General features: G+C 72.6%; 445 protein-coding genes, 4 tRNA genes, 1 pseudogene and 2 riboswitches (2 of these 452 running past the window's edge). Of the genes and pseudogenes, 186 read left to right on the plus strand and 264 right to left on the minus strand.

The genetic code is table 11. The features are described 5' to 3' along the window. The 9 genes from AC3ANM_RS08615 to AC3ANM_RS08655 form a co-directional block, all read right to left on the minus strand. Window positions 1-264 carry the start of a GNAT family N-acetyltransferase gene (locus AC3ANM_RS08615; protein WP_488287712.1) on the minus strand. The gene continues 273 nt to the left of window position 1, outside the view, so 264 of the gene's 537 nt are visible here — the first part of the coding sequence; the start codon lies at window positions 262-264; the stop codon falls past the left edge of the window. A gap of 95 nt (window positions 265-359) precedes the next feature. Continuing rightward, complete coding sequence (locus tag AC3ANM_RS08620) at window positions 360-848, minus strand: GNAT family N-acetyltransferase (RefSeq protein ID WP_488287713.1); 489 nt, start codon at window positions 846-848, stop codon at window positions 360-362. A gap of 63 nt (window positions 849-911) precedes the next feature. After that, a complete protein-coding gene (gene proC / locus AC3ANM_RS08625; protein ID WP_488287714.1) occupies window positions 912-1,718 on the minus strand; it encodes a pyrroline-5-carboxylate reductase in 807 nt (268 codons plus the stop codon). An 83-nt stretch (window positions 1,719-1,801) separates the two neighbouring features. Further along, complete coding sequence (locus AC3ANM_RS08630) at window positions 1,802-2,752, minus strand: proline dehydrogenase family protein (protein ID WP_488287930.1); 951 nt, start codon at window positions 2,750-2,752, stop codon at window positions 1,802-1,804. Window positions 2,753-2,868: 116 nt separating this feature from the next. Then, window positions 2,869-3,603, minus strand: a complete 735-nt coding sequence (locus tag AC3ANM_RS08635; protein WP_488287715.1) for an ABC transporter permease — start codon at window positions 3,601-3,603, stop codon at window positions 2,869-2,871. Beyond that, window positions 3,600-4,328, minus strand: coding sequence for an ABC transporter ATP-binding protein (locus AC3ANM_RS08640; protein ID WP_488287716.1), 729 nt, complete (start codon window positions 4,326-4,328; stop codon window positions 3,600-3,602). Before AC3ANM_RS08640 ends, AC3ANM_RS08635 begins: the two co-directional genes overlap by 4 nt. A gap of 95 nt (window positions 4,329-4,423) precedes the next feature. Further along, window positions 4,424-5,002 carry a TetR/AcrR family transcriptional regulator gene (locus AC3ANM_RS08645; protein ID WP_488287717.1) on the minus strand — a complete coding sequence of 193 codons (579 nt, stop codon included), beginning with the start codon at window positions 5,000-5,002 and terminating at the stop codon, window positions 4,424-4,426. Further along, a complete protein-coding gene (locus AC3ANM_RS08650) occupies window positions 4,999-5,805 on the minus strand; it encodes a sugar phosphate isomerase/epimerase family protein (RefSeq protein WP_488287718.1) in 807 nt (268 codons plus the stop codon). Before AC3ANM_RS08650 ends, AC3ANM_RS08645 begins: the two co-directional genes overlap by 4 nt. A 31-nt stretch (window positions 5,806-5,836) precedes the next feature. Continuing rightward, on the minus strand, window positions 5,837-6,769 hold the full coding sequence (locus AC3ANM_RS08655; RefSeq protein WP_488287719.1) for a Ppx/GppA phosphatase family protein: 933 nt from the start codon (window positions 6,767-6,769) through the stop codon (window positions 5,837-5,839). A gap of 121 nt (window positions 6,770-6,890) precedes the next feature. On the opposite strand from AC3ANM_RS08655, the gene AC3ANM_RS08660 reads away from it, so the two are divergent. The 9 genes from AC3ANM_RS08660 to AC3ANM_RS08700 all read left to right on the plus strand — a co-directional run bounded on the left by AC3ANM_RS08660 (window position 6,891) and on the right by AC3ANM_RS08700 (window position 15,329). After that, window positions 6,891-7,754: a DUF3109 family protein gene (locus AC3ANM_RS08660; protein ID WP_488287720.1), complete on the plus strand. Its 864-nt coding sequence runs from the start codon at window positions 6,891-6,893 to the stop codon at window positions 7,752-7,754. Window positions 7,755-7,768: 14 nt separating this feature from the next. Then, the gene (locus AC3ANM_RS08665) at window positions 7,769-8,491 is read left to right on the plus strand and encodes a class I SAM-dependent methyltransferase (protein ID WP_488287721.1); all 723 of its coding nucleotides are present in this window, start codon (window positions 7,769-7,771) and stop codon (window positions 8,489-8,491) included. Between the two features lie 59 nt (window positions 8,492-8,550). Continuing rightward, a complete protein-coding gene (gene radA, locus AC3ANM_RS08670; RefSeq protein WP_488287722.1) occupies window positions 8,551-9,924 on the plus strand; it encodes a DNA repair protein RadA in 1,374 nt (457 codons plus the stop codon). A gap of 112 nt (window positions 9,925-10,036) precedes the next feature. After that, window positions 10,037-11,113 carry a DNA integrity scanning diadenylate cyclase DisA gene (disA, locus tag AC3ANM_RS08675; protein WP_488287723.1) on the plus strand — a complete coding sequence of 359 codons (1,077 nt, stop codon included), beginning with the start codon at window positions 10,037-10,039 and terminating at the stop codon, window positions 11,111-11,113. A 16-nt stretch (window positions 11,114-11,129) separates the two neighbouring features. Further along, window positions 11,130-12,023 carry an HhH-GPD family protein gene (locus tag AC3ANM_RS08680; RefSeq protein ID WP_488287724.1) on the plus strand — a complete coding sequence of 298 codons (894 nt, stop codon included), beginning with the start codon at window positions 11,130-11,132 and terminating at the stop codon, window positions 12,021-12,023. Window positions 12,024-12,113: 90 nt separating this feature from the next. Beyond that, window positions 12,114-12,887, plus strand: a complete 774-nt coding sequence (locus tag AC3ANM_RS08685) for an ABC transporter permease (RefSeq protein ID WP_488287725.1) — start codon at window positions 12,114-12,116, stop codon at window positions 12,885-12,887. Beyond that, complete coding sequence (locus tag AC3ANM_RS08690) at window positions 12,880-13,689, plus strand: ABC transporter permease (RefSeq protein ID WP_488287726.1); 810 nt, start codon at window positions 12,880-12,882, stop codon at window positions 13,687-13,689. Before AC3ANM_RS08685 ends, AC3ANM_RS08690 begins: the two co-directional genes overlap by 8 nt. Further along, complete coding sequence (locus AC3ANM_RS08695; RefSeq protein ID WP_488287727.1) at window positions 13,686-14,651, plus strand: ABC transporter ATP-binding protein; 966 nt, start codon at window positions 13,686-13,688, stop codon at window positions 14,649-14,651. The genes AC3ANM_RS08690 and AC3ANM_RS08695 overlap by 4 nt, the downstream gene beginning before the upstream one ends. An 18-nt stretch (window positions 14,652-14,669) precedes the next feature. Continuing rightward, a complete protein-coding gene (locus AC3ANM_RS08700; RefSeq protein ID WP_488287728.1) occupies window positions 14,670-15,329 on the plus strand; it encodes a DUF2461 domain-containing protein in 660 nt (219 codons plus the stop codon). Window positions 15,330-15,339: 10 nt separating this feature from the next. Here AC3ANM_RS08700 and AC3ANM_RS08705 read toward each other — a convergent pair whose 3' ends face one another. The 3 genes from AC3ANM_RS08705 to AC3ANM_RS08715 form a co-directional block, all read right to left on the minus strand. After that, window positions 15,340-15,834, minus strand: a complete 495-nt coding sequence (locus AC3ANM_RS08705; protein ID WP_488287729.1) for an amino-acid N-acetyltransferase — start codon at window positions 15,832-15,834, stop codon at window positions 15,340-15,342. Between the two features lie 18 nt (window positions 15,835-15,852). Continuing rightward, on the minus strand, window positions 15,853-17,034 hold the full coding sequence (locus tag AC3ANM_RS08710) for an LCP family protein (RefSeq protein WP_488287730.1): 1,182 nt from the start codon (window positions 17,032-17,034) through the stop codon (window positions 15,853-15,855). A 209-nt stretch (window positions 17,035-17,243) separates the two neighbouring features. After that, the gene (locus AC3ANM_RS08715; RefSeq protein WP_488287731.1) at window positions 17,244-19,742 is read right to left on the minus strand and encodes an ATP-dependent Clp protease ATP-binding subunit; all 2,499 of its coding nucleotides are present in this window, start codon (window positions 19,740-19,742) and stop codon (window positions 17,244-17,246) included. Window positions 19,743-20,032: 290 nt separating this feature from the next. On the opposite strand from AC3ANM_RS08715, the gene AC3ANM_RS08720 reads away from it, so the two are divergent. Beyond that, entirely contained in the window at window positions 20,033-21,013 is a 981-nt protein-coding gene (locus AC3ANM_RS08720; RefSeq protein WP_488287732.1) for a hypothetical protein, read from the plus strand. Here AC3ANM_RS08720 and AC3ANM_RS08725 read toward each other — a convergent pair. From AC3ANM_RS08725 to AC3ANM_RS08740, 4 genes are read right to left on the minus strand one after another with little or no spacing between them, the layout of a single operon-like run. Next, window positions 21,001-21,837, minus strand: coding sequence for an MBL fold metallo-hydrolase (locus AC3ANM_RS08725; RefSeq protein WP_488287733.1), 837 nt, complete (start codon window positions 21,835-21,837; stop codon window positions 21,001-21,003). The genes AC3ANM_RS08720 and AC3ANM_RS08725 overlap by 13 nt on opposite strands. Window positions 21,838-21,876: 39 nt before the next feature. Beyond that, complete coding sequence (locus AC3ANM_RS08730) at window positions 21,877-22,719, minus strand: SDR family NAD(P)-dependent oxidoreductase (protein ID WP_488287734.1); 843 nt, start codon at window positions 22,717-22,719, stop codon at window positions 21,877-21,879. A gap of 25 nt (window positions 22,720-22,744) precedes the next feature. Then, complete coding sequence (locus AC3ANM_RS08735) at window positions 22,745-24,280, minus strand: flavin-containing monooxygenase (protein WP_488287735.1); 1,536 nt, start codon at window positions 24,278-24,280, stop codon at window positions 22,745-22,747. Further along, window positions 24,277-25,224, minus strand: coding sequence for an alpha/beta fold hydrolase (locus AC3ANM_RS08740; protein ID WP_488287736.1), 948 nt, complete (start codon window positions 25,222-25,224; stop codon window positions 24,277-24,279). Before AC3ANM_RS08740 ends, AC3ANM_RS08735 begins: the two co-directional genes overlap by 4 nt. Window positions 25,225-25,282: 58 nt before the next feature. Between AC3ANM_RS08740 and AC3ANM_RS08745 the strand changes: the two genes are divergently transcribed. Continuing rightward, a complete protein-coding gene (locus AC3ANM_RS08745; protein ID WP_488287737.1) occupies window positions 25,283-25,915 on the plus strand; it encodes a TetR/AcrR family transcriptional regulator in 633 nt (210 codons plus the stop codon). A 9-nt stretch (window positions 25,916-25,924) separates the two neighbouring features. Here the strand turns inward: AC3ANM_RS08745 and AC3ANM_RS08750 are convergent, their stop codons facing one another. After that, window positions 25,925-26,686, minus strand: coding sequence for a MerR family transcriptional regulator (locus AC3ANM_RS08750; RefSeq protein ID WP_488287738.1), 762 nt, complete (start codon window positions 26,684-26,686; stop codon window positions 25,925-25,927). 89 nt (window positions 26,687-26,775) lie between these two features. Between AC3ANM_RS08750 and AC3ANM_RS08755 the strand changes: the two genes are divergently transcribed. Both AC3ANM_RS08755 and AC3ANM_RS08760 read left to right on the plus strand, forming a co-directional pair. After that, window positions 26,776-28,659, plus strand: a complete 1,884-nt coding sequence (locus AC3ANM_RS08755) for a hypothetical protein (protein WP_488287739.1) — start codon at window positions 26,776-26,778, stop codon at window positions 28,657-28,659. A 64-nt stretch (window positions 28,660-28,723) separates the two neighbouring features. Beyond that, complete coding sequence (locus AC3ANM_RS08760) at window positions 28,724-30,115, plus strand: MCE family protein (protein ID WP_488287740.1); 1,392 nt, start codon at window positions 28,724-28,726, stop codon at window positions 30,113-30,115. A 7-nt stretch (window positions 30,116-30,122) separates the two neighbouring features. On the opposite strand, the gene AC3ANM_RS08765 is transcribed toward AC3ANM_RS08760, so the two are convergent. The 3 genes from AC3ANM_RS08765 to ku all read right to left on the minus strand — a co-directional run bounded on the left by AC3ANM_RS08765 (window position 30,123) and on the right by ku (window position 32,444). After that, window positions 30,123-30,476 carry a YciI family protein gene (locus AC3ANM_RS08765; RefSeq protein WP_488287741.1) on the minus strand — a complete coding sequence of 118 codons (354 nt, stop codon included), beginning with the start codon at window positions 30,474-30,476 and terminating at the stop codon, window positions 30,123-30,125. Window positions 30,477-30,646: 170 nt separating this feature from the next. Further along, window positions 30,647-31,489 carry an Fpg/Nei family DNA glycosylase gene (locus AC3ANM_RS08770; protein ID WP_488287742.1) on the minus strand — a complete coding sequence of 281 codons (843 nt, stop codon included), beginning with the start codon at window positions 31,487-31,489 and terminating at the stop codon, window positions 30,647-30,649. A gap of 4 nt (window positions 31,490-31,493) precedes the next feature. Continuing rightward, on the minus strand, window positions 31,494-32,444 hold the full coding sequence (gene ku / locus AC3ANM_RS08775; protein ID WP_488287743.1) for a non-homologous end joining protein Ku: 951 nt from the start codon (window positions 32,442-32,444) through the stop codon (window positions 31,494-31,496). A 75-nt stretch (window positions 32,445-32,519) separates the two neighbouring features. On the opposite strand from ku, the gene ligD (AC3ANM_RS08780) reads away from it, so the two are divergent. Next, a complete protein-coding gene (gene ligD / locus AC3ANM_RS08780; protein ID WP_488287744.1) occupies window positions 32,520-33,455 on the plus strand; it encodes a non-homologous end-joining DNA ligase in 936 nt (311 codons plus the stop codon). A 3-nt stretch (window positions 33,456-33,458) separates the two neighbouring features. Beyond that, the gene (gene ligD / locus AC3ANM_RS08785; RefSeq protein WP_488287745.1) at window positions 33,459-34,367 is read left to right on the plus strand and encodes a non-homologous end-joining DNA ligase; all 909 of its coding nucleotides are present in this window, start codon (window positions 33,459-33,461) and stop codon (window positions 34,365-34,367) included. Here the strand turns inward: ligD (AC3ANM_RS08785) and AC3ANM_RS08790 are convergent. The 4 genes from AC3ANM_RS08790 to lysS form a co-directional block, all read right to left on the minus strand. Beyond that, window positions 34,345-35,028 (minus strand): (2Fe-2S)-binding protein, encoded by a 684-nt coding sequence (locus tag AC3ANM_RS08790; RefSeq protein WP_488287746.1) that lies wholly within the window; start codon window positions 35,026-35,028, stop codon window positions 34,345-34,347. The genes ligD (AC3ANM_RS08785) and AC3ANM_RS08790 overlap by 23 nt on opposite strands. Before the next feature lie 100 nt (window positions 35,029-35,128). Next, window positions 35,129-35,461, minus strand: a complete 333-nt coding sequence (locus AC3ANM_RS08795) for a histone-like nucleoid-structuring protein Lsr2 (RefSeq protein ID WP_488287747.1) — start codon at window positions 35,459-35,461, stop codon at window positions 35,129-35,131. Window positions 35,462-35,556: 95 nt separating this feature from the next. Beyond that, window positions 35,557-35,754 (minus strand): hypothetical protein, encoded by a 198-nt coding sequence (locus AC3ANM_RS08800; protein WP_488287748.1) that lies wholly within the window; start codon window positions 35,752-35,754, stop codon window positions 35,557-35,559. Next, a complete protein-coding gene (lysS, locus tag AC3ANM_RS08805; RefSeq protein ID WP_488287931.1) occupies window positions 35,751-37,214 on the minus strand; it encodes a lysine--tRNA ligase in 1,464 nt (487 codons plus the stop codon). The genes AC3ANM_RS08800 and lysS overlap by 4 nt, the downstream gene beginning before the upstream one ends. A 103-nt stretch (window positions 37,215-37,317) precedes the next feature. Between lysS and AC3ANM_RS08810 the strand changes: the two genes are divergently transcribed. After that, on the plus strand, window positions 37,318-38,094 hold the full coding sequence (locus AC3ANM_RS08810; protein ID WP_488287749.1) for a class I SAM-dependent methyltransferase: 777 nt from the start codon (window positions 37,318-37,320) through the stop codon (window positions 38,092-38,094). A gap of 77 nt (window positions 38,095-38,171) precedes the next feature. Then, the gene (locus AC3ANM_RS08815; protein ID WP_488287750.1) at window positions 38,172-38,453 is read left to right on the plus strand and encodes a hypothetical protein; all 282 of its coding nucleotides are present in this window, start codon (window positions 38,172-38,174) and stop codon (window positions 38,451-38,453) included. Window positions 38,454-38,477: 24 nt separating this feature from the next. On the opposite strand, the gene nadC is transcribed toward AC3ANM_RS08815, so the two are convergent. From nadC to AC3ANM_RS08840, 5 genes are read right to left on the minus strand one after another with little or no spacing between them, the layout of a single operon-like run. Beyond that, on the minus strand, window positions 38,478-39,356 hold the full coding sequence (gene nadC / locus AC3ANM_RS08820; protein WP_488287751.1) for a carboxylating nicotinate-nucleotide diphosphorylase: 879 nt from the start codon (window positions 39,354-39,356) through the stop codon (window positions 38,478-38,480). Then, complete coding sequence (locus tag AC3ANM_RS08825) at window positions 39,353-41,035, minus strand: L-aspartate oxidase (protein ID WP_488287752.1); 1,683 nt, start codon at window positions 41,033-41,035, stop codon at window positions 39,353-39,355. The genes nadC and AC3ANM_RS08825 overlap by 4 nt, the downstream gene beginning before the upstream one ends. Beyond that, window positions 41,032-41,454, minus strand: a complete 423-nt coding sequence (panD, locus tag AC3ANM_RS08830) for an aspartate 1-decarboxylase (protein ID WP_488287753.1) — start codon at window positions 41,452-41,454, stop codon at window positions 41,032-41,034. Before panD ends, AC3ANM_RS08825 begins: the two co-directional genes overlap by 4 nt. Before the next feature lie 15 nt (window positions 41,455-41,469). Beyond that, window positions 41,470-42,393, minus strand: coding sequence for a pantoate--beta-alanine ligase (panC, locus tag AC3ANM_RS08835; RefSeq protein WP_488287754.1), 924 nt, complete (start codon window positions 42,391-42,393; stop codon window positions 41,470-41,472). Further along, window positions 42,390-43,289, minus strand: a complete 900-nt coding sequence (locus tag AC3ANM_RS08840; protein ID WP_488287755.1) for a Rossmann-like and DUF2520 domain-containing protein — start codon at window positions 43,287-43,289, stop codon at window positions 42,390-42,392. Before AC3ANM_RS08840 ends, panC begins: the two co-directional genes overlap by 4 nt. Before the next feature lie 46 nt (window positions 43,290-43,335). On the opposite strand from AC3ANM_RS08840, the gene AC3ANM_RS08845 reads away from it, so the two are divergent. Further along, window positions 43,336-44,298: an SAM-dependent methyltransferase gene (locus AC3ANM_RS08845; RefSeq protein WP_488287756.1), complete on the plus strand. Its 963-nt coding sequence runs from the start codon at window positions 43,336-43,338 to the stop codon at window positions 44,296-44,298. Here AC3ANM_RS08845 and AC3ANM_RS08850 read toward each other — a convergent pair. Next, window positions 44,279-45,496 carry a cytochrome P450 gene (locus AC3ANM_RS08850; protein WP_488287757.1) on the minus strand — a complete coding sequence of 406 codons (1,218 nt, stop codon included), beginning with the start codon at window positions 45,494-45,496 and terminating at the stop codon, window positions 44,279-44,281. The two genes, AC3ANM_RS08845 and AC3ANM_RS08850, sit on opposite strands and share 20 nt — an antisense overlap. A gap of 93 nt (window positions 45,497-45,589) precedes the next feature. On the opposite strand from AC3ANM_RS08850, the gene AC3ANM_RS08855 reads away from it, so the two are divergent. Together AC3ANM_RS08855 and AC3ANM_RS08860 are read left to right on the plus strand one after the other, a co-directional pair. Further along, window positions 45,590-46,174, plus strand: coding sequence for a hypothetical protein (locus tag AC3ANM_RS08855; protein ID WP_488287758.1), 585 nt, complete (start codon window positions 45,590-45,592; stop codon window positions 46,172-46,174). A gap of 153 nt (window positions 46,175-46,327) precedes the next feature. Next, complete coding sequence (locus tag AC3ANM_RS08860) at window positions 46,328-47,500, plus strand: NADH-quinone oxidoreductase subunit D (protein ID WP_488287759.1); 1,173 nt, start codon at window positions 46,328-46,330, stop codon at window positions 47,498-47,500. A 48-nt stretch (window positions 47,501-47,548) separates the two neighbouring features. Here the strand turns inward: AC3ANM_RS08860 and AC3ANM_RS08865 are convergent, their stop codons facing one another. Then, on the minus strand, window positions 47,549-48,205 hold the full coding sequence (locus AC3ANM_RS08865; RefSeq protein ID WP_488287760.1) for a class I SAM-dependent DNA methyltransferase: 657 nt from the start codon (window positions 48,203-48,205) through the stop codon (window positions 47,549-47,551). Between the two features lie 126 nt (window positions 48,206-48,331). On the opposite strand from AC3ANM_RS08865, the gene AC3ANM_RS08870 reads away from it, so the two are divergent. Next, window positions 48,332-48,802 (plus strand): YeeE/YedE family protein, encoded by a 471-nt coding sequence (locus tag AC3ANM_RS08870; RefSeq protein WP_488287761.1) that lies wholly within the window; start codon window positions 48,332-48,334, stop codon window positions 48,800-48,802. Further along, window positions 48,799-49,212 carry a DUF6691 family protein gene (locus AC3ANM_RS08875; RefSeq protein ID WP_488287762.1) on the plus strand — a complete coding sequence of 138 codons (414 nt, stop codon included), beginning with the start codon at window positions 48,799-48,801 and terminating at the stop codon, window positions 49,210-49,212. Before AC3ANM_RS08870 ends, AC3ANM_RS08875 begins: the two co-directional genes overlap by 4 nt. 26 nt (window positions 49,213-49,238) lie before the next feature. On the opposite strand, the gene rlmB is transcribed toward AC3ANM_RS08875, so the two are convergent. Both rlmB and cysS read right to left on the minus strand, forming a co-directional pair. After that, complete coding sequence (gene rlmB / locus AC3ANM_RS08880; protein ID WP_488287763.1) at window positions 49,239-50,249, minus strand: 23S rRNA (guanosine(2251)-2'-O)-methyltransferase RlmB; 1,011 nt, start codon at window positions 50,247-50,249, stop codon at window positions 49,239-49,241. A 20-nt stretch (window positions 50,250-50,269) separates the two neighbouring features. Then, window positions 50,270-51,709: a cysteine--tRNA ligase gene (gene cysS / locus AC3ANM_RS08885; protein ID WP_488287764.1), complete on the minus strand. Its 1,440-nt coding sequence runs from the start codon at window positions 51,707-51,709 to the stop codon at window positions 50,270-50,272. A gap of 212 nt (window positions 51,710-51,921) precedes the next feature. On the opposite strand from cysS, the gene AC3ANM_RS08890 reads away from it, so the two are divergent. Both AC3ANM_RS08890 and AC3ANM_RS08895 read left to right on the plus strand, forming a co-directional pair. Continuing rightward, window positions 51,922-53,571 (plus strand): alkaline phosphatase family protein, encoded by a 1,650-nt coding sequence (locus tag AC3ANM_RS08890; RefSeq protein ID WP_488287765.1) that lies wholly within the window; start codon window positions 51,922-51,924, stop codon window positions 53,569-53,571. Window positions 53,572-53,674: 103 nt separating this feature from the next. After that, complete coding sequence (locus tag AC3ANM_RS08895; protein ID WP_488287766.1) at window positions 53,675-54,184, plus strand: phosphatase PAP2 family protein; 510 nt, start codon at window positions 53,675-53,677, stop codon at window positions 54,182-54,184. A 107-nt stretch (window positions 54,185-54,291) separates the two neighbouring features. Here AC3ANM_RS08895 and AC3ANM_RS08900 read toward each other — a convergent pair whose 3' ends face one another. From AC3ANM_RS08900 to AC3ANM_RS08930, 7 genes are all read right to left on the minus strand, one after another. Continuing rightward, entirely contained in the window at window positions 54,292-54,939 is a 648-nt protein-coding gene (locus tag AC3ANM_RS08900; RefSeq protein WP_488287767.1) for an MBL fold metallo-hydrolase, read from the minus strand. Beyond that, window positions 54,939-56,024 (minus strand): S-(hydroxymethyl)mycothiol dehydrogenase, encoded by a 1,086-nt coding sequence (locus AC3ANM_RS08905; protein WP_488287768.1) that lies wholly within the window; start codon window positions 56,022-56,024, stop codon window positions 54,939-54,941. Before AC3ANM_RS08905 ends, AC3ANM_RS08900 begins: the two co-directional genes overlap by 1 nt. 111 nt (window positions 56,025-56,135) lie before the next feature. Next, a complete protein-coding gene (locus AC3ANM_RS08910) occupies window positions 56,136-56,690 on the minus strand; it encodes an OmpA family protein (protein WP_488287769.1) in 555 nt (184 codons plus the stop codon). Then, on the minus strand, window positions 56,687-57,316 hold the full coding sequence (locus AC3ANM_RS08915; RefSeq protein WP_488287770.1) for a hypothetical protein: 630 nt from the start codon (window positions 57,314-57,316) through the stop codon (window positions 56,687-56,689). Before AC3ANM_RS08915 ends, AC3ANM_RS08910 begins: the two co-directional genes overlap by 4 nt. An 85-nt stretch (window positions 57,317-57,401) precedes the next feature. Then, a complete protein-coding gene (ispF, locus tag AC3ANM_RS08920; protein ID WP_488287932.1) occupies window positions 57,402-57,881 on the minus strand; it encodes a 2-C-methyl-D-erythritol 2,4-cyclodiphosphate synthase in 480 nt (159 codons plus the stop codon). A 28-nt stretch (window positions 57,882-57,909) separates the two neighbouring features. Continuing rightward, window positions 57,910-58,590: a 2-C-methyl-D-erythritol 4-phosphate cytidylyltransferase gene (gene ispD, locus AC3ANM_RS08925; protein WP_488287933.1), complete on the minus strand. Its 681-nt coding sequence runs from the start codon at window positions 58,588-58,590 to the stop codon at window positions 57,910-57,912. Then, on the minus strand, window positions 58,587-59,069 hold the full coding sequence (locus AC3ANM_RS08930) for a CarD family transcriptional regulator (RefSeq protein WP_141789540.1): 483 nt from the start codon (window positions 59,067-59,069) through the stop codon (window positions 58,587-58,589). The genes ispD and AC3ANM_RS08930 overlap by 4 nt, the downstream gene beginning before the upstream one ends. 236 nt (window positions 59,070-59,305) lie before the next feature. On the opposite strand from AC3ANM_RS08930, the gene AC3ANM_RS08935 reads away from it, so the two are divergent. Further along, window positions 59,306-59,878, plus strand: a complete 573-nt coding sequence (locus AC3ANM_RS08935) for a hypothetical protein (RefSeq protein WP_488287771.1) — start codon at window positions 59,306-59,308, stop codon at window positions 59,876-59,878. 111 nt (window positions 59,879-59,989) lie between these two features. Here the strand turns inward: AC3ANM_RS08935 and AC3ANM_RS08940 are convergent, their stop codons facing one another. Next, window positions 59,990-60,676: a winged helix-turn-helix domain-containing protein gene (locus AC3ANM_RS08940; RefSeq protein ID WP_488287772.1), complete on the minus strand. Its 687-nt coding sequence runs from the start codon at window positions 60,674-60,676 to the stop codon at window positions 59,990-59,992. Then, the gene (locus AC3ANM_RS08945) at window positions 60,673-61,896 is read right to left on the minus strand and encodes a sensor histidine kinase (RefSeq protein WP_488287773.1); all 1,224 of its coding nucleotides are present in this window, start codon (window positions 61,894-61,896) and stop codon (window positions 60,673-60,675) included. Before AC3ANM_RS08945 ends, AC3ANM_RS08940 begins: the two co-directional genes overlap by 4 nt. 194 nt (window positions 61,897-62,090) lie before the next feature. On the opposite strand from AC3ANM_RS08945, the gene phoU reads away from it, so the two are divergent. Then, window positions 62,091-62,759: a phosphate signaling complex protein PhoU gene (gene phoU / locus AC3ANM_RS08950; protein WP_488287774.1), complete on the plus strand. Its 669-nt coding sequence runs from the start codon at window positions 62,091-62,093 to the stop codon at window positions 62,757-62,759. Between the two features lie 142 nt (window positions 62,760-62,901). Here phoU and AC3ANM_RS08955 read toward each other — a convergent pair whose 3' ends face one another. The 4 genes from AC3ANM_RS08955 to AC3ANM_RS08970 form a co-directional block, all read right to left on the minus strand. Then, window positions 62,902-63,645 (minus strand): phosphoglyceromutase, encoded by a 744-nt coding sequence (locus AC3ANM_RS08955; RefSeq protein WP_488287775.1) that lies wholly within the window; start codon window positions 63,643-63,645, stop codon window positions 62,902-62,904. A 33-nt stretch (window positions 63,646-63,678) separates the two neighbouring features. Next, a complete protein-coding gene (locus AC3ANM_RS08960; RefSeq protein ID WP_488287776.1) occupies window positions 63,679-64,290 on the minus strand; it encodes a type III secretion system chaperone family protein in 612 nt (203 codons plus the stop codon). Further along, window positions 64,287-65,594 (minus strand): D-inositol-3-phosphate glycosyltransferase, encoded by a 1,308-nt coding sequence (gene mshA / locus AC3ANM_RS08965; protein WP_488287777.1) that lies wholly within the window; start codon window positions 65,592-65,594, stop codon window positions 64,287-64,289. The genes AC3ANM_RS08960 and mshA overlap by 4 nt, the downstream gene beginning before the upstream one ends. 105 nt (window positions 65,595-65,699) lie before the next feature. Continuing rightward, the gene (locus AC3ANM_RS08970) at window positions 65,700-66,446 is read right to left on the minus strand and encodes a hypothetical protein (RefSeq protein WP_488287778.1); all 747 of its coding nucleotides are present in this window, start codon (window positions 66,444-66,446) and stop codon (window positions 65,700-65,702) included. A gap of 211 nt (window positions 66,447-66,657) precedes the next feature. Here AC3ANM_RS08970 and AC3ANM_RS08975 point away from each other — a divergent pair, with 211 nt between their 5' ends. Next, window positions 66,658-67,455, plus strand: coding sequence for a class I SAM-dependent methyltransferase (locus tag AC3ANM_RS08975; RefSeq protein ID WP_488287779.1), 798 nt, complete (start codon window positions 66,658-66,660; stop codon window positions 67,453-67,455). 4 nt (window positions 67,456-67,459) lie between these two features. Here AC3ANM_RS08975 and AC3ANM_RS08980 read toward each other — a convergent pair whose 3' ends face one another. The 8 genes from AC3ANM_RS08980 to AC3ANM_RS09015 form a co-directional block, all read right to left on the minus strand. Then, window positions 67,460-67,825 (minus strand): phosphomannose isomerase type II C-terminal cupin domain, encoded by a 366-nt coding sequence (locus AC3ANM_RS08980; RefSeq protein WP_488287780.1) that lies wholly within the window; start codon window positions 67,823-67,825, stop codon window positions 67,460-67,462. Window positions 67,826-67,883: 58 nt separating this feature from the next. After that, window positions 67,884-68,720 (minus strand): alpha/beta fold hydrolase, encoded by an 837-nt coding sequence (locus tag AC3ANM_RS08985; RefSeq protein WP_488287781.1) that lies wholly within the window; start codon window positions 68,718-68,720, stop codon window positions 67,884-67,886. Window positions 68,721-68,744: 24 nt separating this feature from the next. Further along, entirely contained in the window at window positions 68,745-69,071 is a 327-nt protein-coding gene (locus AC3ANM_RS08990; RefSeq protein ID WP_488287782.1) for a DUF2516 family protein, read from the minus strand. Window positions 69,072-69,099: 28 nt separating this feature from the next. After that, window positions 69,100-69,525 carry a D-aminoacyl-tRNA deacylase gene (dtd, locus tag AC3ANM_RS08995; protein ID WP_488287783.1) on the minus strand — a complete coding sequence of 142 codons (426 nt, stop codon included), beginning with the start codon at window positions 69,523-69,525 and terminating at the stop codon, window positions 69,100-69,102. Next, complete coding sequence (locus AC3ANM_RS09000; protein WP_488287784.1) at window positions 69,525-70,526, minus strand: asparaginase; 1,002 nt, start codon at window positions 70,524-70,526, stop codon at window positions 69,525-69,527. The genes dtd and AC3ANM_RS09000 overlap by 1 nt, the downstream gene beginning before the upstream one ends. A 186-nt stretch (window positions 70,527-70,712) precedes the next feature. Further along, complete coding sequence (locus AC3ANM_RS09005; RefSeq protein ID WP_488287785.1) at window positions 70,713-71,378, minus strand: hypothetical protein; 666 nt, start codon at window positions 71,376-71,378, stop codon at window positions 70,713-70,715. A 12-nt stretch (window positions 71,379-71,390) separates the two neighbouring features. Continuing rightward, window positions 71,391-71,876 (minus strand): helix-turn-helix domain-containing protein, encoded by a 486-nt coding sequence (locus AC3ANM_RS09010; RefSeq protein ID WP_488287786.1) that lies wholly within the window; start codon window positions 71,874-71,876, stop codon window positions 71,391-71,393. A 308-nt stretch (window positions 71,877-72,184) separates the two neighbouring features. After that, window positions 72,185-73,018: a beta-keto acid cleavage family enzyme gene (locus tag AC3ANM_RS09015; protein WP_488287787.1), complete on the minus strand. Its 834-nt coding sequence runs from the start codon at window positions 73,016-73,018 to the stop codon at window positions 72,185-72,187. 147 nt (window positions 73,019-73,165) lie between these two features. Here AC3ANM_RS09015 and AC3ANM_RS09020 point away from each other — a divergent pair, with 147 nt between their 5' ends. Further along, window positions 73,166-74,620, plus strand: coding sequence for a tyrosine-protein kinase domain-containing protein (locus AC3ANM_RS09020; RefSeq protein ID WP_488287788.1), 1,455 nt, complete (start codon window positions 73,166-73,168; stop codon window positions 74,618-74,620). Window positions 74,621-74,713: 93 nt separating this feature from the next. On the opposite strand, the gene ygfZ is transcribed toward AC3ANM_RS09020, so the two are convergent. The 5 genes from ygfZ to AC3ANM_RS09045 all read right to left on the minus strand — a co-directional run bounded on the left by ygfZ (window position 74,714) and on the right by AC3ANM_RS09045 (window position 78,675). After that, window positions 74,714-75,760, minus strand: coding sequence for a CAF17-like 4Fe-4S cluster assembly/insertion protein YgfZ (gene ygfZ, locus AC3ANM_RS09025; protein ID WP_488287789.1), 1,047 nt, complete (start codon window positions 75,758-75,760; stop codon window positions 74,714-74,716). Further along, window positions 75,739-76,161 carry a Fur family transcriptional regulator gene (locus AC3ANM_RS09030; protein WP_488287790.1) on the minus strand — a complete coding sequence of 141 codons (423 nt, stop codon included), beginning with the start codon at window positions 76,159-76,161 and terminating at the stop codon, window positions 75,739-75,741. The genes ygfZ and AC3ANM_RS09030 overlap by 22 nt, the downstream gene beginning before the upstream one ends. Before the next feature lie 317 nt (window positions 76,162-76,478). Continuing rightward, window positions 76,479-77,471 carry a hypothetical protein gene (locus AC3ANM_RS09035; RefSeq protein ID WP_488287791.1) on the minus strand — a complete coding sequence of 331 codons (993 nt, stop codon included), beginning with the start codon at window positions 77,469-77,471 and terminating at the stop codon, window positions 76,479-76,481. A 1-nt stretch (window position 77,472) separates the two neighbouring features. Beyond that, the gene (locus AC3ANM_RS09040) at window positions 77,473-78,174 is read right to left on the minus strand and encodes an arsenate reductase/protein-tyrosine-phosphatase family protein (RefSeq protein WP_488287792.1); all 702 of its coding nucleotides are present in this window, start codon (window positions 78,172-78,174) and stop codon (window positions 77,473-77,475) included. A gap of 3 nt (window positions 78,175-78,177) precedes the next feature. Continuing rightward, entirely contained in the window at window positions 78,178-78,675 is a 498-nt protein-coding gene (locus tag AC3ANM_RS09045) for a heme-binding beta-barrel domain-containing protein (protein ID WP_488287793.1), read from the minus strand. 123 nt (window positions 78,676-78,798) lie between these two features. Between AC3ANM_RS09045 and AC3ANM_RS09050 the strand changes: the two genes are divergently transcribed. Then, entirely contained in the window at window positions 78,799-79,170 is a 372-nt protein-coding gene (locus AC3ANM_RS09050) for a DsrE family protein (protein ID WP_488287794.1), read from the plus strand. Window positions 79,171-79,285: 115 nt separating this feature from the next. Here the strand turns inward: AC3ANM_RS09050 and AC3ANM_RS09055 are convergent, their stop codons facing one another. Then, on the minus strand, window positions 79,286-80,314 hold the full coding sequence (locus tag AC3ANM_RS09055) for a peptidoglycan-binding domain-containing protein (protein ID WP_488287795.1): 1,029 nt from the start codon (window positions 80,312-80,314) through the stop codon (window positions 79,286-79,288). A 217-nt stretch (window positions 80,315-80,531) separates the two neighbouring features. On the opposite strand from AC3ANM_RS09055, the gene AC3ANM_RS09060 reads away from it, so the two are divergent. Continuing rightward, window positions 80,532-83,648: a cell wall-binding repeat-containing protein gene (locus AC3ANM_RS09060; RefSeq protein WP_488287796.1), complete on the plus strand. Its 3,117-nt coding sequence runs from the start codon at window positions 80,532-80,534 to the stop codon at window positions 83,646-83,648. A gap of 77 nt (window positions 83,649-83,725) precedes the next feature. Here the strand turns inward: AC3ANM_RS09060 and AC3ANM_RS09065 are convergent, their stop codons facing one another. Continuing rightward, complete coding sequence (locus AC3ANM_RS09065; RefSeq protein WP_488287797.1) at window positions 83,726-84,547, minus strand: calcium-binding protein; 822 nt, start codon at window positions 84,545-84,547, stop codon at window positions 83,726-83,728. A 230-nt stretch (window positions 84,548-84,777) separates the two neighbouring features. On the opposite strand from AC3ANM_RS09065, the gene AC3ANM_RS09070 reads away from it, so the two are divergent. Beyond that, window positions 84,778-86,988 carry a cell wall-binding repeat-containing protein gene (locus tag AC3ANM_RS09070; RefSeq protein WP_488287798.1) on the plus strand — a complete coding sequence of 737 codons (2,211 nt, stop codon included), beginning with the start codon at window positions 84,778-84,780 and terminating at the stop codon, window positions 86,986-86,988. 163 nt (window positions 86,989-87,151) lie between these two features. After that, a complete protein-coding gene (locus tag AC3ANM_RS09075) occupies window positions 87,152-87,610 on the plus strand; it encodes a DUF6326 family protein (protein WP_488287799.1) in 459 nt (152 codons plus the stop codon). 85 nt (window positions 87,611-87,695) lie between these two features. On the opposite strand, the gene AC3ANM_RS09080 is transcribed toward AC3ANM_RS09075, so the two are convergent. Beyond that, complete coding sequence (locus tag AC3ANM_RS09080; protein WP_488287800.1) at window positions 87,696-87,887, minus strand: hypothetical protein; 192 nt, start codon at window positions 87,885-87,887, stop codon at window positions 87,696-87,698. Window positions 87,888-88,145: 258 nt separating this feature from the next. Here AC3ANM_RS09080 and AC3ANM_RS09085 point away from each other — a divergent pair, with 258 nt between their 5' ends. Beyond that, window positions 88,146-89,225 (plus strand): hypothetical protein, encoded by a 1,080-nt coding sequence (locus AC3ANM_RS09085; protein ID WP_488287801.1) that lies wholly within the window; start codon window positions 88,146-88,148, stop codon window positions 89,223-89,225. A gap of 213 nt (window positions 89,226-89,438) precedes the next feature. Here the strand turns inward: AC3ANM_RS09085 and AC3ANM_RS09090 are convergent, their stop codons facing one another. The 6 genes from AC3ANM_RS09090 to AC3ANM_RS09115 form a co-directional block, all read right to left on the minus strand. Further along, on the minus strand, window positions 89,439-90,140 hold the full coding sequence (locus AC3ANM_RS09090) for a matrixin family metalloprotease (RefSeq protein WP_488287802.1): 702 nt from the start codon (window positions 90,138-90,140) through the stop codon (window positions 89,439-89,441). 513 nt (window positions 90,141-90,653) lie between these two features. Next, window positions 90,654-90,965 (minus strand): hypothetical protein, encoded by a 312-nt coding sequence (locus tag AC3ANM_RS09095; RefSeq protein WP_488287803.1) that lies wholly within the window; start codon window positions 90,963-90,965, stop codon window positions 90,654-90,656. 73 nt (window positions 90,966-91,038) lie between these two features. After that, window positions 91,039-91,881, minus strand: coding sequence for a hypothetical protein (locus tag AC3ANM_RS09100; protein WP_488287804.1), 843 nt, complete (start codon window positions 91,879-91,881; stop codon window positions 91,039-91,041). A 16-nt stretch (window positions 91,882-91,897) separates the two neighbouring features. Further along, window positions 91,898-92,143: a MoaD/ThiS family protein gene (locus AC3ANM_RS09105; RefSeq protein ID WP_488287805.1), complete on the minus strand. Its 246-nt coding sequence runs from the start codon at window positions 92,141-92,143 to the stop codon at window positions 91,898-91,900. Window positions 92,144-92,203: 60 nt separating this feature from the next. Then, on the minus strand, window positions 92,204-93,670 hold the full coding sequence (locus AC3ANM_RS09110; RefSeq protein WP_488287806.1) for a sugar transferase: 1,467 nt from the start codon (window positions 93,668-93,670) through the stop codon (window positions 92,204-92,206). After that, entirely contained in the window at window positions 93,670-93,858 is a 189-nt protein-coding gene (locus AC3ANM_RS09115; RefSeq protein WP_488287807.1) for a hypothetical protein, read from the minus strand. The genes AC3ANM_RS09110 and AC3ANM_RS09115 overlap by 1 nt, the downstream gene beginning before the upstream one ends. A gap of 164 nt (window positions 93,859-94,022) precedes the next feature. Between AC3ANM_RS09115 and AC3ANM_RS09120 the strand changes: the two genes are divergently transcribed. From AC3ANM_RS09120 to AC3ANM_RS09145, 6 genes are read left to right on the plus strand one after another with little or no spacing between them, the layout of a single operon-like run. Continuing rightward, complete coding sequence (locus AC3ANM_RS09120) at window positions 94,023-94,730, plus strand: response regulator transcription factor (protein ID WP_488287808.1); 708 nt, start codon at window positions 94,023-94,025, stop codon at window positions 94,728-94,730. A gap of 25 nt (window positions 94,731-94,755) precedes the next feature. Continuing rightward, window positions 94,756-95,718 (plus strand): GDP-L-fucose synthase family protein, encoded by a 963-nt coding sequence (locus AC3ANM_RS09125; RefSeq protein WP_488287809.1) that lies wholly within the window; start codon window positions 94,756-94,758, stop codon window positions 95,716-95,718. Beyond that, window positions 95,715-96,485 (plus strand): WecB/TagA/CpsF family glycosyltransferase, encoded by a 771-nt coding sequence (locus tag AC3ANM_RS09130; RefSeq protein WP_488287810.1) that lies wholly within the window; start codon window positions 95,715-95,717, stop codon window positions 96,483-96,485. Before AC3ANM_RS09125 ends, AC3ANM_RS09130 begins: the two co-directional genes overlap by 4 nt. Beyond that, the gene (locus AC3ANM_RS09135; protein ID WP_488287811.1) at window positions 96,482-97,630 is read left to right on the plus strand and encodes a glycosyltransferase family 4 protein; all 1,149 of its coding nucleotides are present in this window, start codon (window positions 96,482-96,484) and stop codon (window positions 97,628-97,630) included. The genes AC3ANM_RS09130 and AC3ANM_RS09135 overlap by 4 nt, the downstream gene beginning before the upstream one ends. After that, a complete protein-coding gene (locus AC3ANM_RS09140; RefSeq protein ID WP_488287812.1) occupies window positions 97,627-98,226 on the plus strand; it encodes an LbetaH domain-containing protein in 600 nt (199 codons plus the stop codon). The genes AC3ANM_RS09135 and AC3ANM_RS09140 overlap by 4 nt, the downstream gene beginning before the upstream one ends. Continuing rightward, the gene (locus AC3ANM_RS09145; RefSeq protein WP_488287813.1) at window positions 98,223-99,098 is read left to right on the plus strand and encodes a glycosyltransferase family 2 protein; all 876 of its coding nucleotides are present in this window, start codon (window positions 98,223-98,225) and stop codon (window positions 99,096-99,098) included. The genes AC3ANM_RS09140 and AC3ANM_RS09145 overlap by 4 nt, the downstream gene beginning before the upstream one ends. A gap of 33 nt (window positions 99,099-99,131) precedes the next feature. Here the strand turns inward: AC3ANM_RS09145 and AC3ANM_RS09150 are convergent, their stop codons facing one another. From AC3ANM_RS09150 to AC3ANM_RS09185, 8 genes are all read right to left on the minus strand, one after another. Then, complete coding sequence (locus AC3ANM_RS09150; protein ID WP_488287814.1) at window positions 99,132-100,091, minus strand: glycosyltransferase family 2 protein; 960 nt, start codon at window positions 100,089-100,091, stop codon at window positions 99,132-99,134. Beyond that, on the minus strand, window positions 100,058-100,888 hold the full coding sequence (locus AC3ANM_RS09155; RefSeq protein ID WP_488287815.1) for an alpha-1,2-fucosyltransferase: 831 nt from the start codon (window positions 100,886-100,888) through the stop codon (window positions 100,058-100,060). Before AC3ANM_RS09155 ends, AC3ANM_RS09150 begins: the two co-directional genes overlap by 34 nt. A 10-nt stretch (window positions 100,889-100,898) precedes the next feature. Continuing rightward, window positions 100,899-101,702 carry a hypothetical protein gene (locus AC3ANM_RS09160; protein ID WP_488287816.1) on the minus strand — a complete coding sequence of 268 codons (804 nt, stop codon included), beginning with the start codon at window positions 101,700-101,702 and terminating at the stop codon, window positions 100,899-100,901. After that, complete coding sequence (locus tag AC3ANM_RS09165) at window positions 101,699-102,478, minus strand: glycosyltransferase family 2 protein (RefSeq protein WP_488287817.1); 780 nt, start codon at window positions 102,476-102,478, stop codon at window positions 101,699-101,701. The genes AC3ANM_RS09160 and AC3ANM_RS09165 overlap by 4 nt, the downstream gene beginning before the upstream one ends. A 55-nt stretch (window positions 102,479-102,533) precedes the next feature. Then, on the minus strand, window positions 102,534-104,138 hold the full coding sequence (locus AC3ANM_RS09170; protein WP_488287818.1) for an ATP-binding cassette domain-containing protein: 1,605 nt from the start codon (window positions 104,136-104,138) through the stop codon (window positions 102,534-102,536). Window positions 104,139-104,233: 95 nt separating this feature from the next. Next, a complete protein-coding gene (locus tag AC3ANM_RS09175; protein ID WP_488287819.1) occupies window positions 104,234-105,340 on the minus strand; it encodes an O-antigen ligase family protein in 1,107 nt (368 codons plus the stop codon). Between the two features lie 408 nt (window positions 105,341-105,748). Further along, window positions 105,749-106,762: a GDP-mannose 4,6-dehydratase gene (gmd, locus tag AC3ANM_RS09180; RefSeq protein ID WP_488287820.1), complete on the minus strand. Its 1,014-nt coding sequence runs from the start codon at window positions 106,760-106,762 to the stop codon at window positions 105,749-105,751. A 547-nt stretch (window positions 106,763-107,309) separates the two neighbouring features. Next, entirely contained in the window at window positions 107,310-108,032 is a 723-nt protein-coding gene (locus AC3ANM_RS09185) for an alpha-1,2-fucosyltransferase (RefSeq protein WP_488287821.1), read from the minus strand. A 557-nt stretch (window positions 108,033-108,589) separates the two neighbouring features. On the opposite strand from AC3ANM_RS09185, the gene AC3ANM_RS09190 reads away from it, so the two are divergent. Both AC3ANM_RS09190 and AC3ANM_RS09195 read left to right on the plus strand, forming a co-directional pair. Beyond that, a complete protein-coding gene (locus AC3ANM_RS09190) occupies window positions 108,590-109,159 on the plus strand; it encodes a hypothetical protein (RefSeq protein ID WP_488287822.1) in 570 nt (189 codons plus the stop codon). 9 nt (window positions 109,160-109,168) lie between these two features. Beyond that, window positions 109,169-110,788, plus strand: a complete 1,620-nt coding sequence (locus AC3ANM_RS09195) for an FAD-dependent monooxygenase (protein ID WP_488287823.1) — start codon at window positions 109,169-109,171, stop codon at window positions 110,786-110,788. Between the two features lie 126 nt (window positions 110,789-110,914). Here the strand turns inward: AC3ANM_RS09195 and AC3ANM_RS09200 are convergent, their stop codons facing one another. The 5 genes from AC3ANM_RS09200 to AC3ANM_RS09220 all read right to left on the minus strand — a co-directional run bounded on the left by AC3ANM_RS09200 (window position 110,915) and on the right by AC3ANM_RS09220 (window position 116,959). Beyond that, the gene (locus AC3ANM_RS09200) at window positions 110,915-111,301 is read right to left on the minus strand and encodes a hypothetical protein (protein WP_488287824.1); all 387 of its coding nucleotides are present in this window, start codon (window positions 111,299-111,301) and stop codon (window positions 110,915-110,917) included. 203 nt (window positions 111,302-111,504) lie between these two features. Beyond that, the gene (locus AC3ANM_RS09205; protein WP_488287825.1) at window positions 111,505-112,722 is read right to left on the minus strand and encodes an FUSC family protein; all 1,218 of its coding nucleotides are present in this window, start codon (window positions 112,720-112,722) and stop codon (window positions 111,505-111,507) included. Between the two features lie 240 nt (window positions 112,723-112,962). Next, the gene (locus AC3ANM_RS09210) at window positions 112,963-114,846 is read right to left on the minus strand and encodes a bifunctional metallophosphatase/5'-nucleotidase (protein WP_488287826.1); all 1,884 of its coding nucleotides are present in this window, start codon (window positions 114,844-114,846) and stop codon (window positions 112,963-112,965) included. Between the two features lie 253 nt (window positions 114,847-115,099). Continuing rightward, complete coding sequence (locus AC3ANM_RS09215; protein ID WP_488287827.1) at window positions 115,100-115,306, minus strand: hypothetical protein; 207 nt, start codon at window positions 115,304-115,306, stop codon at window positions 115,100-115,102. Window positions 115,307-115,405: 99 nt separating this feature from the next. Continuing rightward, window positions 115,406-116,959: a hypothetical protein gene (locus AC3ANM_RS09220; RefSeq protein ID WP_488287828.1), complete on the minus strand. Its 1,554-nt coding sequence runs from the start codon at window positions 116,957-116,959 to the stop codon at window positions 115,406-115,408. Window positions 116,960-117,351: 392 nt separating this feature from the next. Here AC3ANM_RS09220 and AC3ANM_RS09225 point away from each other — a divergent pair, with 392 nt between their 5' ends. The 3 genes from AC3ANM_RS09225 (at window position 117,352) to AC3ANM_RS09235 (ending at window position 121,280) form a co-directional block, all read left to right on the plus strand. Next, window positions 117,352-119,298 (plus strand): N,N-dimethylformamidase beta subunit family domain-containing protein, encoded by a 1,947-nt coding sequence (locus AC3ANM_RS09225; protein WP_488287829.1) that lies wholly within the window; start codon window positions 117,352-117,354, stop codon window positions 119,296-119,298. A 163-nt stretch (window positions 119,299-119,461) separates the two neighbouring features. Next, window positions 119,462-119,698: a DUF6221 family protein gene (locus tag AC3ANM_RS09230; protein ID WP_488287830.1), complete on the plus strand. Its 237-nt coding sequence runs from the start codon at window positions 119,462-119,464 to the stop codon at window positions 119,696-119,698. Window positions 119,699-120,335: 637 nt separating this feature from the next. Next, a complete protein-coding gene (locus AC3ANM_RS09235) occupies window positions 120,336-121,280 on the plus strand; it encodes an HNH endonuclease signature motif containing protein (protein ID WP_488287831.1) in 945 nt (314 codons plus the stop codon). A gap of 172 nt (window positions 121,281-121,452) precedes the next feature. Here the strand turns inward: AC3ANM_RS09235 and AC3ANM_RS09240 are convergent, their stop codons facing one another. The 5 genes from AC3ANM_RS09240 to AC3ANM_RS09260 form a co-directional block, all read right to left on the minus strand. After that, a complete protein-coding gene (locus AC3ANM_RS09240; protein WP_488287832.1) occupies window positions 121,453-121,899 on the minus strand; it encodes a hypothetical protein in 447 nt (148 codons plus the stop codon). Window positions 121,900-121,980: 81 nt separating this feature from the next. Next, window positions 121,981-122,157, minus strand: coding sequence for a hypothetical protein (locus AC3ANM_RS09245; protein WP_488287833.1), 177 nt, complete (start codon window positions 122,155-122,157; stop codon window positions 121,981-121,983). 53 nt (window positions 122,158-122,210) lie between these two features. After that, window positions 122,211-122,606 (minus strand): hypothetical protein, encoded by a 396-nt coding sequence (locus tag AC3ANM_RS09250; protein ID WP_488287834.1) that lies wholly within the window; start codon window positions 122,604-122,606, stop codon window positions 122,211-122,213. A gap of 112 nt (window positions 122,607-122,718) precedes the next feature. After that, a complete protein-coding gene (locus AC3ANM_RS09255; protein ID WP_488287835.1) occupies window positions 122,719-123,165 on the minus strand; it encodes a hypothetical protein in 447 nt (148 codons plus the stop codon). Then, a complete protein-coding gene (locus tag AC3ANM_RS09260; RefSeq protein WP_488287836.1) occupies window positions 123,158-123,640 on the minus strand; it encodes a hypothetical protein in 483 nt (160 codons plus the stop codon). Before AC3ANM_RS09260 ends, AC3ANM_RS09255 begins: the two co-directional genes overlap by 8 nt. 221 nt (window positions 123,641-123,861) lie before the next feature. On the opposite strand from AC3ANM_RS09260, the gene mshD reads away from it, so the two are divergent. From mshD to AC3ANM_RS09300, 8 genes are all read left to right on the plus strand, one after another. Then, window positions 123,862-124,821, plus strand: coding sequence for a mycothiol synthase (mshD, locus tag AC3ANM_RS09265; protein ID WP_488287837.1), 960 nt, complete (start codon window positions 123,862-123,864; stop codon window positions 124,819-124,821). A 57-nt stretch (window positions 124,822-124,878) separates the two neighbouring features. Further along, the gene (locus AC3ANM_RS09270) at window positions 124,879-127,257 is read left to right on the plus strand and encodes an RNA degradosome polyphosphate kinase (RefSeq protein ID WP_488287838.1); all 2,379 of its coding nucleotides are present in this window, start codon (window positions 124,879-124,881) and stop codon (window positions 127,255-127,257) included. After that, window positions 127,254-128,270, plus strand: a complete 1,017-nt coding sequence (locus tag AC3ANM_RS09275) for an NUDIX hydrolase (protein WP_488287839.1) — start codon at window positions 127,254-127,256, stop codon at window positions 128,268-128,270. Before AC3ANM_RS09270 ends, AC3ANM_RS09275 begins: the two co-directional genes overlap by 4 nt. Before the next feature lie 343 nt (window positions 128,271-128,613). Then, window positions 128,614-129,738: a phosphate ABC transporter substrate-binding protein PstS gene (gene pstS / locus AC3ANM_RS09280; RefSeq protein ID WP_488287840.1), complete on the plus strand. Its 1,125-nt coding sequence runs from the start codon at window positions 128,614-128,616 to the stop codon at window positions 129,736-129,738. 90 nt (window positions 129,739-129,828) lie between these two features. Next, a complete protein-coding gene (gene pstC / locus AC3ANM_RS09285; RefSeq protein ID WP_488287841.1) occupies window positions 129,829-130,839 on the plus strand; it encodes a phosphate ABC transporter permease subunit PstC in 1,011 nt (336 codons plus the stop codon). Beyond that, window positions 130,836-131,756: a phosphate ABC transporter permease PstA gene (gene pstA / locus AC3ANM_RS09290; RefSeq protein WP_488287842.1), complete on the plus strand. Its 921-nt coding sequence runs from the start codon at window positions 130,836-130,838 to the stop codon at window positions 131,754-131,756. The genes pstC and pstA overlap by 4 nt, the downstream gene beginning before the upstream one ends. Window positions 131,757-131,815: 59 nt before the next feature. After that, a complete protein-coding gene (gene pstB, locus AC3ANM_RS09295; RefSeq protein WP_488287843.1) occupies window positions 131,816-132,592 on the plus strand; it encodes a phosphate ABC transporter ATP-binding protein PstB in 777 nt (258 codons plus the stop codon). A gap of 159 nt (window positions 132,593-132,751) precedes the next feature. Further along, window positions 132,752-133,822 carry a hypothetical protein gene (locus tag AC3ANM_RS09300; RefSeq protein ID WP_488287844.1) on the plus strand — a complete coding sequence of 357 codons (1,071 nt, stop codon included), beginning with the start codon at window positions 132,752-132,754 and terminating at the stop codon, window positions 133,820-133,822. A gap of 104 nt (window positions 133,823-133,926) precedes the next feature. Here the strand turns inward: AC3ANM_RS09300 and AC3ANM_RS09305 are convergent, their stop codons facing one another. From AC3ANM_RS09305 to AC3ANM_RS09315, 3 genes are all read right to left on the minus strand, one after another. Then, on the minus strand, window positions 133,927-134,919 hold the full coding sequence (locus AC3ANM_RS09305) for an inorganic phosphate transporter (protein ID WP_488287845.1): 993 nt from the start codon (window positions 134,917-134,919) through the stop codon (window positions 133,927-133,929). 5 nt (window positions 134,920-134,924) lie between these two features. Continuing rightward, entirely contained in the window at window positions 134,925-135,545 is a 621-nt protein-coding gene (locus AC3ANM_RS09310; RefSeq protein WP_488287846.1) for a DUF47 domain-containing protein, read from the minus strand. Window positions 135,546-135,914: 369 nt separating this feature from the next. Further along, entirely contained in the window at window positions 135,915-136,118 is a 204-nt protein-coding gene (locus AC3ANM_RS09315) for a hypothetical protein (protein WP_488287847.1), read from the minus strand. Between the two features lie 144 nt (window positions 136,119-136,262). Here AC3ANM_RS09315 and AC3ANM_RS09320 point away from each other — a divergent pair, with 144 nt between their 5' ends. Beyond that, complete coding sequence (locus AC3ANM_RS09320) at window positions 136,263-136,559, plus strand: hypothetical protein (protein ID WP_488287848.1); 297 nt, start codon at window positions 136,263-136,265, stop codon at window positions 136,557-136,559. A 109-nt stretch (window positions 136,560-136,668) separates the two neighbouring features. Here the strand turns inward: AC3ANM_RS09320 and AC3ANM_RS09325 are convergent, their stop codons facing one another. After that, entirely contained in the window at window positions 136,669-137,250 is a 582-nt protein-coding gene (locus AC3ANM_RS09325) for a hypothetical protein (RefSeq protein ID WP_488287849.1), read from the minus strand. A 178-nt stretch (window positions 137,251-137,428) separates the two neighbouring features. On the opposite strand from AC3ANM_RS09325, the gene AC3ANM_RS09330 reads away from it, so the two are divergent. Next, on the plus strand, window positions 137,429-138,925 hold the full coding sequence (locus AC3ANM_RS09330) for an MFS transporter (RefSeq protein WP_488287850.1): 1,497 nt from the start codon (window positions 137,429-137,431) through the stop codon (window positions 138,923-138,925). A 4-nt stretch (window positions 138,926-138,929) separates the two neighbouring features. Here AC3ANM_RS09330 and treZ read toward each other — a convergent pair whose 3' ends face one another. Continuing rightward, window positions 138,930-140,693 (minus strand): malto-oligosyltrehalose trehalohydrolase, encoded by a 1,764-nt coding sequence (treZ, locus tag AC3ANM_RS09335; RefSeq protein ID WP_488287851.1) that lies wholly within the window; start codon window positions 140,691-140,693, stop codon window positions 138,930-138,932. 58 nt (window positions 140,694-140,751) lie between these two features. Continuing rightward, complete coding sequence (treY, locus tag AC3ANM_RS09340; protein ID WP_488287852.1) at window positions 140,752-143,265, minus strand: malto-oligosyltrehalose synthase; 2,514 nt, start codon at window positions 143,263-143,265, stop codon at window positions 140,752-140,754. 358 nt (window positions 143,266-143,623) lie between these two features. On the opposite strand from treY, the gene AC3ANM_RS09345 reads away from it, so the two are divergent. Both AC3ANM_RS09345 and AC3ANM_RS09350 read left to right on the plus strand, forming a co-directional pair. Then, window positions 143,624-144,217, plus strand: a complete 594-nt coding sequence (locus AC3ANM_RS09345; protein WP_488287853.1) for a TasA family protein — start codon at window positions 143,624-143,626, stop codon at window positions 144,215-144,217. Between the two features lie 86 nt (window positions 144,218-144,303). After that, entirely contained in the window at window positions 144,304-145,851 is a 1,548-nt protein-coding gene (locus tag AC3ANM_RS09350) for a signal peptidase I (protein WP_488287854.1), read from the plus strand. A 144-nt stretch (window positions 145,852-145,995) separates the two neighbouring features. On the opposite strand, the gene AC3ANM_RS09355 is transcribed toward AC3ANM_RS09350, so the two are convergent. Beyond that, the gene (locus AC3ANM_RS09355) at window positions 145,996-146,940 is read right to left on the minus strand and encodes an anti-sigma factor RsbA family regulatory protein (RefSeq protein WP_488287855.1); all 945 of its coding nucleotides are present in this window, start codon (window positions 146,938-146,940) and stop codon (window positions 145,996-145,998) included. After that, a complete protein-coding gene (locus AC3ANM_RS09360; protein ID WP_488287856.1) occupies window positions 146,937-147,785 on the minus strand; it encodes an MEDS domain-containing protein in 849 nt (282 codons plus the stop codon). Before AC3ANM_RS09360 ends, AC3ANM_RS09355 begins: the two co-directional genes overlap by 4 nt. A 150-nt stretch (window positions 147,786-147,935) precedes the next feature. Between AC3ANM_RS09360 and AC3ANM_RS09365 the strand changes: the two genes are divergently transcribed. After that, on the plus strand, window positions 147,936-149,546 hold the full coding sequence (locus AC3ANM_RS09365) for an APC family permease (RefSeq protein ID WP_488287857.1): 1,611 nt from the start codon (window positions 147,936-147,938) through the stop codon (window positions 149,544-149,546). Window positions 149,547-149,559: 13 nt separating this feature from the next. Here the strand turns inward: AC3ANM_RS09365 and AC3ANM_RS09370 are convergent, their stop codons facing one another. After that, the gene (locus AC3ANM_RS09370) at window positions 149,560-152,073 is read right to left on the minus strand and encodes a DEAD/DEAH box helicase (protein ID WP_488287858.1); all 2,514 of its coding nucleotides are present in this window, start codon (window positions 152,071-152,073) and stop codon (window positions 149,560-149,562) included. 454 nt (window positions 152,074-152,527) lie between these two features. On the opposite strand from AC3ANM_RS09370, the gene AC3ANM_RS09375 reads away from it, so the two are divergent. Further along, window positions 152,528-154,261, plus strand: coding sequence for an FG-GAP-like repeat-containing protein (locus AC3ANM_RS09375; protein WP_488287859.1), 1,734 nt, complete (start codon window positions 152,528-152,530; stop codon window positions 154,259-154,261). A 1-nt stretch (window position 154,262) separates the two neighbouring features. Here the strand turns inward: AC3ANM_RS09375 and AC3ANM_RS09380 are convergent, their stop codons facing one another. Beyond that, window positions 154,263-154,931 (minus strand): pyridoxamine 5'-phosphate oxidase family protein, encoded by a 669-nt coding sequence (locus AC3ANM_RS09380; RefSeq protein ID WP_488287860.1) that lies wholly within the window; start codon window positions 154,929-154,931, stop codon window positions 154,263-154,265. Between the two features lie 127 nt (window positions 154,932-155,058). Between AC3ANM_RS09380 and AC3ANM_RS09385 the strand changes: the two genes are divergently transcribed. Continuing rightward, a complete protein-coding gene (locus AC3ANM_RS09385; RefSeq protein ID WP_488287861.1) occupies window positions 155,059-156,033 on the plus strand; it encodes a patatin-like phospholipase family protein in 975 nt (324 codons plus the stop codon). 23 nt (window positions 156,034-156,056) lie between these two features. Here AC3ANM_RS09385 and AC3ANM_RS09390 read toward each other — a convergent pair whose 3' ends face one another. From AC3ANM_RS09390 to AC3ANM_RS09410, 5 genes are all read right to left on the minus strand, one after another. Beyond that, window positions 156,057-156,404, minus strand: coding sequence for a UBP-type zinc finger domain-containing protein (locus tag AC3ANM_RS09390; protein ID WP_488287862.1), 348 nt, complete (start codon window positions 156,402-156,404; stop codon window positions 156,057-156,059). A gap of 81 nt (window positions 156,405-156,485) precedes the next feature. Then, window positions 156,486-157,667, minus strand: a complete 1,182-nt coding sequence (locus AC3ANM_RS09395) for an NBR1-Ig-like domain-containing protein (protein WP_488287863.1) — start codon at window positions 157,665-157,667, stop codon at window positions 156,486-156,488. Between the two features lie 171 nt (window positions 157,668-157,838). Further along, the gene (locus AC3ANM_RS09400) at window positions 157,839-158,777 is read right to left on the minus strand and encodes a peptidase inhibitor family I36 protein (RefSeq protein WP_488287864.1); all 939 of its coding nucleotides are present in this window, start codon (window positions 158,775-158,777) and stop codon (window positions 157,839-157,841) included. 86 nt (window positions 158,778-158,863) lie between these two features. After that, on the minus strand, window positions 158,864-159,715 hold the full coding sequence (locus AC3ANM_RS09405; protein WP_488287865.1) for a peptidase inhibitor family I36 protein: 852 nt from the start codon (window positions 159,713-159,715) through the stop codon (window positions 158,864-158,866). A gap of 123 nt (window positions 159,716-159,838) precedes the next feature. Next, on the minus strand, window positions 159,839-160,708 hold the full coding sequence (locus tag AC3ANM_RS09410; RefSeq protein WP_488287866.1) for a peptidoglycan-binding domain-containing protein: 870 nt from the start codon (window positions 160,706-160,708) through the stop codon (window positions 159,839-159,841). 263 nt (window positions 160,709-160,971) lie between these two features. On the opposite strand from AC3ANM_RS09410, the gene AC3ANM_RS09415 reads away from it, so the two are divergent. Further along, window positions 160,972-161,523, plus strand: a complete 552-nt coding sequence (locus tag AC3ANM_RS09415) for a DUF6328 family protein (RefSeq protein WP_488287867.1) — start codon at window positions 160,972-160,974, stop codon at window positions 161,521-161,523. 231 nt (window positions 161,524-161,754) lie between these two features. After that, window positions 161,755-163,728, plus strand: coding sequence for a potassium transporter Kup (locus AC3ANM_RS09420; protein ID WP_488287868.1), 1,974 nt, complete (start codon window positions 161,755-161,757; stop codon window positions 163,726-163,728). A 23-nt stretch (window positions 163,729-163,751) separates the two neighbouring features. Here AC3ANM_RS09420 and AC3ANM_RS09425 read toward each other — a convergent pair whose 3' ends face one another. Then, window positions 163,752-164,429, minus strand: coding sequence for a mechanosensitive ion channel domain-containing protein (locus AC3ANM_RS09425; RefSeq protein ID WP_488287869.1), 678 nt, complete (start codon window positions 164,427-164,429; stop codon window positions 163,752-163,754). Window positions 164,430-164,701: 272 nt separating this feature from the next. Between AC3ANM_RS09425 and AC3ANM_RS09430 the strand changes: the two genes are divergently transcribed. Further along, a complete protein-coding gene (locus AC3ANM_RS09430; RefSeq protein WP_488287870.1) occupies window positions 164,702-165,853 on the plus strand; it encodes a cation:proton antiporter in 1,152 nt (383 codons plus the stop codon). Between the two features lie 124 nt (window positions 165,854-165,977). Here AC3ANM_RS09430 and AC3ANM_RS09435 read toward each other — a convergent pair whose 3' ends face one another. After that, on the minus strand, window positions 165,978-166,301 hold the full coding sequence (locus AC3ANM_RS09435; protein ID WP_488287871.1) for a DUF4190 domain-containing protein: 324 nt from the start codon (window positions 166,299-166,301) through the stop codon (window positions 165,978-165,980). A 182-nt stretch (window positions 166,302-166,483) separates the two neighbouring features. On the opposite strand from AC3ANM_RS09435, the gene AC3ANM_RS09440 reads away from it, so the two are divergent. Beyond that, on the plus strand, window positions 166,484-167,131 hold the full coding sequence (locus tag AC3ANM_RS09440) for a DUF1345 domain-containing protein (RefSeq protein ID WP_488287872.1): 648 nt from the start codon (window positions 166,484-166,486) through the stop codon (window positions 167,129-167,131). 74 nt (window positions 167,132-167,205) lie between these two features. Here the strand turns inward: AC3ANM_RS09440 and AC3ANM_RS09445 are convergent, their stop codons facing one another. Next, a complete protein-coding gene (locus AC3ANM_RS09445; protein WP_488287934.1) occupies window positions 167,206-168,039 on the minus strand; it encodes a class II glutamine amidotransferase in 834 nt (277 codons plus the stop codon). A 297-nt stretch (window positions 168,040-168,336) separates the two neighbouring features. On the opposite strand from AC3ANM_RS09445, the gene AC3ANM_RS09450 reads away from it, so the two are divergent. Continuing rightward, entirely contained in the window at window positions 168,337-169,608 is a 1,272-nt protein-coding gene (locus AC3ANM_RS09450; protein ID WP_488287873.1) for a hypothetical protein, read from the plus strand. A gap of 120 nt (window positions 169,609-169,728) precedes the next feature. Here AC3ANM_RS09450 and AC3ANM_RS09455 read toward each other — a convergent pair whose 3' ends face one another. Continuing rightward, complete coding sequence (locus AC3ANM_RS09455) at window positions 169,729-170,502, minus strand: LLM class flavin-dependent oxidoreductase (RefSeq protein ID WP_488287874.1); 774 nt, start codon at window positions 170,500-170,502, stop codon at window positions 169,729-169,731. A gap of 883 nt (window positions 170,503-171,385) precedes the next feature. Between AC3ANM_RS09455 and AC3ANM_RS09460 the strand changes: the two genes are divergently transcribed. Beyond that, a complete protein-coding gene (locus AC3ANM_RS09460; protein ID WP_488287875.1) occupies window positions 171,386-171,832 on the plus strand; it encodes a hypothetical protein in 447 nt (148 codons plus the stop codon). 603 nt (window positions 171,833-172,435) lie between these two features. Next, window positions 172,436-172,508: transfer RNA gene (locus AC3ANM_RS09465), tRNA-Lys, on the plus strand. Window positions 172,509-172,703: 195 nt separating this feature from the next. Here AC3ANM_RS09465 and AC3ANM_RS09470 read toward each other — a convergent pair. The 4 genes from AC3ANM_RS09470 to AC3ANM_RS09485 form a co-directional block, all read right to left on the minus strand. Beyond that, window positions 172,704-173,426, minus strand: coding sequence for a class I SAM-dependent methyltransferase (locus AC3ANM_RS09470; RefSeq protein ID WP_488287876.1), 723 nt, complete (start codon window positions 173,424-173,426; stop codon window positions 172,704-172,706). Window positions 173,427-173,614: 188 nt separating this feature from the next. Continuing rightward, the gene (locus AC3ANM_RS09475; protein WP_488287877.1) at window positions 173,615-174,022 is read right to left on the minus strand and encodes a hypothetical protein; all 408 of its coding nucleotides are present in this window, start codon (window positions 174,020-174,022) and stop codon (window positions 173,615-173,617) included. A 525-nt stretch (window positions 174,023-174,547) separates the two neighbouring features. Then, on the minus strand, window positions 174,548-175,039 hold the full coding sequence (locus AC3ANM_RS09480; protein ID WP_488287878.1) for a GNAT family N-acetyltransferase: 492 nt from the start codon (window positions 175,037-175,039) through the stop codon (window positions 174,548-174,550). Between the two features lie 99 nt (window positions 175,040-175,138). After that, window positions 175,139-175,582 carry a VOC family protein gene (locus tag AC3ANM_RS09485; RefSeq protein ID WP_488287879.1) on the minus strand — a complete coding sequence of 148 codons (444 nt, stop codon included), beginning with the start codon at window positions 175,580-175,582 and terminating at the stop codon, window positions 175,139-175,141. Window positions 175,583-175,976: 394 nt separating this feature from the next. Between AC3ANM_RS09485 and AC3ANM_RS09490 the strand changes: the two genes are divergently transcribed. Together AC3ANM_RS09490 and AC3ANM_RS09495 are read left to right on the plus strand one after the other, a co-directional pair. Beyond that, complete coding sequence (locus tag AC3ANM_RS09490) at window positions 175,977-176,294, plus strand: ArsR/SmtB family transcription factor (protein ID WP_488287880.1); 318 nt, start codon at window positions 175,977-175,979, stop codon at window positions 176,292-176,294. Further along, on the plus strand, window positions 176,291-176,815 hold the full coding sequence (locus AC3ANM_RS09495) for an SRPBCC domain-containing protein (protein ID WP_488287881.1): 525 nt from the start codon (window positions 176,291-176,293) through the stop codon (window positions 176,813-176,815). Before AC3ANM_RS09490 ends, AC3ANM_RS09495 begins: the two co-directional genes overlap by 4 nt. 53 nt (window positions 176,816-176,868) lie before the next feature. Here AC3ANM_RS09495 and AC3ANM_RS09500 read toward each other — a convergent pair whose 3' ends face one another. The 3 genes from AC3ANM_RS09500 to AC3ANM_RS09510 form a co-directional block, all read right to left on the minus strand. Further along, entirely contained in the window at window positions 176,869-177,273 is a 405-nt protein-coding gene (locus AC3ANM_RS09500; protein ID WP_488287882.1) for an NUDIX domain-containing protein, read from the minus strand. Between the two features lie 133 nt (window positions 177,274-177,406). Continuing rightward, window positions 177,407-177,808, minus strand: a complete 402-nt coding sequence (locus AC3ANM_RS09505; RefSeq protein ID WP_488287883.1) for a hypothetical protein — start codon at window positions 177,806-177,808, stop codon at window positions 177,407-177,409. A 57-nt stretch (window positions 177,809-177,865) separates the two neighbouring features. After that, window positions 177,866-178,294, minus strand: coding sequence for a hypothetical protein (locus AC3ANM_RS09510; RefSeq protein ID WP_488287884.1), 429 nt, complete (start codon window positions 178,292-178,294; stop codon window positions 177,866-177,868). A gap of 64 nt (window positions 178,295-178,358) precedes the next feature. On the opposite strand from AC3ANM_RS09510, the gene AC3ANM_RS09515 reads away from it, so the two are divergent. Continuing rightward, the gene (locus tag AC3ANM_RS09515) at window positions 178,359-179,063 is read left to right on the plus strand and encodes a dihydrodipicolinate synthase family protein (protein WP_488287935.1); all 705 of its coding nucleotides are present in this window, start codon (window positions 178,359-178,361) and stop codon (window positions 179,061-179,063) included. A gap of 147 nt (window positions 179,064-179,210) precedes the next feature. Here AC3ANM_RS09515 and AC3ANM_RS09520 read toward each other — a convergent pair whose 3' ends face one another. Beyond that, window positions 179,211-180,020, minus strand: a complete 810-nt coding sequence (locus AC3ANM_RS09520; protein WP_488287885.1) for an alpha/beta fold hydrolase — start codon at window positions 180,018-180,020, stop codon at window positions 179,211-179,213. Window positions 180,021-180,111: 91 nt separating this feature from the next. Then, a complete protein-coding gene (locus AC3ANM_RS09525) occupies window positions 180,112-180,357 on the minus strand; it encodes a hypothetical protein (RefSeq protein ID WP_488287886.1) in 246 nt (81 codons plus the stop codon). 300 nt (window positions 180,358-180,657) lie between these two features. Here AC3ANM_RS09525 and AC3ANM_RS09530 point away from each other — a divergent pair, with 300 nt between their 5' ends. Further along, window positions 180,658-182,220 (plus strand): carboxylesterase/lipase family protein, encoded by a 1,563-nt coding sequence (locus AC3ANM_RS09530; RefSeq protein WP_488287887.1) that lies wholly within the window; start codon window positions 180,658-180,660, stop codon window positions 182,218-182,220. 44 nt (window positions 182,221-182,264) lie between these two features. On the opposite strand, the gene AC3ANM_RS09535 is transcribed toward AC3ANM_RS09530, so the two are convergent. The 6 genes from AC3ANM_RS09535 to AC3ANM_RS09560 are packed head-to-tail and all read right to left on the minus strand — an operon-like array spanning window position 182,265 to window position 189,391. Next, window positions 182,265-183,386: a C40 family peptidase gene (locus AC3ANM_RS09535; protein WP_488287888.1), complete on the minus strand. Its 1,122-nt coding sequence runs from the start codon at window positions 183,384-183,386 to the stop codon at window positions 182,265-182,267. Window position 183,387: 1 nt separating this feature from the next. Beyond that, on the minus strand, window positions 183,388-184,017 hold the full coding sequence (locus tag AC3ANM_RS09540; RefSeq protein WP_488287889.1) for a hypothetical protein: 630 nt from the start codon (window positions 184,015-184,017) through the stop codon (window positions 183,388-183,390). After that, a complete protein-coding gene (locus AC3ANM_RS09545) occupies window positions 184,014-186,113 on the minus strand; it encodes a hypothetical protein (protein WP_488284180.1) in 2,100 nt (699 codons plus the stop codon). The genes AC3ANM_RS09540 and AC3ANM_RS09545 overlap by 4 nt, the downstream gene beginning before the upstream one ends. Then, window positions 186,113-188,683: an ATP-binding protein gene (locus tag AC3ANM_RS09550; protein WP_488284181.1), complete on the minus strand. Its 2,571-nt coding sequence runs from the start codon at window positions 188,681-188,683 to the stop codon at window positions 186,113-186,115. The genes AC3ANM_RS09545 and AC3ANM_RS09550 overlap by 1 nt, the downstream gene beginning before the upstream one ends. Continuing rightward, complete coding sequence (locus AC3ANM_RS09555) at window positions 188,683-189,123, minus strand: hypothetical protein (RefSeq protein ID WP_488284182.1); 441 nt, start codon at window positions 189,121-189,123, stop codon at window positions 188,683-188,685. Before AC3ANM_RS09555 ends, AC3ANM_RS09550 begins: the two co-directional genes overlap by 1 nt. Window positions 189,124-189,136: 13 nt before the next feature. Further along, a complete protein-coding gene (locus tag AC3ANM_RS09560) occupies window positions 189,137-189,391 on the minus strand; it encodes a hypothetical protein (RefSeq protein WP_488284183.1) in 255 nt (84 codons plus the stop codon). Window positions 189,392-189,709: 318 nt separating this feature from the next. Between AC3ANM_RS09560 and AC3ANM_RS09565 the strand changes: the two genes are divergently transcribed. Then, complete coding sequence (locus AC3ANM_RS09565) at window positions 189,710-189,994, plus strand: hypothetical protein (RefSeq protein ID WP_488284184.1); 285 nt, start codon at window positions 189,710-189,712, stop codon at window positions 189,992-189,994. An 86-nt stretch (window positions 189,995-190,080) separates the two neighbouring features. On the opposite strand, the gene AC3ANM_RS09570 is transcribed toward AC3ANM_RS09565, so the two are convergent. The 6 genes from AC3ANM_RS09570 to AC3ANM_RS09595 all read right to left on the minus strand — a co-directional run bounded on the left by AC3ANM_RS09570 (window position 190,081) and on the right by AC3ANM_RS09595 (window position 195,034). Then, on the minus strand, window positions 190,081-190,722 hold the full coding sequence (locus AC3ANM_RS09570; RefSeq protein ID WP_488284185.1) for a DUF4352 domain-containing protein: 642 nt from the start codon (window positions 190,720-190,722) through the stop codon (window positions 190,081-190,083). A 516-nt stretch (window positions 190,723-191,238) separates the two neighbouring features. Next, window positions 191,239-191,484, minus strand: a complete 246-nt coding sequence (locus AC3ANM_RS09575) for a DUF6458 family protein (RefSeq protein WP_488284186.1) — start codon at window positions 191,482-191,484, stop codon at window positions 191,239-191,241. A gap of 144 nt (window positions 191,485-191,628) precedes the next feature. Beyond that, window positions 191,629-192,357, minus strand: coding sequence for a hypothetical protein (locus tag AC3ANM_RS09580; RefSeq protein ID WP_488284187.1), 729 nt, complete (start codon window positions 192,355-192,357; stop codon window positions 191,629-191,631). A gap of 117 nt (window positions 192,358-192,474) precedes the next feature. Next, window positions 192,475-193,029: a GNAT family N-acetyltransferase gene (locus tag AC3ANM_RS09585; RefSeq protein ID WP_488284188.1), complete on the minus strand. Its 555-nt coding sequence runs from the start codon at window positions 193,027-193,029 to the stop codon at window positions 192,475-192,477. 11 nt (window positions 193,030-193,040) lie between these two features. Further along, window positions 193,041-194,273: a GNAT family N-acetyltransferase gene (locus AC3ANM_RS09590; protein WP_488284189.1), complete on the minus strand. Its 1,233-nt coding sequence runs from the start codon at window positions 194,271-194,273 to the stop codon at window positions 193,041-193,043. A 194-nt stretch (window positions 194,274-194,467) separates the two neighbouring features. Then, window positions 194,468-195,034, minus strand: a complete 567-nt coding sequence (locus tag AC3ANM_RS09595) for a CGNR zinc finger domain-containing protein (protein ID WP_488284190.1) — start codon at window positions 195,032-195,034, stop codon at window positions 194,468-194,470. A gap of 94 nt (window positions 195,035-195,128) precedes the next feature. Here AC3ANM_RS09595 and AC3ANM_RS09600 point away from each other — a divergent pair, with 94 nt between their 5' ends. The 3 genes from AC3ANM_RS09600 (at window position 195,129) to AC3ANM_RS09610 (ending at window position 198,514) form a co-directional block, all read left to right on the plus strand. Next, window positions 195,129-196,412 (plus strand): MFS transporter, encoded by a 1,284-nt coding sequence (locus AC3ANM_RS09600; RefSeq protein WP_488284191.1) that lies wholly within the window; start codon window positions 195,129-195,131, stop codon window positions 196,410-196,412. Window positions 196,413-196,593: 181 nt separating this feature from the next. Beyond that, window positions 196,594-197,064, plus strand: a complete 471-nt coding sequence (locus AC3ANM_RS09605) for a hypothetical protein (RefSeq protein ID WP_488284192.1) — start codon at window positions 196,594-196,596, stop codon at window positions 197,062-197,064. A gap of 133 nt (window positions 197,065-197,197) precedes the next feature. Continuing rightward, complete coding sequence (locus tag AC3ANM_RS09610) at window positions 197,198-198,514, plus strand: MFS transporter (protein ID WP_488284193.1); 1,317 nt, start codon at window positions 197,198-197,200, stop codon at window positions 198,512-198,514. Window positions 198,515-198,615: 101 nt separating this feature from the next. On the opposite strand, the gene AC3ANM_RS09615 is transcribed toward AC3ANM_RS09610, so the two are convergent. Further along, the gene (locus AC3ANM_RS09615) at window positions 198,616-199,326 is read right to left on the minus strand and encodes a hypothetical protein (RefSeq protein WP_488284194.1); all 711 of its coding nucleotides are present in this window, start codon (window positions 199,324-199,326) and stop codon (window positions 198,616-198,618) included. Between the two features lie 141 nt (window positions 199,327-199,467). Between AC3ANM_RS09615 and AC3ANM_RS09620 the strand changes: the two genes are divergently transcribed. After that, window positions 199,468-201,204 (plus strand): alpha-glucosidase, encoded by a 1,737-nt coding sequence (locus AC3ANM_RS09620; RefSeq protein ID WP_488284195.1) that lies wholly within the window; start codon window positions 199,468-199,470, stop codon window positions 201,202-201,204. 141 nt (window positions 201,205-201,345) lie between these two features. Here the strand turns inward: AC3ANM_RS09620 and AC3ANM_RS09625 are convergent, their stop codons facing one another. Together AC3ANM_RS09625 and AC3ANM_RS09630 are read right to left on the minus strand one after the other, a co-directional pair. Then, complete coding sequence (locus tag AC3ANM_RS09625) at window positions 201,346-202,353, minus strand: cytochrome c oxidase assembly protein (RefSeq protein WP_488284196.1); 1,008 nt, start codon at window positions 202,351-202,353, stop codon at window positions 201,346-201,348. Window positions 202,354-202,510: 157 nt separating this feature from the next. Further along, entirely contained in the window at window positions 202,511-204,061 is a 1,551-nt protein-coding gene (locus AC3ANM_RS09630) for a phospholipase D-like domain-containing protein (protein ID WP_488284197.1), read from the minus strand. 127 nt (window positions 204,062-204,188) lie between these two features. Here AC3ANM_RS09630 and AC3ANM_RS09635 point away from each other — a divergent pair, with 127 nt between their 5' ends. From AC3ANM_RS09635 to AC3ANM_RS09645, 3 genes are read left to right on the plus strand one after another with little or no spacing between them, the layout of a single operon-like run. Continuing rightward, window positions 204,189-204,845, plus strand: a complete 657-nt coding sequence (locus tag AC3ANM_RS09635) for a GNAT family N-acetyltransferase (protein ID WP_488284198.1) — start codon at window positions 204,189-204,191, stop codon at window positions 204,843-204,845. 50 nt (window positions 204,846-204,895) lie between these two features. Beyond that, on the plus strand, window positions 204,896-205,303 hold the full coding sequence (locus AC3ANM_RS09640; protein ID WP_488284199.1) for a nitroreductase/quinone reductase family protein: 408 nt from the start codon (window positions 204,896-204,898) through the stop codon (window positions 205,301-205,303). A 4-nt stretch (window positions 205,304-205,307) separates the two neighbouring features. Continuing rightward, on the plus strand, window positions 205,308-205,703 hold the full coding sequence (locus AC3ANM_RS09645) for a nitroreductase family deazaflavin-dependent oxidoreductase (RefSeq protein ID WP_488284200.1): 396 nt from the start codon (window positions 205,308-205,310) through the stop codon (window positions 205,701-205,703). A 6-nt stretch (window positions 205,704-205,709) separates the two neighbouring features. Here the strand turns inward: AC3ANM_RS09645 and mgrA are convergent, their stop codons facing one another. From mgrA to AC3ANM_RS09680, 7 genes are all read right to left on the minus strand, one after another. Continuing rightward, entirely contained in the window at window positions 205,710-206,738 is a 1,029-nt protein-coding gene (gene mgrA, locus AC3ANM_RS09650) for an L-glyceraldehyde 3-phosphate reductase (RefSeq protein ID WP_488284201.1), read from the minus strand. 22 nt (window positions 206,739-206,760) lie between these two features. Then, complete coding sequence (locus tag AC3ANM_RS09655; protein ID WP_488284202.1) at window positions 206,761-209,160, minus strand: amino acid permease; 2,400 nt, start codon at window positions 209,158-209,160, stop codon at window positions 206,761-206,763. Between the two features lie 104 nt (window positions 209,161-209,264). Continuing rightward, window positions 209,265-209,990 (minus strand): sirohydrochlorin chelatase, encoded by a 726-nt coding sequence (locus AC3ANM_RS09660; protein WP_488284203.1) that lies wholly within the window; start codon window positions 209,988-209,990, stop codon window positions 209,265-209,267. Window positions 209,991-209,999: 9 nt separating this feature from the next. Then, window positions 210,000-211,325, minus strand: coding sequence for a sulfate adenylyltransferase subunit 1 (locus AC3ANM_RS09665; RefSeq protein WP_488284204.1), 1,326 nt, complete (start codon window positions 211,323-211,325; stop codon window positions 210,000-210,002). Then, window positions 211,325-212,248: a sulfate adenylyltransferase subunit CysD gene (cysD, locus tag AC3ANM_RS09670; protein ID WP_488284205.1), complete on the minus strand. Its 924-nt coding sequence runs from the start codon at window positions 212,246-212,248 to the stop codon at window positions 211,325-211,327. Before cysD ends, AC3ANM_RS09665 begins: the two co-directional genes overlap by 1 nt. Further along, entirely contained in the window at window positions 212,245-212,973 is a 729-nt protein-coding gene (locus AC3ANM_RS09675; RefSeq protein WP_488284206.1) for a phosphoadenylyl-sulfate reductase, read from the minus strand. The genes cysD and AC3ANM_RS09675 overlap by 4 nt, the downstream gene beginning before the upstream one ends. Further along, window positions 212,970-214,661, minus strand: a complete 1,692-nt coding sequence (locus AC3ANM_RS09680; protein WP_488284207.1) for a nitrite/sulfite reductase — start codon at window positions 214,659-214,661, stop codon at window positions 212,970-212,972. The genes AC3ANM_RS09675 and AC3ANM_RS09680 overlap by 4 nt, the downstream gene beginning before the upstream one ends. A gap of 181 nt (window positions 214,662-214,842) precedes the next feature. On the opposite strand from AC3ANM_RS09680, the gene AC3ANM_RS09685 reads away from it, so the two are divergent. From AC3ANM_RS09685 to AC3ANM_RS09705, 5 genes are all read left to right on the plus strand, one after another. Beyond that, complete coding sequence (locus AC3ANM_RS09685) at window positions 214,843-215,697, plus strand: oxidoreductase (RefSeq protein ID WP_488284208.1); 855 nt, start codon at window positions 214,843-214,845, stop codon at window positions 215,695-215,697. A 29-nt stretch (window positions 215,698-215,726) separates the two neighbouring features. Next, a complete protein-coding gene (locus tag AC3ANM_RS09690) occupies window positions 215,727-216,761 on the plus strand; it encodes a PHP domain-containing protein (RefSeq protein WP_488284209.1) in 1,035 nt (344 codons plus the stop codon). A 197-nt stretch (window positions 216,762-216,958) separates the two neighbouring features. Beyond that, window positions 216,959-217,031: transfer RNA gene (locus AC3ANM_RS09695), tRNA-Glu, on the plus strand. Between the two features lie 22 nt (window positions 217,032-217,053). Further along, a tRNA-Asp gene (locus AC3ANM_RS09700) sits at window positions 217,054-217,127 on the plus strand. Between the two features lie 208 nt (window positions 217,128-217,335). Then, entirely contained in the window at window positions 217,336-218,859 is a 1,524-nt protein-coding gene (locus tag AC3ANM_RS09705) for a flavin-containing monooxygenase (RefSeq protein ID WP_488284210.1), read from the plus strand. Between the two features lie 4 nt (window positions 218,860-218,863). Here AC3ANM_RS09705 and AC3ANM_RS09710 read toward each other — a convergent pair whose 3' ends face one another. Next, a complete protein-coding gene (locus AC3ANM_RS09710; protein WP_488284211.1) occupies window positions 218,864-220,264 on the minus strand; it encodes a DUF2252 domain-containing protein in 1,401 nt (466 codons plus the stop codon). Window positions 220,265-220,494: 230 nt separating this feature from the next. On the opposite strand from AC3ANM_RS09710, the gene AC3ANM_RS09715 reads away from it, so the two are divergent. Then, window positions 220,495-220,571, plus strand: a tRNA-Phe gene (locus AC3ANM_RS09715). A gap of 153 nt (window positions 220,572-220,724) precedes the next feature. Here AC3ANM_RS09715 and AC3ANM_RS09720 read toward each other — a convergent pair. Further along, window positions 220,725-221,375 carry an ATP-binding protein gene (locus AC3ANM_RS09720; RefSeq protein WP_488284212.1) on the minus strand — a complete coding sequence of 217 codons (651 nt, stop codon included), beginning with the start codon at window positions 221,373-221,375 and terminating at the stop codon, window positions 220,725-220,727. A 282-nt stretch (window positions 221,376-221,657) separates the two neighbouring features. On the opposite strand from AC3ANM_RS09720, the gene AC3ANM_RS09725 reads away from it, so the two are divergent. The 4 genes from AC3ANM_RS09725 (at window position 221,658) to AC3ANM_RS09740 (ending at window position 224,035) form a co-directional block, all read left to right on the plus strand. After that, window positions 221,658-222,035, plus strand: a complete 378-nt coding sequence (locus AC3ANM_RS09725; RefSeq protein WP_488284213.1) for an ArsR/SmtB family transcription factor — start codon at window positions 221,658-221,660, stop codon at window positions 222,033-222,035. Next, on the plus strand, window positions 222,035-222,952 hold the full coding sequence (locus tag AC3ANM_RS09730; RefSeq protein ID WP_488284214.1) for a cation diffusion facilitator family transporter: 918 nt from the start codon (window positions 222,035-222,037) through the stop codon (window positions 222,950-222,952). The genes AC3ANM_RS09725 and AC3ANM_RS09730 overlap by 1 nt, the downstream gene beginning before the upstream one ends. Before the next feature lie 94 nt (window positions 222,953-223,046). Continuing rightward, window positions 223,047-223,658 (plus strand): sulfocyanin-like copper-binding protein, encoded by a 612-nt coding sequence (locus AC3ANM_RS09735; protein ID WP_488284215.1) that lies wholly within the window; start codon window positions 223,047-223,049, stop codon window positions 223,656-223,658. 149 nt (window positions 223,659-223,807) lie between these two features. Continuing rightward, the gene (locus AC3ANM_RS09740; protein ID WP_488284216.1) at window positions 223,808-224,035 is read left to right on the plus strand and encodes a hypothetical protein; all 228 of its coding nucleotides are present in this window, start codon (window positions 223,808-223,810) and stop codon (window positions 224,033-224,035) included. A 46-nt stretch (window positions 224,036-224,081) separates the two neighbouring features. On the opposite strand, the gene AC3ANM_RS09745 is transcribed toward AC3ANM_RS09740, so the two are convergent. Next, on the minus strand, window positions 224,082-224,492 hold the full coding sequence (locus AC3ANM_RS09745) for a VOC family protein (RefSeq protein ID WP_488284217.1): 411 nt from the start codon (window positions 224,490-224,492) through the stop codon (window positions 224,082-224,084). Between the two features lie 5 nt (window positions 224,493-224,497). Continuing rightward, entirely contained in the window at window positions 224,498-224,947 is a 450-nt protein-coding gene (locus AC3ANM_RS09750) for a helix-turn-helix transcriptional regulator (protein WP_488284218.1), read from the minus strand. A gap of 42 nt (window positions 224,948-224,989) precedes the next feature. Here AC3ANM_RS09750 and AC3ANM_RS09755 point away from each other — a divergent pair, with 42 nt between their 5' ends. After that, complete coding sequence (locus AC3ANM_RS09755; RefSeq protein ID WP_488284219.1) at window positions 224,990-225,664, plus strand: carbohydrate kinase family protein; 675 nt, start codon at window positions 224,990-224,992, stop codon at window positions 225,662-225,664. 27 nt (window positions 225,665-225,691) lie between these two features. Then, on the plus strand, window positions 225,692-225,931 hold the full coding sequence (locus AC3ANM_RS09760) for a PfkB family carbohydrate kinase (RefSeq protein ID WP_488287936.1): 240 nt from the start codon (window positions 225,692-225,694) through the stop codon (window positions 225,929-225,931). Between the two features lie 34 nt (window positions 225,932-225,965). On the opposite strand, the gene AC3ANM_RS09765 is transcribed toward AC3ANM_RS09760, so the two are convergent. After that, window positions 225,966-226,685 (minus strand): class F sortase, encoded by a 720-nt coding sequence (locus AC3ANM_RS09765; RefSeq protein WP_488284220.1) that lies wholly within the window; start codon window positions 226,683-226,685, stop codon window positions 225,966-225,968. After that, window positions 226,685-227,446 (minus strand): hypothetical protein, encoded by a 762-nt coding sequence (locus AC3ANM_RS09770; protein WP_488284221.1) that lies wholly within the window; start codon window positions 227,444-227,446, stop codon window positions 226,685-226,687. The genes AC3ANM_RS09765 and AC3ANM_RS09770 overlap by 1 nt, the downstream gene beginning before the upstream one ends. Window positions 227,447-227,715: 269 nt before the next feature. Here AC3ANM_RS09770 and AC3ANM_RS09775 point away from each other — a divergent pair, with 269 nt between their 5' ends. Next, window positions 227,716-228,141: a hypothetical protein gene (locus tag AC3ANM_RS09775; RefSeq protein WP_488284222.1), complete on the plus strand. Its 426-nt coding sequence runs from the start codon at window positions 227,716-227,718 to the stop codon at window positions 228,139-228,141. Between the two features lie 87 nt (window positions 228,142-228,228). Next, on the plus strand, window positions 228,229-229,041 hold the full coding sequence (nadE, locus tag AC3ANM_RS09780) for an NAD(+) synthase (RefSeq protein WP_488284223.1): 813 nt from the start codon (window positions 228,229-228,231) through the stop codon (window positions 229,039-229,041). 53 nt (window positions 229,042-229,094) lie between these two features. Here nadE and AC3ANM_RS09785 read toward each other — a convergent pair whose 3' ends face one another. The 5 genes from AC3ANM_RS09785 to AC3ANM_RS09805 all read right to left on the minus strand — a co-directional run bounded on the left by AC3ANM_RS09785 (window position 229,095) and on the right by AC3ANM_RS09805 (window position 233,383). Then, window positions 229,095-229,937: an SMP-30/gluconolactonase/LRE family protein gene (locus AC3ANM_RS09785; protein WP_488284224.1), complete on the minus strand. Its 843-nt coding sequence runs from the start codon at window positions 229,935-229,937 to the stop codon at window positions 229,095-229,097. 120 nt (window positions 229,938-230,057) lie between these two features. Further along, a complete protein-coding gene (locus tag AC3ANM_RS09790) occupies window positions 230,058-230,966 on the minus strand; it encodes an AEC family transporter (protein WP_488284225.1) in 909 nt (302 codons plus the stop codon). Between the two features lies 1 nt (window position 230,967). Then, complete coding sequence (locus tag AC3ANM_RS09795; RefSeq protein WP_488284226.1) at window positions 230,968-231,906, minus strand: aminoglycoside phosphotransferase family protein; 939 nt, start codon at window positions 231,904-231,906, stop codon at window positions 230,968-230,970. Between the two features lie 110 nt (window positions 231,907-232,016). Further along, on the minus strand, window positions 232,017-232,508 hold the full coding sequence (locus AC3ANM_RS09800) for a GNAT family N-acetyltransferase (protein WP_488284227.1): 492 nt from the start codon (window positions 232,506-232,508) through the stop codon (window positions 232,017-232,019). An 11-nt stretch (window positions 232,509-232,519) separates the two neighbouring features. Beyond that, complete coding sequence (locus AC3ANM_RS09805; protein WP_488284228.1) at window positions 232,520-233,383, minus strand: alpha/beta fold hydrolase; 864 nt, start codon at window positions 233,381-233,383, stop codon at window positions 232,520-232,522. Between the two features lie 88 nt (window positions 233,384-233,471). Here AC3ANM_RS09805 and AC3ANM_RS09810 point away from each other — a divergent pair, with 88 nt between their 5' ends. After that, window positions 233,472-233,954 (plus strand): HIT family protein, encoded by a 483-nt coding sequence (locus AC3ANM_RS09810; protein ID WP_488284229.1) that lies wholly within the window; start codon window positions 233,472-233,474, stop codon window positions 233,952-233,954. An 85-nt stretch (window positions 233,955-234,039) separates the two neighbouring features. Beyond that, window positions 234,040-234,267, plus strand: a complete 228-nt coding sequence (locus AC3ANM_RS09815; RefSeq protein ID WP_488284230.1) for a hypothetical protein — start codon at window positions 234,040-234,042, stop codon at window positions 234,265-234,267. Window positions 234,268-234,287: 20 nt separating this feature from the next. Here the strand turns inward: AC3ANM_RS09815 and AC3ANM_RS09820 are convergent, their stop codons facing one another. Both AC3ANM_RS09820 and polX read right to left on the minus strand, forming a co-directional pair. After that, window positions 234,288-235,241 carry a CapA family protein gene (locus AC3ANM_RS09820; RefSeq protein WP_488284231.1) on the minus strand — a complete coding sequence of 318 codons (954 nt, stop codon included), beginning with the start codon at window positions 235,239-235,241 and terminating at the stop codon, window positions 234,288-234,290. Window position 235,242: 1 nt separating this feature from the next. Further along, window positions 235,243-236,988 carry a DNA polymerase/3'-5' exonuclease PolX gene (gene polX / locus AC3ANM_RS09825; RefSeq protein ID WP_488284232.1) on the minus strand — a complete coding sequence of 582 codons (1,746 nt, stop codon included), beginning with the start codon at window positions 236,986-236,988 and terminating at the stop codon, window positions 235,243-235,245. A 214-nt stretch (window positions 236,989-237,202) separates the two neighbouring features. Here polX and AC3ANM_RS09830 point away from each other — a divergent pair, with 214 nt between their 5' ends. Continuing rightward, the gene (locus tag AC3ANM_RS09830; protein ID WP_488284233.1) at window positions 237,203-238,498 is read left to right on the plus strand and encodes a multicopper oxidase domain-containing protein; all 1,296 of its coding nucleotides are present in this window, start codon (window positions 237,203-237,205) and stop codon (window positions 238,496-238,498) included. 109 nt (window positions 238,499-238,607) lie between these two features. On the opposite strand, the gene AC3ANM_RS09835 is transcribed toward AC3ANM_RS09830, so the two are convergent. From AC3ANM_RS09835 to AC3ANM_RS09890, 12 genes are all read right to left on the minus strand, one after another. Next, on the minus strand, window positions 238,608-239,636 hold the full coding sequence (locus AC3ANM_RS09835) for a maleylacetate reductase (RefSeq protein ID WP_488284234.1): 1,029 nt from the start codon (window positions 239,634-239,636) through the stop codon (window positions 238,608-238,610). An 84-nt stretch (window positions 239,637-239,720) separates the two neighbouring features. Next, entirely contained in the window at window positions 239,721-240,680 is a 960-nt protein-coding gene (locus AC3ANM_RS09840; protein WP_488284235.1) for a hypothetical protein, read from the minus strand. A 57-nt stretch (window positions 240,681-240,737) separates the two neighbouring features. Continuing rightward, complete coding sequence (gene manD / locus AC3ANM_RS09845; RefSeq protein ID WP_488284236.1) at window positions 240,738-241,964, minus strand: D-mannonate dehydratase ManD; 1,227 nt, start codon at window positions 241,962-241,964, stop codon at window positions 240,738-240,740. Window positions 241,965-242,013: 49 nt separating this feature from the next. Further along, window positions 242,014-243,333 carry a mannitol dehydrogenase family protein gene (locus AC3ANM_RS09850; RefSeq protein WP_488284237.1) on the minus strand — a complete coding sequence of 440 codons (1,320 nt, stop codon included), beginning with the start codon at window positions 243,331-243,333 and terminating at the stop codon, window positions 242,014-242,016. A gap of 80 nt (window positions 243,334-243,413) precedes the next feature. Then, window positions 243,414-244,829 (minus strand): glucuronate isomerase, encoded by a 1,416-nt coding sequence (uxaC, locus tag AC3ANM_RS09855; protein ID WP_488284238.1) that lies wholly within the window; start codon window positions 244,827-244,829, stop codon window positions 243,414-243,416. 80 nt (window positions 244,830-244,909) lie between these two features. Beyond that, window positions 244,910-245,905 (minus strand): LacI family DNA-binding transcriptional regulator, encoded by a 996-nt coding sequence (locus tag AC3ANM_RS09860; protein WP_488284239.1) that lies wholly within the window; start codon window positions 245,903-245,905, stop codon window positions 244,910-244,912. Between the two features lie 100 nt (window positions 245,906-246,005). Beyond that, window positions 246,006-247,133, minus strand: a complete 1,128-nt coding sequence (locus AC3ANM_RS09865) for a Gfo/Idh/MocA family protein (protein WP_488284240.1) — start codon at window positions 247,131-247,133, stop codon at window positions 246,006-246,008. A 59-nt stretch (window positions 247,134-247,192) separates the two neighbouring features. Further along, complete coding sequence (locus tag AC3ANM_RS09870; RefSeq protein WP_488287937.1) at window positions 247,193-248,020, minus strand: sugar phosphate isomerase/epimerase family protein; 828 nt, start codon at window positions 248,018-248,020, stop codon at window positions 247,193-247,195. Window positions 248,021-248,047: 27 nt separating this feature from the next. Then, window positions 248,048-248,917, minus strand: a complete 870-nt coding sequence (locus tag AC3ANM_RS09875) for a carbohydrate ABC transporter permease (RefSeq protein ID WP_488284241.1) — start codon at window positions 248,915-248,917, stop codon at window positions 248,048-248,050. After that, on the minus strand, window positions 248,914-249,810 hold the full coding sequence (locus AC3ANM_RS09880) for a carbohydrate ABC transporter permease (RefSeq protein WP_488284242.1): 897 nt from the start codon (window positions 249,808-249,810) through the stop codon (window positions 248,914-248,916). Before AC3ANM_RS09880 ends, AC3ANM_RS09875 begins: the two co-directional genes overlap by 4 nt. Continuing rightward, a complete protein-coding gene (locus AC3ANM_RS09885; protein WP_488284243.1) occupies window positions 249,807-251,147 on the minus strand; it encodes an ABC transporter substrate-binding protein in 1,341 nt (446 codons plus the stop codon). Before AC3ANM_RS09885 ends, AC3ANM_RS09880 begins: the two co-directional genes overlap by 4 nt. Window positions 251,148-251,201: 54 nt before the next feature. Continuing rightward, window positions 251,202-251,777, minus strand: coding sequence for a 2'-5' RNA ligase family protein (locus AC3ANM_RS09890; RefSeq protein WP_488284244.1), 576 nt, complete (start codon window positions 251,775-251,777; stop codon window positions 251,202-251,204). 112 nt (window positions 251,778-251,889) lie between these two features. Here AC3ANM_RS09890 and AC3ANM_RS09895 point away from each other — a divergent pair, with 112 nt between their 5' ends. Both AC3ANM_RS09895 and AC3ANM_RS09900 read left to right on the plus strand, forming a co-directional pair. Then, a complete protein-coding gene (locus tag AC3ANM_RS09895; RefSeq protein WP_488284245.1) occupies window positions 251,890-253,152 on the plus strand; it encodes an alkaline phosphatase family protein in 1,263 nt (420 codons plus the stop codon). Then, a complete protein-coding gene (locus tag AC3ANM_RS09900; protein WP_488284246.1) occupies window positions 253,149-254,273 on the plus strand; it encodes an alkaline phosphatase family protein in 1,125 nt (374 codons plus the stop codon). The genes AC3ANM_RS09895 and AC3ANM_RS09900 overlap by 4 nt, the downstream gene beginning before the upstream one ends. Before the next feature lie 121 nt (window positions 254,274-254,394). Here the strand turns inward: AC3ANM_RS09900 and AC3ANM_RS09905 are convergent, their stop codons facing one another. From AC3ANM_RS09905 to AC3ANM_RS09915, 3 genes are all read right to left on the minus strand, one after another. After that, complete coding sequence (locus AC3ANM_RS09905) at window positions 254,395-255,447, minus strand: S-adenosylmethionine:tRNA ribosyltransferase-isomerase (protein ID WP_488284247.1); 1,053 nt, start codon at window positions 255,445-255,447, stop codon at window positions 254,395-254,397. Beyond that, window positions 255,444-256,151, minus strand: coding sequence for an SDR family NAD(P)-dependent oxidoreductase (locus AC3ANM_RS09910; RefSeq protein WP_488284248.1), 708 nt, complete (start codon window positions 256,149-256,151; stop codon window positions 255,444-255,446). Before AC3ANM_RS09910 ends, AC3ANM_RS09905 begins: the two co-directional genes overlap by 4 nt. Window positions 256,152-256,278: 127 nt before the next feature. After that, a complete protein-coding gene (locus tag AC3ANM_RS09915; protein WP_488284249.1) occupies window positions 256,279-256,497 on the minus strand; it encodes a BldC family transcriptional regulator in 219 nt (72 codons plus the stop codon). A 202-nt stretch (window positions 256,498-256,699) separates the two neighbouring features. On the opposite strand from AC3ANM_RS09915, the gene AC3ANM_RS09920 reads away from it, so the two are divergent. After that, complete coding sequence (locus AC3ANM_RS09920) at window positions 256,700-257,809, plus strand: Glu/Leu/Phe/Val dehydrogenase dimerization domain-containing protein (RefSeq protein ID WP_488284250.1); 1,110 nt, start codon at window positions 256,700-256,702, stop codon at window positions 257,807-257,809. A 292-nt stretch (window positions 257,810-258,101) separates the two neighbouring features. Beyond that, window positions 258,102-258,299: a DUF3073 domain-containing protein gene (locus tag AC3ANM_RS09925; RefSeq protein ID WP_488284251.1), complete on the plus strand. Its 198-nt coding sequence runs from the start codon at window positions 258,102-258,104 to the stop codon at window positions 258,297-258,299. Window positions 258,300-258,628: 329 nt separating this feature from the next. On the opposite strand, the gene purM is transcribed toward AC3ANM_RS09925, so the two are convergent. The 3 genes from purM to AC3ANM_RS09940 all read right to left on the minus strand — a co-directional run bounded on the left by purM (window position 258,629) and on the right by AC3ANM_RS09940 (window position 261,669). Beyond that, window positions 258,629-259,750 carry a phosphoribosylformylglycinamidine cyclo-ligase gene (gene purM, locus AC3ANM_RS09930; RefSeq protein WP_488284252.1) on the minus strand — a complete coding sequence of 374 codons (1,122 nt, stop codon included), beginning with the start codon at window positions 259,748-259,750 and terminating at the stop codon, window positions 258,629-258,631. Window positions 259,751-259,839: 89 nt separating this feature from the next. Then, on the minus strand, window positions 259,840-261,423 hold the full coding sequence (gene purF, locus AC3ANM_RS09935; RefSeq protein WP_488284253.1) for an amidophosphoribosyltransferase: 1,584 nt from the start codon (window positions 261,421-261,423) through the stop codon (window positions 259,840-259,842). A 21-nt stretch (window positions 261,424-261,444) separates the two neighbouring features. Then, complete coding sequence (locus AC3ANM_RS09940; protein WP_488284254.1) at window positions 261,445-261,669, minus strand: hypothetical protein; 225 nt, start codon at window positions 261,667-261,669, stop codon at window positions 261,445-261,447. 64 nt (window positions 261,670-261,733) lie between these two features. Here AC3ANM_RS09940 and AC3ANM_RS09945 point away from each other — a divergent pair, with 64 nt between their 5' ends. From AC3ANM_RS09945 to AC3ANM_RS09960, 4 genes are all read left to right on the plus strand, one after another. Beyond that, on the plus strand, window positions 261,734-263,278 hold the full coding sequence (locus tag AC3ANM_RS09945) for a molybdopterin-dependent oxidoreductase (protein ID WP_488284255.1): 1,545 nt from the start codon (window positions 261,734-261,736) through the stop codon (window positions 263,276-263,278). A gap of 98 nt (window positions 263,279-263,376) precedes the next feature. Then, window positions 263,377-264,024, plus strand: a complete 648-nt coding sequence (locus tag AC3ANM_RS09950) for a fasciclin domain-containing protein (protein ID WP_488284256.1) — start codon at window positions 263,377-263,379, stop codon at window positions 264,022-264,024. Between the two features lie 24 nt (window positions 264,025-264,048). Beyond that, window positions 264,049-264,678 carry an ECF RNA polymerase sigma factor SigK gene (sigK, locus tag AC3ANM_RS09955; protein WP_488284257.1) on the plus strand — a complete coding sequence of 210 codons (630 nt, stop codon included), beginning with the start codon at window positions 264,049-264,051 and terminating at the stop codon, window positions 264,676-264,678. Next, the gene (locus AC3ANM_RS09960; RefSeq protein ID WP_488284258.1) at window positions 264,675-265,529 is read left to right on the plus strand and encodes an anti-sigma factor; all 855 of its coding nucleotides are present in this window, start codon (window positions 264,675-264,677) and stop codon (window positions 265,527-265,529) included. The genes sigK and AC3ANM_RS09960 overlap by 4 nt, the downstream gene beginning before the upstream one ends. A gap of 10 nt (window positions 265,530-265,539) precedes the next feature. Here AC3ANM_RS09960 and AC3ANM_RS09965 read toward each other — a convergent pair whose 3' ends face one another. From AC3ANM_RS09965 to AC3ANM_RS09985, 5 genes are read right to left on the minus strand one after another with little or no spacing between them, the layout of a single operon-like run. Next, complete coding sequence (locus tag AC3ANM_RS09965; RefSeq protein WP_488284259.1) at window positions 265,540-266,421, minus strand: LLM class flavin-dependent oxidoreductase; 882 nt, start codon at window positions 266,419-266,421, stop codon at window positions 265,540-265,542. Between the two features lie 5 nt (window positions 266,422-266,426). Further along, window positions 266,427-267,206: an amino acid ABC transporter ATP-binding protein gene (locus AC3ANM_RS09970; protein ID WP_488284260.1), complete on the minus strand. Its 780-nt coding sequence runs from the start codon at window positions 267,204-267,206 to the stop codon at window positions 266,427-266,429. Next, window positions 267,203-267,997: an amino acid ABC transporter permease gene (locus tag AC3ANM_RS09975; RefSeq protein WP_488284261.1), complete on the minus strand. Its 795-nt coding sequence runs from the start codon at window positions 267,995-267,997 to the stop codon at window positions 267,203-267,205. The genes AC3ANM_RS09970 and AC3ANM_RS09975 overlap by 4 nt, the downstream gene beginning before the upstream one ends. 6 nt (window positions 267,998-268,003) lie before the next feature. Beyond that, window positions 268,004-268,819: a transporter substrate-binding domain-containing protein gene (locus tag AC3ANM_RS09980; RefSeq protein WP_488284262.1), complete on the minus strand. Its 816-nt coding sequence runs from the start codon at window positions 268,817-268,819 to the stop codon at window positions 268,004-268,006. Window positions 268,820-268,839: 20 nt separating this feature from the next. Beyond that, entirely contained in the window at window positions 268,840-269,211 is a 372-nt protein-coding gene (locus AC3ANM_RS09985) for a sterol carrier family protein (protein ID WP_488284263.1), read from the minus strand. A 54-nt stretch (window positions 269,212-269,265) separates the two neighbouring features. On the opposite strand from AC3ANM_RS09985, the gene AC3ANM_RS09990 reads away from it, so the two are divergent. Further along, a complete protein-coding gene (locus AC3ANM_RS09990; protein ID WP_488284264.1) occupies window positions 269,266-270,312 on the plus strand; it encodes a zinc-dependent alcohol dehydrogenase family protein in 1,047 nt (348 codons plus the stop codon). Then, window positions 270,313-271,125 (plus strand): spermidine synthase, encoded by an 813-nt coding sequence (locus AC3ANM_RS09995; RefSeq protein WP_488284265.1) that lies wholly within the window; start codon window positions 270,313-270,315, stop codon window positions 271,123-271,125. A 37-nt stretch (window positions 271,126-271,162) separates the two neighbouring features. Here AC3ANM_RS09995 and AC3ANM_RS10000 read toward each other — a convergent pair whose 3' ends face one another. Genes AC3ANM_RS10000 through AC3ANM_RS10015 form a run of 4 tightly spaced genes read right to left on the minus strand, consistent with a single transcriptional unit; the run spans window position 271,163 to window position 275,259 of the window. Beyond that, window positions 271,163-271,978 (minus strand): ABC transporter permease, encoded by an 816-nt coding sequence (locus AC3ANM_RS10000; protein ID WP_488284266.1) that lies wholly within the window; start codon window positions 271,976-271,978, stop codon window positions 271,163-271,165. 10 nt (window positions 271,979-271,988) lie between these two features. Then, window positions 271,989-272,921 (minus strand): ABC transporter permease, encoded by a 933-nt coding sequence (locus AC3ANM_RS10005; protein WP_488284267.1) that lies wholly within the window; start codon window positions 272,919-272,921, stop codon window positions 271,989-271,991. A gap of 4 nt (window positions 272,922-272,925) precedes the next feature. Then, window positions 272,926-274,146 carry an ABC transporter substrate-binding protein gene (locus tag AC3ANM_RS10010; protein ID WP_488284268.1) on the minus strand — a complete coding sequence of 407 codons (1,221 nt, stop codon included), beginning with the start codon at window positions 274,144-274,146 and terminating at the stop codon, window positions 272,926-272,928. A 39-nt stretch (window positions 274,147-274,185) separates the two neighbouring features. Beyond that, a complete protein-coding gene (locus AC3ANM_RS10015; RefSeq protein WP_488284269.1) occupies window positions 274,186-275,259 on the minus strand; it encodes an ABC transporter ATP-binding protein in 1,074 nt (357 codons plus the stop codon). A 142-nt stretch (window positions 275,260-275,401) separates the two neighbouring features. Here AC3ANM_RS10015 and AC3ANM_RS10020 point away from each other — a divergent pair, with 142 nt between their 5' ends. Then, window positions 275,402-276,190 (plus strand): FadR/GntR family transcriptional regulator, encoded by a 789-nt coding sequence (locus AC3ANM_RS10020; protein ID WP_488284270.1) that lies wholly within the window; start codon window positions 275,402-275,404, stop codon window positions 276,188-276,190. A gap of 23 nt (window positions 276,191-276,213) precedes the next feature. Further along, a complete protein-coding gene (locus AC3ANM_RS10025) occupies window positions 276,214-276,969 on the plus strand; it encodes a cache domain-containing protein (protein ID WP_488284271.1) in 756 nt (251 codons plus the stop codon). 137 nt (window positions 276,970-277,106) lie between these two features. On the opposite strand, the gene purL is transcribed toward AC3ANM_RS10025, so the two are convergent. The 7 genes from purL to purD all read right to left on the minus strand — a co-directional run bounded on the left by purL (window position 277,107) and on the right by purD (window position 284,085). After that, window positions 277,107-279,407, minus strand: a complete 2,301-nt coding sequence (purL, locus tag AC3ANM_RS10030) for a phosphoribosylformylglycinamidine synthase subunit PurL (RefSeq protein ID WP_488287938.1) — start codon at window positions 279,405-279,407, stop codon at window positions 277,107-277,109. A gap of 5 nt (window positions 279,408-279,412) precedes the next feature. After that, window positions 279,413-280,108, minus strand: coding sequence for a phosphoribosylformylglycinamidine synthase subunit PurQ (gene purQ / locus AC3ANM_RS10035; RefSeq protein ID WP_488284272.1), 696 nt, complete (start codon window positions 280,106-280,108; stop codon window positions 279,413-279,415). Continuing rightward, complete coding sequence (purS, locus tag AC3ANM_RS10040; RefSeq protein ID WP_488284273.1) at window positions 280,105-280,377, minus strand: phosphoribosylformylglycinamidine synthase subunit PurS; 273 nt, start codon at window positions 280,375-280,377, stop codon at window positions 280,105-280,107. The genes purQ and purS overlap by 4 nt, the downstream gene beginning before the upstream one ends. A gap of 118 nt (window positions 280,378-280,495) precedes the next feature. Further along, the gene (locus tag AC3ANM_RS10045; protein WP_488284274.1) at window positions 280,496-281,428 is read right to left on the minus strand and encodes a phosphoribosylaminoimidazolesuccinocarboxamide synthase; all 933 of its coding nucleotides are present in this window, start codon (window positions 281,426-281,428) and stop codon (window positions 280,496-280,498) included. Between the two features lie 40 nt (window positions 281,429-281,468). Then, entirely contained in the window at window positions 281,469-282,221 is a 753-nt protein-coding gene (locus AC3ANM_RS10050; RefSeq protein WP_488284275.1) for a hypothetical protein, read from the minus strand. A 13-nt stretch (window positions 282,222-282,234) separates the two neighbouring features. Further along, the gene (locus AC3ANM_RS10055; RefSeq protein WP_488284276.1) at window positions 282,235-282,753 is read right to left on the minus strand and encodes a SigE family RNA polymerase sigma factor; all 519 of its coding nucleotides are present in this window, start codon (window positions 282,751-282,753) and stop codon (window positions 282,235-282,237) included. 39 nt (window positions 282,754-282,792) lie between these two features. Then, on the minus strand, window positions 282,793-284,085 hold the full coding sequence (gene purD, locus AC3ANM_RS10060; RefSeq protein ID WP_488284277.1) for a phosphoribosylamine--glycine ligase: 1,293 nt from the start codon (window positions 284,083-284,085) through the stop codon (window positions 282,793-282,795). A 373-nt stretch (window positions 284,086-284,458) separates the two neighbouring features. Here purD and AC3ANM_RS10065 point away from each other — a divergent pair, with 373 nt between their 5' ends. After that, window positions 284,459-285,472 carry a helix-turn-helix transcriptional regulator gene (locus AC3ANM_RS10065; RefSeq protein WP_488284278.1) on the plus strand — a complete coding sequence of 338 codons (1,014 nt, stop codon included), beginning with the start codon at window positions 284,459-284,461 and terminating at the stop codon, window positions 285,470-285,472. On the opposite strand, the gene AC3ANM_RS10070 is transcribed toward AC3ANM_RS10065, so the two are convergent. Then, window positions 285,469-286,869, minus strand: coding sequence for an aminotransferase class III-fold pyridoxal phosphate-dependent enzyme (locus AC3ANM_RS10070; protein WP_488284279.1), 1,401 nt, complete (start codon window positions 286,867-286,869; stop codon window positions 285,469-285,471). The two genes, AC3ANM_RS10065 and AC3ANM_RS10070, sit on opposite strands and share 4 nt — an antisense overlap. After that, window positions 286,866-287,438 (minus strand): GNAT family N-acetyltransferase, encoded by a 573-nt coding sequence (locus AC3ANM_RS10075; RefSeq protein WP_488284280.1) that lies wholly within the window; start codon window positions 287,436-287,438, stop codon window positions 286,866-286,868. Before AC3ANM_RS10075 ends, AC3ANM_RS10070 begins: the two co-directional genes overlap by 4 nt. Window positions 287,439-287,591: 153 nt before the next feature. On the opposite strand from AC3ANM_RS10075, the gene AC3ANM_RS10080 reads away from it, so the two are divergent. The 3 genes from AC3ANM_RS10080 to AC3ANM_RS10090 all read left to right on the plus strand — a co-directional run bounded on the left by AC3ANM_RS10080 (window position 287,592) and on the right by AC3ANM_RS10090 (window position 292,095). Further along, entirely contained in the window at window positions 287,592-289,820 is a 2,229-nt protein-coding gene (locus AC3ANM_RS10080; RefSeq protein WP_488284281.1) for a HelD family protein, read from the plus strand. A 298-nt stretch (window positions 289,821-290,118) separates the two neighbouring features. After that, the gene (locus tag AC3ANM_RS10085) at window positions 290,119-291,462 is read left to right on the plus strand and encodes a hypothetical protein (RefSeq protein WP_488284282.1); all 1,344 of its coding nucleotides are present in this window, start codon (window positions 290,119-290,121) and stop codon (window positions 291,460-291,462) included. A gap of 255 nt (window positions 291,463-291,717) precedes the next feature. Continuing rightward, the gene (locus AC3ANM_RS10090; protein ID WP_488284283.1) at window positions 291,718-292,095 is read left to right on the plus strand and encodes a hypothetical protein; all 378 of its coding nucleotides are present in this window, start codon (window positions 291,718-291,720) and stop codon (window positions 292,093-292,095) included. 107 nt (window positions 292,096-292,202) lie between these two features. Here the strand turns inward: AC3ANM_RS10090 and AC3ANM_RS10095 are convergent, their stop codons facing one another. The 7 genes from AC3ANM_RS10095 to AC3ANM_RS10125 form a co-directional block, all read right to left on the minus strand. Continuing rightward, window positions 292,203-293,489 carry an adenylosuccinate synthase gene (locus AC3ANM_RS10095; protein WP_488284284.1) on the minus strand — a complete coding sequence of 429 codons (1,287 nt, stop codon included), beginning with the start codon at window positions 293,487-293,489 and terminating at the stop codon, window positions 292,203-292,205. A gap of 138 nt (window positions 293,490-293,627) precedes the next feature. Beyond that, window positions 293,628-294,647: a helix-turn-helix domain-containing protein gene (locus AC3ANM_RS10100; RefSeq protein ID WP_488284285.1), complete on the minus strand. Its 1,020-nt coding sequence runs from the start codon at window positions 294,645-294,647 to the stop codon at window positions 293,628-293,630. Window positions 294,648-295,011: 364 nt separating this feature from the next. Continuing rightward, entirely contained in the window at window positions 295,012-296,202 is a 1,191-nt protein-coding gene (locus tag AC3ANM_RS10105) for a thiolase family protein (protein WP_488284286.1), read from the minus strand. Between the two features lie 43 nt (window positions 296,203-296,245). Further along, on the minus strand, window positions 296,246-297,394 hold the full coding sequence (locus AC3ANM_RS10110) for an acyl-CoA dehydrogenase family protein (protein WP_488284287.1): 1,149 nt from the start codon (window positions 297,392-297,394) through the stop codon (window positions 296,246-296,248). Between the two features lie 122 nt (window positions 297,395-297,516). Beyond that, the gene (locus tag AC3ANM_RS10115; RefSeq protein WP_488284288.1) at window positions 297,517-297,918 is read right to left on the minus strand and encodes a DUF3151 domain-containing protein; all 402 of its coding nucleotides are present in this window, start codon (window positions 297,916-297,918) and stop codon (window positions 297,517-297,519) included. After that, entirely contained in the window at window positions 297,915-298,946 is a 1,032-nt protein-coding gene (gene fbaA / locus AC3ANM_RS10120) for a class II fructose-bisphosphate aldolase (RefSeq protein ID WP_488284289.1), read from the minus strand. The genes AC3ANM_RS10115 and fbaA overlap by 4 nt, the downstream gene beginning before the upstream one ends. A 59-nt stretch (window positions 298,947-299,005) precedes the next feature. Next, window positions 299,006-299,647 carry a TrmH family RNA methyltransferase gene (locus tag AC3ANM_RS10125; protein ID WP_488284290.1) on the minus strand — a complete coding sequence of 214 codons (642 nt, stop codon included), beginning with the start codon at window positions 299,645-299,647 and terminating at the stop codon, window positions 299,006-299,008. Between the two features lie 43 nt (window positions 299,648-299,690). On the opposite strand from AC3ANM_RS10125, the gene AC3ANM_RS10130 reads away from it, so the two are divergent. After that, entirely contained in the window at window positions 299,691-300,359 is a 669-nt protein-coding gene (locus tag AC3ANM_RS10130; RefSeq protein ID WP_488287939.1) for a DedA family protein, read from the plus strand. A 77-nt stretch (window positions 300,360-300,436) separates the two neighbouring features. Here the strand turns inward: AC3ANM_RS10130 and AC3ANM_RS10135 are convergent, their stop codons facing one another. Further along, window positions 300,437-301,312, minus strand: a complete 876-nt coding sequence (locus AC3ANM_RS10135) for a ZIP family metal transporter (protein WP_488284291.1) — start codon at window positions 301,310-301,312, stop codon at window positions 300,437-300,439. Window positions 301,313-301,507: 195 nt separating this feature from the next. Here AC3ANM_RS10135 and AC3ANM_RS10140 point away from each other — a divergent pair, with 195 nt between their 5' ends. Further along, entirely contained in the window at window positions 301,508-302,095 is a 588-nt protein-coding gene (locus AC3ANM_RS10140; RefSeq protein ID WP_488284292.1) for a hypothetical protein, read from the plus strand. A gap of 45 nt (window positions 302,096-302,140) precedes the next feature. Here the strand turns inward: AC3ANM_RS10140 and AC3ANM_RS10145 are convergent, their stop codons facing one another. Next, window positions 302,141-303,526: an MFS transporter gene (locus AC3ANM_RS10145; RefSeq protein WP_488284293.1), complete on the minus strand. Its 1,386-nt coding sequence runs from the start codon at window positions 303,524-303,526 to the stop codon at window positions 302,141-302,143. Window positions 303,527-303,580: 54 nt separating this feature from the next. On the opposite strand from AC3ANM_RS10145, the gene AC3ANM_RS10150 reads away from it, so the two are divergent. Continuing rightward, window positions 303,581-304,165, plus strand: coding sequence for a winged helix-turn-helix domain-containing protein (locus AC3ANM_RS10150; RefSeq protein WP_488284294.1), 585 nt, complete (start codon window positions 303,581-303,583; stop codon window positions 304,163-304,165). Here AC3ANM_RS10150 and AC3ANM_RS10155 read toward each other — a convergent pair whose 3' ends face one another. The 4 genes from AC3ANM_RS10155 to AC3ANM_RS10170 all read right to left on the minus strand — a co-directional run bounded on the left by AC3ANM_RS10155 (window position 304,166) and on the right by AC3ANM_RS10170 (window position 307,655). Then, window positions 304,166-305,512, minus strand: coding sequence for an amidase (locus AC3ANM_RS10155; protein WP_488284295.1), 1,347 nt, complete (start codon window positions 305,510-305,512; stop codon window positions 304,166-304,168). Window positions 305,513-305,602: 90 nt separating this feature from the next. Beyond that, the gene (locus AC3ANM_RS10160) at window positions 305,603-306,217 is read right to left on the minus strand and encodes a LemA family protein (protein ID WP_488284296.1); all 615 of its coding nucleotides are present in this window, start codon (window positions 306,215-306,217) and stop codon (window positions 305,603-305,605) included. Between the two features lie 79 nt (window positions 306,218-306,296). Then, window positions 306,297-306,851: an orotate phosphoribosyltransferase gene (pyrE, locus tag AC3ANM_RS10165; RefSeq protein WP_488284297.1), complete on the minus strand. Its 555-nt coding sequence runs from the start codon at window positions 306,849-306,851 to the stop codon at window positions 306,297-306,299. 27 nt (window positions 306,852-306,878) lie between these two features. Continuing rightward, complete coding sequence (locus AC3ANM_RS10170) at window positions 306,879-307,655, minus strand: SDR family NAD(P)-dependent oxidoreductase (protein WP_488284298.1); 777 nt, start codon at window positions 307,653-307,655, stop codon at window positions 306,879-306,881. Between the two features lie 36 nt (window positions 307,656-307,691). Here AC3ANM_RS10170 and AC3ANM_RS10175 point away from each other — a divergent pair, with 36 nt between their 5' ends. From AC3ANM_RS10175 to AC3ANM_RS10205, 7 genes are all read left to right on the plus strand, one after another. Then, window positions 307,692-308,486: an exodeoxyribonuclease III gene (locus AC3ANM_RS10175; protein ID WP_488284299.1), complete on the plus strand. Its 795-nt coding sequence runs from the start codon at window positions 307,692-307,694 to the stop codon at window positions 308,484-308,486. Next, the gene (locus AC3ANM_RS10180) at window positions 308,483-309,970 is read left to right on the plus strand and encodes a flavin-containing monooxygenase (RefSeq protein WP_488284300.1); all 1,488 of its coding nucleotides are present in this window, start codon (window positions 308,483-308,485) and stop codon (window positions 309,968-309,970) included. The genes AC3ANM_RS10175 and AC3ANM_RS10180 overlap by 4 nt, the downstream gene beginning before the upstream one ends. Next, on the plus strand, window positions 309,967-310,758 hold the full coding sequence (locus AC3ANM_RS10185) for an SDR family NAD(P)-dependent oxidoreductase (protein WP_488284301.1): 792 nt from the start codon (window positions 309,967-309,969) through the stop codon (window positions 310,756-310,758). Before AC3ANM_RS10180 ends, AC3ANM_RS10185 begins: the two co-directional genes overlap by 4 nt. Window positions 310,759-310,983: 225 nt before the next feature. Beyond that, window positions 310,984-311,075, plus strand: a riboswitch (TPP riboswitch). After that, window positions 311,069-311,896, plus strand: coding sequence for a hydroxyethylthiazole kinase (gene thiM, locus AC3ANM_RS10190; protein WP_488284302.1), 828 nt, complete (start codon window positions 311,069-311,071; stop codon window positions 311,894-311,896). It overlaps the preceding riboswitch by 7 nt. Beyond that, window positions 311,896-312,552, plus strand: coding sequence for a thiamine phosphate synthase (gene thiE, locus AC3ANM_RS10195; RefSeq protein WP_488284303.1), 657 nt, complete (start codon window positions 311,896-311,898; stop codon window positions 312,550-312,552). The genes thiM and thiE overlap by 1 nt, the downstream gene beginning before the upstream one ends. Further along, entirely contained in the window at window positions 312,549-313,379 is an 831-nt protein-coding gene (thiD, locus tag AC3ANM_RS10200; protein WP_488284304.1) for a bifunctional hydroxymethylpyrimidine kinase/phosphomethylpyrimidine kinase, read from the plus strand. The genes thiE and thiD overlap by 4 nt, the downstream gene beginning before the upstream one ends. A 137-nt stretch (window positions 313,380-313,516) precedes the next feature. Then, window positions 313,517-313,957 carry a hypothetical protein gene (locus tag AC3ANM_RS10205; protein WP_488284305.1) on the plus strand — a complete coding sequence of 147 codons (441 nt, stop codon included), beginning with the start codon at window positions 313,517-313,519 and terminating at the stop codon, window positions 313,955-313,957. Between the two features lie 66 nt (window positions 313,958-314,023). On the opposite strand, the gene AC3ANM_RS10210 is transcribed toward AC3ANM_RS10205, so the two are convergent. Together AC3ANM_RS10210 and AC3ANM_RS10215 are read right to left on the minus strand one after the other, a co-directional pair. Next, window positions 314,024-315,697 carry an MFS transporter gene (locus AC3ANM_RS10210; RefSeq protein WP_488284306.1) on the minus strand — a complete coding sequence of 558 codons (1,674 nt, stop codon included), beginning with the start codon at window positions 315,695-315,697 and terminating at the stop codon, window positions 314,024-314,026. Continuing rightward, window positions 315,666-316,358, minus strand: coding sequence for an LppX_LprAFG lipoprotein (locus tag AC3ANM_RS10215; protein ID WP_488284307.1), 693 nt, complete (start codon window positions 316,356-316,358; stop codon window positions 315,666-315,668). Before AC3ANM_RS10215 ends, AC3ANM_RS10210 begins: the two co-directional genes overlap by 32 nt. On the opposite strand from AC3ANM_RS10215, the gene AC3ANM_RS10220 reads away from it, so the two are divergent. Continuing rightward, the gene (locus tag AC3ANM_RS10220; protein ID WP_488284308.1) at window positions 316,357-316,479 is read left to right on the plus strand and encodes a hypothetical protein; all 123 of its coding nucleotides are present in this window, start codon (window positions 316,357-316,359) and stop codon (window positions 316,477-316,479) included. The genes AC3ANM_RS10215 and AC3ANM_RS10220 overlap by 2 nt on opposite strands. Here AC3ANM_RS10220 and clpB read toward each other — a convergent pair. Beyond that, entirely contained in the window at window positions 316,466-319,033 is a 2,568-nt protein-coding gene (clpB, locus tag AC3ANM_RS10225; RefSeq protein ID WP_488284309.1) for an ATP-dependent chaperone ClpB, read from the minus strand. The genes AC3ANM_RS10220 and clpB overlap by 14 nt on opposite strands. A 144-nt stretch (window positions 319,034-319,177) precedes the next feature. Between clpB and AC3ANM_RS10230 the strand changes: the two genes are divergently transcribed. Continuing rightward, a complete protein-coding gene (locus AC3ANM_RS10230) occupies window positions 319,178-319,396 on the plus strand; it encodes a hypothetical protein (RefSeq protein ID WP_488284310.1) in 219 nt (72 codons plus the stop codon). Between the two features lie 423 nt (window positions 319,397-319,819). Beyond that, a complete protein-coding gene (locus tag AC3ANM_RS10235; protein ID WP_488284311.1) occupies window positions 319,820-320,149 on the plus strand; it encodes a DMT family transporter in 330 nt (109 codons plus the stop codon). A 9-nt stretch (window positions 320,150-320,158) separates the two neighbouring features. Here the strand turns inward: AC3ANM_RS10235 and AC3ANM_RS10240 are convergent, their stop codons facing one another. Further along, window positions 320,159-320,644 (minus strand): DUF3592 domain-containing protein, encoded by a 486-nt coding sequence (locus tag AC3ANM_RS10240; protein WP_488284312.1) that lies wholly within the window; start codon window positions 320,642-320,644, stop codon window positions 320,159-320,161. A 30-nt stretch (window positions 320,645-320,674) separates the two neighbouring features. On the opposite strand from AC3ANM_RS10240, the gene AC3ANM_RS10245 reads away from it, so the two are divergent. After that, window positions 320,675-321,205 (plus strand): O-acetyl-ADP-ribose deacetylase, encoded by a 531-nt coding sequence (locus AC3ANM_RS10245; protein ID WP_488284313.1) that lies wholly within the window; start codon window positions 320,675-320,677, stop codon window positions 321,203-321,205. Here the strand turns inward: AC3ANM_RS10245 and AC3ANM_RS10250 are convergent. From AC3ANM_RS10250 to dnaK, 6 genes are read right to left on the minus strand one after another with little or no spacing between them, the layout of a single operon-like run. Beyond that, window positions 321,175-321,732, minus strand: a complete 558-nt coding sequence (locus AC3ANM_RS10250) for a VanZ family protein (protein ID WP_488284314.1) — start codon at window positions 321,730-321,732, stop codon at window positions 321,175-321,177. The genes AC3ANM_RS10245 and AC3ANM_RS10250 overlap by 31 nt on opposite strands. A gap of 51 nt (window positions 321,733-321,783) precedes the next feature. After that, window positions 321,784-322,044, minus strand: coding sequence for a hypothetical protein (locus AC3ANM_RS10255; protein WP_488284315.1), 261 nt, complete (start codon window positions 322,042-322,044; stop codon window positions 321,784-321,786). Next, window positions 322,041-322,481 (minus strand): heat shock protein transcriptional repressor HspR, encoded by a 441-nt coding sequence (locus AC3ANM_RS10260; protein ID WP_488284316.1) that lies wholly within the window; start codon window positions 322,479-322,481, stop codon window positions 322,041-322,043. The genes AC3ANM_RS10255 and AC3ANM_RS10260 overlap by 4 nt, the downstream gene beginning before the upstream one ends. Window positions 322,482-322,497: 16 nt before the next feature. Next, complete coding sequence (locus tag AC3ANM_RS10265; RefSeq protein ID WP_488284317.1) at window positions 322,498-323,535, minus strand: DnaJ C-terminal domain-containing protein; 1,038 nt, start codon at window positions 323,533-323,535, stop codon at window positions 322,498-322,500. Between the two features lie 27 nt (window positions 323,536-323,562). Continuing rightward, window positions 323,563-324,183: a nucleotide exchange factor GrpE gene (gene grpE, locus AC3ANM_RS10270; protein WP_488284318.1), complete on the minus strand. Its 621-nt coding sequence runs from the start codon at window positions 324,181-324,183 to the stop codon at window positions 323,563-323,565. Beyond that, window positions 324,183-326,087: a molecular chaperone DnaK gene (gene dnaK / locus AC3ANM_RS10275; protein ID WP_488284319.1), complete on the minus strand. Its 1,905-nt coding sequence runs from the start codon at window positions 326,085-326,087 to the stop codon at window positions 324,183-324,185. The genes grpE and dnaK overlap by 1 nt, the downstream gene beginning before the upstream one ends. Window positions 326,088-326,321: 234 nt before the next feature. On the opposite strand from dnaK, the gene AC3ANM_RS10280 reads away from it, so the two are divergent. Then, window positions 326,322-326,972 carry a uridine kinase family protein gene (locus AC3ANM_RS10280; protein ID WP_488284320.1) on the plus strand — a complete coding sequence of 217 codons (651 nt, stop codon included), beginning with the start codon at window positions 326,322-326,324 and terminating at the stop codon, window positions 326,970-326,972. An 87-nt stretch (window positions 326,973-327,059) separates the two neighbouring features. On the opposite strand, the gene AC3ANM_RS10285 is transcribed toward AC3ANM_RS10280, so the two are convergent. The 3 genes from AC3ANM_RS10285 to AC3ANM_RS10295 are packed head-to-tail and all read right to left on the minus strand — an operon-like array spanning window position 327,060 to window position 330,811. After that, entirely contained in the window at window positions 327,060-327,773 is a 714-nt protein-coding gene (locus AC3ANM_RS10285) for an HAD family hydrolase (protein ID WP_488284321.1), read from the minus strand. Between the two features lie 40 nt (window positions 327,774-327,813). Then, window positions 327,814-330,174: an ATP-binding cassette domain-containing protein gene (locus AC3ANM_RS10290; RefSeq protein WP_488284322.1), complete on the minus strand. Its 2,361-nt coding sequence runs from the start codon at window positions 330,172-330,174 to the stop codon at window positions 327,814-327,816. Further along, the gene (locus AC3ANM_RS10295; protein WP_488284323.1) at window positions 330,155-330,811 is read right to left on the minus strand and encodes an ECF transporter S component; all 657 of its coding nucleotides are present in this window, start codon (window positions 330,809-330,811) and stop codon (window positions 330,155-330,157) included. The genes AC3ANM_RS10290 and AC3ANM_RS10295 overlap by 20 nt, the downstream gene beginning before the upstream one ends. Window positions 330,812-330,912: 101 nt before the next feature. Further along, a riboswitch (TPP riboswitch) is annotated at window positions 330,913-331,016 on the minus strand. A 70-nt stretch (window positions 331,017-331,086) separates the two neighbouring features. Between AC3ANM_RS10295 and AC3ANM_RS10300 the strand changes: the two genes are divergently transcribed. The 4 genes from AC3ANM_RS10300 to AC3ANM_RS10315 all read left to right on the plus strand — a co-directional run bounded on the left by AC3ANM_RS10300 (window position 331,087) and on the right by AC3ANM_RS10315 (window position 337,740). Further along, window positions 331,087-331,365: a DUF4235 domain-containing protein gene (locus AC3ANM_RS10300; RefSeq protein WP_488284324.1), complete on the plus strand. Its 279-nt coding sequence runs from the start codon at window positions 331,087-331,089 to the stop codon at window positions 331,363-331,365. Between the two features lie 96 nt (window positions 331,366-331,461). Beyond that, window positions 331,462-334,779, plus strand: a complete 3,318-nt coding sequence (locus AC3ANM_RS10305; RefSeq protein ID WP_488284325.1) for a hypothetical protein — start codon at window positions 331,462-331,464, stop codon at window positions 334,777-334,779. A 51-nt stretch (window positions 334,780-334,830) separates the two neighbouring features. Then, entirely contained in the window at window positions 334,831-335,907 is a 1,077-nt protein-coding gene (locus AC3ANM_RS10310; protein WP_488284326.1) for a hypothetical protein, read from the plus strand. A gap of 114 nt (window positions 335,908-336,021) precedes the next feature. Further along, window positions 336,022-337,740: a glycoside hydrolase family 13 protein gene (locus AC3ANM_RS10315; protein ID WP_488284327.1), complete on the plus strand. Its 1,719-nt coding sequence runs from the start codon at window positions 336,022-336,024 to the stop codon at window positions 337,738-337,740. Between the two features lie 22 nt (window positions 337,741-337,762). Here the strand turns inward: AC3ANM_RS10315 and hutI are convergent, their stop codons facing one another. Genes hutI through AC3ANM_RS10330 form a run of 3 tightly spaced genes read right to left on the minus strand, consistent with a single transcriptional unit; the run spans window position 337,763 to window position 341,486 of the window. Further along, window positions 337,763-338,935 (minus strand): imidazolonepropionase, encoded by a 1,173-nt coding sequence (gene hutI / locus AC3ANM_RS10320; protein ID WP_488284328.1) that lies wholly within the window; start codon window positions 338,933-338,935, stop codon window positions 337,763-337,765. Next, a complete protein-coding gene (locus tag AC3ANM_RS10325) occupies window positions 338,932-340,296 on the minus strand; it encodes a formimidoylglutamate deiminase (protein ID WP_488284329.1) in 1,365 nt (454 codons plus the stop codon). Before AC3ANM_RS10325 ends, hutI begins: the two co-directional genes overlap by 4 nt. Beyond that, window positions 340,293-341,486: an allantoate amidohydrolase gene (locus AC3ANM_RS10330; RefSeq protein WP_488284330.1), complete on the minus strand. Its 1,194-nt coding sequence runs from the start codon at window positions 341,484-341,486 to the stop codon at window positions 340,293-340,295. Before AC3ANM_RS10330 ends, AC3ANM_RS10325 begins: the two co-directional genes overlap by 4 nt. A 23-nt stretch (window positions 341,487-341,509) precedes the next feature. Here AC3ANM_RS10330 and AC3ANM_RS10335 point away from each other — a divergent pair, with 23 nt between their 5' ends. Further along, the gene (locus AC3ANM_RS10335; protein ID WP_488284331.1) at window positions 341,510-341,986 is read left to right on the plus strand and encodes an aminoacyl-tRNA deacylase; all 477 of its coding nucleotides are present in this window, start codon (window positions 341,510-341,512) and stop codon (window positions 341,984-341,986) included. On the opposite strand, the gene hutU is transcribed toward AC3ANM_RS10335, so the two are convergent. Continuing rightward, complete coding sequence (gene hutU / locus AC3ANM_RS10340; protein ID WP_488284332.1) at window positions 341,958-343,616, minus strand: urocanate hydratase; 1,659 nt, start codon at window positions 343,614-343,616, stop codon at window positions 341,958-341,960. The genes AC3ANM_RS10335 and hutU overlap by 29 nt on opposite strands. 136 nt (window positions 343,617-343,752) lie before the next feature. Then, window positions 343,753-345,336: a histidine ammonia-lyase gene (gene hutH / locus AC3ANM_RS10345; protein ID WP_488284333.1), complete on the minus strand. Its 1,584-nt coding sequence runs from the start codon at window positions 345,334-345,336 to the stop codon at window positions 343,753-343,755. A gap of 91 nt (window positions 345,337-345,427) precedes the next feature. On the opposite strand from hutH, the gene AC3ANM_RS10350 reads away from it, so the two are divergent. The 7 genes from AC3ANM_RS10350 (at window position 345,428) to AC3ANM_RS10380 (ending at window position 351,068) form a co-directional block, all read left to right on the plus strand. Beyond that, window positions 345,428-346,219 carry an IclR family transcriptional regulator gene (locus AC3ANM_RS10350; RefSeq protein WP_488284334.1) on the plus strand — a complete coding sequence of 264 codons (792 nt, stop codon included), beginning with the start codon at window positions 345,428-345,430 and terminating at the stop codon, window positions 346,217-346,219. 116 nt (window positions 346,220-346,335) lie between these two features. Further along, window positions 346,336-347,007 carry a M15 family metallopeptidase gene (locus AC3ANM_RS10355; RefSeq protein ID WP_488284335.1) on the plus strand — a complete coding sequence of 224 codons (672 nt, stop codon included), beginning with the start codon at window positions 346,336-346,338 and terminating at the stop codon, window positions 347,005-347,007. 34 nt (window positions 347,008-347,041) lie between these two features. Further along, window positions 347,042-347,623, plus strand: coding sequence for a molybdenum cofactor guanylyltransferase (mobA, locus tag AC3ANM_RS10360; protein ID WP_488284336.1), 582 nt, complete (start codon window positions 347,042-347,044; stop codon window positions 347,621-347,623). Further along, window positions 347,620-348,597 (plus strand): NAD(P)H-quinone oxidoreductase, encoded by a 978-nt coding sequence (locus tag AC3ANM_RS10365; RefSeq protein WP_488284337.1) that lies wholly within the window; start codon window positions 347,620-347,622, stop codon window positions 348,595-348,597. Before mobA ends, AC3ANM_RS10365 begins: the two co-directional genes overlap by 4 nt. After that, window positions 348,594-349,097, plus strand: coding sequence for a DUF6508 domain-containing protein (locus AC3ANM_RS10370; protein ID WP_488284338.1), 504 nt, complete (start codon window positions 348,594-348,596; stop codon window positions 349,095-349,097). The genes AC3ANM_RS10365 and AC3ANM_RS10370 overlap by 4 nt, the downstream gene beginning before the upstream one ends. Window positions 349,098-349,168: 71 nt before the next feature. Then, a complete protein-coding gene (locus tag AC3ANM_RS10375; protein ID WP_488284339.1) occupies window positions 349,169-350,050 on the plus strand; it encodes a GNAT family N-acetyltransferase in 882 nt (293 codons plus the stop codon). A gap of 82 nt (window positions 350,051-350,132) precedes the next feature. Continuing rightward, window positions 350,133-351,068 carry an acyl-ACP desaturase gene (locus AC3ANM_RS10380; protein WP_488284340.1) on the plus strand — a complete coding sequence of 312 codons (936 nt, stop codon included), beginning with the start codon at window positions 350,133-350,135 and terminating at the stop codon, window positions 351,066-351,068. Between the two features lie 97 nt (window positions 351,069-351,165). On the opposite strand, the gene AC3ANM_RS10385 is transcribed toward AC3ANM_RS10380, so the two are convergent. Next, a complete protein-coding gene (locus AC3ANM_RS10385; RefSeq protein ID WP_488284341.1) occupies window positions 351,166-352,152 on the minus strand; it encodes a GNAT family N-acetyltransferase in 987 nt (328 codons plus the stop codon). A gap of 62 nt (window positions 352,153-352,214) precedes the next feature. Here AC3ANM_RS10385 and AC3ANM_RS10390 point away from each other — a divergent pair, with 62 nt between their 5' ends. Further along, window positions 352,215-352,805, plus strand: coding sequence for a bacterial proteasome activator family protein (locus AC3ANM_RS10390; RefSeq protein ID WP_488284342.1), 591 nt, complete (start codon window positions 352,215-352,217; stop codon window positions 352,803-352,805). Between the two features lie 137 nt (window positions 352,806-352,942). Here the strand turns inward: AC3ANM_RS10390 and AC3ANM_RS10395 are convergent, their stop codons facing one another. Both AC3ANM_RS10395 and AC3ANM_RS10400 read right to left on the minus strand, forming a co-directional pair. Next, window positions 352,943-353,710 (minus strand): DUF2182 domain-containing protein, encoded by a 768-nt coding sequence (locus AC3ANM_RS10395; protein ID WP_488284343.1) that lies wholly within the window; start codon window positions 353,708-353,710, stop codon window positions 352,943-352,945. Continuing rightward, window positions 353,707-354,306, minus strand: coding sequence for a DUF1326 domain-containing protein (locus AC3ANM_RS10400; RefSeq protein ID WP_488284344.1), 600 nt, complete (start codon window positions 354,304-354,306; stop codon window positions 353,707-353,709). Before AC3ANM_RS10400 ends, AC3ANM_RS10395 begins: the two co-directional genes overlap by 4 nt. Before the next feature lie 158 nt (window positions 354,307-354,464). Here AC3ANM_RS10400 and AC3ANM_RS10405 point away from each other — a divergent pair, with 158 nt between their 5' ends. Continuing rightward, complete coding sequence (locus AC3ANM_RS10405; protein WP_488284345.1) at window positions 354,465-355,436, plus strand: acetylxylan esterase; 972 nt, start codon at window positions 354,465-354,467, stop codon at window positions 355,434-355,436. Next, a complete protein-coding gene (locus AC3ANM_RS10410; RefSeq protein ID WP_488284346.1) occupies window positions 355,433-356,521 on the plus strand; it encodes an SIS domain-containing protein in 1,089 nt (362 codons plus the stop codon). The genes AC3ANM_RS10405 and AC3ANM_RS10410 overlap by 4 nt, the downstream gene beginning before the upstream one ends. Here the strand turns inward: AC3ANM_RS10410 and AC3ANM_RS10415 are convergent. The 7 genes from AC3ANM_RS10415 to AC3ANM_RS10445 form a co-directional block, all read right to left on the minus strand. Continuing rightward, window positions 356,505-356,666 (minus strand): hypothetical protein, encoded by a 162-nt coding sequence (locus AC3ANM_RS10415; protein WP_488284347.1) that lies wholly within the window; start codon window positions 356,664-356,666, stop codon window positions 356,505-356,507. The genes AC3ANM_RS10410 and AC3ANM_RS10415 overlap by 17 nt on opposite strands. 14 nt (window positions 356,667-356,680) lie before the next feature. Continuing rightward, entirely contained in the window at window positions 356,681-356,890 is a 210-nt protein-coding gene (locus AC3ANM_RS10420; RefSeq protein ID WP_488284348.1) for a dodecin, read from the minus strand. Between the two features lie 94 nt (window positions 356,891-356,984). Further along, complete coding sequence (locus AC3ANM_RS10425) at window positions 356,985-358,052, minus strand: AI-2E family transporter (protein WP_488284349.1); 1,068 nt, start codon at window positions 358,050-358,052, stop codon at window positions 356,985-356,987. Next, on the minus strand, window positions 358,049-359,722 hold the full coding sequence (locus tag AC3ANM_RS10430; protein ID WP_488284350.1) for an FAD-binding dehydrogenase: 1,674 nt from the start codon (window positions 359,720-359,722) through the stop codon (window positions 358,049-358,051). Before AC3ANM_RS10430 ends, AC3ANM_RS10425 begins: the two co-directional genes overlap by 4 nt. Before the next feature lie 98 nt (window positions 359,723-359,820). Continuing rightward, the gene (locus AC3ANM_RS10435; protein WP_488284351.1) at window positions 359,821-360,870 is read right to left on the minus strand and encodes a hypothetical protein; all 1,050 of its coding nucleotides are present in this window, start codon (window positions 360,868-360,870) and stop codon (window positions 359,821-359,823) included. 137 nt (window positions 360,871-361,007) lie between these two features. Beyond that, window positions 361,008-361,550 carry a flavodoxin domain-containing protein gene (locus AC3ANM_RS10440; protein ID WP_488284352.1) on the minus strand — a complete coding sequence of 181 codons (543 nt, stop codon included), beginning with the start codon at window positions 361,548-361,550 and terminating at the stop codon, window positions 361,008-361,010. After that, window positions 361,547-363,208 carry a DUF4389 domain-containing protein gene (locus AC3ANM_RS10445; protein ID WP_488284353.1) on the minus strand — a complete coding sequence of 554 codons (1,662 nt, stop codon included), beginning with the start codon at window positions 363,206-363,208 and terminating at the stop codon, window positions 361,547-361,549. The genes AC3ANM_RS10440 and AC3ANM_RS10445 overlap by 4 nt, the downstream gene beginning before the upstream one ends. A gap of 175 nt (window positions 363,209-363,383) precedes the next feature. Between AC3ANM_RS10445 and AC3ANM_RS10450 the strand changes: the two genes are divergently transcribed. Further along, on the plus strand, window positions 363,384-363,539 hold the full coding sequence (locus AC3ANM_RS10450) for a hypothetical protein (protein ID WP_488284354.1): 156 nt from the start codon (window positions 363,384-363,386) through the stop codon (window positions 363,537-363,539). A gap of 80 nt (window positions 363,540-363,619) precedes the next feature. Here the strand turns inward: AC3ANM_RS10450 and narI are convergent, their stop codons facing one another. The 6 genes from narI to AC3ANM_RS10480 all read right to left on the minus strand — a co-directional run bounded on the left by narI (window position 363,620) and on the right by AC3ANM_RS10480 (window position 372,076). Beyond that, window positions 363,620-364,360: a respiratory nitrate reductase subunit gamma gene (narI, locus tag AC3ANM_RS10455; RefSeq protein WP_488284355.1), complete on the minus strand. Its 741-nt coding sequence runs from the start codon at window positions 364,358-364,360 to the stop codon at window positions 363,620-363,622. Continuing rightward, window positions 364,357-364,983 (minus strand): nitrate reductase molybdenum cofactor assembly chaperone, encoded by a 627-nt coding sequence (gene narJ, locus AC3ANM_RS10460; RefSeq protein ID WP_488284356.1) that lies wholly within the window; start codon window positions 364,981-364,983, stop codon window positions 364,357-364,359. Before narJ ends, narI begins: the two co-directional genes overlap by 4 nt. Continuing rightward, complete coding sequence (gene narH, locus AC3ANM_RS10465) at window positions 364,976-366,643, minus strand: nitrate reductase subunit beta (protein ID WP_488284357.1); 1,668 nt, start codon at window positions 366,641-366,643, stop codon at window positions 364,976-364,978. Before narH ends, narJ begins: the two co-directional genes overlap by 8 nt. Then, the gene (locus AC3ANM_RS10470; RefSeq protein WP_488287940.1) at window positions 366,643-370,314 is read right to left on the minus strand and encodes a nitrate reductase subunit alpha; all 3,672 of its coding nucleotides are present in this window, start codon (window positions 370,312-370,314) and stop codon (window positions 366,643-366,645) included. The genes narH and AC3ANM_RS10470 overlap by 1 nt, the downstream gene beginning before the upstream one ends. A gap of 2 nt (window positions 370,315-370,316) precedes the next feature. After that, window positions 370,317-371,531, minus strand: a complete 1,215-nt coding sequence (locus AC3ANM_RS10475) for a nitrate/nitrite transporter (protein ID WP_488284358.1) — start codon at window positions 371,529-371,531, stop codon at window positions 370,317-370,319. Window positions 371,532-371,686: 155 nt separating this feature from the next. Continuing rightward, entirely contained in the window at window positions 371,687-372,076 is a 390-nt protein-coding gene (locus AC3ANM_RS10480; RefSeq protein WP_488284359.1) for a hemerythrin domain-containing protein, read from the minus strand. A gap of 124 nt (window positions 372,077-372,200) precedes the next feature. On the opposite strand from AC3ANM_RS10480, the gene AC3ANM_RS10485 reads away from it, so the two are divergent. From AC3ANM_RS10485 to AC3ANM_RS10495, 3 genes are read left to right on the plus strand one after another with little or no spacing between them, the layout of a single operon-like run. Beyond that, on the plus strand, window positions 372,201-372,539 hold the full coding sequence (locus AC3ANM_RS10485) for a cupin domain-containing protein (protein ID WP_488284360.1): 339 nt from the start codon (window positions 372,201-372,203) through the stop codon (window positions 372,537-372,539). Between the two features lie 52 nt (window positions 372,540-372,591). Beyond that, window positions 372,592-372,933: a YciI family protein gene (locus AC3ANM_RS10490; RefSeq protein ID WP_488284361.1), complete on the plus strand. Its 342-nt coding sequence runs from the start codon at window positions 372,592-372,594 to the stop codon at window positions 372,931-372,933. Between the two features lie 6 nt (window positions 372,934-372,939). Then, entirely contained in the window at window positions 372,940-373,596 is a 657-nt protein-coding gene (locus tag AC3ANM_RS10495) for a DUF998 domain-containing protein (RefSeq protein WP_488284362.1), read from the plus strand. On the opposite strand, the gene AC3ANM_RS10500 is transcribed toward AC3ANM_RS10495, so the two are convergent. After that, on the minus strand, window positions 373,538-374,830 hold the full coding sequence (locus AC3ANM_RS10500; RefSeq protein WP_488284363.1) for an APC family permease: 1,293 nt from the start codon (window positions 374,828-374,830) through the stop codon (window positions 373,538-373,540). The two genes, AC3ANM_RS10495 and AC3ANM_RS10500, sit on opposite strands and share 59 nt — an antisense overlap. Continuing rightward, a complete protein-coding gene (gene thpR / locus AC3ANM_RS10505) occupies window positions 374,827-375,564 on the minus strand; it encodes an RNA 2',3'-cyclic phosphodiesterase (protein ID WP_488284364.1) in 738 nt (245 codons plus the stop codon). Before thpR ends, AC3ANM_RS10500 begins: the two co-directional genes overlap by 4 nt. A gap of 12 nt (window positions 375,565-375,576) precedes the next feature. Between thpR and AC3ANM_RS10510 the strand changes: the two genes are divergently transcribed. The 9 genes from AC3ANM_RS10510 (at window position 375,577) to AC3ANM_RS10550 (ending at window position 386,025) form a co-directional block, all read left to right on the plus strand. After that, on the plus strand, window positions 375,577-376,131 hold the full coding sequence (locus tag AC3ANM_RS10510) for a DUF6529 family protein (protein WP_488284365.1): 555 nt from the start codon (window positions 375,577-375,579) through the stop codon (window positions 376,129-376,131). A 161-nt stretch (window positions 376,132-376,292) separates the two neighbouring features. Beyond that, complete coding sequence (locus AC3ANM_RS10515; protein WP_488284366.1) at window positions 376,293-377,990, plus strand: metallophosphoesterase family protein; 1,698 nt, start codon at window positions 376,293-376,295, stop codon at window positions 377,988-377,990. Beyond that, on the plus strand, window positions 377,987-379,120 hold the full coding sequence (locus AC3ANM_RS10520) for an acyltransferase family protein (RefSeq protein ID WP_488284367.1): 1,134 nt from the start codon (window positions 377,987-377,989) through the stop codon (window positions 379,118-379,120). Before AC3ANM_RS10515 ends, AC3ANM_RS10520 begins: the two co-directional genes overlap by 4 nt. A gap of 78 nt (window positions 379,121-379,198) precedes the next feature. After that, window positions 379,199-380,329, plus strand: a complete 1,131-nt coding sequence (locus AC3ANM_RS10525) for an acyltransferase family protein (RefSeq protein ID WP_488284368.1) — start codon at window positions 379,199-379,201, stop codon at window positions 380,327-380,329. Between the two features lie 153 nt (window positions 380,330-380,482). Further along, window positions 380,483-381,877, plus strand: coding sequence for an APC family permease (locus AC3ANM_RS10530; RefSeq protein ID WP_488284369.1), 1,395 nt, complete (start codon window positions 380,483-380,485; stop codon window positions 381,875-381,877). Continuing rightward, on the plus strand, window positions 381,877-383,106 hold the full coding sequence (locus AC3ANM_RS10535) for an arginine deiminase (protein ID WP_488284370.1): 1,230 nt from the start codon (window positions 381,877-381,879) through the stop codon (window positions 383,104-383,106). The genes AC3ANM_RS10530 and AC3ANM_RS10535 overlap by 1 nt, the downstream gene beginning before the upstream one ends. Beyond that, window positions 383,107-384,060, plus strand: coding sequence for a carbamate kinase (locus tag AC3ANM_RS10540; protein ID WP_488284371.1), 954 nt, complete (start codon window positions 383,107-383,109; stop codon window positions 384,058-384,060). Next, window positions 384,038-385,270, plus strand: coding sequence for an ornithine--oxo-acid transaminase (gene rocD / locus AC3ANM_RS10545; RefSeq protein WP_488284372.1), 1,233 nt, complete (start codon window positions 384,038-384,040; stop codon window positions 385,268-385,270). The genes AC3ANM_RS10540 and rocD overlap by 23 nt, the downstream gene beginning before the upstream one ends. Window positions 385,271-385,410: 140 nt before the next feature. Next, window positions 385,411-386,025, plus strand: a complete 615-nt coding sequence (locus tag AC3ANM_RS10550; protein ID WP_488284373.1) for a hypothetical protein — start codon at window positions 385,411-385,413, stop codon at window positions 386,023-386,025. 20 nt (window positions 386,026-386,045) lie between these two features. Here the strand turns inward: AC3ANM_RS10550 and AC3ANM_RS10555 are convergent, their stop codons facing one another. Continuing rightward, a complete protein-coding gene (locus AC3ANM_RS10555; protein ID WP_488284374.1) occupies window positions 386,046-386,309 on the minus strand; it encodes a hypothetical protein in 264 nt (87 codons plus the stop codon). 99 nt (window positions 386,310-386,408) lie between these two features. Here AC3ANM_RS10555 and mmuM point away from each other — a divergent pair, with 99 nt between their 5' ends. Beyond that, a complete protein-coding gene (mmuM, locus tag AC3ANM_RS10560) occupies window positions 386,409-387,329 on the plus strand; it encodes a homocysteine S-methyltransferase (protein WP_488284375.1) in 921 nt (306 codons plus the stop codon). Here the strand turns inward: mmuM and AC3ANM_RS10565 are convergent. Both AC3ANM_RS10565 and AC3ANM_RS10570 read right to left on the minus strand, forming a co-directional pair. Beyond that, a complete protein-coding gene (locus tag AC3ANM_RS10565) occupies window positions 387,304-387,438 on the minus strand; it encodes a hypothetical protein (protein ID WP_488284376.1) in 135 nt (44 codons plus the stop codon). The two genes, mmuM and AC3ANM_RS10565, sit on opposite strands and share 26 nt — an antisense overlap. Window positions 387,439-387,560: 122 nt before the next feature. Continuing rightward, window positions 387,561-388,556: an SPFH domain-containing protein gene (locus AC3ANM_RS10570; RefSeq protein ID WP_488284377.1), complete on the minus strand. Its 996-nt coding sequence runs from the start codon at window positions 388,554-388,556 to the stop codon at window positions 387,561-387,563. Window positions 388,557-388,705: 149 nt separating this feature from the next. On the opposite strand from AC3ANM_RS10570, the gene AC3ANM_RS10575 reads away from it, so the two are divergent. Beyond that, complete coding sequence (locus AC3ANM_RS10575) at window positions 388,706-389,416, plus strand: DUF429 domain-containing protein (protein ID WP_488284378.1); 711 nt, start codon at window positions 388,706-388,708, stop codon at window positions 389,414-389,416. A gap of 37 nt (window positions 389,417-389,453) precedes the next feature. Then, window positions 389,454-389,942 (plus strand): cupin domain-containing protein, encoded by a 489-nt coding sequence (locus tag AC3ANM_RS10580; RefSeq protein WP_488284379.1) that lies wholly within the window; start codon window positions 389,454-389,456, stop codon window positions 389,940-389,942. A gap of 7 nt (window positions 389,943-389,949) precedes the next feature. On the opposite strand, the gene AC3ANM_RS10585 is transcribed toward AC3ANM_RS10580, so the two are convergent. The 5 genes from AC3ANM_RS10585 to AC3ANM_RS10605 form a co-directional block, all read right to left on the minus strand. After that, window positions 389,950-390,462, minus strand: coding sequence for a PNPOx family protein (locus AC3ANM_RS10585; protein WP_488284380.1), 513 nt, complete (start codon window positions 390,460-390,462; stop codon window positions 389,950-389,952). A 95-nt stretch (window positions 390,463-390,557) separates the two neighbouring features. Continuing rightward, the gene (locus AC3ANM_RS10590; RefSeq protein WP_488284381.1) at window positions 390,558-391,199 is read right to left on the minus strand and encodes a LysE family translocator; all 642 of its coding nucleotides are present in this window, start codon (window positions 391,197-391,199) and stop codon (window positions 390,558-390,560) included. 117 nt (window positions 391,200-391,316) lie between these two features. Continuing rightward, a complete protein-coding gene (locus AC3ANM_RS10595; RefSeq protein ID WP_488284382.1) occupies window positions 391,317-391,712 on the minus strand; it encodes a VOC family protein in 396 nt (131 codons plus the stop codon). A 149-nt stretch (window positions 391,713-391,861) separates the two neighbouring features. Next, on the minus strand, window positions 391,862-392,197 hold the full coding sequence (locus AC3ANM_RS10600) for a hypothetical protein (protein ID WP_488284383.1): 336 nt from the start codon (window positions 392,195-392,197) through the stop codon (window positions 391,862-391,864). Between the two features lie 124 nt (window positions 392,198-392,321). Next, complete coding sequence (locus AC3ANM_RS10605; RefSeq protein WP_488284384.1) at window positions 392,322-392,537, minus strand: hypothetical protein; 216 nt, start codon at window positions 392,535-392,537, stop codon at window positions 392,322-392,324. Between the two features lie 595 nt (window positions 392,538-393,132). On the opposite strand from AC3ANM_RS10605, the gene AC3ANM_RS10610 reads away from it, so the two are divergent. Further along, window positions 393,133-393,372 carry a hypothetical protein gene (locus AC3ANM_RS10610; RefSeq protein ID WP_488284385.1) on the plus strand — a complete coding sequence of 80 codons (240 nt, stop codon included), beginning with the start codon at window positions 393,133-393,135 and terminating at the stop codon, window positions 393,370-393,372. 130 nt (window positions 393,373-393,502) lie between these two features. Here the strand turns inward: AC3ANM_RS10610 and AC3ANM_RS10615 are convergent, their stop codons facing one another. Both AC3ANM_RS10615 and dnaB read right to left on the minus strand, forming a co-directional pair. Continuing rightward, window positions 393,503-393,913, minus strand: coding sequence for a hypothetical protein (locus AC3ANM_RS10615; RefSeq protein ID WP_488284386.1), 411 nt, complete (start codon window positions 393,911-393,913; stop codon window positions 393,503-393,505). 109 nt (window positions 393,914-394,022) lie between these two features. Continuing rightward, complete coding sequence (gene dnaB / locus AC3ANM_RS10620; RefSeq protein WP_488284387.1) at window positions 394,023-395,405, minus strand: replicative DNA helicase; 1,383 nt, start codon at window positions 395,403-395,405, stop codon at window positions 394,023-394,025. A 445-nt stretch (window positions 395,406-395,850) separates the two neighbouring features. On the opposite strand from dnaB, the pseudogene AC3ANM_RS10625 reads away from it, so the two are divergent. Beyond that, window positions 395,851-396,467, plus strand: a pseudogene (locus tag AC3ANM_RS10625) (DNA alkylation repair protein). 21 nt (window positions 396,468-396,488) lie between these two features. Here AC3ANM_RS10625 and AC3ANM_RS10630 read toward each other — a convergent pair. Next, window positions 396,489-396,920: a hypothetical protein gene (locus AC3ANM_RS10630; RefSeq protein WP_488284388.1), complete on the minus strand. Its 432-nt coding sequence runs from the start codon at window positions 396,918-396,920 to the stop codon at window positions 396,489-396,491. Window positions 396,921-397,020: 100 nt separating this feature from the next. On the opposite strand from AC3ANM_RS10630, the gene AC3ANM_RS10635 reads away from it, so the two are divergent. Continuing rightward, window positions 397,021-398,382: an MATE family efflux transporter gene (locus AC3ANM_RS10635; protein ID WP_488284389.1), complete on the plus strand. Its 1,362-nt coding sequence runs from the start codon at window positions 397,021-397,023 to the stop codon at window positions 398,380-398,382. A 29-nt stretch (window positions 398,383-398,411) separates the two neighbouring features. Here AC3ANM_RS10635 and AC3ANM_RS10640 read toward each other — a convergent pair whose 3' ends face one another. Continuing rightward, a complete protein-coding gene (locus AC3ANM_RS10640) occupies window positions 398,412-399,914 on the minus strand; it encodes a CoA-acylating methylmalonate-semialdehyde dehydrogenase (RefSeq protein ID WP_488284390.1) in 1,503 nt (500 codons plus the stop codon). A 202-nt stretch (window positions 399,915-400,116) separates the two neighbouring features. On the opposite strand from AC3ANM_RS10640, the gene AC3ANM_RS10645 reads away from it, so the two are divergent. Then, window positions 400,117-403,149, plus strand: coding sequence for a sensor domain-containing protein (locus AC3ANM_RS10645; protein WP_488284391.1), 3,033 nt, complete (start codon window positions 400,117-400,119; stop codon window positions 403,147-403,149). Window positions 403,150-403,326: 177 nt separating this feature from the next. Here the strand turns inward: AC3ANM_RS10645 and rplI are convergent, their stop codons facing one another. From rplI to AC3ANM_RS10675, 6 genes are all read right to left on the minus strand, one after another. Next, entirely contained in the window at window positions 403,327-403,773 is a 447-nt protein-coding gene (gene rplI, locus AC3ANM_RS10650) for a 50S ribosomal protein L9 (RefSeq protein ID WP_488284392.1), read from the minus strand. Between the two features lie 35 nt (window positions 403,774-403,808). Next, the gene (gene rpsR / locus AC3ANM_RS10655) at window positions 403,809-404,045 is read right to left on the minus strand and encodes a 30S ribosomal protein S18 (RefSeq protein ID WP_013494395.1); all 237 of its coding nucleotides are present in this window, start codon (window positions 404,043-404,045) and stop codon (window positions 403,809-403,811) included. 172 nt (window positions 404,046-404,217) lie between these two features. After that, the gene (locus AC3ANM_RS10660) at window positions 404,218-404,763 is read right to left on the minus strand and encodes a single-stranded DNA-binding protein (RefSeq protein ID WP_488284393.1); all 546 of its coding nucleotides are present in this window, start codon (window positions 404,761-404,763) and stop codon (window positions 404,218-404,220) included. 16 nt (window positions 404,764-404,779) lie between these two features. Then, a complete protein-coding gene (gene rpsF / locus AC3ANM_RS10665; RefSeq protein WP_488284394.1) occupies window positions 404,780-405,067 on the minus strand; it encodes a 30S ribosomal protein S6 in 288 nt (95 codons plus the stop codon). 182 nt (window positions 405,068-405,249) lie between these two features. Next, on the minus strand, window positions 405,250-406,674 hold the full coding sequence (locus tag AC3ANM_RS10670; RefSeq protein WP_488284395.1) for a glycosyltransferase 87 family protein: 1,425 nt from the start codon (window positions 406,672-406,674) through the stop codon (window positions 405,250-405,252). A 135-nt stretch (window positions 406,675-406,809) separates the two neighbouring features. Continuing rightward, complete coding sequence (locus AC3ANM_RS10675) at window positions 406,810-409,032, minus strand: transglycosylase domain-containing protein (protein WP_488284396.1); 2,223 nt, start codon at window positions 409,030-409,032, stop codon at window positions 406,810-406,812. 223 nt (window positions 409,033-409,255) lie between these two features. On the opposite strand from AC3ANM_RS10675, the gene AC3ANM_RS10680 reads away from it, so the two are divergent. From AC3ANM_RS10680 to AC3ANM_RS10695, 4 genes are all read left to right on the plus strand, one after another. Then, the gene (locus tag AC3ANM_RS10680; protein ID WP_488284397.1) at window positions 409,256-409,852 is read left to right on the plus strand and encodes a PadR family transcriptional regulator; all 597 of its coding nucleotides are present in this window, start codon (window positions 409,256-409,258) and stop codon (window positions 409,850-409,852) included. 78 nt (window positions 409,853-409,930) lie between these two features. After that, window positions 409,931-411,022, plus strand: coding sequence for an inositol-3-phosphate synthase (locus tag AC3ANM_RS10685; RefSeq protein ID WP_488284398.1), 1,092 nt, complete (start codon window positions 409,931-409,933; stop codon window positions 411,020-411,022). A 228-nt stretch (window positions 411,023-411,250) separates the two neighbouring features. Next, window positions 411,251-412,486 carry a lamin tail domain-containing protein gene (locus AC3ANM_RS10690; protein ID WP_488284399.1) on the plus strand — a complete coding sequence of 412 codons (1,236 nt, stop codon included), beginning with the start codon at window positions 411,251-411,253 and terminating at the stop codon, window positions 412,484-412,486. Window positions 412,487-412,523: 37 nt separating this feature from the next. Continuing rightward, the gene (locus tag AC3ANM_RS10695; protein WP_141790562.1) at window positions 412,524-412,739 is read left to right on the plus strand and encodes a biotin/lipoyl-binding carrier protein; all 216 of its coding nucleotides are present in this window, start codon (window positions 412,524-412,526) and stop codon (window positions 412,737-412,739) included. Between the two features lie 66 nt (window positions 412,740-412,805). On the opposite strand, the gene AC3ANM_RS10700 is transcribed toward AC3ANM_RS10695, so the two are convergent. Beyond that, entirely contained in the window at window positions 412,806-413,594 is a 789-nt protein-coding gene (locus tag AC3ANM_RS10700) for a glycerophosphodiester phosphodiesterase (protein ID WP_488284400.1), read from the minus strand. Between the two features lie 70 nt (window positions 413,595-413,664). Here AC3ANM_RS10700 and AC3ANM_RS10705 point away from each other — a divergent pair, with 70 nt between their 5' ends. Continuing rightward, window positions 413,665-414,948, plus strand: coding sequence for an MFS transporter (locus AC3ANM_RS10705; RefSeq protein WP_488284401.1), 1,284 nt, complete (start codon window positions 413,665-413,667; stop codon window positions 414,946-414,948). 6 nt (window positions 414,949-414,954) lie between these two features. On the opposite strand, the gene AC3ANM_RS10710 is transcribed toward AC3ANM_RS10705, so the two are convergent. Then, complete coding sequence (locus AC3ANM_RS10710; protein WP_488284402.1) at window positions 414,955-416,442, minus strand: CCA tRNA nucleotidyltransferase; 1,488 nt, start codon at window positions 416,440-416,442, stop codon at window positions 414,955-414,957. Window positions 416,443-416,528: 86 nt separating this feature from the next. On the opposite strand from AC3ANM_RS10710, the gene AC3ANM_RS10715 reads away from it, so the two are divergent. The 9 genes from AC3ANM_RS10715 to AC3ANM_RS10755 all read left to right on the plus strand — a co-directional run bounded on the left by AC3ANM_RS10715 (window position 416,529) and on the right by AC3ANM_RS10755 (window position 427,037). Further along, window positions 416,529-417,014, plus strand: a complete 486-nt coding sequence (locus AC3ANM_RS10715; protein WP_488284403.1) for an NUDIX hydrolase — start codon at window positions 416,529-416,531, stop codon at window positions 417,012-417,014. A gap of 38 nt (window positions 417,015-417,052) precedes the next feature. Continuing rightward, on the plus strand, window positions 417,053-419,203 hold the full coding sequence (locus tag AC3ANM_RS10720) for a DUF6049 family protein (RefSeq protein WP_488284404.1): 2,151 nt from the start codon (window positions 417,053-417,055) through the stop codon (window positions 419,201-419,203). After that, window positions 419,200-420,831, plus strand: a complete 1,632-nt coding sequence (gene murJ, locus AC3ANM_RS10725; protein ID WP_488284405.1) for a murein biosynthesis integral membrane protein MurJ — start codon at window positions 419,200-419,202, stop codon at window positions 420,829-420,831. Before AC3ANM_RS10720 ends, murJ begins: the two co-directional genes overlap by 4 nt. 80 nt (window positions 420,832-420,911) lie before the next feature. Further along, on the plus strand, window positions 420,912-422,756 hold the full coding sequence (locus tag AC3ANM_RS10730) for a hypothetical protein (protein WP_488284406.1): 1,845 nt from the start codon (window positions 420,912-420,914) through the stop codon (window positions 422,754-422,756). Between the two features lie 12 nt (window positions 422,757-422,768). Next, window positions 422,769-423,380: an RNA polymerase sigma factor SigM gene (sigM, locus tag AC3ANM_RS10735; protein WP_488284407.1), complete on the plus strand. Its 612-nt coding sequence runs from the start codon at window positions 422,769-422,771 to the stop codon at window positions 423,378-423,380. A 78-nt stretch (window positions 423,381-423,458) separates the two neighbouring features. After that, complete coding sequence (locus tag AC3ANM_RS10740) at window positions 423,459-424,190, plus strand: hypothetical protein (RefSeq protein ID WP_488284408.1); 732 nt, start codon at window positions 423,459-423,461, stop codon at window positions 424,188-424,190. Window positions 424,191-424,310: 120 nt separating this feature from the next. Next, complete coding sequence (gene trxB, locus AC3ANM_RS10745) at window positions 424,311-425,309, plus strand: thioredoxin-disulfide reductase (RefSeq protein ID WP_488284409.1); 999 nt, start codon at window positions 424,311-424,313, stop codon at window positions 425,307-425,309. Between the two features lie 88 nt (window positions 425,310-425,397). Then, window positions 425,398-425,724: a thioredoxin gene (gene trxA / locus AC3ANM_RS10750; RefSeq protein ID WP_488284410.1), complete on the plus strand. Its 327-nt coding sequence runs from the start codon at window positions 425,398-425,400 to the stop codon at window positions 425,722-425,724. 137 nt (window positions 425,725-425,861) lie between these two features. Then, on the plus strand, window positions 425,862-427,037 hold the full coding sequence (locus AC3ANM_RS10755) for an N-acetylmuramoyl-L-alanine amidase (RefSeq protein WP_488284411.1): 1,176 nt from the start codon (window positions 425,862-425,864) through the stop codon (window positions 427,035-427,037). Between the two features lie 30 nt (window positions 427,038-427,067). Here the strand turns inward: AC3ANM_RS10755 and AC3ANM_RS10760 are convergent, their stop codons facing one another. Next, the gene (locus tag AC3ANM_RS10760; RefSeq protein WP_488284412.1) at window positions 427,068-427,715 is read right to left on the minus strand and encodes a GNAT family N-acetyltransferase; all 648 of its coding nucleotides are present in this window, start codon (window positions 427,713-427,715) and stop codon (window positions 427,068-427,070) included. 161 nt (window positions 427,716-427,876) lie between these two features. On the opposite strand from AC3ANM_RS10760, the gene AC3ANM_RS10765 reads away from it, so the two are divergent. Continuing rightward, window positions 427,877-429,220 (plus strand): aminotransferase-like domain-containing protein, encoded by a 1,344-nt coding sequence (locus AC3ANM_RS10765; RefSeq protein ID WP_488287941.1) that lies wholly within the window; start codon window positions 427,877-427,879, stop codon window positions 429,218-429,220. An 84-nt stretch (window positions 429,221-429,304) separates the two neighbouring features. Beyond that, a complete protein-coding gene (locus AC3ANM_RS10770) occupies window positions 429,305-430,246 on the plus strand; it encodes a D-alanine--D-alanine ligase family protein (RefSeq protein WP_488284413.1) in 942 nt (313 codons plus the stop codon). A gap of 99 nt (window positions 430,247-430,345) precedes the next feature. Here AC3ANM_RS10770 and AC3ANM_RS10775 read toward each other — a convergent pair whose 3' ends face one another. The 8 genes from AC3ANM_RS10775 to rpmH form a co-directional block, all read right to left on the minus strand. Next, window positions 430,346-431,503, minus strand: coding sequence for a ParB/RepB/Spo0J family partition protein (locus tag AC3ANM_RS10775; RefSeq protein ID WP_488284414.1), 1,158 nt, complete (start codon window positions 431,501-431,503; stop codon window positions 430,346-430,348). Between the two features lie 72 nt (window positions 431,504-431,575). Further along, on the minus strand, window positions 431,576-432,556 hold the full coding sequence (locus tag AC3ANM_RS10780) for a ParA family protein (protein WP_488287942.1): 981 nt from the start codon (window positions 432,554-432,556) through the stop codon (window positions 431,576-431,578). 233 nt (window positions 432,557-432,789) lie between these two features. Continuing rightward, entirely contained in the window at window positions 432,790-433,491 is a 702-nt protein-coding gene (gene rsmG, locus AC3ANM_RS10785) for a 16S rRNA (guanine(527)-N(7))-methyltransferase RsmG (protein ID WP_488284415.1), read from the minus strand. 71 nt (window positions 433,492-433,562) lie between these two features. After that, entirely contained in the window at window positions 433,563-434,102 is a 540-nt protein-coding gene (locus AC3ANM_RS10790; RefSeq protein ID WP_488284416.1) for a Jag family protein, read from the minus strand. A gap of 110 nt (window positions 434,103-434,212) precedes the next feature. Further along, on the minus strand, window positions 434,213-435,253 hold the full coding sequence (gene yidC, locus AC3ANM_RS10795) for a membrane protein insertase YidC (protein WP_488284417.1): 1,041 nt from the start codon (window positions 435,251-435,253) through the stop codon (window positions 434,213-434,215). Between the two features lie 86 nt (window positions 435,254-435,339). Continuing rightward, window positions 435,340-435,609, minus strand: a complete 270-nt coding sequence (yidD, locus tag AC3ANM_RS10800; protein WP_488284418.1) for a membrane protein insertion efficiency factor YidD — start codon at window positions 435,607-435,609, stop codon at window positions 435,340-435,342. After that, window positions 435,609-435,965 carry a ribonuclease P protein component gene (rnpA, locus tag AC3ANM_RS10805; RefSeq protein WP_488284419.1) on the minus strand — a complete coding sequence of 119 codons (357 nt, stop codon included), beginning with the start codon at window positions 435,963-435,965 and terminating at the stop codon, window positions 435,609-435,611. The genes yidD and rnpA overlap by 1 nt, the downstream gene beginning before the upstream one ends. A gap of 10 nt (window positions 435,966-435,975) precedes the next feature. Continuing rightward, window positions 435,976-436,113 carry a 50S ribosomal protein L34 gene (gene rpmH, locus AC3ANM_RS10810; RefSeq protein WP_013885212.1) on the minus strand — a complete coding sequence of 46 codons (138 nt, stop codon included), beginning with the start codon at window positions 436,111-436,113 and terminating at the stop codon, window positions 435,976-435,978. A 461-nt stretch (window positions 436,114-436,574) separates the two neighbouring features. On the opposite strand from rpmH, the gene dnaA reads away from it, so the two are divergent. The 4 genes from dnaA (at window position 436,575) to AC3ANM_RS10830 (ending at window position 440,465) form a co-directional block, all read left to right on the plus strand. Further along, window positions 436,575-438,041, plus strand: a complete 1,467-nt coding sequence (dnaA, locus tag AC3ANM_RS10815) for a chromosomal replication initiator protein DnaA (protein ID WP_488284420.1) — start codon at window positions 436,575-436,577, stop codon at window positions 438,039-438,041. Between the two features lie 237 nt (window positions 438,042-438,278). Then, window positions 438,279-438,902, plus strand: a complete 624-nt coding sequence (locus AC3ANM_RS10820; RefSeq protein WP_488284421.1) for a TasA family protein — start codon at window positions 438,279-438,281, stop codon at window positions 438,900-438,902. A gap of 103 nt (window positions 438,903-439,005) precedes the next feature. Beyond that, entirely contained in the window at window positions 439,006-440,016 is a 1,011-nt protein-coding gene (locus AC3ANM_RS10825; RefSeq protein ID WP_488284422.1) for a signal peptidase I, read from the plus strand. 32 nt (window positions 440,017-440,048) lie between these two features. Further along, window positions 440,049-440,465 carry a hypothetical protein gene (locus AC3ANM_RS10830; RefSeq protein WP_488284423.1) on the plus strand — a complete coding sequence of 139 codons (417 nt, stop codon included), beginning with the start codon at window positions 440,049-440,051 and terminating at the stop codon, window positions 440,463-440,465. Between the two features lie 8 nt (window positions 440,466-440,473). Here AC3ANM_RS10830 and AC3ANM_RS10835 read toward each other — a convergent pair whose 3' ends face one another. Then, window positions 440,474-441,250 (minus strand): response regulator transcription factor, encoded by a 777-nt coding sequence (locus tag AC3ANM_RS10835; protein WP_488284424.1) that lies wholly within the window; start codon window positions 441,248-441,250, stop codon window positions 440,474-440,476. A 599-nt stretch (window positions 441,251-441,849) separates the two neighbouring features. Between AC3ANM_RS10835 and dnaN the strand changes: the two genes are divergently transcribed. The 5 genes from dnaN to gyrB all read left to right on the plus strand — a co-directional run. Then, entirely contained in the window at window positions 441,850-442,983 is a 1,134-nt protein-coding gene (dnaN, locus tag AC3ANM_RS10840; protein ID WP_488284425.1) for a DNA polymerase III subunit beta, read from the plus strand. An 87-nt stretch (window positions 442,984-443,070) separates the two neighbouring features. Continuing rightward, complete coding sequence (gene gnd, locus AC3ANM_RS10845; protein ID WP_488284426.1) at window positions 443,071-443,988, plus strand: phosphogluconate dehydrogenase (NAD(+)-dependent, decarboxylating); 918 nt, start codon at window positions 443,071-443,073, stop codon at window positions 443,986-443,988. Between the two features lie 34 nt (window positions 443,989-444,022). Further along, window positions 444,023-445,219, plus strand: a complete 1,197-nt coding sequence (recF, locus tag AC3ANM_RS10850; RefSeq protein WP_488284427.1) for a DNA replication/repair protein RecF — start codon at window positions 444,023-444,025, stop codon at window positions 445,217-445,219. Further along, window positions 445,209-445,814: a DciA family protein gene (locus AC3ANM_RS10855; RefSeq protein WP_488284428.1), complete on the plus strand. Its 606-nt coding sequence runs from the start codon at window positions 445,209-445,211 to the stop codon at window positions 445,812-445,814. The genes recF and AC3ANM_RS10855 overlap by 11 nt, the downstream gene beginning before the upstream one ends. A 347-nt stretch (window positions 445,815-446,161) precedes the next feature. Then, a protein-coding gene (gene gyrB / locus AC3ANM_RS10860) for a DNA topoisomerase (ATP-hydrolyzing) subunit B (RefSeq protein ID WP_488287943.1) crosses the window boundary here: on the plus strand, window positions 446,162-447,731 show its 5' portion. Its footprint extends 470 nt past the window's final position; the window shows 1,570 of its 2,040 coding nt (coding positions 1-1,570); the start codon lies at window positions 446,162-446,164; the stop codon falls past the right edge of the window.

Genomic DNA, 447,731 nt, shown 5'->3' on the forward strand with positions numbered 1-447,731 from the left:
CCACAGGCCGAACAGCTCAGCGACGTCCTCGCGCTCTTCCGAGGAGGAGCCCACGCTCACGACGCCGACGACCGTCCCGTCGCGCTCGGCGAGGATGCGGCTCGAGCGGCGCATCCGCTGCCGCCAGAAGTCCTCGTCGTAGCCGGACTCCTGCTCGTGGGTGGCGACGAACGCCTCCGGCGACTCCTCGAGGGCGGCCAGGCGGACCCGGCGATAGGTCTGCCAGTCGTCTTCGCTGAGGGTGCGCACGGTGATGTCCGACATGACGACACGATCCCATGGACGCGCCCCGGACGCGATGGGTGGGCGGTCGGAGTTCACCGCGAACTCCCCTGCCGTTCATGCGAAACGCGGTGGAATCACAGGGCGCAGACCATCTCCACCTCGAGCACGTCGGGGTCGTGCGGGTAGGGCTCGGTGCGCCCCGTCGCGGCGAAACCCAGCCGCTCGTAGAGCCGGCGGGCCCGCGGGTTGCTGTCGACCACGTGCAGGACCACCCGTTTCTTGCCGTCCTCCCGCGCCTGCTCCAGGGCGGCCTGGACGAGGCGCGCGCCGACGGAGCGGCCGCGCACGCTCGGGTCGACCCACATCCCGAAGACGTTGGCCTCGTCGGGGTCCTCGGCGAGCAGGTCCGACAGGCAGATCGACCCCACCGGGTCCCCGCCGCACCAGGCCAGCCAGTAGCGCGCGGTCGACACCCGCTCCCGCCAGCCGTCGTCGTCGATCGTGAGCGCGTCGGCGTGGGTCGACCCGAAGGCCCAGGGGGCGTCGAGCAGCATCGCCAGGCGGACGTCGCGGTAGGCGCGCCAGTCGGCGGGGGTGACGGGTCGGACGTCGATCGTGGTCATGCCAGAGCCTCACACGCCGGACGCCTTGCGGGCGATCGAGTTTCGCGGGCCGTGCCGCCGCGCTCAGTCGTTGCCGGAGGCCAGCTGGGCCGAGCGCGCGGCGGCCGCCTCCATGGCGGTGAGGAAGGCGGCGCGGACCTTGTGGTCGTCGAGCTGGCGCAGCGCGGCCATGGTGGTGCCACCGGGGCTGGAGACCTGCTCGCGCAGCACGGTCGGGTGCTGACCGGTCTCCTTGAGCATCGTCGCGGCGCCGTAGAGAGTCTGCACGACCAGCTCGGTGGAGGTGCTGCGCGGCATCCCGAGCAGCACGCCGGCCTCGATCATGGCCTCGACGACGTAGAAGATGTAGGCCGGCCCGGAGCCGCTGATCGCGGTGACCGCGTCCTGGTGCTTCTCGGGCACGCGCAGGACCTTGCCGCAGGAGCGCAGCAGCTGCTCGGCCTCGGCGAGGTGTGCCTCGTCGCAGTGGCTGCCGGGGCTGATCGCCGCCATCCCCTGGTCGACCAGGGCCGGGGTGTTGGGCATGACGCGAACGACCGGCGTCCCCTCGGGCAGCCGCTCCTGCAGGTATGCCGTGGTGATCCCGGCGGCCAGGCTGACGACCAGGGCACCGGGGGTGAGGTGGTCGCGGATCTCCTCGAGCAGGCCCGCCATGTCCTGGGGCTTGACCACGAGGACGAGGGTGTCGGCGACCGCGGCGGCCTCGGCGTTGCCCATCGTGCGCACGCCGTACTTCGCCCGCAGCTCCGCGGCCCGGTCCTCGCGCCGCTCGGTGACGACGAGGTCCGTCGCGTCGCGGCCGGCCCGGACCAGGCCGGAGAGCAGGGTCTCGCCCATGACCCCGGCGCCGAAGATCGCGAGCGTGCCCATCTGGTCCTCCCTCGTCCGTCCCGGTGCCTGCGCCCCTCGACACCGGGACCGGGTGGTCAGCCGTCAGCGGCCGACCCGTGACGTCAGCCCTTGGTCGCCAAGCCTCGCAGGAAGAACATCGTGTTGGCGGGACGTTCCGCCATCCGGCGCATGAGGTAGCCGTACCACTCCTCGCCGTAGGGGATGTAGACGCGCATCTGGTCCCCGCGGTCGGCGATGCGGCGCTGCTCCTCGGGGCGGATGCCGTAGAGCATCTGGTACTCGAAGGAGTCCGCGGCGCGGTCGTGCTTGGCCGCGAGCGCGCCGGCGATCTCGACCAGGCGCGGGTCGTGGCTGGCGACCATCGGGTAGCCCTCGCCGGCCATGAGCACCTTCAGGCACCGGACATAGGACTTGTCGACGTCCTCCTTGGCCTGGAAGGCGACCGACTCGGGCTCCTTGTAGGCGCCCTTGCACAGCCGGACCCGGCTGCCCGCCGACGCCAGGTCGCGGCAGTCGGCCTCGGTGCGGCGCAGGTAGGCCTGGAGCACGGCGCCGACCCACGGGAAGTCCTGGCGCAGCTCGCGCAGCACCTCCAGGGTCGAGTCGGTGGTGGTGTGGTCCTCCATGTCCAGGGTGACCGTGGTGCCGGCGGCGGCCGCGGCCTCGCAGATCTCGCGGGCGTGCTCGAGCGCGACCTTCTCCCCCTCACCGGGGAGGTACTGGCCGACGGCGCTGAGCTTGACGCTGACCTCGGACCTGCCGCCTTGGGTCAGGCCGGCGTCCGCCAGCGCACGCAGCAGGGTGAGGTAGGCGTCGCGGGTCGCCTGCGCCTGCGCGAGGTCCAGCGTGTCCTCACCCAGGTAGTCGATCGTCGTCAGCCGGCCGGTGGCGGCCAGGTCCCCGGCCGCGCGTACCGCGTCGCCGGTCGCGTCACCGGGCACGAAGCGTCGCACGACGCCTCGGCTGACCGGCGCGTTCTCGATGATGTTGCGGACCTGGTCGCTCTTGCTGAGCTGCAGCAGTCCCTGGCGCAGCACCGCGCTGGCATCCACCACGATCGTCGTCCTTCTCTTGCTCTCCACCGGCGAGGGTCCTCGCCGTCTGCCGGCGGGCGCCTGGTGGGCGCTCCGCCAGCGCACAGGCTAGTGCCCTCCGGAGGTGGCCCCGGTCACGGTGTCCGCCGGCGCAGGGTCAGGGAGCCCAGCGTGATGGCGCCGAGGATGAACGCGACGATGATCGCGACGTCGCCGGCGACGTCCGCGGCGGCGTCCGCCGACGTGGTCAGCGTGCGCATCGCGTCGACGGCGTAGGACAGCGGCAGCACGTCCGAGACGGGCTGCAGCGCTGCGGGCAGCTGGTCGCGGGCGACGAGCAGGCCGCACAGCAGGAACTGCGGCAGCACGACCGCCGGCATGAACTGCACCGCCTGGAACTCGGTCCGGGCGAACGCGCTGAAGAACAGCCCGGTGGCGGTGCCGAGCACGGCGTCGGCGACGGCCACGACCACGAGCAGCCCGGCCGGCCCGGCGACGTCCAGGCCGCACACCCACACGGCGAACCCCGTGGCCACCAGGGCCTGGACGACCGACAGCAGGCCGAAGGCGAGGGCGTAGCCGGCGAGGAAGTCGCCCTTGCCCAGCGGCGTGGACAGCAGCCGCTCCAGCGTGCCGGTCGAGCGCTCGCGCAGCGTGGTCACGCTGGTCACGAGGAACATCACGACGAACGGGAAGACCCCGAGCAGCGGCGCACCGATGTGGTCGAAGACGGGGGTGTTCTGGAAGATCCAGGCGAGCAGGCCGATCAGCACGCACGGCACCACCATGAGCAGCGCCAGGGTGCGGTGGTCGGAGCGCACCTGCCGCAGCACGCGCGCGGCAGTGGCAAGGGTCAGGCGGGCGTTCATGCGCGCACCTCCGCGTCGATGAGGGCCAGGAACGCCTGCTCGGCGTCCGCGGCACCGGTGCGGGCCAGCAGCCCGTCGGGGCTCTCGTCGGCGAGGATGCGCCCGTCGCGCAGGAGCAGCAGCCGGTCGCAGCGGGTCGCCTCGTCCATGACGTGGCTGGAGACCAGCAGGGTGCGCCCGCCGGCGGAGAGCCGGTGGAACAGCTCCCACAGGTCGCGCCGCAGCACCGGGTCGAGCCCGACGGTGGGCTCGTCGAGGACGAGCAGCTCGGGGTCACCGACCAGGGTGGCGGCCAGGGAGACCCGCGAGCGCTGCCCGCCGGAGAGCCGGTCCACCCGGCGGTCGGCGTGGTCGGCCAGGTCGACCTCGGCGATCACCTGGTCGATGCGGTCCCGCGGGACACGGGCGACGGCGGCGAAGTAGCTGAGGTTCTGGCGCACGGTCAGGTCGGAGTAGACGCTGGCGTCCTGGGTCATGTAGCCGACGCGCGCCCGCAGCCCCGGCGACCCGGCCGGCTCGCCGAACACGCTGACGACCCCGCCCTGGACGACCTGCACCCCCACGATGGAGCGCATGAGGGTGGTCTTGCCGCCGCCGCTCGGCCCGAGCAGCCCGACCACCTGACCCCGGGGGACGGTCAGCGAGATGCCCGGCAGCACCTCGCGCTCCCCCCGCACCACCCGCAGCGCGTCGACGACGACGGCGGGTCCGGACTGGTTATTCATCACGTGATGAAATATAGGTCGACGGCGACGCCGACACAAGGGTCCTGGGTCAGGTTTTCGCCGCCTGGCGGCGGCCGCGGTGCGGCGTGGGGCGCTCAGCCGGCGAGGTAGCGCTGGAGCGTCGGCGCGAGCTGGTCGAGGAGCTGCGCGGGCGTCGCCGAGGCCATCGGCTCGAGCTCCATGACGTAGCGCAGCAGCGCCACGCCGATCATCTGGGAGACCGCGAGCGCGGCCCGCATCTGCGGGTCGGGCACGCCGAGCTCGGCGGCCACCCGGCCGAAGACCTCCCGGGCCAGGAACTCGCGCAGCATCCGGGCGGCCACCTCGTGGCTGACCGCCGAGCGGATCAGCGCCACGAGCCGCTGCCGCCCCTCCGGGGAGTCCCAGATGCCGAAGAAGGTGCGCACGACGCGCTCGCCGATCTGCTCGCGCGGGCCCTCGAGCAGCGCGGCGACGACCTGGGCCGGGCGCACCGGCAGGTCCATCGTCTCCGCGAACAGCCCCGGCTTGCCCTCGAAGTAGTGGTGCACCAGCGCCGGGTCCACGCCGGCCGAGCGGGCGATGGCACGCATCGAGCTCGCGTCATACCCCTTGGCGGCGAACTCCTCCCGTGCCGCGGAGAGGATGACGGCGCGGGTGTCCTCCCCGGCCGGGCGGCGGCCGCGCGGGCTCATACCCGGGCCGCCGCGAGGTGCAGGCGGGCGAACGCCAGCGCCTCGGCCAGGTCCACCTCGCGCTCCTCCTCGCTCAGCCGGCGGGTGCCGACCTCGACGACGATGGAACCCGAGAAGTGTTGTGCCGCAAGTCTTTCGAGCAGCTCGGCACACGGCTGGGTGCCCCGCCCGGGCACGAGGTGCTCATCCATCGCCGAGCCGCGCCCGTCGGCGAGGTGGATGTGGGCCAGGCGGTGCCCGAGCGCCTCGGCCATGGCAAGGGCGTCCGAGCCCGAAGTGGCGGTGTGGGACAGGTCGAGGGTGACGTGGTCGTAGGGCTGTGCGACGGGATCCCAGTGCGGCAGGTAGGCCAGCAGCTCCCGGCCGCGGGCGCGCCACGGGAACATGTTCTCCACGGCCAGCCGGATGCCGCTCTCGTGCTCGCGCAGCGCGACGCCATCGATGAACTCGGCGGCGTAGTCCTTCTGCCAGCGGAACGGCGGGTGCAGCACCACTGTGCCGGCGCCGACCTCCTGGGCGAGGCGGATCGAGTTGTCCACCTTGGTCCACGCATCGGGGCCCCAGACCCGTTGGGTCAGCAGGAGGGTGGGCGCGTGCACCGACACCACCGGTATGCCGTGCAGCTCGGCCAGGGCGCTCAGCGCCCCGGACTCCTGCGAGACCGGGTCGGTCTGGACCATCACCTCGACGCCGTCGTAGCCGAGCCGCTCGGCGAGGTCGAAGGCCGCGGCGCAGCTGTCGGGGTAGACCGAGGCGGTCGACAGGGCGACCCGGGCCCCGGGGACCTGCACGGCGGCGGACATGTCGTCGAGCCTAACGAGGGGCGGCCGGCGCTCAGTCGCCGGTGATCCAGTCGAGCCGGCGCAGGATGATGCCCTCGCGCAGCGCCCAGGGGCAGATCTCGAGCCGGTCGAGGCCCAGCAGGTCCATGGCCGCCTCGGCCACGAGCGCGCCGGCGAGCAGCTGGGGGGCCCGTGAGGTCGACACCCCCGGCAGGTCCGCACGCTCGGCGTGGGTCATCGACGCGAGCTCGGGCATCAGGGCGGTGAGCGGCTCGCGCTCGAGGACCCTTGGGACATAAGGGCCTTCGCCGCTCGGCGCAGCGCCGAGGACGCGGGCCAGCGAGCGCATGGTCTTGCTCGTGCCGACGGCCCGGTGGGGCGCCCCCGTCTTGGTCAGCTCGCGCAGGCTGCGGGCGATGTCCGCGCGGATGCGGGCGCGCAGGGCGCGGACCTCGTCCGGGTCCGGCGGGTCCGCGGCGAGGTGGTCCCGGGTGAGCCGGCCGGCCCCGAGCGGCAGGCTGACCGCGGCGTCGGGGTCCTCGTCCAGCCCGGCCGCCAGCTCGAGGGAGCCGCCGCCGATGTCGACGACGACGAGGTGGCCGCTGGACCAGCCGAACCAGCGGCGCACCGCCAGGAAGGTCAGCCTCGCCTCGTCACGGCCGGAGAGCACCTGCAGCTCGGTGCCGGTCTCGGTCCGCACCTGCTCCAGGACGGCCTCGCCGTTCGGCGCCTCCCGGATGGCGCTCGTGGCGAAGGCGAGCAGGTCCTCGACCCCGTGGTCCTCGGCGATGACGAGGCACTCGCGCACGAACTCCACCAGCCGGTCCGCGCCCGCGGTGGCGATGTGGCCGTCGTCCTCGACGTACTCCGAGAGGCGCAGCTCGATCTTGTGCGAGTAGGCCGGCAGGGGCTGGGCGCCGACGTGGGCGTCGACGACGAGCAGGTGCACGGTGTTGGAACCCACGTCGATCACGCCGAGCCGCATGGTGACGAGGCTATGGCATGGCGAGCCGATACCACCCCATCACGGCGAGTGGGGCGCGGAGGTGACCGGCACGGCATACGGCTGGGGTCGGGATCCCCCTCGGGGCGCCTAGGCTGGGCGGGTGCCCGAGACCCCGCTCGACATCCCCCGCACCTGGGTCGAGTTCACCGACCCCTCCGAGCCCGGCCAGCGCTTCCGCTGCGACCTGACCTGGCTGACGTCCTCGTGGACGTGCATCTACGGCAACGGGTGCCAGGGCATCTACGCCGACCGGCCGGACGACGGCTGCTGCACGCTGGGCGCCCACTTCACCGACAAGGACGACATGCGGCGGGTCAGGGCGGCGGTGGCCGAGCTGGGCCCGGACGAGTGGCAGATGCACGACCTCGGCCAGGACGGGAAGTGGACCGAGAAGGAGGACGGGGACCTCAAGACGCGGGTCGTCGACGGCGCCTGCATCTTCCTCAACCGCCCCGGCTTCCCCGCCGGCGACGGCTGCGCGCTGCACCAGCACGCGGTCCGCCAGGGCCTGGAACCCCACACCGTCAAGCCCGACGTGTGCTGGCAGCTGCCGATCCGCCGCACCTACCGCACCGTCGAGCTGCCGGACGAGACCTCCTACCTCGAGGTCTCGATCGCGGAGTACGACCGGCGCGGCTGGGGCCCCGGCGGCCACGACCTCGACTGGTACTGCTCGGGCAACCCCGAGGCGCACGTGGGCAGGGAGCCGGTCTACCGCAGCAACCGCGGCGAGCTCGTCGAGCTCATGGGACAGGCGGCGTATGACGTGCTGGTCGTCCGCTGCGAGGCCCACCTCGCGACCGTGAAGGCCGCGCGGTCCAAGGGCTCGCGGACCCTGCTGCCGCTGCTGGTCCACCCGGCGACCCTGGCGGCCCAGGAGCAGCACCGCGCCACCAAGGACAGCACGCCGGTCAAGCCCGTCAAGGCGGCCAAGAAGCCGTCGAAGGCCAAGCGCGACAAGTGATCTGAGGTCCCTCCGTGCCCGACCCGTCCTCGCCGGCTGCCGGCGACCACGCCATCCCGAGCCCCAACATCTGGGACTCCCCGGACGTCTACGAGGTCGAGAACCGCGCGGTCGACCCGGACGGGGCGATCGAGGCGGCGATGCGGGCCGTCCACGACTGGTCCGGGCAGCGGCTCGCCGACGTGGGGTGCGGCAGCGGGTTCCACCTGCCCCGGTTCGCGGCCGACGCGGCCTCGGTGGTGGGCGTCGAGCCCTACGACCCGCTGGTGGAGCTGGCCCGGCTGCGGGTGGTCGGTCTCGGGCTGGGCAACGTGCAGGTGCTGGAGGGCGCGGCCCAGGCCCTGCCCCTGGCCGACGCCTCGGTGGACGTGGCCCACGCGCGCTGGGCGTACTTCTTCGGCCCTGGCTGCGAGCCCGGCCTGGCCGAGCTGGAGCGGGTGCTCGCCCCGGGCGGCACGGCCTTCGTCGTCGACAACGACGCGACCCGCTCGACCTTCGGCGGCTGGTTCCGGCGGGCGATGCCGGCCTACGACCCGGTCGCGGTCGAGCGGTTCTGGGCGCGGCGCGGCTGGCAGCGCGAGCAGGTCGACATCCGGTGGGAGATGGAGTCCCGGGAGGACTTCGAGGCGGTCGTCCGCATCGAGTTCGCACCTACCGTGGCCGAGGGCATCCTCGCCGAGCACGAGGGACGCTCGGTCGACTACGCCGTCAACCTGTGGTGGCGCCGCTTCGACTGACGGCCCCCGGGGCGGGGTGTCGTCGGCCTGTGTCGGTGGACTCGCCTACGGTCTGCGGCATGGCTTCGAAGGCAGGGACCAAGCCCAGCTACAAGTGCTCCGAGTGCGGCTGGACCGCGATCAAGTGGGTCGGCCGCTGCGGGGAGTGCCAGGCGTGGGGCACCGTGAGCGAGGTCGGCGCCGTCGCCGTGCGGACCACCGCGGCCGCGGTCGTCGAGCGCCCGGCCCTGCCCATCGGCGACGTCGACGTGCGCCGTGCCCAGGCCCGCAGCACCGGCGTCGGGGAGTTCGACCGGGTCCTCGGCGGCGGCATCGTGCCCGGCGCCGTCGTCCTCGTCGCCGGCGAGCCGGGCATCGGCAAGTCCACCCTGCTGCTCGACGTGGCCGCGCGGGCGGCCCGCGAGGGCGCCACCGTGCTCTACGTCAGCGGCGAGGAGTCCGCCGCGCAGGTGCGCATGCGGGCCGAGCGCATCGAGGCCATGGCCAAGTCGCTCTACCTCGCCTCCGAGACCGACCTGGCCACCGTGCTGGGCCAGATCCAGCAGCTCTCGCCCGACCTGGTCATCGTCGACTCGGTCCAGACCATCTCCAGCGGTGAGGTCGAGGGCTCGGCCGGCAACGTCTCCCAGGTGCGTGAGGTGACCGGCTCGCTCATCGCCGCCGCCAAGTCCCGCGGCATCGCCATGCTGCTGGTCGGCCACGTCACCAAGGACGGCTCGATCGCCGGGCCGCGGGTGCTCGAGCACCTCGTCGACGTCGTGGTGCAGTTCGAGGGCGACCGGCACTCCCGGCTGCGGCTGGTGCGGGCGGTCAAGAACCGCTACGGCCCGACCGACGAGGTCGGCTGCTTCGACCTGTCCGACGTCGGCATCGTCGGCCTGCCCGACCCCAGCGGGCTGTTCCTGTCCAACCGCAACCTCGTGGTGCCGGGCACCTGCGTCACGGTCACCCTGGAGGGGCGCCGCCCCCTGCTCACCGAGGTCCAGTCGCTGGTCGCACCCACCCAGATCCCCTCGCCCCGCCGGGCGACCAGTGGCCTCGACAGTGCCCGGGTCGGCATGATCCTGGCGGTGCTCGACCGGCGGGCGGGGGTGCCGCTGAGCAAGGCCGACACCTACCTCTCCACGGTCGGCGGCGTGCGGCTGACCGAGCCGGCCGCCGACCTCGCCGTCGCCCTGGCGGTGGCGAGCTCGGTGCAGGACCGTGCCCTGCCCCAGGGCACGGTGGCCATGGGCGAGGTCGGCCTGGCCGGCGAGATCCGCCCGGTCACCGGCATCCCCCGGCGGCTCGCCGAGGCGGCCCGACTGGGCTTCCGCACCGCGATCGTCCCGACCGGCGTGCTCGGGTCCGGCGCGATGCCGGAGGGGCTGAGGGTGCTGGAGGTGGGCGACGTGTTCTCCGCGGTCCAGCAGGCGACAGCCTCTCGCCACTGACACGCGAGTCAAGGGACGGTCACCTCACCTCCCCGCAGGTCCCGGGCCGTTAGACTGCGCCGGAGCAGGGCTGATAGGGGCCCACCTGGCACACAAGGAGACCTCGATCATCGTGGAACGAAGCGACGACGAGTTGCTGCGCGCCACGCTGGCCGCGGTGGCTCCGGGCACCGAGCTGCGCGACGGCCTCGAGCGCATCCTGCGCGGCCGCACCGGCGCGCTCATCGTGCTCGGCCACGACCGCACCGTCGAGGCGCTGTCCACCGGAGGCTTCCCCCTCGACGTCGAGTTCTCCAGCACCCGGCTGCGCGAGCTGGCCAAGATGGACGGCGCGATCGTCCTCGACCGCGAGGGCACCCGCATCCTGCGGGCCGCCACCCAGCTCGTGCCCGACCCCTCCATCGAGACCAACGAGTCCGGCACCCGCCACCGCACGGCCGAGCGCGTCGCCAAGCAGACCGGCTACCCCGTCGTGTCGGTGAGCCAGTCGATGCAGATCGTCGCCCTCTACATCGGCGACCGCCGGCACGTGCTCGAGGACTCCAGCGCCATCCTGTCCCGGGCCAACCAGGCCCTGCAGACGCTGGAGCGCTACAAGGCCCGCCTCGACGAGGTTACCGGCACCCTCTCGGCCCTGGAGATCGAGGACCTCGTCACCGTCCGCGACGTCGCCAGCGTCCTGCAGCGCCTGGAGATGGTGCGCCGGATCAGCGACGAGATCGCCGGCTACGTCATCGAGCTCGGCACCGACGGCCGCCTGCTGACGCTCCAGCTCGACGAGCTCACCGGCGGGCTGGGCAACGACCGCGAGCTCGTCATCCGCGACTACCTGCCCTCGGCCAAGACCGAGCGCAGCGTCGAGGAGGTCCTCGAGGACCTGGTCGAGCTGTCCTCCACCGAGCTGCTCGACCTCGCCGCCGGGGCCAAGGCGCTCGGCTTCTCGATCGTCGGCGACGCGCTCGACTCCGCGGTGAGCCCCCGCGGCTACCGCCTGCTGACCAAGGTGCCGCGCCTCCCGGGCGCCATCGTCGACCGGCTGGTCGACCACTTCGACAGCCTCCAGAAGCTGCTCGCCGCCAACCTCGAGGACCTCATGGCCGTCGACGGCGTCGGGGAGGGCCGGGCCCGCGCGGTCCGCGAGGGCCTGTCGCGCCTGGCCGAGTCCAGCATCCTCGAGCGCTACGTCTGAGCTGCCCTCCCCTGTCGTGAGCTCCACCGCGGTCCCCGCCTCCGTCCTGCACGAGCGCGTGCTCGACTGGTATGCGGTCGCGCAGCGCGACCTGCCGTGGCGCGCCGCCGACGCCACGCCCTGGGGCGTGTTCGTCTCCGAGGTGATGCTGCAGCAGACGCCCGTGGTGCGGGTGGAGCCGGTCTGGCACGCCTGGATGACCCGCTGGCCCACCCCTGCCGACCTGGCCGGCGAGGCACCGGGTGAGGCCGTGCGCGCCTGGGGCCGGCTGGGCTACCCCCGCCGGGCCCTGCGGCTGCACGCGGCCGCCACGGCCATGGTCGAGCGCCACGACGGGCAGGTGCCCGGCAGCCACGAGGACCTGCTGGCCCTGCCCGGCGTCGGCGTCTACACCGCCGCAGCGGTCGCCAGCTTCGGGTTCGGGATCCACGCGACGGTCGTGGACACCAACGTGCGGCGGGTCTTCGCCCGGCTGGTCGAGGGGCGGGCGCAGGCCTCTCCGTCGTTGACCCGGGCCGAGATGGACCTGGCCACCTCGCTCCTGCCCGCCGACGCCGACCGCGCCCGTGCGTGGAACGTCGGGGTCATGGAGCTCGGGGCGCTCACGTGCACCGCGCGCGTGCCGCGCTGCGCGGACTGCCCCGTCGCGGACCTGTGCGCCTGGCGCCTGTCCGGCCACCCGGCATACGAGGGACCGGCCCGACGCGGGCAGGCTTGGCACGGCACAGACCGCCAGGCTCGCGGCGCCCTGCTGCGGGTGCTGCGCGAGGCCACCGGCCCCGTCGAGGGCGAGCTGCTCGCCACCGCGTGGCCGGACGACCCCGCCCAGAGGGACCGCTGCCTGGACTCGCTGGTGGCCGACGGGCTCGTGGAACCGTTGTCCGGCAACAGGTTCCGCCTCCCCGCCTGACCGCCAGACCCGAGCGTCCTTGCGGCCCCGGAGCCGCGCGAGTAAGTTCCCTCGACTGTGCGCGCGTCGGTGGGGGTCTGGTGGCGGCTGGTGGTCGCAGGCTTCCGTCGGCAGTCGAGCTACCGCCTGGCGATGTTCGCCGGCCTCGCCACGAACGTGGTGTTCGGCTTCATCCGCGCCTCGATCCTCCTGGCCGCGGTCGACAGCGCCGGGGGCACGCTGGCCGGCTACGACAAGGGCAGCGTCAGTGCCTACGTCTTCCTGTCCCAGGGCCTGATCGGCGCGGTGACGCTGACCGGTGTCGCCGAGATCGGGGAGCGCATCCGCACCGGCGACGTGGCAGTCGACTTCACCCGGCCGGTGGACCTGCAGACGTGCCACCTGGCCGAGGACCTGGGCCGCTCGGCCTTCACGTTCCTGCCCCGCGGCGTGCCCAGCGTCCTCATCGGGGCGGCCACGGTCGGGCTCACGATGCCGACCCAGGTCCAGCCCTACGCCTTGGGGCTGGTCAGCGTGGCGTTGGGGGTGACGGTCTCGTTCTACTGCCGGTTCGCGGTCAACGTCGTGGGCTTCTGGCTGCTCGACACCCGCGGCCTGCGGATGTTCTACGCCATCGTGAGCAGCTTCCTCGCCGGCCTCTACGTCCCGGTCGGGCTCTTCCCGGACTGGTTGCAGGCGGTCGCGGACGTGACGCCGTTCCCCTCGATCCTGCAGGCCCCGGTCGACGTGCTGTCCGGCCACGTCAGCGGTTCCGACGCGTGGCGTACCGTCGGCGTGCAGCTGGTGTGGGTGGCCGTGACCTGCCTGGCCGGCCGGGCCGTGACCCGCGCCGGGCACGCGAAGCTGGTGGTGCAGGGTGGCTGAGACGACCTGGTTCACCCCCTATCGCGCGGTCCTCGCCTCCCGCCTGCGCTCCCAGCGGGCCTACCGTGCCGGCTTCGCGCTGGACCTGGTCAGCAGCCTGCTGGTCGGCCTGACCGAGCTGGCCGAGGTGTGGATCATCTTCCACAACGTCCGCGTCCTCGGTGGGCTGGACTTCCATGCGGTCCTGCTGGTGTTCGGGCTGTCCAACTTGGCCTTCTCGGCGGCCGACCTGCTCGTCGGGCACGTTGACACCCTGCCGACCTACATCCGGGCCGGCACCGTCGACGCGTTCTACCTGCGCCCGCTGCCGCTGCTGGCGCAGCTGGTCACCAGCGAGATCTCGCTGCGCCGGCTGACCCGGATCGCGGTGGCCGCTGTCGCGCTCGGCCTCGGCCTGACGCTGAACGAGATCGCCTGGGACCCTGCGACGGTCGCCCTGCTGGTGGTCGCCGTCGTCTTCGGCACGGCCATCTTCGCCGGCCTCTTCGTCTGCGCGGCGTCGCTCCAGTTCTTCCTCGTCAACGGCTCCGAGCTGACCAACTCCTTCACCTACGGCGGCTCCTACGCCGCCAGCCAGCCGGCCTCGATCTTCCCCACCCCGCTCAGGCTGGTCTTCGGCTACCTCTTCCCCGTGGCCTTCACCGCCTACCTGCCGACCCTGGCGGTGCTCGGCCTGCCCGGGCCGGCCGGGCTGCCGACCTGGCTGGCGTGGCTGACCCCGGTGGCCGCCGCGTGGGTGTGGCTCATGGCCCTGCTGCTGTGGCGGTGGGGCACGCGGCACTACCAGGGAGGCGGCGGATGACCGACCCGATCGTGAGCCTGCAGGACCTGACCCGCGTCTTCCGCCGGCGCGAGAAGGGGTGGCGAGCCGGCCGCAGCGAGCTCGTCGCGGTGGACGCGATGAGCTTCGCCATCGAGCCCGGCGCCTCCGTGGGCTACATCGGCGCCAACGGCGCGGGCAAGTCCACGACGATCAAGATGCTCACCGGCATCCTCGTGCCGTCCTCGGGCACCGTGCGCACCTGCGGCCTGGACCCGGTCCGCGAGCGCCGCACCCTCGCCCATCACATCGGTGTCGTCTTCGGCCAGCGCTCCCAGCTGTGGTGGGACCTGCCGCTGCGCGAGTCGTTCAGCATCCTGGCGGCCATCCACCGCCTCGAGCCCGCCCGGGCCCGCCACCGCACCGGCGAGCTGGTCGAGCAGCTGGAGATGGCCGACACCCTCGACACCCCGGTGCGCCAGCTCTCCCTCGGCCAGCGGATGCGCGCCGAGATCGCCGCCGCGCTGCTGCACTCCCCCCAGCTGCTCATCCTCGACGAGCCGACCATCGGGCTGGACGTGCTGTCCAAGCAGCGGCTGCGGGAGTTCCTGCGCCACGAGCGCGCGACCCGCGGCACCACGCTGCTGCTGACCACCCACGACATGGGCGACATCGAGCGGCTGTGCGACCGGGTGCTCGTCGTCGACCACGGCCGGCTCGCGTACGACGGCACGCTGCCCGGGCTCGCCGCCACCGTCGGCGCCGAGCGCGTCCTCGTCGTCGACCTGACCGAGCCGACCGCCGAGCTGCACGGCATACCGGGGGTCACCCTGGTCGGCGCCGAGGGCGGCGGCCTGCGCCAGCGGCTGTCCTTCGACGCGGAGGTGACCACCGCCGCCGAGGTGCTCGGGGCGGTCTCCGCCCGGGCCACGGTCCGTGACCTGTCCGTCGAGGAGCCCGACATCGAGGACGTCGTCCGCCGGATCTACCAGACCACCCGCTGACCCTCCTACAGTCGAAGGATGGTCTTCGAGGGCATCCCCCGCGACGCTGTCCGCTTCTACACCGAGCTCGAGCTCGACAACAGCAGGGACTTCTGGGCCAGGAACAAGGACCGGTATGCCGTGAGCGTGCGGGAGCCGGTCAGCCTCCTCGTGGAGGCGCTGGCCGGGGAGTTCGGGGAGCCCCACGTCTACCGGCCGCAGCGCGACGTGCGGTTCTCGCACGACAAGCGGCCGTACAAGGACCACCAGGGCGCCGTGGTGCGGGTCGCCGACGGGATGGGCTGGTACGTCGAGGTGGGCGCCGGGGGCCTGGCCACCGCCGGGGGTGTCTTCCGGCCGGCGCCGGACCAGGTCGATCGGCTGCGCCGAGGGGTCGACGACGACCACGCCGGTGAGCGGCTGCGCGGGATCCTCACGTCCCTGGCGGCCGACGGCTTCGACATCGGCGGCGAGCAGGTTCGGACCCGCCCGCGTGGCGTGGCGGGGGACCACCCGCGGCTGGACCTGATGCGGCACAAGAGCCTCACGGCACGGCGACGGCACGGAGACCCGGTGTGGTTGTGCTCGGCCGGCACGCTGGACCGGGTCCGCGCGGACTGGCGAGCCCTGGCTCCCCTCGTCGCCTGGCTGGGCGAACACGTCGGGCCCTCGACCGCCGAGCCCGGCCGCCGGCGCTGAGCCGGGCGACTCAGAGGGTGCGCAGCATGCGGGTGTTGCCCAGGGTGTTGGGCTTGACCCGCTCGAGGTCGAGGAACTCGGCGACGCCCTCGTCGTAGGAGCGCAGCAGCTCGGCGTAGACCTCGGGCTCGACCGCCTGGCCCTCGATCGGCTCGAACCCGTGCCGGCCGAAGAAGTCCACCTCGAAGGTCAGGCAGAACACGCGCTTGATCCCGAGGTCGCGGGCGTCGTCGAGCAGGGCCTCAAGGAGCGCGCCGCCGATGCCGTGCCCGGTCATCGACGGGTCGACGGCCAGGGTGCGCACCTCGGCGAGGTCCTCCCACATGACGTGCAGGGCGCCACAGCCGACGACCCGCCCCTCGTGCTCGACGACCTGGAACTGTTGCAGCGCCTCGTAGTAGGCGACCGCGTCCTTGGCGACGAGCACCCGGGTGGCGGTCAGCGGCTCGACGAGGGTGCGGATGGCACGCACGTCTCCGGCGCGGGCGCGGCGGACGAGGCTCATGGCGGGGACGCTAACGGCTCAGCGCAGGCTGCCGTCGCGCATGTCCGCGAACAGGGCCCGGGCCGACGACCCGAGCTCGACGATCGACTGCCCGTCGGAGGTCATCCCGAAGCCACCGGTCGCCACGGCGTTGCGCACCTTGCTCGGGGGCGTGACGTAGATCCGGGCGGCGAAGGTGAGCATCTGCTCGGCCGAGAGGTTGGTGATGACGTGGTTGGAGACCTTGGACAGGAACACCGGCAGCTTGCCGGGGCCGGCCGCACGGGCCAGCGCCATGGCGGCCTGCAGCAACCGGCCCTGGTTGAAGGAGCGGTCGAAGTCGCCGTTGGGCTGGGCGTGTCGGGAGCGCGCGTAGGCCAGCGCGGCCGGGCCCGACAGGCGGTTGGTGCCCTTGCCGATGTGGGCGCCGGAGTAGGGGTCGGTGAACGCCCGCGGGCTCACGAGGGTGATCGGGCCGATGCCCTGGACCGCCTCGATGAACCCGGCGAAGCCGGTCAGCACGTAGCCCTCGACCGGGACGCCGGTGTAGCGGGTCACCGTACGGGTCTGCGCGACCGGGCCGCCGAAGACCAGCGCCGAGTTGATCTTGCCCGACCCCCCGGTGGCCAGCGGGACGTAGGAGTCCCGGGGGATGCCGACGATGCCGCCGCCGCCCTTGCCGTCGACGCCGACGATGTGCAGGCTGTCACCGCGGGTCTTGGCCGGGTTCTCGTGGGGCCGGGCGTCGCTGCCGATGAGCAGGATCCGCCGCGCACCGCCGAGCACCGCCTTGGACAGCCCGAGCGAGGGCCACCAGCCGCCGACGACCGTCCACTTCGGGCCGACCGCCAGCGTCACGTCCTTGCCGGAGGTCACCACGGCGATCGGCTGCTTGTGCCAGGTGCCGAGCGAGCCGACGAGGGTGACCTTGGCGCCCTTGGTGACGGTGCGCCGGCCCAGCGCCTTGCCCACGGCCGGGGTCGCCCGGACCGCGCCGCCCTGGTAGATCGGGCGCACGGCCGCCAGCAGCGCCGCCGGGACGCCCTTGGCCTGGAACGGGTCAGGCGTCGGGGCCGGCGTGCTCGTCGTGCTCGTGGCCGCCTTGGGGGGCGGCTTGTCCGAGCCGGTGCACCCCGTGAGGGCGAGCGCGATCGCGGTGATCCCGGCCGCCGCGACGAGCAGCGGGCGACGGGTCGGGTGCGTGGGTCGGGTCGTGCGCATCGCCATACCGTACGAGATCGCGCCCACCGGGGGTCGGCACCATGCCGTCGGGTCCGGTCCGACCTGCTGGTATGCCGGGCCGTCGCCACGGCGGCGCGGGTCACCGTGGTCCGGTCCCGGGCACGCGCGAGGGGCCGGGTGCGTGCGCACCCGGCCCCTCGGCATACCTGCTGCTGGTCAGCCGGCCCGTCGGGCCGCGACCACAGGGCTCACTCCGTGCCCGCGGTCTCCACCGGCGGCGCGTCGGGCGCCGGGGCGTGCGGGGTGCCGCGGAAGAAGAACTGCTCCTCCTTGCCCTCACCCTCGGTGTCGACCAGGACGATCTCGCCGGACTTGATCTCGCCGTAGAGGATCTTCTCGGAGAGGGCGTCCTCGATGTCGCGCTGGATCGTGCGACGCAGCGGACGGGCGCCGAGCACCGGGTCGTAGCCCTTCTTGGCGAGCAGGGCCTTGGCCGCGGGCGTGAGCTCGATGCCCATGTCCTTGTCCTTGAGCCGCTCGTCGAGCTTGGCGATCATCAGGTCCACGATCGCGACGATCTCCTCCTGCGTGAGCTGCGGGAAGACGATGATGTCGTCGACACGGTTGAGGAACTCGGGCCGGAAGTGCTGCTTGAGCTCGTCCTGGACCTTGTTCTTCATCCGCTCGTAGCCCGTGCGGGTGTCCGAGCCGGCGGAGAAGCCGAGCGAGACGCCCTTGGCGATGTCACGGGTGCCGAGGTTGGTGGTCATGATGATGACGGTGTTCTTGAAGTCGACCACGCGACCCTGGGAGTCGGTCAGGCGGCCGTCCTCGAGGATCTGCAACAGGCTGTTGAAGATGTCGGGGTGGGCCTTCTCGACCTCGTCGAAGAGGACGACGGAGAACGGCTTGCGGCGCACCTTCTCGGTGAGCTGGCCGCCCTCCTCGTAGCCGACGTAGCCGGGCGGGGAGCCGAACAGCCGCGAGACGGTGTGCTTCTCGCTGAACTCGCTCATGTCGAGCTGGATGAGCGCGTCCTCCTCGCCGAAGAGGAACTCCGCGAGCGTCTTGGCCAGCTCGGTCTTACCGACACCGGTGGGGCCGGCGAAGATGAACGAGCCACCGGGACGACGCGGGTCCTTCAGGCCGGCGCGGGTGCGGCGGATCGCCTGGGACAGCGCCTTGATGGCGTCATCCATGCCGACGATGCGCTTGTGCAGCTCCTCCTCCATGTGCAGCAGTCGCGAGGACTCCTCCTCGGTCAGCTTGAACACGGGGATCCCGGTGCTGGCGGCGAGGACCTCGGCGATGAGCTCCTCGTCGACCTCGGCCACGACGTCCATGTCGCCGGTCTTCCACTGCTTCTCGCGCTCGGCCTTCTGCGCCAGCAGCTTCTTCTCGTCGTCACGCAGGGACGCGGCCTTCTCGAAGTCCTGCGCGTCGATCGCGGACTCCTTCTCGCGGCGCACGTGGGCGATCCGCTCGTCGAACTCGCGCAGGTCCGGCGGCGCGGTCATCCGGCGGATGCGCAGTCGCGCGCCCGCCTCGTCGATGAGGTCGATCGCCTTGTCCGGCAGGAAGCGGTCGTTGATGTAGCGGTCGGCCAGGTTGGCCGCGCTGACGAGGGCGCCGTCGGTGATGGACACCCGGTGGTGCGCCTCGTAGCGGTCGCGCAGGCCCTTGAGGATCTCGATCGCGTGGGCGAGGTTGGGCTCGGCCACCTGGATCGGCTGGAACCGGCGCTCGAGGGCCGGGTCCTTCTCGATGTGCTTGCGGTACTCGTCCAGCGTCGTCGCGCCGATCGTCTGCAGCTCGCCGCGGGCCAGCATCGGCTTGAGGATGCTCGCCGCGTCGATCGCGCCCTCGGCGGCACCGGCACCGACGAGGGTGTGGATCTCGTCGATGAACAGGATGATGTCGCCGCGGGTGCGGATCTCCTTCAGGACCTTCTTCAGGCGCTCCTCGAAGTCACCGCGGTAGCGGCTGCCGGCGACGAGAGCGCCGAGGTCGAGGGTGTAGATCTGCTTGTCCTTGAGCGTCTCGGGCACCTCGCCCTTGACGATGTCCTGGGCCAGGCCCTCGACGACGGCGGTCTTGCCGACGCCGGGCTCGCCGATCAGGATCGGGTTGTTCTTGGTGCGGCGGGACAGCACCTGCATGACCCGCTCGATCTCCTTGGCGCGACCGATGACCGGGTCGAGCTTGCCCTCGCGGGCCGCCTGGGTCAGGTTGCGGCCGAATTGGTCGAGCACCAGCGATCCCGAGGGCGTGCCCTCGGTGGGGCCGCCGGCGGTCTGGGGCTCCTTGCCCTGGTAGCCGGACAGCAGCTGGATGACCTGCTGGCGCACACGGTTGAGGTCGGCGCCAAGCTTGACGAGCACCTGCGCCGCCACGCCCTCACCCTCGCGGATGAGGCCGAGCAGGATGTGCTCGGTGCCGATGTAGTTGTGGCCGAGCTGGAGCGCCTCGCGCAGGGACAGCTCGAGGACCTTCTTGGCCCGGGGGGTGAAGGGAATGTGCCCGGACGGGGCCTGCTGACCCTGGCCGATGATCTCCTGGACCTGCTCACGCACGGCGTCGAGGGAGATACCCAGACTCTCGAGTGCCTTGGCAGCGACACCCTCGCCCTCGTGGATCAGGCCGAGCAGGATGTGCTCGGTCCCGATGTAGTTGTGGTTGAGCATGCGCGCCTCTTCCTGCGCCAACACCACAACCCGACGGGCCCGGTCGGTGAACCGTTCGAACATCGCTATCTCTCCTCGCTATCGAGACACCTCGATGCTATCTGTGCTGCACGACATCCCGGCACCCGTTCGAGGTGCCTGATGCGTGATCGGGACAACGGCTCCGCACGCTGCGGTGTTCCACGCCTTGAGTCCCATTCGCTCATGTTCGCCCACGGCGTACGGATTGGCCCGAACCGTCCCACTCCGTGACCCTGAGTCTTGTCCGCCCCTCCGGGGCCCCGCCGCCGGGTTGAGGCTTCCTTGCGGACTGCTTGAGGCAACCCGGAGCAGTCCCCCCGCGTCCCACCGGCATGGGACGTCGCGCCTTGCTCATGCCCGCCCTCGCCTCGCTGCTCGCCGTCGCCGGGTGCGGCCACCAGAGCATCGGTATGCCGGGTGGCGGAGCGGACGGACAGGTCGCCTTCCAGCAGCGCGCGGCCGCCGTGGCGTCGGCCTGGCGGGCGCACCCCCCGGACCGCTCCTGGCGGACCGGCTTCGTCCCGTTGCAGGACCTGACCCTGGCCCCGCCCCTGGGCTTCCCCGACGTCGCGACCAAGCAGGCGTTCCAAGCCGGGCTGTTCACCCTGCGCGGCACGCTGCGGGACGTGGCGGGGACGGGGTGGGTGAGGTTCCCCGACGGCACCCGGCTGAAGGTGCCCCTGTCCGGCGCGCACACGGCATACGAGCTGATGGACCGGGGAGGGGCCGCCTGCAGCGGACCCACGACCCCACCCCCGGCCCGGGACAGCGAGCCGGCCGTGCCGCCGACCGGCGCCCTGGGCGCCGTCACGTCGACCACCTCCGGCGGGTGCACGGCGCTCACGGTGACCGGCGCGCGGCTCTCGAGCGCACCGCTGCGCACCAGCCGCGGCGTGGCGACGGTGCCGGTGTGGCAGTTCACCGTCGCGGGGCTGCCCGGGACGGTGGGGCAGGTGGCGGTCCGCCCCGACGCGGTCGGCCAGGTCCCGGAGCCGCCGCCGCTGCCGCCCCTGCCCCCGGAGGCGGGACTGGCCGCGACCCAGGACCTCACCGGTGTCGGCGGGGAGTCGCTGCGCTTCCGGGTGGGCGTCAGCCCGTGCGACAAGCACGTGCAGGCGCGGGTGCTCGAGGCCGACGGGTTCGTGGTGGTAGGCGCGACCGTCTCGCGCGGCGACGACGGCTCGCCCTGCCCGGCGGTGATGATGCTCGACCCGGTGCGCGTGACGCTGGGAGCCCCGCTCGGCGGGCGCCTCGTGCTCGACGTGGTCACCGGCCGCCCGCTGGCGCTGAACCCGGCGGTTCAGGCCCGCTGACGCGGTCGCGGCGGCAGGCACAGGCGCGTGCCGTCGGGGACGACGCGCGCGCCGCAGGCTTCGAGCCGCCGCTCAAGCTCGTCGCGGGGCGGGTTGAAGTGGCTGAGGTGGACGGCCACGACGTCGGTGCGCCCGGTGAGCGCGCCGCGTTCGCGCAGCGCCGCCACGGTCCGGGCGAAGGACGGCAGCGTCAGGTGGTCGCCGGGCAGGTCCTCGCGGTCGCCGAAGGTCTCCTCCAGCAGGAGCAGGTCGAGGGCGGCCCCCTCGAGCGCGGTCAGGGTGGCGTCGGGCAGCTCGGCGGTGTCCGTGGCGTGGAGCAGCCGCTGGCCGCCGGGGCCGGTGACGTCGTAGAGGACGGCCTCACCCGGCGGGCCGTGGGTCGCGGCCAGGACGGCCACGCGGTAGCCCGCGAGGTCCAGCACCTGCCCGGCGGCGACGGGCACCAGCTCGACCACCTGCTGGCCGGGGGCGAGCCAGTGCGTGCAAGCCTCGACGACCGGGGGCGGGCCGACCACCTGCAGCGACGCCTCGGAGACCCAGCTGCGGTAGAGCAGCATCGCCGGGTCGAAGTGGTCGGGGTGGGCGTGGGTGACGAGCACGGCCTCCACGGCGGCCAGGTCCACACCCGCACGCAGCGCCTGGCGCGAGGTCTCCGGCCCGCAGTCCAGCAGCAGCCGGTCGTCGACGAGGGCGCTGGTCGGGGCCCGCAGGTCGCCGTCGGCCGCGGCCCGGCGGCACGAGGCGCAGCGGCAGAAGGCGTTGGGCCAGCCGTCCGCGGCGCCCGTGCCCAGCAGGGTGACGGTCATCCGGTCCTCGGCGCTCACGCCGGCAGCCTGCCACGCCCGCTCACCGGGGCGCCGGTGTCAGGCGCGGACGCGGCTGCGGTGGACCGTGGCCTGGAGCCGGCACAGCCCCCGCGCGGCCGGCGGGGCGAAGCGGTTCAGCCGCCACAGCGTGTGGGCGAGGCCGCCGACGGGGATCACCGCACGGTTGCGCTCCAGGCCCTCGATGGCCCGGGCCGCCACCGTCGCGGCGGTGAGGAACCGCGGCTGCATGAGCCGGACCGCCCGGCGCACGCTGCCGCCGGCGATCGACGGCGGTGCCTCGTAGACCTCGTCCAGCAGCGGGGTGTCCACGAAGCCGGGGCACAGCACGCTGACCCGGATGCCCAGCGCCGCGGCCTCGGCGCGCAGGCCGGTCGAGAGGCCGACGACCGCGTGCTTGGTGGTCGTGTACGGCAGCATCGCGGGAGCCGGGATGAGGCCGGCCAGCGACGCGGTGTTGAGGATGTGCCCGGCCCGTCGCGCCGACATCGAGGGGTAGACGGCGCGCACGCCGTTGACGACCCCACCGAGGTTGACCGCGAGCGCCCGGTCCCAGTGCCGCTCGTCCAGCTCCTCGAGCAGGCCGCCGAGGGCGATGCCGGCGTTGTTGACCATCACGTCGACCGGGCCGTGGGCGGCCTCGGTGCGGGCCACGACGTGCTCCAGCGCCGCGAACCGGCTCACGTCGACCTCGGCCGCGCTGACCCCGCCCGGCGCTGTCGGCGCGAGCTCGGCGGCCGTCCGCTCGGCCGCGGCCCCGTCGAGGTCGGCGAGGACGACGTGGCTGCCCCGGGCGGCCAGCTCGGCGGCGATGGCCCGGCCGATGCCGGAGGCCCCGCCGGTGACGATGCTGACGCGGGGGCTGAACGTGGTGCGGGGCACGGGTGGCTCCTGTCGGTGGGTGGGGTCAGGACCGCTCGGCCGGGACCGGCGAGGGGACGGCGTCGAGGTGCTCCGGGGTGGCCCGCTCGAGCTCCGGCACCGGGGCGAAGTCCCGCCGGTCCAGCCGGCGGGTGCGCCACCAGTAGCTCAGCGTCGAGCCGGGCCAGACGGTGGTGTTCTGGCCGAACCGGTCGAGGTACCAGCTGCGACAGCCCGAGGCCCAGACGGTGCGGCGGCTGCGGCGGCGCATCTCCTCGGTGAACGCCTCCTGCGCCCGGTCGGTGACCACGACGGGCCGACCCTGCCGGCGCGCCAGGTCGAGTGCCTTGAGCACGTAGCTCGTCGCCCACTCGATCATCATCACGACGGACGTGTGGCCCAGGCCGGTGTTGGGGCCGAGCAGGAAGTACAGCTGCGGGAAGCCGGCGGTGGTGACCCCCAGGTGGGTGCGCATCCCCGCCGACCAGGCCTGCTCCAGGGACTGCCCCCCGAGCCCGCGGACGTCGATCCGGTCGTAGCTGCCGCTGACGCTGAACCCGGTGCCCAGCACGATCGCGTCGACCTCGCGCCGGGTGCCGTCGGCCGTGACGACTGCGCCGGGCTCGACCCGCGTGACCGGGCTGGTGACCAGCTCGACGTCGTCGCGGTCGAACGCGGCCCAGTAGTCGTTGGAGATGAGGATCCGCTTGCACCCGATCGTGTAGTCCGGGGTCAGTGCCGCGCGCACCTGCGGGTCGCGCACCGACTTCGCCAGGTGGCGCCTGGCCACCCGTTCGACCAGCTTCATGGCGGCCGGGTAGCGGGAGAACGCCAGCACCCGCGACTCCAGCTCCCAGTAGGTCGCCCAGCGCACGGCCCGCTGCAGACCCGGTATCCGACGGTAGGCCGCCTGCCGCACCGGCCCCAGGTCCCGGTCGTGCTTGGGCAGGATCCAGGCCGGGGTGCGCTGGAAGACGTGCAGCTGCTCCGCGCGCGGGGCGAGCGCCGGCACGAGCTGCACCGCGCTGGCGCCGGTGCCCACGACCGCGACCCGCTTGCCGGTCAGCCCGTCCTCGCCCTCGGGCCAGCGGGCGGAGTGGTGCACCGGGCCCGTGAAGGTGTCCAGGCCGGGGATGTCGGGCAGCGACGGCTCGTGGAGCGCGCCGATGCCGAGGACGACCGCGTCCGCGGTCCACTGCCGGCCGTCCGCGACGGTCAGGGTCCAGCGGGCGGAGGGCTCGTCATACTCCAGCGACCGCAGGTCGGCGCCGAAGCGGAGGTGGTCGCGGACGCCGTGCTCGTCGGCGCAGCGGCGCAGGTAGTCCCAGATCTCCGCGGCGGGGGCGAACTCCCTGCTCCAGGAAGGGTTCTGGGCAAAGGAGAAGCTGTAGAGGCGGGACGGCACGTCGCACGCGCAGCCCGGGTAGCGGTTGTCCCGCCAGGTGCCGCCGACGTCCTGCGCCTTTTCCAGGACGACGTAGTCCTCCGCGCCGCGCTGGGCCAGCCGGATCGCCATGCCCAGCCCGGAGAAGCCCGTGCCGACGACGATGACGCGGTGGTGCGGGACGGCGTCGGGGCTCATCGCCCCTCCCCCGAGCCGACGGCCGCGGAGCGAACCGGGTCCGGGTCGACCGGATCGAGCCGGCTGAGGGCCAGCAGGTGGGAGGTGACGGTGGCGACGCGCTCCAGGGGCAGCATGTGGCCGGCGTCCTCGCAGACCTCGTAGTCGGCGTGCGGCAGCGCCTCGGCGATCGCGTCGGAGAAACGCTTCGGGGTGAGCCGGTCGCGGGACCCGACCAGGATGCTGGTGGGCACCTCGGCGAGCAGCGGGAGGGCGTCGACCTCGTGGTGTCGGCTCAGCGCGAGGAAGTAGCGCCCGATGGTCGCGACCGGGTTGGCGGTGATGACGGCGTGGGTGCTGGCGACGTCGGCCTCGTCGGCGGCGTGGCCGAAGAGCAGGGCGCGCGAGCCCTCCAGGCGCTGGCCGCGCACCCTGACCCACCTCGGGAGCGCGCCGAGCAGGCGCATCACCCAGGGCAGCACGCGGGCGGCGACGCGGCGCAGCCGGGGCGGAGCACCGGCCGCCGAGGCGAAGTGCCCGGCGTCCTCGCCGGCCAGGGAGGCCGACGTGGAGACCAGCCCCACCCCGGCGACCCGCTCGGTGACCAGCTGGGGGTGGCGCCCGACCATCGCCAGGACCGACATCCCGCCCATGGAGTGCCCGGCCAGGACGACCCGCCCCTGTGGGGCCAGGTCGCGCACGACGGCCGCGAGGTCGTCGCCGAGCCGGCGGATCGTCGGCCGCCCGCGGCCGTGGTCGGAGGCACCGTGGCCGCGCTGGTCGTAACGGACCACGCGCACCCCCGGCTCGGCCCGGGTCAGCGCCTCGGTCACGCGCTCCCAGGTGGTGTGGTCCAGCGTCCAGCCGTGGGCCAGGACGACCGTGGCCGTGGGGTCGGCGGGGCCGTCGACCCAGGCCGCGAGGCGGGTCCCGTCATCGGTGCGCACGGTGTGCCGGGTGCTCATGGCGACGGAACTTACCATCAGTAACTTACTCGCGGTAGGGAGCAGCTAGGATCTGGGCATGGCCCGCACCGCGACCCCGGCGACCCGCTCCCCCCGGATGCCCCGCGCCGAGCGCGAGGCGCAGATCCTCGGCATCGCCGAGCAGGTGTTCGCCGAGCGCGGCTTCCATGCGACGACGATGGAGGAGGTCGCCGACCGCGTCGGGGTCACCAAGCCGATGATCTACGAGTACTTCGGCTCCAAGGAGGGCCTGCTGGCCGCCTGCGTGGCCGGGGCCCGGACCCAGCTGCTCCAGGCGACCGAGTCCGCCTGGCAGGCGGTCCCGCCGGGCTCCTCGGTCGAAGCGCAGTTCCGCGCCGGGGTGGCGGCGTTCTTCCACTTCATCGACGACCACGCCTCCGCGTTCGCCCTGATCACCCACGAGGGGTCGATGCAGGCCTCGGCCAGCGCCGGGATCGAGAGCATCCGCCGGCAGCAGACCGCGTTCATCGTGCGGACCCTGCAGGGGCAGGCGGGTCTGGACGCCGTCCCGCCGCTGCTGCTCGAGGGCTACGCCGAGGTGGTCGTCGGCGCCTGCGAGCGCCTGGCCGTGTGGCGGGCGCGCGAGACCTCCGTGAGCGCCGAGGACGCCACCGAGCTCGTCATGGGCGCGGTGTGGCACGGGCTCGCCGCCCTCATCCCCCACGCCTGAGACCCGGCCTCAGGCGCCGGCCGCCGCCTCGCCCGGATGGCCGTCGAGCTCCTCGCCCATGGCCCGCTCGATCGCACCCCGCATGGCCTCCTGGAACGCCGCGACGAGCGCCTGGCCGGCCAGCGGGATGATCGCCTCGACCTTCTGCTGCATCAGCGGCCACTCCTGCGCGGGCAGGCCGGCCTCCATGAAGTCGGCCCACAGGGTGCTGCGGAAGAGCTCCACGAAGGAGTCGGCGACGGCCGCGGCGCGCTGGCGCAGTCCGGGCACGAGCTCGAGCACCGCCTCCACGGGGATGCCCAGGCCGATGACCTCCAGGCCGGCACGCAGCAGGCCGGCATTGGGGATGCGCAGCCGGCCGTCGGGCAGCCGCTCGGCCAGCCCCATGTCGACGAGCCGGTCGATCGTCTGGGGGTCGTGGGCCACCCGCGCCTGGGCGGCCAGCGTCTCGGGCTCGAGCACCTCGGGCTCGCTGTCCCACGGCGTCATGAGCGAGTGGTAGAGCCCCAGCGCCTGCGCCCCCGAGGACGGGGCGGACGCCAGCAGCCGCTCGGCGGCGGTCAGCGTGTAGCCCTGGTCGAGCATCTCGCGCACGAGGGTCAGCCGGGCGACGTGCTCGGAGCCGTAGTAGCCCGTGCGGCCCACCAGGCGCGGGGGTGGCAGCAGTCCGCGACTGCTGTACGCACGGACGTTGCGGACCGTCATACCGGTCCGGGCGGCGAGCTGGTCGATCGTGAGCTCGCCGTCCTGCGGCCCGTGACTGGTGGACATCGGCACCCTTCCCTTGACAGTGGCTCATCCTACTTGCAACATCTTCTATGTGACATCGTCGATGTCACATAGAAGGTGAGGAGTCACCCATGCTGAGCCACGCCCCCGCTCCCGGAGTCGCCGAGACCTCCCAGGTGGTGGTCGTGGTCGCGTTCGTGGGGGCCGTCTACGCGCTGCTGGGCTGGCTGGTCCTGCGCGAGCGGACCGGTCACCGGACCCTGCTCGGCGCCCTCGCCGACCGGGTCGCCGGCCTGGACGGCTCCCCCCGGTGGGCGACGCTGAGCCCGCTCATCCAGACGGCCTCGATCCTCACCGCCGGCTTCGGGGTGTGGTGGGACATCTCCTTCCACCTCGACTTCGGCCGCGACGAGGGGCCGTTCGGCACGCCGGCGCACTACCCGATCTTCCTCGGCCTGCTCGGGGTGATGGCCAGCGGCGTCGTCACCTGCGCCCTCGCGGCGCGGCCCACCCCGGCCGGCGCCGGGCGCACCAGCTCCCTCGCGGCCGGCGCGCTACGGGTGCGTCCCGGCTGGCTGCTCCCCCTCAGCGGCGTGTTCGTCGTCGTCTGCGGCACGTTCTCCCTCACCGGGTTCCCCCTTGACGACCTGTGGCACCGCATCTTCGGCGAGGACGTCACGCTGTGGGGCCCCACCCACATCCTCATGATCGGCGGGGCCGTCATCGCCCTCTTCGCGCTCTTCCTGCTGCGCTCGGAGGCGATCCAGGTCAGCGGGCCGCGCCGGCGCTACGCCCTTCTCGACGTCGTCACGGGCGGCGCACTGCTGATCGCCTTCGAGCTGTTCGCCACCGAGTACGACTACGGACTGCCGCAGTTCCCGCTGCTGGCCCAGCCGCTGCTGCTGGTGCTCGGCACCGTCGCGCCGCTGGTCCTCACCCGCGCCCGCCGCGGCCGCGGCAGCGCCCTCGGCGCCCTGGTCGTCTACCTCGTCGTCCGCGGCGCCATCACCTGGCTGGTCGGTGGCCCGCTGGGTCGGGTCACCCCCCACTTCCCCCTGTATGCCGTGGAAGCACTTCTCGTGGAGGGCGTCGCCCTCACGGTGGGCACCAGCCGCCGGTTCCGCTTCGGCGCCGTCGCCGGCGTGGCCGTGGGCACCCTCGGTGTGCTGGCGGAGTACGCGTGGTCGCACGTGTGGATGCCGATCCCCTGGCCGGGGCAGCTCCTGCCGTCCGCCATCGGTCTCGGGGTCGTCACGGGCGTGGGCGCCGGCGCGGTGGCGGCGTGGGTCGCCACCCGCCTCGACGAGGTCGCCGCCCCCTCCGCTGCCGCGGCGGTGCCCGTCCGCACCGTGCGGCGCACCCACCTGCTGGCCCTGGCGGGGCTGGTCGCCGTGGTGGTGCCGATGGCCGTGGCCGTCCCCCGCGGCGCGCACCCCGACGTCACCGCGCGGGTCGACCTCGCGGCGCAGGCGGGCAACCCGCAGCGCGCGGTCGTGACCGTGCACCTCACGCCGGCCGACGCCGCCGACCGCGCGACGTGGTTCGTCTCCACCGCCTGGCAGGGCGGGGGCACCGACATCGCCCCGATGGTCCGGGTCGCCGAGGGCGTCTGGCGCAGCCGGGACGCGATGCCGCTGGACGGCCACTGGAAGAGCACGATCCGGCTGCACCGCGGGGCGCACGACCTGCTGTCCCTGCCGGTCCGGATGCCCGCCGACCCCGAGATCGGCAAGCCCGAGGTGCGGTTGGCCTCCGGCAGCAGTGCGGCCTTCCTCGACGACCGGCAGGTCCTGCGCCGGGAGGAGCGCACCGACCTGCCCGGGTGGTACTGGACCGCCGGCTACCTCGGCATCGGCCTGGTCTCGGTCGTGGAGCTCGGCATCCTCGCGTGGCTGCTCGCGCGCGGCGCCGCCGCCGCGCGGGCCCTGGGCCGGACCGGTGACCGGACGGACGGCGGGACAGCCGGCCGCCCGGACGGCATACCTTCCGGGCAGGTTGCCTCGTTGACCGGCTGACGTCGGCGGACAGGGGAGCCAGATGCACGGACGACGGGCGCGGTGGGCCGATCCGGCTGCGGGCGTGGGGTTCATCGTGGTCGTCGCCCTGCTGCTGGGGACCTGCGTCGCCGCGTACCAGCAGCGGTTCACCCCGGTCGTGCTGGTGACGCTGCGGGCCGACCGGGCCGGCAACATGCTGACCGACCACTCCGACGTCAAGCTGCGCGGCCTGCTCGTGGGGCGGGTGCGTGAGGTGACCAGCACCGGCCAGGGCGCGGTCCTGACCCTCGCCCTCGACCCCGACAAGGTCGCCGCGATCCCGGCCGACGTCAACGCGCGGCTGCTGCCCAAGACGCTGTTCGGTGAACGCTACGTGGACCTCGAGCCGCCGGCAGGAGCGGCCTCCGCGGCCGGTCGGACGGCGCGCCCGATCCGCGAGGGCGACACGATCACGCAGGACCACAGCCAGGTCGCCATCGAGCTCGAGCAGGTCTTCGACCACCTGCTGCCGCTGCTGCGGACCGTCCAGCCGGAGAAGCTGGCCGCCACGCTCAACGCCCTGGCCACCGCCCTCGAGGGGCGCGGCCAGCGCCTGGGGCAGAACCTCGTCACGGTCGATGCCTACCTGCGCCAGCTCAACCCGAAGATGCCGACGATCCGGGCCGACATCAGCACCCTGGCCGACGTTGCCTCGGCCTACGCCGACGCTGCGCCGGACCTCGTGCGGCTGCTGCGGTCGCTCATCACCCCGAGCTCGACGCTGGCGCAGAAGAAGGACACCCTGGCCGGGTTCCTCGCCGGCACAGCAGGTTTCGCCGACACGGCGACCGGATTCCTCCGGGCGGACGGGGACCGGATCATCCAGGTCAACCGGGTGGGGGCGCCGACGATGCAGACGCTGGCGCGCTACTCCCCCGAGTACCCCTGCCTCGCCCAGGCGCTGACCCGGTGGACTCCGCGGATCGCCGACGCGTTCTCCGACCACACGTTCCACATCACCCTCGAGGTGGTGAGCCCGCGCGAGCCGTTCAAGCCCGGTGAGGAGCCGGCGTGGGGGCCGGCACCCGCGGGGTCGTGCGGCCTGCTCCCCTGCCCCCCGAGCAGCCAGGCCGAACCGTTGCCCAGCAAGCACTTCCAGGACGGGACGGCGAACCTCTACGGCTACAGCAGCGACCCGGTCGGGGACTACAAGCGCAGCCACCCGGACTGGCGCCGGCAGTTCGCCGAGCTGGACGCGCACTGCGGGCAGCCCGGCTACATCCCGCCCGGCATGACCTTCGAGCGACCCTCGTCGGGGCCGGCGCTGAGTGGCTTCCCGGCCACCGGGCTGGCCCGGGCCGACTCCGGCATGGCCGGCACCGCTGCCGAGCAGCGCCTGGTCTCGGCGCTGCTCGGCAGCCGCTCCTCGGACAGCACGATCACCACGCTGCTGGCCGGCCCGGTCCTGCGCGGGACGAGCGTCAGCCAGGACTGAGGCGCGCTCAGTCCCCGACCACGCCCTCGAACGGCCGGACCTCGACCGGCAGCGTCGTGGCGCGGGCCAGCTTGCGGCCCCACTCCAGCGCGGCGTCGAGGTCCGGCGCGCGCACGATGGTGAACCCGCCGAGGTACTCCTTGCCCTCCGCGAACGGCCCGTCGGTCATCAGCAGGTCATCGCCCTTGAGCCGCACCACCGTGGCGGTGGACGGCGCGCTGAGGCCGCCGGAGAAGACCCACGCGCCGGCGGCCCGCAGCTCCTCGTGCACGACGTCGAGGTCGCGCATCACCTGGTCCAGGAACTCCTGCGGGGGCAGCTCACCCTCGGGCTGGTACACGCTGAGCAGGTACTGCTTCATCTCATCCGCCTCCCTGGCGTCACCGCCGGCCCGGCGCCGGCTGGTCACCCCCTACACGAACGGCCGCGGCCCGGATCGACACCGCCGCCGGCCGATCCTCGCCGTCCTCTCCGGTCTGCGCGGACCGGCCGGGCATGCGCAGACCGGCCGGGTATGCGCGGACGGCCGGGTCAGCGCCGCCGCTGGCAGCGGCCACACCAGAACAGGTTGCGCCCGACGACGACCTGCGTCCTCACCCGCGAGCCGCAGACCCGGCACGGCTCGCCGGTGCGCTTGTAGACGTAGGAGGAGCGCTCGGGCCGGGTGATCCCGCCGCGTTCGGCGAGCTCGAGCATCGCGGCGTCGACCTGGTCCTGGCGGGTGAGGATCTGCCCGGCGGCGACGCCCAGCGGCATGAGCACGACCAGGTCGTCCCACAGCGCCCGCCACGTCGCGCGGCGGACCTCCCGGCCGGGGCGGAAGGGGTCGACCCGGTGCCGGAACAGCAGCTCGCAGCGGTAGACGTTGCCGACGCCGGCGACGACCTCCTGGTCCATGAGCAGCTCGGCGATGGTGCGGCCCGAGCGGGAGATCCGGCGCCACGCCAGGTCGGGGTCGGCGTCGGCGCGCAGGGGGTCGGGGCCGAGCCGCGCGTGCACGCCGTGCACCTCCTCCGGGGTGATGACCCGGCACAGGTTGGGGCCGCGCAGGTCCCCGACCCAGCCGTCGTTGAGGAGGCGCAGGCGGACCTGGCCCTGCACCGGGACGTGCGCGCCCGGCATACCGTCGCTGGTGTCCCGCTGCTGCACCGCGAACTTGCCGATGAGGCCGAGGTGGACGTGCAGCCAGGCGTCGCCCTCGAACTCGGCGAACAGGTGCTTGCCCCAGGCGGAGGCCTCGCGCAGGACGCGCCCGTCGAGCAGGGCTGCGCCGTCGGCGAAGCGTCCCTGCGGGCTGGAGACGCTCACCGGTGACCCGGCGAAGGCGTGGTCGATGCTCCCTGCGAGCGCGTGCAGGGTGTGTCCCTCGGGCATGGGCCTAGCTTGCCGCCTTCTTGCGCGGCTTCTCCTCGGCGGCCTTGGTGGCCGCCCTCTTCGCCGCTGTCTTCTTCGCCGCCGCCTTCGGGGTCGCGGCCTTCTTCGCCGGGGCCTTCTTCGCCGCGGTCTTCGCGGCCGGCTTCTCCGGCTCGGCCTCCTCGACCGGCTCGCCGCGGGAGGCCTTGGCCCGCTCGACGCTGCGCTGCAGGGCCGCGAGCAGGTCGACCACCTCACCGGAGGTGTCCTTGGCGGCCGGGGCCTCCTGGACCTCCCCGCCCTCGAGCTTGGTCTTGACGAGCGCGTCGACAGCCTGCTGGTAGTCGTCCTCGTAGTCGCTCGCGTCGTAGTCGCCGGCGAGGGACTCCACCAGCATGTTCGCCATGCTCAGCTCGGCCGGCTTGACCGCGGTCTCGGCATCGCCGAGGCCGATGAACTCCGGGGAGCGGATCTCGTCGGGCCACAGCATGGTCTGCATGACGATGACGTCGTCACGCACCCGCAGCACCGCGATCGTCGTGCGGGTGCGGATCGCCACCGTCACGATCGCCATGCGGTCGGCGGACTTGAGCGCGTCGCGCAGCAGGGCGTAGGGCTTGGTCGCCGTCTTGTCCGGCTCGAGGTAGTAGGAGCGGTCCAGCAGCATCGGGTCGATCTGCTCGGAGGGCACGAACTTCTCGACCGCGATCTCCTTGGAGCTGCGGGTCGGCAGGTCGGCCATGTCCTCGTCGGTGAGCACGACCATCTGGCCGTCCTCGGTCTCGTAGCCCTTGGCGATGTCGTCGTAGGAGACCTGCTCGCCGTCGATGCTGCACACGCGTTGGTACTTGATCCGGCCGCCGTCCTCACGGTGCACCTGGCGGAACTGCACGTCGTGGTTCTCGGTGGCCGAGTACAGCCGGACCGGCACGTTGACCAGGCCGAAGGAGACTGCCCCCTTCCAGATGGCGCGCATGCAAGACCTCCCACCCCGGACTGAAGGTGGTGACTTCCCACCCGATTGATGCTCCCTTTCGGTCAGGATGGACCCATGCGCCCCATGCTGGCTAGTCAGGCGACCCGCCTGCCCGGCGGCCCGGACTGGGTGCACGAGGTCAAGTGGGACGGGATGCGCGTCCTCGCCGACCTGCACGAGGGGCGGCTGCGGCTCACCTCTCGGACCGGGAAGGACGTCACCGCAACGTTCCCCGAGCTCGCCGGCCTGGCCCTGGAGGCCGAGGACGCGCTGCTCGACGGCGAGGTCGTCGCGCTCCAGGACGGGGTGCCCTCCTTCGCCGCGCTCGCCGAGCGGATGCACGTCCAGGACCAGCGCCGCGCCGCCGCGCTGGCCGTCACGCGGCCGGTCACCTTCATGGTCTTCGACCTGCTCCGCCTGTATGGCGTGGACCTCACCGCCCGCAGGCTGGCCGACCGGCGGGCCACGCTCGAGCGGATCGGTCTCGGCGGTGCGCACTGGCAGGTGCCCCCGGTCTACGAGGACGGCGAGCTGCTGCGGGCCGCCACGCTGGAGCAGGGGCTGGAGGGAGTGGTCAGCAAGCGGCTGTCCTCGCGCTACCACCCGGGCCGGCGCAGCGCCGACTGGCTGAAGTTCCCCCACCGGGCCACCGACTCGGTCGTCGTGGGCGGCTGGCGCCCGGAGACGACCAACGCCTCCCGACTCGGGGCCGTGCTCGTGGGACGCCCCACTCCCGAGGGCCTGCGCTACCTCGGCCGGGTCGGCAGCGGCCTGGCCGGCCGCGCGGCGGTCCTGCTGCTCGAGCGGCTGGAGCCGTTGCGCGCCAACGCCTCGCCGTTCGCCGACGCGGTCCCCCGGATCGACGCGGACGGGACGACGTGGGTGCGACCGGAGGTCGTCGTGGACGTCACCGCGCTGGGCGGCACCGCGGGCGGGCGGCTCAGGCAGCCGGCATACCGCGGGGTGCGCGCGGACCTCACCGTCGCGGACCTGCTGGAGAGGGAGGCCTGACCCGTGCCGGAGAAGGAGTCGGTGACGGTGACCGTCGACGGGCGGCGGTTGCAGGTGAGCAACCTCGACAAGGTGATGTACCCGGCGACGGAGACGACCAAGGGAGAGGTGCTCAACTACTACGCGCGGGTGGCGCCGATCCTGCTGCCGCTGCTGGCCGACCGGCCCGTGACGCGGATCCGCTGGCCACACGGTGTGGCCGGGCCCTCGTTCTTCGAGAAGAACCTGCCCGGCGGGGCGCCGTCGTGGCTGCGGACCGTGACCGTGGCCTCGAGCGGGTCGCGCGGCGGCGGTGACACGATCCGCTACCCGGTCATCGAGGACACGGCCGCGCTGACCTACCTGGTCAACCTGGCTTCGCTGGAGCTGCACGTGCCGCAGTGGCGCTTCGATGACGACGGGCAGCCGCTGCCCCCGGACCGGATGGTCATCGACCTCGACCCGGGCTCACCGGCCGGGCTGCACGAGTGCGCCCGGGTCGCGCTCGACGTGCGCGAACGGCTCGAGGCGATCGGGCTGTCGTGCGCGCCGGTCACCAGCGGCAGCAAGGGCATGCAGCTGTATGCGCGGCTGCCCGGCCAGGAGGACGCCGACACCATCCGTGAGGTCGCGCGCCAGATCGCCCAGGACCTGACCAAGGTGCGGCCCGACCTGGTGGTCTGGAAGATGACGAAGTCGCTGCGGCCGGGCAAGGTGCTGCTCGACTGGAGCCAGAACACCGCGGCCAAGACGACGATCAGTCCTTACTCGCTGCGTGGCCGGGAGACCCCGGCCGTGGCGGCGCCGCGGACGTGGGCCGAGGTCGAGAAGGGGGCGACCAGCCGGGACGCCCTGCGCCAGCTCGACCTCGACGAGGTGCTGGCCCGGGTGGCGCGCGACGGCGACGTCTTCACCGCCCAGCTGGAGGGCTGAGCCGCGGGCACATGGCACAGGTGGTGGCGCCGGGGAGGGTGAAGATGAAGCAGCACGACTGCCGTCGCTGCGGCTGCGGGGCCGGTGGGGGCAGGCACGTCTCGGCAGCACGGCGGGTGGCGATCTGCCAGGTGTCCTCGATGGCGCCCCGGCGCTGGCGCGAGCTCATTTTCACGCCGGGCTGGTAGCCGTCGACGAAGCGCCGGGCATGGGCGAGGTAGCGCTCGCGGGCCAGGTGCTGCCGCTCGTTCGGGTCGCCGACGAGGGCGAGGTCGCCGGCGCCGAAGGACGCCATCTCGGGGTAGTGCTGGTCGCTCTGCAGGTCGAAGCGGATGTTGCCGGGGCTGGCATCGAGCACCCACGGGCCGAGCGCCACGGCGAACGCGACCGGGTTGGCGAGCACGTCGAGGTACCAGAGGAGGACGAAGGCCGCGGGCATGGCGGGCGGCGGGGCTTGTCGGTACTGCCGGGCCGTCGTGGCCGCCAGCGCCTCGCGCCACGCGGCGGTGGGGTCCTCGCCGCGCTCCTGGCCGTCCACGACGTCCTGGCAGGACCACGGCAGCGGCGACCCGTGGCCGGAAGGCAGCAGGTCCATCCAGCCGAGCCGGGAGGAGACCATCGCCAGCGCGAGGTCGAGGTCGGCCTCGGTCCCTGCGGTCATGCCCCCGACCCTCTCAGACCTGCGCCCCTCCCCGGCCCCCGGGACGGCGACGGCGCCCGTCCCCGTGAGGGGCGGGCGCCGTCGGGTGCCGTGCGACGACTCAGCCGTGCGCCTTGTCGTAGGCGGCCTGGATGTCGGCCGAGATGCGACCGCGGTCGCTGACCTTGTGACCGTTCTCGCGGGCCCACTCGCGGATCGCCGACAGGTCGCGGCCACCACGGCCACCGCTGCGGCGAGCCGGCGTCGTGCTCTTGCGGCCACCGGCGCGGCGGGCGTGCCCGATCCAGGTGGCGAACTCGTCGCGCAGCTTGCTGGCGTGGTCCTCGGACAGGTCGATCTCGTAGGAGACGCCGTCCAGCGCGAACGAGACGGTCTCGGCGGCCTCGCCACCGTCGATGTCGTCCTCGAGCGTGACCACTACGCGTTGTGCCATGTTTTTCTCCAGAGGGGATGGAGGAATTGGTGTCATCAGAAAGTGACGAAATTCCCGGCTCGTCAATGTGCTGAATGCACCCTACGGCATTTCCGCTAACGAGGTAAGTCCCCCGAATTGCCGTTGCCTTTGTGCAACCGCTCCTGCTCGGCTTCCCACTTGGAATGCGCGAGCCGTTCCCTGCGATCACCTTCGAGCATTGACTTGATCACGACATAAAAGAGAAACGCGACACCCGCCGTCGGCAGGAGGGCGGCAATGGCGAGCCACAGGTTGTGCATCGTCCAGCTCACTCCGGCTTCACGGTCGGGAAGAGGATGACCTCGCGCATGGGCTTGCCGGTGAGCAGCATGACCAGGCGGTCCACGCCGAGCCCGGTCCCGCCCATCGGCGGCGCGCCGTACTCCAGCGCGCGCAGGAAGTCCTCGTCGAGCTGCATCGCCTCGGGGTCACCGCCCGCGGCGAGCAGGGACTGCTGCGTGAGGCGCTCCCGCTGGATCACCGGGTCGACGAGCTCGCTGTAGGAGGGCGCCAGCTCGATCCCGCCGATGATGAGGTCCCACGCCTCGACCAGGCCCGGCGTGGAACGGTGCCCGCGGGCCAGCGGCCGCACGGACTCGGGGTAGTCGCACACGAACGTCGGCTGGATGAGGGTGTGCTCGACCAGCTGCTCGAAGACCTCGAGGATGATCTCGCCGGTGCCCCAGCCGGGCCGCAGCTCGATGTCGCGGGCCTCAGCGAGCTTGCGCACCCGCTGCGCCGAGTCCTCGTCCTCCGCGGCCGAGACCTCCTCGCCCAGGGCGTCGGACACGGCGTCGACGATGGGCAGCCAGCGCCACTCGCCGGCGAGGTCGACCTCGTTGCCGCGGTAGTCCACGACGGTGGTGCCGACACCAGCCGCCTTTGCCGCATTCAGTACCAGCTCACGGGTCAGCTCGGCGGCGGTGAACTGGTCGCCATAAGCCTGGTAGAACTCCAGCATCGTGAACTCGGGGCTGTGCGTGGAGTCAATGCCCTCGTTGCGGAAGTTCTTGCCGATTTCGAAGACCCGGTCGACACCGCCGACAACCGCCCTCTTCAGGAAGAGCTCAAGGGCGATCCGCAACGTCATCGGAATGTCGAAAGCATTCAGGTGCGTGTGGAAAGGACGGGCCGCGGCGCCACCGTGAATGAGCTGGAGCTGCGGCGTCTCGACCTCGATGAACTCGTGGTTCTCCAGGGTGTGCCGCAGCGAGCTGATCACCTTGGCGCGGGTGCGCACCATGTCGCGCGCCTCCTGGCGCACCAGCAGGTCGGCGTAGCGCTGGCGCACGCGGGACTCCTCGGAGAGCTCCTTGTGCAGGGTCGGCAGCGGCCGCAGGGCCTTGCTGACCATGGTCCAGGAGTCGGCCATGACCGACAGCTCACCGCGCTTGCTGCAGATGACCCGGCCGTGGACGAACACGTGGTCGCCGAGGTCGGTGTCGGACTTCCAGGCCGCCAGCGACTCCTCGCCCACCTCTGCGAGGCTGAGCATCACCTGGAGGCGGGTGCCGTCGCCCTCCTGGAGCGTGGCGAAGCAGAGCTTGCCGGTGTTGCGCACGAACACGACCCGGCCGGCGACGCCGACGAGGTTGTCGGTCTCCTCCCCCGCCTCGAGGTGCTGGTAGCCGGCCCGCACGTCGGCGAGGGTGTGCGTGCGGGGCACGCCCACGGCATACGGCTCCCTGCCCTCGGCGATCAGCCGCGCCCGCTTCTCCCGACGGACGCGCATCTGCTCGGGCACATCGGTCTCGGGTACGGCAGGAGTGGGTGTGTCGGTCACGCGGCAAGGGTACCTACTGCACCTCGGCGGCCCGCGAGGTAGTTTCCGGCGCATGGGTGGGGACGACGCAGGCGAGGTCTACGCGAGGCGGCGCACGTCGTTCGGTGCGATGGCTGCCGAGTACGACGCGGTGCGCCCGTCGTGGCCGGCGGACTCCGTCGGGTGGATGCTCGGATCCCCCACGCCCTCAACGGTGTTGCGCGTCGTCGACCTCGGGGCGGGCACCGGCAAGGGGACCCGCACCCTGGCGCGGATGGGCCACGACGTCGTCGCCGTGGAACCGGCGGAGGGCATGCTGGGGGCGTTGCGAGGATCACTCCGCAGCCTGCCGCCGGAGGTCGCCGCGCGCGTCGACGCCCGCGACGGCAGCGCCGAGCACCTGCCCGTCGAGGACGGCACCGCCGACGCGGTGACCGTCTTCCAGGCGTGGCACTGGTTCGACCACGCGGCGGCGGCACGGGAGTGCGCCCGGGTCCTGCGACCCGGTGGGTGGCTGTCGATGGCGTGGCACCGGCGCGACGAGTCGGTGGGCTGGCAGGAGGAGCTCTCCGGCCTGGTCGACCGCCACGAGAGCATCGCGGAGGACGAGGACTTCCCGCCGATGCCCGAGGCGTTCGAGCCGGTCGAGCGCGCGGTGTTCGGCTGGACGATGCGCCAGAGCCCGCAGGACCTGGCCCGGCACGCCGGCACGTGGTCGTTCGTCGCGATCCGCCCCGACCGCGACGAGGTGCTCGACCGGGTCCGCGCGCTCGGCGACCGGGTGGCCGGTCCCGACGGCATGGTCGAGCTGCCGATGCTCACCGAGTGCTACCGCCTGCGCCGCCGCTGACTCACCACCTCCTCACCCTTCGGCGGGGTGCGCGCTGCCCTCCGCCGGCGCGATGCTCCCGCCAGGAGGTGGTCACCATGGCTGACCAGATCGACCGGGTGGGCGAGCTGCTCCACGAGGTCGCCGAGACCCACCACCGGGTCTACCGGATCACCGACGGCGCCGACGACGACTGGGCCACGTTCTACTCGGACTGGCTGGTGCGCCTCTCGGAGCTGCCGACGCTGCTGGGCCGGGCGCCCGTCCGCAGCGAGCTGACCCAGCAGCTGGTCAGCCTCGACCAGGAGTTCACCGACGCGGTCACCGAGCTGCCGTGGGAGCAGTACTACGCCGAGCGGCTCGTCACGCACTTCGGCTGAGCCGGCACCCGTGGCCGGCCGGCCTCAGTCGTCCTCGACGAGGTCGAGCGCGATGTCCATGATCGGCGAGGAGTGGGTCAGCGCGCCGACGGAGAGGTAGTCCACCCCGGTCTGCGCGTAGGCCCGCGCGACGTCGAGGGTGAGCCCGCCGGTCGCCTCGATCTCCACGTCCTCCCCGGTCGCCCGGACGGTCTCGACGGTGGCCTGGAGCAGCTCGACGCTCATGTTGTCCAGCAGCAGGAACCGCGCCCCGGCCTGCACCGCCTCCAGCGCCTCCTTGAGCGTGGTCGCCTCCACCTGGATCGGCACCTGCGGGTAGGCCGTGTGCACGGCCGCGATCGCGGCCGTCAGCGAGCCCGCGGCGATCTTGTGGTTGTCCTTGATCATGGCCACGTCGTAGAGGCCCATGCGCTTGTTGGTGCCGCCGCCGCAGCGCACGGCGTACTTCTCCAGCGCCCGCAGCAACGGGGTGGTCTTGCGGGTGTCCAGGACGGTGGCCGAGGTGCCCTCGAGCTCGTGCGCCCACAGCGCGGTGTGGGTCGCGACGCCGGAGAGCCGGGACATGAGGTTGAGCAGGGTGCGCTCGCCGACGAGGATCGCGCGGGTCGAGCCGCGCAGGACGGCGATGACGTCGCCGCGGTGGAGCATGTCGCCGTCCTCGTGGCGCACCTCGACGTCCACCTCGGGCAGCCCGAGCCGCTCGGAGACGGCGCGGAACACCAACGACACCAACGGGATCCCGGCCACGACGCCGTCGGCGCGGGCCACGACGTGGGCGGTGCTGCGCTGCCCGGAGGGGATGGTGGCCGTGGTGGTGACGTCGACGCCCGGGAAGCCCCCGAGGTCCTCCTCGAGCGCACCGTCGACGATGGTCTGGGCGGCCTTCTCGGGGAATCCGGTCATGCGAGGTCCTGGGGGTCGACGGGGTGGATGGAGGTGGCGACCGTGCCGTCGGGCCGGCGCCAGGCGCGGAGGTGGGCGCGCCACTGCTCGTCACGCATCGGGAAGTCGGAGCGGACGTGGCCGCCGCGGGTCTCCTCGCGCAGGGCGGCGACGTGGGTGAGCAGCTGTCCGACGTGCAGCAGGTTGCTGGTCTCCCACGACAGCGGACCGGCCTCCGAGGCCTCGGCCTCGTCGGCGATGACCGCGAGGGCCTTGGCCGTCTGGGCGAGCCCTTCGGCCGAGCGCACGGCACCGGAGCCCAGGGTCATGGCCCGCTGGACCTCGGTCCGGCGGGCGGCGGGGATCAGCGCGGTCGGCCCGGCCGGAGCCACCGGCGTCGTCGTCGACAGCTCCCCCCGGCCCAGCCGGGCGGACACGTCGTCGGCGATCCGGTGGGCGAAGACCAGGCCCTCCAGCAGCGAGTTCGAGGCCAGGCGGTTGGCGCCGTGGACGCCGGTGCAGGACACCTCGCCGCAGGCGTAGAGCCCCTCCAGAGAGGTCCGGCCGAGCAGGTCGGTGCGGACGCCGCCGCTGGCGTAGTGCTGGGCCGGCGCGACCGGCAGCAGGTCGGTGACCGGGTCGAAGCCGAGCTCGCGGCAGCGCGCCACGATCGAGGGGAAGCGCCGCTCGAGGAACTCGCGCCCGAGGTGCCGGGCGTCGAGGTAGACGTGGTCGGACCCGGTCAGGGCCATCCGGTCGACGATGGCCCGGGCGACGACGTCCCGCGGGGCGAGGTCGGCCAGCTCGTGCACGCCCTGCATGAAGCGGACGCCGTCCCTGTCGACCAGGAAGGCGCCCTCACCGCGGACCGCCTCGGAGATCAGGGGCTGCTGGCCGCTGGAGCCCTCACCCAGCCAGAGCACGGTCGGGTGGAACTGCACGAACTCCAGGTCGGCGATCACCGCCCCCGCGCGCAGCGCCGCCGCGACCCCGTCGCCGGTGGCCACGGAGGGGTTGGTCGTGGCGGACCAGACCTGGCCGATGCCGCCGGTGGCGAGGACCACCGCGCGGGCGTGGGCGGCGCCGACGCCGTCGATCTGGCCCTCGCCGATGACGTGCAGCGTCACGCCGCAGACGCGGGCGTCGCCGTCCTGGAGCAGGTCCACGACCAGGGCGTGCTCGATGACCTGGATGCCGGGGTCATCCTTGACCGCGTGCAGCGCGTTGATCAGCGCGCGCGAGATCTCCTTGCCGGTGGCGTCGCCGCCGGCGTGCGCGATCCGGTCGCGGTGGTGCCCACCCTCGCGGGTCAGCGAGATCTCCCCATTGGCGTCGCGGTCGAACTCGGTGCCCAGCGCCACGAGCTCGCGCACGCGCGCCGGGCCCTCGGTCACCAGGGTCCGCACGGCCTCGACGTCGCAGACCTCCACCCCGGCGACGAGCGTGTCGTGCAGGTGCGCGTCCGGGGAGTCGGCCGGGTCGAGGGCCGCGGCGATCCCGCCCTGGGCCCACTGCGTGGAGCCCTCGGAGAGCACCGTCTTGGTGACGAGCAGGACCCGGTCCACCCGCTGCCGCAGCCGGAGCGCGGCGGTGAGTCCCGCGATACCGGAGCCGACGACGATGACGTCGGCGGACACCGTCCAGCCCGGGTCGGGGGCGACCAGCCGCGACGGTATGCCGTGCGGCAGGGTCGCGCTCACATGGCACCCCGCGCGACGCCGGAGCTCTCCAGCCCGAAGCCCTCGGGCACCTGCCCGGGGTCGCCGCTGACGTCGACGATCTGGTTGTCGTGGTCGACGAAGACGACCTTGGGCACGAAGGTGCGCGCCTCGGCGTCGTCCATGCCCGCGTAGGCGATGAGGATGACGATGTCGCCGGGCTGGATCAGGTGGGCCGCGGCGCCGTTGATGCAGATGGTGCCCGAGCCGGCCTCGCCCTCGATGACGTAGGTGGTCAGCCGGTTGCCGTTGGTGACGTCGACGATGTCGACCCGCTCGCCCGGCAGCAGCCCGGCGGCCTCGAGCAGGAGCCGGTCGACGGTCACCGAGCCGACGTAGTTGAGGTCCGCCTGGGTCACCGTGGCCCGGTGGATCTTGGCGTAGAGCATGAAGCGCTGCACGGTGGTCGTCCTTGGCTACTCGAGGGGGGCTTCGTGGCGTCCGGCGTGCTCGGAGAACACCTGCAGGGCCCCGCCCCCAGGGCCGACGCGGACCGGCATGTTGTCGATGAGGCGGGTCGTGCCGACCCGGCCGGCGACGGCGAGCAGTGCCTCGCCTCGGTACCACTCCGGCACGTCCTCGAGGGTGGTCGGGTGGACCAGCACGAGGTAGTCGATGAGGGCCAGCGGCTCCTTGACCAGGACGGCGCGGGCCGCCCGTCGGATCGCCGAAGGGCCCTCCGCGGCGGCGTCGGCGCCGGACTTCAGCGCCTGCGACAGGCACAGGGCGACCTCGCGGTCGGAGGCGGTGAGGTAGGTGTTGCGGCTGGACATGGCCAGACCATCCTCCTCCCGCACGGTGGGCACCGACACCACGTCGACCGGGAAGTCGAGGTCGCGCACCATCCGGCGGATGAGCAGCAGCTGCTGGGCGTCCTTCTGGCCGAAGTAGGCGCTGCTGGCGCCGGTGAGGTGCAGCAGCTTGCCGACCACGGTGAGCACGCCGTCGAAGTGGCCGGGCCGGGCCTGGCCCTCGAGCACGGCGCCGAGCGGGCCGGCGGACATGCGCACGCCCGGGTCGCCGTCGGGGTAGACCACGTCCGGGGTGGGGGCGAAGACGATGTCGACGCCCTCGCGGGTGCAGATCTCCATGTCGTCGTCGAACGTGCGCGGGTAGCGGGAGAGGTCCTCGCGCGGGCCGAACTGCAGCGGGTTGAGGAAGATCGTGACGATGACGTGCTCGGCGCGGGCGCGGGCCTGCTTGATCAGCTGGGCGTGCCCGTGGTGCAGGGCCCCCATCGTCATGACCACGGCCACGTCGCCGGGGGTGAGCGCGGCGCGGGCCTCGGCCAGCTCGTCGCGGGTGCGCGCGACGACGGGCGTGGTGGTCCTGGTGGTCACGGGAGCTCCTTCGGGACGGCAAGGATGTCGAGCAGTGGCTCGGCCGCGGACGCCGTCAGCCGCCCACTCGCCAAGGCTCGCTCGGCCGTGGCGCGCGCGAGGGCGAGGTAGGTGGCGCGGACGTCGGGGGTCTCGTCGGCCAGCTGTCGCAGGTGCGCAGCAACGGTACCGGCATCTCCCCTGGCCACCGGACCGGTGAGAGCCGCGTCACCCAGCCGCAGCGCGTTGTCCAGGGCCGCGTTGAGAAGGGGCGCGATGACCCGATGGGGGTGCTCGACGCCGGCGGAGCCGAGCACCTGCATCGCCTGGGCGACCAGGGTGACCAGGTGGTTGGCCCCGTGGGCCAGCCCCGCGTGGTACCGCTCGCGCTGCTCCTCGGCGATCCACACCGGCTCCGCGCCCATCTCGACGACGAGTGCCTCCGCGACCGGGCGCAGCGCCTCCGGCGCGGTGATGCCGAAGCAGCAGTCGGTCAGCCGGGTCAGGTCCATCGCCGTGCCGGTGAACGTCATCGCCGGGTGCAGGGCCAGGCCGATGATGTGCGCGCCGGCGGCGGGCTCGAAGACCCTGACCCCGTAGCGGCCGGAGGTGTGCACGACGATCTGCCCGGCCTGCCACGCGTGCGTGGCGGTCAGCCCGGCGATGAGGTCGGGCAGCGCGTCGTCGGGCACGGTGAGCAGCAGCAGCTCCGCGCGGGCGACGACCTCCTCGACGGTCAGCAGCGGTATGCCGGGCAGCAGCTTCGCGGCCCGCTCCCGGGAGGCGTCGCTCACCCCGGAGGCGGCCACGACCTTGTGGCCCGCGCGGGCCAGCGCGGCGCCGAGGACGACGCCGACGCGGCCGGCGCCGACGACGCCGACCTCGAGGCGGGCGGGACGCTCGTCGGGGGTGCTCACCCACGGAACGCTAGCGCGGTCCTCCGCGGGCCGTAGCGTGCTCCCCGTGACGTGGATCCCCTGGCCGCAGGCGTGGCAGGCGGCGCTCTACGGGCCGGGCGGCCTCTACCGCCAGCCCGCAGGCCCGGCCGGCCACTTCGCCACGTCCACCCAGGGGGCGCCAGGGCTCGGCGAGCTGCTGGCCCGGGCGCTGGTGACCCTCATGGAGCTCGAGGGCCTGACGACGTTCGTCGACGTGGGGTGCGGGCGCGGGGAGCTGCTGGGCCACGTCCAGGCGCTGGCGCCGTCGGTGACCTGCGTGGGGGTCGACGTGGTGGGGCGTCCGGACTCCCTGCCGGCTGAGGTCGCGTGGCTGGAGTCGCCCGGGGGCGTGGCGCTGCCGGAGGGCCTGTGTGACCTCACCGACGCGCTGGTGCTGGCCAACGAGTGGCTGGACGTCGTGCCGTGCACCGTGGCGCAGGTCGACGATGACGCGGTGCCGCGGGAGGTGCTGGTCGACCCGCGCTCCGGCGAGGAGCAGCTCGGTGACCCGCTCACCGGGCCGGATCTGCTGTGGTGCCAACGTTTCTGGCCGGTCGATGACGCCGAGCCCGGCGACCGGGTGGAGGTCGGGCTGGCTCGCGACGAGGCCTGGGCCGGGCTGCTCGGGAGGCTGAGCTCGGGCGTCGCCATTGCCGTGGACTACGGCCACGTGGCCGGCGCGCGGCCAGCCGCGGGGACGCTGACCGGGTTCCGCTCCGGGCACCACGTCATGGCCGTGCCCGACGGGTCCTGCGACCTCACCGCCCACGTCGCGATGGACTCGCTGCGCCACGACGAGCTCGTCGACCAGCGGACTGCGTTGCGGCGCTTGGGGATCGACGGTGGGGACCGCCCGGGCTACGAGCTCGCGCGAGCCGACCCCACGGCATACCTGCGTGCCCTGGGCGAGGCGTCCGCCGCGGCGGCGCTGACCGCGCGGGGCGGGCTCGGCGACTTCCTGTGGGCGATCACGCGGGTGCGACCGTGAGGTGCTCGTAGCCGCGCAGGACGAAGGTGGGCCGGCGCGCGGCGTCCACGACCTCGAGGCGGCCGAAGCGGTGCAGCAGCGCGCGCACGCTGGTCTGCAGCTCCAGCCGGGCCAGCGGGGCACCGAGGCAGAAGTGGATGCCGGCGCCGAAGGCGAGGTGCGGGTTGGGGGAGCGGCCGGCGCGGAACCGGTCGGGGTCGGCGAACGCGGCGGGGTCCCGGTTGGCTGCTCCGAGGAGCGCAGCGATCTTGTGCCCCCGGGGGATCGGGATGCCGCCGACCTCGACGTCCTCGGTGGCCGTGCGCTCGAAGAGCTGCAGAGGGGAGTCGTGGCGCAGCATCTCCTCGACCAGGTCGACGACCGCAGCTTCGTCGCCCAGCCCGGCCAGGACCTGGGTGACCTCGTCGGGCTCGGCCAGGAGCGAGGCCAGGCCGTTGCCGAAGCCGTTGACGCTGGCCTCGTGCCCGGCGTTGAGCAGCAGCACCGCGGTGGCGACCAGCTCGTGCGGGGAGAGCCGGTCCGAGCCGTCCCGGACGGCGACGAGGTCGCTGAGCAGGTCGGAGCCGGGGTGGCGCGCCCGCTCGTCGGCGAGGGCCTGGACGTAGGCGGCGAACTCGGCCGCCGCCGCACGGGCGGCACGCTCGGCCTCGGGGCTGCGCTCGACCTCGTACATCTTCACGATCGCCTGCGACCACGGCCGCAGCAGCGGGCGGTCCGCCTCGGGCCAGCCGAGCAGCTCGGCGATGACCAGCACCGGCAAGGGCTCGGCGTAGGCGTCGAGGACGTCGAAGGAGCCGTCCTGCTCGAGCCGCGCCGCGCAGTCCTCGAGCAGCTGCCCGGCCAGGGCCTCGATCCGCGGGGCGAGGCGCTGCACGTGGCCGCGGCCGAACGCCGCAGCGACGAGCCGGCGCAGCCGGGACTGCTTGGGCGGCTCGGAGTCCAGGATCGAGTCGGCGTGCAGCCAGTTGAAGGTCGCCCAGTCCGTCTCGGGCTCGCGCGGGGTGTAGAGGCGACCCAGCCGCCGGTCGCGCAGGACGGCGTCGCAGGCGGCGCGGCTGGTGGCCAGAGTCAGGTCCAGCCCCGAGTGGTGGGCCACCGGGGCGGCGGCGCGCAGCCGGGCGAAGTGCGGGTAGGGGTCGGCGACGACCGCCGGGTCGGTGAGGTCCAGCAGGGAGGCGGCGTCGACGGCAGCGGTCATGGGGTGATGCTGCCCGCACCTCCGGGTGGACACCAGCGACGGGTCAGGAAGGATGTCCGGCACCCCAACCCCCTCGAGAGGACTGCTCGACGCATGCCCACCCCCCGGTACGGACGTTCCCTCACCACCCTCTCCCGCTGCACGCTCGCCCTCACCACCGCCGTGCTGGCGCTCGGGCTGGCCGCCTGCGGCGCCGACGGCCCACCGCAGGACGGGGCGGTCGTCATGACCCCGACCGCCCCGCAGTCCGCGGCCTCCGCCACGGTGGCGTCGCAGCCGGACGGCACCCCCACCCGGCCCTACAGCGACGTCGCCGGCCGCGCCTACGACCTCGGCACCATCGACGGCCTGGAGGACCGAGACGGCATGAAGGTCGCCGTCCTGGACCGCTTCACTGCCAAGGGGGTCCCCGACAGCGAGATCGCCGCGCGCGGCCTGCCGATCAAGCCGTTCACCGACCCGCCGTTCGAGAACCTGGGCCGCACCAAGTTCCGCATCCCGGTCGCGGCCGACGCCACGTTCGTCTACCACCACTGCATCGCGGCCGACCAGCCGGTACAGAGCGTGTCGACCGACCTGGCGCACATGTCCTCCCTCGGTGAGCCGGAGGACATCGTCGTGGTCACGCTCAACGGGAAGGGCGAGATGACCCACGCCGAGAACGAGCCCGGCTGCTGAGACGCGGCTGACGGGAGACCACGGAGGGTGCGGTGCGGGCCGGGGCCGCGCCGCACCCTCCGTGGTCCGCGGGCCGTATGACGCGACGCGCCCTGGTGCCACCCGGCACCAGGGCGCGTGGCGCGATACGGCCGGGCTGGCAGACTGAGCCGCATGAGCACCCCCGCGAGCCCGCGCGAGCTCACCGTCGGCATGGGCGCCGGTGGCCTGGCCACCGCGGACATGGTGCTCAACATCGGCCCGCAGCACCCGGCCACGCACGGCGTGCTGCGGCTGCGGCTGGTCGTCGACGGCGAGCGGATCGTCAGCGCCGAGCCGATCATCGGCTACATGCATCGCGGGGCCGAGAAGCTCTTCGAGGTGCGCGACTACCGCCAGATCATCGTGCTGGCCAACCGGCACGACTGGCTCTCGGCGTTCGGCAACGAGCTCGGCGTGGTGCTGGCCGCCGAGTCGATGCTGGGCATGGAGGTGCCCGAGCGGGCGACGTGGGCACGGACGCTGCTGGCCGAGCTGAACCGCGTGCTCAACCACCTGATGTTCCTCGGCTCCTACCCCCTCGAGCTCGGCGCGATCACGCCGATCTTCTACTCCTTCCGCGAGCGGGAGGAGCTCCAGGCCGTCATGGAGGAGGCCTCCGGCGGCCGGATGCACTACATGTTCAACCGGGTCGGCGGCCTCAAGGAGGACCTGCCGGCCGGGTGGCTGGGCCGGGTGGCCGCGGCCATCGCGGCGGTGCGACGCCGGCTGCCCGACCTCGAGAGCCTCATCGTGGGCAACGAGATCGTGCACGCCCGCGCTCGCGGGGTCGGTGTGCTGCCGCCGGAGACCATTGATGCGTATGGCGTCTCGGGCCCGATCGCGCGGGCATCCGGCGTCGACATGGACCTCCGGCGGGACGAGCCCTACCTGGCGTACGGCTCGATCTTCGCCCCGGGCGGCCCCGGCCGGGTCGTCACGCGCACCGAGGGCGACTGCCTCGCGCGCCTGGAGGTGCTGCTCGAGCAGGTCCACGTCAGCCTCGACATCGCCGAGCACTGCCTCGACGTGCTGGGGTCGCTGCCGCAGGGCCCGGTCAACCAGCGGCTGCCCAAGGTGCTGAGGGTGCCGGAGGGCCACACCTACGTGCACACCGAGAACCCGCTGGGGTTCAACGGCTACTACCTGGTCTCGCGCGGGGACAAGACGCCCTGGCGGCTGAAGCTGCGCTCGGCCTCGTTCAACAACGTCTCGGTGCTGGGCGAGGTGCTGCCGGGCAACCTCATCGCCGACATGGTGGCCATCCTGGGCTCGATGTTCTTCGTCGTCGGCGACGTCGACAAGTAGCCGAGCCTTCCGGCCCCCGCCGCTTCCCGGTGCCCGTGTCGGCGCCGGCTACGTCGTCGGGCGCTGTGCGCTGATCACGACCTGGGGGCGGGACTCCCCGCGAGCCGGCAGGTGCAGCTGCGCCGTGGGCTCCAACCCGGCTGCGACGACGAGCTCGAGGAGCTGCGCCGGCTGCCACAGGTGCGTCGTCCACGTGACGGGCACCCCGCCGTAGGCCTCCGTGCGCAGGACGTCCCCGGTGCCCACGTGCGTGCCGATGATCGCGTGTCCTCCCGGGACGAGCGCGCGGGCGAACGACGCCAGCACGTCGGGCAGGACGTCCCGGGGGAGGTTGAACAGGGACCACCAGCCGAGGATCCCGCCGAGCGACCCTGGCTCGAGGTCGAGCTCGGTGACTGAGGCGACGGCGAACCGCAGGCCCGGGTGGAGGCGCCGGGCGTGCTCGACCATCTTCGGCGACAGGTCGACGCCCGAGACGTCGACGCCGAGACCGGCGAGGTGAGCGGTGATGGCGCCGGGGCCGCAGCCGACGTCCAGCACGGGGCCGAGGCCGCTGACGTCCTCGGCGAAGACGACAAGGGCGGCGCGCAGCCACGGGAGGGCGCTGAGGTCGCTCATGTTCATCGCGACGTAGTTGTCGGCCACCCGGTCGTAGGAGGCGCGGACGACGTCGAGGTCGGCAGGCTGGGCAATCGGTGGGACCACGTGCGCAGACACTAGCGACCCGGCCGCCGTTCGGCGCCCGGACCGAGGCACGGCACCGGCCTGGGGCGAACAGGCCCCGGCACCACGCCATGGCCCCTACCCTGCGACTGGGGAGAGGGGTCGCCGATGCTGCACGTGTTGCCGCACCAGCTGCCGTGGTGGGTGGCCGGGCCCGGCATCGGGCTGTGCGTGGTCGCCCTGTACGGCATCGCCAACGTCAAGCTCGGGGTCTCCGGCGGCTGGCTCCAGCTGCTGCTCGCCGCGCAGGGGCGACGGGTGACCGAGCCGTGGCGGATCTGGTTCAACGCCGGGCTCGTGGTCGGCGCGCTCCTCGCCGGGGTTCTGGGCTCGACTGCCCTCCATGGCTACGGGGCGCTGGGAGCCGCGCTCCCGGCATACCTGCTCGTGCCCGTGCTGGCGGTCACTGGCGTGACCATCGGCTACGGCGCACGGTGGGCGGGCGGGTGCACCTCCGGGCACGGGATCTCGGGGTGCGCCGTCGGGTCGCCCGAGAGCCTGGCGGCGACGATGACGTTCTTCGGCGTGGCCGTCCTGGTCACGCTGGCGCTGCACCTCGTGACCGGCGGTGCGGTGTGAGGCGCGGCCTGGCCGCCACGGCGTTGGTGGTCGGCGTGGCGTTCGGGTTCCTGCTGACGGCGAGCGGGCTCGGCGACTACGACACGATCCACCGCGGGCTGCTGCTCCAGGACGCCTACATCTACCTCATGATGGGCGCGACCGTGCTGACCGCGGCGACCGGGGTGCTGCTCCTGCGCCGGCGACGGCGCACGCTGCTCGGAGGCACGCTGGTCCTGCCCCGACACCGGCCTCGACGCTCGACCTTCTACGGGGCGGCGGTCTTCGGGGTCGGCTTCGGCGTCGGCGCGACCTGCCCGGGGATCACCGTGGCGATGGTGGCCACCGGTGGGCTCTACGGCGCGGTCGTCCTCGCCGGGATCCTGGCCGGGCTGTGGCTGCGCGGCCGCACCGAGGTGCGGCGCCCGTAGCCCCACGAACCGCCCGCCGAGCGCTGCTACGTCGTGGTGGCGCGGCGGCGGGCGATCTCGTAGAGCGTCACGCCCGTCGCGATGCCGGCATTGAGCGACTCGACCGCCGAGGACATCGGGATCGAGACGATCTGGTCGCAGGTCTCGGCGACGAGGCGGGACAGGCCCTTGCCCTCGGAGCCGACGACGATGACCAGCGGCTCGGTGGCCAGCTCCAGCGCCGGCAGCTCGACGTCGCCGTCCATGTCCAGGCCGAGGATGAAGAAGCCGGCCTTGCGGTAGTCCTCCAGCGTCCGGGTCAGGTTGCCGGCGAGGGCGACCGGGATGCGCGCGGCGGCGCCGGCGGAGGTCTTCCACGCGCTGGCGGTCATGCCGACCGAGCGGCGCTCGGGCACGATCACGCCGTGCCCGCCGAACGCGGCCACCGAGCGGATGATCGCGCCGAGGTTGCGCGGGTCGGTGATCCCGTCCAGCGCCACGACCAGCGGGATGCCCGGCGTCTGCGGGTCGACCAGGTCGGTGGGGTGGGCGTACTCGTAGGGCGGCACCTGCAGCGCCAGGCCCTGGTGGACCGCGCCGTCGGTGAGCCGGTCGAGCTCCCCGCGGGGGGTCTCCAGCACCGGGATGCCGCGGTTGGTCGCGATCTTCAGCGCCTCGCGCACGCGGTCGTCGGCGTCGATCCGGCCGGCGACGTACATCGTGGTGACCGGGACCTCGGCCCGCAGCGCCTCGACGACGGAGTTGCGGCCCGCGACGATCTCGCTGGAGGTGCGGGAGCGGCGGCCGGAGCCGGCGCGCGAGCCGCCCCCGCCCGGACGACCCTGGCCGGAGCCGCCGCGCTGGGCCGGACCGGAGGCCGCACCGTCGCGCTTGGCGGCGGCGCGGGCGCGCTTGGCCGTGATGTGCTTGGTGCGGTCCTCGGCCTTGGGCGTGGGGCCCTTGCCCTCGAGGCCACGGCGACGCTGGCCGCCGCTGCCGACGGTCGCGCCCTTCTTGGACTTGCGGATCGCGCCTCGGCGCTGGGAGTTGCCTGCCATCAGGAAGTCAGTCTCGTCTCTCAGTGACGCGCGGGCGCGTCGGTGTGTCGGGCGAGCGACCAGCGCGCACCCGAGGGGGTGTCCTCGACGGCGATGCCCGCCGCGGTGAGCTGGTCGCGGATCGCGTCAGCGGTGGCGAAGTCGCGGGCCGCCCGGGCGGACTCCCGCGCGGCGAGCCGGTCGGTGACGAGGGCGTCGAGCGCTGTCAGCGCGTCCTGGCCACCGGTGCTGCCCCCGCCGTTCCAGCGCGGGTCGAGCGGGTTGACGCCGAGCACGTCGGTCATGGCGACGACGGCGGCCGCCGCCTCGAGCGCGGCCGCGTGGTCTCCGTCGTCCAGGGCGGTGTTGCCGGCGCGGACGGTCTCGTGGACCACGGCGAGCGCGCCGGAGACGTTGAGGTCGTCGTCCATCGCCTCGGCGAAGGCGGCCGGCAGCTCGACGGTGGGCAGCTGGGCCGCACCACGGGTCGCCCGCTGGACGAAGCCCTCGATCCGCTCCACCGCCGCCTCGGCCTCGCGCAGCGATCCCTCGTGGTACTCGATCGTCGAGCGGTAGTGGGCCGCGCTGAGGTAGTAGCGCAGCGCCAGCGGCCGCGTGATCTTGGTGATCTCGCTGACCAGCAGGGAGTTGCCGAGCGACTTGCTCATCTTCTCCCCACCGATGGTCACCCACGCGTTGTGCAGCCAGTAGTTGGCGAACCCGAGGCCGGCCGCGCGCGACTGCGCCTGCTCGTTCTCGTGGTGCGGGAAGCGCAGGTCGACGCCGCCGCCGTGGATGTCGAAGGTGTCACCGACGTACTTGCGCGCCATCGCCGAGCACTCCAGGTGCCAGCCGGGGCGCCCCTGCCCGTATGCCGTGGGCCAGCTCGCCGTCTCCGGCTCACCGGCCTTGTGGCCCTTCCAGAGCGCGAAGTCGCGCGGGTCGCGCTTGCCGCGCGGGTCCGCGTCGGCGGCCGCCTCCATCTCCTCGATCCGCTGGTGGGTCAGCTCGCCGTAGGAGGGGAAGCTGCGCACGTCGAAGTAGACGTCGCCGCTGCCGTCGGGGGCGACGTAGGCGTGCCCCTTGTCGATCAGCGTCTGCATGATCTCGAGCATCTCGGTGATGTGCCCGGTCGCCCGCGGCTCGTAGGTCGCCGGCAGCACCCCGAGGGTGTCCAGCGCCTCGCTGGTGGCCCGCTCGTTGTCGTAGCTCCACGCCCACCACGGCACGCCGGCCTCGGCCGACTTGTTCAGGATCTTGTCGTCGATGTCGGTGACGTTGCGCACCAGGGTGACGTCGAGGCCGTGCCCGGTGGCCAGCCAGCGGCGCAGGATGTCGAACGCGACGGCGAAGCGGATGTGCCCGATGTGCGGGGCACCCTGCGTGGTCAGGCCACAGATGTAGACGCTCGCCTTGCCCTCGGTCACGGGGACGAAGTCGCGCAGCTCGCGCGTGGCGGTGTCATACAAACGGAGGCTCACCCGCCAAGGCTACCGAGAGGCATACCACTTGCCCGAATCGTGCACTGCCGCGGTCGGCCCACGGGCCCGGCCCGCAGGCAGCGGGTATGCCGTGCCACCCGTTCGCGCGCCGGTCACCTCGACGTCACGCCACGGTCGGGTTCCCCCGCCAGAGTGCCCTCGTGGACCCTGCCCGCAGGGGCGGGTCACCTGAGCACTCGAGGAGCAGACTCGTGGGACGAAAGACGTTCACCGCGGCGGCCGGTGCGGCCGCCGCCCTGCTGGCCGTCGCCGCCTGGCCGGCCAGCGCCGGCGCGGCGACCCCCGCGCCCCGCCCGGCGGGCCACACCACCGGCCCGGTCGCCGGCTACAAGCACCTCGTGGTCATCTACGAGGAGAACCACTCCTTCGACAACCTGTACGGCGGGTGGGGCCAGGTCAACGGCCAGGCCGTCGACGGCCTGCAGGCCGCACCGAAGGCGAAGGCGACCCAGGTCGCCCAGGACGGCACGGCATACCACTGCCTGCTGCAGAACGACGTGAACCTGGCGAGCCCGCCGCAGCCGTCGACGTGCAGCGACAGCGCGCACGGCGTGGACGCGAGCGCGTTCACCAACAAGCCGTTCCGGATCGACGACTACATCAAGCCGGAGGACAAGACCTGCCCGCCGGAGACGGTCTACGCCCCCAACGGCATGAAGAAGGACTCCCCCGGCGCCGAGCCGGGCGGGTGCACCGAGGACCTGGTGCACCGCTTCTACCAGGAGCAGTACCAGCTCGACGGCGGCAAGCAGGACCGCTACACCACCGGCTCCGACGCGGTCGGCCTGACGATGGGCCACTACGACACCAGGGGCCTGCCGATCTACCGGTACCTGCACAGCCAGGGCGCCCCGAACTACGTCCTCGCGGACCGGTTCTTCCAGGGCGCGTTCGGCGGCTCGTTCCTCAACCACCAGTACCTCATCGCGGCGCGGGCACCGGAGGACACCAGCGCCGGGGCGCTCGGCGCGAAGAACACGGTGGTCGACGCCAACGGGATGCCGAAGAGCTACGCGCTGTACAAGAACGGCAACCCGGCGGCCACGGACGGCCAGCTGACGCAGAAGTGCGCCAACCCCGCCGTCACGGCTGACTACCTGCGCGCCTGCGGCAACCTCGCGGTCAACACGGTGCAGCCGTCGAGCAAGCCTTTCGGCGGTGGCGCGAAGATCCCGCTCATCGACGACGCGAAGTACCCCAACATCGGTGACCGGCTCAGCGCCAAGGGGATCAGCTGGAACTGGTACTCCGGCGGCTGGGACGACGCCGAGGCCGGCCACCCCGGACCGCTGTTCCAGTACCACCACCAGCCGTTCAACTACTTCAAGGACTACGCGCCCGGCACGCCCGGCCGCGCCCACCTGCAGGACGAGAAGAAGTTCATCGCGGCGGCCAAGGGCGGCACGCTGCCCGCGGTCAGCTTCGTCAAGCCCTACGGTGCCGAGAACGAGCACCCCGGCTACGCCAGCGAGCCGAACGGCTCCGACCACCTCGTCGACCTGCTCAAGACGATCACCTCCGGCCCGCAGGCCAAGGACACGCTGGTCGTCGTGACGTATGACGAGTTCGGCGGCCAGTGGGACCACGTGGCCCCGCCCGGTCAGGGCTCGGGGACGCAGGGCGCGCACGACGCGTTCGGCCCCGGCACCCGCATCCCGGCCCTCGTCCTCTCGGCGGGGATGACCCGCTCCGGCGTGGACCACACGGTCTACGACACCACCTCGATCCTGGCGACGATCGAGCGCAGCCTGGGCGTGTCCCCGGTCGCGACGCGCGACGCCGCGGTCAACGACCTGCGCCACGCGGTCGTCATGGGCGGAGGCCTCGGCCAGGGTCACTGACCCACGGCCGGCTCACCCACCGCGCGCCGAGCGGTCCTGCCCCGGGCAGGGCCGCTCGGTGCGTTCTGAGGCAACTCCCAGAAACCCCGGTCACCCTAGGCGCGTGGACTCCCTCATCGTGGCCGTGGCCCAGTACGCCCTCTTCGCCGTCGCACTGGCGGCCGTCATCGCCTGGCTGCTGGCTCCCCGCACCGGCAAGGTCGCCATGGCGGTCCAGGTCGTCGTCGCGGCCATCGCGGTCGGCGTGCTGGTCAAGACCGCCGGCGCGGTCCACACCGACCCGCGCCCGTTCGTGGCCAACCCCTCGCTGAGGCCGCTGTTCGCCCACCCGGCGGACAACGGTTTCCCCTCCGACCACACGGCGCTGGCGACGGCGGTCGCGGCGGTCGTCGCGGTGCACCGGCGGGTGCTCGGCGCCGTCCTGCTGGTCGTGGCCCTGCTCATCGGGGCCTCCCGCGTCGCCGCGAACGTCCACCACTGGCAGGACATCGCCGCCGGGTTCGTGATCGGCCTGGTCGCCGCCGCCCTCGGCGTCCTCGTCTGGTCCCTGGTCAGCCACCGCCTCCCGGCCCGCCTGACCGGCCTCGACGCCGAGCCCGCGACCACCCGCTGAGCGAGCGACCCGGCATACCGCCTCTTGGCGCAAGAAAGGGCTGCCGGGGCGGCCCTAACCGGCCCTCCCAGCAGCCCTGACCTGCGCAATGGCGGGGAACAGCGGCCTCAGGAGCCGCGGGCGATCCACTCCGGCAGGTGCGGGGCCTCGACGCCGATCGTCGTCGAGTCGCCGTGGCCGGTGTGCACGACGGTGGCGGCCGGCAGGTGGAAGAGCTTGTCGCTGATCGAGGCGATGATCGTGTCGAAGTCGCTGAACGAGCGCCCGGTCGCCCCCGGCCCGCCCTGGAAGAGCGTGTCGCCGGTGAAGACGATCCCGAGCTGGGGGCTGTAGAAGCAGCACGCGCCCGGCGAGTGGCCCGGGGTGTGCAGCACCTCCAGCGTCACGCCGGCCACGGAGATGGTGTCGCCGTCGGCGAGCTCACGGTCGGGGGTCACGGGGTAGACGCGGTCCCACAGCATCCGGTCGTCGGGGTGCAGGTAGGACTGCCCGCGGGTGCCGTCCGAGACCTCCCCGACCGCGCCGATGTGGTCGTCGTGGGCATGGGTGCACAGGATGGCCACGACCTTGCGCTTGCCGACCGCCTTGAGGATCGGCCGGCCGTCGTGCGCCGGGTCGATGACCACGCACTCGGTGTCGTTGCCGACGACCCACACGTTGTTGTCGACCTCCCAGCTGCCGCCGTCGAGGTTGAACGTGCCATGGGTGACGACCTTCTCGACGCGCACCGCGGCGATCTTGCTGGCCAACGACATCAGAGGACCACCACCGAGCGCAGGACCTCGCCGCGCTCCATCTTGGCGAAGGCCGCCTCGATGTCGCCTAGGCCGACGGTCTCGGAGACGAAGCCGTCGAGGTCGAAGCGGCCCTGGCGGTACAGGTCGATGAGCATCGGGAAGTCCCGCGAGGGCAGGCAGTCGCCGTACCAGCTGGACTTCAGGGCCCCGCCGCGGCCGAAGATCTCGATCATCGGCAGCTCGACCTTCAGGTCTGGGGTGGGCACCCCGACGAGGACCACCGTGCCGGCGAGGTCGCGGGCGTAGAACGCCTGCTCGTAGGTCTCGGGTCGGCCGACCGCCTCGACGACCACGTCGGCACCGAACCCGCCGGTCAGCTCGCGGATCGCCTCGACGGCGTCGGTCGAGCGGGAGTTGACCGTGTGGGTGGCGCCGAAGCCGCGGGCCCACTCGAGCTTGCGCTCGTCGACGTCGACGGCGATGACGGTGGTGGCACCTGCCAGGGCTGCTCCGGCGATGGCCGCGTTGCCGACCCCGCCGCAGCCGATGACGGCCACCGAGTCACCGCGCGTCACGCCGCCGGTGTTGACCGCCGCGCCGAAGCCGGCCATCACGCCGCAGCCGAGCAGCCCGGCGGCCGTGGCGGGCGCGGCCGGGTCGACCTTGGTGCACTGCCCGGCGGCGACGAGCGTCTTCTCGATGAACGCCCCGATGCCCAGCGCCGGGGAGAGCTCGGTGCCGTCGGTGAGGGTCATCTTCTGCGTGGCGTTGTGGGTGTTGAAGCAGTACCACGGCTTGCCCTTGGCGCACGCCCGGCACTGCCCGCACACGGCGCGCCAGTTCAGGACGACGAAGTCGCCGGGCGCCACCTCGGTCACGCCCTCGCCGACGGCCTCGACGACACCGCCCGCCTCGTGCCCGAGCAGGAACGGGAACTCGTCGTTGATCCCGCCCTCGCGGTAGTGCAGGTCGGTGTGGCACACGCCGCACGCCTGGACCGTCACGACCGCCTCGCCGGGCCCCGGGTCCGGCACGACCACGTCGAGCAGCTCGACGGGTGCGCCCTTGCTGCGCGCGATGACTCCCTTGACCGTGCTCGGCATTCCGGCTCCTTCGCGTGGCAGTGGTGCAGCTTCAGGTATGCCGTGAGCCTAGCCAGCGGCCCGGCTCACCTCATCCGCGGCGCAGCATGCGGACCCGCCGCACCACGGCCGTCAGTGCTGGACGGTGATGGTGACCCGGCGGTTGAGGGCCCGGCCGGCCGTGGTGTCGTTGCTGGCGATGGGTTCCTGCTCGCCGCGTCCGGTGGCGCTGATCCGGACACCGGAGCCGAGCGCCGAGGCCAGCGCCTTCTCGACCGCGGCGGCGCGGCGCTGCGACAGCCCGCGGTTGTAGCCGTCGGAGCCCTTGTCGTCGGTGAACCCCACGACCGCGAGCCGGGTGGCGCCGGCGGTCTTGAGCTTGCGGGCGATCCCGGCGAGCTCGGCGCGGGCCCGGGCGTTGAGCTCGGCCTTGTCGAAGGCGAAGAGCACGTCGGCCGCCAGGCGGAACTGCGTGCCCCCGGTGTCGGTCACCGCGCCGTCGGTGCTGGCCTCGGCGAAGACGAGGTCCTCGACCGGGCCGCTGATGTCCTCCACCGGGAAGGTCACCGGCGTGCCCTGCGCCGGCACCATCGTGACGGTCGGCGTGGGGCTGGGCGTGGGCGTGCCACCGGCCGGGGCGAGCAGCCCCAGCCCGAGCAGCACCGACAGGACCGGCGCGGCGCTCATCGGGACACGGCCACGCCGGGGAAGGTCCCGGCGTGCGGGATCGAGACCGTCACGGTCGAGACGTCCGCCGGCGGCGCCTTGAACACCGCCTGGAACAGCGTCATCTGCCCGGGCTTGACGAAGGTGCCGCTCCCGTTGAGGCTGCACACGCAGTTGCCCTGGGCGTCGCGTGCCGGCAGGTAGCGCTTGGCGTTGGCGGTGTCGAGCACGAAGACCCCGTCGGCCGGCCCGGAGATCTCGCTGGCCAGCGGCACCGTGGTGTCGTCGGGGCGATGGGCGAAGATCCCGTCGGAGAAGAAGCTGGCGACCTGCCAGCTGCCGGTGCCGACGTTCCGGGCGCCCCAGGTCACCGTCATCACCTGGCCGTCGACCTTGACCTCGTTGAGGGTGACCTCCAGCGGCGTCTTGCCGTCGGAGGTCTGCCGCGTGCCGATGACCCCCAGCGGCGGCACGGTCGACTGCGCGCCGGCCGTGCCGGCCGTGCCGGCCGACCCCGAGGCGGCGGAGCCCTGGGCCGCCGGCTTGGCCGACCCCGGGTCCTTGCTGGAAACGCTGCAGGCGCCGAGGCCGAGCGCGACGAGGACGAGGGTCGCGCCGGTGATGGCGCGACGGGTCGACATGGTCATGGTGGTTCCCCCTGTGCGTCCGCAGACCGTCCGGGCCGACCCTACCCACGCGGGCGGTCGGCACAACCCGTTGCGGACCGGGGCGTCAGGCGGTCGGGACCACCAGGGCGGTGGCGATGGCGCCGATGCCCTCGCCGCGGCCGGTGAAGCCGAGCCCGTCGGTGGTCCCCGCCGCCAGCGAGACCGGGGCTCCGAGGGTCTGGGTCAGCAGCGCCTGGGCCTCCGTCCGGCGTGGGCCGAGCTTGGGCCGGTTGCCGATCACCTGGACCGCGACGTTGCCGATGGTGAACCCGGCTTCACGCACGATCCGGGCGGCCTCGGCCAGCAGCGTGACGCCCAGGGCGCCGGCCAGCTCGGGCCGGTCGGTGCCGAAGTGCGTGCCGAGGTCGCCGAGCCCGGCGGCGGAGAACAGCGCGTTGCACGCGGCGTGGGCCACGACGTCGCCGTCGGAGTGGCCTTCGATCCCCCGCTCCCCCGGCCAGGTGAGCCCGGCGAGGTGCAGCGGCCGGTCGTCGCTGGCGAAGGCGTGGACGTCGACCCCGACGCCGGTGCGCGGCAGCACCATGTGTGCGAGGTGCGGCGGGGGCGGGAGCTCACTGTCCGACATACCGGCCATCCTGCAGCAGGGCCTCGGCGCGGGCGACGTCGCCGGGGGTGGTGACCTTCAGCGCCCGCGCGTCGCCGTCGACGACGAGGACCGGCAGGCCCAGGGCCTCGACCAGCCCGGCGTCGTCGGTGGCGCTGGAGCCGGAGGCGTGCGCCCGCTCCAGGACCTCGCGGGAGAAGCCCTGCGGGGTCTGTATCGCGCGCAGCAGCTCGCGCGGTGGCGTCGCCGCCACGACGCCGGATGCGTCGACGACCTTGACGGTGTCGACGACGGGCAGGCCGGGGACGACCGCCGGGTGGCCGGCCCGGACCGCGTCGGCTACCCGGTCGAACACCGCGACCGGGGTCAGCGCCCGGGCGGCGTCGTGCACGAGCACGACGTCGGCGCCGGCCGGCAGCGCGGCGAGGCCGGCCGCGACCGAGGCGCTGCGGTCGGCTCCCCCGGCCACGACGGTGACGCGGGGGTCACCGTCGGCCAGGGCGCGGGCCTGCGGCAGGTGCGTGGCCGGGGCCACGATGACGACGTGGGCGACCTGCCCGCACAGCAGGACGCCCCGCAGTGCGTGAGCCAGCAACGGCTCTCCACACAGCGGGACGAACGCCTTGGGGACTCCGGCCGCCAGCCTCGTGCCCGCACCTGCGGCGACGAGGACGACTGCGGTGCTCAGGAGGCGAGGACCTCGTCGAGGATGGCCTCGGCCTTGTCCTCGTTGGTCTTCTCGGCGAGCGCGAGCTCGGAGACGAGGATCTGGCGGGCCTTGGCCAGCATGCGCTTCTCGCCGGCCGAGAGGCCGCGGTCCTTGTCGCGACGCCAGAGGTCGCGGACGACCTCGGCGACCTTGATGACGTCACCGGAGGCGAGCTTCTCGAGGTTCGCCTTGTAGCGGCGCGACCAGTTGGTCGGCTCCTCGGTATGGGGGGCTCGCAGCACCTCGAAGACGCGGTCGAGGCCGTCCTGCCCCACGACGTCGCGGACACCCACGAGGTCGCAGTTCTCGGCAGGCACCTCGATGGTGAGGTCGCCCTGGGCCACCTTGAGGACCAGGTAGAGCTTGTCCTCACCCTTGATGGTGCGGGTCTTGATTTCTTCGATCAGGGCAGCCCCGTGATGGGGGTACACGACCGTTTCGCCGACCTTGAAAACCATGTGCTGTTTTCCCCTTTCGCGACCTCAAGGGTAACACGGGGCCATGACCGGAACGAACTAGTTCACGTCGTGTTTGTGCAGGTCAGGGGCCCAGACAGGGACATTTTGACTATCGGGACGGTCTTGACAGACAGCGGTTCACCGTGCTTTCGCGCGCGCACAGCGGGCGCGCGGCAGGTCATCGAGGGGCCGACCTGCGACAGGACGCACGCGTCCGCCCCGGTACGCTGTGCGCCGTGATCCGTCGCCCCGCTCGTGCCGCCCAGGTGTCCGTGTCCCGCAAGGGCCTTGTCGTCAGCGCCGGCCTCGTGGCCGCGGGCGCCGTCGCGCTCTCCGGGTGCCAGACCCAGTCCCCGATCCAGACGCAGTTCAGCTACCAGCCGGCCGACGGCGTCGCCGTCAACCTCGGCGACGTGCAGGTGCGCGACCTCCTCGTCGTCGCCAGCGCCAAGGACCAGCCCGGCGCCCTCAGCGGCGAGGTCGTCAACAACGGCGGCTCGGACGTCAAGGTCAGCTTCGCCACGGCCAGCGGCGGGCAGGCCCAGGCCGACGTCCCGGCGCACGACGCCGTCAAGCTGACCGACGCCACCACGACGCTGCCCAAGGTCGCCTCCGACCCCGGCGGCCTCGTCGACATCGAGGTGAGCACCGCGTCCGGCGGCGCACAGACCGTCAAGGTCCCCGTGCTGCTGCCCGACGGCTACTACTCCACGGTCACCCCCTCGGAGACGAGCACCGCGACGCCGTCGGTCACCGACAGCCTGCCGGTCCCCTCGCCCTCGGCGACCGCCACGGCCAGCGCGTCCTGACCGGACGCGGCCGGCGGCCCTGACGGGCCCCGACCGGCCCCGGCAGGCACACGACGCAACGGAGCCCCCGACCGGTCCGGTCGGGGGCTCCGTCGTGCGGGGGCGGGCCGCTCAGGCGGCGGCCTCGAACTTGTAGCCCAGGCCGCGCACCGTGACGATGTAGCGCGGGTGGGCCGGGTCCGGCTCGACCTTGGCGCGCAGCCGCTTGACGTGCACGTCCAGGGTCTTGGTGTCCCCGACGTAGTCGCTGCCCCAGACCCGGTCGATCAGCTGCATCCGGGTGAGGACGCGCCCGGCGTTGCGCAGCAGCATCTCGAGCAGCTCGAACTCCTTCAGCGGCAGCGCCGTCTGGGCCCCGTTGACGGTGACGACGTGGCGCTCGACGTCCATGCGGACCGGCCCGGACTCCAGCGTCGAGGGCATCAGCTCCTCGGGCTCGTGGCCGCGGCGCAGCACCGCCTTGACCCGGGCGAGCAGCTCCCGGCTGGAGTAGGGCTTGGTGACGTAGTCGTCCGCGCCGAGCTCGAGCCCGACGACCTTGTCGATCTCGCTGTCCTTGGCGGTCAGCATGATGACCGGCACGTTCGAGCGCTGCCGCAGCGCCCGGCAGACGTCCTCCCCGGAAAGGCCGGGGAGCATGAGGTCGAGCAGGACCAGGTCGGCCCCGCTGCGGTCGAAGTCCTCCAGCGCGGCGGGGCCGGTCGCCGCGACGGCGACCTCGTAGCCCTCCTTGCGCAGCATGTAGGACAGCGGGTCGGAGAACGACTCCTCGTCCTCCACGACCAGGATGCGCGTCATCGGGTGACCTCTCGGGGGTTGGGGGCGGCCGGTGCCGCCTCGGTTTCCGGTATGCCGTGTGCCTGGGTCGCGGACTCGGGCGCGGAGGGCAGGCGCATGGTGAAGGTCGACCCGCGCCCCTCCTCGCTCCAGACCGTGACCTCGCCGCCGTGGTTGGCGCAGACGTGCTTGACGATCGCCAGGCCGAGCCCGGTGCCGCCAGTGGCGCGCGAGCGCGCCGGGTCGACGCGGTAGAACCGCTCGAAGATGCGCTGCTGCTCGACCTCGGGGATGCCCTGGCCCTGGTCGCTGACCGCCACCTCGACGATGCCGTGGTCGCTGGGCCGGACGGCCACGGCGACCTTGGTGTTGTTGCCGGAGTAGGCGATGGCGTTCTGGACGAGGTTGCTGACCGCGGTGGTGAGCAGCTCGGCGTCGCCGAAGACGTGGACGCCCTCGGCCAGCGCGCTCGCCAGCTCGATGCCCTTGGCATCGGCGACGAGGTGGGAGCGCTCGACCGCCTCCGCGGCGACCTCGCCGAGGTCGACGATGACCGGCTCGTGCAGCGTGTCGGCCACCTGCAGCCGGGACAGGTCGACGATCTCCTGGACCAGGCGGGTCAGCCGGGTGGACTCCACCCTCATCCGCTGGGCGAAGCGCTGGACCGCCTCGGGGTCGTCGGCGGCGTCCTCGACCGCCTCGGCGAGCAGGGCCAGGCCGCCGACGGGGGTCTTCAGCTCGTGGCTGACGTTGGCCACGAAGTCGCGGCGGATCTCCTCCACGCGACGGGCCTGGGTGCGGTCGTCGAGCAGGAGCAGGACGTGGGAGCCGCCGAGCGGCGCGACGCGCACGCCCATGGTGAGCCGGCCGCGGCCGAGCGGCCCGCGTGCCAGCTCGAGCTCGGACTCGCGGATCACGCCGTCCCGGCGGACCTGCCGGGCCAGGTGGCGCAGCTCGGAGTGGACCAGCTCGGTGCCGCGCACCAGGCCGAGGGCGACCGCCGACGGGCTGGCCTTGACCACCGCGTCCGCGGAGTCGACGACGATGCCGCTGGAGCGCAGGACGGCCAGGACGTCGGCGACGCCGGCCGGGAGGCTGGACGGGGGCGGCTCGACGGTGGGCCGGCGCTGGGACCGCTCGGTCAGGCGCACGGCGAGCATGGCGACGGCGCCCACCAGCAGGCCACCGACGCCTCCGAGCAAGGCTGCGGTTGTCGCGTCCACGACGCTCAGGGTACGCATGACGCCAGACTCGTTCGGCCGGGTGAACGCCTCCTGACCGGGGACACCGCCAAGAGTTCACCTGAGATCCCGCGCACGTTCACCCCACGGTGCGAGGCTGGGGGCGCACGTGCGGTCGTACGTGCTGTCACGGCATACCGATGTGCGGTGGCACGGGACACCCCCGGTGACCCGACGACGGGAAGCAAGGGACCATGCGCGACGCGTTTCACGAGGACCTCGACAAGATCTCCGACGACCTGGTGGAGATGACCCGGCTGGCCGGCTCGGCCATGGCCCGCGCCACGACGGCGCTGCTGGACGCCGACATCCACCTCGCCGAGAGCGTCATCGCCGCGGACGAGGAGATCGACCAGATCCGCCGCGAGCTCGACGACCGCTCGATCGACCTGCTCGCCCGGCAGCAGCCGGTGGCGACCGACCTGCGCATGGTCGTCACGGCGATGCGCATGAGCGCCGACCTGGAGCGGATGGGCGACCTGGCCCGGCACGTGGCGAAGGTGGCGCGGCTGCGCTACCCGGCCTCGGCGATCCCGCCGGTGCTGCGCGCCAACGTGCTGCAGATGGGCCAGGTGGCCGAGCGGATCGTGGCCAAGGCCGGCTCGATCATCGCCGGCAAGGACATCGAGGCGGCGGTCGAGCTCGAGCGCGACGACGACGAGATGGACCGCCTGCACCGCGAGATCTTCAACCAGCTGATGGACGGCAAGTGGGCCTACGGGACCGAGTCGGCCGTCGACGTGACGCTGGTCGGGCGCTACTACGAGCGGTTCGCCGACCACGCGGTGTCGGTGGCGCGCCGGGTCGTCTACCTGGTGACCGGTGAGTGGCACACCGAGGCCGAGCTCGACGGCGAGGAGTAGCCCCCGCCCTTGCGCAGGTTGTCGCCGCTGGGAGGGCCGGATCCGGCCCTCCCAGCGGCGTTTTCGTGCGCAAAGCCGGCCCGGGCGCATGTATGCCGCGCACCCGGGCGGGTGCGCGGCATACCGGTGCGTGTGGCTGGGGTCAGCGCCCTTGGTTGGCGACGGCCTCGGCGGCGGCCTTCGCGGCCTCGGGGTCGAGGTACTCCCCGCCCGGGACGGACGGCTTCAGGTCCTTGCCGAGGCGGTAGACCAGCGGCATGCCGGTGGGGATGTTCAGCCCGGCGATGTCGGCGTCGCTGATGCCGTCGAGGTGCTTGACGATGCCGCGCAGGCTGTTGCCGTGGGCCGCGACGAGCACGGTGTTGCCCTCCAGCAGGTCCGGCACGATCGAGCTCTCCCACCAGGGCAGCATCCGGGCGATGACGTCCTTGAGGCACTCGGTGCGCGGGGCCTCGTCGCCGAGGTCGGCGTAGCGCACGTCGTGGGCCTGGCTGAACTCGTCGTCGGGGTCGATCGGCGGCGGCGGCACGTCGAAGCTGCGGCGCCAGAGCATGAACTGCTCCTCGCCGTAGGCCTCCAGCGTCTGCTTCTTGTCCTTGCCCTGCAGCGCGCCGTAGTGGCGCTCGTTGAGGCGCCAGGACCGGCGGACCGGGATCCAGTGGCGGTCGGCGGCGTCGAGGGCGAGGTTGGCGGTGTTGATCGCGCGGCGCTGCAGCGAGGTGTGGACCAGGTCCGGCAGGAGCCCGGCCTCCTTGAGCTGCTCGCCGGCGCGCACGGCCTCGGCGCGGCCCTTGTCGGACAGGTCGACGTCGACCCAGCCGGTGAAGAGGTTCTTGGCGTTCCAGACGCTCTCGCCGTGACGCAGCAGGACAAGGGTGTAGGTCATGGCCGCGAGTCTATGGGCCGCCCCGCCCGGGCCTCAGCGGGCGTCTTCCCCCTCGGGACCCGGGGCGGCAGCCTGCGCTGCACCCTCTGCGTCCGCCGCCGCCTCCGGCTCGGTCTCGGTATCGGCCCCCCGCTCGTCGGGCCCGCCGTCGAGCAGGTGGCGGAACGCCTCGAGGTTGCGGGTGGACTCTCCGCGCGCGATGCGCCAGGCCCACTCCTTCTTCATCGACTCCAGGAAGCCGAGGGCCAGCAGCTCGTTGAACGTGGAGTCCGCGGCGTCGAGCACGACGCCGAACAGCTGGTCGAGGTATGCCGCGCTGACCCCTTCGAGGGGCACGCGGCCGGTGACGTAGACGTCGCCGGAGCGGTCGATGCCGTACGCCAGGCCGGGCAGCTTGAGGTTCTTGCGCAGCAGGTAGCGGTAGAACGCCTCGTGGTTCTCGTCGGGGTTGCGCACGACGAACGCCGACACCGACAGCGACTGCTCGCCGACGACCACCGAGGCGACCGTCTTGAGCTTCTTCTCCCCGGGCAGGGTGACGACGAGCTCGCCGTGCCGCCCGCCGAGCTCGTGCTCGATCCCGGCGTCCTCGAGGTAGGCGTGGAGGACCTTCAGGGCGTCCTGCTGGGCCGAGGGCGTGCTCACGGGATCACCGCCGCCGGGATGCCCGCTAGGACCCGCGCGTCCTCGATCGGTGAGGCCGTGCGCACGTCGTGCGCCTCGGCATACACCTCGATGAGGCGCTCGGTGGTGTGGTCCCAGCTGAACTGGGCGGCGTGGCGGACGGCGCGGCGCGACAGGCTCTCGCGGCGCGCGGGGTCGGCGATGAGGGACTCGATGGCGTGGCTCCAGTCGGTCGTGTCGTGGCTGTCGACGAGGATGCCGCTGTCGCCGACCGCGGTGGGCAGGCCGCCCACCGCTGCGGCGACGACGGGGGTGCCGCAGGCCTGGGCCTCGACGGCGACCAGGCCGAAGGACTCGCTGTAGGACGGCACGGCGACCAGGTCGGCGGCGCGGTACCACTGGGCGAGCCGCTCGCGGGCGGCCGGCGGGACGAAGCGGACCTGGGGGGTGATGCCGAGCCGGTCGGCGAGGTCCTGCAGGGCCTTCGGCTTGGCCAGGCCGGTGCCGCTGGGGCCGCCGACGACGGCGATGACGAGGTCGTCGCGCAGCTCCGGGCGGCGGGCCAGCAGGTCCGCGGCCGCCTTGAGCAGCACGTCGGGGGCCTTCAGCGGCTGGATCCGGCCGACGAAGAGCAGGACGTGCGCCTCGGCGGGCAGGTCCAGGGCGGCCCGGGCGGCGCACCGGTCGCCGGGGGTGAACGTGTCGAGGTCGACGCCCGGCGGCACGACGCGGACCCGGCCGGGGTCGGCGTCGTAGAGGTCGATCAGCTCGCGGGCCTCGCCGTCGGTGTTGGCGACCAGCCGGTCGGCGGCCTCGACGACCTGGGCCTCCCCGATCTCGCGGCCGGAGGGCTCGGGGGTGTCGCCCTCGGCGAGGTGGGTGTTCTTGACCCGCGCCATGGTGTGCATGGTGTGCACCAGCGGCACCCGCCAGCGGTCGGCGGCCAGCCAGCCGACCTGCCCGGAGAGCCAGTAGTGGGAGTGGACCAGGTCGTACCACCCCTCGGGGCGGGCGGCCTCGGCGCGCATCACGCCGGCGGCGAAGGCGCACAGCTGACCCGGCAGGTCCTCCTTGCCCAGCCCCTCGTAGGGTCCGGCGGTCACGTGCCGGACGTGGACCCCGGGCACCAGCTCGACGACGGGCTCGAGGCTGCCGGTGGTGGCCCGGGTGAAGACCTCGACCTCGATGTCGCGGGCGGCCAGCCGCTTGGCGACCTCGACGACGTAGACGTTCAGGCCGCCGGCGTCGCCGGTGCCGGGCTGCTCCAGCGGGGACGTGTGCACGCTGAGCATGGCGACCCGGCGGATCGGTGCGGCACCCGGCATACGTTCGTCACTCCTTGCGCGGGCCTTGGCGAGGGCCCGAAGCCCGAGTCTGCCACGCGCGCCCGTGCCGGGCGCCGGGTCGACCGGGCAGCCGTCAGCAGCCGGTCACCAGACCGTCAGGCGGAACGTCGAGGACCACACATGTATTTCGCCGCGGCCCTTGTGGCGCAGGTCGATCGCCGTCGGGTTGGGGCTGTCGATGGCCACGAGGCTGCCGAGGCCGGTGGTGTAGGCCGGCTCGCGCGGCGCGTCCGCCGGCTTGAGCCACCAGGCGTTGTCGTGCAGGTTCAGGGCCGGCATGCGCGGGGTCAGGCCGCGGGTGCCGACGTGGCGCCAGGTGTGCACCACGATCACGTCGGCGCCCTCGACGGTGAACGTCAGCTCGACCTTGTCGCGCACCCGCGTGGCCCGGAGCGTGGCCGGCAGCGAGTGGGTGTCGTCGAAGACCACGCCGTGGTAGGTGGCGCCGTCGCGGCCGTAGTCCACGCTGGTGAGGCGCAAATTCCGCAGGGTGCCGGTGATGTGCTCCTGCCAGCCGTCACGGGTGCGCGTGACGTGGCCGAAGCCGACCGAGAACGGCGCCGCGATGCGCACGGTCTGGAACAGCGTGGCGTCCTGGCGCTGGACGCGGACGCCGTCGCCGTAGGCCGAGATGGTCAGCCCCTGGCCCAGGGTGATGACGCCCCGGACCGGTTGGTGCGGGCTGAACAGGCCCGGCTCGACGTCGACGACGCCGTGGGCGGGGCGGGTCAGCGAGGGCAGTGCGCGCACGACGCCGAAGGCCGCGAGGGTGATCACCACCACCGACAGCAGCACCGTGCTCCTGCTGCGCACGCCCGTTCCCCTGGCCACCGCGTCACCCTATTTCACGCCCCTGTGCCTCCCGGTGCCTTGCTCACTCCAGGCCGCTTTGCTCAGCCCAGGCCGGTTTGCGCGCCCGTTCTGGGGCCGCCGGGCGGCCTGAAGTGAGCAAAGCGGCCTCAGGTGAGCAAAGCCGGTATGCCGGGTGGCCGGCTCCGGGGGCCGCGACCGGGAGGTGAGGGCACGGCATACCCTGCGGGGCGTGGCAGCGAGGCGACCGGTGGGCACCATCACCCGCGGCACCACCAACCCCAACCGGCTGCGCCGCGTCGACCGCTGGCTGGCCGGGCCGCAGGCGTGGCGGCTGCGGCGGGCGACGACCGCGCCGGTCGTGGTGGACCTGGGCTACGGCGCCTCGCCGGTCACCGCCGTGGAGCTGCACGACCGGCTGCGCCGGGTGCGCCCGGACGTGCAGGTCGTCGGGGTCGAGATCGACCCGGCGCGCGTCGCGGCCGGGCGGCCGCTGGAGCGCGAGGGCCTGAGCTTCCGGCTTGGCGGCTTCGAGGTGCCGCTGGACGGCGGCGCGCGGCCCGTGGTGGTGCGGGCGTTCAACGTGCTGCGGCAGTACGACGAGGGCGAGGTCGCCGACGCCTGGGCCCGGGTCTGCTCCCGGCTGGCGCCCGGCGGGCTGCTGGTCGACGGCACCTGCGACGAGCTCGGCCGGCGCTCGACCTGGGTGGCGGTCACCGCCGACGGGCCGGTGTCGTTGTCGCTGTCGCTGCGGCTGGCCGACCTGGGCCAGCCGTCGGACATCGCCGAGCGGCTGCCCAAGGCGCTGATCCACCGCAACGTCGACGGCGAGCCGGTGCGCGACTTCCTCACCGCCCTGGACGGCGCCTGGGCGCGCCAGGCGCCGCACGCGGCCTACGGGGTGCGCCAGCGGTGGATGGCGGCGGTCGGCAGCCTGCGCGAGGAGGGCTGGCCGCTGCTGGACGGGCGGTCGCGCTGGCGCCTGGGCGAGGTCACCGTCGCCTGGTCAGCCGTGGCTCCCCGCCCCTGAGCCCTCAGCGGGCGTAGTCGTCCTGGAGCCGCTCGATGTCGGTCTCGTCGAACTCCCCGAACGCGATCTCGAGCAGCCGGCCGGCCTCGGTGCCGCTGTTGCCCATGCGGTGCGTGGCGCCCTGCGGCACCCAGACCCGCTCGCCGGGCTGCGCGACCCACTTCTCGCCGTCGACCTCGATGTCGATCGGCACGTCGAGCACCTGCCACATCTCGTCGCGGTGGCCGTGCTTCTGCAGCGAGAGGCGGTGCCCCGCCTCGACGGTGATGATCTTGACGGTCACCGGCTCGTTGGCCACGAACTGCTGGAACTGGCCCCACGGCCGCTCGGCGACGAACACCTCGTCGGCGCGGCTGTGTGTCTTGGACATGGGTCCCCTCTGGAGCTGATCGGTCACGGTCTCGGCGTCAGATTGTGCCCTATGCGTCTTACCGCCCGGTGAGGAAGCCGCCGATCAGGTCGCGCACCCGGGCCCGGTGCCGCCACATGATCCCACCCGCCGGCAGCACCTGCAGCCGTGCGTGGGGCAGCTCTGCCGCGAGCTGCTCGGCCACCCAGACCGGGTGCGCGGCGTCGTGCTCCTGCGTGACCAACAACACCGGCGCGGTCACCGCGCGCAGCGACGCGCGGTCCTCCAGCGGTATGCCGTGCGGCAGGGCCCGCAGCGCCCGTGACACCGGGGTGCCCACGAGGGTCGCGGCCTGGCGCCGGCACCACAGCCGCACGGCGGGCTGGTCCCGGACCTCCTCGGGCTGGTCGAGCAGGAGCAGGCGGGCCATCCCCTCGACGTCGCGGTCGTCGGCGTGGGCGGCCATCTCCACCAGCCGGTCGATGGCGGCGTCGTCGCGCGGCTGGTCGATGACCGCCGGCATCACGAGCACGATCCGCTCGAAGCGGTCGGGGGTCTGCTCGAGCAGGTGGCACAGGGCCCCGGCGCCCATGCTCACGCCGAGCGCCTGGGTCGCCCCGACGTGGTCGGCGACGGCGCGCAGCTCGGCGGCCAGCGCGGCATACGTCCAGTCCGTCTCGGGGGCGGCGGAGGCGCCGTGCCCGCGGAAGTGGAAGAAGGCGCGGGTGCCCTCGACCCCGGAGCCGAACGGGCGGGTGGTCTCAATCGAGCCGGCCAGGCCGTGGGCGAAGACCGTGGTGGGGTCGCCGGAGCCGGTGAGGAGGTACTCCAGCGCCCCGTCGGGGCCGTCGAGCAGGGAGGTGTGCGGGGCGTGCGGCGTGCTGGGCGTGTTCGGTGTCTGCGGGGCGAGGCTCACGGGCCCAGCGTCACAGGTCCCGGGTCACCACGGGCCGTAGGGTCCCTGGTTGCTGCGGCCGGTGCCCCGGCCGGAGACGCGGCGCAGCGCGGGGCGGACGTCGGCGAGGAAGAACCCGGCCGCGCCGACGGCGATGATCCACGGGAACGACGGGAAGCCCGTGGTGAAGCCGAACGCCACGGCGACGCCGACGATGATCAGCCAGATCGTTTTGCTCCACTTGCCGGCGGCGACGTAGGCATCGGGGCGGTAGCGGATCGCCTCGACGAGCGCGAAGACCTCCAGGCCCAGCGCTGCCAGCCACAGCACGAGGGTCACGAGGTTCTGTGCACCCGAGATGACATCGATCATGAGCACAGCCTAGGCCGCTCGGGCCTGCTCAGACGTCAACCACCAGCGTGAACGGCCCGTCGTTTACCAGGCTGACCTCCATCATCGCGCCGAACCTGCCCGTGGCGACCTCGACCCCCCGCTCCCGCAGCGCCGCGATGAGGTCGTCGACCAGCGGCTCGGCGACGTCACCGGGCGCGGCGGCGCTCCAGGACGGCCGCCGGCCCTTGCGGACGTCGGCGTAGAGGGTGAACTGGCTGACCACGAGCACCGGGGCCCCGGTGTCGAGCACGGAGCGCTCGTCGCGCAGGATCCGCAGCTCGGCGATCTTGCGGGCCATCGTCTCCACCTGCGCCGGGCCGTCGTCGTGGGTGGCGGCGACCAGGGCGAGCAGGCCGGGGCGGTCGATCGCCCCGACGGTCTCGCCCTCGACGACGACGCTGGCCGACGTGACCCGCTGCAGGACGGCGCGCATCAGATCCCGACGGCGGTGAGCTCGCCGACCGGCTGGCCGTGGCCGAGGACCGGCGCGTGGTCGAGCTCGGCGAGGACGTCGGCCTCGACCCCGAGACGTCGCAGCGCGGCCGCCATCACGACCGGCCGGGCCCGCTGCGCGCCGTCGGCGATCTTCAGGGCGACGCACGAGCCGTCGGCGAGGCCCACGGCATACACGCTCTCGGCGCCGTCCTTGCCGATCAGGCCGGGCACGCCGCGGATCAGGGCGGTGACGTCGCGGCGGGTGCCGCCGAGCCACTCCGGGTGCGCCTGTATCGCGCGGCTCACCTTCGCCTCGAACGTCCCCTCGGGGGCGCTCGCCAGGGTGCCGAAGGCGCGGGCGAGGCCGCGCAGGCTGATCGCCATGACGGGGGCGCCGCAGCCGTCGATGCCGGTGGCCGTGACCTTCTCGCCGGCGAGGTCCTCCAGCGTCTGCGCCATGAGCTGCTGCAGCGGGTGGCCGGGCTCGCGGTAGGTCGCGGTGTCCCAGCCATTGAGGACGCAGGTGGCGAGCATGGCGGCGTGCTTGCCCGAGCAGTTCTGCGCCAGCGGGGTGGCCTCGCGGCCAGCGGCGAGCCAGGCGCGGCGCTCGACCTCGTCGTAGGGCAGGTCCGGGGTGTTCTGCAGGTCGGCCTCGGTCAGCCCCGCGCCGGCGAGGATGCGGCGGGCGCCCTCGAGGTGGAACGCCTCGCCGGAGTGGCTCGCGCAGGCCAGGGCGAGCAGCTCGCCGTCGAGGTCGAGGCCGGCGCGGAGCATGGCCAGGCCCTGCATCGGCTTGTTCGAGGAGCGGGGGAAGCACGGCGCGTCGGTCGGGCCGAGGTCGACGACCGCGGTACCGCCGGCGTCCAGGGCGATGACGCTGCCGTGGTGGACCGACTCCACGAAGCCCGAGCGGGTCAGGTGGGCGACGACCGGCGCGGTGTCCAGCGGCACGGCGTCGAGCGGGGCGGCGGGTCCAGCGGGCTGCGCGGGGGAGGTCACGCCCGCGACTGTATCGACCGGCCTCGACCTACCTCGTGGAGGTCTCGGCACATCAACGGGCCCGAAGTGCCGCGACGTCGGTCGAGCGGTCCGGCTCCCCGGCACACACAGCGGCGCGGCCGGCGCCCCCGTGGTGGGGACGCCGGCCGCGGCGGTGGTGCGTGCTCAGAACTCGAGCGGCAGCGTTCAGTCGCCGACCTTCTCGGCGGCGGCCTCGACGGCCTTCTCGGCGGCCTCAGCGGTCTTGGTGGCGCTGGTCGCCGCGGCCTTGGTGGCCGACTTCGCGGTGGCGGCGCGCTTGCTGGCCGTGGTGGCGGTGCGCTTGGCGGCCGGCTTGGTGCCCTTGACGGCCTTCTTCGCGGCGGTCTTGGACGTGGTCGTCGTGGCCTTGGCCGAGGTCTTGACGGTCTCGGCGGCCTCGCCGGCCTCGCGACGGCCGGTGGTCAGCGTGGCCTTGACGGCGCGCTCGGTGTCGGTGGCGGCGTTGCGCAGGGTGGTCACCGCGCCCTTGCCGAGGGACAGCGTGGTGCTGGCCTGGGCGAGCAGGTCCTTGGTGGCCTTCTGGTTCTTGATGCGGGTGACCAGCTTCTGGCCACGCTCGGCGAGCTCGTCGTAGGACTCCTGCGCCTTGCCCGCGATCACGAGGGTGCGGTTGAGCGCCAGCGCCGGGACCTGCTGGGCGGTCTCGACGGCCTTGGTCTGCACGGTGGCGACGTCGAGGTCGGCGCGGGCAGCCAGGGCCTTGGCGCGGGCCTCGCGCACCTTCTCGACCGCGAGGTCGGTGGCGCCGACGACGGCGTAGACGGGGGTGGTGTCGGTGACGGTCTTGCGGAGGTCGGACACGAGTGCCATGAGGGTCTCCCTTTACTTGGTGGTCTTGGCTGTCTTGGTGGTCTTGGGGCTCTTGCTCGACGCGGCGGCGGTCCTGGCCGACGCGGCGGTCCGGGTGGCTCGGGGCTTCCGGGCGGGAGCCGGCGCCGTTGCCTGCTCCGGCTCGCCCACGAACGACTCGTAGACGTCGAGCAGCACGCGGCGCTGCCGGTCGGTCAGGCGCGGGTCGGCCTGGATCGCGGCGCGCACGTCCGGGCCGGTCTCGTCCTGCTGGCGGCCCTCGGCGTCGAGGATGCCGGCGCGGACGTAGAGCGACTCGGCGGAGATCCGCAGCGCCTTGGCCAGGCTCTGCAGGATCTCGGCGCTGGGCTTCTTCAGCCCGCGCTCGATCTGGCTCAGGTAGGGGTTGCTGATGCCCGAGACGTCGGCCAGCTGGCGCAGGCTCAGCTGGGCCGACTGGCGCTGCTCGCGCAGGTAGCCGCCCAGGTCGGGCAGCTGCACGGCGGGAAGCTTGGACACGACTCCATGGTGCTTGCTGAAGTTAGCAACGCGCAACCCGGAGTTAGCGTGAGGCTACTCACAAGTAACTTCTGGGTGAATCCGTTGTCGCATCAGCGTTTCCGCTTGCTCAGCTCAGACCGCTTTGCTCAGTTGAGACCGCTTCGGGGGGCCGAAACAGCCTTCACGAGCGGCCTGAACTGAGCAAAGCGGCCTGGAGTGAGCAAACAACGGGGTATGCCGGGTGCTCACCTCGCGCACCCGCCTCACCAACCCCACGCGTCGGGTCGAGGGGTCACCGGGAACGTCACCCTCGCGGGCAGGTCCCCTCAGCGGCGGCGGTCCTTGACGTTGAGCAGGGCCCGCGCCTCGTCGGTGCCCATCGGCGGCCGCTGCATCACCGTCGCCAGCTCGGCCGCCCGGGCCACCAGCTCGAGGTTGTGCTGGACCGGCTGGCCCTTGGCGTAGACGAGGTTGTCCTCCATGCCGACCCGCAGGTGCCCGCCCGCCGAGAGCGCGGCCGCCGCGATCGGCAGGTGGGTGCGCCCGATCCCGGTGGCCGACCACGAGGTCACCTCGTCCGGGAGGGCAGCGACGCCGGCCATGAGCGCGGCGGTGGTGCCCGGCATACCTCCTGGCACTCCCGTCACGAAGTCGACGTGCACCTTGCCTCCGTAGGGCAGGCCGTGGATGTCGAGCAGGCGGCGCAGCGCCGCGACGTGGCCGAGGTCGAACAGCTCGAACTCGGGGACGACCTCACGCTCCTGGGCCTGGGCGTAGAGCTCGTTCATGAAGCCCCACGGGTTGAGGAAGACGTCGTCGCCGAAGTTCGTGGTGCCGCAGGTGAGGCTGCACGAGTCGGGCTCGGCGTCGAGCACGGTGAGGCGCTGCTCGAGCGGGTCGTGGACGCTGCCGCCGGTGGAGAGCTGGATGACCAGCGAGGTCTGCTCGCGCAGCGCCTCGACCGAGGCCTTGAGCAGGCCGTGGTCGAGCGTGGGCCGGTGCTCGGCGTCGCGGATGTGCAGGTGGATCAGCGCCGCGCCCGCCGCCTCGCAGGCGATGGCGGTCTCGACGAGCTCCTCGAGCGTCGTCGGCAGCTGCGGGCAGTCGGCTTTGGCCGTCTCGGCGCCGGTGGGCGCGACGGTGATCAGGGTCGAGGCCATGGCGCCATCCAACCACCGTCGACGCTGCACAAACTCCGCAGCCACGCCGCTCATTCAGGGCCCTCGGGAGCGTTCGATATGTCAGGATTACGCGGTCGCTGGAGTGTCGTTTGCGCTCGGGATCGTGCGGCGACGACAGGACCCGTTGTGTTGATCGACGTCGGCGAGGGAAAGAAGTACTCCGTGGAGCTGCACGACTACATCCGCGTCATCCGCAAGCGGTGGCGGATCATCGCCGCGGCCACGTTGCTCGTCATCGCCGGCGCCGCGGGGGTGACGAAGTTCAGCACCCCGGTCTACGAGGCGCAGACGCAGCTGTTCGTGTCCACCTCCGGCGGCTCGGACACCACCCAGCTGCTCCAGGGCAGCAGCTTCACCCAGCAGCGGGTCAAGTCCTACGCCGACGTGATCACCAGCCCCCGGGTCCTGCAGCCGGTGATCAAGCAGCTCGGCCTCAAGACCGACGCCGACGCCCTCGCCAAGAACATCACCGCCACCGTCCCGCTCGACACGGTCCTCATCGAGGTGGCCGTCGACGACCCCAACCCCGAGCGGGCCGCGGCGATCGCCGACGCCATCGGCAAGCAGTTCCCCAAGACGGTCAAGGAGATCGAGGCGACCACGGGCACCGGCAGCCCGGTCAAGGTCTCGGTCATGCGCGTGCCGACCGTGCCGACCGCGCCGGTCAGCCCCAAGCCGGTCCGCAACATCGGCCTCGGCCTCGTGCTCGGCCTGCTCGTCGGCCTCGGCCTGGCCCTGCTGCGCGACCTGCTCGACACCACGATCAAGGGCCCGGACGACTGCGCCCAGGTCACCGACGCGACCGTCATCGGTGGCATCGCCTTCGACCCCGACGCCACCAAGCGCCCGCTGATCGTCCAGGCCGACCCGCACAGCCCCCGCGCCGAGGCGTTCCGCGCGCTGCGCACCAACCTGCAGTTCGTCGACGCCGCCAACCAGCCGCGCTCGATCGCTTTCACCTCCTCGCTGCCGAGCGAGGGCAAGACGACCACGACGGCCAACCTGGCCATCACGCTGGCCGCCGCCGGCTCGCGCGTCTGCGTCGTCGAGGGCGACCTGCGCCGCCCGCGGATGCTCGAGTACATGGGGATGGAGGGCTCCGTCGGCCTCACCAACGTGCTCATCGGCCAGGCCGACCTCGGCGACGTGCTCCAGCGCTTCGCCAACACCGAGGTGTGGGTGCTCGGCTGCGGCCCGATCCCGCCGAACCCCTCCGAGCTGCTCGGCTCGACCGCGATGCTCGAGGTCGTGCGCCGACTCGAGGCGCAGTTCGACTACGTGATCATCGACGCGCCTCCGCTGCTCCCCGTCACCGACGCGGCCGTCCTGTCCACGGTCACCGGCGGCACGGTCGTCGTCGTCGGCACCGGCACGACCACGCGGGAGCAGCTCACCCGCTCCCTCGCCAGCATCGAGGCGGTCAACGGCCGCATCCTGGGCCTGGTCCTCAACAAGATCCCGGCCAAGGGCGCCGACGGCTACTACTACTACCGCGACGGCTACGCCCCGATCAGCGACCCCGAGCGCCAGCTCAAGCTGCGCAGCGGCAGCCAGGAGGCCAAGGACCGCACGAGCGTCTGACATTGCGCAGGTTGTCGCCGCTGTTCGCCTCGATCTCGGGGCGCCCAGCGGCGTCTTCTTGCGCAAAGCGCCCGGTATGCCGGGCCGGTCGCCTCAGGGGGTGACGATGACTTCCTGCGCCGCCGCCAGACCGCCGACGGTGAGGGTCGCGTCGACCGGCACGTTGCGCTTGACCAGCGCCAGGGCGATCGGGCCGTCCTCGAAGTGCCGGGCCACCGACGTCACGAAGCCGATGTCGCGCCCGTCGAGCGAGACGGCCGCACCGCGCTCCGGCAGCGTGTGGCCGGAGCCGTCGACGTGGAGGAACACCAGCCGGCGCGGCGGCCGGCCCAGGTTGTGCACCCGCGCCACGGTCTCCTGCCCGCGGTAGCAGCCCTTGTGCAGGTGCACGGCCGTGCGCAGCCAGTCGAGCTCGTGCGGGATGGTCCGGTGGTCGGTCTCGAAGCCCAGCCGCGGCCGCCACGCCGCGACCCGCAGCGCCTCGGCGGCCCACACACCCGCCAGCGGCCGCTCGGCCACGACCTCCTCGAGCGACTCCCGCGGCACGATGAGCTCGCGCCAGGCGCGCTCCTCACCGGGGTGGTCGGCGACCGCGCTGTATGCCGTGCTGTCGCCGACGATCGCCGGCCACGGGTCCCGCCACGCGACCGGCTCCCCCTCCACGGCCTCGGCGCGCACGGGCTCGCCGAGCACGGCATACCGCTCGGTGACGTCCGCGACCTCGACCCGGAGCATGAAGCGCATCGAGCTCAGCCACCCGGCGACGGCCGCGGAGGTGCCGGGCTCGACCGTGATCCAGGTCGTCTCGCCGTCGTCGACCAGGTGCAGGTCGTGCTCGATGTGGCCCTTGGGGCTGAGGACCAGCGACTCGGTCGACTGGCGCGGGGCCAGGCCGAGCAGCTGCTGGGTGGTCAGCGAGTGCAGCCAGGACAGGCGGTCGGGGCCGGTGACGGTGACGACGCCGCGATGCGACAGGTCGACGACGGCCAGGCCCTCGGCCAGGAGTCGCTGCTCGCGCAGCGGGTCGCCGTAGTGCGCCGCGACGCCGGCGTCGGGGCCCTCGGCCTCGACGGCGCCGGGCCGGTCCAGCAGCGGGCTGCGCGGGATCACCGGCGCGGTCAGGGGCGTTGCTTCGAGCACTGCTCACACCATCCGTGGATTGCCATGTGTTTGACGTCAGCGACAAAGCCGTGGGCGGCCAGAAGATTCCCGGCGAAGCCCTCGGCGTGCTTGACGTCGCTCTCGATCGTGGCCCCGCAGCCCATGCAGACCAGGTGCAGGTGGTCGGCGTGCTCGGCGAGGTGCCACGTGGGCGAGCGGTGGTCGAGGTGGGTGTGCGAGAGGACGCCGAGCTCCTCGAGGACCTCCAGGCTGCGGTAGACCGTCGAGGGCGGCACCGCGGGCCCGCCGTCGCCGGCCACCTCCTCGACGATGGCGTCGGGCGTGGCGTGCCCGAGCCGGCGCACCGCCTCGATGACGCGCTGCCGCTGCGGGGTCATGCGCATGCCCTTGGCGCGCAACGACTGACCGACATCGACCATGCCCCGAGCCTAACGCGGGGTCCGCCGGGCAGCTCGCGTCCGGAACGGCGCCCGGCGGCGGCGCGCAGCGGCGGGCACGCCGGAGCCCGGACCGCTCGACCGACATCGCGCCGGCGGCACGCTGGACCTACCTCGCAACGTTTTCGACGCTTTGGTGGCGCAGAACCCCCGCGACGTCGGTCGAGCGTGCACCCCGACGGGACTGAACGAGGCCGTGCGATGCACTGCCCGGCCGCCTCTGCGCATGCGCTCGGTCGCGATGACGCGCGGTCCGCGATGACGCGCGGTCCGCGATCACGCGCGGTCTGCGGTGCGGGTCAGGCGGTGGCGGGGTGCCAGGTCCTGAGGGCGTCGGTGGAGCGGTAGGTGCTGTCGCCGACGAGGAGCCAGCCGGCCGACCCCGAGACCGACAGGGCCACGTCGCCCGGCGGGACGCCGTCGAGGGAGACCGCGGCGCAGCCGACCGGGTCCGCGGGCTTCGAGGCGCGCACCAGCGAGATGCCGACGCAGTCGTCGCCGGCCGACGGCACGGCCAGCCACGTCTCCTTCGACGTCGCCGCGGCCGCGACCGCACCGGGTGCCGAGCCCGCAGCGGTCCACGTCGCGCCGGTGTCCGAGGAGGAGCGCACCGCCCCGTCACCGCAGAGCACCCGTGCCTGGGCGCTCGAGATGGCCATGAGGTCGACCACGGTGCCGTCGGCGCCGCACGGCTGCACCCGGCCGGCGTGGGGCCGGTGCAGGCCGGCGGGCTGGGCGAGGTCGCGGTACCAGGAGCCGGCCAGGCCCGCCCCGGCCGCCCACGTGGAGCCGCCGTTGCTGGTGGACCTGATCTCGGCGTCGCAGGCGTGGGTGCCGCCGATCGCGAACGCCGAGGACGCGCCCGTTGCCCGCAGCCGGACCACCGTCGCGGACGGCGCGGTCCGTGTCGCCCAGGAGCGCCCGCCGTTGCCGGTGACGGCGACCGTCGCCCCGCCGGAGCGGCAGCTGCCGACGGTGACCCGCCAGGCGTGGGTGGAGTCGAGCGCGACGAGGAGGCGGCGCAGCGGTGCGGGCGCGAGTGACGCCGCCGCCGTGGACGGGGTCGCATCCGAGGTGGGGTCACCGGACGGCTCGTCGGTCGCCGCGTCCGTGGCCGAGGGGTCCGCGGCGTCGGTCTCGACCGAGTCGTCGAACACCGGCGGGGCGGTGATGCTGGAGGGCGGGGGCGTCGGCGTCCGCATCGCCGAGGCGACGAGGGCGACGTCCCCGACGGTGAGGGCGACCAGGGCGACCGTGCCCAGGGCCCGCGTCATCGCCGAGCGGCGCGCCACCTCAGCCGGCCAGGGCGCGCGCAACCACCGGGAGTGCTCCCATGACCTGCTGCGCCATCGCGTCGAACATCGCCTCGTCCCCTCTGAACGGGTCGACGATATCGACGTCGGCCGCGTCCCGGGGCGGGTTCAGGCCGCGGCGCGCCGCAGCCGCGCGCACGAGCGCCTGTATCCGCGGTCGCGCACCTTCCGCGGCCCCCTCCCCCGGGTGCGATGCCCCGTGGGCCCCGGGGTCGACGCCGGCCGGCACGGCGTTCGGCGCGAAGGCCGACGCCCGGGACGCGAACGCCGACGCCCCCGGCGCCATCCCCGCCCCGGCAGCGAGGTCCTCGGGGCCGAGGTCGGCGACGAGGTCGGCGAAGTCGACCAGGGTGAAGGCGTAGGACAGCGCCCGCGGGTGCAGCGTGGCGACCTCGCCGCGGTGCCGGCGGGTGGCGGTCAGCACCAGGTCCGCGGAGGCGACCAGGCCCGGCACGAGCTGGCGGGCTGCGAACACGGCCGGCGACCCGGCATACCGCTGCGTCTGGGCCGCGGCGAGCGGCTCCATGGGCCGCCCGACCAGGGCGCCCGTGCCGGCGCTGGAGACGACCACCCCGGACCCCGGCGGCAGGGACGCCGCCAGCACCCGCTCGATGAACGGCGACCGGCACACGTTGCCGGTGCACACGATGAGGACCTGTGCCGGCTCCCCCTGGAGTGGCAAGGGCTACTCGACGCGCTTGAGCTGCGCGGAGGCGTGGCTCTGCAGCGGCTGGCCCATCGCGGCCATGTCCATCGCCCACATCAGCTGGGACTCGACCAGGCCGTAGAGGCGGTGACCGGCGTTGTACTCCTTGGCCAGGGGGCTGCGGATGACGCCGTCGGTGCGGACCTCGATCTTCGCCGGCTCGACGGTGCCGTGGTACATCTCGACGATCCCGGTCGGGTGGGTCAGCAGCAGCTCGACCTCACCCTCGCCGGCCGGGCGCCAGAAGCCGAGCTCGGTGGCGAGCGGACGGACCTGCTTGCCCTCGTCGTCGAGGAGCCAGGTGCGGCTCTGCCACTCCAGGAACGGCCGCCCGTCGTTGCTGACGACGATCTCCTGGCCGAAGTTGACCGAGTCGATCGTCGGGTAGCCGACGACGCCGGCACCCTCCCACCGCCCGATCAGCCAGGCGAGGGGCAGCAGCGCCGGGGGGAGGTCGCTGGAGATCTCGAACGGCATCAGCGCGGGCTGCGGACGAGCTTGTAGACCACGTAGCCGGCGAACCACGTGATGACGAGGGCGCTGGCGATCAGAAGGCTGAGGTAGAAGGCTTCCACGAGAGGAGATCGTAGCCTTTGCCGCATGCCGGCCTCCGCACGCACGCTCGTCGTCAAGCTCACAGCCGGGGTCGAGGACCCCGAGCGCGTCTCCCAGGCGTTCACCGTGGCCACCACCGCGGTCGCCTCCGGGGTGCCGGTCAGCCTGTGGCTGACCGGGGAGGCGAGCTGGCTGGCGGTGCCCGGGCGGGCGGAGTCGTTCACCCTGCCGTATGCCGCGCCGCTGGCCGAGCTGCGCGACGCCCTGGTCGCGGGGGGCCGGGTGACGGTGTGCACCCAGTGCGCGGCTCGCCGTTCCCTGGAGGAGGCCGACCTCGTCGACGGCGCCGTGATCCGCGGCGCGGCGGCGTTCGTCGAGGAGGTCATGGCCGAGGGCGCACAGGCCCTCGTCTACTGAGCCGCCCGCCGCCGGTACTGAGCTGTCCGCCGTCCGGCCACGGCCGGTCGGCGCCTGAGACAGGACGACGGCCCCGGCTCCTGGTGAACCGGGGCCGTCGTCGTGCCGGGTTGGGTCAGGGCAGCCAGGGCAGCTTCGGCAGCTCCGCCGCGCCGTGTGAGCGGGTCGGCCGCGAGCCCGCCCGCAGGCTTGGCATCGTCGCGTCGAAGGAGGCCCCGATGACCTTGCCGTAGCTCTTCAGCGCGGCCTCGAGGGGCTTGCCCTGGGGCAGGTTGTCCGCCTGGTGCTGGAGCGCGGCGATGCGCGCAGGGGCGCCGGCGCTCAACGGGTCGATCGCCCACGCCTTCCGCGCATACGGGGCGGCAGCGGTCAGGTAGTCCCGCATCGCCGAGAACACCGCGGCCCGGGCCGCGGACTCCTTCGCCGGGTCGACGGGCTGGCCGGCGTCGGCGGCAGCCTGGACGACCTGGTCGAAGACCTTGGTGAACAGGGCCACCACGAGGTCGGGATGGAGGGAGGTCGCCACGCCGGCCTGGGAGCCGATGGCCTCGGTGACGACGACGTAATGGCCGGCACGGGCGTTGATCTCGTTGACCCAGCCGATCGCGCGCGCCTTGTCGAGGGCGTCGGACAGTGCCTGGCCGTGCGCGTCGACGCGGTCCAGGCGGCCGTTGAGGACGGCGACATCGGCCTTGGTCAGCAGGCCGATCGAGGTGCTGTCGATCTTCACGCCCTCCCGGGTGAAGTCGATCGCGTCGGCGAGGTCGGCCAGGCTCGCGCCGGCCCTGGTCTTGGCCGCGGCCAGCGCCTGGTTGGCCGTTTGCCCGCTCTCCCCCCGCAGCAGCGCAGCCCAGGTCAGGGGTCCGACGTTGCCGGTGGCGCGGATGTGGTGGGCATGCTGGAACCGCTGCACCGCCCGCAGCATGTGCAGGTCGAAGGTGCCGGTGGGCTTCAGGCCGAGGAGGCGCTGGGCGCGGGCCACAGCCGGGCCGTGGTCGTGCCAGTGGAGCGTCCCCGGGACGTGGGCGTGGGCGGCGATGGCGGCGTGCGCCGGCAGCGGTGCGGCGAGGGCCGGGGCGGCCGGGGCCACCAGTCCAGCGGTGGTGGCGGCGAGCGCGACGGCGCTCAGGACATGCTTGTGCACAGGATCCCCCAGGGGTCAGACGCCCCGCGGCCCGGGGCGACTCAGGCTAACCGGGCAATTCGGCCCGGCGTGGGCGAATTGCGAAAGTCCCGGGGCGGGCAGGAGACCGAGTTTCAGGAACCTGCAAAGGACCCCCAAATCGGGCGTTTCGGGTGCTACGTTCCGCGTGCTCCGTGAGATCTCCGGAGCAAGGGGATCCCATGGAAAGAGCACGCCCGTGCCGCGTCTGCGTCGTGTCCTGACCACCTGCCTCGTCGCGGCCGGCCTCGCCGGCGCCCTGGTCCCGCTGGGCGCCCGGAGCGCGAGCGCCGCCGACCCCGACGGCGCCGTCACCCTCGCCGCGGGGCCGTCCACGGTGCACAGCGACTCCAGGCCGGTCGGCCACTCCGGGCTCGGCGCCCTGGTCCGGGTCTACGGCGGCACCACAGCCTCGGGGTTCCTCCTGCCCGATGACGGATCCGCCTCGCGCTCGTTGCCTTGGCTGGACAATGTCGACACCCGCAACGCCAAGGTGGACGGCACCATGGTCGTCAGCCGGGACCTCTCGGGCACCCCGTACACCTGGCACGACCTGGGGGACGGCTCCTCGGGCACCATCCCTCTCGATGTCCAGCCCCTCGCCGCGACCCACGACGGCTGGGTGCAGTCCGAGCGGGACCCGGCGGGTGGTTGGCGCCTGGCGCGGGTCGTGGCAGCCACGGGCGCCCGCACCGTCCTCGGTGTCCCCGGGACGGCGACGACCCCGGTGACCACGGGATTCGCTGCTGTGGCCGACTCCAGCCACCTGGCCGTCCTGTGCCAGGGGCGCGTGTGGGTCATGGCCTGGGACCAGCCGGGCCAGTTCGACGAGGTTGCCGCTCCCGCCGGGGAGACGGTGACGAGCCTCTGGGCGACACGGGACGGCTCGGTGCTGCTCTCGACGCGGAGCGCCGACAACACCGTGTGGTGGACCCACGCCGATCCCGCTGGCGTCGACACCCACGTGAAGCAGGTCGGGGTCCCGCAGTCAGGCGCGCTCGCTGCCCACGAGGCCACCTGGGTGGAGTCGTCGTTGTTGTTCCGCCTTGCCTTCGGAGCCACGGTGGCCTCGTCCACCCCCTTGGCCCCTGCGGGCGAGAAGCTGTGGTCGGTGAAGCCGGGCTCGGACGGCACGCTGACCTGGAGCACCCAGTCCACGACCGGCGGGGACAACCGGGTGCGGTCCGCGTCGCTGGAGGACATCACCCATCCCACCATCAGCTGGGCCACGCCGCTCAAGCCGATGGAGGTCTCCGGCGAGGTCGCGCTCGGGCCCGGTCGTGTCGCGTGGGGTGACGACCGCACCATGCCGGCTGCCGCCCACGCCCGGACACTGACGGGCACCGGCCCCGACCTGGTGGCTGGCGAGGACCGCACTCTCCCCAATGTCCCCAAGCCTGCGGGCAGTGGGGACATGCCGTCGGGGACCGGGATCTCCGGCTACCGCACGGCTTACAGCTACGGGGACCACGCACTTCATGTCTGGGTCGAAGGGGAGGCCGCCGACCAGGCCCCGCCCGTCTCGGCCACCCCGGCCACCCTCTCCGGCCGCTGGGTCATCGGCACCATCCCGAACAACATGCAGGTGGGCCCCTTCACCTACGACGTGGTCACCCACGCGGTCCGGCAGCTGCCGACCGGGCTCCTGGACGTCGTCCTGTGGGGGCGCCAGGTCGCGTACACGACGGCCTCCTACGAGATCCACGTGCGCGACATGCTGTCCGGCAAGGACAGCGTGGTCGTCCCCGCACCGCCCACCGGCTCCCCCCGGCCCGCGATCGCCCTGTGGGGCAACACCCTCGCGTGGCACGACGGCCTGGCGTTGCACTGGAAGGACCTGGGCTCGGGAGCGGGCCAGACCATCACAGGCGCCGGCGACAGCCATGGCCGCCTGGTCCTGTCCGGGTCCTACCTCGGCTTCGTGCGCGGCCCGAGTGCCAGCGCCGTCATCTACCCGCTCGCGGCGGGGGCGACGACCCCCACCACGGTCATCGACGACGTCCAGCGGCTCACCCTCGACGGGTCCCGGGCAGCGTGGACGACCCTCGACAACCAGCCCAGGCTGGTCGACCTGCCGCAGCGGGCCGAGGCGCCGCGCTGGCTCGGCGACCAGGGCACGGCACCGACGGAGTGGACCACCGGCGGCGCGGCCTGGGCCGGCGAGTGGACCTTCACCCAGTCGCTGACCAGCTGCGCTGTCGTGATCCGCTCGGGCGCGACCACCGTGCGCAGCCTGCCCTGCGGCGGCGGCCATGGCACGGTCACCGCGTCCTGGGACGGCCGCGACGCCTCGGGCCACCTCATCCCGAGCGGGACCTACACCTGGACCGTCGAGGCCGCCAGCGCCGAGGGCGCGGTGACCGGCCCGGACGGGACCGGCTCGGTCAGCGGGAGCGTGCGGGTCCACAACGTCAGCCGCCTGGCCGGGACGGACCGGTTCGCCACCTCCGCGGCGGTCAGCCGGGCCACGTATGCCGTGGGCACGCCGGTCGCGTACGTCGCCAACGGGCTGACCTTCCCCGACGCCCTGTCCGGGGCGCCGGCCGCCGGCAAGCAGGGCGGCCCGGTCCTGCTCACCCAGGCCGGCAGCCTCCCGGGCGCCGTCGCCACCGAGCTCGCCCGCCTCAAGCCGAAGCGCATCGTCATCCTCGGCTCCACCGGCGCCGTCTCCTCCGCCGTGGCCGCGAAGCTCACGGGCTACACGACCGGCACCGTCACGCGCCTGGCCGGCGCCGACCGCTACGCGACCTCCGCCGCGATCAGCCGCGCCACCAACGCCGCCGGGGTCCCGGTCGCCTACGTCGCCAACGGCCAGACGTTCCCCGACGCCCTCTCCGGCGCCCCCGCCGCGGCCCACCTCGGCGGCCCGGTCCTGCTCACCCAGGCCGGCAGCCTCCCGAGCACCGTCGGCACCGAGCTCGCGCGACTCAAGCCGAAGCGCATCGTCATCCTCGGCTCCACCGGCGCCGTCTCCTCCGCCGTGGCCACAAGGCTCACGGGCTACACGATCGGCACCGTCACTCGCCTGGCCGGCGCGGACCGCTTCGCCACGTCGGCCGCGGTCAGCAAGGCCACCTATGCCGCCGGCGTGCCGGTGGCCTACGTCGCGAACGGCCTGAGTTTCCCGGACGCCCTCTCCGGTGCCCCCGCCGCGGGCCGGCAGGGCGGGCCGGTGCTGCTGGTCACGAGCACCGGCGTCCCGGGCGCCGTCGCCACCGAGCTCGCGCGACTGAAGCCGCAGCGGATCGTCGTCCTGGGCTCCACCGGCGCGGTGTCCGCGGCGACGCTGACCCGGCTCGCGGCATACACGGGCTGACCCGGGACTGGCCGGGACGGCTGAGGGGGCGCGCCATGGTGGCGCGCCCCCTCAGGCACTTCAGGGTGTGGACGAGCTCAGTCGACGGTGGTGTCGTCCCCGCCGGGCTGGTCGGGCTGGTCGGTGGAGCCGCCGTCGTCGCTGCCGTCGGCGCTGTCGTCGCAGCCGGTGACGCCGTGGTCGTCGCAGTGGTCCTGCCCGGTGCCACCGACGACCGTGTCCTCACCGTCGTCGCCCTCGACGGCATCGTTGCCGTCCTGGCCGTCGAGGTGGTCGTTGCCGGTGCCGCCGGTGATGGTGTCGTCCCCGGCACCGCCGTGCTCGGTGTCGTCGCCGCTGTCGCCGCTGAGCTGGTCGTTGCCGGCCTCGCCGTTGACCACGTCGTTGCCGTCGCCGCCGTGCTCGATATCGGCGCCGTCGTCACCGTCGAGGTGGTCGTTGCCCGTGCCGCCGGACTCGTGGTCGACCCCGGTCCCGCCGTGCAGGCTGTCCGCGCCGGTGCCGCCGGTCAGCGAGTCGTTGCCGGAGTCGCCGTACTCGGTGTCGTTGCCGCTGCCGGCGTCGACGCTGTCGTTGCCGGTCCCGCCGTGGACGACGTCGTTGCCGCCCGACGTCACGACGCGGTCGTCGCCCGCCCCGGCCCAGACGACGTCGTTGCCGGAGCCGGTGCAGATGAGGTCGTTGCCGGAGCCCGCGACGATGGTGTCCCCGCCGCCGAGGGAGACGATGACGTCCCGCCCCGCGGTGCCGTGGATGACGTCGTGGTGCCACGTGCCGACGATGGTGGCCCTCTGCCCCAGGCAGGTCGGCCGGCTGCTGGCGTCGGCGGCCAGCGGGTGGGAGACGAGGAAGAACGCTGCCGGCGCCATGGCCAGCGCGAGGGTGGTCCGCAGTCGCATGGACACTCCTGGAGGGGGTGGAGTCGCCGGGCGGGGGCTCCGGCGCGAGGCCAGCGTGGCGGGGCCGGGCCGATGCCCGCGCGGAGTTGACCAAGGCTTGACGCACGGACGGGCCGGCCGCGTTGCGCAAACCTGCAAATAAACCCCAATTCGGGCATCCGCGCTGCTACGTTGCGCCTCGGCCCCGTGAGATCTCCGGGGCCGGGGGCCCCACGGAAATGAGCACGCCCATGCCGCGACTGCGCCGCATCCTGCCCACCTGCCTGTCCGCCGGCCTCGTCAGCGCTGGCCTCGTCGGGGCCCTGCCCGCGACGCCCGCCTGGGCGGCCGACCCGGACGGCACCATCCCCCTGTCCACGACCGCAGCGCAGGCGGTGACCCTCGGTCCTGACCGCGCGGGCTGGATCGACGACGGGACCAAGCCGTATGCCGCGCACGAGCGTGCGCTGTCCGGCACCGGTCCCAGCCTGGCCGTCGGGGACGACCGCATCCTCCCGAACGTGCCCAAGGGCGTCACCGTCTTCGCCGGGGTGCCGACGGGGATCGCGATGTCGGGTTACCGCAACGTCTGGAGCCCCAAGGACGGCGCGCTGCACATCCACATCGAGGGGGACGCCGCCGACCGTGTCCCGCTGTTCACGACCGACCCGGCCAGCCTCTCCGGGCGCTGGGTGGTCGGGTTCAGCTCGGAGGGACCGCAGCAGGGCCCGTACGCCTACGACCTGGACCTGCACACGATCCGGTGGCTGCCGAGCAACGCCCTGGGCGTGCGGCTGTGGGGGCGGCAGGCGGCCTACACGACCGCCGCCCACGACATCCACGTCCGCGACCTGGTCTCGCGCACCGACACGGTGGTCGTCCCGGCGCCGCCGGCGGCCGGCTCCCCCCAGCCGGTGTTCGCGCTCTGGGGCAACACCCTGGCCTGGTTCGACGGCACGGCGCTGCACTGGAAGGACCTGACCACCAAGGGGACGGAGACGATCCCGGTCGCCTCCGCCAGCTCGGTGGCCCTGTCCGGCTCCTACGTCGGCTACGTCGACGCCACGAGCCATTCGGCGCACGTGTTCCCGCTCCAGGTCGGGGCGACGACGGCGACGCTGGACCTCGACGACGTCCGCAGCCTGACCCTGGACGGCTCGCGCGCGGCGTGGCTGACCCAGACCGACGGCATACCCAAGGTGGTCGGGCTGCCGCAGCGCGCGGAGGCGCCGCGCTGGCTGGGCAACCAGGTGACCGCACCGGCGGAGTGGACCACCGGCGGCGCGGACTGGGCCGGCGAGTGGAGCTTCACCCAGCCGCTGACCACCTGCGCGGTCGTGCTGCGCCTGGGCACCACGGTCGTGAAGAGCCTGGACTGCGGCGGCGGGCACGGCACGGCCACGGCCGCCTGGGACGGCCGCGACGCCGCGGGCCGGTGGGCGCCGAGCGGGGTCTACAGCTGGACCGTCGAGGCCGCCGGCGCCGACGGCCCGGTGACCGGCCCGGACGGGACCGGCGTGGTGAGCGGGATCCTCCGCATGCACAGCGTCCACCGCCTGGGCGGGGCCGACCGCTACGCCACCGCAGCGGCGGTGAGCAGCGCGACGTTCGCGACCGGCGTCCCGGTGGCCTACGTCGCCAACGGCACCACCTTCCCCGACGCCCTCTCCGGCGCCCCGGCGGCAGCCCACACCGGCGCCCCGGTCCTGCTCACGGGCGCGGACGCGCTGCCGGCGGCCACGGCCACCGAGCTGGCCCGCCTCAAGCCCGGCCGGATCGTCGTGCTCGGCGGCACCGGCTCGGTCTCCGCGACCGTGGCCACCAAGCTCAAGGGCTACACCGCCGGCACGGTGACCCGCCTCGCCGGCGGCGACCGGTTCGCCACCTCCGCGGCGATCAGCAAGGCCTCGTATGCCGTGGGCGCGCCGGTCGCGTACGTCGCCAACGGGCTGAGCTTCCCCGACGCCCTGGCCGGCGCGCCGGCCGCAGGCCGTCAGGGTGGGCCGGTGCTGCTGACCCAGGGCGGCGCCCTGCCGACCGCCATCGCCACCGAGCTCGGCCGGCTGAAGCCGAAGCGGATCGTCGTCCTCGGCGGCACCGGCGCGGTCTCGAGCGCCGTGGCCACCAGGCTCAAGGGCTACACGACCGGCACAGTGACCCGCCTGGCCGGCGCCAACCGCTACGAGACCGCGGTCGCGATCTCGAAGGCCACCGCGGCCCCCGGCGTGGAGTCGGTCTACGTCGCCAGTGCCTCCGGCTTCGCCGACGCCCTCGCCGGGGCCCCGGCCGCCGGCCTCGCGGGCATCACCGGCGGGCCGCTGCTGCTGGTCGACGCCAAGGGCGCGCCGACAGCCGTCCACCAGGAGCTGGACCGGCTCGACCCCAGGCGTGGCGTGATCCTCGGCGGCAGTGGTGCGGTGGGCGACGTCTGGGTCGACTTCCTGGCCGGCTACACCCCCTGACACGCTGCGGCGTCGCCGCCACAACGGCCGGGTCCCGGGTGGTCCTCCACCCGGGTCCTTCGCCCCGGAGGTCGCCGACCTTGCCCAGCAGACTGGCAAGGAGGGCAACGCATCGAGGGGCGCCTTGCCGACGTGCGGCCCCGCTGACCGGAAGGGGTGCCACATGACCATCGCGACCGACTACCGCGACTCCTGGATCAACCCCCGCCTGAAGATCGCCGCGCTGTGGGCCTCCATGCTGTTCGTCTTCGTCTACGTGGACCTGTTCGGCCTGTACCGACCCGACGTCCGTGCCGACATCGCGGCGGGCAAGATCTCCGCGTTCACGATCGGCCAGGGCTACCTGCTCGGGGTGATCGTCTACGTCGCGGTGCCCAGCCTGATGCTGTTCCTGAGCCTCGTCATGCCGGTGAAGGTCACGCGCATGGCGAACCTCGTCCTGGCCGTCGTCTACGCGGTCACGGTCGTGGGGAGCGCCGTCGGGGAGTGGGCCTACTTCATCGTCGGCAGCGCGATCGAGGTCGCCTTGCTCGGCACCATCGCGTGGTATGCGTGGACGTGGCCCAAGGCGGTCAGCAGCGCCGACCACCCGGTCCCCGGCGCGACGGTCGGCACCGGCTGACCACGGCCCGTCCGCCCGGCAGGACCCCGGGGGCCAAGGGATCGCGGGCCCCGGCCGGCGCGGTGACCTCAGGCCGTCGCGCGCGTCAGGCGGGCGGGCTGAGGCGGGCGGCGAGGAGGTCGAGAAGGGTCTCCTCGTCCAGGGCCTGGACCTCGGCCGGCGTCAGCAGACCACACCGCAGCCCGGCCGCCACGTCGCGGACGACGACGTCGTGGACACCGCGGGCCCGCTCGGCGATCACGGCGGCTGAGGTGACTGTGGTGCTGATCGCCGTCATGGCAGCTCCCCTGCTCAAGCGGCAGGACCCCTGCCTCGAGCATGGACGCTACTCGTGCGGACCCGGCCGTGGGGGTTTGCGGTTCCCTCATCTTTTCGGATGAGGGACCTTGGTCCCGAGTCGCCACGAACATTGGCAATCCCGGCTGGTCACCCGTAGTCACTGGGGGTGGTCCGCAGGTCATCTCGATGACGTAGTGGGCGTGTCGTCACAGGCGGAGTCCTTCAGTAGGTGGGCAGCCCGCCGATTGGAACGCCGATGCACGCCCCCCGCCTCCGCCTTCGCCCCCTCCGCCGCCCGCTGAGCCTGGCCACCGTCGCCGCGACCGCGGCCACCGTGGTGCTGGGCACCGGCCCCGCGCACGCCCTGGCCGGCAGCACGATCTCGTGGCTGCTCGGCGCGACGACCGTGACCCGCGGCAGCACCGACACCGTCAGCGGCGCCGTGACCGTGGGCAGCTCGCCGCGCACCGTGGTCCTCCAGCGCTGGTACTCCAGCGCGTGGCACTCCACGACGACCAGCCTGCGGACCTCGACCGGGCGCTACGCGCTGCGCGTCCCGACCACGACCACCGGCCGCTTCACCTACCGCGTCTACGCGCCCACCGCCGGCGGCCGGGTCGCGGTCGCCACCCGCGCCATGACCATCACGGTCACCTTGCCGCCGGTGTCCAACCCCCGCGCCTACGCCTTCCTCTCCCGGCTGGCCAGCGCGTCCGCGCCGGTGGCGCGGTGGAACCCGTGCACCTCCACCGGTGCCGTCCGCACCATCGGGTATGCCGTGAACCCCGCCCACGCGCCGGCCGGCTGGGCGTCCGACGTGGCGGGCGCCTTCAGCCGGCTGGGGGCGGCCACGGGGCTGCGGTTCGTCCGGCGGGCCGACACCGCGGTGGTGCCGGGCCGCAAGGTCAACGGGGCCTACCCGGCCTACCCGGCGGGCGTGCAGATCGTCCTGGCGTGGACGGCTCCGGGGGTCAGCGACTACCTGCCGGCGGGCACCGGCGAGCTGGCCCGGGGCGGGGCGACCTGGGCGCTGGGCTACCACGACGTGCACCAGAACCCGGCCTCCTCGATCGTCCGCGGCTACGTCGTGCTGGACGACCGGCAGCACGTGACAGCCGGTTTCGGCGCCGGACCGCTCACGGGGCTGCAGGGCACCGAGGGCCAGCTGCTGATGCACGAGCTCGGCCATGCGGTCGGCCTGGCGCATCCGGCGATCCACGACGTCACCGAGGTGATGAACCCGGTGCTGACCCACAAGGTCGCCGCTTGGGGTGCCGGCGACAAGGTCGGCCTGAGACTGGTCGGCGCCGCCGCCGGCTGCCTCCACCGCGCCTGACCACCCGCAGTCGCGGCCGGACGGCTCGTCGCGCGGCCGGAAGGCTCGTGACGGACGAGCCGTCCGCGCATACAGGAGCTTTGGGAGTCACGGGGGCAGGCAGGGGTTCCGCGTCTTGGACCAGCCAGGGTCGCCGCACCGCCCCCGCGACCGTGGGCCGGACTCTATCCCCGCGAGACCCCCGCGCGGGGCGGTTATGCCAAACCCGGGAAGTCACCGCGCCCGGAGGCAGCCCGAGTCGGCGCCGAGGACCCGCAGGCCGGCCCGGTCGCCGCTCCCCCAGCCGGCGGCACTGGTGGTGATGACCGGATACATCACCTGGCCCGGGTCGGAGACGTGGGCGAGGCCGACGACGTGGCCGAGCTCGTGCATGAGCAGCTTGCCCCGGGGGCTGTAGCCGGCCGGCCCGAAGCGGGCCGGCGGGTGCTGGGTGGAGTCGAGCACGACGAAGCCGTTGCTGGCCTTGGCCCACCGGCCGCCGCGGGGGTCGACGAAGCCGGAGGTCCACTGCGTCCCGCCCATGGCGAGCGGGCGGCTGCCCAGCCGGGGCAGCAGCTGGCTCACCCCGGGCCGGGCCCAGGCGATGACGACCTGCGTGTCCGCCGGGTAGGCCGGCCCGAGGTTCGCCCCGCTGCCCGGCACGATCGAGGTGGTGCCGCGGTAGGCGAAGCGCAGCCCGGTGGCCCCGGCGATCCGCCGGACGGCCTCCTGCACGTCGCCGAGCGCGCCGGGGTCGGCCCGGTCCAGGTTCACCCGGTAGCCGACCGTCGAGCACGGGTCCCACCGGGCGATGAACCGGCTGCCGTTGACGAGGGACAGGAAGCGGTATGCCGTGGAGCCGGCTCCGGCTTGAAGCGCCACCGTGGTGCCGAGGCCCTCGTCATACGTCAGGGCGGTCGCGGCGGTGAGGGCCACGGACGGCGTCCCGCCCGGGTGCGGTGGACGAGAGCCCGCGGGGAGCCCCTGGCCAGAGGCGAACGGGCTGGCGACCGGGCTGGCAGCCAGCGCGGCCCATGCGGCGAGCGAGGCGAGCGCCCCCGCCCAGCGTCGGGTGGACCCGGGTCCACGCCCCCACGTCGAAAGAACGCCGCCAGCCATGGCCTGCCCCCGCTCCGGTCATCCGTGACCTGTGCGGACCAGATCGACGCGGGCGCAGCGTCAGCGACGCTTCGGGGTGCTTCCTTGACGGTGGAGACGAGATCTTGGCCTGCCGCAGGGCAACGGCTGACCCTCAGCAGGGCGAGGGCTGGTGAGCGGGAGCGGCCTGACGCGCCGCGGTGGGATCGGGCCTGGGATCAGGGGTGGCCGATGAGGCCGTACCAGAGCAGCCAGAGCCCGCCGAGGATCATCACAGAACCGATCAGGCCCTGGACCAGCTGCTTGTTCATCGAGCTCCCCTGCCGCACCGGCGCGTCGTCGAGGGCGACCTTATCGGGTCTGATCGCCCCAATACGGCAAGACGGGGCCACTGCCGCCGCGTGGCCCGCGACGCCGGGACCGGCGGCGTCGGGCCTGCCGGAGGGCGACCGCCCCGACGGTGACTGGCACGAGGAGGTCGGCCGTGGTGAGCCCCCGGTCGGGGGCGACGGTCCAGAGGATCGGCCCCTCCAGCGGGCCGTTGGTGAGCAGCCACGCCACCGAGGTGCTCAGCACCGCCGCCGAGGCCGTCGGGGACGGCACCCGCAGGGCGTATGCCGTGGTGCCGGCGAGCGCGGTCAGCGACAGGAGGGCGGCGAGCATCCGGTCAGCCTGCGCGAGGAGCCCGCGCCGGGGATCGCCCGTTCGACGTAGCGGCGGCGGGCGGTGGCCGGTCTCAGACGAAGAGGCGGCTGACGACGTAGACCACGACGCCGGGCGTCAGCAGCGAGGCCACGGCGGCGACGAGCTGCGGGCGGGCACCGACCATGGAGGGCTGGTGGCCGAGCAGGCGGCGCACCGAGTGGCTGACGCCGCCGGCGACGACGCCGAGCAGCGCGGCCGGCCCCCAGGTGAAGGCCCCGGAGGCCTGGGCGAAGAGCACCGAGGCGACCGCCCCGGCCAGCATGGCCAGCGGCAGCAGCCAGGAGCGCAGGTGCTCCCAGCGGGCGCAGAGGTCGGTGAGGGCGGAGGCGCCGATGGCGGCCGCCGCGGCGGCGACCACCTGGGCGCCGCCGACGACGTGCGGCAGCGGGACCAGGCACGCCCCCGAGCTGATGAGCGCCAGGGCGGCGACGGTCGAGACGATCGACTCCACCAGGCGAGGCCGCCCGTCGCGCCGGGCCAGCTGGTGGCCGAAGGCGACGAGCAGCGACAGCGCGAACGCCCCGGGGAGCCAGCGCAGGTAGGGCTCGTCGCTGAACGACACGCTCGCCGCGACGAGCGCGACGGTGCCGATCCACAGCACGGTCATGGTGCCGCGCGGGCTTGGCAGGCCGAGCAGGCCGGCCCAGCCCCAGCCGATGACGCCGCCGCCGAGCAGCACGGTCGCCGCGACGAGCCCGGCCCCAGCGAAGGCGCTGACGGCCAGCAGGGAGCAGGCGGCCAGCACCACGATCGTGACGAGGGGGCGGTAGGTGTCCTGCGCCAGGTGCGGCAACGGGATCGGTCCGGTGTTGCCGAGCTCAGCCTCACGCCGGGCGCGGCGCGTCATCGGCTCGGAGGTGGCTTCATCGGACACGGGCCTCATTCTCACATCACCCGCCGGCGAACGGCGGCAGCACCTCCAGTGTCGCGCCGTCCCTCACCTGCTCATCTGCGCTGGCCGGCCGCCCGTCGAGCAGGATCGAGGCCACCCTCAGGACGGGCTCGAGCGCGGTATGCCGGGCGGCCGCCGCCGCGAGCACCTCACCCACGGTGGCGCCCGAGGCCTGCTCGGAGTCCACGCCGGCCGCGGCGCGAGCCCCGGCCCAGTAGCGCAGGGTGACGGTCACGCTGGTCATGGTCTCCGGTCCCCGCATGCCGCCATCTTGCCCCACGCGCGCGCGAGGACCCGCACGGTGTCAGTAGGCCCCGGAGGCCCGGCGCACGGCGCGGAAGGTGCGCAGCAGGATCATCAGGTCGAGCAGCACCGACCAGTTCTCCACGTAGTAGAGGTCAAGGCGGACCGCGTCCTCCCACGCCAGGTCGCTGCGCCCGTTGACCTGCCACAGCCCGGTCATGCCCGGCTTGACGAGCAGCCGGCGCCGCACGTCGTCGGCATAGGTGGAGACCTCGGTGGCCAGCGGCGGGCGAGGCCCCACCAAGCTCATCTCCCCCCGCAGCACGTTGATCAGCTGGGGCAGCTCGTCAAGGCTGAAGCGCCGAAGGGTCCGGCCGACCCGGGTCACGCGCGGGTCGTCGCGGATCTTGAAGAGAGGCCCGGCCGCGTCGCTGCGCTCGAGCAGGGTGGCCACCAGGTCCTGGGCGCCGACGACCATGCTGCGGAACTTGAACATGTGGAACGGCCGGCCGTCGCGGCCGATCCGCTCCTGGCGGAAGAAGACGGGCCCCCTGCCCTCACGCTTGATGAGCAGCGCGATGACCACGAACATCGGCGAGAGCAGCAGCAGACCGAGGGCCGCGCAGGCCCGGTCGAGCGCGTTCTTCAGCACCAGGCGGGGCCCGCTGAACGTGGGCGCCTCGATGTGCAGGAGGGGCAGCCCGGCGATGGGCCGGGTGACGATCCGGGGGCCCGCCACCTCGGTCAGCCCGGGAGCGACGAGCAGGTCGACATCGGCACGCTCCAGCGCCCACCCGAGCTCGCGCAGGCCTCGGGCGCCGAGCTGCCACGAGGAGGTGCAGGCCACCGTGTCGACTCCGAGCTCCCGGGCGACGACAGCGGCCTCGAGCTCGGTGCCGACGACAGGGACCCGGCCGAAGGGTGCGCCGGTGCCGTCCCCGCAGCAGGCGGCGACGACCTGGTAGCCCGCGCCGGGGACGGAGTCCATTGCTGCGATGAGGCCGGGGAGGTGGGCGCGGTCGCCGACCACCAGCACCCGCCCGTTGAACTGACCTCGCGCGCGCTGCACGACGAGCCACTTGCGCCACAGCCAGCGGGCCATGAGCAGCCCCACGGCGCCGGCGGGGAAGGCGAGGGCCACGTAGCCGCGGGCCAGGTCGATCTTCAGGACGTAGCTGACGATGGCGACCAGGCTGAAGAACCGGAACGTCGCCTTGAGGACGCGCTTGTATTCCTCCGGCCCGTGGCCGACGGTGCGCCGGTCGTAGCAGTCGTGCAGCAGGAGCATCAGGCCCCACGCCACGACCAGGATGCCGGAGATCGTGGTGTAGCCGAGCCGGTCGATGAGTCCTGCTGCAGGGACACCGTGGACCGTGGCATCGCTCCCGCCGAAGCGCACCACCTGCGCCCCGGTGACGGCCCACACGATGACGAGGGCGTCGGTGACGGCGATGCGGCGCAGGAAGGCGGTGACGGTCTGGTGCTGTTGGTGGAGGCGCTGCTCGCGGCGTTCCTCGAGGGCCGTCATCAGTGGGCGGCCATCTCCCGCCGCTGCGCGGACTCCCGCGTCCTTTGCGATGGGCCGTTGCGCCCAGAACCGGCCTGGGCGTCGTCGCGCGGCGGCCGGACCTGGAGCGCGACCATCAGCGCGCCAAGGCCGAAGCCCACCAGGCCGATACCCACCCAGACCATCAGCGCGTTCATCTGCACCATCACGCGGCCCGACCTCCCCTGCACCCCGGCGTCCGGTCCATTCAGACTCCACCCGGACCACTGGCGACGATACCGACCTGAGTATTGAGAATGTCCGGTTTTGGCAAAGATTCCGGATCGTGGTCAATGCCCGGGATGAGGCAGGGCCGTCGCCTATCCTGCGGTGGATGGCGCATCTGCTACTGCTGACGAACGCCTTGGCTCCGAGCGCCGAGGTGCTTCCAGCGCTGGGCCTCCTGAGTCACCAGGTGCGGATCCTGTCGGCCGAGCCAGCCGCACTGGTGGACGGGCCGAGCGCCGACGTGATCCTGGTGGACGCCCGCCGGGAGCTCGCGGTCGCGAAGTCGCTGTGCCGGGTCCTTCGCGCGACGGGTGTCTCCGTCCCCCTCATGGCCATCCTCACCGAGGGTGGCCTCGCTGGTCTCACGGCCGAGTGGGGCGTGGACGACGTGCTGCTGGACAGTGCCGGGCCGGCCGAGGTGGAGGCGCGCATCCGCCTGGCCGTCACCCGCATGGCCAGCGACGAGCCGGAGGAAGCCGCCCAGATCACCGCTGGAGATGTCGTCATCGACGAGGCCTCCTACTCCGCGCGCGTGCGGGGCCGGCTGCTCGACCTGACCTACAAGGAGTTCGAGCTCCTGAAGTACCTCGCCCAGCACCCGGGCCGGGTCTTCACCCGCGCCCAGCTGCTCCAGGAGGTGTGGGGCTACGACTACTTCGGAGGCACCCGGACGGTCGACGTCCACGTCCGACGCCTCCGCGCCAAGCTCGGCACCGAGCACGAGATCCTGATCGGCACCGTCCGCAACGTCGGCTACCGCTTTGTCCCGGCCACGGGCAATTCCGACAGTCAGGACAGTTTGGCTGAGGTCTGAGTCCTGATCCCCCTATCGTGTCAACATGCAGGGGACGTACGACCAGCCATTGCCCATTGATGCCCGCATCCATGTCGCCGGTCATCGCGGCCTCGTGGGCAGCGCGGTGTGGCGCCATCTGGAAGCCCGGGGGCACACGGCTCTGATCGGCCGATCGTCGCGCGAGCTGGACCTCCGGGACCGCGACGCGGTCTTCGACTTCTGCCGCGAGACCCGGCCCGAGTACGTCGTGCTCGCCGCGGCCAAGGTCGGCGGCATCATGGCGAATTCGACCTACCCGGCCGACTTCCTTTCGGACAACATCCGGATCCAGGTCAACGTCATGGACGCGGCCCAGGCCTTTGGCGTCAAGCGCCTGCTGTTCCTCGGCTCAAGCTGCATCTACCCCAAGTTCGCCGAGCAGCCCATCCGCGAGGACTCTCTGCTGACTGGCGCCCTTGAGCCCACCAACGACGCCTACGCCATCGCCAAGATCGCCGGCGTCCTGCATGTGCAGGCCATGCGAAGGCAGCACGGCGCGTCCTTCATCTCGGCGATGCCGACCAACCTCTACGGCCCCGGCGACAACTTCGACCTCGAGTCCTCGCACGTGCTGCCGGCGATGATCCGCAAGTTCCATGACGCCAAGGTCGAGGGCCGGGATGAGGTCGTGCTCTGGGGCACCGGCACACCGCGTCGCGAGTTCCTTCACGTCGACGACCTGGCAGCTGCGTGCGTCACGTTGCTCGAACGCTATGACGAGCCCGAGCCGATCAACATCGGGGTAGGGGAGGACGTCACTATCCGCGAGCTCGCGGAGACCGTCGCCGGCGTCGTGGGCTACGACTGCGCCATCACCTGGGACCGCTCCAAGCCCGACGGCACACCTCGCAAACTGCTGGACGTCAGCAACATCCACTCAGTTGGTTGGCGCGCTGAAGTGACTCTTCACGACGGCATCCGCGCCACATACGAGTGGTTCCAGCAGCACGTTGCAGTCCGGGCATGAGAGACGAGCTGCAGGCGGTTCCCCGATATGAGGTCTGCGGCGTGCCCGTCGCAGCCATGACTCCCGATGCCGCGGCAGCACTCATCGTCGATCACGCCTCGAATGGCGCGTCCTTGCAGGCGCACCTCTGCAATGCCTACACGCTGTCCCTGGTGGATTCCGACGATTTGCTCCGAGAGGCACTTCTGAAGTCCGATCTCAATCTCCCGGATGGCACTCCGGTCGCGTGGCTGGGGCGAATCCACGGAACGCAGGGCCCTGTCCGCGGACCCGGCCTTGTTGGCGACGTGGCGCGGGCCGGCGTCCAGGCAGGGCTGCGTCACTACCTGTATGGCGGCGCACCCGGCGTCGCCGAGCTGATGGCTAGCAAGCTGCAAGAGCACGCACCGGGGATCCAGATCGTCGGCACCGAAGCCCCGCTGTACCGCGATCTCACGCTCCAGGAACTCGCGTCACTCACTGAACGCATCTCCCAGAGCGGAGCGCACATTGTATGGATCGGCTTGGGGACCCCAAGACAGGACTACGCGGTACCGCAGCTGGCCGAGAGCCTAGGAGCCGCGGTTGTTCCCGTCGGCGCCGCATTCGACTTTTGGGCGGGCAGCGTGAAGCAAGCTCCACGATTCCTCCATGGCAGCGGCTTTGAGTGGCTGTACCGACTTGCCAGCGAACCGCGGCGGCTCTGGCGGCGGTACTTGGTCGGCAATCCCCGGTTCATGGCCACCGCCATGCGCCACCGCGTGCGCAAGTCACAGGTCTCACGATGAGAACACGGGTCCTGATCGCATACAAGCACATCCCGGTGTACCGGGTTCAGTTCTTCGAACGATTGCGGGACTCGTTGAAGGAGCACGGGATCGACCTCGTGCTCGCGCATGGAGATCCAGTTTCGACCGACGCTCTGCGTAAGGACGCAGCACGTATGGAGTGGACCATTCATCGACCAAACTCAACGGTACGACTGGGTCAGCGGACTCTCATATGGCAGCCGGTCGTCGGCCTCGCCCGGCAGGCCGACTTGGTCATCGTGGAGCAGGCAAGCAAGCTGCTCGTCAACTACGTACTTCTTGCTGGACAGAAGCTGCGGCTGACTCCTCCGGTCGCTCTCTGGGGCCACGGGGCCAACCTGCAACCACACACTGCGAGCCGTGTGTCGGAGTACCTCAAGCGCAGGTACTCCCGCCTCCCCCACTGGTGGTTTGCATACACGGAGGGATGCCGACGGCGCGTCGCATCCTTGGGCTATCCCGACGCCCGCATCACCACCGTGCAGAACTCCATCGACACCCGAGGCTTGCGCGCGGAGATATCTGCGCTGCCAACTGATGCTGTTGAAGAGTTCTTGAGTCGCTGGGGCGCCACCCGTCGGAGCACGGCACTCTTCCTGGGCAGCATCTACGACGACAAGCGTCTCGACTTCCTCATCTCGGCTGCACGACAAGTGCGTGCCAAGCGCCCTGACTTCACGCTTCTTGTCGCGGGGGACGGTCCCGCCTTGAGCCAAACCAAGGAGCTCGCAGAGGCTGAGCCTTGGATCCGATTCTTAGGGCGCGTCGATGGATCCGACCGTGCACTCGCCCTGCGGGCGGCCGACTGCATCCTCATGCCCGGACTTGTCGGCTTGGCCATCTTGGACTCCTTTGCGGCAGAGGCACCGCTAGTGACAACAGACGTGGACTTTCACAGCCCGGAGATTGAATACCTCGAGGACGGCGTCAACGGCCTGGTCGTCAGCCCAGCCGACTCGGCGGAAGCCTTTGCCCACGCGGTGCTGCGTTTGCTCCAGGACGACTCTCTAATGACTCGGCTACGGGATGGTTGTCGGAGCACCGCCGACGCCATCACCAACGAGGCTATGGTCGCGAACTTCAAGGAAGGAATTCTTCAAGCGCTAGCGGGGGTTCGTTCGTGATCAAGAATGCAGCACGAACGGCATTCCAGCGAATGGTGCGGCTCTACGCGGTCCAAGCCAACGTTCGAGTCGGCCGCAACGTACACATAGGCCTAGGAACGCGCTTGTGGGCGCCCTCCGGCCTGGTTGTTCACGACGATGCCTACATCGGCAAGTTCTGCACAATCGAGGTGGACGGCGCAATAGGCGCGGGCTCGCTGATCGCAAACAACGTGGGAATCGTCGGGCGCCGAGACCATGATCACCGCCAGATAGGCACAGTTGTTCGTCACGCCAGATGGGTAGGGGAAACAGGAGCGGAAGATCTTCAGGCTCCTGCGACGATTGGCCCAGACGTGTGGATCGGATACGGAGCCATCATTCTCGCCCCTGTTCGGATTGGCCAAGGAGCCGTTGTGGCGGCCGGCTCTGTAGTCGTTTCGGACGTTGCGCCTTATAGCATCGTCGCTGGAAATCCGGCGCGAACGATTTCTTCACGCTTCACAACAGAAGAACAGCTGCTTCACGAGGGACTTCTGGCCGATGGTCCCAAACAGCAACGAAATTCGAACGCCAGACAGGTCAGATCAAAGAGTGACCGTCGGGACAAGAATTGATAACGCGCACAGCCACCGTCGCGATATGCACTCTTGCCAGGCCAACCCATCTCCTGCGGGCCCTGCATCGCATTGCCGAACAGCAATCAACTCCTGGCTGGCGATTGCGCGTGCTCGTCGTTGATAACGACCCCACGCGGAGCGCTTTAGCGGTCGTTCAAGAACTGCGAAAAACAACGAACCTTACGATTGACTACGTCTTAGAGGATCTGGAAGGCGTTGGAAACGCGCGGAACCAAGCCCTGGCGCACGCACAATTGACTGACGTTCTGATCTTCTTCGACGACGACCAGGTCCCATCCAAGGGTTGGCTTCGATCCTTCCTGCGAGCTCACGACTCTGAACCCGGAACCATGTGGGTTGGACCAGTCCGTCCAATATTGCCGGAGCCTGTACCAAAGTGGGCGCGCGGTGGATGGCCGTGGAAACGAACCGAGTACTTGGACGGAACGAGTCTCGGTCACTGCAATGGCGGAAACCTGCTCATTCCCGGTGACGTGATTCGTCAAGGACTGCATTTCCGTGTCCTCAACGGAGTGGGCGAGGATACAGAAATGTCTCTCCGCCAGCGGGAGGCAGGCACTCCCATCAAGTACTGTGCGCACGCCTTGGCCTGGGAGCCTGTGACGCCAGAACGAGTCAGTCCGGATTGGGTCAGAAAGCGCACCGCTCTAGCAGCGGCCGCCTGGGCAAGAGTCCAGTCGCAACGCGGTACGTTAGGTCGGTTTCGAATCCTCCGGTCCGCACTGGCCTCGATCGCCCGAGGCGCAGCACTTGCGGTGCTTGGAGCAGTCCTCAGGCGCCCGGACCTAGCGCTCCGAGGCAGATGCCAACTGAGCACGCCTGCACACTACCTGAGGGCACATCAATAAGCGCCGCAGTCAATTCGGCTGCGGCCTGACTCCCTACCGGATCCCGCGGAGGAAGTCGAAAGCGCCCTGAATTCGCCAAAGGGTCACACGCAAATCCCACCGACTCCTCCTGACTAACGCGACAAATAGACCGACCACGCCACCAACGAGGACGCTCCACCAGAAAGCAATCTCACCTGGGAGTCCCAGGTGCTTTCGCACAAACCACCCCCGCCGATACGTCGCAGCACGGAAGCGTCTGGAATAATCCCAGCGCTCAACCGGAGAAACCCTATGTTCGAGCCGCGCTCCCGGATCGATTACCAGCTGGCCGAGCTTGGATGCGCGGTGACTGAAGTCAACGTCTTCCATGAGGGCGTACCCTGGGAGACTTTCATCGAAACTCTCGTGAATGAGAACGTGTCGGCGATATGACATTGAGCACCCTGAGAGCCATGAGACTCTCATCGCTTCGGCCGCTTGGGTGACGATGACATTGACTCCTGAAGGAAGGATCACGCCACCACGCTTAGAGTCCATGCACGCCAGGCGCCACCAGACCCGAGGGCGCCTCTCCTCTTGACTCTGGATTAACCCACCCACACCAGCAATCGCCCGCGTATAGTCGCCGCCGAAGACATTCATGATGGCCTGGAAATATCCCGGAGACAGGATGACATCGTCATCGATGAAGTGCACCACGTCACCCTCTGAGAGGGATATGCCACGGTTCCGCTGATAAGGCAACCCAGGCTCGCTCCTCTGATACAGCACACGACCATCAAGCTTGGCGAGTGTGTCTTGCCAGCACTCAACCACCTTGAGGGACGCGTCATCATCACTGGAGTCAACAATGATGATCTTTCCTGGCATCAGAACTTGCTCTGCGACGGAACTTAGTGCACGGTCGAGATCGCCCGGACGGTTACGAGTGCAGATGATCAAGTCATGCTCAAGTGGGTTCATAATGTGCCTCGGTTTCAATTCAATACGACTGTTCGTGGCAATTCGCACCAGTCGTCAATGCGCAGCAGATCATCAGCAGCCGACCGGCCATTGAACCAAGGAACCGGCTTCACGATCCGCGCGTCGCTCTGCTTCAGTTTCGAAGCCGTGAATGCGGCCCACCAAGATAGCGAACTATTTGACATGATTAAGCCACGACATGAAGCCATGGCACTCAGCGTTTCCCAAGCCGACTCAGCGGGAGAAACCTTGTTAGCAACTTTCCACAAATCAGGGTATGCACCGGGGAGAAGATCGGCCGAGTCAGTGAACAGAATTACTGGGATATCCTCGCCCAGTTGAGCTTTGACGTTCTCGATCGCTCGCATGAAGTAGTCTTCCCCACTCACCCCGTGGTGTGAATTCGCAGCTGGGTTGCTCAAGTAGTCACCCAAACGTACGTGCACGCCTAGATATCCTTCGCAATCTTGCGAAGCAGGAAAGCTTTCAATCTGCGGCAACAGGCGACGTCGCAGTGTCTCACGAATCGCAAGGGCATACTCCGACCGCTGAAAGTAACCCTCAAGCCAAATGGTGGACCTAGGAACCGCGTCTAGAAGCCGCTCAGTACTGTCGCCTTCCCGAATTAGGCGGTGATTTCTCGTGGAATACACCATTTTCGGTACCAGATTCGGGAGGCGGTACATTTCCCCCACTGCGAGATTATCAATCTCGATCCCCCTCGGCGTATCCGCCCTCGGCGACATGTCGTACCAAGACGCTTCGAGTTTCGATCGCAGACCCCTGACCTCGGTGAGGTACACCGCCGCGGTCCACTGAAAAAGCTGATTGCCCAATCCACCCATCAAGCGCACGCTAATCATTTGTCATCCCAAAGGAGAGAACGACGTTCCGAGTGAGGGACCTCACTCGATTCCACCGCCGCTTTACCCCTCGTCGGATTATCTCTGCACGAGGAGTCTCACGAAATACGTCATGATCCTTGTCCAGTGCCACAATCACAGCGTTGGGAACCTCTTCGTGTTCGGGCGAACAGTAGAGGCTGCTCAGGACATGCTTTGGTGGCTGGATAGATAGGTACTTGTTCCATGCGCTCTCGTCATGCCATACAGGAACAATCCCCTTCGCAAGGTCGTCGTGAATCCATCCAGCCATCTCTGCACAGGCCCTCAGATACACATCAGCTTCACCTCCCTGAACGCCTCCGGCGAAGTACTGATGCCCGTAGTTGTCCGCAACTCCGCATTTGGACTCCACTCGCCGCTCATAAGGGAGCGTCTCTGGGGCGACCCCTACGTATCCTGGGTGCTCCACTGCGACAAGACTCCGAACACCACGGAGATCAAGGGGTCGCTGGATGCGCATGTCGACGTCCACGTACAGCAGAGTGTCGCATTTAGAGAGAACCTCTGCGTAAGCTGAGATGTAGCGATACCTCAGGAGAGTCGAGTACGGCCAGGCGAGATGGCCCACCGGCAACCACTCGACGCCCGGGCTAGGATCTACGGGCTGGTCAGACATGACAAAAATTCGATCCAGACTCACAACATTCTGCTGCGCGCTTCTGATCAGAGGGCCTAAGAACGTTCGATACTTTCCAGTGCACAGCACGATCAAGGACGTTCCTGCCGGGGCCCGATCGCTACGGTGATGAGTCACGCAGAAACTCTCGCTCTCATGTGTCTAGAGATGATCCGCCGCTCACGCCTACCAATGCCGGCGGGACGCTTATCAAAATACTCCATCAGCGCAGTGATCGCAGTTGACCTAATATCGACGCCACCAAGCGGGTCTTGAGCGGACAGCGAATCGGGGCTGTTAACGGTGTAGAAAGCAAGAGGCTCCGGCACCATGAATACGCCGCCGATGCTTGCGAGCTTGAGCCAAGCAACATAGTCGTCGCAGTTTCTCGTGCGACTACCCGGGGGAAAGCCCCCGGCGGATCGCAATGCATGCGTTCGAACCAGGGCAGTACTCGTGATGACCCAATTTGAGTTGATCATGCTTTTGAAAGATATCGCCTGCGGCGGGTCGTTGAAGTAGAGCGCATCGCACTTGCCGTCAACCACTCTCCTGGCGTTGCTGGACACTAGGGCGAGACGCCTAGCCTTCATGGCATCGACCTGAGTCACAAGCTTTTCAGGGAGCCACCAGTCGTCATCGTCACAGAAGGCTGTTAATTCGGTCCTGGCTAGAGCCAGTCCAACATTGCGAAGTGTCGCGGGTTCGCGTGTGCGCGGTAAGTGGACCACGCGATCAGTTCCGCGCAGCGCGGAAAGAGATCGCCGGTCGGAATCGTCTCTGATGCGGCCGTCCACGACCACGATAAGCTCCGTTGTCACCCCGCGCTGACCCAGAGCGCTCTCCAGTGCCCTCCCTAGTCCACGGCCGTTGGCCATGGTCGGGATGACGACGCTAACCGATGTGGCCTCCATCAAGGGGTCTCCCGCACTGGCTGGGTCTGCTGAGTCCTAAGCGTTCCCGCTTCCCTCACGACACGATCACTCTGCCGTTGATCAGTTGCATCTCATGATCTACGAGGCGCGAAGTCTCTTCACGATGCGAGACCACGACGACAGCCATTTCCGGCCTTATCTCTCGTATCCGCGCGAAAATGTCAGCTTCCGCCGAAGGGTGGAGCCTCGAAGTGGTCTCGTCAAGAATGAGGAGGCTTGGCTCCGGAAGCAGGGCGCGGGCGACGGCAAGCCGAGTCTTCATGCCGCCGGAGATGTCTCGACTCATCTCATCGACCGTTCCATCATGCTCGGAACTGAACATGAACATCTTGTCGATACCGAGCGCCTCGGTGAGAGTGTCAATCTGCCTCGACGTCGCGGGCATGCGTCCACCCCAAGTAACGATCTCCCGCACATTCCCGCCAATAAGATGCACATCCTGCGGAACAACTGCAAGGCAGCTATAGAGATTTGAATTAACCATAGTCGCCACGGGACGATCGCGAAGGAGCACGTCCCCCGAATTTGGCGTCAAGACACCGCTAATAACATCGATTAGGGTGGACTTACCTCCGCCCGACGCTCCCTTTAGTGCATACCAACGGCCCGTCATGATCTCGAGACTTACGTCCTGCAAAACTGGCACGGAATGGCCGCGGTAGGAGAAATTTACATTCCGGAGTCGCAACACCGAATCCCCCAGATCCTTGGACGGTTGCCCAAGGATGGCGGGTGTCACGACCTCTTTCCAGGCAGACTTTTCGACGCTGAGTTTTTCCAAACGATCGGTCCATCGGTCAACCCAGACAGTTCCGTGGCGAGCAAATGCCATCAACTGTTGGGCGGCCTGAACTCTGGGCGTGACGCGCAAGATCAGCGCCATCACGATTAGACCGGGGAGGATTTGCCCAGTGAGGGTGACCTGAACGGACAAGACCGTGAAGATCATGGCTGCGGCAATACTCTCGACGAGAAATCGGCCACGAACTGGGATTGTCATATCGAGCAGCCGCGCCTCCCGGTGCTGCTCAAACAACTCCTGCAAATCGGAGCGCCACGCGTCTTGCGCCGGAGACACTCGGAGAGATCTTAAAGCAGTGACAAGAACCGAGGTATGTCTCGTAATCTCAGTATTCCCCGCCGCCAGCCGCTCTTGTACGGGTCGAAGGCCCCGATTAGCTCGACCATACACGTATATAATTAGGCAGCCGAAAGCGGCGCAGATCAATGTCGAACTGAACGACACCAAGAATGTGCACAAGAAGACAATTCCTGCCGCCAACACGGAGGCGCGCCCTTTGATGTACGTGATCGTCGCCTGCGCGACCTGGGGCGCCTCGGAGACAGCAGCCGACTGGAGTTCATGACCCGGTTGCCCCACGAAGTCCTCCCACGTGGCGACAAGGATCGCGTCGGAGATGACCTCACGGAGTTCGAGCTCAAGGTCGACCTGGGCCTTTGCGAATGCCCGGTCAGCCAACGCTCGTGCGGCTGTCGCCAAGAAGAGGGTCCCGGCAATTAGGAGGGCGACTAGCAGTGATTCCTGGACCGTCAAGTGGTTCTTCGACGCCGCAATGCCGAGGATTGCCAATCCGAGCGCCTCAAGTACCGCCGAGCACGCAACGGAGATAGCAGCCATGAACCCTTGTCGTTTGACTCTTCCGGCGAAAGGGCCGTACGTCTGCCACCAAGTTGGCAGCAGCCGAGCCTTCAGTTTTGGCAGATTTCCCGTGTTCACACCAGCTCCACGGCTGCACGTCCGCGCACGAGCAACTTCGACCGTAGATTCCCGCTCAATTCTGGAACCCTAGCCTCCTGCCCTCTGGCGGCCAACTCAAGGATTATGAGAAGCAGCACAAACGTGGTTGCGAATTCTTGCTCGAATATTCGTATCGGATTTTCAATCGAAAATATCGCGAGCACCCCGATGACTGCTGCCGTTTCGAATCGACTTATGTTCCCCTGTGTCATTCGATGGATACTCAGCCCCAGTGCAATGAGCAGCATTACGACGCCAGCAACTCCGGTCTCCGCTGCCGTCTGGAGCAATTGATTGTGCGCGTACGCCGGTTGGGAAGTCCCCCCAACATGTAGCGGGAAGGCACCACCACCAAGAACGGGCGAGTCTTGAAATGCCGAGATTGCTACCCTCCACGCCGCGCCGCGCCCATTGAAGTCGGTAGCCCCTGCGCCCAAGATGGAGAAGGGGAGCACCGCGCAGACCGCAATTGCGGCAACTGCCAGCATTCGTGGCCCGACCTTCGACCGGCGAAGCAGGACAATCATGGATAGCGTGACGCCGACGACCATCAACGCACCTCGCGACCCTGTTTCGTACGTGAGGTATCCGCAGAGGGCCGACAGCGCAAGTCGAGGAAGAAGACTGACCGCCCTATGTGTAAAGATGAAGAGAAACGCGAGAGCATAGAACTCGCCTGCAACGTTCGGCTGAGGAAAGAGTCCGTCAAGCCTTGGTCCTTCACCAAATCCACCTGGCCACTCGGTTGTCCAACACCATTCAGGGCTGAGCCTCAAGGAATAGAAAGTTCCAGCAAGGACCACGACAATGATCAGGAACAAGAGATCCTTCGTCAGTTTGGCATCAAGGTCTGGGAGCCAGACCAGAACTGCCGCCACAGAAGCAAGCGTCGAAACGAAAGGTAGTGCAGAGTTTGAAGGCAGTGGGTACTGGCTGAGCAGCGTGCTGAATCCGATAAGGGCAAGCCATCCCAACCAAAACGTGGTTGGGCTGCGGGATGCCACGACCATCCCTTCTCGCCGAGTTCTCAATGCAGCCGATATCAAACCTATGCCTGAGAATATGGCGAGTGCCAGAGTCATGCGTTCACTGCGAGAGGCCGATTGCAGCAGATGACCCAGTGTCGGCAGGGACACAATCGGACTTGCTCCTGTGTCCCTCTGCTGAAGGGCGCCCGCACCGAGGTCGAGACTCAAGCAGCCGAAGACAAAGACCGTGGCGACTATGGTTCGAGCGCCACCACGCCGGCGCGCAAGGGCCGCGGAAGCACACACCCTGCGCACAGGCGATGAGGTAAATACCAGGACGGTAAGGGATATTGCCACCGCGACATTTGTGAGTGCCTGAATGAGCGACGTAATCACGGGGAGGTCGCCGGCTGTCGCAATTTGGTCAGCTCAGGTGCGGAGTTGCGGGCGGCAACTGCGCCGCAGCCGCGTCCGCGTGTCCGATTCGCTCGCGCTCGCGAGCCCGATCCACCGCGTCGCACGCTAGCGGTCCGCGCGGACGAGGCGGCCGGCCAGCTGGTCTTCCACCATTTTGACGTCGGCCTCAACCATCAGCCGAGAAAGGCTGTCCCAGCGAGTCGCCGCCCGCCACCCCAGCTTCGACTCCGCTTTGGCCGGGTCGCCAAGGAGGTAGTCCACCTCAGCAGGCCGGTAATAGGCCGGGTCGATCTCGACGTAATCGCGGTAGTCCATATCGGCCGCTCTGAACGCTGCGTCAGCGAACTGCTCCACTGTCGCTCCGACGCCCGTCGCCAAGACGTAGTCATCCGGGGTGTCGGCCTGGAGCATGCGCCACATGCCCTCGACATACTCCGGCGCGTAGCCCCAGTCGCGGATGGCGTCCATGTTGCCCATGTAAAGCTTGCCCTGGATGCCAGCCTTGATGCGTGCCACGGCGCGGGTGATCTTGCGAGTCACGAAGGTCTCGCCGCGGCGAGGCGACTCGTGGTTGAAGAGGATGCCGTTCACCGCGAACAGGTCATAGGCCTCCCGATAGTTCACTGTCGCCCAGTACGAATAGATCTTGGCCACGCCGTACGGCGAGCGCGGGTGGAAGGGTGTGGTCTCGCTCTGCGGAGGCGGCGTCGAGCCGTAGAGCTCGGAGGTCGATGCCTGGTAGTAGCGCGTGTCGATCTTCGACGCGCGTACTGCCTCCAGAAGGCGGATGGTGCCCAGACCTGTGACGTCCCCGGTGTACTCCGGGGTCTCAAAACTGACCTTGACGTGGCTCTGCGCCCCGAGGTTGTAGACCTCGTCGGGCGTGACGTCGCGCAAGAGGTTCACCAAGGCCGAGGAATCGGCCAGGTCGCCGTAGTGAAGGAACAGGTTGCGACCAGACTCGTGCGGGTCTTGGTAGATGTCGTCGAGCCGCTCGGTGTTGAAGCTGGACGAGCGCCGGACGATGCCGTGCACTTCGTAGCCCTTGCTGAGCAGCAGCTCGGCGAGGTAGGAACCGTCCTGACCGGTGATGCCGGTGATGAGCGCACTCTTGCCCACAGCAATATCCCCCTGCGGGATAACCGATGGTCGCGAGCCCCACCGTGATCGCATGTCACGTTACCGGGGCGAACCCGCAAATGTGGGGCGTTCGGGCGGATGACCATATAGCGGGCATACCGATTCCTGCCCACGGCTACTCGAGGCCGGCGGATCCGCGGGCCTCGTTACGAAGCATCGCCGCGGCACCTGGTCGTCGGGCCAACTTGACGCGGGCACGCTCGGCAACATGTCCCCGAGATCAACACCTCGGCCGCCCAGAGGAACAGGGCCCTCTTGGCGAGTTGGCACCTCAGGCCTTGCGCCGCTGATATCTCCTAAACGTGGCCGCAACTACGGGGGACGCCCAGCTCGTGGTCAGCGGCGTCACGGCATATGGGCTGATGTCCGGCTTTGGTCGCCCGCAGAAGCGGCAGCCTTCACCGCTGAGGTCATTGTCATCCCGACCATCGGGCACCAGAAGGCTGTAACTCACGGTAACGCAGAAGGCTGCCTCCTCAACGGGGATGCCGGGTGAAGCTTTCCAAGGTCGTGTCCGCCGGACGGCCTAGACAGGTTCCCATTCGGGGTAGTAGCTGAAGTCAGATGGCGCGATGACTCGCGCCCCCGGCGCCAAGTATGCCGCCCAGTAGGAGAACCAGGACATCGACATGACGATGGCGCGGTGCCCCGCGAGGCCCAGCATGTCCTCGACCGGGGTGCCGCGCTGCGGTTCGACGCGGAGGCCAGGCACCTGGCGGCTAATCTCGTCAACAACGGCGTCTGGGTCGCCGTCCGTGAACAGGTCCACGACATCGTCTCCCCCAACGACCTTGCTGATGGCGCGGGCGTAGTAGTCGGCCGGCAGCGGGTAGTGTGAGTCACCGCGGCGAACGTGTAGCCCCACCCGGTCGCTTCGGACGATCTGCCGGCTATCGAGCAGCTCACGGGTCAGGGTGGGCCGGAACTCGTCAACGCGGGTAAACACCCCAGACCAGTCGAGCACCCGGTACGCGCCCGGCTTTGACGCGGCACGCCCGGTGACGTTCCCGTGGGTGTTCCCGCTACCGTCCCAGCCGTGTCCGCTCAACCGCGTGAACCGGCCAGTCAGCAACGCCGCGGTGTCCGTCATCCGCGATCGCGTCGGGTGCTGCATTGGGAACCCGTCGATGGGGTTGTGCAGGTACTCCCACCCGTAGCGCAGGGACAGGGTTCTGGCGCACGCCCATAGTTGCAGCAGGTTGCCGGTCCTGCCGCTCGGCTTGAACGTAATGGCCTCCTGTCGCCCCATGCCCTGCATCGTGCCAGAGACGGCCATGACGCCGGGTATACCTGCGAGATGCAAGCCGGGACCTGCGAATACCGACGCCGGGGCGGCTATCGCCCGAGGCGAACCGGGTCGCGGGGCGGCACACAGCACACCGGCCTGTCTGAAGAAGCGGCGGCGGCCGGCACCCGAAACTGCCGGCCGCCGCAGGGAGCCAAGATGCCCGACTGCTTGGTGATGCGGTCCAGCGGCGCCGGGGGTACGGGGACACCGTCGGCAGCTAGTTGGCGAAGCTGTCGATTTCGAGCCCGCTGATGTAAGCCCTTCTCGCCGTTAGTGAACGCGCCAACCCGTCGCCACCGTGGGACAGGAAGTTATTGGACACCAATCGGAGGTCCGCGGGGCGTCGTGGATCACCGTCGTGCCGTTGATCGTCACCGAGCGGGGGACGACCACCGGGCCGGCCGCGCCGTGCCGTCACGCTGAGTTCAGTTGGGCCGGTGACGGCACGGGCCGTTTGGCCCGTTCGCTTCACCCGCATAGCCGGACATGCTGGTGACCCTCGACGAGGGGAACACGCCATGCCCGAGCAACCGCACCTGCCGGTCGCGCCGGCCGCCACCGCCTTGGCAAAGTGCGCCGCGATGACAGCCGCGCTGACCGCCCAGCGGCGGATCCATCAGCCGCCGCAGCACGTCGGCCTGCGGCTGCACTTCGCCGACGGGACCACGCCCCGGGTCTACCGCGAGACCACGGTCGACCGACCGCCGACGCGGAACCCCGCCGTGCTCGTCGTCTGCTTCCAGCTGCGCGGCGTCCGAGGCCGGGGCCACCGCGCGTTCCGGGTGGAGAGCGAGCTCAACACGCCCCTGTTCGTCGGCTTCCCCGGCTTCGTCTCCAAGCTCTGGCTCGCGCATGACGACAACGGCTACTACCGCGGGCTCTACGAGTGGGACGGCGCCGGTCTGGCCGAGGACTACGTGCGGGCCCTGTGGTGGGTGCTCGCCCTGGTCAGCCACCACGACTCGATCCACTACGCGATCACCCCCGGCATCCGGCGCGACCGGCTGCTCCACGACCCGGACGCCACGGCTCAGCCGGGCGTCCCCGCCTGGGCCCGGCTGACCGCGGCCGTCCGCAGCGTCGCCTGAGTGGCCGCCGTGAGCACCCACCCGAGCAGCGACCACCCGGTCGACGTCCTCGTCGTCGGCGCCGGGCCGAGCGGGCTGGCCCTGGCGTTGCAGGCCCACGACCACGGCGCGCACGTGCGGGTGGTCGAGCGCCGACCCGAGCCGTTCCGCCCGTCCCGGGCACTCGTCATGCACCCGCGCACCCTGGAGGTGCTGCGCCCGCTCGGGGTCACCGACGCGCTGCTCGGCCGGGCCGACACCTCCCCGGCGGTGCAGCTGCACCTCGGCCGCCGGGTCGTCCCGGTCCAGGTCGCCGACCTCGACCTGCCCGACACCGCCTTCCCCCACCTCACGCTCATCCGCCAGGCCGAGGTCGAGGCGGTCCTCGCCGAGGCCCTCGCCGATCGAGGGGTCCACATCGAGCGTGGCGTCGAGCTCATGCGGGCCATCAACGCGGTGCACCACGCCCGCGCCACCCTCAGCAGCCCCACCGGCGTCGAAGAGGTCGGCTGCCGGTTCATCGGAGGCTGCGACGGACCCGCCAGCACCGTGCGCGGCTCGACCGGCATCGGCTGGCGCGGCGGCCCCTACGCCCAGGAGGTCGTCCTGGCCGACCTCGAGCTCGACGGCGACCTGGCCCCCGGCGTCGCCCACGTCGTGGCCGGGCGGCGCGGCCTGCTCTTCCTCTTCGCCATCGGCGAGCGCGCCACCTGGCGGATGCTCGCCACCCAGCCGGCCGGGGCCGACCCGCTCCCCTTCGGTCAGCCCGGCCCGCCCGTGCCCGGCCACGAGCTCCAGGCCCTCATCGACGACTCCGGCCTGCCCGCCCAGATCAGCCACGTCGCCTGGTCGGCCCGGGTCCGGCTCCAGCACCGCCTCGCCACCGCGATGCGCAGCGGCCGGCTCTTCCTCGTCGGCGACGCCGCCCACGCGCACTCCCCCGCCGCCGCGCAGGGCATGAACACCGGCCTGCAGGACGCCACCAACCTCGGCTGGAAGCTGGCACTGGCCGCCCGCGCCGAGCGGCACGGCGCCGGGACCCAGATCCTGCTCGACTCCTACGAGGGCGAGCGCCGGCCCATCGCCCGGCTCGTCCTGGCCGCCACCCACGCCGTGTTCTGGGCCGAGGCCGGCACCGACCCCGTCGCCAGCGTCGTCCGGGGCCGGCTCGCCCCTCTCGGCGCGCCGCTCATCCCGCCGGTGCTGCGGCAGCGGTGGCTGGTCGCCGAGGGGGTGCGGCTGCTGTCCGGCTTCCGGGTCAGCTATCGCAGCAGCCCGCTCTCGGTCGAGGACTCACCCCACTCCCGCAACGAGTCCCGCGCCGGGGAGCGCCTGCCCGACGAGGACGTCACCTGCGACGGCCGCCACCTCCAGCTGCACGAGCTCATCGCCGGGCCCGGGGTCCACGTCCTGCTCGAGCGCGACGCCCCACCGGTCTCCCTGGCCGAGCTCGGCCAGCCCGGACCGCAGAGCGACGCCCACCCCAGCCAGCGGCCCGGCCCACACATCCACCGCATCGCCAGCCATCCCGGCGGCGGGGTCACCGTCGTCCGCCCGGACGGCTACGTCGGCTACCGCAGCGACCACGCCTCCCCCGCCCGGATCCGCGACTGGCTCGTCCTCGCCGGCCTGGCCGGCCACCACGCCTAGCCTGCGACCCGCCCGGGTGACCCGAGCGGAGAAGCCGGGCACACGGCATACCGGGAGACGACCGGGACCGGGCGCGGACATGGCGACGGCCGGCGCCTCGCGGTGCCGGCCGTCGCCGGGTGGGTCCTACTGGTGCTGCAGCCGCGCCGGCTGGTGGCCGGCGTGGATGAAGCCGGCGCGGTCGGCCTCGATGACCGCCCACACGACCAGGATCGTGACCATGAAGACCGCCAGCAGCACCTCAGCCGCTGCCGTCTCCGCGAGCAGGAGCGTGATCACACCGATCACACCGGAGCTCGCCGCCATGACGTTCTCCGTGGTGCCTGCGCGGTCGTGCGTCTCACTGGGCCACAGCACGAGGAACGCCGCAGCGCCCAGCACCAGGCCGAGTGCAGACATCCCGCGCGGGTCCTTGATGAACGGCAGGTCGCCGTTGACCAGGTAAGCCACGTACGGGATCGCGATCAGCGCCACCAGGATCGTCGCCAACAGATCTCGAGTCTTGAGCTTCATTCTCATCACCTCCCCACACCCTCAGCCTCGTCGCCAGGGCAGCGGGCACCGGTGCCGTTGGTCCCCTCTGGGGGCCTGCCGGACCGTCATGAGGGCAGGTCAGGCGCTTGGTCCCGGGCACAACGACCCGGTATGCCGCGCCTCACCGCGCGAGCCAGGCACCCGGCATACCGTGAGGGGGCGGGCCCGGTCTTGGCGCGGGGCTACCGGCCGGTCGGTGTGGGTTCATGGACCGGGACCGGGCCGGTGTCCGTTGGAACGGCTGCTTGGTCCTGCTCGGCCTGGAACTCCCGCACCATGCGCTGGGCATCGATGATCAGCGCGCCATAGGCCGGCCACGCATGGGGGTCGGCCAGCGGGCTGTCGCGGATCTCGTCACGCAGTCGCTCCAGCATCGAGTTGGCCCGGCGCAGGTCCTCCTCCAGGGCCGTACGGTCCACGTCCTGCTGGCGGCCGAAGTGCCCGACGGCCGACCCGAGACTCTCCAGCACCGAGGCGTAGTCGGGCAAGAAGGAGGACGACGGGGCCGGGTGGTGGGCCTCCTCTTCCGCCCCGTCGACGAGGGTGCGGGCGATCCCGGCAGCCTGCCACTGCGCGCGTCGCAACGTCTCCACGGCCCGCTCGTAGCCGACCCAGTTGATCTGCAGCGGCCGGACGTTTTCCCTGGGGTTGAAACGGGTGCTCTCCCGCCCGGTGGACACGTGCTCGATCACCTCGGGAACGCTCTGGGCGATCTCGCTGCTCCGGTCGTACCAGCCCCGAGCCTGCTGCGCGTCCCAGCCCTGCCTGAGGCCATCGGCCATATCGGTCAACAGCTGGCGCACCTGTGCCGCCAGGGCGTCCACCCTCTGGCGCGGCTCCCGCACGTGCAGTGGGGGAAAGACCGCGACATTCGTGGCCACGCCGACGAGGCCGCCGGCCACGGTCTCCACCAGGGTCATGACGGTGAAGCCCGCGCTCGTGCCTCCCGCGGTGACCAGAGCCAGCAAGACCATCGCCGGCACCTGGATGCCGTGCTCGCCCAGCCGGCGCCAGCGGCCCACCAGCAGGGCCAGCAACATCACCGGCAACACGCTCCACCAGTGGACGCCGGCAACCGACTCGACCAGCCCGGCCACCGCCATGCCGACCGTGACGGCGGCCAAACGCTGAGCACTGGCCAGCAACGACCGAACCACGGTCCGGTCCACCACCAGCAGGGCCGCCATGGGGGCGTAGAAGGGGGTCGAGCTGCGCAGGAGATGCACCGCCAGCTGCCAGGAGATGACGGTGGCCAGCGCCGACTTGGTGAGCAGCAACGCGGTGTCGCGCTCCGGGCCCGCGCGCGTGATCGCGGTCCGCACGGTGCCCGCCCAGGTGCTGAGCTCAGTCCGACTGGCGCGCAGGAGATGTCGCGGGCTGAACGAGGCAAAGACCGTCACACAGTCAACTTAGGCCACACCAGTCTCATGCCTGCGGGGGCCAGCTGATGCTCACCACGAGCAACCCGGACCCAGAAATGGACCGGTGTGGCTGGGCGAGTGCGTCTGTGCTGGAGCCCGGACGGCAAGCACGAGACGTGCGCCTCACCGCGTGAGGCAGGCACCCGGCATACCGGGGAATGAAAAAAGCGGCGGTCGGCACCGGAAGGTGCCGACCGCCGCCACAGGGGATGCTGGACCCTACTGCTTGGTGATGCGGTCCAGGGCAGCCGGGGTGTACGGCGACACCGTCGGCAGGTAGTTGGCGAAGCTGTCGATGTCGAGCCCGCCGATGTACTTGTTCTTCCCGTTGGTGAAGGCGGCGAAGTTGTCGCCGCCGTCGGACAGGAAGTTGTTGGACACCACGCGGAAGGTCTGCGAGCCGTCGTTGGCCACGGTCGTGCCACCGACCTTCACCGAGCCGGGGACGACCTCCGGGCCGGCCGCGCCGTCCCGCCAGGCGTAGCTGAAGCCCTTGGACACCTGGAGGAACTTGGTGTTGCTCGGGCCGGCGTTCTTGCCGCTCCACTGCTGCTGGAGCAGGGCGTAGAGGTCGGCGCCGGTGAGGTCCATCGAGACGACGTAGTTGTTGAACGGCTGGACCGTGAACGCCTCCTCGTAGGTCACCACGCCGTCGCCCTCACCCTTGGGCGAGGAGGCGTAGGTGAGGTCCGCGCGGATGCCGCCCGGGTTCATGAACGCCACCTGCGGGGTCTTGCCGCCGGTGACGACCGACGGGTCGTTGACCTGCGCGTCGGCGATGAGGTCACCCAGCGGCTGCTCCCCGGCGGGGCTGGCCGCGCGGGTCACGTCGGTGGTGATGGTGCCCAGGTGCTTCTCGGCGATCGGCTTGATCAGCGCGGCGTAGGTGCTGATGATCTGGGACTCCGCCGCGTCCTTGGCCACGTCACGGGTGACGATCATGTTGGAGCCCTGGACCGAGGCGCGCACGATGTCGCGGGTGCGCTGGTCGTAGGTCAGGTCGGTCTCGGTGAACAGCCGGCCGAAGGAGGACGCCGAGGTCACCAGGCGCTGCTGGCCCGCGGGGTCGGGGACGTTGCAGACGTAGGGCTGGTGGGTGTGCCCGGAGATGACCATGTCGATCTGCGGGGACAGCTTGGCCGCGATCGGCAGGATCGCCGAGTCGGGGGCCAGCGTGCCGCCCTTGCCGCAGGCGTAGTCGTAGGTGGCGTTGGCGTTGTAGACCTTGCCGTCCGGGCCGGTCCACTGCTGCACCGCCGGGACACCGCCCTGGTGGATCAGCACGACGATCGCGTTGACGCCCTGGCGCTCCAGCACCGGCACCAGCGCGTTGGCGGTCTCGACCTCGTCGGTGAACTCCAGGCCCTTGATGCCGGCCTGGCTGACGATGCTCGGGGTCTCCTTCAGCGTCATGCCGATGAAGCCGACCTTGGCGCCGTTGGCGAAGTGCTTGACCCAGTAGGGCGGCAGGATCGTCTGCTTCTTGCCCGCGTAGTGCACGTTGGCCGCGAGGTAGTGGAAGTCCGCGCCCGCGAAGGTGTGGTCGGCGCAGGAGTTCTGGTTGGCCTGGCCGGCACCGTCGTCGATGCAGCCGCCGTACTGCATGCGCTGGAGCTCCTGGTAGCCCTCGTCGAACTCGTGGTTGCCCACCGAGGTCGCCTCCAGGCCAAGGGCGTTCATCGCCTCGATGGTCGGCTCGTCGTGGAACGCGGCCGACAGCAGCGGCGAGGCGCCGATGATGTCGCCGGCGGCGACGGTGACCGTGTTGGGGTGGCCCTCGCGGGCGTCCTTGAGGTGCGTGGCGAGGTACTCCACGCCGCCGGCGTCCTTGGTGACGTCGGTGACCTTGCCGGTGCTCGTGTTGAGCTGGTGGTCCACCGTGACCCGGCCACTGGAGCCGCTGGGGGCCTCGAGGTTCCCGTGGAAGTCGTTGAACGACAGGATCTGGATCTGGCTGGTGCCGCTCCTGCCGGCCTGGGCGTGAGCCTGGCCCTGGGCCTGGGCCGCGCCGCCGGTCAGGGCGACACCGGTGGCCGCGGCCCCCGTGGTGGTGAGGGCGACGGCCAGGACGCCGGTCAGGCGTCGTGCACGTGCGAAGGACATGGTGCTCCTGGGTGTGCAGTCGTGAGGGTGAGCGCCACGAGCGGGACGTTCGTGGCGGTCGTGACGCCTGAGACGGCGGTCGGGACATAGACAACACGACAAACCCGCGCATTTGGGGCTAGTTGCGCAACTTTTCTGTCAAGCGGCTGTGCGGCGCGGCGGCCGAGCCCTGTGCGGACCGACGATCATCGCGGCAAGTTGGTGCGTCCTGCCGCCCCGAAACCCTTGCGAGGATCGTCGCCCGGTCACGCCGTCAGGGCGTCGGGCTGCCCTCGGCCCGGCCCGGGCCACGTCCGCGGCTCCCCTGCAACCACCGCGCGTGACCGGGCCGGACCGGCGCCGGCTCGCTGACCCCGGGCGGCAGGCCCCGCACCCAGGTCAGCAGCACACCGGCGCTGAGCAGGCTGGCTGCCAAGAGGACCAGGACCACCGTGAGCCCGAAGTCGGCACCGCCACCCATGCCCCCAGACGATGCCTCGCGCCCTCGCCGGAGGCGGCCGCTGTTGCGAAGCGCGGTTTGGCCCGCAACAGCGCAGCCGGGCGGGCGGCCGGCCGCGGGTCAGCCGGGCTGGGACTCGGGCCGCACATGCGCGGGGAGGTCCAGCCACCAGGCGGCGCTCTGCCGCCACGGCCCGCTCGGCGGGCCGCCCGAGAGCAGGTCGGACCGGCCGCGCATACCGAGGGCGTAGGCCAGCGCCCCCAGCTCCTGCGCCGCCCCCGCGCCGCCGTCCGCCCCACCCGCCAGCCGGTATGCGCGGTCGGCCAGCCGCTGCTCGCGGCTCGCTGCGGCCGCTCGGTCCGGCTCCGGGCAGTTGCCCACGGCCCAGCAGGCCTCCACGGCCAGGTCGGCGTCCTCGCCGAGCGCCAGCGCGGTCAACAGGTCGAGGTCGCCCGGCTGGACGAGGAAGCACAGCGTGTCCACCGCCTCGTGCGCCGTCGTCAGGTCGCCGCGGGCCAGCGCGGAGCGCAGCTGGGCGCCGTAGGCCGCGCCGACGGTGGGGCCGACCGGGGAGAGCAGCAGGGCGGTGAGGGCGGTGCCGCGCGACTCCTCGTTGGTGTCCTGGGCGGACTGGTCCAGCAGCCGACGCAGGGTGGGGTGGTCCTCCAGCGGGGCGCCCAGGGTCTCGATCAGGTGGCGGCGCACCTGCGTCATCAGCCGCTGCCCGGACGTCGAGTGGAAGGCGCTGCCGTCATGCAGGATCGACGCGGCCGCGGTGTTGCGCGTCCGCGCCAGCACGGTCTGCGCCAGGCGCTGGCGGGTCGGCTGGTCCACCGCGAGGAGCAGGTTCGCGGCGCTGCGGCGCACCCGGTGGGAGGCATCGTCCGCGCACAGGCGCTCCCAGGCCGCACGGCATACCCGTCCGGCGAGCTCCGGCGGCAACCGCCGGCTGCGCACCTGACTGCCCGCGGTGAAGAGGGCGGCGCGCAGGGCGTTGTCGTTGACCGGGTGCTCCAGGTGGTGCAGGAGCAGCTCGCCGACCCCGTCGTGGCCGGTGTAGTTGAGCAGCGCAACCACGTCGCTGTAGACCTGCGCGTCCGGGTCCGCGAGCGTGGCACTGGCCAGCTCGAAGACCACCGGGCCGACGCGGGGGTGGCCGGCCAGGCGCGAGATGGCCTCGCCGCGCAGGGCGTACTCCAGGCCGGTGCTGACGCTCAGCTCCAGCAGGCCACGGCGCAGCAGCGCCTCGGCGTCGCGCGGGCGGATGAGGGCGTCCGGCAGCAGCGCCAGCACCGCGGACAGCTCGTCCCAGTCGGTGCCCCGCATCCGCTCCTCGCCGAGGGCCTTCTCGAGGAGGTCCAGCGCGACGGCGCCAGGGTCGGCCGGGGCCGGGCGCGGCAGGTACGGCGCCGGGTGCACCGGCTGCTCCTGCCGCGCGAGCGTGTCGACCGCCGCCAGCAGCTGGCCGTCCGGCAGGTCGAGGACCACCTCGTAGCGGCGCAGGATCGCGTGGCTCGGCTGCGCCTGCGCGCTCTCCCACCGGGTCACCTGGGACCGGTGCACCGCGGGGGCCCGGCCCGCGCCGGTAGCGAACGCCGAGGCCGTGCGCAGCCGCTCGTCGGCGGCGAACCGGCGAGCGGTCCGCAGCAGCCAGGACACGTCGTCGGTCAGCACCGGGTCAGTATCGCGCCGAGCACCGCGCCAGTGGCCGGTTTTCGCGACTCCTGAGGCGCCTCCTGAGACGACTCCTGAGGCGACTCCTGAGGCGAGCCGCGCGGGTCGGCCATTTCGCCCTCGCGCGGAGGCCTGCGCGGATAAACTCGCCGTCGGCGCCGTGAGTGACGACCGCCCGGGCACCGGAGCCGATGGCTCCGGGGGGCGCTCTCTCAGGCCCGTTCTCGCCCGTCCACACACTGGGGGCCGCGCCGTCGAGGCGCGCACGGGCAGACACAACCCAAGGGCTGACCACCGCAGCCGGGCTCACCGCCGAGCCCGGCTGATGACTGAACCACGCTCCGTGGAGGGACTCCGCTTCGTCCCCCCGCGGACTCACCAGGGGAACGTACGTGAAACGACTGGCCGCTCTGGCCTCACTTGCCGCGCTGCTCATCTCGCTGACCGCCGTGCAGCCGGCGCAGGCCGCCATCAGCCCCGCCGTCGTCGTCGCGATGTCGCCCGCAACGGCCGGCGCCGGGACCAGGCTCGTCTACGCGGCCACCATCACCCGGTCGGGCTACCTGACCAGCGTCGAGATGTCCTTCCCGCCCGGGACCCACGGCATTGGCCGTGTCTCCTCCGGCACCCTTCGCGGGGCGGGGAGCTACCGGATGGTCTGGACCCCTGCGCACCGGGTCTACTGGCATGCGGGCTCACGACTCCGGGTCACCGTGGACGGGTTCTCCCTGCCGACCAGGGCCGGGACCTACCCCCTGACGTTCACCGCGTGGGCCGGCCGCACGGCCCTGACCCGCGGGCAGGCTCCCGTCACGGTCAAGGCCAAGCGCGCTGCCGGCGTCACCGTGGCCTCCCCGAACCCGGTTCCCCGTGCGGTCAGGCTCGCCCCCGCGCCGCTCCCCGCCGTCCCGGCCGGCTGCCCGAGGAGCTACCCCTCCACCGTGGTGGAGAACGCCCGGCCCGGCGCGACCGACTGGACGATCGGCACCGGTCCGCAGGCGTCGCCCTACACCAGTGACATCACGGGCGCGGTGTCGCTGTACACGACCCAGACGTCGGCCGCCTGCGGCGAGTCCGTCGGGCTGAAGATCTCCTCAGCGATGCCGGTGACCCTCACCGCCTACCGCATCGGTTACTACGGCGGCCTGGGCGCGCGGAAGGTGTGGACCTCGCCGGACCCGGTGGCCACCTCGCTCCAGACCGGCGCGACGACGGACCCGACGACGCAGCAGGTGTCCACCGCCTGGCCGGTGTCCACGCAGGTCGCCATCACCGGTGACTTCGTGCCCGGCGTCTACCTCCTGGAGGCCAGCGACGGCGTCAACGCCGCCTACGCGCCGCTGACCGTGCGCGACGACACCCGCAGGCACGACGTCCTCATCCAGCAGGCCACGGCGACCTGGCAGGCGTACAACAGCTACGGCGGTCACAACTTCTACAACGGGTCGAACACGTTGAGCTACGACCGCCCCTACGTGGAGGGTCAGGGCTCGGGGCAGTTCCTCTCGCTGGAGCAGGGGTTCATCTTCTGGGCCGAGCGCCACGGGATCGACGCCGCCTACTGGACCGACGAGGACCTGCACCGGTACGGCGCGCAGGTGCCCGAGCGCGCCGGCACGCTGATCCTGCCGGCCCACGACGAGTACTACTCCGAGGGCATGCGGCAGGCCCTGTCCTCGGCGGTCCTCAACGGGGTGAACGTCCTCAACCTGGGCGCAAACACCGTCTACCGGCGGATCGTCTACTCCCCCGACCTGCGGACCTTCACCCTGGACCGCGCGAAGTCCTCGTTCCGCGCGTGGGGCAGCGCGTGGGACGAGCAGTCGATCCTCGGGGCCCAGTACTACTGCTCGGGCGCCTCGGGGTCCCTGACTGCCGGGACCACCTGGCTGTGGGCGGGCATCCCCGAGGGGACGCAGATCTCCGGCCTCGTCAACGGCGAGAACGACCTGGTGTGGTCGCGGGCCCCGTCGCCTGCGGGCGTCGCGGTCCTGGCGACCGGCACCGGCACGTGCCACTGGGGCGAGACGACACGCGCCGACGTCGTGGCCCACGTCGCCCCCTCCGGCGCGCACGTGTTCAACGGGTCGACCTTCGCCTTCTCCTGCTTCCTCGTCGCGCGCTGTCCCTCGAACTGGCACGGCACCGACGGAGGCCCGCTCGAGGTCTCGGCGCAGGACCAGGCCGAGGTGTCGCAGATGATCACGAACCTCATGGCCTGGGCCGGCGTCAGCCTCCACGACGTGGCGCCCCCGCCGCTGAGGATGCGCGCGGCCGTCCGCCCGCCGGTGATCCCGCAGCTGCCTCTCGCCGACGAGTCCGGGGCGGCCGACGACTGAGGACAGGGCGGCCGACGACTGACCCTCCGAGGCGGCGCGCGTGGGGTGCCACAGCGCTGGGAGGCGACGGGGCTCGATACCGGCGGTTGGTGGCGAGTCTGGCCCGGCGAGTCACTCCCCGAAGTTCGAGCCGCGAGGCGGGCGGCGGGGTGACAATGGGCCGGTGAGCGACCTCGTGGAGTACCTGTTCGACCGGATCGAGCGTGACGAGGAGCTGGCCGCGGGCGGCGGGGACCAGCTGTGGAGCGCCGAGCGGGTGTCCGCCGAGTGCGACGCCAAGCGCCGCATCCTCGCGTATGCCGAGATCCTGCTCGCCTCCGAGGAGACCCGGCACGAGGGCCTCGAGCTGCTGGAGATCCTCGCCTCCCCGTATGCCGTGGAGCCCAGCTCCCAGCGCTGAGTCACCTTCTCGCTGAGTCACCCCGTCGTCGCTCGTCGGCGTCGTTCGCCGGCGTCGTTCGCCGGCGTCGCCCGCGGCGGTGCGATGCCGCGAATCTGCTCGCCCTGGGCTCTTGCTCTCCTGTTCGAACACCTGTACGATTTCCGCAGGGGGTTCGACATGGGGGATCTGGAGCAGGAGCTGGCCGAGGTCTGCGGCGGCCTGAACCAGCTGCACGCGCGACTGGTGCGCGTCGTCGCCAGGGCACTGGTCGACGACGGCTGGGCCGGCGGCGGGATCCGCTCACCCGAGCACTGGCTGATGCTGCGGGCCGGGGTCTCCCAGTCGCGCGCCCGGGCCCTGGTGGAGGTGGCCGCCCGCCGGCAGGAGCTGCCGACCGTGATGGGCGCGTTCGACGAGGGGCAGCTGTCCTTCGAGCAGGTGACCGCGGTGGCCCGGCACGCACCGGCCCACATGGAGGCCTCGGTGACCGAGCTGGCCCTCGACGCGACGGTGGAGCAGCTGTCCCGCTCGCTCTCGCGCTACGCGTTCGACCCGCCGCCCGACCCGACCGCCGGCGGCCCGGACGGCACCCGGCCGGGCATCTCGACCGCGCCGACTCCCGAGGAGCGGGGCCAAGGAGCCGGCCGAGCTGTCGATGACCTACGACGGCACCGGCCGCTTCTTCCTGCGGCTGGATGCCCCGGCGGATCAGGGCGCCCTCGTGGAGGCCGCCCTGAAGGAGGCCAAGGACGCCCTCTTCCAGGCGGGGCACCCTCACGTCACGTGGGGTGCCGCCCTGACCGAGGTCTGCGAGCGCTCCCTGGACGCGCCGACCTCGAGCGGGCGGCGCGACAAGTTCAAGGTGCTGGTCCACCTCGACACCGACGGCGGCTGGCTCAACGGCAGGCCCGCACTGCCGCAGCACCTGGTCGACAAGCTCACCTGCGCGGGCAGCCTGCGCCCGGTCTGGGAGACCGAGGGGCACCCGGTCAACGTCGGGCGGGCGCTGCGGATCGTGCCCGAGCGCACCCGGGCCCTCGTCGAGGACCGCGACCGCGGCTGCCGCTTCCCGGGGTGCACGGCCACCGGCTACGTCGAGATCCACCACGTGATCACGTGGGCCAACAACGGGCCCACCGACACCCCGAACCTCTGCAGCCTCTGCCCCTTCCACCACGACCGGCTCCACGCGGGCGACTACTCACTCACGGGCGACGCCGACGACCCCCACGGCCTGGTCTTCACCGACCGCCACGGGTTCCCGATCACCGGGCCACGCTTCCGCCCCCCACCCCCGCCGGCCGAACACCCGGCCGCAACCGGTCGCCTCGCTGGCAGCAGGATCGCCAGCCCGATGAGCGGGTCGCCCGAAGGCGAGCCAGGCGAGGACGTCACCACCGGGCGCAATGAACCACCGCCGCACGCCGGGATCCCCGACGCCCCGCCTTATGCCGGACCCACCGGCGAACGGCTCATCACCAAGTGGGTCATCTTCACCGCCAACCAGCCCCCGGCCACCGACCCACCACCCTGGGCCGTCGCCCCTCCCTCGACCGAGGACCCGCCCGACCGCTCCCCCGCGACGGCAACGCCGACCTGACCAGGCTTGGCCCGCAGCACGCGGGGGTCCCGGAGTCGGCCGCCCGCGAGCGGCGACCCACCCATGTCTGCCGACAACCCGCTCGCGAGTGGGGACCCGCCCGACCGCTTCCGCGTGGCGGCCGCGCCCACCTGACCTGGCGCCTGACCGCGGGGGCCACGTGCGGCTCGCCTCAGGGTGCCGCGAGGAGTTCGCGTGGCAGAGACAGGGCACGCGCTCCTGCCACCTCGACGATGGCGCGGCGCTCCGCATCGGTGACCGAGAGATACGCCGGGCGTCCCCCGTCGACAGCGTCGAAGACCTCGCCGCGCGGGCCGGACACGAGCGCCTCGGGTGAGCTGTACGCCCACCGGCAGAACAAGTTCACCTGGGTGGGGTCACGCGGGTCCAGGTCGATGGCCCAGGTCCGCCCGCGTCGGAAGTCCCCGCAGGTGGCCGCAATCTCCAGCAGCGCCGCGCGCGCGTGAGCGGCGTCGGGGTCGATCGGGGTGAAGGCGGGTTCGAAGTCGACGTACAGCCGCGTCACCTCTGCCGCGAGGACCCCAAGGCTGCACTCGAGCAGGTCGGCCGCTTCGCTCTCCAGGGCGAAGTCACCGGCCGAGACGGAGTACCGCCTCACGTCGTGGCCACGCCCCAGGCCCGCGAGCCCCTGCCGCGCGAGATGGCCCCTCGGTGGGCGGAGGGTGGTCGTCAGCCCCAGTCACTCGCCACGGCCCGCACTGAACCGAGGGTCCTGGAGGACCACCACTGCGTCGTCGGCCAGCGTGGCCGCCAGCTCTCGTGCCGCGGCAGGCGTCAGCGCTACGTCGCCATTGTCATCGAGCGCTGCGAGGAACCGCTCGCGGAGAGCGTCCCACAGCCGCTGGATGTCAGACATCAAGAGCTCCTTCGCGCGGTTCTCGAGACACCCCGACCTCCCGGCTGACGATGTCACCCGTCAGCGGGCAGGTACCAGTCCACCGAATGATGGCTCACCCGCAGCCCCCTGACGGGACCGAGCCAGAGAAGCCGTCGCTCCCGGAAGTGCCCGAGAGCCACCCCTGCGCTGACCCCTGACAAGGCACCGAAGTCCCCGTTGGTCGGCACCTCGTCCCGGAAGGTCGTCCCGCGGTGACGGACTTCCACCCAGACGGTGGAGTCATCTTCAACCCAGAGGAGCAGCTGGGTATCGCGCCGGGCCGTCTCGTAGCGCACGCAGGCGAGATCCGCGCCTCCGAACAGGTCCGATCCGGCGACCCCTTCGAAGGTGGGTGTGAGGCCGGGCAGCGCACTCTCGACGGCGTGCCGGACTCTGGTCATCTCCTCGCCGTCGTCGACCTGCCTCACCGCCGCGCCTCCACGTGACGTCCATCAGCTCCACCAACGAGGGCCTCCAGAGCTGGGGTGGCCGCCCGGGAAAGCAGGGTGACCGGTCGGACGCGACCTGCGGGAGGGCGGGTCACGGGGCGACCTGGTCAGACCGGGCGGGATGCGACCTGCGCCGCAGCAGCACTGTTCCTTCCCCGTGCGAGATGGCGAGCCACTGGGCTGGGCGCCAGGGCCAGGGCCGGGTCCTGAGCGTGCGGGCTTCACCCGCGCCCCTCAGGTACTGGTCGGCAAGCGCGACCAGCAGCTCGACCGCCTGCGCCTGGTCCCTCCGGTCATAGGCGTGCTCCTGGTGGGAGTACGTCCCGTCGAAGTCGGCAACGAAGGCACCGGTCCCCGCGGTCCAGAACTGCACTCGCCGCCGGCCGGGCTCCGCGGGCACCGACTCTTCGCCGCGCTCGAGGTGGATGAACAGTCGCCGGTCCTTCTCCTCGCAGCCGAAGCCCAAGCCCCGGGCGTCAGCGGCACGGGCGGCGACCTCCTCGACGTCGTTGAGCGACAGCCCACCTGACTCAGACACCGTCGGCCCGCCCAGCACTGGCGCCGGCGTCTACCGGGCTGAAGCTCACGCTGATCACCTCGACCTCGTCGTGGCGTCCAACAAGGCTTCCGCGAACCTGCCAGTCGTAGCGCACGAAGCTCGAGTCGAAGTGCAGCACGGTGCCTCCGCCGTCGTCAGGTGAGCCGGAGATGACGAACGACCCCTGGTTCTCCCGGAGATCGAGCACATTCGACCCCTCGGCCAGGGGCTTGTCGGGGAAGAAGTCCGGCGCCAAGGGCTCGTGCGACCAGAAGAACGAGGCCCGCCAGAGGCCGGCGTCCCCTGCCTTGGCAAGCCGGAAGGCCGTGCCCACTCCCTTTGCCTGCCACCACGGCTGCGGAGTCTCCCGGATTCCTTTGGGGATCCCGTGGGCGGAGGCGAAGCCCCGGCCGATGGTGAGATACGGCTGCTGGAGCGCGATCAACGAGCTCGTCCACGTCGGCGCGACACCCATCCCTGATCAGGCCTCCAACGAAGGGAAGCGGCCACTCCCCAGAGCAGGCCGCGAGCTTGGACGGCCGGTGGTGGCCTGTGGTCGCCGACGTACCCGTGAGGCCGTTCGCGCGTCGCCAGTGTGACAGCCGTGGCCGCCTCCCGGGCCGGCAACCAGAGCCGGAGGCGACCGGACCGCGGGGGGCGAGGACACGGCATACGAGCCTGCGTAGCCTGCCTCCCATGAGCGGCATGCGCGTGGACGGCCTCTTCCAGCTCACCGACGACCAGTGGCACGCCGTGGTGGACCTGGCGCGGCGCGCGGCGCAGGCCGACGGGGTGACCCCGCTGTCCGAGCACGTCCTGCTGCACGTGCGGCACAGCGCCAACGCCTCCGTGGACGCGGCGCTGGTCCACTTCCTCGCGTATGACGGGGACGAGCTCGCCGGCTACGCCCACCTCGAGCACGGCTCGAGCGGGGAGGCCTCGACCGCGGAGGTCGTCGTCGACCCCGAGTACCGGCGGCGCGGCGTCGGCACCGCCCTGGTGGAGGCGATCGCGGTGCAGGCCGGGTCGCTGCAGCTGTGGTCACACGGGCATCTGACCGCGGCCCGCTCGTTCGCCGCCCGCGACGGTTTCACCTCTGTGCGCGAGCTGTGGCGGATGCGCCGGCTGCTCGGCCAGGAAACCGGGGCGCCCGCCCTGCCGCCGGTGGTGCTGCCCGAGGGGTTCCGGGTGCGGACCTTCGAGGAGGAGCAGGACGAGGAGGCGTGGCTGGCGGTCAACGCCCGGGCCTTCGCCGACCATCCCGAGCAGGGTCGGCTCACCCGCGACGACCTGGAGCAGCGGATGGCCGAGGACTGGTTCGACCCCGAGGGGTTCATCCTCATCGAGGCCCCGACCGGCGACCTGGCGGCCTTCCACTGGACCAAGGTGCACGCCCACGCAGCCACCCCGGGCAACGGCCAACCCAGCCACCCACCCATCGGTGAGGTCTACGTGGTCGGCGTGGACCCGGCATACCAGGGCCGCGGCCTCGGCCGGGCCGCCACGATCCTGGGGCTGCGCTACCTGGAGGCGATGGGGCTGCCCGAGGTCATGCTCTACGTCGACGGGGACAACGCGGCGGCCGTGGCGACCTACACCCGGCTGGGCTTCGAGCGGGCCGACGTCGACGTCATGTACACCCGCACCGCCACCTGACGGACGGCCGCCAAAGGTATTCACCCGCCGGACAGCAAGCGGTGACACCATAGGCAAATGACCCCTGAGATGTCCGAGGCGCAGCGCATCGAGCAGTCCGCGCACATCGAGGTGGACGACGTCCCGAGCGCGACCGCCGAGGCGGAGGACGACACCGAGGCCGTGGACGCCACCGCGACCGAGGAAGCCGGCGTGGCCGAGGACCAGGGCGACCAGGGCCCGGTGCGCTCCATCGCGAGCGCCCGGCCGCGGCAGGCCAACGGGCGGTTCATGCGCGTCGTCCCGGCCCCCCACAGCCAGGGCAGCGGGTGGAGCGAGTCCGACCTGCCCGACGACCGCTTCCTTGACCGCGAGATCTCCTGGCTGCAGTTCAACGAGCGGGTGCTCCAGCTCGCCGACGACGAGGCGATCCCGCTGCTGGAGCGGGCCCGCTACCTGGCGATCTTCGCCAGCAACCTCGACGAGTTCTTCATGGTCCGCGTGGCCGGCCTCAAGCGCCGCATCGCCACCGGCCTGGCGGTGCGCTCGGCCTCCGGCCTCGAGCCGCGCGAGGTGCTCGAGCAGATCAGCCTCGTGGCGCACGAGCTGATGTGGATGCACGCCGACACCTTCGAGAAGGCCGTGCGCCCGGCGCTGGCCGACGAGGGCATCTCGATCGTGCGCTGGGAGGAGCTCGCCGAGTCCGAGCGCACCGTGCTGCACGGCATGTTCCGCGACCAGGTCTTCCCCGTCCTGACCCCGCTGGCGGTCGACCCGGCGCACCCGTTCCCCTACATCTCCGGCCTCTCGCTCAACCTGGCCGTCGTGCTGGTCAACCCCAAGACCGGCAACGAGCACTTCGCCCGGGTCAAGGTGCCGCCGCTGCTGCCCCGGTTCATCCCGGTCGGCCCGGCCGCGCAGGTCACCGACTCCCCGCTGGCCGACCTCTACCACGCCCGGTTCGTCCCGCTCGAGGACGTCATCGCCGCCCACCTGGACCAGATGTTCCCCGGCATGGAGGTGCGCGAGCACTACACCTTCCGGGTCACCCGCAACGAGGACTTCGAGGTCGAGGAGGACGACGCCGAGAACCTCCTCGCCGCACTGGAGAAGGAGCTGACCCGGCGCCGGTTCGGCCCGCCGGTGCGCCTCGAGGTCGCCGACGACATGGACGACCACGTCATGGACCTGCTCGTGCGCGAGCTCGGCGTCCACGAGGGTGAGGTCTACCGCCTGCCCGCCCCGCTGGACCTCACCGGGCTGAACCTCCTGGCCGACCTCGAGCGCTCCGAGCTGAAGTTCAGCGCCTTCGTGCCCAAGACCCACCCGGACCTGGCCGCGGTCGAGACCTCCCAGCCCTCGGACATCCTCGCCGCGATGCGGGCCAAGGACGTGCTGCTCCAGCACCCCTACGACTCGTTCTCCACCTCGGTGCAGGCGTTCGTCGAGCAGGCCGCCGCCGACCCGCGGGTGCTGGCGATCAAGCAGACCCTCTACCGCACCTCCGGCGACTCCCCCATCGTCGACGCCCTCATCGACGCCGCCGAGGCCGGCAAGCAGGTGCTGGCGGTGGTCGAGATCAAGGCCCGGTTCGACGAGCAGAACAACATCTCCTGGGCCCGCAAGCTCGAGCACGCCGGCGTCCACGTCGTCTACGGCATCGTCGGCCTGAAGACCCACGCCAAGCTCTCCCTGGTCGTCCGGCAGGAGGCCGAGGGGCTGCGCCGCTACTGCCACATCGGCACCGGCAACTACAACCCCAAGACCGCCCGGCTCTACGAGGACCTCGGCCTGCTCACCTGCGACCCGCAGGTCGGCGAGGACCTGACCCGGCTGTTCAACCAGCTCTCCGGCTTCGCCCCGCGCAGCCGGTTCAAGCGGCTGCTGGTCGCCCCGCGCTCGGTGCGCACCGGGCTGGTCGACCTCATCGAGACCGAGATCGCCCACGCCGAGGCCGGCCGCGGCGGCTACGTCGGGCTCAAGGTCAACTCCATCGTCGACGAGGCCGTCATCGACGCGCTCTACCGCGCCTCCCGCGCCGGCGTCCAGGTCGACGTCTTCGTCCGCGGCATCTGCGCCCTGCGCCCTGGCGTCCCCGACCTGTCGGAGACGATCCGGGTGCGCTCCATCCTGGGCCGCTTCCTCGAGCACTCGCGGATCTTCATCTTCGGCGGCGGCGGGGAGCCGGTGGCCTACATCGGCAGCGCCGACATGATGCACCGCAACCTCGACCGCCGCGTCGAGTGCATGGTGCGCCTGTCCGACCCCGGCCACCTCGCCGACGTCCAGGCCCTGATGACCCGAGGCATGGACGACCTGACCTCCAGCTGGCACCTGGCCGGCGACGGCCGCTGGACCCGACACCACGTCGGCGAGGACGGCTTCGCGCTCAACGACTACCAGGAGGGTTTGATCGAGCAGCACACCCGTCGCCGGCGCAAGGCCCGCCGCCGGTGAGTGAGGCCGAGGAGCAGGCCGCGGCAGCCGCCGCCGCAGCCACCGGGGGCGCCGGCGTGGTGCCCGGCCGCCGCACGCCCGCAGCCGGCACTGTCGCGTGGCGGGTCGAGGAGGACGCCCTTGAGGTGCTGCTGGTGCACCGCCCGGCCTACGACGACTGGGCCTGGGCGAAGGGCAAGCTCGACCCGGGCGAGGAGTGGCCGGTCGCCGCGGTCCGCGAGACGCACGAGGAGACCGGGCTGGAGGTCCGCCTGGGCCGCCCACTGCCGGGCGCGGCATACACGTTCCTGGACAAGGTCGGCGAGCTGTCGCTGAAGGAGGTCCGCTACTGGGCTGCGCAGGTGACCGGCGGCGACGGCGTGCTCGTCAACGAGATCGACGAGGTCGCGTGGCTGCCGGTGGCCGACGCCTCGGAGCGGCTGCACTACGCCCGCGACCGCGACCAGCTGCGGGCGGTGGTGCGCGCCTGGCACGCCGACACCCTCGACACCTGGCCGCTGGTGCTCGTCCGGCACGCCACCGCGCGCAGCCGCTCGGGATGGAAGGGCCCGGACCCGCTGCGGCCGCTGGACGACGGGGGCGAGACGCGGTCCAAGACCCTGAGCTCCCTGCTCGCCGCGTTCGGCGTCACCCGGCTGGTCACCTCCCCGTCGGTGCGCTGCGCTGCGACGCTGGCGCCGTACGCGCAGGCCCGCGGACTGAAGCTGCGCGCCAAGCCGGTCCTTTCCGAGGAGGGGTATGCCGAAGCGCCCGATCGCGCCGCCCGTCCCCTCGTGCGGCTGCTGGAGAAGGCGACGCCGGCGGCAGTGTGCTCGCACGGGCCCGTGCTGCCCGCCCTGCTGGACCACCTGGCCCCGCTGGTCGACCCGGACGAGGACGAGCGGGGCGAGGTGGCGCTGGCCCTCGCCGAGGCCGCGGACCTGGGCATGGCCAAGGGCGAGGCGCTGGTCTGCCACATGGTCGGCTCCGGGGCGTCCGCCCGCGTCGTCGACGTCGAGCGCCACCTCCCCTGACTTTGCTCACTCCAGGCGGGTTTGCTCAATTCAGGCCGCTCAGAGCCCCCGAATCCGGGGTCGAAACCGGTCTGGGCTGAGCAAAGCGGCCTCAACTGAGTACGGACGGCGGCGGGGGTGCGGGGCACGGCATACCGGGGCGAAATGGGCACTTGACCACCCACTGACGTGTCGTTCACCCGCTGCCCGCCTGCGCGACGCCCGGATGTCCGGCAGACGCCCGGATCCGTTCACCCTGCGTTCACCCGGAGCGGGTCGGCGCGTCACCCGGCGTCCCTACCTTCGGTGTTGACGGGCGAGGGAGCTCGTCCCTCTGACCCTGCATACGGAAGGTACGACCACAGTGAAGATCCAGCGTCTCGGCCAGCTCACCGGCGTGGCCCTTGTTGGCACGCTTGCGCTGACGGCCTGCGGTTCCGACAACAACGCCCCGTCGGCCGGCGGCGCCACCTCCGGCGCGTCCGGCACCGCCAGCGTCAACTGCGGCAAGGGCACGCTCAACGGCGAGGGCTCCAGCGCCCAGAAGAACGCCATCGACCAGGCCATCTCCGACTTCCAGGACCAGTGCTCCGGCGCCACGGTCAACTACAACCCGACCGGCTCCGGCGCGGGCGTGAAGCAGTTCCTCGCCAAGCAGGTCGACTGGGCCGGCTCCGACTCCGCCCTGAAGTCCGTCCCGAAGGACGGCAAGATCGAGACCCAGGAGGCCAAGGCGGCCTGCGGGTCCGACGCTTGGAACATCCCCATGGTCACCGGCCCGATCGCCGTGTCCTACAACGTCGCCGGCGTCGACAAGCTCATCCTCACCCCCGACGTGACGGCCAAGATCTTCATGGGCCAGATCACGACGTGGAACGACCCGGCGATCGCCAAGCTCAACCCCGGCGTCAAGCTGCCCTCCACCGCGATCAAGGTCTTCTTCCGCTCCGACGAGTCGGGCACGACGGAGAACTTCACCAAGTACCTCAACGCCGCCGCGCCGAAGGTCTGGACCGCCGCCCCCGCCAAGAAGTGGACCGGCAAGGGCGAGGGCAAGGAGAAGTCGGCCGGTGTCGCCAACGCGGTCAAGGCGACCGACGGTGGCATCACCTACGCCGAGTGGTCCTACGCCAAGGACAACAAGCTCGGCATCGCCCAGATCGACAACGGCTCCGGCCCGGTCGAGCTGACCGGCGACTCGGCGGCCAAGGCCATCGCCTCCGCGAAGATCGCCAGCACGGGTGGCAACGACCTCACGCTCAAGCTCGACTACGCCACCAAGACCCCGGGTGCCTACCCGATCGTCCTGGTGACGTACGAGATCGCGTGCTCCAAGGCCAAGGACCCGGCCAAGGTCGAGCTGCTCAAGAGCTTCCTGAAGTTCTTCGCCTCCCCGGCCGAGCAGGCCAAGCTCCAGGACATCGGCTACGCGCCGCTGCCCACCGAGATCCAGACCAAGGTCGCCAGCACCATCGACGCCCTGTCCTGATCTGATGTATGCCGTGTGGCTGGCTTCCAGGCCAGAGGCCAGCCACACGGCATACGCCCCCCGACCCCAACCACGAGGTACTGATCCAGCGTGACTTCAGTGACCGGCGTCTCCACCGCCGACAACTCCCCCGCCGCTCCGGGCCCTGCGCCCCTGAGCGGCGATGGTGCGTCCACGGGTCGTCTCGGCGACCGCCTGTTCGGGGGTGCGGCCCGCGGGGCCGGGCTGCTCGTGATCACCCTGGTCACCCTCATCGCGGCGTTCCTGCTCTCCCAGGCACTGCCGGCCCTCGCGCACGACAAGGCGAACTTCCTGACCTCCACCGAGTGGAGCGTCGACGGTGACACCCTGCGGTTCGGCATCGCCAACCTGCTGTGGGTCACCGTGATCTCCTCGGTGATCGCCCTGCTCATCGCGGTGCCGCTGGGCGTCGGCGTGGCGCTGTTCATCACCCAGTACGCCCCGCGCTGGCTGTCCCGCCCCGCCGCGTCGCTGGTCGACCTGCTCGCCGCGGTGCCCTCGATCGTCTACGGCCTGTGGGGCGTGTGGGTCTTCGGCTCGCACCTCAACGGCATCCAGACCGTGCTGCAGACGACGCTCGGCTGGTTCCCGCTGTTCGGGAAGACCACCGTCAGCGAGGGCGGCACGATCTTCGTCGTCGGCATCGTGCTCTCGATCATGGTGCTGCCCATCGTCACCGCCATCTCCCGCGAGGTGTTCGCGCAGACGCCGGTCGCCCACAAGGACGCGGCCCTGGCGCTCGGCGCCACCCGCTGGGAGATGATCCGCACCGCGGTCCTGCCCTTCGGCCGGCCCGGGGTCATCTCCGCCGCGATGCTCGCCCTCGGCCGCGCCCTGGGCGAGACCGTCGCCGTCCTGATCATTCTGTCCGCGCTGTCCAACGACACCCCGTGGTCGTTCTCGATCTTCAACGGTGGCGAGACCTTCGCCTCCAAGATCGCCAACAACGCCGCCGAGTTCGACAGCCCGCAGAAGGCCGGGGCGTTCATCGCCGCCGGCCTCGTGCTGTTCGTCCTGACCTTCGTGGTCAACGCGATCGCGCGGATCGTCATCGAGCGCCGGAAGGCCTTCACCGAATGAGCACCGTCGACACCCCCACCGCCCCGGCCGCGATGCCGGCCTCGGCGCCCCTCCAGCTCGGGCACAAGTCCCGCGGCCGGGCGCTGCGCAACCAGCTCGCCCGCGTCGCCATGTGGGGCGCGTTCCTGCTGTCGATGGTGCCGCTGGTCTGGATCCTCTGGACCGTGGTCAGCCGCGGCATCCAGATGCTGGTGACCGCCGACTGGTGGAGCCACTCCCAGCGCGGCATCACCTCGCGCATGGTCGGCGGCGGCGCCGTCCACGCCATCCAGGGCACGCTCATCCAGGCGACCGTCACCGCCCTGATCGCCGTGCCGATCGGCGTGATGACCGCGATCTACCTCGTCGAGTACGGCCGGGGCCGCTTCGCCCGCGCCGTCTCGTTCATGGTCGACATCCTCACCGGCATCCCCTCGATCGTCGCCGCGCTGTTCATCTACGCGGTGTGGGTGACGACGTTCGGCTTCCAGCGGGTCGCCTTCGCGGTCTGCCTGGCGCTGGTGCTGCTGATGATCCCGGTCGTCGTGCGCTCCACCGAGGAGATGCTCAAGCTCGTGCCGAACGAGCTGCGCGAGGCCTCCTACGCCCTCGGCGTGCCCAAGTGGAAGACGATCGTGAAGATCGTGCTGCCGACGGCGTTCTCCGGAATCGTCACCGGCGTCCTGCTCGGCCTGGCCCGCGTCATGGGCGAGACCGCCCCGCTGCTCATCCTCGGGCCCTATACCAAGAACATCGCCACCGACCTGTTCGGCGGCCTCATGGCAACCCTGCCCACGATGATCAACCAGGACCGCACCGAGAGCCTGCAGCCCGCCCTGGACCGGGTGTGGGGCGCGGCGCTCACGCTGATCCTGCTGGTCCTCCTCCTCAACGTGATCGGCCGCGTCGTGGCGCGGTTCGGGCGCGTGCGCAGCTGAGGCTGCGGGCGCGACCCAGGCACACGGCATACCGGATCTGAAAAGGAAGAACCCCACTCATGGCCAAGCGAATTGACGTCAAGGACCTGAACGTCTTCTACGGCGACTTCAAGGCCGTCGAGGACGTCACGATGACCGTCGAGCCGCGCTCGGTGACCGCCTTCATCGGGCCGTCCGGCTGCGGCAAGTCGACCTTCCTGCGCACGCTGAACCGGATGCACGAGGTCATCCCGGGCGGGCGCGTCGAGGGCTCGGTCATGCTCGACGACCAGGACCTGTATGCCGCGGCCGTCGACCCGGTGGCCGTCCGGCGCACCGTGGGCATGGTCTTCCAGCGGCCGAACCCGTTCCCGACGATGTCGATCTTCGACAACGTGGCGGCCGGGCTGCGGCTGAACGGCCTGCGCGACAAGAAGGTGCTGGCCGAGCGGGTCGAGAAGTCGCTGCGCGGCGCGAACCTGTGGACCGAGGTCAAGGACCGGCTGGGCAAGCCCGGCGCCGGCCTCTCCGGTGGCCAGCAGCAGCGCCTGTGCATCGCGCGGGCGATCGCCGTCGAGCCGCAGGTCCTGCTGATGGACGAGCCGTGCTCGGCGCTGGACCCGATCTCGACGCTGGCGATCGAGGACCTGGTCAACGAGCTGAAGTCGACCTACACGATCGTGATCGTCACGCACAACATGCAGCAGGCGGCGCGGGTGTCGGACCGGACGGCGTTCTTCAACCTGAAGGAGCAGGGCAAGCCCGGCCGGCTGATCGAGATGGACGACACGCACAAGATCTTCAGCAACCCCACGCAGCGGGCGACCGAGGACTACATCTCCGGCCGCTTCGGCTGACCCCGCCTTTGCTCAGCTCAGGCCGGTTTGCTCAGTTCAGACCGCTCTGGCGGGGGTTATCGGGCTCCGAAAGCGGCCTGAGCTGAGCAAACACGCTGGACGCCCCGTTGGCCTGTGGATGGCCGGCGGGGCGTCGCCGTTGTCGCCGATCGTGGTCGCATGACCACCGACCCCGAGCTGCCGGCGCTGTTCACGCGTGCCGAGGCGCTGGGTGCCGGCCTGAGCCGACACCAGGTGGCTCAGCGCGTGCGCTCCGGCCGCTGGCTGCCGCTGCGCCGCACCGTCTACGTGGAGCGGCAGCGGTATGACGCGCTGCCGGCACGCGACCGACACCTCCTCGCGCTGGTGGCAGCGCTGCACGCCAGGGGCGAGAGCGTCGTCGCCAGCCACCTCAGCGCCGCCGTCACGTACGGATGGGCCCTCCCGCTCGATGGACCTGGACCAGCCACGGTGACCTGCGGTGACCTCACCCAACCCACCCGCCGAGGACCGGACCAGGTCGTGCAGGTGGCGTCGCTCCCCGATGGCGACCGCCAGCACGTGTGGGTCTCTGCCGCGGGGGCTCGATGGGACCTTCCCGTCACCGGCCGAGCCCGCAGCGTCGCCGACAACCTGCGCCACCTTCGCCTGCCGGACGGCGTCGCCCTCGGCGACTCGGCACTCCGGGAGGGACGGGTGACTCATGACGCCGTCGCCAGGGTCCTCGATCGGCAGGCGTGCTGGCCCTACATCGAGCGCGGGCGCGCGGCGCTGCCCCTGCTCGACCCGCGCCGCACGACATGGCTCGAGAGCTACTCCTTCATCCGGCTCCATCAGCTCGGCCTGCCGATGCCCGAGCCACAGGTCACCCTCCTCGACAGGCAGGGCCGTTTCGTGGCCTGTGTCGACGGCTGGATCGAGGAGTCAGCGGTGGCACTGGAGTCAGATGGACGGGAGAAGTACTTCCTGCGATCGGCGCCCCTGTCGACGGATCCCGACCTCGCCGCGGACGAGCTCCTGGCAGAGGCCCGGAGATCGGTCATCCGCGAGAAGACCCGCGAGGACAGGCTGCGCGACCTCGGCGTCGAGGTGGTGCGCTGGGGCACCCATGACATCACCCGCCGGCCGCGTGAGGTGATGGCACGGATCGCCGCGGCCGCGGCGCGGGGTGACCGCAGCCGCCTGAGCGGCCGCACGGCATACCTGCCGGGTCCGCCGTGGCTGGAGGGGCCACGGCGCAAGACCGGGTGACAACCAGCCTTCTTTAAACAGTTCAGGCCGCTTTCGGGCCCGTTATGGCGGGGCGAAAGCGGCCTGAACTGAGCAAAGGGGCCTGAGGTGAGCAAAGACCTCGGCTACATGAAGAGGTGGGCCACGTAGAAGCAGAGGGCGGCGACGATGCCGGCGCCCGGGAAGGTCAGGACCCACGCCGCGACGATGTTGCCGGCCACGCCCCAGCGGACCGCGGACAGGCGCTTGGTGGCGCCGACACCCATGATCGAGGAGGTGATCGTGTGGGTCGTCGAGATCGGGGCCTTGAACGCCAGGCCGGCGATGAACAGGACCGACGACGCCGACGCCTCGGCCGCGAAGCCGTGCGGCGGGTCGAGGTGGATGATCCGGCGGCCCAGCGTGCGCATGATGCGCCACCCGCCGGAGTAGGTGCCGAGGCTGATGACCAGCGCGCTGGAGACCTTGACCCACAGCGGGATCGTCGCGCCCTGGTGGTAGCCGCCGACGGTCAGCGCGAGGACGACGATGCCCATCGTCTTGCCGGCGTCCTGCAGGCCGTGGCCGAGCGCCATCGCGGCGGCCGAGACGGTCTGGGCGAGGCGGAACCCGCGCGCCGTGCGGCCGGGGTGCGCCCGGCGGAACAGCCACAGGATCCCCGCCATGACCAGGTAGCCCAGGGCCAGACCGACGATCGGGGAGATGACCATCGGGACGACGATCTTCGACCAGACGCCGCCCCACAGGACCGTCGAGCCCGCCGCCAGCGACGCCCCGACCATGCCGCCGAACAGGGCGTGCGAGGACGAGGAGGGCAGGCCCTGCCGCCAGGTCAGCAGGTTCCAGGAGATGGCGCCGACCAGCGCGGCGGCCACGATCAGCAGACCGGTCGGCCCGTCCGGCGGGGCGATGATGCCCTTGCCGACGGTGTCGGCGACCTTGACGCCGAGGAAGGCACCGGCGAGGTTGCAGACCGCCGCCATGCCCAGGGCGATCCGCGGGGTCAGTGCCCGCGTCGACACCGACGTCGCGATCGCGTTGGCCGCGTCGTGGAAGCCGTTGGTGTAGTTGAAGACCATCGCCAGGGTGATGACGATGGCGATCGGGAGGAAGTCCACGGGGGTCAGGACTCCTTGACGGCGATCGACTCGACCGCGTGGGCGACCTTCTCGAACGCGTCGGCGGCGGCCTCGAGCTCGTCGATGACCTCCTTGAGCTTGAGCACCGTGATGGCGTCCGCGCCGTTGTTGAACAGCTCGGCGAGGAGCCGGCGGTAGACCTGGTCGGCCTGGTTCTCGAGACGGTTGATCTCGATCCAGTACTCCTGCAGGTCGCTCATCGAGCGCAGTCGCGGCATCGCCTCGGCGGTCAGCTCGGACATGCGCGCGAGGACCTCGACCTGGGAGGCGATGCCCGCGGGCAGCTCACCGATCCGGTACAGCACGATCAGGTCGACCGCGGCCTCCATGAGGTCCATGCAGTCGTCCATGCTCGAGGCGAGGCCGTAGATGTCCTCGCGGTCGAACGGCGTGATGAACGAGCTGTTGACCTTGCGCATGATCTCGTGCGTGGCCTCGTCAGCCGCGTGCTCGATGTCGCGCATGCGCTGGGCGATGGGCTCGCGCTCGGTCGGCGCGACTCCCAGCAGGGCGGTCAGCTCCTTGGCGCCCGCCACGATGTGGCTCGCCTGCTGCGCGAACAGGTCGTAGAAGCTGGTCTCTTGAGGGGTGAGGCGAAAACCCACGGGGAACTCCGGTCATCAGGAAAGTGGCCGTAGGTGATGCTAAAGCCACGGCAACGATGTCACCCAACCGAGTGGTTGGGCCCGAGCACGAGTGTTCATGCAATGTTCACCCGAAGCGGGTGGCCGACGCCATCCACCAGCGGGGTTGTCCTGCCCAGCGGACGTCGCCGTCCGCTGGGTGGCACGCGAGCACGGTATGCCGTGTGGTCGCCGCGCGCCCGCCGGCCGGGTGCCGCAGGCAGAGCCGGCAGGTTGCTGCGGGGAGAACCGGAAGGTTGCCGCGGGGAGAACCGGCAGGTTGCAGCAGGCAGAAACGGTCGGCCTGAAGGGGGAGGTCCGCGCCCGACCGCCCGGCGTGTCCGGGCCGGTTCAGGCCGGGGACGAGGTGCCGGCATCGCCGGCGCCGGCCGCTGCGGGCCCGCCAGGGGCCACGCCGAGGAGCCGGTCGATCTCGTCCTGGGACAACGGACCGTCGCTCGACGTCGCAGCGACGACCAGCTCACCCACGAGCTCGATCTCGAACTGCAAGTCGCCGTCGGTGAGGAAGTCCCCCGACGCTTCCGGTCCTGCCATGGGACCAATCTAGACCGCGTGAGGGCCCCTCGGGTGGCTTTACCACAATCGTGATTGCCGAGCTTCCGGACACGTCGGGGCTCGCCCCTGAACAGGGCAGGCCCGCCCTAGGCAGGGACAGGTCCAGGCCGCATCATGGGCGCCATGACCGCAGCCCGCACGGAGGACCGAGGCTCGTTCACGCACGGCCTCTGTCTGGCCTGCGGGTGGCGCGGTCCGGGGCGCCGGGCACGCGCCGGCGCCGAGCGGGACGCCATGGCGCACGCCGACGGCAACTGCCCGATGGAGGCCGCCGAGCTCGACGAGGCGACGTTCGCGGGGCTGGGGCTCTCCGGGGAGGGGGCCGACGGCGGCAGCCAGGCACACGGCATACCGGTGGCCCTGGGAGAGGCTGGGGTCGCGCCGGGCCGGGAGCGCCTCACGGCGCATGGCCGCTCGTAGCGGCTTCAGTTGGGACCCGGGGCTACCGCGGCCCGGCGCAACGTCATCCACTGTAACTGCCGGGTCCGGCCGGCCGCGCGAGGTTGCTGCGGGCCGTGTGAGAACGACCTCAGATCAGGTCGTCCTTGCGCCAGAGCCGGGCGCACGCCTCGAGGTCCTCGCCGGTCGTCTGCATCGATGCCGCGCGGCGGGTCTGGGCGGTGCTGACCTGAGGTGATGCCGCGTCGGTGTCGTCGGCCAGGTGGGCCCGGCCGGCCGAGATGACCCGGCAGAACGCCGCCGCCCGCTCCAGCGCGATGGCCAGGTCGCCCTCGAAGACGCCGGTGAGGATCGCGTCGGTGAGGGCCTTGAGCTCCTCGGGCCCGGGCGGCTCGGCCACCCCGGCCACGACGTGCGGGACGTCGGCGAACCGGATGCCGGCGGCGTAGTCGCGCGAGGCGCCCGCGGGGTCGCGGCGGACCCACTCGCGCAGCGCGTAGAGCCGCCACAGCGCGCCGGGCAGGCTGCGCGCCGGGCGGTCGGCCCACAGCTCGGCCAGCGTGGAGAGCCCGAGCTCGTCCACGAGCTCGACGAGCTTGCTGGTGAGGGCAGGGTCATGGGCGGCGCGGCCGGTGCCGACGATTACGGCAGCCGTCTCGTGGGCAACTTCTGTGATGCGCGCCGGGTCCGGCGCGCCGGCCTGGGCATCCATGGCGGCCGGCCCAAAAAAGGCGGGTCGCCGGGGAACTCCCCGCGCAGTAGGTTCCTCAGGCACGAACACGATTTTCTCACGTCAACCGGCGGCGAACCCGCCGGAGGCAGGACGGCGACTGGAGCCCCCCGGCCGCCGGACAACGGACGCGGCACCGTCGCCGCGCGGAGGAGTGTGTATGTCGTCGCAAGTTGAGACCGGTCGCATCACGACCGACATCCCCGCCCGACTCGACCGGCTCCCCTGGGCCGGCTGGCACTGGCTCATCGTGGCCGGCCTGGGCACCGTCTGGATCCTCGACGGCCTCGAGGTCACCATCGTCGGGTCGATGTCCGAGGCGCTGCAGAAGCCGCTCGGCACCGGCCTGGGGATGACCAGCTCCGACATCGGCATGGCCGGCGCGATCTATGTCCTCGGCGCGTGTCTCGGGGCGTTGTTCTTCGGGCAGCTGACCGACCGGTTCGGCCGCAAGAAGCTGTTCCTCGTCACCCTCGGGATCTACCTCGTCGGCACCGTGCTCACGGCGTTCTCGATGAACCCGATGTTCTACTTCGCCTGCCGGTTCGTCACCGGCGCCGGCGTCGGCGGTGAGTACGCCGCGATCAACTCCGCGATCGACGAGCTGATCCCGGCCAAGTACCGGGGCCGCGTCGACCTGGCCATCAACGGCTCGTTCTGGCTCGGTGCCGCCGCCGGCTCGCTGCTCACCGTCGCGCTGCTCAACCCCGCCCTGGTGCCCGACTGGCTCGGCTGGCGCCTGGCCTTCGGCCTCGGCGCGATCCTCGGCCTGGGCATCCTGGTGGTCCGCCGCAACGTGCCGGAGAGCCCCCGCTGGCTGTTCATCCACGGCAAGGAGCAGGAGGGCGAGAAGGTCGTCCAGCAGATCGAGAAGCACGTCGAGAACACCACCGGCTCCTCCCTGGACCCGGTCGACGAGACGATCACGATCCGCCAGCGCAAGACCATCGGGCTGGGCACGATCGCCAAGACCGTGTTCACGCTGTACCCGCGCCGGACCGTGCTGTGCCTCGCGCTGTTCATCGGCCAGGCGTTCCTCTACAACGCGTTCTTCTTCACCTACGGCGACTCGCTCACCAAGTTCCTCGGGGTGAAGCAGGTCGGGTGGTACATCGCGGCGTTCGCGGTCAGCAACTTCCTCGGCGCGTTCCTGCTCGGCCCGCTGTTCGACACGATCGGCCGGGTCAAGATGATCTCCGGCACCTACATCCTGTCCGGGGCGCTGCTCGCGGTCACTGGGTTCATGCTCGGCGGCCTCAACGCGGTCACCCTGACGCTGATGGGCGCGATCGTCTTCTTCTTCGCCTCGGCGGGGGCCTCGTCGGCCTACCTGACCGCCAGCGAGGTCTTCCCGATGGAGACGCGGGCCCTGTGCATCGCGTTCTTCTATGCGATCGGCACCGCGGCCGGCGGCATCTCCGGACCGCTCTACTTCGGCCACCTCATCGACGCCGCGTCCAAGACCAAGGACATCACCGGCATCGCCCCCGGCTACTTCATCGGCGCCGCGCTGATGATCGTCGGCGGCGTGGTGGCGGCCTTCATGGGCGTCAAGGCCGAGCAGAAGAGCCTGGAGTCGATCGCCCAGCCGCTGACCGCCGAGGAAGCCCCGGCGTCCGGCTCCGGTGGCGACCGGACGGCGCCCGCGCCGGCGTAGTCCGCTAGGCAGGACCCACGACGGCCGCCGACTCCCCGGGCAGGGAGAGGCGGCCGTCGTCGGTCAGGTGGGCCTGCTCGTCCCAGGCGAGGACGACCTGCCGGTATGCCGTGGCCTCACCGAGGTCGAGCAGCGCCGGCTCCGCGCCGAGGTTGACCGCGACGCGGTGCTCGCCGCGGTGGACGACGACCGTCCCCGCCGCCGTGTCGTGATCGACACCAACCCGGTCCAGATGCGGGTCGCGCAGGTCCGCCCGCTGACGACGCAGGGTGAGCAGCGCGCGATACCAGGAGAGGATGCGGTCGTGCGGAGGGCCGGTGAGCTCGCTCCAGTCGAGCCGGGAGCGCTCGACGGTGGCCGGGTCCTGCGGGTCGGGCACGTCCGCGGAGTCCCAGCCGTGCGAGGCGAACTCGCGGCGACGGCCCTCGCTGACGAGGCGGGCGAGCTCGGGGTCGACGTGGTCGGTGAAGTACTGCCACGGCGTCGAGGCCCCCCACTCCTCGCCCATGAACAGCATCGGGCTGTAGGCCGAGGTGAGCAGCAGGGCCGCCCCGCACGCGAGGCGGCCGGGGCTGACGAGCTGGCCGAGCCGCTCGCCGACGGCGCGGTTGCCGACCTGGTCGTGGGTCTGCAGCGAGGCGACGAAGTGCCAGCCCTCCAGGCGCAGCGTGTCCACCGGCCGGCCGTGGGTGCGCTCGCGGAAGCTCGACCACGTGCCGTCGTGGAAGAACGGCGTGGTGAGCACCTTGGCCAGCGCGCCGGGGTCGGCGAAGTCGGCGTAGTAGCCGAACGTCTCGCCGGTGAGCAGCACGTGCAGCGCATGGTGGACGTCGTCGGCCCACTGCGCGTGCAGGCCCAGGCCGCCGCCGGCGTCGGGGTCGGGTGTGCGCCGGGTGACCGTGCGGGGGTCGTTGCGGTCGGACTCGGCGATCAGCCACAACGGCCGATCCACTTCTGCCGCAAGGGCTTCGACGTCGCGCTCCATCTCCTCGAGCAGGGGCAGGGCGCGGTCGTCGTTGAGCGCGTGGACCGCGTCGAGGCGCAGGGCGTCGATGTGGAAGTCGCGCAGCCACTGGGTGACGTTGCCGAGGACGAAGGCACGGACCTCGTCGCTGCCGGGGCCGTCGAGGTTGAGCGCCTGGCCCCAAGGCGTGACGTACTTGTCGGTGAAGTAGGGCCCGAACTCGCCGAGGTAGTTGCCGTCGGGGCCGAGGTGGTTGTACACGACGTCGAGGCAGACGCCCAGGCCGCGGGCGTGGCAGGCGTCGACAAACCGTTGCAGCGCAACAGGCCCGCCGTAGGGCTCGTGCACGGCGTAGAGGTCGACGCCGTCGTAGCCCCAGCCGTGCCGGCCGGGGAAGCTCGCCACCGGCATGACCTCGACGAGGTCGACGCCGAGGTCCACGAGGTGGTCGAGCCGCTCGACCGCGGCGTCGAAGGTGCCCTCCGTGGTGAACGTGCCGATGTGCAGCTCGTAGGTCACGGCCGACGGCAGGTGGACGCCGCGCCACTCGGCGTCGGTCCAGCCGAAGGCGTTGGGGTCGAAGGCGACCGAGCGCCCGTGAGGCCCGTCCGGCTGGCGGGGCGAACGCGGGTCCGGCCGCGGATCGCCGCCGTCGAGGGCAAAGGCGTATGCCGTGCCGGGCGCCTCGGGCAGGTCACCGCGCCACCAGCCGCCGGTGTCCCGGAGCATCGGCCGGCGCTCGTCGCCGAGGACGAGGTCGACCGACTCCTTGGCGAACGGCGCCCAGACGGAGACCTCGGTCATCGGCGGACTCCCTTGGCGTTGCTCGTGACCGGCGCTGTCGACAGCCGGGCGGTCAGGGTCATTGACGGACCAGCAGGGCGACCGGGCGGGTGGTGAGCAGTGCCGCACAGGCGACCTCGCCACCGAGGTGGACCCGGCCCGTGAGCGTGTCCCGCCACTCCCCCTCGGGCAGCAGCACGCGGTCGTCCGCGGCCCACCCGCCGGAGCGCTCCAGGCGGGCGGGCGCCCGGGTCACGACGGCGGCGATGCGCTCGGAGCGCAGGAACCCCAGGGCGTGCTCGGTGCTGGACTGGAGCGGGCGGTAGGTGGCGCCGACGCCGAACGCCTCGGGGTCGGCCCGCCGCAGCCGCAGGGCGGTGGTGGTGACGAGCAGCTTCTCCTCGTCGAGCCCCCCGAACCCTTCCGCCGGGAGGGACGTTCCTGGTGTTTCCGGGGCCGGGAAACCGGGAGGAACGTCCCTCTCGGCGGGGTTGTCCGTGGGGTCGTCGGCGGCGGGTGGGGGCGCGGCGTGGAAGGCGGGCGCGACCTCGGCCTCGGCGGTGGCGTGCAGGAGGGTGTGGCGCCGGCCGAAGTCGACCGGGCGGCGGTTGTCGGGGTCGACCAGCGAGAGGTCGACGACCTCGCACCCCTGGTAGGTGTCCGGCACGCCGGGCAGGCACAGCTGGAGCAGCTTGGCGCCGAGGACCGTGGCGCGAACGGCTGAGGCGTTGCGGGACAACGCCTCCTGCCACACGTCGCGTAGCTCGCCGGGCGCCATCGCGGCGTCGGCCAGCGCCAGCACCCGCTTCTCGTAGTCCTGGTCACCGTCCACCCACGCCGTGCGCTGCTTGGCCTCGCGCAGCGCCTTGACGAGGTAGTCGTGCAGGCGCTCGCTCGTCAGCCCGGTGCCCGCCCCCACCAGCGTCTGCCAGACCAGGTGGGCGGTCGGGCGGTCGACGCCGAAGGTCTCGGCCGCCGTGCGGAACGCCGCCGAGCAGCGGTGCCACGACTCGGGATCGCCGGCCACGGCCAGGAGCCGGGCGCGCACGTCCTCGCTGCGCTTGGTGTCGTGGGTCGACAGGGTGGTCATGCCGCGCGGCCAGTCGCGTTGCTGCGCCTCGGCCCAGCGGTGCAGCTCCTCCCCGGACGCGGTCTCGAGCACCGCCGGGTCGCCACCCACCTCGTTGAGCGCCACCAGCCGGTGCCAGCGGTAGAAGGTGGTGTCCTCGATGCCCTTGGCCATCACCGGGCCCCACGTCTGCTGGAGCCGCACCGCGAAGTCCACGGCAGCCGGCGGCAGGTCGGCGTCCTCCCCGAGGGCGAGCTCGACCAGCGCGGCCAGCTCGGCCTCCAGGTCGGGGCGGGCGGCCAGCGCCCGGGCCTGCGCGTCGTCGATCCGCTGCCGGGCCTCGCGCGAGAGCCGGTACTCGGGCCGGACGTAGGCGCGGTAGACCTCGCCGGCCACGAGCAGCTCGACCACGGCCTCGCGCAGGCGCTCAGGATCCATGGAGGGCAACGCTTCCCGCGCCCGCCGGGTCAGCCGGTCCACCTCGGGGGCCAGGGAGTCGGCCACCACCTGACGCTTGGCCCGCTCGACCGAGCGCTCGATCCGGGGCTCGCCCCCGGCCGCGACCCAGCACTCCTCGAGCACCTCGGCCGACCCGGGATCGACGAGAGCCGCCTGCACGGCCTGCAACGCGTCATACCCGGTCGTGCCGTCGCACGCCCAGGTGGACGAGAGCCGCTCGTGGCCCTCGAGGATCTTCTCGACCCACACGAGCGTGCCGGGCGTCGTCGCGGCGCGCAGCGTCGTGAGGTAGCCCTCGGGGTCGGCGAGGCCGTCGGGGTGGTCGATGCGGAAGCCATCAATCACGTTGCGGTGGTTGAGGTCCAGCAGCAGCCGGTGCGTCGCCTCGAAGACCTCCTCGAGCTCCACGCGGACGGCGATGAGCTCGTCGACCTCGAAGAAGCGGCGGTAGTTGAGCATCGTGTCGGTCTCGCGCCAGGAGGCCAGCTGGTAGTGCTGGCGGGCCAGCACCTCGGCGACGTCCTCGCCCTCGGTGCCGAGGGCGATCGGGAAGACGTGGTCGTGGTAGCGGATGACCGGCTCGCCGTCGAGGTCGCCGAGGACCAGCTCGCCGGTCTCGAGGGTCGCCTGGAGCGTGTCGCCGAGCAGGGGCAGGCCGAGCCGGCCGCCGCCGGACTTCCAGTCGATGTCGAACCAGTCGGCGGTCGGCGCGTCGCGGCCCTCGCGCAGCACCTGCCACAGGGGGGCGTTGGCGCTCTCCGGCGCGACCAGGGCCATGTGGTTCGGCACGACGTCGACGACGAGGCCGAGCCCGTGGGCGTGGGCGGTGTCGGCGAGCGCGACGAGGCCGTCCTCGCCGCCGAGGTCGGCGCTGATGCGGGTGTGGTCGAGGACGTCGTAGCCGTGCATCGAGCCCGGCACGGCCTGGAGGACCGGCGAGAGGTAGAGGTGGCTGACGCCGAGCGCGGCGAGGTAGGGCACCTGGGCGGCAGCGTCATCGAAGGTGAAGCCCGCATGCAGCTGCAGGCGGTAGGTGGCGGTGACCTCTCGCGGGTCAGGGCTCACGGGCACGTCCCTCCATGTGGCGCAGATCACAAACGGGTGGACATCGTCCCAGAGAGGCGGGACGCCGGGGTCAGCGTCTCACGCCCATAAGCCTCGCCCGTCGCTTTGTCCGGCAATGCCCCGGTATGCCGGACGGTCGCGGCCCGCGGAATGACCCCGGAGGCGCCTCATCGACAAGATCCGGGCGCCGGTAAGCGCTTTCACCACAGATTTTGCGCTTTCTTTACCCGACCATGACGGAATCGCTATGTTGATCCGTCAAGTACGCAGGTCATCGGATCGGCGTGATGGGGGCGGGGCCACGCAGGCTCACGTCATGGAGGGGAATCACCTGATGAGCCTGAGCTCTGCTGTGCGTATGACCGGTCTGGCCAAGGCAGAGGTGGTCCGCCTGGCCATGGGTCTGGGGGTCGTCGGCGTCACCGTCGCCGGCCTGACCGCGCTGTCGACCGGCGCCCTCTTCACTGACACTAAGGACGTCACGGGCAACACCTTCGCCACTGGAAAGGTCGAGCTGACCGCCAGCCCGAGCTCGGCGGCCCTGACTCTCTCCTCGATGGCTCCCGGTGACTCGGTCGTGAACGAGCTCACCATCGCCAACAGTGGCAGCCTGCAGCAGCGCTACTCCGTGGTGTCCGCCACGACGGAGGACACCTTGGCGCACCAGCTCGTGCTGACCGTCAAGACCGGAGTGACCACCTGTTCCAAGGCCGGTTTCGGCGCCAGCGGAACCCAGCTCTACACGGGCTGGTTGGGCAAAGCCGGTGGCTTGCAGGTCTTCGGGGACTCCACCCCCGGCGCGCAGGCTGGTGACCGCGTCCTGGACGCCGGCAGCTCGGAGAAGCTCTGCGCGAAGGTGGCGCTCCCGATCGCCACCGACAACACCTTCCAGTCGCTGACGACCACGGCCACCCTGACCTTCAACGCCGAGCAGGTCGTCAACAACCCCTGACCCACGCGGCCGGGAGTCCCGAGGTGAACCAGACCGGGACACGCGGCTGTTGTTCGTCGTACGCCCGAGGGGAGGGAGGACTGCCCGTGCACTCCGGCTCGCGCCGCACCGCGGCAAGGGCTCTCCTGCGCGCCCTCGGCCTGGCCCGTCGCCTCCTGACGACGGTGGCGGTCATCGCCTCTGTCGGGACGGTGCTTGGGCTGGCGCTGGTCAACCACCAGGGCAACAAGGTGCTCGTCGTGTCGTCCGGGTCGATGACCCCGACGTTCCGCGCCGGGGACGCCGTCGTCGTCCGGCCCCCCTCCCCGACCGCCCTGCGGTCCGGGACGATCGTCACCTTCCAGCCGCCCGGCGCGACCGGCCGCCTCACCACACACCGGATCCGCGCGGTCGTGCGAAAGCCCTATGGGGTATTCCTGCAGACCAAGGGCGACGCCAACCCGACGCCCGACCCGGACCTCGTCCCGGTGGCGAACGTGCGCGGCGTCCTCACCCGGCGCCTCCCGAATGCCGGCCGCTGGCTGGTGTTCTACCAGTCCCCACGAGGGCGAGCGATCGTCCTCGGCCTGCCACTGCTCCTGCTGCTGCTGAGCCAAGGGCTGTCATTCGTCAGGGACCTCGGGCGGGTTCGCGTCCGCAGAGCGGCCTCGGCATTCCCGGACCAGCGCACGGCGGACGTCGTAGTAACAGGCGCTGCAGACGTTCTCCCGACCCGCCGGGAGCGTCGGGAAGCCACGTCAACCGGCTCGGGGCAGCGCTTCGTGGCAGGGTCGGTGCTCGCGGTCTGTGCCGTAGGCGCTGCGGTCGGAGTCGGCGTCGCGAAGCACACCCACGCCCTGTTCACGGCGGCGACCCCAGTGGGCGCCAACACCCTGGGCACACGGGCGTACTGTCCTGACCGCGCGGCATACAACAACGAGGTGGTGAAGGACCAACCACTCCTGTGGTACCGGTTCGACGAGACCGGCGGAGGCACGGCGGCCAACTCCGGCTCGGTGACCAGCAGCCCGGCCAGCTACCTCAACTTCCAGGCTTCTGAGTTTGGTGTCTGGGGTGCGCTCCGCTGCGACGAGAGGCCGCTCGGCACGGCCGAGACGGCCATGACCTTCGACGGCACCGACGACTACGTCGTCTCCTCCGCGAGCAGCAGCATCGGCAAGACCGAGCCGGTGTCGCTGGAGGCATGGTTCGTCGCCCCCGTGAACTCCACCGGGGGACTCATCGTGGGCCGCTGCTACCAGAACGGAAATCGGGACAGTGACCGCGTCATCTACCTCACCCCCGGGGGGCAGGTGGCTTTCGGGCTCGGCACTGTGTCAGCCGCGCATACGCTGATGACCTCCGGGGGATCGCTGGCCGATGGGCAGTGGCACCACGTGGTCGCCACGGCCGACGGGTCCACGATGGTGCTCTACCTCGATGGATCGCCGGCCGTGTCGAAGACGTACGTGAGCGCGAACAACGGCCAGGGCATCTGGCAGGTGGGGTGGGACGACCCGAGCGACCTCGGCCAGTGGCCAAACGCCCCCAGCTCCTCCTTCCGCGGCAGCATCGACGAGGTGGCGGTCTACGGCTCCACGTTGGGCGCTGACCGTGTCGCCGCACACTGGTCGAAAGCGCACTACCAGCCCTGACGAAGACCTGCGGATGTCGTCATCGCGGCCGGGGCAACCCTGGTTGGGCGCCCAGAACCCCTCGGGCGCCCGCGGGGTTGGGGTGACACCTGGCGGGCTGCCGGGCAAATCAGGGGTCGGCGCGCGGATCCGGTCTGTCGCGGGTCAGTCGAAGTAGAGGCGGATCGCGGTGCCGGGGCCGGTGGGGCGCACCGACGCGTCGGAGGAGAGGCTGCGGGCCAGCCACAGGCCGCGGCCGGAGTCGAGGTCGAGGCCGGGCGGGACGTAGCCCGCGATCGCATCGTGCAGCCCCGGCCCGGTGTCGGCCACCTCCCAGACCACCCGGTCGCCCTCGCGCCAGGTGGACAGCTCAGCCTCGCCGGCGGCCCGGATCGCGTTGCTCACCAGCTCGTTCACGGCGATGAGCACATCCTGGCCGCGCTCGGTTCGCAGGCCGGTGCCGAGCGCCTCCTCGACGGCGGCCCGTCCGGCGCGGGCGTCCGACACCCGTCGGGTGACCGCGTCCGCCGGACGCGGCGACCACGCCGGCTCCACCCGGTGCAGGTAGGTCGCCGTGTCCTCGTAGGTCGGCGAGGGCACCGGGCCCGTGCCACCCCACGTCATCGGATGGGTGCGCAGGACCGCGTCGATGATGTCGGGCTCGAGGCGCCGGGTGTCGTGCAGGCACAGCGAGTAGTACGGCAGCGCGGCGTAGGCCTCGTTGGCGACCGCCTCGAAGCGGGACCACACCCGCCCGCCGGGCAGCGCCAGCCAGGTCGGCTCCCCGATCAGCCGCCACGGCCGGCCGGTCGCCTTGAGGTCCTGGAGGTCGCGGTCGTAGGCGGCGAGCGTGCCGAAGCCCCCCTGCCACCACTCCTCGGACGGTGCGACCACGGCCAGTCGCTTCACCTCGTTGCCGAGGCAGTCGGCGATGGCCTCGCGCACCGGCTCCCCCGCCACGACGATCACCGGCTCGTCGCGGGCCAGCCCCTCCTCGACGAACGGCACGCACCGGGCGACCGCCTCCTCGTCGCGGGAGAACACGAACGCCTCGTGGGCGAAGGCCTCCCCCGTCCACGCCCCCGTGGGGTGCACCGCCGGCGCACTCACGCCGGCGCCTCGTCGGACAGCTCCACGTCGAACAGCTCGAGCACCCGGCGCGCCTGACGCCCCGCCCCGACGAACCGCACCGGCCGGCCCGCCGCGTGCATCGTGTCGGCGAACCGGACCAGGGTCCGGGTGCCGCCCACGTCGAGGAAGTCCAGCGCCGCGAGGTCGAGCGTGACCGGGCCGCCGTCGGGCAGGCTGAAGCCCTCCAGCAGCTGCCCCAGGTCGTCGACCGACCCGAGGTCCACCTCGCCGGCGAGCGCGAGGGTGTCGCCGCGGACGCGGACCCCGAAGCCCGGGTCCTCCGCGCAGCCGTTGCGGATGCCGTGCAGGGCCACCAGCGGGCGGAGGCGTTTCTCGGGGAGGTCCGGCACGGCATACCCGCACATGCCCGTGAGCGGGTGGTCGGCGATCACCGCGTCCACGACCATCTCGTAGGCGCGGATGTCGACCCAGTGGTCGGGGTCGAGGGCGAGCCCGGTCAGGTCACCGGCGACCCGCAGGCCGGACCAGCCGTCGGCGACCGCCCGCTCGGCGGCCTCGACGAACACCCGGGTCTGGGCGTGGGGGTCGAGGTGGCCTCCATCGGCGTAGACGTCGTCCATGGGCTGGACCGTGAGCTGGCCGTCGGCCAGCAGGGCCTCCAGGCCGGGCAGCGCCGCGAGCTGGGCGGTCAGCTCCGCCGTCGTGCCGGAGGCGGTGTAGACGAGGCGCTCGTGCCGTGCCGCGCCCTCGCGGAGGAACTCCGCCGCGACCTCGCCGAAGGGCTGCCGCTCGCCATAGGCCCAGCACAGGTGGTCGCCGGCATGCAGCCCCGTGGGCCGCTCCAGCGCCCGCAATCCCGCCATGCCGCCACGGTAAACCCGCAGGTCACGACCGGACAGGTGTTTGGACGAGCTCAGGGGGCGCACAGGTAGTACTTGCGGGTGAGTCGGGCGCGAGCAGACTGGGGGGATCCTGACCGGTGCGGGGGCCTGCCGCGAGCAAGGAGCCTTGAGATGAGCGACGCCAGCAGCCCCCGGACGTCCGGGGCCGACCACCAGGACGAGGATGCCGCCCGCCTGCAGAACCTGGGCTACACCCAGGAGCTGTCGCGGGTCCTGAGCCTGTTCGACAACTTCAGCGTCGCCTTCTCCTACCTGTCCCCGATGGTCGGCGTGTACTCGCTGTTCATCCTGGGCGCGGGGGCGGCCGGCCCGAGATACCTCTGGCTGATGCCACTGGTCGTGGCCGGCATGTTCATGGTGGCGCTGGTGTTCGGCGAGCTGGGCAGCCACTACCCGGTGGCGGGCGCGATCTACCAGTACGGCAAGTACTCGGTCAGCGCCGGCTACGGCTGGTGGGTCGGCTGGCTCTACGGCATGGCGCTGCTGGTCACCGTGGCCAGCGTGGACACCGGTGTCGTCGGCTACGCGACGGCGCTGATCAACCAGTGGTTCGGCACCAAGCTCGACCCGACGAACAGCACGACGATCGTGACCTTCACGCTCGTGATGATCCTCATCCAGACGTTCATGAACGCCGTCGGTGCCAAGCTGATGAGCCGGGTGACCGCGCTCGGCGTCTACGTCGAGACCATCGGGACGTTCGGCGTCGCGATCGCGCTGGCCATCGTGGGCTTCCACCACGGGTTCGGCTTCCTCTTCGAGACCCACGGCGCCGAGACCGCCGCGACCAACCCGCTGGGCATGAACTTCAACGGCAACTGGCTCACCGGCGCAGCCCTCGTGGCGATCCTCGCCCACGTCTACATCTTCTACGGCTTCGAGTCCGCCGGGGACATCGCCGAGGAGACCAAGGACGCCTCCCGCCAGGTGCCGCGCGCCATGCGCTCGGCCCTGCTCTACGGCGGGCTCGCCTCGTTCGTCCTGGTCGCCGCGCTGATCCTGGCCACCCCGAGCGACAGCAAGGGGTATGCCGCGGTGTTCGCCGGCGGGGGCGTCCCCGGCATCCTCAGCGAGCTGCCGCAGTGGCTGCAGGACTTCTTCCTGGTGATGGTCATCATCGCGTTCTTCTCCTGCGGCACGGCGGTGCAGGGTGCCGGCGCCCGGCTGGCGTTCTCCTTCGCCCGTGACGGGGCGGTGCCGGCGCACAAGTGGGTCGGCCACATCTCCCCGCGCTTCCACACCCCGGTCAACGCGATCATCCTCGGCGCGATCGTCCCGATTGTGTTCTCCCTGATGGTGAACATCAACCCGTCCTCGGACGTGAAGATCCTGTGGTTCACCTACCCCAAGGGGATCAACGCGCTCTTCGTGCTGGTGTCCTTCGGCGTCTCCGGCATCTACCTGTCGTTCCTGCTGACCGTCATCGGGTCGATGATCGCCCGCGCCCGCGGGTGGGTCCCCGAGGGCGCGTTCCGGCTCGGGCGGTGGGGCTGGCTGGTCAGCTGGCTGGCGCTGGCCTACCTGCTGGTCATGCTGATCAACGTGGTGCTGCCCTCGGGCCTGTCGAGTCCACGGGCGTTCTTCAACTACGACTGGATCACGCTGGTCGTCATGGTGCTGATCGCCCTGGTCGGCGGGATCTACTTCGTCATCGCCAGGCCGGACCGGGCGCTGCGCTCGCACCTGCACGACGACCTGGAGGCCACCGGCGCCGAGCGCTGACCCGAGCTGAGGGTCAGAGGGGCTCGAAGCCGGTCACGATGATCTCGGCCTCGCCGAGCTCGTCCGAGGCGGCGAGGTCGACCTCGGCGGTGATGCCCCAGTCGTGGTCGCCGTCGGGGTCGTCGATGACCTGGCGCACCAGCCAGCGGCCGGGCTGCTCCTCAACCTGGAACATCTTCGGCCCGCGGGCGTTGCCGTCCGTGCCGATCTCGTCGTGCTCGGCGAAGTAGGCCTCGATCGCCTGCTGCCACCGGTCGGCGTCCCAGCCCGAGCCGGCGTCGAGCTCGCCGAGGTCGATCCAGTGCCGCCGGGCGGCCAGCTCGACCCGGCGGAACATCGCGTTGCGCACCAGGACACGAAAAGCCCTGACGTTCCTGGTGATCGGCCGCGGCTGGTCGACCAGGTCGTCCGGTCGCGGCGCCACCCCGTCCTGCGCCGAGGGGTCGGTCAGCTGCTCCCACTCGTCCAGCAGGCTGGAGTCGGTCTGTCGCACGGTCTCGCCGAGCCACTCGATGAGGTCGGTCAGCTCCTCGGTCTTGAGGCTGTCCGGCACGGTCTGGCGCAGCGCCTTGTAGGCGTCGGACAGGTAGCGCAGCACCGCACCCTCGGAGCGGGCCAGGCCGTAGTAGCCGACCAGCTCGGTGAAGGTCATCGCCCGCTCGAACATGTCGCGCACGACCGACTTCGGCGAGAGCGCGTCCTCGGAGACCCACGGGTGGCCCTTGCGGTAAGTCTCCAGCGCACCCTCGAGGAGCTCGACCAGCGGCTTGGGCCAGGTCACCTCGTCGAGCAGCTCGAGGCGCTCGTCGTACTCGATGCCCTCGGCCTTCATCTCGGCCACGGCCTCGCCGCGGGCCTTGAACTGCTGGGCCAGCAGCACCTGCCGCGGGTCGTCCAGCGTGGCCTCGACGACCGAGACCACGTCGAGGGCGAAGGTCGGTGACTCCTGGTCGAGCAGCTCGAAGGCCGCGAGGGCGAAGGTCGACAGCGGCTGGTTGAGGGCGAAGTTGGCCTGCAGGTCGACCGTCAGGCGCACCGTGCGGCCGGTCTCGTCCGGCTCCTCGAGCCGCTCGACGACCCCGGCGGTGAGGAGCGCGCGATACATCTGGATGGCCCGGCGGGCGAGCCGCGCCTGGGCGGGCTGCTCCTCGTGGTTGTCGCGGACCAGCTTGCGCATCGCGACGAACGGGTCGCCGGGGCGGGCGATGACGTTGAGCAGCGTGGAGTGGCTGACCCGCATCCGCGAGACGAGGGCCTCGGGCTCTGCGGCGACGAGCCGCTCGAAGGTCTGCTCGCTCCAGGTGACCGCGCCCTCCGGCGCCTTCTTGCGCTGGACCTTGCGCCGCTTCTTGGGGTCGTCGCCGGCCTTGGCGAGCGCCTTCTCGTTCTCGATGACGTGGTCCGGCGCCTGCACCACCACCGAGCCGGAGGTGTCGTAGCCGGCGCGCCCTGCCCGGCCGGCGATCTGGTGGAACTCGCGGGCCTTGAGGATCCGCTGGCGGGAGCCGTCGAACTTGCTCAGGCCGGTCAGGACGACGGTGCGGATCGGCACGTTGATGCCGACGCCGAGGGTGTCGGTGCCGCAGATGACCTTGAGCAGGCCAGCCTGGGCGAGCTGCTCGACGAGGCGGCGGTACTTCGGCAGCATCCCGGCGTGGTGCACGCCGATCCCGTGGCGCACCAGGCGGGACAGCGTCTTGCCGAAGCCCGCGGCGAAGCGGAACCCGCCGATCAGCTCGGCGATCCTGTCCTTCTCCTCGCGGGTGCAGACGTTGAGGCTGAGCAGCGACTGCGCCCGCTCCAGCGCCGCGGCCTGGGTGAAGTGGACGACGTAGACCGGCGCCTGGTGGGTGGTCAGCAGCTCCTCGAGGGTCTCGTGCAGCGGCGTGAGGACGTAGCTGAACGACAGCGGCACGGGGCGCTCGGTGTTGGTGACCAGGGCGGTCGGCCGGCCGGTGCGGCGGGTCAGGTCGCTCTGGAACCGCTCGACGTCGCCGAGGGTCGCGGACATCAGCAGGAACTGGGCCTGCGGCAGCTCGAGCAGCGGCACCTGCCAGGCCCAGCCGCGGTCGGGCTCGGAGTAGAAGTGGAACTCGTCCATGACGACCTGGCCGATGTCGGCGTGCGACCCCTCGCGCAGCGCGATGTTGGCCAAGACTTCCGCGGTGCAGCAGACGATCGGCGCCTGGGCGTTGACGCTGGCGTCGCCGGTGAGCATGCCGACGTTGGCCGCGCCGAAGACGTCGCACAGCGCGAAGAACTTCTCCGACACCAGCGCCTTGATCGGCGCGGTGTAGAAGGTGCGCTGCCCCTGGGCCAGGGCGGCGAAGTGGGCGCCCGTCGCGACCAGGCTCTTGCCCGAGCCGGTCGGCGTCGACAGGACGACGTTGGCGCCGCTGACGACCTCGATCAGCGCCTCCTGCTGCGCGGGGTACAGCTCGATGCCCTGCTCCCCCGCCCACGCGGTGAACGCGTCGAAGAGGGCGTCGGGCTCGGGCGGGCTGGGGACGAGGTCGGCGAGGGTCATCAGGCCCCCATCGTGGCTGGTCGGGCCGCCCCGGCACCAATCGCCGGTATGCCGTGTGGTCGCGACCGCCGCACCGGTCACCCCGGACAGTGGTTGGGCGGCGCACACCCCCGGGTGGTCGTCAACCCCCTGCGGACGACCTCACCGGGGGCTGCGCCGCCCGTCCCCACACCGACGAATATCCGGGGCAGGTGTCGCGAGCGTCAACGCCGCGGACAGTTCCCTGACGCTTCCTTGCCATCTCCGGAGCCTTTATCGCCGGGCATTTGCGTGACGTTTCCCTCCCGTTCCCCTGCGGCAGGCTCGCCCGTGACGGGCGCGCCGGAGGTGAGGACACGGCATACCGGGGTCTTCCCGGATTGGGCAAAGTGCCCCGCGCGGGCCGATTCGCGTGCTTAGCCTCGAATGCGGGGGTCTCCTCCTCACCCTTGCGCCGACCGAAAGCCGTCCCGCCATGCGTCACCCGCTCCGCCGCCTCACCACCGTCCTGGCCACCACCGCCGCCGCCCTCGTGCCGGTCGTCGGGCTCGCAGCACCGGCCCGGGCCGTGCCGCCCACCCCGGTCGGGCTGCCCTCGGCGGCGGAGGACCTGGCCCGCTACGTCGGGGCGGACTCCTGCGACGGCAGGGCCAAGCCCGGCACGGTGGCACTGGGGGAGCTGCTGAAGAAGGCCTACCCCACCACGTCCTACGGCACGGTGCGCGCGTGCGGGTCGGACTCGCTGTCGACGACCGAGCACTACGACGGCCGCGCCGTGGACTGGATGGGCCCCAACGCCCGCAACACGACGGCCAAGAAGATGGGCGACGACGTCGTGGCGTGGCTGTTGGCCACGGACAAGGCGGGCAACCAGTTCGCCAACGCGCGCCGGCTCGGCGTGATGTACGTGATCTGGAACAACTCCTCCTGGGACGCCTACGACGGTTTCCAGAAGCAGCCGTACTCCACCTGCGCCCAGCACCCCGAGGCGGCGATGGACACCACGTGCCATCGCAACCACGTCCATCTCTCCCTCTCCTGGGAGGGCGCGATGAAGCGGACCTCGTTCTGGACGAAAACCGTTGCGGCGCCTGACTACGGGCCGTGCCGGACCCCGGAGCTGAACTGGGCGGCGCCCTACCGCAGCCCGCGTACGACGCCATGCGACCGCTACCCGAAGGTGTCTGCGCCGGCGAGCGCCTCGACCCTGACGAAGAAGCTGGTCGGCTACTCCGGGATGTACGTCCACTACGGCTCCGGCGGGCCGGTCGTCTCCGCGGTGCAGCAGGCGATCGGGCTCACGCCCGACGGCGCGTTCGGCGCGGGCACCGCGAGCGCGTTGAAGTCGTGGCAGGCGCGCAACTGCGTCCCGGCCACCGGCGCCGCCGACCTGGCCACGTGGCGCGCACTCACCCACGCGACGCCGCCGGCGACTGCCGGGCCGGTCGTGCCCGGGTTCGACGCGGACGGGAACCCGGACCTGCTGGCGCGCACCTCGACCGGTGCGCTGGTCCTCTACCCGGGCGACGCTTCCGGCGGCTTCCGTGCAGGGCGCACGGTCGGCACCGGCTGGGGCGGCTTCACCGCGCTGTTGTCCCCCGGTGACTTCACCGGCGACGGCAAGGCCGACCTGCTGGCCCGCCGCGCCGACGGCGGGCTGTGCCTGTGGCGCGGCAACGGCTCCGGAGGGTGGGCGACGTCCGCGCAGCCCGTCGGTACGGGATGGGGGTCCTTCACCGCGCTGTTCGGCGCCGGCGACTTCACCGGCGACGGCAAGGCCGACGTCATAGGCCGGACCTCGGACGGCGTGCTCCACCTGTATGCCGGCACGGGCACCGGCCGCTTCTCCGGCGCGCGGGTGATCGGCGCCGGCTGGAACATCTACAACGCGGTGTTCTCCCCCGGCGACTTCACCGGCGACGGCAGGCCCGACGTCGTCACCCGCACCAAGGCGGGACTGCTCTACCTGTATGCCGGGAACGGCGCCGGCGGGTTCGCCGGCCGGGGCACCGTCATCGGCCGCGGGTGGGACGGCTTCGCCTCCGTCCTGTCCGCCGGGGACCTCACCGGGGACCACGTCCCCGACCTCCTGGGCCGGACCTCCTCGGGCCTCCTGAAGCTCTACGCCGGCACCGGGACCGGCCGCATCGGCCAGGCCTCGGTGGTGCCCAGCACGTGGAGCCAGCCCACCCTCGTCGGCATCCGCTGAGTCAGTCGGTGCCCTGGTCGGCCAAGCGTGGCAGGAGGCCGCGCACGTAGTCGGGCACCTCGGGGTCGCCCTGGAGGTCCGGCGCCGGCCGGGGCTCGCCGGCGGCCGTCACCAGCGGCAGCACCCCTGCCCAGACGTCGGCGGACAGGTCATCGGGGTCGTCCGTCGCCGGGCCGTCGCTGACCTTGACCGACCACTCGGTCAGCGGCAGCGCAAGCACCATCGTGGCGGCCAGCTCCTTGCGCTTGGGCTGGCGCAGGTGCTCCCAGCGCCCCGGCAGCAGGTGCCCGGTCAGGACCCGCAGGCCCTCCACCAGGTCCTCCTCCGGCAGCGCCGCGGCGCGGCCGAGGACGGTGGCGCTGCGGTAGTGCATCGAGGACTCAAACGCCGAACGGGCGTAGACCAGGCCGTCGAGCAGCGTCACGGTGGCGCAGGCCGGTGCCCCGTCGGCCAGGGCGCGCATCAGCCGGCTGCCGGTCGAGCCGTGCAGCAACAGCCGGTCGCCGTCACGGGCACAGGCCATCGGCATGACGAACGGCTGCCCGTCGAGCGTGACGGCCACGTGGGCCACCAGCGCCGCGTCGAGCACGGCATACAGGGTGGCCTTGTCGGTGACCGCCTTCTCGGGCAGGCGGCGCACCGTGGTGCGCTCGGTCGGTCCTGTCGTCATCGTCCGGCTCCTCGGTCGGCTCGTGCCTCTGGGGCAGACCCTGCCGCACCGGGGCCGGTCGCCGTCAAGGAATGACGGACGGGACGGCCCTTGCCGTGGGTCGCGCTCCTCGCCCATCCTCGGGCGCATGGGTGGCGTCGGCCTGGTCCTGGGTGCTGGCGGCGTGGTCGGTCAGGCCTACCACGCCGGGGTGCTGGCCATGCTCGAGCACGACTACGGCTGGGACCCGCGCTCGGCGGACGTCATCGTCGGCACGTCGGCCGGGGCGATCACCGGATCGCTGCTGCGGGTCGGCGTCCCGGCCGCCGAGCTCGCCGCGTGGGCGGTCCGGGCGCCGCTGTCCACCGAGGGGCAGGTGCTGCACGAGCTGGTCGGCACCGAGATCCCCGAGTTCGAGCCGCTGCGTCCGTTGCGGATGCTGCGCCGGCCGCCCGACCCGCCGGGGTGGGGCGTGGTCCGCCACGCGATCACCCGGCCGGGCCACTTCCGCCCGCTCGTGGCAGGGATCGCCCGGCTGGCGCCGGGACCGCACGACATCGCCGAGCAGCTGGGCATGCTGCGCAAGGTCGAGGGCAAGGAGTGGCCCGAGCGCGAGCTGTGGGCGTGCACCGTGCGCCGGGACGACGGGCGGCGCGTCATCTTCGGCCGCCCGGGGTCGCCGGACGCCCCGCTGCACCTGGCGATCGCCGCGTCGTGCGCGCTGCCGGGCTACTTCGCGCCGGTGCGGATCGGCGACCACAGCTACGTCGACGGCGGCACCCACTCCCCGACCAACGCCGCCGTGGTCTGGGAGCGCGACCTCGACCTGGTCATCGTCGTCTCGCCGATGTCAGGGCCGGCCCAGCTGCCGACCGACCTGTATGGCGCGTCCCGCTGGCACGCGGCGCGCCTCGCCCGCCGTGAGGTGCGGGCCCTGAGGGACCGCGGAACGGCGGTCGTGGTCTTCCGCCCCGGCCACGCCGAGCACGCCGTGATGGGCAACAACCTGCTGGCCCGCGACCGGATCGACGAGATCGTCCAGCAGACGTTCCTCAGCTCCGGGGAGTACGCCGCGCGCCCGGAGGTGCGCGGCGTCCTGGCCACCTACGGGATGCGCTACTGACACCCCGACACCGGGCGGCAGGGTCAGTGCAGCAGCTGTTCCCAGTCGGGCGGGACGCGACCGGCGGGACCGGGGACGGGCTGGTCGAGGGGGTGGTGCTCCGGCGCGGCCAGGTGCGGACCGGCATACATCCGCTGGTCGCGGTAGTCGAAGAACCAGCGCTCGCCGGGCTCGAAGCTGGTGATCAGCGGGTGCCCGCTGCTCTCGGCGTGGCCGGTGGCGTGCTGCCCGGGCGAGTTGTCGCAGCAGCCGATGTGGCCGCACTGGGCGCACCGGCGCAGGTGGAACCACCAGGCGCCGAGCTCCTCGCACTCCACGCAGCCGTCCCCGGACGGCGGGACGGTGGGGTCGATGCCGTCATGGTCGGCCACGGGCGCACCTCCTCGCAGCAGCCATTCTGCCCGGGCCGGGGCCCGGAGGTCAGTAGCGCGCGAGGCCCTGTCATGGCGGCGCTACCGGTCGACGACCACCTGGAAGTTGATCGGGCGGCTGCCGGGGAAGGCGACCTTGCCCGCGGCGTCGACCATCTTGAACCGCACGAAGCAGAAGCCCGCGGTCGGCGGCGCGGTGACCTCGACCCGGACGTCGACCTGCTGGCCCGGAGCGGTGTCCGGGATCGGCAGGTCCGAGATGGTCTGGCACTGGTCCCGCTGCTGCGGGGCGTCGAGGCGGTGCAGCGCGTAGCCCGTCCACGGGACCGTGCCGGCGTTCTTGATCCGCCAGAGCTTGGCGAAGACCTGGCCGCGGCGGACGTGGTCGCAGTCCGCGAAGGTGAGGTCGGCGACGAGGACCGCGTGGTCGCCCGCGTGGACGGGAGGTGCCTTGGGCGGGTTCGGCTGCTGGACCGGGCAGTCACCCGCGCTGTATGGCGGCAACCCGTCCGGTGCGGGCGCGCCGGCGTGCGCCGCGGGGGTGCGGCCCACGGCTGAGGCGTGGCTCCCCGCGGTGGCACCGTCTCCGGCGATGGCACGCCCGCCCGATGACGACCAGGCCACGACGGCGCCCGCGGGCAGCACCAGCACCGCGGCCGCCCCGACCACCGACGGCCAGCCGCGACGCCGTCGCGGGGCGTCCGCAGCCACCGGGGTGGCCTCGGCGGCCGGCGTGGCGGCCGGCGTGGTCACCGGGTCGGGTGCCGAGGGCCCGGTTGTCCCGGTTGTCCCGGTGGTTCCGGCGGGTAGGGGCATGGAGATCGAGGCAGGGAGCGTGATCGGCCCGGTCACCGGCGACGTCTGCGGCGGCGTGGCCGGGACGGCGTCCACGCCGACGACCACGGGCGGCGGGGGTGGTGTCGGCGACACGGGCACCGGCAGCGCGGGGATCGGCCCGGTCGGGGCCTCGAGGTGGGGCGCGCAGGCTGCCGCGGCGACCGCGCATACGACCGCGTTGGCCCGCTCCCACCGCTCACGGAACTGGCTCGGGTCGCCGCCGCACGCCTTGACGAACTCGGCGGTGGTCCCCCAGCTCGGGAGCCGGTTGCCCTGGGCGGCCTCGTGCAAGGTGGTGTGGGAGATCGCCCGGGAGCGACCGGCCATCACGCGGAACGACGGGCTGCCGGCCGAGGTGCGCAGCTCGGCCAGCACGGCAGCGAAGCCTTCGATCGCCTCTGCCCGGGCGGACGCAGCACTCTTCACGCTCCCCCTCCTCGCTCGCCAGCCGGGGCGGCATCAGGCGGCGAGGTGGGACGTTACTGGCAAATGGGGCAGTGGGGCAGGACTTGACCTTCTTCTTACCCGCACCAGGGCAGGCCGAGGCGCCCACCGCACGGTCTGCGGTGGGCGCCGGGGCGCGGGAGCGGTGTCGGATCAGCTGCCGATGACGATCCCGTCGTAGTAGTCCTTCAGGATCGCGGCGTAGCCCTCGCCCGCGTTGGCCTTGTCCCGGGAGCCGTACTGGGACATCCAGTTGCCGTCGACCCAGCTGCTCGGGCAGGCGGTGGTCGTCGAGCAGTAGTGCGCCTGGAGGATGTTGCCGCTACGGGTCATCCGGGTGGTCCAGGTGCTGTCGACCGCGTCGCTGGTCGAGGCGACCGACGAGCCCGGCTTGTAGACCTGGTCCCCCGTGTCGTCCCGGACGTCGTAGCAGGCACCGCCGGGGGTGGTCCGGGTGGAGTGCAGCGCCCAGTACCAGGCGTAGCTCTTCACCGCCATCGCCCCCGACTTCAGGGACGCGGCCGGCCAGCTGGAGATCCACTCGTTGGGCAGGACGTCCTTGACGTAGGTCTTGAACGCGACCCGGTCGACCCGGCCGAGGCTGACCCGGTAGACGAGGATCGAGCTCGGCAACGTGGTGTTCGTGCCGTCGGTCTTGCACCCGGTCACGGGGGTGCTGATCAGCTCGTGCGAGGCATTCTCGTTCTTCAGCGTGGCGTTGAGGTTGCCCTTCGTCCCGGCGGCGAAGTCCTGGTAGGCGCCGGAGAAGTTGCTGTTGTAGTAGACCCGCACGGTCTTGCCGGTGCGGTTCCACACCGAGGCCGCGTTGTTCTTCACGCAGACGCCCTGGCCGTTGCCCGGGCTCTTGAACTCGTAGCAGCTCGGCTGCGTGGCGCCGTAGTCGTCGAGGGAGTCGTCGAAGTCCGAGATCGAGCCGGCGTTGTCGGAGTTGTAGTAGTAGCAGAACTCACCGCTCTCGCAGACGCCGTCGCGCGCGGTCGCCGCCGAGGCCGGCGTGGCGAACACGGCCCCGGTCAGCACCAGGGTGAGCGTGGCGAGCAGCGAGGTCAGCGCTGACCTACGTCGTGACATGGTGCTGGTTCCCCTGTTCGGTGGTCATGAGGCGCAGGCGGCCCGGCCCGGCGCTGTGGCCGGACCGGGCCGCAGGCGTCATCGGCTCAGTGGTTGACCTGGAACCAGGGCTGGGTCCAGCCGAGGTAGGTCTCGTTGAAGCTGGACTCGATCGTGGCGATCGTGGTGCGGTTGTAGTGACCGGCCTGGTAGCGCCCGTCGCTGCCGACATCGGTGGAGGCGAAGTTGCCGCCACCGAGGGAGAGCATGATGTGCCCGTAACCCTGCGAGCCGCCCGAGAAGAACGCCAGGGCGCCCGCGGGCACCCCCGAGCGGTCACCGGGGTGCTTGTACGTCGAGGGCATCGCCGACCAGTGGGAGGCAGCGGAGGTGGACCCGCTGCTCCCCCAGCCGTAGGCCTCGGCGACGACGTGGTCACAGTTGCCGGAGCCCAGCGAGGTGCTGCCGAGGTGGTTGTTCGCCCACGTGACGGCCTGCGAGCAGGTGTTGGGGTTGCCAAAACCGTTCGTGCAGGTGTCGCCCGACGTGCCGATCTTGTGCGAGGCGTTCTCGTTCTTCAGCGTGGCGTTGAGGTTGACCTTGGCCCCGGCGGCGATCGTCTGCGTCGCGCCGGAGTAGCCGGTGTTGTAGTAGACGGTCACGGTCTGGCCGGTGCGGTTCCACACCGAGGCGGCATTGTTCTTGATGCACTGCCCCTGGCCGTTGCCGGCGCCCTTGAACTCGTAGCAGTCCGGCTGCGTCGTGCCGTAGTCGTCGATCGAGGTGGTGAAGTCGGAGATCGACCCGGCGTTGTCGGAGTTGTAGTAGTAGCAGAACTCCCCGCTGTCACAGACCCCGTCGCGGGAGGCGGCAAAGGCCGGGGCGGCGTTGGTCATCATCGGGGTGGCTGCGGCGATGGCGATGCCCGCCACCGTCAGGGCCTTGCGCAGGATGTTCATGGTTCAGTCCTCCAGGAGGGGTTGCGGTTGGTATGCCGTGCTGTTCGGGTCGTGCGGCCGGCTCGCCGCGCGGGGGCGTGGCGGGACGGAGTCAGTGGGGAGGTGCCGTGACCGGCGGCGAGCTCACGGCTGCCGCTGGTACTCCTCCCAGGTGAGGATCGGGATACGGGGGCCGTCGTCCGCGGCGCGGTTGGCCAGGCCGTTCATCCCGAGGTAGTAGTCGCCCACCTGGTGCTGGGCCTGGCTGGACAGGTCGGTGTCGCTGATGGCCGCGGCGTGGATGTGCCAGGGCCAGTCACCCTGGCTGGGGTCGCGCACCCAGGCGGCGAAGCCGACCTGGCGCAGAGCGGTGACGACCTGGGTGCGGGTCGCGGAGGTCATGCCGTCGACCGAGATGTCGACCACGCCACCGCCGTCGTGGGTGCCGGCCGAGGTCGGGTCGCCGCCGGGGTTGTAGGAGCCCTGGGACAGGACGAGGGTGCGCCCGAGCAGCCGCTCGGCCTCGGTGAGCATCGCCTGGGTGCGGGCGTCGACGACGTAGCCGTCACGGCTGACCTTCGCGCCGGGGCCGATGACCTGCGTGACGGTGTAGCGGCCCTGGCCGAGGCTGGTCAGCGAGGTCTTGCCGGGAAGGCCGCTGGCGTCCAGGCCGGTGTAGCCCAGCGACTCCTGGAACTTGGCGTACGCCGTCACGGTCGAGGTGCCGAAGTAGCCGTCGACCCACTGGGCGTCGAGCAGCCCCTTGGCCTGCAGGGCCTTCTCGACCTCCAGGACGCTGGACTTGGCGCCCGGGGTGAGGGTGCTGTCGGCGCGGCGCGGGTCGATCTGCGCCGCCTTGACCGTCGCCTCCATGTTCACGGTGGGCAAGGTGGTTGCGGCCTGGGCTGACGGCGTGACCGCCGTCACGGACGCGCCGGCCACCAGAGCGGCAGCGGCGACGCCGGCCGAGAGGCGGGCGGCGGCGCCAGGGGCGAGCCAGGAAGGGAGCTGCATCGGTCCTCCGGTTGCGTGGTGGCCTGCGGTCGTCGGTGATCGACCGGGCCGGGGCACACAGTGGAGGCGGGGTGAAGGTGTCCGACAGGGTGGAAGGCGGCCCTGACAGGGTGTCCGGCCTGTCAGATGCGCCCTGACCTGCGCGGACACCGGGTGTTGTCAACACTTGCGCGAGGCTGGAAGACGGTGGGACATTGCATGGCTAACGACGGGCCGGCACACAGGGGGCCGCGCCGGCTCCAGCAAATGTTCTGGAGAAATGCATGCCCTCGTACGACCAGCCGGACGTCCTCGATCGCAACCTCGCGGAGATCCTGCAGGAGATCCGTGTCGCCCAGACCGGAGTCCAGATCCTCTTCGCCTTCCTGCTCTCGCTGCCGTTCACGCCAGCGTTCAGGAGCGCGAGCGCGCCGGACCGGGCGGTCTACCTCACCGCCCTGCTGGCCACCGTCGGCGCCGCGTCCATGCTGATCGCGCCCGTCGCGTTCCACCGCATCCTGTTCCGGCGGCGGCGTCGGCCGGACATCGTCCGGGGCGCCAACCGCTTCGCCATCGTCGGGCTCGCGCTCATGGTGGTCGGCGTCTCGGCGGCCATCCTCTTCGCCTCGACCTTCGTGGTGGGCACCATCGGCGGCTTCTGCATCGGCGGCTTCGTGTTCCTGTGGTTCAGCGCGTGGTGGTTCGCGGTGCCGTTCCACCACCTGCACCGGCGGGACGACCACCCCGTGACGGTGCCGGTCAGCAGCTCGGCGGCCCCTCACCGGGCGACGATGCACGCGGTCTCGCACGCCAGGGCGGCCCGCCCCCGGTCCTGAGCGTCGGCGCTCGGCCCGCCGGGCCTCGGGCTCGCCGGGCCTCGGCCGGTCGGGCCTCGGCCGGTCGGGCCGGGGCCACGTCAAGCACGCCGGAACGCGCCCGCACGGCAGTCCCAAGTTCCGTGGGTAGGCTGAGCGGCCGTCCCAGCGGGTATGCCGGGCTGTCCCCACCCCGGGACCCCGGCCGCCCGCGACGACGTGCCGTCACCGCCACACCCTGGAGCAGTCCTCGTGACCGACCTGACCACGGCCCCCAGCAGCGCCGGCGCCGACGGTGCCGACGCCGCCGACTCCGCACCGCACGCGCCCCCTGCCGGAGGCAACCGCCCCGCCGGCGCCGCGGTGCTGCTCGCGGCCCTCGGCGTCGTCTTCGGCGACATCGGCACCAGCCCGCTGTACGCGCTGCAGACCGTGTTCTCCCTCGACCACGGCATCGTGCGACCCACCGCCGGCGACGTCTACGGGGTCATCTCGTTGATGTTCTGGTCGGTCACGCTGATCGTGTCGGCGAAGTACGTGATGGTGCTGATGCGCGCCGACAACGACGGCGAGGGTGGGGTGATGGCCCTGGCCGCCCTGGCGCGCCGCCTGTACGCCAAGCGTGGTGGCCGCACCGGCCTGCTGATGGCCCTGGGCATCCTCGGCGTCTCCTTGTTCTACGGGGACTCCGTGATCACCCCCGCCATCAGCGTGCTGTCGGCCGTCGAGGGCCTCAAGGTGGCCGCTCCCGGGCTCGCGCACCTGGTCGTCCCCGTCGCCGCGGTCATCCTGACCGGGCTGTTCGCCGCGCAGCGGTTCGGCACCGGCAAGGTCGGGGCGCTCTTCGGCCCGGTCACCCTGGTCTGGTTCGCCGCGCTGGCCGCGGCGGGGATCCCGCAGATCGTGGCCCACCCCAACGTGCTGGCCGGCCTGTCCCCCACCTACGCGGTGTCGTTCGTGGCCGCACACCCCGGTATCGCGTTCATCGCGATGGGCGCGGTCGTCCTGGTCATCACCGGCGCCGAGGCGTTGTACGCCGACATGGGCCACTTCGGGCGGATGCCGATCCTGCGCGCCTGGTTCTTCGTCGTGTTCCCGGCGCTGACGCTGAACTACCTCGGCCAGGCCGCGCTCATCCTGCACACCCCCGGTGCCGTCGAGAACCCGTTCTTCCTGCTGCTGCCCGGCTGGTCGCAGGTCCCGATGGTGGTCCTGGCGACGGCCGCGACGGTCATCGCCAGCCAGGCCGTGATCTCGGGCGCGTTCTCCCTCTCCCGGCAGGCGATGCAGCTGGGCATGCTGCCCGCGCTGCGGGTCCGCCAGACCTCCGAGCACGAGGCCGGCCAGATCTACCTGCCCGGCATCAACGGCTTGCTGTTCGTCGGCGTCCTCGCGCTGATGTTCGCCTTCCGTTCCTCCGCCAAGCTCGCCACGGCATACGGGGTGTCCGTGACCGGCGCCCTCGTCATCGACACGGTCCTGCTGCTGCTCGTGGCGCGGGTCCTGTGGGACTGGTCGGCGTGGAAGCTGGCCCTGGCCGGCGTCGCGTTCGGCGGGGTGGAGCTGACGTTCCTGGCGGGGAACCTCTCCAAGGTCGCGCACGGCGGCTGGCTGCCGCTGCTCATCGCCGCGTGCGTGTTCACCGTCATGACGACGTGGCAGAAGGGCCGCGCCGTGGTGGCGACGAACCGGCGGCGCAAGGAGGGGCCGCTGCAGGAGTTCGTCGACCACGTCCACGAGCAGGGTGTGCCCCGGGTGCACGGCACCGCGGTGTTCCCGCACCCCTCCAAGGAGACGACGCCGCTCGCGATGCGGGCCACCGTGGAGCACAACCACGTCCTGCACGAGCACGTCATCGTCATCTCCGCGACCGCGGTCAACGTGCCGCACGTCGCGCCGGCGCAGCGGCTGACGGTGGACGACCTCGGCTATGCCGACGACGGCATCCTCCACCTGGCGGTGCGCTTCGGCTTCGCCGACCACGTGGACCTGCCGGCCGCGCTCCGTCAGGCCGTCGCCGACGAGCTGATCGGGCCGGGCATCGACGTCGAGGGCGCGTCCTACTTCCTCTCCCGCGGCACGATCAGCCTCGGCCGGGAGAAGGTGATGGCCACCTGGCGCAAGCGGCTGTTCAGCCAGCTCGCCCGGCACGCCGCGGACCCGGCCGAGTACTTCGGCCTGCCCGCGAAGCAGATCGTGACGATGGGCAGTCACGTCACGCTCTGACGGGAGCGCGGGGACACGCGGGATCAGGCCCGGAACTGGTCCCGCGCGGTGACCAGGGTCCCGCCACCCTGGTGGGCGCGGTCGGTCGACGGGCGCTGTCGCGGACCGGTTGCCGCGGCGAGCACCCCGCCGTTGGGCAGGGAGAACCTGCCGTCGTCGGTGAGCAGCTCGGTGTAGGTCAGGCCGATGCCCACGACCTGCCCGGTGTACTCCCCACCCAGGGCGCCGGAGCGCAGCACGATCCACTGGCCGACGTCGAAGGGCCTCGAGGTCAGCAGGATCAGCCCCGCGAACAGGTTGGCCAGGGCCTGCTGAGCCGCGATGCCGATGACGACGCCGGTGATGGCCCCGGACAGCAGGAGCTTCTGGACGGGCACCTGAAGGAGGCCCAAGGTCGCCACCGTGATGACCACGTAACCGGCAACCGTCAAGCCCAGCCTCAGGTTGGAGGCGGTTCCGGGGGCCGCCCGCAGGGCGACGACCCGCGCGATCTCGTTGGCCGCGTTGCGGACGGCGATCGCTGCAACGACGGCGAAGACCGCGGCGCCGGCGAATGCGACGAGCTTGGGCCCGACCTTCGGCGAGTGCGGCTCGCTGAACGTGGCCAGCGCCGCGAAGGCGACCACGCCAAGGGCGGCCGCGAAACCGGCGCGGCGAAGGTCGGGTCGCGCGGGGACGGTCAGGTGGGACGGCAGTTGCACAGAGTGCACCTCCAAGCCTGGGGGACGTGTTCCGCGGCGTGGACTGCGCAGACGGTGCTGGCGGGCCACCGGGCCGACGAGAACCGAAACGACCACGGTAGCGGCCACGCTTCTCTGCCCGCGACCGGCAGCCCTGTGCGAGGAGGGCGTGACGGCGCGTCGGGGAGCCAAGTCGGGCGTCCGGCCCGGGGTTGGGGGGACGATGAGCGGGTGCCCCACGTCACAGGGAAGCGGGAGGCCGGGCTCCCGCGGCCGTCGCCGGGGGATCCCCGATGAGCTTCACGCTGCTGTCGGTGATCTGCCTGGCCGGCATCGCCGGGCCGCTGCTGGCGATCTCCCACCGGTGGGGGCTCCCCGTCGTCGTGGGCGAGCTGCTGGTGGGCGTGGTGCTCGGCCCCACGGTGCTGGGGGCCGTGCACGCCGCCAACCCGACCTTCGCGTTCATGGCGAACATCGGGTTCGCCCTGGTCATGTTCGTCGCCGGCTCCCACGTCCCGATCGGCGACGCGCGGCTGCGGAAGGCACTGCCGAAGGGGCTGCTGCGGGCGGCCGTCGTCGGCGCGGCCTCCGTCCCGGTCGCGGTCCTGATCGCCCGAGCCTTCGGGACCGGCCACGCCGTGCTGTATGCCGTGTTGCTGGCTTCGTCCTCGGCGGCCCTGATCCTGCCGATCATCGATGCGCTCCACCTGTCCGGCGACCCGGTCCTGCAGCTGCTGCCCCAGGTGGCCGTCGCCGACGCCGCCTGCATCGTCGCCCTCCCGCTGGCCATCGACCCGGCCCGCGCCGGTCACGCCGCCCTCGGCGCCCTGGTCGTGGTCGGGTGCTCGGTCGTGCTGTTCGTCGTGCTGCGGGAGACCGAGCGACGGGGCTGGCGCCGCGACGTGCACCGCCTGTCCGAGCGCCGCAAGTTCGCCCTCGAGCTGCGGATCAACCTGGCCATCCTGTTCGGCCTCGCCGCCGTCGCCCAGACCACCCGGGTCTCGATCATGCTGGCCGGGTTCACCTTCGGCCTGGCGATGGCCGCCATCGGTGAACCGCGCCGGCTGGCCCGTCAGCTGTTCGCCGTCACCGAGGGGTTCTTCGGGCCGGTCTTCTTCATCTGGCTCGGCGCCTCCCTCGACCTCGGGGCCCTGGGCCAGCACCCCACCCTCATCGGGCTGGGCGTGGCCCTCGGCGTCGGGGCGCTCGCCACCCACGTGGTCCCGGTCCTGACGGGGCAGCGGACCGCCCTCGGGGCCCTGGCGTGCGCCCAGCTCGGGGTCCCGGTCGCCGCCGCGACCCTGGGGGTGCAGTCACACCTGCTCGCCAGCGGCGAGCCGGCCGCCCTCATCCTCGGCGCCCTCGTGACGATCGCGGTGGCTGCGGTGGCCGCCACGCTCGCCGCACGAGGAAGGGAGCCTGCGGCCAGCGCCTCCCTCAGCTGAGGCCGCGAACCGGGGCGGCGTCATACCTGTCGGCGAGGACTGACTGCGCTCCGCGGCATCCACTCCCGCTCAGGGAGCGGGGTATCTCCTGGAGGCTCGCGGGGTGAGGGGTCTCACCGCGCCGTCAGGGCGAGGTGCCGTGGCGAGCCGAGATGATCGCGATCGCGATGATGATGCCGATGATGCCCAGGACGAGCGAGATGCTCCCGCAGATGAGCCCGGCCAGCGCCTGACCGCGGTTGGTGGCACGCCCTTGCCTGGCCTTCCCGAGGCCCATGACCCCCAGGATGATGGCTGCCGTCGAGCTGAGCGGGGCCAGCATGACGAAGCTGGCGATGCCCACCACCATCGCGGCCAGGCCCACCCCGTTCTCGGGCTGAGCCTGCTCCAGGCCGGTCGGCGGCGGCTGCGGCGGGAACTCCGGGTACTGACTCGGGTACTGGCTCACGACGATCTCCCCAGGCTGTGTACTGCCATGGACCACATCTTGCTCCCGTTCGAGTCAGTCGCTCGGCGACGCGCTGAACCACCTCGGCTACTCCGGCTGACCGGGCCATCGGCTCGGCCGACCGCTTCGTCCACGGCGCGTCCAGGGCGTCCGGACACAGCACCGTGGGACAGACTGGCGACGTGACAGCAGACGTGCGTGGCCGCGTGCGTGACCCATCTGCGCGCCTGCGAGTCCTCGTCGCGACCGCGCTGGGCGTGCTCGGCGGGGGCGCGGTGGCCCTGGTGGCCAGCTGGCGGTTCGCGGTCCTGGCGGGCTGGATGATCGCCGCGGCGGTGTTCGTGGCGTGGATGTGGGCCACGCTCTGGCCGATGACGAGCTCGGACACCCGGCGCCATGCCTGCCGTGAGGATCCCGGCCAGGCGACCTCCGACGCGGTGGTCCTGGTCGCGGCGGTCGCCAGCCTCGGCGCGGTGGCGCTGCTGCTCAGCGGCAGCCAGTCCTCCAGCAAGGATCTCGTCGCCGCGCTGGGAGTCTCGAGCGTGGCGCTGGCCTGGGCGACCGCGCATACGGTCTTCACGGCGCGCTATGCCCGGCTGTACTACGTCAACTCCTTCGGGGGAGTCGACTTCAACGAGGACGCCGAGCCTCGGTATCGCGACTTCGCCTACCTGGCCTTCACCGTGGGGATGACCTTCCAGGTCTCCGACACCGACATCACGCGGCAACGGTTTCGCGACACGGTGCTGCGGCACATGCTCTTGTCCTACCTGCTTGGCGCTGTCGTCATCGCGACGACGATCAACCTCATCGCGGGCCTGGCCAAGTAGCCCGACGCTCGGTCACTCCTCGACCACCCCGACGGGACTGCGACGGGCATGGTGCGGCTGTCCCGGCCGCCACCTCAGTCCGGCTTCCTAGGCCGGAACGGACGCAAGTCCTCCCGCCCCCCGCCGATGGTGATGAAGCTGGACTCAGGCACCTCGCGCCACGCTCCCTTGAGATCGCCAAGGGGCTCGGACACGACGAGCCGGGCGTCGTCGGAGAGCTCGTGAAGGGCCGGGTTGTCCGGGTACTGGTGCCGAAGCGTGGAGATGTCGGTGCTGTGGAACAGGGTCCGCGGCCGGCCCTCGCTGGCGTAGCGGAACGCCCACGTGGTTGTCCCGTCGGTGGTCGCGATAGTCATCTGCACCGGATCGGAGACGCCCAGGCGTTCGGCCCGTTCCTCCACCAGGCCGACCATGCGTGCCACTGCCGCCGGCGGGTCGTCCTCGAGCCCGAGCGTGAGGGCGAGGAAGAACATGAGCTCGGAGTCGGTGGTCCCCTGGATCCTCGGGAAGAACACGGGGTCGACCGCCAGCGCCAGGTCCCGCTTCAACCCGGCGAATCCGTTGATGCACCCGTTGTGCATCCACAACCAGCGGCCCTCGCGGAACGGGTGGCAGTTCGTGAGCTGGACCGGTGAGCCGGTCGAGGCGCGAATGTGCGCGAAGACGCGCGGTGCCGCGATGTGGCCGGCGAGCTCTCGCAGGTTGGTGTCGTTCCACGCCGGCTCGGTGCTGCGAAAGACCCCGGGCGTGTCACGGTTGCCGTACCAGCCGAGGCCGAACCCGTCCCCGTTGGTCGTCTCGGCCCCCAACCGGGAATGCAGGCTCTGCACGACCAGAGAGTGCTGGGGCTTGTAGAGCAGGTCCTCCAGCAGGACCGGGGATCCTGAGTACGCGAGCCACCGGCACATGAGCATCTCCGATCCCTGTTCCTGGTGGGCACGGTACCGGTGCCAGGGACTTCACGTTGATGTCCAGTCACCGAACGGTCGTGGAGCGGCGCCGCCCGGGCCCCCTGAGGCCGAACGTCGTTGCGGGGGACGTTGTGCCCCGCAACTGTCGGGGTGACGTGAGGACACTGAGGTTGTCGGGGAGTCGAGCACACCAGGACCTCCCCGGGCGGATCTTGTTCGTGCCGGTCTCTGGTGATCTATGTGCCACACCATCGTGCGCCGCTGCTCCCCGCCCTCAGGAGGAGGGAGCCTCACATGTCACGAGTCCTCAGGTTCATCTCGGCGGCCGCGCTCGCGGTCGGCAGCGTGACGTTGACACCCATCGTCGCGCAGGCTGCGAGCCCCGCCACGGGATACGCGGTTGGCGACGTGCAGCTCGGCAGTGCCGGGTCCACCCAGTCGCTGACCTTCGCCATGGTCGACACCGGCGCGGTCGGTGACCGGGGCAGCGTCACGTACGCGAACCCTGGCGCAGGAGTCGACTACACCGCCTCGGTGCTGAGCACTGTCGTGGTGGGCGGCAGCGCCCGGTTCGCCTACGTCGTCCCGGCCACGGCGCCACCGTCGGTCAGGGGTCTGGCCATCGCGTGGAAGGTCTCGGACACCGCGCCCGACACCGCCGGCTTCGCCGTGGCCGCCAGTGCCGACCAGGCCAGGACATGGGTACGGTCCGGCTTCACCCCGACGAACAGCTACACGGTGACGTCCGGAGACCTCCAGACCCGGTTGGTGAGCAGCCTGCGACTGGAAGGCTATGCACTCGGCAACGCACGCCTCGGCACAACCGGGCAGCCGCGCCAGCACCTCGCCTTCGTCACCCTGGACTACGGCTCGTTCGGTGACCGGGGGACGGCGTTCTACCGCAACCTCGACGCCGGGGTGGCCTACCACGCCGGCACGCCGGACGTCCGCGTCGCCGGGCATGAGGCCAGGTTCGACTACACCGTCCCGGCCGGGACGGGCTCCCTCGGTGGCACCGTCATCGTGTGGAAGGTCCGCGACGGCGCCCCTGACACCGCCGGCTTCTCCGTGGCCGCCTCGACCGCGGCCGCGCGAAGCATGGTGAACCTTGGGTTCACCCCGGCCAACAGCTACGGGGTCGTGAGTGGCGACATCGTCGTCGTGCACCGGGTGACCGGGACTGCCATTGGGACGGTCTGGTTCGGTCCGTCGACCCAGCGCCAGCAGATGACCTTCAACGTGGCCGACCGCGCATGGGGTGGTGACTCGGGCACGGTGACCTACCGCAACCTCACCCGGGGACTGTCCTACACCGCCGCCGTGGTCGACGTCCGGGTGTCGGGCCGGACCGCGTGGTTCGACTACCGGATCAGCACGGGTTCGCTTGCCGGCACGATCGTCGTCTGGCGGGTCATCGACATGGGCACCCCGGGGCCGCGGCACGACCGTGTCGGGTTCTCGGTGGCCGGTTCCCTGACGGCTGCCCGCTCGATGGTGGCACGCGGGTTCACCCCCACGAACGACTACGTCATCACGGCCGGCAACCTCGTAGTCACCGCCTTCTGACAGCAGGCGACGCCAGTCAGCTGGTCGCGCGGCGGCCCCGTCCGGTGGACGGGGCCGCTGCGCTGAGTCCTGTCGCGTCGTGAGGGACGACCCTCGCAGTGCCGGCTCCCGCGGAGGCAGCTACTGGCCGGTCAGCTCGGCGACCACCGGGGCCAATACCTCGGCGGAGTCGGCGCCAACGACGAAGTACGAGTAGCCGATCTCCTCACGTCGCCGCTGGATCTCTTCGGTAGCAGCCGACGGGTCATCCGGGAGCACGGCCAACGAGTCCGCTTCCCGCAACGTCATCGGATCGGTGTCCCGCGCGGATGCCATGAACGGCGCGACGGTGTCGCCGACGACCGGCACGTGCAGCGCCAGCTCGACATCCCGTGCGGCGCGGACGTTGCGGGCGATGCGGGCAACCGCTGCACGGGTGTCGCTCGAGAGCGCTGCGACGGTGACCGTGTCGGCGACTTCGACGGCAAGGGCCTGGGCCTTCGGCCCCCGAACGGCCATGACTACCGGCGTGTGGACATCGGGGCCGTCCAGGTCGCGAAGTAACGCCACCGTTTCCCGCACCTGGGCCAGCCGCGCCCTCGGCGATGCGACGGGCATCCCCAGCTCTCGGAGCTCGTCCTCGATCCCGGGCCGCCCTGTGCCGATGCCCATCTCGAAGCGGCCCTCCGTGAGCACCGACATCGAGTGCGCCTCCCATGCTGTGCTCCAAGCCGGGCGCAACGGCGAGGCATAGACCCAGGTGCCGACACGCAGGCCCGTCTGAGCCGCCGCAAATGCGAGCGTAGGAGCGGGCGCAGGCTGCCATTGCGGCACGTCGGGCATCAGCAGAGTCGAGTAGCCGCTGTCAGCGATGCGGCGCACCCGGTCCCGCCACGTAGACATGTCAGTCAGCACGGGGGCAACCACCCCGAATCGAAACGGTCTGGTCATGTCTGGACTCCGTTCACACAGGTGGGCCCCGCCTCGATGCAGCCGGATCCGAGGTCGTCGCCTCTCACCATGACAACGAACGGGGTGACCGTGTTACGACGATGCGGCCTCAGGCGGTCGGGATCACGCCCATTGGTGAATGCCGAGCCAGCAAGGTTCGATCAGGTCGTCAGGGCGCACACTCCCCGGCAGAGGAGTCAGCGCCTGCATACCCGGGGAGAGGCCAATCGAGACGCCCACTGGTAGGCGCCCTGGCCCTGTGGCGCGACCCCGCGGGCCCCACCTCGTGGGGAGGCGCCCAACTACCTGGCGAGAGCCTGGCCGTGGCGGGCAACACCCCTCCAACCGACGACGGCGGCGGTCGGCCGCTGCGGCATACTGGCGCCGCGGCGGGTAGCGGACCGTCCGAACCACACGGGTGTTGTCCCACAGTCCGCACCCCCGGGCCTCTAGCGGGGTCGCGGCTTTAGTGCAGACCAGCCAGAACGCGGCTGGTGACGTTCACCGGGCCTGGCTGGCATAGGACGCCGGAGTCCCCATGCTGGAACGCGGACATCGCACGTCTGGGACGCCAGTACTCCGCCATGCAGATCACCGTCCGCCGGGTGGAGTTGCGGGCAGTCATGGCTCCCCGGCGGCGAGGCGCTGAAGCACTCAGCCGAGCTGCGCCTGGCGAGCATCCAGTCGGCCTCGGGCTCCCCTCTGTCGGGGTAGTAGTCGCGTGCGAGGCCGCCTCGCCGCGCGGCGTCGCTCAGGGGACCGAACAGAGGATCGCCAGCCTCGACCGTCGGCCAGTTCGCGTCCGAACAGGCCACCAGCCACCGTGCGCGCCTGCGACCGTGCACCGGTGCGACGACTCACTGACCTTCTCGCCGGCGCCGCGCTCGCGGCCGTAGTGGCCGGTTGCGCGGTCGGAAACGCACCCGGGCAGGTTGTCAGCCGGCCGTTCACGGCAACGCCCCCGGTCGCGACGAACGCGGCAGACCCTCTACCGACGAGCGCATGCCAGGTCGCGGCGACGGTCGCCCTCGATGACCACGACCTGCTTCAAACGATCGCGGACACCCCCACGACCTACGAGCTGAACGAAAAGCAGGTGCTCACCATGGTCACCCAGGGGCGGACGATCCTGGCCAGCGCCCCTCACCTGCCCTCGCCTGCAGACGACCTCGGGAGTTCTCTCGCCGCCGCGGGCCAGGGCATTCTCACCACCCCGGCAGCGCAGTTCATCCTCAACGACCTCGCTTGGATGCAACAGCACTGCATCCGTTGGGTTACCAAGGGTGACGTCTGACCGCTTCGCCTCATCACCGAGCGTGTCCTCACCGATCGAGTGGAGGCACGCCACGGTTGTCCCACAAGCTGCGGGACTGATCGCTGGAACGCGGTTGAACGCCAAGCGCTGCGGGTCGGCTTGAACTGGACCTCGCGGCAGGCTGGCGTGCCGGTGCCCCATTTCGCACGTGAGGGATTCGAGACGGAGTAATTCGTGGACCGGCATTCTTATCTGCATACGCTTCGACCCGAGCGGTCCCCGCAGCGAAGGGGCAGGTAGTGACCTTCACCCCCGACGAGGCTGGGGCTCACGGCCTGTCCAAGAGCGGTCTCTACCGGGCGGTGAAGGCCGGGCGCTACGACGCGCGGGCCCTTCGTGAGTGGCTGCGTCGCGGGGGCAAGCCGGCGGCCTTGATGGCGATCGCACGACCCCAGGGAAGGCCACCCTTCGTGGGGAGAGCGCCTGGCTGCTCGGCCCGAGCCTGACCGTGGCGGGCAGCACCCCTCCAACCGACGACGGCGGCAGTCGGCCACTGCGGCATACTGGCCCGGCGGCGGGCTGCGGACCGTCCGAACCACCCGGGTGTTGTCCCGAGGGTTCGCCCGATCAGTCCGCACCCCCGGGCCTCTAGCTCAATTGGCAGAGCAGCGGACTTTTAATCCGCGGGTTGTGGGTTCGAGTCCCACGGGGCCCACACATCGTGCGTGAATCGTCGGCGTGGCCATCACCGAGGGCGCCGTTGGCCAGCGAAAAGCCAGTGAGAACTCATACCCTTCACGGCCCGCAGCTGCCGCAGCATCGTGTCGCGTGTCGTGCGCCCGTCAACGTCACGGAAGAGGGCGAAGGCGCGGTAGCGCGTGATCTTCCCGTCGCGTCAACGAATTCGGTCTCAGACGCACTCGAGAACGAAGAAGAGGAAGCAGATGAACGCCGAACGGCCTTCCATGCCGGCTGGAAGCAGTTCCCCAGGGGTGTCCGCCGACGGCGGCGGTTCGCTGATGGTGGCGATGCGGAACCCCGCTGCGGAAAAGGCATCCGCCATGGCGTGCAAGGGTCGGTGCCAGAAGGTCAGCCACACGGTCTGTCCGTCGAAGACGTAGTCCTCGGAGTACTGGGTCAGCGCGAAGTAGTCGGCCTCGGGCTTCACGATCGCGTAGGCGGCGGGGTGGTTCACCGAGATGATCAGGCGACCGCTCGGCTTCAGCACGCGACGCAGCTCGGCGAGCGGGCCGGCCCAGTCCTTCAGGTAGTGCAGGACCAGAGACGCGACGACGTCGTCGAACTCGGCATCGGCGAACGGCAGCGGCGCGGCGAGGTCCGCCACGTGCAGGTCGGCGTCCTCGCCCAGCCGCTGGCGGGCCAAGTCAACCATCGCGGCGCTCACGTCGAAGCCGGTGACGTCGGCCCCCTTGTCGCGCAGCGCGACCGCCAACGGCCCCGAGCCGCACCCCGCGTCCAGGATCCGGCGGCCGGAGACGTCGCCGGCGAGGTCCATGATCGCGGGGCGCGCGTAGTACGCGTTGAACAGGCCCTTCTCGTTCTGCGCCGCGTAGGCGAGCGCGAAGTCGTCGTAGTCGGTGACCGCAAGGCTGTCGTGGTCGGTGGCCGTCACTCTGACCTCGTTCTCGCAGGAAGGCTGGGTACGCATGCTTACCGGGTCCACCGGAGTACCACAAACCAAAACGCCCGATTCGTTCTGAGGTGAGGCCCGTTCTTCGGATTCACGATCGTGCCGCCAGTAGAGCCCGGGGGCGCAGCGAACGAGCCAAGGCCCGGCCGGCGGTCCCGGGCGGCCCGGAATCAGAACCCAGGGTCGTCGCTCGGTGACATGAGGAAGGCGCCGACTGCTGAGGCGGCCCCTTGTGCCAGCTGTCGCTGCTCGACGGTGGCGAGGTACGCGAGAACGTTCTCCGCGACCTTCTGTACGGGTCGCGCCGGCAGGTAGGCCTGCGCTCCGGCGTCGAGAATGCGACCGACCGGTCCGCTCATGTCGACACCGAGCTCGGGGTCGTGGATCTCGGTGACGATGACGTGAGCTTCGGGGAACAGGATGCGAAAGCGGTTGAGCAGCTGCGGGCTCACGGGATGGGTGAGGACGATGTCGGCCGTGTCCGGTGCATCGAGGAAGTCGATGACCAGGTAGTCCGGGCCCATCGCGTCACTGAGACGCTGCCGGGCTGCATGCGACAGGTGCATCGTGGTCACCATGACCTTCACACCCTCACGCAGGGGCGGGCTCGTTCGATCCTCGTTCACATGAGAGGGGTGCACGGTGCCCGTGTAGACGGCGGGTGTGAAGTTGAGCCTCCCCACGGCTGTGCCACCTCGGCACACTGTGACCTCGCCGCCGATGATCAGTGACTCGAGCAGTCGCCGAGGCCCTGGCTTCAGGCGCGTCAGGTCGATGCTGGTTGTCTCCGACCCGCGGAGTCTCATGCGGCCCCCTCGCTGAGTAGCGTCTCCCGGTTGCACCCTGCCACGCCACGACCCATGACTCCGAGCGCAACATCCCGCCGTGTGCGTTGTTGCTCATAGGCCAGCTTGTGTCGTACCTGCAAGGTCGACGTTGCTGATCGGGTCGCGTTCGTATTCAGCGCCGCGCCTCAGGTCACCGACCAGCGGTTTGCGCACCTCTGATGCTCGGGTCCCCGGCGACACAGAGGAATCCGTTTAAGCGCGCGATGAGGCCGGGGGCGTGGCGCCCTCAACGAGTCGACCGCGAAACAACGGACATCACGCCTGGGCGGACTGCTGGCCAGGCGCCAGCGTGAGTTCAATCAGCGCGGGGCAGGGAGGATATTCGGCACGTTGCCGACGGCCTGTCCGAGTCCATCCGAGGCGCTCGTAGAAGCCCAGCGCGCGACTGTTCTTCTCCAGGCACCACAACCGCTGGGTCGTGGCACGGTCAACGGCCCAGTCCACGGCAGCCTTGGCAAGGCCAGATCCCCAGAGGTCAGGACGGACAGCCAGGTGGCGTAGCTGGCCGGGATCGAAGGCCACGAAGGACGAAATCCCGTCTGCGTCTTCCGAGACGACCACACGGACCGCAGGGTCACGCAGAAGCGTGCGCCAACGCTCTCGTACGTCGTCAGTGGGAAAGGGGTACTTCTCCGGCGGGAAGATGTGCGCCAGGGCACGAAGGTTGGCCGTGCGTTCAAGCAGGGTGAGCCCATCTTCATCGCCAGTCACCGCGTCCCGGAAACGCGGTCCGGTGCTGTGCATCATGAGCACACCCCAGCACCTGTGTGGCCGGATGGCACGCCCGCAACAAATGGGGCCAGAACAAGAGGGTCACTCACGGCAATCTCGGTCCCCGTGGGTCGCCTAGTTGATGTCGAACTCGTTGCCCTCCGGGTCGAGCATCGCGACGGCGTAGTGGTCCATGCCCTCCTCGGAGACCGTGCGCAGCCGCGTGGCGCCGAGGGCCTCGAGGCGAGCCGCCCGGGCCTCGACACGCTCGCGGCGTACCTCGAGCGGTGTCCCCCGACCCCCGCTGGCGTTGATGTCGATGTGGAGACGGTTCTTGATCGACTTCGTCTCCGGGACGACCTGGAACCAGATGGCCGGGCCTTCGTCGTTCGGGTCGACGATCCGGTCGTCTCCGATGCCGAGCTCCTCCTCGGGCACCCCGACCGAGCGGTACCAGTCGTCCCAGGTGTCGAAGCCCTCCGGCGGCGGAGCGATGACGTAGCCAAGTGCCTCGGCCCAGAAGCGCGCCATCGGCCCTGGGTCAGCACAGTCGATCACCAGTTGGTAGGAGACAGACATCGAACCTCCGGCTTCGTCGTTCGCTGCAGCATGGCAGCAGCCTCCGACACGTGTAAGCGCGGCGGGCCGTGCCGCGAAGGCCAAGTCGCACTCCTCAGTGGGATCAGAATCCGCGGGCTGTGGGTTCGAGTCCCAAGGGGCCTGCACTTCGTGCAGATGGCCTGCGCCAACGCGAGCAGTGACTCTCCCATCGTCGAGGATCGTCGCGGTTGTCTTCCTGAAGTCGCTGAGTCCTTCCACGGCGCCCAGCACGTGCTCTCGCTCACCCTGGAGACAGCGCATCAACGCGGCGATCTCGGTGTCGACGGCCACCGTCATTTCTGAACCTCCAGGACATGAGACTGCAGTCAATGTAACCTTGCTGCTACGTAGCAACTCGGGTACATTAGCCACCATGGACGCTGTACTGCACGCGCTGGCGGACGAGAGCCGGCGCACGGTTCTCGAGATCCTCCGAGACCATCCGGCGAGCGCAGGGGAGCTGGCCGCGGCGCTGCCGATCGCTCGCCCGGGCGTGTCCCGACACCTGCGCGTGCTGCGGGAAGCCGGCCTGGTCGACGTACGCCAGGACGCGCAGCGCCGGATCTACACACTTCGCCCGGAGGCGCTCGTCGAGGTCGACGAGTGGCTGGGCGAGTACCGCCGGCTCTGGGAGAACCGGCTCGACGCCCTCCACACCGAGATCGCACGAGGAAAGAAGGCACGACGATGACCACGATCGCGACGATGCGAGCCCTCGACGAGACCCGAGGAGCAGTCCGGGTCGAGGACCTGTACGACACGGACATCAACGACCTCTGGCAGGCGTGCACGACGCCCGAGCGGCTGGCCCGCTGGATCGCCCGGGTCGACGGCGACATGCGGGTCGACGGCACGATCCAGCTCGTCTTCACGAGCACCTGGACCGGTCCGGCGCGCATCGAGGTGTGCGATGCGCCCCACCACCTGCTGCTGACGACGGAGCCGGGCACGGACGACGAGGGGCAGATCGAGGCGTGGCTGACCGAGGAGGGCTCCAGGACCCGGCTTGTGGTCGAGGAGCGCGGCCTGCCGATGAGGCATCTCCCGTTCCACGCCTCTGGTTGGAGGGCCCACCTCGAGGATCTCGGTCGGTCGCTGGAGATCGACGGCCCGGTGCATCCGGAGGGCTGGAGCTCCGATGCCGGGGCGCCCGGCTGGAAGGAACGCTGGGAAGAGCTGACGCCCACGTACCAGCAGATGGAGATCGGTTGATGTCGAACCTGAGCAGGCTCAGCCACTGCCGATGAGCGGACGGTTCGTAGCGGCTAGTCGACTGCGGCCTGGACGGCGCTGAGGACGCTCGACAGGCTTTCCGGGTGGGCCAGCTTCAACTCTGCGAGGTCGTTGGGCCGGAACCAGCGAAGATCGTCGTGCTCCTCGGGCGCGGCGTTGACAGGTTCCCCTGCCCAGCGCGTGACGAGGAACCCGTGCATGTCGAGGGCGGGGTCGCGCACTGTCATCGGGATGGGCAGGGGGTCGTGGATGTGAACACCGAGCTCTTCGAGGCATTCCCGGCGGACGGCCTGATGAGGTAGTTCGCCCGGCTCGACATGTCCGCCGACAAAGCCCCAGCGGTCGGGATACGCATGGCGCGTTGGGTGGCGATGTGCCAGGAGCACGAGGCCGTCCCGCACAAGTACGGCGGTTGCGATCTGGATCGGGGCGACCATGGCGGCACCCTAGGCGCGAACGCACAGACATGCCGTTGTCCGCGGGTTCCAGGTGTCGCACCTCAATGGCGGACTTGTGTCGCGGAGCTACTGGCGGTCCACATTGAGAGCCGGCGCAGCGCCGCAACTCAGGTCAGAAGCACCACGTCATCGAGTACGAGTCGGGACGCAGAGCTCCATCGACGAACGCCAACCATGCCGGCGCCGCGCAGAGCACGCCGCAGGCCAGGAGCCGGAGCCGCGGCTTCACCCACAGGCTCGCAACCACCCACGGGGCAACCGCCACCCCCGCGACCAAGGCCAGACCGCGTTGCGCCGCTGCCACCTCGACCGGGCTCGGCGGCTCGTTGCAGACGTTCGAGGCGCGAAGGACGATGGCCACGGTGTAGACCAACACCACGGCGGCGCCGACGACCGTGAGCGCGATCAGGGCCAGCCAGGACCACGGGGACCAGCCACGCCACCTCACCACGGATCGGCGCCGGTCAGAGTCGCCTCCCGCGGCCGCTCCCCCACCCTGCACGGACTCGGTCATGCCAGTCAGACTGCCAGCCAAGGGCCTGGCCCAATACCCGTTCGGCGTCCCGCGAGGTCACTCACCCTGATCGCGCCGTCGATCGAGCATGGCCGCCGTTCCGATCGCGGCGATGACGACAGTAAGGCCCCAGGTGGCGGCCGAGCTGAACAGCATGTCTGCCCTGGGCTGGACCAGATGTCCCTCCTGTGCGTCGAACGTCGGGCCCCAGCCCGCGAACCCGAGACCGGCAAGGATCGCCGGTGGGAACACGATCGCCACCAGCGACGCGCGTGCTCCAAGCAGCGCAGCGAAGACGGTGGCAACGACGCCAGGGATCGCCGCGCCCATGAGGAAAGCCGCGGACTGAAGCTTCGACGCCGCGCTGAGCGGCTCGCCGAAGAACGTCAGCCTCGCCCCGATCGCCTGCCACACCGCGAGCCCGTAGCTCCGCAGGGCCACCCCCAGCACGGCGCCAACGCCCCAACTCTTGTCGGTCTCAGCCACGGTGCCCGAGCCTGAACGATGAGGGCGGCCCGGCGGATGAGCACTCCTACTCAACTCCCGCGGGCTGACCAGCGGGACGGCCCGGGCGTGGCCAGGCTCCGTCGCTTCAGCTGCCCGGCCCGGCCACGAGGGGACACGACGGACCAGGTCGGTCGTCCGGCGCGCTACCGCAACCGTGGCTACATTGCTGCTGCTGGTGACCCCCTACTACAACCGGCCCAGCCCCTCGGGTGTCCTCCAGCACTTCCGCGCCGTGGCCGCCGCCACCGACCTGCCCGTGATGCTCTATGACGTGCCCGCTCGCACCGGCACCCGGATCGACCTCGCCACCTACCGCGCCGCCCGTGCGATCGAGACGATCGTGGCGGTCAAGGACGCGACCGCCCACCCCGCCGGGGCGGCCCGGCTCACCAACCTCGGGTATGCCGTGTACTCCGGCGACGAGGCGCTGGCCCTGGGCTACCTCGCCTATGGCGCCGTCGGCCTGGTCAGCGTGGTCTCCCACGTTGCGGGCCGGGAGCTGCGCGCGCTCATCGACGCCTTCCTGGCCGGCGACCACGCCGAGGCCCTGCGCCTGCACACCGTGCTCACCCCCGCGTTCGACGCCATCATGGGCGTGCCGAACTACGGCGCGACGACCGCCAAGGCGGCCCTCGAGCTGCTCGGCGTGCTCGACAACCGCCGCGTGCGCGGACCTCTCGCGCCCCTGGACGACGACGAGGTGGCGGCGCTCCGCGCCGGGCTCGCCGCCGCCGGACTGCTGGCCTGACTCTCGCGCAGCTCGCGCGCCGGCGTGGGAGGCCGGCCCGCCTCCCGGCAGCCCACTCCCGGCAGCCCACTCCCGGCGGCCCGCCTCCCGGCAGCCGGCCGGCGACTGGTCTCCCGGCGGCCGGCCCCACGAACACGGGCCTCGGGTTCAGACCCCGCCTAACCACTCGCGCAGCCGCGCGGTGAAGTCCTCGGGGCGCTCCATCGAGGGCAGGTGAGCGGTGTCCGGCCAGTCGACACGGCGCGCTCCGGCGATCCCGTCCGTGACCGTCGCGGCCGTGTCGAGGATCGCGTCGAGGTCCAGAGCCCCGACGAGCACCAGCGTGGGCACCTGGACCTCGGCCAGCCGCTCCAGGGCGGGCGGGTCGAGCTCCTGCTCCGCCACGTCGTCCCAGTCTGCCGTCAGCTCGAACGCCCGCCGCTGCATCCGACCGACCAGGTCGCGCACGGCCGGGTCGACGGCATCGGAGGAGCGGCTCGGACCGTCGACCCACCAGGCGAGGTTGGCCTCGACGGCGGCGTCCAGGTCGTCCTCGGCCAGCGCCGCCCGCTCGGCGGCGAAGAACGCCCGCAGGTCGGGGGTCGCCTCGGCGATCAGGGACCCGCCGGGCGCGCTGAGCAGCAACGACACGACCTGCCCGGGACGCGTCAGGGCGACCTCGACGGCCACACCGGCGCCGTAGGAGGCGCCGACCAGGTGGAACTGCTCGAGGCCCAGCTCCGCCACCGTCTCGAGCACGTCCTCGACCGGGCGGAGCTCCTCGGGTCGGGCCGTGGAGTCCCCGTAACCGCGCAGGTCCAGCCTCACCACGTCCCGCTCGGCCGTGAGCGCCGGCCACACCGGGTCCCACATGCGCCGGTCGGCGACCCCGGCATGGATGAGGACGACGGGCAGGTCCCCGCGCGGGCCGCCGCGGTCGTAGGCGATGCCGGTGGTCGTGGACGAGCCAGAGGTCACGAGACTCCTTGGAGGACAGCTGAGGTGGCAGCCCAGCCAACCAGCCTGAATGCCCTCGGGTCGAACGGAATTCGGCGCGGACCGCGCAGCCTCAGCCGACCAGGACCAGCGCGTCGTCGACGTGGTCCACGCGGATGAACGCCTCCCCCGCCTTCGCGCTCGCCGGCACGGTCACCTGGGTCGACAGGACCCCGTCCCGGTCGGTGTCGACCGTGGCCAGCAGCGTCTGCGTCGCGCCCTGCACCAGCTGGACCCGGACCGCCCGCCAGCGCTGCCGGACCACGCTCACGGTGCCGGGGTCGGTGTCCTGACACGCGACCGTGAAGCGCACCGTCACCGTCAGCCGGTCCCCCGGAGCCACCTGACGGCTCGACAAGACCGTCCGGGGCGGCGCGCAGCTCTCCGACGAGCCGCCAGAGGCACTGCACCCGCCCGCCGACACAAGCCCCACCAACGCAAGCACCGCCGCCACGGCAGACCGGGACGCCGTCATCGCCACCACCCCCACCCTCGTCGTCCACCATCACACCACCCCGGCGCCCTGGTGCGGGTCACGCAGGCGCAACGGGCGGGACACGAACCCGCCCCGGGACCTTCGCCACGGCCCACCGGCCGCCCGCGCTCGCACCGTGGAGGTATGGGTGCAGTCGACAGAACCGTCAAGACCGTCCACGGCGAGCTGCGCGGCAGCGTCGTCGACGGCGTGCACGTCTTCCTGGGGGTCCCCTTCGCGGCGCCGACCTCCGGCGCGAACCGGCTCAGGCCCCCGGCACCGCTCGAGTCCTGGAGCGGGGTGCGGGAGGCCACCACCCTGGGACCGGCACCGCCCCAGGTGGCCCCACCCGCGGCCGGCGGGACCGAGTGGGACACCGCCGCGACCGGCCCGGACTGCCTGAACCTCAACGTCTGGACCCCCGACCCCGGTGCCACCGCCCTGCCGGTCATGGTGTGGATCCAGGGCGGGATGTTCGAGATCGGCTCCACCGCGGCCTACGACGGCAGCCGCTTCGCCCGCGACGGCGTCGTCTGCGTCGTCATCAACTGGCGGCTCGGCGCCGACGGGTTCCTCTACCTCGGCGACGAGGACGCCAACCTCGGCCTGCTCGACCAGGTCGCCGCGCTGGAGTGGGTGCGCGAGAACATCGCCGCGTTCGGCGGCGACCCGGGCAACGTCACCGTCTTCGGGGAGTCCGCCGGGGCGATGAGCATCGGCACGCTGCTGGCGATGCCCCGCGCCGAGGGCCTGTTCAGGAGGGCGATCCTGGAGAGCGGCGCGGCCCACCACGCGACCCCGGCCGCGACGGCACGACGGATCGGCCAGGACCTCGCCGCCCGGATCGGCGTCCCCCCGACCCGCGAAGCCGTCGCCGCCGTCCCCGTCGAGCGACTGCTCACCGCCCAGGCAGAGCTGAAGGCCGACCTGCTCGCCCACCCCGACCCCGGGCGCTGGGGGCCGGACGTCGTCGCCAGCATGATGCTGTGGCAGCCGGTCATCGACGGCACGGTCGTCCCCGCCCTCCCGATCGAGCGCATCGCCGCCGGCGCCGCCGCGTCGGTGGACGTCCTCGTCGGCACGAACACCGACGACTGGCGGCTGTTCCTCGTCATCACCGGCGCGATCGGCCAGATCACCGAGGAGGTCCTCACCGGCCCCGTCACCACCCAGGGGTATCGCGCGCTGGCCGCCTATGGTCTCCCCGTCGCCGCGGCGCTGCGCGCCTACCGCGACCGCTACCCCGACGCGACTCCCGGCGACATCCTCGCAGCGGTCCAGACGGACTGGTGGGTGCGCATCCCGGCGCTGCGCCTGGCCGACGCCCACGTGGCGGCCGCGTCGCCCACCGGCGCCACCGGCGGCGGCACAGCGACCGCCGGCGCGAGCTCCACCCCGCGCACCTGGATGTACGAGTTCGCCTGGGCCTCACCGGGTCTGGGCGCCGTCCACGCCATCGAGGTCCCGTTCGTCTTCGACACCGTGAGCACGAGCGCCCTGCTCTTCGGTCCGCTGCTGGGCGACAACCCGCCACAGCAGCTCGCCGACACCATGCACGCCGCGTGGGTCTCCTTCGCCACCAGCGGCGACCCGGGCTGGCCCGCCTACGACCTGAGCCGGCGGGCCACCATGCGCTTCGACACGACTTCGGAGGTGGTGGACGACCCGCGGCCCTGGGAGCGGGCCCTGTGGGAGGGCGTGCGCTGACCGGCGGACCGCACGCGGACCCGCACGGACCCCGCCCGGCGGACTCAGCCCGCGGCCCGCACCGTCCGGCCGTGCCCCGCCGCCGGCCGGGCGGCGAAAGCGAGCTGCCCCGCGAAGTAGGGGTCGTGCAGCACGTCGTGCACGACCTCGACCGTCTTCCCGGTCTGTGGCGCGTGGACCATGTTGCCCTGCCCGTCGTAGATCCCCACGTGGTGGTAGCTGCCCGCCGGGTCCGTGGGCGCGTGGAAGAACAGCAGGTCCCCCGCCTGCAGCCTCGCCCCCTTCGGGACGTGCGGCAGGGCCGCTGCGATGCCGTCGGTCACCCGCGGCAGCCGCACCCCGGTGGCCTTGAACCACGCGTACTGCGCGAGGGAGGAGCAGTCGAAGCCCACCGTGGTCGCGCCCGGGCCGAATCCCGTTGTCGGACCGTCGATCCCGCCACCGCCCCAGCTGTAGGGCGTGCCGACGTAGCCCAACGCCGCCGCGACCGCGGACGCACCCGCCGTACCGTCGCCCCGGAACGCCGCCGCGTCGTAGCAGGTCGCCGACAGCACCGTCGGGTCGCCGACGACCTGCTGCGCCAGGCCCTGCCACCGGGCATACGCGCCCGGGAAGGCGCTGCGCTGCACCGCCTGCGCCGCATCGGTCAGCGGCATCCGCTCAAAGCCGGAGACCTTGACCAGGCCGGGCTGCCCGCCCGAGCCGCCCTCGTAGAACATCCGCGCCGCGACCACGGGGTCCGTGCGCTCCCGGGCGCTCCCCCACCCGGCCCGCTGCTGGAACAGCCCCAGGCTGTCGCGGTCGCCGTGGTCGAGGTTGCGCAGCCCCGACTCCTGCATCGCCGTCGCCACCGCCACGACCCAGCCGTACGGCGGCACCTTGAGCTGCCGGCCGACCGCGACGATGGTCTGCGCGTTGGCGACCTGCTCGGTCGTCAGGTCGGCGACCCGGACCCCGGACGCGCCCGTCACGGTGGAGCACGACGCACCACCGGCGGGACCGGACTCCTGCGGATGGCCGGCCTGCACGACGAGGACCAGCAGCAGCGCCCCGGCCACCGCGCCCACCGCCGCGAGCGGGAGCAGCACCACGGCCACCTTGAGCAGCCGCCGGGCGACGCGGCGACGCAGCACCTGGCCGGCTGCGGCGACGAGGGGAGCCGGCACGTCAGGGCCCCGGCGCGGCCGGCGTCAGGGCGGGGGTCGGTGCCGCCGGCGGCTGGTCGGCCGGCGCCACGTCGCCCACCTGCCACCGGCCGCCCGCCCGGACCAGCGAGACCAGCACCGGTCCGCCGTCCGTGGGCACCCACACCACCGCGGTGGACCCCTCTGCTGTGCGCAGCCGGGCCTCGCCGGTCACCGCTGAAGCGGGGACGCGAGCCGGGTCCGTCGTGGACAGCAGGTGGGCAAGGGCCTTGGTGCACAACGGTTGTATGCCGTGCAGCCAGGTCCGCTGGTCCAGCCCCGGCCGCGCCCAGGCCCGCACGAACGCCTCTGCCACGCGCGTCGCGGCCGGGTCCGTGGCGACCGCCGGCGCCGGACTGGCCACCCCCGGACTGGCCTTCGGGTCGGCGGAGCCGGTGGGCGGGGTGGCCGAGGGCGACGTGGACGAGGCCCCGGCCGGCGCCGGGCCGACGGCGGCGGCGCTCTGGACCCGGGACCGGTGGTGCGTGGGGTGGACGGCGTCGACGACCCGGCCCACCCCGGCGAGCAGGAGCAGGACGGCTGCGGAGGTGACGGAGAAGTTGCGCCACGACCACAGCGGCCAGCGCAGGATCTCGTCGCGGCGCGCCGTCATCGCCGTGCGTCCTCGACCCGGCGGTGGTCGCCCGCTGCCGCAGCAGTGACCAGGGCCGCGGCCAGGACGGTGCTGCGGGTCGCGGGGTCGTAGAGGCGCGGCCCGATGCCGTCAGGGCGGACCTGAGTGTGCGAGTCATGGACGCGGTCGCTGCCGGGCCGGGCCGGGTGGGCCGGCGCCGCTGCCACGACGACGCCCTCGAGGACGTCACCGTGCGGACGGACCCCGTCGTCGCGGGAGGGCAGGGCCCCACCGGCGCCGCCGCCCGGGGCCGCCGCGATGACGTCCCCGGCGAGGCCGCGCGCCAGGTCCCGCGCCGGGTCCATGGCCGGGTCGTCCTGCCGGGCGGCGAGGGTGGCGGCCACGCGGCCCGGACCGCCCGCGGGGAGCGTCGCCGGCGGGCGACGGCCCTCGACCGGCGCTCCCGACACGGTAACCGGCGAGGCCGCGGCCGGCAGGGTGGCCACCACGGGACGGCCGGCCACCGCCGAACGGCCGGCCGCCTCGGGCCGGCTGAATACCTCGGCGGGCAGCAGCGCCGGGCGGTGGCGCACCGGCCCCGCCGGGTCGGTGCGCCCGGACGAGGAGTCGCCCGCGCCGGGCACCGCCGCCTCGTCGCCGTGCCCGGTCCCGTCGTGGACGGCCTGCCGCGTCACGGCATACCGGGTGACGAGGCGACCCACCCGACGCAGGGCGCCGGCACCGCCTCCGTGGGAGAGGCCGACGACGTTGGTCAGCGAGAGCAGCGGGAACATCAGGACGAACGCGACGATGGTGACCACGACGCAGAGGACGAGCGCGAGGACGTTCATCCCGCCCAGCTGGGCACGGGACAGGATCGCCGAGATGACGGTGGTGTGCACCGAGGACGCGGCGGCGAACGCGACGACGTTGACCACGGAGGCGCCGCCGACGTTGGCGACGCGGCGGACCAGGCCGCTCAGCGGGGCGAGCACGCCCAGGACCGCCACGGCCGGGAAGAGCATGACCAGGAGGCGCAGCATGGCCAGGCCGGCGAAGGTGAACAGGTCGCTGACCAGCCGGAAGACGCCAGCGAAAGTGGCGCCGAAGACGGTCATCAGCCCGGTCCCGAGCCGACCGCCGGCCTTGCCCTGGAGGGTGGCGTAGGTGGCCGGGTCCTCGTCCTGGATCTGCTGGGCCACCTCCTTCCAGTGCGCGGCCTTGGCGTCGGCGAGGGCAGTGGCCTTCTCCGGGCTCGACCGGGCCTGGCGCGCCTCGGCCCAGGTGTAGGCACCCGCCCGGTAGAGCGCCGGTCCCCACCGCTTCGCGGCGGGCGAGTCGCTGGAGCCGAGCTCGCCGCGCAACCACCCGTCATACAGGATCCGGTCGACCAGCAGCGCCCCCTGGGCGCGCGCCGGGTCGGCGGTGGGCGGCAGGGAGGCCAGCCCCGCACTGGCGCCGTTGACGCGCCCGATGCTGCCGGTGATCGCCTGGTCGAAGAAGCCCGAGACACGGGCCGGGTACTGCGCCAGGCCGGCCATGACCGACAGGACGAGCAGCGCCCAGGCCGCGGCGCGGGTCACGTCCGAGAGGCGCCCGCGCGAGGAGTAGAAGAGCAGGAGGACGACGACGCCGAGCAGCGAGGCCCCTCCCCACGGGGACCAGATGGCGTCGTGGACCCGTTGCGTGACCGTGCCGACGACGTCGTCCAGCGGCGCCATGTAGCGGTCGGGGTGGCTGATCGTGTTGTGCAGCCCGTTGGTGGCGGCCGTGCCCCACGCCGCCACCGACAGCAGCGAGTCGCCGAGCATCGTGTCGCTGGCTGCCCCCATGTCGCGGACGTCGCCGCCGCAGCCCAGGTCGTAGGTGTGCCAGGTCAGCCCGGCGTAGCCGTACTGCTCGTAGACGCTGGTCGTCGGGTGCGTCGCCCACGGGTCCCCCGGGGCGGGTGGCGCGGTCGGCGGCGTGTCGAGGAAGCCGGTGACCCCCTCGCCGGGTAGCTGCGCCACCGGGGCGTCCTTGCAGTCCGGGATCCCCGGGATGGCGGGGCTCGCGGTGGCGGGGGAGGCCCCGACGACGCCTGCGACGAGCAAGGCGACGAGGGCCAGGCCGACACGGGCCCGCCGGGCGCGCATCAGGCGCTCTCCTCCTCGCGGTCCTCGGCCTCGGCGGCCTCGGCGGCCGCGCGCTGCCGGGCCGAGGCCGCCTCGCTGCGGTGCCGCCCGATCCGGTTGCGGGCCTTCTCCGGGTCGGCGGTCGTGCGCAGCGCCTCGAGCAGCTCGGGGTGGGCGGACATGTCCATCCGGATCCGCTCGATCCCGCCGACCCCGTCGCTGAAGACGAACTCGCGGGCGCCGCGCCGGCCCTCACGCGACGGGCGGGACAGCGTGCCGAAGATGGCCTCGTAGCCCAGGCCCTCGTGCACGCCGGGCAGGAACCGCAGGGCGTCGCGCTGGGCGTCCTCGTCGGTGAGCCGGCCGATGAACGCGGCGGAGATGAGGTTGGCCAGGCCGAGGTCGAGCAGGTCGGACGGGTTCTGGCTCGCCAGCAGCACGCGGGTGTTGTGCTTGCGGCTGTCGCGGGAGGCGCGGTCGATGAACCGGCGGCCGGTGCTGAACGTCGACAGCGCCCACGCCTCGTCGATGAAGATCCCCTTGCGGGCGTGGACGTCGCCGAAGTACATGCCGCGCTGGGTCAGCCACGCGGCCAGGTAGAGCACGCACATGCTCAGCCGCTCGTCGAGGTCGTCGGAGTAGGCCGTGCTCTCGTCCGGCAGGGCCAGCCCGCGCAGGCTGTAGACCGTCAGCAGCGGCTCGGCGTGGGCGTAGTCGTGGTGGTAGCCGGCCGGGAAGATCAGCCGGCCGTGGCTGGTCTTGGCCGCCTCCCGCAGGAAGTCGGCCATGTAGCCGGAGTGGCGCTGCAGCTCGGCGTCGCCGTCGAGCCGGGCCAGCTCCTCAACGACCGACATGGTGGAGGCGGTGTTGGTCGCCCGCACCTTGCCCACGGCGCGCATCAGGGCGACCTCGGTGAGCACGTGGTCCTGCATCTGCCGCGGCAGCATCGAGCGCAGCACGCTGGAGGTCAGCAGGCGCCGGGTGTCCGCGGCGGCGTCCTGGGCGGTGCGCCAGTCCAGGTCGGAGGGGTAGTGCTCGCGCCGGGGCTCCGCGATGACCCGGTAGGTGCACAGCACCCCCGACGGTGCGTCGAGCAGGTCGATGGCGCGCGAGTGGTCGGCCAGCTCGGGCAGCCGGCACAGGGAGGTCAGCCGACCGGAGGGGTCGAGCACGGTCCACGGCACGCCCTGGAGCAGCGAGCGGTAGATGATGTTGCCGCCGGCGGTGGACTTGCCGCCACCGAGGCCGGCACACAGCACCGCGAGGCCGGACTCCTCCCCGCGCTCGGTCATCTCCCACGGCTCCCACGTCACCACCCGCGAGGACGTCCCCGACGTCTCCCCCAGGTGGATGCCCACCCGGTCGCCCACCTTCGCGGTCGCGGCCGGGACGGCCGCGGCCAGGGTGGTGACCGGCATACGCCGCCGGTATGCCGTGCTGCCAAGCCTTTCGCCCGGGATGAACTCGCGCGCCACGGCGTACTGGTCGGCCGGGCGGGCGATCGTGACCTGCGGGGCGAAGAGCTTGCGGACCGCGGAGGCGCGCTCGAGGGCCTCCTCCTCGGTGGGCGCGGAGACCGCGAGGCGGAACCACCCGCGGGTGCGGGTGCTCAGCCCGGACAGGCCCATCGAGATCTCGTCCTCGACGGCGAGGGCCTTGTCTGCCTGGCGGTCCAGCGCGCCCGGTGCCGGCTCGGCGTGCTCGACCTCGTAGTGGTCCTTTTGCGCGCGGATCTTCTGGATGGACTTGCGCATCGCGGCGCCGACCTTGGCCGAGTCCTCGACCTCGACGCGGCCGGACCACTCGACCGGGAAGCCGAGCTGGTCAGTGCGCTGCATCCACGGGACGCCGGCCGGGATCTCGAGGTCGGTCATCCGGCCCACCGAGAGGACGCAGACGTGGCGCTCGACGCGCTGGTCGTCGTTCTCGCCGACGACCCGGATGGTGCGGCCGTAGGGGATGGCGGTCCAGCGGACGTGGTCGGTGAACTCGCCCAGGTCCTCGCTCTCCCAGTGGCCGTCGTCGACGGCGCCGAGGGTCAGCGGGGCGGGCAGGCCCAGGGAGCAGGAGCGGTGCAGCAGCCACTCGAGCTGGCGAGGGGTGGTCGGCGCGCCGTCCATCCCGGGAGAGGCCATGATCTCGTCGGTCTCGCGGATCTGCGCCGAGAGCGCGGCGACCTCGCGGTCGGAGATGGAGCCGGCCAGCCCGCCGAGGGCCTTGTAGAGGCCCTTGCGGGCGGGGATCTCGACGCCGACGTAGACCTCCTTGTCGGCCATCGACCGGCCGGCCAGGTGCTGCTGGTCCCGGATCAGGTAGTCCCGCCACGCCGGCAGCGGCGCGGGCGCGTTGGCGTCGTGCGCGGCGGCCCAGCTGCTGACCGGGTAGGGCCGGGTGGTGACCCGGAGGTGGAGGCTGCGCCGGACCAGCTGGGCGTAGGCGTCGGCGCCGTCGATGATCAGCTGCTCGCGCACCGCGTCCGGGCGGAACGACCAGCCCTGGGGGTCGAGCAGGTACCACGCGTGGATCTTGTCCGCCGTCACGGTGCAGTGACCGCTGATCCGGCGCAGCGCCAGGCCTGAGGTGGACGCCATCATGCCTCCCGGGTCTGCGCGACCGTGCGTCGTTCGGCGCGGCGTTCGGCACGGCGTTCGGCACGGCGTTGGGCCCGGCTCACGCGGGCGGGGACGGCCCGCACGCGCGCCGGGCGCAGCGTGTGGACGGCCACCTTCGTCTGCTCGCGTGGCGCCTCGACCTCGTGGGCGAAGGCGGCCAGGACGGAGCCCAGCGGACGGTCGTGGTCGACCACGCTGAGGATGAGCCGGGTCAGGCCCACCGTCGCCATGACGCTGTAGGCCAGGGAGAAGAACCCGAGGCCGATGCCGAGCCGGCGCTCGATGACCTGAAGGACCACGAAGACCACCAGGCCCACGGCGTAGGCGACGTAGCGCGCCCGCCACGGCAGGGTCTTGCGGGGCGGCCCCAGCCAGACCGCGTTGACGTTGTAGATCTCGTCATCGACGGGGAGCCGCATGAGCGTGGACCTGTCAGCCCGTCACCAGGCCGGCGAGCCACTGGCCCATGTTCTCGGCGTGCCCGCCCGTGGCCAGGCCGAGCACCGCCAGGGCGATGATCACGCCGGCCACGACCTTCATGGCGCGGGCGTTGTCGCCCCGCTGCGCGATGACGAAGAGCATCACCGCGATGACGAGGATCAGCAGTGGGATGACGTTGGACCTGATCCAGTCCTGGAGGCCGCCGGTGGTGGCGGCCGTGGCGACGGCGGTGTGCAGAGCGGCCATTTCGTCCTCTATCAGCGCATGTGTCCGGTTCTCTGGGGCTCAACGTAACCCCCGACAAATTGCGCTGTCGACCATGTGCCGCAGTTTGCCTCCACTTGTCGAACGGGGATCGAATCTTGACCTCGAGGGGTTGACTCGGCGAGCTCCGGGCAGGGTCTGAGCCCGCCGCGCGCCCGCACTGCGGCGGGGGCGGTCGCTGCCGCCGTGCGGCTGGAAACGCATCACCGGCAACGGAGTTCGGCCACGCTTTCCTCGGCGACATCCCGGCGTTCATGCCGTGGACCGCAGGTGAACACCGGGCGGGGGCAGCCTCAGGACGTGGCGACAGACACCAACGCGAGTCCCCCGGCAGCCGAGTCCCGCGGGCGCGCCCCGCAGGCGATGCCGGACCTGGCCGGCCGGATCCGGCGGGCGCTGGCCCATCGGGACAGCGCCGAGCTGGCCCTGCTGAACCCCATCGTGCTGGCCCTGGCCAAGGGGGAGATCTCGCTGGCGGAGATCGAGCCGCTCGACGCTGAGCAGGCCCTCTGGCTCGTCGCCGCCCGCGCGCAGCGCGCCGGCGAGCCGGGCACCCGGACGTTCGTCCGCGCCCTCGGCGGCTGAAACCAAGCCGACCCGGTCGAGCATGTGTCGACCGGGTCGGCTGGAGTACGCGGAGACGGCAACACCGGCACCGCGTGGATCCAACCCTAGAAGCGGACCTCGACGCCGCCGGAGAACATCGAGTCGTGGAGTTCCAGCTTGCTGAGCTTGATGCCCTTCGGCACGTCGAAGAAGACGTTGCCGTGGATGGTGTTCCCCGGGTTGATCTCCTCCCAGAGCATCTTGGAGGAGTCGTCGTAGAGGCTCGCGCCGCTGTCGGCCGAGAACTTCCGCCCCTTGGAGTCAAAGAGGTACTGGTTGTCCGCGAACATCGTCTGCGCCTCGTCACCGATGTTCTGCACGGTCATCGTGACCCGGCAGTACTGGCCCTGAGCGTTCTGGCTCAGGAAGTCGGTGCCAACCTTGCTGATGCCGCACTTGACGGCCGAGACCTTGAACGCGAACTTTCCGTCCTTGACGACCTTGCCCATCTGGGACGCCGGGGGCGCAGGCTTCTTCGCCGCCACCGGCTTGGGGGCAGCCACGGCCTTGGGGGACGGTTTCGCCGCAGGGCTCGCCTTGGGGGGTGCAGACGTCGCCGCAGGTGCCGCCACCTGGTCCGCAGAGGCGCCCGCGGAACCGGCCCCCGACGCGGTCGTCGCGCCACCGCCACCCGCAGCCGTCGCAATGCCGGAGAAGGTGCCCAGGAGGAACAGGGCACCGATGCCCGTGAGGATCTTGTGCCGCATGAACCAGTTCTTGGGGCGCGCAGCCGCGGGCGCGAATGGCATCCCCACCGGCGGAGGGCCAGCGACGGAGGCGTCCTCGACCCAGAAGTTCCACCCGGAGGGGGCTGGGCCCCAGGCGGCGTCGGGCACCCAGCCCTGGGGCGGAGTCCAGTTGGCCGGCGGCGCCGGCCAGTTCGGCGGAGGGTTGAACCGATATCCCATGACGTGTCCCCTGACTGTCCGAGGAGGAGCAGCGTGACGGCAGAGAGCCTCCCGGCGTCACGCCGGATCACTCGAGCCGCGGCTGTCCCCCAGTTGTCGGTGGTGAACACTCCTCCGGCGGCACCTGCAACACGCAGACAACCCCTGAAGATCCCCCGATCTGTCTAGTCACCCGACCAGGACAGTCGCCGGAGCACGCGAACCGCAGGAGCGCCGTCGGCGATTGACGTCAGGGCCAAGCAGCACCGCGTTCGCGCACCCGCCCGGCCAACCCCGCCACACGGCATACCCGTTGTGGTGCTTGGGGATTCGCCGTCAGTCGACGTCGACGTCGCGGATGACGTGCTGGACGGTGTGCGAGGGCGCGTTGGGGTCGGAGGGGTTCTCCACCCGGGTGATCACGCGCTCGTGGCGGCTGCCGCGCCGGGCGTAGGCGATGATCGCGGCGCCGGCGACCATGAGGATCACCCCGACGACGGTGAGGTTGATGCCTGGCGCGTCGACCTGCACCGCGAAAGTCAGGATCGCGCCGAGCACCGCCAGGAAGACACCAGCTCCCACGTCACACCCACCTCGGTCGGGCAGCGGCCGGATGCCTCCACCGTTGCGCGGAGTCTACGCATCTCACCGCAAAACGGACCCCGCCGAACCGCGGGTCACCGGTATGCCGTGCCTCTCACCGTCGGTGCGGCGCCCGCCCCGGCGTCAGGACTCGACCCACACGTGCTCGACCGCGAAGGCGCGCATCGACGGGTGGCGTCCCCGGTAGGGCCGGGTCGTCCACGCGAACCAGTCGGACTCGTCCACCACCGACACCGCGATGGTGCCGTCGCGGCCCACCGTGGGCTGGTCGATGATGCGCAGGTCGGTCTCGAAGGTGCTGCCGCTGGAGACGATCGCGCGCCGGCCGATGAAGGCGTGCGCGTCCCGCGCCGGGATGGGCCGGGTGATCCGCGGGACGTCGGGGCCGCTGACGACGCTGGCGACCCAGGCCCCGACCTCGGGCAGGGGGACGCCCTCGGAGTCGTGGGCCACCGACGGCGGGCCGAGGGCCTCCTGGCTGACGTACTCCTCGACCCACAGCCGCGACACCCCGGCACCGAAGCGCGGCAGCCCCTGCGTGCCGGCGAGGGCGCGGTAGTAGTCGGCCTCCTCCTGGACCCAGACGGCCGGCTCGTGGATGCCGTCGATCCCGGTCGGCTCGGAGACCACCCGGAGCCCGTCGCGCCAGCCGTAGTCGAGCCAGCCGCCGGCGTCATCGAGGCTGGTCATCTGGAAGCGCGCCCGCAGGCCGGCCAGTGGTTCGGTCACCTGGACGGCCCGCATCGCCTTGACGGCCGGCGGCATCGACGTCGGCCCGGAGTCGACAGGCGGCAGCTCGCCGGAGAGGAGCGCCGCCAGCTCGCGCTCGAACTCGGCGTCCGGGGTGCTCATCGACCACGCCCCGCCATGCCGTCCCCTGCCGCCGGAAATGTCCGCTTCGCTGAGGTGTCAACGTAACGTCGGCCACACCGCTTGTCGACCGATTGCGCCCCGGCGCGGACGTCCTGACTATCCCCTGACGCCCGGCTGGCGTGCGGCTGGGCTGAGCCGGAAGACCTCGAGAAGGATGCCGTAGTACTGCTCCGACGCCCCGAGGTGCTCCATCCCGAGCCGTCGGCAGACCGCCTGCGAGGGACCGTTGTCGGGGTTCACCACGGCCAGGACCCTGGGCAGCCCGGCCGCGAAGCCGCGCTCCACCGCGCCGCGTGCCGCCTCGGTCGCATAGCCCTTGCCCCAGTGGTCGGGGTGCAGGTGCCAGCCCACCTCCACCTCACCGTCCGTGGCGCCCCGCAGCGGCACGAGCAGGACGGTGCCGACCGGCATCCCGGTGGTGGCCTCGGCCACGCACCACACCCCATAGGTGGGGTCGGGCTCGCTGCGCGCCGCCCACTGGTCGACCAGCAGGTGCGCCTCGTCCAGGGACGCCAGGGGCCGGGGGGTCGCGCCGAGCCAGCGGGCGACCTCCATGCGCGAGTAGATGTCGAGGAGGGCGTCGACGTCGTCGTGGGTCCACGCCCGCACGACGAGGCGTTCGGTCTGGAAAACCGTTGCGGCAGCTGCCATCTGCGCCCGCCCTAGAACCAGTGGAGGCACATCGGCGCGGTGCCGGTCAGGAAGAGCCGGTCGGCCGCGGCCGCAGCCCCCTCGGTCCGCTCGGCGACCCGGCCACCCAGGACGAGGCTGCTGATGGCCACGCCCCCGAGGTAGGCCGAGCCGAGGTCGGCGACGTCGAGGGTGAGGTCCGCCTCGACGCCCTCGACGCGCGCGCACTTGGCCTGCCCGTCCTCGACGTCGAGGGCGAACAGCCCCCCGAGGTCGGGGCAGAAGGGGTCGGTCACCTCCAGGACCAGTCGCCCCGAGCCGGTGTATTCGCGGGCCATCAGCGCGGCGGGCACGTCCAGCAGCCGGACCCAGAGCCAGTCGGTGCTGGACTGGATCTGCGCCGCGGCCACGTCGGCCAGCCGCCAGCGCAGCGGGTCGTCGGCCGCCATCTTGCCGAAGCGCACCGCGGTCACGAGGTCGTGGTCGAGGCAGTAGCGCGCCAGCCGGGCCCGCACGCCCTCGTCGGCGGCGATGACCTCGTCGACGCTCATCACGCGGCGCCCCCGGACCGCCGGGTCCTCCGCGATGGCGTAGGTGGCATAGCCGTCCGCGACCCCGGCCGCGTCGCGGTGCACGACGACGAACCGGTGGGCGCCGGCGACCGGGGGCATGCTCGCCCCGAGCTGCCACAGGTGCGCCGGCCGGTCGAGGGCGCCGTGCCGGGCCTTCCGGTAGGCCTCGTAGACCTCAGCCATGACCGAGCCCGCGTCGCTGCGCTGGAGCAGCTCCAGGGTGCCGTCGTCCGGCACCGGCCGGAGGAACGCGCCGCGCGCGTGCTCCACCGACCAGGTCTGCGCGGTGGTCGCCGGGCCGTAGCCGCAGCGCCGGTAGATCGTGGCCTCGGAGGCGAGCAGCACGGCCATCACCTCGCCGCGCTCACGCAGGTCGTCGAGCTGGCGGCGCATCAGCGCGGTGAACAGGCCGCGGCGCCGGTGCGTCGGCAGGACGGACACGCAGGTCACCCCGGCGGTCGGGACCTGCCGGCTGCCGGGCACGGTGAGCTCGACGGTGTAGGCCCCGGTGGTGGCGACGACCCGCCCGCCCTCCTCGGCGACCAGGCCGCGGTCCATCTCCAGCGCATGCCACCACTGCTGGGCCGGCGGGGTGTCGTCGTAGGAAGCGCCGAACGCCGGCAGCGCAGCCCGCAGGAACGCCTCCCGGTCCTCCTCGGAGGTCGGTCTCACCAGCACACCGTCGGTGGTCATCCGCGCTCCCGAACCTGAAAGAGTTCCTTCACAACGGTTGAACCTAGGGGTGGCCGGGGACCGGGGTCAACGGCTTTCCCGCCGGCCGTGAACGACCGTGCACGGCCGGGCACGACCGACGATCATCGGCGCGGTTCCGGCGCGATGAACCCCGCGAAACGCCCGCGATGATCGTCGCTTCGACACGCCACCGCTCAGCGGCGGGCGCGGAAGGCCGCCGCCTTGGTGCGGCTCTGGCAGGCGGTCGAGCAGAACCGCTTGGTGGCGTTGCGGGACCGGTCGACGTACACCCGGTCGCAGCCGGTCGCGGCACACACCCCGAGCCGGCCGGCCAGGTCGCTCCCCAGCGCGAGCGCCAGCGCCGAGGCGCACCCGGCGGCCCACCCGACCGCGAGCGAGTCGTCGGCGCCGTGGAAGTGCAGGTGCCACCCCTCGCCGGGGCGGCGGTCCAGCTGCGGCCGCGCCCCGGTGTCGCCCAGCAGCCGGTTGACCACCCCGGCGGCGGCGTCGAGGTCCTCACCCTCGACCGCCTCGAAGACCGCCCGCAGCCGACCCGCCGTCGCGACCAGGTCGTCGGCCGTGCCCGGGTCGACCTTCGGCGTGGTCCGACCGGGCCCGCCGAGCGCCTCGGCGACGGCGGCCCGCCGGGCCGGTCCCTGAGGGACCACGACGTCGACACCCCCGCGAGCGCCGGGGGTCAGCGCGTTGACGAGCCGCACCGACACCTCGAGCAGGGTGAGCACGTGACTGTCGAAGTTCACTTGACCAGTCACCATCCGTTCCGTAGGTTGCCGACACCAGGTGACTGATCATAGGCAGGACGACAGTCACGCACGTCGAACCGGGGGCGGCACCGTGACCAGCGGGACGAGCACTCAAGGGACCAGCGCGCCCGGGACCACCACCCCAGAGCCCACCACCCCAGAGACCACCGGGGACCAGCCAGCCGCCCCTGCCCGGACGGCGTCACCGACCCCCGGCCGGCGCGGCCTGCCCCGCACGGTCTGGCTGCTCGTCCTCGCCCGCGCCGTGAACCGGCTCGGCGCGTTCAGCCTGCCCTTCCTCACGGTGACCCTGGTGCAGTCCTTCCACGCGCCGGTACGCACCGCCGGCCTGGTCATGGCGGCATTCGGCCTGGCCACCATCCCCTCGCGCCTCTTCGGTGGACGTCTGGCCGACCGCCTCGGTCCCCGCACCACGATCACGCTCGGCCTGGCGTGCTGCGCCGCGGCCCAGCTCGGCATCGCCGCCGCGCGCAGCCTGACCCAGGCCGCCGTCGCCGCCGTCGCGCTGGGCCTGGCCTTCGAGCTCTACGAGCCGCCGAGCCAGGCCCTCGTGGCCGACTCGACCACGCCGGAGCAGCGACCGGCCGCCTTCTCGCTGCTCGGCGCAGCCCTGGCCGCCGCGGGCATGGGCGCCGGGCTCGTCGCCGCAGCCCTGGCCGACTGGGACCTGCGCTGGCTCTTCGTCGTCGACGCCGCCACCTGCGCCGCCTGCGCCGCAGTGGTCGCCGTCGGGCTGCCCCGCCGAAGCCGGCCGACGCCCTCTGCGCCGACCACCCGGCATACCAGTCCCTGGCGCGACCCTCGCCTGCTGGCCCTGCTCACCGCGGGCACGGTCTTCGCCACCGTCTGGATGCAGGTCACGGTCGCGCTGCCGCTCACCGTGGTCGACCGCGGTATGCCGGCCGGGCACGCCGGCCTGCTCCTCACCACCTCGGCCCTCACCGTCGTCGCCGGCCAGCCGGTTCTGCGGCTCCCCCTCATCGCCCGCGCCGGCGACTTCACCGTCCTCACCGCCGGCTACCTGCTGCTCGGGGCGGGCCTGCTCGCGACGGGACTGGGCACGACCCTGCCGGCGATGCTGGCCGCGACGGTGGTCTGGAGCCTGGGCGACCTGCTGCTGTTCGGGCGGCTCTACGCCGTGGTGAGCGGCGTCGCCCCGGAGGGCGCGCGCGGGCGCTACCTCGCGGCATACGGGACGAGCTGGGGTGTGGCCTCGTTCGCGGCGCCGCTGCTGGCCACCGCCCTGCTCGCCGCGACCGGGCCGCTGGGACTGTGGGCGAGCTGCGCCGGCGCCTGCCTGCTCCTCGCGCTCGCCCAGCCGGCGCTGCGCCGGATCCTCGCCCGCCAGGGCTGATACCGGGCCGGCCGGAGCTCGGGGCCCGGCCGCGCGGGAGACACGTCACGAGGGTGAGCGGCATGGCAGCGGTGTGAGTCGGTACTTCCGACTTTTGGTGGATTGCAGTCGTGTCGGCCGGGAGGAGGGTGGCTGGCATCAGCGCCCGGGGCGTTGGGCCCCCTGCCGCAAAGGAGGAGCCATGATCGATCACTCACTGGACCGCCGGGTCATGCTCCGCGGCGCGGGCGCGGCTGCCGGCGCTGCCGCCCTGGCAGGCGTGGCGCTGGCCACCCCCGCCGAGGCAAGCGGCAGCGGAGTCACGGGCGCCTGGGTCGTCACGCACCAGGACAACCCGCCGGGCGACACGACGAAGGTCACGGCCGTCGTGACGTTCGCCTCCGGCGGAGTCTTCTCGTCGCTGGACGTCAGCCCGAGCGGGCCGCCCGGGTCCGGCGCGTGGTCCGCCGACGGCAGCCACTTCCGCGCGACCTTCTGGATCGGCGAGCCGCCGGACAAGCCGGGCGCGCCCAACGCCGCCATCCTGGTCAAGGTCCGCGGCACCGTCGACGGGGACAAGATCTCCGGCACCTACACGGTGGCCGTCTACGTCAGCGGCAAGAAGGTCGACAGCGGCACCGGCAAGTTCTGGGGCACGCGTCTGGTGGCCTGACCCGTCGGGGGGAGCTACCGGTCGCCGGGGAGCACTGCCCGGCGGCCGGTAGACTTCTGTGCAGCTCAGGGTCAGGTGCGCGTCTGTTGGGTGGGAGGACGCGCGCTGGATCGCACCCCTGGAGCCCTCGCACATGTCACCCCTCGCGTCCTACCGGCAGCTGTTCAGGCTCGCCGGCCCCGCCTACGTCCTCGTCGCCTTCCTCGGCCGACTGCCCCTGGCCATGAGCCAGCTGGGCACCCTCCTGCTCGTCGCCGGGTCCACCCACAGCTACGGCGCCGGCGGCGCCTCCGCGGGCGCACTGGCCGTGGCCAACGCCCTCGGCTCCCCCGCCGCCGGAGCGCTCGCCGACCGGGTCGGGCAGCGCCGCGTGGTCCTGGCCCAGTCCCTGGCGGGCGCCGCCGGGCTGACCACCCTCGTCACCCTGGCCGGGCTCGGCGCGCCGTGGCCGGCGCAGGCCGCAGCCGCCGCCGTCACCGGCCTGCTCATGCCGCAGGTCGGTCCGCTGGCCCGGGTCCGCTGGCGCCCGATCACCCGGCACACCGGCACCGAGCAGCGCCGCCTCGTCGACGCCGCGTTCTCCTACGAGGGCGCCGCGGACGAGGCCTCCTTCGTCCTCGGCCCGGCCCTCGTCGGCGCGGCCGCCGCCCTGGTCGCCCCCGCCGCCGCGCTCATCCTCGCCGCCGTCGTCCTCGCCGTGTTCGGCTCGTGGTTCGCCCTGCACCACACCGCCTCGCTGGTGCGCCGCGGCCACGCCTCCTCCGTCCCCGGGCGCCTGTTCACCACCTGCCTGGTCATCCTCTGCTTCGCCCAGCTGTTCATCGGCATGGTCTTCGGCTCCGCCCAGACGGCCACCTCGGTCCTGGCCACCCTCGCCGGCGTCCCCGGCCTGACCGGTGGCCTGCACGCGCTGCTCGGCGTCGGCAGCGTCATCGCCGGCCTGGCGGTCGCCGTCCTGCCCGAGCGCTTCGCCTACGAGCAGCGGCTGCGGGTGTTCGCCGCCGCCCTGCTGGTCCTCTCCCTGCCGCTGCTCGCCGTGAACACCCTGCCGATGCTGGCCGTGGCGCTCGGCGTGCTCGGCTTCGCGGTGGCGCCCTACATGATCAGCGTCTTCACCCTGGCCGAGCGGCTCACGCCCGCCCAGCGCACGGGTGCGGCCATGACGGTCCTCGCCGGTGCCACCGGCATGGGGTATGCCGTGGGCTCCAGTGTCGCGGGCCGGCTCGCCGACTCCTTCGGGCACACTGCGGCGTTCGGCGTCACGGTGGCCGCCGGCGTGCTCGCGACCGGCCTGGCCCTCGCGGCGGCGCCGCGGCTGCGCGCCGAGCAGCGCCGGGTCGCTGACGCGGCCGGCGACCGCTCAGGCGGCACGACGACGGATGACGCCACGGCAGTCGACCCGACGGAGGCCACCGACACGCAGGCCTCGCCTGAGCTCCTGCGCGCCTGACCCACACCGGACCCGCGCGCGGCCCGGTCACGACCGGTCGAGCACGGGACACTCGCCGGTGACCGGCCGGTGTTCACCGGCCGGTCAGGGCGACTCAGCGGTCAGGGCACCCGCCACATGCCGGCGGTGTGCCGGCTGCGTTCGGGAGTCCGCACCGTCAACGGCTCGGTCGGGACCGGCTCGGCCGGCCGCGGACCGAAGTCGGCGATGGCGCCGATGACCATCTGCTCGAGCAGCACGTCCGGGTCGTCCACGCAGGCGACGGCCACGCCCTCGACCGCGCACCGGACCAGGCGGCGGGCGGCGCGAGGCTTGAGCTCCGGGGAGCGCAGGCCGGCGTCACGCAGGAACCGGCGGGCCCAGCGCTCGGCCTCGGGCACGTCGGCCAGGACTGCGCGACTCTCCTCGGACAGCTGCCCGATCGGGCGGTCGTCGAGGGAAGCCAGCGCACGCTCGCCGGCGAGGACCCCGAGGGCCAGCACGCGCTGGCGCTCGGCCGATGCGACGGGCAGCGCGCGGCGGGCGGCGCCCAGCGCGATGCGGGCCTCGATCCGCGGGTCCGTGCCGGTGAGCCCGATGACGGTCGGCACGAGCGGCACGAGCTTGGCGCGACCCTCATCGGAGATGTGGTCGTTGACCAGCCGGGCCAGCTCGCCCAGGAGCGGGTGCGTGCACTTGGGGTGATCCGTCCAGTGCTCGCCCGCGAGGTAGGAGGCGAACTCCATGAAGCACGCCCCACGTTTGGGGCTGCGGTGCTTGCCCCGGGAGAGGACCGGGATGAAGTCCGGTCCCTTGACGGTCTCGCTTCGCACGAGGCACCTCCGTCCGTGTGGAAGGGAACCATCTGCCAGTCTGCGCCGGAGGTGCCCGGCCCGCCATACCCCTTTGGCGTGTCCTTGCGTGTCCCTGCCTCACTCTGGCGACGGAGGTGCCCGCGCCATACCCTCGGACGGGTGACCGAGGCGAGCGGGACCCAGGCGGCGCAGGACCAGTGGTGGAAGAGCGCAGTGGTCTACCAGATCTACCCGCGCAGCTTCGCCGACAGCAACGGTGACGGCATCGGCGACCTCCCCGGTATCACCAGCCGGCTGGACCACCTCACCGCGCTCGGCGTCGACGTCATCTGGCTCTCGCCGATCTACTCCTCGCCGCAGGACGACAACGGCTACGACATCAGCGACTACCAGGGCATCGACCCGGTGTTCGGCACCATGGCCGACTTCGAGGAGCTGCTCGCGCAGGTCCACGCGCGCGGGATGAAGCTGGTCATGGACCTCGTCGTCAACCACACCTCCGACGAGCACCCGTGGTTCGTCGAGTCGCGCTCCAGCACCGACAACCCCAAGCGCGACTGGTACTGGTGGCGTGGGCCGCGCCAGGGCATGGCCGCCGGGGACCCGGGCGCCGAGCCGACGAACTGGGGCTCCTTCTTCTCCGGGCCGGCGTGGGAGCTGGACCAGACCACCGGCGAGTACTACCTGCACCTGTTCAGCCGCAAGCAGCCCGACCTCAACTGGGAGAACCCCCAGGTCCGCGAAGCGGTCTACGCGATGATGCGCTGGTGGCTCGACCGGGGCGTCGACGGCTTCCGCATGGACGTCATCAACATGATCTCCAAGGACACGACACTGCCCGACGGCCACCAGGCGCCCGGTGCCCACCACGGTGACGGCGGGCCGCACTTCCTCTGCGGGCCGCGGATCCACGAGTTCCTCCAGGAGATGCACGCCGCCGTCTTCGCAGGGCGGGAGGGCGCGTTCCTCACCGTCGGGGAGATGCCCGGCGTCACCGTCGACGAGGCGGTGCTGTTCACCGACCCGGCGCGGCGCGAGGTCGACATGGTCTTCCAGTTCGAGCATGTCGGGCTGGACCACGGCGACTCCAAGTGGGACGTGCGCACCCTCGACCTGCGCGACCTCAAGGCCTCCTTCGGGCGCTGGCAGGCCGGGCTGGCCGAGACCGGGTGGAACAGCCTCTACTGGAACAACCACGACCAGCCGCGCATCGTCAGCCGGTTCGGCGACGACGGCGAGCACCGGGTCGCCTCGGCCACCATGCTCGGCACGGTGCTGCACCTGCACCGCGGGACGCCCTACGTCTACCAGGGCGAGGAGCTCGGCATGACCAACGCCCCGTTCGCCGCGATCGAGGACTTCCGCGACATCGAGTCGATCAACCACTACCGCGTGATGGTCGTCAGCGCCCAGCAGACGCCCGACGAGGTGCTCGCCTCGCTGCGGGTCATGAGCCGGGACAACGCCCGCACGCCGATGCAGTGGGACGACGGCAAGCACGCCGGCTTCACCACCGGCGAACCGTGGATCCCGGTCAACCCCAACCACACCGAGGTCAACGCGGCCGCCGCGGAGGCCGACCAGGGGTCGGTCTTCCACCACTACCGGCGGCTGGTCGAGCTGCGGCACACCGAGCCGGCCGTCGCCCACGGCGACTTCCACATGCTGCTGACACACGACGAGCGGGTCTACGCGTTCACCCGACGCCACGGCGACGTCGAGCTGCTGGTGCTCGGCAACTTCTCCGGGGAGGACGCCCCGGCGCCGGTGCCGGACGAGCACGCCTGGGCGGGCGCCGAGCTGCTGCTGGGCAACCTCGGCGAGGTGCCGGGTGGCGCCGACGCCGCGATCGTCCTGCGCCCGTGGGAGGCCCGGGTCTACCGCCGCTCCGTCTGATCCTCCGTCCCCCGGTTCCTCCCGGCGAGCGGCGGCGCACGCTCGACCTACGTCGCGGGGGTCCGGACGCGAGAACGCGCTGCACCAGTCGCGAGGTAGGTCGAGCGTGCGCGCGCAGCGCGGTAGCGGTTCTGGCGACCGTCAGCGGTAGCGGTCCTGGAAGCGCGGGTCGGTCTCCCACCACGGCCGCTCCCGCCCCGGCTCCGCATCCGGCACGGCGCCAGGACCCCCGCCGTCGTCGCCGACAGCGTCGTGCCCGGCCGACGCAGCCGTATGGCGGGCTGTCGCGCCCGCGTGCGCCCTCTCCCGCTCCGCGGCGTCGAGCTCGGCGTCCACCGCCCGGGCCTCGGCCGCGTCGGCGCGCACCCAGCCGACCAGCACCGCCGCCAGGAACGGCAGGCCGACGCTCTCGGCGATGCCGAGCATGGCGCCGCCGCCGAGCTTCTGGTCCCACGCGGGCGAGGGGCCCCAGTCCCGGTTCATGTAGCCGGGAACGCCCGGTGCGAGCAGGGTCGGGGCGGTCATGACGAGGATGCCCGGCACGGCGTCGGCGAGGCCGTCGACGAAGGCGAACAGCGCCCGCACCGGGTGCGTGCACCACTCCGGCAGCATCTCCTCGCCCAGCAGTGGCAGGACGAACAGCGCGCCGGTGCCCAGCAGCAGCAGGTAGAGCAGCTCGCGCACCCCGGCACGGGCGACCGACTGCGTGAGCAGCGGGGTGAAGAACACCGCGACCAGGGTGCCGACCGCGATGACCGAGCTGAGCAGCGGGAACATCAGCACCCGCGCCACGCGCCCGCGCAGGACGCCCAGCAGCCGCGCCGAGCCCCGGTCGCCCAGGGAGTGCGCCGCGAGTGTGACGGGATCGCCGAGCGCGAGCCCGAGGGGGGTGATCGCCGACAGCACCGTCGCCTGCGCGGCCGCCATCCAGAACAGCGTCCCGCGGTAGGTGGCCAGCACCCCGCAGGTGGCATAGACCAGGGTGCCCAGGCCGAGCAGGGCGAAGGCGATCGTCCGCGGCACCGACCAGCGGCGGCCCCGGCGGCGCAGCCGGACCAGGCCGGCGACGTAGCCGGCGCCCAGCAGCACGGTCAGGACGATGCCGACAGGATCGGCCACCCACGAGGTCAGCCAGGACTCAGCAGTCAACGGGGGCACCGGGCCATGATGCCGCGCGTCCCTGTGCGGGCCTCAAGCATGCGGGCCTCAAGCATGCGGGCCTCAAGCTCGCGGGCCTCAGACGCGCGTGCTCACCAGCGTGCCGCCCTCACGGGCACGCGGGGCCGCCCCACCGGCCCGGGGGGCCTCACCAGGTGCGCCGGATGCGCAGCCGCCACGGGCGCCCGTCCGGGTCGTGCACCAGCCGGTAGAACAACCCCGCCCACAGCCGTGTCCAGCCGGTCACCGGGTGCACGACCAGGGGACGCAGCCGACCGGGCGGGCGCGGCCCACACTGCCCCCCGGCATACCAGGCCTGGAGCTGCTCGGCGGAGCGGGCGAAGGCCGCGACCGCCTCGCACGGGTCGGCGAGCGCCGAGGGGTCCGACAGCCCGAGGTGCTCGGCGGCGAGCTCGAGCCGCAGGTCGCGCGGGTAGCCGCCGGGGTCGTGCACCGCGGCGGTCACCTCCGAGTCGTGCGTCCACGAGCGGCGGTTGAAGTTGTCCGAGCCGACCGTGGCCCACGTGTCGTCGATGACGCAGACCTTGGCGTGGACGTAGACCGGCACGCCGGTCGGGCTCTCCACCCCGTATGCCGCGACGCGGCCGGGTGCCGCGCGACGCAGGATCCGCAGCGCGTCCTGGCGGCCCAGCAGCTGGGGCGCCTTGGCCAGGCTGCCGTCCTGGTCGGGGTGGTGCGGGAGCACGGCGATGACGTGCAGGTCCGGGTTGGCCCGCAGCGCGGCGGCGAAGGCGTGGGCGACCCCGGTGGACCACAGGTACTGGTCCTCGACGTAGACCAGCTGCCGGGCCCGGCGGATCGCCTTCGTGTAGCCGCGGGCGACGCTGCGCTCCCCCTGCGGCGCGAACGGGTAGCCGGGACGCCGGGACGGGTAGGTGCGCAGCAGCTGCACCGGCAGGTGGCCGGTCGGCGCCGGGTCCGGCAGCTGCTCCGGCAGCGGGGTGACGTGGTCGGGCTGGACGCCGCGGACCGTGTCCTGGGCCCAGCGCCACGGGCTGCGGCTCAACGGCTGCGGGTCCTCCCACCGCTCGCGGAAGACGGTCTCGACGTCACCGACGGCCGGGCCGGTGAGGGCGAGCTGCACGTCGTGCCAGGGCGGGCGCGCGCCGTAGACCTCGGCCATGGGCTGGCGTTGCGGGTCGCCGCCGTGGTCGGCGTCGTCGCGGCGGCTGTGGCACAGGTCGATCCCGCCGACGAAGGCGATGTCGAGCTCGGGCCGGCCGGGATGGCGCAGGACGACGAGCTTCTGGTGGTGCGAGCCGCCGGGGCGCACCCGCATGTCGAGCTGGCACTGGCCGCCGGCCTCGTTGACCAGGTCGCCCAGGGTGCGGTTGGCCTCGGCGGCGAAGGAGAGCCGCTTCCAGTGCGAGCGCCAGACGAGGCCGCGGACGTCCACGCCGCGGCGGGCGGCGGCGCAGAGCACGGTGGCGACCTCCGAGCCCTCCTCGCCGGTGAGCCGCTCGCCGGCGTCGCCGCGCCAGTCGGTGAACAGCAGCAGGTCGCCGGCCCGCATCTGCCCGATCCGCCGGTGCAGCTCGGCGAAGTAGGTGGCGCCGTGCACGAGCGGGGTGGCGGTGTTGCCCTCGGTCCAGGCGCGCCCGTCCGCGTGGCGGCTGTCCAGCCGGGTGGCGGGGTTGCCGCGCTGGTCGGCGGAGAGGAACCACTCGGCGATCGGCACCCGCGATGCCTACACGGCGACGGGCCGTGGCGGCAAGCGGCGCGCCCGGCCCGGGGCGCCCACCCCGTCGGCTGCCCTGCCGACAAACCCGCGGCGGAGCGAGTCGTCGCGGGGGTACGGTCCGGCCATGCCGGAGCCCTACTGGCCGCTGTTCGACCTGCGGCTGACCACAGAGCACCTCACCCTGCGCCCGTGGACCGAGGCCGACCTCGGCCTCGTCGCCGACCGCCTCCCGGCCGACCTCGCGCAGGACCCGGCCGCGACGCGGTTCGACCTCGGGGACGAGCACCGGGTACGTGGCGTGGTGACCCACCAGGGCTACTGGCGCCAGATGGGCACCTGGACCCCGGGGGAATGGAGCCTGACCTTCCTCGCGCACCTCGACGGCGAGTTCGTCGGCTGCCAGGGGCTGGAGGGCACCGACTTCGTGGACCTGCGCACGGTCGACTCCTCCTCGTTCCTCGTCCCGGAGGTGCGCGGCCGCAAGCTGGGCCAGGAGATGCGCCGCGCCGTCCTCGCGCTGGCCTTCGGCCCGCTCGGGGCGCTCGCGGCGATCACGTCGGCGTGGCACCACAACCACGCGTCCCTGGGGGTGTCGCGCGCCCTCGGCTACCAGCCGAACGGGGAGTCCCTCCACCGCCGCGACGACGGGGACGGGGTCGACACGATGGTCCACCTGCGGCTGCTGCGCGAGCGCTGGGTCGCCTCGGGCCTGGCCGACGGTGTGCGGGTCGAGGGGCTGGAGCCGTGCCTGCCGTTCTTCGGCCTGGGTCCGACGGCCTGACCTTCGCCAAAGCCGTCGCTTGGGGGCTGCCCCGGCGCAAGGATGAGGTCATGGCCTACCTCAAGCCCGGCACCAGCACCAAGATGTTCAACGAGCTCGCCCGACGCGTGGCGAACGTCGTGCCCCTGTGGGACGTGCACACCCTCCAGGTCGCCCGGCGCCAGCAGGCCGGATCGCCGCAGGAGATCCCGGTCATCCCGGTCCAGGTGGACGGCCAGCTCTACATCGTCTCCACCCGTGGCGAGGCCGACTGGGTGCGCAACGTCCGCGCCGCGGGGCGCGTGCGGCTGGGCCAGAAGGGCACCGTCGTCGACTACGCCGCCACGGAGGTCCCGGTGGCCGAGCGCGAGCCGGTCATCACGGCCTACCGCAAGAAGGCCGGCCGGGAGGTCGAGCAGTACTGGAAGAAGCTCCCCGACCCGGCCGACCACCCGCTGTTCCGCCTCACGCCGGCGTGACCCCGTGCCGCGACTGCGGCCCACCGCGCTGACCACGCGGGTCTTCAACCCGCTGGTCCGCCTCACCACCTGGTGGGACGTGCACACCCTGGAGGCGGTCGGGCGCCGCAGCGGCCGCCCGCACCGTATGCCGGTCGTGCCGGTGGAGGTCGACGGTCACCGCTACCTCGTCTCGCCCTACGGCGAGTCCGACTGGGTGCACAACGTCCGCGCCGCCGGCCGGCTCACGCTGACCCAGCGCGGCCGCACCACGGCGTGGACCGCGGTCGAGGTGCCGGTCGACCAGCGGGCGCCGGTCCTGGCGGCCTGGCGGCGCAAGGCCGGGTGGACGGTCGAGGTCTACTTCCGCAAGCGGCCCGACCCCGCCGACCACCCGGTCTTCCGCCTCGACCGGGGGTGAGCCCGCTCAGTCCTCGGTGACGCCCGCCCAGAGGTTGATGCCGGCCTCGACCGCGTCCTGGTCGATCGCCGCGAGCTCCTCGTCGGTGAACGTGAGGTTGTCCAGCGCGCCGACGTTGGTCTCGAGCTGCTGCACCGAGGAGGCGCCGATCACGGTCGAGGTCACCCGCTGGTCGCGCAGCGCCCACGACAGCGCCATCTGGGCCAGCTTCTGACCACGCTTCTGCGCGATCTCGTTCAGCGCCCGCACGTGGCCGAGGACCTTCTCGTCCAGGTGCTCCGGCAGCAGCGACTTGTCCTGCGCCGCGCGGGAGTCCGCCGGGATCCCGTTGAGGTAGCGGTCGGTCAGCAGGCCCTGGGCCAGCGGGGTGAAGACGATGCAGCCCATGCCCTGCGCCTCGAGCTCGTCGAGCAGGCCCTTCTCGATCCAGCGGTTGAGCATCGAGTAGGAGGGCTGGTGGATCAGCAGCGGCGTGCCCAGCTCGCGGGCGATGGTGGCCGCCTCCTTGGTCTTCTTCGCCGAGTAGGAGGAGATGCCGGCATACAGCGCCTTGCCCGAGCGGACCGCCTGGTCCAGGGCCATCATCGTCTCCTCGATCGGCGTCTCGGCGTCGAAGCGGTGGGAGTAGAAGATGTCGACGTAGTCGAGGCCCATGCGTGCCAGCGAGTCGTCGAGGGAGCTCAGCAGGTACTTGCGCGAGCCGCCCTCGCCGTAGGGGCCGGGCCACATGTCCCAGCCGGCCTTGCTGGAGATGACCAGCTCGTTGCGGTAGCGGGCGAAGTCCTGGGCGAAGATCGTGCCGAAGTTGCGCTCGGCCGAGCCGTAGGGCGGGCCGTAGTTGTTGGCCAGGTCGAAGTGGGTGATGCCCAGGTCGAAGGCCCGGCGCAGGATCGCACGCTGGCTGTCGAGGGTCTTGTCGTCACCGAAGTTGTGCCACAGGCCGAGGGAGATGGCCGGCAGCTTCAGGCCGCTGGTGCCGCAGCGGCGGTAGTGCATGGACTCGTAGCGGTCGGCTGCCGCGTCGTAGGACGTCATGGCCGACAGTCTGCCAACCCGCTCAGGCCTCCGGACCAGCCCCGTCCCGAGGGAGGAGACGGTAGATCGGGTTGGCCATCGCCAGGTGCCCGCGGTAGTCCCCGACCCGTCCCTCCACCCGCACGGTCGCCCCCGGCTCGATCCCCGGTATCGCGCGCCGCCCGTAGAAGAGCAGGCTCACCCCGCCGGAGCCGTCCACGAGCTCGCACCGCAGCGCCGGGGTGCCCGAGATCGGCGAGACCTCGCAGGAGCGGATGCGCCCCTGCAGCACAGCGGTCTGCCGGTGGGGCGCCTGCGCGATCGGCACGCACCCCGCGGGGGCGGTCACCGTGGCAGTGGCCGCCCCGGCCTCCCTGCGCAGTCCCCCGGCGGCCGGGCCGCGCCCGTTGGCCGAGGCCGGGCCGGCCGTGGCGCCCGTCTGCTGCTCCCGGCGCCACGGCGCCCGCGAGGCGTCGAAGGGCACGATCGTCGCAGCCACCCCGGCGACCTGGGAGACCGCGGCCGCGATGTCGTCGGCGGTGCGGTCGTGCAGCAGGCGACCGAGGAAGGCTCCGTACGACCGGCGCGGCAGCAGCACCGTCACCTGGGTGGAGCCCACCTCCGCGCCGAGCAGCCGGTCGACCAGCTCCAGGGCGGCGCGCGGCAGCCGGCGGTCGGGGCAGTCGACCAGCTCCAGCGGCAGGTCGAGCCCGGCCTGGGCGTCCCACTCCCGCTGCAGGGTCCCGGCGTGGGCGGGGTCGAGGACGAAGTGGACCACCCGCAGCTCGCTGGGGCGCAGCGACCGCGCATACCGCAGGGCCCGGATCACGGCGAGGTCGACGCTGTCCACGAGCACGATGACCACGGTGCGCGCGGCCCGCGGCAGCGGGGCCGCCGCCGGGGACGCCCGGAGCACCGCCGCTTCCCGCTGGTAGGCGCGGTGCAGGCGCAGCAGCACCACGACCAGGACGGGGAAGACGAGGACGACCAGCCAGGCGCCCTCGGTGAACTTGGTGACCGCGAAGATCACGACGACCAGCGCCGAGACTGCGCCGGTGACCGTGTTGAGCACGACCTTGGCCTGCCACCGCCCCTCGCGGAAGGTGCGGTAGTGCTGGGCCATGCCGAAGCCGGCCAGGGTGAAGCCGGTGAAGACGCCGATGGCGTAGAACGCGACGAGCTTGTCGACGTGGGCGCCGGTGCCGACGATCAGCGCCAGCGACACGACGGCCAGCACGACGATGCCGTTGGAGAAGGCCAGCCGGTGACCGCGCTTGGTCAGCCAGCGCGGCAGGAACCCGTCCCCCGCAACGAAGTTCGCCAGGAACGGGAATCCGTTGAACGGCGTGTTGGCCCCGGTGTAGAGGATCAGCATCGTCGCGGTCTGCACGACCAGGAACAGCACGTGGCCCAGCGGCCCGTCGCCGAAGACCGCCTTGGCGACCTGGGAGATCACCGTCGGGGAGCCGCTCTCGTAGGGCACGGCATGCGTCTCGTGGGCCAGCCAGGAGACCCCGCCGACGAGGAAGCCGAGGATGGCGCTCATCACCACGAGGGTCCTGCGGGCGTTGAGCCCCTGCGGGCGGTGGAAGGTGCTGACCCCGTTGGAGATCGCCTCCAGCCCGGTCAGCGACGACCCGCCGTTGGCGAACGACTTCATCAGGATGTACATCGCGCCGACGGTCAGCAGCGACGACCCGTGGCCGACGGGGAAGGCCCCGGGTGAGTGCAGCGGGTCGTAGCGGGGCAGGTCGCCCAGCAGCTCCCGGATGACCCCGGTGACGATGACGATCGTCATCGACCCGAAGAAGAAGTAGGTCGGGAAGGCAAATGCTCGTCCCGCCTCCCGGATCCCGCGAAGGTTGCCGTAGAACAGGATCAGGACGACGCCGACCGTGATCTCCAGCGAGAACTCGCCCAGGCTCGGGACGGCGGACGTGACCGCCGCGGTGCCCGCCGCGGCCTGGACCGCGACCGTGACGATGTAGTCGAGCATCAGCGCGACGGCGCCGACCTGCGCCACCAGCGGGCCGAAGTTCTCCCGCGCGACGACGTAGGAGCCGCCGGCCTTGGTGTAGGTGGTCACGACCTGGCGGTAGGTCAGCGTCACGATGACCAGCACCACCAGGACGACCAGCGTCATCGGCAGCAGCAGCGCGTAGGCCGTCATCCCGAAGACGGGCAGCAGGACGAGCAGGATCTCCTCGGAGCCGTATGCCGAGGAGGAGATGCAGTCGCTGGCGAGGACGCCGAGCGCGAGCTTCTTGGAGAGCCGCTCGTGGGCGAGCTGGTCGGTCGTCAGCGGCGGGCCGAGCAGCCTGCGCTTGGCGCGGTAGCTGAGCTTCTCGGGAAGGTCCACGCCGACGCGGAGCGCTTGTGGCGCAACGGTCCCGGCCGCCTCGGCGGCAGATCCGGGTGAGTCCACGAGCGCTGTTCCATCCACCTTTCGAGCGTAGGTCGGCTGCGAGGTGGCACCTGACCGTCCGCCGTCAAGATCGCGTCAATATCGCCGCACCGAAGCCGCCCGCACGCACGCCGGCGGCTGCCTCAGACCGCGGCCGGCACCCCGGCGTGGCGCAGCAGCAGGTCGACGAAGGCGGAGCTGACCCCGAGCGGGTCGGCCACGGGCACGGCACCGGCCCCCGCGGCTCCCGCCGCGACCACATCGGGCAGCCGCCCCGGCGCGACGAACAGCGACGCCACCGCGGGAGAGGCGGACCCGTTGTGCCGCAACGTCTCCAGCGCCTCCTCCACCCGCGGCCCCTCCGCGGACGCGAAGGCCGCCACCGCCGGTATGCCGTGCAGCTCACCGAGGTCGCGGGCCAGGACGGACACCACGTCCCGGGCCTCGGCGCTGCTCGACCCGGCGGCGCCGAGCACCAGCCCGTCGAACGCGTCGGCGCCGGACTCGACCAGCCGGTCGGTCAGCGCCCGCAGCAGCAGCGCCCGCGAGCGCGGGTCGTCACTGACCAGGCCCGGGCCGATGCTGACGTCGGCGATCCCGGTCACCCCGCTGGAGGCGACGGCGGTCGGCACGTCCGTGCTCAGGTGGTAGCCGGGGGCGAACAGCAGCGGCACCAGGCGGATGTCGTCGAACCCCTCGGTGGCCAGCTCCTGCAGCGCCACGTCCGGCGTCGGGTCGGTGAAGTCGAGGTGGCAGGCGCGCACCTCCACGCCGCTGCGCGCCCGGACGGCCGCGACCAGCTCGTCGATGACACGCGCGGCGCGCGGGTCACGGCTGCCGTGGGACAGCAGCAGGACGGCAGCGGTCATCGGCCGGCCTCAGATGTCCCACTCGTCGTCGTGCGTGGCGTCACCGGAGAGCGGGTCGCCGACCATGCCGGCAGCCAGGGTGGCGCCGGTCTGCGGGTCGATGAGCAGGAACGCCCCGGTGCGCCGGCTCCGGGCGTAGGGCTCGGCCACGACGGGGTCGGCCGTGCGCAGCCGGATCCGGCCGATGTCGTTGAGCTGCAGGTCCTCGGCGCCGACGACCCGCACGGTGTCGAGGTCGAGCACGCCGTCGACCGCGCCGACGATCGCCCGCGTGGTGCGGGTCGTGTGCTTGAGCAGCAGCCGGGGCCGCTTGCTCAGCGGCACGTCGGAGAGCCAGCAGACCGTGGCGACCAGGTCGCGGGTGGGCTCCGGCGCCGTGTCGGCGGCGGCGATGAGGTCGCCGCGCGCCACGTCGACCTCGTCGGTCAGGCGCAGCGCGACCGACATCGGCGCGAACGCCTCGGTCAGCTCCCGGCCCGGCCCGCCGAGCTGCGGGGCGTCGATCCCGGCGACGCGGGTGCGGCGACCGCTCGGGAGCACCACCACCTCGTCACCGACCCGGACCACCCCGGAGGCGAGCTGGCCGGCATACCCGCGGTATTCGCGGTGCGCGGCATCGCGGGCCGCGTCCTGCGGACGCAGGACGACCTGGACAGGGAAGCGGAGCTCCTCCGCGGCGGGGTCGTCGGCCACCGGCAGGGTCTCCAGGACCTCGAGCAGGCTGGGCCCGTCGTACCACTCGGTCCGCGAGGACCGGTCCACGACGTTGTCGCCCTCGAGGGCGGAGACGGGGATCGCGCGGACGTCGGGCAGGCCGAGCTCCCGCGCAACGTCGGCGAGCTGGTCGCGCACCTGGGCGAAGACGGCGCCGTCGAAGCCGACGAGGTCGATCTTGTTGACCGCGACGACCACGTGCGGCACGCGCAGCAGCGCGGCGACGGCCAGGTGCCGGCGGGTCTGCTCCAGCACGCCCTTGCGCGCGTCGACCAGCAGCACGACGGCGTCGGCGGTCGAGGCGCCGGTGACCGTGTTGCGGGTGTACTGCACGTGGCCGGGGCAGTCGGCGAGGATGAACGAGCGCTCGGCCGTGGCGAAGTAGCGGTAGGCCACGTCGATGGTGATGCCCTGCTCCCGCTCGGCGCGCAGGCCGTCGGTGAGCAGCGCCAGGTCGGCGTGGGCGAGGCCGCGGTCGCGGGAGACCCGCTCGACGGCGTCGAGCTGGTCGGCCAGCACCGACTTGGAGTCGTGCAGCAGCCGCCCGACGAGGGTGGACTTGCCGTCGTCGACGGACCCGGCGGTCGCCAGGCGCAGCAGGGTGGGCTGGGTCGTGGCCATCAGAAGTAGCCCTCCTTCTTGCGGTCCTCCATGGCGGCCTCGGAGATGCGGTCGTCGGCCCGGGTGGCGCCGCGCTCGGTCAGCCGGGAGGCGGCGACCTCGACGACGACGTCGCTGACGTGGGTGGCGTCGGACTCGACGGCGCCGGTGCAGGACATGTCGCCGACGGTGCGGTAGCGCACCTGCTTGGTCACGACGGCCTCGTGCTCGCGAGGTTGGGAGAACGGCCCGACCGCCAGCCACATGCCGTCGCGGTGGAACACCTCGCGCTCGTGGGCGTAGTAGAGCGGCGGCAGCTCGATGCCCTCGCGGGCGATGTAGCGCCACACGTCCAGCTCGGTCCAGTTGGACAGCGGGAAGACGCGCACGTGCTCACCGGGGCGGTGGCGGCCGTTGTAGAGGTTCCACAGCTCGGGGCGCTGGTTGCGCGGGTCCCAGGCGCCGAACTCGTCGCGCAGGCTGAAGACGCGCTCCTTGGCCCGGGCCTTCTCCTCGTCGCGCCGGCCGCCGCCGAAGACGGCGTCGAAGCGGTGCTCGGTGATGGCGTCCAGCAGCGGCTGGGTCTGCAGCGGGTTGCGCGTGCCGTCGGTGCGCTCGGCCAGGCGGCCGTCGTCGATGTAGTCCTGCACCCGGGCCACCTCGAGACGCACGCCGAGCTTCTCGACCGTGCGGTCGCGGTACTCCAGCACCTCGGGGAAGTTGTGCCCGGTGTCCACGTGCAGCACGGGGAACGGCACCGGCGCCGGCCAGAAGGCCTTGGCCGCGAGGTGCAGCATCAGCACCGAGTCCTTGCCGCCGGAGAAGAGCAGCACGGGCCGCTCGAACTCGGCGACGACCTCGCGGATGATGTGCACCGCCTCGGACTCCAGGGCGTCGAGGTGGTCCAGGGTCAGGGGCTGGGTCAGGGTCTGCGTCTGGCTCATGTGTGGATCCCGCACTCGGTCTTGTCCTTGCCGCTCCAGCGTCCCGACCGGGGGTCGGCGCCGGGAGCGACCTTGTGGGTGCACGGCGCGCACCCGATCGACGGATAGCCCTGCGCCACAAGGGGGTTGCGGGGCAGGTCGTGCTCGGCCTGGTAGGCCTCGACGTCCTCGTCGGACCAGGCCACCAGGGGGTTCACCTTGACCAGGTCGTGCTTGTCGTCCCAGGCCACGACGGGCGTGGTGGCCCGGGTGGGGGCGTCCGCGCGGCGCACGCCGGTCACCCACGCGGCGTGTCCCTCCAGGGCCCGCGCGAGTGGCTCGACCTTGCGCAGGAAGCAGCACAGGTTGGGGTCGCGGTCGTGCAGCCTCGCGCCGTACTCCTGGTCCTGCTCGGCCACGCTCTGCCGCGGCAGCGCCTCGACGACCGCGATCGGCAGCCGGCGCGCGGCCACGTCCCGGGTCTGCAACGTCTCCGCAAAGTGGTAGCCGGTCTGCAGGAACAGCACCTTGACGCCCGGCGACACCCCGGCGAACAGGTGCGGCAGGATCGTGTCCTGCATCGAGGACGCGACGAGCAGGTCGTCCCCGAACTGCGCGACCGCCCACGCCGCAACGGTTTCCGCCGAAGCTCCCTCGAGCTGCCGGTTGGCCGCCGCGATGGCCTCGTCGCGCTCGGCGGGGGTCAGCGCGGACCAGTCCAGCGCCTCGGTCGTGGTCGTCGTCATACGAGCAGCTCCTCATCCGCGCGCAGCGCCCAGGTCGCGAAGCGCTCCCCGGGCTCCCGGTCCTTGACGAAGTTGCGCACCACGCGCTCGATGTAGGCCGGTGCCTCCTCCGCGGTCGTCTTCAGTCCGCGGACCTTGCGGCCGAAGCCGGCGTCGAGGCCGAGGGTGCCGCCGAGGTGGACCTGGAAGCCCTCGACCTCCTGGCCGTCGGCGTCCTTGACCAGCTGGCCCTTGAGGCCGATGTCGGCGACCTGGATGCGCGCGCATGAGTTGGGGCAGCCGTTGACGTGGATCGACAGCGGGACGTCGATGTCGTCGATGACGTCGGCCAGGCGCTCCTCCAGGACCCCGATGGTGCGGGTGGCCATGCCCTTGGTGTCGACGTAGGCGAGCTTGCAGAACTCGATGCCGGTGCACGCCATGGTGTGCCGGCGGAAGACCGAGGGGTTGGCCTCCAGGCCGAGCGCGGCCAGCTTGCGGGTGAGCGTGCCGACCCGGCGCCGGGGCACGTCGAGCACGAGCAGCTTCTGGTGCGGGGTGAGCCGGACCCGTTGCGAGCCGTAGGACTCCACGAGGTCGGCCAGCTCCAGCAGCAGCGTCCCGGAGACGCGCCCCACGGTGGGGGCGACGCCGACGTAGAACTTGCCGTCCTTTTGCTCGTGCGCACCGACGTGGTCGCCCCGGTCCTCGGTCGGCTCGGGGGCCGGGCCGTCGGGCAGGGCGTGGCCGAGGTACTCGGTCTCCAGCACCTCGCGGAACCTCTCCGGGCCCCAGTCGGCGAGCAGGAACTTCAGCCGGGCCTTGTGCCGCATCCGCCGGTAGCCGTAGTCGCGGAAGATCGAGGTGACGCCGGCCCAGACGTCGGGCACCTGCTCCTCGCGGACGAACACGCCCAGGCGCTCGGCCAGGCGGGGGTTGGTCGACAGGCCGCCACCGACCCACAGGTCGAAGCCGGGGCCGAGCTCGGGGTGCTGCACGCCGACGAAGGAGATGTCGTTGATCTCGTGCACGACATCGTTGGTGAGCATCCCGGTGACCGCGGACTTGAACTTGCGCGGCAGGTTGGAGAAGTCGGGGTTGCCGACGTAGCGGCGCTGGATCTCCTCGATCGCCCAGGTCGGGTCGACCAGCTCGTCCTTGCTGATCCCGGCGACCGGCGACCCGAGCACGACGCGGGGGCAGTCGCCGCATGCCTCGGTGGTGAGCAGGCCGACGCCCTCCAGGCGCTGCCAGATCGCGGGGACGTCCTCGACCCGCACCCAGTGCAGCTGGATGTTCTGCCGGTCGGTGATGTCGGCGCTGTCCCGGGCGTAGTCACGGGACACCTCGCCGATCGCGCGCAGCTGCCCGGTGGTCAGGGCGCCGCCGTCGACCCGGACGCGCAGCATGAAGTACTCGTCCTCGAGCTCGTGTGGCTCGAGGTGCCCGGTCTGGCGGCCGTCCAGGCCCTGCTTGCGCTGGGTGTAGAGACCCCACCAGCGGAACCGGCCGTGCAGGTCGTCGGTCGGGATGGAGGCGAAGCCCTCCCGGCTGTAGACCTGCTCGATGCGGGCACGGACGTTGAGGGCGTCGTCCTCGCGCTTGAACCGCTCGTTGGGGTTCAGCGGCTCGGTCTCGCCGAGGGCCCACTGGCCCTGGCCGCCGGAGGTGCCGCGGGCACGGGTCGCCCGCTCAGCCGTTGCAGTCATAACCAAAAGTTTGCCATGCCCCAACGCGAACTAATGAATGCGTGTCACCATCCGGGATCGGCGAATTCCCACGTCAGCGGTAGGGAATCGCCCGGTTCGCCCCCTTAGCCGGCCCGACAAAGGTGACAAGTCGGCATACTCCATTGCCCCCCGAGGGAGGGCTGACCGCACACTGGTCGCCATGACCTCCCCGGCCTCCCCCGACCCCGTCCTCATCACCGGCTGCTCGTCCGGCATCGGCGAGGCCATGGCCCTGATGCTGGTCCGCGCCGGCCACACCGTCTACGCCACCGCACGCCGCCCCGAGACCCTGGCCGACCTCGAGATCGCCGGCGCGAAGATCCTGGCGCTCGACGTCACCTCCGAGGAGTCGATGGCCGCCGCGGTCAAGGCCGTCGAGGACGTGCACGGCAGCGTCGGGACGCTGATCAACAACGCGGGGTTCGGCGAGTACGGCCCGATCGAGGAGACCGACCTGGGCCGGGTCCGGGCGATGTTCGAGACCAACGTCTTCGGCCTGGCCCGGCTCACCCAGCTGGTCCTGCCGGGCATGCGCCGCGCCGGTCGCGGCCGCATCATCAACATCAGCTCGATGGGCGGGCGGATCGTCTTCCCGGTCGGCGGCTACTACCACGCGAGCAAGTACGCCGTGGAGGCCATCAGCGACGCACTGCGGGTCGAGGTCAAGCCGTTCGGCCTCGACGTCGTTGTCGTCGAGCCGGGCCTGATCCGCACCCGGTTCGAGAGCCGCGTGCACGAAGGCATCGCCGCGGACAGCGGGCTGGGTCAGGAGCAGAGCGCGTATGCCGGGTTGCTGGCTGCCAACGCCCGCGCCACCACCGAGAACTACGCCGACACCAACAAGCTGGCCGTCGGCCCGGACGCGGTCGCCAAGGTCGTGCTCAAGGCGGTCGAGGCCGACCGCCCCCGCACGCGCTACGTCGTGACGCCGGCGGCCAAGGCGATGATCGGGCTGCGCCGACTCGGCGGCGACCGGGTCTGGGACACGTTCGTGCGCCAGCAGTTCAAGCTCTGAGCGTCACCGCCCTGGGCTAGCGTCAGGGCATGGCTGAGCACCCGGTCCCCGAGCCCGCCGAGGCGTTGCGCCGCATCGCGTTCCTGCTCGAGCGCTCCCGCGCCGGGACCTACCGGGTCAAGGCGTTCCGCGGGGCGGCGGCGACGGTCCGCGCGACCGACCCCGAGGAGCTGCGCAGCCGCGCCGAGGTCGGCACGCTGACCGACCTGCCCGGCATCGGGTCGGCGACCGAGGCGGTTATCCGGGAGGCGCTGGGAGGTGAGGTCCCGGCATACCTGAAGTCGTTGGAGGACAAGGCTTCCGGGCCCCTGGTGACGGGCGGGGAGGACGTGCGGGCGGCGCTGCGCGGCGACCTGCACTGCCACTCCGACTGGTCCGACGGCGGGTCCCCCATCGAGGAGATGGTGGTGACCGCGATGGAGCTGGGCCACGACTACCTCGTGCTGACCGACCACTCGCCGCGGCTGAGGGTGGCCAACGGCCTGTCCGTCGAGCGGCTCACCAAGCAGCTCGGGGTGATCGACGCGGTCAACGAGCACCTCGACGGCAGCTTCCGGCTGCTCAAGGGGATCGAGGTCGACATCCTCGACGACGGCGAGCTCGACCAGACGCCCGAGATGCTCGGCAGGCTCGACGTCGTCGTCGCCTCGGTGCACTCCAAGCTGAAGATGAACGCCGGGCCGATGACCAGGCGGATGGTCACCGCGGTGTCGAACCCGCGGGTCAACGTCCTGGGGCACTGCACCGGCCGGCTCGTCGAGGGCGAGCGGGGGACGCGCGAGCAGAGCAGCTTCGACGCCGCGGCGGTGTTCGCGGCGTGCGCGGAGCACGACGTCGCGGTCGAGATCAACTCCCGGCCCGAGCGGGCCGACCCGCCGGACGACCTGCTCGCGATGGCCGTGGAGGAGGGCTGCCTGTTCTCGATCGACAGCGACGCCCACGCGCCGGGGCAGCTGGACTTCCTGGCCTACGGGTGCGAGCGGGCCCAGCGCCTCGGCGTGCCGGTCGAGCGGATCGTCAACACCTGGGAGGTCGACCGGCTGCTGGCGTGGGCGAAGCCGTGACCTCACCCGCCGGCTGACGGGTCGCTGCCGAACGGGCTCACGGGCAGCTCGATCCGCGCCTCCGGCAGTGCCGGGATCGACCCGTGTCGCCCGTTTTGGAGATCGGGGCGCTCCTCCCCTATGCTTCACGAGTCCTCGACGGATCCGAGCTGGTCGCTCGACAGCGGCGGGGGTCCTGACAGGTCGGAAGATCCCAGGTCCCCATCGTCTAGCGGCCTAGGACCCCGCCCTTTCACGGCGGTAGCACGGGTTCGAATCCCGTTGGGGATACGCAGTAACATGGCATCACCAAGGCCCCGTAGCGCAGTTGGTTAGCGCGCCGCCCTGTCACGGCGGAGGTCGCCGGTTCGAGCCCGGTCGGGGTCGCTCGAGTAGGACCAAGGACGCCGCTCCCCACACGGGGGGCGGCGTTCTTCGTCTGCCGGGGGCCCGAGACCACATCGTTGCGACCTGCTTGATGCATCAACGATAGGCTCGGCCAACCCGACAAACCGGACACCCCTCCTGCGCTGCGCCGCCGCGGCCGACCGGTCCCTGTCACCGTCCCCCTCTGTCTGCCCCGAGGTAGGTCATCGTGACAATCGCGGTCATCGGCGCCGGGTTCGCCGGCCTGAGCACGGCCAAGGTCCTGCGCCAGGTCGGCTTCGACGTCGTCGTCCTCGAGAAGGCGCCCGACGTCGGCGGGGTGTGGAGCCGGACGCGGCGCTACCCGGGGCTGCGCACGCAGAACAACAAGGGCTCCTACCGGCTCTCGGACCACCCGATGCCGCGCTCGTTCCCGGAGTGGCCGAGCGGGGAGCAGGTGCAGTCCTACCTCGAGTCCTACGTCGAGCGGTTCGACCTGGCGGGCTGCCTGCGCCTGGGCACCGAGGTCACCCGCGCCTCCCTGGCCGAGGACGGCGGCTCGTGGGAGATCGCCTCCCGGGGCCCCGACGGTCAGTTCACCATCGAGACGTTCGAGCAGATGGTCGTGGCCAACGGGATCTTCTCCACGCCGAAGGTGCCGCCGCTGCCCGGGCTGGAGGAGTTCCGCGCCGCCGGTGGCCGGGTCTGCGCCCCCGGTGAGATCCACGACGTCGAGGAGGCCCGCGGGCGGGACGTCGTGGTCCTCGGCTACGGCAAGTCGGCCTGCGACGTCGCGGTGCCCGTCAGTGACGTCGCGACGAGCACCACCGTCGTGGCGCGGCAGCTGCTGTGGAAGATGCCGACGAGGCTGCAGGGCGTCCTCAACTACAAGTACCTCATGCTGACCCGGCTCGGGGAGGCGCTGTTCCGCTGGATCCGGCCGACCGGGTTCGAGGCCTTCCTGCACGGCGCCGGCGACGGCGTGCGCCGCCGGATGCTCGGCAGCGTGCAGTCGGTCGCCACCCGCCAGCTCGGCCTGGAGCGGCTCGGCCTGGTGCCCGACGGGACGTTCGAGGACATCGCCCGCAGCACCGTCTCGCTGACGACCGACGGCTTCTACGAGCGCGTCGGCGCCGGCACCATCGAGGTCCGCCGCGACCGCGTCGTCGAGCGCCTCCTGGAGAAGGACGGCCGCCCGCACGTCGAGCTCAGCGACGGTGAGGTCCTCCCCGCCGACGTCCTCGTCTGCGCCACCGGCTTCCGCCAGGAGGTGCCGTTCCTCGACGCCGACGTGCAGCGCCGGATCACCGACGAGCGCGGCAACTTCCAGCTGTGGCGCCAGATCCAGCCGCTGACCGTGCCGCGGCTGTTCTTCTCCGGCTACAACTCCTCGTTCTTCAGCCCGCTCGGCGCCGAGATGGCGGCGGTGTGGATCGCCGACCTGCTCATCGGCGGCCACGAGCTGCCGCCGCTGGAGGAGCGCCGCACGACCGTGCAGGGGCGCCTCGCGTGGATGGAGGAGCGCACCGACGGCCACCACGCCCGCGGCACGAACATCATTCCCTTCTCGCTGCACAACATCGACGAGGTGCTCGACGACACCGGCCTGAACGTGGGCCCGGCCCGGCGCGCACTCCAGTGGCTCATGCCACTGGACCCCGCGGCATACAGCGGGGTCACCCGCCGTCTGGTGGAGCGTCGGGAGCGCCTCGCGCCGAACCGCGAGGCGGCGCCGGTGCCGTCCGCTCTCTGACGGCTCACTCCTCCGCGGCCTCCAGCCGGCCGTCGGCGACCGCGGCGACGAACGCGGCGTGGTCGGCGACGGCCTGGCCGGCGTAGGCCACGGCGAAGTCGCCGGCCGCCTCGTCGAACGAGGCGCCGTTGCCGAGGTAGCCGGTGACCGCGACGGCGTCGCCGGAGCGGGCGTGGGCGTGCGCCAGGGTCCAGCCGCAGACCCCGGCGAAGTCGAGCAGGCCCTTGGCGTCCAGCGCGCCGACGTCGGCCGAGCCCTTCAGGTCCGGCAGCTGGCGCCAGTAGTGCTGCGGCCTCGTGGGCGTCGAGCCCGCGGACCAGCCGAGGAAGAGGTCGGAGGCGGCCTGCAGCAGCCGCTGCCCCTCGACGATCCGCTGACCCTCGTGGGTGACCGGCTCGGCCGGCAGGTGCGGCGCCAGGGCCGACGGCCCCGCCTCCCTGACCTGGAGCAGCAGGGCCTCCCCGCGGTCCACCCCCTCGAGGAGGACGACGTAACAGCGGGTCCCGACGCTGCCCACGCCGACGACCTTGAGGGCGAGGTCGCGGAACGCGAACCGCGTCGCCAGGCGGCGACGGTCGACCGGCAAGGCGGCCAGGTAGCCGCCGAAGTGCGCCCGGACCTCGCGCATGACCTCGGCCGGGTTGTCCGTGACCAGCTCCCGGGCAGGGAGGAGCAGCCGCGGCTCGTGGCGCAGCCGCCGCCGGCCGTCGACGACCTCGGTCAGCCGCGAGAGCGCCCGTTCGCTGGTCCGCCTGCGCGCCGCGACCGCTCGCTCGTCGACCCGCCGGCGCCCGTGGCGGCGCGCGAGTGCGCGCAGGTCCGGCAGGGCGAGCTGGGCGTACCAGACGTCGAGCGCGGGGCGGCTGGCGAAGTCGGCCGTCGCTTCCCGGTATGCGCGGACCGAGCGGACCGCGGCCGCCCTCCCCACGCCGGTGCCGAGTCCGTTGTCCAGTGCGGCGAGGACGGCGCTGGCCGCGAGGCGCTTGACGTCCCACTCCCAGGGGCCGGGCATCGTCTCGTCGAAGTCGACGAGGTCGAAGACCTGCCGCCGCTCGGGGGAGGCCACCGTGCCGAAGTTGGACAGGTGAGCATCACCGCAGAGCTGGACCTCGATGCCGGTCGCCGGCGTGGACGCAAGATCGGCGGCCATCAGGGCGGGCGACCCGCGGAAGAAGGCGAACGGGGACTGGGCCATCCGCCGGTGCCGCTCCGGCAGCAGCTCCGGGATCCGGCCCCACTCGTCCTCGACGACGGCCTCGACCGGGTCCTGCCGTCCGTGCGGGGGTCGCCAGGCGGCGTGGGCACCACGCGACACCTCCCGGCGCAGGGCCCTCCCCTCGGCGCGGCGCTGCTCCGCCACCTCGGTCATCATCGCGCCCACACCCCCTCCGGATCGTGCCGCCACGATGGTCTCCCCGTGAGGATGCTGTGAGCCTCCGCCAACCGGCGGAGGCCAGCCCATCGTCCGGGGGTGACCGCGCCCCTCGACCTGCGGTGGCCGGCCCGCAGCTCCTGCGCTGAGCGGCCCTCTCCCCCGGCGTCGGCGGCACTGCCTCGCATGGGCTATCCTCGTGCCGTCGCGGATGCGCTCCCCTGCAGTCCTGCAGGCTCGGGCCACCGCGAATGCATTGCCAAGGCCAGGTAGCTCAGTTGGTACGAGCGTCCGACTGAAAATCGGAAGGTCGGCGGTTCGACCCCGCCCCTGGCCACCACCGAAAACCGCAGGTCAGATTCCCTCTGACCTGCGGTTTTGTGTTCCAACCCCGCGTGTGGTGGCCCAGTGCCCTCACTGCGGCGGCCTGGTCTTCGCCACCGTCGACGGCGGGGCCGCTGATGGTGGACCAATGTCCCCCAAGGGGGACGGTTCAGCCGCCTAGCGTGTGAAGTGGCACGACCCTGCTCCCGGCATCCCCCTGTCTGGTCGAGCGGGGTCGTGTCCGACGACTCGAGAAGGCCACGCGCTCCCCACCGGCGGGCTGGGGGCTTGACCGGCTCGGAGGTCCGCCGGATGCTGCGGCGTCGGGTCGGCGGCTCGAGGGGTGAGCAGACAGGCTCGCTGTGACCGGGCGCCGGGCGAGGACCTCAGGACTGTCCACCGCCTCTGGGATGTCGTTGTCGAGTACGTGGCCAGAGCTCAGCAGGGCCCAGACGGTCTTGCCCTCCACGCCGTGGAGCATGGCACCCCATTCGGTGCTCAGGCCGTCGATCAGCTGGAGGCCTCGTCCGGTGGTGGCGTGACGGTTCCTCGCCCGTCGTGGCATGTGAGTCGATCCGTCGGTCACGCTGAGGCGCAGCTTCTGCTTCCCTGAGGTCGAGAGCCGAACGGTGAAGTCGGTGCCGGCGTGTATCACCGCGTTGGTTGCCAGCTCGCTGAGAACCACCGCGGCCGGATCGCCGAGCGTCTGGAGGCCCCACAGGTCCAGCGTCTCGCGCAGGAAGCGCCGGGTGTGGGAGACGGAGACTGGGGCGGGCGGCCACGTTTGCTCCCGTGACCAGGAATGCGTGTTGCGATACATGATGCAGCGCCATGAGTAGGTTCTGCGCCGGCCCTGCCCTTGGCCACCGCGAAGCAGTGCCTGTTCCCTGACTGGGCTCTGACTGTCTTCGACACTACGCCTGATTTGCGGTCCCGATCGTCGGAGGTCGCGGGCTGGACGCGTCGCCAGCAATCGGCGCGACTCATGGCGGGAGCGACCGTCCCGTCACCGCCCACGCTGCCTCCGTCGACGGACGAGCCCGGCGTGGTTGCAGTCGCGTGCCGAAGGCGCTCGGCCGGCCGATAGCATCGTCGGGTGGCGATGAAACAGCAGGTGGTGAGGCCCGCCGCGAATACCGATCCGGACGAGGGTTCCGCGCTGTCGGCGGCGGCGTGCATGTTCCGGAGCCTGGGTGACCCGGCCAGGCTGGCGATCGTGCAGCACCTGGCTCTGGGTGAGCACCGGGTGCGGGACCTGACGGAGCACCTGGGGCTGGCGCAGTCGACGGTGTCGGCGCATCTCGCGTGCTTGCGGGACTGCGGCCTGGTGACCTCTCGGCCGCAGGGTCGGGCGTCGATGTTCTCCTTGGCCCATCCGGAGCTGTTCGCGCTGCTGTCTGCGGCGGAGAAGCTGCTGGCGGCGACCGGTGACGCGGTGGTGCTGTGCCCCACCTTCGGCGACGGACGGAGCAACCCCTGATGGGCGCCGGACACGACCACTCCCACGGCACCGCCACCGGCGCCCACCGCAAGCGGCTGCTCGGCGTCCTCGCGATCACCGTGACCGTGATGATCGCGGAGGTCATCGGTGGCCTGGTCTCCGGCTCCCTGGCCCTGCTGGCCGATGCCGGCCACATGCTCACCGATGCCGCCGGGGTGGGACTGGCCCTGCTGGCCGCCGCGTTCGCCGCTCGCCCCGCCACCCCGGAGCGCACCTTCGGCTACCAGCGCTTCGAGATCCTCGCGGCCGTGGTCAACGCGCTTCTGCTGTTCGCCGTCGCCGGGTACGTGCTCATCGAGGCGGTCCGGCGGTTCACCTCGCCCCCGGAGGTCTCCACCGGGGTGATGCTGCTCGTGGCCGTCGTGGGCCTGGTCGCCAACACCGGCTCCCTGCTGCTGCTGCGTGGTGGGCAGGCGGAGTCCCTGAACGTCCGCGGGGCCTACCTGGAGGTCCTGGGTGACCTGCTCGGCTCCGCGGCCGTCATCGTCGCCGCCATCGTCATCCGCCTGACCGGCTTCCTCCAGGCCGACGCCATCGCCTCCGTGGTCATCGGGTTCATGATCCTGCCGCGCACCTGGGCCCTGCTGCGCGACGCCGTCGACGTCCTGCTGGAGGCCACCCCCAAGGGGGTCGACCTGACCGAGGTCCGCCAGCACATCACCGACACCCCCGGCGTCCTGGACGTGCACGACCTGCACGCCTGGACCATCACCAGCGGCCTGCCCGTGCTCTCCGCGCACATCGTCGTCGCCGACGATGCCCTCGCCGACGGCGGTGGCGGCCGGGTGCTGGACCAGCTCGGGCAGTGCCTGGCCGGCCACTTCGACGTCGAGCACTGCACCTTCCAGCTCGAGGCCCCGGGCCACCGCGAACACGAAGCGTCCCACCACGCCTGAGCCCGGGTGCCGCCTGCGGATCGCCGACGAAAGGACGTCTGGCCCGGGGCGAACGACTCTGCCCACCAGCCCTCCGGCGGCGTTGGCTCAGGGCATGAGGACGAGGCCGACCACGGTGACCACGGCGATCGCTGTCGCCATCTCCGGGCTGGTGCTCGCCGGGTGCTCCACCGCCGGCAGCCAGGGCATGGGCCGGGGCATGGGGATGGGCCAGGGCACCCCCATGATGGGCACGGTCTCCGGCTACCACTTCTCCACCGTGAGCTGCTCTGCCCCCTCCAACCTGCCCGGGAGCCGGGTCGACGTGATGCTTGGCGACATGGGCATGATGCAGATGGCGGGGCCGAGCGCCCCGCCCGGCTCGCACATGATGCTGCGGGCGTTTCCCGCCACCGTCCGCGCCGGCCAGGTCAGCTTCGTCGCCCGGAACATGGGCTGGCGCACCCACGAGGTCGTCGTCATGCCCCTGGCTGCCGGGACGTCAGCCGGGCAGCGTGTCCCCGGCCCGGACGGCAAGATCGATGAACGGGGAAGCCGCGGCGAGGTCTCGAGCTCCTGCGCCTCCGGAGCCGGTGAGGGCATCCGCGCGGGCACGACCGGCTGGGTGACCCTGACACTCGCACCCGGCCGCTACGAGCTCCTGTGCAACCTGCCGAACCACTACGCCAGCGGCATGCGGCAGGTGTTCACGGTCGTCGCCGGCTGAGCCCGAGGCGCCTTGCGGTCGGCGGGGACAGCGCGCAGCGCGTGGCCCATGTTGGCGGCCAGCTCCTGGAATGCCGGGACGAGCTCACCCCACCGCGCGCCGGCGTCGCCGGGCTCACGGCCGGCGAAGTACGCGGCCAGGTTCTCGGCGTGGATCGGCCACCCGGCGCCATGGGAGGCGAACTTCAGGGTCCGGGCTCGCCATCGCGTGGGGAACCGCCGGCCGAGCTCAGCCGCCAGGCGCTGCTGCGGCTGTTCCCCGACGCGCCGGAGGGGGCCCCGTCCGAGGTGCTGCTGTGGTGCACCGAACGTGCCCCGCTCGGCGACCGCCCCCGTCGCGAGGGTTGGCGCTGGGACTCCTCGGTGCGCGACCGGTAGGGGAGGCGACGCGGCATACCCCTGAGAGGGGGTCGTGCCGGACGGCTCAGCGCAGCTCGTTGATGCGCAGGTGGTTGCCCGCCGGGTCGCGGAACGCGCAGTCGCGCACGCCGTACGGCTGGTCGGTCGGCTCCTGGATGACCTCGGCGCCACTGTCCGCCAGCTTCGCGAACGTCTCGTCCAGGTCCTTGGTGGCGAGGACGAGCGTGGCGTAGGTGCCCTTCGCCATCATCTCGCGGATGGTGCGGCGCTCGTCGTCGGTGATGCCGGGGTCGACCGCGGGCGGGGACAGGACGATGGAGGTGCCGGGCTGGTCGGGCGGGCCGACGGTGATCCAGCGCATGGTGCCGGCGCCGACGTCGTTGCGGACCTCGAAGCCGAGGGTGTCGCGGTAGAAGGCCAGGGAGGCTTCCGGGTCCTCGTGCGGGAGGAAGGTCCAGCGGATGGTGATGTCCATGCCGCTCAGGCTAGGTGGAGCTCCGGGGCCAGGGCTTCTCGATTCCTGACCGGTCTGGTCACCTGCTTCGTGACGCACGACGGCGTCTCCGCCACCACACCGGCGGTCTGCTGCCGGTAGGTGCTCGGCGGCATCCCGACCAGCTCGGTGAACCGCGTGCTGAAGGTGCCCAGGGACTGGCAGCCGACCGCGAAGCAGACCTCGGTGACGCTGAGGTCACCCCGGCGGAGCAACGCCATCGCGCGCTCGATGCGCCGGGTCATCAGGTAGCCGTAGGGCGACTCGCCGTAGGCCAGCTTGAACTGCCGGCTGAGGTGGCCGGAGGACATGTGCACACCGCGCGCGAGCGCCTCGACGTCCAGCGGCTGGGCGTAGTCGCGGTCGATCCGGTCCCGGACCCGGCGCAGCCGCGCGAGGTCGCGCAGGCGCTGCTCCTCATCGAGCGGACTGGTCACACCACGATCGTGCCACGTCAGGGCCTCGATAGGGTCGCGGCCGTGCGTCCTGGTCCTGCCTCCGCTGCCGACATCGACGTCCTCGTCCTGGGTGGCGCCGGCGTCGACACGATCGTCCCTGCCCCGCAGCTGCCGCTGCCCTACGCGGACAGCTACATGGTGCCCGGGATCGAGATGCGGGCCGGGCAGACCGGGGACTTCGTCGCCCTCGGGCTGACCGCCCTGGGCCTGCGCACCCACCACCTCGACCAGCTCGGGGACGACCACGAGGGCGACCTGGTCCGGGCACTCCACAGGGACAAGGGAATCCCGCTCACCGAGGTCGCCTCACCCAGCGGCACGAAGCGCGCGGTGAACCTCGTCGGCCCCGACGGGCGACGGCTCTCGCTGTACGACATCAGCCGCTCCCGGGAGGCCGACCGGCTGCCCGAGGCCACGGTCCGCACCCTCGCGGCGGCCAGCCGTCACGCGCACGTCTCGATCACCCACCCCTGCGCCTTCGCCCTGCCCGCGCTCCACGAGGCCGGGCTGACCGTCTCCACCGACCTGCACAACTGGGACGGCGAGGAGGACTACCACCGCGCCTTCGCCGAGGCCGCGGACGTCGTCTTCGTGTCCACCACGGCGCTGGCGGACCCGGAGCGGACCATGCGGCAGGTCCTCGAGCGGGGGCGCGCGCAGGTGGTGGTCGCCACCGCCGGGGCCGAGGGCGCCTAGCTGCTCACCGACGGCGCGCTCACGCACATCCGTACCGTCGCGCCGCCCACACCGGTGGTGGACTCCAACGGCGCCGGCGACGCGTTCGCGGCGGGCTTCCTCTTCGGCTGGCTGGCCGGTGAGCCGCCGCTGCGGTGCGGCCTGTTCGGGGCGATCGCCGGGGCCTTCGCCTGCACCGTGCCGGCGACGGGCGCCGACGCCATCGGCCGGGACGAGCTGCTCGCCCGGGCGGCCGAGCTGCAGATCCCCGTGCCTCAGGCGCGCTGACCAGGCGGGCGCGGACCTCAGGCGGGCGCGGACCTCAGGCGGACAGGTGCCCGAAGGCGACAACGTTGTCGACGTAGTGGCCCGTGGCACGGTCGAACGCACCGCCACAGGTGATGAGGCGGATCTCCGCGCGGTTGGTCGTGTTGCCGTAGACCTCCCGGGTCGGGAACGCGGCCTTGGCGAACCGGCCCACCCGGTCGATGACGAACCTCGCCACACTGCCGTCACGCCGGGTCACCGTGACCTCAGCTCCACGGTGCAGCTCCCCCAGACGATAGAAGACTGCCGGACCGCTCTTGCTGTCGACGTGCCCGCCGAGCACTGCTGGCCCCAGCTGTCCCGGGGTCGGTCCGCCGGTGTACCACCCCACGCGCTCGAAGCTGGTGGGCGCCTGCAGCGTGCCGTCGGCCCCGACGTGCAGCCCGACGATCCCCCGGCTGTGCAGGCCGATCGAGGGGATGTCGATCCCGACCGGGTCGGAGGCCGGCAGGAACGCCCCGACGCGTGCATCCGGGGCCGCTGAGGCGGTGGCTCCCGGCCTGCCCACCGGCGCAGAGCCGCCCGGTGTCGCGGATGCGGTGGGTGCCGCCCGTGACGTCACCGGCACGGCGTCAGCCGCGGTCGGCTGGGGCGGCCCGCCCGAGCCCCGGAACGCCAGCACGAGAGCCACAGCCCCCATCACCAGGAGCACGGCGGTGGCCGCCACGGCCGTGTACAGACCGCGGCGGCCACCGAGCGAGCGGCTGGCGCTCATCAGGCCTTGGCTCGGGCCCGACGCGTCGCGAAGGCCCCCGTGCCGGCGGCGGCGATCAGCGCGCCGCCGCCCAGCGCCAGCAGTCCCTCGTTGACGCCACCGGTCGCGCCACCGGCTCCGGTCTGCATGCCACCGGAGGGGAAGGCGCTCAGCGCGCCGCACAGCGCCGGGTCGGTCGCCTCGGTGGGCAGCGCGGGGTTGAGGTCGCTCTTGGTGGAACCGTCGTACTTGCCGTCCTTGTTGTAGTCCACCCCGTGGATGACCACGACAGCCTTGCCGCCGACGATCGCCTGGGCGAGCTCGGGCGAGACGTTGATGCTGCCCCGCTCGTAGGACAGGTTGCCGCCCGGGGCTGTGCTGAAGCGGTCGACGGCGAGGGCACTGGACGGGCTGGTGTCACCGGTCTTGGTCAGCGACACGACGACCGGGCCGTAGGCCGGCCCCCCCTCGGTGGTGTTGAGGTGGCCGTTCTTGTTGGCGTCATCGGTGGCCAGGGGGCATTCGTGGCGGGCGTCGGCGCCGAAGTGGATGTGCGCAGCGTGGGGCTGGTTCGGCAGGAGGCCGTTGGCGGCCATGGTGACGGTGATCGTGGTGCCGTGGACGGAGACCATCGCGGTGCCGCTCCCGTTGACGCCGTTGAGGGCCACCGGTCGCAGGTTGGCGTTGACGCTTCCGTCGGCGGCCGAGGCGGCCCCCATGCCGAACGGGAGCAGGGCCGCGGCACCGAAGGCAATCCCGGCGATCTTGTGAGTCGTACGCATGTTGTCTCCCTGGAGGGGCGACACGCGCCGCCCACGTCGTACTGAACTTCCGGACACCGCTCGTTCGGCGCCAAACCGGGCAGCGGATTGGCCTGCGGGCCAGATACCGACGTGCGCGCTACCCCCGGAGAGACCGTCCGTGCGGCCGACTCACGCCGGCGGGGGGGCCGTGGTCCTGCACCTGCCCGGTCCTGCCGCCGGCGGCCCGACGGCCGTGCCATGCTCGGAGCGCGGGCCAACGGGCCCGGGACAGCAGCCGGGGGGCGGCCATGACCGAGCCACGCAGCAGGGCGACCTCGATCGCCTTGTGGACGCTGATCGCGCTGGCGTGGCTGGTCAGCCTCGCCGGCCTCCTGTCGATCGGCCTGTTCACCATGCCCCTGGCCGTCGCCGGCGCGGTGGTGGTCGGGGCGAGGCCCGGACGGACGCGCACGGTCGCCACCCTGCTGACCGGAGCCGCCGTCGGGCCGTTGCTGCTCGCGTGGTTCAACCGGGAGGGCCCGGGCCGGGTGTGCCACACCTACGGCGGGGAGGGGCCGTTCTGCGCCGACCTGCTCAGCCCGTGGCCGTTCGTGCTGGCCGGCCTCGCCGCCCTCGCCGTCGCGGGGGTGCTGTTCGGCCGCTCCGCACGGGGCGGGCCGCCGGTGCCGCCGGTGCCGGGCGGTGCGGCGGGGACCACGCCCTCGGCCGGGTGAGCCGACGCCCGTCGCCGGTGCCGCCCGGGGCGGTGCGAGACTCAGGTGGCCACCGCACCACCCCGCCCCGCCGAGAGGACTCCTTCCGTGACCGCGCCCGCCACCACCAGCCTCCAGGACGCCATCCGCGACGAGCTCGGCATCATCGCCGACGCCGACTTCGACGCCGCCGCCGAGGCGCAGCGCCGGGTCGACTTCCTGGCGAGCTACCTGCGGGAGGCGGGTGCCCGTGGATACGTCCTGGGGATCAGCGGAGGGATCGACTCCAGCACGGCCGGGCGCCTGAGCCAGCTCGCCTGCGCAGCGGTGGGGGCGAAGTTCACCGCGGTGCGCCTGCCCTACGGCACCCAGGCCGACGAGGCCGACGCGCAGGACTCGCTGGCGTTCATCGACGCCGACGCGGTCGTCACGGTCGACATCAAGGCGGCCACGGACGCGATGGCCGCTGCCACCACGGTCGAGGGCAGTGACGCGGGGCGCGTCGACTTCGTCAAGGGCAACATCAAGGCCCGGCAGCGGATGGTCGCGCAGTACGCCCTCGCCGGCCACCTCGGCGCGCTCGTCGTCGGGACCGACCACGCCGCCGAGGCGGTCATGGGCTTCTTCACCAAGCACGGCGACGGCGCCTGCGACATCACCCCGCTGGCCGGGCTGACCAAGACCCAGGTCCGCGCGATCGGCGCCCACCTCGGCGCCCCGGACCACCTGGTCCACAAGACCCCCACCGCGGACCTCGAGGACGCCCGCCCCGGGCTGCCGGACGAGACCGCTTACGGCTGCACCTACGCCGAGATCGACGACTACCTGCAGGGCCGCGAGGTGCCCGAGGCCGTCCGCGAGCGGATCGAGCGGGCGTTCGTCGCCACGGCGCACAAGCGCGCGCTGCCCGCCGCCCCCTGAGGGCGGCCCTGCCGGCGGGTCGGCCGGGGACCAGCGGGGGATCAGCCGGCGGGTCAGCCGGCGAAGGGCAGCACGGGCAGGCCGGTCACGCCCGGCCGCACGGCGAACAGCGAACCCGCCTGCGGGTCCTCGTGATCGGGCAGGTTCTCCCGCGACGTCGTGACGTACAGCGTGCCGAGGTCGTCGCCGCCGAACGTGCACGCGCTGACCTGCGCCGCGGGGACCTCGATCACCGCGCTCAACGTGCCCGCCGCGTCATACCGGTGCACGGCCGAGCCGCCCCACAGGGCCACCCACACGCCACCCTCGGCGTCGACGGTCAGGCCGTCGGGGCCGCCGCCCTCGACATTCACGAACGGCCGCCGGCGCACCAGCCGGTCGTCCTCGTCGTCGAAGACGTCGATCCGGCCGGTCATGCTGTCCACGTAGTAGGCCAGCGCGCCGTCGGGCGACCAGGCGATGCCGTTGGAGATGGTCACGTCGTCGAGGACCGTCGTCGTGGCGAGGTCGGCGCCGACGCGGAACAGCGACCCCCGGCCGGGCGCGGTGTCGTAGGCCATCGTCCCGGCATACAGGGTGCCGGCCGGGGAGCAGCCGCCGTCGTTGAACCGAACGCCGGGGTCGGACCACAGCTCGGGCTGCGGGGCGACCGGCCCGTCCGGGGTCTCCGAGAGAGCCAGCGAGCGCTCGAGCGCCACGACGAAACCGCCCCGGCGGCGCGGGCGGTGGAACGCGGTCACGTCGCCGACGTGCAGCCGGTCGACGCCGTGCTCGCGCAGCGTGAGCAGGTCGCCCCGGGTCATGTCGACCCAGCGCAGACCGCCCCACGAGGGCGACCACACCGGCCCCTCCGCGTGGTAGGCGATCGGGCCGGTGACGTTCTCCACGGCGGGCATGTGCAGGTCCTCACGTTGGTCACAGGGTCGTGGCGTCGGGCCCCGGGACGCGCCCGGGCTCACCGCCACGAACCTACGAGCAACGCCGGTATGCCGTGCGGCCGGGGCTCAGCGCCGGGCTCAGCCCAGCGCCCAGGCCGCCAGGGCGAGGGTGCCCATCGAGACGGCCGTGGTGACCACCACGGTCCGCCGCGCGACGGCGGCGCCCTGGCCGTACTCGCGGGCGAAGATGTAGGTGTTCTGCGCGGTCGGGAGCGCGGCGCAGACCACGAGGGCGAACAGCTCGCCCCGCCCCAGCCCCAGGGCCAGACCCACCGCCCAGGCGAGCAGCGGCTGGGCGAGCAGCTTCAGCGTCGACAGGGTCAGGACCTGGCGGCCCTCCCCGTGCAGCGCCGGCCCGCGGACGGTGAGCGAGAGGCCCAGCGCGATGAGCGCGGTGGGCACGGCGGCCGCGCCCAGCAGCGCCAGCGGGCCGGCCACCACCTGCGGCGCCCGCCAGCCGAAGGCCGAGCACAGCGCCCCGGCTGCCAGCCCGATGATCACGGGGTTGCGCAGCGGCAGGGTCAGCAGCCGCGTCGGGTGCAGGGCCCTCCGGTCGGCCGAGCGATCCAGCAGCACAAGGATCACCGGCGTGACCACGAGGACCTGGAAGAGGAGCACGCCGGTGAGGAAGGAGGCGTTGCCGAGCACGTGCAGCGCGACCGGTATGCCGAGGTTCGCGGAGTTGACGTAGCCGGCGGCCATCCCGCCGATCGTGGACTCCCCCTCCTTGCGCCCGAACACCCGGCGGCTGAGCAGGAAGCCGGCCGCCATCACGCACACGGTGCTGGCCGCGAACGCGACCATGCCCGGTCCGCTGACCGACAGCGGCGTCCGGGACAGCGAGGTGAACAGCGCGGCCGGCATCGCCAGGTGGAAGACGAAGCTGCCGAGCACCCGGTCGGCGTCCTCGCCACCGAGCAGGCGGTAGCGGCCGGCGAGGTAGCCGAGCAGCGTGAGCGCCCAGATGGGCAGGAAGGCGGCGAGCACCTCAGTCCTCCCAGTGGGCGATGACGCCGTAGGGCGCGACGAACATGTGCTCAGGGTCCCGCGGCAGCAGCCAGAGCAGGTTGTCGACGGCGGCGGCCTGGGCGACGGCCCGCGCCAGGCCCCGGTCCATCCCCGCCGGTTCGCAGAGGACGTCGACCCGGCGACGCAGCGCCCGGTCGGGGTCACCGGTCGCGAGGGCATCCGCCCAGCGGTTGCGCAGCGGAGCCACCACCTCCCACTCGGGCCGGCCGGCGACCGGCAGCGGGTCGATGGCCACCCATGCCGGCGGCTCACCGGGCAACGTGTGCAGCACGTTGAGGAAGTGGCAGTCGCCATGGACGAGCGGCAGCCCCTCACGCCCGTCCAGCTCGGCGTGGAGGTCCGCCAGGGTGGCCACGGCCCGGTCCACCACCGCGGTGGGCAGCCACCCCGACCCTGGGCGGTGCTCCTCGATGCTGGCGGTGATGCGCTCGACCTCCTCGGCCATCGGGCGCACACCTCGGGGCGCCGGCACGGAGCACACCCGCGCCACGAGGTCGCCGATCACGCCACACGCCTCGTCGACGTCAGGATGGTCCTCCAGCGAGCGAGCCGGGTCGAGCCGTTGCAGGAGAAGGGCTCCCAGGTCGGCGTCGTCGGCCACGAGCTCCACCATGGGCCCGTCCGGGGCGGCCCGCAGCGCCGCGACCTCTCCGTCGGTGCCCGGCTCCCGCCAGCCGACCTTCAGCACCAGCGGCCGCCCGGCAGCGTCGCGCACCGGCCAGACGGTGGACAGGAAGCCGCTCATCGGCGCACCGTCGCGGGTCAGGTCCCACCGGTCGGCCAGCCCGGCCGCGACCCCCGGCAGCCGCTCCAGCCACCGGGCGCGTTCAGGGGTGTCGGCACGGTCCCGGAACCCTTGTGGCACAGGCCAGTCGGAGCCGACGACTGGTTCGCTCATCGCCACCCTCCTCACCGGACCGACACCAGCCGGACGCCACGCACCACGGCTCCGCGCATCCTAGGGTGACCGGCGTGCCGACCCAGGTGATCGTGCTCAACGCCTCGCGGCTACGGCCGGAGCTGGCGGTGCATCACGTGCAGCCCCACGAGGCCGTGACGTGGGTGGTCAAAGGCCTCCGGCACCGTGCCGATCACGGCGAACCCCAACGCCTTCCACAGGGCCACCGCCGGGGTGTTCGTCTCGACGACGGCGTTGAACTGCATGCTGCGGTAGCCCTCGGCGCTCGCCCAGGCCAGCACGTGCTCGCCGAGCGCGCGGCCGACTCCCCTGCCGGTGGCCGCCGGGTCCACCATGAAGCTCGCGGTCGCGACGTGGGACCCCCGGCCGGGGCGGTTGGGCCCCATCTTGGCCGAGCCCAGGACGCGTTGACCCTCGACGGCCACGACGGTGCGGCCCGGCGGCTGCTCCATCCACCACGGCCTGGCCGTGTCGAGGTCGAGGTCCAGGGGGAAGGCGTAGGACTCCCCGGCCGCCACGATCTGCTGGAAGAACGGCCAGATGCCGGGCCAGTCCTGGGCCGTCGCCTCGCGGATGATCACGGCACGCGACGCTACCCGCCGATCCGGCCGGCCTCCAATGCCTTTCGCGACTCCTCGACCCGGTCCAGCCACTCGTGGACCAGCGCCTCGAAGACCGCGGGCTGCTCGATCTGGACGTTGTGCCCGGCCCGGTCGAGGACGGCGAAGGTCGCCCGCGGGTAGCGCTCCAGCACGTGCCACAGGTCGCGGTAGCCGGTGGAGCTGTCCTGCCGACCGGTGACGAACAGCGCCGGCCGGTCGAACGGCGCCTCGCCGTCGAGCGGGAAGCTGCCGGCGTAGGACTGGCGGATGCGTTCCAGCGCCGCTGGGTCGGCCGCCTCGAGGCCGACCACCACCTCCTCCTGCGTGCGCTGCCACGTCCCGGCGTCCTGCACCACGGCGATCTCCTTGAAGTCCGCGCCGCCGCCCCCGACGCTCGCCATGAACGCCTCGTCGCGGTGCAGCACCTGGTGTGGCGGGACGTCCCGGTCCGCGTGCTCCGCGACCACCATCGGGGCGACGAGGGCCAGTCCCTCCACCCGGTCGGGGTGCGCGGCGGCCAGCCCGCGCGCGAGGTAACCGCCGAAGCTCTCCCCGCACACGGCATACGGGCCGGTGGGGACCAGCGCGGCGACCGCCGCCTGCACGACGCGGAAGACGTCGTCGGTGCTGCCCACCCACTCCGGGGCGGCGGTGCGGCCCATGCCCGGCAGGTCGAGGTAGATGCGCCGCCAGTGCGGCCGGTGCGCGAAGACCGGCTCGAAGCAGCCGGTCATCAGCCGCAGGTCCGGGGAGAAGCCGTGCAGCAGCACCGCGGTCGGCACCCCCGCCCCGGCCTTCGGCCCCTGCACCTCGTGGTGCACCTGCACGCCCAGCGCGTCAACGAAGTCACCCATGGGCCCAGAACCTAGACGCCGCAACGGACACCGCGCCGGACATGATCTGCCGCGACGCACGGACAGCAGTGGGATAGCGTCCCGGCGCATGACCGCTGACTGGCGCCAGGACAGGATCGGCTCCGCCCTGCGTGGGGAGAATCCGACCGTGCTGCGACGGATGGACGCCGGCTTCGCCGTGATCGGCGACCCGCAGTTCCTGCCCGGCTACTGCGTCCTGCTCGCCGACGACCCGGCGGTCGACCGGCTCACCGACCTCCCGCGGGAGCGGCGCCTGGCCTACCTCGCCGACATGGACCGGCTCGGCGAGGCCGTCGAGACCGTCTGCCGGGAGCTGGACCCTGCCTTCCGTCGGGTCAACCTGGAGATCCTGGGCAACACCGACGCCTTCCTGCACGCCCACGTCTGGCCGCGCTACGACTGGGAGCCGCCGGAGATCGTCCCCGGCCCGGTGTGGCTCTACCCGCGCGAGCGCTGGAGCGACCCGGCCACCGCGGTCGGCCCGCAGCACGAGCACCTGCGCCGCCGGCTCACCGAGGAGCTCGACCGGCTCAGCCCGACCCGCCCCTGAGCCGGCGGCGGGTGAGACGCACGGCATACCGGGCAGGGGTCGGAGGTCCCTGCGCGGGCGACCGCGTGGCTGACACGATCCTTGCGTGAGCGCACAACGAAGCGTGCGGCGACGGGTCCGCCTCGGTGACGACGGCAAGATCCACGTCCGCACCACCAAGTACCGCGACGAGCTCCTGACCACCCACTGGCAGGAGATGGTCCTCGAGCCCGAGGACGCCCTGGAGTTCTTCCGCTCCGGGATGATCGAGGTCCTGCGGGCGTGCCCCGACGCCGCCTCGCGCCGCACCCGCGCGTCCGGCCGCGGCGCCTGACGCCCTGAAGTCCTGACCCCTCAGGCGAGCGTCAGGGACCAGCCCCGCTCCCCCTCGCTGACCTGCGTCCCGAGCGCGGCGGACGCCCGGCGCAACCGGTGGCGCACCCACCGGGCGTCGTCGCCCGTGGCGAGCTCGGTGTGGGCGAACCGCAGCCGCAGCGGGACCGCCTCGACCCCGGCGAGGCGCGGGCCGTCGAAGGTCGCCAGCCACAGCACGCCGAGGTCGTTGCGCAGCCGGGCATCGACCACGTAGTCGTCGAGGAAGTCACCGAGGTCGAACAGGACCGGCGGGGCGGCGCCGTGGAAGACGTGCGCCGAGTGGCCGGCGACCAGGCTCGCCCCTGCACGCACGAACACCGACGCGCAGGCCCGGACGTGCGGCGGCGGCTCGCTGGTCATGTTCGGACCCCAGTGCGGGGAGACGACGACCGGGCCGACCCCGACCGAGTCCTGCAGCCGTCGGGTCAGCCACCCGGGGACGCCGGCGCGCAGGTCGGCGAAGGCCACCCCCGGGCGCTGCGCCCCGGCGGCGTACTCCGCGGGGTGGTCGGTCACCGCCACGACGGTCACCGGCTGGCCGGCGACGGCCAGGTGCGCCGGCTCCCGGGCGGCAGCCTCGTCCCGCCCCGCGCCGGCGACCGCGATGCCCGCCCCGGCCAGCAGGTCCAGCGTGTCCTCCAGCGCCTCGGGCCCGAAGTCGAGGGCGTGGTTGTTGGCCAGGGTCACGCAGCGCACCCGCAGCAGGGTCAGGGCGTCCATCGCCTGCGGCGGGGCCCGGAAGTGGAAGACCCGCTGCGGCCAGGGCGTCCCGCGCGCGGAGACGCAGCACTCGAGGTTGAGCAGCACGCCATCGGTCCCGTCCACCAGCTCCAGCAGGCGCGGGCCGAACAGGCTCGCCACCGGGTGGTCCACGAGGTGGTCGGCGACGCCGCGGCCGAGCATCGTGTCACCGGCCAGGGCCAGCGTGAGCACGTCAGAGCCCCGCCCCGCCGACGACGGCCGCCCGGTCCTTGGCGAGGAACCGGCGCAGCCGCGCCAGCGACCAGGTGTTGACCACCTGCGCCGGCCCGGCCCACCCCCGCTGGGCCGTCGCCACCCCGAAGCGCAGGTAGTCCAGGTGCGGCACGGCGTGCGCGTCGGTCGAGATCGCCAGCAGCACCCCGGCGTCGCGGGCCCGGCGCACGTGCTCGTCGTCGAGGTCCAGCCGGTCGGGGAAGCTGTTCACCTCCAGCGCCGTCCCGGTCCGGGCGGCCGCCGCCAGCACGGCGTCGAAGTCGAGGTCGACCGGCGGGCGGTGCCCGATGCTGCGTCCGGTCGGGTGGCCGATGACGTTGACGTGCGGGTTCTCGATGGCACGGATGACCCGGGCGGTCATGACGTCCCGGGGCTGGCGGAAGTGCGAGTGCACCGAGGCGACCACGACGTCGAAGCCGGCGAGGAAGTGGTCCTCCCAGTCCAGCGACCCGTCCGGGCCGATGTTCAGCTCGGTCCCGTGCAGCACGGTGATGCCGGCCGTCCGCTCCAGGTCGTGGATCCGGGCCCGCTGCGCCAGCGCCTTGTCCGCCGTCATCCGCTGCATCGACAGGTCCGGGGCGTGGTCGGTGATCGCGACGTACGTGTGGCCCCGGGCCCGGGCGGCCGCCACCATCACCTCCAGCGAGGCGACCCCGTCGGTGAGGTTGGTGTGCACGTGCAGGTCGCCGCGCAGGTCCCCGACCTCGACCAGCCGCGGCAGCTCGCCGCGCAGCGCCGCCTCGACCTCGCCGCGGTCCTCGCGCAGCGTCGGCGGCACCCACGGCATGCCCAGCCGGGCATAGATGCCCTCCTCGGTGTCGGCCACGAGCGCCTGACCGGTGTCCACGCGGAACAGCCCGTACTCCGAGAGCTTGAGTCCCGCACGCACCGCCAGCTCCCGGACCCGGATGTTGTGCGCCTTGGAGCCGGTGAAGTAGAGCAGCGCCGCACCCCAGGTCGCCGGGTCGATGACCCGCAGGTCCACCTGGACCCCTTTGGTCGTCACCACCGAGGACTTCGTGGGGCCGTGCGCGAGCACCCGCCGGACGAGCGGGTGCTCGCAGAAGGCGTCGCCCACCTCGCGGGGGTCGTCGGAGGCCACGAGCAGGTCGACGTCGCCGACCGTGTCACGCATCCGGCGCAGCGACCCGGCGTACGTCGCCCGGCGCACCGAGGGCAGCGCGGTCAGCGACGCCAGCAGCTCCTCGGCCAGGGCCAGCGCGACGCCGACCTGGATCCGTCCGACCCCGGCGTGGGCCTCCGCGATGGCCTCGGCGAGGTTGGTCTCGCTGCGCTCCCCCCAGCCGGGCAGCCCGCGCAGCCGGTGCTCGTGCAGGGCGTCGAGCAGCTCGCGCATCGAGGTGATGCCCAGCTCCTGGTAAACCTGGTTCGCCCGCTTGGGCCCCAGCCCCGGCACCGACAGCAGCGTGCGCAGGCCGGCCGGCACCCGGGCACGCAGCTCGTCGAGCTCCTCCACCGACCCGGTCGCGAAGAACTCCACGAGCTTGTGCGCGAGGTGGGTGCCCACGCTGGGGATCGTGTCCATGCCGCGCTCGTCCAGGCCCGAGATGTCGACCGGGTGCCCCTCCACCGCGCGGGCGGCCTTCTCGTAGGCGCGCACCTTGAACGCGTCGCCCCCGGAGATGGCCAGCAGGTCGGCGTACTCCTGCAGCATCTGCGCCGCCTCGGCGTTGGACCGGGACATCGCACCTCCCGCGGGCTCGGGGCCTCGACCTGACGCTAGGCCCGGGCGACGTCGCGCCCGCAGTGCCGTTCGTCCCGGGCGCACTGACCCGCTCGCACCGTCCGGCGGTTGCGGCAGGTGCCCTCACCCCATCGGCGGACCTGTGAGTCCGCTGTGAGCGCCACCATCGCAGTCAGGCGGGGCGTGGATCGGCAGCGCTGGAACGAGGTTGGTCATGAAGGCACTGGTTGTCGCCGCCCTGGCGATGGTGTGGGTCCTGTCCGTGGTGCTGGTCGTGCGGGGCAACCCCAGACGGGTATGGCGGCGGGTCGCCGTGGGTTCCAGCGGCACCTTGGTCACGTCCCTGGCCCTCGGCCTCGTGACGGGGACCGCGGAGGCGGGCACCGCGCATACCGGGCACTCCATGACGGCCCCCGCCCCGGCGGCCGGGTCGCTGAGCGGGGACGACTACTGGCGCTCGGTGGGCGGCTCGGCCTTCCACCCCACGGGCGTCGTGCGCACCTACTACCTCGGCGCGGACGAGGTCACCTGGGACTACGCGCCGACCGGGCGCAACCAGGTCACGGGCAAGGCGTTCGACGACGTGGCCGACGTGTTCGTCAAGCGTGGGCCGGCGCGGATCGGGTCCACCTACGTCAAGTGCCTGTACCGCGAGTACACCGACAGCAGCTTCGGCCACCTCAAGGCCCGGCCGGCGCAGGACGCCTACCTCGGGTTCACCGGGCCGGTGATCCGCGGCGCGGTCGGCGACACGATCAAGGTGGTCTTCCGCAACGGCTGCTCGATCGGTGCGAGCGTCCACCCGCACGGCGTCTTCTACCAGAAGGCCTCCGAGGGGGCGCCCTACGCGGACAACACCTCCGGCAAGGACGTCCTCGACGACGCCGTGGCGCAGGGCGGGCGGCACACCTACACCTGGCTGGTGCCGGACCGCGCCGGTCCCGGGCCGCACGACGGGTCCTCGGTGATGTGGATGTACCACTCGCACACCGACGAGGTCGGCGACACCTACGCCGGGCTGCAGGGCTTCATGGTCATCACGGCGCGGGGGATGGCGCGGGCGGACGGCAGGCCGAAGGACGTGGACCGTGAGGTGTTCGAGCTGTTCGCGGTGATGAACGAGGGCGGCAGCTCCTACCTGGCGGAGAACATCCGGCGCTACGCCCACCCCGCGCCGGCACCGGACGACGAGGGGTTCGAGGAGTCCAACCTGATGCACTCGGTCAACGGCTACGTCTACGGCAACCAGCCGGTGCTGACGCTGCACAAGGGCGAGCGGGTCCGGTGGTACGTCATGGGCATGGGCACCGAGGTCGACCTGCACACCCCGCACTGGCACGGCAACGACGTGCTCGTGGGCGGGATGCGGATGGACGTGGTCGACCTGCTGCCGGCCTCGATGGTCGTCGCCGACATGGTCCCGGACAACGTGGGCACGTGGCTGTTCCACTGCCACGTCAACGACCACATCACCGCCGGGATGATGACCCGCTACCGCGTGGTCGCCTGACCGGCGCGACGGGAGCGCGCCTCGACGAGGCCGGCGATGCCGTCCAAGACGACCGCGCCCTGGCGAGGTTGACGCCTCGGCGGGGGCGCACCATCGCCCGGCAGGGCGCTCAGCGGCTCCCCGGCGGCCGGCCGTGGAAGGCATCGTCGAGCAGCAGCCCCAGGGACGCGACGTCGACCGGACGCGGGTTGCGCGACCCCACGGCCTCCACGGTGAGGCGAGCGGCGCGCGCGAGCCCGTCGTGCGGCATACCAATGGCCTCCAGGGTCTCGGGCGCGGCGAGGGTGCGGGCGAGGTCCCACAGCCCGCGCGCGGCGTCCGGCACCCCCATGGCGCGGGCCACGGTCGCCAGCGCCTGCGGCGCCGCCCCGGCGTTGTATGCCGCGACGTGCGGCAGCAGCACGGCGTGCGTCGCGCCGTGGTCCAGTCCCCAGGTCCCGCCGAGGACGTGGCACATCGTGTGGTGCAGGCCGCTCCCGGCGCCCGCGAACGCCGTGCCGGCCAGCCAGGCGCCGTAGAGGGCGTCCTCGCGCAACGCGACCTCCAGGGGGTTCCAGGTCGCCCGGGGCAGGCACCGCGCCAGCACCCGGATCCCTTCTGCGGCAAGCAGGTCGGTCACCGGGTTGGCGCCCTCGACCCAGAGCGCCTCGACGCAGTGGGCGAGCGCGTTGAGCCCCGAGGTGGCGCTGAGCGCGGCGGGCAGCCCGGTGGTCAGCTCGGCGTCGTAGACGACGACCCGGGGCAGCGCGCGCGGGTCCCGCCCGGTCCGCTTCCGGGTGCCCGTGACGCCGAAGACCGGCGTCGCCTCGGAGCCGGCGTAGGTCGTGGGGACCGCCACCAGGGGCAGCCCGGTGGCGACCGCGACCGCCTTGCCCAGCCCGGTCGCCGAGCCCCCACCGATGGTCACCACGCCGTCGGCCTCCCCCTCACGGGCAAGGCGGCTCGCCTCCTCTGCGTGCGCCTCGGGCACGTGCTGCTGCACCTCGTGCACCCGCGCCACGACCCGGTCCCCGAGCCGCTGGGCCAGCTGCTCGGCCAGGGGCTTGGACGACGCCGACGCGACCAGCAGGATCCGCTGCAGCCCCAGGGCCGCCAGCTCGTCAGGCACCCTCGCGAAGGACCCCGCGCCGAACACCACACGCTGCGGCAGGGCGGCGGTCTCGAAGTGCCGGAGCCGTTCCGTGGTCGCCTCCCCGGGTCGCGAAGCGCTGGCGTCCCGACGTTACGCCGGACCGCCCTGTCGTGGGCCCACCGCGCGCAGCAGCCAGCCCAGCAGCCCGGCGGTGGCGAGGGTCAGCACCCCGATCGGGACGAGGACCGACCAGGTCGCGACGCCGCCGCGGGCGCTGGCGACGAAGGGCGTGACGAGGATCGGCAGGCCGGTCAGGACGAGGAAGAGCAGCAGCCCAGGGGCCAGCGCCAGCCCGCGCCGGCGGTGGCGCAGCACGAGCACGCCGGCGGCGACGACCGCCGGGAGGAAGAACGTCAGGTCGAGCACGTGCACCGGGTTGGCCGGCAGGTTGAGGTCGCGCGCGCTGCGCGGGACCTCCCCGGCGACGACGGCCGGCACCAGCTCGGCGAGCCAGAGCCCGGCGAACGCCGCGCCGACGGCGACGAGGAACCAGCCGACCGTCCGCTGCGGCACAGCCGGCGACCACACCCGCGACTCCGGGGCGAGGGTCGCCACGGCGCCGATCAGCGCCCACGTGGCCAGCCCGAGGACGGCGACCCACAGCAGGGAGAGCGGCCCGACGTGGATGGCGATGGCGTAGATCGCGTAGTTGTATACCGTGAAGGCCAGTGCCCCCGGCCACAGCAGGTGCGCCACCGCCGACCCGCGCCGGGCAGCGAGGGCCAGGCCCACGAGCGCCGGCCCGACGACCACGAGGTCGGCGAGGTCCTGCGCGACGGCCTGGTCGACGAACACCGAGGTCTCCCGGCCGTAGATGCGCTCGATCCACACCAGGCCGACCGCGTTGCCCGCCATGGCGAGCAGCCCCGCCGCGACCGAGAGCCAGGCCCAGACGTCAAGCCACCGCCAGGTGGCTTGACCTGTCGCCGGCGCGGGCCCACCGGCCGGGGCAGCACGGGGGGCCGATGGGGCCGGGGCGGTCGGCACTGCCGTCGCCGGCGGGGCCGCCGGCTCGACGTGGACGGGGATCCGGACGCTCTTGCCTGCCATGCTTCGAGCCTGCTCCGGGGCCCGCCGGTCCGCCCGAGGCCAACGTCCCGACCGGCCTCACCAGTCGTGGACGGTGCCGTCGGTCAGCCGGTTCACCGGCAGGTACGCGGGTGAGTACGGGTGTGCTGCGGCCGCCTCCTCGTCGACCTCCACCCCGAGCCCGGGACCGGTCCCGGGGTGCAGCAGCCCGTCGACGAAGGTGTAGCTGGTGCGGAACACCTCCAGCGTCGCGGGCGAGTGCCGCATGTACTCCTGGATGCCGAAGTTGTGCAGGGCGATGTCCAGGTGCAGGGCGGCGGCCATCCCCACCGGCGAGATGTCGGTCGGGCCGTGGAAGCCCGAGCGGATCTGGTAGATCGCGGCGAAGTCCATGATCTTCTTCAGCGCGGTGATCCCACCGGTGTGCGTCACGGCCGAGCGCACGTAGTCGATCAGCTGCTCGGTGACCAGCGTCTGGTAGTCGAAGACCGAGTTGAACACCTCGCCGATGGCCAGTGGCGTGGTGGTCTGAGAGCGCACCCGGCGCAGCGACTCGGGGTTCTCGGCGGGCGTGCAGTCCTCGAGCCAGAACACGTCGTAGGGCTCGAGCGACCGGCCCAGCACGGCCGCCTGGTTGGGCGTCATGCGGTGGTGCCCGTCGTGCAGCAGCGGCAGCTCGGGCCCGAACTCGTGGCGCACCGCCTCGAACACCGTCGGGACGTGCCGCACGTAGGCGCGGGTGTCCCACACCTCCTCGGTCGCGACCGGGGAGCGCCGCGCCGGCTCGTAGTCGTAGCGATCGCCGTCCCCGTCCCCTCCGGCTACGCCGTAGATCTGGCCGAGCCCGGGCACCCCGGTCTGGATCCGGATGGCCCGGTAGCCCAGCTCGAGGTGCTCGCGGATCGAGTCGAACAGCTGCGGCAGGTCGTTGCCGGAGGCGTGCCCATAGGCCAGCGCCCCCCGCCGGCACTGCCCGCCGAGCAGCTCGTAGACCGGCATACCGGCGGCCTTGGCCTTGAGGTCCCACAGCGCGACGTCGACGGCGGCGATGGCCGCCATGGTCACGGGGCCACGCCGCCAGTACGCCCCTCGGTAGAGGTACTGCCACGTGTCCTCGATGGCGTGCGCGTTGCGCCCGAGCAGCAGCGGGACGACGTGCTCCTCGAGGTAGGCGACGACGGCCAACTCGCGGCCGTTGAGCGTCCCGTCGCCGTAGCCGACCAGGCCGTCGTCGGTGACCAGCTTCAGCGTGACGAAGTTGCGGCCGGGGCTGGTGACCAGGACCTCGGCGTGGACGATCTTCATGGGCGGCCTCTCGTGGGTTCGGACGCGGTCGGGGGCGCGGCGTCGGGTGTCAGGGCGTCAGCTCGCGCGCCGCGTCGAGCACGGCGCGCACGAGGGTGGGGTCGGTCGCGAGGTCGGGGGCCAGCTCCTCGAGCACCGCCGGCACGGCGCGGTCCATGCCGCCGCCCGCGAGCGCGGTCAGGCGCTCCGCCCTCGGGTCGGTCACGGGGGCGCCGAGGCCGCGCAGGTGCAGCACCCACGCCGCCAGCACGCGGGCGCCGCCGGCCGGGACCCGGCCGGCGGCGCGTTCGGCGCGGACGACGGGCAGCACGCGGACGGGCAGCTTCTCCGAGCCGTCCGCGGCGATCTGGGCCAGCTCGTGCCGGATGCGCGGGTTGCCGAAGCGCTCCAGGAGCGCAGCCCGGTATGCCGTGACCTCCTCCCGCGCGAGCGGCAGGTGCCGCTCGGCCTCGTCGCACCACTGCCCCACCCACGCCCGGCACCGCGGGTCGGCCACAGCGTCGGCGACGGTCCGGTGTCCCCGGGCGCTGCCGGCCCAGGCCAGCAGGGAGTGGGACCCGTTGAGCAGCCACAGCTTGCGCTGCTCGAAGGGCGTCACGTCGGCCACGAACCGTCCGCCCGCGTCCTCCCAGCGGGGGCGGCCCGCGGCGAACCGGCCGGCGAGGACCCACTCGCTGAACGGCTCGGCGACGACCGGCGCCTCGTCGACCCATCCCGTCGCCTCGGCGACGGCGGCGCGGTCGGCGGTCGTGGTCCTCGGGGTGATCCGGTCGACCATGGTGGGCACGAACTCGACGCGCTCCAGCAGCGGGAGCAGGTCCGTGGACACCTCGGCCGCCAGCTCGCGCACCACCCGGGCGGTCACCTGACCGTTACCCGGCAGGTTGTCCAGCGACATCACGGCCACGGGGTCGAGCCCGGCGGCGTGCCGGGCGAGCAGGCCGGCCAGGACGCGGGCCGGGGCGGTCCGCACCAGCGCGGTCCGGTCGGCCCGCAGGGCGAGGACGTCGGCGCGCACGTCCTCCCGCGCCAGGTCGAGGCCGCCGTCGGCGGCGCGGCAGTAGCCGGCCTCGGTCACCGTCAGGCTGAGGACCGCCACGGCCGGCTGGCGCAGGTGGTCCAGGAAGGCGTCGTGGTCGGTGCTCGGGTGGACCGACACGACGCTGTCGACGTGGTCCATCCGGTCCTCGCGCGGGCCCCGGGTCACCAGCGTGTAGCGGCCGTCCTGGGCGGCGAGCCCGCGCGCGGCCTCCGGCGAGCGGCCGGTGAAGGCGGCGATGCCCCACCCGGCGGCGTCGGGGGCGCGGTGGGTGTACCAGGCCAGGTGCGCCCGCACGAACGCCCCGAGCCCGAGGTGGACGATTCGCACCGGCGGAGCCGGCGCCGCCCGGGTCAGCCGTGGCCCCGTCCCGGCGGTGGCCCCCGTGCCGCTCGAGGCCTCGGGCGGGGTCACAGCCGGAACGCCCGGCGTGGGTTGACGCCGACCAGGTCGGTGAGGGTCTCCAGCGCCTCGTCCTCCTCCAGCCGGTGGTCGGCCACGAGCCGGGCCAGCCACCCGGCGTCGAGCCGGCGCGACATGTCGTGGCGCACCGGGATCGAGCAGAACGCCCGGGTGTCGTCGATGAAGCCCGAGGTGCGGGTGAACCCCGCGGTCTCGGTGACGGCCGACCGGAAGCGCGCGATGGCCTCGGGCGCGTCGAGGAACCACCAGGGCGCCCCGACGTACACCGAGGGGTAGAACCCGGCCAGCGGGGCGAGCTCGCGCGAGTAGACCGTCTCGTCGGTCGTGAAGAGCACCAGCTGCAGGTTGGGGTGGGTGCCGAAGCGCTCCAGCAGCGGCTGCAGCGCGCGGGTGAACTCGGCCTGCACGGGGATGTCGTGCCCGGTGTCGCCGCCGTGCCGCTCGAAGGTCGGGCCGTGGTGGTTGCGCTGCACGGCCGGGTGCAGGGTCATCACCAGGCCGTCGTCGGCCGACATGCGGGCCATCTCCAGGAGCATGTGCCGGCGGAACGCCGTCGCCTCCTGCACGCTCGCCGTCCCGGCCCGCGCCGCCGCGTAGATGCGGGCGGCCTCGGCCGGTTCCAGCGGCTCGGTCCCCACGTCGAGGTGGCTGTGGTCGGCGGAGGTGGCGCCGTGCTCGCGGAAGTGGTCGCGACGGGCCTCCAGGGCGGCGACGTAGCCGGCGTAGTCGCCGGTGTCGACGCCCGCCACCTCGCCCAGGTCCTTGACCGCCTGCTCCCATCCCGGCCGGCCCGGCTCGAGGAACCGGTCGGGGCGGAACGTCGGGATGACGCGGCCGGTCCACGTCGGGTCGGCCCGCAGCGCCTCGTGGGCCCGCAGGTCGGCACACGGGTCGTCGGTCGTCGCGAGGACCTCGATGCCGAAGCGCCGGAACAGCGCCCGGGGACGGAAGTCGTCCCGCCCCAGGAGCTCCTGGATCCGGTCGAAGGCCTCGTCGGCGTTCGACGCGGTGGGCCGGTCGATGACCCCGAACATCTCGTGGAGCTGGCACTCCAGCCAGTACCGCACCGGCGTCCCGCGGAACACGGCCCAGCGGCTGAACAGGTGCCGCCAGGCGCGCCGTGCCTGCGCCTCGTCCAGCGGGGCGCCGCCGACGCCGAGCTCGGCCAGCGGCACGCCGCTGGCGTGGAGCAGCCGGGTCACGTAGTGGTCGGGGCTGACCAGCAGCGCCGCCGGGTCGCGGAAGGCCCGGTCCTCGGCGAGGACCGAGGCGTCCACGTGGCCGTGGGGGGAGAGGATCGGTAGGTGACGCACGGCGTCATACAGCCGGCGCGCGATCGCGCGCAGGTGCGGCTCCGGGGGCAGCAGGCGGTCCGGGTGCAGGGTCGGCGGGGCCGGGCTCATGCCGATCAGCGTCGCCGGGCGCGGTCGGGGCGGCAACGGATTGCCACGTGTTGCCACCCGGGGGGCGACGGCCGGTGGGTCTAGCGGGAGGGGGCGGGTCCGGTGGAGCCCCGCACGACCAGCCGGGTCGGCAGGACCACGGGCGCGGTGGCCCGGCTGCGGGCACCCCGCGCCATCGCGATGACGTTGTGCACGGCGGTCTCCCCCAGGGCGTGCAGGGGCGCGGAGACGGTGGTGAGCCCGGGCGTGACAAGGTCGGCGGAGAAGATGTCGTCGACGCCGACGATGCTCAGGTCCTCGGGCACGCGCACCCCGGAGGCGGCTAGGCCGCGCAGCAGGCCGATCGCGATGAGGTCGTTGTAGGCGATGAGGGCCGTGCCCCCGGGTCGCCCCACGAGCTGCACCGCCGCCTGCGTGCCGGCCTCCACCGTGGGGGCGTACGGGCCGATCCTGCGGGTCCGCAGGCCCAGCTCCGCGCACGACTGGCGCACCGACATCCAGCGGACCCCGTCGGCCCACGAGGCCTCGGGGCCGGCCACGTAGGTGATGCTGCGGTGCCCGAGCCCGGCCAGGTGCCGCACCGCGCGGTCGATGCCGCGCGGGTTGTCCGTGACGACGCTGGGGACGTCGGCGAGGGTGCGGTTCAGCACGATGAGCGGCTTCTGCTTGGCCATCATCCGGATCGCGGAGTCCGACATCCGCGAGCTGGCCAGGACGATCCCCTCCACCGCGGACAGGGAGCGCTCGAGGGCCTGCCGCTCGACCTGCCCGGACTCCTGGGCGTCGGCCAGCAGGGTGGTGTAGCCGGACTCGGCCGCGGCGGCGTGGGCGCCCCGGATGATCGGGAAGTTGAACGGGTTGGTCACGTCCGAGATGACCAGCGCCACCATGGACGTGCGCGCCGAACTGTCGGCCCGGGCCATGGGGGCGGCGCGGTAGCCGAGCTGCCGGGCCACCTCGCGGATGTGCTCGGCCGTCTCGGCCTTGACCCGGCCGGGGCGGGAGAAGGCGCGGGACACCGTCGACGGCGCGACCCCGGCGGCGCGGGCCACGTCGTAGATGGTGGGAGCCCCCATGGCGTCACCGTACGGAGCGCTTGGGGACCCCACAACCACGCCGCCCGACGCCGACGCGGGACGTCGCGTCGCCTCGACCGGGTGGGCCCGCGCCACCGGCTCAGCCGCCGAGGCCGGCCCCGCCGGCCACGTCGGCCACGTCGGCGTCGTCGTCCACCGCGACCGGTCGGCCCTGCTCCGCGGAGGCGTAGACGGCCCGCACGACGGCGAGGGTCCGCAGCGCCTCCTCGACCGAGACCAGGGGCGCCTTGCCGTGGCGGACCGCGTCGAGGAAGTCCTGGTACTGCGCGGTGTGCGAGGTCGCCGTGATCCCGGCGACCCGGGGCCCGGCCGCTGCAGCGGACGCCGCGGCGTCGGCGACCGACGCCGCGAGCAGGTCGTCGGCCTGGTTGTCCGGCGAGCCGGCGCCCACGTCCGGACCGGCGTCGCCCGGCGCTGCGGCGTGGAAGTAGGTGAGCCGGTCGTCGTCGATGACCGCCGAGCCGCGGTCGCCGTGGACCTGCACCCGGGCGTTGAGGCCGGGGTAGGCCGCCGTGGTCCCCTGGATGACGCCGAGCGCCCCGCTCTCGAAGCGGATCGTCGCCACCGCGGTGTCCTCGACCTCGATCCGGTCGTGGGCGAGGCACCCGGTCCACGCGAACACCTCGACCGGCCGGCCCAGGAACCACACGAGCAGGTCGATGGTGTGGATCCCCTGGTTCATCAGGGCGCCGCCACCGTCGAGGGCCCAGGTGCCGCGCCAGCCGGCCGAGTCGTAGTAGCCCTGCGAGCGCCACCACGAGATCGTCGCGCTGCCGGAGGTCACCCGCCCGAGACGGCCGTCCCGGATCGCCTGGTCGACCAGCAGGCTCGAGGGGTCGAACCGGTGCTGGCTGATGACGGCGACGGTCCGGCCGCTCTCGCGCTCGGCCCGGGCGACCCGCCGGCCGGCAGCCAGGGAGACGTCGAGCGGCTTCTCGACGACGACGTGCTTGCCGGCGCGCAGCGCCGCCTCGGCGAGGTCGGCGTGGTTGCCGCTGGGCGTGCAGATGGCCACGGCGTCGATGTCCGGCAGCGCCAGCGCGTGGTCGAGGTCGCCGAGCGCCCGGGCCTCGTACTCCTCGGCCAGGCCCGCCGCGCGGTCCGGCTCGACATCCACCACGGCGCCGAGCGACGCCCCGTCCAGGTGGGCGATGGTCCGGGCGTGCAGGGCGCCGATGACCCCGGCGCCGACGACGGCAAAGCGCATGCGAGCTCCTGATGATGTGTGCGGTGGTGGCGTGCTGGAGGGGTGGGTGACGGGCGGGCTCAGCGGTAGGCGATCCCCGCCGCGTCGAGGATCCCGGTGAAGGCCTTCGTCGCGCGGGTGAACTGCTCGGCGCCGCTGAAGCCGCCGTGCGAGCCGGCCACCGCCAGGTGCGGCTCCATCGAGAAGAACCCGTCGAACCCGTCGGCCTGCAGCGCCGCGACGGTCCGGGCCAGCTCGCCGTCCCCCTCCCCGGCGGGCAGCACGGTGCCGGTGGCGAGCTCGGCGTCCTTGATCTGCATGTAGGCCACGTGAGGGCGCAGCATCGCGTAGCCGTCGGTGAACGGCCGGACGCCGCACTGGACGAAGTTGGCCGGGTCCCAGGCGAGGCGCAGCTGCTCGCTCCCGACGGACTCGACGATGTCCAGGCACCGCTCGGGCACGTCGCCGTAGATCTCCTTCTCGTTCTCGTGCACGAGGACGACGTCGTGCCCGGCGGCGGCCGCCGCGAGGGAGGACATCCGCCGCAGCACCTCGTCGCGGTGGTCGCCCGGGTCCTCCCCGGCGGGGATGAAGAAGGAGAACAGCCGGATGTAGGGCGCCTCGAGCGCGGCGGCCACCTCCAGCGCCCGGCTGAACCTCCCGAGGTGCGCCTCGAAGTCCTCGCGGATCCCGATCTTGCCGATCGGCGAGCCGACCGAGGACGTGGCGATGCCGTGGGCGTCCAGCGTCTTGCGCACCCGGCCGAGCTGGTCGTCGTCGAGGTCGAGGACGTTGGTGTCCCAGGCGCTGCGGAACTCGATGTGCCGGATCCCGAGGTGGTCGAGCAGGTCGCACTGCTCCTCGAGGTCGGGGGAGATCTCGTCGGCGAAGCCGGAGAGGGTCCACATGGTCATGACTCCTGTCGGTCGGTCGGGTCAACCCTTGATGCCGTCGGAGGCGAGGCCGCCGACGAGCTGGCGCTGGAAGATCACGTAGAGCAGGACCACCGGGGCGGCGCACACCACCGACGCGGCCATCAGCTGACCGTAGAGCGGCAGCGCCCCGCCCTCGGTCGACTGGGCGAAGACCTGCAGCTGGATGGCGGCCGTCCGGGTCTCCGGCTGGGTGAGGATGCTGGCGAAGACCACGTCGTTCCAGCCGTTGAGGAAGCAGAACGTCGTGGCGACGGCCATCCCCGGCAGGGACAGCGGCAGGATCACCCGGCAGAGGGCGCCGAGCCGGGTCGCGCCGTCGATCCGCGCGGCCTCCTCGAGGGCGACCGGGATCTTGCGCAGGTGCACCACCATCACCCACGTCGCGAACGGCAGCGAGAACGTCAGGTAGGTGATGACCAGCCCCACCCGCGAGCCGACCAGCTGCACCCCGATGAACGCCTGCACGGAGGAGAACACGACGAACAGCGGCAGGATCAGCATCGTGCCCGGCAGCGCCTGAAGGCCCACCAGCGAGCGCAGGATGGTCACGCGCCCCAGGAAGCTGAACCGGACCAGGCAGTATGCCGTGCCCACCGCCGCGAGCGTCGCCAGGACCGCGGCGGCGAGGGCGGCGACGAGGCTGTTGACCAGGCCCTGAGCCAACGGCGCGGTGGCCCAGAGCCGCAGGTAGTTCCCGACCGCGAACCGGCTCGGCCACAGGCTGCCCCCGACCGACTCCGCGTCCGGCGTCACGGACACCAGCAGCAGGTAGAGCACGGGCGCTGCGGCGAACGCGAGCAGGGCCGCCGTGCTGACGAGCTGGACGCCCCGGGGCAGGATCGCCGCCGGCTGGGCGTTGCGGCGGCTCATGCCTCGTCCCTGCTGGAGTCGAGGCGGGTGGCCCGCAGGTAGAACCAGACCGGCACGAGCAGCAGCACCAGAGTCAGCACCGACATCGCCGCGCCGAGGCCGAAGCGGTACTGGCTGAACGAGGTCGTGTAGACGTTCATCGGCAGCAGGTTCACCGGGTCCGGGGCGGGCGTGCCGAACAGCACGAACGGCAGGGTGAAGTTGTTGAAGTGGTGCAGGGTCGACAGGAGCAGCGCCAGGCTGAGCGGGCCACGCAGCTGAGGCAGCACGATGTGCCGCAGCTTGAGCCGGCCCCCGGCCCCGTCCACCTCGGCCGCCTCGTAGAGCTCGTGCGGGACCGTTTGCAGCCCGGCCAGCGCCATCAGGTAGACGAACGCCCACGAGGCCCAGACGTCGACGAGGACGAGTGACCAGAAGCTGTGCTGGCCGATCAGCCACGTGGTGCCACCGCCGAGTCCGAGGCTGCCGAGCACCTGGTTGACGACACCATCGGGCTGGAGCATGAAGCGCCAGAGCAGGCCGGTGACGAACCCGGGGAGCACGTACGGCACGAGGTAAAGCGAGCGCACCAGGGCCCTGCCCCGGAACCGCCCGTTGACCGTCAGCGCGGCCAGCACCCCGACCGGTGCCGCGATCGCCGTCGTCAGCAGGGAGAAGGCCACGCTGACCCACAGGGAGTGGAGCATGCCCGCGGCCCGGACCGCCTCGAGGTAGTTGTTGGCCGCGATGAACGGGGCGCTGACCCAGTGGCGCAGGGTCACCTGGTCGAGGTCGACGACGCTGATCCAGCCGCTGGCCACGAACGGGCCGCCGACGACGAGGACGAGCAGCAGCAGCCCGGGCGCCATGATCCACAGCGGCCGCTCCGTCAGCCGCGACCTCAGCTCGGTCATCGGTTGAGCCGGTCGAGGGCGTGCTGCACCGTCTCCTGGGCGGCAGCGAGCTTGGCCGCGGTGGCGGCGGGGTCGACGTGGCCCCGGGTCAGGTCGGGCTGGGACTGCACGACGATGTTGGCGAGCGCGAGCTGGACCTGCGCCCAGGCGCCGGTGAACGGCGTGGGGTGCGCGGCGCGCTCGGACTCCAGGAACGCCTTGGTCTGCGGGTCCGTGGCCGCGAGCCGGCTCGCCGCCGCCTGGTTTGCGGGCAGGTCCCCGAACTGCTGGCTGTACCAGGCCTGGTTCGCCGGGTCGGTGACCAGCTTGACGTAGGTCAGCGCGAGGTCGCGCTTGTCGCTGTAGTCCGCGACCGCGAGGTTGTCGCCGGAGACGATCGTCCCGACCGGCTGGCCCCCGGCCGGGGCGCTGGTGGCCCCGAAGGGCACCGTGGGCAGCGGCGCGAAGGCGTACTTGCCCTTCACCGTCCCCTCGCGCAGCGTCGGCGCGGCGCCGGGAGTGACCATCGGCAGGATGCCGACCTTGCCGTTGGCGAAGGCCGCGAGCGCGTCGGAGGCCTTCCACGTCACGGCCTTGGGGTCCACGACGTGGTGGTCGGTGAGCAGCCCGAAGTAGGCCGCGAAGGAGTCGGCGACCGGCTTGCTGTCGAGCTGGGCCTTCTTGAGGTCGCCGCTGACAAGGTCGCCGCCGGACTGCAGCGTGTTGGTCCAGATGTACTTCCACGGGTCGTAGCCGTCGGCGTAGCCGATCGCCGTGCCGTAGACGCCGGCCTTGGGGTCGTTGAGCTTCTGCGCGTCCGCGACGAGCTCGTCCCACGTCTTCGGCGGGGCGGTGATGCCGGCCTTGGCGAAGAGGTCGGTGTTGTAGACCATCGCGTAGGGGCGCATGGTGAACGGCACGCCGATCTGGTGCTTCGCGTCCGGGCCCGACATGGCCAGCTGGGGCGCGAAGAAGCGCTGCCGGCCACCGATCCGGGCCCAGTCCGCGTCCGTGAGCGTGTGGAAGGCCTTGCTGCTCCAGGCGACGGGGGTGAACGTGGTCCCGATCTGGTAGACGTCGGGGCCGGTCCCGCTGACCACCGAGGTCTGGATCTTGGTCTGCTCCTCGGCCGGGGTGGCGAAGGTGTCGAACGCGAGCGTCCCGCCGGTCGAGGCGTGGAACTGCTTCTGGAGCCGGGCCTGCCACGCCTTCATCGCGTCGGCGTGCTGGGGGTTGGCCCCCACGAGGACCTTGAGGGTCTTGGCGTCCGCCGAGCCGGCCCCGCCTCCCCCGCAGGCGCTCACGGCGAGGGTGACCCCGACGGCGGCAGCCAGTCCGACAGCCCGAAGTGCGTTCATCGACAGTCCTCTCCGCGGTCCCGCCCGACGGGCGGCGGCTTCGAGGACGAGACGCTAGGAGCCCCCCACCGCTCCCTCCGAGTGGTTGCCATCATTTGCCGCGCGGTCGGCGCTGCTGGTCAGGGACCACTCGCGCTTGGCCTCGCTGTCCCAGCGACGGGCGGACACGGCATACCCGTCCACCTCGTCGGAGCCGTGCAGCGTCGCGAGCGCGAGGCCCACCTGCTCGGCGCTGAGCCGGTGGGCGAGGGTGACGTGCGGGACCCAGCGACCGGGCCGCATGAGGTCGCGGACCCCGTCGCCGTTGCCGGCGACGGCGAAGACCCGCCGCTGCAGCTCGAGCAGGTCGACGGTGGCGACGAGCGGGCGCACGAGGACGTAGCGGTCGCGGCCGAAGCAGGTCAGCGAGCCGAGCCGGACCCCGATCGGCAGCCCGCCGAGCACGTCGGCGAGGGCCTCCTCCCGGTCCGGGGCGATCGCTGCCTGCGCGGTGAGGGTGACATGCGGCCGGTTGGACGGGCCGGTGTGCAGCGCCTGGCTGGGCAGGCCGGCCTCGGCCAGGGCCCGCCACTGCGCGAGCACCACGGCCTCGGACGCCTCGTCGAGCAGCAGCTCCACCGTCTGCACCACGGGACCATGGTGCCGGACCCGGTCGTGGTGAACGAGAGGTGAACCGGGTGACGACGACGTGAACTCCCGGAACGTGGCGTGACCCGCTGCGGGCCGGTCGCGTTCTCCCGTCATGGAGATCAGCCGACGACAGCTGCTGGCCGGCACCGGCGCCGCACTGGGCGCCGCAGCCCTGGACCAGGCCCTGCCCGCCACCGCGGCCACGCCGACCCTTCCCGCCCCCGCCGACTCCGGCATCGACCACGTCGTCGTGGTGATGATGGAGAACCGCTCGTTCGACCACTACCTGGGCTGGCTGCCCGGCGCGAACGGCAAGCAGGCGGGCCTGACCTACACCGACCGCTACGGCGTGCAGCGCCAGACGCACCACTTGACCGACACGCAGGGCTGCGCCCACCCCGACCCGGACCACTCCTACGAGGGCGGCCGGGTGCAGTACAACGACGGCAAGTGCGACGGCTGGCTGCGCTCGGGCGACAACGACGAGTTCGCGATCGGCTACTACACCGACGCCGACCTGGCCTTCTACGGCCGGGCCGCGCGCGACTGGACGGTCTGCGACAGCTACTTCTCGGCGATCCTGGCCGAGACCTACCCCAACCGCTTCTACCAGCACTCCGCCCAGACCGACCGGATCCACAACTCCACGACCATCTCGACCATGCCGACCATCTGGGACCGGCTCAAGGACGCCGGGGTCAAGGGCACGTACTACTACAACGACACCCCGTTCCTGGCGCTGTGGGGCGACAAGTACGTCGACATCTCCAAGCCCTACACGTCGTTCCTGGCCGACGCCAAGGCCGGGACGCTGCCGGCGGTGAGCTTCGTCGACCCCAAGTTCCTCGACGAGTCCACCGGGTCCTCGGCCGACGACCACCCGCACGCCGACATCCGCGCCGGGCAGTACTTCCTCGACCAGGTCTACGAGGCCGTCACGACCTCCCCGAGCTGGGGGCGGACGCTCCTGGTCGTCAACTACGACGAGTGGGGCGGCTTCTACGACCACGTGGCGCCGACGACGGCGCCGGACGCCCACCCGGAGTACGGCAGCCTGCGCGGCTTCCGGGTGCCCTGCCTGGTCGTCTCCCCCAAGGCCCGGCGCAGCCACGTCGCGCACGGCGTCTACGACCACACCTCGGTGCTGAAGATGATCGAGTGGCGCTGGGGCCTGGCCCCGCTCACCCCCCGCGACGCCGCCGCCAACAACCTGGCCGAGGTGCTGGACTTCAGCACGACCAACCTGGCCGCCCCCCGCTACGACGTGCCCCCCTTCTACGGGACCCCTTGCCCCCCGGGTGGTTTCGCGGACTATGAGGATTGGCACGCCCTCAAGGACCTCGCCACCAAGCACGGATGGAGCCTGCCCGCATGATCCGCCCCCGACGCCGCACGGCCGCCCTGGCCGCCGCCGCGGCCGCCCTCACCACCCTCGTCGCCGTCGCGACCACCGCCTCGGCCGCCGCCCCGAAGCCCGCGGCCGGCTCGGCATACCTGCCGCCGGCCAAACACGTGTTCGTCATCAACCTGGAGAACAAGGGGTATGACGAGACGTGGGGCCCCGGGTCGGCCGCGCCGTACCTGTCGCAGACGCTGCGATCGCAGGGCGTGCTGCTCTCGAGCTACTACGGCACGGCGCACAACAGCCAGCCCAACTACGTGGCGCAGGTCAGCGGCCAGGGCCCCAACAGCCAGATGCAGGCGGACTGCCAGACCTACTCGAACTTCACCGGGTCCGGGACCGTCTCGCCCGGGCAGGCGGTCGGCAACGGCTGCGTCTTCCCGACCTCGGTGCCGAACCTGCCCGACCAGCTGACCGGCAAGGGCCTGAGCTGGCGCGGCTACATGGAGGACATGGGCACGCCGTGCCGGCACCCGCAGGTGGGCGCCGTCGACGACACGCAGAAGGCCAAGGTCGGCGACCAGTACGCCACGCGGCACAACCCGTTCATGTACTTCCACTCGGTCATCGACTCGCCGTCGTGCGCCGACCACGTGGTCGACCTGTCGGCGCTGACGAGCGACCTGGGCGCGGCCTCGACGACCCGCAACCTGAGCTACATCACGCCGAACCTGTGCGACGACGGCCACGACGCCCCGTGCGTCGACGGACGCCCCGGCGGCCTGGCCTCGGCCGACGAGTGGCTCAAGACGTGGGTCCCGCGCATCACGTCCTCGCCGGCGTTCAAGCAGGACGGCATGCTCGTGATCACCTTCGACGAGTCCGACGGCCCGCAGTCCGACGCGACCGCCTGCTGCGGTGAGGGCCCCGGCCCGAACGCCGCGCTGCCGGGCATCACCGGCATGGGCGGCGGCAAGGTCGGCGCGCTGGTGATCAGCCCGTTCACCAAGCCCGGCACGGTGAGCAGCACGTCCTACAACCACTACTCACTGCTGGCCTCGATCGAGGACCTGTTCGGCCTGCCCTACCTCGGCTACGCCGGGTCCTCGGGCCTCAACCGGTTCGGCCTCGACGTCTACAACGGCTCCTTCTGACCCCACTGAGCCCACCGGACGTACCAAACGGCCCGAATCAGCCCTCGGAAGAGGGGGATTCGGGCCGTTTCGTGCGTCCGGTCGAGGATGACGGGTATGCCGGGTGGCTGGCTGAGTCGGCTCAGTCACGCAGGAGGAGGGCGCTGTCGCCGAACTCGTGCCACAGGTAGCGCTCGGCGACCGCCTCGGCGTAGGCCCGCCGCACGACCTCCGCCCCGGCGACGGCCTCGAGCAGCAGCAGGTGCGAGGCGCCCGGCTCGTGCCAGCCGCTGATGACCCCGTCGACGGCGCGCGCCGGCCGGGCCGGGCCGAGCAGGAGGTCGGTCCAGCCCGCGCCGGCCACGACCGTGCCATCCGGCGACGCGACCGTCTCGAGCGCCCGGGTGGCGGTGGTGCCGACGGCGATGACCCGGCCGCCCCGGGACCGGGCGAGGTTGACCAGCGCCGCCGAGCCCTCGGGCACGGCATACCGCTCGGGCAGCGGTCCCTCACCGGCCTCGAACGAGGACACCCCGGTGTGCAGGGTGACGGGCGCGACGAGCACCCCCGCCGCCACCAGGTCCGAGACGAGCTCGGCGCTGAACGGTCGGCCCGCGCTGGGCATCTCGGCGCTGCCCGGGTCGCGGGCGAAGACCGTCTGGTAGGCCGAGATCGGCCACTCCTGCGACACGTAGGCGTAGGCGATCGGCGCTCCGTGGGCGACGAGGAACTCGTCTGTCGGCACGGGAAGCCGGACCCGGGCGCGCCACACCCGGGCCCGGTCGGCCAGCGGGTCCGGGTAGGGCGCGAGCAGCCGCAGCGCTGCCCCGCCGGGCAGGTCGATGCGCTCGCCCTCCCGGCCGTCCCACAGCGGCCCGGTCGCCCGCGGCCCGGGGCGCAGCTCGACCAGCCAGGTGCCCGGCTCGGGCTCGGCGGCGAAGTGCACGGTGATGTCCGCGCGGCCGCGCCGGGCGGGCAGCGCCGCCGGCAGGGTCGCCGAGGTGTTGACGACGAGCACGTCCCCGGCGCGCAGGAACCCGCCGAGGTCGCGGAACCGGGCGTGGGTCACGCCGCGGGGGTCCGCCACGAGCAGCCGCACCTCGTCCCGGCGCAGGCCCCGGGCCTCCGGAGGCTCCGTGGCGACGGCGCCCTCCGGCACGCGGAAGTCCAGCGCGGGGTCCACGGCCAGGCTCATGCCGGCACCCCGGCGGCCGGGCCGACCCCGTCGAGCAGGTCGGCCGCGCGGTAGCGCCCGCTGGCCGGCCGCTCCTGGAGCAGGCGCAGCAGCGCCGGCACGACGGCCTCGGGCTCGGGCCGGTCGGAGATGTCCTCCCCCGGGAAGGCCGCCTGGTGCATGGCGGTGCGCATGTCGCCGGGGTCCACGGCGTAGACCGACAGGTCGGGCTGCTCGGCCGCGAGCACGGCGCTGAGGTGGTCCAGCGCCGCCTTGGCCGAGCCGTAGCCACCCCACCCCTCGTAGGCCTCCACGGCCGCGTCCGAGCTGACATTGAGCACGACGCCCCGAGTGGACGCCAGGGCCGGCAGCAGCAGCTGGGTCAGGGCCAGCGGGGCCAGGACGTCCACCTCGTACACGCGGCGGAGCACGTCCAGGGGGTAGGACGCCAGCGCGGGCTGCGGGCTGGGCCCGAGCAGGCTGGCGTTGTTCATGAGCAGGTCGAGGCCGCCGTGGCGCGACACCTCCGCCGCCAGGGCGGCACGGTGGTCGGGGTCGGTGACGTCGCCGGCCAGGGGGATCACCCCGGGGACCTCGCGCTCGAGCGCGGCCAGGTCGGCGGCGGACCGGGCGTCGACGACGACGGTCCAGTCGCGTCGGGTCAGTGCGGCGGCCGTGGCACGGCCGAGACCGCGGGATGCGCCGGTGATGACGGCGACAGGCATGGGCTCTCCTCCGGTGATCGGGTGGTAGAGCCCATGCTCAAAGGTGAAGCGAACTTGATGTCAAGGCCGTGGGTGCGGCGACCTCGAGGGCAGCCTCTTCGGGTGGGTCAGGCAGCTCAGCCGGGCGTCAGGCGACGCCGGGCTCGTGCTCGGCGGCCAGGTTGGCGCGCTCGAGCAGGGCACGAACCTCGGACTCGCGGTAGCGGCGGTGGCCACCGAGGGTCCGGATCGAGTTGAGCTTGCCGGCCTTGGCCCAGCGCGTGACCGTCTTGGGGTCAACACGGAAGAGTGCCGCAACCTCTGCCGGAGTCAGCAAGTTCTCGGCATCGAGGTGTCTCGCGGTCATGGTCGTCTCCTCTACGGACAGTGCACCCGTGTCTGTGGGGTACACCATCAGTTTCGGACATTGGTGACGACTTGGGAACAATCCCGACGTGTCATATCTGATGCCCCAAAAGAACTAGTTACTTCCCCGTGACGCGATCGGCTCTAGGCTGATTTCCGCCGCGAGACCCGCGCGATCCCCACCGAATCGAGGAGTCACCACCGTGACCGCGTCGCCCGTCGTACCGCCCTCCCCCGAGCACCCCGAGGACCGCCACGAGCAGGTCGTCTTCTGCCATGACAAGGCTACCGGCCTGCGAGCCATCATCGGCATCTACAGCACGGCGCTCGGCCCCGCCCTCGGCGGGACGCGGTTCTACCCCTACGCCACCGAGGAGGAGGCGCTGGCCGACGTGCTGCGCCTCTCGCGGGGCATGGCCTACAAGAACGCCGTGGCCGGCCTCGACCTCGGCGGCGGCAAGGCCGTCATCATCGGCGACCCGGCCACGGACAAGACCGAGGCGCTGCTGCGCGCCTACGGCCGCTTCGTGGAGAGCCTCGGCGGGCGCTACGTCACCGCGTGCGACGTGGGCACGTACGTCGCCGACATGGACGTCGTCGGCAAGGAGACGCGCTTCGCGACCGGGCGCAGCGAGTCCAACGGCGGCGCCGGCGACTCCTCGGTGCTCACCGCCTGGGGCGTCTTCCAGGGCATGCGGGCCAGCGCCCAGCACGTCTGGGGCACCCCGAGCCTGCACGGCCGCCGCGTCGGCGTCGCCGGCGTCGGCAAGGTCGGGCGCATCCTCACCGCCCACCTGATCGAGGACGGCGCCCACGTCGTGGCCACCGACGTCAGCCCCGGCGCCCTGGAGGCGCTGCGGCTGCGCCACCCGCAGGTCGACGTCGTCGACGACGTCGAGACCCTGGTCCGCTCCGACATCGACATCTACGCCCCGTGCGCCCTCGGCGGCGCGCTCGACGACACCACCGTGGACGTCCTCGGCGCCAGCATCGTCTGCGGCGCGGCCAACAACCAGCTCGTGACCGAGGGGCCCGGCGGCAGCGCCGACCGCCTGATGAAGCGGGGCATCACCTACGCCCCCGACTTCCTCGTCAATGCCGGCGGGGTCATCCAGGTCAGCGACGAGCTGCACGGCTTCAACTTCGAGCGGGCCAAGCAGCGCGCCACGGGCATCTTCGAGGCGACGGCCTCGGTCCTGCGGATGGCCGCCGAGGAGGGCACCTCCCCGGCCGTCGCCGCCGACCGGATCGCCGAGCGCCGCATGGCCACGGTCGGCAACCCCTCGCGGATCTGGCTGCCCAGCGCGCGCTGAACCCCGCAGGCCCGACCACCGGGACCCCGGCCACCGGACACTGACCGCCACAATCCGGACAGATGACCCGCGGTCCGGGCCGGTCCACGCCCCACGGCGTGCTCGACCGGCCCGGACAGGTCACAAAGTGGGCTGCCACACGCATGGCCGGGGAGCGCGAATTTGCATTGCTCCTGTAGCGTTACCACCACGAAATACGAGATTCCCGGGACCGCTCCGTGGAGTCGAACCCGCTGACCACGGGCTCGACCGAGCGATGCCGTCCCGGCAGACGCATGAGGGGGTCGACGCCATGGGGCGCGGCCGGGCCAAAGCCAAGCAGACCAAGGTCGCTCGGGAGCTGAAGTACTTCTCCCCCGACACTGACTTGAGCGCGCTGGAGCGAGAACTGCACGGGTCGTCCTACGCAGAGCCGGAGCGCAGCTCCGAGGATGCCGAGGACGATGACGGCTATGACGACTACGGAAAGTGGGCGTCAGGCCAACGCTGACCTCATGCGGCGCGCCCTCCGGGGCGCGCCGTCCTGAGTCCCGCCCCAGGGCGGGTGGGTCACCCTCACACCTGATCCGGGTGCTGCTGCCGCGACAGCGGTGACGGCGCCCTGTCATGTGCGCGGCCGGGCGACACGCCGGCCGCCTCACCCCTGACGGTCTGGGCAACCTCCGCGGCTGCCGACGTCACCGTGCGCCCATGCAGGCGACGCCTCCGGGTGCCATGCAGCGCCCCAGCGCCCACCGGGCGCGCGGCAGCGCCGGCGCGCCAGCATCCACCGACGCACGGGAGCGCCTCAGCGCCCACCGGGCCCGGAGGAGCTGCGGCTCAGGCCGGGTGCGACCCGACGACCTGCACGGCGCCGCCGTCGACGCCCTTGGCGCCGTGGACGACCTCGACGCCGTCCTCCACCGGCGCGCCCTCGAGCGCGCTCACCTCACCGAGGACCCAGGCGGGCAGGCCGAGCGCTTCCGCGGCGCGCACGGCCTCGTCGGCCTGACTGGCCGGCAGCACCGCCACGAACCCGACCCCCAAGTTGAGCGTGCGCTCGACGTCGGCCACCGGAACCTGACCGAGCTGCTGCACGAGGGTGAAGATCGGCGGCGGCGTCCACGAGCCACGGTCCAGCCGGGCGAAGGTCCCCTGCGGCAGCACCCGCGCGAGGTTGGCGGCGAGCCCCCCGCCGGTGACGTGGCTGAGCGCGTGCACGTCCAGCGCGGGCGAGCGGACCAGCGACAGCAGGTCGCGCGCGTAGACGCGGGTCGGCTCGAGCAGCTCCTCGCCGAGGGTGCGGCCGAGCTCGTCGACGTGGCGGTCCAGCGCCCACCCGGCCCGGTCGAAGACCGCCCGAACGAGGGAGTAGCCGTTGGAGTGCAGCCCCGAGGAGGCCAGCGCCACCACGGCGTCACCGGGGCGCACCCGGTGCGGCCCCAGCACCGCGTCGTGCTCGACCACACCGGTCGCCGCGCCCGCCACGTCATACTCCTCCGGGCCGAGCAGGCCCGGGTGCTCCGCGGTCTCGCCGCCGACCAGCGCGGTGCCGGCCTGCTCGCAGGCCGCGGCGATGCCGGAGACGATCGCCGCGATCCGCTCGGGGACGACCCGGCCCGTGGCGATGTAGTCGGTCATGAACAGCGGCTCGGCCCCGCAGACCACGATGTCGTCGACGACCATGCCGACCAGGTCGAAGCCGATCGTGTCGTGCTTGTCCATCCGCTGCGCGATGGCGACCTTGGTGCCGACGCCGTCGGTCGAGGTCGCGAGCACCGGCCGGTCCATCGCCTTCAGCGCCGAGGCGTCGAACATCCCGGCGAAGCCGCCGAGGCCGCCGAGCACCTCCGGCCGCTGCGCCCGCCGCACGGACGCCTTCATCAGCTCGACCGCACGGTCGCCCGCCTCGACGTCGACGCCGGCTCCGGCATAGGTGATGGGCGAGCTGGGGGTGGTCATGACGGGATCGGTCCTCCGGTATGCCGTGTGGCCGGGTGCGGGTGGGTCGTGCCGGTCGGTCGTCGTGAAGGTCGTCGTGCCGGACGGGGTCAGGGGCGGGTCAGGGCGTCGGACGCGCCGCCGGACACCCCGGTGCCGACACCCTCGACGTCGACCGTGCCGGCGTCGGAGGCGTCAACCCGCCCGGTCGAGATCGGCAGCTCCAGCTCGAGCAGGCCCTTGCCGAGCCGGTCCTCGGAGGGCAGCTCGACCGGGTAGACGCCGGTGAAGCAGGCGGTGCACAGCCGCTCCCGGGGCTGGTCGGTCGCCGCGATCATGCCGTCCTCGCTGATGTAGCCCAGGCTGTCCGCGCCGATGCTGGAGCGGATCTCCTCCACGCCCAGGCCGGTGGCGATGAGCTCGGCGCGGGTGGCGAAGTCGATGCCGTAAAAGCAGGGCCAGCGCACCGGCGGGCTGGAGATGCGCACGTGCACCTCGGCCGCCCCGGCCTCGCGCAGCATCCGCACCAGCGCGCGCTGGGTGTTGCCGCGCACGATCGAGTCGTCGACGACGACCAGGCGCTTGCCCCGGATGACGTCACGCAGCGGGTTGAGCTTGAGCCGGATGCCGAGCTGGCGGATGGTCTGGCTCGGCGCGATGAAGGTGCGCCCGACGTAGGAGTTCTTGACCAGGCCCTGGCCGTAGGGGATGCCCGACTCCTGGGCGTAGCCGATCGCCGCGGGCGTGCCGGACTCCGGCGTCGGCATGACCATGTCGGCCTCGACCGGGTGCTCGCGGGCCAGCTGGCGCCCCATCTCGACCCGGGCCTCGTGCACGCCGCGCCCGCTGATCGTGGTGTCCGGGCGGGCCAGGTACACGTACTCGAAGACGCAGCCCTTGGGCGCAGGCTCGGCGAAGCGGCGGGAGCGCAGCCCGTCGGCGTCGATGGTGATCAGCTCACCGGGCTCGACCTCACGGATGACGCTGGCGCCGACGATGTCGAGCGCGGCCGTCTCGGAGGCCACCACCCAGCCGCGCTCGAGGCGACCGAGGACCAGGGGGCGGATCCCCTGGGGGTCGCGCGCGGCATACAGGGTCTGCTCGTCCATGAAGACGAAGCAGAAGGCACCCCGCAGCCGCGGCAGCACGTCCAGCGCGGCCGACTCGAGGCTGCGGTCCGGGTCGTCGGTGAGCAGGGCCGTCACGAGCGCGGTGTCGGTGGTGTTGCCGCGGCGCAGCTCGCCGCCGAGGTGGCCCGAGAAGCCCTGGCCGCTGCGCTCGGCGAGCAGGTCGCGCAGCTCGGCGGAGTTGATCAGGTTGCCGTTGTGGGCGAGCGCGACGGTGCCCTGGTCGGTGCCGCCGAGCGTGGGCTGGGCGTTCTCCCACGTGCTGCCGCCGGTGGTCGAGTAGCGGCAGTGCCCGACCGCGAGGTGGCCCTTGAGCGAGCCGAGGCTGGTCTCGTCGAACACCTGGGAGACCAGGCCCATGTCCTTGTAGACGAGCACCCGCGAGCCGTCGCTGGTCGCGATGCCGGCGGACTCCTGACCGCGGTGCTGCAGGGCGTAGAGCCCGAAGTAGGTCAGCTTGGCGACGTCCTCGCCAGGGGCCCAGACGCCGAAGACGCCACAGGCGTCCTGCGGGCCCTTTTCGCCGGGGAGGAGGTCGTGGGACAAGTGCCCGTCGCCGCGTGCCACGTGCTCAGTCTCCCACAGGGCTCAGGCGCGCCGGTCGAGCAGGACGAAGACGATGCCGCCGAGCAGCACCCCGAGGGCGGCGAAGCCCACGCCGACGAACCCGATCTCGCCGGCCGCGCCGTACCTGGCGGTGGGCGGGCCGAGCACGCTGACGACGAAGCCGACCAGGAAACCGAGGACGCCGCCGGTCAGCAGGAAGGGGGCGATCCGGGGCGCGCGACGCGGGGTGCGGGGCGGTTGGCTCACGCCTTCCACGGTAGGTGATCGCCGGGCGACCCATCCGTGCGGGGCCGCGCACCGAACCACCGGCATGGGGATCCGAGCGGCAGCAAGCGCCTCCTGGCGGCACGCCCTCACGGGCATCCTCGCCGCCGTGGCGGGTATCGCGGCGGGTCACCTGGTCGCGGGCCTCACCGACCCGGCGGCCTCCCCGGTGCTGGCGGTCGGCTCCACCGTCATCGACGCCACGCCCACCCCGGTCAAGGAGTGGGCGGTCGCGCACTTCGGCACCAACGACAAGGCGATCCTGCTGGGCAGCGTCACCTTGGTGACGCTGGTCCTGGCGGCGGCCGCGGGGGTGCTGGCCCGGCGCCGGTTCGGCTACGGGGTGGCATTCCTCCTCGTGCTCACCGGCCTGGCCCTCGCCGCGGCGCTGACCCGCCCGGTCGCCGCGCCGGTCGACGCCCTGCCCGGCGTCGCCACCGCGGCGGTCGGCCTGGGCGTGCTGGTCCTGCTCGTGCGGCTCCTCGCCGGAGGCGCGGCGCGCAGCGGACTGGCCGTCACGGCATACCCCACGGCCGGCGACAGCCGGCGCACCTTCCTCATCGGCGCCGCGGGCGTCGGGGTGGGTGCGGTCGCCGTGGGCGCCCTCGGCCAGCGGCTCGCCGACTCCGGCACCACCGGCGTCGCGGCACTGCCCGCCCCGCGCGACCCCGCCGTGGCGTTGCCCACCGGCCTGGAGGCCACGGTCAAGGGCATCTCGCCGCTGCGCACCTCCACCGCCGCGTTCTACCGGGTCGACACCAACCTCGTCGTGCCCAGGGTCCGCGCCGACGGCTGGCGGCTGCGCATCGACGGGATGGTCGAGCACGAGCTGACCTTCTCCTACGCGGACCTGCTGGCGATGCCGCTGGTCGAGCGGGACATCACGCTGACGTGCGTCAGCAACGAGGTCGGCGGCGGCTACGTCGGCGCCGCCCGCTGGCTGGGCGTGCGGCTGGAGGACCTGCTGGGGCGCGCCGGCGTGCACGAGGGCGCCGACCAGCTGCTCAGCACCGCCGTCGACGGCTTCACCATCGGCACCCCGATGCAGGTGGTGCGGGACGGGCGCGACGCGATGGTCGCCATCGGGATGAACGGCGAGGCGCTGCCGGCGAAGCACGGCTTCCCGGCCCGGCTCGTGACGCCCGGGCTCTACGGCTTCGTCGGGGCGACCAAGTGGCTGACGAAGCTGACCGCCACCACCTATGCGAGGGACCGCGCCTACTGGACCCGGCGCGACTGGGCCACGCAGGCGCCGATCAAGACCTCGGCCCGGATCGACACGCCGCGCCCGCTGTCGACGATCCCGGCCGGCATGACCGCGATCGGCGGGGTGGCCTGGGCCCAGCATCGCGGCATCAAGGCCGTCGAGGTGAGTGTCGACGAGGGGCCGTGGCAGAGGGCCACGCTCGGTCCGGACGTCGGCCTCGACTACTGGCGCCAGTGGTACCTGCCGTGGAAGGCGACCTCCGGACGCCACCAGCTGCGCGTGCGCGCGACCGACGGCACCGGTGCGGTCCAGACCGACCGGCGCGCCACGCCGTTCCCCGACGGCTCCAGCGGCATCCAGGACGTCGTCGTCCTCGTCGCCTGAGCCCCGCATCGCTGAAAACTGTTCAGCCACAAACCAATCCATCCGCAGGTCAGCACCGAACAACCAGTGCAAGCAGGACAACAACAAGGAGATCCGTCATGAAGATCCGTCGCGCCAGCGCCATCGCTGCCGTTGCCCTTGCACTCCCCCTCGGCCTGGCCGCGTGTGGCAGCAGTGACAGCAGCGCCAGCAACCCCACCACCAGCGCCTCCTCCCCGGACTCGATGACCTCGAGCCCGTCGGCGACCTCCTCCTCCGCCGACGCCATGTCGCAGGTGTTCGGCGCCGGCTGCGCGGCCGTGCCGAAGGACGGCAAGGGCAGCTTCAACGGCATGGCCACCGACCCGGTCGCCACCGCCGCCAGCAACAACCCGCTGCTGACGACCCTGGTCACCGCCGTCAAGAAGGCCGGCCTGGTCGACACGCTGAACTCCGCGGACGGCATCACGGTCTTCGCGCCGGTCAACGACGCCTTCGGCAAGCTCGACAAGGCGACCCTCAACAAGGCGATGGCCGACCCCAAGGGCCTGCTGACCAAGGTGCTGACCAACCACGTCGTCGCAGGCAAGCTGACCCCCGAGCAGCTGGCGGGCACCCACAAGACGCTCGGCGGCGGCAGCATCACGGTGGCCGGCTCCGGCCAGGACTTCACCGTCGACGGCAACGCCAAGGTGATCTGCGGCAACGTCCCGACGGCCAACGCGACCGTCTACATCATCGACGGCGTGCTCCTGCCCAAGTCCTGAGCCGGTTTGCACGGGTAGAGCATCATGGTCCGCATGGCACTGGTCCCTTCGGTCGAACCGTCGTCCGGGGGGACCGGTGTGCCCGCAGGCGGCCCCGCCGAACCGCGGGCCGACGACCTGGCCGAGATGCTCAAGGCGTGCTCCCTCGGCGACGAGGACGCCTTCGCCCGCCTGTATGACGCGACCTCCTCCCGGATCTTCGGGCTCGTCCTGCGCGTGGTCCGCGACCGCGCGCAGGCCGAGGAGGTCACCCAGGACGTGCTCCTGGAGATCTGGCGCATGAGCGCCCGGTTCGACCAGGAGCGCGGCTCGGCACTGTCCTGGATGCTGACCATCGCGCACCGCAAGGCCGTCGACCGGGTCCGCTCGGCGGAGGCCTCGACCCGGCGCGAGGCGGCCTACGAGGCCCGCAACCAGGCACCGGCCTACGACTCCACCAGCGAGGAGGCGCACCGCCACCTCGACGCCCAGCGGGTCCGCCGGGCGCTGGACACCCTGACCGAGGCACAACGGGGAGCCCTGGAGCTCGCCTACCTCGGCGGCTACACACATCGGGAGGTGGCAGCCATGCTGGACCTACCGCTCGGCACGGCGAAGACCCGCATCCGCGATGGCCTGATCCGGCTGCGCGACACGCTAGGACTCGAGTCATGAGCGACGACATCCACGGTCTCTCCGGCGCCTACGCCGTCGACGCCGTCGACGCCGACGAGCGGGTCGCGTTCGAGCAGCACCTGGCCGTGTGCAGCCAGTGCCGCGAGGAGGTCGCCAGCCTGCGGGCCGCGGCCACGCAGCTGGCCGGCATGACCGAGACGGCCCCGCCGGCCGGGCTGCGCGCCGCCGTGCTGCGGGAGATCTCCTCGATCCGACCCCTGCCGCCGGTCGTCGACGGCCCGCTCCAGCTCGCCGAGCCCGCGGTCGCCGCGACCGAGGGTGCCTCGACGCCGGTCACCGAGCCCAAGCCGGCTGTGAACCCGCCGGTCGAGGTGCCCGAGGCGACTCCGGCCGAGGCATCGGCGGCCCCGGACGCCGACGAGCTCTCGGCCCGACGGGGCCGGCGTGTCGCGTCCCCGGCCCGCTGGCTGATCGGCGTGGCGGCAGCAGCCCTGCTCGCCCTGGCCGTCGTCTGGCAGCCGTGGCAGCAGTCCCCGGCGCCGCTGGACGCCACACAACGGGTCATCGCCGCCGCCGACGCCCAGCGCTTCGCCAAGACCCTCGACGGCGCGCGGGCGACCATCGTGCGCTCGGCCAGCCTGGGCAAGGCGGTCATCATCGCCGACAACATGCCCGCCGCCCCCGCCGGCCACGTCTACGAGGTGTGGCTCCAGCACAAGGACGGCCGCATGGTCCGCGCCGGCCTGATGCCCCAGGGCAGCCAGAAGCAGGTGAGCATGGTGCTCGACGGCGACGCCGCGCAGGCCGTGGGCGCCGGCATCACGGTCGAGCCCGAGGGCGGCTCCGACTCCCCCACGACGGCGCCGATCGCGGTCATCTCCTTCGCCTGACGCGCCAGGGTCACAGGCTGGCGCGCAGGCGGGGGATGACCTCGATGGCGACCTGCTCCAGCACGGCCGGCCGGCCGGCATACACGCCCTCGGGGCGCGGCCAGTGGCTGATCACGTCGGTGAAGCCGAGCTCGGCGGCGCGCCCGACCATGTCCTCGAACGCCCCCGCGCTCTCCATCGAGAACTGCGGCGAGGAGTCGAGGTTGAGGTAGCGCTCGAAGCCCTCCCCGTCCCGCCCGGCGTCGGCCAGGGTCTGGGTGAGCCGCTCCGAGAGCACGCCGACGGCGGCGAACCACTCCTCGAGCGTGTCGACGTTCGGCCCGGTGGTGACCCAGCCGGAGCCGAACCGGGCCGCCAGGCGCAGCGAGCGCGGGCCGTTGGCGGCCATGACGAACGGGATCCGCGGCTGCTGCACGCACCCCGGCAGCGAGCGGGCGTCCTGCGCCCGGAAGTACTCCCCGTCGTGGTCGACGTGGTCCTGCGTCAGCACCCGGTCGAGCAGGGTCACGAACTCCTCGAACCGGTCGACCCGCTGCTTCACGCTCAGCCCCGGGTCGCCGAGGATGCGCGAGTCGAGGTCGCCGCCGGTGCCCAGGCCGGCGATGACGCGCCCCCCGGAGACGTCGTCGAGGGCGAGCAGGTCCCGCATGAACGTCACCGGGTGGCGGTAGTTCGGCGAGGCGACGAACGTGCCCAGCCGGACCTGCTCCGTCACCATCGCCGCGGCGGTCAGCGTCGGCGTCGTGCCGAACCACGGCTCGTCCGGCAGCCCGGCCCACGTGAGGTGGTCGTAGGTCCAGGCGTGGTCGAAGCCCCACGCGTCGGCCTGCCGCCACATCGGCTCGGCGTCGGACCAGCGGTGCTCGGGCAGGATCGTCAGGCCGAATCGCATGCGCCTCAGTCTGCCCCGGTCCCGAGCGGGGCGGCGGCCGGGTCGAGCACCCGGGCGAGGAAGCCGCGGGTGCGCTCGTGCTGCGGCGCCCCGATCACCTGACGGGCCGGACCGTCCTCGACGACCTGGCCCCCGTCCATGAACACCACGCGGTCGGCGACCTCGCGGGCGAAGCTCATCTCGTGGGTGACGACCAGCATGGTCATGCCCTCCTCGGCGAGCGAGCGCATGACCGCCAGCACGTCCCCGACCAGCTCCGGGTCGAGCGCGGAGGTGGGCTCGTCGAAGAGCATCACCTCCGGGCCCATCGCCAGCGCGCGGGCGATGGCGGCCCGCTGCTGCTGGCCACCGGAGAGCTGCGCCGGGTAGGCGCCGGCCTTGTCGGCCAGACCGACCCGGTCGAGGTTGGCACGGGCGACGCGTTCGGCGGTGGCCCGGTCCGTGCCGAGGACCCGCCGCTGCGGCAGGGCGACGTTGTCGAGCACCGACAGGTGCCCGAAGAGGTTGAACTGCTGGAACACCATGCCGATCCGCCGGCGCGCCCGGTCGATGTCCACGTCGGGGTCGGTGAGCTCCACCCCGCCGACGGTGACGGTGCCGGCGCCCGGCTGCTCCAGCAGGTTGACGCAGCGCAGCAGCGTGGACTTGCCCGACCCGCTCGGGCCGATGACGCAGACCACCTGCCCCTTGGCGACCTCGAGGTCGATGCCGCGCAGCACCTCCAGGTCGCCGAAGCTCTTGCGCAGCCCGGCGACCGCGATCTCCGGTGTCGTGTCGGTGCTCAACGGGACCGGGCTCCCCTCGCCTCGAGCCACCGGGCCAGGAAGCCCAGCGGGATGGTGAGCAGCAGGTAGCACAGCCCGCTCACCAGGATCGGTGTGGAGTTGGCGCTGTCGCTGGCCAGGTTGCGCCCGAACGCGGTCAGCTCGCGCTCGGCGATGGTGACGCCGAAGAACAGCACCAGCGAGGAGTCCTTGAACAGCAGGACCAGCTCGTTGGCCATCGGCGGGATGACGATGCGGAACGCCTGGGGGATGACGATCGAGCGCATGGCCCTGGCCTGGCTGAAGCCGAGCGAGCGCGCCGCCTCCACCTGCCCGCGCGGCACCGCCTGGATGCCCGCCCGGATCGTCTCGGCCATGTATGCCGCGGCCACCAGTCCCAGCGCCAGCGCCACCTTGCCGGTGGTGCCGCCGGGGATGACGGCCGTCGGGAAGGCCAGCGGGATGGCCACGCCGATGAGGATGAAGACGATGACGGCCGGCAGCCCGCGGAACAGCTCGACGTAGACCGTGGCGAACCAGCGGTAGGGACCGACCGAGGAGAGCCGCATCAGCGCGATGACCACGCCGAGCGCCAGCCCGACGACGAACCCGGCCAGGGTGTAGACCACCGTGTTGCGCAGGGCGACGGTGATGATGTCGGGGAACAGCTGGCGGACCAGGTCGCCCTGGGCGAACTGGTTCTGCAGCTGGGCCCAGTCGGCCTTGACGGCGACCAGGACGACGACGGCGACGAACACGGCATACTGCGCGCCGCGCGACCACCGCCGTCGCCGGCGGGGAGAGAGCGCCACGACCGGCTACTTCGTGGGGGCCGGGCCGGCCGTGGCCGGCACGTAGGGGCCGATCCACTTCTCGTAGCTGGCCTTGTAGGACCCGTCGGCCTTCATCTCCGCGATCGCCTTGTTGAGGGCGGCGACGAGCCTGGTGTTGCCCTTGCGGACCATGATCCCGTACTGCTCGCTGGTGTTGAGGTTGTCCTTGACCTCGAACTCGGCGGCCAGGTCGGGCTTCTTCAGCCAGCCGGCCACGACGGGGTAGTCGGTGATGACGGCCTGGACCTGCCCGGTGCGCAGGCCGTTGAGCAGGGCGTCGCTGGACTCGAACGAGACGGGGTCCAGGCCCTGCTTGGTGGCGTACTCCTCACCGGTGGTCTGCGTCTGCGCGCCGATCTTGTGCCCCTTGGCACCCGCCAGATTGGCGATGTCGGTGCCCTTCTTGACCAGCAGGGCCTGCGTGGCGTCGAAGTACGGCGCGGAGAAGTCGACGTTCTTCTTGCGCTCGTCGGTGATGGTGATGCCCGCGGCGGCGACGTCGCACTGGCGCGTGTTGAGGAACGCACCGGTCTTGAAGTTCTCGAACGGGGTGTCGACGAACGCCTGCTTCACCCCGAGGTCCCTGGCCGCGCGGTCCACGACGTCGACGTCGAACCCGACGACCTTGCGGCCCTGCTCGGACTGGAACGGCGGGTAGGGCAGGTGCGTGCAGGTCGTGATGACGCCCGCCTTGGCCAGGCCGCTCGCCGTGTCGGTCTTCGCGCTGGCGCCCGAGGAGCAGGCGGCGAGGGCGAGGACGGAGGTCAGGGCAAGGGGGATGGCGGCGAGGCGACGATGCATAAGGTCAGGTTATCAACCATTCAACTTTTGCTTATCAGTGGGAGCAGGGTGGACAGGTCGGCCCGCTGCCCGCTGGCGCGCACCGTGCCCCCCGCCTCCGCCTCGGCCCACTGCTGCTCGCCGGTCGCCAGGGCCAGCCAGGTCGCCGCGTCGGTCTCGATGACGTTGGGCGGGGTGCCGCGGGTGTGGGTCGGCCCCTCGATGCACTGCACCGCCCCGTAGGGCGGGACGCGGACCTCCAGCGTCCGTCCCGGTGCGCGGGCGGCCAGCTCCTCGAGGGTGAACCGGACGGCCGTGGCCACGGTGGTGCGCTCGGCCGCGGACGGGTCGGCCCGCCATACCTCCAGGGCTTGCAGGCCCGCGGCGGGTGGGATGCGACGGCGAGGTGGCATGCCCGCATCGTCGCATTTGCATCAGGTCCCACCCGACACGGATGCTGTCGGGTTGTGAAGGCCACGACGATCCACGCCCCGTTCGACATCCGACTCACCGACGTGCCCGAGCCCACGCTGCTCGCACCGACCGACGCCATCGTGCGCGTCACCGCCTCCTGCATCTGCGGCTCGGACCTGTGGCCCTACCGCGGCGAGAACGACATCACGGAGGGCTCGCGGATCGGCCACGAGTTTGTCGGCATCGTCGAGGAGACCGGCTCGGCCGTCTCCTCGGTGCGCAAGGGCGACTTCGTCATCGCCCCGTTCATGTACTCCGACAACACCTGCCCGCACTGCCAGAACGGCGTCCAGTCCGCGTGCGCGACCGGCGGCTTCTGGGGCGGCCACGACCGCGACGGCGGCCCGGTCGACGGCGGCCAGGGCGAGTTCGTCCGCGTGCCGCTGGCCGACGGCACCCTCGTCGCGACCCCCGAGGTCCCCGACGAGTCGATGGTCGCCTCACTGCTGAGCCTGTCCGACGTCATGGGCACCGGCTGGCACGCCGCCGTCGCCGCCCGGGTCGCCGAGGGCGACACGGTCGTCGTCGTCGGTGACGGCGCCGTCGGCCTCTCCGGCGTCCTCGCCGCCCACCGCATGGGCGCGGCCCGCGTCGTCGCCATGTCGCGGCACGCCGCCCGCCAGACCATCGCCCGCGAGTTCGGCGCCACCGAGGTCATCGCCGAGCGCGGCGACGAGGGCATCGACGCGGTGCTCGAGCTGACCAAGGGCGTCGGCGCGGACGCCGTGCTGGAGTGCGTCGGCACCGACCAGGCGATGAAGACCGCCATCGCCGTGGCCCGTCCGGGCGCGACGGTCGGCTACGTCGGCGTCCCGCACGGCATCGAGCTGCCGCTGCGCGACATGTTCGTGCGCAACGTCGGCCTGGCCGGCGGCATCGCCCCGGTGCGCGAGTACCTCCCCCAGCTGCGCGACGACGTGCTCTCCGGCGCGATCAACCCCGGCCTCGTCTTCGACCTCGAGATCCCGCTGGACGAGGTCGCCGAGGGCTACGCCGCGATGCACGAGCGCCGCGCCATCAAGACGATGCTGCGGCCGTAGTTGAGTGCTGAGGAGGTCGGGTTCGTCCCCGACGACGACGGGCGTGGCGGGGTGACCGTCATGCTCGGCGAGACCCCGCAGTCGCACGTCGACCCGGGCGACCCGACCCACCTCGTCTTCGACTACGTGCAGTACTTCGCGTGCGTGCTGCAGACGCTGCCGCCGGGCCCGCTCGGCGTGACCCACGTCGGCGGCGGCGGGCTGACCCTGGCCCGGCACGTCAACGCCGCCCGGCCCGGGTCGCCGCAGATCGTCCTCGAGCCGCACACCGCGCTGACCGAGGCGGTCCGCCGCGAGCTGCCGCTGCCCCGCCAGCACCGGATCCGGGTGCGCCCGCTCGACGGGCGCACCGGGGTGGCGCAGCTCGCCGACGCCAGTGCGGACGTCGTCGTCCTCGACGCGTATGCCGGGGGGCGGGTCCCGGCGGACCTCACCACGGGCGAGTTCCTGGCCGACGTGGCCCGGGTGCTCAAGCCCGGAGGCCTGTTCCTGGCCAACCTCGCCGACGAGCCCGGGCTGCGCTACGTCCTGCGCGTCGTGGCCACCGCCCGGCAGCACCTGCCCGAGGTGGCGCTGGTCGCGAGCGTCGAGGTGCTCAAGGGACGGCGCTTCGGCAACGCGGTGCTGGTCGCCTCGCGGGCGCCGGTGGACGCCGACGAGCTGGCGCGCCAGGTCCGGCGGATCCCGTTCCCCGCCGGGGTCCGCGGCGCCGCCGAGCTCGGCCGACAGGCGGCCGGGGCCCAGCCGTTCAGCGACGCCGACCCCGGGATGTCCCCTCCACCGCCGCCGGCGAAGGGGTGGCGGGTGCGCTAGCCGGCCACCCGGCATACCGCTCGGGGGTGGAGTCGCCTCAGAGGCGGCCGCCCGCGCTCTCGCCGCCGCCGACCCGCTGCGCCAGGTAGACGGGCACGAACGACATGACGATCAGGATCGCGGCCACGACGTTGATGACCGGCGCCTGGTTGGGGCGGAACAGGTTGCTGAAGATCCAGATCGGCAGGGTCTGCACGCCCGCGCCGGCCGTGAACGTCGTCACGATGATCTCGTCGAAGGACAGCGCGAACGCCAGCAGCGCGCCGGCGAACAGCGCCGAGCGGACCGCCGGCAGGGTGACCAGCCGGAACGTCTGGAACGTGCTCGCTCCGAGGTCGGAGGACGCCTCCTCCAGCGAGGTGCCGGTGCGGCGCAGCCGGGCCAAAACGTTGTTGTAGACCACGACGATGCAGAACGTGGCGTGGCCGATGATCACCGTCATCAGCCCCAGCCCGATGCCGAACGGGCCGAGGATCGAGCGGAACGCGTTGTTCAGCGCGATGCCGGTGACGATGCCGGGCAGGGCGATCGGCAGCAGGACCAGGAACGAGATCGACTCGCGGCCGAAGAAGCGGTAGCGCTGCACGGCGAACGCCGCCATCGTCCCCAGGACCAGGGCGATCGCCGTCGCGCCGAGGCCGGCCTTGACGCTGGTGCCGAGAGCCTCGATGACGCCGGAGTTGTGGATCGTGCGGCCCCACCACTCCAGGGTGAAGCCCGAGGGCGGCCAGCCGAACGTGCGCGAGGTGTTGAAGCTGTTGACCAGCACCACCAGCAGCGGCACGTAGATCGCGGTCATCCCCAGGATCACCGCCAGTCGCAGCAGGATCCGGGCCCGCCTGGACAGGATCACGGGAGGCTCCTCACAGGTTGTCCAGGGCGCCGGTGCGTCGGACGGCGACCAGGTAGATGACCATGGCGACCACCGGGAACGTCGCGGCCGCGGCGGCGAACGGCAGGTTGTTGGCCGTGCCGATGTTGTCGTAGATGACGTTGGCGAACAGCTGCGTCGCGCCGCCGACGATCTTGACGGTGATGTAGTCCCCGAGGCTGAGCGAGAAGGTGAAGATCGACCCGGCCACGATCGCCGGGAACAGCAGCGGCAGCACCACCGAGCGGTAGGTCCGGCCGGCGGGGGCGCCGAGGTCGCTGGAGGCCTCCAGCAGCGAGTCCGGCACCCGCTCCAGCCCGGCGTAGACCGGCAGGATCATGAACGGCAGCCACAGGTAGGCCAGCGTCAGCACCGTGGCGAAGAGCCCGTAGCCCGGGGTGTGCAGCCCGAGCGGGTTGAGCGCCCAGTCGATGACGCCGTTGTCGGCCAGCATGACCCGCCACGAGTAGGCCTTGACCAGGTAGCTCGCCCACAACGGCGTGAGGATCGCGACCACCATGATCTGGCGGGTGCGGCTGCTGGCGACCTTGGCCATGTAGAACGCGATCGGCAGCGCGATGAGGGCGTCCACCACGGTCACCGCCGCGGCCACGCCGAGGCTGCGCAGCGCGATGGTGCGGTAGACCGCGTCGTTGAGCAGGGTGTGGAAGTTGTCCCACGTGAACTGGCGGATCACGTCACCGGTGAAGGTGTCCGTCGTCCAGAACGCGGCGACGAACATCGCCGCCAGGGAGCCCAGGTAGGCCACGACGAGCCACAGCCCCGGCAGGGAGAGCAGTCCGCCGAGCCGGAGCCCGGGGTGACGGTAGAGGGTGCGCGAGGTGGCCAGCGCAGGGACGGACACGAGCTCCCGCAGCCGGCCCCGGTCCTCCCGGGGCCGGCTCGGGGAGGGGTGACCCGGCATACGGTCAGCCCTTGATCTCGGTCCAGGCCTGGGTCCACTTGGAGTAGTCGACGCAGGTCGTGTTCGTGCGGCCGTCCAGGCACTGCTTGGTCGGCGTCGTCCAGTAGTAGATGTTGTCCGAGTAGGCCTTGTCCGCGGCGTGGAACTGCTCGCACTGGGCCTTCATGTCGGGCTGGTCGCAGGCCTTGGACTGGGCCGGGGCCTCTCCGAACCACGCCGCCACCTGGGCGTTGACCTTGGGCGAGACGATGTAGTTCATCCACTGGTACGCGCAGTTGGGGTGCTTGGTCTTGGAGGAGACCATCCACGTGTCCGACCAGCCGGTGGAGTTCTCCGTCGGCACGATCGCCTTGACCTTGACCTTGTTGTCGGCCTGGACGAGGTTGGTGATGACCTGCCATGTCGTGCCGATCACCGAGGTGCCGGAGTCGAACGCCTGCACCTCCTTGGTGTAGTCCGCCCAGTACTCCCCGACCAGCGGGCGCTGGCCCTTGAGCAGGTCGACCGCGGCCTTGAACTGCTTCTCGTCGAGCGCGTAGGGGTTCTTGATCCCCAGCTCGGGCTTGGTCTTCATCAGGTAGAGCGCGGCGTCGGCGATGTAGATCGGCGAGTCGTAGGCCGTGATCTTGCCCTTGTAGGGCGAGTTCGGGTCGAAGACCGCGCCCCACGAGGTCGGCGGGGTCTTGACCACGCCCTCGTTCCACATCAGCAGGTTGGCGCCCCAGCCGTGCGGGATGCCGTACATCTGGCGCTTGCCGTTGATCTCCACCGAGTTCCAGTCGCGGTCCTTCAGGAACGGGTAGATCGTCGCGTAGTTGGGCACCAGCGCCGTGTTCACCGGCGCGACGTCACCGGAGTAGACCATCCGCAGCGTGGCGTCGCCCGAGGCGGAGACCACGTCGTACTCCCCGGTGTGCATCAGGGTGACCATCTCGTCGGAGGTGTTGGCGACCTTGACGTTGACCTGGCAGCCGGTGGCCTTCTCGAACGGGTGCACCCAGTCCTGCTTGGGGTCGTTGGACCCGTCCTCGGCGTAGCCGGCCCAGGCGATCACGTTGAGCTGGCCCTCGCCGGCCCCGACCTTCTGGGCCATGGCGACCTTGGGCGGGGGCTGGCGGGTGGTGCCGCCGGAGCTGCTGCCACCAGTGGTGGCCGAGCTGCACGCCGCCAGCGCGAACGCACCGACGGCGGCGACGGCCGCCGCGAGCGGTCGGGGCTTGAACATGGTGACCTCCAGGTTTCCGGGCTGGTGACGAAGGGGGGGTCAGGCCGCGCCGACGCGGCGCGCCTGGTCCTGGTGCCAGGCGAGGCGCACCCGGCGGCCGAGCCAGTCATCGAGGTGGGTGTGCGCGGTCGCCAGGTTGGGCTGGGTGGCGACCAGGGAGGTGCCACCGGGGGTGTCGACGAGCAGGCGGATCGCCGACCCGAGGTAGACCACCTCGCGCACGGTTCCGTCGACGACGCGCTCGGAGTCCACGGCGGCGTGGTGCGGGTCGACGACCCGGACCCGCTCGGGGCGGATGCTCCACGTGCCCGGGGCACCGAAGAGCTGCTCGGCGGCCACCCCGTCGACGAGGTTGGTGGTGCCGACGAAGCCGGCGACGAAGGGGGTGGCCGGCTGCTCGTAGACCTCGGTCGCCGTGCCCACCTGCTCGACGAGGCCGTTGCTGAAGACCGCGATCCGGTCGCTCATCGTCAACGCCTCCTCCTGGTCGTGGGTGACGAAGACGAAGGTGATGCCGACGTCGCGCTGGATGGCCTTGAGCTCGACCTGCATCTGCTGGCGCAGCTTGAGGTCCAGCGCGCCGAGCGGCTCGTCGAGCAGCAGGACCCTGGGCTCGTTGACCAGGGCCCGGGCGAGGGCGACGCGCTGCCGCTGGCCGCCGGAGAGCTGGGAGGGCCGGCGCGGGCCGAAGCCGGGCAGCTGCACCCGCTCGAGCGCCTCGTTGGCCCGGCGGTGCCGCTCGGCCTTGCCCACCCCCTTGACCCGCAGGCCGTAGGCGACGTTCTGCTCCAGCGTCATGTGCGGGAACAGCGCGTAGTCCTGGAAGACGGTGTTGACGTCCCGGTCGAACGGCGGCACCCGGGTGACGTCCTCGCCGGCGAGGACGATGCGGCCGGCCGTCGGGGCCTCGAAGCCGGCGATCATCCGCAGCACCGTGGTCTTGCCCGACCCGGACGGGCCCAGCATGGAGAAGAACTCCCCGTCGGCGATCTCGAGGTCGACCCCGCGGACGGCCTCGACCTCGCCGAAGCTCTTGCGCACCCCCTCGAGGCGGATCGCCGGGACCGTCGTGGCCGGTTGGGCCTCGGCTCCGGGCGTCGCTGGTTGCGCCATCGGGGACTCCTCCGCGGATGTCGGCATGTGCGGACAGATGGTCCACAGCCTCTGGACGTGGCGCTTAACGTATGACTTCATAGGTCAACGCACAAGAGTCGAATGGGCGAGTGACCAGACTGTGATCACCTACCCTTCCGGGGTGACCGGGAACGCGACAGGAGGGACCGTGCCGGACGCCATGCACCTGTCCCAGCGCGCCCGCAGCGCCGTGTTCGCCCCGCTCGCGCAGGAGAGCCGGGCCGAGATCGTGGCCCGCCGGCTCTCCGACGCGATCGCCCTCGGCCTGCTGCCCGACGCCACCCAGCTGCCCAGCGAGAGCGACCTCGCCGCCCGCTTCGGGGTCGCCACGGTGACCGTGCGCGAGGCCCTGACGACCCTGCGGCACCGGGGGCTGGTCGAGACCCGACGCGGGCGCGGCGGCGGCAGCTTCGTCACCGCCCCGCCCGACCCGGCAGCGGCGGCCCTGCTGGACCGGCTGGCCGAGGTCTCCCCCCTCGACCTGCGCGACCTCGGCGACCACTATGCGGCCCTGTCGGGCACCTCGGCCCGGCTCGCGGCCGAGCGGGCCGGCGCCGACGACCTCGCCCGCCTCGAGGAGGCGATGAAGGACCTGGACAACGCCACGACGGCCCGCGAGCGCCGCCGCGCCGAGGGGCAGTACCACGTGGAGGTCGCCGCCGCGGCGCAGTCGGCTCGGCTGACCCGCGAGGAGATCCGGCTCCAGGGAGAGGTCGGCCCGCTGCTGTGGCTGGCCCTCGACGACAGCGGCCCGCACGAGACCGCCTGCGCCCAGCACCGCGCCCTCACCCGGGCCATCGCCCGCGGCCACCAGGACCGGGCGCGCACCCTGGCCGAGGAGCACGTGGCCGAGGCCGTCGGCCACGCGCTGGCACTGCGACGTCGCACACATGCAGGAGGCCGGGCGTGAGCGGTGCCCCTACCGTCGGACCCATGAGCGTCGCCTCGAGCCTTCACCACGGGCCGACCCGCGTCGCCGGACTGCTCCAGGCGTGGGCGGATGACCTGTTCCAGGCGCTGGAGCCGCTGCGGGCGGCCACCGTCGAGGCCCTCGCCCAGGACCCGACGAGGCGCGGTCTGGGCCGGCTCGCCGGTCCGGCAGCGGTCCTGCTCGGTGACCCCGACCGCGCCGTGGTGGGGGCCGGCTTCGTGGCCGCGCGGGCGGCCCTGGACGACACGGCGTACTGGCTGGAGTGGTGGACCGTCGAGGAGCCGGGCGACACCCCGGAGCGCCTGGCGGTCGAGACCGACCCGGCCGGGGACACGTTCCGCGACTGGACCACGCTGCCGTGGTTCGCCGTCCCCGCCGTGACCGGACGCCGCCACGTGACGGGGCCCTACGTGGACTACCTGTGCACCGACGAGTACACCCTGACCTTCACCGTCCCCGTGCGCCGCGGGGAGGCGCTGGCCGGGGTGGTCGGGTGCGACGTCTACGTCCGGCACGTCGAGCGGCTGGCCGAGCGCTGGCTGGACGAGCTGCCGGCCCCGGCCGCGTTCGTCAGCCGGGAGGGCCGCGTGCTGGTCTCCACCGTGCCGCAGCTGCTCACCGGCGACCTGCTGCGCGCGCTGCCGCTGTCACGCCTCTGGGAGGGCGGCACGGTGCCGGGGCTGACGCTCACCCGGTGCGGGGACCTGCCCTTCGCGCTCGTCGAGGGTGAGGCGCTGGCGACGGCCCGCCACCCCTGACTGTGCTCACCGGGAGCGGCTTTGCTCAGCTCAGGCCGCTCCCGGGCCCGGCGAGGGGCGCCAGAAGCGGCCTGAAGTGAGCAAACCGGCCTGAGGTGAGCACAGGGCGGTATGCCGTGTGCCCACCTCGCGGGGGGTCAGCGGCCGAAGACCGCCGGTAGGGTCGACGTGTGCGCCTCGCGCAGCTCGCCGAGGCCCAGGGTGAACTGGCCCTGCACGTCTAGGCCGTCGGTCTCGTCGTCGACGACCCCGATCCGGGCGTGGGTGAAGCCGCGGGCCGAGCACATGTCGGTGAACCGCACCTCCTCCGAGCGCGGCACGGCCACGATGGCGCGGGCGGTGGACTCGCTGAACAGCGCGGTGAACGCGTCGACCCCGTCGCGCTCGCAGACCTCCTCCAGCCAGACCCGGGCGCCGACGCCGTGGCGCAGGGTGGCCTCGGCGAGGGCGATGGCCAGGCCGCCGTCGGACAGGTCGTGCGCGGCGTCGATGAGCCCGTCGCGCGAGGCGTTGACGAGGATCTCGCCGAGCTGGCGCTCGAGGTCGAGGTCGACCTGCGGCGGCAGGCCGCCGAGGTGGTCGTGGATGACGCTGGCCCACTCCGAGCCGGCGAGCTCGTCGCGGGTGGTGCCGAGCAGGTAGATGACCTGGCCCGGGGTCTTCCAGCCCGAGGGCGTGCGGCGGGCCACGTCGTCCATGACGCCGAGCACGCCGACCACCGGGGTCGGGTGGATCGCCACGTCACCGGTCTGGTTGTAGAACGAGACGTTGCCGCCGGTGACCGGGATGCCGAGCTGCTGGCAGCCGTCGGCCAGGCCGCGCACGGCCTCGGCGAACTGCCACATCACGCCCGGGTCCTCCGGTGAGCCGAAGTTGAGGCAGTCGGTGATCGCCAGCGGCGTCGCCCCGGCGGTCGCCACGTTGCGGTAGGCCTCGGCCAGCGCGAGCTGCGCCCCGGCATACGGGTCGAGCTTGGCGAACTTGCCGTTGCAGTCGGTGGAGATCGCGACGCCGCGGCCGCTCTCCTCGTCGACCCGCACGACGCCGGCGTCGTCGGGCATCGCCAGGGCGGTGTTGCCGCGGACGTAACGGTCGTACTGGTCGGTGACCCACGACTTGTCGCACAGGTTCGGCGAGCCGATGAGCCGGATCAGGGTGTCGCGCAGCTCGTCGCCCGTGGCCGGGCGCGGCAGGTCCTGCGGACCGGCCGCCTGCAGGCCGTCGAGGTATGCCGGCCGGGCCAGCGGGCGCTCGTAGACCGGGCCGTCGTGGGCCACCGAGCGCGGCGGCACGTCGACGATGACCTCGTCGTGCCAGAGCACCTCGAGGCGGTCACCCTCGGTGACCTCGCCGATGACCGTGGCCTCGACGTCCCACTTGCGGGTGATCGCCAGGAACTCCTCGAGCCTGCCCGGCTCGACGACGGCCATCATCCGCTCCTGCGACTCGCTCATGAGGATCTCCTCAGGGCGCAGGGTCGCGTCGCGCAGCGGGACCAGGTCGAGGTGGACCCGCATGCCGCCGTCGCCGTTGGAGGCCAGCTCGCTGGTCGCGCAGGACAGCCCGGCGCCGCCGAGGTCCTGGATGCCGTCGACCACGTGCGCGGCATACAGGTCCAGGCAGCACTCGATGAGCACCTTCTCGGCGAACGGGTCGCCGACCTGCACCGCCGGGCGCTTGGTCGGGCCGCCCTCGTCGAAGGTCTCCGAGGCCAGCACGGAGACACCGCCGATGCCGTCGCCGCCGGTCTTGGCGCCGAAGAGGACGACCTTGTTGCCGACGCCGGAGGCCTTGGCCAGGTGGATGTCCTCGACGCGCATGGCGCCGACGCACAGGGCGTTGACCAGCGGGTTGCCCTGGTAGCAGGAGTCGAAGACGACCTCGCCGCCGATGTTGGGCAGGCCCAGGCAGTTGCCGTAGCCGCCGACGCCGGCGACGACGCCGGGCAGCACCCGGTGGGTGTCGGGGTGGTCCAGGGCGCCGAAGCGCAGCGGGTCCATCACGGCCAGCGGGCGGGCGCCCATGCTCATGATGTCGCGGACGATGCCACCGACGCCGGTGGCCGCACCCTGGTAGGGCTCGACGTAGGAGGGGTGGTTGTGGCTCTCGACCTTGAAGGTCACCGCCCAGCCGTCGCCGATGTCGACGACGCCGGCGTTCTCGCCGATGCCGACGAGCAGCTTCTCGCGCATGGCGTCGGTGGTCTTGTCGCCGAACTGGCGCAGGTGGACCTTGGAGGACTTGTAGGAGCAGTGCTCCGACCACATGACCGAGTACATCGCCAGCTCGGAGCTGGTGGGACGGCGGCCGAGGATGTCGCGGATGCGCTCGTACTCGTCGGGCTTGAGGCCGAGCTCGGCCCACGGCTGCTCGACCTCGGGCGTGCCGGTGGCCGCCGAGACGGTGTCCAGCAGGGGCTTGGTCTGGCCGGTCTCCAGCGCGCTCACGCGTTCACCACCGAGGTCAGGACGGACGTGAAGAAGGGCAGGCCGTCGAGGGAGGGGCCGTAGCCCGGCTCGACGCAGTGCTCGGGGTGCGGCATGAGGCCGACGATGTTGCCGCGCTCGTTGGTGATGCCGGCGATGTCGCGGTAGGACCCGTTGGGGTTGCTCCCGCCGAGGCCGTCGCCGTCACGCACGACGTAGCGGAACGCGACGCGGCCCTCACCCTCGAGCTCGTCGAGCGTGCGCTGGTCGGCCACGAAGCCGCCCTCGCCGTTCTTGAGCACGATGGTGATCTCCTGGCCCTGCTCGAAGTCCGAGGTCCAGAGGGTGTCGGCGTTCTCCACACGCAGCACCTGGTCGCGGCAGACGAACTTGCGGTGGTCGTTGCGGATCAATGCGCCGGGCAGCAGGTGCGACTCGCACAGCACCTGGAACCCGTTGCAGATGCCGAGGACCGGCAGGCCGCCCTTCGCCGCGGGGACGAGGGCGTCCATGACGGGGGCGAAGCGGGCGATGGCGCCGCAGCGCAGGTAGTCGCCGTAGGAGAAGCCGCCGGGCAGGATCACCGCGTCGACCCCCTTGAGGTCGGCGTCGCCGTGCCACAGGGCGACAGCCTCCCCGCCCGCGGCGCGCACGGCGCGGCTGGCGTCGTGGTCGTCCAGCGACCCGGGGAAGGTGACGACCCCGATCCTCATGCGGGCTGCCCGGCGGTCTCGTCGGTCAGCTCGGCGACGCGGACGACGTCCTCGATGACCGGGTTCGACAGCAACCTCTCGGCCGCCTCCCGGGCGGCGGCGAGGACCTCCTCGGTGACCTCCCCGTCGACGGTCAGCTCGAACCGCTTGCCCTGACGGACGTCGGTGAACTGGGTGAACCCGAGCCGCGGCAGCGCGCCGGCGACGGCCTGCCCCTGGGGATCGAGAATCTCGGACTTCAGCATCACGTCGATGACGACGGTTCCCATGCGAGGTGCTCCTCGGGGCGCGGCCCTGCCGGGCCTGGCGTGCGGGGTCGTCCCGAGGATATCTGCCCTCGTCAGTGCCCCTGACGGCGGCGTCCGGGAGGTGAACGCCGCAGGTCGCTCAGCCGAAGCGGCGGCCGGTCAGCGCCTCGTAGGCCTCGACGTACTTGGCCCGGGTCTGCTCGACGATCGCCTCCGGCATGGGCGGCGGCGCCTCGCCGGAGTGGCGGTCCCAGCCGCTGGCGGGGGAGGTCAGCCAGTCGCGGACGAACTGCTTGTCGTAGGACGGCTGCGCCCGGCCCGGCTGCCACTGGTCGGCCGGCCAGAACCGGGAGGAGTCGGGGGTGAGCACCTCGTCGGCCAGGACGATGCCCGGCCGGCCCTGCTCGTCCGGGCGGGCCGGGTCCAGCCCGAACTCCACCTTGGTGTCGGCCAGGAGGATGCCGCGCTCCGCCGCCACGGCGTTGCCGCGCGCCAGGATCGCGGTGGTCAGCTCGCGCACCCGCGAGGCGAGGTCCGCGCCGAGCTCGGCCTCGACCTGCGCGTAGGTCATCGGCTGGTCGTGCTCGCCCACCGGCGCCTTGGTCGTCGGGGTGAAGATCGGCTCCTGCAGCTTCGAGCCGTCCTCCAGCCCCGGCGGCAGGGTGACCCCGCAGACCGAGGAGGTCGCGCGGTACTCGGCCAGGCCGCTCCCGGTGAGGTAGGCCCGCCCGATGCACTCCACCGGCACCATCTGGAGCCGGCGGACGAGCACCGCACGGCCGGCGACCTCGGCCGGCACGTCGGTGGAGAGGACGTGGTTGGGCAGGATGTCGGCGAGCTGCTCGAACCACCACAGCGACAGCTGGGTCAGCACGGCGCCCTTGTCGGGGATCTCGGTGTCGAGGATGAAGTCGTAGGCCGAGATCCGGTCCGAGGCCACGAGCAGGAGCTGGTCCTGGCTCGGCTCTGCGGTGACCGGGTCGACCGGGGCGTAGAGCTCGCGGACCTTGCCCGAGTAGACGTGGGCGAAGCCGGGCAGGGCGGGCGGCGAGGTGGGGACGACCGACGTCATGGCCCCATCCTCGCAGCCCACGCGCGCGACCCCCACCCGGCTAGAGCAGGGCCGAGACCAGCCCGGCCACCGAGGCGTCGTCGAAGGCCCGGGGCACGGTGGCCGCCCCGCCCTTGTCGACCACGAAGACCTCCACCTTCAGGGCGGGGTGGACGCCCTCGCGTGCCGGCACCAGCCAGGCCGCCAGGGCCGTCTCCCCGGGGCTGCGGCTGACGTAGGCCCGGGCCGTCTCCCCGTCGGGCAGCGGCACGTCGTGTCCGTCGAAGCCGTCCCAGCTGACCGTGTTGCCGACCGGTGCCGTCGTGGACGGCGCCAGGGTCACCCCGAGCTCGACCGCGTGCAGGGGGTCCCCCGCCCGGTCGACGGCGCCGTAGAACCGCCAGGTGCCCTTCTCCCACCGCACGCCGTTCTGGTTGGCGTCCTTGTGGAACCGCCCGGCCGCAGGCAGCGCCATGCCGTGCCCGTCCAGCCAGTCACGCAGCACCGCGGTGCACGTCGCCGGCTGCGCCGAGCAGCCCGGCTCCGGCGCGGGTGGCGTCACGGACGCCGGCGGACGTGCCGCCGGCGTGCCGACCAGCGTGACGCGCGGCTCCAGCCCCCGCACCCCCGTCACCGCGATGCCGGCGAGCGCCGCCACCGCGAACGCGCCTCCCGCCACCTGTGCCGCCTGCCTGCGACGGCGCCGACGGCGTCCGCCCGCCAGGACGTCCTCGAGGCTGAACCCCGCCGGCGGCAGGTCCTGCTGGAAGGCCGCCCGCAGCTCCTGCGGAGCCTCGTCGTGGATCGTGCTCATGCCCATCTCCCCCTCACATCCGTTGTCCGGCCAGGGAACCCAAGGACCGGCGCAGCGCCTTCACCGCGTCGTGGGAGGTGCTCTTGACGGTGCCCTCGGAGCACCCCATCAGCTCGGCCACCGCCGTGATGCTGAGGTCCTCGAGGTAGCGCAGGACGACGACGAGCCGTTGCCGCTCGGGCAGCCCGGCCAGCGCATCGGTCACCACGAGCCGCGTCTCGACAGCGTCGGCGGCTGCCGGCTCGCCGGCGTCACCCCCGTCGCGGTGCGGGTCGTCGCTGGACCGCTCGGCCCGCCACCAGTGCCGCCGCTGCTCGGAGATGAGCGTGCGCACCAGCGTGGTCCGGGCGTACGCGAGCGGGTCCTCGACCCGCTCGACCCGCGGCCACACGGCATACAGCTTCTCCAGCGTGGACTGCACCAGGTCGTCCGCCCGGTGGGCGTCCCGGCAGCTGGCGTGCGCGACCCGCCTCAGCCGCGGCATGGCCGTCACGGCGAACTGCCGGAACGACTCCTCCTGCTCTGCCCTCACCCCTGCACCTCCCCTGTTCGTGAGGGGAGACGCGCCGGGTCAGGCCCCCGGTTGGGCCGGGAGGGAGACTTCTCCGCGCTGGGCCGCCAGGGCGATGTCGGTGCGGTGGTGCGAGCCGTCGAGGCTGATCCCCTCGACCGCCCGGTATGCGCGGTCGCGCGCCTCCCCGAGGTCGGCCCCGGTGGCGACGACGGACAGGACCCGCCCGCCGGCCGAGAGCACGGCGCCGTCGCGGCCGGGGGCGGTGCCGGCGTGGAGGACCCACGCGTCGTCGCCGACCTGGTCCAGGCCGTGGATCTCGTCACCGGTGCGCGGGCTGTCGGGGTAGCCCTTGGACGCGATGACCACGGTGACCGCGTGCTCGGGCCGCCAGCGCAGCGGGCCGACCTGGTCGAGGGTGCCGGTGGCGCAGGCGTGCAGCAGTGCGCCGAGCGGGGTGGCGAGCCGGGCCAGGACGACCTGGGTCTCGGGGTCGCCGAAGCGGGCGTTGAACTCCACGACCCGCGGGCCGCGCGAGGTCAGGGCCAGGCCGACGTAGAGGACGCCGGCGAAGGGGGCGCCGCGGTGACGCATCTCGTCGACGGTGGGCTGGGCCACCCGGGCCACCACGTCCTCGACGAGGCCCTCGGGGGCCCAGTCCAGCGGGGAGTAGGCGCCCATGCCGCCGGTGTTGGGGCCCTCGTCGCCATCGCCGACCCGCTTGAAGTCCTGGGCCGGGCTGAGCGGCACCACGGTGGTGCCATCGGTCAGGCAGAACAGCGACACCTCCGGGCCGTCGAGGAACTCCTCGACGACGACCCGGCCGCCCTCCTTGGACAGGCACTGCGCGGCATGGGCGACCGCCTGGGCGCGGCTGTCGGTGACGACGACACCCTTGCCGGCGGCCAGACCGTCGTCCTTGACGACGTAGGGGGCCCCGAGCGCGTCGAGCGCGTCCGTCACCTCGTCCAGGGTCGTGCAGACGTGGGCCAGGGCGGTGGGCACCCCGGCCGCGGCCATGACCTCCTTGGCGAAGGCCTTGCTGCCCTCGAGCTGCGCCGCCTCGGCGGTGGGGCCGAAGCAGGCGATGCCCCGGGCGCGGACCGCGTCGGCCACCCCGGCGACCAGTGGAGCCTCCGGGCCGATGACGACCAGGTCGGCGCCGACCTCGGCGGCGAGGTGGGCGATGCCCGGTCCGTCGAGCAGGCCGCCTGGCAGCTCGCGGCACAGCGCGATCGTGTCGATCCCGGGGTTGCCGGGGGCGGCGATGACGGCGTCGACCGAGGGGTCGGCGATCAGCGCGCGGACGATGGCGTGCTCGCGGGCACCGGATCCGATGACGAGAACCTTCACCCGCGAGAGCCTAGGGGAGCCTCCCGCGGGGGCGGCAGGGCCGGGGAGCGGGTGGGCGCGCGAGGCGACCGGCACGGCATACGGCGCGGGGGCGAGACGGGAAGGCCCGGAAAAATGATGTGCGCGGCGTCCCCGGGAGGCAGGGGGGGCTTCTCCCGGGGACGCCGCGACCAGCGCGTGGTCGCCCGGCGGGGGGACCGGCGACTCTTCGCGCCTCGGCCGGTCTAGCCGGCTGACATCACTGTGGCAAAGAACGGGAGAGCGTGTAAGCCCTTTGGCTGGCGGGCTACAGTCAATGTCGGTATCCCGCCACGGCGAACGGCGCGTCGCGCCGCGACGGCGGGGGTACCACTGGAACCGAGGAGGCCCCGCCGTGGTGAACGCCCCGCACTTCACCAACCGGACGCCCGGGCTGGCGGCCGAGCCGCCGGACCAGACGACCGAGGCGATGATCACCCGCGTCTACCTGGCCATCCTGCAGCACCCCCGCCCCTCCCGGGAGCTGCTCGTCGCCCAGGGCATCCCGGCCGACCTCGTCGAGCGCGTGGTGGGCATCCTCGCCTCGCGAGGCCTGGTGTCGGTCCACGTCGACGGCACCTGGGAGCCCGCTCCCCCGGACGTCGCGCTGCCGGCGCACGCCGTCAACCTCGAGCGGCGGGCGCGGGAGGCGCGGGCCGCCGCCCACGAGCTCGGTCAGGTCTACTACCAGGCCAGGAGCGACACGCACCGCCGGATCGAGGGCATCACCACGCTCAACTCCCTCGACGACCTGCACACGGCAACGGCCGAGATCGTCTCGGCGGCCACCCGGCAGCTGCGCACCGCCCGGGACATGTCGCCGCGCACCCGGATCCTCTTCGACGCCCCCCTGGACAGCCACCGGGAGCGCAGCTACTCCTCCGCGGGGGTCGAGCTGGCCCTGCGCACCACCTACGACGCCAAGGTGCTCCAGCTCGACCACGCCAGCGACGTGCTCGCCGCCCGCGCCGAGGGCGGGGAGAAGTACCGCTTCACCTACGACCTGCCGTTCTCGGCGGTGGTGGTCGACGAGACCGCCGCCGTGCTGGACCTGTCCTCCTACGACGTCACCGGGCACGGCTCGCTGCTGATCCGCTCGCGGCCCTTCGTGCTGGCCCTGGCCTCGACCCTCGACGCGATCTGGCGCCTGGCGATCCCCGCCTCGCGCATGTCCTCGCAGGGGGTCGACAAGCGCGACCTGCACATCCTGTCGCTGCTGGCCGGGGGCGCCTCGGACGCGACGATCTCGCGCCAGACGGGGGTGTCCCAGCGCACGGTGGAGCGGCGGGTCCGCGCCCTGATGGACCAGCTCGGCGCCGGGACGCGCTTCCAGGCCGGGGTCCAGGCGGCCCGGCGCGGCCTCATCTAGCCGCCGAACACCTCGGTCAGCGCCTCGTCGAGCAGCCGCAGGCCCAGGCGCGCCTCGGCCTCGGTGACCGTGCACGGCGGCACGACGTGGAGCCGGTTCATGTTGACGAACGGCAGCAGCCCGCGCCGCTTGCAGGCGGCGACGAGGTCGTTCATCGGCTTGGCGGCCGGGCCGGAGGCGTTGTAGGGCACCAGGGGCTCGCGGGTCTGCCGGTCGGCGACGAGCTCCAGCGCCCAGAAGACGCCGCGGCCGCGGACCTCGCCGATGACGGCGTGCCGGGCGGCGAGCTCGCGCAGGCCGGGGCCGAGGACCTCGGCGCCGATGCGGCGAGCGTTGTCGACGATGCCCTCCTCGTCCATCGCCCGGATCGTCGCCACGGCAGCCGCCGTCGCGAGCGGGTGGCCCGAGTAGGTGAGGCCGCCGGGGTAGGGCCGCTCGCGGAAGGTGTCGTAGACCGCCCCGCTCATGACCACGCCGCCGAGCGGCACGTAGCCGCTGTTGACGCCCTTGGCGAAGGCGATCAGGTCGGGGGTGATCCCGCCGTCGAAGCCGTCGAGGGCGAACCAGTCGCCGGTGCGCCCGAAGCCGGCCATGACCTCGTCGAGGATGAAGAGGATGCCGTGCCGGTCGCACAGCTCGCGCACGCCGGCCAGGTAGCCCGGCGGCGGCGCCATGATGCCGGCAGTGCCCGGGATGGTCTCCAGGACGATCGCCGCGATGGTGGCCGGGCCCTCCATCTCCACGAGGTGGGCCAGGTGGGCCAGGGCGCGCTCGGACTCCTCGGCCTCGGTGGTGGCTTGGAACTGCGAGCGGTAGAGGAACGGGCCGACGAAGTGGACCACGCCCTCGGCGCCGGAGTCGTTGGGCCAGCGGCGCGGGTCGCCGGTCAGGTGGATCGCGGCCTGGGTGTGGCCGTGGTAGCTGCGGTAGCGGGAGAGCACCTTGCGCCGGCCGGTGTGCAGCCGGGCCATCCGCACGGCGTTCTCGATCGCCTCGGCGCCGCCGTTGGTGAAGAACACGTGGTCCATGCCCGCGGGGGCGCGCTCGGCGATGAGCCGGGCGGCCTCGCTGCGGGCGTCGTTGGCGTGCTGCGGCGCGATGGTGCACAGCCGGGCGGCCTGCTCCTGGATCGCCGCGACGACCCGCGGGTGCTGGTGGCCGATGTTGGTGTTGACCAGCTGGGAGGAGAAGTCGAGGTAGCGGTTGCCCTCGCCGTCCCACAGCCAGCAGCCCTGGGCGGCCGCCACCACCATCGGGGTCAGCGCCCCCTGCGCCGACCAGGAGTGGAAGACGTGCGCCCGGTCGTCGTCGTAGGCCCGGCGGGCGGCCTCCCGGTCGATCGCGGGGGTCGGCGGGGCGAGCTCGTCGGCGGTGGGCTGGGCAGCGACGTCGGTCATGCCAGCGAGCGTATCCGCGCCACCAGACGCTCCTCCACCATTGGCCACTCCTCGCGAAGGATGCTGAAGACCACCGTGTCGCGGAACGTGCCGTCGGCCCGCCGCATGTGCCGGCGCAGCACCCCCTCGCGGGTCGCGCCGAGCTTGGCGATGGCGGCCTGGGAGCGCTCGTTGAGCAGGTCGGTCTGGATCTTGACGCGACCGAAGCCGCAGTCGACGAACGCGTGCCGCAGGATCAGCAGCTTGGCCTCGGGGTTGACCACGGTCCCCCACCAGCGGGGGCCGTACGCCGTCCAGCCGAGGTGCGCCCGCTCGTTGGCCAGGTCGATGTCGCCGAGGCTGGAGGTGCCCACCACCATGCCGGCCGGGCCCAGGTCGCCGTCCGCGACCAGCCGCAGCGTGTATGCCGTGCGCCCGGTCGCGCACGCGTTCGCCACGGAGCGCTCCACCCACGCCTGCATGGCCACCAGGTCACCCGGGCGACCGGCGGGACCGCCGCCGAAGCCCTTCGCCCAGACCCCCGGATCGTCAAGCGCGGCAAGCAGGCCCGCGGCATCGGCGCCGGTCATCGGGTCGAGGCGGATGACGGAACCGACCAGCGGCTCCCCGGTCGGGGGGCGAACGCCAGAATCACGCACGCGAGCACATTAGACTCGTGCGTTCGCACGTTTGACGAGGGCGTGCCGACCCCGTGCCCAGACCAGCCCGAACCAGGCGGAGAAGTGACCCTTCCGGACCAGCCCAAGCCCCAGCCGAACCAGCCGTCGGCCGAGGTCGCCCACGAGATCGCCGTCGAGCAGGCGCACGTGGACCGTGTCTACGCCGAGCTGGCCAAGGCGACCCAGCGCGCCGCCCTCGTCGAGGCCGAGGGCATGGCCCGGGGCCGCACCGACCGCACCGGCGATGTCCGCGACGAGGAGCTGACCGGGCTGTTCGAGCGGGATGCGCTGGTGTTCAACGCCGCCCGACGACGGACCACCCTGGACACGCAGTACGAAGGGCTGGTCTTCGGCCGGCTCGACCTCACCCACGAGACGCGCTCGGGCGGGGAGGACCGCGAGGTGCGCTACGTGGGCCGGCTCGGCGTGCGCGACGACGAGTACGAGCCGCTGGTCATCGACTGGCGCGCGCCGGCGGCCGCCCCGTTCTACCGCTCCACGCCGGTGGACCCCATGGGCGTGCTGCGCCGGCGGGTGCTGCGCTGCAAGGGCGCCGACGTGATCGGGGTCGAGGACGACCTCATGGTCCCCGAGGCGCCCGAGGGCATGGTCGTCGTGGGCGACGGCGCCCTGATGGCGGCGCTGACCCGCAGCCGCGGCGCCCAGATGCGCGACATCGTCGCCACCATCCAGCGCCATCAGGACGAGGCGATCCGGGCCGCCGCACGCGGCGTCACCGAGATCACCGGCGGCCCCGGCACCGGCAAGACCGTGGTGGCGCTGCACCGCGCCGCCTACCTGCTCTACTCCGACCGCCGTCGCTTCGAGAACGGCGGCATCCTGGTCGCGGGCCCCTCGGCCGCCTACACGGCATACATCGAGCGGGTCCTGCCCTCCCTCGGGGAGGAGACGGTGACCCTCCGCTCGCTCGGCGACGTCGTCGACGGCGTGAGCACCGAGCGCCTGGACTCCAACGAGGCGGCGGCGGTCAAGGGCTCGCTGCGCATCCGCCGGGTGCTCTCGCGCGCGGCACGCGACATCATCCCGGACGCCCCCACGCAGTTCCGCGCGTTCGTCGCCGGCCGGCCGATCCGCCTCGACGCCGACGTGCTGGGCCGGGTCCGCGCCCAGGTGCTGCGCCACCACCAGCGCAACCTCGGGCTGGAGGCGGCCGAGCAGGCCCTGGCCGAGGCCGCGTGGGCCAGCGACCGCCACGGCGAGAAGGCCGACTTCATGGAGCGGTTCACCGACCACCTCGAGGTCGACGCGTTCCTGACCCAGTGGTGGCGTCCGCTGGACCCGCGGGAGGTGCTGCTCTGGCTGGGCGACCGCGACCGGACCCGGCGCTACGCCCAGGGCGTGCTGTCGCCGCGAGAGGTCGACGTGCTCGTCGAGTCGATGCAGGCCGCGCTCGAGACGGGCCAGTGGTCGGTGGCCGACGTGGCCCTCATCGACGACCTCGCCGGGCGGCTCGGGCCGATGCGCGAGCAGGCGCGCGAGGAGCGGGGCTTCTACGAGATCGAGGAGCTCGACGACGTCTCGCAGTACGGCGTCGCCGAGGTGCAGTCGCAGTCCCTGCGCGGGCCGGTGGTCACCCGCCAGTCCGAGGTCACCCCGCACACGATGCGCGAGCGGCTGCTCTACGGCCGGGTCGAGCGACCTGAGGAGTACGCCCACGTCCTGGTCGACGAGGCCCAGGACCTCTCACCCATGCAGTGGCGCATGCTGGGCCGCCGCGGGCGCTGGGCGTCCTGGACCGTCGTCGGCGACGCGGCCCAGAGCTCCTGGCCGGACCTCGCGGAGTCGCGCCGGGCGCGCGAGGAGGCGTTCGGGTCCCAGCCGAGGCGGCTGTTCCACATGGACACCAACTACCGCAACGCCCGCGAGATCTTCGACTACGCCGCCGTCGTGGTGCGTCGCGAGGTGCCGGACGCGGACATCCCGCAGGCCGTGCGGGAGACCGGGGTCCAGCCGCGCGAGCTGGCCGTCCCGGTCGCCGAGCTCGCCCACCAGCTGGGCGACGCGGTGGAGGATCTGCTGGGCGAGGTCGAGGGGTCGATCGCCGTGATCACCCCGCGCGCGTGGGCGGACCTGGCCGCGCCCCTGGCCAAGCACCCCTCGGAGCGGGTCTTCGTCGTCGACCCGATGTCGACCAAGGGCCTGGAGTACGACGCGACGGTCATCGTGGACCCCGCCGAGATCAGCGCGGAGTCCCCCGGTGGGGTGCGTGTCCTGTATGTCGCGCTGACGCGCGCGGCCCACCGCATGACGGTGCTGGAGCCCCGGGCCTGAGGCGCGGTCTGCCCGGATCGACGCCTTTGCCCGGCGCCTCAGGGATCGCCCGGGTTTGGGTTCGGCCATCCGGGCGACCCCGGGCTACCTCCAACGGGTCGACCTTCTCGACGAAAGGTTGATCCTGCGCGCAAGCGGCTTTACCAAACCTTGACCAAGGCCACGCTGGTCAGGAGCAGACCCCTGGAGCACTCCTCCGGTGGGGGTGCCGACCGCCGGCTCCTGCTCTCGTGGTCAAGGGAGCGCGCTGATGGCTCGCGAATCCGGTCGACGTCGTCCATGGGGCGAGAAGCTCGCGGTGGGGGCATTGACGGGGGCGATGGTCCTGGCACCCAGTGTGACCGCTGCGGCAGCCGGCAATGCCGGCACCAGCAACGGCAACGGCGCCTCCGCCACTGGCCAGCCGGACCCGGCTCCCGGCTCGAACGGGAGCGACAACGCCAACGACGGCAGCAACGGCAACGGCAACGCCAACCCGGGCAACAACGGCAACGGCAGTGGTGGCAGCACCGGGACCGGCGGCTCCGACACCGGCGGCGGTAGCGGGCAGGGCGCGGGCGGCGCCGGTGGGACCGGCCCGGGCTCCGGCGAGACCGGCGGGACCGGAGGCACCGGAGGCACCGGAGGCACCGGAGGCACCGGACAGGGTTCCGGCTCCGGCTCCGACAACGGCGGCTCCGGGAACGGCGGGACTGGAGGCACGGGACAGGGCTCCGGCGGGACTGGAGGCACGGGACAGGGCTCCGGTTCCGGCTCGGACAACGGCGGCTCCGGCGGCTCCGGCGGAAGCCAGGGCAACAGCGGCGGGTCTGGCGGCACCGGACAGGGCTCCGGCTCGGGCTCGGACAACGGCGGCTCCGGCGGCAGCCCGGGCAACGGCGGCAGCCAAGGCGGCGGCTCCGACAACGGTGGCGGTAACGGCGGCTCGAACAACGGTGGCGGTAACGGCGGCTCGAACAACGGTGGCGGCAATGGCAACGGCCAGGGCGGCGGCCAGGGCGGTGGCAACGGGACCGGCCACGGCCACGGCGGTGGCAACGGAAACGGCCACGGCCACGGACACGGCGGCGGCAACGGCGGCGGCAACGGCGGCAACGGCGGCGGCGGCGGCAACGGCGGCGGCAACGGCGGCAACGGCGGCGGCGGCGGCAACGGCGGCGGCGGCGGCAACGGCGGCGGCGGCAACGGCGGCGGCGGCAACGGCGGCGGCGGCAACGGCGGCGGCGGCAACGGCGGCGGCGGCAACGGCGGCGGCGGCAACGGCGGCGGCGGCAACGGCGGCGGCGGCAACGGCGGCGGCGGCAACGGCGGCGGCGGCAACGGCGGCGGCGGCGGCAACGGCGGCGGCAACGGCGGCGGCGGCGGCAACGGCGGCGGCGTCCCGGTGACGCCTCCGGTCGTGGACCCCGGCACCCCGAGCTCGCCCGGCACCCCCACGACCCCCGTGGTGGTCCCGAAGGTCCCGCACGTCACCCCGCAACGGGTGGAACCGCCGGCCACGCCGGTGACCGAGGCGGCGGCCCCCGCCGTGCAAACCCTTCCCATGACCGGTTCAGAGCCAGTGGGTCCCCTCATGGCACTGTCCGCACTGTTGATGACGGTGGGTGCCTTCCTGCGCAGGGTGGCCCGACAGCATCCCTGAGGTGGCACCTCGCCGGCCCTCGCCGGCACACCGCTCAACACGACGGAGCCCCCAGCCCGACTGCCGCTGGGGGCTCCGCCGTGCCACCACGGGTCGGCGGCTCGGGGTTCCACCGTCGGCATGAGCCGCAGGTCGGGCAAAGGGGTGCCCCGGTGTGCGGGCCCGCTCGCCCCTGCGGGCGAGGTCGCGGCACTGCGTCACGCCTACGCTCCGGGTACGGCAATCCCCGTGCCGGCTCAGAGCAAGGAGTGAGTGATGCTCCGTCCCCCCAGCCGGTTGCGCCACCGTCGTGGCGCGGCGACCGGCCGCACGAGCGGCGACCCCATGGGCGCCGATGCCCCACCCGTCGAGCCCCCCTCCGGGCACGACGACCGCGAGACCTCCCCCACGGCAGAGCCCGTGGCCACCACCGCGGCAGCACCCGCCGGATCCCGGCCCCCGGCGTTGACCACCACCCGCCGACCGGGCACGTTCGTCATGACCGACGAGGAGGGTCACGAGGTCGGGGTGATCCAGGGCGACTACGTCATCGGCTTCACGGTGCGCTACCTGGGCCGGGCGCGGTTCATCAAGGACCTCGACGAGGCCAAGGCCGAGATCACCAGGGCCTGGCTGGAGCAGCGCGCCGGCTGACCCCACATCCCACCTCGAGTTCGTCGAAAGGGACACGTCCGCAGCGCGGAGGTGTCCCTTTCGTCGACCTCAGGGGTCACGTGCCCGAGACCCGAGGGCCGGGCGGCTCAGCCGAGCAGCGAGTGCCGCTCGATCGTGGCCTCACGGCCCGGGCCGACACCGACGGCGGAGATGCGCGCGCCGATGAGCTCCTCGAGCCGCTCGATGTAGCGCTGGGCGTTGACCGGCAGCTCCTCGAACGTGCGGCAGCCGGAGATGTCCTCGCTCCAGCCGGGCAGCTCCTCGTAGACCGGGACGGCGTGGTGGAAGTCGCTCTGGCTGACCGGCATCTCGTCGTGGCGGACGCCGTGCACGTCGTAGGCCACGCACACCGGGATGGTCTCCAGCCCGGTGAGCACGTCCAGCTTGGTGACGACGAAGTCCGTCACCCCGTTGACCCGCGTGGCGTAGCGGCCGACGACCGCGTCGACCCAGCCGCAGCGGCGCGGCCGGCCGGTGGTCGTGCCGAACTCGGCACCGACCTGGCGCAGCCGCTCGCCCATCTCGTCGTGCAGCTCGGTCGGGAACGGCCCCTCGCCGACGCGCGTGGAGTAGGCCTTGAGGATCGCGATGACCCGGTCGATGCGGGTCGGCGGCACGCCCGAGCCGGTGCAGGCGCCGGCCGCGGTGGCGTTGGAGGAGGTCACGAACGGGTAGGTGCCGTGGTCGACGTCGAGCAGCGTCGCCTGGCCCGCCTCGAACAGGACCGTCTTGCCCTCGTCGAGGGCGTTGGACAGCAGCAGCCCGGTGTCGGCGACCATGGGACGCAGCCGCTCGGCATACTGCGTGAGCTCCTCGACGACCTCGTCGACCTCCATGGCGCGACGGTTGTAGATCTTGACGAGCACCTGGTTCTTCAGGTCGAGGGCGCCCTCGATCTTGGCGCGCAGGATCTTCTCGTCGAACAGGTCCTGCACGCGGATGCCGACGCGCGACATCTTGTCGGCGTAGGTCGGGCCGATGCCGCGGCCGGTGGTGCCGAGGCGGCGGCTGCCCAGGAAGCGCTCGGTCACCTTGTCGAGCACCCGGTTGTATGACGGGATCAGGTGGGCGTTCGCGCTCACCACGAGGCGCGAGGTGTCGACACCCCGGGCGTTCAGGGCGTCGATCTCCTCGAAGAGCACCGACAGGTCGACGACGACGCCGTTGCCGATGACCGGGGTGCACCCGGGGGTGAGGATGCCGCTGGGCAGCAGGTGCAGGGCGTACTTCTCGCCGTCGATGACGATGGTGTGGCCGGCGTTGTTGCCGCCGTTGAACTTCACGACGTAGTCGACACTGCTCCCGAGCAGGTCCGTCGCCTTGCCCTTGCCTTCATCGCCCCACTGGGCGCCGACCAGCACGATCGCCGGCATCCGGGCCACCTTCCTCAACGTGTACGTCTGCGGCACACCCGCCCGTCCGATGGTGCGGGAATGGCTCAGGCCCCGCCGCTGGTGCGCACGGGGCCCGTGCGTCCGAAGGTTACCGGCTCGTGATGCCCGACCACGAACTCACCCACGCGGGGTGGTCCCGCCCACCCCGGGTCGGTGGGCTCCGATCAGGCCCCGCCGCTGGGCCGCGACGCCGAGCTGGAAGCGGGTGTCCGCCCCCAGGTCGCCCATCAGACCGGCCACCCGGCGCCGGACGGTGCGCACCCCCCAGCCGAGGTACCGGGCGATCGCCTCGTCCTTGAACCCGCCGGCCAGCAGGGTGAGCAGCCGGCGGTCGGCGTCGGTCTCCTCCGAGTTGTCCGGCACCGGCAGGGCGACCGACCAGGCCAGGTCGAACATCGTCGTGAAGGCCGAGACCAGCATCCCGTCACGGATCACGACGTAGTCCGCCCCGGCGTCGCGCCAGGTCGCCACGGCCAGCACGACCTCACTGCCGAAGACCGCGAACTCGCTCGGGGGGTTGTCCGTGACCCGCTGCTGCTCGCCGACGTCGGCCCAGCCCCGCATCCACCGCTGGCTGGACGGGTCCTCGAGCGCGGCCATGGGGTAGAGCGCCCGCTGCTCGCGCCCGGCGGCGACCGCGGCCTGGCCGGTGCGGTAGGTGTCCCCGTCCAGCCCCGGCCCCACGTCGACGCTGACGACCGAGGTGCGGATGACGCCGCTGGTGATCCGGATCGTGTGCTCGACCAGGCTCGGCGCGAGCTGCGCCGAGACCTCCTCCCAGGCGGGGCGCCGGGAGGCCTGGTTGCCGGCCAGGCCCACGCGGTGGTCGGCGGTGAACTGGACGATGGCGTTGCGGGCCTCGGACAGCTCGCGCCGCCGGGCGTCCAGCCGGGCCTCCTCGCTGTCGATGAGGCGCTCGAGCGCGGCACGCGGGTGCTCCACGACGACCTGGCGATCGGTGGTCTCGCGGACGAGCCGGATGGCGATCAGGGACTGGAGGGCGGTCGTGGCGTCCTCGACGCTCCACCCCAGCTCGGCGGCGTGCGTGGCGATGTCGCTCGTGGCCGAGCGCAGGATCCGGCGGTAGAGCGTCTCGGCCGCCTCGGGCACGCGGAAGGGCGCCAAGAAGGGGCTCATGCCGGGCCGCCCGGGAAGGACCGGAGGCCCTCGACCGGCCGGTGGTCAACCCTGCCAACGATCGATGTCATGTTTGGCAGGTTACGGCCATTGGCATAGAAGAGCCATCATCCTGTGGCGAAACAGTGCATCATCGATGAAGGCCGCCGAGGGACGCGCAGGGGACACAAGCCCTCCGGCCGACCAGCAGGATCTCTCTCGCAGAGGCCCTGCTCATCGCAGGGGGCAGTGCCGGGGGTCGGGATCCGTCAAGGGTCCCGGCCCCCGGCACTTCTGTGTGCATGTCTTCCGCCTCCGACCGCGCCGAGGGGGCCGTATGCCGGGCGTGGCGAGACTCCCTCCACCCGGCCCCGGGTGGAGCGGCTCAGCGGCCGAGGTTCTCCAGGATCGTGGCGTTGGCCATGCCGCCGCCCTCGCACATCGTCTGCAGGCCGTAGCGGCCGCCGGTGCGCGTCAGGTGGTGGACCAGCGTCGCAGCCAGGCGAGCGCCCGAGCCGCCGAGCGGGTGGCCGAGCGCGATCGCCCCGCCGTTGGGGTTGAGCCGGGCCCGGGCTGCGCCGGTCTCGGCCAGCCACGCCAGCGGCACCGACGCGAACGCCTCGTTGACCTCGAAGGCGTCGATGTCCCCGATGCCCAGACCCGCCTTGGCGAGCGCCTTGGCGGTGGCCGGGATCGGGCCGGTGAGCATGATGACCGGGTCGACGCCGGCCAGGACGGTGGTGTGGACCCGGGCCAGCGGCGTCCAGCCGTGCGCCGCGGCGATCTCCGAGGTGGTGACCAGCATCGCGGCGGCGCCGTCGGAGATCTGCGAGGCGTTGCCGGCGGTGACCGTGCCGTTCTCCTCGAACGCCGTCCGGAGGCCGCCCAGGACCTCCACCGTGGTGCCCGGCCGCACGCCCTCGTCGGTGGTGAACACCGTCGCCGGGTCGCTGCCGTCGAGGACGACCGACCCGTCGGCCGCCAGCGGCACCGGCACGATCTCCTCGTCGAACGCGCCGGACTTCTGCGCCGCGGCGGCGAGCTCGTGGGAGGAGACGCTGTACGCGTCGACGTCCCCGCGGGAGAGCCCCCACTGGCGGGCGATCATCTCCGCGCTGATGCCCTGGTTGAACTGCACTCCCTCGTAGCGCGCCATCACGCCGGGGCCGAACGGCACGCCGGGGCCGTTGGCGACGCTGGAGCCCATGGCGACGCGGGTCATCGACTCCACGCCACCGGCGACCGCCACGTCGTACTGCCCGCTGATGACGCCGGCGGCGGCGAAGTGGAGGGCCTGCTGGCTGGAGCCGCACTGGCGGTCCAGCGTGGTGGCCGGGACCGACTCGGGCCAGCCTGCGGCGAGCACGCCGTTGCGGCCGACGTTGAAGCCCTGCTCCCCGACCTGCGAGACGCAGCCCCAGATGACGTCGTCGACCAGCGCCGGGTCCAGGCCGACCCGGTCGGCGAGGCCGCGCAGGACGACGGCGCTGAGGTCGGCCGGGTGGGCCCCGGCGAGGGCGCCCTTGCGGCGGCCTACCGGGGTCCGCACGGCCTGGACGATGACGGCGTCACGCATGGGGGTTCTCTCCTGATGTCGGTGGTGGGTGGAACGGGTCCCGCTACAGGCCGAGGTCCTTGGCGATGATCGTCTTCATGATCTCGCTGGACCCGCCGTAGATCCGCGAGACGCGGGCGTCGGCGTACATCCGGGCGATGGGGTACTCGAGCATGTAGCCGTAGCCGCCGTGCAGCTGCAGGCAGGCGTCGACGACCTCGGCCTGGAGCTCGGTCGTGTAGAGCTTGACCCGGGCGGCGTCGGCGCCGGTCAGGGTGCCCGCGTCGAGGTCCTCGAGGGCGGCGTCGACGAGCTGGCGGCCGGCCTCGACCTTGGCCGAGAGGCCGGCGAGGACGAACTTGGTGTTCTGGAAGGACGCGATCGGGGTGCCGAAGGCCTTGCGCTCGCGCACGTAGTCGCGGGTCAGCTCGATCGCCCGCTCGCAGCTGGCCTGCGACGACACCGCGATGGACATCCGCTCCTGCGGCAGGTTCGCCGTCAGGTGGGCGAACGCCTGGCCCTCCTGCCCGAGCAGGTTGGTCCCCGGGACGCGCACGTCGTCGAAGAACAGCTCGCCGGTGTCCTGGCTCTTCAGGCCGATCTTCTCCAGGTTGCGGCCGCGGGTGAACCCGGGCATGCCGTCCTCGACCACGAGCAGGGTCAGCCCGGCCCGACGGTCCTGCGGGTCCCGGGAGGTGCGGGCGACCACGACGACGAGGTCCGCCTGGACGCCACCGGTGATGAAGGTCTTGGTGCCGTTGAGCACGTAGTCCTCACCGTCACGCACCGCCGTGGCGCTGATCCCGGCCAGGTCGGAGCCGGTGCCCGGCTCGGTCATCGCGATCGCCGTGACGAGCTCGCCGGTGGCGAAGCCGGGGAACCACCGCTCCCGCTGCGAGGGCGTGGCGTAGGCGAGGAAGTACGGCAGCACCACGTTGAGGTGCAGCTGGAGGGCGCCGGTCACCGCGCCGGTGCGGGCGACCTCCTCGGCCAGGATGGCGTTGAACCGGAACGAGGTCTCTCCCCCGCCGCCGTAGGCCTCCGGCACCTGCAGGCCGGTGACCCCGATCGCGCCCAGCTCGGCATACAGGCTCTTGGGGACGAGCCGGGCGTGCTCCCACTCCTCGACGTGGGGGACGACCTTGGCGGTGAGGTAGGCCCGCAGGCTCTCACGGAAGGCCCGCTCCTCGGCTGACTCCGCCCGCCTGCGCATCGGCGCTCTCCGTCCCGTGGGGTACCCGCTCCTGCGGCGAGGTTACCCATCAGTAGCCAGACACGGAACAGGCGCCGGGCGCGTGACATCTCACACGCCGGCGCCTGTCGGTGACGACGGGGTCAGAGGCCGAGCGCGCGGGCCGCCTCGGCCGAGGAGTCGCGCAGGAAGTCGGCGCAGCGGCGCTCCTCGTCGGTCTCGCCGATCGCCCCGGCCGCCCGGCTGAGGGCGGCCAGCGCGCGCAGGAAGCCGCGGTTGGGCTCGTGCGACCACGGCACGGGGCCCTGGCCCCGCCAGCCGTTCTTGCGCAACGCGTCCAGCGCCCGGTGGTAGCCGGTGCGGGCGTAGGCGTAGCCCTCGACGGTGCGCCCGTCGGCCAGCGCCGCCTCGGCGAGGGTGGCCCAGGCCAGCGAAGAGGTGGGGTGGGCCGCAGCGACGGCCGCCGAGTCCTCCCCTGCCGTCAGGCGGGCCGCAGCCGGGTCCTCGGGGAGCAGGGTCTCGGGGATGCCGAGCAGGTTGCTCACTTGGCGTGCGTCCCGGCCGAGCGGAGGTTCTCGCAGGCGGTGACGACCCGGGCGGCCATGCCCGCCTCGGCCTCCTTGCCCCACGCGCGGGGGTCGTAGGCCTTCTTGTTGCCGACCTCGCCATCGACCTTCAGCACGCCGTCGTAGTTCTTGAGCATGAAGCCGGCCACCGGGCGCGTGAACGCGTACTGCGTGTCGGTGTCGACGTTCATCTTCACCACGCCGTAGTCGACGGCCGCGGCGATCTCCTCCGGCAGGGAGCCGGAGCCGCCGTGGAAGACCAGGTCGAACGGCTTGGCGTCGGCGGCCAGGCCGCGGGCCTTGATGACCGCGTCCTGGGCGTGCTTGAGGATCTCCGGGCGCAGCTTGACGTTGCCCGGCTTGTAGACGCCGTGGACGTTGCCGAAGGTCAGCGCGGTCATGTAGCGGCCGTGCTCGCCGAGGCCGAGCGCCTCGACGGTGGCGAGGGCATCCTCGGGGGTGCTGTAGAGCTTCTCGTCGATGGCGCCGACGACGCCGTCCTCCTCGCCGCCGACCACGCCGACCTCGATCTCGAGGATGACGTCGGCCGCCTTGCACGCGTCGAGCAGCTCCCGGGCGATCTGGAGGTTCTCGGTCAGCGGCACGGCCGAGCCGTCCCACATGTGCGACTGGAACCACGGGGTGCCACCGGCCCGGACCCGCTCGGTGGAGGCGGCCAGGAGCGGTCGGACGAAGCCGTCGAGCTTGTCCTTGGGGCAGTGGTCGGTGTGCAGCGCGATGTTGACGTCGTACTTCTTCGCCACCTCGTGCGCGAACGCGGCGAAGGCCAGCGAGCCGGCGACCATGTCCTTGACCGTGGGGCCGGAGAGGTACTCGGCGCCGCCGGTGGAGACCTGGATGATGCCGTCGCTGCCGGCCTCGGCGAAGCCGCGGATCGCGGCGTTGAGGGTCTGGCTCGAGGAGACGTTGATCGCGGGGTAGGCGAACGACCCGGCCTTGGCACGGTCGAGCATGTCTGCGTACACCTCAGGTGTCGCGATGGGCATGGTGGCTCCCTCACGGTCCGTTGGACGCACGCCGTTGTGCGACCGGGCTTTTCGCCATCCTAGGGCGAGGGGTGCTGCCCGAACACGTGACGTCGGACCCATGCGTGCATGGCGACCGCCGCCGCGGCGCCGGCGTTGATCGAGCGGGTCGAGCCGTACTGGCCGATGTCGAGGATGACCTCGCAGCCCTCCCGGGCCGCCGCCGACAGGCCCGGGCCCTCCTGGCCGAAGAGCAGGACGCAGTGTCGCGGCAGGTCCCAGGTCTCCAGCGGCACCGAGCCGGGCAGGTTGTCGATGCCGATGACCGGTATGCCGTGCCCGCCGGGCCCGTGGGTGGCGGCCCAGGCCAGGAGCGCCTCGACGCTCTCGTGGTGGTGCTCGTGCTGGTAGCGGTCGGTCACCATCGCGCCCCGGCGGTTCCACCGCCGCCTTCCCACGATGTGGAATGCCTTCGCGTTGAAGGCGTTGGCCGTGCGGATGACCGAGCCGATGTTGAAGTCGTGGGCCCAGTTCTCCACGGCGACGTGGAAGTCGTGCCGGCTCAGGTCCAGGTCGTGCACGATCGCCTCGTGCGTCCAGTAGCGGTAGCGGTCGGCGACGTTGCGCCGGTCGCCGGCCGCGAGCAGGCCCTCGTCATACCGGGGGTCGCTCGGCCAGGGCCCCTCCCAGGGGCCGACCCCCACCTCGTGCGCGTCGTTCACGCAGGTCACTCTCCCAGACCGGTCCTCTACCCTCGTGCCCGTGATGCACTCCCTGGGCCCCAGCTGGCTCGACCCCCAGACCCTGCTCCAGCAGTACGGCACCGCGGCCCTGTGGATCAGCGCGGCGATCATCTTCGCCGAGTGCGGGCTGTTCACGGCGTTCCTGCCCGGTGACTCGCTGCTGTTCACCATCGGCCTGTTCGCCGCGCAGGCCAACAACCCCCTGGGCCTCCCCCTGCCGGTCGTGTTCGTGGTGCTCGCGGCGGCGGCGCTGCTCGGCAACGTGGTGGGCTACGAGATCGGCCGGGCGCTCGGCACGCCGCTGTACAACCGGGACGGCCGGTTCATCAAGCGGGAGTACTTCCACAAGACGACCCACTTCTTCGACCGCTACGGCAACCGCGCCATCGTCATGGGCCGGTTCGTGCCGATCGTGCGGACCTTCATCACCGTCGTGGCCGGTGTGGGCAAGATGGAGCGCCGCCGCTTCTTCACCTACAGCGCGATCGGCGCCGTCCTCTGGGCCGTTGGCGTCACCCTGCTCGGCTACTTCCTGGGCCAGATCAGCTTCGTGAAGAACAACCTCGAGCTGATGCTGCTGCTCATCATCGTCATCTCGCTCATCCCGATGCTGATCGAGTGGCTGCGGCACCGCTCGGCCGCGAAGTCGGGCGCGAGCGAGTCCGAGGACTCGGTCACCGGCCCCCTCTGAGCCCCCGAGCTCCGAAGCGCCCGGGTCACCTCACGGTGACCCGGGCGCTTCGCTGTGGTGTATGCCGTGTGGCCGGGTCAGGCACCCGCCGCGGTGAGGATGCCGTCGGTGAGGAACCCCAGGAAGAGGCCGCCGAGGATGCACCAGGTGGTCAGCTCCTTCATGCCGGTCCGCCGGGCCACCGAGAGCAGCTCGATGACGACGTAGAGGACCGAGCCGGCCGCAAGGCCGAGGAAGGCGATGGCCAGGGTGTCGTTGACGATGCTCTGGCCGATCAGGGTGCCCACGAAGGTCGGGCCGCCGCCGATCAGGCCGAGCAGCGCGAGGCGCCCCCAGGACGGGCGCTGGACGTCGCCGGCCAGCGGGGCGACGATGCCGAAGCCCTCGGTGGCGTTGTGCAGGGCGAAGCCGATGACCAGCAGCAGCGCCAGCGACAGCTCCCCGCCGGCGGCGGAGTTGCCGATCGCCAGGCCCTCGGCGAAGTTGTGCAGGCCGATGCCCACGGCGATCATCAGCGAGAGATCGGCGGCCGCGGAGCGGCCCGGCGCCGGGGTCACGGCCGGGTCGGTGACCGGGGCGGCCGGACCACCCGGGGAGCCCGGGGTGCCGACGGGCACGGCCACCGGGGTGCTGAGCGCCTGCGAGCGCGCACGGCGGGCGGCCATCACCTTGTCGTAGTAGACGAGGCCGACCATGCCGACCGCGAGGCCGACCGTCATCACGGCGAAGCCCTGCAGCGCGGTGGACCACTTGTGCCCGGCCAGCGCGACGTCCACCGGCTCCCATGCATGCGCGAGGATGTCCCAGACGAGGAAGACGAGCACACCGATGGCGATGCCGTTGAGGGCCGCCTTGAGGCGCGGGGCCGGCTGACGCAGCCGGCCGACCGGCAGGCCGAGGAAGATCGTGAACCCGGCGATCGCGCCCAGAAGGGCGATCTGGCTACCTGACATGGAAACGGAACTCCGGAAACAGTCGGGGCACCCACCCCGAGTTAGGTGAGCCTCACCAAGGTAAGCCTCACCATGCCGTCCTGGCCAATCGCGCCCGTGCCGGACCTCCAGGTCCCGGCGCCGGCCGGCCCGGAGGGGCCGGCAAGCCGTGGGTAGGGTCGCCGGCACCGGTCACACGAGGGGGTCGCCATGGGCATGAAGTACGAGGTCACACCGCAGCGGTGGCAACGCGCCGGCGCCGAGGTCGGGCCGTCGGACGTGGCCTACGAGTGCCCGACCGGCGGACTGGACCCGTTCGACGTCACGGAGCCCGGGACGCAGCGCCTGTTCGAGGCGCGGGGACTGGGCCGGGCTTGGGTCACCACCCCCGAGGCAGACAGCGCGGCGTGGAAGCAGGCCTGGGAGGGCGGCGTCCCGATGGGCTACCGCACCCTGTCGTTGCTGGAGAAGCAGGCCGTCGTCGCCGAGGGCCTGCTGGTGGCCGAGTGGGACGCCGAACGAGAGCCAGAGCGCGGCAGCCTCCCTGCCTCCGAACGCACCTGGTGGGTGCTCTGCCGGGACGTCCACGACGTCAACCGGTGGGCCGAGGAGACCGGGCGGACCTTCCGCGGGATCGCCCGCGACGCGACGAGCCCGTCCCAGCTGCCCCGGGTCGCCGGCGACCGCCTCACCCTGCCGGCGGACTCCCACCACCAGGCCCTGCTGCTGGCCCTCACCCTGGGCGAGCGCCTCGGCGGTGCGCTCATGGTGGCCCGGCTGCTCGACCGCGCCGCCTGGCACTGACGCCCGGCGCGACCTGGTCGATCACGCCGGGCACCGGTGGGCCGCTCAGCTCGCGGCCGAAGCGACCGGCACGACCTCCGGGACCACCCCCACCGGCACGACCTCCGCCGCCACCTCGGTGGTCGTGTCCGGGACCGCCGTCGCGGCGGCCTGCGCGACCTCGGGGGCGACCGGCCGGGCCCGGTCGACGCCGCGCAGCTGCAGCACCATGGCCACGGTGACGAGGACCGCCAGCACCCCGCCGACGACGAACGTCCAGCGCGGCCCGAGCAGGCTGCCACTGAGGGCGCCGGCCCCCATCGCGACGACGGAGGCGGCGCGCGAGACGCCGGTGACGGCGGCGAGGACCTTGCCGCGGTCGCGCTCCGGCGGCCGGACGGCATACAGCGGGCCGGCGGCGGCGTTGGCCGCCGCGTTGGCCACGCCGACGGAGGCGAACAGCCCGCCGAGCACGACCACCGAGGGCGCCAGTCCGGCGACCCCGATGCCGAGCGCGGTGCCGGCGAAGCCCGCGAGCAGCACCCGCACCCGTGCGGCGTCGGTGCCCGCGCGCCCGGCCAGCCAGGAGCCGAGCACGGCGCCGACCCCGAAAACCGCCTGAACCACGCCGAACGCCGTCGTGCTGGCGTGGAGCTCGTCACGAACGAGGAAGACCTCCGCGACGTTGACGCCCTCGAGGACGACCACGAACGGCATCATCCACACGAAGGTCACCCACAGCAGCCGGTCGCGGCGCATCAGCCGCAGGCCGTCCAGCGCCCGGGCACGCCGCCGGACCGGCGCCGGGTCGGTGGGCCCCCGGTCGGTGCCGGGTGCCCCGGCCTTGCCCTGGGCACCACCGCGGCGGGTGCGGACGCAGGCGGCCGCGACGAGCAGGCCGGTGAACGAGGCGGCGTCGACCCACAACGCCCCGGAGACGCCCCAGCCACCCACCAGCAGGCCCCCGAGGGTCGCCCCGACCACCCCGGTGGCGGCCAGCAGGCCCTGCTGGAGGGCGCTGACCCGCCCCATGTCCTCGTCCCCGACGATCCGGGGCAGCAGCGCGCCCCACGTCGGGTTGGACACGGCCTGGCCGAGCTGGAGCAGCACCACCAGGGCCACCGTGGCCGCCAGCCGGTCGACGAGCGCGAGGCCGACGCAGGCCAGCATCTCCACCGAGGTGCTGGCCAGCAGCACGCGCCGGGAGTCGAACCGGTCGGAGACGTGGCCGGCCACGCCCATGAGCAGCACCGGCGGGAGGCTGAACGCGGCCATCAGGACGGCGACACCGACAGCACCGCCGCCCTGGTCGTGGATCCGCAGGGTGAGCGCGAAGAGGGCGAGGAAGTCGCCGACGTAGGACAGGGTCCGCGCCGGCATGACCAGCCGCAGGTCCCGGTGGCGCCACAGCGAAGGCCTGGTGGCGGCCGACTTCTGAAGTGATTGCTTCACAATTTGTGAAGGTACTGTTTCACATTGGGCGCGTCAAGCACTTACGCTCAGGCCATGGCACGCCGCGCTCCGCTGAAGAAGGCCGTCACCCTCACCGACCCCAAGGCGATCCGCGCCCTGGCGCACCCGGCGCGGCAGAAGGTGATCGACGAGCTCTACGGCGGCTCGGTCCTCACCGCAACCGAGGCCGCCCGGCTGTGCGGGCTCACCCCGTCGGCGATGAGCTACCACCTGCGCGCCCTGGAGAAGTGGGGCATCGTCGCGCGCGACGAGGGCGGCGACGACGCGCGCGAGCGCCCGTGGCGCGCGGCCGCCCAGGACCTGCGCATCCACCAGTCGGCGCGCGGAGGCTCCTCCGCCGTGGCGACCAAGGCCTTCACCGCGGCGTTCATGGCGCCCCTGCTGGAGGAGATCGAGGCCTGGGCCGCCAGCGACCGGCGCGGCGCCTCCGACGGCACGTCGATGTCCCGCGGCCGGGTGTGGCTGACCGTGGACGAGGCCAGGTCGCTGGGCCGCGAGCTCGAGGAGCTGTTGCAGCGCTACGAGGGACGCACGGCCGAGGACCGCCCCGAGGACGCCGTGCCGTTCAGCAGCGTCTTCTTCCTCATGCGCCGCCCGGACGGCGCCTCGGCCGGCTGATCAGGCGAAGCCGGGGGCGGTCCGCTGCCAGGGGGCGAGCGCCTCGAGCTGGGCCGCGACGCCGATCAGCCGGGACTCCCCGCCCGGTGCGGCCACCAGCTGGACCGCCAGCGGCAGCCGGCTCGTGTGCCCGCCGACCGGGACCGTCATCGCCGGGAAGCCGGCCAGGTTCCACGGCCCCTCGAACGGGCCGAACCGGGTCGAGGTCAGCACGTTGGGCAGCCACCCCCGCTCGTGCCAGCGCGCGGCGGGGGGCGGCGACGCGGCCAGCGCCGGGGTGACCAGCACGTCGTACCGCTCGAAGAACGGGGCGATCGCGGCCTGCCACCGCTCGCGCGCGTCGTCCTTGACCAGGCCGCGGGCCAGCAGGGTGCGGCCGATGGCCGCGTGCCGCCGGGTGCGCGCCTCGAGCCGCTCGGGGTCCAGGCCCTCGGCCTCCTGCGCGACGCCCGCGAACCAGCGGGCGGTCATCTCGTTCATCGAGCCGGGCCGGTAGGTCGGGTTGCTGGCCTCCACCCGGTGCCCGGCACGGGTCAGCAGCTCCCCCGCCCGCTCGGCCGTGCGCCGCCACTCCGGCCGGACCGGGACCCCCGGCAGCGGGCTGCGGGAGGAGACGGCGATGCGCAGGATGCCCGCGGCCGTGGTGACCCGGGCCAGCGCGGGCCGGGCGGCGAGCACCGACAGCAGCAGCGCCGCGTCGGCGACGGTGGTGGCCAGCGGGCCGTGGGTGGACATGCCCAGCCACTCCTGGTGCGGCTCGGGCACGACGCCGGCCCCGGGCTTGATGCCGACCAGCCCGCAGCAGGCCGCCGGGATGCGCACCGACCCCATGCCGTCGGTGCCATGAGCGAGCGGCACCAGGCCGGCGGCGACGGCGGCCGCGCTGCCCCCCGAGGAGCCGCCGGGGGTGCGGGTGAGGTCCCACGGGTTGCGGGCGGTGCCCTCGGGGGTGTCGGTCATCGGCCAGATGCACAGCTCGGGGACCCGGGTCAGCCCGACGATGACCGCCCCAGCGGCGCGCAGCCGCTGCACGACGACGTGGTCCTCGGTGGCCGGCGCCCGGTCCGTGGCGTGCGAGCCGTGCTCGAGCCGTTCACCGTGCACGGCCACGTTGTCCTTGACCGCGACCGGCACGCCGACGAGCGGCAGGCCCTCGAACACCCCGCGACCGGCCAGCACGGCGGCCTCGCGGCGGGCCTCCCGGGTGCGGATCCGCCGGAACGCGCCGATGCGCGGGTCGTGGGTGGTGATCCGCTCGAGCGAGTCCTCGACGGTGAGGCGGGGGTCGAGGTCGCCGGCCCGCACGGCCGCGACGATCCCGGTGGCGGTGCGGGGCTGCGTGGTCACACCCGGGACGCTAGGGCCGCTCCGCCCCTCCCGCCACACGCGAAGGGGTGAGTGCGGCGCGAGGCAGCACCCGGCATACGGACGGGTCGGTCAGTCCTGCGGCGTCTGGGTCGTCGCGGAGGGGGCCGCGGGGGTGCCGCCGTCGCGGCCGGGGAAGCTGACCGACGGCGCGGTGCGCGCGGCGTCCTCGGCCTCGAAGTACTCCTCGCGGGTCACGTGCGCCACGTTGGCCACGATGTTGGAGGGCACCGTCTCGACCCGGGTGTTGAGCTGGCGGACGTTGGCGTTGTAGTAGCGCCGGCCGGCCGCGATGCGGTCCTCGGTGGAGCTCAGCTCCTGCTGCAGGGCCAGGAAGTTCTGGTTGGCCTTGAGGTCGGGGTAGGCCTCGGCGACGGCGATGAGGCGGCCGAGCGCCTGGGTCAGGACGTTCTCGCTCTGGGCCGCCTGGGCCGGGCTCTGGTTGCCGGCCATCGCCGAGGAGCGGGCCGTCATGACGTCCTCGAGGGTGCCGCGCTCGTGGGCGGCGTAGCCCTTGACCGTCTCGACCAGGTTGGGGATCAGGTCGTGCCGGCGCTTGAGCTCGACGTCGATCTGGCGCCAGGCCTCCTGCACGAGGTTGCGCAGCTTGATCAGGCCGTTGTAGGTCATCACGGCCCACAGGAGCAGCAGCACGACGACGACGCCGATGACGATCCAGACGATCATGGGGACTCCCGCGGTTGGTCTTGGGTCCAGCCTAGTCAGCGGCGGGCCACACCGGCGCCGCTCCGCGGGTGGGACGTGCTCAGGCCAGGCCGAGTTCCCCGACGCCGTATGCCGCCCGGTAGGTCAGGCCCTCGGCCTCCACCTTCTCCTGGGCGCCGCTGGCGCGGTCGGCGATGACCGCCACGGCCACCACCTCGGCGCCGGCGTCGCGGCAGGCGGCGACGGCGGTCAGCGGGGAGCCGCCCGTGGTGGAGGTGTCCTCGACGACGACCACGCGGCGGCCGGCGATGGAGGGGCCCTCGATGCGCTGCTGCAGGCCGTGGGCCTTCTCCGCCTTGCGGACCACGAAGGCGTCGAGCCGGCGGCCGGCGGCGGCACTGGCGTGGAGCATCGCGGTGGCGACCGGGTCGGCGCCCATGGTCAGGCCACCCACGGCGTCGACGTCGAGGTCCTTGACCAGGTCGGTCATCACCTGGCCGACCAGCGGGGCGGCCTCGCCGTCGAGGGTGATCCGGCGCAGGTCGACGTAGAAGTCGGCCTCCTTGCCGGAGGAGAGCGTGACGCGGCCGTGGACGATGGCCTTGTCCTTGATCAGCTCGAGCAGGCGGGCGCGGGCGGCAGCGGAGTCGGTCACGGCCTTCACCCTAGTTGGTCGCCCCGCTCAGCGGCCGTGGCGGCGACGGGAGGCGACCCCGCCGCTGGCCCGGCGGACCAGGCCGCGGGGCAGGGTGCGCGTCAGGGCGGCGATCAGCTTGTACTGCGGGCCGGGCACCGAGATGACCTTGCCGGCCTTGACGTCGTCGAGGCAGTCGCGCACCAGGCGGTCCGCCTCCAGCCACATGCCCTTGGGCAGCCGGGACATGTCCAGCGACGCGCGCTCGTGGAACTCGGTGTGGGTGAAGCCGGGGCACAGCGCCGTGACGGTGACCCCGGTGCCGGCCAGCTCGTTGGCCAGCCCCTCGGAGAACGTCGTCACCCACGCCTTGGCGGCCGAGTAGCTGCCCATGGCCACGAAGCCGGCCACCGAGGACACGTTGACGATGGCGCCGCGTCCCCGCTCCCGCATGGCGAGCGCCGCGGCGTGGGAGAGGACCATCACCGCACGGCACAGGACGTCCAGCGCCCGCTCCTCGTCGGCGAGGTCGCCCTGGAGGAAGCTGCGCGAGAGGCCGAAGCCGGCGTTGTTGACGAGCAGGTCCACCGGCCGGCCGGACTCGGACAGGCGGTCGGCGACCTTCTGCACCTGCAGCCGGTCGGACAGGTCGGCGGCGAGGATCTCGACCTTGACGTGGTACTTCGACTCGAGCTCGTCGGAGACGTTCTCCAGCCGGGCCCGGTCACGGGCGACGAGGACGAGGTCGTGGCCCCGCTCGGCGAGCTCACGGCAGAAGGCCAGGCCGATGCCGGCGGTCGCTCCGGTCACGAGTGCGGTGCTCATGCGAGCCAGCCTATGGCCCCCTCCTAAGGTGGACACGTGCGAATCGCTACGTGGAACGTCAACTCCATCCGCTCACGGATCGACCGGGTCGAGGCGTGGCTGCAACGCAGCGACTGCGACGTGCTCGCCCTGCAGGAGACCAAGGCGACCGACGAGCAGTTCCCCTTCGACCGGCTCAGGGACCTCGGCTACGAGGTGGCCCACCACGGGCTCAACCACTGGAACGGCGTGGCGATCCTGTCCCGGGTCGGCCTGACCGACGTCCAGGCCGGGTTCGAGGGCATGCCCGGGTATGGCGACCCGCTGGCTGCCGAGGCCCGCGCCCTGGGGGCCACCTGCGGCGGCGTCCGGATCTGGTCGCTCTACGTCCCCAACGGCCGGTCCCTGGAGGACCCGCACCTGGCCTACAAGCTGGACTGGCTGACCACCCTGCGGGACACCGCCGCCAAGTGGCTGGCCGACGACCCGGCGGCACAGGTCGCCCTCATGGGTGACTGGAACATCGCGCCGCAGGACGAGGACGTCTGGGACATGGAGTTCTTCGCCGACAAGACCCACGTCTCCCCGCCGGAGCGGGCCGCGTTCAACGCCATCGTCGAGGCCGGCTACACCGACGTCGTCCGCCCGCACACCCCCGGGCCCGGCGTCTACACCTACTGGGACTACCAGCAGCTGGCGTTCCCCAAGCGCCGCGGCATGCGCATCGACTTCGTCCTCGGCTCCCCCGCCCTGACCTCCCGGGTCGAGGCCGCCTCGATCGACCGTGAGGAGCGCAAGGGCAAGGGCGCCAGCGACCACGCCCCCGTCATCGTGGACCTGGCTGACCTGTGACCGCACCGACGGCCGGTCACCGGCCGGACTACGACGTCGTCGTCGTCGGCAGCGGCTTCGCCGGCCTCGGCATGGCGATCGCCCTGAAGCGACAGGGGAACCACGACTTCGTCGTCATCGAGAAGGCCGACCAGCTCGGCGGGACATGGCGGGACAACACCTATCCCGGCTGCGCCTGCGACGTCCCGTCCCACCTGTACTCTTACTCCTTCGAGCCCAAGCCGGACTGGTCCCGCGCCTACGCCACCGCCCCGGAGATCCTCGACTACCTGCGGCACTGCTCCCGCACCTACGGCATCGACGCGCACCTGCGCCTCGGCACGAGACTGGACGCCGCGCGATACGAGGAGGAGTCCGGGACCTGGCGGCTCACGGTGCGCAGCCCCACCGGCATCGTCCAGGTGCGCTGCCGCTCCCTGGTCATGGCCGTCGGCGCGCTGCACGAGCCGGCCCGGCCGGACATCGAGGGGCTGGAGGACTTCGCCGGGCCGGTCGTCCACACCGCAGCCTGGGACCCTTCGCTTCCGTTGCAGGGCAAGCGGATCGGGGTGATCGGCACCGGAGCGAGCGCCATCCAGCTCGTGCCCGAGGTGGCGCCGCTCGCCGGCCGGGTGACCGTCTTCCAGCGCACCCCGCCGTGGGTGCTGCCCAAGGAGGACCCCGAGTTCTCCGAGGCCGCCAAGCGCCGGTGGGCCCGCTGGCCCTGGCTGGCCCGGCTCAAGCGGGCCGGCATCTACTGGCAGAACGAGGCCCGCGTGATCGGCTTCGCCAGCCACCCCAAGGCGATGAAGGTCGCCGAGCGCATGGCGCGCAAGCACCTGGGCGCGCAGGTCGCCGACCCCGGGCTGCGGGAGAGCCTCACCCCGGACTACACGATCGGCTGCAAGCGGATCCTGGTCTCCAGCGACTACTACCCCGCCCTCCAGCGGGACGACGTCGACCTCGAGACCACGTCCATCGCGCGGGTCGCGGCCGACGCGGTCGAGCTCACCGACGGCCGGCGGGTCGCGGTCGACGCCCTCGTCCTCGGCACCGGCTTCGAGGTGATCGGCACCTACCAGCACCTCGCCGTCACCGGGGTCGGCGGCCGCGACCTGGGGCAGGAGTGGGCCAAGGCGCCGGAGGCCTACCTGGGCACCGCCGTGGCGGGCTTCCCCAACCTGTTCACCCTCGTCGGCCCCAACACCGGGCTCGGGCACACCTCGATGCTCATCATGATCGAGGCGCAGGTCCGGCTGGTGCTCAAGGCGATGGCCGAGCGGGACCGGCGCGGGGCCCGCTCGATCGAGGTCGAGCCCGTCGCGCAGGAGGCGTTCAACCAGGCGGTGCAGGAGCGCAGCGCCTCCGGGGTGTGGCTCACCGGCTGCCGGAGCTGGTACCTCGACAGCTCGGGGGTGAACCGCGCGCTGTGGCCGTGGTCGACCGTGCGGTTCCGCCGCCGGACGGCACGGCTCAGGGCCGAGCACTACCGTTTCGGCGCATGAAGCAGCGCGTCGTCCTCATCACCGGCGGAGCCAGCGGGATCGGCGCCGCGCTTGCCGACGCCCACCGCCGCGTGGGCGACACGGTGGTCGTCGCCGACGTCCGGCCGAAGGAGCCCGAGCACGTCCAGCTCGACGTCACCGACCGGCAGGCGTTCGCCCGCGTCGCCCGGGCCGTGGCGGCCGAGCACGGCCGGATCGACGTCCTCTACAACAACGCCGGCGTCGGCATCGGCGGCCTCGTGGAGGAGCTGACGCCCGAGCACTGGGACCGCACGATCGACGTCAACCTGCGCGGGGTCGTCCACGGCATCGAGGCCGTCTACCCGATCATGCGGGCACAGCGCAGCGGTCACATCGTCAACACCGGCTCCCTGGCGGGCCTGCTCCCGGCGCCGGTGATGGCGCCCTACACCGCCACCAAGCACGCCGTCGTGGCGTTGTCCCAGGCACTGCGGCTGGAAGCTCGCGGACACGGCATACGGGTGAGCGTGCTGTGCCCCGGCTTCGTCGACACCCCGCTCCTGCGGGAGGTCAACCGGGACGTCCCCGAGACCGGGGTCAACACGGCCAGCAAGACCCTGGTCGAGCGGCTCCAGCCGCACCTGCTCTCACCGGAGGCGCTGGCGCAGACCGTGCTGGAGGCGCTGCCGAAGAACCCCGCCGTCATCATCGCTCCGCGCGAGGCCAAGGTGGCCGCCTGGGCGCAGCGCCTCGTGCCGGGGCTGGTGCGGCTGACCACGGCACGCGAGGTCCGGCGCTACCGCCGGGCCACCCGCTCCGCCCGCTGAGGAGCGGGACCGGGCGTCACGGCGCGGTGAAGATCGCCGCGAAGAACGCCATGAGGATGAACAGCGCGAGCAACGCGAGCAGTCCGGCCAACGACCCCAGTGCCAGCTTCTCCATGGCTCCTCCTCTGCCGAGCCGACCCTCCTGCTTCCGGGATACGCCCGGCCCGCGGCGCCGACCACGGCCGAAGGGCCCGGGCCGTCGCGCCAGGCAGCTGGGCTAGAGTCGCCGCCGACGCGGGGTGCCGGTCACGGCTGAGAACACACCCGTTGAACCTGATCTAGCTCGCACTAGCGAAGGGACGTCACCGTCATGGTCACGACCACGCCCACCTCCACCTCGCCCGTCACCGCCGCCGAGGTGGCCGGGGCCCTCGACGCCCTGCGGGAGGGCTCGCCGCTCGTCCAGTGCCTCACCAACATCGTCGTCGCGCAGTGGACGGCCAACCTGCTGCTCGCCGCAGGGGCCGCCCCCGCCATGGTCGACAACCCCGAGGAGGCCGGCGCCTTCGCCGGGGTCGCGAGCGGGGTGCTGGTCAACGTCGGGACGCCCTACGGCGAGACCGCCGCGGCGATGGAGCGCGCCGTCGAGGCGGCCGGCGCGGCCGGCACGCCCTGGGTCCTGGACCCGGTCGCGGCCGGTCCCCTGCTCGGGTGGCGCACCGGTATCGCGCTCCGCCTGCTCGACCTCGCGGCTCCCCGGGTCATCCGCGGCAACGCCTCGGAGGTCATGGCCCTCGCCGGCGGCGCCGGGGGCAAGGGCGTGGACTCCCTCGACACCCCGGAGGCGGCGCTCGACGCGGCTCGGGCGCTGGCCGGTCAGCACGGCTGCGTCGTCGCCGTGAGCGGGCCGGTCGACCACCTCACCGACGGCACCCGGCTGGTGACCGTGGCCAACGGGCACGAGTGGCTGACCCGGGTCACCGGCGTCGGCTGCGCGCTCGGGGCGCTCATGGCGGGCTTCGCCGGCGTCGTCGATGACCCGCTGCTGGCGGCGACGGCCGCGACGGCGACGCTGACGGTGGCCGCGGACGCCGCGGCGGCCCGCACCGACGGTCCGGGCTCGTTCGCCGTGGCGCTGCTGGACGAGCTCGCCGCGCTGACCCCCGAGACCCTCGCGGCCCGGGTCCGGCTGGGCTGATGACGCGCCCCGCCCCCGACCTCGCGCTCTACCTCGTCACCGACACGCGGCTGTGCGGCCGCGCCGGCGTGCCGGCGACGGTGGCCGCCGCGGTGTCGGCCGGGGTCGGCGTCGTGCAGCTGCGGGACCCGCACGCCACCGACGCCGAGCTGGTGGCCCTGGGCCGGGCGGTCGTGGCGGCCCTGGACGGCACCGGCGTGCCGCTGCTGGTCAACGACCGGGTCCACCTCGTGGGGCCGATCGGCGCGCACGGCGCCCACGTGGGTCAGGGCGACGTCGACCCCCGGGAGGCGCGGGCGCTGCTGGGCCACACGGCATACCTGGGCCTGTCCGTGCAGACGACCGCGCACGTGGAGGCGGCCCGGGCGCTGGGGCCGGACGTCGTGGACTACCTGGGCGTGGGACCGGTCTTCGCGCAGAGGACCAAGCCGGATGCGGCCGCCCCGGGCGGGCTCGTGGTGCTCGCGGACGTCGTGGCCGCCAGCCCCTGGCCCTGCGTGGCGATCGGCGGCATCGGCCCCGAGGAGGCGCCGCAGGTCCGGGCGACCGGGGCGGCCGGCGTGGCGGTGGTGAGCGCGATCTGCGGCCAGCCCGACGTGCCCGCCGCGACCCGCCGCCTGGCCACGGCGTGGGCCGGGGCGCAGGTGCGGGCATGACCCGGCCGCCCGTCGCGCTCACGATCGCCGGCAGCGACCCCTCGGGCGGCGCCGGCGTGCAGGCCGACCTGAAGACGTTCTCCGCGCTCGGGGCCTACGGCACCTCGGTGCTGACTGCCCTGACCGCGCAGAGCACGCGCGGGGTGAGCGGGGTGCACCTGGTGCCGACCGGGTTCGTCACCGAGCAGCTGGAGACGCTCGTCGCGGACGTGCGGGTCGACGCGGTGAAGATCGGCATGCTGGGCACGGCCGAGCTGGCCGGCGCCGTCGCGACGTTCCTGCGCGCCCACCCGTGCGAGGTCGTCGTCCTGGACCCGGTCATGGTGGCCACGAGCGGCGACCGGCTGCTGGCCGACGACGCGGTCGCGGCGCTGCGGGACCTGCTCCCGCTGGCGTCCGTGGTCACGCCCAACCTGCCGGAGGCCGCCGCGCTGCTCGGCGTCCCGCAGGCCCGGGACGACGACACGATGCTCGAGCAGGCGCACGCGCTGGTGGCCCTCGGGGCACAGCGGGTGCTCCTCAAGGGCGGCCACCGCGCGCCTTCGGCCGGCCGTGACCGCGGTCCCGGCACCGCCGGCGACGTCCTCGTCGGCCCCGAGGGCGTGCACTGGCTGCACGAGCCGTGGGTGGACACCGAGAACACCCACGGCACCGGCTGCTCGCTGTCCTCGGCCCTGGCGGCGCTGCGCCCGCAGCGGGACTCGTGGCCCACCGCGGCGCGGGACGCGAAGGCCTGGCTCACCGCGGCCCTGACCGCCGCCGACGAGCTCGAGGTCGGGCACGGCCACGGGCCCGTGCACCACTTCCACGCCACCTGGCCCCGCTGACCGGGCTAGGGCCCGTCGCCTGAGCCGCTCCGCCCCACGGGGCGGGACCTCCGGTCCTGTCGCCCGCGCCGTGTCCGGGCACAGCATCGGGCGTCGGGGCATGACGTCCCCGCAACCGGTCATGAGAGGTGGGGACGATGAAGCTGGACGAGCTGATGAGCCAGGCGCGTGACGCGATCACCGTCAAGCGGGTGTTCGCCGAGCCCTACGAGCAGGACGGCGTCACCTTCATCGCCGCGGCCACGGTCGCCGGAGGCGGAGGCGGCGGGGGTGGCCACGACAAGGAGGGCCAGGAGGGTGAGGGCGGCGGGTTCGGGATCCAGGGCCGCCCGTCCGGGGCCTACGTCATCCGGGACGGCGAGGTCTCGTGGCGCCCGGCCATCGACGTCAACCGCATCGCGCCGATCCTCGGTGCCGTGCTCATCGCCTGGCTGGTCACGCGCTCGCGCACCAAGCGCACCCGCATGCAGACCTTCGAGCACATGGCCGAGCAGCACCACAAGGCCGACCGCCGCAAAGCCGCTCGCCAGCGCCGGGCCGCCCATCAGGTCGGCGCCCACCACGGCAAGGCCGCCTGACACCTCGGCGCAGCACGCCTGAAACCCCCTGTCCCGGACCTGGTGCCGGGCGGCCGGGTCGTGGGCTCAGAGGCCCACCGTGACGCCCTCCAGCCTGGGTTGGCGACGGGACTCGGGCCGTCTGCCGAGCCCGAGCGCGGCGAGCGCTGCCGCGCTGGCGGCCATCCCGCCACCGAGGAGCACGGACTGCACCTGCACCACCCCCGCCGCGGCGATGGCGTGCGTGTCGGTCGGGTCCGGCAGCGCCGCCACGGCCTGGGAGAACCGGTGCAGCCCGACGGCGGTCAGCAGCGCCAGGCCGAGGACCATCCCGCTCATCCGGGCGACGACGACGAGCGCGCTGGCGACCCCGGCGTCGGTGACCGGGGCGTCGGCGAGGGTGGCCGCGTTGACCGGGGCGATCGCCAGCCCGAGGCCCAGGCCGGCCGCGACCAGCGCGAGGGTGGACCCGGCGGTGGCCAGGTCGCCCGGCTGCCAGCGGGACATCACGGCCAGGGCCCCGGCCGCCAACGCCAGCCCGGGCGCGGCGACGACGGCGCTGCCGGCGTGCCGCAGCAGGCGTCCGCCGAGCACCGCGCCCACCGGGACGGCCACGAGGAAGCGGACCAGCACCAGCGCGGCGCCGGTCTGGCTGCGGTGGCCGAGGCGGGCCAGCACCGGCACGTCGACCACGACCGCGACGAGGGCCGCCCCGACCAGCAGGCTGACGACGAGCGCGAGCAGCACCCGACCGCGCAGCACGCCCCGGGCGATGAGCGGCACCTGGGCCCGGCGGTGCCGCCAGGCGTAGCCCGCGAGCGCCAGCGCCCCCACCGGCAGCAGGGCCCAGCCCCATGGCCCGAGCACCTCCCGGGTCGGGTCCGCCGAGGCGAAGGTCAGCACCACCGACCCGAGCGCCACGGCCAGGCAGACCGCCCCGGGCACGTCGGCCCGGCGCAGCGCCCCTACCCAGCTGCGTGCGGTGACTGCGGCCAGGACCAGCAGCACCACCAGGGTGGCGACGCCGACCGGCGTCGCGAGGCGGGACGAGCCGGTGAAGGGGACGAACGGGACACCGGTGGTCACCCCGGTGGCCAGGGACTGCGGGGCAGTCAGGGTGAGCAGGGCCAGCGCCGTGGCGAGGGCCGCGAGCGCGAGCGTCAGGGCACGTGGTCGCGGCACCGGGCGTGGGCCGAGGGCGACCAGCCCGGCACTGAGGACCAGCCCGGCGACGACGTTGAGCCAGAAGATGGCGCGCCAGTCGGCGACGGCGAGCACCGCGGCGCCGAGCAGCGGACCGAGCACGCTGCCCAGCTCCTGGACGGCGCCGACCACCCCCAGCGGGGTGCCGCGGCGCCCGACCGGCCACAGGTCGGCCACCAGCGCCAGCGTCGCGGGCACCAGGCCTCCCCCACCGACGCCCTGGAGCACCCGCCCGGCGACCATGACCGGCAGCTCCACGGCGGTGGCCGTCACGACCGAGCCGACGACGAACAGCGCGAGGCAGCCGAGCAGGATGCGCTGGCGCGGCAGCAGGTCGGCCAGACGGCCGACCAGCGGGAGCACCGCGATGTAGCCCAGCAGGAACCCGGAAAGGATCGGGGTCGCCCGTTGCAGGGCGTCCAGCCCCAGCCCGACGCCGGCCATCATGTCCGGCAGGGCCACCACGACGACGTAGGTGTCGGCCGCGGCGAGCGCGACCGCGCTCGAGGCCAGCGCCAGCAGCGCCCTAGGGCCGGGAGATCTCAACGGCCTTGCCATAGCGGTCGAGGGTCAGCGTGTAGGTCGAGCGCGCGCCCGGGAAGAACGGGCCGGTGAGGGTGATGGTGCGCAGCTGGCCGCCGGGGTCGGTGATGCCGTATGCCGCGTCGAAGGTGCCGCTGCGGTCCCCGGTGCCGAGCAGGTCGACGACGGTCGCCCCCGGCACGGTGCCGGTGATGGTCTGCACGACCTCGGCGCCGTTGCGCTTCTTGTCCCGCAGCTTCGGGTCCTTCGTGGCGGTGAGCAGCGTGGACAGCCCCTTGTCCGCGGAGAAGAGCGTGGCCGGGTCGGGGGCGTTGTACTGCTTGGGGTCCACCGGGGCGAACGTCGTCGTGAACGGCAGCTTCAGGTAGAGCTGGCCACCGGTGGCGACGACGTCGACGCGGACCTGGATGCCGGACATGCGGGCGTCGAGGCTGCCCTTGAAGGCCGGCGCGTGGGTACCCGTGCCCTCGGCGCCGAGCACGCCGCCTGACGTGGCCGGGATGCCGCTGGAGCGCAGGGTCAGGTGCACCGACCCGGCGGCGTCGACCTTCTGCTTCGCCGCGGCGAGGCGCTGGGACGGCGAGAGCTTAGCCGCGGAGTCGGAGCTGCCGCTGCACCCGGCGAGCGCGAGGCCCACGGCGAGGGCGGCGGCCAGGGTCCGGGCGTGCAGTCGCATGCGCCGACGCTACCCCGGCCTGCTGGCGGCGACCGCCGCCGGGGACGCGTGGGGCGGTGCGGGTGGGCACCCGCACCGCCCCACGGCATACCGGGGTCTGCTGCGCGTCAGCGCAGGGTGAGCCCGTCCTGCTCCGTGTGCCGGTCGACGACGACCGTCTGGCCGTCGCGGACCTCGCCGGCAAGCAACGCCCTGGCCAGCTGGTCGCCGATCTGGGTCTGGACCAGGCGGCGCAGCGGGCGGGCACCGTAGGCGGGGTCGTAGCCGGTCATCGCCAGCCACTCCCTGGCCGCGTCGGTGACCTCCAGGGTGATCCGGCGGTCGGTCAGGCGGCGGCTGAGGGCCGCGACCTGCAGGTCGACGATCCGGCTGAGCTCCTCGGTCGAGAGCGGGTCGAAGACGACGACCTCGTCGAGCCGGTTGAGGAACTCGGGCTTGAACGAGGTGCGCACCGCGCTCATGACGGCCTCGTGCTTGACGTCCTGCGGCAGCGTCGGGTCGATGAGGAACTGCGAGCCGAGGTTGGAGGTCATCACGAGGATGACGTTGCGGAAGTCGACCGTGCGGCCCTGGCCGTCGGTGAGCCGGCCGTCGTCGAGGACCTGCAGCAGGATGTCGAAGGTCTCCGGGTGGGCCTTCTCCACCTCGTCGAGCAGGACGACGGAGTAGGGCCGGCGGCGGACGGCCTCGGTGAGCTGGCCGCCCTCCTCGTAGCCGACGTAGCCGGGCGGGGCGCCGATGAGGCGGGCGACCGAGTGGCGCTCGGAGTACTCGCTCATGTCGATGCGGACCATGGCCCGCTCGTCGTCGAAGAGGAAGTCGGCCAGGGACTTGGCCAGCTCGGTCTTGCCGACGCCGGTCGGGCCGAGGAAGAGGAACGAACCGGTCGGCCGGTCGGGGTCGGAGATGCCGGCGCGGCTGCGGCGGACGGCGTCGCTGACGGCGCGCACGGCCGTGCCCTGGCCGATCAGCCGGCGGCCGAGGAACTCCTCCATGCGCAGCAGCTTCTCGGTCTCGCCCTCGAGCAGCCGGCCGGCGGGGATGCCGGTCCAGGCGCTGATGACGTCGGCGATGTCGTCGGGGCCGACCTCCTCCTTGACCATGGGCGCCTCGCCACCGGCGGTGGAGGAGGTCGCCTCGGCGGCCTGGGCCTGGGCGAGCTCGCGCTCCAGCGGGGGGATCTCGCCGTAGAGGATCTTCGAGGCGGCCGCGAGGTCGCCGTCGCGCTGGAGCCGCTCCACCTGGGTGCGCAGGTCGTCGAGCTGGGCCATGAGGTCACCGACCCGGTTCAGGCCGGCCTTCTCCTGCTCCCAGCGCGCGGTCAGCGCGGCGAGCTGCTCGGAGCGGTCCGCGAGGTCCTGGCGCAGCTTGGCCAGGCGCTCCTGGCTGGCCTCGTCGGTCTCGCGCTCGAGGGCGAGCTCCTCCATCTTGAGCCGGTCGACGGCCCGGCGGAGCTCGTCGACCTCGACCGGCGAGGAGTCGATCTCCATCCGCAGCCGGGAGGCGGCCTCGTCGATGAGGTCGATGGCCTTGTCCGGCAGCTGGCGGCCGGTGATGTAGCGGTTGGACAGGGTCGCGGCGGCGACGAGCGCGCTGTCGGCGATGGCCACCTTGTGGTGGGCGGTGTAGCGCTCCTTGAGCCCGCGCAGGATGGCGATGGTGTCCTCGACGCTGGGCTCGCCCACGAAGACCTGCTGGAACCGGCGTTCCAGGGCGGGGTCCTTCTCGATGTGCTCGCGGTACTCGTCCAGCGTCGTCGCGCCGACCATGCGCAGCTCGCCGCGGGCCAGCAGCGGCTTGAGCATGTTGCCGGCGTCCATGGCGCCCTCGCCGGTCGCACCGGCGCCGACGACGGTGTGCAGCTCGTCGATGAAGGTGATGACCTGCCCGCCGGAGGAGCGGATCTCCTCCAGGACGGCCTTGAGCCGCTCCTCGAACTCGCCGCGGTACTTCGCGCCGGCGACCATCGCGGCCAGGTCGAGGGCGACGAGGCGCTTGCCCTTCAGCGACTCCGGCACGTCGCCGGCCACGACGCGCTGGGCCAGGCCCTCGACGACGGCGGTCTTGCCGACGCCGGGCTCGCCGATGAGGACAGGGTTGTTCTTGGTGCGCCGCGAGAGCACCTGCACGACGCGGCGGATCTCGGCGTCGCGGCCGATCACCGGGTCGAGCTTGCCGTCGCGGGCCGCCTCGGTGAGGTCGGTGCCGTACTTGGCCAGCGCGTCATACGTCGCCTCAGGGTCGGCGGTGGTGATGCGCGCCCCGCCGCGCAGCCTGGGGATCTCGGCGGCGATCGCGTCGGCCGCGAGGCCGAACTCGCCGGTCTGGGCGAGGGCGAGCAGCAGGTGGTCGGTGGAGACGTAGCTGTCGCCCATCGACTCCATCTGCGTGCGGGCCTTCTCGAGGACGGCCAGGCCGGCGCGGGAGAGGGCCGGGGCGCTGACGCTCGAGCCGCTGACCGAGGGCAGCGCGTGCAGGGCCTTGTCGGCGGCGGCGGCCGCCTGCTGCAGCGAGGACCCGGTCGCGTCCAGCAGCGGGCCGGTTGTGGTGTCGGTCTGGCGCGTCAGCGCCTGGAGCAGGTGGGCGGGCTCGACGTGCGGGTGGCCCGCGGCCGCGGCGGCACGGGCCGCGGCGGAGAAGGCCTCCTGGGCCTTGGTGGTGAGCTGCAGATCCATGGTCGGTCGGGCTCCTCGTGGACGGACGGGACGACACCGGTGCAACACCGTGCAAAGTTGAGTGTATTCCGCTCAACTTCAGTTCGCGGGTGGTTCCGGGCGTCCCGGCGTCAGGAGCCGATCGGCCGGGGCCAGCTGGTGCTGGTGGACGAGGAGGACGGGCTGGTCGTCGTGGTGGACGGGCTCGGGTCCGGGGAGGTGGTGGGGCTGGCGCTCGTCGTCGGCGACGCGGAGGAGGTCGGGCTCGCGCTGCTCGTGGGCGACGGCGACGGGGGGTGCGTGGGCGTCGAGGCCCGGGTCGGGGCCGGTCCTGCGGAGGTCCGCGTGGCTGCCGGCGTGGGCGTGGCAGCGGGACCGGCCTGACTCGTCCCGTCGGCAGGGCCGACCCCGGCGGCCGCAGTGGCCTGCCCGGCGTCGGTCGGGGTGACGTCCGGGGTGCCCACCGGGGCGACGGCGGGCTGGATGTGACGCGTCGACGACGGCGCCGACCGGCCGGCCGGGCCCGGGTCGGCCGACGCCTCCAGCTGGGCCCACACCGCCCCCAGCGCCAGTCCGGCGGCCGAGGCCACGCTCAGGCTGATCGCCCAGACCTTGCGGGTCGGCGGGGGCAGCATCGGGGTCTCCTCGTCGTGGGGGGCACCATCAGGTGGGTCCGCGCCCGGAAGCAGCCCCCGGCGCTGGCTCCCGATGACCCGTACCGACCCGCGACCATACCCACATCGGTTACCGAGCGGTAAGTCGAGCCGCCGGACGAGACGCGGCCGGTCACCTGTCACCATCGAGGACGTGCCCTACGTCATGGTCGGCCTCGCCATCGCCTTCGAGGTCTGCGCGACGCTCGCGCTGCGCGGCTCCGAGGGGTTCACCCGCCTGGTCCCCTCGGTCATCGTCGTCGTGGGCTACCTGCTGTCCTTCGGGCTGATGGCCAAGGCGCTCACCTCGCTCAACGTCGGCCCCGTCTACGCGATCTGGTCGGCGCTCGGCACGATCGGCGCCTTCGTCGGTGGCGTCGTGCTCTTCGACGAGCCGGTCCGGCCGGTCACCATCGTCGGTGTCGCCCTCATCGTCATCGGCGTCGTGGTGATGCAGCTCGGCGGCGGGGTCAGCCGCGCCTGAGGGCCGCGATCACCAGCCCTGCGGCTCGGGCGCAACGTTGAGGAACACCAGGCCGAGGCCGGCGAAGAACAGCCCGATCACCACGAAGAGCCCACCGACGACCAGGGCCACCCGCTGCCCCGCCAGCCGCCCGGAGCTGATCATCCCCTCGGTGGGGTCCTGGGGGTTCACCAGGAGGTCGACGTCGGTGCCCACGTGCAGGGCCGCGTCGTTGTTGGAGGCGAAGCGGCTGGTGAAGTGCCGGCGCACCCCCTCCCCGTCGACGTACTCCACCCGCGGCAGGTCCCCCACCCTGCTGGCCTCGAGGCCGACGATCCGGCCGCTGACCGGGACCCAGCGCAGCCGCTGGACCACCGTCCTGGTGACGATGAAGAGCCCGAGCGCGGCGAACAGCAGCCCGAAGGCGAGCAGGCAGCCCCCGACGAGGTGGGGGTCGGCCTCGTGCGACTGCGCCGCCACCGGACCCCTGGCGACCTCGGCTGCGAGCGCGTGCATGGTTGGTCCCCCCGGGCTAGCGTGCGTGTGGTGAGTCGGCGAGCGAGCGTAACCATCGAGGCGGTCGAGGGCGACATCACCACCCAGCCCCTCGACGCGATCGTCAACGCCGCCAACAGCTCCCTGCTCGGCGGTGGCGGGGTCGACGGCGCCATCCACGCCGCGGCGGGCCCCGCGCTGCTCGCGGCGTGCCGGGAGGTGCGCCGCACGGCATACCCCGAAGGCCTCCCGGTGGGTGCCGCGGTCGCGACCCCGGCCGGAGACCTGCCGGCGCGGTGGGTGATCCACACGGTCGGGCCGAACCGCCATGCGGGACAGACCGATCCGGCGCTGCTGGCGTCCTGCTTCACCGCCTCGCTCGCGGAGGCGGCCCGGGTGCGCGCCACCTCGGTGGCCTTCCCCGCGGTCAGCGCAGGAATCTACGGCTGGGACGCCGAGGAGGTCGCCCGTATCGCGGTCGCGGCGGTCCGCGGCGCGGCCCACCACGACGAGCTCGAGCTCGTGCGGTTCGTGCTGTTCGGCGCGCGGACCTACGCCGCGTTCACCCGCGCCCTGGCCTGACGGCGGAGCTTGCGCACGGCCCACACCGGCACCGCCACGACCAGGCCGATGGCCAGCCCGATCGCCATGCCCATCCAGTTGTCCACGACGTCGGTGCCGTCGCAGGCCCGGTTGAGGGAGCGGAAGGCGTACTGCACGGTCTCGATGACGATCGGCAGCACCGCCACCATCAGCGCCACGCGGAGGGCGGCGCGGCGGTGGAAGACGAACACGAGCGCGCCCAACGGGATGAACAGCAGCACGTTGAGCAGCCGCTGGTCGTCCTGGAGCGCGCCCCAGGGGCTCAGGTGCGGCAGCACGGCACAGACCCGCTGACCGTGCCGCTCGATCTGGATCGGCCCGAGGCGCTGCGGGGCGAGGGTGGCCAGGAGGACCATCCCGGTCCACGCGGTGAGGACCGCCGACAGCCACGCCCGCGAGGAGTGGCCGCGGTGCCGGACGACGAGGAAGACCACGAGGGCGAGCAGCAGGGCGACCAGCATGCCCGGCGGGAGGAGGGCAGGGACGCGGTAGCCGAGGATGTGCACCCGCGGATCGTAAGCGACCCGGACAAATCGGGCGGCATCGTCTCGCGCGGGTCAGGCGCCGTGCCCGAACGGGTCGGGGTCGTACCAGCCGTCGTGGGCTGCGGCCAGGGCCTTCAGCCGGAGGGCGGTCGCGCCGGGTTCGGCGTCCGCAGCGTCCCGGACGTAGACCGCCCAGTCGTGGTCCTCGGCGTCGTCCTCGCCGGCCAGCGCCTCGCGCACGACCCGCACCTCGGCGAAGCCCTCCAGCGCCAGGTCGTCGGCGAGCTCCTCGGCCAGCTCGCGGTCGGGCAGGACCAGCAGGTGCTCGCTCACCGCCCCGGCCGCCACACGACCAGGGCCCGCGAGGCGGTGCTGCGGGTGGGCCGCTGCCCGGCCCGGACCGCCACGACCTCACCGGCCGGGCCGACCGCGAAGACCCGCCCGCCCGCGCCCATGGCGTCGCGCAGCGCCTCGAGCTCGCCGGTCAGCTCGCCGACCCGCGCGCGCAGCGCCTCCACCTGGTTCTCCAGCTCGAGGATCCGCTGGATGCCGGCGAGGCTGACGCCCTCCTCCTGGGAGAGCCGCTGCACCTCGCGCAGCACGGCGATGTCGCGGGCGGAGTAGCGCCGCCCGCCACCGCGGGTGCGCGACGGGGAGACGATGCCGAGCCGGTCGTACTGCCGCAGGGTCTGGGCGTGCATCCCGGCGAGCTGGGCCGCGACGGAGATGACGAAGACCGGGGCCTCGTCGTCGGGGGCGAACCCGCCCATGCCCGCGACCATGGCGTCAGTCCCGGCGGGCGCGGTCGAACAGCTCCGCGCGCGGGTCGTGGCCGGACTCCTCCTCGCGCAGCGCCTCCACGGCGGCGTGCGCCTTCTCCGACAGCTTCTGGGGCACGACGACGCTCACCTTCGCGAGCAGGTCGCCGTGGTGGTCCTTGCGCTTGACCCCGCGGCCCTTGACCCGCAGGACCCGCCCGCTCGGGGTGCCGGGCGCGATACGGACCTTGACCTGCTCCCCGGAGAGGGTGGGCACCTGGACCGTCGCGCCGAGGGCGGCCTCGGCGAAGGTGACCGGCAGGTCGACGGTGAGGTTGTCGCCGTCTCGGCCGAAGACCGGGTGCGGGTGGACGTGCACCGTCAGCAGCAGGTCGCCGCTGGGCGCGCCCTGGTCCCCCGGGCTGCCCTTGCCGCGCAGCCGGATCTGCTGGCCGTCCTTGACCCCCGGCGGGATGCGGGTGGTGATCCGGCCGCCGTCGCCGGTGTGCAGGGTGATCGTGTCGCCCTCGACGGCCTGGCGGAAGCTGAGCGTCGTGCGGGCCGTCACGTCGGCCCCGGGGCGCGGGCCGGACGGCGCACCGAAGCGGGAGCCGAAGCCGGGCTGGCCGCGGAAGCCACCGCCCCCGGCGCCCGCGCCGCCGCCGAACATGCCGCCGAGGATGTCCTCGAGGTCGGGCTGGGCCCCGCCGCGGGCCCCGCCGGTGCTGAAGCGCACGTTGCCGCCGCCACCACCGAAGAGGTTGCCGAAGAGGTCCTCGAAGCCCGCGCCCTGGCCGCCGGCGCCCCCGGCGGTGAACCGGGCACCGCCGTGGCTCATCGAGCGGATGGCGTCGTACTGCTTGCGCTCCTCGGGGTCGGAGAGCACGGCGTAGGCCTCGCCGATCTCCTTGAAGCGCTTCTCGGCGGCCTCGTCCCCGGGGTTCTGGTCGGGGTGCAGGGTGCGCGCGAGCTTGCGGTAGGCCTTCTTGATGGCCCCCGCGTCGGCGTCGGCAGGGACGCCGAGGATCGCGTAGAAGTCCTTCTCGAACCAGTCCTGGCTTGCCATCGGCGTCCCTCCCTTCGTCGGTGTGTCTTACTGCGGGTCGGCGACGGCCACGCGCGCGGCGCGCACGACCCGGTCGCCGGAACGGTACCCGGGCTGGAGCACCTGGACGACCGTGGTGACCTCCGTGCCGGGCGCGAGCTCGGCCTGGGTGTGCATCAGGGCCTCGTGCAGGTTCGGGTCGAACGCCTCGCCGGGCTCGCCGAAGCGCTCCACGCCGAACCGGGTCAGCGTCGCCTCGAGCTTGTCGGCGATGGCCGCGAACGGGCCGCCCTCCAGGTCGCCGTGCTGACGCGCGAGGTGGATGTCGTCGAGCACCGGCAGCAACGCCTCGATCACCGAGGCGACGGCCTGCTCACGGACCACGTCGCGGTCGCGGTCGACGCGCCGCTTGTAGTTGACGTACTCGGCCTGCAGGCGCTGCAGGTCCAGCAGCCGCTCGGCGGCCAGCGTCGTGTCGGGGTGCACGGTCTCCTCGGCCTCCTCGACCGGCGGTGCCTCCGAGCCGGCGGGCTCGGTGGCCGCCTCGGCCGTCAGGTCGGCAGCGTCGGCAGCATCGGGGGCTGCGGGCGTGGCGGGCGGGGTGGAGCCCCCGCCCGCGGGGCCGGACTGCTCCGGCCCCGCGGACGTGGTGCTGTCGTGCTCCGACATCACTTCTTGCTCTCGGACTCGTCGTCCACGACCTCGGCGTCGATGACGTCCTCGTCGGCACCGGCGTGGGCGTGCTGGCCGTCGGCCCCGGCACCCTCGCCGGCCCCGGCGGAACCGGCGCCCTCCCCGTCGGCCTGCGCCGCGGCATACATCGCCGTGCCCAGCTTCTGGGACTCCTCGGACAGCTTCGCGGTCTTGGCGGAGATGTCCTCCGGGGTCGCGCCGGAGCCGTCCTTGAGAGCGTCCTTGAGGTCGGTCAGCGCCGCGTCGACGTCGCCACGGCCGTCGGCCGGGATCTTGTCGCCGCTGTCGGCCAGGAACTTCTCGGTGGAGTAGACCAGCTGCTCCGCGGTGTTGCGGGCCTCGGCCTCCTCGCGCCGCTTGTGGTCCTCGGCGGCGTGCGCCTCGGCGTCCTTGACCATGCGCTCGATCTCCTCCTTGGGCAGCGCGCTGCCGCCGGAGATCGTCATCGACTGCTCCTTGCCGGTGCCACGGTCCTTGGCGGAGACGTGCACGATGCCGTTGGCGTCGATGTCGAAGGTGACCTCGATCTGCGGCACGCCGCGCGGGGCGGGGGCGATGCCGGTCAGCTCGAAGGTGCCCAGCGGCTTGTTGTGCTGGGCGATCTCGCGCTCACCCTGGAAGACCTGGATCAGCACGCTCGGCTGGTTGTCGTCGGCGGTGCTGAAGACCTCGGAGCGCTTGGTCGGGATGGCCGTGTTGCGCTCGATGAGCTTGGTCATCAGGCCGCCCTTGGTCTCGATGCCCAGGGACAGCGGGGTGACGTCGATGAGCAGGACGTCCTTGCGCTCGCCCTTGAGGACACCGGCCTGGAGGCTGGCGCCGACGGCGACGACCTCGTCGGGGTTGACGCCCTTGTTGGGCTGCTTGCCGCCGGTGAGCTCGGTGACGACCTGGGAGACGGCCGGCATGCGGGTGGAGCCACCGACGAGGACGACGTGGTCGATCTCGCTGACCTTGATGCCGGCGTCCTTGATGACCTGGTGGAACGGCGCCTTGGTCCGCTCGAGCAGGTCCGCGGTCAGCTTCTCGAACTGGGCGCGGGTCAGCGTCTCGTCGAGGTGGATCGGGCCGTTCTCGGTCATCGAGAGGTACTGCAGGCTGATGTTGGTGCTGCTCGAGGAGGACAGCTCCTTCTTGGCCTGCTCGGCGGCGTCGCGCAGGCGCTGCATGGCGATGCGGTCGTTGGCCAGGTCGACGCCGGTGTTGTTCTTCACCGTGGTCAGCAGGTGCTTGACGATGCGCTCGTCCCAGTCGTCACCACCGAGGTGGTTGTCACCGTTGGTCGCACGGACCTGGATGGTGGAGAAGCCGTCCTCGGGGTCCTTGCCGACCTCCAGGAGGGACACGTCGAAGGTGCCGCCACCGAGGTCGAAGACGAGGATGAGCTCGTCCTCCTTGCCCTTGTCGAGGCCGTAGGCCAGCGCGGCCGCGGTCGGCTCGTTGATGATGCGCAGGACGTTCAGGCCCGCGATCTCGCCGGCCTCCTTGGTGGCCTGGCGCTGGGCGTCGTCGAAGTACGCCGGGACCGTGATGACCGCGTCGGTGACGGGCTCGCCGAGGTAGGACTCGGAGTCGCGCTTGAGCTTCTGCAGCACGCGGGCGCTGATCTCCTGCGCGGTGTACTGCTTGCCGTCGATGTCGGCGGACTTCCAGTCGGTGCCGATGTGGCGCTTGACCGAGCGGATGGTCCGGTCGACGTTGGTGACCGCCTGGCGCTTGGCGATCTCGCCGACGAGCACCTCGCCGTTCTTGGCGAAGGCCACGACGCTCGGGGTGGTCCGGCCGCCCTCGGCGTTCGCGATGATCGTGGGCTCACCGCCCTCGAGGACGGCGACAGCGGAGTTGGTGGTGCCGAGGTCGATGCCGACCGCACGAGCCATGGTGGTTCTCCTCTTCCTGAGGTCCTGGAGGTCCTGCACGCAGGGCGCGGGACCCGCCGGTATGACGGTTGAGTGCCTGACGCTCAATCTGCGAGGTTGCGCCCGGTCTTGTCAAACTCAGGCTCCGCAAACTTGCGCTCACCAGACTCAACTTTGTGCTTGCGGCAGATGTTCCCCACGCTGGGGGCGGATGTCCTCCTGCGCGGGTGGCGGGTCGCGGGCAGACTGCCGGCCATGGACCTGCACCCCGAGGAGCCGCCGGCCGGGCCGTGGCGCACCGTCGACGACGAGCGCCTGGCCGCGCAGCTGGCGGCCACGCTCCCGGAGGGCCGCCCGGCGCTCGTCCTCGTCGACGGCCGCTCCGGCGGCGGCAAGACGACCTTCGCCGGGCGCGCCTCACGGCTCCTGGGCGCGGCCGTCGTCCACACCGACGACCTCGCGTGGCGTCACGACAGCTTCGACTGGGCCGGGCTGCTGCTGGACGGGGTGCTCGACCCGTGGCGCCGCGGCGAGGTGGTCCGCTTCCGCCCACCGGCGTGGGAGCGCCACGGGCGGGACGGCTCGGTCGACGTCGCCGCCGGCCTGCCCCTCGTCGTGGAGGGGGTCGGCTCGGCCCGGGCCGACCTCGCGCCGCTGGCAGACCTGGCGGTGTGGGTGCAGTCCGACCGCGCGCTGGCCCGTGCCCGGGGCATCGAGCGCGACGTGCAGCTCGGCCGCTCCCCCGAGGAGGCGGTCACCTTCTGGGACGGCTGGATGGAGAGCGAGGAGCCGTTCCTGGCCGATGCGCAGCCGTGGCGGCGCGTGCAACTGGTCGTCAACGGCACCCCGCCGCCGGACCTCCCGCCGCACCACACCCTCGTCGCCGACCCGGTCCCGGCCGACTGAGCGAGCGGCCGGAGCCGCGCATACGGCCGCTGCGCCAGCTCCCGGCGCAGGGCGCGGACGTCGGCGGGCGGGTGGATGCGCCCGGGATCAGCCGAGCAGGGCGGTCACCACGCCGGGCAGCGCGGCCAGCGTCCGGACCTCGACGTCGGGCCGGTGGTCTGGCGGGCACGGCGCCCCCTCGCGGTTCAGCCAGATCCCGAGCCAGCCGGCCCGTTGCGCCCCGCTGACGTCGTTGACCAGGGAGTCCCCGACCATGATGAGTCGCTCCACTCCGGCGGGCACCTGCGCCGCGGCGATGTCGAAGAGCCGCCGGTCGGGCTTGGCGACGCCGTGGTCCTGGGAGAACACCACGGTCGCGAACAGGCCGTCGAGACCGACCCGGTCGGGGTAGCTGTTGCCGTTGGAGAGCAGACCGACGTGGTGGTGGCGCCCGAGCGCGGCCAGCGCCGAGACGACGTCGTCGTAGAGGTCCACGCCGGCGAACCGTCGCTCGAGGTAGTAGGCGTTCAGGTGCCCGGCCAGCCCGTCGTCATCGAGCCCGAGGCGGGCCAGGGTGTGCCGGAAGGCCTCCAGCCGCACCGCCTCGAGGCTGGTCACGGTGCCCCGCAGCCGGTCCTCCACCTCGGCACGGTCACGAACCAGGTCCTCGACACCGAGGCCGTCGGGCACCTCGCCGGGGCGCAGGCGGCGCAGCTCCACCAGGGTCGCGGCCAGGGTCCGGCGCATCAGCGCCTGGAAGTCCCACAGCGTCTGGTCACCGTCGAAGAAGATCGCCGCCCGCACGACCCCGGAGCCTGCCATGCGCGCGGAGAGGCCGCGCGGTGCCGGGAGCCCTGGCCCGTCAGCCGAGCAGGGACAGCACCACCGGTATGCCGGTCACGGCCAGTCCCAGCGCGGTCATCGCCGTGTCGGCCCGGGTCCACGGTGCCGCCTCGGCCCAGGTCCGACCGGTCCCGCCGCCGGAGAAGCCGCGGGCCTCCATCGCCACGGACATCCGCCCGGCCTGGCGCAGCGTCTGCACCAGCAGGGCGAACGTCAGCGACGCGACGTGGCGCACCCGGGCCAGCGGCGACCGGCCCGGCGCGAGGCCGCGGACGCGGTGCGTGCGGGCGAGCTGGTCCCAGGTCTGGCCGAGCGACTCGAACCGCTGGAGGGCCGCCACGGCGGCCACGACCGGGCGGCCCGGCAGGTGCAGCCGCTGGGCCAGGTGGTCCCCCAGCGCCGAGGGGTCGATCCGCCCCGCCAGGGCCACCCCGGGGAGCACGAAGAAGGCGACGCGCAGGCCGGCGACCGCGCCCGAGGCCCAGTCGTGGTCGACGCTGAGCAGCCAGTTGGAGAACCCCACGGAGAGCACCGCCAGCAGGCCCGGGGCGAGGGCCCGCAACGGTGTCCGGACCCGGCCGAGCACGACCGGGACCAGCGCCAGCTCGACGGCGAGCGCGATCAGGGCGGTGCGCAGGTCCCGGATGAACGGGGCCCCCACGATCAGCACCGCCGAGGCCAGCAGCACCGACAGCGGGCCGCACCGCCCGGCCAGCCCGGCGGACCTGACGGGCACGGCGGACTCGGCGGACACGGCGGGCGGGCTGTCGGCGGGAGCGGCGGCCGGGGTGAGGCGGACCTCGCGGTCGGCCAGGGCGATGAGGTGCGGGTCGTGGGTGGCCAGCACGACCCCCACCCCGGCCTCCTGCGCAGCCAGCACGACGCCGGCCACCGCAGCCCAGGTCGTCCGGTCCTGGCCGACCGTGGGCTCGTCGAGGACGAGCACGGCCGGGCCGTGGGCCAGCGCGCCGGCGAGCGCCAGGCGCCGCATCTCGCCGCCGGAGAGGTGGTGCGGGTCCGCGGCGCCGAGGTGGTCCAGGCCCAGCGCGGCCAGCAGCCCGTCGGCCCGGATGCCTGCCGCGGCCTCGCCGTGGCCGAGCCGCCGGGCGGTCGCCAGCACGTCGTCGCGCACCGTGCGCCCCACCACCGCGAGCTCGGCCTGCTGCGGGACCCAGCCGACCCGCGCGGCCAGGTCGGTCGAGGCCCAGTCGGCCGGGTGCTCCGGCAGCGGGCCGGGTGTGGGTCGGTCGGTCCCGACCGGCCGCCCGCGCAGGACCTCGCCGGCGGAGACCTGCCCGGTCGTCGGCGGCTCGAGGCCGGCCAGCAGCCCGGTGAGCGTGGTCTTGCCCGCCCCGCTGGGCCCGGTGACGGCGACCACCTCACCGGGACGGACCGCCGCGTCGACCGCGGCGAGCGCGAGGGTCGGCTGCGGCGACGGGCCGGCGCCTCCCGAGCCCAGCCGCGCTGCAGGCCGGCGCACCACGGTGACCGCCGAGGCCTCGACGAGCGGCGCCGGGCCGGCCGGAGCGGCCGACGCCGGGGAGGCCGCTGGGGACGCCGCCGGGGCGCAGAGCGCCGGGTCGACCGGCAGCGGCACGGGCGACAGGGCACCGGGCACCCACACCCCGTGGGCCAGCAGGGACTGCGCCGAGCCCTCGAGCGTCGCCCGCACCGGCCCGTCGGCGCAGACCGCACCCGAGCCGTCGAGCACGACAACCCGGTCGACGAGGTCGAGCCAGGGCTCGACGTGGTGCTCGACCAGCACCAGCGTCGCCCCGGCCGCGACGACCGCGTCGAGCACCGCCCGGCGCACGACGGCCGCCGACTGCGGGTCGAGCATCGAGGTCGGCTCGTCCAGCAGCACCAGGCGCGGCCCGAGGGCCAGCACCCCGGCCAGGGCCAGCCGCTGGGCCTGCCCGCCCGAGAGCGCGCGGGTGGAGTGGTCCACGCCGTAGGGGAACCCCACCGAGCCCAGCGCCTCGGCGACCCGGGCCCAGATGGCGGGGCGCGGCATACCGAGGTTCTCCGGGCCGAAGGCCACGTCCCGGCCCACGCGCTCGGCGACGAACGCGTCGGCCGGGTCCTGCACGAGCAGGCCCACCGGGGCGTCCGTCGGCGGCGCCCCGTCCACGAGCACCGACCCGGCCAGGTCGCCGGACTCGGTGGTCGTGAGGACGCCCGCCAGGGCGCGCAGCAGGGTCGACTTGCCGGCGCCGCTGGGCCCGGCGAGCAGCACGCGCTCCCCGGGCCCGATCCGCAGGCCCAGGTCGGCCAGCACCGGCTCCCGCCGGCCGAACGGTCGCCAGGTCAGCCCGTCGACCTCGACGAGGGCGCCGGTGCCCGCCGGCGCGGCGAGGCGCTCAGACGAGGTGGTGCTCACGGACTTCCTGACCGGGCGGGAAGGCGTTCAGCGCGCCGGCGCGGGCCAGGGCCCGGACCAGCAGCCAGCCGACGACGCCCGCGATGGCCGCACCGGAGACGACGCCGAAGACCAGGTAGAGCACCTTCCACGCCGGGGAGTAGTCGGGCACGTAGGACCACCACTCGTAGCCGACGATCTCCAGCACCGCCGCGAACGCGCCCCCGAGGGCGGCCACGACCGGGCCGAAGCGGCGCCAGCGGAAGAGCGCGAGGGCCAGCTCGACGCCGAGGCCCTGCAGCACCCCGGAGAGCAGCACGGCCACGCCCCACTTGTTGCCGAGGAAGAGCTCGACGTTGGCGGCCACGAGCTCGGTGAACAGCGCCGCGCCGGGGCGGCGCACGACGAGCCCGCCGACCACGGCCGGGATGAGCCACACGCCGAGGCTGAGCTCACCCAGCGGCGGGAAGCCGGCGGTCGCGGTGGTGATGACGGGGTAGACGAAGGTGTCGAACCCCCAGAAGACGACGCCGAACGCCACGGCCAGCATGGCGGCGGTCAGCAGGTCGACGCCACGCCAGGCCATGAGCCGGCCGGACGGGCGGATGGTGGTGCGGGCGGGCGCGACGGCGCCCACCGGGGACTGGTGAGTAGTCATGCGAGGTGTTCCTTCTCCCGTGGAATCCAGTGGATGCCTCGGGGAGGTGCGCGTCCGGCATACCAGCGGGTGGCGTGCCACACGCAGGTATGCCGGGCACGCACCTGAGATTCCCGACTCCCTTCGCCGGTGCTAACCGGAGCAGGTTCGAGGGTCTGCGGCGGACCGCACTCTCAGCGCTCAGGGCGCTCCCCTGTCGTTCTGCAGATGACGGTACACCCACGGACGTGACAGGCTCGAGGTCCGGAACATGACTCGTGGTGCGGAGGTTTGGCGTGGGTGCACTGGCGTGGAAGGTCCTGGGCACGGGTGCGGCCGTCGGAGCCGGCGTGCTGGCCAAGAAGCTCGTGACGGCGGGCTGGAAGACGGCCACCGGCAAGGAGCCCCCGGCCAACCCCGAGGACCCGGAGGTGTCGTGGCCGGAGGCGGTCGGATGGGCCGTGGCGTCCGGTGCGGTCATCGGGGTCGCCCGGTTGCTGGCCGTCCGCAAGGCCGCGCGCTACTACACCGAGTCCGCTGGTCACCGCCCCAAGGGCCTGAACGAGGTCAGTTGAGGCGATCGAACTGTCTGAGACCCGGCCTTGTCGGGGTTGCGGTGGTTTGAGACTATTCCCGCCGATCACCACCCCCCACCTCGCGGAGCGACCCTGATGGACCAGATGGGCGTCGATCCTGCGGTCCTGCTGCTCTCGCGTGCCCAGGAGCACGTCGACCTGCTGAAGGCCCAGGCAGAGGCCGAGGCAGAGCAGCTGCGCAGCCAGGCCCGTGACGAAGCCGAGTCAGTACGACGGGCCGCACGGGAGGAGTCGGAGTCCCTGCGGCAGGAGGCGGCGACCCTGCGCGAGGAGGTCGCCGACCTCGAGCGCGCCGCTGCTCGCGCGCGCGACGAGGCGTCCCGGCACGAGGCCGAGCGGGACCGGCTGCTGGCCGACGCCCGCGAGGAGGCCCGCCAGATCGTCGAGGACGCCGGCGACCAGGCCGCCCTCGTCGACGACGTCGCCCGCCGCGCGGCCGAGGAGCTCGAGCGGGACAGCCGCGAGGACGCCGAGGCGCGGCGCGCTGCCGCCCGTGAGGAGGCCAAGCGGGTCGTCGAGCAGGCCAAGCTCTCCGTCGCCGACGCCCTGCGCGAGGCCCAGCGGATCCGGGAGGAGTCGGTCCAGGACTCCCGACAGGCGCGCGAGGAGATCGAGGCGGAGGCCGCCCGGTCCAGCCAGGAGGCCCAGACGCTCGCCGATGTGCTGCGGGCGACGGCCGAGCGCGAGGTCGCGGAGCTGCGCGCCGAGGCCGACCAGGACGTGGCGCGCGTGCGCGAGGAGGCCGAGCGCGAGTCCGGCGAGCAGGTGGCCGCGGCCCACGCCGAGCTGGCTGGGGCCCGGCAGGACGCCGAACGGCTCCGGGCGGAGGCGCGGGCCGAGGCCGACGCGGAGCGCTCGCGCGCCGCCGAGGAGACCACGCAGGCCCGGGAGACCGTCGAGCAGCTGCTCGAGGAGGCCGCGCAGGAGGCCGACGGGCTGCGGACCGCCGCGCACCAGGAGGCCGAGGAGATCATCCGCTCGGTCCGGGAGCGCACCGCGCTCTCCCTGCAGTCCGCGCAGGACGCCGCGGAGCGTCGGCTGGCCGAGGCCACCGAGGAGGCCGAGACGCTGGCCGCCGACGCCCGGGCGGGTGCCGAGGCGGCCGAGGCCGAGGCGGCGCGCGTCGTGGCCGACGCCGAGGAGCGGGCCGAGCGCCTGCTCAAGGACGCCACGGACCTGGCCGAGCAGCGGACGCAGCGGGCCGAGCGCCGGCTGGCCGAGGCCGAGGCCGGGGCCCGGTCGCTGCGCGAGGGTGCCGCCGAGGACGTGGGGCGGGCCCAGCGGGAGGCGCGCGAGCTGCGCCGGTCCGCCCGGGACGAGGCGTCCCGCGTCCTGGCCGAGGCCCGGGACGAGGCCGACGAGGTGCGCGCCGGTGCGCGCTCGATGCTGGCCGAGGCCCGCGCCGAGGTCGAGCAGCTCACCCACCGCCGCGACGCCATCGCCCACGAGCTCGGTGGCCTGTCCGGCGTGATCGAGGCTCTGGCCGTGCCCGAGGGCGCCCTGGCCGGGATCTCGCTGCCGTCCGGCGAGATGGGCGTCGGCTCGTCCGGCTCGGGCTCCGGAGGCGGTGCCCCGGTCGGGCGGATCAGTGCCGCCGAGCTGCTGGCGTGGGCCGAGGACGTGGCGCCCGCCTCCGACGGCAAGGAGGCCGAAGAGGCTGGCGAGGCCGACGAGGCGACCGGCGAGGCCGGCCAGCCGGAAGAGGGTGCCGACGACCTGGCGGTCGCCGGGGACGACTCCGTCGACGGCCCGGACGAGGCGACCGGCGAGGTGAGCCAGGGCGAGGCGTCCGACGACGTGGACGGCTCCGACGACCCGCAGGATGCGGCGGAGGACAGCGACGGCGAGCTGGTCGGCGGGGTGGCTGCGGAGGCGCCCGGCGAGGCCCAGGACGCCGACGGCGAGACGGCGCCGGTGGACGACTCCGTCGACGCCGCCGCGGCCGAGTCGACCGGCGGAGCGACCCCGGACGAGGCAACCGGCGAGGTCGCCACGGACGAGGCTCCCGACGAAGCCGACGGCGCCACCGATCCCCTCCCGGAGGACGCGCCGACGGCGCCGTCCGACGCCGAGGTCACGGGTGAGGAGACCGCCGACGAGGGTGGCGACGCCGCGTCCGAAGCAGCCGCGTCCGAAGCAGCCGCGTCCGAAGCAACGGACGAGGCGGGCCCGGACGAGGCTTCCGACGAGCCGGCCGCTGAGGCCGACCCCACCGAGGGTTCCGCTGACGACACCGCGGCCGGGGCCACCCCGGAGCAGCCGGCAGACCACCAGGACGCCGACGCAGCCAACGATGGCGCGGTGGATGTCGACGCATCGGCCGCCGACCCGACGGAGGCCGACCCGACGGAGGCCGACCCGACGGACGCCGACCTGACGGACGCGGACTCGGGGGACGCCGGATCCCTGGACGGCGAAGCCGATGACGCGGGGGACGGATCCACGGTCCGATACGCCCCGGTCGGCGGCGAGGCCACCGTGCTGCTCCCTGCCGGCGCCGCTGACGCGTCGGAGCCTGCTGAGGCGACGGTGCTGATGCCTGCGGGCGCAGCCGATGGCTCCGGGGACACCGCCGGGCTGGAGCAGGACGAGCGCGCGCAGGTCGCTGACGAGCACGACACCGACGACGACGCCGAGGACCGCGAGGGCCCGGCCGAGGACCATGACGGGGACCCGGCCGACCAGGGCGTGGCGGCCAAGCGCTCCAACGGGCCCGTCGGCGAGCGCAGCGCCTCATGGCGCCCACGGCCCAGCCGGGACACCTTCGGCGCCCGTTTCTTCCTCGACGACTTCGCGGTCGACCGCGATGCCCCGTTCGAGCGGGCGACACCGCACGCCGGCCCCCCTCTGGTCAGCGCTGCGAACGGCCAGGCTCACCCCGGCGACGAGGGGGCACCGAGCCACCAGGTCGATGACAGCGTGCGCGAGGCGCTGCGCGGCCTCGTGCGCGGTCCGGAGCGACCCCATCCCGAGCGCGCCCCCGACCCGGAGCGCGCCGACGAGCCGGAGCGCGCCGACGAGCCGCAGCACGCCGACGAGCCGCAGCACGCCGACGAGCCGGGGCCGGCGACGGACCCGGGCCAACGGGCCGTCAACGCAGCGGCCCCGCGTGAGCTGCCGGCGGAGGACCCGACCCCGTCCGGGGTCATGGACCCCTCGGCTGCCTCCCTGCTCGCCGCGCTGGTCCGTGGGTCGTCCCCGGCGCCGGCGCCGCAGCGGAGCCGCGCCACCGACGACACCGACCCCGCCATCCCGGCCGTCCCGGCACCGCCGCAGGAGCCCGCGGCGAGACAGGCGGACGAGGCGGCCCCGGCGCCCTCCCCCGAGCCGCCCGCGGCCCCTCGACCACTGAGCCTGGCGGAACGCCTCGCCGGGCGCCGCCAGGGCCGCTGACGTCCCCTCGACACCTCCCCTCCCACCCCCGATAGATATGAAGAGAAGGTCATGACTGAGTCCCTGCAGTTCCGCACCGTCCTCCGCGGCTACGAGCCGTCCCAGGTGGACGACCACGTGCGTTCCCTGATGGCCGCCCTCGACAGCGCCCGTTCCGACGCGACCCGGCAGGCCGAGCGCGCCGAGCGCTTCGCCGACGAGGCCCAGAAGTGGCAGGGCCGCGCCCAGGCCAAGCAGGAGAGCTCCTCGGCCCCGACGTTCGCCGACCTCGGCGCCCGCGTGGGTGAGATCCTCACCCTGGCCGAGCAGGAGGCCGTCAACATGCGCACGGACGCGACGGCCGACGCCGCGGCCCAGCGCAAGGACGCCGAGGCCACCGCCCGCAAGGTCAAGGCCGAGGCCGAGGCGCACGCGGCCGACGTCGTCTCCGCTGCGGAGAGCGAGGCCAAGCAGCTCGTCGCCGAGGCCCACCGCCGCGCCGAGAACGTCCTCGACGAGGCCGACCGTGACGCCACCGCCCGCCGCGAGGAGGCCGAGGCCGTCTACGAGCAGCAGCGCGCCAAGTCGGCCAAGGCCGCCACGGACTTCGAGACCACCCTCGCCGAGCGACGCGAGAAGGCGGCCGCCGAGTTCACCGAGCGCCACGCCGCCGCCGAGCGCGAGATGGCCGCCATGCAGCAGCAGATCGAGCAGACCCGTCGGGAGTCGGACGCCGCCGCCAAGGAGGCCTCGACCCGCGCGCAGCGCCAGCTCGAGCAGGCCCAGCAGCAGGCCGAGATGATCGTCAGCGAGGCCAAGTCGCGCGCCGAGCGGATCCGCTCCGAGTCCGAGCGCGAGCTCTCCGCCGCCACCCAGCGGCGCGACTCGATCAACGCCCAGCTCACGAACGTGCGCCAGATGCTGGCCACCCTTGGCGGCGTGTCCCTGCCGGCCGCCATCGAGGACATCGCCGAGGTCCCCGCACCGGCCAAGCCGGCCTCGCAGGAGGACACCGCCAAGATCGAGCAGCCCGCGAAGGCCACCGACGCCAAGGCCGACGACGCCAAGGCCGATGAGGCCAAGGCCGAGACCCCCAAGGACTCCGACGAGTCCGCGGACCGCGCGACGGAGCCGGCCCACAAGGGCTGATCTCCTCGGGCCGGCGCCCCCCGGTGGGGCGCCGGCCCACCGGCCCCGGCGGCCACAGGCGGGCGCCACCACTCACCGCGCCGACCCACGCCGGTGCGGGCAGACTGGGTGCCCGTGCCTGCCACACCTGCCGAGACCACTCCCGGGCATCGCGCCGCGAGCGCCGCAGCCGCCCGGCCGCTCCACCCCGCCGAACCGGCCGACTCGCCCTGGCACCGGCACGCGGTGATCTACCAGGTCTACCCGCGGTCCTGGGCCGACAGCGACGGTGACGGCGTCGGGGACCTGCCCGGGATCACCGCCCGGCTGGACCACCTGGCCGACCTCGGGGTCGACGCCGTCTGGCTCTCGCCGTTCTACCCCTCCCCGCAGGCCGACGCCGGCTACGACATCTGCGACCACCGCGACGTCGACCCGCTCTTCGGCTCCCTGGCCGACGCCGACGCGCTGCTCACCCGGGCCCACGAGCTCGGGCTCAGGGTGATCGTCGACCTCGTCCCGAACCACACCAGCGACGCCCACCCGTGGTTCGCGGCCGCCCTGACGAGCCCGCCCGGCAGCCCGGAGCGCGCGCGATACGTCTTCCGGGACGGACGGGGCCACGGTGGTGAGCTGCCCCCGAACAACTGGTCCAGCGCCTTCGGTGGGCCGGCGTGGACCCGGGTCACCGGGGCCGACGGCCGGCCCGGGCAGTGGTACCTCCACCTCTTCGACCGTCGCCAGCCCGACCTCAGCTGGGAGCACCCCGAGGTGCGCGCGGACTTCGAGGACGTGATCCGGTTCTGGCTCGACCGCGGGGTCGACGGCTTCCGCGTCGACGTCGCCTCCGGGCTGGTCAAGGACCCGGCGCTGCCCGACTGGCACGGCCCGCTGCGCGTGCAGGGCCTCGACGCCGACGGCAAGCCGCACCCGGCCCGGGACCAGGAGGGCGTGCACGAGGTCTACCGGGCGTGGCGGCGGCTGCTGGAGGGCTACGCCGGCGAGCGCGCGCTCGTGGCCGAGGCGTGGGTCGCCGACCTGGACCGGGTGGCCCGCTACGCCCGGCCTGATGAGATGCACCAGGCGTTCAACTTCCACTACCTGCTGACCCCGTGGCGGGCCGCGGACCTGCGGCACACGATCGAGGCGTCGCTGCGGGCCAACGACGCGGTCGGCGCACCGACGACCTGGGTGCTGTCCAACCACGACGTCGTCCGCCACGCCAGCCGGCTGGGCACCCCGGCCCGCGGGGGCCGGATGACCGGCATCGGCGCCGACGACCCCCAGCCCGACGAGGCGGTCGGGCTTCGCCGGGCCCGCGCGGCGACGCTGCTCATGCTCGCGCTGCCCGGCTCGGCCTACCTCTACCAGGGCGAGGAGCTCGGCCTGCCCGAGCACACCACGCTGCCGGACGGCGCACGCCAGGACCCGACGTTCGCGCGGACCGCCGGGGTCGAGAAGGGCAGGGACGGCGCCCGGGTGCCGATCCCCTGGGAGGCGGCGGCACCGGCATACGGCTTCTCCCCGAACGGCTGCAGCTGGCTGCCCCAGCCGCGGGACTGGAGCCGCTTTGCCGTGGACGCCCAGCGCGGCGTCGCCGGCTCGACCCTGGAGCTGTATCGCGCGGCGCTGCGACTGCGCCGCGCACGTCGCCTCGGCAGCGGCGACCTCACGTGGGTTGCGGGAGCGCCGGACGTGGTCACCTTCACCAACGGTGACCTGCGCGTGCTCGCCAACGTCGGCGAGCAGCCCGTGGGGCTGCCCGCCGACGCGGTGGTGCTGCTGGCCAGCGGCGAGCTCGACGCCTCGGGAGCGGTGCCGCCGGACACGACCGTCTGGCTCGGCCCGGCCTGACCCGGGGCAGGCTCAGGTCGGCTCAGGGCAGGTCGAGGGCCCGGGCGAGCGGCACCCCGGGTCGGTAGACCAGGTGCAGGTAGGACGGCGCCTCCAGGACCGTGAGGTCAGCACGGCTGCCCACGGTGATCCGTCCGATGTCGTGGCGCCGCAACGCCCTCGCGCTGCCCAGCGTCGCCGCCTGGAGCGCCTCGGCGGGCGTCAGGCCCATCTCGCGCACCGCCAGCGCGAGCATGAACGGGATCGAGGAGCTGTAGCAGGTGCCGGGGTTGCAGTCGCTCGCCAGGGCGAGGCTGACGCCGGCGTCGAGCAGCCGCCGCCCGTCCGGGTAGGGCGAGCGCGTGGAGAACTCCACGCCCGGCAGCAGGGTGGCCACCGTCGTGGCGGCGGCGCCGGCTAGCGCGTCGACATCGGCGTCGGAGAGCCAGGTGCAGTGGTCGACGCTGGCGGCGCCGAGCTCGACGGCCAGCTGCACGCCGGGGCCGTGGCCGAGCTGGTTGCCGTGGACGCGCAGCTCCAGCCCCGCGGCCCGGCCGGCGAGCAGCACCTCGCGGGCCTCGTCGGCGGTGAACGCGTGGGCGCTGTGCGGCTCGCAGAAGACGTCGACCCAGCGGGCGTGCGGGGCGCAGGCCCGCAGCATCTCCCCGGCCACCAGCGCGACGTAGTCCTCGCGCCGGCCCGCGTAGTCACCGGGGACCACGTGGGCGCCGAGGTAGGTCGTCTCCGGGGTCAGCTCGCGCGCGACCCGCAGCGCCCGCGCCTCGTCCTCGACGGTCAGGCCGTAGCCGCTCTTGATCTCAACCGTCGTCGTGCCCTGGTCGCGCATCTCGCTCACGCGGGCGGCCACGAGGGCCCGCAGCACGTCGTCGGAGGCGGCCCGAGTTGCGGCGACGGACGTGGCGATCCCACCGCCGTCGTAGGGGGTGCCGGACATCCGGGCGGCGAACTCGGCGGCCCGGTCACCGGCGAAGACGAGGTGGGAGTGGGAGTCGACGAAGCCGGGCACGACCGCGCAGCCGCCGAGGTCGAGCTCGATGTCGGCGTCGGGGGCCGACCGGGCCGGCCCGACCCAGGCGACGTGGTCGCCGTCGACGACGACCGCGGCGTCGGGCACCAACCCCAGGGGCGACCCGTCACCGAGCCCCGGGTCGTTGGTGACGAGCTCGGTGATGCCGGTGACCAGCGTGGTGCTCACATGCCCTCCCAGAGCGGCTCGATCGCCTTGCGCAGCAACGTTCCCACGTCGCCGAGCACGTGCTCGCCGGCGCGGACGACCGCCCGGCCGTCGACGACGACGGTGTCCACGTCGGTCGCCGAGGCGCTCATCACGACCTGCTCCGGGGCGCTGCCGGCGGTGCGCGGGGTGTCGAGGCGGACCGCGACGAGATCGGCGCGCGCACCGACCTCGAGCCGGCCGGCGTCCTCCCAGCCGATGCTTCCGTGCGCGGTCGCGGCCACCAGGACCTCCTCGGGGCGGAAACGCCCGCGCTGCAACGAGTCCAGCCGCTCGTGCATCTCCAGGGCCCGGGCTTCCTCGAGCAGGTCGATGACGGCGTGCTGGTCCGAGCCCAGCGACAGCGGGGCGCCGGCGTCGCGCAGCGCCCGCGCCGGGCCGATTCCGTCGGCGAGGTCTCGCTCGGTGGTCGGGCAGAAGCAGGCCGTGGTCCGGGAGCGTCCGAGCGCCGCGATGTCAGCAGCGGTCAGGTGCGTCGCGTGGACGGCGGTCGTCCGCGGTCCGAGGACGCCCTCGGCGTCCAGCAGCCCGGTGGGCGTCAGGCCGTAGAACCGTTGGCATGCCTCGTTCTCCGCCGGCTGCTCGGACAGGTGCACGTGCAGCGGCATCCCCGCCGCCACCGAGCCCGGCCCCAGCCCGTGCTCCGCGACGTAGGCGACGTCGCCCAGCACCGCCCGGGGCACCGCACGCACCGAGTGGATGGCCGCCCCCAGCCGCATCCCCGCCGAGGGCCTGAGCGCGGACACCCTCGCCTCCCAACGCTCCACGGTCCCGTCGCCGAAGCGCAGCTGCTCCGGCCCAAGCGGGACGTGCCCGTCGGCGGTCAGCCCGCCGGTGAGGTAGCAGGTGTCCAGCAGGGTCAGCCGGATCCCCGCCTCGGCGGCCGCCTGGCGCAGCGCCTCCGCCATCGCGTTGGGGTCGGCATACGCCGCCCCGCCGGGCGCGTGGTGCAGGTAGTGGAACTCGCCGACGCCGGTCACCCCGGCGAGCGCCATCTCGGCGTACGTCGCCCTTGCCAGCGCGAGGTAGGAGTCCGGATCCAGCTGCGCCGCAACGGCATACATGCCCTCACGCCACGTCCAGAAGGTGCCGCCGCCGGCATGGGTGCGACCGCGCAGCGCGCGGTGGAAGGCGTGGCTGTGCGCGTTGGCCAGGCCCGGCAGCACCACGCCCGGCAGCCGCTCGGCGTCCCCGGCCGTGCTCTCCGGTGTGACGGCGGTGAACCGCCCGTCGGTGACCTCGAAGGTCACCTCCCGCGCGAGCCCGGTGGGCAGCAGCGCGTATGCCGCGTGCCAGCGTCGGGTGCGCCCCTCACCGCTCATGAGGCCGACCCGGGTGAGGCCAGCTCGCGGGCCACCGTGGTGAGCGCCTCCACCCCCGCGAGGCAGTCCTCGTGCTCGGCGAGCTCGGCCGGGGAGTGCGAGATCCCGGTCGGGTTGCGCACGAACAGCATCGCGGTGGGCACGCCGGCCGTGGCCAGCACGCCGGCGTCGTGACCGGCGCCGGTCGCAAGGACCGGGGCGTCGGACAGCAGCGCCGCCAGCCGGGTTGCCAGGGGCGCGTCGAAGGCGGTCTCCCCGGTCCAGGACTCCTCAACCGGCGCGACGCCGGTGCGCTCACCGACCTCCTCCACGACGGCCCGCACCCCGCCCTCGGCCGGTCCGCGGGCGTCCAGCCAGGCGGTGACGCGTGAGGGAATCGCGTTGACCCCGTTGGGTTCCACGCGGACCTTGCCGACCGTGGCGACGCACCCCTGGCCGGCCGCGGCGTCCCGCGCCGAGGTGATCGCCGAGGCCAGGGCGAGCATCGGGTCGCGCCGGTCCTCGAGGCGCGTCGTCCCCGCGTGGTTGGCCTCCCCGGCCAGGTCGAGCCGCCAGCGCCCGTGCGGCCAGATCGCCGACCCGACCCCGACGGCGCGGCCGAGGTCGACCAGGCCCCGGCCCTGCTCCACGTGCAGCTCGACGAAGGTCCCCACCCTGCGCAGGGTCTCCTCGTCGCGGCCGAGCCGGCTCGGGTCGTGCCCCGCCGCAGTCATCGCCTCGGCCATCGTGCGCCCGTCCCCGTCGCGCAGACCACGGGCGCGGTCCGCGTCCAGGGCTCCAGTGATGATCCGCGAGCCGGCGCACGCGATGCCGAAGCGCGCGCCCTCCTCGTCGACGAAGTTGACGACGCCGATCGGCCGGGACGGGCGAAAACCCTGACGCTGCAAGGCCTCCACGGTGGCGAGGGCGGTGACGACGCCGAGCGGCCCGTCATACGCGCCGCCGTCGGGGACGGAGTCCAGGTGCGACCCGAGGACAAGCCCGGGTCCATCGTGGTCGGGATCGCCCCACCACGCCCACTGGTTGCCGGCGCGGTCGGTGACCAGGTCCAGCCCGCGCGAGGAGGCCTCCGCGGCGAACCACTCGCGCAGGTCGTGGTCGGTGCGGGTCCACGCGAACCGGCGGTAGCCGCCGGTGTGCGGGTCCCGGCCGACCGGGAGGAGCTCGGCCCACATGCCGTCGAACGTCATGTCATCAACCTAGGGTGGGAGTCATGTCTGAGGAACGGGCCACGGCGGCGATCGAGGCGGCCGGTATCGCGCACACCGTCACCCGGCACGGCCGGGTCGGCAGCCTGGCGGAGGCCGCCGCCGCCCGCGGGGTGGAGCCGGGCGACATCATCAAGACCCTCGTGGTGCGCCGGGCCGAGGACGACTACCTGTTCGTCCTCGTGCCCGGCGACCGCGAGATCTCCTGGCCCAAGCTGCGCGCGCTGCTCGGCGTCAACCGGCTGTCGATGCCCGACGCCGCGGTGGCCAAGGACGTGACCGGCTACGAGCGGGGCACCATCACGCCGTTCGGCTCGACCCGCGCCTGGCCGGTCGTGGCCGACGCGACCGTGGCCGGCCGCCGCATCTCGCTCGGCGCCGGCGCCCACGGCGTGGCGTTCACCGCCGAGGGCGACGACGTCATCCGGGTGCTGGACGCTCAGGTCGCCGACGTCACTGACCCTCTCGCATCGGCACCCTGACGCCGCGCTCCTGCGCCACCTGCTCGGCGAGGTCGTAGCCGGCGTCGACGTGCCGGATGACGCCCATGCCGGGGTCGTTGGTCAGCACGCGGGCGAGCTTCTCCGCCGCCAGGGCCGTACCGTCGGCCAGGGAGACCTGCCCGGCGTGGATGGACCGGCCGATGCCGACGCCGCCGCCGTGGTGGATCGAGACCCACGAGGCACCGGAGGCGGTGTTGATCATCGCGTTGAGCAGCGGCCAGTCGGCGATCGCGTCGGAGCCGTCGAGCATCGACTCGGTCTCGCGGTAGGGCGAGGCGACCGAGCCGCAGTCGAGGTGGTCGCGGCCGATGACGATCGGGGCCTCGAGCTCGCCGGAGGCCACCATCTCGTTGAACCGCAGGCCGGCCTTGTCCCGCTCGCCGTAGCCGAGCCAGCAGATCCGCGCCGGCAGGCCCTGGAACGCCACGCGCTCCCCGGCCTTCTTGATCCACCGGTGCAGGTGGTCGTTGTCGGGGAAGAGGTCGAGCACCGCCTTGTCGGTCGCGGCGATGTCCTTGGGGTTGCCCGACAGCGCGGCCCAGCGGAACGGGCCCTTGCCCTCGCAGAACAGCGGCCGGATGTAGGCCGGCACGAAGCCGGGGAAGGCGAACGCCCGGTCGTAGCCGCCCAGCCGTGCCTCGTCGCGGATCGAGTTGCCGTAGTCGAACACCTCGGCACCGGCGTCCAGGAAGCCGACCATGGCCTCGACGTGCTTGGCCATCGACGCCCGCGCCCGGTCGGTGAACTCCTCCGGCTTGGCCTCGGCGTAGTCGTGCCAGTCCTCCACCGAGATGCCCTCGGGCAGGTAGGACAGCGGGTCGTGGGCGCTGGTCTGGTCGGTGACGATGTCGATCTCGACACCGCGGCGCAGCAGCTCGGGGAAGACGGTGGCGCAGTTGCCGACGATGCCGATCGACAGGGCGCGCTTGTCGGCCTTGGCCTTCAGCGCGGCCTCCACCGCGGCGTCGAGCGAGGTCGCCACCTCGTCGAGGTAGCGGTGCTCGACCCGGCGGCGCAGCCGCGTCTCGTCGACGTCGACGACGAGGCAGACGCCGTCGTTCATCGTCACCGCGAGGGGCTGGGCGCCACCCATGCCGCCGCACCCGCCGGTGAGGGTCAGCGTGCCGGCGAGGGTGCCGTTGAACCGCTTCGCCGCCACGGCGGCGAACGTCTCGTAGGTGCCTTGGAGGATGCCCTGGGTGCCGATGTAGATCCACGACCCGGCGGTCATCTGGCCGTACATCGTCAGCCCGAGGTGCTCCAGCCGGCGGAACTCCGGCCACGTCGCCCAGTCGCCGACGAGGTTGGAGTTGGCCAGGATCACCCGCGGTGCCCACTCGTGGGTGCGCATGACGCCGACCGGGCGGCCGGACTGGACGAGCATCGTCTCGTCCTTCTCCAGCGTGGTCAGCGTGCGGACCATGGCGTCGAAGCTGCGCCAGTCGCGCGCCGCGCGGCCGGTGCCGCCGTAGACGACGAGGTCGTCGGGTCGCTCGGCCACCTCGGGGTCGAGGTTGTTCATGAGCATCCGAAGCGGGGCCTCGGTCTGCCACGACTTCGCGGTGAGGGTGGTGCCGCGCGCGGCACGCACGGGACGGGCGCCTTCCATTGCAGTCTCCTTCGGACTTTGCTCAGCTCAGGCCGGTTTGCTCAGCCGAGGCCGGTTTCCGGACCCCGAACAGGGGCCGGGAGCGGCCTGAAGTGAGCAAAGCGGTGGTGGTGAGCACGGCGGTATGACGGGTGGTTCAGTTGAGGGGGCCGGTGACGGACTCGGCGGCGCGGACGGCGGCGCCGGTGGCGACGACCTGCACGGCCGCCTCGATCTCGGGGGCGAGGAAGCGGTCCACGCCCGGGCCGGGGGCGACCTCGCGCAGCGCCGCGACGACGGCGGCGGTGGCGGGGGCCGGCTCCAGCGGGGCGCGCAGGTCGAGGGCGCGGGCCGCGGTGAGCAGCTCCACGGCGAGGACCCGGGTGAGCCCGTCGACGGCGCGGCGCAGCTTGCGGGCGCCGGACCAGCCCATCGAGACGTGGTCCTCCTGCATCGCCGAGCTGGGGATCGAGTCGACGCTGGCGGGCACGGCCAGGCGCTTCATCTCCGAGACGATCGCGGCCTGGGTGTACTGCGCGATCATGTGCCCGCTGTCCACGCCGGGGTCGTCGGCGAGGAACGCGTGCAGGCCGTGGTTGCGCGAGACGTCGAGGAACCGGTCGGTGCGCCGCTCGGACATGCTGGCAAGGTCGGCGGCGACGATGGCGAGGAAGTCCAGCACGTAGGCGACCGGCGCCCCGTGGAAGTTCCCGTTGGACTCCACGCGGCCGTCGAGGGTGATGACCGGGTTGTCGACGGCGGCGGCGAGCTCGCGCCCGGCGACGACGGCGGCGTGGTCGACGGTGTCGCGGACCCCGCCGGCGACCTGGGGGGCGCAGCGCAGGGAGTAGGCGTCCTGCACGCGGGTGCACTCCGGGCCGCGGTGGCTCTCCATGATCGCGCTGCCCGCGAGCACCTCCCGCAGGTTGGCGGCCGAGGCGGCCTGGCCCGGGTGCGGGCGCAGCGCTTGCAGGTCGGCGGCGAAGACGGCGTCGGTGCCCAGCAGCGCCTCGACGCTCATGGCCGCGGTGATGTCGGCGGTGGTCAGCAGCATCCGCAGGTCGGTGATCGCCAGCACCAGCATGCCGAGCATCCCGTCGGTGCCGTTGATGAGCGCCAGCCCCTCCTTCTCGCGCAGGGCGACCGGCGCGATACCGGCTGCCTCCAGGGCCTCCGCGGCGTCGCGGAGCTCGCCGGAGGCGTCGCGCACCGTGCCCTCGCCCATGAGGGCGAGCGCGCAGTGGGCCAGGGGCGCGAGGTCGCCGGAGCAGCCGAGGCTGCCGTACTCGTGCACGACCGGGGTGATCCCGGCGTTGAGCAGCGCGGCGTAGGTCGTGGCGACCTCCTCGCGCACGCCGGTGCGCCCGGTGGCGAGGGTGGACAGGCGCAGCAGCATCAGCGCGCGCACCACCTCGCGCTCGACCTCGGGGCCGGAGCCGGCGGCGTGGCTGCGCACGAGGCTGCGCTGCAGCTGGGCGCGCAGCTCGGTGGGGATGTGGCGGGTCGCGAGCGCGCCGAACCCGGTGGAGACGCCGTAGTGCGGCTCGACGTCGTCGGCGAGCTCCTCGACGACGGTGCGCGTGCGGCGGACCTCCTCCAGGGCCTCGGCGGACAGCTCGACCCGCGCGTCGTGGCGGGCGACCGCGACGACGTCCTCGAAGGTCACCGGCCCACGGCCGACGCTGACGGTGGCGCTCCGCCCAGCCTGGTCGGCAGGGGGCGCGGCGATCTCGGTGCTCATGCGCCCATTCCAGCCGCTGGCCGGACGCACGGCACCCACCGTGGGGCCGGTTGTGTCTCGGATCCGAGACATCTCTGAGAGGCTGTATGCCGTGTCGAACGCTCCCGCCGCAGCGCAGGCCCTCGCGGTGCTCAAGCTGCTGGCGCGGCACACCACACCCGTGCCGGCCGCGGCGATCGCGCGCGACCTGGACCTGCCGCGCTCGAGCGTCTACCACCTGCTGACGGTCCTGCGCCGGGAAGGCTTCGTGGTGCACCTGCCCGAGGAGCGCCGCTGGGGCCTGGGCGTCGCGGCGTTCGAGCTGGGCTCGGCGTACTCCCGGCAGGCGCCGCTGGCCCGGATCGCCCGGCCGCTGCTCGCCCGCCTGGTCGACGCCACGACGCACAACGCGCACCTGGCCGTGCTGCACGGCCGGGACGTCCTCTACGTGGTCGAGGAACGTGCCCCGGGCCGGCCGCCGCTGGTGACCGACGTCGGCGTGCGGCTGCCGGCGCACCTCACCGCCAGCGGCCTGGCGATGCTCGCCGCACTGCCCCCCGCCCAGGTGCGTGCTCTCTTCCCCTCGCGGGAGGCGTTCGTGCAGCGCCACGGCATCGGGCCGGGGTCGCTGCCGGCGCTGCGCCGCGAGCTCGCGCAGGTCCGCCGGGACGGGTTCGCCCACGAGGACGGCTCCGTCACCCCGGGCTTCGCCTCGGTGGCGGCGGCCGTCCGCGACCACGGAGGTCACCCGGTGGCCGGCGTGGCGGTCACCTACCGCAGCGAGGAGGTCGACGACGCGGCGCGGGCGGCCATCACCCGTCAGCTGACGCGGGTGGCCCTCGAGCTCACCCGGCGCATCGGCGGCCGCACCGGTGTCGTTGACGCCGCAACCTCGCGGCCCTAGCGTGCGTCTCTGGGGGTAAGGCCATCGCGGGGGCGATGGCACCGGGGTGGGGTAGGACCGTGCGTTTCAGCGAGCCCATTGTCCTGTGGGACGGGAAGATCCGCCCTCAGGGAGACGTGACCTACGTGGTCCGCGCTCCCCTGCGCATCCGCAGGGGTCTGCTGCGCAACCTCTGCGTGGCCGTCGCCGTGGCGCTGCTGCTCGTCACCTGGGGTGCCCAGGTCATCCGGACCGACGTCCCGGCCCGGTCCGCCACGGTCAGCGCCCGGGTCGGCGCACCGGTGTCCGGTGGGGGTGTCGCTGACGCCGTGGCCTCGGCGGCGCCCAGGCCCGTCCATGCGGCCGCGGCCCCGGTGGTGAAGGCACCCGCCGTGACGACACCGTCCGCCAAGGCCCCCGTGCTCGTCGCCCCCGCGCCCGGCCTGACCGCGCCGCTGGCCCGGTCGCTGGCCAAGGCCGAGCAGGCCGCCGCCGCGGCGGGCATCCACCTCAGCGTCACCTCCGGCTACCGCACCCGGGCCGAGCAGCAGCGCCTGTTCGACGCAGCGGTCCGCCAGTACGGCTCAGCCGCCGTGGCCCGCCGCTGGGTGCTGCCGCCCGCCGAGTCCGCCCACGTGCAGGGCAGGGCCGTCGACATCGGGCCACGTGCGGGTGCGCGCTGGCTGGAGGTCAACGGCGTGCGGTGGGGCCTGTGCCGTCGCTACGTCAACGAGTGGTGGCACTTCGAGCGGCTGGCCCCGGCGGTGGGCCAGAAGTGCCCGGCCCTCGAGCCCGACGCCGCCGGCTGAGCCGCGAGCTGCGCCGGCGCGACAGGATGGGGGCATGGGCACCGACCTCACGACCGGCGTCACCGCGCTCGTCACCTGCGGCGGCACGTCCCGCCGGCTCGGCGGGCGGGACAAGACCCGCGAGGCGCTGGGCGGCTCGACCGTGCTGGACCACCTGCTCGACGCCCTGCCCCGGCACTGGCCGGTCGTCTGCGTCGGCGACGAACGCCCGACGACGCGCCCCGTCACCTGGGTGCGTGAACAGCCGGTCGGTGGTGGGCCGGTGGCCGCGGTCGCCGCCGGCCTGGACCAGGTCGGCACGACGACCTGCGTCGTCGTCGCCGGTGACATGCCCTTCGCCGGCCCGGCCGCCGCGGACCTGGCCGGCGCGCTGGCGGACGAGGACGACCTCGAGGCGGTGGTCGGCTCCGACGGTGCCGGGCGCGCACAACCCCTGCTCACGGCATACCGGACGGACGCGCTGCGCGCGGCGCTGCCCGAGGACCCGGCGGGGGCGCGGCTGATGGGCGTGCTGGACCGGCTGCGCAGCGCAACCCTGCCGCTGGCGCACCCGGCCACCCTCGACGTGGACACCCCGGAGGCGCTGGAGCAGGCCCGGCATATCGTCGGGGCATGAAGGCGATCACGATCCCCACGCCCGGCGACCCCGACGCGCTCGTCCTCGCCGAGGTCCCCGACCCCACCATCAAGCCCGACGAGGTCCTCGTCGACGTGGCCGCGGCCGGCGTCAACCGCGCGGACCTGCAGCAGCGGATCGGGGTCTACCCGCCGCCGCCCGGCGCCTCGGAGTACCCGGGCCTGGAGGTCAGCGGCACCATCGCCGCCGTCGGCAGCGAGGTCACCGGCTGGTCCGTGGGAGACCAGGTCTGCGCGCTGCTCGCCGGTGGCGGGTACGCCGAGAAGGTGGCCGTCCCGGCCGGGCAGCTCCTGCCGGTGCCGGCCGGCGTCTCCCTCGTCGAGGCCGCCGCCCTGCCCGAGGTCGTCTGCACCGTGTGGTCCAACGTCTTCATGACCGCCAACCTGCTGCCCGGGCAGATCCTGCTCGTGCACGGCGGCTCCAGCGGCATCGGCACGATGGCGGTCCAGCTCGGCCGCGAGATCGGCGCCCACGTGGCGGTCACCGCCGGGTCTGCGGACAAGCTCGAGGCGTGCCGCGAGCTCGGCGCCGAGATCCTCGTGAACTACAAGGAGCAGGACTTCGTCGAGGCGCTGGACCAGGCCACCGCCGGGCACGGCGCCGACGTCATCCTCGACAACATGGGCGCGAAGTACCTCGCCCGCAACGTCCAGGCCCTGGCCACCAACGGCCGACTCGTGATCATCGGCTTCCAGGGCGGCGTCAGGGCCGAGCTCGACCTGTCGGTGCTGATGCGCAAGCGCGCTGCGGTCATCTCCACCGGCCTGCGGGCGCGACCCCTGGAGGAGAAGGCCGCCATCGTCGCCGCCGTCCGGGAGCACGTCTGGCCGCTGGTCGAGGCCGGCCGGGTCAAGCCGGTCGTGCACCGCACCTTCCCGCTGGCCGAGGCCCCCGACGCGCACCGCGAGCTCGACGCCGGCACCCACATCGGCAAGGTCCTGCTCACCACATGAGCACCGCCAGGGCCGGCGGGGGCACCGGAGCCGCCGAGGAGGTGACCGTCGAGCCGGCCTCGCCGGAGACCAGGGCCCGCCTGGGGGCGCTGCACCAGCGGATGCTCGCCCATGAGGGGCCGTGGGGTGAGTGGGCCGGCGGCGAGACCAACGAGCGCGGTGCGGTGCAGATGCCGTATGCCGTGCTCGGCCCGCTCGCGGTCGAGGTCTACCGCGCGCTGACCGAGACGCCGGAGCTGCTGCCGATGTTCGACTGGATGCGCTGGCAGGACGGGCGCCGGCGGCTCGGCGAGCAGGACCTCGCCCGGGTCGACGAGCGCACGGCGCGGATGATGCTGACGACCATCCTGCGGCAGAACCGTTACTGGGAGGGCTTCCTGATGGGGTGCTTCGACAACGGCACGATGACCCGGCTCGTCGGCATCATCGCGGCGCCGCCTGCCATGGCGCGCACCAGACGGCAGCGCCCGGGCCTGGTCCCGGTGGCTATCCGCCGTTAGCCCGTTTGCAGCGCCCGCCGCTCACCCCTGTGACGGACCCGTGCCGGGCATGCCTTACCTAGCCTCAGGCCATGACCGGCCCCCCGGCGGGCGACCTCGACAGGACCCGGACCGCACGGTTGGACCGAGCCCTCGCGGACACGCACGCCCGGACGGTCATCGGCCTCCCCGGGGGTGAGGTGCACCGCCTCGGGCCAGCCCTGCTGACCGGCAGCCGGGTGCCCCTGCGGTCGATGAACGGGGTCTTCCTCTACGACGCCCGCGGCTTCAACACCCTCCACGACGAGCGGCGCCTCGACGCGTGCCTGGCCGTCGCCTCGACCTACGACGTGCCCTGGAGCTTCAACGCCTGGGCGCACCTGGGGGGCACCGTGCTGGTCGAGCAGCTCTCCCGGCGTGGGCTGGTCGTCGGGGGCCGGGCCACCGCCATGTGGCTGGACCTGCCACCCCCGGAGGGAGCACCCCCGGGCCCGACCGGGCGCGCCACCGGTCCCGCACCCGGCCAGACCAGGGGGGGTGCGCCGGACCCGTCCTGGCGGGTGGAGCCCGTCCGCACCCCGGCCTCCGCGACTAGCTGGGCGCGCACCCTGCTGGAGGTCTTCTCCCTGGAGCCCGACCTGGAGACGGCCCTCACCCGGCTGGCGACCCACCCCGAGGGGCCGGCGCTGCTGGGGCGGCTGCACGGCATACCGGTCGCCGCGGCCGCAGCCATGACGTCCTCGGACATCGTGGAGGTCGCCTTCGTCGCCGTGCGCGCCCCCTGGCGGGGTCGCCACCTGGGCTCCGCCCTGGTGGGGGCCGCCGAGGAGCAGGCCGCCGGGCACGGGGCGTCGGCGTGCGTCGCCCTGGCGACCCCCACCGGTATGCCGCTCTTCCGCGCCCGCGGGTACGTCCCGGTCACGTCGGTCACCTTCATGGTGCCCCCCGGGCGGGTGCTCTCCGCCAGCGCCTGACGCGCCGCGGCCCGAGGGGTTGGCCTATTACTTACGCTCCCGTAACCTACGAAAGCGTAAGTAATCTGCTGGAAGGAACCCCATGTCCTCTGTCTGGTCCCAGACCGACCTGCTCCGCGAGCTCGACCAGGTGGTCGAGGGTGAGCTCAACCGGCACACCAAGGTCGCCAAGGAGTGGTTCCCGCACGACTACGTGCCATGGAGCGAGGGGCGCAACTTCGACGGGCTCATGGGCGGCGAGCCGTGGAGTCCCGACGACGCCAACATCCCCGACGTCGCGCGCTCGGCGCTCATCGTCAACCTCCTCACCGAGGACAACCTGCCGAGCTACCACCACGAGATCGCGCTGATCTTCGGCCGCGACGACGCGTGGGGCGACTGGGTCCACCGGTGGACCGCCGAGGAGGGCCGCCACGGCATCGCCATGCGCGACTTCATGCTGGTCAAGCGCCTCGTCGACCCGGTGGCGCTGGAGCGGTTCCGGATGCAGCACATGTCCCAGGGCTACGAGTCGGCCCACTCCGGGGAGCTGCTGCACTCCCTGGCCTACGTCTCCTTCCAGGAGCTGGCCACGCGGGTCTCGCACCGCAACACCGGCAAGTTCACCGACGACCCGATGGCCGAGCAGCTGCTCTCCCGGATCGCCGCCGACGAGAACCTGCACATGATCTTCTACCGCAACCTGCTCAACTCGGCCCTGCAGATCGCGCCGGACCAGACCATGCAGGCGATCCTCGAGGTCGTGAAGGGCTTCCAGATGCCCGGCACCGAGATCCCCGGCTTCCAGCGCAAGGCCGTCGAGATGGCCGTCGCCGGGATCTACGACCTGCGCCAGCACCGCGACGACGTGGTCATGCCGGTGTTGCGCTTCTGGAAGGTGTTCGAGCTCGAGGGCCTCTCCGCCGAGGGCGAGGCGGCGCGCACCGAGCTCGCCGAGTACATGGAGGGCCTGGAGAAGCAGGCCCTGCGCTTCGAGGACAAGCGGGAGACGCTCAAGGCCCGTATGGCGCCCCGCTAAGTCCCAGCCCAGGTCCCCTCGACGACCGGGCACCTCCCAGCCCGCGTCTCGCGCCCGATGCCGGGCCGGAACGCGGGCTGAGGCGTGTCCGGACCGGTCAGGTGAGCGGCTTGTGCCAGGCGTGCATGGCGAAGATCGTCTCCAGGCCCGCCCGGCGGTAGACCGAGGGCGCCCCGGTCGGGTTGTCGCTGTCCACGCCGAGCCGGACCTTGCCGTAGCCCTCGCGCCGGGCGACCTCGTAGGCGTGCTGCAACAGCGCCGAGGCGACGCCCCGGCCACGGGCGTGCGCCAGGGTGCCGAGGGACTGGATGTAGAGCGCATCCTCGTTCGCCATGCGCCGGCTGGCGAGCATCACCGCGGCCGGCTCGCCGTCCAGCTCGGCCACGAACCACAGGCTCGGGTCGAAGCCGGCGCTGGTGCGCCACCGGCCCATGAAGGCCTCGTAGGCCTCCGGCTCCTTGCCCCAGTGCCCGGCGAAGCTCTCCTCCTTGAGCCGGTGCACCAGCCGCGTGTCGACCTCGTCGTCCCAGCGCACCGTCCGGATCACCAGTCCGGGGAGTGCGGGTGCGGGTGCGGGCGCCGGCGGCACGTCCCCGCTCATCCGCCAGAAGGTGCGCACCCGCTCGAACCCGGCCGCCGCCAGGCGGCGCTCGTGGACCGCGTCGCCGTGGAGCGACCCGGTGTCCAGCAGGGGCACCTCACCGGACCACCCGGCATACCGCTCCCGCCCCCAGTCGGTGACCTGCGCCCACCCGAGCGCCGCGAGCGCGTCGCCGTCGGCGTCCTCCAGCCCGGGGTGTACGTAGAGGTCCACCGGCAGGCGGGCGCTGCCGGGGCGCGGGCCTGTCCACCACCAGGCCACGACCTGCCCGGACGGGTCCCGGGCCAGGCCCTGGCAGCGTGTCTCACCGGTCGCCGTCGGGCCGATGTCGCCCTGGACGTCCTCGAGGCTGCTGTCGACGAACCCGAGCACCGTCAGGTCACACGCCGAGACGAGCCCCAGGATGGCCTCGGCGTCCTCCGGGAGCACCGGGCTGAGCGTGAAGCGCCCGGCCAGCGCCGGCGGGAGCATCACGAGGGACATGACGCGAGGGTCGCAGCGGGACTCGGGCGCGGCAACCGTTTTGACGAGGCAGGATGGGTCTCATGAGCGACGCGTGGCAGGACCAGCAGGACAGCGAGCGGGCCGACGCCGAGCCGGGCCAGCGCGTGGTCGTCGTGACCCAGGACGGCATGGGCGTCGCCTCCGGAGACCGGTCCGCACCCGCCGAGGAGGAGGAGCGCAGCCCGGCTGAGCTGGTCGAGCAGCCGGCCAAGGTGATGCGGATCGGCGCGATGATCAAGCAGCTGCTCGAGGAGGTGCGCAACGCCCCGCTGGACGAGGCGGGCCGTGCCCGGCTGGCCGAGATCCACCGCCGGTCGCTCTCCGAGCTCGAGGAGGGCCTGGCCCCCGAGCTGGTCGAGGAGCTGGAGCGGATCACCTTGCCGTTCAACGAGACCACGCCCTCCGACGCCGAGCTGCGGATCGCCCAGGCCCAGCTGGTCGGCTGGCTGGAGGGGCTCTTCCACGGCATCCAGACCGCCCTGTTCGCCCAGCAGATGGCCGCGCAGGCCCAGCTGCAGGAGATGCGGCGTGCCCTGCCTCCCGGCCACCTGCCGCCCTCGGCCGAGCACCACCCGATGCCCGGGATGCCGCGCCATGGCGACGAGGCGGGTCCCACCGGCCAGTACCTCTGAGCGACCCGGACGGGACCCAGCCACTCGCCTGACGCACCGATCAGCCAGCCCCCGAAGGGCATGACACTTCCCGACGGAGGACGCCCGCTGGCGACCCCCTTGTTCTGCTCACAGGAAGCAGCGGCCCGGGACTCGCCCTACCCGCCGGCCGACATGGGGGCGCCGTACAGGCCAGTTGCCCATTCCGGGTGAAGGGCGACGAGCACTGCGACGCCAATGGCAACCAGAGCCAGGAGCCGCGAGAGCCCGATGCCATGCGACCACAGCTTCTCGGCGGTTACTGCCCCGGCCAACGCGACCATGGCCAGCACGTTCATCATCCCGAGCGCGATCAGGGACGCGAACAGCGCCCAACAACACCCCAGGCAGTACAGGCCGTGGCGCGCGCCAACGCGCAGGTCCCGGAGCCGGCCGCTGAAGGACGCGTAGCGCAGCAGCAGGCCCAGCGGCGATCGACAGGCTCGTAGACACACCTCCTTGAGCGGGCTCACCTGGTAGGCCGCCACGGCGAGGAACGTCGCCACCGCGATGACCCGGGCTGTCGCAGGCTCGTTGGTGGCGAGCCTGCCGGCCCCCCAGGCCAGCGCGAACGCCGGCAGCCCTGCGGCAGCCCAGACGAGCAGGTAACCGCAGAGGAAGACTGTGACGCGAACCGTTCGGGGTGTTGGCATGGTCCGGGTGTACAACCTGGCCACGGGCGAGACGGCAGGCAGCATCATGGCCACCATCATGAGCAGCCACACTCCCACGAACGCCGGAAGTGCCAGCCCCATCGTCCCTTGCATCCCCGCCATGCCCCGAGCGAGGACGAACGTCAGTGTCCAGGCTGCCGCGGCCACCAGCAGCACGACGACGATGACGGAGTCCCGGCGCGCGACCGGGCCGGACGAGGCATCCGCGCTCAAGCCGCCCACGCGAAGGGCGCCGAGTGCGCGTTCGTGCCGGGACTGTCCATGTGGATGCCGAACGCGTCGACGTGCGAGCGGGTCGATCTCGCGATGGTCAGGGTTGGCGCCGGGAACACCATGCCGGTGAGCTTGGCGACCTCCTCGCCGCCGGGCACGATCCAGTCCTCGATCTCCATGTCGATCGTGCTTCCGACCTTGAGCCTGTGCAGCCTGCCGTCGTCGGCGAAGTCGATGGCGGCCCGCTCGGCGCCGAGCATCTCGCCCACCAGCGGGGCCAGCGTCGCCCAGATGCCGCCCTTCTGGCCCCCGAACACGGCACCCAGGGCCTCGAACTGCGCGTCAGTGGCGCCTTCGTCGACGTACAAGCCGACCTTCCACCCGCCATCGGTCATCTGCCGCGGGGCATCGACGACGAGAACGACCTTCCGGCCGGCGACATCAACGGCCTCGACCTCGCCGCTCTCGACGTTGAAGGCGAACACGACGGTGCACCGGTCCTGGTCCGCGGGTTCGGTCAGACCCGACGTGGTGCAGGGACAGACCATCCCGCAGGGGCAGTGTTCGAAGTACGTGCCAGACAGTTGCCAGGCCATGGCGTCTCCCTTCGCGGGCGGGTGAGTCGCTTCAACGCTGCCGTCGGTTGCCGGCCTCGGTTGCGGTCACTCGCCTCGCCAACCCCCTGCCCCGCCCTCCAGTATCGACCGGTGGCCGCCTCGGGGGGATACGCCAGAAGGCGCAATAGGGTCGGGTCATGCCTCTGTTCGACCTGTCCCTCGACGCGCTGCGCGACTACCGGCCGGACCGCTCCGAGCCGGCCGACTTCCAGGCGTTCTGGGACGCCACGCTCGCCAAGGCGCGCTCGCACGAGCTCGACGTGAGCCTGCGCCCGCACGACCTGCACCTGCCGCTGGTCCACGTCCAGGACCTGTCCTTCAACGGTTTCGGCGGACAGCGGGTGCACGGCTGGCTGCTGCGGCCGGGCGGCCTCGAGGGCGACCTGCCCGCGGTGGTGCACTACCTCGGCTACGGGCAGGGGCGCGGCGAGCCGCTGGACTGGCTGGCGTGGCCGGCCGCCGGGTTCGCCACGATCGTCATGGACACCCGCGGCCAGGGCGCCCGCGGGGCCACGGCCGGCGCCACCGGCGACGCCTCCGGCAGCGACTCCCCGCACGTGGAGGGCTTCCTGACCCGCGGGGTGCTCGACCCCCGCGACTACTACTACCGCCGCGTGTTCACCGACGCCGTCCGCGCCGTCGAGGTGGCGCACCGCCTCGACGGCATCGACCGCAACCGGGTGGCGGTGCACGGCGGCAGCCAGGGCGGCGCGATCAGCCTCGCCGCCGCAGCCCTGGCCGACGGGGTCGCCGCCGCCATGGTGGACGTCCCCTTCCTGAGCCACGTCGCCCGCGCCATCGAGGTCACCGACGCCGGGCCGTATGCCGAGCTGCTGGGTTTCGTGCGCACCCACCGCGGGCGGGCGGACGCAGCCCTGGCCACGATCAGCTACTTCGACGGGATGACGCTGGCGGCCCATGCCACCGTCCCGGCGCTGTTCTCCGTGGCGCTGATGGACCCCATCTGCCCGCCGTCGACGGTGTTCGCCGCCTACAACCACTACGCCGGGCCGAAGGAGATCGACGTGTTCCCGTACAACGAGCACGAGGGCGGCGGGACACCGCAGGCGGCCCGCCAGATCGGCTGGCTGCGGGAGCAGCTCGGATGAGCGCCCACGACACCGGGGCCGGTCCTGCCGTGGCCGGCGCGTCCACAGCCGGCGCGCTGATGGCCGCCGAGGTGGCCGAGCAGCCCGCCGTGCTCGAGCGGATCCTGCGCGAGGGCGCCGGCGCCGCGCGGGCGGCCGCGAGCGCCATCCGCCGCCACGCCCCCCGGTTCGTCCTGCTCGCCGCCCGGGGCACCAGCGACCACGCCGCGCTCTACGCGAAGTACCTCATCGAGACCACCCTGGGCCTGCCGGCCGGACTGGTGTCGACCTCGACGTACACCACCTACGGCGCCACGCCCGACCTGTCCGGGGTGCTCTGGGTGGCCGTCAGCCAGTCCGGCGGCTCCCCCGACCTCGTCGAGTCCACCACGCGCGCCCGGGCCGGCGGGGCGCTCACCCTGGCGGTCACCAACGCCCCGGGATCCCCGCTCGCGCAGGCCGCTGAGCTCCACCTCGACATGCTCGCCGGGGCCGAGCGCTCCGTCGCCGCGACGAAGACCTACACCGCCAGCCTGCTCACCCTGCTGCTGGTCGTCGAGGCGTGGCGGGACGCCGATCCCCTTGACCTGCAAGGCCTTCCGTCGCTCGCGCACGCCGCGCTCGACCTGCCGCAGGTCGCGGAGGTCGCGGCGCGATACCGGTTCGTCGACAAGCTCGTGACGACCTCGCGCGGCTACGCCTACCCCACGGCGCGCGAGGCGGCACTGAAGCTGATGGAGACCTGCTACCTGTCGGCGCACGCGTTCTCGGGCGCGGACCTGCTGCACGGGCCGCTGGCCATGATCGACGCCGACCGGCCGGTCATCGCCATCGTCCCCGAGGGCGCGGGGGGCCGGGCCCTGGCACCGGTGCTGGAGCGGCTGGCCGAGCGCGGTGCCGACATGTGCGTCGTGGCACCGCCGGGCGCCGTCCCGGGCGGCACCGTCCCGGCCGTCACCGTGCCGCTGCCCACGGGCATGGCCGAGCGCGTGGCGCCGATCGTGCAGATCCTGCCGTTGCAGGACCTGGCCCGGCAGCTCGCGGTGTCGCGGGGTCAGGACCCCGACGTGCCGCGCGGGCTGGCCAAGGTCACGAAGACCCTGTGAGCTCCTCGGCCGGGGGTGGACCCGGCGCCGGTGCGGCGTCGGCGACCTCCTCCTCCGGACGCGGCGGCACCCGCGAGTCGACCTCGAGCTCCTCGAGCTCGTGGTCGTGCGGTGCCTCGGGCCGCTCGGCAGGGGCGGTGGTCATGGGGGCACCTCCTCTCAGTCCTCGATGCGGAAGCCGACCTTGAGCCCGACCTGGACGTGCGCGATGTCGCCGTCGCCGAGCTGGCCGCGGATCTCGGTCACCTCGAACCAGTCGAGGTTGCGCGTGGTGCGTGCGACGCGCTGGATCCCGTTGCGGATGGCGGCGTCGATGCCGTCGGGGGACGACCCCACGACCTCGATGACGCGGTAGACGTGTCCGGACACGAGCTGCTCCCCTCGTCGGCGCCCCGGCGCGAGTCGGCCGAGGGGACCATTCGACTCCTCGGCGCGGGTGCTGTCGAGGGGACGGCGGAGTGGACTACCCGGGAGCGGCGGCGGCGTCGCGGCGCACCGTGGTGCGCACGTTGTTCAGGACGGCGACGAGCGGCACGGCGATGAAGGCGCCGAACACCCCGCCCAGGATGGCCCCGCCGGTGACGGCCAGCAGGATCGCGAGCGGGTGGATGCTGACCGCCTTGCCCATGATCCACGGGTTGAGCAGGTTGCCCTCGAGCTGCACGGTCAGGACCAGGGCCACGGCCATGACGATGGCGACCGCCAGGCTCTTGGTGACCAGGGCGACCAGGACGACGACCACCCCGGCCACGATCATGCCGACCAGCGGGATGAGCGAGCCGAGGAAGAGCAGCACGCCGAGCGGGATGACCAGCGGCATGCCGGCGACGAGCATGACGATCACCATCGTCAGGGCGTTGATGAACGCCAGCACCACACAGCTGCGCATGTAGGCGCTGAGCGTGGTCCAGGCGACCTGCCCGGCGTGGGCGACCCGAGGCTCCTCCCGGTCGGGGAAGAGGCTGACCACCCAGCGCCAGATCTGGCCGTCGTCCAGGAGCATGAACAGGATCGCGAACAGGCACAGCACCCCGCCGCTGATGACGGTGAGCGCACCGCTGGCGGTGGCGAAGACGCCGGAGATGATGCTGCCCCGGTTGGTCGTGAGGAGCTGCTGCAGCTGCGTGCCGATCTGGTCGACCTGGCCGCGGGAGAGGTGCAGCGGGCCCTGGACCAGCCAGTTCTGGATGTTGGTCAGGGCCTGGGTGAGCTGGTCGGCGATGAGGGTGGCGTTGCTGGCCACCTGCGAGACGGCGAACCAGACGGCCAGGCCGATCGTGACGACCCCGACGACGAACACCCCGATGGCGGCCATCGGCCGGGGCACGCCGCGCCCGACGAGCCACGCCACCGCGGGCTGGAGCAGGGCGCTGACCAGCGTGGCCACGACGACCGTGATGGTCACCAGGCTGACCGCGTTGAGGATGAGCAGCAGCACGTAGAGGGCGGTGACCACCAGCAGGAACCGCAGCGCCAGGTTGGCCATCACCCGCAGGCCGCGACCGCTGTCGTCCCGCGCGGGCACGCTCATGCGACCTCCTCCGCGGCGGCCCGACCGGCCACCCTCCCCGAGAACAGGCAGCCACCGAGGAACGTCCCCTCCAGGGCCCGGTAACCGTGCATCCCGCCTCCGCCGAACCCCGCGACCTCGCCCGCGGCATACAGGCCCTGGACCGGCGCACCGTCCGGGCCGAGCACCCGTCCGGACAGGTCCGTCTCGAGGCCGCCGAGGGTCTTGCGGGTGAGCACGTGCAGGCGGACGGCGATCAGCGGCCCCGCCTGGGGGTCGAGGATGCGGTGCGGCCTCGCGGTGCGGATCAGCCGGTCGCCGCGGTAGGCGCGCGTGCCGCGCAGCGCGGTGACCTGGGCGTCCTTGCCGAAGTCGTTGACGACCTGGCGGTCGCGCGCCACGATCTGCCGCTCGAGGTCCGCGAGGTCCAGCAGCGGCTCGGGCGTCAGCGCGTTCATCCCGCGGACCAGCTCGGGCAGGGTGTCGGCCACGACGAAGTCGGCGCCGTGCTCCTTGAACGCCTCCACCGGTCCCGGCGCGCCGGGCCTCGCCCGCGCCAGCACCTGACGCACCGAGCGTCCGGTCAGGTCCGGGTTCTGCTCCGAGCCGGAGAGGGCGAACTCCTTCTCGATGATCTTCTGCGTCAGGACGAACCACGAGTGGTCGTGGCCGGTGGCGCGCAGGTGCGCCAGCGTGCCGAGCGTGTCGAAGCCGGGGAAGAGCGGCGCGGGCAGCCGCCGGCCGAGCGCGTCGAACCAGAGCGAGGAGGGCCCGGGCAGGATCCGGATGCCGTGGCCCGGCCAGATCGGGTCCCAGTTCTGCAGGCCCTCGACGTAGTGCCACATCCGGTCGCGGTTGACGACGTGGCCGCCGGCGGCCTCGGTGATGCCGATCATCCGCCCGTCGACGTAGGCCGGCACCCCGGTCACCATCTCGCGCGGGGGCTCACCCAGCCGCGCCGGCCACGCGGCGCGGACGAGGTCGTGGTTGGCGCCGATCCCGCCGGAGGTGACGATGACCGCCTGGGCGGTGAGCTCGAAGTCCCCGACCACGTCACGGTTGGTCGGCGCGCCGCGTCGCTCGTGCGCCGGGGCGAGCCGGCTGCCGCGCACCCCGGTCACGACCCCGTCGGTGACCGTCAGCGCGTCGACGCGGTGGCGGAAGCCCAGCCGCACGCGACCCTCGGCGGCGGCCGCGCGCACGGCTCGCACGAACGGCTCGAGCACCCCCGGCCCGGTGCCCCACGTGACGTGGAAGCGCGGCACCGAGTTGCCGTGGCCGGTGGCGGAGCCGTCACCGCGCTCGGCCCAGCCGACGACGGGGAAGAACCGCACGCCCCGCTCGTGCAGCCAGGCGCGCTTCTCCCCGGCGGCCCACTCGACGTAGGCGCGCGCCCACTGCCGCGGCCAGCGGTCCTCCCGCTCGCGGTCGAAGCCCGCCGTGCCCTCCCAGTCCTGCCACGCCAGGTCGAAGGAGTCCCGGATGCCCATGCGGCGCTGCTCCGGGGAGTCCACGAGGAAGATGCCGCCGAAGCTCCAGAACGCCTGCCCGCCAAGGTTCTCCGCCGACTCCTGGTCGAGCAGCACCACCCGCCGCCCCGCCGCGACCAGCTCGGCCGTGGCCACCAGCCCGGACAGGCCGGCCCCCACGACGACGACGTCGGCGTCCCCTGCACTACGTCCGGCAGACATGCGCGCAGTATGCCGTGCCCCTCACCTCGGCGCAGGATCCCGTGCGGAACGCCGTCCACACGTCAGCGCGGCGCGCTCCGCCGACGGGCCGGCTCCGGTCAGTTGGCCATGAGCCTGGCGTTGTAGGACTGCAGGACGGTCTGGTTCCACGTCGTGTACTCACGCGGGAGCTCGACGCTCGACGCGCCCTGGGCCACAGCCCAGTCCAACGTGGTCTGCCAGCTCCCGATCTTCGCTGCGATGGCGGTCTGGTAGGAGATGAGCCGACCCAGCCGCTTCTGCTCGGCGTACATCGTGCTGTAGTCACCAGATCGCGTGCTGCTGATCGAGTAGTTCGCCAGCACCGCCCGGCTGCCGCACATCGAGCGGAACTGCTGCATCTCGCTGATCGTGTAGGCCACGTCGGAGTAGACCCTGGTGGCGGTGACCGTCTGGTACGGGTTGAACGTCACCTCGAGACTGGTCAGCGCCCAGGGCTTGCCCGCGAGCATGTTGCGGTCGTGGGCGACCTTGTCCTTGGCCACCGTGAAGCCGGCCTTGAGCAGGGCTGTGACGTTGGCCGGGTTGCTCGCATTCCGCAGGTACGGCTCCGGGAACTGGGTCGTGGGGCCGTTGAGCGTCACCTGGCCGATGAGCGGGTTGCCGTCGTACTTGGCAGCCAGCTTCGCCTGCAGCTGGTCATAGGCGGCCATGACCTCGGGCGTCCAGAACCTCGGCACCGTGAACGAGCCGGTGCTGCCACTCGCGGAGATGTCCTTCATCGTGACCGGGCCCCCCGCGAGGTTCTTGACCCACGTCGGGGCGTTCTGACCGGCCTCGACACGGAGCTTGACCCGCAGCCCCTTCGACTGCGCCTGAGCGAGCTCGCTGTCGATCTGCGTGGTCACGAGCGGGCCATTCGCGGTGGGCTGGACGCTGGCCCACGCGGGGTCGATGACGAAGCCCTTGACGGTGGCGTCCGATGGGGGCTTCTGCCTGTTCAGCAGCCCCTTGACGACCGATGGCGTGGTGGCTGCAGCGGGAAGGGTGCTGACTGTCGTGGCCGCCGGGCCCTGCGCGAGCGCAGGGGCGGCGGCGATCACCCCGGCGGCCAGCACTGCGGCAGCGGACACCGCGAAGACGGGCCCCATCGTGTGGCGCTTGGACATGGTGATTCCTCACTGTTGACGATCGACCCGACCAACCAGCGCGCGGCGCGCCTGAGCCAACGGCTCACGTTGCCCGCGCAGGACCAGGCCGTTCCGTGGGCTGTGGTCCCACGGAGGTGACCGGACCGCCGCGCGGGTCAGGCTGGCGCGGGGTGATCCGTCGGCGTGCCTGCCGGGGGGTGGTTCTGCGGCACCAGCTCGGCGGCGATGCGCCGGCCCCACGCCTGCACGGCCGACCAGTCGCGGAAGTCGCCGTAGGGCGCGTGGACGACCCCGACGACGGCCCGCTCGGCCAGACCGAGGTCCTCCCGGTCGAGCCGGCCGAGGAACACCTCGTGGCCCCGGGCGTCGACCTCCTGGGCGATGTCGGCCGCGTCGTGCGGCTCGGCACCCTCCTTGGGCATCTCCCCGGTCGGGCCGCTGGAGAACAGCCACACCGGCTTGTGCAGCAGCTCGCCCGCGTGACGTCGGGCGAACCGCCGGGCCGGCTCGAGCCACCGGCCCATGTAGACCGCCGACCCCAGCACCACCGCGTCATACGGACCGACCGCCAGGGAGTCGTCGACCGCCCGGACCTCGACCTCGCTGTCGGGCAGGCTGTCGCGGACCGCGTGGGCCACGGCCTCGGCGATCGCGAGGGTGGAGCCGTGCCGGCTGGCCTCGGCGACGAGGATCCTCACGGGATGTCCTCCGGTGGTGCCGGTGCAGGTGGGGGCGGCGGAGGTGCGGACTCCGGCGGGCCGGCCTGCGGGGGCATGGTGGGCGATGGTGTGGCCGATGGCGGCGCGGCCTGTACGGGCGGGGGTGCCGGCGCGGCGGCGGGGGGCGGCCCGGCCGGGGCCGGTGTCACCGGCGCGTCCTGCTGGCCCCCCATCGGGGCGGGCGCCGCAGTCACCGCCCCGGCCATGGCCGGGGCCCGCCGGCGCGGGATGGCGAGGAGGATCAGGAGGAGGCCGGCGACGAGCAGAACCAGGCCCAGACCGAGCGGCACCGCCCAGGCCCAGTGCAGGAACGGCAGCGTGGCACCGGCGTCGGCCCGGACGGAGACGCCCTGCGACCCGTCGGGGTGCATCACGACCACGACCCAGTCGCTGGACTGGATCGACCAGTCGAGCACCTGGGTGCCCGTGCCGGTGACGCTCGCCGCCCAGATCCCGGCCTGGCCCGGGGGCACCGTCGGCGCCCCGCTGCCGGCCACGTCCCGGTAGACCGGGGCGCCGCCGTCGAAGCCGATGACCGTCGAGTGGTCGATGGTGGACAGGTAGGCCGCGGCGTCCCCGGCCCGCGCGACGCCCACGAAGACCGGCCGCTGGTCCAGCGCGTCGACCCGCACGCGCGCGTCACCGAGCACCCACGAGACCCCGGACCAGTCCTGGCCGGAGGCGCCGACGCTCACGGCGTCGCTGGCGATGGCCCGGGTGGAGGTGCTGAACGTGCGCGACGCCGTGTTGACGAAGCCGGACCCGTCCCGGGCGTTGAGGTTGATCCCCCCGAGGACCGCCGACCCGACGAGCAACCCGAAGGACCCGGCGAGCAGGATCGCGCCGGCCACGACGGAGACCACCCGCCCTGCGGTCCACGCCGCCGGCGGGCCGCCGCGAGCGGGCGCTCCGCCGGGCTGCGGCGGGCCGCTCACCGCCCCCGCCGGCGGGGGCGGTGAGCCGATGGTCATCCGGGCGGCGGAGGGGTCCTCCCCGCCCGCGTCGAAGCGGAACGGCGGGTAGTCGTCGGTCATCAGCGCGGCGTAGGCGGCCACGCGCAGCACCCACCTGTTCATGCCGAGGACGAAGTCGAACACCGACTGCGGGTAGGCGCCGGTGACGAGCAGCACCACCGCCCCGACGAGGACCATCAGCCCGATGAGCCCCGTGGACCAGATCCGGGTCCGCTCGTCACTGGAGACCAGCGCGAGCGACCCCCCGGCGAAGAACGCCACGACCAGGTAGTGCGGCAGGGCCAGCAACCAGCTCTTGATGAGCACCAGGCCGCGGGAGAGCCGCTCCGGGTAGGCGATCTCCAGGTGGGCCGGGTAGTCCGGCACCTCCTCCAGCGTGAACGGCGGGTAGCGGTCCGTGCCGAGCGCCCCGTAGGCGTAGTAGCCGACCCGCCAGCTCCACCGCAGCACCCCGACGTTGAAGTCGAAGATCGGCCGCGGGTAGTGCCCGGTGAACAGGATCGCGAAGAACGCCACGATGCTCAGCGCCACGAAGGCGATCCACAGGAACACCAGGACGATGTAGTGCGGGATCGCCAGGAGCCACTTCACCAGCCAGAGCCACCGGCTCAGGCCGGGGTCGAGGCGGGCGTCGACACGTACGGGGTAGCCAGCGGTGCTCATGTCCAGCCTCCAGGGGAGCGACCAGCGGTCCGCTTCCCAGCGTGACGGCCGCACCCGCCCCCGGCGCAGGACCTTGTGCCTGCCACACCCCGCCCCATCTCAGGAGCCTCACCTGTTGAAAACAGCCTCAGGTGGGTACACGCTGTGACCCCCACCCTCTCCAAAGGAGAAACGCGTGATCATTCTCGGACTGATCCTGTTGCTCATCGGCGTCCTCGTCGGGATCCCGATCCTCACCACCATCGGCGGGATCCTGATCGTCGTCGGTGCCGTCCTGTGGATCCTGGGAGCGACCGGCCGCGCCGTCGGCGGTCGCAAGCACTACTGGTAGGCCGCCCGCCTCACCGGCGCACGCGTGCATGAAGAGGGGCCCTCCCGGGCATCGGGAGGGCCCCTTCCCGCGTCGCGGGCCTACTTGCCGATGTCGGCGCGGTCCCAGCCCCGCCGGGCGGCACGGGCCCCGAGCCGGCCCTCGGGCTTGCTCCGGTAGACCACGTAGGGCCGCCACAGGTAGCCCACCGGCGCGCTGAACACGTGCACCAGGCGGGTGAACGGCCACAGCGCGAACAGCCCGAACGCCACCAGCCCGTGCAGCTGGAAGGTCAGCGGGGCGTCCGCCATCAGCCCGGGGTGCAGGGAGAACCGGAAGATGCCGCGGAACCAGACCGAGACGCCCTCGCGGTAGTCGTAGTGGCTGACGACGTTGCCCAGCACCGTGTTGGCCAGGCCGAGCAGGATCACGGTGGCCAGCACGGCATACATCGCCTTGTCCATCCGCGTCGTGGCGCTGAACACCGGCCCGACCGTCCGGCGGCGGTAGATGAGGATCGCCATCCCGACCACGGTGCAGACGCCGGCGACGGCGCCGATGCTCACGGCGAGGAGGTGGTAGACGCCCTCGGAGATGCCGACGGACTCGGTCCAGGACTTCGGGATGCCCAGGCCCATGACGTGGCCGCCGAGGACGAAGAGCAGGCCGAAGTGGAACAGCGGGCTGCCCCACCGCAGCAGGCGGGCCTCGTAGAGCTGGGACGAGCGGGTGGTCCAGCCGAACTTGTCGTAGCGGTAGCGCCACCAGTGCCCGACGACGAAGACCGCCAGGCACACGTAGGGCCACACCACCCAGAGCAGGACGTCCACGGTGCTGGTCATGCGCGCGCCCCCATCCGGTCCGGCGGCGCGAACGGTTCGAGCCCCACGTCCTCCCCGGGCGGCCCCTGCGCGACCAGGCGCCGGATCGCCTCGCGCTCGTCGCCGCGCAGCGGCGGCAGCGTGGCCGAGACCGCGGCGACGGCACCGGCATACGGGGAACCGGCCTCGCGCAGCGCCAGCCCGAGCAGCTCCAGCCCGGCGCGGTGGTCCAGCAGCAGCTGCCGCCCGGCCGCCGGGTCGACCGAGCCGGCGAACTCGAGCACCACCTCGAGGTGGTCCGGCAGCTCGCCCCCGTCGAGCTCGACGCCGGCCCGGCGGTAGGCGTGCTTGAACGCCAGCAGCGCCATCCCGCGCTTCCGGGTGTCGCCGTAGGCGTAGTAGGTCAGGTAGGGGCAGCAGCGGCGGCGCAGGTCGAACGTCGCGACGTAGGCCGCCTGCGCCTCGACCAGCGGGACGTCGCGCAGGTGCGCGACCAGCGGCAGCAGCCGCTCCCGGTATGCCGTGGGCAGGCTCCCGGCCGCGGCCTCCAGCGCGGGCAGCGCGGCCAGCAGGTCGGCGTCGGGGTAGGCCAGCAGGCGCGAGGCCACCAGGTAGCAGCGGGCGTCCGGTCCGGTGTCACCCACGGTGCTCCCCCTCCTCGCCGCGCGGGGGGAACAACCCCTCGGGGCGGCCGCTGCCGTCCCAGTTGAGCAGGTTGACCCGCCGGGCCTTGTCCTCCGGGTCGGTCGGGCGGTCGGCGGTCTGCCGCTGCTTCAGGGCGTGGAAGGTCTCCACGGCGACCGGCTGGGCCTGCCCGCCCGAGCCCTCGCCGAACGGGCCGGAGCCGCCCATGCCCGGTCCGCCCTCGTAGTCCAGGCTGCAGGCCAGCTCCTCCAGCTGGTGGGCCTGCTCGGCGTGCGCGGCCGGGATGACGTAGCGCTCCTCGTACTTCGCCAGCGCCAGCAGGCGGTACATGTCGTAGACGTCCTCGCCACGCATGCCCACGGCGGTGGCGATCTCCTCGCGCGGGTCGCGACCGAAGTTGATGTCGCGCATGTAGGAGCGCATCGCGGCCAGCCGCTGCAGCACCCGGGTCACCGGGGCCGGGTCACCGGCCGTGAACAGCTCGGCGAGGTACTCCACCGGGATGCGCAGCGCGTCGATGGCGGCGAAGAGCGTGTCGGCGTCCTCGGCGTCGACCCCGGTCTCCTTGACCACGTCGACCACCGGCGACAGCGGCGGGATGTACCAGACCATCGGCATCGTGCGGTACTCCGGATGCAGCGGCAGGGCCACCTCGAAGCGGTTGACCAGCGCCCAGACCGGGGAGCGCTGGGCCGCCTGCACCCAGTCGTGCGGGATGCCGGCCTGCTCGGCCGCGTGGATGACCTCCGGGTCGTGGGGGTCCAGGAAGCACGAGCGCTGGGCGGCCAAGAGCTCGTGCTCGTCCTCGACGGAGGCCGCCTGGAGGACCCGGTCCGCGTCATACAGGACCAGCCCGAGGTAGCGCAGCCGGCCGACGCACGTCTCGGAGCACACGGTCGGCAGGCCGACCTCGAGCCGGGGGAAGCACATCGTGCACTTCTCGGCCTTGCCGGTGCGGTGGTTGAAGTAGACCTTCTTGTAGGGGCAGCCGGTGACGCACTGGCGCCAGCCGCGGCAGCGGTCCTGGTCGACGAGGACGATGCCGTCCTCGCTGCGCTTGTAGATGGCACCCGAGGGGCAGGAGGCCGCGCACGCCGGGTTGAGGCAGTGCTCGCAGATCCGCGGCAGGTAGAACATGAACGTCTGCTCGAGGTCGCTGCGGACCTTCTCGCTGACCTTCTTCAGCACCGGGTCGTCACGGGTCAGCGCCGGCGCCCCGCCGAGGTCGTCGTCCCAGTTGGCGCTCCAGCTGATCTTCATGGGCTTGCCGCTGATCAGCGAGTGCGGCCGCGCGACCGGCGTGTGCTCCTGCAGCGGCGAGGACAGCAGCGTGTCGTAGTCGTAGGTCCACGGCTCGTAGTAGTCCCCGATCGAGGGCATCGTCGGGCTGGAGAAGATCGTCAGCAGCCGCTTCAGCCGGCTGCCGGTGCGCAGCCGGAGGCGGCCGCGCGGGCCGAGCTCCCAGCCGCCCTTCCACCGGTCCTGGTCCTCCCACGTGCGCGGGAAGCCCTGCCCGGGGCGGGTCTCCACGTTGTTCCACCAGACGTACTCCACGCCCGAGCGGTTGGTCCAGGCCTGCTTGCAGGTGACGCTGCAGGTGTGGCAGCCGATGCACTTGTCGAGGTTCATCACCATCGCCATCTGGGCCATGACGCGCATCAGTACTGCACCTCCTGGGACCGGCGGCGGATGACGGTGACCTCGTCGCGCTGGTTGCCCGTCGGCCCGAGGTAGTTGAACGCGAAGGACAGCTGGGCGTAGCCGCCGATCAGGTGGCTGGGCTTGACCAGCAGCCGGGTGGCCGAGTTGTGGATGCCGCCCCGCTTCCCGCTGGCCTCGGCCCGCGGGACGTCGATGACCCGGTCCTGGGCGTGGTACATGTACACGGTCCCGGCCGGCATCCGGCTGGAGACCACCGCGCGCGCCACGACGACGCCGTTGCGGTTGACCGCCTCGATCCAGTCGTTGTCGGCGACCCCGATCAGGTCGGCGTCGCTCGCGCTCATCCAGATCGTCGGCCCGCCGCGGGACAGGCTGAGCATCAGCAGGTTGTCCTGGTACTCGGAGTGGATCGACCACTTCGAGTGCGGGGTCAGGTAGCGCACGGTCAGCTCGGCGCCTCCGTCGTGCCCGAGCCGGGGCTCCCCGAACAGCTGGTGCATGTCCAGCGGCGGGCGGAAGACCGGCAGCGCCTCGCCCATCTCGTGCATCCAGTCGTGGTCGAGGAAGAAGTGCATCCGGCCGGTGAGGGTGTGCCAGGGCTTGAGCCGCTCGGTGTTGATGACGAACGGCGAGTAGCGGCGGCCGCCGTGCTCGCTGCCGGACCACTCCGGGCTGGTGATGACCGGCACGGGGCGGGACTGGGTGTCGGCGAAGGTGATCCGTGAGCCGCCGTGGTCGGCGGACAGGTCGGCCAGCCGGGTGCCGGTGCGCGCCTCGAGCCGCTCGAAGCCCTGGGTGGCCAGCCGCCCGTTCGTCGTGCCGGACAGGGCCAGGATCGCCTCGCACGCCTGCTTGTCGGTGGCCAGCGAGGGCCGGCCGTCGGCGACGCCGCCGTGGACCCGGCCGTTGTGCTCACCCAGCCAGGCGACCTCGGCGTCGGGGCTGAACGTCACGCCCTTGGTCGTCATGCCGAGCCGGTCGGTCAGCGGCCCGAGCGCCTTCATCTTCGCCGCGACCGCGGCGTAGTCGCGCTCGACCACCACCAGCTTCGGCATCGTCACCCCCGGCACGGGCTCGCACTCCCCGGCCCGCCAGTCGCGCACGTGGCCGCCGGGGTTGCCCATCTCGTCGGGGGTGTCGTGCAGCAGCGGCACGGCCACGAGGTCCTCGCGGGTGCCCAGGTGCCGGGCGGCCAGCGCGCTGAACGCCTCGGCGATGCCGTGGAACGCCTCGAAGTCGGTGCGGGTCTGCCACGGCGGGGCGATCGCGGGGTTGAACGAGTGCACGAACGGGTGCATGTCCGTGCTCGACAGGTCGTGCTTCTCGTACCACGTGGCCGCCGGCAGCACGACGTCGGAGAACAGCGTCGTGGACGTCATCCGGAAGTCGAGCGTGAGCAGCAGGTCGAGCTTGCCGTCGTGGGCGTCGTCGCGCCAGAGCACGTCCTGGGGCCGCTGCCCCTCCGGCGCCTCGTGGGCGAACACCGACGCGTCCGTGCCCAGCAGGTGCTTGAGGAAGTACTCGTTGCCCTTGGCCGAGCTGCCGAGCAGGTTGGAGCGCCACACCGTCAGCACCTTGGGGGCGTTGCCCGCCCCGTCCGGGTCCTCGGCGGCGAAGCGCAGGTCGCCGAAGCGCAGCTGCTCCACCACGTATGCCGCGGGGTCGGCTCCCGCGGCCCGCGCCTGGTCCACGAGGTCGAGCGGGTTGCGGTCGAACGTGGGGTAGGACGGCATCCAGCCCAGACGGGCCGACAGGGCCAGCAGGTCGGCGGTGCTGCGGCCCCCGAACGCGCCCCGCGCCAGGGGCGAGGCGAGCGTGTCCGCCGGGAACGCGTCATACCGCCACTGGGAGGTGTGCAGGTAGAAGAAGGCAGTCCCGATCATCTGCCGTGGCGGGCGGGTCCAATCCAGGCCGAACGCGAGCTGGGCGTGCCCGGTGACCGGGCGCACCTTCTCCTGCCCGACGTAGTGGGCCCAGCCGCCGCCGTTGACGCCCTGGCAGCCGGTCAGCGTCGTGAGGGTGAGGAAGGCGCGGTAGATCGTGTCGGAGTGGAACCAGTGGTTGGTCCCGGCGCCCATGAGGATCATCGAGCGGCCGCCGGACTCCTCGGCGTTGCGGGCGAACTCGCGGGCGATCCGGGCGGCGGCGGACGCCGGCACGGACGTGAGCTGCTCCTGCCACGCCGGCGTGCACGGCTCGTCGGCGTCGTCGTAGCAACCCGGCCAGGTGCCCGGCAGGCCCTCACGACCCACGCCGTACTGCGCCAGCAGCAGGTCGAAGACGGTGGTGACGGTGCGGCCGCCCACCCGACGGGTCGGCACCCCGCGGCGCACCACGCCGGCGCTGCCGTCGGGCTCGTCGAAGCGCGGCAGCAGCACCTCGGCCACGTCGGCGTCCACGGCCCGGGAGCCGTGGAGGCTCAGCAGCGGGTCGACGTCGCCGAGGTCGAGGTTCCAGCGGCCGGCGCCCTGCTCCCCGTAACGGAAGCCGAGCGAGCCGTTGGGCACCACCGGTTCCCCGGTCGCGCCGTCGAGCAGGACCGTCTTGGAAGAGGCGTTCTCGGAGGTGTCGCCGACCTGGTCGGCGGTGACGAACTTGCCCGGCACCCAGGCCCCGTCGCGTTCCTCGAGCGTGACCAGGAACGGCAGGTCGGTGTAGCGCTTGACGTAGGCGTCGAACGCCGGCGTGGTCCGTTCGACGAAGAACTCGCGCAGGATGACGTGCCCCATCGCCATGGCCAGCGCGCCGTCGGTGCCCGGGTGCGGCGCGAGCCACTCGTCGGCGAACTTGGTGTTGTCAGCGTAGTCCGGGGAGACCACGACGACCTTCTGCCCGCGGTAGCGCGCCTCGGTCATGAAGTGCGCGTCCGGCGTGCGGGTCACCGGGACGTTGGAGCCCCACATGACGAGGTATCCCGCGTCCCACCAGTCCGCCGACTCCGGCACGTCCGTCTGGTCGCCGAAGACCTGCGGCGAGGCCACCGGCAGGTCGGCGTACCAGTCGTAGAAGGACAGCATCGTGCCGCCGATGAGCGAGACGAATCGGCAGCCGGCCGCGTGGGAGACCATCGACATCGCCGGGATCGGGGAGAAGCCGGCCACCCGGTCGGGGCCGAACGCCTTGATCGTGTGCACGTGCGCGGCGGCGATGATCTCCAGCGCCTCGTCCCAGCTGGCCCGCACGAGGCCGCCCTTGCCCCGGGCGGCCTTGTATCGCGCGGCCCTCACCGGGTCCCCGGTCACCTCCGCCCACGCGGCGACGGGGTCGCCGAGGCGGTCGCGGGCCTCGCGGTACATCTCCAGCAGCACCCCGCGCACGTAGGGGTAGCGCACCCGGGTGGGCGAGTAGGTGTACCAGGAGAACGCGGCCCCGCGGGGGCACCCGCGGGGCTCGTACTCGGGGCGGTCGCCGCCGATCGAGGGGTAGTCGGTCTGCTGCGACTCCCACGTGATGATCCCGTCCTTGACGTAGACCTTCCACGAGCAGGAGCCGGTGCAGTTGACGCCGTGCGTGGAGCGGACGACCTTGTCGTGGCTCCAGCGGTCCCGGTAGAACGTGTCGGCGTCACGCCCGCCGGTCCGGTGCAGGGTGCGCAGGTCCGGTGAGACCTCGGCGGGGCGGAAGAAGCGGCGGGTGCGCAGGAGCGCCTCGGTCAGCTCACCGTCCATCGTCACGAGGGGGCTCCTCCCGTCGCCGCTGCGGCTCCGCGCGGCCGGGTCCGGCCGGCACCGAACGCGCGCCAGCTGAACGCGGCCGTGCCCAGGCTGACCAGGGCCAGCAGCGCGAGGCCGAGGCTGTAGTCGTGGCTGTTGCTGTAGATCACGCCCATGACCAGCGGCGGGATGAAGCCGCCGAGGCCGCCGGCGGCGCCGACGATGCCGGTCACCGCCCCCACCTGGGGCGGCTCCACGAGGCGGGCCACCAGCGCGAACACCGCACCCGAGGCGCCGCCGAGGAAGGCGGCCAGGCCCAGGAACGCGACGGTCCCCATCGGGATGAGGGCCAGCTCGAGGGAGGCCAGGCCGGCCAGCGCCGCGATCCCGAGGAAGCAGGCAGTCAGGACCGGCACGGGGTGCCACTTGTCCGAGAGCCAGCCGCCGACCGGGCGCATCCCGACGGCGAGGACGACGAAGCCGGCGGTGCGCAGGGCGGCGTCGCCGCGCGTCAGCCCGAAGGCGTTCACCAGGTAGGTCGGCAGGTAGACGCTGAACGCCACGAACCCGCCGAAGCCGATCGCGTAGAGCAGGGAGAGCTTGAGCGTCACCGGGCGCTTGAACGTCGTCCACGCCCGGGTCACGAACGACCCCGTCGCGGGCACCCGGCCCGGGACGTCGCGCAGCAGGAGGCGGGCCGTCACGGCATACACCGCGAGGACCACCGCGACCAGGATGAACGGCGCCGCGCGACCCCACCGGTCGGCGATGGCCACGGTGGTGAAGGCCGAGACGGCCGTGCCGCCCATGCCGGCGCCGAAGATGCCGATCGCCGTGCCGCGGCGCTCCGGCGGGAACCACGCGTTGACGAACGGGACGCCCACGGCGAAGGCCGTGCCGCCGATGCCGAGGAAGAACCCGCCGACGAGGAGGGCCGGGTAGCTGCTGCCGGCCAGGCCGACGAAGAGCACCGGCGCGATGGTCAGCACCGCGACGGCGGGGAACATCGTGCGGGCACCGAGGCGGTCGGTGAGCGCCCCGACCGGGATCCGGCCCAGCGACCCGACGACGACCGGCACCGCGACGAGCAGCGACTGCTGCACGGCGCTCAGGCCGAGCTCCTTGGCGTACGCGGGGGCCAGCGGGCTGATCAGCGCCCAGGCCCAGAAGCAGACCAGGAAACCCACCGTGGCCAGCGCGAGCATCCGCGTGCGCGTCTTCTCCTCGACCATCGCCGTATCCCTTCGCCGTGGCGGTCTCAGCCGTGCCCGAAGAGGGAGGGTCCCCACGCCGATCATGGCCCGATCCGTACGGTCGCGCAGGCCGGATGGGAAGTCCGGGGACCATGGTCATCAGCGTTGGCGCCGTTGGTCCCCAGCTGTGCGGCTCAGGCGTGCTCGGTGACCCACTCCCAGTCGGGCCCGTCCAGCGCGATGGCGGCGGCCGGGAAGAGGCCGTTGTCCTCCCGGTCGATGTGGTGGCGCACCAGGCCCTCGAAGAGCGGGTATGCCGTGTGGTCGCCCGCCTCGATCCGCGTCAGGTACGCCTCGAGCAGCTCGTGCTCCCGGCAGAGGGCGTCGATGTGGTCGGTGAACTCGGGGTCCTTGCGCATCTGCGCGAACAGCGAGCGCTCCTCGCTGCCCGTGTGGGGACCCAGCGCGGCGCGGACCTTCTCCACGGCGGCGCGGACCTCCTCGGGGTCACCGCGGTGCACCGCGCGCCGCAGCTCGCCGGTGAGGTTGACGATGTCGTCGTGCTCGGCCATGAACCGCCCCATCACGGTGATGCTTCGGCACCCGCAGTAGGAGCACATGACGCCATCATCACGCGAAACCGTGTGGGCGGGACGAGAATCATCCGTTGACACCGATGGCACCGGCGCGGCGAAGGGAAGACCAGCGATGGACACCACCAACCTCGACCAGCAGGTCAGCGAGCTGGGTGAGGCTGCCTCGCAGGCAGCCAACGGACGGACCGCCCGGATGCTCTACGGCGGGCCGACGTCGACCCTGACGCAGACGGTCATCGCCATGCGCGAGGGCAGCCGCCTCGCCGAGCACGAGAGCCCCGGCGAGGCGACGATGCTCGTCCTGCGGGGTCGGCTGCGCGTCTCCACCGCATCGGGGGCCGGGGACGCCAAGGAGGGTGAGCTGCTCGTCCTGCCGACGGAGGTCCACGCCGTCGAGGCGCTCACGGATGCCGCCTTCCTGCTCACCGCCGCGAAGGTCCGCAGCGCCTGAGCGAGCCGGCCCGGGCGATGTGCAGCCCCGGAGGCACGGATACGGTCCCGGCATGGTCCTGGAGGCATACGAGCTGGTCCTGCTGCGGCGCCCCGCGAACGCGACGCCCTACGACGACGCGACCCTGGAGCGCATCCAGGCCGACCACCTCGCCTACCTCGCCTCCCTGCGCGAGGCCGGGCACGTGGTCACCAACGGCCCCGTCCTGGACCAGCCGGACGAGTCGCTGCGCGGCCTCACCTTCTTCGCCACGGGGTCGCTCGAGCGCGCCCGTGAGCTCGCCGAGGCCGACCCCGCGGTGCGGGCCGGCCGCCTGGTCGTCGAGGTGATGACGTGGTGGTGCCCGGCGGGTTCGATGACCCGGCCGGGGCAGCCGGTCCGGCTGGGGGGCTGAGGCGCCGTGCCCGACCCCGGTCGCCGCAGCCGCCTCGGGCGCTCGCGCCGCGTGCCGTGGTGGGGCCTGGTCTCCTCGATCGCCGCGCCGGTGCTGCTGGTCGGCGGCTGGAGCGTGGCGCAGGCCCTGCAGCCCACGGGGTTCGACCCCGTGCGCGAGACGATCAGCGCACTGGCCGCCGTGGGGGTCCCGCACCGGGTCGTGATGACCGCCGCCCTGCTCGGGGTCGGCCTCGCGCACATGACGACCGCGCTCGCCCTGCGCCCGGCGACGGCCCCGGGGCGCCTGGCCCTGGCCCTCGCGGGGGCCACGACGCTGCTCGTCGCCGCCCTCCCGCTGCCCTCGCGGACGGGCACGTCGGCGCTGCACACGCTGGCCGCGTCCACTGCGTTCGCCGCCCTGGCGGTGTGGCCGGCCATGGCGGCCCCCCCGACGCGGCCGGCCGCGGTCGCCCTGCGTCGCTCCGTCTCCGTGGTGGCGACGGTGGTGCTCCTGGCCATGGTGGCCTGGCTGCTGGCCGAGATGCGCGCGGGCGGGGCCCAGGTCGGCCGGGCCGAGCGCGTGGCCGCCGGCAGCCAGGCCCTCTGGCCGCTGGTGGTGGTCCTCAGCTGCCGATGGGCGGACCGGCGCGACCGGCGCGCCGGGGCCGGGCCGCTCGCGTGAGCAGCCGGTAGCCGACGCCGACCGCGAACATGAGCGCGCCGGCGAGCACCGCCGTCGCCGGGAGGGTGAGGGCGAGTGCGACACACCCCGTCGCCCCGAGGACCTGCAGCCAGCGGGGGAACCGGCGCTGTGCGGCCGGCTGCGTCCACGCCGCGAGGTTGGCGACGAGGTAGTAGGTCAGCACGCCGAAGGAGGAGAAGCCGATCGCCCCGCGCAGGTCGACGGTGAGCACCAGGGCCACGACCACCGCTGCGATGGCGACCTCCGCCCGGTGCGGCACCCGGTAGCGCGGGTGGACGGCCGCCAGCCAGGCCGGCAGGTCCCGCTCGCGGGCCATCGCCAGGGACGTGCGGCCCAGCCCGGCGATGAGCGCGAGCAGGGCGCCGAGGGAGGCGAGAGCGCCCCCGACCCTCACGAGCGGGACGGCCCAGCCCCACGACCCGGCCCCCACGGCCGCCGCGACCGGGGCGCCGGAGGCGGCCAGCCTGGCCGGGCCGAGGACGAGCAGCAGGCTGACGGCGACGACGGCGTAGACGGCGACCGCGCCTGACAGGGCCAGCAGGACGGCACGCGGGATGGTCCGCGACGGGTCACGCACCTCCTCCCCCAGCGTCGCGATGCGCGCGTAGCCGGCGAAGGCGAAGAACAGCAGCCCGGCCGCCTGGAGGGTGCCGTAGGCACCACCGGTCGACCCGCCATACGGCGACGTGAGGTGGCTGGTCCGGGCGGCGCCCCCGAGCAGGCAGGCGGCCACGGCGACGCCGAGCACCAGCAGCACGACCGTGACGATGACCCGCGTGAGCCGGGCGGTGCGGGTGACGCCGTGGTAGTTCACCGCCGCGAGCGCCACGACCGCCAGGGCGCCGACGGGACGCTGCCACGGGCCGGGCGCGACGTAGGCCGCGAACGTCAGCGCCATCGCCGCGCAGCTGGCGGTCTTGCCGATGACGAACCCCCACCCGGCAAGGAACCCCCACCACGGCCCGAGCCGCTCCCGGCCGTAGACGTAGGTGCCGCCGGAGGTCGGGTAGGTCGCGGCCAGCTGCGCCGAGGCCGTGGCGTTGCACCAGGCGACCACGGCCGCGAGTGCCAGGCCCAGCAGCAACCACGAGCCCGCCGCCCGCGCCGCCGGGGCGAACGCCGCGAAGACCCCCGCGCCGATCATCGAGCCGAGCCCGATCACGACGGCGTCGGTGGTGCCGAGGCGTCGGGCCAGGGCCGGTCGCGCGGTCACCGCTGCGGGCCGCCCAGCGGGAACGTCCGGACCACCTCGTAGCGGGGACGCCGGCGCGGCCCCTCCCCCAGGTGCGACTCGATCAGCGTCAGCTCGGTGGCGGTCCACGACGGGCCACGGTAGGCCTCCAGCACCCGCAGCCACCGCGTGGCCTCCACCGGCCGCCCGGCCCGCGCCAGGGTCAGGTGCGGGTGGAAGCGCGCGCCCTCGACCTCGGCCCCCGCCTTGGCGCCGGCGGCCCGCGCGCCGACCGCCAGGCGGTGCAGCTCGACCCCGGGCTCGAGGTCGGCGACACCGGCCCACAGCACCCTGGCCCGCGCCGGGTTCGGGAACGCGCCGGCCCCGGCGAGCGTGACCGTGAACGGCGTCCGCCGCGCCGCCGCGCGACCCATCCGCTCCAGCAGGTCGTCGAGCACCCGCTCGGGCACCGCCGGCATGAACGCCACGGTCAGGTGCCACTGCGCCCGGTCGGTCCAGCGCAGCGCGGGACCGGCCTCGCGCCGGGGCTCGAGGAAGGCCTCGAGGTCCTCCAGCACGGCCTCCGGGGGCACGACCGCGGCGAACATCCGCACGTCCCCATGCTGCCAGCCACCCCCACCGGTATGCCGGGCCGGCGGCACCCGTGGCACGGCATACCGGCCGGGGCGCACCCGTGCCGGGTGCGGGGTCGTCCCGATGACGGTGGCGCCCCCACCACGGCCGGGCGCACGGTGGCGGCGGGACGTCCTCGTCACCGTGGAGGAGCCATGAGCAGCACGAAGGCCAGCCCCGCCCGCATCGCCGGGACGCTGGGCCTCGGCGCGGCCCTCGCCGTGGGGCTGGGGGTCTACGGCCGGCTCCACCAGCCGACGTTCGAGCCGATCACCACGCTGGGCTTCCCGGACCTGGTCTCCATGAAGGTCTGGCTCGGCTCGGTGGCGGGCGTCCTGGCGCTGGTCCAGCTCGTCTCGGCGCTGCGGCTCTTCGGCCACCTCGGCTCCGGGCCGGCGCCCTCGTGGCTGGGGACGATGCACCGGGTCACCGGCGCCACGGCGGTGCTGGTCAGCCTGCCCGTGGCGTGGCACTGCCTGTGGGCGCTGGGCTTCCAGTACGACCAGCCACGCGTCCTGCTCCACTCCCTGGCCGGGTGCACGTTCTACGGGGCGTTCCTCGCCAAGGTCCTCACTCTGCACAGCCGGATGCCGCGCTGGGCGCTGCCGGTCCTCGGCGGACTCACCTTCACCGCGCTGGTCGTGGCGGTGCTCAGCTCGGCGGTGTGGTTCCTCACCACGGTGGGGCTGCCCGGCGGCCCGACGTACTAGCCCGGCCGACGCGCCGTGCCGGCCCGACCGGGTCTCCCATGGATGGTCGCATCGTGGCCGCCCGCGCCATTTGGCAGAGTGAGGGCATGGGGCGCAGCCGGACGACTCGTGCAGCGCGGGGCCCGGCGCGGCGGCAGGCGGCCGGCGCGCGGTGGGCCGGTGTGCGGTGGGCCGGCCCGCGCCTGCGCCGCTGGGCCCCCCGGGTGCTGGCCGTGCTGGGGCTGACCGCGGCCTGCTACGCCGGCGGCGTGGCCACCACGAGCCTCTTCCCGACCATGGTGGCCACCAACCACTACCGGGCCGCCGTCCGCCTGTCCGGGCTGCCCACCCTCACCTCGACGCTGCACGGCCCGACCTCCTTCGGCGACATCGACCTGGAGTTCCGCAGCGCGCTGCCGGCTCCGGGCGTCGACGCCACCATCGAGGTGAAGGAGAACATCACCGACGTCTTCGACGAGCGCAGCGTGTCGATCCGGTCGCTGCGGCCGTCCAGCGCCGAGATCAGCTCGGCGGTCGGGGCGGCCGTGACCGGGGTCAGCCTGCGCTTCGGCGCCGGGGCGCTGGGCGTCGGCCTGGTCACCGTCGCCCTGGTGACCGTCGGCCGCCGCCGACGCCCGTCCTGGCGGCAGCTCACCGCCACCGGAGTCGCCGTGGTCGTCGCCGTCGGCGGCACGGGCCTCGGGATGTGGGACACCTACCAGCCGGATCACCTCGCCAGCTTCCGGGCCAGCGGCCTGCTCGGCACCCTGCGCCGCAACGCCGGGCTGCTCGGGGACGTCGAGGCGCGGGCCAACCAGGCGACGCCCTACATCCAGAACCTCCTCGCGCTCAGCCAGGCGCTCCAGGAGAAGTTCGCGCCACAGGCCGTGAGCGAGCCGGCGGCCGCCCGGTTCCTGCTCGTGTCCGACATCCACGGGGCGAACCAGTACCCGGTGATGGCGCAGGTCATCAAGGACGAGCAGGTCAACGCCGTCATCGACAGCGGCGACCTGACGAACTTCGGCAGCGTCGCCGAGGCCGAGGCCGGTGGCCTGTTCCGCTCGATCGCCCAGCTCGGCGTGCCGTACATCTTCGTGCGGGGCAACCACGACGCCAACAGCCGCACCGACGACGCCATCCTGCGCCGGCTGGGGAGGATCCCCAACGTGATCCTGCTCCAGCCCGACGGACAGTCGTTCACCGAGGCCACCGTCAACGGGGTCCAGGTCGCCGGCTTCAACGACCCGCGCTGGTTCGGTGACGACAACCGCAACAACGCCGGGAAGCAGCAGCCGTCGGTGGACGCGTTCAACCGCACGTTCGCCGGGCGCGACGTGCCCGACATCGTCGTCTCGCACGAGCCCTCGGCCGTCAAGGGCGTCAAGGACGCTGGTGTCCTCGTCAACGGGCACATGCACTCCGACGAGCTGGAGGGCAACAGGATCGGCGTCGGGACGTTCACCGGCGGAGGCACCGTCAGCCACCTGATCGCCGAGGGCACCGACGGCGAGCTGACCGGTCAGCCCTACGCGTTCGACGTCGCGGTGTTCGGCCAGGGCTGCGACCTGACCTCCCTGGTGCGCTACACCTACCGCAACCTGATCGAGGGCCGCCCGGCCTACGACGACGTGACGGTCATCAACGGGCGCACCATCGAGAAGGACCCGCCGACCGGGCGGGTCTGCCGCGACACCGACGGCGTCTTCACCACCTCGATCCCGGTCGTCGCCGGGGGCAGCACGTCGTCGCCGTCGACGTCGTCACCCGACTCCACGACGCCGGGCCCCACCACCACCCTGGGCCCGTCCGCCCCGGCTCCGGCTGCGCCCACCCCGACCACGTCCGGGAGCACCCGCCCGCTGCCCATGGTCCGACCATGAGCACCGCCCCGGCGCGGTGGCCGTACCTGGACAACCTCAGGACGCTGCTCGTCGCCGGGATCGTCGCCGGCCACGGCATCCTGAGCTACAGCGGCGAGTTCGGCTGGACCTACCAGGACTACCGCGAGACCTCCCTCGCCGACACGACCCAGGTCGTCGTGCTGGCCGTCGTCGGGCCGTTCGCCGTCTTCCTCATCGCCCTGCTCTTCCTCATCTCCGGCCTGTTGACCCCGGACTCGTTGCAGCGCAAGGGCACCCGCCGCTTCCTGCGCGACCGCGTGCTGCGCCTCGGCGTCCCGTGGGCGGCCTTCGCCCTCCTGCTCCAGCCGACGATGCTGCACTGGCTCGACCGCGGCCTGCGCGGCTCGACGGCGACGTGGTGGCAGGACATGCGCCGCCTCGTCCCGCCCCTGGACACGGGCCCGTTGTGGTTCCTGCCGGTCCTGCTGCTGTTCTCCACCGGGTATGCCGTGTGGTGGGGCACCGCCGCCGCCTCACCGCGCGCACGGCGCGGCACCGCGCCGGCCGGCCGCACGGTGGCGCTGCTCGTGGCAGGGGTCGCCGCCGCCACGTTCCTCGTCCGGCTCCGCCTCGCCCTGGACACCACCCAGGTCGCCGGGCTGCAGGTGTGGCAGTGGCCCGAGTGCGCCGGGCTGTTCGCCCTGGGGACCATCGCCTCCGGGCACGGTTGGCTGGTGGCCGTGCCGCCCGGCATCCGGCGTGGAGCCGGCAGGGCGGTCGTCGCGGGCGCGGCCGCCGCGATCGTCCTGGTCGTGGCGGTGGGACCGGACCGGATCACCGGCACGGACCTGGCCGGCGGCTGGAACCTGCCCGCACTCGGCGTCGCCGCCCTGGAGGCCACCCTCACCGTGTGCGGGCCGATCTGGCTGCTGGCCGTGGGGCAGCGGCACCTGCGCGGCGCCGGGGCCATGTGGCAGCGGGCCGGGCGCAGCGCCTACGCGGCGTACCTGCTCCAGGGCCCGGTGCTGGTCGGGCTGGCGGTGCTGCTTCGGCCGGTGCCGGCTCCGGCCGAGGTCAAGGCCCTGGTCGTCGCCGTCGGAGGGGTGCTGGCCTGCTTCGACGTCGGCAGCCTGCTGGTCCGGCGCACCGCCCTCGGCCGCTTGGTCTGACCGTCGTCCCCACCCCCGGGGGCGCCCGAAGGACCTTGGCCTCCACCGCCGCCGCCCCGCCGGCCGCACCATCGCAGCATGGGCGCTGCACCGAGGTCGGCCCCGCTGGACAACCTCAAGGTCGTGCTGGTCGCCGGGATCATCGCCGGCCACGCGGTCCTCAGCTACACCGACGTCTTCTCCTGGCCCTACCAGGACTTCCGGGAGACCAGCCTGTCCTCGCTGACGGTCTCGGTGCTGCTGGTCCTCGTCGTCCCGGTCGCCTTCTTCCTCATCGCCCTGCTGTTCCTGGTCTCCGGCCTGTTCACGCCGGGCTCTCTGGAGCGCAAGGGGACCTCGGCGTTCCTGCGCGACCGGGCCTGGCGCCTGGGCGTGCCGTGGGCGGTCTACGCGTTCGTGCTGTGGCCGACGGTGGTCTGGGCCCTCGACCGGTGGCTCAGCGGGCAGCACCTCTCGTGGTGGCAGGACTTCGCCGGCGCCGACCCGTTCCTGGACACCGGGCCGCTGTGGTTCCTCCTCGTGCTGTTGATGTTCTCCACCGCGTATGCCGGCTGGGTGCGGCTGCGGGCGGGTGCGCCCTCGCGCCGTCCCGCCGCGCACGCACCCACCGGCCGCACGCTCGTCGTCCTCTGCGCGCTCGTCGCCGTGGCGACCTTCCTCGTGCGCCTGGTCCTCCCGCTGGACAGCGCCCAGCCCGGCGGCCTGCACCTGTGGCAGTGGCCCGAGTGCATCGCGCTGTTCAGCCTGGGCATCCTCGCCTCCCGGCACGGCTGGCTGGACACCGTGCCACCCGGCATACAGCGGGGGTGCCTGCGGGTCGCGGCCGTCGCCGTGGTGGCGACCATGACGCTCATCCTGCTCGCCGACCAGCTCGGCGTCCGCGACGCGCTGGCCGGCGGGTGGAGCTGGCCGGCGGCCGGGGTGGCCGTGGCCGGCGGGACGCTGACCGTCTGCGGCCCGGTCGTCATGCTGGGGTGGGCGCAGGGCCACCTGCGCTCCCGCAGCGTGCGGTGGCAACGGGCGTCGCGCGGTGCCTATGCCGCCTTCCTGATCCAGGGGCCGGTGCTGGTGGGGATGGCCGTGCTGCTGCGGCCGGTGCCGGTGGTCGCCGAGGCCAAGGCGGCCTTCCTGCTGGTCGTGGGGGTGCTGGGCTGCTTCGCCCTCGGCTGGCTGCTGGCTGCACGGACCCGACTCGGCCGCGTCCTCTGACCGGCACCCACCGACCGCGCGCCTCCCAACTGACCGCGGCCTCCTACCGGCCGCGGGGAGGACCTTCGGCACCCCGGGCGCCGACCCGGCGCGGCACCATCGCAGTGGGACCGGCCCTCGCGTGGGCCGGTGCCGAGCGCCCCGGGAGGTCCTGTGGCCCGTGACACCGTCCCCCGACAGCGGCCCGCCACCGCCCCGGCCGAGCGCGCTCTCGGCCTGTCCCAGTCGACGGCGCTGATCATCGGCAGCATCATCGCGGTCGGCATCTTCAGCCTCCCGTACTCGCTGGCCTCCTACGGCCCGATCAGCCTGTTCGCCATGGCGCTGACCACGGTCGGCGCCCTGGCGCTGGCGCTGCTGTTCGCCGCGCTGTCCCGGCGGATGCCCGCGGACGGTGGCCCCTACGGCTACGCCCGCGCAGCGTTCGGCAACGGCGTCGGCTTCGCGAACGCGTGGTCGTACTGGATCAGCGCCTGGGCCGGCAACGCCGCGATCGTCGTCGGCTGGGTCTTCTACGTCGAGCAGTTCGTCAACAAGGACAGCGTGACCGGGTGGTCGATCGTCATCGCCCTGGCGGGCCTGTGGGTCCCGGCCGCGGTCAACCTGACCGGGGTGCGCAACATGGGCGCCTTCCAGGTCGTGACCACGGTGCTGAAGTTCCTGCCGCTGCTCGTGATGTCCACCGCCGGCCTGTTCTTCATCAACACCGCCAACTTCACGCCATGGAACGTCAGCGGGAAGTCGAACGTGGCGGCCATCGGCGGGGCCATGGCCATCTGCCTGTTCAGCTACCTCGGCGTCGAGACCGCTGCCGTCGCGGCCGGCAAGGTCCGCAACCCCGAGCGCAACATCCCGCGCGCGACGGTCTTCGGCACCCTGGCGAGCGCCGTGGTCTACCTGCTGTCCATGACGGCGATCTTCGGGATCCTGCCGGCGAGCCAGCTGGCCAGGCCGGAGAACCAGGCGTCCTACTCGGTGGCGTTCAACCAGATGGCCGGCGGGGGCACGTGGGCGGGCAACCTCGTGGCGGTCGCCGTGATCATCTCCGGCCTCGGGGCCCTCAACGGCTGGACGATGATCTGCGCCGAGATGCCCCTGGCCGCCGCGCGCGACGGGCTCTTCCCGGCATCGTTCAGGCGGATGTCCGGGCGCCGGGTCCCGGCCTTCGGGATCGTCGCCTCGACCGCGCTGGCCTCCGCGGCGACGGTCGTCAGCTACCTGGGCACCACCGGGGCTGACGTCTTCACCACCCTCGTGCTGATGACCGGCATCACCTCCGCCGTGCCCTACGCCTTCTCGGCGCTCGCCCAGCTGAAGTGGCGCTGGCACGACGACCACCGGGTCCAGCCCGCCCGGTTGTGGCGCGACCTCGTGGTCGCCGCCCTGGCGCTGGTCTTCTCGATCGCGTTCATCTACTACTCGCGCAACACTGGCGGGAGCTGGTGGGTGGTCTGGGGACCGTTCCTCATGGCCGGCGCTGCCGGCCTGCTGGGCGTCCCGGTCTACCTCTCCCGACGCCAGCACATGACCGAACCCCGGAGGCAGTGATGGGCAGCAGGTACTACGTCGGCTCCGAGGTCGGAAGGTTGCGCCGGGCCATCCTGCACCGGCCCGACCTGGAGCTGAAGCGGCTGACGCCGACCAACAAGAACGACCTGCTCTTCGACGAGGTGCTGTGGGTCAAGCGCGCCAAGCAGGAGCACGACGGCTTCGCCGAGGCGCTGCGCGAGCTCGACGTCGAGGTCGTCTACTTCGACCACCTGCTGCGCGAGTCGATGGCCGTCCCCGAGGCGCGCGACCACGTCGTGGGGCACGTGCTCGACGAGCGGGTGTACGGCCCGATGGCGCTGGAGCCCGTGCGCGACATGGTCGAGGCGATGGACGCCGACGACCTGACCGAGATGCTCATCGGCGGCATCACCAAGCGCGAGGCGCTCGAGCGCATGGACGAGCCGAAGTCGGTGGCCTTCCACGCCATGGACCTCGACGACTTCCTGCTGGCGCCGCTGCCCAACCACCTGTTCACCCGCGACACCTCCTGCTGGGTCTACGACGGCGTGGCGATCAACTCGATGAGCAAGAAGGCCCGGCAGCGCGAGTCGCTGCACTACGAGGCGATCTACCGCTGGCACCCCGAGTTCGGTGATGCCGGCTTCCACGTCTGGTCCGGCGGGACGGAGGGCGGCCCGGCCACGATGGAGGGCGGCGACGTCCTGGTCATCGGCCGCGGCGCGGTGCTCATCGGGATGAGCGAGCGGACCACCCCGCAGGCGGTCGAGCGGCTCGCCCACGAGCTGTTCGCGGCCGGTGCGGCGACGCAGATCGTGGCGCTGGTGCTGCCCAAGGCCCGGGCGTTCATGCACCTCGACACGGTGATGACCATGGTCGACGAGCACACGTTCACGAAGTACGCCGGCCTGGGGATGCTCGCGTCATACACGATCGAGCCCGGGGACTCCGACAAGGAGCTCAAGGTGACCGACCACCCGCCCGAGGAGATGCACCGGGCCATCGCGAACGCGTTGGGGCTGGACGACATCCGGGTGCTCACCCCCACCCAGGACGTGCGCGCCGCCGAGCGCGAGCAGTGGGACGACGGGTGCAACGTGCTGACGGTGACCCCCGGCGTGGTCATCGCCTACGAGCGCAACGTCACCAGCAACACCCACCTGCGCCGCAACGGCCTGGAGGTCGTGACGATCCAGGGCAGCGAGCTCGGCCGCGGTCGCGGCGGACCGCGGTGCATGACCTGCCCGGTGGACCGGGACGGCATCTAGATGCGGATCGTGGCGGCGCTCGGCGGCAACGCGCTGCTGCGGCGCGGGGAGAAGCCGGACGCCGCCACCCAGGTCGCCAACGTCGACCGTGCGGTGCACGCGTTGGCGCCGCTGGCCCACGACCACGAGCTCGTGCTGACCCACGGCAACGGCCCGCAGGTCGGGGTCCTGGCGATGCAGAGCGCCTCCGACCCGCACCTGACCACGCCCTACCCGTTCGACGTCCTGGGCGCCCAGACCCAGGGGATGATCGGCTACTGGCTGCTCCAGGCGCTGCAGAACGCCCTGCCCGGACGGCAGGTCGCCAGCATCATCAACCAGACCCTGGTGATGGCCCACGACCCGGCGTTCGCCCACCCGACCAAGTTCGTCGGCGAGGTCTACCCCCGGGCCGAGGCCGAGCGTCTGGCCGCCGCGCGCGGGTGGACGGTGCACCAGGACGGCGGCGAGGACGCCTGGCGGCGGGTCGTCGGCTCCCCCACCCCGCAGCGGGTCATCGAGACCCGGCTGATCCGGCTGCTGCTGGGCAGCGGCGCCGTCGTCGTCTGCGCCGGCGGGGGTGGGGTGCCGGTCATCCGCAACGAGAGGGGCAAGCTCGCCGGCGTCGAGGCGGTGGTCGACAAGGACCTGACCGCCGCCGTCCTGGCCGAGGCGCTCGAGGCCGACGTGCTGCTCATCCTCACCGACGTCCCGCACGTCGAGCGGAGCTTCGGCACCCCCGACGCGACGCCGATCCTGCGGGTCACGCCGGGGGCGCTGCGCCGGGAGTCGTTCGCGGCGGGCTCGATGGGTCCCAAGGTCGACGCGGTGTGCCGTTTCGTCGAGCTCACCGGCGACATGGCCGCGATCGGGCGGCTGGAGGATGCGCAGGCGATCATCGCCGGGGATGCTGGGACCATCGTGACGCCCGGCGGCGACTACGGAGGACCAGATGACCTCGCGACCTATGGCTGACCCCGTCTCGCTGACCGCGCGCGACATCGCCCTCGACGAGCGGGTCGCGGCGCACAACTACTACCCGCTGCCGGTCGTCATCGCCGAGGCCGAGGGGGCGTGGGTCACCGACGTCGACGGGCGGCGCTACCTGGACTGCCTGGCCGGCTACTCCGCCCTGAACTTCGGCCACCGGCACCCGGTGCTGCTCGACGCCGCCCGCGAGCAGCTCGAGCGGGTCACCCTGACCAGCCGGGCGTTCCACCACGACCAGCTCGGCCCGTTCTGCCGCGACCTCGCCGCGCTGGCGGGGATGGACCTCGTCCTGCCGATGAACACCGGCGCCGAGGCCGTCGAGACGGCGATCAAGGTCAGCCGCAAGTGGGGCTACGACGTCAAGGGGGTCGCGCCGGACCAGGCGACGATCATCGTCGCCGAGGGCAACTTCCACGGCCGCACCACGACGATCGTCAGCTTCTCCACCGACCCGGTGGCCCGGGCCGGCTTCGGCCCGTTCACCCCCGGCTTCCGCATCGTCCCGTATGGCGACGCCGCCGCCCTGGGTGCCGCGATCGACGAGACCACCGTGGCGGTGCTGCTCGAGCCGGTGCAGGGCGAGTCCGGGGTCCACATCCCGCCTCCGGGCTACCTCGCCGAGGTGCGCGAGCTGTGCACCGCGGCCGACGTGCTGCTCGTGGCCGACGAGATCCAGTCCGGCCTGGGGCGCACCGGCTCGACGTTCGCCTGCGAGCTCGAAGGTGTCGTGCCCGACGCCTACGTCCTCGGCAAGGCGCTCGGCGGCGGCATCGTGCCGGTCTCGGCGCTGGTGGCCCGCCAGGAGGTCCTCGGTGTCATCACCCCCGGCACCCACGGCTCGACCTTCGGCGGCAACCCCCTCGCGTGCGCCGTCGGGCACGCCGTCGTCGGGCTGCTCGAGACCGGGGAGTACCAGGCGCGGGCGGCCGAGCTCGGGGAGCGGCTGCGCGAGCGGCTCGACGCCCTCGTCGGCGACCGGGTCACCGCGGTGCGCACCGTCGGGCTGTGGGCCGGCATCGACGTCGACCCGGACCTGATGACCGGCCGGGAGCTGTGCGAGAGCCTGATGTCCCGCGGCGTCCTGGCCAAGGACACCCACGGCTCGACGATCCGGCTCGCCCCGCCGATCGTCATCGAGGCCGACGACCTCGACTGGATGCTCGACCAGCTCACCGAGGCCGTCACCCACGCCTGACCCCACCCTTTGCGCACGGTGTTGTCGCTGACGGCCCCGGAAACCGGCCTCCCGGCGGCGCCAACGTGCGCAGGGCCGGCTGAACCCCGCTGGGACCGGGGCCGACCTGCGGGCGGAGGCTGCGCGATACCCTCCGGGACATGGCGTGGCTCGAGATCCTGGGCTGGGTCGGGTCGGCGGTCCTCGTCTGGTCGCTGCTGCAGACCCGGATCCTGCGGCTGAGGGCGCTCAACCTCCTGGGCTGCCTGATCCTCATCACCTACAACGCCATCGTCGGCGTCTGGCCGATGGTCGGCCTCAACGTCACCCTGGCCGTCATCAACGTCGTCTACCTGCGCCGGATGCTCGCCAACCGGCACGACTCGGCGGCCTACACGGTGCTCGAGGTGGCGCCGCGCGATGAGTACCTGCGGCACTTCCTGCGGATCCACGAGGGCGACATCCGCCGGTTCAACCCGGACATGGTCTACGACCCCGAGCTGCCGGGACGCGCAGCCTTCCTCGTGCTGCTCGGCGACGAGACGGTCGGCGTGGTGCTGGCCCGGGACGCCGGCGGCGGCGTGGCGCAGGTCGACCTCGACTACGTCACCCCGCGCTTCCGCGACTTCGCCCCGGGCGAGTTCGTCTACCGGCGCAGCGGCCTGTTCCGCGACCACGGCTTCCGCCGCGTGCTGACGCCGCCGGGGATGGTCGAGCCCTACTTCGAGAGCATCGGATTCCACCGCGAGGGCGAGGTCTACGCCCTCGACCTCTGAGGCCGCCCGGACCCTGCGGCTCAGCTGACCGGGTGCGCCCCGACGCTGTCGCGGATCGCCGTGCCCTCGGGCGCCCCGCTGTCCCGGGCGCAGTGCGCGCAGCAGAACAGCTGGCCCTCGACCTCGACGCCGTGGCCGAGGATCCGGCAGCGGCAGTGCTCGCACACCGGGGCGAGCCGGTGCGCCGCGCACTCGATCGAGTCGAAGATGTGCACCTGGCCGCTGACCGTGCGCACCTCGAAGGACATGTAGTAGTCGTTCCCGCAGACCTCGCACACCGCCATGTCAGGACACCTCCGTCGTGGTCTCGTGCCTTCGAGCCTGACGCGGGGCGCCGCCGACCCGCAACCACCAAGGGTCCCGGTCTGGGCGAGGATGGGCGGGTGGAGACCGCCTTCGCCGCAGCACTGGCCGCCGGCCCCCTGGTGCTGGACGGCGGCCTGGCCACCGAGCTCGAGGCACAGGGGCACGACCTGTCCGACGCGCTGTGGTCGGCCCGGCTGCTGGCCGACGACCCGGACGCCGTGGTGGCTGCGCACCGCGCCTTCTACGCCGCCGGCGCCCGGGTCGCCACGACCGCGAGCTACCAGGCCAGCTTCGCCGGGTTCGCGCGCGCGGGACTGGACCGCGCCGAGGCGGCGGCGCTGATGCGCCGCAGCGTCGAGCTGGCCGACCGTGCCCGCTCCGGTATGCCGTCGCGCAGCCACCTCCTCGTCGCCGCCTCCGTCGGCCCGTACGGCGCGTCCCTCGCCGACGGCTCGGAGTACACCGGCGCCTACGACCTCGGCGTCGAGGGGCTGCGGGCCTTCCACCGGCCCCGGCTGGAGGTGCTGGCCGAGGCCGGCGCCGACGTCCTCGCGGTCGAGACGATCCCGTGCCTGGCCGAGGTGGAGGCGCTGCTGGAGGAGCTCAGCCGGCTGGACGGCATACCGGCCTGGCTGTCGGTGACCTGCGCCGGCGGGCGGACCCGGCGAGGCGAGGACCCGGCGGAGGCCTTCACGATGGCCCGGGACGTGGCGGCGGTCGTCGCCGTCGGGGTCAACTGCACGGCACCGGGCGAGGTGGCCGACCTGGTCCCGGTCGCGGCGGCCGCCTCGGGCAAGCCGGTGCTGGCCTACCCCAACAGCGGGGAGGGCTGGGACGCCCGGGCGCGTGCGTGGACCGGTGCGTCCGCCTTCACCGCCGGGCAGGTGGCCGGCTGGCTGGCCGCGGGCGCGTCGGCGGTCGGCGGGTGCTGCCGCGTCGGGCCCGCCGACATCGCCGCGGTGGCGGGGCTGCTCAGCGCTTCCGGGCCCCCGCGATGAACTCGTGGCTCGCCTCGGTGGAGGCCTTGGCCTTCTTCTCGGCGCGCTTTTCCTTGATGGACTTGCCGGTCTTCTTCGTCATCGTGTGACGCGGGGACTTGTCGGACATCGTCGGCTCCGTCGTGGGACCTGCGCGGTCCCGTCCCCTCGACAGTACGCCGGTCCGGGCCCGCTCGGGAGCGGTCCGGACCGGCGCCTGCGGTCAGCCGGTCGGGGTCACCGGCCAGGGCCTCACTTGCCGGGCTGGGTGATCGCGAAGCCGGCGCCCGGGGCGAACGTCGTCACCGTCGGCGGGATCGCCTTGAGGGTGTCGATCGTCGCGCAGGCCGGGCACTTGAGGTAGCCGTTCTGGCGCTGCTCGTTGGCCGCCGCCTCCGCCTTGGCCTGGGCGACCTTGGCCTGCGACTTGGACACCCCGGCGAACTCGGCCTGGGCGTCGTCGATGGCGTTCTGGACCTTCACCGGCAGGGTGATCTTGGCCAGGTTGAAGCGCACGTTGGTGACGAACTTGCCGCCCAGGGTCGAGGTCAGGTCGTCCTCGAGGGAGGTGTTGATCGCCTCCTGGATCTTCTGGATGTTCACGTTGTTCTGCCGACCGGCGGCACCGGTGAACACCGCGGCAGCCGCCGAGGGGTTGGCCGCCTGCTGGGCGCCGCTCTGGACGAGCGCGCACGAGGCCTGCAGCTCGGCGCACCGGAAGTCACCGATCTGCTGGCGCAGGTCGTTGCTGATGACCGGTCGCACGATGGCGTCGAGGAAGGAGTTCCAGCCCTCGTCGCCGTCCCACGCCGCGCGGTACTGCCCGTCGAGCCCCTGGTACTTGCGGGTGCCGTACTTGTCGTCGAACGCCTTCAGCGTCGAGCCGTCGGTGTTGAGGGTGAAGTAGATCGTGCCCTCGATGCCGATCTCGACGCCGTCGGCGGTCGGGTCGTTCTCGACGTCGACGCCGGCCCGGTCGCCGCGCTTGGAGTCGGAGGTGATCGTGTAGAACCGCTGCTGCGAGGGGTACTTGTGCGACACGGAGAACAGGCCCGTGTAGGTCCGGGCCGACGCCGGCTGGATGATCTGGCGGATGCGGTTGTTGTCGAACGGCCCGCCGTTGCGCACGACCGCGATCTCACCGCCCTGCGTCCGGTCGAACGAGGTGAGCATCATGCCGCCGGTGACGACGGCGGCGACCACCGCGACGAGCACGACGAGCTTGATCGCGATCGAGGGAATCTTCATCTGGGACAACGCTCCGAGGTTGGTGCCGGCCGGTGGCCGGTGAGGTAGGTGCTCACCTTGATGTGCCCCGCGGGCGTTTGGTTCCCGGTATGCCGCGCCGCACCGTCCGCGGGCGGCGTCAGCCCCGGCGGGGCTGGTAGGAAGACCCGGTGACCGCTCGCGTCCTCGGCGTCGACGGGTGCCGCACCGGCTGGGTCGGCATCACGGTCGACGACGGCCGAAGCGGCGATGGCGGCCGGGTCGAGGCGCACCATGGCGTGACGATCGAGGCCCTGATCGCCTCCGCGAAGGCCGGCAGTGAGCTGGCCGCCATCGGCATCGACATCCCGATCGGGCTGCCGGACGCCGGGCGCCGTCAGGCGGATGTGTTGGCGCGCAAGGCTCTTGGCCCGCGTTGGCAGTCCCTGTTCATGACGCCGGTGCGGCCGGCCCTGCTCGCAGAGAGTTTCGCCGAGGCCGTCGCGGTCAACCGCGAGCTGGCCGGGGAGGGCCTGTCCCGTCAGGCCTTCGCGCTGCGCACCAAGGTCCTCGAGGTCGACGCGTTCGTCCGCGCCGGCCGGCCCCCGGTCGTCCTCGAGGTCCACCCCGAGCTCAGCTTCGCCACCATGGCCGGCTCGCCGCTGGCGGCGGGCAAGAAGACCTGGGCCGGCGCCCAGGTGAGGCGGGAGCTGCTGGTACGGCACGGCATACCGGTCCCGGACGACCTCGGGGTGGCCGGGACGCTTGCCGCGGTCGACGACGTGCTCGACGCGGCCGCGGCGGCCTGGACCGCCACCCGGTATGCCGCGGGGCTGGCCCGCTCCCTGCCCTCGCGGCCGGAGCGGTTCAGCGACGAGATCCCGTGCGCCATCTGGGTTTGAGCGCCAGACTGCCCGGAGACCGACGAGAGGAGCAGGCATGTCGTACCCCCCGGAGCGCTACCACGGTGAGGGCGGAGAGGTCAGCGCCTGGATGAGGCCGGCCGGGCAGGAGCCCGAGCTGGGCCAGACGGGCGGCAACCGGGTGCACTACCTGGCGACGAGCGCGCAGACCGGCGGCGAGTTCGGGCTCTACCGCTGGGACTTCGGCCCGCACGTCAGTGGCCCGGACGCGCACTTCCACCGGACCCTGTCGGAGTCGTTCTTCATCCTCTCGGGCACGGTGCGCCTCTTCGACGGCAACGAGTGGGTCGACGCGACCGCCGGGGACTTCCTCTACGTCCCGGTCGGCGGCATCCACGGGTTCCGCAACGAGTCGGGCGAGCCCGCGTCGATGCTGCTGCTGTTCGCGCCGGGCGCGCCGCGCGAGGACTACTTCGAGACGCTGTTCGACGCCGCCCGGCGGGAGGCGATGACCGACCAGGAGCGCACCGAGTTCTTCCTCCGGCACGACAACCACTGGGTCTGAGGGCAGCTCAGGCCGTGGGGGTCTCGCTGACCCGCAGCCAGTCGTGGATCCGGTAGATCCGGGTCCTGGTGCCCCAGTCCGGAGGCACGTCGGCGAGGACCGCCTCGGTCGGCACGACCACCGGCTGCGTGACCTCGTGCCGCACGCCGTCGAGGACGACCGTCGCCTCGCCGGCCGCCAGGACGTTGCGCAGCCAGTCCACCTCGGTGCCATAGGGCAACGGGATCGCGAAGCCACCCTCGATCGGCTCCGCGACGACTGGGGTCGCGTAAGGGCGACCCGACCGGCGACCGACGTGCTCGACCCGGGCGGCGTACCAGTGCCGCCGGCCGGCCAGCTGCAGCATGAACGGGTTGAGGACCCGCTTGTTGCCCTGCCGGAGCACGTCGACCAGCGTCGTGGAGCCGCTGCGCATCGCCATCACGAAGAAGCCGACGACCAGCGCGAGGGGCACCAGCAGCCAACGGACGATCCGACCCCGCCACCACGGCCTGCGCCCCTGCTTGGCTCGCGCACCCATGCCGCTCCCCCGTCCCATGTCCCGACAGGAGCATCCTGACGTCCAGGGTGGTCCTGGCCGCCGGACGAAGGTCCGGCCTTTGTCTCCGGGGCCAGTCAGTCGGGCCGGCCCGTGAGGGCCACGGTGACACCGAGCCCGATCATCATGACGCCGCCGGCACCGCCGACCGCCTCGAGCCGGCGTGGGCGCCTCCCGAACCACGCGCGGGCGCGGCCGGCAGCCAGCGCCCACGTGCTGTCACCGACGACCGCCATGGTCGCGAAGAGCGCGCCGAGCAGGAGCATCTGTGCAGCGGCCGGCGCCCCGGGGTCGACGAACTGCGGTAGCAGCGAGGACAGGAAGACCATCGTCTTGGCGTTGGTGACCCCGACCAGCAGCCCGGTGCGCAGGCTGGGCCACGCCGCCGTGACCGGTTCGGCGCGCCCCTCGCCCAGGGCGTCGGACAGGTCGCGCCGGTGGCGCAGTGCACTCACCCCGAGCCAGAGCAGGTAGGCCGCGCCGAGCAGCTTGACCACCAGGTATGCCGTGGCCGACGCCGCGAGCACCGCGCCCAGGCCGGCGGCCACGAACGCCACCTGCACCAGGAGCCCGAGCCCGTTCCCGAGGACGGTGAAGAGGGCGGGGCGGCGGCCGACCGTCAGCGCACGGCCGATGGTGAACAGCAGGCTGGGGCCCGGCACCGCGACGATGACCGCAGCCATCGCCGCGAAGGCCAGGAGGTGGGACGCGCTCGGCATGTCCCGAGTGTCAGCGCCGGGGCGGCCGTGCGGCAACAGGGTTCGCTGCGCGCTGTCCCGGCCCTCACCCGTCCGCCAGCAGGGCAAGGAGCCATCGTGCGCCTCCCCCCTCGGCCATCAGGCCCGAAGTGAGTGGCCGATCTCCCAGATGTGGCCACCGGGGTCGACGAAGCTGGCTGTGCGCAGGCCCCAGGGCCGGTCCATCGGGCCGTTGAGCAGTTTCACACCCTTGGCCGCCAGCTCCTCGCACATCCCGTCGACGTCATCGACCTCGATGCTGAACTGGGCCCGGGACCCGGACTCGCGCGGGGCCACGACGGCGGGCTCGATGAGCTCGTCGGCCGCGCTGGTCCGCAGCAGGTTGATGATCGTGTTGCCGAAGCTGAACACGGCCGAGTTGTCGTCCTCGAACATCACCGGCAGGCCGAAGACCTCGCCGTAGAACCGCTTCGCCTCCTCGAGGTCTTCCACGAACAGCGTGATCGCCCCGATCCCACTCGGCCACGAAGCCATGTCCCCCACCTCTCCCGGGCAGCGTGCCCGGCCGGATCCCCTGATGACGGTGCCGATCGTGCCCCATGTTCGGGTCACCTGCCCGTCGACAGGCCCGTCGACGGGAGGCGGTGCCGGCCGGGTCCAGCCGCCGTCACGGCGTGCGGTGGTCAGAACCGCCAGGCGAGGTAGTTCGCCCACCGCGGGTAGCCGGCGCCCTCCGGCTCGGCGCGCAGGCTCTGCGGCGTCGCGGCGCGGAAGCCCAGCGAGACGATCGCCGGGATGCTCACCCCGAGCTGTGCGACCTCGACGAAGGCCACCCTGCCGGTGCCGTAGACCAGCACCCCGAAGGCCCCCGCGGCAAGCAGCGCCACGGACCAGATCAGCTCGACCGCGCCCGGGCGGAAGCCGTCGACGTAGGCCGAGAGCACCCGGATCCCCTCGTGGGCGAACGAGCCGACCAGGCCCGCCAACAGCACCGGCCAGAACCCGGAGACGTACACCATGGCCTCGGCCTCCTCTGGGGTCAGGTCCTTCGGGGCCAGAGTGGCGACCGGCCGGGGCCCGCGCCACCGGTGAATGCACGGTTCCGGGCACGCCGCGTGGAGGACGACCGGGCAGCGCGCTGCCTCACCCCACGCCCTGGTCGATGATCCGCCACGGGTCCCGGTCGCTCTGCCGCGCGAGGATGTAGCCCCAGGTGGCCGGGGTGTGGTCGGGGAAGTTCAGGTCGTGGCCCTTGAGCACGAGCATGTCGACGCTGACGTTGACGACCTGGTGCCAGCCGGTCCAGGCCGAGCCGGGCCCACCGTCCGGTCGCGGCGGGTAGGTCCTGACCCGGCTCACCAGCCAAGTGGGCCGGAACCGGCTCTCGGGGACCATGCCGGAACCTGCGGTTAGGCCATTCATCGTCCCGACGTCGTGCGCGTTCGACGCATCGAGGTAGGCGCGGACGACCTGTTCGGGACTGGCGTTCCGGCCGGGCACGGCCACGTGGGCAGTCGGAGCCGTCAACGCCCAAGTGGTGCCTGCCAGGACCGTCAGCGCAGCGGCCGCGGCGACGGCGAACCAGCGGCGTCGACGACTTGGCTCAGCCACCGGCGTCACGACACCTATCGCTGACTGTTCGCTCACGTGCCCCCCTCGTTCCCGTGCCCCTCCTGATCATGGGCCACGCAGGGCCGGAACCACCATCCGCGGCAACCGGCCCGGGGGCCCGCGCCACCGGTGAATGCACGGAGAACGCCGCAGTCACCTGCGTCGTCCGCACGGCCTCCCGCGTTGGAGGCTTCCTGTGACGCCACCGTCAGGTCAGGGGTGTGCCGCCCCGGGGGTTCACGGGATGCTCGCCGCGACGCTGCGGGACATACTGGCGCCGGGCCCGGAACTCCCGTGGCCCGATAGCGCGTGGGGGTCTGTCGTGGGGTGGACGCAGCGCCAGATGGCCGCAGCCGTGGGGGCGTCGCTGCTAATCGCGGCCGCGTTGACCGTGGCCCTGCTCTCGAGCCTGGCCACCGTCGGGATCGGGCTCGGCCCCTTCACGTCCGCGACGCCAGTGCCGGCCGGCATCACGCTTGAGGCGCCGGCGGCCAACCCGGTCGGAGCGAACGCCACCCCGGAGATCGATCGGTCGGATACGCCGGCGTTGTTGCCGCAGGAGCAACGGTGCCCGTGCCCGTAACGGCCGCTGCCGTCCGAGCGGTCATGCCCATCGGGTGAGCAGTGTGCGTGTTCGGCGAAGCCGCATCACTGGGCTCATCGCCGCCCCCGTGCGGTCTCAGGCCGGGGAGTCAGGCGCTGGGTCGACCGAGTCATGTGTCCGCGTCCGCGGTGGATCCGACTTCGTGACGAGTGCGCTTGAGGGGGTCCGGGAAGGCCAGCGAGATCACCCAGGCCAGCAGACCCCCGCCGACCATGACTCCGGACCCGGTCAGCGAGGAGGTCACGTCGTCCTCATCGGTGCGCTGGCCGCGGTGAACGGAGAGCGTCACCGACTGCCCGACCCGGTAGTCCTTGGGATCCTCACTACCCGCGGTGGCGATCCGGGTTTTGCCGTCCCCCGTGCGCACGAGCAGCTGAACGTCGGTCTGACCGGGCTCGGCGGGCCGAACCTTCACCACCGTGGCCCTCTCATGAGTGGCACCAACCTGGCCCGCAGCGATGGCCACCAGGCTCAGCAGGCCCGCCCCCAGGAAGAACGAGCCGACCACACGCAGCCCCACGCGGCGGGCTCGAGCGGAGGCCTGCGCCGCCGTCGGCAGCGGCCGGGGCGGGCAGGAGTTCACGGCGCTGACCGCCCACCCACCATGGGACGTCGTTCCCCAACCCCGACTAGAAGCTGGACGCCATGTTGGTGAAGCGCGAGTAGTGGCCCTGGAACGCCACCACGATGGTGTCGGTGGGGCCGTTACGGTGCTTGGCCACGATCAGGTCGGCCTCGCCCTCGCGCGGCGACTCCCGCTCGTAGAGGGACTCGCGGTGCAGCAGGATCACCATGTCGGCGTCCTGCTCGATCGAGCCCGACTCGCGCAGGTCGCTCATCTGCGGCTTCTTGTCGGTGCGCTGCTCGGGGCCACGGTTGAGCTGGGAGAGCGCGATGACCGGCACCTCGAGCTCCTTGGCCAGGAGCTTGAGCGCACGGGAGAACTCCGAGACCTCCTGCTGGCGGGACTCGACGCGCTTGCCCGAGCTCATCAGCTGCAGGTAGTCGATGATCACCAGGCGCAGGTTGTTGCGCTGCTTGAGGCGGCGGCACTTGGCCCGGATCTCCATCAGCGACATGTTGGGGCTGTCGTCGATGAACAACGGGGCGTCGGAGACGTCGCCCATGGTGCGAGCCAGGCGGGTCCAGTCCTCGTCGCGCATGGTGCCCTTGCGCATGTGCTGCAGCTGGATGCCGGCCTCGGCCGAGAGCAGGCGCATGGTGATCTCGGTGCGGCTCATCTCCAGGCTGAAGACGACGGTCGCCTGCTTGTGCTTGATCGCCGCGGACCGGGCGATGTCCAGCGCCCACGTGGACTTGCCGACCGCAGGTCGGGCCGCGACGACGATCATCTGGCCCGGGTGCAGGCCGTTGGTCAGGGCGTCGAAGTCGGTGAAGCCGGTCGGCACCCCGGTCATCTCGCCGGTGCTGCCCGAGGCGTGCTCGATCTCGTCGACCGCGGCTTCGAGGATGTCGCCAAGGACGTGGTAGTCCTCGCCGCCGCGCTTGTCGGCCACGGCGTAGACCTCAGCCTGCGCCGCGTTGACGATGTCCTCGACGTCACCGCCGCCCTGGGCGTAGCCGAGCTGCACGATGCGGGTGCCGGCCTCGACCAACCGCCGGAGCACGGCCCGCTCGGCGACGATCTGGGCGTAGTAGCCGGCGTTGGCCGCCGTCGGCACCGACTGGATCAGGGTGTGCAGGAACGCCTGCCCACCAACCCGCTGCAGGTCGCCGCGCTTGCTCAGCTCGTCGGCGACGGTGATCGCGTCGGCCGGCTCACCCCGGCCGTAGAGGTCGAGGATCGCGTCGTAGATCAGCTCGTGGGCGGGTCGGTAGAAGTCGACGCCCTTGACCGTCTCGACGCAGTCGGCGATGGCGTCCTTGGACAGCAGCATGCCGCCGATGACGCTCTGCTCCGCATGGACGTCCTGCGGGGGCAGCCGGTCGATGTCGGGGCCGTCCGGGGAGGACCCCCCGTAGGCACTGACATCCAGCTCCGCGATCGACACCTGAGCCCCTTCGAAGACCATGAACGACGCTGCGATGCAGCCTGTGACCAGAGGTAACCACTGTGGTCTGACACCGCCCCTGACCGGCCGCCGACACGCGGCTTTCCTCCCGCGCGGTTCACGCTAGTTCCGCGGGCACCGGCACCTCAACACGGCCCTGTGGACAGGCTGGGGACAACGTGTGGGCCACGCCGTGGACGGATGTGCACACTGTGTGGACAACCCTGTGAATTGTCGCGTGAACCGCGCCGCGACGCGCCTGCTGGGGTGCACAAACGCCCGTCCACCGCCTGTGGACAGAAAAAAGTTCGGCACTACTGTGCGCCTCATGGCCGACACCCGGACGACGCCGCCGGCGGCGCCCCGCTCCGAGCTCGTCGGCGCGGTCCGCGCGGCGCTCGCGCAGGCCGCCGACCCGGACCGGGCCGCCGGTCAGCAGGCCTACATGAAGTCCGCGATGCCCTTCCGCGGCCTGACCGCACCGGTCCTGCGTGCCACCCTCCGCCCGCTCCTCGCCGACCCCGCCCACCGCCTCACCAGCCGGCAGGAGTGGGAGGCGACCGTGCGCGCCCTCTGGGACGACGCGGCATACCGGGAGGAGCGGTATGCCGCGCTGGCCCTCAGCGGGCACCGCACCTACCGCGCGTGGGCGCGGGAGGTCGCCAGCGTGCCGCTGTTCCGGCACCTCGTCGTGACCGGCGCGTGGTGGGACTACGTCGACGAGATCGCCTCGCACCGGGTCGGGGACATCCTGCGGGCCCATCCCGACAGCGAGGCCGACCGGATGCGGGCGTGGGCCCGCGACCCCGACCTGTGGGTGCGCCGCACCGCGATCCTCAGCCACTGTCCAGCAAGGACGCCCTCGACCGCCAGCTGCTGCTCGACGTCATCGAGCCCAACCTGGCCGACCCGGAGTTCTTCATCCGCAAGGCGATCGGCTGGGCGCTGGCCCAGCACGCCCACCTCGGCCCCGAGGCCGGGGAGTGGGTGCGCCAGGTCGTGGCCGCCTGGGGCGACCGGATGGCACCGCTGTCCCGACGCGAGGCGCTCAAGAACCTCTGAGCACCCGGGGCGTCGGGACCCTCAGCGGGCGAGCTCGGCCGCCCGCTCCCTCGACCGGACCCGGTCCCGCAGCGAGCGCACGAGCGCCAGCCCGCCGACACCGGCGAGGGTGAACCAGACGTCCGCGGCGGTTGCGACCCCGCCGAGGTGTCCGCTGGCCAGGTCCCAGGCCAGGGCCGGGACCCCACGGACGACGGCGATGACCGACCCCACGACCGTGGCGCGCACCAGCACCACCGACACCCGCCCGGTCGCGAGGCGGAGCGCGACCCCCGCCGCGGCGTACATGAGCGCGCCCGCGATGAGGTCATAGGCCAGGAACACCGGTCGGTCCGAGATCGCGGCCGCGCCCGCCGGCACCCCCGCGCGCCACCCCAGGGCCCAGGCCATGTGGACGCAGGCGAAGCCGAAGCTCCACACGGACAGCAGCACGCCGAGTCGTCTGGACGTCATGGCCTCACCCTCGCGGACGAAGGCGGCGCCGCACCTCGGGGACCACCCTGAGCTTCCCCCTGAAAGACCCCGGACCAGGGCTCCACCTAGGCTGCCGGGCGTGACGAGCGTGACCGGCCGCGCCCAGCAGCGGGAGATCCTGCGGCTGGCGGTGCCGGCGTTCCTGGCGCTGGTCGCCGAGCCGCTGTTCCTGCTGGCCGACTCGGCGATCGTGGGCCACCTGGGCACCGCCCCGCTGGCCGGCCTGGGCGTCGCCAGCGCCGCGCTGGTCACGGCCGCCAACGTCTTCGTCTTCCTCGCCTACGGCACCACGAGCACCGTGGCCCGCCAGGTCGGCGCCGGCTCGGAGCGCGAGGCCGTCGCCGCCGGCATCGACGGGATGTGGCTGGCGCTGGTCCTCGGCGTCGCCACGGCCGCCCTCGTCTTCGCCGCGGCGGACCCGATCGCGGGGGTCTTCGGCGCCTCCAGCGCCGCGCACGCGCAGGCGGTGACCTACCTGCGGGTGTCCGCCCTCGGCATACCGGGCATGCTCCTCGTGCTCGCGGTGACCGGCGTCCTGCGCGGCCTGCAGGACACCCGGACCCCGCTGGTCGCCTCGGTGGTGGGCTTCTCGGCCAACCTCGCGCTCAACCTGCTCCTGGTCCTGGGCCTGCACCGGGGGATCGCCGGGTCCGCCCTGGGCACCGTCATCGCCCAGACCGGTATGGCGGCCGGCCTGGTCCTCGTCGTCACCCACCGGGCGCGCGGGCTGGGGGCGCCACTGCGGCCGCACCCGCTTCGGGTGCTGCGGACCGCCGGGCAGGGCGTGCCGCTGCTGGTTCGGACCCTGGCCCTGCGCGCCGTGCTGCTGCTGACGACCTGGGTGGCCGCCGGGCTGGGCGACGTGCCGCTGGCGGCCTACCAGGTCTCGGCGACCGTGTGGAGCTTCCTGACCTTCGCGCTCGACGCCCTCGCCATCGCCGCGCAGGCGCTCACCGGCAAGGCCCTGGGTGCCGAGGACGTCGCGGCAGCCCGCACGGCCACGACCACCATGCTGCGCTGGGGCACCGGTGCCGGCGTGGTGCTCGGCGCGCTCCTGCTGGCGGTCCACGACGTGCTGCCCGGCCTGTTCACCGGCGACCCGGCGGTGCAGTCGGCCCTGGCCGCGGCGCTGGTCGTGGTCGCGCTGTCCCAGCCGGTCTCGGGCTGGGTGTTCGTCCTCGACGGGGTGCTGATCGGGGCCGGGGACGGGCGCTGGCTCGCCGTCGCCCAGGTCGTGCTGCTGGCGCTCTACTGCCCCGCGGTCCTGGCACTCCGGCAGGCGACCCCCGCGCTGCTCGCCGGCCCGGACCCGGCGGCGGCGCAGGATCACGCCCTGACGGTGCTGTGGTGGGTGTTCATCGGATTCATGGTGCTGCGCGGGGTGGCGCTGGGCTGGCGCTCCCGCAGTGACGCCTGGCTGGTCACCGGCGCCTCCCGCTGACCCGGGCCGGGTCAGCGGGAGGGTCCCGGTCAGTCGTGGGTGGGGAAGCCCAGGTTGAGGCCGCCGTGGCTGGGGTCGAGCCAGCGCGAGGTGACCACCTTGCCGCGGGTGAAGAAGTGCACGCCCTCGGTGCCGTGGGCGTGGGTGTCGCCGAACAGCGAGGACTTCCACCCCCCGAAGGAGAAGTAGGCCATCGGCACCGGGATCGGCACGTTGATGCCGACCATGCCGACCTCGACCTCGTGCTGGTAGCGGCGGGCGGCCCCGCCGTCGTTGGTGAAGATCGCCGTGCCGTTGCCGTACGGGTTGGTGTTGACCAGCTCCAGCGCCGCCTCGTAGCTGGGCACCCGCACCACCGAGAGCACCGGGCCGAAGATCTCGTCGGTGTAGATCGACATGTCCGGGGTCACGTGGTCGAACAGCGTCGGGCGCAGCCAGAAGCCCTCCTCGGGCCCGTCGACGTCCCCGCCGCGGCCGTCCACGGCCAGCGTGGCCCCGGCCTCGACCCCGGCCTCGACGTAGCCGACCACCTTGTCGCGGTGGGCGCCGGTGACCAGCGGGCCCATGTCGCAGCCCCGCGTCCCGTCACCGGTGCGCAGGGTCGCCATCCGCTCCTGGATCTTGCCTACCAGCACGTCGGCGACCGGCTCGACCACGACCAGCGCCGAGATCGCCATGCAGCGTTCCCCGGCCGAGCCGAAGCCGGCGTTGACTGCGGCGTCGGCGGCCAGGTCCAGGTCGGCGTCGGGCAGCACCACCATGTGGTTCTTCGCCCCGCCCAGGGCCTGCACCCGCTTGCCGTGCGCGGTGCCGGTCTCGTAGACGTACTTCGCGATGGGCGTGGACCCGACGAAGGACACCGCCTTGACGTCCTGGTGCTCCAGCAGCCGGTCGACCGCCTCCTTGTCGCCGTGGACGACGTTGACCACCCCGTCGGGCAGCCCGGCCTCCTTCCACAGCGCGGCGACGGCGTTGACCGCCGAGGGGTCCTTCTCCGAGGGCTTGATGACCACGGCGTTGCCGCAGGCGACGGCGATCGGGACGAACCACAGCGGCACCATGGCCGGGAAGTTGAACGGCGAGATCACCGCGACCACCCCGAGCGGCTGGCGGATCGAGTAGACGTCGACGTTGGTCGACACGTTCTCGCTGAAGCCGCCCTTGAGCAGGTGCGGGATGCCGCAGGCGAACTCGACGACCTCCAGGCCGCGGGTCACCTCCCCGAGGGCGTCGGAGAGGACCTTGCCGTGCTCGGCGGTGATCAGCGCGGCGATGTCCTCCTTGCGCGCGTTGAGCAGCTCGCGGAAGGCGAAGAGCACCTGGGCGCGCCGGGTCAGCGACGTCTGGCCCCACTCCCGGCCGGCGTCGTGGGCGACCTTGACGACCTCGTCGACCGTGGCGGCGGAGGCCAGGTCCAGCAGTCCGGTGACCTCGCCGGTCGCGGGGTTGTGGACGGGGCTGGTGCGCTCGGCGACCCCCGCCCAGGGGGCGCCGCCGACGAGGTGGGTGATGCGGGGGGCAGCAGGGCTCACGGCAGGTTCCTTCACGCTCACGGTCAGGGTCCGGCCAGCGTATGCCGGGTGCCCCCGGTCCGCGGAAGGGCCTCACCTGCCAGCGGACCTCCCATCTTTGGGCAAAACGCGACCATCCGGACCAGCCTGCTGGCTAGCCTTGAGGCCCCGGCGGGCATCCGCGGGCAGGGAGCGCCCAGGCGCGTGGCAGGGAGGTCCGGCCGTGAACGTCCCCGTGCCGACCCGCCTCGGTGACGTCACGGCATACCTGGACGGCCTGCTGCGCCACACGGACACAGTGATCAGCGTCCGCGACGCCCGGGACGGCCGTTTCCTGCTGGTGAACCGGGCCTTCGAGGAGCTGGTGGGCCAGCCGTCCGGGGAGGTCCTCGGGCGCACCCCGCACGAGGTGTTCCCGGCCGATGTCGCCGAGGACTACCGCGTCGAGGACCTGCGCGTGGTGGAGACCCGCGAGGTGCAGACCAGCCATCAACGGTTCACCGACCCCGACGGCGCCGAGCACGCCTTCGTGACCCACAAGTTCCCCCTCCTGGACGGCGGGGGCGAGGTCTATGCGGTCGGGATCATCGCTACCGAGGTGACCGAGCTGGCACGGGTGCGCGCCTCGCTGGCCGAGAGCGAGGAGCGCTACCGCGCCCTGGTCGAGCACTCGCCGTTCGCCATCGTGGTGCACGTGCGGGGGCACTTCCGCTACGCCAACGCTGCCGCGGTGCGCCTGCTGGGCGCCCGGGACGAGGCCGACCTGATCGGGCGGCCCGTGCTCGAGCTCATCCCCGAGGCGGACCGGCAGGAGGCGGCGTCGATGATCGCCAGCATCCTCGCCGGCCGGAGCGAGATCGCCGGGCGCCGCGAGGCCGTGCGCCTGGACGGCGGGCGGATCATCGTCGAGATCACTGCCACCGCCGTCCCCTGGGAGGGCGAGACCGCAGTGCAGATGGAGGTCCGGGACGTCACCGACGAGACCCGCTCCCGGGAGCTGCTGGCCCGCGCCCACCAGGAGTCGGTCGAGGCCGCCGCCCGGCTGCGGTTGCTGCACACCGTGGCCACGGCCGCCAACGACGCGCTCACCCTCGACGAGGCCACCGGGGCGGTGCTGCAGGCCGCCTGCGAGCACTTCGGCTTCGCCGGCGCCGTCGTGCGGCCACGCGCCCTCGACGGCGGACGCTCCTTCCCCTCCGCGCCGGTGCACCACGTCGCTGACGGCCCGCTGCGGGAGCGGCTCACCACGGCCATGGCCATGGCCGGCCCGCTGGGCCCGACCCCGTTCGGCGTGGTCGGGACCGCGGGTCGGGTGACCGACCTGGACGGCACCGGCGTCAGCGAGGTCGACCCGGCTGCCGCGGAGCCGTGGGAGGCGGCCCTGGCCGCGGCGGGCGTCCGCGCCGTGCACGCCGTCCCGATCGTCCTGCACGACACGGTGGCCGCCCTGTGCGAGTTCCTCGACGGGTCGGGCGTGGGTGGTGCCGGGGACCGGCAGGGCACGCTGCGCCTCGTCGCCCACGAGCTGTCCCGGGTGCTCGAGCGGCAGCTGGCGCTGGAGGAGCGCGCCGCCCACGAGGCGCGGTTCCGCACGATGTTTCTCAGCTCACCGGTGGCCATGGCGCTCTCGGACAGCCACGGCCACTTCGTCTCGGTCAACCCGGCGTTCTCCCGGATGCTCGGCCTGCCCGAGGAGCAGGTCGTGGGCCGCTCCTCCGACGTGTTCACCCACCCCGACGACGTCGCCGGCAACGCCCGGATCAGCGCCACGCTGGACCACACGACCGGTCAGGTCTACCGGGTGGAGAAGCGCTACCTGCACTCCAGCGGGCGGGTGGTCTGGGGACTGCTCTCGGTGACCCGGGTGACGTTCCCCGACGGCCAGCCCTACACGCTGGCGCAGGTCGAGGACATCACCGACCGGCGCAAGGCGGAGGCCGACCTGCACCGCCAGGCCCGCCACGACGCCCTCACCGGGTTGGCCAACCGGGCCACGCTGGCGCGCGGCCTCGGCGCGCTGGCCGAGTCCTCCGAGGCGCTGGCGGTGCTGTTCGTCGACCTCGACGGGTTCAAGCTGGTCAACGACACGCACGGCCACTCCGCCGGCGACGCCGTGCTCCAGGAGGTGGCGCACCGGCTGTCCTCCTCAGTGCGGGCCGGCGACCTCGTCGCCCGCTTCGGGGGCGACGAGTTCGTCGTCGTCAGCTGCGGCATCGCCACGCGCCAGGAGGCGATGCAGGTCGCCGCCGAGGTGGAGCAGGCCCTCGCCGGGCCGATCCACTGGGGTCCGGTCACGCTGGAGGTCACCGCCAGCGTCGGTATCGCGCTCAGCTCACCCCACGGGGGCGGCCGGGTCCTCGACGCCGAGGAGCTCATCCGCCGGGCCGACGCCGCGATGTACCTCGCCAAGCGGCGGGGCAAGGACCGTGCCGACGTCTACGACGACTCCCTCCACGCGACCAGCCAGTCCCGCACCCGGACGGCGGCGGCGCTGCGCCGGGGCCTGGCCGGGCAGGGCCTGAGGGTGCACTTCCAGCCGATCGTCGACCTCGACCTGGGCGAGGTCGTCAGCGCGGAGGCGCTGGTCAAGCTCATCGACGAGGACGGCACCCTGATCCGCACCTCGGAGCTGGTGGACGTGGCGGAGGAAACCGGGCTGATCATGCAGCTGGGCGCATGGGTGCTGCGGCAGGCCTGCACCGAGGTGGCCCAGCTGCGCCGGGACACCGGGTGGGCGATGTCGGTGACCGTCAACCTCTCGGCCCGTCAGGCGGCCCAGCCCGACCTGGCGGCCAGCGTCCTGGCCGTGCTGGCCGAGACCGGCCTGGACCCCGACGGCCTGTCCCTGGAGCTGACCGAGTCGGCCCTGCTGGACTTCAACGACGCCACGCTCACCCAGCTCAACACCCTGCGCGAGCACCGCGTCGGCATCGGCATCGACGACTTCGGCACCGGCTACTCCTCGCTGACCTACCTGCGGCACTTCCCGGTCAACTTCGTCAAGGTCGACCGGGGCTTCGTCCGCGGCCTGCCGGAGTCCGAGCGGGACCTCGTCATCGTGCGCACCGTCAACACCCTGGCCCGGGAGCTGGGGCTGGCGTGCGTCGTGGAGGGCGTGGAGACCCCCGAGCAGCTGCAGGCCGTCCGCGGACTCGGCGGCCGGTTCGCCCAGGGCTACCTGTTCTCCCGCCCGGTGCCGCTGGCCGCCCTGCGCGACCTGGTGGTCCGCGGCGTGTCCGTCCCCCCGCCGGCCTGACCCGCCGGCCTGACCCGCCGGCCTGACCCGCCGGCAGCGTCCCCACTCAGGGACCTGCCTGCCCCCAGGGACCTGCTCACCCCACGGGTCGCGGCCGACGCAGGCAGAAGGGGCCTGGTTCCACGTGGAACCAGGCCCCTTCGGGTGCTGCCCTGCCGGGGCAGCGGTGCAGCTGCGTCAGCCGGCGACGACCGTGAGCGCCACCGTCGCCTGGACCTCCGGGTGCAGGCGGACGAGCGCCTGGTGCGACCCGGTGGACTTGATCGGCGTGGCGATCTCGATCTTGCGGCGGTCGAGCTCGGGGCCACCGGCGTCCTTGACGGCCGCGGCGACCTCGGCCGGGGTCACGGCGCCGAAGAGGCGACCGGACTGGCCGGACTTGGCCGTGACCTTGACGGCCTTGGCCTCGAGCTGGCCCTTGATCGACTTGGCCTCGTCGAGGGACTTGACCTCACGGGTCTCCCGAGCCTTGCGGATCGAGTCGACCTGCTTCTGGCCGCCCTTGGTCCAGGCCGTGGCCAGGCCGCGGGGGAACAGGAAGTTGCGGGCGTAGCCGTCCTTGACCTCGACGACGTCACCGGCGGTCCCGAGGCCCGAGACCTCCTGGGTGAGGATGAGCTTCATGTCGTATCTCCTTCGCGACGACTCAGTGAGCTAGCTCAGCGAGCCGAGCTGGAGTAGGGCAGCAGGGCCATCTCACGGGCGTTCTTCACGGCCGTGGCGATGAGTCGCTGCTCCTGGACGGACACGCCGGTCACCCGACGAGCGCGGATCTTGCCGCGGTCGGAGATGAACTTGCGCAGGAGCGCAGTGTCCTTGTAGTCGATGTTCTCGACCTTCGCCGCCTTCAGCGGGTTGGCCTTCTTCTTGGGCTTGCGCACAACGGGCTTGGCCATCGTGGTGCTCTCCATTCTGTGAGAGCCCGGAGGGTCACTCCGGGATAGCTTTGTGGATCAGTTGCGACTCTCATCGCACCTGGCGGTTCGGCCGGCTTCGCATGCACAGGGAAGCCGTCTCACCTGGGTCTCCGGGCTCACCCTCCAGGGGGTGTTCCCAGTGACCTTTTGTCTAGAAAGGCGGCTCGTCGTAGGACGGGCCGGAACCCCAGCCGCCGCCCTGCGGGGCGCCCTGGGAGGCGCCGGCCGAGGGGCCGGTGGCCCACGGGTCATCACTGGGCTGGCTCTGGCCGCCACCGAAGCCGGCGTTGCCGCCGCCCTGGTTGCCGCCGAAGCCGCCGCCACCGCCACCACGCTGGGTGCGGTTGACCTTGGCCGTCGCGTAGCGCAGCGAGGGGCCGACCTCGTCGACCTCCATCTCGACGACCGTGCGCTTCTCGCCCTCCTTGGTCTCGTAGGAACGAGACTTCAGGCGGCCGGACACGATCACGCGGGTGCCGCGCTGGAGCGACTCGGCGACGTTCTCCGCCGCGTCACGCCACACCGAGCAGCGCATGAACAGCGTCTCGCCGTCCTTCCACTCGTTGCTCTGACGGTCGAACGCGCGAGGCGTCGAGGCAACGGTGAAGTTGGCCACCGCCGCCCCGGACGGGGTGAACCGCAGCTCCGGGTCGTTGGTGAGGTTGCCGATGATGGTGATGACGGTGTCGCCAGCCATGGTGATCCCCTGTGTCTCAGGCGCCGGGGCGCAGGAGCTTGGTCCGAAGGATGGACTCGTTGAGGTTGAGCTGGCGGTCCAGCTCCTTGGCGGTAGCCGGCTCGGCAGTCAGGTTGACGACCGCGTAGATGCCCTCGGACTTCTTCTTGATGTCGTAGGCCATCCGGCGACGTCCCCAGATGTCGACGTTGTCCACGGTGCCGCCGTCCTTGGTGACGACGGTGAGGAACTTGTCGAGGCTCGGCTGGATCGTACGCTCCTCGAGCTCGGGGTCGAGGATGATCATGAGCTCGTACTGACGCATGCTGTGAACCCACCTCCTTTGGTCTAGAGCGGTCACGGTCTTTCCGTGACAGGAGGGTTGCAGCGTCCCACCGCGACACACGCTGCCAGAGGACTCTGACAGTGGGTATGCCGTGGCGAACCTGACGAGGGTACCCGTCCGGCGCGTGGGGGGTGAAATCCGCGTCACACCCCGCGCGGCGCTCAGCCGAAGCGGACCAGCACCCGGTCCGGGGCGCCGGCCAGGGGCCCGGCCAGCTCGTCGACCTCGGCCTCCGCCCACAGGGCGGGGTCGACCTCCTCCTCGACGTCCTCCTGGACGTCCTGCTCCACGGCCGCCCGCGCGCGGGCGACCCGCACGACCTGCAGGACCAGCCACCCCAGCGCCGCCAGGCGCACCAGCAGCAGCGCGGCATACGGCCCGGGCGGCAGCCCCCGGTCCTTCGTGCTGAGCCCGGCGAGGTAGAGCCACACCGCGACGGAGTAGGTGACCTCCGCGCCGGCCCACAGGAGGTGGTCTCTCCAGCGCACGCCGACCAGGGCGATGAGCGGCAGCACCCACAGGGCCGCCTGGACGGGCACCGACTTGCCCGTCACGAGCACGACCGCGAGCATCACGAGCGCCACCTCCGCGACGCCCGGTCGCCGTGCCGTGGCCAGCGCCGTCACCGCACCGGCGGCGAGTGCAGCCAGCCAACCGAGGACGGCCAGGGCGGTGACCGCACCCACGGGCAGGTCGTGGTCGAACAGCTGCGGGACCAGCCAGAGCGAGCCGTAGCCGGCGCCGGCCTCCCACCACCGCCGGTAGGTCGAGAGCAGGCCACCGGCGCCGAGCAGCAGGAAGGGCAGGGAGACCAGCACCCACGTGCCCAGCGCCACGGCGGCGGTGAGCGCCCACTGCCGCACCCGGCCGCCCCGGACGGCGACCAGGCCGATCGCGGCGATGACCACGAGCGGGTAGGTGCGGGTGGCCACCGCCAGGCCGAGCGTCACTCCCGCCAGCGGCAGCCGGCGCCGGCCCCAGGCCCACAGGCCCACCGACGTCAGGGCCACGCCGAGCAGGTCGGCCGAGACCAGCGCCGCCGTGACGACCACCGGGGAGAGCGCGACGTGGGCGGCCTTCCACGGGTGCCGGGGCACCGAGGCCGCCGTGACCACCACGACCAGGATGAGCAGGAGCACGACGAGCACCGCCCAGAGCCCGAAGTACCACGCCTGCCGGGTGCTCACCGGCCCCGCCGGGACGAGCAGCGCCATCAGCCACATGGCCATGCCGGTGCCGACCGGCTGGTCCAGCGCGGTGCCGTGCGGCAGGTAGGGCACCTGCCCCGTGGCCAGCCCGGTGCTCTGGAACACCAGGGGCAGGTCGGAGTAGCAGGCGTGCCAGAACTGGTCCGGGGTCTGCCACCCGCTGCTCACGCAGTGCGCGCGCGCCGCCACCGCGAGGGCGACCGTGACCGCGCCGAGCCCGGCCAGGGCCGCGGCTGCGGCCTGCCAGCCGTCGCGCGCACGGCGACCGACCGCTGCATACCGCCCGACGGGCCCGCCGGCGACCTCGCTGGCGGCCGCGACGACGGGGTCCTCCCGGGAGGGCGCCACGGGGCGGTCGGGGGCGGGGCTGGGGCGCATGCCGCGCAGACTACGGGCTGGGGCTGGGCCCGTGCCGCCGACGCCCGGCGGGCCGGCGGGTCACCACCGGCCCGGCCCCACACACGACGGTGCCCCCCTGCTCGCGCAGGGGGGCACCGTGGCCAGGCGTCGACGTTATGGCGTCGGGGGCGGGCTCGTGGAGCCTCCCCGCCTGCCCGCACCGGAGGTGGTGGTGCTGCTCGAGCTGCTGCCGCCGCCGGGGAAGGGCACCGTGAAGGTGTTCTTCGGCGTCTTCGTCTTCGTCGGCGTGTGGAGCGTCGGCGGCGCCGTGGTGGTGCTCGTCGTGCTCGTCGTGCTGGTGGTGCTCGTCGTGCTCGTCGTCGGCGTCGGGGTGGGGACGGCCTCGTCGCCGACACCGGCGCGCGGCGGGAAGTCGACCACCGGCTGGCCCTTCAGGGCACCCTCCATGAACGCGGTCCAGATGCGGACCGGGAAGGTGCCACCGGTGACCTCACCGAAGCCGTTGACCTGGATGCTGCCGGTGCCGTCGCCCTGGTAGATGCCGACCGCGGCGGCGAGCTGCGGGGTGAACCCGTCGAACCAGACCGCCTTGTTCTTGCTGGTCGTACCGGTCTTGCCGGCCGCCGGGCGACCCAGCTCCATGGCGTGCTGGGCGGTGCCCTCGGTGACGACGTGGGTCATCGCCTCGGTCGCGTCCGCGGTGACCCTCTTGTCGAACGCCGCCTGCACGACCCGGGACGCCTTGTAGTCGACGCTGCCGGACCCGGAGGTCACCGACTTGATGAGGTACGGCTTGGCGCGCATGCCCTGCGAGGCGATGGTGGCGTAGGCGTTGGCCATGTCGATGACCCGCGGGGAGGCCGAGCCCAGGATGTTGGCGTAGTTCGGCGCCAGCCCCGGGGTGCTCTGCGGGACGCCGGCGGCGATCGCGGCCTGCATCGTGGACTGCGGGGAGACCTTGATGTTCAGCGCGGCGAACACGGTGTTGACCGAGTGGGCCGTGGCCCGGCGCAGGTCGATGTTGCCGAACTGCTCGTCGCCGAAGTTGCGGATCGTGCCGTTGGTGTCGACCTCGCTGCCGGTCGAGCCGTTCTGGCCCCGGAACTCCGGGAAGTCCTGGGGGCTGTGGCCGTCGAAGCGGGTCTTGGTGCTGATCCCCTTCTGCAGGGCCGCCAGCAGACCGAAGGCCTTGAACGTCGAGCCCGCCTGCAGGTGGGCGTCGGTGGCCGAGTTGAACTGGACCTTGTTGTAGTCGCGGCCGCCGTACATCGCCACGATCGCGCCGTCGCCGGGCTTGATCGCGACCAGTCCGGCGTGGAGCAGCTTGGACGCCTTGTCCGAGCCGGAGCTCGGCAGGTTGTCCTGGACGGCCTTGATGGCCGAGTCCTCGGACCGCTTGTCGATGGTGGTGACGACCTTGTAGCCACCGCGGTCGATGTCGGAGTCGGTCAGCTTCAGCCGGCTCTTCAGCTCGTCCTTGACGGCGTTGGTGATGTAGCCCAGCGCGCCCTTGCTGGAGCTCTGGCGGCTCTTGGCGCTCTTGACCGTCGGGAACTTCGCGTCCACGGCGCGGTTGGAGGCGTCGTACTGCTCGGGCGTGATCCAGCCCTCCGTGCGCATGCCGCCGAGGACGTAGCGGACGCGGTCCTGGGCCGCCTTGAGCGCCTGCGGGCCGTTGGCCGGGTCGAAGTAGCTGGGGCCGTTGATGACGGAGGCGAGCAGGGCACCCTCGGTGACGCTCAGCTGCGAGACGTCCTTGCCGAAGTAGGCCTTGGCCGCGGTCTGGATGCCGTAGGCGCCCCGGCCGAAGTAGATGGTGTTGAGGTAGCTCTCCAGGATCTGGCTCTTGCTCTGGGACTGATCGATCTTGATCGAGATCATCAGCTCCTTGTACTTGCGCGTGATCGTCTGGTCCTGGGTGAGGAAGTAGTTCTTCACGTACTGCTGGGTGATCGTCGAGCCACCCTGGGTCGGCCCGCCCTTGAGCGCCACCAGCACCGCACGCCCGATGCCGGTCGGGGACACGCCGCTCTCGTGGTAGAAGCTGCGGTCCTCGGCCGCCAGCAGCGCCCGCTGCACGTGCAGCGGCACCTTGCTCAGCGGCACGGCCTCACGGTTGACCTGGCTGATGCGGGCCAGCTCGGTCTTGCCGTCGGCGTAGTAGATGACCGACGCCTGTGAGGTGGCCAGCTCGTTGGGGTTGGGGATCGGCGTGGTCGCGTAGGCCACGGCGAAGCCCAGCACGCCCAGGACACCCAGGCTGACCAGGGTCAGGAGCACCCGCTTCCACGTGAAGAACCGGCGCCACCCCTGGGACTTCTTCGGCTGTGGGGGACGGCGTCGGCCGGCGGTGCTGGCTCGGGTCTGTGCGTTCACGTGTCTTCTTCCGTAGAACGGGCGGCGTGGCTGCCGGTCAGTATGCCGACGAGCACTGTGCTTGCCTCGTCGAGCCGGCCGTGGGGGCGGCCCACGCGGGACGAGGGTAACGCTCCCCACCTGCGCTGCGGAACTCAGATATATCGGAGCGATATATCTGTGGGGTATCGTGAATCACGTTCCGGCCTTCGCCGGGCACCCGTCCCGACCGGAGGTGAGCTGCATGAGCCGACGCGCCGCGCTGCTCGAGCTCGCCGTCCTCGGTCTGCTCCACGAGGCGCCGATGCACGGCTATGAGCTGCGCAAGCGCCTCAACGCCATCCTCGGCGCCTTCCGGGCCCTGTCCTACGGCACGCTCTACCCCTGCCTGCGCGACCTCGTGCGCCGCGGGTGGATCGCCGAGAGCGCGCCGGCCCCGGGCCGGTCGGCGGCGACCCCCGGAAGCCGCCGGGCCCGGATCGTCTACGAGCTCACGGCCGAGGGCAAGGACCGGTTCCAGGAGCTCATCGCCGACGCCGGTCCCTCGGCGTGGGAGGACGAGACGTTCGATGTCCACTTCGCGTTCTTCGCCCGCACGGAGGCCGAGGTCCGGCTGCGCATCCTCGAGGGTCGCCGCAGCCGCCTCGAGGAACGTCTGGACGCCTTCCGCTCCGCCGCGGTCAAGAACCGCGAGCGGGCGGACGCCTACACCGCCGAGCTCCAGCGCCACGGCCTGGAGTCCGCCGAGCGCGAGGTGCGCTGGCTCTCCGAGCTGATCAGCGCCGAACGCCTGACCGGTCCACCGCTGCATCCCCCAGGTGGGGCCGCACCGCGGACCTGACGGACCGGCATACCGAGTCTTCCCCCCGAAGAGTCTTTCCCGAAGAGCAGTCCCATCACCACAACAAGGAGAACCCCCATGGGATCCGTGCGCGTCGCCATCGTTGGCGTCGGCAACTGCGCCAGCTCGCTGGTGCAGGGTGTCGAGTACTACAAGGACGCCGACCCGAGCGGCACTGTGCCCGGCCTGATGCACGTGCAGTTCGGTGACTACCACGTGAAGGACGTCGAGTTCGTCGCCGCCTTCGACGTGGACGCCAAGAAGGTCGGCTTCGACCTGTCCGAGGCCATCAACGCCTCCGAGAACAACACCATCAAGATCGCCGACGTGCCGCCGACCGGCGTCATCGTCCAGCGTGGTGTGACCAACGACGGCCTGGGCAAGTACTACCGCCTGACCATCGAGGAGTCCGACGCCGAGCCCGTGGACGTCGTCCAGGCGCTCAAGGACGCCAAGGTCGACGTGCTCGTGTCCTACCTGCCGGTGGGCTCCGAGGAGGCCGACAAGTACTACGCGCAGTGCGCCATCGACGCCGGCGTGGCCTTCGTCAACGCGCTGCCCGTCTTCATCGCCTCCGACCCGGAGTGGGCCAAGAAGTTCGAGGACGCGGGCGTCCCGATCGTCGGCGACGACATCAAGTCCCAGGTCGGCGCGACCATCACGCACCGCGTGATGGCCAAGCTGTTCGAGGACCGCGGTGTGACGCTGGACCGCACGTACCAGCTGAACGTCGGCGGCAACATGGACTTCAAGAACATGCTCGAGCGGGACCGCCTCGAGTCCAAGAAGGTCTCCAAGACCCAGGCCGTCACGTCGAACCTGACCGGCCCGCTGGCCGGCAAGATCGAGGACAAGAACGTCCACATCGGCCCGTCGGACTACGTGCAGTGGCTGGACGACCGCAAGTGGGCCTACGTGCGCCTCGAGGGTCGCGCGTTCGGCGACGTGCCGCTGAACCTCGAGTACAAGCTCGAGGTCTGGGACTCCCCCAACTCGGCCGGCATCATCATCGACGCCATCCGTGCGGCGAAGATCGCCAAGGACCGCGGCATCGGCGGCGCCCTGATCTCCGCCTCCTCGTACCTGATGAAGTCCCCGCCGGTTCAGCGCGAGGACACCGAGGGCCGCACCAAGCTCGAGGCCTTCATCGCCGGTACCGAGGAGCGCTGACGCAGGCGAGCAGCACGGTCGGGGCCGGCGCGCCTGAGGTCACGGTGCGCTGAGCCTCCGGTCGGCTCCTGACAGGGCCCGGACGTCCCACGACGTCCGGGCCCTGTCGCGTCCGGACGTCCGATTCTTCCGGGTTTGGTAAAGCCCGGGACGACACGCCGGAGGCCCGGCCTACATTCGTGGCTCCATCCGGCGGCCTCCACGCCGCAGGGGGATCGGAGGCCACCCATGCACGCGCCCTCACTGCTGCCCCGACGGCGCCGGACCGGCGTCCTCGCCGCCGGCCTGACCACCCTCGGCCTGCTGCTGGCCGCCACCCCGGCCTGGGCCGCCTCGTGGGTGCAGCTGCACCCGGCGACCGAGGGCCGGGCTGTGCGCACCGTGGACGGTGACACCGAGTACGTCGACGTGTGGGGCGACGGCATCGCCACCCCGCAGAGCATCCGCAACTCCGGCATCCAGGCCATGGAGGTCGGCCAGTGCCACGCCGCCGCGGCGTCGGCCCTGATGAACTCCCTGACCCTGGGCAAGCGCGTGCGGCTCACCGCGGTCCACGCCAGCGCCGTCAGCCTGGGCCGGCCGGTGCGCTTCGTCGACGTGGTCACGAGCACGGGGGTCGTGGACTCCCAGCTCGCCATGCTGCGGGCCGGCCAGGCGGTGCCCCTCGTGATCCCGCCGGAGACGAGCCGCTGGAAGACCTACTCCGCCGCGGCCCAGCAGGCTGCGACCACGGGCAAGGGCCTGTGGAACCCGGTCTACTGCGGCTCCGGCCCCCAGCAGGCCAACGCGATCAAGCTCTGGGTCAACTACGACGGCGACGGCAACGAGGCGCTCAACCCCAACGCCGAGTACGTCCGCATCCTCAACCGCGGCACGACCCGCCTGTATGTCGGCGGCTGGTGGGTGCGCACCGGGGCCCAGGACTCCTACCACTTCCCGGCCGGCACCTCGATCCCCGCGGGCGGCTACATCACCCTCCACGTAGGCAAGGGCACCCGCACCGCGAGCAGCTTCTACTGGGGCGCGTCCGGGCCCAAGTTCGGCAACGTCGACGAGGGCGCCTACGGCAACGGGGCCTACCTGTTCGACCCGCAGGGCGACCTGCGGTCCCACGCCATCTACCCCTGCCTCTACGCCTGCAACGACAGCCGCATCGGCACGGTGGACGTGCTCGCCGACGCCCACGGGGAGGTCATCACCCTCCACAACAAGCCGACCTCGCCGACGGTGGACCTGTCCTACGCCGTGGTCTCCGTGGGCGGCAGCACCTACGAGCTGCCGCGGACGGTCCTCCAGCCCGGCCACCAGGTGCGGGTCCACACCGGCAGGGGCACCAACACCTCGACGGACTACTACTGGGGCCGCACCACCTCCCTGCTCGTGGACACCGGGGGCCGGGCGATCTTGCGCACGTCGGAGGACATCCGGCTCGGCTGCGACGCCTGGGGCACCGGCCGGTGCTGACGACGAGCCGGCCGGCACCGAGCACTAGGGTGACCGCATGAGCACCGAAGTCGCGTCCGACCTGGTCGCCAACGTCGCCAAGGTCCTCGTCTCGGTCGGCGACACGGTCTCCGCCGGCGACGAGCTCGCCCTGCTGGAGTCCATGAAGATGGAGATCCCCGTGCTGGCCGAGGAGGACGGGACCGTCACCGACGTCCGCGTCCAGGAGGGTGACGTCGTCCAGGAAGGCGACGTGCTCGTCGTCCTCGACTGAGCCGCCCCACCACAGTTCGCCCCCGCCCCGGGCTCGCAGCCTCGCCCGGCCACCCGCACGCGGGGATCAGTCGGCCAGGCCGCGCAGCGAGGGCAGCGTGCGCGGCACGTCGTCGACCACGACGGCGTCCGCCCCGGCCTCGAGCAGCTCGCGGGCCTGGTCCGCCGCAGGGCACCAGGCCACGACCTCGAGCCCCGCCTCGTGGGCCACGGCGATCGACTCCTTCGCCGGCCGGTGCACCGGCGCCCGGTCCAGCTGGTTGGGCCCGAACGAGCTCCAGTGCGCGGCGAGGACGTGCGCCCCCAGGTGCACCGCCGCAGGGACGGCCTTGCGCAGGGGAAAGCCGACCCAGGTGAGCAGGCCGACCGGCAGGTGCGGCACCGCACCCAGCAGCGTGAGCACGGCCGCCGGGTCGAAGGACGTCGCCAGGACCGGTCGCTCCCCGGCGAGCTGCCCGGCCAGCGGCGCGAGCAGGGCGGCGGTGGTGCGCCCGGGTGGCCGCAACGCGTCCTCCAGGCAGCTCTTCACATCCAGGTTCACCCCGATGCCCTCCGGCAGGTCGGCGATCAGCTCCGCCAGGGTGCACGCCCCCGCCTCCCGGGCCTGCTCCAGCGTCAGCTCGGCCACGAACGACCCGTCGTCCCAGGTCGGGAAGTGCCCGACGACGAGCTCGTCGTCGGCGGTCCGCCGGACGTCGGTCTCGACCCAGCGCAGGCCGGCGGCCACCGCCTGGCGGACCGAGTCGGGGGTGTTCTCCCCCGGCCCGCGGCCCAGGCCCCGGTGGCCGAGGACCGTCGGGCGTCCACCGAAGACCGTCCCGGCCTCACGTCGACCCCGCCCGTGACCGCTCCCCATACCTCGATCCTGCTGCGTCGCCCCGGGTCTGCCAACCGGCCACGCCGGGGGTGCGTGACACGATGAGGCGGTGACCGCCGCGGCGAGCCCTGTCCCCGCCCCCCGGCTGTGGGCCTTCGGGCCGGCCTTCCGACGGCTGCTGGCGGTCCGGTTGAGCAGCCAGCTCGGGGACGGCGTCTTCGAGGTGGCCCTCGCGTCCCTGTTCTTCTTCTCCCCCGAGCGCGCCGCCACCCCCGGGGGCATCGCGGCCGCCTTCGCCGTCCTGACCCTGCCGTTCACCCTGATCGGCCCGTGGGCGGGGGTGCCGCTGGACCGCTGGTCCCGGCGCAACACGCTCATGGTGGGCAACGTCGTCCGGGCCGTCCTGGCCCTGGTGGTGGGGGCACTGCTGGCCCTCCACGCCCCCGACCCGGTCCTGTATGCCGTGGTGCTCACCTTCCTGAGCATCAACCGGTTCCTCCTCGCGGCCCTGTCCGCGAGCCTGCCCCACGTGGTCGACCCCGGGCACCTCGTGGCCGCCAACGCGGTCACCCCCACCCTGGGCACCGCCGCCTACCTCACCGGTGGCGCGCTGGCCTATGGCGGCCGGCTGCTGGGCGCGAGCCACGCCACGCTCGTGGTGCTCGTCGCCGCCCTGCTCGTCAGCGCAGCGCTCCTGGCGCTGCGGCTCCGGCCGGCCCAGCTCGGCCCGGACCGGGCCCCGTTCACGGAGGGGGCCGCCCGGGGTCTGGTGGAGGTGGCGCGCGACCTGGTGCGGGGGCTGCGGCACCTGCGCTCACGGCATACCGCTGCCTGGGCACTGGGCGCGATGAGCGGCCACCGGCTGTTCTTCGGGACGCTGACCCTGTCCACGATCCTGCTCGCCCGCAACCACTTCGGCGGCGGAGGCAGCCAGCGGGGGCTGATGCTGCTCGGCTGGGTGCTCGGCGCCGGCGCCGTGGGGTTCCTGGCCGCCGCGGTGAGCACCCCGTGGTGGGTGCGGCGCGAGCACGCCCCGGAGTCCGTCGTCGCCGGCGCCCTGGTCGGCGCCGGCCTGGCCGCCGCGGTCCTGGCGATCACGCTGAGCCTGCCGGTCCTGCTCGCCTCGGCGCTGGTCATCGGCTGGGCCGGGCAGAGCCTGAAGATCTGCGTGGACACCCTCGTCCAGCGGGGCGTGGACGACGCCTTCCGCGGCCGGGTGTTCAGCATCTACGACATGCTCTTCAACGCCACCTTCGTGGTCGCCGTCGCGCTCTCGGCGGCCGTCGTGCCGGCCGACGGCGACGCGCCGTGGGTCTTCCTCGTCCTCGGGCTCGGCTACCTGGCGGTGTGCGTCAGCTACCGCCGCGCCACCGCCACCACCGCACGGGCCTGAGGCCGCTCAGGCCCCGCCCTCGAGCGCCGGCTCCTGCGCCTCGGGCTGCTGCGCCCACCAGGCGAGCAGCTCCTCCCGGGCGGCGTCCTCCCCGATCGGCCCGCGGTCCAGCCGCACGGCCAGCAGGTGCTTGTAGGCGCGCCCGAGCAGCGGTCCGGGGCGGATGCCGAGCGCCTCGGCGATCTGGTTGCCGTCGAGCTCGGGCCGGACCGCCGCCAGCTCCTCCTGCTCCAGCAGCCGGGCGATGCGGGCCTCGAGCTCGTCATACGTCCGGGACAGCCGCTGGGCCTTGCGCACGTTGCGCGTGGTGCAGTCCGAGCGGGTGAGCCGGTGCAGTCGCGGCAGCAGCGGGCCGGCGTCGGTGACGTAGCGACGCACCGCCGAGTCGGTCCACTGCCCCTCCCCGTAGCCGTGGAAGCGCAGGTGCAGCTCCACCAGGCGGGACACCGCCTTGACCGTCTCCTTGTCGAAGCGCAGCGCGCGCAGCCGCTTGGCCGTCATCTTGGCCCCGACGACCTCGTGGTGGTGGAAGCTGACCCCGCCGCCGGGCTCGAACCGCCGCGTGGCCGGCTTGCCGATGTCGTGCAGCAGGGCGGCCAGGCGCAGCACCAGGTCCGGGCCGGGCACCGACTCCTCGGGGCCGTCCGGCGGCCCCTCGAGCGCGATCGCCTGCTCCAGCACGATCAGGGAGTGCTCGTAGACGTCCTTGTGGCGGTGGTGCTCGTCGAGCTCCAGCTTCAGGGCGGGCAGCTCGGGCAGCATCTGGTCGGCGAGCCCGGTGTCGACCAGGACCCGCAGGCCGGCTCGGGGGTCGGGTGAGAGCAGCAGCTTCTCCAGCTCGACCCGGATCCGCTCGGCCGAGACGATCTCCAGTCGCCCGGACATGTCGCGGACCGCCGCGTCGACCTCCGGGGCCAGGGTGAAGCCGAGCTGGGCCACGAAGCGCGCGGCGCGCATCATCCGCAGCGGGTCGTCGGCGAAGGACTCCTCGGGCGTCCCGGGTGTGCGCAGCACCCGCGCGGAGAGGTCGGCGAGCCCGTCGTGCGGGTCGACGAACTCCAGGGCGGGCAGCCGCAGCGCCATCGCGTTGACGGTGAAGTCCCGGCGCACGAGGTCGTCGTGCAGGTTGTCGCCGAAGGCCACCTCGGGCTTGCGGGTCGTGCGGTCGTAGGCGTCGGCGCGGTAGGTCGTCACCTCGATGGTGTGGTTGCCCTTGCGCGCCCCGATCGTGCCGAAGGCGCGCCCCACGTCCCAGTGGGCGTCCGCCCAGCCGCGCAGCACCTTCTCCGTCTGCTCCGGGGTGGCGTCGGTGGTGAAGTCCAGGTCGGGGGACGTGCGCCCCAGGAAGGCGTCGCGGACCGGCCCGCCGACGAGGGCCACCTCGTGCCCGGCGGCGGTGAACCGCTGCCCGATCTCGGTCAGCAGGGGCAGGACCGGGGCCAGCCGACGGACGGCCTCCTGGAGGAGGGAGCTGGGGCGGGCGGTGGAGGACACGAGACTCAAGACTAGGTGACGACGCCTGCCGCGCCGACGCCCGCGCTGACAGGTAGGGTCCGGTGGGCGCTGGTTACAGTGACGGGGTGACCGCCCCCGACCCCCGGCCCACCCGGCTGCCGCGCCGGCTCCCGGCTGTGGAGGAGACCTCCGCGGGCGGAGTGGTCATCGACGTCCAGGACGGGTCGGCCCGGATCGCCGTGATCGCGCGCCGCAACCGGGCCGGACGCGTCGAGTGGTGCCTGCCCAAGGGACACATCGAGCCGGGTGAGTCGCTGCCCGAGACGGCGGCCCGTGAGGTCGCGGAGGAGACAGGCATCATCGGCCGTGTGATCGAGTCGCTGGGCACCATCGACTACTGGTTCTCCACCCCCGACCGGCGGATCCACAAGGTGGTCCACCACTTCCTGCTCGAGGCCACCGGCGGGGAGCTGAGCATCGACGGCGACCCCGACGCCGAGGCCATCGACGTGGCGTGGATCGCGCTCGACGAGGTCCACGAGCACCTCACCTTCCCCAACGAGCGCCGGATCGCCCAGGCCGCCTGGGAGCGGCTGGCCGGGTCCGCGTGAACCCTCGGCACGGCCTTCGCATGCAGACGGTATGCCGGGTGCTCGCCGCTGCCCTCGTCGTCGCCTTCACCGCCGTCCCGGCGGCGCTCCCGACGTCGGCCTCGGCCGCCTCTTCCGCCACGGACGCCTCGGTCCCGCGCGCCGGGACGGGCTCCGGCGTCAGCGTGCAGCTGTCGGCGGTCAGCCCGCAGGTGGCGCGCCCCGGCCAGGCGGTCCGCATCAGGGGGACCATCCGCAACACCGGGGCCAAGCCCCTGGCCCGTCCCGTGGTGGTGGCCCGGCTGCGCACCGACGGCCTCGGCAACCGGCAGCAGGTCAGCGCCTGGGCGCAGGGGTCCACCGAGCTCACCCCCGGTCCCGAGGTGGCGCACCAGGACCTCGGCGGCACCCTCGCCCCCGGTGTCACCACGCCGTTCGTGCTGACCGTCCCCGCAGCGGCCGTGCGCAACCCGTCCGCGTTCGCCGCGCTGCCCCTGGCGGTGGAGGTGCACGGACGCGGCTCCGCGACCGTGTCCGGCAGCACCCACACCTTCCTTCCCTGGTTCCAGCGCAAGGAGTTCACCCGGCTGTCGATGGCGTTCGCGATCCCGCTGACGCTCGACCCGGAGCCGCCCCTGTTCGGCGCACCCAGCCGGGCCCGTACCGCCGCCTGGGAGCAGGCGATCGGTCCGGGCTCGCGCATCGACCGGCTGCTCAGCGGGACCGCGAACGCCCCGGTGACCTGGGCGGTCGACCCCTCCCTCCTGGGCCCTCCCCCGGAGCCCCAGGTCGCGGGCAGCCCCAGCACCGCGACGCCGACTCCGGCCCCGACACCCACCGGCAGCAGCACGACGCCGTCCACCCCGACGGCCGACCCCGTCGCCGCGCTGACCAATGCGCTCGGCCAGCGGCTGCACGACGGTGCGGCCCGGCACCCCATCTGGGCCCTGCCCTACTCCGACCCGGACCTGGCCCGCACCCTGACCATCGCACCAGGTGACCCCTCGGTGGCCGCGGTGATGGCCATGCCCGACACCCTGTCCTCCGTCGTCGGCAGCGGCGTGCGCCGGGACGTCGCGTGGCTGGTCGACGGGCGGGTCGCCACCGCCCGCGAGAACGGCCTGCGCAGCCTGTACCGGGGCAGCGGGCTGTCCGCAGCCGTGGTCTCGGCCTCCTCGCTGCCCTCGGACACCACCGGCGTGACCCCGAACGCGGCGCGGCGCACCCCCGACGGGCTGCCCCTGCTCGCCTACGACGACCAGCTGAGCCGGCTGCTGACCGCCACCAGCTCCCCGACCGACGGGACCGAGACGGTGCAGCGGTTCCTGGCCGAGACCATCACGCTCCTGCAGGAGCGCCCGTCGGTGCCGCGGTCGGCCCTCGTCGCCGCGCCGCGCTCGTTCGCCGGCGACCCGACCGTCCTCGCCTCGCTGCTGGGCGCCGCCTCCTCCGCCCCGTGGATCCAGCCGGTCAGCACCACCGAGCTGGTCCACCAGGCGGTCGACACCGACGACGCCCCGCCACCGGGCAGCCGGCCGTCCGGCAGCGACGCCCTCGCGCCCGGCCGCTCGCCGCTGACCCGGCAGGTGGTCACGACATTGCCCGCGCTGCGGTCCGAGATCCAGGGCATCTCCAGCCTGGTCGACCCCCAGAAGTTCCCGGCCCCCCTGTGGCAGGACGCCGCCACCCAGCTGCTCTCCTCCCGCTGGCGCGGCCAGCCCGCGTCATTCGCCACGCTGCGTCGCTCGATCGACTCGGCCATCACGGGGGTGAGCCAGGGCGTCCGGGTGAACCCCTCGAACGTCAACTTCCTCGCCGACCAGGGTGTCCTCCAGATCACGGTGGTCAACACCCTCGACGTCCCGGTCCATGACGTCCGGCTCCACCTCGAGCCGGGCAGCCCGCGCCTGCGTATCGACGACCAGCCGCAACCCCTGCGGATCAACCGGCAGAGCCGGATCACGGTGAAGGTCCACGTCACCGCTGTCGCGGCCGGCCTCGTCCCCGTCCAGGCGAGCCTCAGCTCGGCCAACGGCACCCCCATCGGTCAGGGCGCCCGGGTCGACGTGCGGGTCAGCCCCACCGAGACCTGGGTCTACGGCGTCCTCGGTGTCGTGGCTGGTCTCGTGCTCGTCCTGGGCGTCGTCCGGTCGTTGCGACGGGGGCGGGCGCGACCCTCGATGCCCTCTCAGGAGAATGTCCTGCCATGAGCGACTCCACCGCCAGCCTGGCGCGATCCAGCGCGGTCATGGCCTCGGGCACCATCGTCTCCCGTGTGCTCGGCATGGTCCGCGCGACCATGCTCGGGGCGGTGATCGGCATGACCGGCCTGTCGGCCGATGCCTTCCAGGTCGCCAACACCCTGCCCAACCTGCTGTTCCTGCTGCTCGCCGGCGGCGTCCTCAACGCCGTCCTCGTGCCCCAGCTGACCAAGGCCAGACTGCACGCCGACGGTGGCCAGGACTTCGTCGACCGCCTGCTCACCCTGGCAATCGTGTCGATGGGGGTCCTCACCCTCGTGGTGACCGGCTCGGCCGCGCTCCTCGTGCGCCTGTTCAGCTCGGGCTTCTCGCCGCAGACGATGAGCCTGAGCATCTCCTTCGCCCTCATCTGCCTGCCGCAGGTCTTCTTCTACGGCCTCTACACGCTGCTGGGCCAGGTGCTCAACGCCCGCTCGCAGTTCGCCGCGTTCATGTGGGCGCCGGTGATCGCCAACGTGGTGTCCATCGCGGGCATGGCCATCTTCCTGCTGCGCTACCCCCGGCAGCCCTCGGTCGACCAGTGGACGCCGGGGATGATCTGGCTGCTGGCCGGGACGACCACGCTCGGGATCATCGCCCAGGCGCTCGTGCTCCTCATCCCCCTGCGCCGGGGCGGGTTCCGCTACCGCCCCCGCTGGGGCTTCCGCGGCGTGGGGCTGCGCAGCTCCTCCAAGGTCGCCGGGTGGACGTTCGCCGCGCTGGCCGTCTCCCAAGCCTCGTTCATCGTCACCTCGAAGGTCCTGACCCAGGCCACCAGCCTCAGCGCCGCCCGGCACCTGCACGAGCCCGGCCTGACCGCCTACAGCAACGCCTTCCTGCTGTTCATGCTGCCGCACTCGCTGGTGACCGTCTCGCTCGTCACGGCCCTGTTCACGCGGATGAGCAAGGCGGCCAACACCGGCGACCTCGCCGAGGTGCGCGACGACGTCAGCCGCGGCCTGCGCCTGACCGCTGTGGCGACGGTGCCGGCCACGGTGGCCTGCTTCGTCCTCGGCACCGCGCTGGTGGGCACGCTGTTCTTCAAGAACTCCGACGCCGACGTCCACGCGACCACGGTGGTGATGGTCGCGATGATGGCCGGCCTCGTCCCGTTCGGCACCCTCTACCTGCTGCAGCGGGTCTACTACGCCTTCGAGGACGCCCGCACCCCGTTCAAGCTCCAGGTGCTCGCCAGCGGCGTCGGCACGACGATCAGCCTGATCGCCCTGTCATTGCCCGTCTCGTGGATGGGCATCACGGTGGGCATCGGCCAGTCGGTGGCCAACCTCGCCGGCGCGGCGCTCGGCCTGGTGTGGGCGCGCCGGCGACTCGAGGGCCTGCCGCTGCGGGCCGTCGGGCGCACCTACGTGCGCCTGGGGGCAGCGGCCCTGGTGGCCGGCGGGGCGGCATACCTCGTGCGGCTGGCGATCGCCGCGCAGGTCATCGGCCGGGTGCAGGACGTCGTGACCCTGGTCGTCGGCGGGCTGGTCTTCCTCGTGGTCTACCTGGTCCTGGCACGCCTGCTGCGCGTGCGCGAGGTCGACGAGCTCTTCGGTCCGCTGGCCTCCCGGGTGCGTCGCCTCATCCCCGGGGGCTGAGGCGACCCTAGGATGATCCCCTGACCGTCAGTCGCGACGAGGGGAGCAGCCGAGTGCACGGCCCGGGCCCGGGAACCATCGTGGGAGACCGCTACACCGTCCAGCGACGGTTGGCGCAGTCACGCGACCGTGCCCGCTGGTCGGCCCACGACACGACCCTCGAGCGCGACGTGATCCTGACGGTCTTCGCGAGCGATCACCCCAACGCCGACGCCGCCGTCGACGCGGCCCGGCGGGCGGCCGGGGTCGAGGACGGCCGCCTGGTGCGGGTCCTCGACGTCGGCACCCAGGACGACTTCGCCTGGATCGTCGAGGAGTTCCTGCCGGGCTCCCGGACCGTCGCCGCCCTGCTGGAGCAGGGCGGACTGCCCGCCGAGGAGGTCCGCCGGATCACCGGCGAGGCGGCGAGCGGCCTGGAGACGGGCCGCTCCCGGGGCCTGCACCACCTGCGACTGACCCCGCACGAGGTCCTGCGCTCGGCCGACGGCGCGATCAAGGTCTCCGGGCTCGCCATCGCCGCCGCGCTGGACGGAGCCGACGACCTCGACCCGCTCGCGGCCTCTCGCGCGGACGCCGTGGCGCTGGTGGCCCTGGCCTACGCCGGCCTGACCAGCCGCTGGCCGCTGCCCGACCCGCCGGCGGGGCTGGAGGCTGCACCGCGCCTGGCCGCGGGGGTCCCCGCGCCCTCCGAGATCGCCGCGGGCGTGCCCGGCGACCTCGACGCGATCTGCCGCCTCACCCTCAACGAGTCCGCGGGACCGCTGGACCCGGGCGACCTTGCCTCCCAGATCGCCCCCTGGGCCCGGGAACAGGTGCACCCTGAGGACGTCGGCGACCACACCTCGGAGCTTCCGGTGGTGGCAGCGCCGCAGGCACAGGCCGCCGGCGCGGGCACGACAGCCACCGCCACCGCCGCGTGGACGCCGGCCACGAGCCGACGGGACCCGCGCACCGCGGACAGCCCGGCAGCCCCCACCTCCGCCCCGGCCTCCCCGGGCCCCAGGCCTGCCGGCGCGGCCGCATCGACCGAGCCCGCTGCCGCCGCAGCCGTCGGGGCCGCCCGCAGCGGGGGCACGGCCGCGGGCGCCCTGGCCGGGACTGGTGTCGGACGCTTCGGCTCCTTCGCGCGCGCCGCCGCGGACCGCGCGGCCCATGCGGCGGGGGTGCGCGGTGACGAGGGCGAGACCGAGGCCGAGACGATCAGCCTCCCGGAGGTGTTCCACACCCAGCAGGAGCCGGCCGAGCCACCCTTGCCGCTCCTGCACACCGGCGCCGAGGCGCCGACCCGCAGCCAGACCAAGCTCGTCGTGTCGATCCTCGTCGGCTTCCTCGTCATCGTGCTGCTGCTCGGCTACTGCGGGATCTCGAGCATCGGCTCGGGCAGCTCACTGCCGCTGGGCACCGTCACACCCCACCAGAGCGCGTCGGCCACCCCGAGCACCGCCTCGCCCACACCGACGCCGACGACCACGACGAGCAGGTCAGCGGCCGCCGGCCCGCTCGCGATCAAGGACGCCACGGGCTTCGACCCCGAGGGCGACCAGTCCGAGAAGGACGACCTGGCCAAGGCTGTCCTGGACGGCGACCCCAGCACCGCCTGGCAGTCCGAGGGCTACAACTCCCCCTCGTTCGGTGGCCTGAAGAAGGGCGTCGGTCTCATCCTCGACCTGGGCACCGCGAAGTCCGTGCACTCCGCGAAGCTGGTGCTGGGCAACGGCCCGGCCGACGTGACGGTCTACGCCGCGCCCTCGCGCTCGCTCGACGGCGCCTCCACGGTCGGCACGGCCCAGGGCGCGGGCGACACGGTCACCGTCACCGCCAACAGTGACCTCGAGCCGGCCCGTTACGTCATCGTGTGGTTCACGCTGCTGCCCCAGGACGGCGGCCGCTACCGCGCCTCCCTCGCCGACATCACGTTGCGGTGACCCGTGGCCACCATGTCGAGCAGCAGCACCGGCCGGGGTGACCTCTCGAGCCTGAGCGACCGGGACCTGCTCGCCGCCCACTGCGCGGGGGACGCCGAGGCGTTCGGGGAGCTGTTCCGCCGCCACCGCGACCGGATGTGGGCGGTCGCCCTGCGCACCACCAGCGACCGTGAGCTCGCCGCCGACGCCGTGCAGGACGCGTTCATCTCGGCCTTCCGTCGGGCCGACTCCTACCGTGGTGATGCCGCCGTGACCACGTGGCTGCACCGCATCGTGGTCAACGCCTGCCTGGACCGGCTGCGCCGGCAGCGACCCACCAGCGAGCTGCCCGAGCAGGAGCTGCCCGACGCCCGCGACGCCCATGCCAGCCTCGAGACCCGGCTGGACGTCCGCCACGCCCTGGAACAGCTGCCCGAGGGCCAGCGCATGGCGCTGGTGCTGGTCGACATGCACGGCCTGAGCGTGGCCGAGGCCGCCGAGGTCCTCGACGTCGCCGTGGGCACCATCAAGTCCCGCTGCGCCCGCGGTCGGGCCGCCATGGCCGAGCTTCTCGGGCTGCAGCGGCGCCCTCCGCCGGCCACCGGCCCGCCGAGGGCCCACCCGGAACCTTCGGCGTCACCCTGACGTCCTACCCTCGTCGGCCGAAGCGCCGCACCGGTCCCACCCCGTCCCGCCCAACGACCCGTATGGAGGTGAACCGCCGTGATCCTGCCCCGCCACCCCTCGGGCGACCAGGATGACGACCCGACAGGCGTGCGGGCGCTGCTGTCCTCCCTCCCCGAGCCCGACCCGATGCCCGACGACCTCGTGCACCGGATCACCGCGAGCCTGGCCGCCGAGCAGGCCGCCCGTGGCCCCCGCGAGGCCCTCGTGCTCCCGCTGGACGCCTCCCACCGTCACGCCCGTCGGGGCCGCCGCGTGCTCGCGGCCGTCGCCGTCGCCGCCGGGATCGCCGCGGTGGGCGTGGCCGGCGCCGAGCTCCTCCCGCTCGGCGGGGCCTCCCAGACCTCGGCCGGGGCGGCGTCCTCCGCCGGTGCGCAGCTCGCGGCGAGCCCGGATGCCGGCCGCAAGGCGGCCTCACCGTCGTGGGCGGGCCAGATGCACATCCAGCAGTCGGGCATCCGCTACACCAGCGCCGGGTTCCTCACCCAGGCCTCCGTCCTCGCGGCCCGGTCTGCCGCCGACGTCACGCCGCTGACCGGGGAGGCCCAGGGGGCCGGGCCGATCGCGACCCCCGTCGGGCTGGCCGACTGCCTCAGGGCACTGGGGGTCGACCCCTCGGCGGACGTGACGGCCGACCTGGCCTTCTACGACGGCACCCCGGCCGTGGCCCTGGTCACCCTCCGCGGTGGGCACCGGACGGCGTATGCCGTGCTCCGCACCTGCCGCACCGGCGATGCCGGTGTGCTGCACCCGGCCACCACGCTGCCCTAGCGCGTCGGCCGGTCGAGCGCGGGCCGCGGAACAACCTCACCGTAGGATCTGTTGGAGCAGGTGGCGCGCCTGTCCGCAGCCGTGCCGTCGCACCAACCCCGACACCGAGAGGTCTCCCGCGTGAGCACTGACGTCCGCAACGTCATCATCATCGGCTCCGGTCCCGCCGGATACACCGCCGCCGTATACGCCGCCCGGGCCAACCTCAAGCCGCTGCTGTTCGAGGGCGCCGTCACCGCCGGTGGCGCGCTCATGAACACCACCGAGGTCGAGAACTTCCCCGGCTTCCGCGACGGCATCATGGGCCCCGAGCTCATGGAGAACATGCGCGCGCAGGCCGACCGCTTCGGCGCCGAGATCATCACCGACGACGTGAGCTCGGTCGACCTCACCGGGCCCGTCAAGACGGTCACCGACGGCGAGGGCAACACCTACTCGGCGCACGCCGTGATCCTGGCGATGGGCTCGGCCTACCGCGAGCTCGGTCTGCCCGACGAGAAGCGCCTCTCCGGTCACGGCGTCTCGTGGTGCGCGACGTGCGACGGCTTCTTCTTCCGCGACCAGGACATCGTGGTCGTCGGCGGCGGCGACTCCGCCGTCGAGGAGGCCACCTTCCTGACCAAGTTCGCCCGCTCGGTGACCATCGTCCACCGCCGCGACGAGCTGCGCGCCAGCAAGATCATGGCCGAGCGTGCGTTCGGCAACGACAAGATCCGCTTCGCCTGGAACTCCGAGGTCGCCGCGATCCACGGCGAGGACAAGGTCACCGGCCTGACCCTGCGCGACACCGTCACCGGCGAGACGCGTGAGCTGGCCGCGACCGGCCTGTTCGTCGCGATCGGCCACGACCCGCGCAACGAGCTGGTCAAGGGCGTCGTCGAGCTCGACGAGGAGGGCTACGTCCTCGTCCAGGGTCGCAGCACGCTGACCAACCTCCCCGGCGTCTTCGCCGCCGGCGACCTGGTCGACCACACCTACCGCCAGGCCATCACGGCCGCGGGCTCCGGCTGCGCCGCGGCGCTCGACGCCGAGCGGTTCCTGGCCGACCTCGACCACGACGCGGAGCGCGCCCGGGGTGGCGCGGCGGAGCTGTCACCCTCCGCCGCTACCGTGGGCTGAGAGGCCTTCCGCACCGCCGGCACCCGTGCCGTCCACCGCACCCCCCTGCTGTCACCGCAGCACAGATCCGAAGGAAGGAGCCCCCGACGTGGGAGCTACCAAGGAGACCACGGACGCGACCTTCGACGCCGACGTCCTGATGAACGACAAGCCCGTGCTCGTCGACTTCTGGGCGCCCTGGTGCGGCCCGTGCCGCGCGGTCGCCCCGATCATCGAGGAGATCGCGACCGAGCACGCCGACAAGATCAGCGTGGTCAAGCTCAACACCGACGAGAACCCGGAGATCGCCTCGCGTTACGGCATCACGGGCATCCCGACGATGAACGTCTACGTCAAGGGCGAGGTCGTCAAGACCCTGGTGGGCGCCCTGCCCAAGCCCAAGCTGGTGCGGGAGCTGTCCGACTTCATCGGCTGACCCCCTGCTGACGACCGGCGGCGCACCTGCTGTTCACCCGAACGGCGGAGGCGCCGCCGGTCTGTTCACGCACTAGGCTCGCCTTCTGCCATCGCCGCGTCGTCGGCCCAGATCCCCCATCCCCCCGAGAGGCAGGTATGTCGGACCAACCGTCAGCGCTGTACCGCGTGGGGGACGAGGGGGCCGGTGTACGCGACATCCGGGAGAGGCTGCTCGCCACGGGCGACCTGCGGGAGGACTCCGGCAGCGACGTCTACGACGACACCGTGCGCACCGCGGTCCGCTCCTTCCAGCAACGCCGTGGCCTCATCGCCGACGGCATCGTCGGCCCCCAGACGTGGATCGCCCTGGACGGCGCCCGGTGGCGACTGGGCGACCGCGTCCTGACGCACACCCCCGGCCACCTGTTGCAGGGCGACGACGTCTCCGAGCTGCAGCAGCGCCTGCTCGCGCTCGGCTTCAGCCCCGGCCGGGTCGACGGCGTCCTGGGCCGGGCGACCGAGCACGCGGTGCGCCAGTTCCAGCGCGGGGTCGGGCTGCCCGGCGACGGGACCGTCGGCCCGGAGACCCTGCGGGCCTTCGCCGACCTCAGTCGCAGCGTCTCCGGCGGCTCCCCGCACACCCTGCGCGAGCGTGAGCTGGTGCGTCGGTCCGGGCACAGCCTGGCGGGGCGCATCGTCGTGCTGGACCCCGGCCACGGCGGCGACGAGTCCGGTGCGACCGCCCACGGCCTGAGCGAGTCCGAGGTGACCCTGGACCTCGCGCGGCGGATCGAGGGGCGCCTCAGTGCGATCGGCGTGACCGTGGTCTTCACCCGCTCGGCCCACACCAGCCCCGACGAGCTGACCCGTGCCGAGGTCGCCAACGATGCCGGCGCCGACATCCTGCTGTCGCTGCACTGCGACTCCACCGACCACCCCGCAGCCAGCGGCGTGGCCACCTTCTTCTACGGCCGGGACCACTTCGGCGCCTGGTCCGCCGTGGGCGAGCACCTCGCCGACCTCATCCAGCGCGAGGTCGTGGCCCGGACCGGGCTGGCCGACTGCCGCTCCCACGCCCGGTCGTGGACCATCCTCCAGCGCTCCGCGATGCCGTGCGTGCGGCTGGAGGCCGGCTACCTCACCCACGGTGCCGACGCGGCACGCCTGGCCGACCCGATCTTCCGCGACACCCTCGCGGAGGCCGTGGTGGTCGCGCTGCAGCGGATGTACCTCGGCGAGGACGACACCAACGCCACCGGCGTGCTGCGCCTGGGCGACCTGCGCCGCTACATGGCGGCCCGCTCCGACGCCGGGGACCCGGTCCCCGACTAGCGGCACCCCGGGTCCCGGGGCCACCGGCCCTCAGGCGCGCTGTCCGCCGGTGGTCAGCACCGGGGCGCGCACCTGCGCGATGAGGCGCTCCACGACCTGCTCCATGTCCTCACGCCAGGACAGGGCGGTGCGCAGGTCCAGGCGCATCCGCGGGTACTGCTTGTGGTCGCGGACGGTCTTGAAGCCGACGGCGCCGAGGTAGTCCGCGGGGACGATGCACGAACGCATGCCGCCACCCTCGCCGGCGGCCGTGCGCCGCTGGCCGAAGGCCTCCATCGCGCGGATCCCGCGTCGCATCACGTCCTTGGCCGCTCCTTGCACCAGCATCCGGCCCAGGCCCTGCCCCTGGAACTCCGGCAGGACCTTGGCGGTCATGAGCAGGATCGCGTCGGCCCCCACCGGTGCGGTCGGGAAGGCCGCGGCCCGGGGCACGAGCCGAGGCGGGGCGTAGGTCAGGTAGCCGGCCGGCTGGTCGTCGACGTAGGCGATCCGGCCGACGCTGCCCCACTCCAGCAGGGCTGCGGACAGCCACGCCTCCTTGTCCAGCTCCGGGTCCCCCTCGCGCATCGCCCGTGCTGCCAGGACCGGGTCGAGCTCCCAGAAGATGCACGTGGCACAGGGGTCGGGCAGGTCGCCCACGCGATCCAGCGTGAGCGAGAGGATCTCGCGCCCGCTCATCGGCGCCGACGTCCGGTCGCCGGGCGCCACAGGTGCCCCACGTGTTTCATGTGAAACTCGTCCCCTTCGCGAGACGGTTCCGCGCCTGCGGCGATGTGCATGGGAGACTCCCTACCACGCGACCCGACGGCACGGAATACCGTCAGGTCCTCCTTCAGAGCATCGCACCCCCCGCGCCGGAAGAGGAGGCCGCCCACGTGCCCGAGCACGGATCACGCCTGGACCCCTGGAAGCAGTCGTATGCCCAGCGCACCGCCGGGATGACGGCCTCCGAGATCCGGGCGCTGTTCGCGGTCGCCTCCCGTCCCGAGGTCGTCTCCCTCGCAGGCGGGATGCCCTACCTGTCCGCGCTGCCCATGGACGCGGTGGCGGAGACGGTGCAACGGATGCTTGCCACCGAGGGTGCGACCGCGCTGCAGTACGGCTCCGGTCAGGGTGACCCCCGCCTGCGTGAGCAGATCCTCGAGGTCATGGCACTGGAGGGCATCTCGGCGCACCCTGACGACATCGTCGTGACCACCGGCTCCCAGCAGGCGCTGGACCTGGTCACCCGCATCTTCATCGACCCCGGCGACGTGGTGCTCGCCGAGGCGCCGAGCTACGTCGGGGCCCTGGGCGTCTTCTCCGCCTACCAGGCCGACGTCGTGCACGTCGCCAGCGACGCCGACGGCCTCGTGCCCCAGGCGCTGGAGGAGAGCATCCTGGCCCTCGAGGCTGCCGGACGCCGGATCAAGTTCCTCTACAGCGTCCCCAACTTCCACAACCCGGCCGGCACCACGCTCTCGCTCGCACGCCGGCCGCAGGTGATCGAGATCTGCCAGCGGCACGGCATCCTCGTCCTGGAGGACAACCCCTACGGGCTGCTGGGCTTCGACCGCGACCCCTACCCGGCGATGCGGTCGACCTGCGAGGACGGCGTGGTCTACCTCGGCTCGTTCTCCAAGACCTTCGCCCCCGGCCTGCGCGTGGGCTGGGCGCTGGCCCCCCACGCCGTCCGCGAGAAGCTGGTCCTCGCCAGCGAGTCGGCCATCCTGTGCCCATCGGCCTACTCGCAGATGACGGTGTCGACCTACCTGGCCACCAGCGACTGGCAGGCCCAGATCAAGGTCTACCGCGAGCTCTACCGGGAGCGGCGCGACGCCATGATCGACGCGCTCGGCGCGCAGCTGCCCCAGGCGACCTGGACCCACCCCGACGGCGGGTTCTACGTCTGGCTCACCCTGCCCGAGGGGGTCAACGCCAAGGCGATGCTGCCCCGCGCGGTCACCGAGCGGGTGGCCTACGTGCCGGGCACGGCCTTCTTCGCCGACGGCACGGGTCACCAGCACGTGCGCCTGTCCTACTGCTACCCCGACCCGGACCGGATCCGCGAGGGCGTGCGCCGCTTCGCCGGAGTCGTCCAGGCTGAGCTGGAGCTGCTGGAGACCTTCGGGCCGTATGACGCGTCGGTCACCTCGGACACCGCGGCCGCCCGCGTGCAGTTCCCCTCCCCCGACCTGTCCTGATGCATCCGGTGATATGCCGGATCCCGTGAGGCGTCGTCATCCGTCGATGCCGGAATGCCCGATCACGACCGTGAGGATCCCTGCATGAGCCACGTGCTCGTCCTGGCCGGTGGCCTGAGCCACGAACGCGACGTCTCCCTGCGCTCGGGCCGTCGGGTCGCCGACGCCCTCGCCAGGGCCGGCTGTGAGACCCAGGTCCGCGACGTCGACTCCACCCTGCTCGCCGCCGTGCGGACCCACGCCCCCGACGTCGTCTGGCCCGTGCTCCACGGGTCCACCGGCGAGGACGGAGCGCTGCGCGACGTGCTGGACACGCTGGGTGTCCGCTACGTCGGCGCCCGACCGGCGTCGTGCCGGCTGACCTGGGACAAGCCGGTCGCCAAGGCACTCGTCGGACAGTCGGGCGTCGCCGTGCCCGACGGGGTGGCCCTTTCCCACTCCACCTTCCGGGAGCTCGGCAGCGCGGGTGTCCTCGAGGCCGTCGTGGGTTCCCTCGGCCTCCCGCTGGCCGTGAAGCCGGCGCGAGGTGGCTCGGCGCTGGGCCTGACGATCGTGCGCACGGCCGCCGAGCTGCCGTCCGCGATGGTGGCGGCGTATGCCTACGGTGATATCGCGCTGATTGAGCGCTTCGTCGCCGGAACCGAGGTGGCGGTCTCGGTCATCGAGGACGAGACGGGCGAGCCCCACGCCCTGCCGGCGGTGGAGATCGTCCCCGACGCCGGGGTCTACAGCTACGACGCGCGCTACACCGCGGGCGAGACGGAGTTCTTCACCCCTGCCCGGCTCGACGGGGCGACCTCGGCCGCGGCCGCCGAAGCCGCCCTCACCGCCTACCGCGTGCTCGGCCACCGACACCTGTCCCGGGTCGACCTCATCGTCGACGCTGACGGTCGCCCGTGGTTCCTCGAGGCGAACTCCTCGCCGGGGCTGACCGAGACGTCGCTGCTGCCGATGGCACTCGAAGCGGCGGGGCTGGACGCGGCCACCACCTACGCCGGACTGGTCACCCGCGCGCTGGCCGAGTGAGACACCCCGGCCGAGTGAGGGCTGGGCTTCGTTCCACGTGAAACGCCGGAGGGCGGACCCGGATCATCGGGTCCGCCCTCCGGCGTCTGCTGGGTGGGTTCAGCCGGCGTCGCCAGCGTCCTCGTTCCCCGTCGTGCCCAGCAGGTCGATGATGCGGTTGAGGTCGTCCATCGAGGCGAACTCCACCGTGAGCTTGCCCTTGCGCTGCCCGAGGGCGATGGACACCCGGGTGTCGAAGCGGTCGGACAGCCGCGCGGCCAGGTCGTCGAGCTGCGGGTGACGGTTGCCCGCCCGGGGCCGGCGCGGCGCGCGGGGGGCGTCATCTCCCCCGAGGGCGACGATCTCCTCGACCGAGCGGACCGACAGCCCCTCGGCGACGATGCGCTGAGCCAGCCGCTCCATCGCTGCCGCGTCCGCGAGGGCGAGCAGCGCGCGGGCGTGCCCGGCGCTGAGCACGCCGGCCGCGACGCGACGCGCCACCAGGGGCGGCAGCTTCAGCAGCCGCAGGGTGTTGGAGATCTGCGGGCGGGACCGGCCGATCCGCCCGGCCAGCTCGTCGTGCGTGCACCCGAAGTCGTCGAGCAGCTGCTGGTAGGCGGCGGCCTCCTCCAGCGCGTTGAGCTGGCTGCGGTGGAGGTTCTCCAGCAGCGCGTCACGCAGGAGGTCGTCGTCCTTGGTGTCCTTGATGATCGCCGGGACCGCCTCCAGCCCGGCCTCCTGCGTGGCGCGCCACCGCCGCTCACCCATGATGAGCTCGTACTGCGCGGTGACCGAGCCCGCGGGAGCCGTCTCGGCGTCAAGCGTCTGCTCCTCGGGCGGGATGGCCCGGACCACGACCGGCTGGAGCACGCCGATCTCGCGGATGCTGTGCACCAGCTCCGCCATGTCCTCCTCGTCGAAGACCTGGCGTGGCTGCTTGGGGTTGGGGCGGATCAGACCGACCGGCAGCTCGGCGAAGCGGGCACCCGGCACGGGGGTCAGCCCCTCCTGGGCGGCAGGGGCCGGGTCAATGTTTCCCGTGAAACCGTCGCCGTCCGACGCCTCCGATGCGCGCCCGGCGGCGTCGTCGGCATCGGTGCGGCCCGTGGGGGCGCCCTCGACCGACGGGGCGGTCTCCACCGGCGGCTCGAGCGTCACGGTCTGGGTCGTCGAGTTGTCCTTGAAGAACACGTCGACCGGACGGTTGCCGTCACCGGCCGGGGAGCTGGGGATCAGGGCCCCCAGGCCACGGCCCAGTGCCCGCCGCTTCTCACTCATCGAAACTTGCCCTCTCTGCAACAACACGACGACGAGACGGCGGCGCCGCCCCGGTGACTCGACCAGCCCACGTTACGGGGCGGTCCGGACTCCCCGGTCGGCCAGCTCGCCGGCCGCCTCGAGGTACGACAGCGCCCCGCTGCTGTTGGGGTCGTAGGTCATCACGGTCTCCCCATGGCTCGGCGCCTCGGAGATCCGGACCGAGCGCGGAACCGTGGTGCGCAGCGTCTGCTGCGGGAAGTGCTCGCGGACCTCGTCGGCGACCTGAGCCGACAGGCGGGTGCGGCCGTCATACATGGTCAGCAGGATGGTCGAGACATGCAGCCCGGGGTTGAGGTGGCTCTTGATGAGCTCGATGTTCTTGAGCAGCTGGGAGAGGCCCTCGAGGGCGTAGTACTCGCACTGGATGGGGATGAAGACCTCGTCGGCGGCGACGAACGCGTTGACGGTCAGCAGGCCCAGGCTCGGCGGGCAGTCGATGAGCACGTAGTCGAGGCGCTCCTCACCGCGCTCCTCGGCGCCGTCGACATAGGCCCGGATCGCCTTCTGCAGGCGGGTCTCGCGCGCCACGAGGGAGACCAGCTCGATCTCGGCTCCGGCCAGGTCGATCGTGGCGGGGGCGCAGAAGAGGTTCTTCACGTCCGGACAGGGCTGGACCACCTCGGCCATGGGCGCGGCGTCGACGAGCACGTCGTAGACGCTGCGCACGTCGGCGTGGTGGTCGATGCCCAGCGCCGTGCTGGCGTTGCCCTGGGGGTCGATGTCGATGACGAGCACCCGGAGGCCGGCCTGGGCCAGCGCCGCCGCCACGTTGACCGTGGTCGTCGTTTTGCCGACGCCACCCTTCTGGTTCGAGACGGTCATGACCCGAGTGCGCTCCGGGCGCGGGAAGGCCTTCCCGGCCAGGGAGATCCGGCGGCGGGCATCCACCGCGACCTGATGGGCCAGGGGCGTGTCCTCGTCGACCTCGGGGATCGCGTCGGCCAGGGCGGCTCGCTCGTCGGCATCCGTTTCACGTGAAACGGGGACGGGGTTCGGCTGCGGGGCGGGCATCACAGGGGTCACCAGGTTCTTGGAGTCGGTTTCACGTGAAACGGGGTGGGCTGCGGGCCACCCCAGGCCGGGTCCGTCGTCGGCCTCATGGTCGGAGTCGGGCCAGCCCAGTCCGGAACGGGTCATCTCCGACGTCCTCACCTGTCACCGCTTCCTCGTCAACGGCCACCCAGCGGCGGCCGTTGACCCCATCCAACCCCATCGCGCCGACCATCAGCCACCGCGACACGGGGTTATCGCTTGCGGCGCTTGGCGCGACGGGCGGACGGGTTGGCGGTGCGGCCGACGGGGGCGCGGTCCCCCACCCGGACATGGACCACCGTGGTGAGCGGGTCGACGACCCCCTGACCGTAGTAGCGCACCTCTTCACCCACCGACCCGGCCCGTCGGACGTCCTCGAGGTCCTCGGCGAGCTCCTCGACGGCACTCAGGCCCTTCAGTGCCAGCAGCGACCCCTGCGGCTCGAGCAGGGGCAGGCACCAGCGGGCCAGCTCGGACAGCCGCGCCACCGCCCTGGCCGTGACGACGGGGGCGGACAGCTCCCCCCAGAACTGCTCGGCCCGGCCGCGGTGGACGGTCACGTTGTCCAGGCCCAGCGTCGCCACGGCGTCCGTGAGCCAGGTGGTGCGGCGCAGCATCGGCTCGACGAGGTGGATGTCGAGGTCGGGCCGAGCCACTGCCAGGGCCAGGCCCGGCAGGCCGGCGCCGGAGCCCACGTCGATGAGCCGAACGTCGGCCGGGATGGCCTCCTGGACCACGGCACAGTTGAGGACGTGCCGCTCCCACAGTCGCGGCACCTCTCGGGGACCGACCAGTCCGTGCGAGACCCCGCTGTCCGACAGCAAGGCGGTGAAGGCCTCGGCCATGGGGAGCCGGGCACCGAAGACCTCCGCTGCCACCGGGGGTGCGGGCGGCGGGGTCGCTTCAGTACTCACAGGTTCCTCGCTCGCAGATAGGGGTGGTGCCCCGTTTCACGTGAAACGGGGCACCGAGGTCGGGCAGGCGCTCAGGCCGGGAGGATGACGACGTGCCGGTTCGGCTCGGTGCCCTCGGACTCGGAGGCGAGCCCGGCGGCGACCACCTCGTCGTGGACGACCTTGCGCTCGAAAGCGGTCATCGCGTCCAGCGCCTGGCGCTCCCCCGTGCTGCGCACCTGCGCGATGGCCTCCTGCGCCACCTTCACCAGGGCGGCGCGGCGCTCGGCCCGGAAGCCGGCGATGTCCAGCATGAGCCGGCTGCGCTCCCCCGTCTCGGCCTGGACGGCCAGGCGGGTCAGCTCCTGCAGGGCGTCGAGCACCTTGCCGTCGGGGCCGACGAGTCGCCGGGGCACCCGGCCCTCGTCGGAGTCCACGATGGCCACCGCGGCGCGGTCGCCGTCGACGTCCACGTCGATGTCACCGTCGAGGTCGGCGATGTCCAGCAGCCGCTCCAGGAAGTCGGCGGCCACCTCGCCCTCACGCTCGAGCTGCTTGACGCGGTCCTTCTCCGTGGTGGCGCTCGGTTCCACCACGCTCACGGCGGCGGTGTCGTCCTGGTGCTCGCTCATCGTCTGTGCTCCTGCGGTGCGATGGGGCAGCGCCCCGGTCGGTCAAGGTCGAGAGGGTGGTGCACTGTCAGTGCTCGGGGCTGCCCGGGCGCCTGCCGGGCGGCCGCGCCTCAGGCGTCGCGGTCGATGACCGCCGCGTCCGCGGCGTCGCCGTCCTTGGGCACTGTCTGCGCCGCGCCGGGCGTGGGCTTCTGACGGTTCTTGCGCTTGGGCTGCTGGCGCTGGCCGGTGCGCGGCGTGTCCTGGACCGCCGCGGGCTCCGGCTCGGCGGCGGCGTGGTCGGTGCCCAGGCCGGGGATGCTGAAGCGCTTGTGCTCCTTGCCCTTCTTCAGCCGGCGCTCCTCGAGCGCCTTCTCGGCCGGGGAGCCCGGGGCCGGCATGCGCCGGATCACGTAGAACTGCTGCCCCATGGACCACAGGTTGGTGGTCAGCCAGTAGAGCAGGACACCGATCGGGAAGTTGATGCCCGAGATCGCGAAGAACAGCGGCATCAGGTAGAGCAGGACCTTCTGCTGCTTGGCGAAGGGGTTGTCCATCGCCGACGCCGGCATGTTCTTCATCATCAGCTGGCGCTGGGTGGTGAACGTGGTCAGCGACATCAGCACGATGAGCACCACGGTGATGATCTGCGTGCTCGTGGTCTGCGCACCGACGAACTTGTCCGAGAGCGAGGCGCCGAGCAGCGTGGAGCTCTCGACCGACTTCGCCATCGACTTGGTCATCGGGCCGATCGGCGCGTGCGTGCCGTTCGCGATACCGCTGAGGTTGTTCAGGACCCGGAAGAGGGCGAAGAAGATCGGGGACTGCAGCAGGATCGGCAGGCACGAGCTGAACGGGTTGGTACCCGTCCGCTTGTACAGCTCCATCGTCTCCTGCGTCATGGCCTGACGGGACTCCGGATCCGTCTTGCCCTTGTACTTCTTCTGGATCTTCTGCATCTCGGGCTGGATGAGCTGCATCCGCCGGGAGGCGTGGATCTGCTTGACGAAGAGCGGGATCAGGATGATGCGGATGACGACCGTCAGGCCGACGATCGACAGGGCCCAGGTCAGGCCAGAGTCAGGGGGCAGCCCGATGAAGCTCAGTCCCTGGTGGAACCCGTACATGATCCATGCGACGGCGATCTCAAGCGGGGCGAGCAAGGTGTCCATGAGTTCCTCTGTGTGCAGCGAGCCGGGGCTCACGTCGGGAGCGGGGTGGAACGGCCGTCGGTCGGCCGCTCACCACGCGCAGGTGGTCAGGGGTGGCGTGGCCGGGACGTGCGCATCCGCACGTCCTGCGGAACGTGGTCGACGCCGCCGGGGTTCCACGGGTGGCAGCGGAGCAGGCGGCGCGCCGCGAGCCAGCTGCCGCGGAAGAGCCCGAACCGCTCGAGCGCGGTGACGGCGTAGGCCGAGCACGACGGGTAGAACCGGCAGCTCTGCGGGTGCATCGGGGAGAGCACGAGCTGGTAGCCCCGGATCACCCAGATCAGGGGCCGGGCCAGGTAACGGCCGACGGGACCCATCAGGCACGCGTCCGGACCCGCCGCAGCACCGCGGGCAGGAGGCGGTCGAGGTCGGTGGCCAGCTCTGCGCTGCTCGCGCCGGCGGCCGCAGGGTTGGCCCTGACGACGACGTCGCACCCCTGGGGCAGCGCGGCGGTCCGGGCGCACATCAGGTGCCGGAGCATCCGCTTGGTGCGGTTGCGCACGACGGCACCGCCGACGGCCTTGGACACAACAAAACCGACCCGCGGCGGGTGACCCGCACGCGCGTCGGTTGTGTTGGCATGCACCACGATGAGTCGGGTGCCCGCTCGGGCTCCGCGCACCGCCGAGGCGAAATCAGCGCTCTCACGCAGCCGATGACGCGCCGGCAGCACGCTCGGCGCCTCAGGCGGACAGCTCGGAGCGACCCTTGCGGCGACGAGCGGCCAGGATGGCGCGGCCGGCGCGGGTACGCATGCGCAGGCGGAAGCCGTGGGTCTTGGCCCGGCGGCGGTTGTTCGGCTGGAAGGTGCGCTTGCTCACGAGACTCTCCGTTGCTGCACAGACGATGGTCTGATCTGGTGGTGGGGCTGCGGTGATCAGCCGCAATCGGAAGCCCGCGGGATCCGGTGGAGTCACGGGCATGCGAAAACGGCCGACATACACGGCCTCGACCACGGTACGGGAGGGGGTCAACGGGGGTCAAACCAGACCGCCGGGGGTCACCGTACCGGACCGTCCAGCCGGGGCGAACGGGCCATGATCAGCGCGCTCGTCCGCCCTGCCAAGGCGACACGCCGGACCCCTTCCTGATCCTGCCCCCGGCCAGACCAGTTTTTGTCCATTCAGGTTGCCCAGTGCTCTGACGGCTTGTTAGCGTCGCGCCTCGCGTCGGACGACTCCGTTGTTTTGCACAGACTGTGGACAACGCTGTGGACGGTCTACTATCGGGGGACTCCCAACCGGGACGAATCAGGCACCTCAACCACAGGGACGGGCATCACGTGACCGACTCGCATGTCGACTTCGGCCACGTCTGGCAGAACACCCTCACCGCTCTGGACGCCGCGGGCATCCCCGCACAGCAGCGTGCGTTCCTGCGCCTGGCCCGCTTCGTCGGCCTGCTGGACCAGACCGCGCTGCTGGCCGTCCCGAACGACTACACCAAGGACATCGTCGAGACGCGCGTGCGCGAGCAGGTGGCCCAGGCGCTGTCCGACCAGCTCGGCCGAGACATCCGGCTCGCCGTCACGGTCGACCCGGCCCTGGCCGAGGCCGCCTTCGACGCCCCCGGTCGCGAGGACGAGGCCGAGGACGACGTCATCGACGAGCTGCCCTCCGGCGGGGTCCCCCTGCCGTTCTCGCCGCCCCGTGGCGCCGGCGCCTCCGGCACCGGTCGCCAGCGCAGTCCCCAGGAGCGCGAGCAGGCGGAGATCGACGCCGCCCGGCTCAACCCGAAGTACACCTTCGACACGTTCGTCATCGGCGCCAGCAACCGCTTCGCCCACGCGGCGGCCGTCGCCGTGGCCGAGGCGCCGGCCAAGGCCTACAACCCGCTCTTCGTCTACGGCGAGTCCGGACTGGGCAAGACCCACCTGCTGCACGCCATCGGGCACTACGCGCGCAACCTCTACCCGCACGTGCGCGTGCGCTACGTGAACTCCGAGGAGTTCACCAACGACTTCATCAACAGCATCCGCGACGACAAGGCCTCGGCGTTCCAGAGCCGCTACCGCGAGGTCGACGTCCTGCTGATCGACGACATCCAGTTCCTCCAGGGCAAGGTCCAGACCCAGGAGGAGTTCTTCCACACGTTCAACACGCTGCACAACGCCAACAAGCAGGTCGTCATCACCAGCGACCTCCCCCCGAAGCTGCTCGCCGGCTTCGAGGAGCGCATGCGCAGCCGGTTCGAGTGGGGCCTGCTCACCGACGTCCAGCCCCCCGACCTCGAGACGCGTATCGCCATCCTGCGCAAGAAGGCCATCCAGGAGCGGATGAACGCCCCGGATGACGTCCTGGAGTTCATCGCCAGCAAGATCTCCACCAACATCCGCGAGCTCGAGGGCGCCCTGATCCGCGTCACGGCCTTCGCCAGCCTCAACCGGCAGATGGTGGACCTCGGCCTGGCCGAGATCGTGCTCAAGGACCTGATCCCCAACGACCAGGGCAGCCAGATCACCTCGGCCACGATCATGGCCCAGACGGCCGCGTACTTCGGGCTGACCATCGAGGACCTGTGCAGCACGTCCCGGTCCCGGGTCCTGGTCAACGCCCGCCAGATCGCGATGTACCTGTGCCGCGAGCTCACCGAGCTCTCGCTGCCCAAGATCGGCCAGCAGTTCGGCGGCCGCGACCACACCACGGTCATGCACGCGGACAAGAAGATCCGCGAGCTGATGGCCGAGCGGCGCTCCATCTACAACCAGGTCACCGAGCTGACCAACCGGATCCGGTCCCAGTCGCGCTGACCCCCTTCCAGACCCCCGAAAAGGCCCTCCCCGGAGGGCCTTTTCCATGCCCGGACCGCGCCAGGTGAGCACCCGGCATACCGCCTCTTGAGGATCTCTTGAGGGTTATCGCGGGGTCTTCGGGCCTCCTTGCGGGTTTGCCCGCCAGGTGCTTGAGATCCGGCCTTCAGTGTTCTCGGTGTCGGGACAACAGGGTCCCGGAGGGCACGGCCCTCACCGAGCAGGTCGGAGAAGACAATGCGACTCAGCCTCAACAGCACCGGCGGGAAGGTTCTCGCCTCCACCGTCGTCCTCGGGGCTGCCGCCACGGTCGCCGGCCTGGGGACCTTCGGCACCTTCACCTCCACTACCAGCGCCAGCCAGGCCGTCGCCTCCGGCACGGTCGCCATCGCCCTTGGCTCAGCCGGCACGTCCGGCAACCGCCTCTCGGTCGCCGCCAGCGGTCTGGTCCCCGGTGACACCGTCCAGCGCACGATCACCCTGAGCAATGCCAGTGGCAACCAGGACCTGGCGAGCGTCGCGTTGACCACCACTGCCACCCCCTCCAGCCTGCTGGACACCGACGCCACCAACGGCCTCCAGCTGGCGATCGACAAGTGCTCGCAGGCCTGGACCGAGAGCGGGACCTCCCCCGCCTACGTCTTCACCTGCGGCGGCACCACCACCAGCGTCCTGGCCTCCACGGCCGTCGTCGGCAGCAACCGCACCCTGAGCAACATCGCGTCGCTGACCAACGGCAACTCGGACAACCTGCGGGTGACGCTGACGCTGCCGACCACGGCGGACAACACCTTCCAGGGCAAGAGCAGCACCATCAGCTTCTCCTTCACGGGCACCCAGCGGATCGCTGCGGCCCATTAGCCCCCAGACGCGTGGTGCCCGCGAGTCCCCCCCTGCGGCGGGCACCACGCCCACACCTGCTGAACCGACCACCCCCGGACGAGACACGGAAGGAAGGCACGCGATGCGACACACGACCCGCCCCCGGTCAGCCGCCCGCGTGCGCGCCCACGCCTCGTCGGTCGGTTCAGCAGCCCAGCGGACCGTCCCGGCGCGCGCCGGACGCCCCCACCGCGCAGCGCGCCGGGCGGTCCGCCTCCTCGGCAACCTCGTCCTCGGCCTGGTCCTGGCAGCCTTCGCGTTCCTCGCGGTCGGCCCCCACGTCCTGGGCTACCGGACGATGACGATGCTCACCGGCAGCATGGCGCCCGGCATCGACCCCGGCGACGTCACGGTCGCCGTCGCCGAGCCGGTCAGCCAGCTCGCCGTCGGGCAGATCATCAGCTACCAGATCCCGGTGCAGGACCGCCGCGTCGTCAGCCACCGGGTGGTCTCGGTCAAGCGGCTGGCCAACGGCACCGTGCAGATGCAGACCAAGGGCGACCACAACCCCGGGGTCGACCCTTGGACCGCCGTGGTCTCCGACCCGCAGGTATGGCGGGTGGTCGCCGTGGTGCCCCGCCTCGGCTCGGTCATCCAGGCCCTGCGCGGCCCCGGCCTGCGGACCGTGTTCGTCTACGTCGGGCCCGCGGCGCTGGCCCTGTTCCTGCTCGCCGGCATCTGGCGCAAGAGTGAGGAGCCCGGTGCCTCGGAGACCGAAGAGGCACCGGTCGAGCCCAGCGCGGGCACCCTCGACGCCGTCGCCCTGGCCTCCCTCACGGAGGAGCTGGACGACCCGGCCTGCCTGCGCGACTTCCTGACCCGCTGGTCCGAGCTGCTCCAGCCGCGGCTGGACCGGGTCGAGCTGGCCCTGGACAAGGCGCAGCACTCCGCGGCCCGCGAGAGCGCCCTCAGCCTGCAGGTCACCAGCGCGATGATCGGCTTGACCGACTTCTCCGCCGCGGCCGCCGTCCTCGAGGCAGCACTGCTCGAGGAGGACGGGGTGGCGGCGTCCACAGCCTTCACGGCCCTGCGCCGCCTCGCCCCGTCAGCTTCCCGGTCCATCCAGGACCACCTCGAGCACCAGCCGTCCTGACTCCAGGCCCGACACCGAAGCAGGAGGTCCCGATGGACCCGCGACGACAGCTCCGCCGGCTCGTGGCCGCCGGGGCTGTGGCGTGTCTGTCCATCGCCCTCGGGACCACAGCGGCGTTCGGCATGTTCGACTCCTCGGTCAGCGCAAGCACCGCGGTCCAGACGAACACCCTGCAACCCCCATCAGGTCTCTCGACGGGCTTCACCTGCCAGGGCGCCAACTCCAGGGCTACCGTGAGCTGGACGGCGACGACCTCGACCTTCGCCTCGGGTTACAAGGTGCAGAGCCAGGTCGGCAGCAACGCGGCCAGCACGGCCACGGTGATGACAGGCACGTCGTCGTCGACGACCACAGGGAAGGGCACTTTCACCGTCACGTTCACGGTCTGGGCCTACGCGAGCTCGTGGACCAGCAGCGCGCTCACGGGAAGCGTGACCTACACCTGCTGAGAACGACCTCAGCCGTTGCGGCGGGCGACGGCCTCGGCGAGCTCGGGCTGGCCGAAGCGGTAGCCGACACCCCAGACGGTGCGGATCCACTCCTCGTCCCCGAGCTTGCGGCGCAGGTTGCCGACGTGGACCTCGACCAGGTGGGTGTCCTTGACCCACTCGGTCTTCCACACGGTGCGCAGCAGGGCCTCGCGGGTCCAGACCCGACGAGGCTGGCCGAACAGGGCCGCGAGCAGGTCGAACTCGGTACGGGTGAGGGTCAGCTCCTCGCCGTCGAGGACGGCGATCCGGCTCTCCTCGTCGACGGTCAGCCGGTGGGTCGGAGCGTCCTCGACCTCCTCCACAGCCGGGGCCTCCGGGGTGGCGGCCGCCGCGGAGCCGTCCGACGAGGACGACGCGCCAGGGGCCGAGGACCGCGGCCGGCGCAGCATCGCACCGACCCGGGCGCGCAGGTCGCGGGGGCTGAACGGCTTGGTGATGTAGTCGTCGGCGCCGATCTCGAGGCCGACGAGCTGGTCGACCTCGTCGGCGCGGGCCGAGAGCATGATCACGTAGGCATCGCTCATCGCCCTGATCCGGCGGCAGACCTCGAAGCCGTCGATGTCGGGCAGGCCCAGGTCGAGGGTGACGAGGTCGGGCTGGTGCTCGCGGACGAGCTCGAGCCCCTCGGTCCCGCTGGAGGCGGCGATCACCTGGAGGCCGCGCTGCTCGAGCACCGCCTGGACGAGTGCGCGGATGTCCTCATCGTCCTCGATCACCACCGCGATGCCCGCAGCCGTGTCCACCGCGCACCCCCTCATCCGCGATCCCGCGGTCGTATGGCTGCCCATGCTAGACATCTTCGGGCGAGTTTCGCGGGCGATCCGGCCGATGCCCTGTCCACAAAGTTCTCCACACCTTGTGGGGTGGGCGTTACCTCACTGTGACAGGCCGTCTCGCACAAAAGACGTAGTTCTAGTCCACATGTGTGAACAAGCCTGTGGATAACGTGGCGCCGGATCCACCCGCTGCACACATGTGGACAACCCCGTGGACAACCGGTGCACGGACGACGCCGGGCTGGGGACGACCAGGGGCGAGCGGTGGACAGCCTGTGGATGCAGAAAACTCGTCCACAGGCTGCCCGGTTTGTCCACGTTCGTCGTCCACGGGCCGTGCACACCGCCGTCGAGGGGCTGACCTGCCCCGTTGGGCGTTGTCCACAACATCCACAGCCCCTAAGACAATGATGAGATCCCCCTTCACATAGAGCGCCCCGAGTACGAACCCTGTGGAGAGCTGTGGACCGAGCCCAAAAGATCGAGTGGGTTTTCCCAAGTCGGTGGCGAGCACTAGGGTCAGCACGCACTCTTGTGAGTCGTTGTTCAGCGAAGGGCGGGTACTGGTGAAGTTCAGGGTCGAGCGCGACGTTCTCGCCGAGGCGGTCACGTGGGCGGCGCGCGGTCTGCCGACACGCCCTCCCGTCCCGGTCCTGGCCGGTGTGCTGCTGCATGCCAGCGAGGAGGGCACCCTGACCCTCTCGGCCTTCGACTACGAGGTCTCCGCCAAGGTCACCGTCCCGGCCGAGGTCTCCGAGCCGGGCACTGTCCTGGTCCTCGGCCGCCTTCTCGCCGACATCTCGCGCAACCTGCCGGCCCGCCCCATCGACGTCACGACCGAGGGCAACAAGGTCCAGCTGACCTGCGGCTCGAGCCGGTTCAGCCTGTTGATGATGCCGGCCGACGACTACCCCACCCTCCCGGCGTCCCCGGCGCCGAGCGGCACCATCGCCGGCGACGCCTTCACCCAGGCCGTGGCCCAGGTCAGCATCGCCGCCGACCGCGGCGACACCCTGCCGATCCTCACCGGCGTGCGCGTCGAGATCGAGGGCGACCGGGTCACCCTGCTCGCGACCGACCGCTACCGGCTCGCGATGCGCGAGCTCCAGTGGAACCCCGAGCGCACCGACGCCCACCACGTGGCGCTGGTCCCGGCGCGCACCCTGTCCGACACCGCCAAGGCGCTCGGAGCCTCCGGCTCGATCGAGATCGCGTTCGGCACGGCCGCGGCAGGTGAGGGCCTGATCGGCTTCGAGGCCGGGCAGCGCCGCACCACCACCCGCCTGCTCGACGGCGAGTACCCCAAGGTCACCTCGATCTTCCCGACGACCACCGACACCCAGGCGGTCATCGAGACGGCAGCCCTGGTCGAGGCCGTCAAGCGCGTCTCCCTCGTCGCCGAGCGGAACACCCCGGTGCGGCTGCGCTTCACCGACGGCCAGCTCGCGATCGAGGCCGGCACCGGCGACGACGCCCAGGCCAGCGAGGCGATCGAGTGCGCCCTGAACGGCCCGGAGATCGAGATCGCCTTCAACCCGCAGTTCCTGCTCGACGGGCTGGGAGCGGTCGGCACGGCATACTCACGGCTCTCCTTCACCCAGGCGAGCCGGCCCGCGGTGCTCTCCGGCCAGGACAAGCTGGACGGCGAGGCCGACGAGTCCTACCGCTACGTCCTGATGCCGGTCCGCTTCGCCAGCTGAGCCGGCCGGCACGTAGCCTGACCCCTTGGGAGCGCCCCACCCGGCCGCCCCGACGCACTGTCTCCACGAACCTCGAAGGGGTAAGCCATGCACCTCGGACTCATCGGCCTGGGCAAGATGGGCGGCAACATGCGCGAGCGCATCCGCCGCGCCGGGCACGAGGTGGTCGGCTTCGACCGCAACCCCGAGGTCAGCGACGTCGACAGCCTCAAGGCCATGGTCGAGGCGCTGCCGGCCCCCCGCACGGTCTGGGTGATGGTCCCCGCCGGTGAGGCCACCCGCGCCACCGTCGCCGAGCTCGGCGAGCTGCTCGACGAGGGCGACGTGGTCATCGACGGCGGCAACAGCCGCTTCACCGACGACGCCGTCAACGCCGAGGCGTTGGCCGCCAAGGGAATCGGCTACCTCGACTGCGGCGTCAGCGGCGGTGTCTGGGGCCTGGACAACGGCTACGGCCTCATGGTCGGCGGCGACGCCGACCACGTCGAGCGCGCGATGCCGATCTTCGACGCGCTGCGCCCGGAAGGCCCCCGCGAGGAGGGCTTCGTCCACGCCGGTGCCGTCGGCGCGGGCCACTACGCCAAGATGGTGCACAACGGCATCGAGTACGGCCTGATGCAGGCCTACGCCGAGGGCTACGAGCTGCTGGCCGCCAAGGACATCGTCACCGACGTGCACGGCAGCTTCAAGGCGTGGACCCGCGGCACCGTCGTGCGCTCCTGGCTGCTGGACCTGCTGGTCAAGGCCCTCGAGGAGGACCCGGGCCTGGCGAAGATCAGCGGCTACACCGAGGACTCCGGCGAGGGCCGCTGGACCGTCGAGGAGGGCATCGCCAACGCGGTGCCGATGCCAGTCATCTCCGCGGCGCTGTTCGCCCGCTTCGCCTCCCGCCAGGACGACTCCCCCGCGATGAAGGCCGTCTCCGCGCTGCGCAACCAGTTCGGCGGCCACGCCACCCGCGCGGCCGAGGCGGGCCCGACCTCGGGCGCCGGCTCGACCGACTGACCCCGGCCTCCCGGCCGGACCCAGCGGAGCGCCCGTGCACCTGCGCCACCTGTCCGTCGTCGACTTCCGCAGCTACGCGGCGGCCGAGCTGCCGCTCGCGCCCGGGGTCACGACGCTGGTCGGGCTGAACGGCCAGGGCAAGACCAACCTGGTCGAGGCGATCGGCTACCTGGCCACTCTGGGCAGCCACCGCGTCGCCACGGACGCCCCGCTGGTGCGTTTCGGCGCGGCGCAGGCGGTGATCCGCGGTGCCGTGGTCCGCGACGAGCGCGAGACCCTGGTCGAGCTCGAGATCACGCCCGGCCGGGCCAACCGCGCGCGCCTCAACCGCTCGCCGGTCCCCCGGCCGCGTGAGGTGCTGGGCACGCTGCGCACCGTGCTGTTCGCCCCCGAGGACCTCGCGCTGGTCAAGGGAGACCCTTCCGAGCGGCGCCGGTTCCTCGACGAGCTGCTCGTGGCCCGGCAGCCGCGCTGGGCCGGGGTGCGCTCGGACTACGACAAGGTCCTCAAGCAGCGCAACGCCCTGCTGAAGTCGGCGCAACCGGTGCTGCGCAAGGGATCCAGCCGCCGGCCCCGCCCCGGCGACGAGCCGGTCGAGGACACACGGGCCAGCGCCCTGCACACCCTCGACGTGTGGGACAGCCACCTCGCGCGCGTTGGTGCGCAGCTGCTCTACGCCCGGCTGCGCCTGCTCCACGACCTCGGCCCCTACCTGTCCAAGGCCTACGACGAGGTCAGCGCCGGGCAGTCCGACGCGAGGGTGTCCTACAAGTCCTCGCTGCGCGAGACGCTCGCCGCCGCCATCGCCGAGGGCACGGTGCCGACGATGGAGGAGCTGCACGAGGAGCTGCTGGCCGCCCTGGTCGAAGCCCGGCCGCAGGAGGTCGAGCGCGGGGTGTCGCTGGTCGGCCCGCACCGGGACGACGTCGTCCTCACCCTCGGCCAGCTGCCGGCCAAGGGCTACGCCAGCCACGGGGAGTCCTGGTCGTTCGCGCTGGGACTGCGGCTCGCGGCATACCAGCTGCTGCGCCACGACCTCGGCGACGACCCGGTGCTCATCCTCGACGACGTCTTCGCCGAGCTCGACGCCGGGCGTCGCGAACGGCTGGCGGCCCTGGTCTCCGACTGCGAGCAGGTGCTCATCACCGCGGCCGTGCCCGAGGACGTGCCCGCCTCGCTGGCGGGCAGCACGTATCGCGTGACGCTGGGTGAGGTGGCCCGTGTCGCCTGAGGAGCGTCCCGGCACCGGTCTCCCCGGGGCTCCCGGGGCTTCCGGGCTTCCCGGGGAGGCGGCCGGCGAGCCCGCACCCGCGGCCGAGGAGGTCGACTCCCCCGACACCGCGGCGGCGTCCGCGCTGGCCCGCGCCCGCGAGGCGGCCAGGGCCAAGGGGCTGCGACCGGGCCGCGCGCCGCAGCGCCGGGACCGGGAGGCCCACCGGCAGCGGGCGGCGCGGGACAACCGTGACGGCTACCGCGACCCCAGCCTGCTCGGGGAGCAGATGGAGCGGCTGCTGGTGTCCCGCGGGTGGAACGTCGACGTGGCGGTCGGCTCGGTGATGGGGCGGTGGGCCTCGATCGTGGGGCCGGAGGTGGCCGCCCACGTCACGCCGGTGACCTTCGAGGACGGTGTCCTGACGGTGCGCGCGGACTCCACGGCCTGGGCCACGCAGATGCGCCTGATGGCCTCCTCGCTGCTGACGCGGCTGGAGACCGAGGTCGGCCAGGGGTCCGTGACCGAGCTGACCGTCCTCGGCCCGAGCGCCCCGAGCTGGTCGCGCGGGCGGCGTCGCGCGCAGGGGCCCGGGCCGCGGGACACCTACGGCTGACCCCGCCGACGGGCCCGCTGGCGCAGCCCGCCGGGACGGGTGGCGGCACCGCTTGCAGGGGCCCGTTCTCGCGCCCTGACGGGGCCGGGCGCGTGGGGGGAGTAGGAAACCCCGGGTTTTTTGCGCGACATCGGCCGTTGCGGGCCTCCTGAGCGGGGGTTTGTCGCCCCGGACAGGTAGACTGGGGACAACTCGGCGGCTGTCGCGACGGCAGCCATGAACGGGAGCGATCCCGGGCGTGGTGCCACCTCGCGGGCCGCTTCCCGTGCCCGCGCCTGTCCCCACAGCGCCGGGCCTGCGCCTGACTGCCACGAAGGAGCACTGTGTCCGAGGTCAGCCCCGACAACATCCCCGACGACGCCACCCCGGACCTTGTTGCCGTCCCCGCGGCCCCTGACAGCCCGGCCTACGACGCCAGCGCGATCACCGTGCTCGAGGGCCTCGAGGCCGTGCGCAAGCGCCCGGGCATGTACATCGGCTCCACTGGTGAGCGCGGCCTGCACCACCTGGTCTGGGAGATCGTCGACAACGCGGTCGACGAGGCACTGGCCGGCCACGCGGACCTGATCGAGGTGACCCTCCTGGCAGACGGTGGCGTGCGCGTGGTCGACAACGGCCGCGGCATCCCCACGGGCCTGAACGAGCAGTACGGCGTCTCGACCGTCGAGCTCGTGCTCACCCAGCTGCACGCCGGCGGCAAGTTCGGCGGCGGGGGCTACAAGGTCTCCGGCGGTCTTCACGGCGTCGGGTCCTCGGTCGTCAACGCTCTCTCGACCCGGCTCGACGCGGAGGTCCGCCAGCTCGGCCACGCGTGGCGGATGAGCTTCGACCACGGCGAGCGGACCGCCCCGCTGGAGAAGATGGAGGAGACCGACAGCACCGGCACCACCATCACCTTCTGGGCTGACGGGGACATCTTCGAGTCCACCACCTACGACTTCGAGACGATCCGGGCCCGCTTCCAGCAGATGGCGTTCCTCAACAAGGGCCTGACCATCACGCTGGTGGACGAGCGGCCGAAGGCCGTCGACGCCGTCGAGGCCGAGGAGCTCGACGAGGGCGCGGCCTCCGAGGAGCCCAAGGCCCGCACGATCTCCTACCGCTACGACGGTGGCCTGATCGACTACGTCAACCACCTCAACGCGTCCAAGCGCTCCGAAGTGGTGCACCCCGACGTCATCTCGATCGAGGTCGAGGACGAGGAGCGCCAGCTCTCGCTCGAGCTGGCGATGCAGTGGACCAACGCCTACTCCGAGTCGGTCCACACCTACGCCAACACCATCAACACCCACGAGGGCGGCACCCACGAGGAGGGGTTCCGGGCGGCGATGACCAAGCTCATCAACGACTTCGCCCGCAAGCAGAACCTCCTCAAGGACAAGGACGACAACCTCACCGGCGACGACGTCCGCGAGGGCCTGACCGCGGTCATCTCGGTCAAGCTCGGTGAGCCGCAGTTCGAGGGCCAGACCAAGACCAAGCTCGGCAACTCCGAGGTCAAGGGCTTCGTGCAGCGGGCCATGACCGACGAGTTCGGGCACTGGCTGGAGGCCCACCCGGGCGAGGGCAAGGACATCGTCCGCAAGTCGATCCAGGCCGCGGCCGCCCGCATGGCCGCCCGCAAGGCCCGCGAGGCCACCCGACGCAAGGGCCTGCTGGAGTCCGGCGGCCTGCCCGGCAAGCTGCGCGACTGCCAGAGCAACGACCCGACGATCTCCGAGGTCTTCATCGTCGAGGGTGACTCCGCCGGCGGCTCGGCGGTGCGCGGGCGCAACCCGCAGACCCAGGCGATCCTGCCGATCCGCGGCAAGATCCTCAACGTCGAGAAGGCCCGCATCGACAAGGTGCTCGCCAACAACGAGGTCCAGGCGCTCATCTCGGGCTTCGGCACCGGCATCGGCGAGGACTTCGACATCA

The sequence above is a fragment of the Oryzihumus sp. JJN4-3R genome, from assembly GCF_057747915.1.

Coding starts and splice junctions, on each gene's coding strand:
- AC3ANM_RS08620 (WP_488287713.1), bottom strand. CDS start 848: ATGACCACGATCGACGTCCGACCCGTCACCCCCGCCGACTGGCGCGCC.
- proC (WP_488287714.1), bottom strand. CDS start 1,718: ATGGGCACGCTCGCGATCTTCGGCGCCGGGGTCATGGGCGAGACCCTG.
- AC3ANM_RS08635 (WP_488287715.1), bottom strand. CDS start 3,603: ATGAACGCCCGCCTGACCCTTGCCACTGCCGCGCGCGTGCTGCGGCAG.
- AC3ANM_RS08640 (WP_488287716.1), bottom strand. CDS start 4,328: ATGAATAACCAGTCCGGACCCGCCGTCGTCGTCGACGCGCTGCGGGTG.
- AC3ANM_RS08645 (WP_488287717.1), bottom strand. CDS start 5,002: ATGAGCCCGCGCGGCCGCCGCCCGGCCGGGGAGGACACCCGCGCCGTC.
- AC3ANM_RS08650 (WP_488287718.1), bottom strand. CDS start 5,805: ATGTCCGCCGCCGTGCAGGTCCCCGGGGCCCGGGTCGCCCTGTCGACC.
- AC3ANM_RS08655 (WP_488287719.1), bottom strand. CDS start 6,769: ATGCGGCTCGGCGTGATCGACGTGGGTTCCAACACCGTGCACCTGCTC.
- radA (WP_488287722.1), top strand. CDS start 8,551: ATGGCTTCGAAGGCAGGGACCAAGCCCAGCTACAAGTGCTCCGAGTGC.
- AC3ANM_RS08695 (WP_488287727.1), top strand. CDS start 13,686: ATGACCGACCCGATCGTGAGCCTGCAGGACCTGACCCGCGTCTTCCGC.
- AC3ANM_RS08700 (WP_488287728.1), top strand. CDS start 14,670: ATGGTCTTCGAGGGCATCCCCCGCGACGCTGTCCGCTTCTACACCGAG.
- AC3ANM_RS08705 (WP_488287729.1), bottom strand. CDS start 15,834: ATGAGCCTCGTCCGCCGCGCCCGCGCCGGAGACGTGCGTGCCATCCGC.
- AC3ANM_RS08710 (WP_488287730.1), bottom strand. CDS start 17,034: ATGCGCACGACCCGACCCACGCACCCGACCCGTCGCCCGCTGCTCGTC.
- AC3ANM_RS08715 (WP_488287731.1), bottom strand. CDS start 19,742: ATGTTCGAACGGTTCACCGACCGGGCCCGTCGGGTTGTGGTGTTGGCG.
- AC3ANM_RS08720 (WP_488287732.1), top strand. CDS start 20,033: ATGGGACGTCGCGCCTTGCTCATGCCCGCCCTCGCCTCGCTGCTCGCC.
- AC3ANM_RS08735 (WP_488287735.1), bottom strand. CDS start 24,280: ATGAGCCCCGACGCCGTCCCGCACCACCGCGTCATCGTCGTCGGCACG.
- AC3ANM_RS08740 (WP_488287736.1), bottom strand. CDS start 25,224: ATGAGCACCCGGCACACCGTGCGCACCGATGACGGGACCCGCCTCGCG.
- AC3ANM_RS08745 (WP_488287737.1), top strand. CDS start 25,283: ATGGCCCGCACCGCGACCCCGGCGACCCGCTCCCCCCGGATGCCCCGC.
- AC3ANM_RS08750 (WP_488287738.1), bottom strand. CDS start 26,686: ATGTCCACCAGTCACGGGCCGCAGGACGGCGAGCTCACGATCGACCAG.
- AC3ANM_RS08755 (WP_488287739.1), top strand. CDS start 26,776: ATGCTGAGCCACGCCCCCGCTCCCGGAGTCGCCGAGACCTCCCAGGTG.
- AC3ANM_RS08765 (WP_488287741.1), bottom strand. CDS start 30,476: ATGAAGCAGTACCTGCTCAGCGTGTACCAGCCCGAGGGTGAGCTGCCC.
- AC3ANM_RS08770 (WP_488287742.1), bottom strand. CDS start 31,489: ATGCCCGAGGGACACACCCTGCACGCGCTCGCAGGGAGCATCGACCAC.
- ku (WP_488287743.1), bottom strand. CDS start 32,444: ATGCGCGCCATCTGGAAGGGGGCAGTCTCCTTCGGCCTGGTCAACGTG.
- ligD (WP_488287744.1), top strand. CDS start 32,520: ATGCGCCCCATGCTGGCTAGTCAGGCGACCCGCCTGCCCGGCGGCCCG.
- AC3ANM_RS08790 (WP_488287746.1), bottom strand. CDS start 35,028: ATGACCGCAGGGACCGAGGCCGACCTCGACCTCGCGCTGGCGATGGTC.
- AC3ANM_RS08795 (WP_488287747.1), bottom strand. CDS start 35,461: ATGGCACAACGCGTAGTGGTCACGCTCGAGGACGACATCGACGGTGGC.
- lysS (WP_488287931.1), bottom strand. CDS start 37,214: ATGCGCGTCCGTCGGGAGAAGCGGGCGCGGCTGATCGCCGAGGGCAGG.
- AC3ANM_RS08810 (WP_488287749.1), top strand. CDS start 37,318: ATGGGTGGGGACGACGCAGGCGAGGTCTACGCGAGGCGGCGCACGTCG.
- AC3ANM_RS08815 (WP_488287750.1), top strand. CDS start 38,172: ATGGCTGACCAGATCGACCGGGTGGGCGAGCTGCTCCACGAGGTCGCC.
- nadC (WP_488287751.1), bottom strand. CDS start 39,356: ATGACCGGATTCCCCGAGAAGGCCGCCCAGACCATCGTCGACGGTGCG.
- AC3ANM_RS08850 (WP_488287757.1), bottom strand. CDS start 45,496: ATGACCGCTGCCGTCGACGCCGCCTCCCTGCTGGACCTCACCGACCCG.
- AC3ANM_RS08855 (WP_488287758.1), top strand. CDS start 45,590: ATGCCCACCCCCCGGTACGGACGTTCCCTCACCACCCTCTCCCGCTGC.
- AC3ANM_RS08860 (WP_488287759.1), top strand. CDS start 46,328: ATGAGCACCCCCGCGAGCCCGCGCGAGCTCACCGTCGGCATGGGCGCC.
- AC3ANM_RS08870 (WP_488287761.1), top strand. CDS start 48,332: ATGCTGCACGTGTTGCCGCACCAGCTGCCGTGGTGGGTGGCCGGGCCC.
- rlmB (WP_488287763.1), bottom strand. CDS start 50,249: ATGGCAGGCAACTCCCAGCGCCGAGGCGCGATCCGCAAGTCCAAGAAG.
- AC3ANM_RS08900 (WP_488287767.1), bottom strand. CDS start 54,939: ATGTCGTTGGCCAGCAAGATCGCCGCGGTGCGCGTCGAGAAGGTCGTC.
- AC3ANM_RS08905 (WP_488287768.1), bottom strand. CDS start 56,024: ATGCCGAGCACGGTCAAGGGAGTCATCGCGCGCAGCAAGGGCGCACCC.
- AC3ANM_RS08910 (WP_488287769.1), bottom strand. CDS start 56,690: ATGAGCGCCGCGCCGGTCCTGTCGGTGCTGCTCGGGCTGGGGCTGCTC.
- AC3ANM_RS08915 (WP_488287770.1), bottom strand. CDS start 57,316: ATGACCATGTCGACCCGTCGCGCCATCACCGGCGCGACCCTCGTCCTC.
- ispF (WP_488287932.1), bottom strand. CDS start 57,881: ATGGTGCTGCCGCGCACCGGCGTCGGGGTCGACGTCCACGCCTTCGCC.
- AC3ANM_RS08930 (WP_141789540.1), bottom strand. CDS start 59,069: ATGGTTTTCAAGGTCGGCGAAACGGTCGTGTACCCCCATCACGGGGCT.
- AC3ANM_RS08940 (WP_488287772.1), bottom strand. CDS start 60,676: ATGACGCGCATCCTGGTCGTGGAGGACGAGGAGTCGTTCTCCGACCCG.
- AC3ANM_RS08945 (WP_488287773.1), bottom strand. CDS start 61,896: ATGCGTACCCTGAGCGTCGTGGACGCGACAACCGCAGCCTTGCTCGGA.
- phoU (WP_488287774.1), top strand. CDS start 62,091: ATGCGCGACGCGTTTCACGAGGACCTCGACAAGATCTCCGACGACCTG.
- AC3ANM_RS08955 (WP_488287775.1), bottom strand. CDS start 63,645: ATGACCTACACCCTTGTCCTGCTGCGTCACGGCGAGAGCGTCTGGAAC.
- mshA (WP_488287777.1), bottom strand. CDS start 65,594: ATGCCGGGTGCCGCACCGATCCGCCGGGTCGCCATGCTCAGCGTGCAC.
- AC3ANM_RS08980 (WP_488287780.1), bottom strand. CDS start 67,825: ATGTCCAAGACACACAGCCGCGCCGACGAGGTGTTCGTCGCCGAGCGG.
- AC3ANM_RS08990 (WP_488287782.1), bottom strand. CDS start 69,071: ATGATCGATGTCATCTCGGGTGCACAGAACCTCGTGACCCTCGTGCTG.
- dtd (WP_488287783.1), bottom strand. CDS start 69,525: ATGCGCGCCGTCCTGCAGCGGGTCACGTCGGCCAGCGTCGTCGTCGAG.
- AC3ANM_RS09005 (WP_488287785.1), bottom strand. CDS start 71,378: ATGGCACTCGTGTCCGACCTCCGCAAGACCGTCACCGACACCACCCCC.
- AC3ANM_RS09015 (WP_488287787.1), bottom strand. CDS start 73,018: ATGGCCTCGACCCTGATCACCGTCGCGCCCACCGGCGCCGAGACGGCC.
- AC3ANM_RS09030 (WP_488287790.1), bottom strand. CDS start 76,161: ATGGTCGATGTCGGTCAGTCGTTGCGCGCCAAGGGCATGCGCATGACC.
- AC3ANM_RS09045 (WP_488287793.1), bottom strand. CDS start 78,675: ATGCCGTTCGAGATCTCCAGCGACCTCCCCCCGGCGCTGCTGCCCCTC.
- AC3ANM_RS09050 (WP_488287794.1), top strand. CDS start 78,799: ATGCCGGCCTCCGCACGCACGCTCGTCGTCAAGCTCACAGCCGGGGTC.
- AC3ANM_RS09065 (WP_488287797.1), bottom strand. CDS start 84,547: ATGCGACTGCGGACCACCCTCGCGCTGGCCATGGCGCCGGCAGCGTTC.
- AC3ANM_RS09070 (WP_488287798.1), top strand. CDS start 84,778: ATGCCGCGACTGCGCCGCATCCTGCCCACCTGCCTGTCCGCCGGCCTC.
- AC3ANM_RS09075 (WP_488287799.1), top strand. CDS start 87,152: ATGACCATCGCGACCGACTACCGCGACTCCTGGATCAACCCCCGCCTG.
- AC3ANM_RS09080 (WP_488287800.1), bottom strand. CDS start 87,887: ATGACGGCGATCAGCACCACAGTCACCTCAGCCGCCGTGATCGCCGAG.
- AC3ANM_RS09085 (WP_488287801.1), top strand. CDS start 88,146: ATGCACGCCCCCCGCCTCCGCCTTCGCCCCCTCCGCCGCCCGCTGAGC.
- AC3ANM_RS09095 (WP_488287803.1), bottom strand. CDS start 90,965: ATGCTCGCCGCCCTCCTGTCGCTGACCGCGCTCGCCGGCACCACGGCA.
- AC3ANM_RS09105 (WP_488287805.1), bottom strand. CDS start 92,143: ATGACCAGCGTGACCGTCACCCTGCGCTACTGGGCCGGGGCTCGCGCC.
- AC3ANM_RS09110 (WP_488287806.1), bottom strand. CDS start 93,670: ATGACGGCCCTCGAGGAACGCCGCGAGCAGCGCCTCCACCAACAGCAC.
- AC3ANM_RS09120 (WP_488287808.1), top strand. CDS start 94,023: ATGGCGCATCTGCTACTGCTGACGAACGCCTTGGCTCCGAGCGCCGAG.
- AC3ANM_RS09125 (WP_488287809.1), top strand. CDS start 94,756: ATGCAGGGGACGTACGACCAGCCATTGCCCATTGATGCCCGCATCCAT.
- AC3ANM_RS09130 (WP_488287810.1), top strand. CDS start 95,715: ATGAGAGACGAGCTGCAGGCGGTTCCCCGATATGAGGTCTGCGGCGTG.
- AC3ANM_RS09135 (WP_488287811.1), top strand. CDS start 96,482: ATGAGAACACGGGTCCTGATCGCATACAAGCACATCCCGGTGTACCGG.
- AC3ANM_RS09155 (WP_488287815.1), bottom strand. CDS start 100,888: ATGGGTGGATTGGGCAATCAGCTTTTTCAGTGGACCGCGGCGGTGTAC.
- AC3ANM_RS09165 (WP_488287817.1), bottom strand. CDS start 102,478: ATGGAGGCCACATCGGTTAGCGTCGTCATCCCGACCATGGCCAACGGC.
- AC3ANM_RS09170 (WP_488287818.1), bottom strand. CDS start 104,138: ATGGCTGCTATCTCCGTTGCGTGCTCGGCGGTACTTGAGGCGCTCGGA.
- AC3ANM_RS09175 (WP_488287819.1), bottom strand. CDS start 105,340: ATGACTCTGGCACTCGCCATATTCTCAGGCATAGGTTTGATATCGGCT.
- AC3ANM_RS09185 (WP_488287821.1), bottom strand. CDS start 108,032: ATGGGGCGACAGGAGGCCATTACGTTCAAGCCGAGCGGCAGGACCGGC.
- AC3ANM_RS09190 (WP_488287822.1), top strand. CDS start 108,590: ATGCCCGAGCAACCGCACCTGCCGGTCGCGCCGGCCGCCACCGCCTTG.
- AC3ANM_RS09200 (WP_488287824.1), bottom strand. CDS start 111,301: ATGAAGCTCAAGACTCGAGATCTGTTGGCGACGATCCTGGTGGCGCTG.
- AC3ANM_RS09210 (WP_488287826.1), bottom strand. CDS start 114,846: ATGTCCTTCGCACGTGCACGACGCCTGACCGGCGTCCTGGCCGTCGCC.
- AC3ANM_RS09215 (WP_488287827.1), bottom strand. CDS start 115,306: ATGGGTGGCGGTGCCGACTTCGGGCTCACGGTGGTCCTGGTCCTCTTG.
- AC3ANM_RS09235 (WP_488287831.1), top strand. CDS start 120,336: ATGACCTACGACGGCACCGGCCGCTTCTTCCTGCGGCTGGATGCCCCG.
- AC3ANM_RS09245 (WP_488287833.1), bottom strand. CDS start 122,157: ATGTCTGACATCCAGCGGCTGTGGGACGCTCTCCGCGAGCGGTTCCTC.
- AC3ANM_RS09260 (WP_488287836.1), bottom strand. CDS start 123,640: ATGGGTGTCGCGCCGACGTGGACGAGCTCGTTGATCGCGCTCCAGCAG.
- mshD (WP_488287837.1), top strand. CDS start 123,862: ATGAGCGGCATGCGCGTGGACGGCCTCTTCCAGCTCACCGACGACCAG.
- AC3ANM_RS09270 (WP_488287838.1), top strand. CDS start 124,879: ATGACCCCTGAGATGTCCGAGGCGCAGCGCATCGAGCAGTCCGCGCAC.
- pstA (WP_488287842.1), top strand. CDS start 130,836: ATGAGCACCGTCGACACCCCCACCGCCCCGGCCGCGATGCCGGCCTCG.
- pstB (WP_488287843.1), top strand. CDS start 131,816: ATGGCCAAGCGAATTGACGTCAAGGACCTGAACGTCTTCTACGGCGAC.
- AC3ANM_RS09300 (WP_488287844.1), top strand. CDS start 132,752: ATGACCACCGACCCCGAGCTGCCGGCGCTGTTCACGCGTGCCGAGGCG.
- AC3ANM_RS09315 (WP_488287847.1), bottom strand. CDS start 136,118: ATGGCAGGACCGGAAGCGTCGGGGGACTTCCTCACCGACGGCGACTTG.
- AC3ANM_RS09320 (WP_488287848.1), top strand. CDS start 136,263: ATGACCGCAGCCCGCACGGAGGACCGAGGCTCGTTCACGCACGGCCTC.
- AC3ANM_RS09325 (WP_488287849.1), bottom strand. CDS start 137,250: ATGGATGCCCAGGCCGGCGCGCCGGACCCGGCGCGCATCACAGAAGTT.
- AC3ANM_RS09330 (WP_488287850.1), top strand. CDS start 137,429: ATGTCGTCGCAAGTTGAGACCGGTCGCATCACGACCGACATCCCCGCC.
- treZ (WP_488287851.1), bottom strand. CDS start 140,693: ATGACCGAGGTCTCCGTCTGGGCGCCGTTCGCCAAGGAGTCGGTCGAC.
- AC3ANM_RS09345 (WP_488287853.1), top strand. CDS start 143,624: ATGACCGGTCTGGCCAAGGCAGAGGTGGTCCGCCTGGCCATGGGTCTG.
- AC3ANM_RS09360 (WP_488287856.1), bottom strand. CDS start 147,785: ATGGCGGGATTGCGGGCGCTGGAGCGGCCCACGGGGCTGCATGCCGGC.
- AC3ANM_RS09365 (WP_488287857.1), top strand. CDS start 147,936: ATGAGCGACGCCAGCAGCCCCCGGACGTCCGGGGCCGACCACCAGGAC.
- AC3ANM_RS09370 (WP_488287858.1), bottom strand. CDS start 152,073: ATGACCCTCGCCGACCTCGTCCCCAGCCCGCCCGAGCCCGACGCCCTC.
- AC3ANM_RS09375 (WP_488287859.1), top strand. CDS start 152,528: ATGCGTCACCCGCTCCGCCGCCTCACCACCGTCCTGGCCACCACCGCC.
- AC3ANM_RS09380 (WP_488287860.1), bottom strand. CDS start 154,931: ATGACGACAGGACCGACCGAGCGCACCACGGTGCGCCGCCTGCCCGAG.
- AC3ANM_RS09385 (WP_488287861.1), top strand. CDS start 155,059: ATGGGTGGCGTCGGCCTGGTCCTGGGTGCTGGCGGCGTGGTCGGTCAG.
- AC3ANM_RS09400 (WP_488287864.1), bottom strand. CDS start 158,777: ATGTCACGACGTAGGTCAGCGCTGACCTCGCTGCTCGCCACGCTCACC.
- AC3ANM_RS09405 (WP_488287865.1), bottom strand. CDS start 159,715: ATGAACATCCTGCGCAAGGCCCTGACGGTGGCGGGCATCGCCATCGCC.
- AC3ANM_RS09410 (WP_488287866.1), bottom strand. CDS start 160,708: ATGCAGCTCCCTTCCTGGCTCGCCCCTGGCGCCGCCGCCCGCCTCTCG.
- AC3ANM_RS09415 (WP_488287867.1), top strand. CDS start 160,972: ATGCCCTCGTACGACCAGCCGGACGTCCTCGATCGCAACCTCGCGGAG.
- AC3ANM_RS09430 (WP_488287870.1), top strand. CDS start 164,702: ATGAGCTTCACGCTGCTGTCGGTGATCTGCCTGGCCGGCATCGCCGGG.
- AC3ANM_RS09445 (WP_488287934.1), bottom strand. CDS start 168,039: ATGTGCCGGTGGCTCGCGTACTCAGGATCCCCGGTCCTGCTGGAGGAC.
- AC3ANM_RS09450 (WP_488287873.1), top strand. CDS start 168,337: ATGTCACGAGTCCTCAGGTTCATCTCGGCGGCCGCGCTCGCGGTCGGC.
- AC3ANM_RS09475 (WP_488287877.1), bottom strand. CDS start 174,022: ATGGTGACCACGATGCACCTGTCGCATGCAGCCCGGCAGCGTCTCAGT.
- AC3ANM_RS09480 (WP_488287878.1), bottom strand. CDS start 175,039: ATGATGCACAGCACCGGACCGCGTTTCCGGGACGCGGTGACTGGCGAT.
- AC3ANM_RS09485 (WP_488287879.1), bottom strand. CDS start 175,582: ATGTCTGTCTCCTACCAACTGGTGATCGACTGTGCTGACCCAGGGCCG.
- AC3ANM_RS09490 (WP_488287880.1), top strand. CDS start 175,977: ATGGACGCTGTACTGCACGCGCTGGCGGACGAGAGCCGGCGCACGGTT.
- AC3ANM_RS09495 (WP_488287881.1), top strand. CDS start 176,291: ATGACCACGATCGCGACGATGCGAGCCCTCGACGAGACCCGAGGAGCA.
- AC3ANM_RS09500 (WP_488287882.1), bottom strand. CDS start 177,273: ATGGTCGCCCCGATCCAGATCGCAACCGCCGTACTTGTGCGGGACGGC.
- AC3ANM_RS09505 (WP_488287883.1), bottom strand. CDS start 177,808: ATGACCGAGTCCGTGCAGGGTGGGGGAGCGGCCGCGGGAGGCGACTCT.
- AC3ANM_RS09530 (WP_488287887.1), top strand. CDS start 180,658: ATGGGTGCAGTCGACAGAACCGTCAAGACCGTCCACGGCGAGCTGCGC.
- AC3ANM_RS09540 (WP_488287889.1), bottom strand. CDS start 184,017: ATGACGGCGCGCCGCGACGAGATCCTGCGCTGGCCGCTGTGGTCGTGG.
- AC3ANM_RS09545 (WP_488284180.1), bottom strand. CDS start 186,113: ATGCGCGCCCGGCGGGCCCGTGTCGGCCTGGCCCTCGTCGCCTTGCTC.
- AC3ANM_RS09550 (WP_488284181.1), bottom strand. CDS start 188,683: ATGGCGTCCACCTCAGGCCTGGCGCTGCGCCGGATCAGCGGTCACTGC.
- AC3ANM_RS09555 (WP_488284182.1), bottom strand. CDS start 189,123: ATGCGGCTCCCCGTCGATGACGAGATCTACAACGTCAACGCGGTCTGG.
- AC3ANM_RS09560 (WP_488284183.1), bottom strand. CDS start 189,391: ATGGCCGCTCTGCACACCGCCGTCGCCACGGCCGCCACCACCGGCGGC.
- AC3ANM_RS09570 (WP_488284185.1), bottom strand. CDS start 190,722: ATGCGGCACAAGATCCTCACGGGCATCGGTGCCCTGTTCCTCCTGGGC.
- AC3ANM_RS09580 (WP_488284187.1), bottom strand. CDS start 192,357: ATGAGCACCCCGGACGCCGAGTTCGAGCGCGAGCTGGCGGCGCTCCTC.
- AC3ANM_RS09585 (WP_488284188.1), bottom strand. CDS start 193,029: ATGGCAGCTGCCGCAACGGTTTTCCAGACCGAACGCCTCGTCGTGCGG.
- AC3ANM_RS09590 (WP_488284189.1), bottom strand. CDS start 194,273: ATGACCACCGACGGTGTGCTGGTGAGACCGACCTCCGAGGAGGACCGG.
- AC3ANM_RS09605 (WP_488284192.1), top strand. CDS start 196,594: ATGATCGATCACTCACTGGACCGCCGGGTCATGCTCCGCGGCGCGGGC.
- AC3ANM_RS09610 (WP_488284193.1), top strand. CDS start 197,198: ATGTCACCCCTCGCGTCCTACCGGCAGCTGTTCAGGCTCGCCGGCCCC.
- AC3ANM_RS09635 (WP_488284198.1), top strand. CDS start 204,189: ATGCCGGAGCCCTACTGGCCGCTGTTCGACCTGCGGCTGACCACAGAG.
- AC3ANM_RS09640 (WP_488284199.1), top strand. CDS start 204,896: ATGGCCTACCTCAAGCCCGGCACCAGCACCAAGATGTTCAACGAGCTC.
- mgrA (WP_488284201.1), bottom strand. CDS start 206,738: ATGACGTCCTACGACGCGGCAGCCGACCGCTACGAGTCCATGCACTAC.
- AC3ANM_RS09660 (WP_488284203.1), bottom strand. CDS start 209,990: ATGACCGCTGCCGTCCTGCTGCTGTCCCACGGCAGCCGTGACCCGCGC.
- AC3ANM_RS09665 (WP_488284204.1), bottom strand. CDS start 211,325: ATGGCCACGACCCAGCCCACCCTGCTGCGCCTGGCGACCGCCGGGTCC.
- cysD (WP_488284205.1), bottom strand. CDS start 212,248: ATGAGCCAGACGCAGACCCTGACCCAGCCCCTGACCCTGGACCACCTC.
- AC3ANM_RS09675 (WP_488284206.1), bottom strand. CDS start 212,973: ATGACGACGACCACGACCGAGGCGCTGGACTGGTCCGCGCTGACCCCC.
- AC3ANM_RS09680 (WP_488284207.1), bottom strand. CDS start 214,661: ATGACTGCAACGGCTGAGCGGGCGACCCGTGCCCGCGGCACCTCCGGC.
- AC3ANM_RS09685 (WP_488284208.1), top strand. CDS start 214,843: ATGACCTCCCCGGCCTCCCCCGACCCCGTCCTCATCACCGGCTGCTCG.
- AC3ANM_RS09690 (WP_488284209.1), top strand. CDS start 215,727: ATGGCTGAGCACCCGGTCCCCGAGCCCGCCGAGGCGTTGCGCCGCATC.
- AC3ANM_RS09720 (WP_488284212.1), bottom strand. CDS start 221,375: ATGTATCGCAACACGCATTCCTGGTCACGGGAGCAAACGTGGCCGCCC.
- AC3ANM_RS09725 (WP_488284213.1), top strand. CDS start 221,658: ATGAAACAGCAGGTGGTGAGGCCCGCCGCGAATACCGATCCGGACGAG.
- AC3ANM_RS09730 (WP_488284214.1), top strand. CDS start 222,035: ATGGGCGCCGGACACGACCACTCCCACGGCACCGCCACCGGCGCCCAC.
- AC3ANM_RS09735 (WP_488284215.1), top strand. CDS start 223,047: ATGAGGACGAGGCCGACCACGGTGACCACGGCGATCGCTGTCGCCATC.
- AC3ANM_RS09745 (WP_488284217.1), bottom strand. CDS start 224,492: ATGGACATCACCATCCGCTGGACCTTCCTCCCGCACGAGGACCCGGAA.
- AC3ANM_RS09765 (WP_488284220.1), bottom strand. CDS start 226,685: ATGAGCGCCAGCCGCTCGCTCGGTGGCCGCCGCGGTCTGTACACGGCC.
- AC3ANM_RS09770 (WP_488284221.1), bottom strand. CDS start 227,446: ATGCGTACGACTCACAAGATCGCCGGGATTGCCTTCGGTGCCGCGGCC.
- AC3ANM_RS09775 (WP_488284222.1), top strand. CDS start 227,716: ATGACCGAGCCACGCAGCAGGGCGACCTCGATCGCCTTGTGGACGCTG.
- AC3ANM_RS09785 (WP_488284224.1), bottom strand. CDS start 229,937: ATGCCCGCCGTGGAGAACGTCACCGGCCCGATCGCCTACCACGCGGAG.
- AC3ANM_RS09795 (WP_488284226.1), bottom strand. CDS start 231,906: ATGAGCGAACCAGTCGTCGGCTCCGACTGGCCTGTGCCACAAGGGTTC.
- AC3ANM_RS09805 (WP_488284228.1), bottom strand. CDS start 233,383: ATGGGTGACTTCGTTGACGCGCTGGGCGTGCAGGTGCACCACGAGGTG.
- AC3ANM_RS09810 (WP_488284229.1), top strand. CDS start 233,472: ATGACCGCTGACTGGCGCCAGGACAGGATCGGCTCCGCCCTGCGTGGG.
- polX (WP_488284232.1), bottom strand. CDS start 236,988: ATGTCCCGGTCCAACGCCGAGGCGGCGCAGATGCTGCAGGAGTACGCC.
- AC3ANM_RS09830 (WP_488284233.1), top strand. CDS start 237,203: ATGAAGGCACTGGTTGTCGCCGCCCTGGCGATGGTGTGGGTCCTGTCC.
- AC3ANM_RS09840 (WP_488284235.1), bottom strand. CDS start 240,680: ATGGCAGGCAAGAGCGTCCGGATCCCCGTCCACGTCGAGCCGGCGGCC.
- manD (WP_488284236.1), bottom strand. CDS start 241,964: ATGAAGATCGTCCACGCCGAGGTCCTGGTCACCAGCCCCGGCCGCAAC.
- uxaC (WP_488284238.1), bottom strand. CDS start 244,829: ATGAGCCCGGCCCCGCCGACCCTGCACCCGGACCGCCTGCTGCCCCCG.
- AC3ANM_RS09860 (WP_488284239.1), bottom strand. CDS start 245,905: ATGGGGGCTCCCACCATCTACGACGTGGCCCGCGCCGCCGGGGTCGCG.
- AC3ANM_RS09865 (WP_488284240.1), bottom strand. CDS start 247,133: ATGCGCTTTGCCGTCGTCGGCGCCGGGGTCATCGGCGCCCTGCACGCC.
- AC3ANM_RS09870 (WP_488287937.1), bottom strand. CDS start 248,020: ATGTGGACCCTCTCCGGCTTCGCCGACGAGATCTCCCCCGACCTCGAG.
- AC3ANM_RS09875 (WP_488284241.1), bottom strand. CDS start 248,917: ATGAGCCGCCGCAACGCCCAGCCGGCGGCGATCCTGCCCCGGGGCGTC.
- AC3ANM_RS09880 (WP_488284242.1), bottom strand. CDS start 249,810: ATGACCGAGCTGAGGTCGCGGCTGACGGAGCGGCCGCTGTGGATCATG.
- AC3ANM_RS09885 (WP_488284243.1), bottom strand. CDS start 251,147: ATGAACGCACTTCGGGCTGTCGGACTGGCTGCCGCCGTCGGGGTCACC.
- AC3ANM_RS09895 (WP_488284245.1), top strand. CDS start 251,890: ATGGAGATCAGCCGACGACAGCTGCTGGCCGGCACCGGCGCCGCACTG.
- AC3ANM_RS09900 (WP_488284246.1), top strand. CDS start 253,149: ATGATCCGCCCCCGACGCCGCACGGCCGCCCTGGCCGCCGCCGCGGCC.
- AC3ANM_RS09905 (WP_488284247.1), bottom strand. CDS start 255,447: ATGAGCCTGGCCGTGGACCCCGCGCTGGACTTCCGCGTGCCGGAGGGC.
- AC3ANM_RS09910 (WP_488284248.1), bottom strand. CDS start 256,151: ATGCCTGTCGCCGTCATCACCGGCGCATCCCGCGGTCTCGGCCGTGCC.
- AC3ANM_RS09915 (WP_488284249.1), bottom strand. CDS start 256,497: ATGACCGCGAGACACCTCGATGCCGAGAACTTGCTGACTCCGGCAGAG.
- AC3ANM_RS09925 (WP_488284251.1), top strand. CDS start 258,102: ATGGGGCGCGGCCGGGCCAAAGCCAAGCAGACCAAGGTCGCTCGGGAG.
- purM (WP_488284252.1), bottom strand. CDS start 259,750: ATGACCACCCCCAGCTCGCCCATCACCTATGCCGGAGCCGGCGTCGAC.
- AC3ANM_RS09945 (WP_488284255.1), top strand. CDS start 261,734: ATGGGGATCCGAGCGGCAGCAAGCGCCTCCTGGCGGCACGCCCTCACG.
- AC3ANM_RS09950 (WP_488284256.1), top strand. CDS start 263,377: ATGAAGATCCGTCGCGCCAGCGCCATCGCTGCCGTTGCCCTTGCACTC.
- sigK (WP_488284257.1), top strand. CDS start 264,049: ATGGTCCGCATGGCACTGGTCCCTTCGGTCGAACCGTCGTCCGGGGGG.
- AC3ANM_RS09960 (WP_488284258.1), top strand. CDS start 264,675: ATGAGCGACGACATCCACGGTCTCTCCGGCGCCTACGCCGTCGACGCC.
- AC3ANM_RS09965 (WP_488284259.1), bottom strand. CDS start 266,421: ATGCGATTCGGCCTGACGATCCTGCCCGAGCACCGCTGGTCCGACGCC.
- AC3ANM_RS09980 (WP_488284262.1), bottom strand. CDS start 268,819: ATGCATCGTCGCCTCGCCGCCATCCCCCTTGCCCTGACCTCCGTCCTC.
- AC3ANM_RS09985 (WP_488284263.1), bottom strand. CDS start 269,211: ATGCCACCTCGCCGTCGCATCCCACCCGCCGCGGGCCTGCAAGCCCTG.
- AC3ANM_RS10005 (WP_488284267.1), bottom strand. CDS start 272,921: ATGCCGGGTCACCCCTCCCCGAGCCGGCCCCGGGAGGACCGGGGCCGG.
- AC3ANM_RS10010 (WP_488284268.1), bottom strand. CDS start 274,146: ATGTTCAAGCCCCGACCGCTCGCGGCGGCCGTCGCCGCCGTCGGTGCG.
- AC3ANM_RS10015 (WP_488284269.1), bottom strand. CDS start 275,259: ATGGCGCAACCAGCGACGCCCGGAGCCGAGGCCCAACCGGCCACGACG.
- AC3ANM_RS10025 (WP_488284271.1), top strand. CDS start 276,214: ATGAGCGTCGCCTCGAGCCTTCACCACGGGCCGACCCGCGTCGCCGGA.
- purQ (WP_488284272.1), bottom strand. CDS start 280,108: ATGAGGATCGGGGTCGTCACCTTCCCCGGGTCGCTGGACGACCACGAC.
- purS (WP_488284273.1), bottom strand. CDS start 280,377: ATGGGAACCGTCGTCATCGACGTGATGCTGAAGTCCGAGATTCTCGAT.
- AC3ANM_RS10045 (WP_488284274.1), bottom strand. CDS start 281,428: ATGACGTCGGTCGTCCCCACCTCGCCGCCCGCCCTGCCCGGCTTCGCC.
- AC3ANM_RS10050 (WP_488284275.1), bottom strand. CDS start 282,221: ATGAGCACGATCCACGACGAGGCTCCGCAGGAGCTGCGGGCGGCCTTC.
- AC3ANM_RS10070 (WP_488284279.1), bottom strand. CDS start 286,869: ATGACCGACGTCGCTGCCCAGCCCACCGCCGACGAGCTCGCCCCGCCG.
- AC3ANM_RS10075 (WP_488284280.1), bottom strand. CDS start 287,438: ATGACCGGCGCCGATGCCGCGGGCCTGCTTGCCGCGCTTGACGATCCG.
- AC3ANM_RS10090 (WP_488284283.1), top strand. CDS start 291,718: ATGCTCCGTCCCCCCAGCCGGTTGCGCCACCGTCGTGGCGCGGCGACC.
- AC3ANM_RS10095 (WP_488284284.1), bottom strand. CDS start 293,489: ATGCCGGCGATCGTGCTGGTCGGCGCCCAGTGGGGCGATGAAGGCAAG.
- AC3ANM_RS10100 (WP_488284285.1), bottom strand. CDS start 294,647: ATGAGCCCCTTCTTGGCGCCCTTCCGCGTGCCCGAGGCGGCCGAGACG.
- AC3ANM_RS10105 (WP_488284286.1), bottom strand. CDS start 296,202: ATGCGTGACGCCGTCATCGTCCAGGCCGTGCGGACCCCGGTAGGCCGC.
- AC3ANM_RS10110 (WP_488284287.1), bottom strand. CDS start 297,394: ATGCGCAGGCGGGCGGAGTCAGCCGAGGAGCGGGCCTTCCGTGAGAGC.
- fbaA (WP_488284289.1), bottom strand. CDS start 298,946: ATGCCCATCGCGACACCTGAGGTGTACGCAGACATGCTCGACCGTGCC.
- AC3ANM_RS10130 (WP_488287939.1), top strand. CDS start 299,691: ATGCACTCCCTGGGCCCCAGCTGGCTCGACCCCCAGACCCTGCTCCAG.
- AC3ANM_RS10135 (WP_488284291.1), bottom strand. CDS start 301,312: ATGTCAGGTAGCCAGATCGCCCTTCTGGGCGCGATCGCCGGGTTCACG.
- AC3ANM_RS10140 (WP_488284292.1), top strand. CDS start 301,508: ATGAAGTACGAGGTCACACCGCAGCGGTGGCAACGCGCCGGCGCCGAG.
- AC3ANM_RS10150 (WP_488284294.1), top strand. CDS start 303,581: ATGGCACGCCGCGCTCCGCTGAAGAAGGCCGTCACCCTCACCGACCCC.
- AC3ANM_RS10160 (WP_488284296.1), bottom strand. CDS start 306,217: ATGATCGTCTGGATCGTCATCGGCGTCGTCGTCGTGCTGCTGCTCCTG.
- AC3ANM_RS10170 (WP_488284298.1), bottom strand. CDS start 307,655: ATGAGCACCGCACTCGTGACCGGAGCGACCGCCGGCATCGGCCTGGCC.
- AC3ANM_RS10185 (WP_488284301.1), top strand. CDS start 309,967: ATGAAGCAGCGCGTCGTCCTCATCACCGGCGGAGCCAGCGGGATCGGC.
- thiM (WP_488284302.1), top strand. CDS start 311,069: ATGGTCACGACCACGCCCACCTCCACCTCGCCCGTCACCGCCGCCGAG.
- thiE (WP_488284303.1), top strand. CDS start 311,896: ATGACGCGCCCCGCCCCCGACCTCGCGCTCTACCTCGTCACCGACACG.
- thiD (WP_488284304.1), top strand. CDS start 312,549: ATGACCCGGCCGCCCGTCGCGCTCACGATCGCCGGCAGCGACCCCTCG.
- AC3ANM_RS10205 (WP_488284305.1), top strand. CDS start 313,517: ATGAAGCTGGACGAGCTGATGAGCCAGGCGCGTGACGCGATCACCGTC.
- AC3ANM_RS10210 (WP_488284306.1), bottom strand. CDS start 315,697: ATGGCAAGGCCGTTGAGATCTCCCGGCCCTAGGGCGCTGCTGGCGCTG.
- AC3ANM_RS10220 (WP_488284308.1), top strand. CDS start 316,357: ATGCGCCGACGCTACCCCGGCCTGCTGGCGGCGACCGCCGCCGGGGAC.
- AC3ANM_RS10215 (WP_488284307.1), bottom strand. CDS start 316,358: ATGCGACTGCACGCCCGGACCCTGGCCGCCGCCCTCGCCGTGGGCCTC.
- clpB (WP_488284309.1), bottom strand. CDS start 319,033: ATGGATCTGCAGCTCACCACCAAGGCCCAGGAGGCCTTCTCCGCCGCG.
- AC3ANM_RS10240 (WP_488284312.1), bottom strand. CDS start 320,644: ATGCACGCGCTCGCAGCCGAGGTCGCCAGGGGTCCGGTGGCGGCGCAG.
- AC3ANM_RS10260 (WP_488284316.1), bottom strand. CDS start 322,481: ATGGGCGGGTTCGCCCCCGACGACGAGGCCCCGGTCTTCGTCATCTCC.
- AC3ANM_RS10265 (WP_488284317.1), bottom strand. CDS start 323,535: ATGGCAAGCCAGGACTGGTTCGAGAAGGACTTCTACGCGATCCTCGGC.
- grpE (WP_488284318.1), bottom strand. CDS start 324,183: ATGTCGGAGCACGACAGCACCACGTCCGCGGGGCCGGAGCAGTCCGGC.
- dnaK (WP_488284319.1), bottom strand. CDS start 326,087: ATGGCTCGTGCGGTCGGCATCGACCTCGGCACCACCAACTCCGCTGTC.
- AC3ANM_RS10280 (WP_488284320.1), top strand. CDS start 326,322: ATGGACCTGCACCCCGAGGAGCCGCCGGCCGGGCCGTGGCGCACCGTC.
- AC3ANM_RS10285 (WP_488284321.1), bottom strand. CDS start 327,773: ATGGCAGGCTCCGGGGTCGTGCGGGCGGCGATCTTCTTCGACGGTGAC.
- AC3ANM_RS10295 (WP_488284323.1), bottom strand. CDS start 330,811: ATGACTACTCACCAGTCCCCGGTGGGCGCCGTCGCGCCCGCCCGCACC.
- AC3ANM_RS10305 (WP_488284325.1), top strand. CDS start 331,462: ATGGACCAGATGGGCGTCGATCCTGCGGTCCTGCTGCTCTCGCGTGCC.
- AC3ANM_RS10310 (WP_488284326.1), top strand. CDS start 334,831: ATGACTGAGTCCCTGCAGTTCCGCACCGTCCTCCGCGGCTACGAGCCG.
- AC3ANM_RS10325 (WP_488284329.1), bottom strand. CDS start 340,296: ATGAGCGGTGAGGGGCGCACCCGACGCTGGCACGCGGCATACGCGCTG.
- AC3ANM_RS10330 (WP_488284330.1), bottom strand. CDS start 341,486: ATGACGTTCGACGGCATGTGGGCCGAGCTCCTCCCGGTCGGCCGGGAC.
- AC3ANM_RS10335 (WP_488284331.1), top strand. CDS start 341,510: ATGTCTGAGGAACGGGCCACGGCGGCGATCGAGGCGGCCGGTATCGCG.
- hutU (WP_488284332.1), bottom strand. CDS start 343,616: ATGGAAGGCGCCCGTCCCGTGCGTGCCGCGCGCGGCACCACCCTCACC.
- hutH (WP_488284333.1), bottom strand. CDS start 345,336: ATGAGCACCGAGATCGCCGCGCCCCCTGCCGACCAGGCTGGGCGGAGC.
- mobA (WP_488284336.1), top strand. CDS start 347,042: ATGGGCACCGACCTCACGACCGGCGTCACCGCGCTCGTCACCTGCGGC.
- AC3ANM_RS10365 (WP_488284337.1), top strand. CDS start 347,620: ATGAAGGCGATCACGATCCCCACGCCCGGCGACCCCGACGCGCTCGTC.
- AC3ANM_RS10370 (WP_488284338.1), top strand. CDS start 348,594: ATGAGCACCGCCAGGGCCGGCGGGGGCACCGGAGCCGCCGAGGAGGTG.
- AC3ANM_RS10375 (WP_488284339.1), top strand. CDS start 349,169: ATGACCGGCCCCCCGGCGGGCGACCTCGACAGGACCCGGACCGCACGG.
- AC3ANM_RS10380 (WP_488284340.1), top strand. CDS start 350,133: ATGTCCTCTGTCTGGTCCCAGACCGACCTGCTCCGCGAGCTCGACCAG.
- AC3ANM_RS10385 (WP_488284341.1), bottom strand. CDS start 352,152: ATGTCCCTCGTGATGCTCCCGCCGGCGCTGGCCGGGCGCTTCACGCTC.
- AC3ANM_RS10390 (WP_488284342.1), top strand. CDS start 352,215: ATGAGCGACGCGTGGCAGGACCAGCAGGACAGCGAGCGGGCCGACGCC.
- AC3ANM_RS10400 (WP_488284344.1), bottom strand. CDS start 354,306: ATGGCCTGGCAACTGTCTGGCACGTACTTCGAACACTGCCCCTGCGGG.
- AC3ANM_RS10405 (WP_488284345.1), top strand. CDS start 354,465: ATGCCTCTGTTCGACCTGTCCCTCGACGCGCTGCGCGACTACCGGCCG.
- AC3ANM_RS10410 (WP_488284346.1), top strand. CDS start 355,433: ATGAGCGCCCACGACACCGGGGCCGGTCCTGCCGTGGCCGGCGCGTCC.
- AC3ANM_RS10415 (WP_488284347.1), bottom strand. CDS start 356,666: ATGACCACCGCCCCTGCCGAGCGGCCCGAGGCACCGCACGACCACGAG.
- AC3ANM_RS10425 (WP_488284349.1), bottom strand. CDS start 358,052: ATGAGCGTGCCCGCGCGGGACGACAGCGGTCGCGGCCTGCGGGTGATG.
- AC3ANM_RS10430 (WP_488284350.1), bottom strand. CDS start 359,722: ATGTCTGCCGGACGTAGTGCAGGGGACGCCGACGTCGTCGTCGTGGGG.
- AC3ANM_RS10435 (WP_488284351.1), bottom strand. CDS start 360,870: ATGTCCAAGCGCCACACGATGGGGCCCGTCTTCGCGGTGTCCGCTGCC.
- AC3ANM_RS10445 (WP_488284353.1), bottom strand. CDS start 363,208: ATGAGCACCGCTGGCTACCCCGTACGTGTCGACGCCCGCCTCGACCCC.
- narI (WP_488284355.1), bottom strand. CDS start 364,360: ATGACCAGCACCGTGGACGTCCTGCTCTGGGTGGTGTGGCCCTACGTG.
- narH (WP_488284357.1), bottom strand. CDS start 366,643: ATGCGCGTCATGGCCCAGATGGCGATGGTGATGAACCTCGACAAGTGC.
- AC3ANM_RS10470 (WP_488287940.1), bottom strand. CDS start 370,314: ATGGACGGTGAGCTGACCGAGGCGCTCCTGCGCACCCGCCGCTTCTTC.
- AC3ANM_RS10475 (WP_488284358.1), bottom strand. CDS start 371,531: ATGGTCGAGGAGAAGACGCGCACGCGGATGCTCGCGCTGGCCACGGTG.
- AC3ANM_RS10480 (WP_488284359.1), bottom strand. CDS start 372,076: ATGGGGCGGTTCATGGCCGAGCACGACGACATCGTCAACCTCACCGGC.
- AC3ANM_RS10485 (WP_488284360.1), top strand. CDS start 372,201: ATGGACACCACCAACCTCGACCAGCAGGTCAGCGAGCTGGGTGAGGCT.
- AC3ANM_RS10490 (WP_488284361.1), top strand. CDS start 372,592: ATGGTCCTGGAGGCATACGAGCTGGTCCTGCTGCGGCGCCCCGCGAAC.
- AC3ANM_RS10510 (WP_488284365.1), top strand. CDS start 375,577: ATGAGCAGCACGAAGGCCAGCCCCGCCCGCATCGCCGGGACGCTGGGC.
- AC3ANM_RS10520 (WP_488284367.1), top strand. CDS start 377,987: ATGAGCACCGCCCCGGCGCGGTGGCCGTACCTGGACAACCTCAGGACG.
- AC3ANM_RS10525 (WP_488284368.1), top strand. CDS start 379,199: ATGGGCGCTGCACCGAGGTCGGCCCCGCTGGACAACCTCAAGGTCGTG.
- AC3ANM_RS10535 (WP_488284370.1), top strand. CDS start 381,877: ATGGGCAGCAGGTACTACGTCGGCTCCGAGGTCGGAAGGTTGCGCCGG.
- AC3ANM_RS10540 (WP_488284371.1), top strand. CDS start 383,107: ATGCGGATCGTGGCGGCGCTCGGCGGCAACGCGCTGCTGCGGCGCGGG.
- rocD (WP_488284372.1), top strand. CDS start 384,038: ATGACCTCGCGACCTATGGCTGACCCCGTCTCGCTGACCGCGCGCGAC.
- AC3ANM_RS10550 (WP_488284373.1), top strand. CDS start 385,411: ATGGCGTGGCTCGAGATCCTGGGCTGGGTCGGGTCGGCGGTCCTCGTC.
- AC3ANM_RS10555 (WP_488284374.1), bottom strand. CDS start 386,309: ATGGCGGTGTGCGAGGTCTGCGGGAACGACTACTACATGTCCTTCGAG.
- AC3ANM_RS10565 (WP_488284376.1), bottom strand. CDS start 387,438: ATGTCCGACAAGTCCCCGCGTCACACGATGACGAAGAAGACCGGCAAG.
- AC3ANM_RS10570 (WP_488284377.1), bottom strand. CDS start 388,556: ATGAAGATTCCCTCGATCGCGATCAAGCTCGTCGTGCTCGTCGCGGTG.
- AC3ANM_RS10580 (WP_488284379.1), top strand. CDS start 389,454: ATGTCGTACCCCCCGGAGCGCTACCACGGTGAGGGCGGAGAGGTCAGC.
- AC3ANM_RS10585 (WP_488284380.1), bottom strand. CDS start 390,462: ATGGGTGCGCGAGCCAAGCAGGGGCGCAGGCCGTGGTGGCGGGGTCGG.
- AC3ANM_RS10590 (WP_488284381.1), bottom strand. CDS start 391,199: ATGCCGAGCGCGTCCCACCTCCTGGCCTTCGCGGCGATGGCTGCGGTC.
- AC3ANM_RS10595 (WP_488284382.1), bottom strand. CDS start 391,712: ATGGCTTCGTGGCCGAGTGGGATCGGGGCGATCACGCTGTTCGTGGAA.
- AC3ANM_RS10600 (WP_488284383.1), bottom strand. CDS start 392,197: ATGGTGTACGTCTCCGGGTTCTGGCCGGTGCTGTTGGCGGGCCTGGTC.
- AC3ANM_RS10610 (WP_488284385.1), top strand. CDS start 393,133: ATGGCCGCAGCCGTGGGGGCGTCGCTGCTAATCGCGGCCGCGTTGACC.
- AC3ANM_RS10630 (WP_488284388.1), bottom strand. CDS start 396,920: ATGACGTCCAGACGACTCGGCGTGCTGCTGTCCGTGTGGAGCTTCGGC.
- rplI (WP_488284392.1), bottom strand. CDS start 403,773: ATGAAGCTCATCCTCACCCAGGAGGTCTCGGGCCTCGGGACCGCCGGT.
- rpsR (WP_013494395.1), bottom strand. CDS start 404,045: ATGGCCAAGCCCGTTGTGCGCAAGCCCAAGAAGAAGGCCAACCCGCTG.
- AC3ANM_RS10660 (WP_488284393.1), bottom strand. CDS start 404,763: ATGGCTGGCGACACCGTCATCACCATCATCGGCAACCTCACCAACGAC.
- rpsF (WP_488284394.1), bottom strand. CDS start 405,067: ATGCGTCAGTACGAGCTCATGATCATCCTCGACCCCGAGCTCGAGGAG.
- AC3ANM_RS10670 (WP_488284395.1), bottom strand. CDS start 406,674: ATGCGCCCCAGCCCCGCCCCCGACCGCCCCGTGGCGCCCTCCCGGGAG.
- AC3ANM_RS10680 (WP_488284397.1), top strand. CDS start 409,256: ATGAGCCGACGCGCCGCGCTGCTCGAGCTCGCCGTCCTCGGTCTGCTC.
- AC3ANM_RS10685 (WP_488284398.1), top strand. CDS start 409,931: ATGGGATCCGTGCGCGTCGCCATCGTTGGCGTCGGCAACTGCGCCAGC.
- AC3ANM_RS10690 (WP_488284399.1), top strand. CDS start 411,251: ATGCACGCGCCCTCACTGCTGCCCCGACGGCGCCGGACCGGCGTCCTC.
- AC3ANM_RS10695 (WP_141790562.1), top strand. CDS start 412,524: ATGAGCACCGAAGTCGCGTCCGACCTGGTCGCCAACGTCGCCAAGGTC.
- AC3ANM_RS10700 (WP_488284400.1), bottom strand. CDS start 413,594: ATGGGGAGCGGTCACGGGCGGGGTCGACGTGAGGCCGGGACGGTCTTC.
- murJ (WP_488284405.1), top strand. CDS start 419,200: ATGAGCGACTCCACCGCCAGCCTGGCGCGATCCAGCGCGGTCATGGCC.
- sigM (WP_488284407.1), top strand. CDS start 422,769: ATGTCGAGCAGCAGCACCGGCCGGGGTGACCTCTCGAGCCTGAGCGAC.
- AC3ANM_RS10755 (WP_488284411.1), top strand. CDS start 425,862: ATGTCGGACCAACCGTCAGCGCTGTACCGCGTGGGGGACGAGGGGGCC.
- AC3ANM_RS10760 (WP_488284412.1), bottom strand. CDS start 427,715: ATGAGCGGGCGCGAGATCCTCTCGCTCACGCTGGATCGCGTGGGCGAC.
- AC3ANM_RS10770 (WP_488284413.1), top strand. CDS start 429,305: ATGAGCCACGTGCTCGTCCTGGCCGGTGGCCTGAGCCACGAACGCGAC.
- AC3ANM_RS10775 (WP_488284414.1), bottom strand. CDS start 431,503: ATGAGTGAGAAGCGGCGGGCACTGGGCCGTGGCCTGGGGGCCCTGATC.
- AC3ANM_RS10780 (WP_488287942.1), bottom strand. CDS start 432,556: ATGCCCGCCCCGCAGCCGAACCCCGTCCCCGTTTCACGTGAAACGGAT.
- AC3ANM_RS10790 (WP_488284416.1), bottom strand. CDS start 434,102: ATGAGCGAGCACCAGGACGACACCGCCGCCGTGAGCGTGGTGGAACCG.
- yidC (WP_488284417.1), bottom strand. CDS start 435,253: ATGGACACCTTGCTCGCCCCGCTTGAGATCGCCGTCGCATGGATCATG.
- yidD (WP_488284418.1), bottom strand. CDS start 435,609: ATGGGTCCCGTCGGCCGTTACCTGGCCCGGCCCCTGATCTGGGTGATC.
- AC3ANM_RS10820 (WP_488284421.1), top strand. CDS start 438,279: ATGCGACTCAGCCTCAACAGCACCGGCGGGAAGGTTCTCGCCTCCACC.
- AC3ANM_RS10825 (WP_488284422.1), top strand. CDS start 439,006: ATGCGACACACGACCCGCCCCCGGTCAGCCGCCCGCGTGCGCGCCCAC.
- AC3ANM_RS10830 (WP_488284423.1), top strand. CDS start 440,049: ATGGACCCGCGACGACAGCTCCGCCGGCTCGTGGCCGCCGGGGCTGTG.
- gnd (WP_488284426.1), top strand. CDS start 443,071: ATGCACCTCGGACTCATCGGCCTGGGCAAGATGGGCGGCAACATGCGC.